At 43.2% G+C, this 461,373-nt stretch carries 367 protein-coding genes and 3 tRNA genes (2 of these 370 cut by a window edge); 140 read left to right on the forward strand and 230 right to left on the reverse strand.

The genetic code is table 11. The features are described 5' to 3' along the window. Positions 1 to 758: the 3' portion of a cation diffusion facilitator family transporter gene (locus tag J3L18_RS12560; protein ID WP_129568785.1), read on the forward strand. The gene continues 175 nt to the left of window position 1, outside the view; the window shows 758 of its 933 coding nt (coding positions 176-933); its start codon lies off the left edge, out of view; its stop codon occupies positions 756 to 758. 35 nt (positions 759 to 793) lie between these two features. After that, a complete protein-coding gene (locus J3L18_RS12565; RefSeq protein WP_091168146.1) occupies positions 794 to 1,117 on the forward strand; it encodes a hypothetical protein in 324 nt (107 codons plus the stop codon). Between the two features lie 105 nt (positions 1,118 to 1,222). Here J3L18_RS12565 and J3L18_RS12570 read toward each other — a convergent pair whose 3' ends face one another. The 9 genes from J3L18_RS12570 to J3L18_RS12610 all read right to left on the reverse strand — a co-directional run bounded on the left by J3L18_RS12570 (position 1,223) and on the right by J3L18_RS12610 (position 16,849). Next, on the reverse strand, positions 1,223 to 2,344 hold the full coding sequence (locus J3L18_RS12570; protein ID WP_129568786.1) for an XrtY-associated glycosyltransferase XYAG1: 1,122 nt from the start codon (positions 2,342 to 2,344) through the stop codon (positions 1,223 to 1,225). Between the two features lie 248 nt (positions 2,345 to 2,592). After that, positions 2,593 to 3,153: an inorganic diphosphatase gene (locus tag J3L18_RS12575; RefSeq protein ID WP_129568787.1), complete on the reverse strand. Its 561-nt coding sequence runs from the start codon at positions 3,151 to 3,153 to the stop codon at positions 2,593 to 2,595. A 316-nt stretch (positions 3,154 to 3,469) separates the two neighbouring features. Next, a complete protein-coding gene (locus tag J3L18_RS12580; RefSeq protein WP_091168156.1) occupies positions 3,470 to 6,454 on the reverse strand; it encodes a glycoside hydrolase domain-containing protein in 2,985 nt (994 codons plus the stop codon). A 152-nt stretch (positions 6,455 to 6,606) separates the two neighbouring features. Continuing rightward, the gene (locus tag J3L18_RS12585; RefSeq protein WP_208102450.1) at positions 6,607 to 7,623 is read right to left on the reverse strand and encodes a c-type cytochrome; all 1,017 of its coding nucleotides are present in this window, start codon (positions 7,621 to 7,623) and stop codon (positions 6,607 to 6,609) included. A gap of 10 nt (positions 7,624 to 7,633) precedes the next feature. Next, the gene (locus J3L18_RS12590; RefSeq protein WP_129568788.1) at positions 7,634 to 9,052 is read right to left on the reverse strand and encodes an aryl-sulfate sulfotransferase; all 1,419 of its coding nucleotides are present in this window, start codon (positions 9,050 to 9,052) and stop codon (positions 7,634 to 7,636) included. A 70-nt stretch (positions 9,053 to 9,122) separates the two neighbouring features. Continuing rightward, positions 9,123 to 10,643 (reverse strand): RagB/SusD family nutrient uptake outer membrane protein, encoded by a 1,521-nt coding sequence (locus tag J3L18_RS12595; RefSeq protein ID WP_129568789.1) that lies wholly within the window; start codon positions 10,641 to 10,643, stop codon positions 9,123 to 9,125. Between the two features lie 40 nt (positions 10,644 to 10,683). Beyond that, a complete protein-coding gene (locus J3L18_RS12600; protein WP_129568790.1) occupies positions 10,684 to 13,749 on the reverse strand; it encodes a SusC/RagA family TonB-linked outer membrane protein in 3,066 nt (1,021 codons plus the stop codon). A 487-nt stretch (positions 13,750 to 14,236) separates the two neighbouring features. Beyond that, positions 14,237 to 15,586 carry a Gfo/Idh/MocA family protein gene (locus J3L18_RS12605; protein WP_129568791.1) on the reverse strand — a complete coding sequence of 450 codons (1,350 nt, stop codon included), beginning with the start codon at positions 15,584 to 15,586 and terminating at the stop codon, positions 14,237 to 14,239. Positions 15,587 to 15,610: 24 nt separating this feature from the next. Then, positions 15,611 to 16,849 (reverse strand): DUF3472 domain-containing protein, encoded by a 1,239-nt coding sequence (locus J3L18_RS12610; RefSeq protein WP_189549146.1) that lies wholly within the window; start codon positions 16,847 to 16,849, stop codon positions 15,611 to 15,613. Positions 16,850 to 17,339: 490 nt separating this feature from the next. Here J3L18_RS12610 and J3L18_RS12615 point away from each other — a divergent pair, with 490 nt between their 5' ends. From J3L18_RS12615 to J3L18_RS12630, 4 genes are all read left to right on the forward strand, one after another. Further along, on the forward strand, positions 17,340 to 18,365 hold the full coding sequence (locus J3L18_RS12615) for a LacI family DNA-binding transcriptional regulator (protein ID WP_090524728.1): 1,026 nt from the start codon (positions 17,340 to 17,342) through the stop codon (positions 18,363 to 18,365). Positions 18,366 to 18,447: 82 nt separating this feature from the next. Next, positions 18,448 to 19,533 (forward strand): phosphotransferase enzyme family protein, encoded by a 1,086-nt coding sequence (locus J3L18_RS12620; RefSeq protein WP_129568793.1) that lies wholly within the window; start codon positions 18,448 to 18,450, stop codon positions 19,531 to 19,533. A gap of 126 nt (positions 19,534 to 19,659) precedes the next feature. Then, entirely contained in the window at positions 19,660 to 21,519 is a 1,860-nt protein-coding gene (locus J3L18_RS12625) for a DNA topoisomerase 3 (RefSeq protein WP_129568794.1), read from the forward strand. A gap of 152 nt (positions 21,520 to 21,671) precedes the next feature. Continuing rightward, the gene (locus J3L18_RS12630) at positions 21,672 to 22,283 is read left to right on the forward strand and encodes a hypothetical protein (protein ID WP_129568795.1); all 612 of its coding nucleotides are present in this window, start codon (positions 21,672 to 21,674) and stop codon (positions 22,281 to 22,283) included. Positions 22,284 to 22,349: 66 nt separating this feature from the next. Here the strand turns inward: J3L18_RS12630 and xth are convergent, their stop codons facing one another. Continuing rightward, positions 22,350 to 23,129: an exodeoxyribonuclease III gene (gene xth, locus J3L18_RS12635; RefSeq protein ID WP_129568796.1), complete on the reverse strand. Its 780-nt coding sequence runs from the start codon at positions 23,127 to 23,129 to the stop codon at positions 22,350 to 22,352. 111 nt (positions 23,130 to 23,240) lie between these two features. Beyond that, positions 23,241 to 23,432: a hypothetical protein gene (locus tag J3L18_RS12640; protein WP_129568797.1), complete on the reverse strand. Its 192-nt coding sequence runs from the start codon at positions 23,430 to 23,432 to the stop codon at positions 23,241 to 23,243. Between the two features lie 123 nt (positions 23,433 to 23,555). Between J3L18_RS12640 and J3L18_RS12645 the strand changes: the two genes are divergently transcribed. The 6 genes from J3L18_RS12645 (at position 23,556) to J3L18_RS12670 (ending at position 30,873) form a co-directional block, all read left to right on the forward strand. Further along, positions 23,556 to 24,404, forward strand: coding sequence for an ABC transporter ATP-binding protein (locus J3L18_RS12645; protein WP_129568798.1), 849 nt, complete (start codon positions 23,556 to 23,558; stop codon positions 24,402 to 24,404). Next, positions 24,397 to 25,167: a hypothetical protein gene (locus tag J3L18_RS12650; protein WP_129568799.1), complete on the forward strand. Its 771-nt coding sequence runs from the start codon at positions 24,397 to 24,399 to the stop codon at positions 25,165 to 25,167. The genes J3L18_RS12645 and J3L18_RS12650 overlap by 8 nt, the downstream gene beginning before the upstream one ends. An 11-nt stretch (positions 25,168 to 25,178) precedes the next feature. Then, the gene (locus tag J3L18_RS12655; RefSeq protein ID WP_129568800.1) at positions 25,179 to 25,586 is read left to right on the forward strand and encodes a GntR family transcriptional regulator; all 408 of its coding nucleotides are present in this window, start codon (positions 25,179 to 25,181) and stop codon (positions 25,584 to 25,586) included. Next, positions 25,570 to 26,307 carry a hypothetical protein gene (locus tag J3L18_RS12660; RefSeq protein ID WP_129568801.1) on the forward strand — a complete coding sequence of 246 codons (738 nt, stop codon included), beginning with the start codon at positions 25,570 to 25,572 and terminating at the stop codon, positions 26,305 to 26,307. The genes J3L18_RS12655 and J3L18_RS12660 overlap by 17 nt, the downstream gene beginning before the upstream one ends. 17 nt (positions 26,308 to 26,324) lie before the next feature. Further along, a complete protein-coding gene (locus J3L18_RS12665) occupies positions 26,325 to 27,212 on the forward strand; it encodes an ABC transporter ATP-binding protein (RefSeq protein ID WP_091168203.1) in 888 nt (295 codons plus the stop codon). 91 nt (positions 27,213 to 27,303) lie between these two features. Continuing rightward, the gene (locus J3L18_RS12670) at positions 27,304 to 30,873 is read left to right on the forward strand and encodes an ABC transporter permease/M1 family aminopeptidase (protein ID WP_129568802.1); all 3,570 of its coding nucleotides are present in this window, start codon (positions 27,304 to 27,306) and stop codon (positions 30,871 to 30,873) included. A 371-nt stretch (positions 30,874 to 31,244) separates the two neighbouring features. Here J3L18_RS12670 and J3L18_RS12675 read toward each other — a convergent pair whose 3' ends face one another. From J3L18_RS12675 to J3L18_RS12695, 5 genes are all read right to left on the reverse strand, one after another. Beyond that, the gene (locus J3L18_RS12675; RefSeq protein ID WP_129568803.1) at positions 31,245 to 32,873 is read right to left on the reverse strand and encodes an alpha-L-fucosidase; all 1,629 of its coding nucleotides are present in this window, start codon (positions 32,871 to 32,873) and stop codon (positions 31,245 to 31,247) included. A 75-nt stretch (positions 32,874 to 32,948) separates the two neighbouring features. After that, positions 32,949 to 34,481 (reverse strand): SusD/RagB family nutrient-binding outer membrane lipoprotein, encoded by a 1,533-nt coding sequence (locus J3L18_RS12680; RefSeq protein WP_129568804.1) that lies wholly within the window; start codon positions 34,479 to 34,481, stop codon positions 32,949 to 32,951. A 17-nt stretch (positions 34,482 to 34,498) separates the two neighbouring features. Further along, positions 34,499 to 37,948 carry a SusC/RagA family TonB-linked outer membrane protein gene (locus tag J3L18_RS12685; RefSeq protein ID WP_129568805.1) on the reverse strand — a complete coding sequence of 1,150 codons (3,450 nt, stop codon included), beginning with the start codon at positions 37,946 to 37,948 and terminating at the stop codon, positions 34,499 to 34,501. A 20-nt stretch (positions 37,949 to 37,968) separates the two neighbouring features. Beyond that, complete coding sequence (locus J3L18_RS12690) at positions 37,969 to 39,000, reverse strand: FecR family protein (RefSeq protein ID WP_129568806.1); 1,032 nt, start codon at positions 38,998 to 39,000, stop codon at positions 37,969 to 37,971. Between the two features lie 79 nt (positions 39,001 to 39,079). Next, positions 39,080 to 39,700, reverse strand: a complete 621-nt coding sequence (locus J3L18_RS12695; protein WP_129568807.1) for an RNA polymerase sigma factor — start codon at positions 39,698 to 39,700, stop codon at positions 39,080 to 39,082. Between the two features lie 257 nt (positions 39,701 to 39,957). Between J3L18_RS12695 and J3L18_RS12700 the strand changes: the two genes are divergently transcribed. Beyond that, entirely contained in the window at positions 39,958 to 40,986 is a 1,029-nt protein-coding gene (locus J3L18_RS12700; RefSeq protein ID WP_129568808.1) for a LacI family DNA-binding transcriptional regulator, read from the forward strand. A gap of 189 nt (positions 40,987 to 41,175) precedes the next feature. Here the strand turns inward: J3L18_RS12700 and J3L18_RS12705 are convergent, their stop codons facing one another. Continuing rightward, positions 41,176 to 41,940 (reverse strand): DeoR/GlpR family DNA-binding transcription regulator, encoded by a 765-nt coding sequence (locus J3L18_RS12705; RefSeq protein ID WP_129568809.1) that lies wholly within the window; start codon positions 41,938 to 41,940, stop codon positions 41,176 to 41,178. Between the two features lie 152 nt (positions 41,941 to 42,092). Here J3L18_RS12705 and J3L18_RS12710 point away from each other — a divergent pair, with 152 nt between their 5' ends. Genes J3L18_RS12710 through J3L18_RS12720 form a run of 3 tightly spaced genes read left to right on the forward strand, consistent with a single transcriptional unit; the run spans position 42,093 to position 45,998 of the window. Next, entirely contained in the window at positions 42,093 to 43,673 is a 1,581-nt protein-coding gene (locus J3L18_RS12710) for a glycerol-3-phosphate dehydrogenase/oxidase (protein WP_129568810.1), read from the forward strand. A gap of 54 nt (positions 43,674 to 43,727) precedes the next feature. Further along, complete coding sequence (glpK, locus tag J3L18_RS12715; RefSeq protein WP_129568811.1) at positions 43,728 to 45,242, forward strand: glycerol kinase GlpK; 1,515 nt, start codon at positions 43,728 to 43,730, stop codon at positions 45,240 to 45,242. Positions 45,243 to 45,266: 24 nt separating this feature from the next. Further along, positions 45,267 to 45,998 carry an MIP/aquaporin family protein gene (locus J3L18_RS12720; protein ID WP_129568812.1) on the forward strand — a complete coding sequence of 244 codons (732 nt, stop codon included), beginning with the start codon at positions 45,267 to 45,269 and terminating at the stop codon, positions 45,996 to 45,998. A gap of 92 nt (positions 45,999 to 46,090) precedes the next feature. Here J3L18_RS12720 and J3L18_RS12725 read toward each other — a convergent pair whose 3' ends face one another. The 5 genes from J3L18_RS12725 to J3L18_RS12745 all read right to left on the reverse strand — a co-directional run bounded on the left by J3L18_RS12725 (position 46,091) and on the right by J3L18_RS12745 (position 54,593). Beyond that, entirely contained in the window at positions 46,091 to 47,926 is a 1,836-nt protein-coding gene (locus tag J3L18_RS12725) for an alkaline phosphatase (protein ID WP_129568813.1), read from the reverse strand. 58 nt (positions 47,927 to 47,984) lie between these two features. Next, positions 47,985 to 49,499 (reverse strand): RagB/SusD family nutrient uptake outer membrane protein, encoded by a 1,515-nt coding sequence (locus J3L18_RS12730; RefSeq protein WP_129568814.1) that lies wholly within the window; start codon positions 49,497 to 49,499, stop codon positions 47,985 to 47,987. 33 nt (positions 49,500 to 49,532) lie between these two features. Then, positions 49,533 to 52,886 carry a SusC/RagA family TonB-linked outer membrane protein gene (locus J3L18_RS12735; RefSeq protein ID WP_129568815.1) on the reverse strand — a complete coding sequence of 1,118 codons (3,354 nt, stop codon included), beginning with the start codon at positions 52,884 to 52,886 and terminating at the stop codon, positions 49,533 to 49,535. Between the two features lie 111 nt (positions 52,887 to 52,997). Beyond that, complete coding sequence (locus J3L18_RS12740; protein WP_129568816.1) at positions 52,998 to 53,936, reverse strand: FecR family protein; 939 nt, start codon at positions 53,934 to 53,936, stop codon at positions 52,998 to 53,000. Positions 53,937 to 53,984: 48 nt separating this feature from the next. Continuing rightward, positions 53,985 to 54,593, reverse strand: coding sequence for an RNA polymerase sigma factor (locus tag J3L18_RS12745; RefSeq protein WP_176844464.1), 609 nt, complete (start codon positions 54,591 to 54,593; stop codon positions 53,985 to 53,987). Between the two features lie 184 nt (positions 54,594 to 54,777). Between J3L18_RS12745 and J3L18_RS12750 the strand changes: the two genes are divergently transcribed. Further along, positions 54,778 to 55,431 (forward strand): FadR/GntR family transcriptional regulator, encoded by a 654-nt coding sequence (locus J3L18_RS12750; protein ID WP_129568817.1) that lies wholly within the window; start codon positions 54,778 to 54,780, stop codon positions 55,429 to 55,431. Positions 55,432 to 55,487: 56 nt separating this feature from the next. Continuing rightward, positions 55,488 to 56,720, forward strand: a complete 1,233-nt coding sequence (locus tag J3L18_RS12755; RefSeq protein ID WP_129568818.1) for an MFS transporter — start codon at positions 55,488 to 55,490, stop codon at positions 56,718 to 56,720. 120 nt (positions 56,721 to 56,840) lie between these two features. Here the strand turns inward: J3L18_RS12755 and J3L18_RS12760 are convergent, their stop codons facing one another. From J3L18_RS12760 to J3L18_RS12790, 7 genes are all read right to left on the reverse strand, one after another. Next, positions 56,841 to 57,617, reverse strand: a complete 777-nt coding sequence (locus tag J3L18_RS12760) for a 3-keto-disaccharide hydrolase (RefSeq protein WP_129568819.1) — start codon at positions 57,615 to 57,617, stop codon at positions 56,841 to 56,843. A 129-nt stretch (positions 57,618 to 57,746) separates the two neighbouring features. Beyond that, on the reverse strand, positions 57,747 to 59,711 hold the full coding sequence (locus tag J3L18_RS12765) for a c-type cytochrome (RefSeq protein WP_208102449.1): 1,965 nt from the start codon (positions 59,709 to 59,711) through the stop codon (positions 57,747 to 57,749). A gap of 12 nt (positions 59,712 to 59,723) precedes the next feature. Then, a complete protein-coding gene (locus J3L18_RS12770; protein WP_129568820.1) occupies positions 59,724 to 61,559 on the reverse strand; it encodes a 3-keto-alpha-glucoside-1,2-lyase-like domain-containing protein in 1,836 nt (611 codons plus the stop codon). 139 nt (positions 61,560 to 61,698) lie between these two features. Beyond that, positions 61,699 to 65,268 (reverse strand): VCBS repeat-containing protein, encoded by a 3,570-nt coding sequence (locus J3L18_RS12775; RefSeq protein ID WP_129568821.1) that lies wholly within the window; start codon positions 65,266 to 65,268, stop codon positions 61,699 to 61,701. A 97-nt stretch (positions 65,269 to 65,365) separates the two neighbouring features. Then, complete coding sequence (locus J3L18_RS12780; protein WP_129568822.1) at positions 65,366 to 67,105, reverse strand: RagB/SusD family nutrient uptake outer membrane protein; 1,740 nt, start codon at positions 67,103 to 67,105, stop codon at positions 65,366 to 65,368. A gap of 26 nt (positions 67,106 to 67,131) precedes the next feature. Beyond that, positions 67,132 to 70,332 (reverse strand): SusC/RagA family TonB-linked outer membrane protein, encoded by a 3,201-nt coding sequence (locus J3L18_RS12785; protein WP_129568823.1) that lies wholly within the window; start codon positions 70,330 to 70,332, stop codon positions 67,132 to 67,134. A 417-nt stretch (positions 70,333 to 70,749) separates the two neighbouring features. Further along, complete coding sequence (locus J3L18_RS12790) at positions 70,750 to 72,036, reverse strand: esterase-like activity of phytase family protein (protein ID WP_129568824.1); 1,287 nt, start codon at positions 72,034 to 72,036, stop codon at positions 70,750 to 70,752. A gap of 206 nt (positions 72,037 to 72,242) precedes the next feature. Between J3L18_RS12790 and J3L18_RS12795 the strand changes: the two genes are divergently transcribed. Together J3L18_RS12795 and J3L18_RS12800 are read left to right on the forward strand one after the other, a co-directional pair. After that, positions 72,243 to 73,805, forward strand: coding sequence for a M20/M25/M40 family metallo-hydrolase (locus tag J3L18_RS12795; RefSeq protein WP_223266134.1), 1,563 nt, complete (start codon positions 72,243 to 72,245; stop codon positions 73,803 to 73,805). Between the two features lie 7 nt (positions 73,806 to 73,812). After that, a complete protein-coding gene (locus J3L18_RS12800) occupies positions 73,813 to 74,910 on the forward strand; it encodes an alginate lyase family protein (protein ID WP_129568825.1) in 1,098 nt (365 codons plus the stop codon). Positions 74,911 to 74,957: 47 nt separating this feature from the next. Here the strand turns inward: J3L18_RS12800 and J3L18_RS12805 are convergent, their stop codons facing one another. From J3L18_RS12805 to msrA, 3 genes are all read right to left on the reverse strand, one after another. Further along, positions 74,958 to 75,989, reverse strand: a complete 1,032-nt coding sequence (locus J3L18_RS12805; RefSeq protein WP_129568826.1) for a class I fructose-bisphosphate aldolase — start codon at positions 75,987 to 75,989, stop codon at positions 74,958 to 74,960. A 145-nt stretch (positions 75,990 to 76,134) separates the two neighbouring features. Continuing rightward, the gene (msrB, locus tag J3L18_RS12810; protein WP_091168280.1) at positions 76,135 to 76,653 is read right to left on the reverse strand and encodes a peptide-methionine (R)-S-oxide reductase MsrB; all 519 of its coding nucleotides are present in this window, start codon (positions 76,651 to 76,653) and stop codon (positions 76,135 to 76,137) included. Further along, positions 76,653 to 77,261, reverse strand: a complete 609-nt coding sequence (gene msrA / locus J3L18_RS12815) for a peptide-methionine (S)-S-oxide reductase MsrA (RefSeq protein ID WP_090526174.1) — start codon at positions 77,259 to 77,261, stop codon at positions 76,653 to 76,655. Before msrA ends, msrB begins: the two co-directional genes overlap by 1 nt. A gap of 207 nt (positions 77,262 to 77,468) precedes the next feature. Here msrA and J3L18_RS12820 point away from each other — a divergent pair, with 207 nt between their 5' ends. Next, positions 77,469 to 77,975: a hypothetical protein gene (locus tag J3L18_RS12820; protein ID WP_129568827.1), complete on the forward strand. Its 507-nt coding sequence runs from the start codon at positions 77,469 to 77,471 to the stop codon at positions 77,973 to 77,975. A 351-nt stretch (positions 77,976 to 78,326) separates the two neighbouring features. On the opposite strand, the gene ligD is transcribed toward J3L18_RS12820, so the two are convergent. The 4 genes from ligD to J3L18_RS12840 all read right to left on the reverse strand — a co-directional run bounded on the left by ligD (position 78,327) and on the right by J3L18_RS12840 (position 83,705). Further along, a complete protein-coding gene (ligD, locus tag J3L18_RS12825; RefSeq protein ID WP_129568828.1) occupies positions 78,327 to 81,053 on the reverse strand; it encodes a DNA ligase D in 2,727 nt (908 codons plus the stop codon). 7 nt (positions 81,054 to 81,060) lie between these two features. Then, positions 81,061 to 81,237 (reverse strand): DUF3606 domain-containing protein, encoded by a 177-nt coding sequence (locus J3L18_RS12830; RefSeq protein ID WP_129568829.1) that lies wholly within the window; start codon positions 81,235 to 81,237, stop codon positions 81,061 to 81,063. Positions 81,238 to 81,733: 496 nt separating this feature from the next. After that, positions 81,734 to 83,029 (reverse strand): sugar MFS transporter, encoded by a 1,296-nt coding sequence (locus J3L18_RS12835; protein ID WP_208102448.1) that lies wholly within the window; start codon positions 83,027 to 83,029, stop codon positions 81,734 to 81,736. Between the two features lie 31 nt (positions 83,030 to 83,060). Then, on the reverse strand, positions 83,061 to 83,705 hold the full coding sequence (locus J3L18_RS12840) for a carbohydrate-binding family 9-like protein (protein WP_189549486.1): 645 nt from the start codon (positions 83,703 to 83,705) through the stop codon (positions 83,061 to 83,063). A gap of 252 nt (positions 83,706 to 83,957) precedes the next feature. Here J3L18_RS12840 and J3L18_RS12845 point away from each other — a divergent pair, with 252 nt between their 5' ends. After that, a complete protein-coding gene (locus J3L18_RS12845; RefSeq protein ID WP_129571727.1) occupies positions 83,958 to 85,301 on the forward strand; it encodes an FAD-binding protein in 1,344 nt (447 codons plus the stop codon). An 88-nt stretch (positions 85,302 to 85,389) separates the two neighbouring features. Here J3L18_RS12845 and J3L18_RS12850 read toward each other — a convergent pair whose 3' ends face one another. The 5 genes from J3L18_RS12850 to J3L18_RS12870 all read right to left on the reverse strand — a co-directional run bounded on the left by J3L18_RS12850 (position 85,390) and on the right by J3L18_RS12870 (position 89,355). After that, positions 85,390 to 85,800, reverse strand: coding sequence for an RNA recognition motif domain-containing protein (locus tag J3L18_RS12850; protein WP_090524634.1), 411 nt, complete (start codon positions 85,798 to 85,800; stop codon positions 85,390 to 85,392). 465 nt (positions 85,801 to 86,265) lie between these two features. Then, complete coding sequence (locus J3L18_RS12855; protein WP_112655345.1) at positions 86,266 to 87,090, reverse strand: DUF4097 family beta strand repeat-containing protein; 825 nt, start codon at positions 87,088 to 87,090, stop codon at positions 86,266 to 86,268. Positions 87,091 to 87,101: 11 nt separating this feature from the next. Next, a complete protein-coding gene (locus tag J3L18_RS12860; protein ID WP_129571726.1) occupies positions 87,102 to 87,965 on the reverse strand; it encodes a DUF4097 family beta strand repeat-containing protein in 864 nt (287 codons plus the stop codon). Positions 87,966 to 87,979: 14 nt separating this feature from the next. Further along, positions 87,980 to 88,795 carry a zf-HC2 domain-containing protein gene (locus tag J3L18_RS12865; RefSeq protein WP_129571732.1) on the reverse strand — a complete coding sequence of 272 codons (816 nt, stop codon included), beginning with the start codon at positions 88,793 to 88,795 and terminating at the stop codon, positions 87,980 to 87,982. 11 nt (positions 88,796 to 88,806) lie between these two features. Continuing rightward, the gene (locus J3L18_RS12870) at positions 88,807 to 89,355 is read right to left on the reverse strand and encodes an RNA polymerase sigma factor (RefSeq protein WP_208057811.1); all 549 of its coding nucleotides are present in this window, start codon (positions 89,353 to 89,355) and stop codon (positions 88,807 to 88,809) included. A 180-nt stretch (positions 89,356 to 89,535) separates the two neighbouring features. Between J3L18_RS12870 and J3L18_RS12875 the strand changes: the two genes are divergently transcribed. Then, positions 89,536 to 89,898: a nuclear transport factor 2 family protein gene (locus tag J3L18_RS12875; protein ID WP_129571725.1), complete on the forward strand. Its 363-nt coding sequence runs from the start codon at positions 89,536 to 89,538 to the stop codon at positions 89,896 to 89,898. 83 nt (positions 89,899 to 89,981) lie between these two features. On the opposite strand, the gene uxuA is transcribed toward J3L18_RS12875, so the two are convergent. From uxuA to J3L18_RS13020, 29 genes are all read right to left on the reverse strand, one after another. After that, positions 89,982 to 91,175, reverse strand: a complete 1,194-nt coding sequence (uxuA, locus tag J3L18_RS12880) for a mannonate dehydratase (protein ID WP_223266303.1) — start codon at positions 91,173 to 91,175, stop codon at positions 89,982 to 89,984. Between the two features lie 873 nt (positions 91,176 to 92,048). Continuing rightward, a complete protein-coding gene (locus J3L18_RS12885; RefSeq protein WP_129571724.1) occupies positions 92,049 to 93,719 on the reverse strand; it encodes an alpha-amylase family protein in 1,671 nt (556 codons plus the stop codon). Positions 93,720 to 94,104: 385 nt separating this feature from the next. Continuing rightward, positions 94,105 to 95,403 carry a sensor histidine kinase gene (locus J3L18_RS12890; protein WP_129571723.1) on the reverse strand — a complete coding sequence of 433 codons (1,299 nt, stop codon included), beginning with the start codon at positions 95,401 to 95,403 and terminating at the stop codon, positions 94,105 to 94,107. Next, on the reverse strand, positions 95,387 to 96,760 hold the full coding sequence (locus J3L18_RS12895) for a sigma-54-dependent transcriptional regulator (RefSeq protein WP_129571722.1): 1,374 nt from the start codon (positions 96,758 to 96,760) through the stop codon (positions 95,387 to 95,389). The genes J3L18_RS12890 and J3L18_RS12895 overlap by 17 nt, the downstream gene beginning before the upstream one ends. A 21-nt stretch (positions 96,761 to 96,781) precedes the next feature. Next, entirely contained in the window at positions 96,782 to 97,966 is a 1,185-nt protein-coding gene (locus J3L18_RS12900; RefSeq protein WP_091175390.1) for an ABC transporter permease, read from the reverse strand. A gap of 28 nt (positions 97,967 to 97,994) precedes the next feature. Next, positions 97,995 to 99,218: an ABC transporter permease gene (locus tag J3L18_RS12905; RefSeq protein WP_129571721.1), complete on the reverse strand. Its 1,224-nt coding sequence runs from the start codon at positions 99,216 to 99,218 to the stop codon at positions 97,995 to 97,997. A 25-nt stretch (positions 99,219 to 99,243) separates the two neighbouring features. Further along, complete coding sequence (locus tag J3L18_RS12910) at positions 99,244 to 99,909, reverse strand: ABC transporter ATP-binding protein (protein ID WP_091175395.1); 666 nt, start codon at positions 99,907 to 99,909, stop codon at positions 99,244 to 99,246. 87 nt (positions 99,910 to 99,996) lie between these two features. Next, on the reverse strand, positions 99,997 to 101,454 hold the full coding sequence (locus tag J3L18_RS12915; protein WP_129571720.1) for a TolC family protein: 1,458 nt from the start codon (positions 101,452 to 101,454) through the stop codon (positions 99,997 to 99,999). A gap of 305 nt (positions 101,455 to 101,759) precedes the next feature. Next, positions 101,760 to 103,007: an efflux RND transporter periplasmic adaptor subunit gene (locus J3L18_RS12920; protein ID WP_129571719.1), complete on the reverse strand. Its 1,248-nt coding sequence runs from the start codon at positions 103,005 to 103,007 to the stop codon at positions 101,760 to 101,762. A 366-nt stretch (positions 103,008 to 103,373) separates the two neighbouring features. Next, the gene (locus tag J3L18_RS12925; RefSeq protein WP_112657980.1) at positions 103,374 to 104,156 is read right to left on the reverse strand and encodes an NIPSNAP family protein; all 783 of its coding nucleotides are present in this window, start codon (positions 104,154 to 104,156) and stop codon (positions 103,374 to 103,376) included. Between the two features lie 32 nt (positions 104,157 to 104,188). Beyond that, entirely contained in the window at positions 104,189 to 108,352 is a 4,164-nt protein-coding gene (locus tag J3L18_RS12930) for a hybrid sensor histidine kinase/response regulator (protein ID WP_223266304.1), read from the reverse strand. A gap of 340 nt (positions 108,353 to 108,692) precedes the next feature. Further along, positions 108,693 to 109,463, reverse strand: coding sequence for a 3-keto-disaccharide hydrolase (locus J3L18_RS12935; protein WP_112657976.1), 771 nt, complete (start codon positions 109,461 to 109,463; stop codon positions 108,693 to 108,695). 18 nt (positions 109,464 to 109,481) lie between these two features. Further along, positions 109,482 to 110,357: a sugar phosphate isomerase/epimerase family protein gene (locus tag J3L18_RS12940; RefSeq protein WP_091175408.1), complete on the reverse strand. Its 876-nt coding sequence runs from the start codon at positions 110,355 to 110,357 to the stop codon at positions 109,482 to 109,484. Positions 110,358 to 110,407: 50 nt separating this feature from the next. After that, positions 110,408 to 111,301 carry a hydroxypyruvate isomerase family protein gene (locus J3L18_RS12945; protein WP_090524605.1) on the reverse strand — a complete coding sequence of 298 codons (894 nt, stop codon included), beginning with the start codon at positions 111,299 to 111,301 and terminating at the stop codon, positions 110,408 to 110,410. Between the two features lie 2 nt (positions 111,302 to 111,303). Next, complete coding sequence (locus J3L18_RS12950) at positions 111,304 to 112,554, reverse strand: nucleoside permease (RefSeq protein WP_091175413.1); 1,251 nt, start codon at positions 112,552 to 112,554, stop codon at positions 111,304 to 111,306. Positions 112,555 to 112,591: 37 nt separating this feature from the next. Beyond that, complete coding sequence (locus J3L18_RS12955) at positions 112,592 to 113,035, reverse strand: c-type cytochrome (RefSeq protein WP_091175416.1); 444 nt, start codon at positions 113,033 to 113,035, stop codon at positions 112,592 to 112,594. 140 nt (positions 113,036 to 113,175) lie between these two features. Further along, complete coding sequence (locus J3L18_RS12960) at positions 113,176 to 114,483, reverse strand: MFS transporter (RefSeq protein ID WP_091175419.1); 1,308 nt, start codon at positions 114,481 to 114,483, stop codon at positions 113,176 to 113,178. A gap of 458 nt (positions 114,484 to 114,941) precedes the next feature. Further along, positions 114,942 to 115,994: a sugar phosphate isomerase/epimerase family protein gene (locus J3L18_RS12965; protein WP_129571717.1), complete on the reverse strand. Its 1,053-nt coding sequence runs from the start codon at positions 115,992 to 115,994 to the stop codon at positions 114,942 to 114,944. A 26-nt stretch (positions 115,995 to 116,020) separates the two neighbouring features. After that, positions 116,021 to 117,172, reverse strand: coding sequence for a Gfo/Idh/MocA family protein (locus J3L18_RS12970; RefSeq protein ID WP_223266302.1), 1,152 nt, complete (start codon positions 117,170 to 117,172; stop codon positions 116,021 to 116,023). 149 nt (positions 117,173 to 117,321) lie between these two features. Beyond that, positions 117,322 to 117,888: a gluconate 2-dehydrogenase subunit 3 family protein gene (locus J3L18_RS12975; protein ID WP_129571716.1), complete on the reverse strand. Its 567-nt coding sequence runs from the start codon at positions 117,886 to 117,888 to the stop codon at positions 117,322 to 117,324. A gap of 125 nt (positions 117,889 to 118,013) precedes the next feature. After that, positions 118,014 to 119,441, reverse strand: a complete 1,428-nt coding sequence (locus tag J3L18_RS12980) for a Gfo/Idh/MocA family protein (protein ID WP_091175426.1) — start codon at positions 119,439 to 119,441, stop codon at positions 118,014 to 118,016. Between the two features lie 40 nt (positions 119,442 to 119,481). Continuing rightward, complete coding sequence (locus J3L18_RS12985) at positions 119,482 to 121,161, reverse strand: GMC oxidoreductase (protein WP_129571715.1); 1,680 nt, start codon at positions 121,159 to 121,161, stop codon at positions 119,482 to 119,484. A gap of 183 nt (positions 121,162 to 121,344) precedes the next feature. Further along, entirely contained in the window at positions 121,345 to 123,063 is a 1,719-nt protein-coding gene (locus tag J3L18_RS12990) for a GMC oxidoreductase (protein WP_129571714.1), read from the reverse strand. Between the two features lie 3 nt (positions 123,064 to 123,066). Further along, on the reverse strand, positions 123,067 to 123,678 hold the full coding sequence (locus tag J3L18_RS12995) for a gluconate 2-dehydrogenase subunit 3 family protein (protein WP_129571713.1): 612 nt from the start codon (positions 123,676 to 123,678) through the stop codon (positions 123,067 to 123,069). Positions 123,679 to 123,858: 180 nt separating this feature from the next. After that, positions 123,859 to 124,773: a TIM barrel protein gene (locus J3L18_RS13000; RefSeq protein WP_129571712.1), complete on the reverse strand. Its 915-nt coding sequence runs from the start codon at positions 124,771 to 124,773 to the stop codon at positions 123,859 to 123,861. A gap of 16 nt (positions 124,774 to 124,789) precedes the next feature. Beyond that, positions 124,790 to 126,319, reverse strand: coding sequence for a TolB family protein (locus tag J3L18_RS13005; RefSeq protein WP_129571711.1), 1,530 nt, complete (start codon positions 126,317 to 126,319; stop codon positions 124,790 to 124,792). 562 nt (positions 126,320 to 126,881) lie between these two features. After that, positions 126,882 to 127,952 (reverse strand): fatty acid desaturase, encoded by a 1,071-nt coding sequence (locus tag J3L18_RS13010; RefSeq protein WP_129571710.1) that lies wholly within the window; start codon positions 127,950 to 127,952, stop codon positions 126,882 to 126,884. A gap of 258 nt (positions 127,953 to 128,210) precedes the next feature. Continuing rightward, positions 128,211 to 130,115, reverse strand: a complete 1,905-nt coding sequence (locus tag J3L18_RS13015) for a tetratricopeptide repeat-containing sensor histidine kinase (RefSeq protein WP_129571709.1) — start codon at positions 130,113 to 130,115, stop codon at positions 128,211 to 128,213. Between the two features lie 52 nt (positions 130,116 to 130,167). Beyond that, positions 130,168 to 130,734: an acyl-CoA thioesterase gene (locus tag J3L18_RS13020; protein ID WP_112657952.1), complete on the reverse strand. Its 567-nt coding sequence runs from the start codon at positions 130,732 to 130,734 to the stop codon at positions 130,168 to 130,170. Between the two features lie 128 nt (positions 130,735 to 130,862). Here J3L18_RS13020 and J3L18_RS13025 point away from each other — a divergent pair, with 128 nt between their 5' ends. After that, on the forward strand, positions 130,863 to 133,652 hold the full coding sequence (locus tag J3L18_RS13025) for a TonB-dependent receptor (protein WP_129571708.1): 2,790 nt from the start codon (positions 130,863 to 130,865) through the stop codon (positions 133,650 to 133,652). Positions 133,653 to 133,720: 68 nt separating this feature from the next. After that, positions 133,721 to 134,437: a toxin-antitoxin system YwqK family antitoxin gene (locus tag J3L18_RS13030; RefSeq protein ID WP_129571707.1), complete on the forward strand. Its 717-nt coding sequence runs from the start codon at positions 133,721 to 133,723 to the stop codon at positions 134,435 to 134,437. Between the two features lie 375 nt (positions 134,438 to 134,812). On the opposite strand, the gene J3L18_RS13035 is transcribed toward J3L18_RS13030, so the two are convergent. Together J3L18_RS13035 and J3L18_RS13040 are read right to left on the reverse strand one after the other, a co-directional pair. Continuing rightward, the gene (locus J3L18_RS13035; protein ID WP_091175447.1) at positions 134,813 to 135,316 is read right to left on the reverse strand and encodes an FKBP-type peptidyl-prolyl cis-trans isomerase; all 504 of its coding nucleotides are present in this window, start codon (positions 135,314 to 135,316) and stop codon (positions 134,813 to 134,815) included. A gap of 12 nt (positions 135,317 to 135,328) precedes the next feature. Beyond that, the gene (locus J3L18_RS13040; protein WP_129571957.1) at positions 135,329 to 137,350 is read right to left on the reverse strand and encodes a thioredoxin domain-containing protein; all 2,022 of its coding nucleotides are present in this window, start codon (positions 137,348 to 137,350) and stop codon (positions 135,329 to 135,331) included. Positions 137,351 to 137,617: 267 nt separating this feature from the next. On the opposite strand from J3L18_RS13040, the gene J3L18_RS13045 reads away from it, so the two are divergent. Then, positions 137,618 to 139,582, forward strand: a complete 1,965-nt coding sequence (locus J3L18_RS13045) for a M1 family metallopeptidase (RefSeq protein WP_129571956.1) — start codon at positions 137,618 to 137,620, stop codon at positions 139,580 to 139,582. A gap of 366 nt (positions 139,583 to 139,948) precedes the next feature. After that, positions 139,949 to 140,308 carry a response regulator gene (locus tag J3L18_RS13050; RefSeq protein ID WP_167516173.1) on the forward strand — a complete coding sequence of 120 codons (360 nt, stop codon included), beginning with the start codon at positions 139,949 to 139,951 and terminating at the stop codon, positions 140,306 to 140,308. Between the two features lie 10 nt (positions 140,309 to 140,318). On the opposite strand, the gene J3L18_RS13055 is transcribed toward J3L18_RS13050, so the two are convergent. Further along, a complete protein-coding gene (locus J3L18_RS13055; RefSeq protein ID WP_091175457.1) occupies positions 140,319 to 140,825 on the reverse strand; it encodes a hypothetical protein in 507 nt (168 codons plus the stop codon). Positions 140,826 to 140,990: 165 nt separating this feature from the next. On the opposite strand from J3L18_RS13055, the gene J3L18_RS13060 reads away from it, so the two are divergent. The 3 genes from J3L18_RS13060 (at position 140,991) to J3L18_RS13070 (ending at position 144,330) form a co-directional block, all read left to right on the forward strand. Continuing rightward, a complete protein-coding gene (locus J3L18_RS13060; protein ID WP_129571955.1) occupies positions 140,991 to 143,276 on the forward strand; it encodes an ATP-dependent helicase in 2,286 nt (761 codons plus the stop codon). Between the two features lie 165 nt (positions 143,277 to 143,441). Beyond that, positions 143,442 to 143,810, forward strand: a complete 369-nt coding sequence (locus tag J3L18_RS13065) for a helix-turn-helix domain-containing protein (protein ID WP_091175464.1) — start codon at positions 143,442 to 143,444, stop codon at positions 143,808 to 143,810. 220 nt (positions 143,811 to 144,030) lie between these two features. Continuing rightward, on the forward strand, positions 144,031 to 144,330 hold the full coding sequence (locus J3L18_RS13070; protein WP_129571954.1) for a hypothetical protein: 300 nt from the start codon (positions 144,031 to 144,033) through the stop codon (positions 144,328 to 144,330). Positions 144,331 to 144,353: 23 nt separating this feature from the next. Here the strand turns inward: J3L18_RS13070 and J3L18_RS13075 are convergent, their stop codons facing one another. Next, complete coding sequence (locus J3L18_RS13075) at positions 144,354 to 145,784, reverse strand: tetratricopeptide repeat protein (protein WP_091175469.1); 1,431 nt, start codon at positions 145,782 to 145,784, stop codon at positions 144,354 to 144,356. A 568-nt stretch (positions 145,785 to 146,352) separates the two neighbouring features. On the opposite strand from J3L18_RS13075, the gene J3L18_RS13080 reads away from it, so the two are divergent. The 7 genes from J3L18_RS13080 (at position 146,353) to J3L18_RS13110 (ending at position 149,881) form a co-directional block, all read left to right on the forward strand. After that, positions 146,353 to 146,514: a hypothetical protein gene (locus tag J3L18_RS13080; RefSeq protein WP_167516174.1), complete on the forward strand. Its 162-nt coding sequence runs from the start codon at positions 146,353 to 146,355 to the stop codon at positions 146,512 to 146,514. A gap of 50 nt (positions 146,515 to 146,564) precedes the next feature. Beyond that, positions 146,565 to 146,708, forward strand: a complete 144-nt coding sequence (locus J3L18_RS13085; RefSeq protein ID WP_167516175.1) for a hypothetical protein — start codon at positions 146,565 to 146,567, stop codon at positions 146,706 to 146,708. 35 nt (positions 146,709 to 146,743) lie between these two features. Then, a complete protein-coding gene (locus tag J3L18_RS13090; protein ID WP_189549512.1) occupies positions 146,744 to 146,893 on the forward strand; it encodes a hypothetical protein in 150 nt (49 codons plus the stop codon). A 70-nt stretch (positions 146,894 to 146,963) separates the two neighbouring features. Beyond that, positions 146,964 to 147,920, forward strand: coding sequence for a hypothetical protein (locus J3L18_RS13095; RefSeq protein ID WP_208102447.1), 957 nt, complete (start codon positions 146,964 to 146,966; stop codon positions 147,918 to 147,920). Between the two features lie 60 nt (positions 147,921 to 147,980). Beyond that, positions 147,981 to 148,148: a hypothetical protein gene (locus J3L18_RS13100; RefSeq protein WP_167516178.1), complete on the forward strand. Its 168-nt coding sequence runs from the start codon at positions 147,981 to 147,983 to the stop codon at positions 148,146 to 148,148. A 121-nt stretch (positions 148,149 to 148,269) separates the two neighbouring features. After that, positions 148,270 to 149,640, forward strand: a complete 1,371-nt coding sequence (locus J3L18_RS13105; RefSeq protein ID WP_112652020.1) for a dipeptidase — start codon at positions 148,270 to 148,272, stop codon at positions 149,638 to 149,640. Positions 149,641 to 149,743: 103 nt separating this feature from the next. Then, entirely contained in the window at positions 149,744 to 149,881 is a 138-nt protein-coding gene (locus J3L18_RS13110; protein WP_188831604.1) for a hypothetical protein, read from the forward strand. Positions 149,882 to 149,943: 62 nt separating this feature from the next. Here the strand turns inward: J3L18_RS13110 and J3L18_RS13115 are convergent, their stop codons facing one another. Together J3L18_RS13115 and J3L18_RS13120 are read right to left on the reverse strand one after the other, a co-directional pair. Continuing rightward, entirely contained in the window at positions 149,944 to 150,399 is a 456-nt protein-coding gene (locus J3L18_RS13115; protein WP_129567492.1) for a GNAT family N-acetyltransferase, read from the reverse strand. A gap of 5 nt (positions 150,400 to 150,404) precedes the next feature. Then, on the reverse strand, positions 150,405 to 151,502 hold the full coding sequence (locus J3L18_RS13120) for a mandelate racemase/muconate lactonizing enzyme family protein (RefSeq protein ID WP_129567570.1): 1,098 nt from the start codon (positions 151,500 to 151,502) through the stop codon (positions 150,405 to 150,407). Positions 151,503 to 151,708: 206 nt separating this feature from the next. On the opposite strand from J3L18_RS13120, the gene J3L18_RS13125 reads away from it, so the two are divergent. The 3 genes from J3L18_RS13125 to J3L18_RS13135 all read left to right on the forward strand — a co-directional run bounded on the left by J3L18_RS13125 (position 151,709) and on the right by J3L18_RS13135 (position 155,668). Continuing rightward, a complete protein-coding gene (locus J3L18_RS13125; protein WP_090524547.1) occupies positions 151,709 to 152,449 on the forward strand; it encodes a DUF4290 domain-containing protein in 741 nt (246 codons plus the stop codon). 204 nt (positions 152,450 to 152,653) lie between these two features. Continuing rightward, positions 152,654 to 153,961 carry a UDP-N-acetylglucosamine 1-carboxyvinyltransferase gene (murA, locus tag J3L18_RS13130; RefSeq protein ID WP_129567493.1) on the forward strand — a complete coding sequence of 436 codons (1,308 nt, stop codon included), beginning with the start codon at positions 152,654 to 152,656 and terminating at the stop codon, positions 153,959 to 153,961. Between the two features lie 144 nt (positions 153,962 to 154,105). Then, positions 154,106 to 155,668, forward strand: a complete 1,563-nt coding sequence (locus J3L18_RS13135) for an ArnT family glycosyltransferase (protein WP_129567494.1) — start codon at positions 154,106 to 154,108, stop codon at positions 155,666 to 155,668. A gap of 49 nt (positions 155,669 to 155,717) precedes the next feature. On the opposite strand, the gene J3L18_RS13140 is transcribed toward J3L18_RS13135, so the two are convergent. Further along, on the reverse strand, positions 155,718 to 156,464 hold the full coding sequence (locus J3L18_RS13140) for a hypothetical protein (RefSeq protein WP_129567495.1): 747 nt from the start codon (positions 156,462 to 156,464) through the stop codon (positions 155,718 to 155,720). A 235-nt stretch (positions 156,465 to 156,699) separates the two neighbouring features. Continuing rightward, positions 156,700 to 158,061 (reverse strand): cystathionine beta-synthase, encoded by a 1,362-nt coding sequence (locus J3L18_RS13145; protein ID WP_129567496.1) that lies wholly within the window; start codon positions 158,059 to 158,061, stop codon positions 156,700 to 156,702. A gap of 170 nt (positions 158,062 to 158,231) precedes the next feature. On the opposite strand from J3L18_RS13145, the gene J3L18_RS13150 reads away from it, so the two are divergent. Then, positions 158,232 to 164,132, forward strand: a complete 5,901-nt coding sequence (locus J3L18_RS13150; RefSeq protein ID WP_129567497.1) for an alpha-2-macroglobulin family protein — start codon at positions 158,232 to 158,234, stop codon at positions 164,130 to 164,132. Between the two features lie 90 nt (positions 164,133 to 164,222). Here the strand turns inward: J3L18_RS13150 and J3L18_RS13155 are convergent, their stop codons facing one another. From J3L18_RS13155 to J3L18_RS13210, 12 genes are all read right to left on the reverse strand, one after another. Next, positions 164,223 to 165,080 (reverse strand): AMP nucleosidase, encoded by an 858-nt coding sequence (locus tag J3L18_RS13155; protein ID WP_091176387.1) that lies wholly within the window; start codon positions 165,078 to 165,080, stop codon positions 164,223 to 164,225. 91 nt (positions 165,081 to 165,171) lie between these two features. Further along, positions 165,172 to 166,410: an ATP-dependent Clp protease ATP-binding subunit ClpX gene (gene clpX / locus J3L18_RS13160; RefSeq protein ID WP_090524534.1), complete on the reverse strand. Its 1,239-nt coding sequence runs from the start codon at positions 166,408 to 166,410 to the stop codon at positions 165,172 to 165,174. Between the two features lie 172 nt (positions 166,411 to 166,582). Further along, on the reverse strand, positions 166,583 to 167,311 hold the full coding sequence (locus J3L18_RS13165) for an ATP-dependent Clp protease proteolytic subunit (protein ID WP_090524532.1): 729 nt from the start codon (positions 167,309 to 167,311) through the stop codon (positions 166,583 to 166,585). Between the two features lie 347 nt (positions 167,312 to 167,658). Continuing rightward, positions 167,659 to 169,017 (reverse strand): trigger factor, encoded by a 1,359-nt coding sequence (gene tig / locus J3L18_RS13170; protein ID WP_129567498.1) that lies wholly within the window; start codon positions 169,015 to 169,017, stop codon positions 167,659 to 167,661. Between the two features lie 470 nt (positions 169,018 to 169,487). Beyond that, the gene (locus tag J3L18_RS13175; RefSeq protein WP_091176395.1) at positions 169,488 to 170,471 is read right to left on the reverse strand and encodes a c-type cytochrome; all 984 of its coding nucleotides are present in this window, start codon (positions 170,469 to 170,471) and stop codon (positions 169,488 to 169,490) included. Positions 170,472 to 170,561: 90 nt separating this feature from the next. Continuing rightward, positions 170,562 to 171,284, reverse strand: a complete 723-nt coding sequence (locus J3L18_RS13180; protein WP_129567499.1) for a head GIN domain-containing protein — start codon at positions 171,282 to 171,284, stop codon at positions 170,562 to 170,564. A gap of 116 nt (positions 171,285 to 171,400) precedes the next feature. After that, entirely contained in the window at positions 171,401 to 172,009 is a 609-nt protein-coding gene (locus tag J3L18_RS13185; protein WP_129567500.1) for a GIN domain-containing protein, read from the reverse strand. A gap of 340 nt (positions 172,010 to 172,349) precedes the next feature. Then, positions 172,350 to 172,814, reverse strand: coding sequence for an SRPBCC family protein (locus J3L18_RS13190; RefSeq protein ID WP_129567501.1), 465 nt, complete (start codon positions 172,812 to 172,814; stop codon positions 172,350 to 172,352). Further along, positions 172,795 to 173,136, reverse strand: coding sequence for an ArsR/SmtB family transcription factor (locus J3L18_RS13195; RefSeq protein ID WP_090524524.1), 342 nt, complete (start codon positions 173,134 to 173,136; stop codon positions 172,795 to 172,797). The genes J3L18_RS13190 and J3L18_RS13195 overlap by 20 nt, the downstream gene beginning before the upstream one ends. Before the next feature lie 418 nt (positions 173,137 to 173,554). Next, positions 173,555 to 174,154 carry a GIN domain-containing protein gene (locus tag J3L18_RS13200; RefSeq protein WP_129567502.1) on the reverse strand — a complete coding sequence of 200 codons (600 nt, stop codon included), beginning with the start codon at positions 174,152 to 174,154 and terminating at the stop codon, positions 173,555 to 173,557. 315 nt (positions 174,155 to 174,469) lie between these two features. After that, positions 174,470 to 176,365, reverse strand: coding sequence for a RecQ family ATP-dependent DNA helicase (locus J3L18_RS13205; protein ID WP_129567503.1), 1,896 nt, complete (start codon positions 176,363 to 176,365; stop codon positions 174,470 to 174,472). 253 nt (positions 176,366 to 176,618) lie between these two features. Continuing rightward, entirely contained in the window at positions 176,619 to 177,755 is a 1,137-nt protein-coding gene (locus J3L18_RS13210) for an alpha/beta hydrolase (RefSeq protein WP_189548999.1), read from the reverse strand. 349 nt (positions 177,756 to 178,104) lie between these two features. On the opposite strand from J3L18_RS13210, the gene J3L18_RS13215 reads away from it, so the two are divergent. The 3 genes from J3L18_RS13215 to J3L18_RS13225 are packed head-to-tail and all read left to right on the forward strand — an operon-like array spanning position 178,105 to position 183,845. Then, positions 178,105 to 181,143, forward strand: a complete 3,039-nt coding sequence (locus tag J3L18_RS13215; protein ID WP_129567505.1) for a SusC/RagA family TonB-linked outer membrane protein — start codon at positions 178,105 to 178,107, stop codon at positions 181,141 to 181,143. A gap of 30 nt (positions 181,144 to 181,173) precedes the next feature. Continuing rightward, a complete protein-coding gene (locus J3L18_RS13220; protein ID WP_129567506.1) occupies positions 181,174 to 182,757 on the forward strand; it encodes a RagB/SusD family nutrient uptake outer membrane protein in 1,584 nt (527 codons plus the stop codon). 59 nt (positions 182,758 to 182,816) lie between these two features. Further along, positions 182,817 to 183,845, forward strand: coding sequence for a SusE domain-containing protein (locus tag J3L18_RS13225; RefSeq protein WP_129567507.1), 1,029 nt, complete (start codon positions 182,817 to 182,819; stop codon positions 183,843 to 183,845). Positions 183,846 to 184,188: 343 nt separating this feature from the next. Here J3L18_RS13225 and J3L18_RS13230 read toward each other — a convergent pair whose 3' ends face one another. Continuing rightward, a complete protein-coding gene (locus tag J3L18_RS13230) occupies positions 184,189 to 185,475 on the reverse strand; it encodes a citrate synthase (RefSeq protein WP_091171554.1) in 1,287 nt (428 codons plus the stop codon). A 132-nt stretch (positions 185,476 to 185,607) separates the two neighbouring features. Between J3L18_RS13230 and J3L18_RS13235 the strand changes: the two genes are divergently transcribed. Then, entirely contained in the window at positions 185,608 to 188,889 is a 3,282-nt protein-coding gene (locus J3L18_RS13235) for a PAS domain-containing hybrid sensor histidine kinase/response regulator (RefSeq protein ID WP_129567508.1), read from the forward strand. Between the two features lie 383 nt (positions 188,890 to 189,272). On the opposite strand, the gene J3L18_RS13240 is transcribed toward J3L18_RS13235, so the two are convergent. Both J3L18_RS13240 and J3L18_RS13245 read right to left on the reverse strand, forming a co-directional pair. Further along, positions 189,273 to 189,806, reverse strand: a complete 534-nt coding sequence (locus J3L18_RS13240) for a DUF3347 domain-containing protein (RefSeq protein WP_129567509.1) — start codon at positions 189,804 to 189,806, stop codon at positions 189,273 to 189,275. 7 nt (positions 189,807 to 189,813) lie between these two features. Next, positions 189,814 to 191,061, reverse strand: coding sequence for an ABC transporter permease (locus tag J3L18_RS13245; RefSeq protein WP_091171548.1), 1,248 nt, complete (start codon positions 191,059 to 191,061; stop codon positions 189,814 to 189,816). 260 nt (positions 191,062 to 191,321) lie between these two features. Between J3L18_RS13245 and queA the strand changes: the two genes are divergently transcribed. Then, entirely contained in the window at positions 191,322 to 192,371 is a 1,050-nt protein-coding gene (gene queA, locus J3L18_RS13250; RefSeq protein ID WP_129567510.1) for a tRNA preQ1(34) S-adenosylmethionine ribosyltransferase-isomerase QueA, read from the forward strand. A 152-nt stretch (positions 192,372 to 192,523) separates the two neighbouring features. Next, a complete protein-coding gene (locus J3L18_RS13255) occupies positions 192,524 to 193,252 on the forward strand; it encodes a 2-C-methyl-D-erythritol 4-phosphate cytidylyltransferase (protein WP_129567511.1) in 729 nt (242 codons plus the stop codon). A gap of 41 nt (positions 193,253 to 193,293) precedes the next feature. Here J3L18_RS13255 and J3L18_RS13260 read toward each other — a convergent pair whose 3' ends face one another. The 3 genes from J3L18_RS13260 to J3L18_RS13270 all read right to left on the reverse strand — a co-directional run bounded on the left by J3L18_RS13260 (position 193,294) and on the right by J3L18_RS13270 (position 194,418). Then, positions 193,294 to 193,443 carry a lmo0937 family membrane protein gene (locus J3L18_RS13260; protein ID WP_110585189.1) on the reverse strand — a complete coding sequence of 50 codons (150 nt, stop codon included), beginning with the start codon at positions 193,441 to 193,443 and terminating at the stop codon, positions 193,294 to 193,296. A 110-nt stretch (positions 193,444 to 193,553) separates the two neighbouring features. After that, complete coding sequence (locus J3L18_RS13265) at positions 193,554 to 193,775, reverse strand: DUF2795 domain-containing protein (RefSeq protein WP_002996718.1); 222 nt, start codon at positions 193,773 to 193,775, stop codon at positions 193,554 to 193,556. A 94-nt stretch (positions 193,776 to 193,869) separates the two neighbouring features. Further along, complete coding sequence (locus J3L18_RS13270) at positions 193,870 to 194,418, reverse strand: cob(I)yrinic acid a,c-diamide adenosyltransferase (RefSeq protein WP_091171542.1); 549 nt, start codon at positions 194,416 to 194,418, stop codon at positions 193,870 to 193,872. A 241-nt stretch (positions 194,419 to 194,659) separates the two neighbouring features. On the opposite strand from J3L18_RS13270, the gene J3L18_RS13275 reads away from it, so the two are divergent. The 3 genes from J3L18_RS13275 to J3L18_RS13285 all read left to right on the forward strand — a co-directional run bounded on the left by J3L18_RS13275 (position 194,660) and on the right by J3L18_RS13285 (position 196,818). After that, positions 194,660 to 195,667 (forward strand): chitinase, encoded by a 1,008-nt coding sequence (locus J3L18_RS13275; protein ID WP_129567512.1) that lies wholly within the window; start codon positions 194,660 to 194,662, stop codon positions 195,665 to 195,667. 72 nt (positions 195,668 to 195,739) lie between these two features. After that, positions 195,740 to 196,363 carry a hypothetical protein gene (locus tag J3L18_RS13280; RefSeq protein ID WP_129567513.1) on the forward strand — a complete coding sequence of 208 codons (624 nt, stop codon included), beginning with the start codon at positions 195,740 to 195,742 and terminating at the stop codon, positions 196,361 to 196,363. 47 nt (positions 196,364 to 196,410) lie between these two features. Then, positions 196,411 to 196,818: a hypothetical protein gene (locus tag J3L18_RS13285; RefSeq protein ID WP_091171533.1), complete on the forward strand. Its 408-nt coding sequence runs from the start codon at positions 196,411 to 196,413 to the stop codon at positions 196,816 to 196,818. Between the two features lie 93 nt (positions 196,819 to 196,911). Here the strand turns inward: J3L18_RS13285 and J3L18_RS13290 are convergent, their stop codons facing one another. From J3L18_RS13290 to J3L18_RS13310, 5 genes are all read right to left on the reverse strand, one after another. Next, the gene (locus J3L18_RS13290) at positions 196,912 to 198,561 is read right to left on the reverse strand and encodes a serine hydrolase domain-containing protein (protein ID WP_129567514.1); all 1,650 of its coding nucleotides are present in this window, start codon (positions 198,559 to 198,561) and stop codon (positions 196,912 to 196,914) included. 44 nt (positions 198,562 to 198,605) lie between these two features. Then, positions 198,606 to 199,439, reverse strand: coding sequence for a helix-turn-helix domain-containing protein (locus tag J3L18_RS13295; RefSeq protein ID WP_129567515.1), 834 nt, complete (start codon positions 199,437 to 199,439; stop codon positions 198,606 to 198,608). A 55-nt stretch (positions 199,440 to 199,494) separates the two neighbouring features. After that, positions 199,495 to 200,235 carry an ABC transporter ATP-binding protein gene (locus tag J3L18_RS13300; protein ID WP_091171524.1) on the reverse strand — a complete coding sequence of 247 codons (741 nt, stop codon included), beginning with the start codon at positions 200,233 to 200,235 and terminating at the stop codon, positions 199,495 to 199,497. 179 nt (positions 200,236 to 200,414) lie between these two features. Further along, complete coding sequence (gene gatC, locus J3L18_RS13305; protein ID WP_311086267.1) at positions 200,415 to 200,801, reverse strand: Asp-tRNA(Asn)/Glu-tRNA(Gln) amidotransferase subunit GatC; 387 nt, start codon at positions 200,799 to 200,801, stop codon at positions 200,415 to 200,417. Positions 200,802 to 200,841: 40 nt separating this feature from the next. Continuing rightward, positions 200,842 to 201,597, reverse strand: coding sequence for a lysophospholipid acyltransferase family protein (locus J3L18_RS13310; RefSeq protein ID WP_223266057.1), 756 nt, complete (start codon positions 201,595 to 201,597; stop codon positions 200,842 to 200,844). 37 nt (positions 201,598 to 201,634) lie between these two features. Here J3L18_RS13310 and trpS point away from each other — a divergent pair, with 37 nt between their 5' ends. The 5 genes from trpS (at position 201,635) to J3L18_RS13335 (ending at position 206,582) form a co-directional block, all read left to right on the forward strand. Then, positions 201,635 to 202,630: a tryptophan--tRNA ligase gene (gene trpS / locus J3L18_RS13315; protein WP_129567516.1), complete on the forward strand. Its 996-nt coding sequence runs from the start codon at positions 201,635 to 201,637 to the stop codon at positions 202,628 to 202,630. Positions 202,631 to 202,737: 107 nt separating this feature from the next. Beyond that, entirely contained in the window at positions 202,738 to 203,352 is a 615-nt protein-coding gene (locus tag J3L18_RS13320) for a deoxynucleoside kinase (RefSeq protein ID WP_091171513.1), read from the forward strand. An 11-nt stretch (positions 203,353 to 203,363) separates the two neighbouring features. Beyond that, a complete protein-coding gene (kdsB, locus tag J3L18_RS13325) occupies positions 203,364 to 204,098 on the forward strand; it encodes a 3-deoxy-manno-octulosonate cytidylyltransferase (protein WP_091171504.1) in 735 nt (244 codons plus the stop codon). A 130-nt stretch (positions 204,099 to 204,228) separates the two neighbouring features. Further along, positions 204,229 to 206,103 carry a leucine-rich repeat domain-containing protein gene (locus J3L18_RS13330; protein WP_129567517.1) on the forward strand — a complete coding sequence of 625 codons (1,875 nt, stop codon included), beginning with the start codon at positions 204,229 to 204,231 and terminating at the stop codon, positions 206,101 to 206,103. 293 nt (positions 206,104 to 206,396) lie between these two features. After that, complete coding sequence (locus J3L18_RS13335) at positions 206,397 to 206,582, forward strand: FIST N-terminal domain-containing protein (RefSeq protein ID WP_129567518.1); 186 nt, start codon at positions 206,397 to 206,399, stop codon at positions 206,580 to 206,582. Between the two features lie 98 nt (positions 206,583 to 206,680). Here the strand turns inward: J3L18_RS13335 and J3L18_RS13340 are convergent, their stop codons facing one another. Then, positions 206,681 to 206,812, reverse strand: a complete 132-nt coding sequence (locus tag J3L18_RS13340) for a hypothetical protein (RefSeq protein ID WP_262511163.1) — start codon at positions 206,810 to 206,812, stop codon at positions 206,681 to 206,683. 155 nt (positions 206,813 to 206,967) lie between these two features. On the opposite strand from J3L18_RS13340, the gene pyrG reads away from it, so the two are divergent. The 4 genes from pyrG (at position 206,968) to J3L18_RS13360 (ending at position 212,682) form a co-directional block, all read left to right on the forward strand. After that, positions 206,968 to 208,578, forward strand: a complete 1,611-nt coding sequence (gene pyrG, locus J3L18_RS13345; RefSeq protein ID WP_091171501.1) for a CTP synthase — start codon at positions 206,968 to 206,970, stop codon at positions 208,576 to 208,578. Between the two features lie 22 nt (positions 208,579 to 208,600). Next, the gene (yidC, locus tag J3L18_RS13350; RefSeq protein WP_129567519.1) at positions 208,601 to 210,448 is read left to right on the forward strand and encodes a membrane protein insertase YidC; all 1,848 of its coding nucleotides are present in this window, start codon (positions 208,601 to 208,603) and stop codon (positions 210,446 to 210,448) included. 215 nt (positions 210,449 to 210,663) lie between these two features. Further along, a complete protein-coding gene (locus J3L18_RS13355) occupies positions 210,664 to 212,028 on the forward strand; it encodes an exonuclease domain-containing protein (RefSeq protein ID WP_129567520.1) in 1,365 nt (454 codons plus the stop codon). Between the two features lie 117 nt (positions 212,029 to 212,145). Next, a complete protein-coding gene (locus J3L18_RS13360) occupies positions 212,146 to 212,682 on the forward strand; it encodes a pyridoxamine 5'-phosphate oxidase family protein (RefSeq protein ID WP_129567521.1) in 537 nt (178 codons plus the stop codon). Positions 212,683 to 212,772: 90 nt separating this feature from the next. On the opposite strand, the gene J3L18_RS13365 is transcribed toward J3L18_RS13360, so the two are convergent. Both J3L18_RS13365 and J3L18_RS13370 read right to left on the reverse strand, forming a co-directional pair. Next, the gene (locus J3L18_RS13365) at positions 212,773 to 214,773 is read right to left on the reverse strand and encodes an alpha/beta hydrolase family protein (RefSeq protein ID WP_129567522.1); all 2,001 of its coding nucleotides are present in this window, start codon (positions 214,771 to 214,773) and stop codon (positions 212,773 to 212,775) included. 39 nt (positions 214,774 to 214,812) lie between these two features. Further along, positions 214,813 to 216,786 (reverse strand): S9 family peptidase, encoded by a 1,974-nt coding sequence (locus J3L18_RS13370; protein ID WP_129567523.1) that lies wholly within the window; start codon positions 216,784 to 216,786, stop codon positions 214,813 to 214,815. A 455-nt stretch (positions 216,787 to 217,241) separates the two neighbouring features. Between J3L18_RS13370 and J3L18_RS13375 the strand changes: the two genes are divergently transcribed. The 5 genes from J3L18_RS13375 to J3L18_RS13395 all read left to right on the forward strand — a co-directional run bounded on the left by J3L18_RS13375 (position 217,242) and on the right by J3L18_RS13395 (position 222,502). Beyond that, on the forward strand, positions 217,242 to 218,390 hold the full coding sequence (locus J3L18_RS13375; protein WP_129567524.1) for an exo-alpha-sialidase: 1,149 nt from the start codon (positions 217,242 to 217,244) through the stop codon (positions 218,388 to 218,390). Between the two features lie 146 nt (positions 218,391 to 218,536). Next, entirely contained in the window at positions 218,537 to 219,193 is a 657-nt protein-coding gene (locus tag J3L18_RS13380) for a hypothetical protein (protein WP_129567525.1), read from the forward strand. A gap of 54 nt (positions 219,194 to 219,247) precedes the next feature. After that, positions 219,248 to 220,168: an ABC transporter ATP-binding protein gene (locus tag J3L18_RS13385; RefSeq protein WP_129567526.1), complete on the forward strand. Its 921-nt coding sequence runs from the start codon at positions 219,248 to 219,250 to the stop codon at positions 220,166 to 220,168. After that, positions 220,161 to 221,414, forward strand: coding sequence for an ABC transporter permease (locus tag J3L18_RS13390; protein ID WP_129567527.1), 1,254 nt, complete (start codon positions 220,161 to 220,163; stop codon positions 221,412 to 221,414). The genes J3L18_RS13385 and J3L18_RS13390 overlap by 8 nt, the downstream gene beginning before the upstream one ends. Positions 221,415 to 221,575: 161 nt before the next feature. Continuing rightward, positions 221,576 to 222,502: a Ppx/GppA phosphatase family protein gene (locus J3L18_RS13395; protein WP_129567528.1), complete on the forward strand. Its 927-nt coding sequence runs from the start codon at positions 221,576 to 221,578 to the stop codon at positions 222,500 to 222,502. On the opposite strand, the gene J3L18_RS13400 is transcribed toward J3L18_RS13395, so the two are convergent. From J3L18_RS13400 to J3L18_RS13415, 4 genes are read right to left on the reverse strand one after another with little or no spacing between them, the layout of a single operon-like run. Next, positions 222,499 to 222,762, reverse strand: coding sequence for a hypothetical protein (locus tag J3L18_RS13400; protein WP_091171466.1), 264 nt, complete (start codon positions 222,760 to 222,762; stop codon positions 222,499 to 222,501). The genes J3L18_RS13395 and J3L18_RS13400 overlap by 4 nt on opposite strands. 19 nt (positions 222,763 to 222,781) lie before the next feature. Then, complete coding sequence (locus tag J3L18_RS13405) at positions 222,782 to 223,060, reverse strand: hypothetical protein (RefSeq protein WP_091171461.1); 279 nt, start codon at positions 223,058 to 223,060, stop codon at positions 222,782 to 222,784. Further along, the gene (locus J3L18_RS13410; RefSeq protein ID WP_129567529.1) at positions 223,057 to 224,454 is read right to left on the reverse strand and encodes a radical SAM protein; all 1,398 of its coding nucleotides are present in this window, start codon (positions 224,452 to 224,454) and stop codon (positions 223,057 to 223,059) included. Before J3L18_RS13410 ends, J3L18_RS13405 begins: the two co-directional genes overlap by 4 nt. Then, on the reverse strand, positions 224,447 to 225,199 hold the full coding sequence (locus tag J3L18_RS13415) for a prolipoprotein diacylglyceryl transferase (protein ID WP_129567530.1): 753 nt from the start codon (positions 225,197 to 225,199) through the stop codon (positions 224,447 to 224,449). Before J3L18_RS13415 ends, J3L18_RS13410 begins: the two co-directional genes overlap by 8 nt. A gap of 111 nt (positions 225,200 to 225,310) precedes the next feature. On the opposite strand from J3L18_RS13415, the gene J3L18_RS13420 reads away from it, so the two are divergent. The 3 genes from J3L18_RS13420 (at position 225,311) to J3L18_RS13430 (ending at position 232,837) form a co-directional block, all read left to right on the forward strand. Further along, positions 225,311 to 227,296: a M1 family metallopeptidase gene (locus J3L18_RS13420; RefSeq protein WP_189549001.1), complete on the forward strand. Its 1,986-nt coding sequence runs from the start codon at positions 225,311 to 225,313 to the stop codon at positions 227,294 to 227,296. 680 nt (positions 227,297 to 227,976) lie between these two features. Beyond that, positions 227,977 to 232,620, forward strand: a complete 4,644-nt coding sequence (locus tag J3L18_RS13425) for a DUF8693 domain-containing protein (protein ID WP_129567532.1) — start codon at positions 227,977 to 227,979, stop codon at positions 232,618 to 232,620. A 16-nt stretch (positions 232,621 to 232,636) separates the two neighbouring features. Next, positions 232,637 to 232,837: an Fjoh_0651 family PID-CTERM protein gene (locus J3L18_RS13430; protein ID WP_129567533.1), complete on the forward strand. Its 201-nt coding sequence runs from the start codon at positions 232,637 to 232,639 to the stop codon at positions 232,835 to 232,837. 47 nt (positions 232,838 to 232,884) lie between these two features. Here the strand turns inward: J3L18_RS13430 and J3L18_RS13435 are convergent, their stop codons facing one another. The 6 genes from J3L18_RS13435 to J3L18_RS13460 all read right to left on the reverse strand — a co-directional run bounded on the left by J3L18_RS13435 (position 232,885) and on the right by J3L18_RS13460 (position 236,595). Next, the gene (locus J3L18_RS13435; protein ID WP_091171439.1) at positions 232,885 to 233,550 is read right to left on the reverse strand and encodes a DUF4136 domain-containing protein; all 666 of its coding nucleotides are present in this window, start codon (positions 233,548 to 233,550) and stop codon (positions 232,885 to 232,887) included. Between the two features lie 211 nt (positions 233,551 to 233,761). Further along, positions 233,762 to 234,391 (reverse strand): Maf family protein, encoded by a 630-nt coding sequence (locus tag J3L18_RS13440; protein ID WP_129567534.1) that lies wholly within the window; start codon positions 234,389 to 234,391, stop codon positions 233,762 to 233,764. Positions 234,392 to 234,456: 65 nt separating this feature from the next. Next, positions 234,457 to 234,978: a KdsC family phosphatase gene (locus tag J3L18_RS13445; protein ID WP_090524424.1), complete on the reverse strand. Its 522-nt coding sequence runs from the start codon at positions 234,976 to 234,978 to the stop codon at positions 234,457 to 234,459. A 149-nt stretch (positions 234,979 to 235,127) separates the two neighbouring features. Next, positions 235,128 to 235,370 carry a Fe-S cluster assembly protein IscX gene (gene iscX, locus J3L18_RS13450; RefSeq protein ID WP_091171429.1) on the reverse strand — a complete coding sequence of 81 codons (243 nt, stop codon included), beginning with the start codon at positions 235,368 to 235,370 and terminating at the stop codon, positions 235,128 to 235,130. A 90-nt stretch (positions 235,371 to 235,460) separates the two neighbouring features. Next, complete coding sequence (locus J3L18_RS13455; RefSeq protein ID WP_090524420.1) at positions 235,461 to 235,793, reverse strand: 2Fe-2S iron-sulfur cluster-binding protein; 333 nt, start codon at positions 235,791 to 235,793, stop codon at positions 235,461 to 235,463. Positions 235,794 to 235,812: 19 nt separating this feature from the next. Then, entirely contained in the window at positions 235,813 to 236,595 is a 783-nt protein-coding gene (locus tag J3L18_RS13460) for a Rossmann-like and DUF2520 domain-containing protein (RefSeq protein ID WP_129567535.1), read from the reverse strand. Positions 236,596 to 236,677: 82 nt separating this feature from the next. On the opposite strand from J3L18_RS13460, the gene J3L18_RS13465 reads away from it, so the two are divergent. Beyond that, a complete protein-coding gene (locus J3L18_RS13465) occupies positions 236,678 to 237,598 on the forward strand; it encodes an alpha/beta fold hydrolase (protein WP_129567536.1) in 921 nt (306 codons plus the stop codon). Positions 237,599 to 237,625: 27 nt separating this feature from the next. Further along, positions 237,626 to 238,336 (forward strand): hypothetical protein, encoded by a 711-nt coding sequence (locus J3L18_RS13470; protein ID WP_129567537.1) that lies wholly within the window; start codon positions 237,626 to 237,628, stop codon positions 238,334 to 238,336. Here the strand turns inward: J3L18_RS13470 and J3L18_RS13475 are convergent, their stop codons facing one another. The 9 genes from J3L18_RS13475 to J3L18_RS13515 form a co-directional block, all read right to left on the reverse strand. Beyond that, on the reverse strand, positions 238,337 to 239,047 hold the full coding sequence (locus J3L18_RS13475; protein WP_129567538.1) for a phytanoyl-CoA dioxygenase family protein: 711 nt from the start codon (positions 239,045 to 239,047) through the stop codon (positions 238,337 to 238,339). A gap of 9 nt (positions 239,048 to 239,056) precedes the next feature. Further along, a complete protein-coding gene (gene ccsA / locus J3L18_RS13480) occupies positions 239,057 to 241,519 on the reverse strand; it encodes a cytochrome c biogenesis protein CcsA (RefSeq protein WP_129567539.1) in 2,463 nt (820 codons plus the stop codon). Positions 241,520 to 241,528: 9 nt separating this feature from the next. Beyond that, positions 241,529 to 241,939, reverse strand: a complete 411-nt coding sequence (locus J3L18_RS13485; protein WP_091171412.1) for a cytochrome c maturation protein CcmE domain-containing protein — start codon at positions 241,937 to 241,939, stop codon at positions 241,529 to 241,531. Between the two features lie 398 nt (positions 241,940 to 242,337). Further along, entirely contained in the window at positions 242,338 to 243,774 is a 1,437-nt protein-coding gene (locus J3L18_RS13490) for a Glu/Leu/Phe/Val family dehydrogenase (protein ID WP_129567540.1), read from the reverse strand. 152 nt (positions 243,775 to 243,926) lie between these two features. Continuing rightward, a complete protein-coding gene (locus J3L18_RS13495; protein WP_129567541.1) occupies positions 243,927 to 244,136 on the reverse strand; it encodes a CcmD family protein in 210 nt (69 codons plus the stop codon). Between the two features lies 1 nt (position 244,137). Continuing rightward, positions 244,138 to 244,812 carry a cytochrome c biogenesis protein CcsA gene (gene ccsA, locus J3L18_RS13500; RefSeq protein ID WP_317131846.1) on the reverse strand — a complete coding sequence of 225 codons (675 nt, stop codon included), beginning with the start codon at positions 244,810 to 244,812 and terminating at the stop codon, positions 244,138 to 244,140. An 82-nt stretch (positions 244,813 to 244,894) separates the two neighbouring features. Next, positions 244,895 to 245,605, reverse strand: coding sequence for a leucine-rich repeat domain-containing protein (locus J3L18_RS13505; RefSeq protein ID WP_129567542.1), 711 nt, complete (start codon positions 245,603 to 245,605; stop codon positions 244,895 to 244,897). Positions 245,606 to 245,684: 79 nt separating this feature from the next. Then, complete coding sequence (locus J3L18_RS13510; protein WP_129567543.1) at positions 245,685 to 246,869, reverse strand: carboxypeptidase-like regulatory domain-containing protein; 1,185 nt, start codon at positions 246,867 to 246,869, stop codon at positions 245,685 to 245,687. Between the two features lie 191 nt (positions 246,870 to 247,060). Beyond that, entirely contained in the window at positions 247,061 to 247,744 is a 684-nt protein-coding gene (locus tag J3L18_RS13515) for a heme exporter protein CcmB (protein WP_091171395.1), read from the reverse strand. A 92-nt stretch (positions 247,745 to 247,836) separates the two neighbouring features. On the opposite strand from J3L18_RS13515, the gene J3L18_RS13520 reads away from it, so the two are divergent. Continuing rightward, positions 247,837 to 248,322 carry a methylated-DNA--[protein]-cysteine S-methyltransferase gene (locus J3L18_RS13520; RefSeq protein WP_129567544.1) on the forward strand — a complete coding sequence of 162 codons (486 nt, stop codon included), beginning with the start codon at positions 247,837 to 247,839 and terminating at the stop codon, positions 248,320 to 248,322. On the opposite strand, the gene J3L18_RS13525 is transcribed toward J3L18_RS13520, so the two are convergent. The 9 genes from J3L18_RS13525 to J3L18_RS13565 form a co-directional block, all read right to left on the reverse strand. Further along, the gene (locus tag J3L18_RS13525; protein ID WP_129567545.1) at positions 248,319 to 250,247 is read right to left on the reverse strand and encodes a hybrid sensor histidine kinase/response regulator; all 1,929 of its coding nucleotides are present in this window, start codon (positions 250,245 to 250,247) and stop codon (positions 248,319 to 248,321) included. The genes J3L18_RS13520 and J3L18_RS13525 overlap by 4 nt on opposite strands. A gap of 27 nt (positions 250,248 to 250,274) precedes the next feature. Then, on the reverse strand, positions 250,275 to 250,862 hold the full coding sequence (locus J3L18_RS13530) for a chemotaxis protein CheB (RefSeq protein WP_091171384.1): 588 nt from the start codon (positions 250,860 to 250,862) through the stop codon (positions 250,275 to 250,277). After that, positions 250,852 to 251,682 (reverse strand): CheR family methyltransferase, encoded by an 831-nt coding sequence (locus J3L18_RS13535; RefSeq protein ID WP_176844517.1) that lies wholly within the window; start codon positions 251,680 to 251,682, stop codon positions 250,852 to 250,854. Before J3L18_RS13535 ends, J3L18_RS13530 begins: the two co-directional genes overlap by 11 nt. A gap of 2 nt (positions 251,683 to 251,684) precedes the next feature. Then, positions 251,685 to 255,137: a response regulator gene (locus tag J3L18_RS13540; RefSeq protein ID WP_129567547.1), complete on the reverse strand. Its 3,453-nt coding sequence runs from the start codon at positions 255,135 to 255,137 to the stop codon at positions 251,685 to 251,687. Positions 255,138 to 255,223: 86 nt separating this feature from the next. After that, positions 255,224 to 255,661, reverse strand: coding sequence for a hypothetical protein (locus J3L18_RS13545; RefSeq protein ID WP_091171377.1), 438 nt, complete (start codon positions 255,659 to 255,661; stop codon positions 255,224 to 255,226). A 10-nt stretch (positions 255,662 to 255,671) separates the two neighbouring features. Next, positions 255,672 to 256,004: a gliding motility protein GldC gene (gene gldC / locus J3L18_RS13550; RefSeq protein ID WP_090524371.1), complete on the reverse strand. Its 333-nt coding sequence runs from the start codon at positions 256,002 to 256,004 to the stop codon at positions 255,672 to 255,674. Between the two features lie 8 nt (positions 256,005 to 256,012). After that, a complete protein-coding gene (locus J3L18_RS13555) occupies positions 256,013 to 256,279 on the reverse strand; it encodes a hypothetical protein (protein ID WP_090524369.1) in 267 nt (88 codons plus the stop codon). 9 nt (positions 256,280 to 256,288) lie between these two features. Beyond that, the gene (locus J3L18_RS13560) at positions 256,289 to 257,641 is read right to left on the reverse strand and encodes a DEAD/DEAH box helicase (RefSeq protein ID WP_129567548.1); all 1,353 of its coding nucleotides are present in this window, start codon (positions 257,639 to 257,641) and stop codon (positions 256,289 to 256,291) included. A gap of 246 nt (positions 257,642 to 257,887) precedes the next feature. After that, the gene (locus J3L18_RS13565) at positions 257,888 to 258,772 is read right to left on the reverse strand and encodes an NmrA family NAD(P)-binding protein (RefSeq protein ID WP_129567549.1); all 885 of its coding nucleotides are present in this window, start codon (positions 258,770 to 258,772) and stop codon (positions 257,888 to 257,890) included. 80 nt (positions 258,773 to 258,852) lie between these two features. On the opposite strand from J3L18_RS13565, the gene J3L18_RS13570 reads away from it, so the two are divergent. From J3L18_RS13570 to J3L18_RS13580, 3 genes are all read left to right on the forward strand, one after another. Continuing rightward, entirely contained in the window at positions 258,853 to 259,269 is a 417-nt protein-coding gene (locus J3L18_RS13570; RefSeq protein WP_091171363.1) for a winged helix-turn-helix transcriptional regulator, read from the forward strand. Positions 259,270 to 259,280: 11 nt separating this feature from the next. Continuing rightward, positions 259,281 to 259,844, forward strand: a complete 564-nt coding sequence (locus J3L18_RS13575; protein ID WP_129567550.1) for a hypothetical protein — start codon at positions 259,281 to 259,283, stop codon at positions 259,842 to 259,844. A gap of 96 nt (positions 259,845 to 259,940) precedes the next feature. Then, on the forward strand, positions 259,941 to 261,275 hold the full coding sequence (locus tag J3L18_RS13580) for a dihydroorotase (protein ID WP_129567551.1): 1,335 nt from the start codon (positions 259,941 to 259,943) through the stop codon (positions 261,273 to 261,275). Positions 261,276 to 261,836: 561 nt separating this feature from the next. On the opposite strand, the gene J3L18_RS13585 is transcribed toward J3L18_RS13580, so the two are convergent. The 4 genes from J3L18_RS13585 to J3L18_RS13600 all read right to left on the reverse strand — a co-directional run bounded on the left by J3L18_RS13585 (position 261,837) and on the right by J3L18_RS13600 (position 264,322). Further along, a complete protein-coding gene (locus J3L18_RS13585) occupies positions 261,837 to 262,292 on the reverse strand; it encodes a GyrI-like domain-containing protein (RefSeq protein WP_129567552.1) in 456 nt (151 codons plus the stop codon). Between the two features lie 94 nt (positions 262,293 to 262,386). Then, positions 262,387 to 262,809, reverse strand: coding sequence for an SRPBCC family protein (locus J3L18_RS13590; protein WP_129567553.1), 423 nt, complete (start codon positions 262,807 to 262,809; stop codon positions 262,387 to 262,389). Then, positions 262,797 to 263,252 (reverse strand): EVE domain-containing protein, encoded by a 456-nt coding sequence (locus J3L18_RS13595; protein WP_091171346.1) that lies wholly within the window; start codon positions 263,250 to 263,252, stop codon positions 262,797 to 262,799. Before J3L18_RS13595 ends, J3L18_RS13590 begins: the two co-directional genes overlap by 13 nt. A gap of 122 nt (positions 263,253 to 263,374) precedes the next feature. Next, a complete protein-coding gene (locus J3L18_RS13600) occupies positions 263,375 to 264,322 on the reverse strand; it encodes a helix-turn-helix transcriptional regulator (protein WP_129567554.1) in 948 nt (315 codons plus the stop codon). Positions 264,323 to 264,376: 54 nt separating this feature from the next. Here J3L18_RS13600 and J3L18_RS13605 point away from each other — a divergent pair, with 54 nt between their 5' ends. The 4 genes from J3L18_RS13605 to J3L18_RS13620 all read left to right on the forward strand — a co-directional run bounded on the left by J3L18_RS13605 (position 264,377) and on the right by J3L18_RS13620 (position 267,642). Beyond that, entirely contained in the window at positions 264,377 to 264,817 is a 441-nt protein-coding gene (locus J3L18_RS13605; RefSeq protein ID WP_091171339.1) for a putative signal transducing protein, read from the forward strand. A gap of 149 nt (positions 264,818 to 264,966) precedes the next feature. Continuing rightward, complete coding sequence (locus J3L18_RS13610) at positions 264,967 to 265,977, forward strand: glycosylasparaginase (protein ID WP_129567555.1); 1,011 nt, start codon at positions 264,967 to 264,969, stop codon at positions 265,975 to 265,977. A 152-nt stretch (positions 265,978 to 266,129) separates the two neighbouring features. Next, the gene (locus J3L18_RS13615; RefSeq protein ID WP_129567556.1) at positions 266,130 to 266,876 is read left to right on the forward strand and encodes a copper homeostasis protein CutC; all 747 of its coding nucleotides are present in this window, start codon (positions 266,130 to 266,132) and stop codon (positions 266,874 to 266,876) included. A gap of 4 nt (positions 266,877 to 266,880) precedes the next feature. Continuing rightward, complete coding sequence (locus J3L18_RS13620; protein ID WP_129567557.1) at positions 266,881 to 267,642, forward strand: hypothetical protein; 762 nt, start codon at positions 266,881 to 266,883, stop codon at positions 267,640 to 267,642. Positions 267,643 to 267,655: 13 nt separating this feature from the next. Here J3L18_RS13620 and J3L18_RS13625 read toward each other — a convergent pair whose 3' ends face one another. The 3 genes from J3L18_RS13625 to J3L18_RS13635 form a co-directional block, all read right to left on the reverse strand. Beyond that, positions 267,656 to 270,496 (reverse strand): TolB family protein, encoded by a 2,841-nt coding sequence (locus tag J3L18_RS13625; RefSeq protein ID WP_129567558.1) that lies wholly within the window; start codon positions 270,494 to 270,496, stop codon positions 267,656 to 267,658. Positions 270,497 to 270,852: 356 nt separating this feature from the next. Beyond that, positions 270,853 to 271,068: a hypothetical protein gene (locus J3L18_RS13630; RefSeq protein WP_129567559.1), complete on the reverse strand. Its 216-nt coding sequence runs from the start codon at positions 271,066 to 271,068 to the stop codon at positions 270,853 to 270,855. Positions 271,069 to 271,154: 86 nt separating this feature from the next. Continuing rightward, on the reverse strand, positions 271,155 to 272,402 hold the full coding sequence (locus J3L18_RS13635) for a metallophosphoesterase (RefSeq protein WP_223266058.1): 1,248 nt from the start codon (positions 272,400 to 272,402) through the stop codon (positions 271,155 to 271,157). 199 nt (positions 272,403 to 272,601) lie between these two features. Here J3L18_RS13635 and J3L18_RS13640 point away from each other — a divergent pair, with 199 nt between their 5' ends. From J3L18_RS13640 to J3L18_RS13655, 4 genes are all read left to right on the forward strand, one after another. Then, positions 272,602 to 272,814, forward strand: a complete 213-nt coding sequence (locus J3L18_RS13640; RefSeq protein WP_129567561.1) for a hypothetical protein — start codon at positions 272,602 to 272,604, stop codon at positions 272,812 to 272,814. 170 nt (positions 272,815 to 272,984) lie between these two features. Continuing rightward, on the forward strand, positions 272,985 to 273,842 hold the full coding sequence (locus J3L18_RS13645; protein ID WP_129567562.1) for a glycoside hydrolase family 16 protein: 858 nt from the start codon (positions 272,985 to 272,987) through the stop codon (positions 273,840 to 273,842). Between the two features lie 110 nt (positions 273,843 to 273,952). Continuing rightward, positions 273,953 to 274,153: a hypothetical protein gene (locus J3L18_RS13650; protein ID WP_091171309.1), complete on the forward strand. Its 201-nt coding sequence runs from the start codon at positions 273,953 to 273,955 to the stop codon at positions 274,151 to 274,153. Between the two features lie 1,035 nt (positions 274,154 to 275,188). Next, entirely contained in the window at positions 275,189 to 275,677 is a 489-nt protein-coding gene (locus tag J3L18_RS13655; RefSeq protein WP_091171304.1) for a VOC family protein, read from the forward strand. Positions 275,678 to 275,913: 236 nt separating this feature from the next. Here the strand turns inward: J3L18_RS13655 and J3L18_RS13660 are convergent, their stop codons facing one another. From J3L18_RS13660 to J3L18_RS13670, 3 genes are all read right to left on the reverse strand, one after another. Next, positions 275,914 to 276,129, reverse strand: a complete 216-nt coding sequence (locus J3L18_RS13660; RefSeq protein ID WP_091171302.1) for a hypothetical protein — start codon at positions 276,127 to 276,129, stop codon at positions 275,914 to 275,916. 87 nt (positions 276,130 to 276,216) lie between these two features. Then, positions 276,217 to 276,618 carry a hypothetical protein gene (locus J3L18_RS13665; RefSeq protein ID WP_176844516.1) on the reverse strand — a complete coding sequence of 134 codons (402 nt, stop codon included), beginning with the start codon at positions 276,616 to 276,618 and terminating at the stop codon, positions 276,217 to 276,219. Between the two features lie 20 nt (positions 276,619 to 276,638). Next, on the reverse strand, positions 276,639 to 277,199 hold the full coding sequence (locus J3L18_RS13670; protein WP_129567573.1) for an RNA polymerase sigma factor: 561 nt from the start codon (positions 277,197 to 277,199) through the stop codon (positions 276,639 to 276,641). A gap of 252 nt (positions 277,200 to 277,451) precedes the next feature. Between J3L18_RS13670 and J3L18_RS13675 the strand changes: the two genes are divergently transcribed. Then, positions 277,452 to 277,931, forward strand: coding sequence for an Lrp/AsnC family transcriptional regulator (locus J3L18_RS13675; RefSeq protein ID WP_090524317.1), 480 nt, complete (start codon positions 277,452 to 277,454; stop codon positions 277,929 to 277,931). A 6-nt stretch (positions 277,932 to 277,937) separates the two neighbouring features. Beyond that, complete coding sequence (locus tag J3L18_RS13680) at positions 277,938 to 278,894, forward strand: EamA family transporter (protein ID WP_129567563.1); 957 nt, start codon at positions 277,938 to 277,940, stop codon at positions 278,892 to 278,894. 160 nt (positions 278,895 to 279,054) lie between these two features. Here J3L18_RS13680 and J3L18_RS13685 read toward each other — a convergent pair whose 3' ends face one another. Continuing rightward, complete coding sequence (locus J3L18_RS13685; protein WP_129567564.1) at positions 279,055 to 280,062, reverse strand: ABC transporter ATP-binding protein; 1,008 nt, start codon at positions 280,060 to 280,062, stop codon at positions 279,055 to 279,057. A 171-nt stretch (positions 280,063 to 280,233) separates the two neighbouring features. Between J3L18_RS13685 and J3L18_RS13690 the strand changes: the two genes are divergently transcribed. After that, positions 280,234 to 280,443, forward strand: a complete 210-nt coding sequence (locus J3L18_RS13690; RefSeq protein WP_090524308.1) for a hypothetical protein — start codon at positions 280,234 to 280,236, stop codon at positions 280,441 to 280,443. A 186-nt stretch (positions 280,444 to 280,629) separates the two neighbouring features. Here J3L18_RS13690 and J3L18_RS13695 read toward each other — a convergent pair whose 3' ends face one another. After that, a complete protein-coding gene (locus tag J3L18_RS13695; RefSeq protein ID WP_129567565.1) occupies positions 280,630 to 281,091 on the reverse strand; it encodes a hypothetical protein in 462 nt (153 codons plus the stop codon). 354 nt (positions 281,092 to 281,445) lie between these two features. On the opposite strand from J3L18_RS13695, the gene J3L18_RS13700 reads away from it, so the two are divergent. Further along, positions 281,446 to 283,011 carry a M20/M25/M40 family metallo-hydrolase gene (locus tag J3L18_RS13700; protein ID WP_129567566.1) on the forward strand — a complete coding sequence of 522 codons (1,566 nt, stop codon included), beginning with the start codon at positions 281,446 to 281,448 and terminating at the stop codon, positions 283,009 to 283,011. A 230-nt stretch (positions 283,012 to 283,241) separates the two neighbouring features. Here the strand turns inward: J3L18_RS13700 and J3L18_RS13705 are convergent, their stop codons facing one another. The 3 genes from J3L18_RS13705 to J3L18_RS13715 all read right to left on the reverse strand — a co-directional run bounded on the left by J3L18_RS13705 (position 283,242) and on the right by J3L18_RS13715 (position 285,315). Further along, entirely contained in the window at positions 283,242 to 283,379 is a 138-nt protein-coding gene (locus tag J3L18_RS13705) for a hypothetical protein (RefSeq protein WP_167516184.1), read from the reverse strand. Between the two features lie 295 nt (positions 283,380 to 283,674). Further along, a complete protein-coding gene (locus J3L18_RS13710) occupies positions 283,675 to 284,229 on the reverse strand; it encodes an RNA 2'-phosphotransferase (RefSeq protein WP_129567567.1) in 555 nt (184 codons plus the stop codon). Positions 284,230 to 284,253: 24 nt separating this feature from the next. After that, positions 284,254 to 285,315 carry a helix-turn-helix transcriptional regulator gene (locus J3L18_RS13715; protein WP_129567568.1) on the reverse strand — a complete coding sequence of 354 codons (1,062 nt, stop codon included), beginning with the start codon at positions 285,313 to 285,315 and terminating at the stop codon, positions 284,254 to 284,256. A 271-nt stretch (positions 285,316 to 285,586) separates the two neighbouring features. Between J3L18_RS13715 and J3L18_RS13720 the strand changes: the two genes are divergently transcribed. Beyond that, the gene (locus J3L18_RS13720; protein ID WP_129567569.1) at positions 285,587 to 287,041 is read left to right on the forward strand and encodes an RtcB family protein; all 1,455 of its coding nucleotides are present in this window, start codon (positions 285,587 to 285,589) and stop codon (positions 287,039 to 287,041) included. Between the two features lie 153 nt (positions 287,042 to 287,194). Here J3L18_RS13720 and J3L18_RS13725 read toward each other — a convergent pair whose 3' ends face one another. Then, positions 287,195 to 288,589: a transposase gene (locus J3L18_RS13725; protein WP_208102422.1), complete on the reverse strand. Its 1,395-nt coding sequence runs from the start codon at positions 288,587 to 288,589 to the stop codon at positions 287,195 to 287,197. Between the two features lie 200 nt (positions 288,590 to 288,789). Between J3L18_RS13725 and J3L18_RS13730 the strand changes: the two genes are divergently transcribed. Both J3L18_RS13730 and J3L18_RS13735 read left to right on the forward strand, forming a co-directional pair. Then, positions 288,790 to 289,569, forward strand: a complete 780-nt coding sequence (locus J3L18_RS13730) for a hypothetical protein (RefSeq protein WP_129570345.1) — start codon at positions 288,790 to 288,792, stop codon at positions 289,567 to 289,569. A gap of 36 nt (positions 289,570 to 289,605) precedes the next feature. Then, positions 289,606 to 290,349: an AAA family ATPase gene (locus tag J3L18_RS13735; protein ID WP_129570344.1), complete on the forward strand. Its 744-nt coding sequence runs from the start codon at positions 289,606 to 289,608 to the stop codon at positions 290,347 to 290,349. A 20-nt stretch (positions 290,350 to 290,369) separates the two neighbouring features. On the opposite strand, the gene J3L18_RS13740 is transcribed toward J3L18_RS13735, so the two are convergent. Beyond that, entirely contained in the window at positions 290,370 to 290,963 is a 594-nt protein-coding gene (locus J3L18_RS13740; RefSeq protein WP_129570343.1) for a dihydrofolate reductase family protein, read from the reverse strand. A gap of 168 nt (positions 290,964 to 291,131) precedes the next feature. Between J3L18_RS13740 and J3L18_RS13745 the strand changes: the two genes are divergently transcribed. From J3L18_RS13745 to J3L18_RS13765, 5 genes are all read left to right on the forward strand, one after another. After that, positions 291,132 to 292,100: a hypothetical protein gene (locus tag J3L18_RS13745; RefSeq protein ID WP_129570342.1), complete on the forward strand. Its 969-nt coding sequence runs from the start codon at positions 291,132 to 291,134 to the stop codon at positions 292,098 to 292,100. 274 nt (positions 292,101 to 292,374) lie between these two features. After that, positions 292,375 to 292,977: an NUDIX hydrolase N-terminal domain-containing protein gene (locus J3L18_RS13750; RefSeq protein WP_129570341.1), complete on the forward strand. Its 603-nt coding sequence runs from the start codon at positions 292,375 to 292,377 to the stop codon at positions 292,975 to 292,977. A 233-nt stretch (positions 292,978 to 293,210) separates the two neighbouring features. Continuing rightward, positions 293,211 to 293,390 carry a hypothetical protein gene (locus J3L18_RS13755; protein ID WP_129570340.1) on the forward strand — a complete coding sequence of 60 codons (180 nt, stop codon included), beginning with the start codon at positions 293,211 to 293,213 and terminating at the stop codon, positions 293,388 to 293,390. Positions 293,391 to 293,473: 83 nt separating this feature from the next. Next, positions 293,474 to 294,907 (forward strand): tetratricopeptide repeat protein, encoded by a 1,434-nt coding sequence (locus J3L18_RS13760; protein WP_129570339.1) that lies wholly within the window; start codon positions 293,474 to 293,476, stop codon positions 294,905 to 294,907. Between the two features lie 498 nt (positions 294,908 to 295,405). Continuing rightward, the gene (locus J3L18_RS13765) at positions 295,406 to 296,539 is read left to right on the forward strand and encodes a glycoside hydrolase family 76 protein (RefSeq protein ID WP_129570338.1); all 1,134 of its coding nucleotides are present in this window, start codon (positions 295,406 to 295,408) and stop codon (positions 296,537 to 296,539) included. Positions 296,540 to 296,625: 86 nt separating this feature from the next. Here the strand turns inward: J3L18_RS13765 and J3L18_RS13770 are convergent, their stop codons facing one another. Beyond that, positions 296,626 to 296,961 (reverse strand): hypothetical protein, encoded by a 336-nt coding sequence (locus J3L18_RS13770; RefSeq protein ID WP_129570337.1) that lies wholly within the window; start codon positions 296,959 to 296,961, stop codon positions 296,626 to 296,628. Positions 296,962 to 297,123: 162 nt separating this feature from the next. On the opposite strand from J3L18_RS13770, the gene J3L18_RS13775 reads away from it, so the two are divergent. Beyond that, positions 297,124 to 297,279 (forward strand): lmo0937 family membrane protein, encoded by a 156-nt coding sequence (locus J3L18_RS13775; RefSeq protein WP_112652139.1) that lies wholly within the window; start codon positions 297,124 to 297,126, stop codon positions 297,277 to 297,279. Between the two features lie 127 nt (positions 297,280 to 297,406). Next, entirely contained in the window at positions 297,407 to 297,724 is a 318-nt protein-coding gene (locus tag J3L18_RS13780; RefSeq protein ID WP_129570336.1) for a hypothetical protein, read from the forward strand. Between the two features lie 3 nt (positions 297,725 to 297,727). On the opposite strand, the gene J3L18_RS13785 is transcribed toward J3L18_RS13780, so the two are convergent. After that, positions 297,728 to 298,414, reverse strand: coding sequence for a DUF2461 domain-containing protein (locus tag J3L18_RS13785; protein WP_129570335.1), 687 nt, complete (start codon positions 298,412 to 298,414; stop codon positions 297,728 to 297,730). Between the two features lie 192 nt (positions 298,415 to 298,606). Between J3L18_RS13785 and J3L18_RS13790 the strand changes: the two genes are divergently transcribed. Beyond that, positions 298,607 to 299,398 (forward strand): NIPSNAP family protein, encoded by a 792-nt coding sequence (locus tag J3L18_RS13790; protein ID WP_129570334.1) that lies wholly within the window; start codon positions 298,607 to 298,609, stop codon positions 299,396 to 299,398. Between the two features lie 608 nt (positions 299,399 to 300,006). Here the strand turns inward: J3L18_RS13790 and J3L18_RS13795 are convergent. The 3 genes from J3L18_RS13795 to J3L18_RS13805 all read right to left on the reverse strand — a co-directional run bounded on the left by J3L18_RS13795 (position 300,007) and on the right by J3L18_RS13805 (position 300,246). Beyond that, positions 300,007 to 300,080, reverse strand: a tRNA-Cys gene (locus J3L18_RS13795). 6 nt (positions 300,081 to 300,086) lie between these two features. Beyond that, a tRNA-Ile gene (locus J3L18_RS13800) sits at positions 300,087 to 300,159 on the reverse strand. A gap of 13 nt (positions 300,160 to 300,172) precedes the next feature. After that, a tRNA-Pro gene (locus J3L18_RS13805) sits at positions 300,173 to 300,246 on the reverse strand. 423 nt (positions 300,247 to 300,669) lie between these two features. Between J3L18_RS13805 and J3L18_RS13810 the strand changes: the two genes are divergently transcribed. From J3L18_RS13810 to J3L18_RS13820, 3 genes are all read left to right on the forward strand, one after another. After that, positions 300,670 to 302,241: a TROVE domain-containing protein gene (locus tag J3L18_RS13810; RefSeq protein ID WP_129570333.1), complete on the forward strand. Its 1,572-nt coding sequence runs from the start codon at positions 300,670 to 300,672 to the stop codon at positions 302,239 to 302,241. Positions 302,242 to 303,143: 902 nt separating this feature from the next. Further along, positions 303,144 to 303,899 carry a nucleotidyltransferase domain-containing protein gene (locus tag J3L18_RS13815; protein ID WP_129570332.1) on the forward strand — a complete coding sequence of 252 codons (756 nt, stop codon included), beginning with the start codon at positions 303,144 to 303,146 and terminating at the stop codon, positions 303,897 to 303,899. Next, a complete protein-coding gene (locus J3L18_RS13820) occupies positions 303,896 to 304,972 on the forward strand; it encodes a DNA polymerase beta superfamily protein (protein ID WP_129570331.1) in 1,077 nt (358 codons plus the stop codon). The genes J3L18_RS13815 and J3L18_RS13820 overlap by 4 nt, the downstream gene beginning before the upstream one ends. A gap of 237 nt (positions 304,973 to 305,209) precedes the next feature. Here the strand turns inward: J3L18_RS13820 and J3L18_RS13825 are convergent, their stop codons facing one another. The 3 genes from J3L18_RS13825 to J3L18_RS13835 form a co-directional block, all read right to left on the reverse strand. Continuing rightward, on the reverse strand, positions 305,210 to 307,498 hold the full coding sequence (locus tag J3L18_RS13825) for a GH92 family glycosyl hydrolase (protein WP_129570330.1): 2,289 nt from the start codon (positions 307,496 to 307,498) through the stop codon (positions 305,210 to 305,212). 166 nt (positions 307,499 to 307,664) lie between these two features. Then, a complete protein-coding gene (locus J3L18_RS13830; protein WP_091171233.1) occupies positions 307,665 to 308,336 on the reverse strand; it encodes a basic secretory protein-like protein in 672 nt (223 codons plus the stop codon). A gap of 341 nt (positions 308,337 to 308,677) precedes the next feature. Then, on the reverse strand, positions 308,678 to 309,709 hold the full coding sequence (locus J3L18_RS13835) for a LacI family DNA-binding transcriptional regulator (protein WP_208102445.1): 1,032 nt from the start codon (positions 309,707 to 309,709) through the stop codon (positions 308,678 to 308,680). A gap of 399 nt (positions 309,710 to 310,108) precedes the next feature. Here J3L18_RS13835 and J3L18_RS13840 point away from each other — a divergent pair, with 399 nt between their 5' ends. Then, positions 310,109 to 311,437 carry an APC family permease gene (locus tag J3L18_RS13840; RefSeq protein ID WP_091171226.1) on the forward strand — a complete coding sequence of 443 codons (1,329 nt, stop codon included), beginning with the start codon at positions 310,109 to 310,111 and terminating at the stop codon, positions 311,435 to 311,437. Positions 311,438 to 311,439: 2 nt separating this feature from the next. Then, positions 311,440 to 312,597 carry a trans-sulfuration enzyme family protein gene (locus tag J3L18_RS13845; protein WP_129570329.1) on the forward strand — a complete coding sequence of 386 codons (1,158 nt, stop codon included), beginning with the start codon at positions 311,440 to 311,442 and terminating at the stop codon, positions 312,595 to 312,597. A 57-nt stretch (positions 312,598 to 312,654) separates the two neighbouring features. On the opposite strand, the gene J3L18_RS13850 is transcribed toward J3L18_RS13845, so the two are convergent. From J3L18_RS13850 to J3L18_RS13980, 27 genes are all read right to left on the reverse strand, one after another. Next, positions 312,655 to 313,257 carry a hypothetical protein gene (locus J3L18_RS13850; RefSeq protein ID WP_129570328.1) on the reverse strand — a complete coding sequence of 201 codons (603 nt, stop codon included), beginning with the start codon at positions 313,255 to 313,257 and terminating at the stop codon, positions 312,655 to 312,657. A 153-nt stretch (positions 313,258 to 313,410) separates the two neighbouring features. Continuing rightward, positions 313,411 to 314,802: an outer membrane beta-barrel protein gene (locus tag J3L18_RS13855; protein WP_129570327.1), complete on the reverse strand. Its 1,392-nt coding sequence runs from the start codon at positions 314,800 to 314,802 to the stop codon at positions 313,411 to 313,413. A gap of 419 nt (positions 314,803 to 315,221) precedes the next feature. Beyond that, a complete protein-coding gene (locus J3L18_RS13860; protein WP_129570326.1) occupies positions 315,222 to 316,562 on the reverse strand; it encodes a sigma-54-dependent transcriptional regulator in 1,341 nt (446 codons plus the stop codon). Further along, complete coding sequence (locus J3L18_RS13865; RefSeq protein WP_311086310.1) at positions 316,537 to 317,709, reverse strand: M20/M25/M40 family metallo-hydrolase; 1,173 nt, start codon at positions 317,707 to 317,709, stop codon at positions 316,537 to 316,539. Before J3L18_RS13865 ends, J3L18_RS13860 begins: the two co-directional genes overlap by 26 nt. A 6-nt stretch (positions 317,710 to 317,715) precedes the next feature. Next, a complete protein-coding gene (locus J3L18_RS13870) occupies positions 317,716 to 318,261 on the reverse strand; it encodes a GNAT family N-acetyltransferase (RefSeq protein ID WP_129570325.1) in 546 nt (181 codons plus the stop codon). 208 nt (positions 318,262 to 318,469) lie between these two features. After that, a complete protein-coding gene (locus J3L18_RS13875; protein ID WP_129570324.1) occupies positions 318,470 to 318,652 on the reverse strand; it encodes a hypothetical protein in 183 nt (60 codons plus the stop codon). A gap of 554 nt (positions 318,653 to 319,206) precedes the next feature. After that, entirely contained in the window at positions 319,207 to 321,156 is a 1,950-nt protein-coding gene (locus J3L18_RS13880) for a sigma 54-interacting transcriptional regulator (protein WP_091171222.1), read from the reverse strand. Between the two features lie 3 nt (positions 321,157 to 321,159). Further along, on the reverse strand, positions 321,160 to 323,472 hold the full coding sequence (locus tag J3L18_RS13885; RefSeq protein WP_129570323.1) for a sensor histidine kinase: 2,313 nt from the start codon (positions 323,470 to 323,472) through the stop codon (positions 321,160 to 321,162). Positions 323,473 to 323,761: 289 nt separating this feature from the next. Then, positions 323,762 to 325,090, reverse strand: a complete 1,329-nt coding sequence (locus J3L18_RS13890) for an ATP-binding protein (RefSeq protein WP_091171216.1) — start codon at positions 325,088 to 325,090, stop codon at positions 323,762 to 323,764. Between the two features lies 1 nt (position 325,091). Continuing rightward, positions 325,092 to 326,045, reverse strand: a complete 954-nt coding sequence (locus tag J3L18_RS13895) for an eCIS core domain-containing protein (protein ID WP_091171211.1) — start codon at positions 326,043 to 326,045, stop codon at positions 325,092 to 325,094. 7 nt (positions 326,046 to 326,052) lie between these two features. Further along, positions 326,053 to 327,036 carry a tetratricopeptide repeat protein gene (locus J3L18_RS13900; RefSeq protein WP_091171206.1) on the reverse strand — a complete coding sequence of 328 codons (984 nt, stop codon included), beginning with the start codon at positions 327,034 to 327,036 and terminating at the stop codon, positions 326,053 to 326,055. Next, positions 327,033 to 330,602, reverse strand: coding sequence for an eCIS core domain-containing protein (locus J3L18_RS13905; RefSeq protein ID WP_189549311.1), 3,570 nt, complete (start codon positions 330,600 to 330,602; stop codon positions 327,033 to 327,035). Before J3L18_RS13905 ends, J3L18_RS13900 begins: the two co-directional genes overlap by 4 nt. Continuing rightward, positions 330,599 to 332,071, reverse strand: coding sequence for a contractile injection system tape measure protein (locus J3L18_RS13910; protein ID WP_129570321.1), 1,473 nt, complete (start codon positions 332,069 to 332,071; stop codon positions 330,599 to 330,601). The genes J3L18_RS13905 and J3L18_RS13910 overlap by 4 nt, the downstream gene beginning before the upstream one ends. 9 nt (positions 332,072 to 332,080) lie before the next feature. Continuing rightward, positions 332,081 to 336,283 carry a hypothetical protein gene (locus J3L18_RS13915; protein WP_129570320.1) on the reverse strand — a complete coding sequence of 1,401 codons (4,203 nt, stop codon included), beginning with the start codon at positions 336,281 to 336,283 and terminating at the stop codon, positions 332,081 to 332,083. 18 nt (positions 336,284 to 336,301) lie between these two features. Next, positions 336,302 to 339,013, reverse strand: coding sequence for a contractile injection system baseplate wedge protein (locus J3L18_RS13920; protein ID WP_129570319.1), 2,712 nt, complete (start codon positions 339,011 to 339,013; stop codon positions 336,302 to 336,304). After that, on the reverse strand, positions 339,010 to 342,306 hold the full coding sequence (locus tag J3L18_RS13925) for a baseplate J/gp47 family protein (RefSeq protein WP_129570318.1): 3,297 nt from the start codon (positions 342,304 to 342,306) through the stop codon (positions 339,010 to 339,012). Before J3L18_RS13925 ends, J3L18_RS13920 begins: the two co-directional genes overlap by 4 nt. A 9-nt stretch (positions 342,307 to 342,315) precedes the next feature. After that, the gene (locus J3L18_RS13930; RefSeq protein WP_091171184.1) at positions 342,316 to 342,738 is read right to left on the reverse strand and encodes a gp25 family contractile injection system sheath assembly initiator; all 423 of its coding nucleotides are present in this window, start codon (positions 342,736 to 342,738) and stop codon (positions 342,316 to 342,318) included. Between the two features lie 3 nt (positions 342,739 to 342,741). Next, on the reverse strand, positions 342,742 to 343,032 hold the full coding sequence (locus tag J3L18_RS13935) for a PAAR domain-containing contractile injection system baseplate protein (protein ID WP_091171180.1): 291 nt from the start codon (positions 343,030 to 343,032) through the stop codon (positions 342,742 to 342,744). A gap of 9 nt (positions 343,033 to 343,041) precedes the next feature. After that, positions 343,042 to 344,793, reverse strand: a complete 1,752-nt coding sequence (vgrG, locus tag J3L18_RS13940) for a type VI secretion system tip protein VgrG (protein ID WP_129570317.1) — start codon at positions 344,791 to 344,793, stop codon at positions 343,042 to 343,044. A gap of 6 nt (positions 344,794 to 344,799) precedes the next feature. After that, positions 344,800 to 345,471, reverse strand: a complete 672-nt coding sequence (locus J3L18_RS13945; RefSeq protein WP_091171174.1) for a CIS tube protein — start codon at positions 345,469 to 345,471, stop codon at positions 344,800 to 344,802. Next, positions 345,471 to 345,653, reverse strand: coding sequence for a DUF5908 family protein (locus J3L18_RS13950; protein WP_091171172.1), 183 nt, complete (start codon positions 345,651 to 345,653; stop codon positions 345,471 to 345,473). The genes J3L18_RS13945 and J3L18_RS13950 overlap by 1 nt, the downstream gene beginning before the upstream one ends. Positions 345,654 to 345,657: 4 nt before the next feature. Further along, on the reverse strand, positions 345,658 to 346,116 hold the full coding sequence (locus tag J3L18_RS13955; protein ID WP_091171169.1) for a phage tail protein: 459 nt from the start codon (positions 346,114 to 346,116) through the stop codon (positions 345,658 to 345,660). Between the two features lie 2 nt (positions 346,117 to 346,118). Beyond that, entirely contained in the window at positions 346,119 to 346,550 is a 432-nt protein-coding gene (locus tag J3L18_RS13960; protein ID WP_090524162.1) for a phage tail protein, read from the reverse strand. A 124-nt stretch (positions 346,551 to 346,674) separates the two neighbouring features. Beyond that, positions 346,675 to 348,666 carry a phage tail sheath C-terminal domain-containing protein gene (locus tag J3L18_RS13965; protein ID WP_129570316.1) on the reverse strand — a complete coding sequence of 664 codons (1,992 nt, stop codon included), beginning with the start codon at positions 348,664 to 348,666 and terminating at the stop codon, positions 346,675 to 346,677. An 11-nt stretch (positions 348,667 to 348,677) separates the two neighbouring features. Beyond that, entirely contained in the window at positions 348,678 to 350,132 is a 1,455-nt protein-coding gene (locus tag J3L18_RS13970; RefSeq protein WP_112652163.1) for a contractile injection system sheath protein, read from the reverse strand. A gap of 18 nt (positions 350,133 to 350,150) precedes the next feature. Then, positions 350,151 to 351,335 carry a hypothetical protein gene (locus J3L18_RS13975; RefSeq protein WP_129570315.1) on the reverse strand — a complete coding sequence of 395 codons (1,185 nt, stop codon included), beginning with the start codon at positions 351,333 to 351,335 and terminating at the stop codon, positions 350,151 to 350,153. A gap of 39 nt (positions 351,336 to 351,374) precedes the next feature. Next, positions 351,375 to 351,959: a contractile injection system cap protein gene (locus tag J3L18_RS13980; RefSeq protein WP_090524152.1), complete on the reverse strand. Its 585-nt coding sequence runs from the start codon at positions 351,957 to 351,959 to the stop codon at positions 351,375 to 351,377. A gap of 419 nt (positions 351,960 to 352,378) precedes the next feature. Between J3L18_RS13980 and J3L18_RS13985 the strand changes: the two genes are divergently transcribed. Then, positions 352,379 to 352,975 (forward strand): FMN-dependent NADH-azoreductase, encoded by a 597-nt coding sequence (locus J3L18_RS13985; protein WP_091171585.1) that lies wholly within the window; start codon positions 352,379 to 352,381, stop codon positions 352,973 to 352,975. 48 nt (positions 352,976 to 353,023) lie between these two features. Here the strand turns inward: J3L18_RS13985 and J3L18_RS13990 are convergent, their stop codons facing one another. Beyond that, a complete protein-coding gene (locus J3L18_RS13990; RefSeq protein ID WP_208102444.1) occupies positions 353,024 to 354,145 on the reverse strand; it encodes a metallophosphoesterase family protein in 1,122 nt (373 codons plus the stop codon). A gap of 134 nt (positions 354,146 to 354,279) precedes the next feature. Here J3L18_RS13990 and J3L18_RS13995 point away from each other — a divergent pair, with 134 nt between their 5' ends. After that, positions 354,280 to 354,801 carry a protease gene (locus J3L18_RS13995; protein ID WP_129570314.1) on the forward strand — a complete coding sequence of 174 codons (522 nt, stop codon included), beginning with the start codon at positions 354,280 to 354,282 and terminating at the stop codon, positions 354,799 to 354,801. A gap of 185 nt (positions 354,802 to 354,986) precedes the next feature. Here J3L18_RS13995 and J3L18_RS14000 read toward each other — a convergent pair whose 3' ends face one another. From J3L18_RS14000 to J3L18_RS14015, 4 genes are all read right to left on the reverse strand, one after another. After that, on the reverse strand, positions 354,987 to 355,922 hold the full coding sequence (locus tag J3L18_RS14000) for a sugar phosphate isomerase/epimerase family protein (RefSeq protein WP_129570313.1): 936 nt from the start codon (positions 355,920 to 355,922) through the stop codon (positions 354,987 to 354,989). 3 nt (positions 355,923 to 355,925) lie between these two features. After that, on the reverse strand, positions 355,926 to 356,783 hold the full coding sequence (locus tag J3L18_RS14005; RefSeq protein ID WP_129570312.1) for a sugar phosphate isomerase/epimerase family protein: 858 nt from the start codon (positions 356,781 to 356,783) through the stop codon (positions 355,926 to 355,928). A gap of 125 nt (positions 356,784 to 356,908) precedes the next feature. Continuing rightward, complete coding sequence (locus tag J3L18_RS14010; protein WP_129570311.1) at positions 356,909 to 360,349, reverse strand: ThuA domain-containing protein; 3,441 nt, start codon at positions 360,347 to 360,349, stop codon at positions 356,909 to 356,911. Positions 360,350 to 360,727: 378 nt separating this feature from the next. After that, positions 360,728 to 361,603, reverse strand: coding sequence for an AraC family transcriptional regulator (locus tag J3L18_RS14015; protein ID WP_129570310.1), 876 nt, complete (start codon positions 361,601 to 361,603; stop codon positions 360,728 to 360,730). Positions 361,604 to 361,822: 219 nt separating this feature from the next. On the opposite strand from J3L18_RS14015, the gene J3L18_RS14020 reads away from it, so the two are divergent. The 12 genes from J3L18_RS14020 (at position 361,823) to J3L18_RS14075 (ending at position 383,877) form a co-directional block, all read left to right on the forward strand. After that, on the forward strand, positions 361,823 to 363,052 hold the full coding sequence (locus J3L18_RS14020) for an enolase C-terminal domain-like protein (protein WP_129570309.1): 1,230 nt from the start codon (positions 361,823 to 361,825) through the stop codon (positions 363,050 to 363,052). A gap of 9 nt (positions 363,053 to 363,061) precedes the next feature. Then, positions 363,062 to 363,826, forward strand: coding sequence for an SDR family NAD(P)-dependent oxidoreductase (locus J3L18_RS14025; RefSeq protein WP_129570308.1), 765 nt, complete (start codon positions 363,062 to 363,064; stop codon positions 363,824 to 363,826). Positions 363,827 to 363,841: 15 nt separating this feature from the next. Beyond that, positions 363,842 to 365,140, forward strand: a complete 1,299-nt coding sequence (gene fucP / locus J3L18_RS14030) for an L-fucose:H+ symporter permease (protein ID WP_129570307.1) — start codon at positions 363,842 to 363,844, stop codon at positions 365,138 to 365,140. Between the two features lie 401 nt (positions 365,141 to 365,541). Beyond that, entirely contained in the window at positions 365,542 to 367,530 is a 1,989-nt protein-coding gene (locus J3L18_RS14035) for an SGNH/GDSL hydrolase family protein (RefSeq protein WP_129570306.1), read from the forward strand. Positions 367,531 to 367,724: 194 nt separating this feature from the next. After that, positions 367,725 to 371,042, forward strand: a complete 3,318-nt coding sequence (locus tag J3L18_RS14040) for a SusC/RagA family TonB-linked outer membrane protein (RefSeq protein WP_129570305.1) — start codon at positions 367,725 to 367,727, stop codon at positions 371,040 to 371,042. 26 nt (positions 371,043 to 371,068) lie between these two features. After that, complete coding sequence (locus J3L18_RS14045) at positions 371,069 to 372,979, forward strand: RagB/SusD family nutrient uptake outer membrane protein (protein ID WP_129570304.1); 1,911 nt, start codon at positions 371,069 to 371,071, stop codon at positions 372,977 to 372,979. Positions 372,980 to 373,026: 47 nt separating this feature from the next. Continuing rightward, positions 373,027 to 374,265: a DUF5000 domain-containing lipoprotein gene (locus tag J3L18_RS14050; RefSeq protein WP_112655429.1), complete on the forward strand. Its 1,239-nt coding sequence runs from the start codon at positions 373,027 to 373,029 to the stop codon at positions 374,263 to 374,265. A 27-nt stretch (positions 374,266 to 374,292) separates the two neighbouring features. Further along, positions 374,293 to 375,522, forward strand: a complete 1,230-nt coding sequence (locus J3L18_RS14055; protein WP_112655431.1) for a DUF4998 domain-containing protein — start codon at positions 374,293 to 374,295, stop codon at positions 375,520 to 375,522. Positions 375,523 to 375,617: 95 nt separating this feature from the next. Further along, the gene (locus tag J3L18_RS14060) at positions 375,618 to 376,925 is read left to right on the forward strand and encodes an alpha-L-fucosidase (protein ID WP_129570303.1); all 1,308 of its coding nucleotides are present in this window, start codon (positions 375,618 to 375,620) and stop codon (positions 376,923 to 376,925) included. A 31-nt stretch (positions 376,926 to 376,956) separates the two neighbouring features. Continuing rightward, positions 376,957 to 379,296, forward strand: coding sequence for a glycoside hydrolase family 95 protein (locus J3L18_RS14065; RefSeq protein WP_208102443.1), 2,340 nt, complete (start codon positions 376,957 to 376,959; stop codon positions 379,294 to 379,296). 76 nt (positions 379,297 to 379,372) lie between these two features. Then, positions 379,373 to 381,712: a glycoside hydrolase family 95 protein gene (locus tag J3L18_RS14070; protein WP_129570302.1), complete on the forward strand. Its 2,340-nt coding sequence runs from the start codon at positions 379,373 to 379,375 to the stop codon at positions 381,710 to 381,712. Positions 381,713 to 381,804: 92 nt separating this feature from the next. Further along, a complete protein-coding gene (locus tag J3L18_RS14075; protein WP_129570301.1) occupies positions 381,805 to 383,877 on the forward strand; it encodes an alpha-amylase family protein in 2,073 nt (690 codons plus the stop codon). 80 nt (positions 383,878 to 383,957) lie between these two features. Here J3L18_RS14075 and J3L18_RS14080 read toward each other — a convergent pair whose 3' ends face one another. The 3 genes from J3L18_RS14080 to J3L18_RS14090 form a co-directional block, all read right to left on the reverse strand. Continuing rightward, on the reverse strand, positions 383,958 to 384,131 hold the full coding sequence (locus J3L18_RS14080; protein WP_189549309.1) for a hypothetical protein: 174 nt from the start codon (positions 384,129 to 384,131) through the stop codon (positions 383,958 to 383,960). Positions 384,132 to 384,431: 300 nt separating this feature from the next. Next, positions 384,432 to 385,298, reverse strand: coding sequence for a helix-turn-helix transcriptional regulator (locus tag J3L18_RS14085; RefSeq protein WP_112655441.1), 867 nt, complete (start codon positions 385,296 to 385,298; stop codon positions 384,432 to 384,434). Between the two features lie 12 nt (positions 385,299 to 385,310). Beyond that, on the reverse strand, positions 385,311 to 385,676 hold the full coding sequence (locus tag J3L18_RS14090; RefSeq protein WP_091171082.1) for a VOC family protein: 366 nt from the start codon (positions 385,674 to 385,676) through the stop codon (positions 385,311 to 385,313). A 401-nt stretch (positions 385,677 to 386,077) separates the two neighbouring features. Here J3L18_RS14090 and J3L18_RS14095 point away from each other — a divergent pair, with 401 nt between their 5' ends. Next, on the forward strand, positions 386,078 to 386,836 hold the full coding sequence (locus J3L18_RS14095) for an IS5 family transposase (RefSeq protein ID WP_129571991.1): 759 nt from the start codon (positions 386,078 to 386,080) through the stop codon (positions 386,834 to 386,836). Positions 386,837 to 387,184: 348 nt separating this feature from the next. On the opposite strand, the gene J3L18_RS14100 is transcribed toward J3L18_RS14095, so the two are convergent. From J3L18_RS14100 to J3L18_RS14110, 3 genes are all read right to left on the reverse strand, one after another. After that, positions 387,185 to 387,811 (reverse strand): response regulator transcription factor, encoded by a 627-nt coding sequence (locus J3L18_RS14100; protein ID WP_090524105.1) that lies wholly within the window; start codon positions 387,809 to 387,811, stop codon positions 387,185 to 387,187. 2 nt (positions 387,812 to 387,813) lie between these two features. Beyond that, positions 387,814 to 390,774 (reverse strand): ligand-binding sensor domain-containing protein, encoded by a 2,961-nt coding sequence (locus J3L18_RS14105; RefSeq protein WP_129571877.1) that lies wholly within the window; start codon positions 390,772 to 390,774, stop codon positions 387,814 to 387,816. Positions 390,775 to 390,896: 122 nt separating this feature from the next. Further along, on the reverse strand, positions 390,897 to 391,364 hold the full coding sequence (locus tag J3L18_RS14110; RefSeq protein WP_129571878.1) for a hypothetical protein: 468 nt from the start codon (positions 391,362 to 391,364) through the stop codon (positions 390,897 to 390,899). A gap of 286 nt (positions 391,365 to 391,650) precedes the next feature. On the opposite strand from J3L18_RS14110, the gene J3L18_RS14115 reads away from it, so the two are divergent. From J3L18_RS14115 to J3L18_RS14130, 4 genes are all read left to right on the forward strand, one after another. Then, positions 391,651 to 393,468 carry a PAS domain-containing sensor histidine kinase gene (locus J3L18_RS14115; RefSeq protein ID WP_129571879.1) on the forward strand — a complete coding sequence of 606 codons (1,818 nt, stop codon included), beginning with the start codon at positions 391,651 to 391,653 and terminating at the stop codon, positions 393,466 to 393,468. Between the two features lie 14 nt (positions 393,469 to 393,482). Then, a complete protein-coding gene (locus tag J3L18_RS14120) occupies positions 393,483 to 394,310 on the forward strand; it encodes a hypothetical protein (RefSeq protein WP_091171575.1) in 828 nt (275 codons plus the stop codon). Between the two features lie 310 nt (positions 394,311 to 394,620). Next, entirely contained in the window at positions 394,621 to 394,794 is a 174-nt protein-coding gene (locus J3L18_RS14125) for a hypothetical protein (protein ID WP_189549496.1), read from the forward strand. Between the two features lie 93 nt (positions 394,795 to 394,887). Then, complete coding sequence (locus J3L18_RS14130) at positions 394,888 to 396,561, forward strand: patatin-like phospholipase family protein (RefSeq protein WP_129571880.1); 1,674 nt, start codon at positions 394,888 to 394,890, stop codon at positions 396,559 to 396,561. Between the two features lie 57 nt (positions 396,562 to 396,618). Here J3L18_RS14130 and fabF read toward each other — a convergent pair whose 3' ends face one another. Together fabF and J3L18_RS14140 are read right to left on the reverse strand one after the other, a co-directional pair. Further along, complete coding sequence (fabF, locus tag J3L18_RS14135) at positions 396,619 to 397,863, reverse strand: beta-ketoacyl-ACP synthase II (RefSeq protein WP_129571881.1); 1,245 nt, start codon at positions 397,861 to 397,863, stop codon at positions 396,619 to 396,621. 165 nt (positions 397,864 to 398,028) lie between these two features. Continuing rightward, on the reverse strand, positions 398,029 to 398,871 hold the full coding sequence (locus J3L18_RS14140; RefSeq protein WP_129571882.1) for an isocitrate lyase/PEP mutase family protein: 843 nt from the start codon (positions 398,869 to 398,871) through the stop codon (positions 398,029 to 398,031). A 143-nt stretch (positions 398,872 to 399,014) separates the two neighbouring features. Between J3L18_RS14140 and J3L18_RS14145 the strand changes: the two genes are divergently transcribed. Continuing rightward, positions 399,015 to 399,641: a CatA-like O-acetyltransferase gene (locus J3L18_RS14145; protein WP_091171060.1), complete on the forward strand. Its 627-nt coding sequence runs from the start codon at positions 399,015 to 399,017 to the stop codon at positions 399,639 to 399,641. Between the two features lie 358 nt (positions 399,642 to 399,999). On the opposite strand, the gene J3L18_RS14150 is transcribed toward J3L18_RS14145, so the two are convergent. The 8 genes from J3L18_RS14150 to J3L18_RS14185 form a co-directional block, all read right to left on the reverse strand. Further along, positions 400,000 to 401,292, reverse strand: coding sequence for a DUF885 domain-containing protein (locus J3L18_RS14150; protein WP_129571883.1), 1,293 nt, complete (start codon positions 401,290 to 401,292; stop codon positions 400,000 to 400,002). A 99-nt stretch (positions 401,293 to 401,391) separates the two neighbouring features. After that, positions 401,392 to 401,826 (reverse strand): CBS domain-containing protein, encoded by a 435-nt coding sequence (locus tag J3L18_RS14155; protein ID WP_129571884.1) that lies wholly within the window; start codon positions 401,824 to 401,826, stop codon positions 401,392 to 401,394. 102 nt (positions 401,827 to 401,928) lie between these two features. Beyond that, on the reverse strand, positions 401,929 to 405,390 hold the full coding sequence (locus tag J3L18_RS14160; RefSeq protein WP_189549498.1) for a T9SS type B sorting domain-containing protein: 3,462 nt from the start codon (positions 405,388 to 405,390) through the stop codon (positions 401,929 to 401,931). 357 nt (positions 405,391 to 405,747) lie between these two features. After that, positions 405,748 to 407,235: an arabinan endo-1,5-alpha-L-arabinosidase gene (locus tag J3L18_RS14165; protein ID WP_129571886.1), complete on the reverse strand. Its 1,488-nt coding sequence runs from the start codon at positions 407,233 to 407,235 to the stop codon at positions 405,748 to 405,750. A gap of 189 nt (positions 407,236 to 407,424) precedes the next feature. Next, the gene (locus J3L18_RS14170) at positions 407,425 to 408,981 is read right to left on the reverse strand and encodes a RagB/SusD family nutrient uptake outer membrane protein (RefSeq protein WP_129571887.1); all 1,557 of its coding nucleotides are present in this window, start codon (positions 408,979 to 408,981) and stop codon (positions 407,425 to 407,427) included. Between the two features lie 30 nt (positions 408,982 to 409,011). After that, the gene (locus tag J3L18_RS14175; RefSeq protein ID WP_129571888.1) at positions 409,012 to 412,356 is read right to left on the reverse strand and encodes a TonB-dependent receptor; all 3,345 of its coding nucleotides are present in this window, start codon (positions 412,354 to 412,356) and stop codon (positions 409,012 to 409,014) included. Between the two features lie 160 nt (positions 412,357 to 412,516). Then, positions 412,517 to 413,599, reverse strand: coding sequence for a FecR family protein (locus J3L18_RS14180; RefSeq protein ID WP_091171038.1), 1,083 nt, complete (start codon positions 413,597 to 413,599; stop codon positions 412,517 to 412,519). Positions 413,600 to 413,655: 56 nt separating this feature from the next. Next, entirely contained in the window at positions 413,656 to 414,279 is a 624-nt protein-coding gene (locus J3L18_RS14185) for an RNA polymerase sigma-70 factor (protein WP_091171034.1), read from the reverse strand. Positions 414,280 to 414,688: 409 nt separating this feature from the next. Here J3L18_RS14185 and J3L18_RS14190 point away from each other — a divergent pair, with 409 nt between their 5' ends. Genes J3L18_RS14190 through J3L18_RS14215 form a run of 6 tightly spaced genes read left to right on the forward strand, consistent with a single transcriptional unit; the run spans position 414,689 to position 420,947 of the window. Then, the gene (locus J3L18_RS14190) at positions 414,689 to 415,042 is read left to right on the forward strand and encodes an S-adenosylmethionine decarboxylase family protein (RefSeq protein WP_129571889.1); all 354 of its coding nucleotides are present in this window, start codon (positions 414,689 to 414,691) and stop codon (positions 415,040 to 415,042) included. Between the two features lies 1 nt (position 415,043). Next, the gene (locus J3L18_RS14195) at positions 415,044 to 416,528 is read left to right on the forward strand and encodes a DUF4178 domain-containing protein (RefSeq protein ID WP_129571890.1); all 1,485 of its coding nucleotides are present in this window, start codon (positions 415,044 to 415,046) and stop codon (positions 416,526 to 416,528) included. Continuing rightward, the gene (locus J3L18_RS14200; RefSeq protein WP_129571891.1) at positions 416,525 to 416,704 is read left to right on the forward strand and encodes a hypothetical protein; all 180 of its coding nucleotides are present in this window, start codon (positions 416,525 to 416,527) and stop codon (positions 416,702 to 416,704) included. The genes J3L18_RS14195 and J3L18_RS14200 overlap by 4 nt, the downstream gene beginning before the upstream one ends. Before the next feature lie 5 nt (positions 416,705 to 416,709). Beyond that, entirely contained in the window at positions 416,710 to 418,218 is a 1,509-nt protein-coding gene (locus J3L18_RS14205; RefSeq protein ID WP_129571892.1) for a polyamine aminopropyltransferase, read from the forward strand. Next, positions 418,196 to 419,881, forward strand: a complete 1,686-nt coding sequence (locus tag J3L18_RS14210; protein ID WP_129571893.1) for an FAD-dependent oxidoreductase — start codon at positions 418,196 to 418,198, stop codon at positions 419,879 to 419,881. The genes J3L18_RS14205 and J3L18_RS14210 overlap by 23 nt, the downstream gene beginning before the upstream one ends. After that, on the forward strand, positions 419,868 to 420,947 hold the full coding sequence (locus tag J3L18_RS14215) for a hypothetical protein (protein WP_129571894.1): 1,080 nt from the start codon (positions 419,868 to 419,870) through the stop codon (positions 420,945 to 420,947). The genes J3L18_RS14210 and J3L18_RS14215 overlap by 14 nt, the downstream gene beginning before the upstream one ends. A 59-nt stretch (positions 420,948 to 421,006) precedes the next feature. Here the strand turns inward: J3L18_RS14215 and J3L18_RS14220 are convergent, their stop codons facing one another. The 3 genes from J3L18_RS14220 to mgrA all read right to left on the reverse strand — a co-directional run bounded on the left by J3L18_RS14220 (position 421,007) and on the right by mgrA (position 424,025). Then, positions 421,007 to 422,128: an AAA family ATPase gene (locus tag J3L18_RS14220; RefSeq protein ID WP_223266309.1), complete on the reverse strand. Its 1,122-nt coding sequence runs from the start codon at positions 422,126 to 422,128 to the stop codon at positions 421,007 to 421,009. Beyond that, on the reverse strand, positions 422,097 to 422,807 hold the full coding sequence (locus tag J3L18_RS14225) for an RNA ligase family protein (protein WP_129571895.1): 711 nt from the start codon (positions 422,805 to 422,807) through the stop codon (positions 422,097 to 422,099). The genes J3L18_RS14220 and J3L18_RS14225 overlap by 32 nt, the downstream gene beginning before the upstream one ends. Positions 422,808 to 423,029: 222 nt before the next feature. After that, positions 423,030 to 424,025, reverse strand: coding sequence for an L-glyceraldehyde 3-phosphate reductase (gene mgrA / locus J3L18_RS14230; protein WP_129571896.1), 996 nt, complete (start codon positions 424,023 to 424,025; stop codon positions 423,030 to 423,032). Between the two features lie 135 nt (positions 424,026 to 424,160). Here mgrA and J3L18_RS14235 point away from each other — a divergent pair, with 135 nt between their 5' ends. Next, the gene (locus J3L18_RS14235; protein ID WP_129571897.1) at positions 424,161 to 424,739 is read left to right on the forward strand and encodes a Crp/Fnr family transcriptional regulator; all 579 of its coding nucleotides are present in this window, start codon (positions 424,161 to 424,163) and stop codon (positions 424,737 to 424,739) included. Positions 424,740 to 424,880: 141 nt separating this feature from the next. Here J3L18_RS14235 and J3L18_RS14240 read toward each other — a convergent pair whose 3' ends face one another. From J3L18_RS14240 to J3L18_RS14255, 4 genes are all read right to left on the reverse strand, one after another. Next, positions 424,881 to 425,729: a hypothetical protein gene (locus tag J3L18_RS14240; RefSeq protein WP_129571898.1), complete on the reverse strand. Its 849-nt coding sequence runs from the start codon at positions 425,727 to 425,729 to the stop codon at positions 424,881 to 424,883. 159 nt (positions 425,730 to 425,888) lie between these two features. Then, entirely contained in the window at positions 425,889 to 427,475 is a 1,587-nt protein-coding gene (locus J3L18_RS14245) for a M56 family metallopeptidase (protein ID WP_129571899.1), read from the reverse strand. Positions 427,476 to 427,490: 15 nt separating this feature from the next. Beyond that, positions 427,491 to 427,892, reverse strand: a complete 402-nt coding sequence (locus tag J3L18_RS14250) for a BlaI/MecI/CopY family transcriptional regulator (protein WP_129571900.1) — start codon at positions 427,890 to 427,892, stop codon at positions 427,491 to 427,493. Between the two features lie 131 nt (positions 427,893 to 428,023). After that, positions 428,024 to 428,830 (reverse strand): phosphatase PAP2 family protein, encoded by an 807-nt coding sequence (locus J3L18_RS14255; protein ID WP_091163327.1) that lies wholly within the window; start codon positions 428,828 to 428,830, stop codon positions 428,024 to 428,026. A 263-nt stretch (positions 428,831 to 429,093) separates the two neighbouring features. Between J3L18_RS14255 and J3L18_RS14260 the strand changes: the two genes are divergently transcribed. Then, a complete protein-coding gene (locus tag J3L18_RS14260; RefSeq protein WP_129571902.1) occupies positions 429,094 to 430,773 on the forward strand; it encodes a GH39 family glycosyl hydrolase in 1,680 nt (559 codons plus the stop codon). Positions 430,774 to 430,884: 111 nt separating this feature from the next. Here J3L18_RS14260 and J3L18_RS14265 read toward each other — a convergent pair whose 3' ends face one another. From J3L18_RS14265 to J3L18_RS14300, 8 genes are all read right to left on the reverse strand, one after another. Next, positions 430,885 to 432,027 (reverse strand): VWA domain-containing protein, encoded by a 1,143-nt coding sequence (locus tag J3L18_RS14265; RefSeq protein ID WP_091163325.1) that lies wholly within the window; start codon positions 432,025 to 432,027, stop codon positions 430,885 to 430,887. Next, positions 432,017 to 434,281: a DUF5682 family protein gene (locus J3L18_RS14270; RefSeq protein WP_129571903.1), complete on the reverse strand. Its 2,265-nt coding sequence runs from the start codon at positions 434,279 to 434,281 to the stop codon at positions 432,017 to 432,019. Before J3L18_RS14270 ends, J3L18_RS14265 begins: the two co-directional genes overlap by 11 nt. A gap of 18 nt (positions 434,282 to 434,299) precedes the next feature. Next, complete coding sequence (locus tag J3L18_RS14275; RefSeq protein ID WP_129571904.1) at positions 434,300 to 435,376, reverse strand: ATP-binding protein; 1,077 nt, start codon at positions 435,374 to 435,376, stop codon at positions 434,300 to 434,302. A gap of 10 nt (positions 435,377 to 435,386) precedes the next feature. Then, the gene (locus J3L18_RS14280) at positions 435,387 to 436,868 is read right to left on the reverse strand and encodes a DUF5691 domain-containing protein (RefSeq protein WP_129571905.1); all 1,482 of its coding nucleotides are present in this window, start codon (positions 436,866 to 436,868) and stop codon (positions 435,387 to 435,389) included. Then, on the reverse strand, positions 436,868 to 438,178 hold the full coding sequence (locus J3L18_RS14285) for an SWIM zinc finger family protein (protein ID WP_129571906.1): 1,311 nt from the start codon (positions 438,176 to 438,178) through the stop codon (positions 436,868 to 436,870). The genes J3L18_RS14280 and J3L18_RS14285 overlap by 1 nt, the downstream gene beginning before the upstream one ends. Before the next feature lie 198 nt (positions 438,179 to 438,376). After that, positions 438,377 to 438,913 (reverse strand): hypothetical protein, encoded by a 537-nt coding sequence (locus J3L18_RS14290; RefSeq protein ID WP_129571907.1) that lies wholly within the window; start codon positions 438,911 to 438,913, stop codon positions 438,377 to 438,379. A 103-nt stretch (positions 438,914 to 439,016) separates the two neighbouring features. Continuing rightward, complete coding sequence (locus tag J3L18_RS14295; protein ID WP_129571908.1) at positions 439,017 to 439,577, reverse strand: dihydrofolate reductase family protein; 561 nt, start codon at positions 439,575 to 439,577, stop codon at positions 439,017 to 439,019. Positions 439,578 to 439,725: 148 nt separating this feature from the next. Then, positions 439,726 to 440,769 (reverse strand): NAD(P)-dependent alcohol dehydrogenase, encoded by a 1,044-nt coding sequence (locus tag J3L18_RS14300; protein WP_091163319.1) that lies wholly within the window; start codon positions 440,767 to 440,769, stop codon positions 439,726 to 439,728. 189 nt (positions 440,770 to 440,958) lie between these two features. On the opposite strand from J3L18_RS14300, the gene J3L18_RS14305 reads away from it, so the two are divergent. Next, positions 440,959 to 441,750: a carbon-nitrogen hydrolase family protein gene (locus J3L18_RS14305; protein WP_129571909.1), complete on the forward strand. Its 792-nt coding sequence runs from the start codon at positions 440,959 to 440,961 to the stop codon at positions 441,748 to 441,750. Positions 441,751 to 441,854: 104 nt separating this feature from the next. Beyond that, the gene (locus tag J3L18_RS14310) at positions 441,855 to 442,619 is read left to right on the forward strand and encodes an SDR family NAD(P)-dependent oxidoreductase (RefSeq protein ID WP_129571910.1); all 765 of its coding nucleotides are present in this window, start codon (positions 441,855 to 441,857) and stop codon (positions 442,617 to 442,619) included. Between the two features lie 115 nt (positions 442,620 to 442,734). Here the strand turns inward: J3L18_RS14310 and J3L18_RS14315 are convergent, their stop codons facing one another. The 3 genes from J3L18_RS14315 to J3L18_RS14325 form a co-directional block, all read right to left on the reverse strand. Then, complete coding sequence (locus J3L18_RS14315; RefSeq protein WP_129571911.1) at positions 442,735 to 443,436, reverse strand: pirin family protein; 702 nt, start codon at positions 443,434 to 443,436, stop codon at positions 442,735 to 442,737. A gap of 1 nt (position 443,437) precedes the next feature. Continuing rightward, positions 443,438 to 443,959, reverse strand: a complete 522-nt coding sequence (locus J3L18_RS14320) for a hypothetical protein (RefSeq protein ID WP_129571912.1) — start codon at positions 443,957 to 443,959, stop codon at positions 443,438 to 443,440. A 61-nt stretch (positions 443,960 to 444,020) separates the two neighbouring features. Then, the gene (locus tag J3L18_RS14325; RefSeq protein ID WP_129571913.1) at positions 444,021 to 444,749 is read right to left on the reverse strand and encodes a dioxygenase family protein; all 729 of its coding nucleotides are present in this window, start codon (positions 444,747 to 444,749) and stop codon (positions 444,021 to 444,023) included. A 221-nt stretch (positions 444,750 to 444,970) separates the two neighbouring features. On the opposite strand from J3L18_RS14325, the gene J3L18_RS14330 reads away from it, so the two are divergent. Both J3L18_RS14330 and J3L18_RS14335 read left to right on the forward strand, forming a co-directional pair. After that, complete coding sequence (locus tag J3L18_RS14330) at positions 444,971 to 445,969, forward strand: beta-ketoacyl-ACP synthase III (protein WP_129571914.1); 999 nt, start codon at positions 444,971 to 444,973, stop codon at positions 445,967 to 445,969. Between the two features lie 51 nt (positions 445,970 to 446,020). Beyond that, on the forward strand, positions 446,021 to 446,404 hold the full coding sequence (locus J3L18_RS14335; RefSeq protein WP_090524011.1) for an acyl-CoA thioesterase: 384 nt from the start codon (positions 446,021 to 446,023) through the stop codon (positions 446,402 to 446,404). A 97-nt stretch (positions 446,405 to 446,501) separates the two neighbouring features. Here J3L18_RS14335 and J3L18_RS14340 read toward each other — a convergent pair whose 3' ends face one another. The 5 genes from J3L18_RS14340 to J3L18_RS14360 all read right to left on the reverse strand — a co-directional run bounded on the left by J3L18_RS14340 (position 446,502) and on the right by J3L18_RS14360 (position 451,105). After that, complete coding sequence (locus J3L18_RS14340) at positions 446,502 to 447,362, reverse strand: YitT family protein (protein ID WP_129571915.1); 861 nt, start codon at positions 447,360 to 447,362, stop codon at positions 446,502 to 446,504. A gap of 77 nt (positions 447,363 to 447,439) precedes the next feature. Beyond that, a complete protein-coding gene (locus tag J3L18_RS14345; RefSeq protein WP_129571916.1) occupies positions 447,440 to 448,696 on the reverse strand; it encodes an aspartate kinase in 1,257 nt (418 codons plus the stop codon). Next, the gene (locus tag J3L18_RS14350) at positions 448,697 to 449,494 is read right to left on the reverse strand and encodes a PdaC/RsiV family protein (protein ID WP_129571917.1); all 798 of its coding nucleotides are present in this window, start codon (positions 449,492 to 449,494) and stop codon (positions 448,697 to 448,699) included. 10 nt (positions 449,495 to 449,504) lie between these two features. Further along, on the reverse strand, positions 449,505 to 450,023 hold the full coding sequence (locus J3L18_RS14355; RefSeq protein ID WP_129571918.1) for a GNAT family N-acetyltransferase: 519 nt from the start codon (positions 450,021 to 450,023) through the stop codon (positions 449,505 to 449,507). Positions 450,024 to 450,415: 392 nt separating this feature from the next. Beyond that, entirely contained in the window at positions 450,416 to 451,105 is a 690-nt protein-coding gene (locus J3L18_RS14360; RefSeq protein WP_129571919.1) for a YggS family pyridoxal phosphate-dependent enzyme, read from the reverse strand. A 43-nt stretch (positions 451,106 to 451,148) separates the two neighbouring features. Between J3L18_RS14360 and J3L18_RS14365 the strand changes: the two genes are divergently transcribed. The 4 genes from J3L18_RS14365 to J3L18_RS14380 all read left to right on the forward strand — a co-directional run bounded on the left by J3L18_RS14365 (position 451,149) and on the right by J3L18_RS14380 (position 455,986). Next, positions 451,149 to 451,724, forward strand: coding sequence for a DUF4296 domain-containing protein (locus J3L18_RS14365; protein ID WP_090523992.1), 576 nt, complete (start codon positions 451,149 to 451,151; stop codon positions 451,722 to 451,724). A 4-nt stretch (positions 451,725 to 451,728) separates the two neighbouring features. After that, a complete protein-coding gene (locus J3L18_RS14370) occupies positions 451,729 to 454,092 on the forward strand; it encodes an endonuclease MutS2 (protein ID WP_129571920.1) in 2,364 nt (787 codons plus the stop codon). Positions 454,093 to 454,260: 168 nt separating this feature from the next. Beyond that, positions 454,261 to 454,623 (forward strand): VOC family protein, encoded by a 363-nt coding sequence (locus J3L18_RS14375; protein WP_208102442.1) that lies wholly within the window; start codon positions 454,261 to 454,263, stop codon positions 454,621 to 454,623. A gap of 277 nt (positions 454,624 to 454,900) precedes the next feature. Beyond that, positions 454,901 to 455,986 (forward strand): SGNH/GDSL hydrolase family protein, encoded by a 1,086-nt coding sequence (locus tag J3L18_RS14380; RefSeq protein WP_129571921.1) that lies wholly within the window; start codon positions 454,901 to 454,903, stop codon positions 455,984 to 455,986. Positions 455,987 to 456,132: 146 nt separating this feature from the next. On the opposite strand, the gene J3L18_RS14385 is transcribed toward J3L18_RS14380, so the two are convergent. After that, positions 456,133 to 456,690, reverse strand: coding sequence for a hypothetical protein (locus J3L18_RS14385; protein ID WP_129571922.1), 558 nt, complete (start codon positions 456,688 to 456,690; stop codon positions 456,133 to 456,135). Positions 456,691 to 457,039: 349 nt separating this feature from the next. Here J3L18_RS14385 and J3L18_RS14390 point away from each other — a divergent pair, with 349 nt between their 5' ends. The 3 genes from J3L18_RS14390 to J3L18_RS14400 all read left to right on the forward strand — a co-directional run bounded on the left by J3L18_RS14390 (position 457,040) and on the right by J3L18_RS14400 (position 460,335). Next, positions 457,040 to 458,407: an IS110 family RNA-guided transposase gene (locus J3L18_RS14390; RefSeq protein WP_223266314.1), complete on the forward strand. Its 1,368-nt coding sequence runs from the start codon at positions 457,040 to 457,042 to the stop codon at positions 458,405 to 458,407. Between the two features lie 345 nt (positions 458,408 to 458,752). Further along, the gene (locus J3L18_RS14395) at positions 458,753 to 459,451 is read left to right on the forward strand and encodes a CoA transferase subunit A (RefSeq protein WP_129572000.1); all 699 of its coding nucleotides are present in this window, start codon (positions 458,753 to 458,755) and stop codon (positions 459,449 to 459,451) included. Positions 459,452 to 459,678: 227 nt separating this feature from the next. Then, complete coding sequence (locus J3L18_RS14400; RefSeq protein WP_090523970.1) at positions 459,679 to 460,335, forward strand: 3-oxoacid CoA-transferase subunit B; 657 nt, start codon at positions 459,679 to 459,681, stop codon at positions 460,333 to 460,335. A 378-nt stretch (positions 460,336 to 460,713) separates the two neighbouring features. Here the strand turns inward: J3L18_RS14400 and J3L18_RS14405 are convergent, their stop codons facing one another. Further along, positions 460,714 to 461,373, reverse strand: the end of a protein-coding gene (locus J3L18_RS14405) for an IS110 family RNA-guided transposase (protein ID WP_311084455.1). The gene runs 708 nt beyond the window's last position; the window shows 660 of its 1,368 coding nt (coding positions 709-1,368); the start codon falls outside the window, past its right edge; its stop codon occupies positions 460,714 to 460,716.

Genomic DNA, 461,373 nt, shown 5'->3' on the forward strand with positions numbered 1-461,373 from the left:
GCAAAGAACCCGATAAAACCCACCCTTTTGGCTACGGTAAGGAGCTGTATTTCTGGTCGTTCATTGTATCTATCATGATATTTGGCCTGGGCGGAGGGTTATCCATTTACCAGGGTATATTACATATCCGCGAACCCAAACCCCTTGGCGATCCTACTATGAGTTATATAGTTTTGGGATTATCCGTCATATTTGAAGGCTCATCGCTCATCATCGCCCTGAAAGAATTTAACGCCATAAGGGGCGATCAAACCTGGTGGGACGCCGTAGTTAAAAGCAAAGACCCATCAAACTTTTTAGTGATGTTTGAGGATAGTGCAGCCGTTGCAGGCCTTTTTATTGTTGGCATTTGCATGTTCCTGAACCATCGTTACTACATTCCTGTGCTTGACGGTATAGCATCATTATTGGTTGGTTTAATTTTGGTTGGTGTTTCGGCCATATTAGCCCGCGAAAGCAGGAGTTTGCTTATGGGCGAGGGTATTTCGTCTGAATCGAGGACTAAGATAAGCACACTCGTTGAACAGGATAATGCTGTTTTAAAGGTGATGCACATGCTGTCAACTTATCAATCGCCCGATGAAATTATTTTGATGCTGATAGTAGCTTTTAAAGATGATCTGAATACCGAACAAATCAACGAAGCTATAGGCCGGATCCGGGATTGTATTAAGCAGGAGTTTAGTTTGGTGCGCTTTGTGTTGGTACAACCCGAAACATTTTCGGCAGAAATTACTGAAACAGGCAGCGTACTTTAATTGTATATTAGCTATTGATAACAAACACCTATCTCATGGAAGAACAAAAATTTCATTACGCAACGGTAACCGAAGCTATAACCAAATTAAAAGAACAGGGCTATACCCATGAATTTAGCCTGGAAGGTGACCATCTTAAGGCAGGCGCTGAAAACTTCCCGGTAAAAGAATTTGAAATAGTGGACCTATACCGCTACGAAGGCCCCTCCGACCCTGCCGATGAGGCTATTGTTTACGCCCTTGCTTCAGCGGAAGGTGTTAAAGGTACGCTGGTAACGGGCTACGGGATCTCGACAGATGAGGCTACTATCGAAACGCTAAAGAATTTACATTATAAGTATCAGAAGGGCCGGCAATAGTCTGGCCCTTTAATAGTACCAACTTCACTTCCAACGCGCATTTCGGCCATAGCTTTAAAGGAAGGCACCCATCCGGGATAGTAAATTGACCGAAAGAAAGAGGGATTATTTTAAATACTCTTCGTAATACTTTGTTATCAGCACCGGCTCATGAAATGTCGTTCGGATAATTTCGCGGCCATGCTTGCGGATGTGATCTAATTTTTGTTTTGCAAGGTGAGCTTCGTTCAGCTTTTCGACAATGTCGACGGTATCTAATGTACAAACCCAACCCAGGTTATTTTCACCAACAAAATCGGAAAGACCTACATTTTCGGAAACTAAAACAGCAGTACCCATATGCAGCGATTCAACCACCACATTCGCGAAGTTTTCATTAAAGGAGGTGAGGACACACAGATCAGACTGGTTAAGCCGTTCAAATTTCTCATCCCGGTTCACCCAGCCTATCCAGTCAATTTTTGAAGCTATATTTAACTCAACTGCAAGTTGTTTCAATTGCTGTATATATGCTTCCTCGCCATCGCCGGCAATAACAAGTTTCAGGTTAAAAGAGAGCTTGCTTATAGCAATAAATAGTTTTTCAAGTCCTTTTTTATGATGAATGCGCGACATAAAAATAATCCTGAAGCACTCATTATAGGGTTCCTTTATTTTGATATCAGGTAATGATAAAATATTGGGTAATACAAAGCCCTGCCAGCCCGGAATCAACTTCCTGCACTCCATATATTCAGATTGGGCGGTAGCGTGCAGCACGCATTTCTTTAAAATTTTACGACCACCTAATTTATGGATCAATTTTTTGTAGCTGTTGTTCCCGCTTTCAAATACGTACCCGCTTAGCATGCCGCGGGGCGCCAAAATAACCTTGGCTTTACTGAACAAGGCGATCCGTGCAGCAATTACGTTTAAAATACTCCACCACGAATGAATATGGATCACATCATAGTGGTTGGCAGTTTTAACAAGCCTGCGCCATAATGCCGGACTAACGTGCGTATGATCACCGGTGATCCGTTTAAAATAAATCACATTAACCCCTTCAACATTCGTTTTAGCTCCGGGTATTACATCCAGTTCGTTTTTACCATTAGCGGTAGTGGTAAAAACGTCAACAACATGCCCATTAGCTGCTAATCCCTCGCAAAGCCGCGATACAGATTCAGTTGGACCTCCGTAGCCGTAAGCGGGTTTATAAGCAGGTATAATGTGCAGTATTTTCATAAAACATCATTAGCAATATGAGAATGCAAATATGCATCCCGCGGAGGGATTATTTAGCCTGCTGCAATTTTAAACCTAAAATTATCGAGGTATAAACGGAGCAGGCAAATCCTGGACGAAACCAAAAGTACTAACTCCCAAAGATTACCTGCGCTCCATGCCAGGACGAAGCAAAAATAAAAATGTTTAACGCCGCAACTCAATTAAAAAGAAGCAGGGTTAAACATTTTTTGTCAGATCTTAATATTTTAACCGGCAACTTTGGTTTGGACGGGTTTAAAATTAACATCGTATAATACCATACTATCTTCTATCACCTGATGGCCGTAACTTACCCCCATCCAGCGTTCAATAGTTACATTTTTACCTTCCAAAACCTTGTAATCTTTAAAGAAACACTCTATCTCTTTAATTGTATGAGGTGGCAGTTCGCTTAAATCATTTATATAATTAACCGACATATCATTATTGGCAACGGCAATGATTTTGTCATCCTGTTCGCCATTGTCAACCATATGCATTACCCCTATCACCTTAGCTTCGATGACAGACAGCGGAAAAACATCAACCGAGCATAAAACTAAAATATCAAGCGGATCATGATCATCACAATAGGTTTGAGGGATAAATCCATAATTGGCCGGATACATTACTGAAGAAAAAAGCACGCGGTCTAATTTTAAAAGTCCGGATTCTTTATCAATCTCATATTTAGCCTTTGAGCCCTTGGGAATTTCAATAACTGCGTTTACAACATAGGGAATTTTAGGCCCGGTTGAAACTTCATGCCATGGATGCTGTGTATTCATTGGTAGTAATTCAATATTTTGGTTATTTTTTTATGAAAGTACCAACAATTTACCGATTCGATTAAAATATTTTCATTTTATTTCAATCCACTTTATTACTCAAATGCTTCAAAAATCTAATTACCGTTCAGTTTCAAGGGTTTACGGCTTTTATTAAAACGCAGGCGGCATATATGCTCTTGGTACATACCTCAACTACAAACTAACATAATAAACCAGTAATAAATAAACCACAAGAGCCGGCTGGCGGGTTTAAATCAGTGATCTACCCATGCAAAAGCATGTAGTGATAAACCATTTTTATGCATTAACCGTTCTATTTGACAATCAACAACCAGCCTTTACCTTTTTCAACCGGAATCCTGTCGTTTAAGCCAAATGTTTTGCCAGGCTGATAACTTTTTATCTCAGGAGCAGTGATAGTTGCTTTGGCCGGGTCAATGCCTAAATTTTTCCAATCGATATTTAATTGAAAATCGGTATCAGCATCTTCCCAGCTGGCAACTGCTACCATGGCAGCACCATCTTTTTTGTAAACAGTTGCTATCACTTTGGCTTTATCGGTTTTCACCGGGTTATCATCAACCCAATAACCAATCATTTTTGTGCCTTTCATTCCAAAATTATCCCAGGCTTTCCAGATCGGGCGCGGATCGGCACCATCGCTCCACGGCATACGGTTAGTCATGCCGTAAACCATGCCACGCCATTTATTACCGCCGCCTTGCAGCATCTCGCCCATTAAACCAAACGGGATCCCACTCACTTCAGTCAGGAAGAAATCAGGATCATTTTTTTCATAGTCAAAATATTCACCAAACCATAAACGGTTCAGGTAAGGGAAATGCTCCATGTACAGGTTGGCACTGTTGTTAAAACCGTCGCTTTTATTGTACTGGTTAGCAGAGTGCAAGTCAATAATACCCGGGTGACCATCTTTGGTTAATACACGTTTGATACGTTTCATCGTAACTCGGTCAAAAGCCACATCATCCAGGTAAATACCGTCGATACCGACGTTTTGGGTTAACCAGTTCATGCCTTCCACGTAGTAATTATGCCAACGGTTCATGCCGCTGTTGATGATGGCTGCGTCTTTAATCTCAGGCACAAACCAGGCTGCTATATAATCATCCCCCACGTGCTCCTGCAACCAGCTGAAACCGCCGCCCTTGCCCGGCGAATAAATTTCATGCCCCAAACTACGCAATGCGAAAGTTTCATAAGCATGGTTTGATAACTCCCGGATAGTGTTATAGATCTTCACCTTTAACCCGGCCGCGTGGGCCGAGTCATCATAGGCCTTCATTTTTTGCCATGCAATAAACGGGTAGTTAATAGTTGGATTTATTGCCGTTGCGTGGTGAATATTGACAAGCGTTGCTCCCGCTTTTTTTATAGTATCAATAGGTTTGTATGAGTGATAAAATCTTGTAGCCCACTGAAAATCGGTATTGATGGTATGGAAAGGCGTTATCAGCAGCGTGAAGTTGTAATAAAGTTCATCACCTTTTTTCAGGTCGCGCTCGCCGCTGTAATTGTTGGCCAATACCGCTTTACCATCAAATGCCACTTTAATACCGCCTTTGTTGTCATTGCCCCAGGAGGTTGGCAGCAATAAAGGTTTTTGCAGGTAGAAATTGGTATTCAGCGGACGAACATATTTCTCATCCCTTAACGAATACTGCAAACCGCCGTTCACATTGCCTATCCAGGCTCCATCCTGATTTTTATAGGCTACATCCCATTTCCATTCAAAGTTTTCGGGGCGATAGCCGCCTTTTTGTCCCAGGCCCATCATATATTTTGCAAAATCCTTTTTAAAAGGGATGTGCATGGTAACATCTTTCAGGCTAACATCCTGCAGGGCTTTTACTTTTACGGTGTAAGCCATAAAGCCATCAAACTCCAGCGAGGCCGTTACGTCCATTTGTAAACTATCATTGGCGCTTATTGCAATCCACTGAACTGTTCCTGCTTCTTTTTTGGTGAACTGTACGCCCTGGCTTTTCAGGTTTATCTTTTTTCCGGCGGCGTTGATAAAATGAAAGTGAATACCCTCGGTAAGCAGGTTATTGGGTGTTGCCGCGTACTCCGTCATCTCCGGGGTGAAATAAGTCTGGATCTGTTTTGGAAAACCATCTTTATTCACTTCCACCTTGCGGCCTAACAAGCTTATGGTATTGCCGCTAATTTCAAGTGGTGTATACGGCGCAATGACCGTATTTTGTTGTGCCATGGTTGAGTTTAACCAGCCCAGGCGGGTCATTTTATAAGGCTCGCTTACACCGCCATCTTTTGAAATTTTGCTATTTACTTTAACCGACAGAGCAATTGTTTTTGCCGGCTTACCGTTAATGCTGACAGTAGCCTTACCGGTATAAACCGAAGGTAATACGGCAGCAGGTACATCAACCCCGCACCATAAGGCCTGGATATCACCTTTGGCCACGTTCACAACCTTGGTAAGCGGCTTAGCATCATAAGTGGTACCGCCGGTATTAATGCAAAACAATGCTGAAGCCGGAATAACCTTACCGGTGACTGATTTAAGGTCACTGAATGTTACCTGTACATTTTCGATATCCTTCAAGGCGTAAATACCCAGTTGAAATGCAAAGTTTTCGCCGCGGGCAGCTTCACCTGTATATTTATTTTGCGGACCAAGTTCAATCCAGCGTTGTGGCAAATCTTTGGTCATGCGGATAGAGTTCATCCTATCTTCAGGGAAAACCAAAAATGCTTCGGATTTGTGCTTGCTCAGCAATGCTTCAGTTTCTGCGTTGGTAGCAATCACCTCCATTGGGTAAAAACTGTTAAAAGCATCTATCGACTGAAATTCTTTCACCGAGGCCAACGGGGCCTGCTTACCGTTTACGGCACTAAGCCACTCGGCCGAAGCTGTATTTTCGGGTTTAAGGTAAACACCTTTAGGATAGTTTGAGCGTCCCTCATTTTTATAAGGCATGTAATACACAAAGTAAGTGCCCTTACCCGATGTTGGCTCAAAATACAGTTCGCCGCTTTCACGGTTTACTGCGCCGATTTTTACATTAGTTATTTTTTGCTTGGTTTTAGCATCTTCAATAATGATCCGCTTGTTTTCGGGCTCATTATCCCTGCGTCTCCAATTAATTACTGCTTTAGCCACTTTACCTGTACCATTAAAGGTTAACACTACACGATGGTTACCTAATGAATCGGCCAGCCAGCATTTATCGCAATTGGTATAAGGTACTTTTTGTGCCGAAGCAGCAAAGCCCGATAAAAGGAAAGTGATAGCTAAAAATTGTTTTTTCATGAAATAAATTTAGTCAGTCTTTTTATAATAAAAACTATGTCATTGCGAGCGCAGCGCGGCAATCTCGTAGCCAATGCATATCGAAGATGCATAACTACGAGATTGCTTCGTCGTCCCTCCTCGCAATGACATAGTTGGGTTTGTATTGCTATTTAAATAGCAGGCGTAATCCCCTTACCTTCCCAATAGTCAATTATCGGCTTATATGGCCCATATTTATGCTGTTGTTCTGAAAAAGGATCTTTAAAAGGCCCTTTATCATAATCAATCGCTTTTTCTTCGTAATGCGGATAATCAACCTCCTTTGTGGTTTTAGGCAGCGGACGTTTGTGCTTTTTATCGTCATTAACAAAAGCAGCGATATCAAGCGCTTCAGCATCGGTTAAGAAAGGTTTACCTTCGGCTGTTTTATCATAAGGCATATTGCCCTTTAACCATTGCGCTAATTTAACCACGCGGTGCATACTTGAACCGGGACGATATGCCAACAATCCCCATACCGGCGGATATTCATAGGTTACCTTATCAAAACGCATTTTACCTTCACCATTTTTAGCATGGCAGCGCTCACAATTTTGAGCATATAAAACCTCCCCCCTGTCTGATGATGCAGCTACATTTGGGAGCTCAACTTCCATATTTTTTAAACCTTTAGTGGTTTTAGAAACATTTGACGAATCGCTCAAAAACTTCAGGTAAGCCATGATCGAGATCATTTCCTTTCCATCCAACGGCAACGGTTTACCCAGGTTAGGGCGCATTACACAATTGTTGATGCGCTCGGCCAAGGATAAAATCCTTCCTTCCCTAGCCCTGTATTGCGGATAATCACGAAACGACCTTACCAGGTTAAATGCATATGGCCTTGTGCCTGCATCGCGGTGGCAGTTGGTACAGTTCATTTTATTGCCGGTATAATGTCCGTTAACACCCTCAGGGCCAATGTAGTATGCGGTATGCAACATCAGCTCCCTTCCGTAACGTACAGCCGCACCATATTTACCACCGGGCATTTTACTGGTATCTACAGAAACCAGGTTATTCACAGCCGCCGAATCAGCTCTATTCGCCTCCTCGGCTTTGCTCCCGCTGCATGAAACTAACTGCGCGACGCTCGCCAAAGCGACTAACAACATCAGCAAAGCTATATATTGATATTTCTTTTTCATTTTTAATGATCTATGGTTTTAAAAATGGATCGAGTTGTTCGTATTTGATAAAGCCTGCACGGTAAGTTGGCACCGATGTTTCCAGCGTCCATTGCAGCACACCTTTATTATTTGCCAGCACCACAATGTGCCTTTTGGAGCAACATACCAATGTGGTTGTATCATTGATCATATAGGCACTGCCCATACGTCCGTTAAAAATTTCTTTAGGTAGTTTAATGTGCATGGCAATGGTCGACGTTTGATTTTTCTCATCAATTTTCATTGCATACACGCCAGACTGGTGTTTCTCCACTCCATTATCAAAAAACATCAGATTGCCCTGTTTATTGATATGGGCGGCATGGGCCTGGGTAAAGTTGCAATCGGCAGGCATGGCTATGGAACCGCCTTTACCAAACTTGTAGATAACCTTACCATCGCGCGAGTTAATTTTCCAGATCTGCCCGTTGTTGTAGAACGACATCAGGTAATTGCCGTCTGTATCATAGCTGAGACTGTTGGCATGCATCCAGTCTTTTTTGGTTTTCAGGATTTTAGGATCTTTCAGCGGATCAATTACATCAAACACACTCCATTTATAAAGCTGTTTGCCGGTTTTATCCATCACCATAATACCATCGCCATTAACCGTATCCTGTTTGCTCCCTCCAACTGATGTAAGGTCGATGATTCTCTTATCAACAAAAATGGTTACCAGCTGGCCCTTATCATTTTTCAATATTTCGTGATGAATGGTTTGCTTGAAATCGCCCTGCCCTTTGGTAAGGTGTAGTAGCGTATCGCCAAGCATATTGACCTCCAGTATCTCGCTGCCGTAACTGGTAGGTTCGTCATTTCGGCCTAAAATAGAAAGCAGGGTTTTATCTTTTGTAAAATTGATCACTTTAAAACCCAGCCTGTCAATCATGTGGTACCACCGGATCTGTCCTCTGGCATCAACCAAAAACGCCACGCCCGGAGCATAGCGCTTGTTAATAAGCATCAACCCATCACTAAACTGCAGTGGCAGTATAGCTTTCGCGGCAACTTTTACATTAAACTGCTCCTGCAAAAACAGTGGTAACTGGTGCGATTTAAAAGTATAGGTTTTACTAACAGCAGTATCACCACCGTCAACAGTTACAATATGGTATGAGTATGTGGTATCGGGTAAAATATTACAAAGTACAAGTTTATATGATGTAGCATTACCTGTAGTGGTCGACCTGTATTTTACCGGCTGCTTACCTTCTATCCAGTATTCGGCATACAGATCAACAGGCTTGCTGGTCATAACATTAAGCTTAATTTTTAGCTCATTGTTATTATACAGGCCTATGTGAATTTCTTTTACCAGGTTTCCGCCCGAACAACCGCAGATGATCGAAACCAACAAACCTGCCGCCAAAACCTTAAACCAATCTTTCATCACTATATTTTGTAACATCGGTTAAATAATAAAGAATATACAACCCATTGAAGGCTGTATACTCTTTACTAATATTTGAATTGTGTGCTTATTGTTGTCTGCCCGCATTATTCAGCTTAGGGTTAATATTAACCTGGTTAAGCGGATATGGGAAATATTCATCGCGCGGCAATTGAACAGTGTTGGTTTGGCCAATACGTTTCAGATAAGCGTTCACGATCACATCATATTTTCCAAAGCGTTTCAAATCGACCCTTCTTTTGCCTTCGTAATACAGTTCCCAGCCACGCTCCTGCAATAAAGCATCACGGAAACTTGCCTGGGTAAGATTAGCCTGTACCAGCAACTTAGCGTGCGAACGGCCTTTAACCTGGTTTACCAATGAAACAGCCTCTGCGGTTGGACCATTCAATTCGTTTAAAGCTTCGGCACGACTTAATAATACATCGGCATAGCGTAATACATCAACACTGTGGCCATCATAATAAGTGTTAGCCCCGTTTGGATCGGCATATTTCATAGTCGCAACGTCCGGCATATACAATACGCCATCCGGAGCGGTAGCGCCTAATGAAGGCGCTTGTTTATGAGTTAAACCATCAACGCCCTGGTATTGGGTAAAGAACATTTTTTTGCGATCGTCTTCATCGCCATAGCTGTTGTAAAAATCCCAGGTTACAGCGTAGTACTGCCACCTGTCGGTTAAAACCGGATGGCTCAACGGACCAAAGTGGTTCAATAATTCGGTGCCATTAACGTTAGCATCGCTTAATACCGAGAAGATATTTTCAGAACACCAGGTGTTTGATTCTTTAAACAAACCCTCATAAGTTGGATATAACTGGTAAATACCCAAATCCATTACCTGTTTTGTAAGGTCGGCCGCTTTTTGCCATTGGTGCTCACGCAGATAAACCTTAGCCAGCAGGAACATCGCCGCACCTTTGGTGGCCCGGCCAACATCGTTAGTTGTGTAGATATCACTTTTAGTGTAATCTTTAGGCAATACATTGACCGCATTTTGCAGGTCGCTGATCATCAGCGCGTCAACATCCGCAACAGGGCTTGGCGCAGTTTGAGCTTTATAATCCGGGTTGGCTATATCTTTTTCGGTGGTCAAGATCACGGGGCCCCAGGCATCAGTAAGGTCAGAGTAAGCTATAGCACGTAAAAATTTCATTTCGGCTAAAAACTGATTTTTCTGAGCATCTGTAATACTTTTCATTGCTGAAATATTATAGATAGCGTTGTTTGCGTTGGCCACCAATTTATATATCTGCCTATAATCTTCAGCTATCAAACCGTTGGCCGAGTTCCATTGTACCAGTGATAATTGTCCCGGGTCGCCGGCGTAGCTGCAGTGGCCCACATCGGTGGTTAAGTCGGTAAGGGCGAAGTGCCTTACCGTCCAATAATCAAAATTGTCACCAACCGCCGGACCTTTTAAGCGGGCATAAACCGCATTCACGGCTGCAATAGCATCTGATTTGGTTAAAAATGCATTTTGACTTGTTAAGCTGCTGTATATTTTAGGCTCGAGATTGGTTTTATTACACGAAAACTGTGTAACTACCGCTGCTGCTAAAAGTAGAATATTATATTTTTTCATTTGATTTAAATTTTGTTGATCCTTTAAATGGATAATTTCATTAATGGATAGATGCTTTAATACCGAATGTTATGGTTCTGAATGCCGGGAACGAGTTAAAGTCTAAGCCGCCGCCGGTAGCACCAGAATGTACGTTAACTTCCGGGTCGGTACCTTTGTAGCCCGTAATTGTCCATAAGTTTTGCGCTTCTGCATAAACCCTTATTCCCTGTAAAATTTTTAGGTGCTGAAACAACGATGCAGGGAAATTATAAGCCAGCGTAAGCGACTTTAAACGTACATAAGAAGCATTTTCAACAAAACGTGAGTTTACGTAGCTACCATAAGTACTTAGATAATAACCTTCGCGCGGGATTGGGGTATTTTCGTTTTTGCCGACTACAAACCTGTTCAATGCAGCAGCACCTGTGGTTGACTCTAATACCATGGCGTTCATGTTATACAGGTAATAGTCAAATGCGCCCTGAAAAAATATACCCAGATCGATGCCTTTATAATGAAAATCGTTACCAAAACCGGCCATGTAATGCGGGTTAGAGTTGCCCAGGTAGGTGCGGTCGGCCGGGGTAATTACACCATCACCATTAACGTCTTTATATTTAGGATCGCCTGCTTTTGAGTTTGGCTGTGGTGCATATTTTTCACCGGTTTTCACTACCCCTTCGTAAACATACCCATACAACTCACCTAATTCAATGCCAGGTACAACCCTTGTAAATTCCTGCCCCGAAACAGTACCGCTTGGGTTTGCAGTGTTGGTACTGATCACGGTTACTCCCGGACCTAAATCCAATGCCTTTTGCTTATTGTAAGCAAAAGTAACCGTGCTGTTCCACGACAAATCTTTACCACGCACATTATTGGTATTTACTGAAAGCTCGATACCGCGGTTTTGGATTGCGCCACCGTTTACATACTGATTACTGAACCCCCATTGCTGTCCTATGGGGATCTGAATTAACAGGTCGGTTGTTTTTTTACTGTAATAGTCGATACTTGCATTAATACGGCCATTGGCGAAACCCATATCCAAACCAACATCAAACTGCCTGGTGCTTTCCCATTTTAGGTTAGGATTAGCCAATGTTTTTGGTTCTATCCCTGTCTGAAGATTACCGGTTTCATTCAGTACTACACCATAAGGTCCAAATGTTGAAAGATATAAACTCGCAGGGATACGGTCATTACCAGTAACACCGTAACTAACACGTGCTTTTAAGTTTGAGAAGGTATTCAGATCTTTTATAAAATCATCATCGGTAAGTTTATAAGCTACTGCACCTGCGGGGAAAAAACCTGAACGCTTGTTTGAGCCGAAGTTTGACGAACGATCGTCACGGTAAGAGAACGAGGCTAATAATTTATCCCTATATGCATAATTAAACCTTGTAAAATACGAGGTTAACATAGCCTCTGCCTTACTGCTGCCATAACCATTTACCAATGATCCGGCACCAAGGTTGTAGTACAAGAACGCATCGGTTGAGAAGCCTTTAGCACCGGCACTTAGTCCTTCGGTAACATCTTTTTGATTTGATGTACCTAATAAAACAGTGAAGTCATGATCCTTAGCGATGTTGAACTTATAGGTAAAGTAATTTTCAACTATCCATCTGAAAGCTGATGATGTTTGCTCACTGGCAACACCGCCCTGCTTAGCACCTGCGATGGTAGTAGTAGGCAGGTACTGGCCTGCTGTAGTTTGAGTGTATTCGGTACCGGCCGTAAGATGATAAGTTAAGCCGTTAATAATTTTATAATCTAACCCAATATTGGCATTTATCAATTTATTGCCACTGTTGTTTGTTGGTTCCAAAAGGCCGGCCAAAGCGTTAGTCTTTGTGCCCTGGGTAACGTAGTAATTATAAGTACCATCAGCATTATAAGGCTTTACATTAGGTGGTGCTGTCAATAAACTAAATAATGGCGCAGTTATGTCTCCAGAGTACGATTGCAATGTCGAACTTGAGCTGGCACCATAAAAATTAGCGCTGATCTTCAGGTTTTCATTCATTGTTTTCTCAGCACCTATCCTTGCAGTATATCTTTCAAAACCGGTATGCTGCAACACACCAACCTGTTTAATATGATTACCAGCAACATATATCTTTGAATTCTGATCACCTGAGCTTAAACTGATGCTTTGATTTTGAACTGTTGCGTTGCGGGTTGCAAGCTTTAACCAATTGGTGTTGGCCACCTGGAAACTTGACGGGTATGGTTGTGGCTTGCCATCTTCAATAGCTGTAGCGTTTTGGATATCGGTGTACTGCTGCCCGGTTAACAGGTCCGGCTTATACCTTAGATATTGTGTACCTCCTGATATATCAGCATCTAAAGAAACCTTGCCGTTTTTTCCTTTTTTGGTGGTGATCAAAACAACGCCGTTACCGCCCCTTGCTCCATAAATAGCTGTTGCAGAGGCATCCTTTAATACCTGGATATCTTCGACGTCGTTAGGGTTAACCTGGTTGCCATTATCGCTGATAAAACCGTCAACTACATATAAAGGAGAGGTAGAAGTATTGATAGAGTTACCACCCCTTACAGTGATATTAATCCCTGAGCCCGGTGCAAAACTGGTTTGTTGCACCTGAACACCGGCAGCTTTACCCTGAATGGCCTGCCCGATATTAGTAGTTGTACCACCAAGTGTAAGGTCATCACTTTTTATTGAACTAACCGATCCTGTTATATTTCCTTTTTTAACTGTACCGTAACCTACTACAACTACTTCGTTCAGTTTATTAAGGTCCTCCTGTAAAGTGATAGTAATGTCTGAGGAACCGCTAATTGATACTTCCTGTGGTTTATACCCTACATAAGAAACAACCAACACTGTTGAACTGCCCTTTAATGTAATTTTAAACTTACCATTGACATCAGTTGTGGTAGTATTTTTGACGCCTTTTTGAATAACGGTAGCGCCAATTACCGGACCGTCTTTATCTTTTACGCTACCGCTGATTGTTGTTTGCGCGTTGGCAAGTACTGGCAATAATAGTAGCAGGCAACAGCATATCAATTTAAAAAGGCCATTGATCTGCCTCCTTAAATAAACGTGTTTGCTGAAGCCCCGATCGGGGTTTGAGTAAATTTTAATCATACGTGGTGGTGTTAGTATTAATTAATTGTTAGCTTTTTAATGTGATTTAGCTCTGTTTTTGAACATTGGAAATTAGAGATAGCGGATTTTGAAAGCAAAAAATCGCCCCTCCAAACACAGCGCAAACGTTTGTTTTGGGCAAAATCGGACCTACGCAAACGTTTGACTCAAAGTATTTTGCGATAAAAAAACTGTGTTTTGGAAGACTTTTGGCGCGATAAACGAAATGAATTAGGGACAAATTTTATGGAATCTGCGTGTTTCCGGATTATATGTAAAGAATTTAATTATGAGCAGGTTGATATAGATATATGTCATTGCGAGCGCAGCGTGGCAATCGCACGGAAGCAGGGCCGCTCTGTATAACATGCGATTGCCACACTGCGCTCGCAATGACACGATTTTTAGCTATTATTCCTTAAAAAAAGTAAAGCCCGGCTGGTTGGGCCGGGCTAAACATAAAACATGCAAAAAATATAAACGATAATTAAAAGCCGCTGTCATCAAGCGCGAAGGTATTTTTACGCTCCTTCCATTTACCCCTTGTAAAATCAGGAAATGCCACACTTGCGTTACCTTCTTTCAATGATTTTGTTGATAAAGGCGTAATTACGCTCATGGTAACAGAATCATAAACATCTATAGGTGTTTGGCGTTTTTGCTTAACCGACTCTACGAAAGCATTAAACACAAACCAGTCCATGCCACCGTGACCGGCACCTTCGGCAAACTTTTCATATTTTTTCCAAAGCGGATGGTCATATTTATCAAACCATTCTTTTGCCGGATCCCATGAATCATCTTCTTTTGATTTATGATCGATATACACGCTTTTGTTAACATCCATCCATAAACCTTTAGTGCCCTGCACCCTGAAACCTAATGAATAAGGGCGTGGCAGGTGCGTGTCATGACTTAGCATTACAGTTTCGCCATTGGCACAGTTGATCATGGTAGTGGTAACATCGCCGTTTTTGTAATGGATCTTAGCATTCGGGTGACCAGGGGATAATTCTTCTACATATGCTGCCAAACCCTTTGCTTTTGAGCTAAACGATACCAGGTTAGTAAAACGGTTTCCCGCATTGATATTGGCATAATGCATACATGGGCCCGCGCCATGGGTTGGGTAAATATCACCGTCCACGTCGATATTGAACTGCGTACGCCATTGGGCTTCGCTCAGGGCTTTAGGGCCAAACTCAACGCCGCCCCCATAATATTGCTTACCATTATTGAACAATACACCTCTTAAATTATGCTGATATCCGCCTTCCAAATGGATCATTTCGCCAAACAGGTCCTGGCGCACCATATTTAAAGCAGCCATCACATCACGACGATAACAAACGTTTTCGAGCGTCATGTATGGGATACCTGTTTTTTCTGAAGTGTTAACGATATCCCAGTGATCTTCAACCGTAAGACCGGCAATTACTTCGCAACCCACATACTTTCCGGCTTTCATGGCGTCGATAGCTTGCGGATGGTGAAACTGCCATGGTGTGGCTATAATTACCGCGTCAATATCTTTATGATCCAGCAGCTTTTTGTAGGCATCCAGTCCGCCGGTGTATTCCTTTACGGGTGCATGGCCTTTTTTGGCGATGTATCCGCGGCAAATTTTCAGGGAGCTTTCCTGGGTATCGCAAATGGCTACTATTTCCACGTCATCGCGCAGCAAACCTTCGGCAATATGGCTCATGCCACGGGCACCTACGCCAATGTAACCTAAGCGGACTTTTGCAGGTGCCGATGCAAACAGGCTTCCTGACTGTAAAATGCTAAAACCTGCCGCAGCAATTGCGCTGGTTTTCAAAAATTGTCTTCTTTCCATATATAATATTGAGGTTTTTGGGGCTTATTTATTAGGGAGTTTTTCAAAATCAATTACAGGCTTTTGCTTTGTTGCGTTGCGATCGTACGGAGTTTTAAGCGGTATATAATTATTAAAGAACCCACCATTTTGCAGGAAGAATTTATCGCCTTCTTTTCCGCCGGCATAATCCTTACGATAGTTGGCATTGGCTGTAGCGTCGCCGGTGTATACGGCGTGTGTGAGTTCCAGCCAGTTATTTTCGCTGTCACCTATCCACTGATTGGTGAAATAAGCTTTACGGATCTTATCGCCATTCCTGGGTTCAAAGTTCTCGACAAACGAATACAAATGAGTTAAATAAGTGGCCTTTTGCGGCCGGTTAAAGCTGGCTATCAGAAACCATTTATCTGCAGCTACATCTTTAAAGTACGCAGTGTAGGTAGTTGTACGTTTGACGTTATCCGGCTCGGCGCTAAGCAAAAAGGCGTAAGCTTGTCCGGCTTTCCAGGGGAAGCGCATATAACTTTGGCCTCCCGAGCCTTCATTCCCGAACTCACCTATATGAACATTACTGCCGCTTTTAACCAGTTTAATGCGCATGCTATCCGGGATACTTTTTGGGTCTTCGGTATTAAAAGGGCTCCATACCGAAAATAGCACCCTGCGCTCGGTTGCAGAATTTACCTGCATGCCGAAGTATCCCTCGCCAAAACCATCGGCCATAAAATAGGAGCCGATCACATCCAGTCCTTTGGGTACTATGATCTCATTATAAAACCATTTTACTTTATTCTCTTTGTCGGTAGGGACAGGGTAGCGTAAATGCACAGAAGGCCCCCTTCTGCCAAAATGATATGAGCTGCCTTTTGCAACATATGACATATCATTATCCGGCTTTTGCAAAGTAACCACAAGGTCAGATACATCTGCATAAACAGTCCCGGTTTTACTGATGCCTCTTAAACTTATCTTTACATAACCCGGCCGACTGAGGTGAACCTTCCCAAAACTGACGGTATCAAACCTGGTATTGCTTATTTTTTTGACGATCGCATTTTTTCCTACCGATAACCGCAGCACGCTGTTCCCCTGCGGCACCCGTACCACCAGCGCAAGCTCAAGGTCCTGTGCAACACTAACCCTGAAATAAATATTACAGGTTGATTTTATGCTTCTCAGGCCAATCAAACCTTCATCGGTTATGGTATCCGGCGCGTTTACCCAGGCATTACCACCAAAAGGGATAACATGACGCAGTTTTGAAGCATCAATGTGTACCATTTGCGCAAAGGCAGCTCTATTTCCTATGAAAATAAACAATATTGAAAGACAAATTATAACGGTTTTCTTCATCATTGGGTTATAACACAAGTATCGTTTCATAAATGTACTCGCATTAGTGGCTTTAAGAAAAAATAAATGTTTCAATTTCAACGCAAACGTTTGAAAAATGGGCATAATTATCCCTTAACTGGCATTAATTGAAAAACAAATATTTATCAAACATTATGGGGTAACGACTTCGGCTTCTAAAATTGAAGGTAAATATGCCTGCTAAGCGATTATTTCTTTGTTGCAGATAAGCGGAGCTCTCTAAATAAAATTAAAGGGTACTATATGCCTCCGCTAATGTTCAAATCTCCACTATACTTACCTGCCAACTTATGCAAACTGATGATTTAGCACGCAAACGTTTGCAATGCACTTAATACAAGCTATTTCATAATAATCGCTTAACTTTAACTATAAAAACAACATTAGCCCGTAATTGATGCAAACAAAGCCAACTACTATAAAAGAGATAGCACAAATATTAGGCATCTCGGTTTCTACAGTTTCAAGGGCCTTGCATGATCATCCGAGCATAGGACTAACCACAAGGGCAAAAGTTAAAAAGCTGGCCGGCGAGTTAAACTATGAGCCTAACCAAACCGCTATTTTTTTGCAAAAGGGCAAAACGCTCACCATCGGGGTCATTTTACCCGAACTTTCGGAGGCTTTTTTCTCCTCGGCCATAAGCGCTATTGAAGATACTGCCTATAAAAAAAATTATACCGTATTGCTGGCACAATCACATGATGATGAGCAAAAGGAAAAACAGCTGGTTGAAAAAATGAAAAACCACCGGGTTGATGGGCTGCTTGTATCGGTAGGGAAAAATACCTCCTCGTACCAGCATTTTGAAAACTTAAAAAAATACAATATCCCGGTAGTTTATTTCGATAGGATCCCGGCCATACCCAACATCCATTATGTAGCCTGCAATATGGAAATCGGCACTATTGAGGCAGTGAGTTACCTGCTAAAAAAAGGTCACCGGGCAATAGGCATGATCAACGGGCCGCAAACCATGGTTGCTACCGGCGAGCGTAAAGAGGGCTACATTAAAGCTATGACCAAAAACAGGCTTAAGTACGACCCTTCGCTCATAGTTTCGTGCGACCTTACCGAAGAAGGCACCAGGAAGGCGTTAGATGAATTATTGGCCAGCAAACGTAAGCCAACCGCTATAGTAACGTTTAATGATTATGTAGCACTTTTTGCCATTAAACATGCCAGCAAATTAAACATCAGGATCAATAAGGATCTTGAATTTGTAAGCTATGCCAATTTACCGCTAATCAATTATATGGAGAATATTCCCGCCGCTTCTGTTGAACAATTCCCATATTTACAGGGGCAAAAAGCAACTGATATTTTGATGGACCTGCTGCATCACCAGGGTACCGGCGGCAATGAACCAAGTGCCTTTTACAAGGTGATTATTGAATCGCAACTGGTTGAAAACAAAAAATAAACCTAAACAAAAAACACTCAAACGTTTGCGCATGGCTATCGTTTATGAAATTAGCTATGTTTGATGAGTTAACGTCTATAATATGTTTGATGATATCCTAATAAATTTTGGATTAAACGTTTCTGAATACCATATCCGGCCCTTTGGCTCGGGTTTAATAAACTATACTTATAAAATAAGTGGTGCTAACCATTCCTATATTCTTCAGCAAATCAACGTCGCTGTTTTCAAAAGGCCCGATCATATCGACAGCAACCTTGTACTAATCAAAGAATATTTTGACAAACACAATCCAGGTTATTTATTTGTAGCCCCGTTAAAGAATCAAAAAGGGAAATCGATCATTCAAGCCGCCGACGGTAAGTTTTACCGGCTTTTTCCATTTATTGAAGGATCGCATACAGTAAACTTTTTGCAGGATACAAAGGAAGCCTATAGCGCTGCGGTGCAGTTTGGCCGGTTTACCCGTTTGTTAAATCATTTTGACATCAGCAAACTCGAATACACACTTCCGGATTTTCATAATCTAAAATTACGGGTTGCACAGTTTGAACAGGCTTTAAAAACAGCCGAACCCCGAAAACTGGAACAGGCTGCTAAGGAAGTAAAAGCTGCGGATGATCATATCAACATATTGCATACCTATAACCTGTTTACAACCAATAAAGAAATCCCGCTCCGGGTGATCCATCACGATACCAAAATAAATAACGTACTGTTCGACAAAGACCAAAACGCGCTATGTATTGTTGACCTTGATACAGTAATGCCCGGCTATTATTTAAGCGATGTTGGCGATATGATGCGCACCTATTTATCGCCCGCCAACGAAGAGGAAAAAGATCTGGATAAAATTATCATCAGGACAGATTTTTTCAGAGCGATATATAAAGGTTATATGAGCGAAATGAGCAACATCCTTACTGAAACTGAAAAACAGTATTTCACCTTTTCGGGCAAATTAATGATCTATATGCAGGGCCTCCGTTTTTTAACCGATTTTTTAAATAATGATATTTACTATGGTACCCAATATGAAGGGCATAATTTGATCAGGGCTAAAAACCAGTTTAAACTACTTGAAGGTTACATCAATGCCGAACCTGTATTTGCAGAAATAATTGCCGGTGTAGATAAAGAATTACTGACCACCGCCAACGGCATTTAACAGGTCATTCAATCTGTTGGGCCGCACAATGTTACCAACAAACCTTGCACAGGCCTCGCTAAATTCATACTTTCGACGCCCGTATTAGCAGCACCGGCCTAAACCGGGACACGGGAAACAACATTTATGAAAGTTATTATAGCCGAAAAACCATCTGTAGCCAGGGAAATTGCCAAAGTTTTTGGGGCAACTACAAAGAAAGACGGTTATATTGAAGGCAAGGGTTTCACCTTTACCTGGGCTTTCGGTCACCTGCTGCAGCTTGCCGCCCCGCAGGAGTATGGTTATTACGGCTGGAGCGTTCAGCACCTGCCTATGCTGCCTCAAAAGTTTAAGCTTTCCATTCGCAAGGTTAAAACCAAGGATGGTTTGGTGGATGATCCATCAGTAAAAAAACAGCTGGATACCATTCAAAAACTATTTGACGAAGCCACTGAGATCATTGTAGCAACGGATGCCGGGCGCGAAGGGGAACTCATCTTTCGCTATATTTACTATTACTTAAAATGCAAAAAGCCTTTTAAAAGGCTCTGGATCTCATCGCAAACTGATGAGGCTATCAAAGAGGGCTTCCGTAACCTGAAGCCCGGCAGCGATTATGATACACTGTTCAATTCGGCCCATTGCCGTTCCCAGTCGGACTGGCTGGTGGGTATGAACGCCACGCAGGCGCTTAGTCTTTCTTCGGGCATTCGCGGCGCTGTGCTTTCCTTAGGCAGAGTGCAAACCCCTACCCTTGCCATGATCTGTTCGCGGTACCTCGAAAACAAAAACTTCGTACCCGAAACCTTTTACCAGGTAAGTATCCATCCTGATAAAGACGGACAGGTATTTAAAGCGATATCTGCCGAAAATTATAAAACAAAAGAAGAAGCACAGGCCGTACTTGACAAGGTACAGGATGTTGAAGGCGGCTTTCCGCAGGGTGGCCATATTTTACAGGTAGAAGCCAAGCCGCGCAAAGAGCCACCTCCACTATTGCATGACTTGAGCAGTCTGCAGCAGGAAGCCAACAAACGCAAAGGCTTCACTGCCGATCAAACCCTTACCATCCTCCAAAACCTTTACGAAAACAAACTGGTTACCTACCCCCGTACCGGCAGCCGCTATATAGGCGACGATGTTTTTGCAGGCGTACCTGCGTTGATTGAAAAGCTGGAACAACATCCGCTGTTTGGCAAACAAGCCATTGCGTTGGGCAGCGCTACGCTTAACAAACGAAGCGTAAATGCAAAAAAGGTAACAGATCACCACGCCGTGCTTACCACCGGCGAAAACCCGCACCAGCTTTCGGCCGATCAGCAGGCCATTTACGATATGGTGGCCGGTCGTATGCTCGAAGCATTTCATCAGGATTGTATTAAGGAAGTCACAAAAATTGTGGTGCAATCGGGCGCTAAATTCAACGCCAGCGGAACGGTGATCCATACTGCCGGCTGGCGTTCTGTATTTAACGACAAGGAAGACGACAAAAAGGACGAAGAGAACGCAACGCTGCCTAAAGTAACCCAGGGCGAAAACCTCCCGATAACAGCCAAAGCCCTGCTCGAAAAACAAACCAAACCCCGGCCACTATACAACGAAGCCACCCTGCTTAAAGCATTGGAAACGGCAGGCAAAGAGATTGACGACGAAGAGCTGCGTTACGCTATGAAAGACAGCGGCCTTGGAACGCCGGCAACAAGGGCGGCCATTATTGAAACCCTGCTAAAACGCAATTATATTATCAGGGAAAAGAAAAACCTGGTGCCCACCCCTACCGGCATTGCTGTTTATGAAGTAGTAAAAAACCAGCAGATAGCCCAGGCCGAACTTACAGGTACCTGGGAGAAACGCCTCGAAGAGATCCGCTCCGGAGCTTCGGTTACCGAATTCCAGAACGAGATCAAAACCTATACACGGGCTATCACTTCCGAATTACTGGCGCAGGGAAAATCATTAAAAATTCCGGCTGTAGAAGCAGCTGGGAGCAAAGTTACAGCATAAAGGATGGCGACATGAATAGCGCTATCAATAAGAATAACAGGAACCTTAACTGCAACTACTCCGGCGCCGGATAAAACGTTAAGTGTCGATTTTACTTTGGTAATGCGATAAATTTGATATTTGTATGCATAAAAGCTTACATTCATTGCATTATGGATCTAATCACGCTTATGGTAATTACCATTATAGTTTTTATTATAGCATTTGCGGCTTTCAGGTTATTTGATGTTAAGAAGAAAAAGAAGAAACTTGAATTGGAGCGATCAGCAAGGATTTTACCACTTTATAAAAAGGCGGAAGCGGCTGCAGGTTTAACCGCCGAAGATGTTTTGCCCTTTGCCCAAAATCTGCTTACCCGCTACGACACCTTTTTGTATTTAAAAGAACTTGAGGAATTACACTTGTTCCCGGAGGCATACCTTACGCTTATTAAAGGAGCGGAAAGCTCACTAGCCCAATGGCTGGAGTTCCCTACCGAATTGGATGCCTGCCCCGACGAAATTGAACATATTAAACGGGTTACCATTGATTTTGACGGCAGAAACAATTTTATCCACTACGAGGTGTTTAAATACCGTGTAACCCCACCCCACTGGGCTGCTAAAAACGGGTGGATGCTTGGCGTTGTCGGTCCGTTTTTTGACGATAGCAAACCTTATGATTTCCCCGGGGCTACTTTTAGCAGGGTAAACAGTACCATTGATAAAGTAACCCCGGAAGAAGAGGCCAAATGGGTGCACGAAAACATTGGTATGCGGAGGTAAGCGCAACAAGTTTTTGAACCAGACTTACGAAGTTTTAAAAACTTCGTAAGTCTTCAATTCTTAAACTCATTCAGCATCTTTCAATTCAATCCAAACCGGTGCGTGATCACTGGTTTTTTCCCAACCTCGTACATCCCGGTTTACACCTGCAGCTAAAAGACGTTTTTCCAGGTGAGGGCTCAGTAAAAAATGATCGATCCGTAAACCGGCGTTACGGCCGTAGGCATCGCGGAAATAATCGAAAAAGGTATAAATCACTTCGGTAGGATAAATTTTGCGGATAGCATCCGTCCAGCCCTGTTGTACCAGTGTTTTAAAGGCTTCGCGTGTTTCAGGGCGAAAGAGCGCATCATTTACCCATCGCTCCGGTTTATAAACGTCGAGCTCGGTAGGCATAACGTTATAATCGCCGGTTAATACAACAGGTTTATCGGCTGCAAGTAAACCGGCTGCGTGAATTTTAAGGCGTTCAAACCAGCCTAATTTATAATCAAATTTAGGACCGGGGGCCGGGTTTCCGTTGGGCAGGTACAGGCAGCCAATGGTAATACCATCAACAAGTGCTTCAATATAACGGTTATGCTCATCTTCCGGATCGCCGGGAAGTGCCCGGCATACCTCAGTAATTTCCCGGTCTTTTGCCAGTATCGCAACGCCGTTCCAGCTTTTTTGGCCATGCCAGATGGCTCTATAACCTGCGTCAAGTATAGCCTGCTCCGGAAAGTTTTCCTGTGGAGCTTTAAGTTCCTGCAAGCAGGCAACGTCAGGGGATGTTTCCTTTAACCAGCGGAGCAAAACAGGCAGGCGCCCATTTACACCATTTACGTTATACGTAGCTATTTTCATGATGCAATTTAAATAGTTTAGGTTATATCATGCATGTTCCAAAATATTAAAAGCACGGCCACCCATCGCAAGCAATTAGTTGCAATGGTTTATGAGCGGTAAATTATTCCCTTACTTTTCAAACTCATCCGGGTCTACTTCAGGCTGGCTTGGCTCTGGATCGGGGATTTCATTCGGGATATTTTCCGGCGCTTCTTCGGGCATTTCCGGCTCTCCGGGGTCCGTAGGCTGCCTGATTTCTGGCCGCTCCGGGTTTACCGGCATTTCATCTGGCTCGTTTGGCATGGTTTTTTTCTTTGACATATCTTAATAACTGCTAAGGGAATAATTGGTTTTCAGAAAGATCTTTCTTAACCAAAATATCGCTTGCATTTTAAAAATGTTTAATTACATTTGTAGTGTACTACCATACTAATACACTATAAGATGATTCAAATAAGCAATTTGAATTTTAGCTACAACAGCCGGAAGCCGTTGTTCAAAAATCTGAACCTTTCGTTAAAGGCCGGCCACATTTATGGGCTGCTGGGTAAAAACGGAGCCGGGAAATCAACCCTGCTGAAAAATATCGCCGGTCTGGCTTTTCCGCAATCGGGCCACTGCCTTATTAACGGAACAAAAAGCTCAAAGCGACTGGTATCCACTTTACAAGACCTTTATTTTATTGCCGAAGAAGTTCACGTACCGGCATTAACTCCAGGCCAGTTTTTGGCCCGGACAGCAAGCTTCTACCCTGCCTTCAGCATTACCGACTTTTACAGTTATCTGAAAATATTGGATATTGATCCGGATCTGTTAATGACCAGAATGTCATACGGACAGCAAAAAAAGATGATCATCGCTTTCGGACTGGCTACCAATACCAGTGTACTGATACTTGATGAACCCACCAACGGGCTTGATATCCCTTCAAAGGTCCAGTTCAGAAAATTGATAGCATCTGTTTTAAATGAAGAGCGCTGCATCATTATTTCAACCCACCAGGTAAGGGACCTGGATAGCCTTATTGATACGGTTTTGATTTTGGACGATCACCGCATCGTAATTGAGAACTCGATAGATGAGCTTACTGAAAAGCTGTTCTTCGGTGTTTTTAAAGAACTTACCGGGATGAATGTGCTGTACGAAGAAGAAACCCTCATGGGCAAATACGCTATTGTACAAAACACCACCGGCAAGTACGGAAAAATGGACCTTGAGTTATTATTTAACGCAGCAACAACCAATAGCAGCAAATTATTAAACGCACTAAAACCAAGTACAAATCATGAATAATTACTTCAGTTTAAAGCGCTTTGGCCTGTTGTTTATGAAGCACACTGTTGAGCATTACCGCGCCTATTTGATGTCGGCAGCGGTTTTGGCGGGGGTATTTTTACTTGGCGGTTCGTTTGTGTTTTATATGATCCCGGGCCCGGTAGATGCCGGCTTTCAGATGGCCATGTTCGGAGTACTCATGATTATCGCTGGGCCATTATTTACAAGCACTGTTTTTACTGATCTGGGCGATAAGCGCCGGGCAGTTCCAATGTTAACCCTGCCTGCATCACAACTCGAGAAGTTTATGGTCGGCTGGGTTTATTCGTATGTTATATTCCTTTTGGTGTATACAGGTGTTTTTTACCTGGTATTATTTATCCTGATCAATCTCAAACCCTGGCCCGGGCATCAAATTGAAATACTCACCCTGTTTCAGGATAAATTTGTACTGGTGACGATATTGTTTTCGTTGCTGCATGCCGTCACGATATACGGAGCAATCCGGTTCGAAAAATTACACTTTATAAAAACTGGTTTCAGTTTCTTTATTTTTTATGCCCTGCTAATCCTTGTGAATACAGTGTTCGTAAGATTTATTGTTGGCAGGCCAATCAAACCGGTAACGCCTTTTTCATTTCTCAATTTCCAGGATGGTATGAACTTTTACTCCATTGGTTTAAATGCGCAGCAATCTGCCTGGGCTTTTATTGTGGTTCCCATTATATCGCTGTTGATCTGGATAGCGGCATATTTTAGGTTTAAGGAGAAACAGGCTTAAAAAAGACGATAATGGAATTTAAAGATAACGAAGCGATATACCTCCAGATAGCGGCTTTTGTGAGCGATCAGATCCTGATGGGCAAATGGCCCGGCGGGCAAAAGATCCCATCGGTACGTGATATGGCGGTTGACCTGGAAGTAAACCCAAATACGGTTATGCGATCGTACGAATTTTTGCAGGGGCTCGAAATTATTTATAACAAACGCGGCCTGGGTTTATTTGTGGCAGAGGATGGCTTTGACAAAGTAAAAGCTTACCGCAAAGAAAACTTTGTGCGTCAGAACTTACCCGAACTTTTTAAAAACATGTACCTGTTAGGTATATCAATAGATGAGATCAGCCTGCAATATCAACATTTCCAGGCGCAACAAAATAATGAATTAAACCAGGCAAGCAGCGATGAAAACAAGCAATAAATTCTTCCTTACCGCGGTATTGTTACTGTTAGTTTCGGTTGGGATCTATGACTTTCAGCTGAAAGCAGAATATTTTAAAGGTGAGTATAAAAACCCTTATAATGGCTTTAATAACCTAAATTTTCGAAATTTCAAGGTTATTGAGCTTGGTTCATCGACGGCTATCAATATTATGCTGGTTCAGGGACCATTCAAAGTACTTGCTGACCCTGCCGCCATGGAGTTCATGAAAATTGAACAACGGCACGATTCGCTCTTTATTCGTGCCGCGTTTAAAGATAACTTTCATAATGTACAAGCCTCAAACGTTCTGTACATATCCATGCCGCAATTAAACGCGTTTTACGCCGATGCAAAATATAAGGCAGGCGACACTCAAATTGTCGATACCACTGCCGCGCAAGACTTCAAATGGCGCGCTACTACCATCAGTGGTTTCAGCGGGGACGGGCTCAACATTATCCAGGACAATGCCTCCACCGTCTTACTAAAAAACAACAAGTTTAACATAGTAAACGCCATTATCGGTAAAAGCAACAATAGTGCTTCAAATCTATCTATTGAAGCAGGCAACCAATTCAATAAAACCAACCTCGATATCCGGAATAAAAGCCGCTTATGGATCAAGGACGATAGCCTCAGCAACATAACCTATAAACTTGCCGACAGCGCTAAACTCATACTTAACGGAAATACAAGGATGATCCGTAATAATAAATAACCAAAACTTAGCAAATCATGAAATTAGTAATCAACTCGCTATCAAAAACCTATGCCAACGGCGTACATGCTTTAAAAGATGTTTCGCTGACCCTGAATAATGGCATGTTTGGCCTGCTTGGCCCAAACGGCGCCGGTAAATCATCACTGATGCGTACCATAGCCACCCTACAGGAGGCCGATAAAGGCAGCATTTTTTTAGATGAGCTGGATGTATTGAAAAACAAAACCGAAGTAAGGCAGCTACTCGGGTACCTGCCACAGGAGTTTGGTGTTTACCCCAAAATATCGGCCGAACGAATGCTCGACCATATTGCCCAGCTTAAAGGGGTTGGCAACAACGCCGAACGCAAAGACCTTGTGCTTCAATTACTGGAAAACGTAAACCTTTATAAAGACCGGAAAAAGCACCTTGGCACCTACTCCGGCGGTATGAAACAGCGTTTTGGAATAGCACAGGCATTAATCGGTAACCCTAAACTTATTATTGTTGACGAACCCACAGCGGGCCTTGACCCGGCTGAGCGAAACCGTTTTTACAACTTGCTTAGTCGTCTGGGTGAAAATACCATCGTAATCCTGTCGACCCATATTGTTGAGGATGTAAGTACGCTTTGCGCCAATTTTGCCATTATTTGCCAGGGCGAGGTTTTATACGCAGGTGACCCGGAAAGCGCAGTAAATGAATTAAATGGAAAAATTTACAGCAAGGTGATCACCCAATCAGAACTGGGCTTTTACAAAGATGATTACCAGGTGATATCAACGCAGCTTAAAACCGGCAAACTCCATATCCGCATTATAAACGAAGCCGACCCCGGCAACGGTTTTATCAGCAGCACGCCAAACCTGGAAGATGTGTACTTCAGCAACATCGCCACACGTATAGATGTAGATACCATTTAAAACTACTATAAACCAATAGTTTATGTTCCTTAAAATATTTCTGTTCGAGATCCGGAATCGGGTCCGCAGGCCAGCCGTTTACCTTTATTTTTTGGCAGCACTGATATTTACAGTGTTCACTTTTTCAACAGGCTCGTTACCATTAGGCGAAAAAGAGCACATCAACGCGCCTTATGTACTTGCGTTGTGGTGTTCGGGCATCACAATGATGATGACGCTTGTGAGTTCATCAATTATGGGCACTGCCTTATACCGCGACATTGAATACAACACAAAAGATTATTACCTAACCTACCCTATCACCAAAGCAGGCTATTTCTGGGGCCGTTACCTGGGCTCGTTCGTTTTCATGGTCCTGATCTCAACAGCGGTTATCATTGGCGCCTTCATAGGCACCAAACTGGGCCCTGCTATGGGATGGACGGATGCAAAGCAATACGGCCCCAATAGCCTCATTTACTACCTGCACCCATTTTTCACTATCGGGCTGCCTAACGTTTTATTTACATCTTCATTATTTTTTGGACTTGTAGCCATCACACGCAATGTAAAGGTTATTTACTTTGGCGGTATCCTGCTGTTTCTTTTTTACTTCATCGCGTTGTTTTTCCTTAACCACATTAACAACCCCACGGTAATAAACCTCAGCGATCCTTTTGGGCTTAACGGTATCAGGATGCAAACCAGTTCTTCAAGCACCATTGAGCAAAATACTACCTTATTCCCGGTTACCGGTACGTTTATGCTCAACCGTGTATTATGGGGCGGTATTGGGATAGTTATTGTGCTTTTCACTTATTTCAGGTTTAGCTTTGAGCGTTTCTTTAGCGGCAGGCGTGATAAGGCTGCTATTGACGAGGCAGGCACAAAAACTAAAACCCAGTTAACTATTAAACCAGTTGTTAGCTTTACAGGCAAATACAACAGGAATACCTTATACAACCTGGTAAAAGTTGAATTGCTGAATATTATCCGCGATAACTACTTCTGGATCATATTAATCGCTGGCAGCTTATTCCTTGGCTTTGTATTCTGGCTTGGCGATAACAGGAATGGCGTACCTGATTTTCCGCGTACGGTTACCTTGCTCGCAATCTTTAATGAAGCTTTTCCATTCTTTATTTTCTTCATCCTGATGTTTTATACCGGCGAAACCCTGCACCGCGACAGGACTACCCGCTATGCATTTATAAATGATTCCCTCCCGCCTCCAAACTGGATCCTGAACGGATCGAAGCTAATCACCTTATTGCTTATTGGCACCGGCTTATCCATCCTACCCATATTAACCGGGGTTATCGTTCAATTACTAAAGGGTTATCACACATTGAATCTATCAGTGTACTTTCTCTACATAGCCTACATATTGCTGCCCGCTTTGCTGCAGATGGTTGTTTTTTGCTATGTTGTGCACGTTGTTATCAACAACAAATTTGCAGCCCATGGCATAGGCGTGTTTTTATGGGTGATTGTTTTCTTTTTGCGCAAAACCGGCACTTTTGATTATAATCTATTGCTGTACTCGTACACCCCATCTTCGGGAATATCTGATATGACCGGCATAGGGCATATGGCAGCGCCCATTAGCTGGTTCAACCTTTACTGGATGCTATTTGCGGGTTTGCTGATCATTGTTTCGGGATTATTTTATTACCGGGGGGTAACCTCATCTTTTAAAGAGCGATTACGTTTATTGCCCCAGCGTTTTAACAGCAGCACAGCTTTGATCACCGTAATACTGACTATAGCTTTTTTAGCTGTTGGTGGGTGGAATTATTATAACGTAAGTTTTTTAAACAGCTACCTTATCAAAAGCGAAAACACAGCCAGGGCAGTGATGTATGAAAAAACCTTGAAAAAATATGAGCACCTTCCCCTGCCTAAAGTAACCAGCATAAAAATGCAGGTTGAGCTTTACCCGGATAAACAACAGGTAGCCACACACGCATGGGTAACCATCACCAATAAAAATAAAGCTGCCATATTACAGATACTGCTCGACGGCGATGAGCTCACCAATTATTCGCTTAAAACCAATGGCACATTAGTTTCGTTTACTACCCCGCTTCTTTATCCCCGTGGATTTTTCAACTGGTTCAGGCCGAAAACTGATACTGCCGAATTTCGGTTATACAAGTTCATAAAACCGCTAATGCCGGGCGATTCATTAACATTAGAGATCAACTCAGAAATAGTGCATAAAGGATTTACCAATGGCATGTATGCTGCGGCTCTCATTAACAACGGCACATTTTTTAACGGTGGATTACCGGGCCTTGGGTATGATGAAGATGATGAGCTAAGCAGCCCTTACGAACGCAAAAAAGCAGGTTTGCCCGAAAAAAAGGAAGAGGAAACGCAGCAAAATGACCCCGGGGGCATAAGCACCTTAAAAGCAGGAAGAGCTGCTGACCTTTTTAAACTGGATGTAACCGTTGGCACCCTGGCCGATCAAACCGCTATCGTACCCGGCCGGCTCGTAAAACAATGGCAGCAAAACGGTCGTAATTACTTTCACTATGTGCAGGATAAACCGGGTATGTACATGCCGATGGGCATTATATCAGAGAGACTCGCCGTAAAAAAAGCGACCGTTCAACTGGACCATATCATAAATATCGAGGTATATTATAATCCTGAACACAGCACCAATATCGACAGGTATATTGCGGCTTATAAAGATGGCTTAACTTATTACAGCAAGGTTTATGGTGCCTATCCGTTTAATGATATCCGACTGGTGGAGACGTCTGTTTACGGTCCGCAGGATGCCTCCATGACAACGCTGGACACTTACGCAGAATACTTTGGATGGAATGCCGATTTCAGGGATCCTAACAGTTTTGACTATTGTTATGCCAATACAACCAGACTGTTATCACAACAATGGTGGCGTTTTCAAACAGCACCAAACAGCACTGTAGGCAGCCTGGTGATCCCCGAAGGGTTGTCAAACTACGATCAGTTGGTAATGTCAGAACATAAATATGGCAAGGATAACATGCGCTATATTGTTTTAGATCAGTTATGGTATTACCTTTTTATCAGGAGGCACCTTAATGAAAACGAACATCCTTTAATAAAAGCCAACAATTGGTTTTTATGGGGAGGCAAGGCAAGCGTGGCACTGTATGGCCTGCGCGACCTGATTGGTGAAGACAGCCTGAACGTAGCCCTGCGCGAATTTAAAAAGACCTATACTTTTAAAAAAGATGGCCCGTTTGCCGGTGCCAATAACCTTTACCAATGTCTCCAAAAACATGTACCCGATTCGCTGCAGTACTACCTTACCGATACCTGGCAAAAGATTACACTATATGATAACAGGGTGGTTGAAGCAAGCAGTCAACCCACAGGTAATAAAAATGAATATAAAGTTACGTTAAAGCTTGATATTGATAAAGTTTGGAAAGACGCCAAAAACAACGATATCCCGGCCATAAACATGAACGATTATATTGATATCGGAATCTTCGGCAAGCAGGTTCAAGGTGCCGGTAACCGCATGGTGAGTAACACCTTATACCTTAAAAAGTATAAGCTTAAACACGGGTTACAGCAATTTAGTGTTATTGTTAAGGGTAAGCCTGCCTCTGTAGGAATTGATCCCTTCAGTAAACTCATTGACAGAAATCCTAACGATAATATTAAAGACCTTTAAAACTAAAGCGGGGTTACGCAAAACATAACCCCGTTTTTCATGATCTTGAAAGCTGTTAAAAAACATTAATTGCCGTTGGTTTTAACCAACGGTAAAAGACAAAAAAGTTCTGGCTTTAGCCCAATTATACACGCGGGTTTGGGCTGAAGCCCTCTTATCACGACTCATTATTCCCTTGGTTAAAACCAACGGCAATGAAGTTTTATCTACCTATAAACGACAATTTCCAAATGTAGAGACGCATCACATGCGTATCCCGCATGCAATTTATGCGTGCTCACTTATTAAACACGCCTTGTCCTTCGGAAGACGCAATTATGCGTCTCTACAAAAATTCTTTCTTCCATTTTCAAACAGCATCTCACCAAATATTACTGCTTAAATAATTTGTTCTCCCCTTCTATTTCAACATTAGCCTGTTCAACTACGGCCTTGTATTCGTAATCGGCTTTTAGTGGAATGGTCGCTTCAAAAGTGCCATCAGTCTTAATATTTACCCAGGTGCCGGCTGTCCACTTACCTGCATATAAAGTTTCTACCTGCCCATGGTAAGGGCGATAATCAAACCGGGCCCTTTTTACCGAAATACTTTTGTAGTTCAGAATTTTACCTTTTAAAACTGCACAGGCCTTTGTTTTTGAACTTGCTCCTGTTTCAACAATGGCGGCTTCTTTAAAAACAGGGGCAACATTTTCCAGTTTAATCACTACCGGATTAGGCCAGCGGTGGTCGTCATAAATACGCTGCGCCTTCACAACAGATACTTCAAGCCCCTTATCGGTTTGTTTATACCTGCAGCTTACATCATCAGTTTTATATTCAATAACCTTACTATTTTGCCCCAATACACTAACCTGAGTTTTAATAGTGGCGATGGCCGAACGGATCAGAAAAGTTTTGCGGGCCCCCTCCTTCCAGCCGGCAGCGTTTGTAACAATAGCGTAAAGTGTATGCCCGTTTTTAGCGGTAAACCAGGTGTCGCCCTCCTTGCTAATCACCCAGCTTCGCACGCTATCAATACATTCACGGTTAACAAAATACCATGCCGACATTTCCCTTAGCCGCTCTTCCTGCTCAATGGGCAATGCCCCATCAGGCTTCGGACCAACGTTCAGCAACAGGGAGCCGCCTTTTGCCCTTGCTTCAATCAATAACCCTATTAACTGGCTACCAGATTTATAGCGTTCATTAGTTGGCTGATATCCCCAGGCCGTGCCCATAGTGATGCATGACAGCCATGGTTCGTTGATCATAGCACCGGGCATGATCTGCTCAGGCGTTTTGATGGCACCCCTGGTTATCAGCAAATCGGGTTGTAACTTCCAGCAGGTTTGCTTTACCACTTCCTTTGGATCGCCGTCAATAAAAAGTACATCTATTTTACCGTAATTGGTCATCAGCTCTTCGCATTGCTTCCGGGTGTATTCGTCATACTCATGGCGGGTTTGGGCATCCATCTTAACATCAGTACGACTAAGAGGTATATGATGGTCTCGCAAAAAGTTAAAGTCCTCGGGCGAAAAATAAAATCCTACCTGCAAACCTGCTTCGCGAGTGGCATCCACAAACTCTTTTAACAGATCTTTCTTGTATGGTGTATGCGTTATACTAAAATCGGTTGTTTTGGTATCCCACATACAAAAACCCGAATGATGCTTGGTAGTGAATACGATGTATTTCATTCCGGCCAGTTTTGCCAGCGTTGCTATCTGGTGCGGATCGAACTTCGAGGGATCAAAAGTTTTGGGCAGCTCATTAAAATAACGGTTTACGTAATCATCACTTGCGCCAACCAGCGAGTGACTGATCACCACTCCCAACTGGCTATCCATACTAAAATGTATAAACAAACCCAACCCTGTATTTTTAAGCCATAGCTCGCGTTCGGGCTTGTTCAGGTTATAATTACTGGCGTTATCATCTTTAACCAGATCATTTTGTGCTGACGCAGTTTGGATTCCACACAGTACCAAGAGAAAAAAAAGGTATTTCTTATACATCAAAAAGCCGTTTAAAAAAATCAGGGAAGGCCCCACGCCCTCCCCGATACAACATCAATTAATCAAACTTAAACACTATTGTTTATCCCACCATATCCTGGTTAAAAAATCATCCGAACCTTGCCGTGCAAGGGCAGCAGCGTATGATGCAGCATTAAGGTTTTGCTCGCTAACCGGGTACAGCATCCGCCTGAATATTTTACCGCCGGTAGCATTACCAACATAATTATTAGGCACAAGTGCGGGGTAACCGGTACGCCTGTAGCTTGCAAAAACCTCCTGGGCATCAGGAAATATGCCAACCCAAAACTGGGTATAGATCTGCTCCATTTTTTGATCAAGCGTGCCACTTGTATTAAAAGGGTGCGCGTTAATGTATGAGTTGATCTGGGCCGTTGTAATAGTACCTGCACTACCTGCAATGATGCTCCATTGACGCATGGAGGCTGATATGCCATTCTGATATAATGATTCGGCAGTGGCGGCAGTATACCATCCCCTTGCCGCAGCTTCAGATAACAGGAAGTAGCTTTCGGCAGCTGTAAAAACAAGCCTCGGAGAATTTAACAGTAATATAGTTTTAGGATTAGGCTCCGAATAGGTTACAAAATCGGCAGGTTTGGCATTCAATCCTGATGACATACCTTTTTGAATAGCCGAAGTTGTATCAGCCACACCACCGTTCCATACTACAGATACCACAGCCAAACGCGGGTCCTTATTGGCTTTCAGATAATTAATAAACACATCCTGGTATTTACCGCCTTCAGTGTTAGTGCTGCCGTTACCTGCTATGTAGTCATTATTATAAAGGTCAAGCGCCAAAGGGTTTTTGTTGATATCCTGACCTGCGCCAACGTAAGCCACCTTGGCAACATCTGCATCGTCCAGAATAACGCCGCCTGCTATGGCTTTTGCAGCCCAAGTTTGAGCCTGGGCAATATCAACTTTGGTCATGCGCATGGCACACCTGAGCATGAGTGAATAGGCAAACTTTTTCCATTTTACGGTATTGCCACCGTAAATTAAATCAGCCGAACCAAAGGTTGCTTTGGCAGCATCAAGGCTTTGGGCTGCCTGGTCAAGCTCTTTCAATAAATCGGCATAGATATCTTTTTGCGCATCATAAGCCGGCTTATATATGGCCTTGTTATAACCCTGAGCAGCCTGCGAATATGGGATATCGCCATACAAGTCGGTAAGCCTGCTAAAGCAATACACTTTCCAGATCCTCGCTTCGGCCTGCAGGTTTACCAGTGAAGCATCGGTGCCAATGGCCTTCAAAACCTCACCTAATTCGTTGATCTCATTAGGATAAGCATTGGTGAAAGCTGCCGCCGACTGCGGGCCCTGGCTCAATACATATTTTGACCCGAAACCGGCCACGTCATTAAAACTGGTGGTGTACTGCATGGTGCCCAGTAACAAATCAAGCATGCGGGCTGTGCCATCATACTGGGCTTTGGTAAAAATGTACTGTGGTACCGCTTTTGATGATGCATCAGGGTTGATGTTTAGCGTATCAAAGTTTTTAGTACACGATTGTGTGGCGATAATGCCAAGCATTATCAGTGCGTAATAAATATATTTGGTTAAATGTCTTTTCATCGTATTCAATTTAATTGTTAAAACTTAACAGCCAGGTTTACACCAAGTGAACGTGTACGCGGTAAGCCAATAGACTCGAAGCCCTGAGTTTTACTATTGGTAAGGCTTTGCTCCGGATCGAAATTATCTGTCTGCTTATAAATAGTCCAAAGGTTCCTGGCCACAAAAGATATACTCGCCGACTGGATTTTAACTTTATTTAAAAGGCTTGTTGGAAGTGCATATGACAGGATAACCTGACGAAGTTTGACAAAGCTGCCATCGTGCAAAAACAGCTCGGAATACGTTTTGTAATTATCATAGTATGACCTCAGGCCACTTACAGGTACCGTGCGGGTGTAAGGAGCACCAGTTTGATCAACACCGTTCAATACTAAGCCGTTTTCCCTTCCCGGCAACGTTGATTTCATTAAGCCCAAACGAGTGGCGTAAACTTCCATAACCGAAAACACCTTGTTACCAAACTTACCGTCAACCAAAAAGCTTAACGAAATTCTTTTATACCTGAATTCGTTGTTTAAACCCATGGTAAGCGGGGCAACGCTTTTACCTAACTGTTGCAGCGGGGTTTGTACCGGTAAACCTGTTGTAGCATTAAATACTACAGTACCATTACCATCCCTTTGCATGCGGGTACCCACCAGCATGCCAAAGGGCTTACCTTCAATGTTATCTAAAATACCCCAGTTACCTACCGAAGTAGCCAGCTGAATGGTATTAAGGCCGGGGGCCAGCTTAACCACTTTATTATCATTATAGGCTACATTATAACTCGCGCTCCAGGTAAAACTGCTCGTTTTTACAGGCGTACCATTCAATAATACCTCAATACCCTTGTTGCTTACCTGACCAACGTTCAGGATCACGTTATTATAACCCGATGTTGAAGAAATTGCTGTATTTACAATGTCATTGGTTGTTTTACGATCATACAGCGTAACATCCAAGCCTAAACGGTTCTTAAGCATCTGCAATTCAAAACCACCTTCAAATGTTGTTGAAGTATATGGTTTAAGAGTGCTGTTGGTAATATTATTACTGGTTACATTTTGCAGCGGCTGCCCGGCACTTGGCACATTACTGTAAGTAAGGTTGATAGCATATGCATCAGGATCGCCGCCGCCTACCTGGGCCCATGAGCCACGAAGTTTTACAAGATTAAAAAAATCAGGGAGTTTAACCGCATCCGAGAGGATGAAGCTTCCGCCCACGCTTGGGTAAAATATACTGTTGCTTTTAGGACTAAGCACTGAAAACCAATCTTTCCTGCCGGTGAATGATAGGAACACCAGGCTCTTATAGTCAAAATCAGCCGAACCAAAAACCGAGTTGGTCACAATCTTGGCATTGTATGGTAGGGTTGATGAAACCGCAAGATTGGTGAAGCTGTAAAAATATGGAATGGTAAATTGCGAACCATTAAGCGTTAGCTGATTGGTTGTGTATTTACGGCTGTTTACGCCACCCAGAACATTTACATTTAAATCACTGATGATCTTTGTTTTATAACTAACGGTCGCTAATTCATTAGTTTCAGATACATCTGATTTGATACCGGCGTACTGGCCATTAGGGATATATAATGTACCTGTTGGCAATATGTTGGTATAATTATAGTTAAAAAAGTCGCGGCTGATGGTGGCTTTGAAAGTAAGGTTTTTTACGGGAGAGTAAATAACCGACCCCTGGCCAATAAAACGGTTCTTCACATCATCTTCCTTGTATTTATTAATCACAAAATAACCGTTTGATGCAATGGATGCATCATTCCAGATCTGCTCGTTGCCCAAAGCATCGTAACCCGGCTTAAGCCAGCGTACGTCAACGGTATTGGCAACCTCAAGCGGTGTCCAGTTGGGGTTACCCAATGCATCGCCTGCGCCGGTACGATTATGGCCGGTTTCAACGTTGTACTGGGCCAACGCTTCAATAGATAGCTTGTCGCTCAGTTTACCGTTCAGGGCAAGGTTAAAAGTTTTACGATCATAGGTTGTACCCGGTAAAATACCTTTACTATTGAGATCGGCAGCCGAAAATCTGTAGGTAAAAGCCTCGTTACCGCCTAAAAATGCAAGGCTGTTGGTATAAGTGCTTCCTGTTTGATAGTAATTTCTAAGGTTATTTTTCTGTGCAACATAAGGATGGGTATTCCCGTCAACAGCTACATAATCGGTTGAGCCATCAATTTTTGAACCCCACGAGCGCCTTCCGCTTGCCTGTGCGGCTGCCAGCGTGGTTGGTTTTACGCCGCCATCGCCCTGCCCATACTCGTATTGGTAATCAGGGAATACAGCTACGTTATCATAGGTAGCCGTAGAGTTAAATTCTACACCCACACCTTTCTGGATCCGGCCTTTTTTGGTGGTGATCAAAATAACACCATTTGCTGCACGTGAGCCATAAAGGGCCGCAGCTGTACCACCTTTAAGTACACTTATCGACTCAATATCATCGGGGTTTATGGCCGCTATACCATCACCGCGGTCAACGTTATTGGTAATGCCATTAACTGTAGCAGGGCCACCGGGTACGCTGTTATCAATCGGCATACCGTTCACCACATATAACGGCTGGTTATCACCTGCAAGGCCACCGTTACCCCTGATCACCACGCGGCTTGAACCACCCGGACCGGTTGATAAACCTGCTGCGTTAACACCGGCTACTTTACCGGTAAGCGCATTGGCTACGTTATTTTCGCGGGCCTGAGTAAACTCTGTACCCTTAACCTCGGTCACCGAATAGCCCAATGATTTTTTTTGCTTGCTGATACCAAGCGCGGTAACTACAACCTCATTAAGTGCTTTGTTATTGGGGGCCAGTTTAATTTGTAAAGGCGATGCAGGATCGTTTACGGCAACCTCTTCCTGATTATATCCTATAAAGGCAACCACCAGGGTTAAAGGCTTGCCCGCATATTTATCAGGCACCACCAGTTTGAAACTACCCGTAATATCTGTAATTGCGCCTACCTTGTTATCTATTTTTAAATAAACCGATGCGCCAACAACCGGCTGACCATCGCCTGCATCCACTACCTTACCTGTTAATGTAACTGCTGCAACAGATACATTGTTCGGGGTGAGGTCCTTTACTGTAAAAATTGAGATCTGGTTATCATTTATCTTACGATATGTTAACTGAAAGGCCGATAACAATTGTTTCAGATTATCGTCAAGTGTTAACTGGCTGATGTTGCTTGTTAAATTTGCGGGTACAAACTTATTATCAAGCAAACCTTCCTGGTAAGCTATCTGCACGTTGAATTGCTTTTTCAGGTTATCCAGTGCATCCTTCAAAAGCACTTTGCTTTCAACAGCCTGCGGGGTCGAATAACCGAAGCTTTTTGCGTGGATCCTGTTGTTACTGGTTAGTGCCATTTGGGCAAAACCGTAAACTGACTGGCCGAGCAAAACCATCAGGAAACAGCAACATCTAAAAAAATTTGATGAGTCGAGTTTTCGCATAAAATGTTTGGTTAGGGGTTTTAGTTTTGTTTAGTAATAGTGATATTTTTATCGGTGCGTATAATTTTCACAGGTAGTGTGGTAGATATCGTCTCAATCAGTTCTTCAACACTGGGTACATTGATTTCGCCCTCTATTTTTAGATTAGCCAAATCCGGGGTTGAAAAATCAACATGATAGCCGTAATCATCGGTCATGATCTCGCTGATCTGCGCCAGGGTGGCATCATTAAATAAAAGCTGGTGTTTTGTCCATTTGGTGATCTTTTCAGGAGCCGCCAGTTTGGTACGGGCCAGCAGTTTTTTATGGCCGTACTCAATATAATCGCCGGGCTTCATTACCAGCGATTCATTTTTTGATACCGGATTGATATAATCCAATCTGATTTTTCCGGATACCAGACCAACATTGGTTTTATCGTGGCGGTTACGTACGTTAAATGTTGTCCCTAAAACCTCAATGTTTACATCGCTGCAATGCACAATAAACCTTTCGGTAGTTTTTATGTGGCGTGGATCTTTATTGATATGCTTTACATTAAATAAAGCCTCGCCTGTAATCCAAACTTCCCTCGAATTTTTATCCCAGTTGTCGGAGTAAGCTAACTTTGAATTGCCATTAAGCACAACGGTTGAGCCATCGGGCAATGTAACGGTACGCAGCTCGCCAAAAGTGGTGTCAATTTCATTTTGCCTGCCTTTAATGAGCCATAAGGAAATGCCGATAGACGATACCAGCAATAACATTGCAGCGATACGGAGGAACCTGCTTAGTGTGAATATCTTTGGTTTAGCCTGGTCTATTTGCAGTGTTGATTCAATCCTGAGCCAAACTTTTGATTGATTAGCCTCATTGGTAAAAACATCCTGTTTACGGTATGCTTTAATAATTTTTGAAGCTTCGGCTATTATTTCTTTCTGCTGCGGATATTCTGCTGCAACTTGCTGCCAAAAAACAGTATCGTTATGTGAAGGGCTAATCACAAAACGGAGAAAATCATCGTCCTCTAAAAAATCCGGCAGGCTATAATTACTGTATTTGGTAATCTGCATTGGTTATAAGGTATTATTTACTCCTTATAGACAGCAGCCTACCCTAATTATCCCTACAAACCGAAAAAAAATTTAATTTTTAATGAGTATTTACGCAAAAGCATGAATACAGGGCTAAAACAATAGCCAATTTGGATGTTTTGAGTACATCCTGAAGGTTATCAAAAGCTTTATAGATCAGTTTATAGGCCGAACTAATATTTATTTCCATAATATCGGCAATTTCATCATAACCTAAACCCTCATAAAAACGCAGATATATAATTTCTTGCTGCCGTGCCGGCAAAGCTTTTACATGAAATTTAATTTTCTTTTGTAACTCCTGTTCTTCCTCATCGGCCATGATCTGCTGATCGAATGAAATTTCAAAAGGAAAATTATGTTCAGCTTCATCTTCGAGGTCAACAAAGCGCGATCTTGATTGCAGCTTACGAAAAATAATGCTGCGCAATGATTTGAATAGGTAGTTTTTTACTGAAGCTGGATTTCCAAGCCCTGCCCTGTTTGTCCAAAGCCTGATAAAAAGATCATGTATGGCATCTTCAATTACGTTAACGTCCCTGGTAAATTTGTGCCCGTAATTATTGAGGATTTTAAAATACTGGTTATACAGTTGCGTGTAGGCATCCCAATTGCCTTCTTTAAAAGCAAGCCAGACAGCAGTATTATGATCGTCATGAACAATTTGTTCGTGAGACATAGCTTAACCAGGGGATAAAACGTTTTACAATTGAAATCAGGTACAATGTAATAATTATAACAATAAATTTACACCTAATTAAAAATCAATAATACAATTAAATTGATATAAAATTGCTTTTGCCGGAATCGAAGAAGTTATCGCCAAAAAGTCACACCCTTTTGACAATGGTAAACACTCAAATATTTCAATTTTTAAAATAACTTAGCCCATATCAATATTGCCTGATATTTAAAAACCGATTGCCACGCTAAATTATGTTTGAATCAGTTACTATTAAGGATATTGCCAAGGCTTTGGGTGTGTCAACATCAACGGTATCAAGGGCGCTGAACGGAAGCTACGAAATAGGTACCGAAACCAAAAAGCTTGTCCTTGAGTACGCTGAAAAAATTAACTATCGGCCCAACCCTATCGCTTTAAGCCTTAAAGAGCAAAAAAGCCACTCCATAGGCGTGGTGGTTTGCGAGGTGGCAAATGATTATTTTTCGCAGGCTATTAATGGCATCGAATCTATTGCTTATAACCGTGGATACCATGTTATCATTACCCAAACGCATGAGTCATTTGACAGGGAAAGTGCCAATGTAAAACACCTGCTCTCAAGGCATGTGGATGGATTGCTGGTGTCACTATCAGCCCAAACAACTGATACTTCCCAATATAAATACCTGCTGGATAAGGGTTTTCCTATTGTATTTTTTGACAGGGCGGCGCCTGACCTGAATACTCACAAAGTGATAGCCAATAATTTTCAGGGATCATTTAACGGCACCGAAGCTTTGATCAATTCGGGTTTTACCAAAATAGCACATCTCACCAATTCAAATAATCTGCTTATAAGCCACGAGCGCTTTGAAGGTTATAAGGCTGCACTTGATAAACACGGTATCGAGTTCAGGCCCGAATACCTTAAACATTGCAACCATGGCGGCATGATCCACGACGAAGTGGAGATTGTGCTGAAAGAGTTGCTGGCATTGGATGATAAACCGGAGGCTATTTTTAGTGGCAGCGACAGGCTCACCATCAGCAGTATATCGATATTAAAAAAATGGGGCTTAAAAGTACCGGGAGATATCGCTATCGCAGGCTTTACCAACTCGGACGTGGTTGATCTGTTCGATCCACCATTAACTGTTGTACGCCAGCCCGCCTTTCAGATTGGGCAAATGGCTACAGAAATGCTTATTAAAACCATAGAAAGCAAATGGCCGGTTGAAGAGTTTACTACCGAAAAGGTGGAAACGCAATTGATTGTGCGGTCGTCGTCGGTGAGGTATTGAGAAGATGAAGAACAACTTAAAATATTGATGTTTAAACCCCATGTCATTGCGAGGAGCGGCGCGGGCAAACGCATCTGGGGCGACGTGGCAATCTCGTAGCTAGTCAAATCTGATATGCATTGACGACGAGATTGCCACGCTGCGCTCGCAATGGTACCCTTTTCCAACACAAAGACAAAGCTTAACCATTTATACCACCGTTACCTTCACCCCCTTTTCTTCCAGCATATTGAGCATTGCCGGGCTTATACCGCTATCAGTAATAATTTCATTGATTTGATCAAGGGCACAAATTTTGGCCAGGCCCCGCTTACCAAATTTGGTGCTATCGGCCAACACAATGGTAGTTTGAGCAGCATTGATCATTTTTTGATTGAGCCTGGCTTCGGATAAATTTGTGGTAGTCAATCCTATGTCAGGATCGATACCATCTACTCCTAAAAACAATACGCCACATAACATATCATCCAGCATCAGTTCGGCATAATTACCGGTTACCGATGAGGATGTGTTTCGCATTTGCCCGCCCAATTGAACAATATCAACCTGCGGATGCTGCAAAAGTTCAAGCGCTACCGGCAAAGCTGCGGTGACTACCGTAAGATGCTTATTGGGCTGCATGGCACGGGCAAGGGCAAGCATCGTAGTGCCGGAGGCTATGATAACTGAATCATTGGTATCTAACCTTATCGCTGCTTCTGCGGCAATTTTTCTTTTTTCGGGGCCGTTCAGTTTCTCCTTTTCGGCCACCGGCCTGTCATTAGCATAAGGGTTTGTTTTACTTGCACCACCATGCGTTCTGAAAAGCAGGCTTTTATCTTCCAAAAGTTTCAGGTCCTTTCGGATGGTAACTTCCGAAACGCTTAGCTGATGGCTCAGGTCCTGCACATTTACAAAACCATCTGTATCAACTTTTTGCAGGATAAACTTATGCCGGTCGGTGTTTTTACTCATAATCGCTAAATTAAACAGAAAAATTGACTGTAATGTTTTGCAAAGCTCACTGTGCTCCGTGTTAGCCAAATGTAACCAAATAAAATTATTTTTCATTTCATTTAGTTTTATTTTATTTCGATTTTGTATTTTTGAATAAATATCGGAACAAAATGAATCAATTTACAAGAGAGGCCAACCTCAGCCACCTTAACGATACCGAAAAGATCTGGGACTTGGTCATCATAGGCGGCGGGGCTACGGGGCTTGGCGCTGCAGTTGATGCAGCTTCGCGCGGTTTCGCTGTGTTATTACTTGAACAAGCCGATTTTGCCAAAGGAACATCGAGCCGCGCTACCAAACTGGTTCATGGTGGGGTGCGTTATTTAGCACAGGGCGATATAGGCCTTGTGCGTGAAGCTTTACGCGAACGGGGACTATTATTGAACAACGCTCCACATCTTGTAAAAAACGAAAGTTTCATTATCCCCAATTACTCCTGGTGGGACGGTGTTTTTTATACTATCGGCCTCAGCCTTTATGATTTGCTCGCCGGTAAACTAAGCTTTGGCAGAGCAAAGCATATTTCAAAAAAAGACACCATTAAACGTTTGCCCGGCATACAGGAAAAAGGGCTTCACGGTGGTGTTGTTTATCATGACGGGCAATTTGATGATTCGCGGCTTGCAATTAACCTGGCGCAAACAGCCATTGAGCAAGGCGCAACTTTACTGAATTACTTTAAAGTAACCGGATTGACCAAAGACACAAACGACAAAATTACGGGCGTAAAAGCTACCGACATTGAAACCGGCAACAGCTATCAATTAAAAGCAAAAACGGTGATCAATGCTACCGGCGTATTTGTTGACGACGTACTAAAAATGGATACGCCGGAGAAAAAACCGATGGTTAGGCCAAGCCAGGGTGTACACCTTGTGCTCGACCGTTCATTTTTACCGGCGGATGATGCCCTGATGATCCCTAAAACGGAAGACGGGCGCGTGCTTTTTGCGGTTCCGTGGCATGAGAAATTATTAATAGGTACTACGGATACCCCTATCGACTCGCACAGCCTGGAACCTGTAGCCTTGGATGAAGAAGTGGAATTTATATTAAGAACCGCCGGCAAATACCTCAGCAAAGCCCCTACCCGTAGAGATGTTTTAAGTGTATTTGCAGGCTTACGACCACTTGCTGCCCCACAGGATGGATCCTCAAAAACAAAGGAAATTTCTCGGAGCCATAAACTGATCGTTTCCGCATCAGGGTTAATTACCATAACAGGCGGCAAGTGGACCACCTACCGCAAAATGGCAGAAGATATTGTTGATAAAGCAATTGAGGTTGGCGGTCTAAATAATATACCGTGTAAAACTGCCTCCTTATCTATCCATGGCAGTCGCCCCAACCCCGACCGCACAAACCCAATGTTTGTTTATGGTGCCGATATTGAAAACGTTTTGGCTTTGTACAAAGAGAATCCGAACTGGAAAAACCTTGTTCATGCCGAAGGTAGCTACACTAAGGGCGAAGTGATCTGGTCGGTAAGAAATGAAATGGCGCGCACCGTTGAAGATATATTGGCCCGCCGTACCCGTGTGCTTTTTTTAGATGCCCGTTTGGCTGTCGAAATGGCTCCCGAAGTAGCACACCTCATGGCCGGCGAATTGGGGAAAGATGCTGCATGGGAGACGGCACAGGTTAAAGCATTTAACGAAACAGCAAAAAATTATATACTAACACCACATTAAAATAAAATTTAATGTGATATTCAACAAATAAACCAAGGTAAACCAAACCAAATTATGCAGGAATACATTTTAGCGCTCGATCAGGGTACTACCAGCTCACGGGCCATAATTTTTGATCATGCAGGCAAAATTATTGCTTCGGCACAAAAAGAATTTAAGCAGCATTTTCCCAAACCCGGCTGGGTTGAGCATGACCCTAACGAGATTTGGGCTGGGCAGATAGCAGTAGCCGTGGAGGCCATCGCGAAAGCAGGCCTTGGCGGCGGCAATATCAAAGCTATAGGCATAACTAACCAACGCGAAACCACCATAGTATGGAACCGCAAAACCGGCGAACCCATCCACAATGCCATTGTTTGGCAGGACAGGCGCACTGCTGCCTTTTGCGATGAGCTAAAACAAAACGGTCATAGCGAAATGATCCGCGATAAAACCGGCCTGGTAATCGATGCTTATTTTTCCGGCTCAAAAGTTAAATGGATCCTGGATAATGTGGAAGGTGCTAGAGCGCAGGCAGAAGCCGGCGAACTGGCCTTTGGAACGGTTGACAGCTGGCTCATCTGGCAGTTAACCCGCAGCGAAGTACACGCTACCGATGTAACCAATGCCGGCCGTACCATGCTGTTCAATATCCGCACACAACAGTGGGACGAGGAGTTGTTACAACTGTTCAACATCCCAAAAAGTATCTTGCCCGAAGTAAAACAGTCAAGCGAGCTGTACGGACAAACCGCCAATAATTTGTTTGCGCAACGGATCCCGATAGCAGGCATAGCAGGAGATCAGCACGCGGCTTTATTCGGGCAAATGTGTATTGATAAAGCTATGGTTAAAAACACCTATGGCACAGGCTGTTTTATGCTGATGAATATCGGGCATAAGTTTATCAAATCAAAAAACAACCTGCTTACCACCATCGCCTGGAAAATAAACGGCGAAATCACCTACGCTTTTGAAGGCAGCATTTTTATAGGCGGCGCGGTAGTACAATGGCTGCGCGATGGCCTGGGCATTATCAAAACATCCGCTGATGTTGAAAAGCTGGCCACATCAGTAAAAGATACCGCGGGTGTTTACTTTGTCCCTGCATTCGCTGGCCTGGGTGCCCCCTACTGGGACCCGGAAGTTCGGGGGGCTATAGTTGGTTTAACCAGGGGTGCTACAGCAGCCCACATTTCAAGGGCCGCATTATCATCAATAGCCTACCAAACCATGGATGTGCTTAAAGCGATGGAAGCTGATGCAGGCATGGAGATAAAAGAACTGCGTGTAGATGGCGGCGCAACAGCCAATAACCTGCTGATGCAGTTTCAATCAGACGTATTAAACTGTAAAGTGATCCGGCCCGAGGTTACCGAAACTACAGCACTTGGTGTAGCCTATATGGCCGGACTGGCTGTAGGATATTGGAAAGATATAGCCGAAATTCAGCACTTGTGGGCCGCCGAAGCGGAATTTACTCCGGCTGACGATCTTGATGAAGTCAAATCGGGCATTGCGGGTTGGAAACGTGCGGTAAGCACGGCTCAATGCTGGTCAAATTCCGGGCATCCTGTAACAGTTATTTAATATCCATCTTTTAAATATTTTAACATGTCTCCATTTGTAGCCGAGCTGATAGGCACCATGCTCCTGATATTATTGGGTGATGGTGTAGTGGCCAACGTAGTTTTAAAAGATACCAAGGGAAATAACAGCGGATGGATAGTAATTACCACTGCCTGGGGATTAGCCGTTTTTGTAGGGGTAGTTGTTGCCGGTCCGTATAGCGGCGCGCACCTTAACCCTGCTGTAACCATAGCCCTCGCCATTGCGGGTAAGTTTGCCTGGGCAAACGTTGTGCCATACATTATCGCACAGTTTGCGGGCGCTTGTATCGGTGCATTTTTAGTTTGGGTAATGTATTACGATCATTTTAAACGCACAAATGATCCTGCTTCTATTTTGGCCGTATTTTGCACCGGGCCAGCCGTACGTAATTACATATCAAACATTGCCAGCGAAATAATTGGTGCTTTTGTATTGCTCTTCACCATTTTCTACATAGCCGGTGCCGAAATCACGCCTGCTAAAACCCCTATTGGCCTGGGCTCAGTAGGCGCTATCCCGGTAGCATTACTGGTTTGGGTAATCGGTTTGTCATTAGGAGGCACTACCGGCTATGCTATCAACCCGGCCCGTGATCTTGGGCCGCGCTTTATGCATATGCTATTACCGATAAAAGGCAAAGGAACGAGCGATTGGGCTTATGCATGGATCCCGATTATCGGCCCATTGGTTGGGGCTTCCATTGCTGCTGTATTGTATCTTTCAATTAAGCTATAAATATCATCAAAACAGCATTAGCCTAACGAAGTTTTAAAGGCTTCGTTAGGCTTTAAAAGCTCTGTTAAGCTACGGCAGCTATCAATGTGCTACTACTGCAACAACGACTTAATCTTGTTAAAGATCTCGGTATTGCTGTAAACTCCTCTGAAATCCAGCGAATGCGGGCCGTAGCTAAATACCGGAACCGGGGTACCGGTATGATCATTGGTGCTAAAATCGCCCCATACGTAACCATCGTTGATACTGCCGTCAAGCAGGGTTAAGCCGCCTGTTTCATGATCGGCAGTTACAATTACCAGGGTTTCGCCATCTTCGTCGGCAAATTTCAGAGCATCGCCAACAACACGGTCAAAGTCGCTATTTTCGGTGATCACCTGTTTTAAGTTGTTAGCGTGACCGCCATGGTCAATCTGCGAACCCTCAATCATCATAAAGAAACCATTAGGGGCATTTTTGAACGTTTGGGTTACTTTATTGAATGCCAGCGGCAGATAATTCCCCCTACCCTCCATTTTCGGGCGAGTTACGCTATCATCCATCAAACCCAGGATTTTAGGCGCCGAACTATTCAAAAACTCATCAAAATTGCGGATAACCGTGTAACCCCTCTTCTTCATTTTATCAACAGTGCTCTCGCCATTAACCGGCCAGATAAAATCTTTATATGATGAGCCTAAGAAAATATCAATTGGAGATGAAGTAATTTGACTGGCGATTGCTGTAGAATGGCTCCGCTCCGAGTCGTGCGCATAAAAAGCCGCGGGGGTAGCGTCTGTCAATTCACAGGCCACAATATCGGCAGTCTTTTTGCCTGCTTCGGCGCTGTAATCAGCCAATGATTTCAATGGTTTACCTGCTGGGTCAACGCCTATTGCTCTGTCGTTAGTTTTTTGGCCTGATGCAAAAGCGGTGGCTCCTGCAGCCGAATCAGTGATATAAGCATCGGCAGAATTAGTTACTGAAAAGCCAATGTTGAGCATCTGGAAAATATTCAACTGGCCGCGGTTGGCAGTATAGGTTGAATAGATCTGCGATAAGCCCATGCCATCGCCGATACACAAAATGATGTTTTTTACTTTCTTAACCGCACCGTCCGATTTATAAGTTGGCTTATAAATGCCATACTCTTGTGGCGCGGTATATTCACCTGCTGGCTTCTTGTTCAGGAAATCGCCAAGTTCTTCGATTTTATCAGTTCCAATTACATCAACGCCTAAACGGATCAGCGCCAGCCAACTGCTTTTGGTATCAGGAGTTTCCCAAAAACGGACCTTTTTACCGGAGTTATGTACGCTATCGATCCCTGCTTTTATCCTCGAGATCTCTTCGTTATTCAATACACCTTTACCATTCCAGTGCATATATTTACCAAACGGAAAGCTTACCATGCCAATCTTTTTCCATTGCGCCGGAGTAAAACCGTTCATATGGTCAACATCAAAAGAGATCCAGGCCGGATAATTGGTCATCTCTGCCGCAGGGGGCACTGCTCCTGTCAACACTATCGATAACCTCCCCGGGTGACCTTCATAATCAAAATATTGTTCTAACGGTTTCAGTTCTTTGATCACCAAGGGCAATACCGCCTTATGATCTTCCTTAATTTCGATGAGCAGCCTTAAATGGCGCTGAGGGTCGCGTTTAAATTTTTCAATCAGCGGATCGATGTACAAGATTTTCAACGACCGTTTAGCGTCAATCTCTTTTTTATCATGAGCCACCATCAGCTGCCCATTAACCGCATAACAGTCGGCCTCGATAGAACCGAAACCTTTTTCATAGGCCCGGTAAAAAGGGATGTTATTTTTGTAATCGTTATGGGAGTGCGCGTCGGCTACGGTGTAGTTTTTAACCTGCGCATTGGCCGTGAGGCCGGCGTTTGCCAGCAGCGCTGCCAGCGTAATTAGGGTAGTACTTTTTTTCATTTGGTATAGATATAGCAAAACCGGGCTGTGCCCGGTTTTGTAAGTTTCAATATGTCAATTACCAGCCGGCATTCTGTTTCAGCTGGCCCTGGCTTATCTGGATATCTTTTGGCGGAATTGGCCAAACGTTATCCCTCGCCGGGTCAAAGTTACGAGCTTTCCACACAACTGAGCCATCCGAACCGTGTAACGGTTTTGCGTAAATTGCCTGTGCATCGCCCCAGCGTACCAGGTCAAAGTTACGATCACTCCACTCACCGGCCAATTCAACGCGGCGTTCGTGTTTGAGGTTTGCCATTGTGGCATTAGTAATCGGGGGCAATCCTGCACGTACACGCACCTGGTTAAGCGCGGCATCACCGTTTTTGCCCTGCATGATCTGCGCTTCGGCTTTAATCAGCAAGATCTCGGCATAACGCAATAATGGCACGTTTAAATCTGTAGATGGTTCATCGCCGTTAGGGCTTACGTGAATACCACCTGCATAGCTAAACGGTTCCATATATTTATTAAACTGGTAGCCAGTTAAGCTGTTGCTTTTACCACCAATTGGGTAAGTATAAGTTTGACCGAAATACTGGAAGCTATCGCCTTTTTGCAGGATAGTAGCCGGAAGCCTTTTATCGCCTGCTTCAAACTCATCAACCAATTCTTTGGTTGGCTGATAATAACCGAAGCCGTTATATAAACCCCAGCCTTTGTTCTCCAACATAGCACCAGGCAAAATACTCTGACCATTCAGGTTACTTGCAACCGACCAGATATACTCAGAGCTATAGTTATTGGCGATCTTGAACACATCAGCATAATTACTTAGCAAAGCATGTTTTCCGCTGAGGATAACCGAGTCGGCATATTTTTCGGCATTAGCGTAATCCTTAGCATGCAGGTAAGTTTTAGCCAAATAAGCATAAGCAGCAGTTTTATGAGCGCGGCCTTTATCGGCAGCAGCAAGCTTATCAAAGTAAGGCAGTAAAGAAGTCGCCTTTTTCAAATCAGCCTCAATATAAGCGTAGTTATCTTTAACTGAAGGCAATTGCGCCGGGAACGCTAACGGATTAGCGCGATTTTGCAAAGGAGCGCCTTGTTTGTCCGATCCGTACAGATCGGCAATTTCCAGGTGCATTACAGCATGTATGAAGTAAGCCTGGCCCAAAATAAAGTTTTTGGTCGCTGCGTCCATGTTGATGTTCGGCACGTTGTTGATGACGTCATTAGCACGTTTCATCACTACAAAATGCAGTTGCCATGGAGCGTAAATACTGCTTTCGTTGCCGGTACAGATAAAGTTTTTGATATTTTCCCTATCGGCAGATGTACGGCCAACAACCATGTCATCGCTGGCATTAATGAACCAAAAGAAACCGCGACCGTAAAGATCTTCGCTGTTACTTTGTTTCTCATACAAACCATTGGCCGCTGCCTGGGCATCGGCAGCAGTTTTCCAGAAGTTTGTACTGGTTGGCGTACCGGTTGGTTTAATATTATCTAAAGTGCCTTTTTTACAGCTTTGGGCCAGTGCAATAACCATTGCACCCATTAAGCCTTTGCTAATTATATTTTTGAATTTCATCTCTATATCTTCTTAATTGTGGTTCCTGATTAATTATAAGCCTACGTTAACACCTATTAAAATAATCCTTGCCTGTGGGTACAAGCCTAAATCAACGCCGTTTTGGTTGATACCAACTTCGGGGTCAAGACCTCTGTATTTGGTAAATGTGGCCAGGTTTTGCGCGTTGGCAAAAATGCGGGCGCTGCGTACACCAATTTTAGTCATCAGCGCTTTTGGCAGTGTGTAACCAAGCGTTACGTTTTTGATACGCATGTATGAACCGTTCTCAACATAAAAGTCAGATACGTTACCAAAGTTGCCGTTTGCATCACTTGCAGATAAGCGCGGGATATTGGTGTTTGTATGGGTTGGTGTCCAGGCATTTTTAGCGTCGGCCAGCAGGTTATAGTTTTGGATAGATGCATTTAAACCTGTGTATTTAACAGCATTGAAAAGTTTATTACCTGCTACACCTTGCAAAAATACGCTCATATCAAACGGGCCATAGTTAAAGTTTGCCGTAAAACCATAGCTAATTTTAGGGAAAGGTGTACCCAGGTAAGTTTTGTCGGCCTCGGTTATTTTACCGTCATTATTAAGGTCCTGGAATTTGATATCGCCTGGTTTTGCATTTGGTTGAATAAGCGTACCCGAAGATCCTTTATAATTATTTACCTCATCCTGCGATTGGAATAAGCCCGCGGTTTTGTATCCAAAGAACGAATACAAAGAATACCCCTGTTGTAACCACACAGGCACCAGGTTATCTCTTACTGTTGGACCAGAAAGGATGGTTTGCTGACCTGGAAGTATGTTATCAATTTTATTTTTGATGTATGATCCGTTAGCTGCTAAATTATAATGGAATTCACCAACGCTACCCTGGTATTTAACTGCTAACTCAATACCTTTATTGGTGATCTGACCACCGTTAACAAACGGAGGGTTTGACACGCCATAAACAGCTGCAACCGGTGGCTGGAACAGGAAACGGGTATTTCTTTTCTGAAACACATCAGCAGTAACATTGATCTTACCGTTCATCAGGCCTAAATCAACACCAATATCGGTTTGTGTAGCTTTTTCCCATTTAAGATTAAGGTTAGCCAAGCCATCAACAGCCGAACCTGTAATAGCTGTAGCCGGGCTACCTAAATAACCGGCAGTTTTGGTTAACGAAACTGAAGTTGGGAAGCTTGGTAAACCTGCAAGGTTACCCGACTGACCGTAACTTGCCCTTAACTTAGCAAATGATACCAGAGCATCGGTAGGAAAAAATGATTCCTTGCTAATTAACCAACCAGCCGATACGCCAGGATAAACTTCAGCACGGTTGCTGCTTGATAATAATGAGGTAGCATCACGACGGATGATACCGTTGACAAAGTATTTACCGGCATAATCATAACCGATCCTGCCCAGGTATGAGATCAAAGCAGATTCGTTCTTGTTGCCTTGTAGCGGTACGCCTGTTGGGTTAAGACTACCGTTGATGATATAACGATAAGCAGGATCTTCGCTCAGGTAGTTATCTGTGTTAACGCTAAAAAACTCCTGGGTATCATTCTGATAAGTATAACCTGCCAAAGCACTTACGTGATGATTACCAAAAGTCCTGTCGAAGTTTAAAGTTTGCTCGGCCAGGATAGTGCGTGTATTGTTTTGCTCCTGGAAAAGGAAGTTATCAAAAAACTTTTTACCGGGCTCCAATACCCTTGTGCTAAAGTTTTTAATGGTTTCAGAGTTCTTAGTAACCCCCAGATTTGAGCGAAATTTTAAACCTTTAATCAGGTTAATTTCAACATAAGGGTTGACATTAAAGCTATTTACAGCATCGCTGTTGTCCAAACGTTTTAAATAAGCAACCGGGTTAATTACGTCACCATATGAACCTGCATATTGGGCGGGCACACCACCAAAGCTGCCATCGGCATTATAGATAGAAGCGTTTGGAGGGTAAAATATAGCTGATAAAATAGCACCGGTGTAAGCACTTGTAGTATTGGCACCTTGTCCGTTGTTATATGAATAAGAGAAACTTTCGCCAATCTTTAACCAGTTGTTGATCTGATGATCAGAGTTTACACGAAAGTTGTAGCGAATAGCATTGGTATTTAACAGGATCGCATCATTTTTACGATAGCCTCCTGAAATATAAAAGGTAGATTTTTCGCTGCCGCCACTGATATTCAAGTTATAATCCTGTATGTAACCTGTTCTGAACAAGGCATCTGTCCAGTTGGTACGGGTTACGCGCGAATCAGGGTTTATAGTACCATCAAATGCAGGTAAGCGGGTTTTGCCTGCGTTATCATAAGCAGTATTTATAGCATCTGCATAATCGGCAGCGTTTAAGGCCTGTAATATTTTCAAGGCGTTTTGTACGCCGCCTTTTGCGGTAATGTCAAGATTGGTTTTACCTTGTTTACCGCGTTTGGTAGTGATCAAAATTACACCACCAGCAGCCTTGGCACCATAGATGGCAGCATATGAATCTTTCAATACGTCGATAGATTCGATGTCCGAAGGATCGATGGGGCCGCCGTTATAAATGGTACCGTCAACAACCATCAGCGGACCTTCATTATTGAAAGAGCTTTGACCGCGTAACCTGATGCTTGGGCCCGAAGTTGGGTCACCACCTTCGTTCAAAACTGTAACACCGGCAATTTGTCCCTGCAGCATTTCAGTCACCGAACCTACCGAACGATCTTTAACATTACTAACTTTTAATGAACCTACCGAACCGGTTACGTCGGTATTTTTTTGTGTGCCATAACCTACCACTACTACGGCGTTCAAACCGGTAACGTCAGCTTCTAAAGTAATGCTAAGCGGAAATTGACCGGCGGCAACTTCGCGGCTCTTGTAGCCGATAAAACTGAATACCAGCACCTCGCCCTTTTCAACAGTAATTTTAAAATTACCATTAACGTCGGTTGAAGTGGCGGCAGTTGAAGTTTTGCTGCGTACAGCCACGCCGGCCAGCGGACCGTCCTTATCGTTCACTGTTCCGGTCACCGTAATTTTTTCGGGTGCACGTACCACCTTTTTGTGCGAGATAATAATAGTGCCGTATTTTTCGCGGTACTCCAATTGTGTATTGGCAGTTAAAGCGTTAAGCACATCTTTTAATGGTTTGTTAACAAATGAATTTGCCTTTACTTTTACCGCGGCCACATCATCCATCTTGTAGTTAAATGCAACGGTATTTACCGCTTTTTTGAGTTTCTCGAGCGAGGCATCCATGGTTTCATCGGCAAACTTTACGGTTACCGGCTGATCCATCAGCGACACACTACGCTCGGCGAAGGCGCGTGAGGGCAATACTGCCGTCAGGGTTGTTACCAGCAATAAAATTGCTGAGATTAATCTTCTTGAAATCCGGGTTAAAGATTTTTCCATACATTTGTTTTTAAAGTGATTAGTAACTGCCTGTTGGCTTTTAGTTTTGGCAGCTACACTTAATTGAGCCAGTGCCTGTTGGAGCAGGCATTGGTTTTCCTTTTTATATTGTTATCTAATATTTACCGTATCTCCGTTTAACTTATACTTTCGGCCGTCAATAAACTGGAGTATATCCAGCACCTGTCTGATATTCAACTTATTTGAAAACCTAACCGAGTAATGCTGCTGCGCCAATCGTTTTTCATTGTATTTAAAATTCACGTTATAGCGGTTTTGCAGATAAATGGTAATTTCCTTAAATGACGCATTATCCAGTATCAACTCCTCATGCATCCAGCTCAGCGAATGATCAGCCGTTAGTTCCTGGCGCGTAAAGCTTTCATGTTGTTTGTTATAGGTTAACTGCTGCCTGGGTGTGTAAAAACCCAATGTATGGCGCTGATCATGCACCTCTACCTTCCCGCTATTCACATAAACCTGTATGTCGGGCAGCTCCTTATAAAATTTGATATTGAACGATGTACCAAGTACTTGAGTAATAACTTTTGCGGCATGCACCATAAATGGCCGCTTCACATCATGTTTCACGTCAAAAAACGCCTCGCCATTTATCAGCGTTACTTCTCTTTTCGTATCGCCAAAACTAACCGGGAACTTTAACGATGTGCCTGCATTTAACTGAACGGTTGAGCTATCTGGCAGCATTACCTGTTTCATGCTGCCCTTAGGGGCAGTGATTACCTGGTAAGCAATTTGCTCATTTTTATGAGTAGCTAATTTTGAATAGAACAGTCCGGCACATACAGCTACCAAAACAGCCGCAGCTACTTTTAACCAGGTGGTATTTAGCCTGCGGACTTTACCTTTATCTATAGTTTGTTTTTCTATACGTTCCCAAAGCGGCTGCTTAAGGGCTTTAACATTGTCGCCGGTTTTGGCGTCCATGTCAAGGTTATGCATCAGTTGTTGTAAAAGCTGCAATTCCTCGTCGGTACATTTGCCAGCGTTAAACTTATTGAGTAGTTTTTCTATTTCTCTTTGATTCACCTAACAGGGGCTTTATACCTGATAAGTGACCCGAGACGGAGGAGTGTACTATAACTTTTTGAAAAAAATTATCAACAGCAAAAATCTGCTGTAATTATCAAAGGGGATGACATCGTAATACTTCTGAACAGATTTCTTCAATCTGCTTAAAGCATTACTAATTTGGTTGCGCACGGTTTGGTGCGATAAGCCTAAAAATTCGGCTATTTGCGGGCCGGTCATATCCTGCTCGCGGCTGCACAAATACACCTGGCGCATCTTTTCGGGCATATCCGCAATTTCCTGGTCTATCAACAAGTGCAATTCGGCAAGGGAAAGTTTTTGGTCGGTACTGTGTTCATAAGTTTCCTGTATTTCGGAAACATCATCTAACGGGCGAGGTTTGATGCTTTGCTTTTTGTACCACTTATAGCTCATGTAGTTAACAGAAACCATGAGGTAGGCTTCAAGCGCACCATTTACCTGGATGGTATTACGATTTTTCCATATGGAAAGGAATAGCTCCTGTACCATATCCATCGCTTCATCCTCGTTTTGGGTTTTCTTTAACGCGAAGGCAATCAACCTATCCGCATAACGCTCATAAATTTCCCGGAATGCACCATCGTTACCGCCCTGCAGTTCAAGTAGAAGTTGTGCATCCGAATATTGTTTCACAAGGGGTATTTTTATGGCATCAAAGTAACGGCACTAATGTTAAGCTAAATTTAAATATATATTAATGCTTTAGAAAACACAGGCTAATAATTGGCACTATTTTTTAAAAATAGATTTTGCCCCCAAAATAACTTTTATTTCGCAAACAAACCTATACCTTTGCAATTCATCTGATGATTTACAAATGAGCAAAATTATTAAAAGATCGCTGGCACAAGAGATTGCAGAAAAGCTGAAGGAACAGATAAGCAGCGGCCATTACCGGGTAAACGATAAGTTGCCTACCGAACCCGAACTCATGGCCGAGTTTGGCGTTGGCCGCTCAAGCATCCGCGAAGCAACTAAAAGCCTGGTACAATTGGGTTTGCTCAGGAGCCAGCAGGGTGCGGGGACTTTTGTGGAACGCACAGCCAGTAATCCTGAGCCTATGGAAGCCCGTTTAAAACGTGCCCGCTCTCAGGACCTTGATGAGGTAAGACAATTACTGGAGATGAAAATAGCCGAGAAAGCTGCTATAAACCGCTCGCAAAAAGATATTTTTAACATGAAAAGCCATTTAGAAACCAGAAACAGAACTGCCGAAGCCGGACTATTGGAAGAGTGTATTGACGCTGATGTTAAATTTCACATCGCTATTGCCGAAGCATCAAAAAACGAGATCCTGAGCGATCTATATAAAACGGCAGCCGTACATTTAAAAAACTGGTTCACTGAAATCCACCCTGACACGCGCATTTTTATCGAAACCCAGCACCTTCACGAAAAGCTCCTGAAAAACATTCTCGATTGCGATTCGAAACAGGCCTGGAATACCGTTATCGAAATTCATCAATATTAAAAAATTTCATCAAATTCATCTGATGATATAATGTTTTATAATTTAATCTGTCGCTAATGAAATCTACATCGCCAACAACTATTATCCCCGAACCTAAAAAATTGGTTCAGCAAACAGTGTATTCAATTTTGTTTACAATAAGCCTTGCACACTTTATCAATGATATGCTACAGTCGGTTATACCGTCTATCTATCCGCTTATCAAGCAAAGATTTAGTCTTAAATTTAATCAAATAGGGTTAATCACCTTCACCTATCAAATTACTGCTTCTATTTTGCAGCCATTTGTAGGTCTTTATACCGATAAAAAACCTAAACCATATTCATTGGCAATTGGCATGGGTTTCACTCTATCCGGACTGATGCTTGCCTCTTTTGCCGGCAACTTTTATATTATGCTGATGGCCGTAAGTCTTATTGGTATTGGCTCATCCATATTTCACCCGGAGTCATCCCGGGTGGCACATTTAGCATCGGGAGGAAAAAAAGGACTGGCTCAATCTATTTTTCAGCTGGGTGGTAATGCCGGCAGCGCTATTGGACCGCTGCTTGCAGCTCTTATCGTGATCCCTTACGGACAATCAAACGTGATCTGGTTTTGCCTTATCGCCTTCGCCGGAATTTTGGTGTTGCTCCGCATAGCTAAATGGTATGCCGAACGCCTCAGTTTTAATGCAAAAAACAAAAATGCTAAAGAAACCGTTCAGTTGAATATCTCCAAAAGGAGGGTAAAATTCTCCCTGGGTATTTTGCTGGTGCTTATATTCTCCAAATATTTTTACCTGGCTAGCATCACCAGCTATTATACTTTCTTCCTGATCAATAAGTTCCACTTAAGCATTCAGCAATCACAAATTTATCTGTTCATGTTTTTAGGATCAGTAGCAACCGGAACATTATTCGGCGGGCCACTGGGCGACCGCTTTGGCCGTAAATACATCATCTGGATTTCGATATTGGGTGTAGCGCCCTTCACCATGCTCCTACCCTACGTATCGCTATTTTGGACGGGTGTTTTATCGGTATTTATCGGGCTAATCCTTTCATCGGCATTTTCGGCAATTTTAGTTTATGCTACCGAACTGGTTCCGGGAAAAGTAGGTTTAATAGCGGGCTTATTCTTCGGCCTGGCTTTTGGCATGGGCGGTTTAGGATCGGCCGTATTGGGTAAAGTTGCAGATATAACCAGTATCAATTATGTGTTCAAGATTTGTGCTTATTTGCCGCTAATAGGTATTTTCACTGGTTTGCTACCTAATATTGAAGGAAAGAAGATGGTGAAGATTTAAGGCTTAAAAAATCATGTCATTGCGAGGAGGAACGACGAAGCAATCTCGTAGCTGTACAGAGCGGATACGCACTGGCTACGAGATTGCCGCGCTGCGCTCGCAATATGACATATTTTTGTTTTACTTATCCAATTCCCTTACCCAAATATTACGATAACTGATAGACTCACTTTTATCGCCATGAGCTTGCAGCTTAATTGGCGAAGCACCATGCTTGCGATATTCCGGCTTGCCGATATACGGGGTATCTCCTATTAATGAGGTATTGTTTTGAACCAACACACCATTATGAATTGCGGTAGCGCGGGCGGCCGATTTTAATGAACCATCCTCATTAAAACGGGGTGCTGTCCAGATTACGTCGTAGGTTTGCCACTCGCCGGGTTTGCGGCAAGCATTTGCCAGGGGGATGGCTTGTTTGTATAAACTGCCCACCTGCCCGTTCACATAGGTTTTATTATTATAGTTATCAAGCACCTGCAACTCATAACCGCCGGCTCCCCATGGCAGGGCTGCCAGGAAAATGCCGCTGTTACCGCGTGCTTGTCCGCTGCCGGTTATGTTTGATGGGATGCGATATTCAATATGCAACTGAAAATCCATGAATTTGCGTTTTGTTTGGATATCGCCTGCCGTTTTATCTACCGTAATAATTTTATCATCCACCTTCCATTTATGACTTGATGTACTGTCGTTGGTGGCTACCCACTCATCGAGGTTTTTGCCATCAAACAAAATGATGGCATCAGAAGGTGCATCTCCCAGAGTTTTACCAGGGGTAACTACAGCCGGCACCGGCGACCATATCTCGGTATCCTCCGGCTTGGCATTTTGCTGCGCGAATATTGTTAAAGAACAGCCTGCTAATAAAGCAGTGAAAATAAGTTTGCGTTTCATTTTAAAACAATTGATCAGGGTTAAATAATCAGATAACTATTCATGTTTAGCTGAAAGCCTAAAGCTAAAGGCTGAAAACTTTTAATACTGGGTCTTTAGCTTTTTGCTTTAAGCATTCGGCTTTCAGCTTTATTTAGCCAGCGATTTGATCCATAAAGCTATCTTACGGGCATCTTCCTTAGTAACCTGTGGCATAGGTGGCATAGGTGTTGAATAATCTGGCCAGTGTTCGGGCTTCGGACTACGGATCAGCTGGATCAATTCGGCCACGCTGTATCTACGTTTGGCTACATCCACGTAAGCCGGACCAACCTGTCTTTTTGTAGCGTTATGGCATGAAAGACAGGTATTTTTCAGCAGGATCGGCTGCACCTCAGCATAAGTAGGAACCGCGTTTAATCCTGCAGCAGATTTTGCCGTAGCAGCTTTTTTGCCGGCGACGCCCTTTTTCAGATCGGCCGCAGCTGCGGCTTTGGCGGAGTTTATCGTGCTTACCTCCGTCATGGAAAGTTTTTGCCCTCCGGGGATATTATTCAACGTATAATAAGCCGTTGGATGAACTAAATTGAAATAGTTTTCCTTATCGCGGATACCTGCAAGCGTAATGGTGTGGATATAATATTTACGCAGGTTATTCACAATCAATCGCGCTTTTAAACCATCTGCAGATACCTTCACACCTGCTATCGGGCATTTTTCGGTATTTACCGGCGGACTGCCATATACGCCATGGTATTTATAGATATAGCTTTCTACAGAGTATGAAGCTATATCTTCAGCTACTTTCTTATCAACCGGCTTGGTAAACTCTATCTCAAAACCATCGGGCATTGCACGGATAGCACGCATCTCAAACGGAACTTTATTGTTCCATACCAATCGCTGCAAGCCCATAGTGGCCTCCCCTGCAGATCCCCAGCCACGGTTGGTTTCGCCTGCAGCCAATGAACCATCAGGTAACCAGGCCAGCCTTACTATGCCTGACTGGAAACCGCTTCTGAAAGCCCAGGCCGCGCCCTGGTATTCGCCGTTAACCTTCTCTAAAAACACCCTGTCAACCATACTTTGACCCTGGTCGCAGATCAGTAATTGCCCGGCAAAAGGGCCAAATGCGCCTTCGGGAATTTTAACAATTTCGGAGTTGGAGATTCCTAAGATCCCATGCGGTAACCACACCGCGGGCAGTTGTAATTCAGGGATTTCTTTTTTAGCCTCAAACTCCGTTTTAAATTTTTCATTAACAATATCCTGCGGTTTTACAGGTTGGCCGTTTTTATCAGATTCTATCCTGGGGTTGTTTTTGGCAAAGAATTGCTCGGAAGTGAGTTTTAGCGGCGAGTTAGGCAAACCCGTCCAAACCAGGCTTGAAGGATGCCCCATAAAAGCCCCTTTTTTGATCGGCATGATACTACCTGAACCAACCCAGTCGCCCTGGTTATCTGAATACCAAAGTTCGCCATCAATCATACTGATACCGCAAGGCGAACGCAAGCCCGCTGCCCATGGCGTAACAGTGCCATTTTCCTTAATATTTAAAGCCCAGCCCCGGTAAGGCACGAAGCTTTTCGGGTGCCACCAATCGGGTGGAAACCCGAGGTTCAAAGTCACAAAGAATGAGCCATCGGGCGCTATTTTAGGACCGAAGCTATACTCATGATAGTTACCAGATAATGGCCATGCATAAATGGTTTCAAAAACATCGGCCTTGCCATCCATATTGGTATCAACCAGCTTGGTCAATTCGCCGCGCTGAACAACGTACAACGCCCCATCTTTCCAGGCAGCTCCCAGCACCTCATGCAAGCCAGAAGCAAATTTACGGAAGAAAGGGTGCTGGCCTGTAGGGTTTTCAACCATAAAAATATCTCCGCGACGGGTGGTTACCGCCAGGGTGCCATTAGGCAGCGTACACAAACCGCCAACTTCCAGGATAGTACCCTCAGGCGCGGGCACTTTCATGATCTTAAAAAAGTCATCTTCTTTAGGCGATTCGGCCTGGGCAAAGGTATTTTTGATATCGCTTAACAGCGCGATAATTACAAGCGTAAATAAAAACGTGCCTTTGTTTATCATTTGTTTTAAAGTATTGTTCATGATCAAGGCAGCTTAAAAAATGATAGAATAGGTTAATTTCTTTTGGATAGGAATAATAAGCTCCTGCTTCCCTCCCGCATCACGAACGACAGGTTTGGCGCCCGCTGCATCATCAATACGGATATAGTAGGATTTATCGTCAATGACATATAATCCATTGCCAAGCGTTTCGATATTGCCGGATGCCAGGTGATAAAACAGGCCGTCTACTGCATTGGCAAGCGTTACTTCCCGGTGGATACCTTGCCCTTTATCCATCACACTGCTGGCATCATTTACCGAAGTGCCATAAATATTGTACTTAAATGCAGGAACATCGTCGGCATTCAAAACATAACCTTTTGGCCTGTATCCTGTGCCTACAGTATCCAAAGCCCAGGCGGCATTTGCATCGCTCAGCTTTTCGATAGCGGGTACAGGTTTGCCAAGGTATTGTACAGAACCAGCCGGGCGCGATGAGCCATCGCCCCTGTCATGCCACATAGGTGTGGCATCTAAGAAACCACCACGCCAGATCTCTACAATCATTCCTTTATCCAAATCGTAAGTGTAATGCAACAGTTCAGGGCTGCCTACATTTACACCATGGGTAACCCTGATACCTCCCGGTAAATCGGAAAAGCTCCGTAACACAGTATTTGAAGTTGCATTAATCAAAATAGGATCAACAGGATCATTGTTGCTCACATTGGCATCGCTCAATAAATACTCGCGGATGCCCGGGCCTGATACCGTAAGCCCTAAAGCCGGCCTGACCCAATCGACAGTTTTTGAGTAGAGTAATTCAAACGGATGATCACCAGGTTGTAACTGGGCCTTGCCCTCGCCCCTGTTTTCGGTTAACATAACCGCATCAGCGCCGTCAATACGCAATTTGCCTTTACCACCCGGTACATTTAGTTTAAAAACGTATTCACCAGCTTCTTTAATTTGAATACTGCCAGTATAACGGATTAGGAAATTATTGGTAAGCTTGCCCTGATTTGATGATAATACAGACGAAGTTCCTTCTGATTCGGGTTTTAGGTTCTTATAACTATCTCCCTCAATACCCCCATCTTTATAAACCCCGTATTTCAGGTTTGAAAGTGTAGGGTGAGGCTTGTCAAAACTGGTTATCCTGATATTCCTGAAAGCTACCGGGCCATGATCGCCCTGCAAACGCAGCGGACCGGTAGTGGCCTCCTTGTTGTCAAAAGCTCCGCGGGTTGGCCCGGCAAGCTCAACATTATCCTGGATCAAAACACCATTGAGCCAAACGTAAAGGACCTTGGCATTGCTGATCTTTTGGCCGCTGAAATCAAAGCGCGGTGCCTGGAACGAAATTTTCATGTGCTGCCATAAACCCGGCGCACGACTTGCGTTTTGCCGTGGCGCATAGCCATCGTAACCTTGCTTCCCCTCAGGTTTACTATCATCCCAGCGCTCATAAATACCGCCATTATCGCCCGATTTAGGGTTCACCGTTCCCCAGCTATCTAAAAGCTGAATTTCATAACGCCCCTGCAAATAAATACCCGAATTGGAACCTTTGGCCATCATATAATCAAGCTCCAGGTCGGCATCGCCATAAACAGATTTGGTAAACAGGTCTTTTGCGCCCTTTTTGCCGGGTAGGTTTACCAAAATCCCGCTACCATCTTTAAGGGTTAAAACTTCATCCTGCGCAATATCAGCCTGTGCGCCGGCCGCTACTTTCCAATTGGATGATGGATTATCAAAAAAAGAAAGATCAGTAAGAGGTACCGTGTTTTGCGCCCTGAGTTGCTGGCAACCCAACAGGCAAACACATACTATCCAAAACTTTTTTCTGCCGAAGAGTTTAGGAGATTGATTAAAGCAATGCATTGATTTTTAATTATAATATGGTTTATTGGCTAAGGCGCATAGTCGACCTTACATTAGCACCGCAAGATAATTAATTTACGCAATCGATTACGAATATTTTAATCATTTTCCGGTGTAATTTCAACCAGGGGCAAAACACCTAATTTACAAGCCTTTGATTACCCTTGTCATCAAAAACGGTAACGCTTAATATTTTATCATTAAGCTGTATAAACCTTGCCGACTGCGACAAAAAAGATGAGCCAAAATAAAATTCCTGCCTTGAGGTATCGCCGTTCTTATATTTAATCAGTGCATAAACATCATTGGCCTTGACTGGGATAGTTTTTGTTTTATTTTCTGATCTGAAAACTTTTAAAACATCTTTATGCTGAATGGCGGCCAATATTACCTGCCCATTTTTATCGCGGAACTTAACCAGGGCCTTACCATCCCCCGGAATATAAATACCGCTTTTCATAATACTTAATGGCTTAAAGTTGCCTTTGCCGTCACCTTTCAGCATTAAACCATTAAGCGCATCATAACGCCCGATAGTAGCATCACTGCCATAATCGTTGCCATTAATAACTACATCGAGGTTTCCATCCCCGTCAAAATCGCCGGTTTCCATACCGTTTAATACCGATACCTGGGCTTCAACAGGCAGCGGGATAGCTGTAAATTTACCATTGCCATCATTCCTTAAAAAACATGATTGTAAGGTATTAGCTTTCAGCCTCAACGCCCCGCTCCTCTGTTCGGGTGAAAGCACCTCATCCATAGTTGCCAAGGCGTACGAGCGATAATTGGTAAACTTTTTTCTCATGCTGATCATTTGCTTCAGCATATCATCGCGACCGTACATTGGGTACTCCTTTTTATCCCCGTTTTGATCGGGCAGAAAAATAGACGGAATCGCGCTGTAGATGCCGCTCTTATCAAATTCTTTAGCTGTAATGTAAACAGGATATTGGTCACTGGCTTTGATCAGGCTATTCTCGCCCAAATTCCCGACAATATAATCCGTGCGGCCGGTATGCCTGAAATCTCCGGCCACCAATGAGTTCCACCAACCCAGCTTATTGCCCAGGCCAGATTGAACTGTGGTATTAACAAACTTACCATGTTCATTTTTAAGGAATGTTACCGGCATCCACTCGCCGGCCATGACCAGGTCGGGCCAGCCGTCGTTATCATAATCGGTAAAAAGGGCATCGCAAATCATGCCTATGTTTTTCAAAGCCGGGGCTACCTGTGGTGTAACATCCGTAAATTTTGCGTGCCCATTTTCACTATCGTTCCGCAAAATAAAACTCGAAACCGGGTTTGGGTATTTCCATGGCTCAACTCTTCCTGATACAAACAGGTCGGGCTTGCCATCTTTATTATAATCACAAGCCCGTACGCAAAGTTTGCTGGTGAGGTTTGAAGGCAAAGCATCCGTTGTAAGCGTAAAATTGCCTTTGCCATCATTGATATAAAGCCTGTCCTGGTATTCAGGGCCATTTGCTGCAAATTCGTAACCTCCACTGGCTGCATATAAATCGAGCTTGCCATCACCATTGGCATCAAAAAGCAACAAACCCTCATCTTGAAAGTTATGAACAGGATTAATATTGCCTGTTAACAGGTTACGGCGGTTAAATTTGCCGTCGGGCATCTGGAAAAAAACCTGCGCCTGATCGTAAGCGGTGCCGCCAATGATCAAATCATCAAAACCATTGCCGTCGATATCGCCCACGGCTAAAGCCGGATTATACTCAGAAAGTTTATGCGGCAGTAGTTTCTGGATATTAAAATCAAGAAAACCGCTTCCCTTGTTGGTATAATGGATCCCTATGGAATCTGTTATTTCTTTAAATAAAGCATTCGCGGCTATTTGCGGCTGAACCAGGGAATAAGGGTCATTAGCGTTTTTTATATCAACCTTTATTAACTGATCTGCTTTTAGCTTTGCCAGCTTTTCTCTTTTGCCATTCGGCCATTTGATCAAGACCGAATCTATTGTGTTAATTTTACCCAGACCGAAATGCGCTATACTTTGTACCGATGAAATATATCCCCGGTAGGGATCATTTTCATATACCTGTGTCTTATCCTTATCGTAAAATATCTCGGCCGTAGCACCTAAACCATTAATATTTTGCTTATCACCTTTAAAGCTAATTTGCAGGTAGTGGGTTTTATCAAGCTTATTTTTATCATCTCGCGATGTATTGCGGTAAACCAGTGCTTCATCGTTGATATTGTTAACCACCATATCCATAGCCCCGTCATTATCCAGGTCCACGTACACTGCACCGTTTGAAAAAGTAGGCAGGCTTAAGCCCCAATCCTTACTCACATCGGTAAAGGTGAGATTGCCATTATTCGCAAAAGCGTAGTTATGCAGTTTAATTTCGGGGATTTGATCCAAAACTTTTTGCTTGGAAGTAACGGCATAGGCCTGCTCGCGGTAAGTCATAAAGTCGTGGTCAGACACATCCTTAGGGAAGCCGTTGGTTACGATCACGTCCCGATAGCCGTCATTATTAAAATCGGTGATCAGCGGTGTCCAGCTCCAGTCGGTTTGGGCAATGCCACTTAAAAAGCCTATTTCGCTAAAAGCAGGGACGCCCATAGCACCATTCTGCCCTAAACGCGGCCCCTGGTTTAATTGCAGGGTATTGCGTACATACTGGTACTGGGTACCATAAATATCAAAGTTTTGATAAGTTTGGTAACTATTGGGACCGAGGATCATCTTTTTGCGATAGTTGTCCTCAGGATCCATGTCCAGTTCAACAACATCCGGCAAGCCATCGTTATTGATATCGATAACATCCTGCCCCATAGCGTTGTAGGATGTGTGTTTAAAATATTCTTTGGTACGATTGGTAAAGGTACCATCATGGTTGTTGATGTAAAGGATGTTGTTTGATATAAAATCATCCGATACGTAAATGTCTTTCCACCCGTCGTTGTTAAAATCGACCGTTGTGGCTGCATGGCCGTAACCATCCAGGTTAATACCTGCCTGTGCGGATACATCATGAAACACGCCATGATGTAATTTTCCATCCCAATCGTTACGGTACAATCTGCCCCGGCTATGATTTGCCGTATAATTTGAATTACCGAATAAATTAGGATTGTAACTTGCAGTGGCGCTGTTTACTGTAAGGTACATATCCAGGTCGCCATCGTTGTCATAGTCAAAAAAGCTTGCCATGGTTGATTGTGCGCCTGCTTCCAGACCATATTCTGAAGCCTCATTTTTAAAATGAGGAATACCATCGTTGCCTTTTCCCTGGTTAACGTATAGTATATTCCGCCTTTTCAGCGAGTCTTTGGCAATGGTATTGCAAATGTAAAGGTCCGGTAAACCATCATTGTTGATATCAACTACCGCAACACCTCTTCCCCATCGGCCCGCGCCATTTACACCCGCGGCATCGGTAATATCATCAAACTTAAAATCACCTTTATTAAGATATAGCTTGCTTGCCACCATATTACCCGTAAAGTATAAATCGGGCAGACCATCGCCATTAAAATCGCCAACCCCTACGCCGCCGCCATTGTAAATATTCACCAGGTCTAACGGGTTTATCGAATCGTTTTCGATGATCTCATTTTTAAAATGAATGCCCGAATGAGATGATGAAACCTGCTGAAAAAGTGAAGTCTTTTTACAGGAAAATAAGGCAGACGAACATAGTATAACGATGGATAAAATTTTCTTCATCAATTAGGGGATTGGTTTATTCTTTAAAGATAATAATTAACACAAAAAGGCTTTCTCCCTGCGGGAGAAGCCTTTTCTGTTAAATGATAACAACATACTAATTACCGTAAGCCGGATTTTGAGTTAAATTAGGGTTTAGCCCACGCTCAAGCTGCGGAATAGGATAAAGATCACGACCTACCGGAAGTGATGTATTATACAAGCCATGAAGCTTTAAACCGTTATCTGCATCAAGCTTTGCATCTGCAGTGTTAGGGTTAGGGATCATGTTGGTATTGTTGTCAACTGTACCGTAAGCTTTTTTAATGAATTCGGCAGCTACACCAGCCCTGCGCAGGTTATAAAACACAGAATATTCACCCGAAAGCTCGTGCCTGTACTCGCTGTAAACCATTTGTAATGGGTCTGTGATTGGGCTTGAAGCCGAACCGTCATAATTTGCACCATCCTGCATTACAGCCGGTGCAGTGCCGCCCCACGCACGGTCTCTTACCTTTTTAATCGTGGCCAGGCCACCTGCTGCGTCACCTGTACGGATCTGGCACTCGGCTTTATCAAGCAATACTTCGGCATAACGTAACAGTATTTGATTTTGAGCGCCAAAAATTGTTGAATTGCCGGAGTTAGCATCAAGGTTGGGGTCGCGCCACATTTTAGCACAGTAGAAACCGGTACGTAAACCATCACCGTCAGAACCATACCATGGATTGGCATGTGTACCACAGGTATTGATGATCTTACCGTCATCCCCAGTGTATTTAGCTTTTACCTTAGGATCGGAGCTCGCAAAACCTGCTACTACTAAAGGATAAACTTTAATGCCGCCCCGACCTATAATTCCCGGACTAATGTTCTCATCGCCGGGGCCAATCACTGTTGCCAGTTTACGTTTGTCACCAGCCTGGTATGAATAATATAATCCCGGATTGGCATAATCATAACCGAAGTTTGAAACTTCCTCCGGCCAGCTAAAATCCGAAATCCAGGCTACTTCATTACCTGCACCCCAACTTTGGGTACCTGCTACTGTGAACTGCACCTCAAATATCGACTCAGCATTATTTTGATGGTTGTATTCATTTACATCTCTAAAATTAGGCATCAGTGAAAAATGCCCATCCAACTGGTTAAAGTTTGCCAATGCACCGGCGTAATCTTTATTCCACATTTGCGCGGCACCCTCATAAGCTAAAGCAGCACCTTTTGTTGCCCTTCCAAGTTCAGAAGCTGGCAAATCTTCCCTCCATGGTAATAAAGTTGCAGCCTGCTTGGTGTCGGCAATTACCTGTGCAAATACTTGTTCTTGTGTACTTCTTGCGGTTAAACCATCAGTTACTGATTTAAGCTCCAGTGGCACACCGCCAAAACTACCCGCCAGATAGTAATAGGTCATTCCGCGTAAAAAGTAGGCTTCACCAAGCAATCGGTTAGCTAAACTTTCGTCAAGAATCCCTTTGGCTTTCATTTCGGGAATGATTTCAATTGCAGAGTTAGCCCGAGATATACCCACATAAGCACGTTGCCAAAAAGTCCTGATCGGGCCAAAATCTGTAGTTATTGCGTAGTAATTATAAAAACGGTCATTTCCCCAGTTAAAAAAATCATGGGTTTGAAAGTTAGCATAATACCAGATCGACTTTTTTAGCAGGTCGGCATTTTGATAGGTATCATAAATTGAGTTTACAAGCGCTATACCGTCAGATGCTTTATTAAAATAAGCATCTTTAGTGAGCTGTGTATAGCTTGTTTGGTCAAGAAAATTCTTTTTACAGCTCAATGGAACCATAAGTGTGGCACCGAGAGCAATTAGTGTGATATATTTTTTGTTGATTTTCATTTCTTTACTGTTTTATCGCTGCCCAATTAGAAAGTTACATTTAAACCAAGTGTATAAAACTTAGATGAAGGGTAATTACCCGCATCAATACCAGATGCTGTTGCACTTCCGTTAGCTGTGCCAATTTCAGGATCCAGGCCTTTATACCCGGTTATAGTAAACAAATTCTGGGTGGAAAAGTAAATCCTCACTTTTGATAGGGTCAACTTTTTGGTGACGTCAGATGGTAATGTATAACCCAGGGTAAGGTTCCTTAAACGGAGATAGCTACCATCTTCAACATACACACTTGACGGTACATTATTTGCGCTGGTATCATCATTATATGTAAGCCTTGCGTAACGATTTGATGGATTACTCGGGGTCCAGTGATTAACATAATAATCGTAACCTACGTTTTCAACACCAACAAAGCCGGGGGCCTGAAAGCTTTCAAGGGTCCTTTGCTGATAATTCAGGATCTTATTTCCGTAAGAGCCATAGAAATATGCGTTAAGATCAAATGCCTTATAAGCAAAATCGAGGTTTAAACCACCATAAAATTTAGGGATCGGACTACCGAGGCTTGTCCTGTCTGAAGGGGTAACCTGTCCGTCACCGTTGGTGTCGGCATAATAACGATCCCCTGGTTGGGTAACGCTTTTCCAGTAATATGGGTTACTTGGAAATTTAGCTGCAGCGGCCGTATTTAAAGCGTTGATTTGTGCCTGCGACTGGAATATACCTAATGATTTATAACCAAAAAACTCACCTACAGCCTGCCCGATATTGGTTTCGCTGAATTGCCCCCAGCCATTACCGTTAAGACCAGTAACCGTGGTAAGGTTATCAATAAAGGTTAGGCTTTTATTAAGGCTAACTAATTTATTTTTAACCGTAGTAAAAGTCAAGCCCACACCATACCTGAAATCATTTACCGTGTGGTTGTAGTTTACGGCAAACTCAAAACCTTTGTTATTAATTTCACCAACATTTTGTGCCAGGTTTTGGCTAAAGCCAGTTTGTGACGATACAGGAAGGTTTAACAAAAAGTCTTTCGATCTCCTGTTATAATAATCAACTGTAAAAGTAAGCGCGCCATTCAGGAAGGCAGCATCCATACCAATGTCAGTTTGGTAATCAGTCTCCCATCTGAGGTCGGGGTTGGCAGGTTGTGTTGGTGCCAAGCCGGGTTGATAAACCTCTCCTGACGAACCATTTTTACCAAATGGGTAACCCACGTTTGTGCCGGTAGTAGCTGCACCACCTGATGAATATAAGGCATTATATTGAAATAATGGAATAGAGCCCTGATTACCAACTTCGCCATACCCTCCTCTGAACTTCAGATCAGACAGCCATGCAACGTTTTTCAGGAATGATTCTTCTTTAGCTTTCCAGGCTACGGAACCCGAAGGGAATACACCATATTGATGCCCGTTAGCAAATTTCGACGAACCATCGCGCCTAACGGTACCTGTTACAATATATTTGTCATTGTATTTATAGATTAACCGTCCAAATTGTGAAGCAAAAGTTGTTGTATATTGGCTGCCTGTAACAACAAGATCGTTAACCTGCGCCAGATCCCGAAGGGCATTATTGATCAATTTATCTCCGGTACCTGTCATATACCGGTAGGTATTTGATTGTGCTGAAACACCACCAACAAAGTTAATAGCGTGCTTTCCGAAGGTTTTATCATACGATATGGTATTTTCCCATAACCACTCAAAAGTGTTATTAGCGCTTTGCGAATAAACAGAATTTTGGTTAGCTCCGCTTAAACCATATTGCTCCTGCCAGCGAAGGTCTTCCGGTTGAAAGAAGTAACCCGAATAGTCACTTACGTTTAGGCCCGCATTGGTTTTGATCTTAAGCCCGTCTATAATAGTAGCCTCTAATGAGCTACTTGCCAAAAGGTAATTATTTAGGTTTTTATAATCGTTTTTTTCAATAGCATATAATGGATTGTTCCAGCTTTTTGTGTAAATATTGATCGGGTTATAAAAACCATAGTTCCCATTTTTGTCTTTTATCTGGTTGGTTAACTTATTACCACCATCAAGCGTAGGGATAAGCTCTGTTAATTGCTGCAATGATCCTGAACCAAATGGATTATTTTGATCCTGCCTTGAATACTTAGCACTGGTAGATGATTTAAGCCATTTACTTACGGTATAATCAATATTCATACCCAGGTTTAACCGCTTAAAATATGAACCTAAAACAATCCCCTTTTGGTCATAATAACCAGCTGAAAAGGCAGATTGAATTTTTTCGTTGCCTCCGCGTATACCAAGGTTGTAGCTCTGTTTTGCCCCCTGGCGATAAATTGCATCCTGCCAGTCGACACTGGTTAATGCCGAAGGATTTGCCCATTCAGGCAATTCTGTAAAATTACCCTCAGATGCGTGATCTTCATTGGCCAGGGTTGCCCATTGCTGCGCGTTAAGAACTTTATACTTTTTGGGTTTTGATTGCAATGAACCATAGGCATCTAACGATACCTGCACCCCACCATCCTTCCGACCTTTTTTTGTAGTAATGATAACAACGCCGTTTGCTGCCCTAACACCATAAATAGCTGTTGCCGAAGCATCTTTCAACACATCAATATTAGCTATATCGTTAGGATTAACGTTATTTAAGCCTCCGCTGATCGGGTAACCATCAACCACATATAGAGGCTCATTACCATTTGTAGCCAAACTACCTACCCCCCTGATCAATACACTCACACTACTACCGGGTGCGCCATCATTGTTAGTAACCTGTACACCCGCTGCCCTGCCTTGCAAAGCCTGGTCAACGCTGGTCACAGGCACTTTACCTACCTGATCGGCGTTGATTGAACTAATAGCCCCCGTTAAATCTTTACGCTTAGTAGTACCATAACCCACAACAACTACCTCGGTCAGTGTTTTATTATCGGACACTAACGATACGTTAATAACCGATCTGCCGTTTATGGCAACTTCCTGGTTTAAGAAGCCAACAAAGCTAAAAACAAGTGTTTCATTGTTACCGGCGGTTATTGAGTAGGTACCATCGGCCTTTGAACCCGCAGCCTGCGTGCTCCCTTTTATCTTAACGGTAACACCCGGCAAAGGTAGTCCGTTGTCCGAACCGGTGATCTTACCGGTAATCAATTTACTTTGGGCTTGCCCCGACAGGCTTATCAACACAAATGATAAACTTGTACAGATTAAGGCCACAACTTTTTTGATACGTAGTTTTCCTCTCATACGTTTTACTTTAATTTGTTAAAATTGGTTTAAAGCACATGATCACTTCTTAACAGTTGTCGCCAAAGAGATTATATGCTAAGTAAAAGTAGCCAGAGGTAACAATCGATTATAATACGATATGAGTGGTTTTTTGTATTATTTTAACATAACCCAAAAATACAAATTTAAAATTTCAAATAACTAATTATCAATTAGTTAAAGATTAAAAACAAAACCGAAAGTCAATATATTATCGCCATCGTGATAAAATAATACATATCAATGTTAAAATTAAATCACCGAATAAATGTTATTTTAACAATAAAATTGATTTTGATTTTAAAACATTAACCTAACGTTGTGCAGGTTGTATAAACAAAAATGCCTACCAGTTAACACCGGAAGGCATTGATCATTTTTAATTTTTCAAATCCCCTATTTTAGCTTCACAAAATAGATCCTGTTCCTGTCAACTGAATTGGTAGCAGGCAGAATTTTAGCTGCAAAGCCATTTTTACCGTTATCAACAACACCAAAATCGTCATCATTTGATATAGCGAGGATATTACCGGGCAATAAAGCCAAACCTTCGGCTTTATCATGTGGATATACCTTTGGCAAGTCTTTAAGTAAATCGAGCACCAGTGTTTTGGTAACTGGGGTAATACCGGCTGCCTGTAAACCGGCGGCATCATTAAGCTCTTCGACAGTTTTGGTGTTATATAATTTGCCGTTAGCACCGTTTGCGGGGTCGGAGATATCGGTAGCATTGCTGATATCTATTTTAAATACTTTTTTGAACTTAGCGGCATCGGTAGGCGCACCTCCGAACTTACCATCGCGTTCAATAGTTAAGAATGTAGTGGCATTAACGGCGGTTATGTCACTAACGCCTGTTAATGAAGTATTATCCATAAGGTAAGCATACTGTTTTGTATTGCCCGTTGCAATATCAAAGGTAAGGATGCGCAATACAGTTGAATTAGCAACCTTTGCTTTAGATGGGTTATACATTGGCGATTGCATCATGCCAACCAGTGTTTTGCCATCGGGTGTGATGGCTAACCCTTCCATACCGCGGTTAGCCCTGCGGGTAGCAAATACAGCAGGAATTTTACGGCCGCCGGTGCCTGATCCGTAAGGGTTAATGCGTTCGATGGTTTTGCCGCTGGCATCAAAGTGTACTATATGCGGACCGTATTCGTCACTTACCCAAAAAGTACCGTCGGATGCCAGAACCAAACCTTCCGAATCAATACCATCAGCACTTGGAGATAACTGATTTCCGCTCAGATCAAATGGAATTTCGCCCGAAGCTCCCATTCCGGTGGGGTTTGGTAAACCATTTAATTTCACGCCGTTGGCATTTTTTAACTCTATGGTTTGTTCCAGCACCAGTTTATCATCTTTTAACCTGAATTTACCTATCTGCGGATCAAAATCCGGTTTACCGATGATGATGGAATTGGCTGTCTGCCCGGCCACGTTTGAGCCGCGGTCGGTAAGCAGGTAAAATACATCTTTGTGGTTTGGATCTGCTGCCACTGCGGATCCAAAGCCGCCGTTATAAACCTTTACGCCGTCGGCAGTGGTGAAAAGGATAGCCGGGTTTTGCGCCTCGGCCATATCAGGATAGCTGAAAGGATTTATCTTATTATCATTATGGCAGGAAGAAAGGATCGCCGCGGATAACGCGATGACGCTAAGGAATTGTTTTTTCATTTGATAAGTGATCGATTAGTTTTACAAAGGAATCGGCCATATATAAATCTATTGTTAATTCTATAACAATAATTTAACCTACAAGCACAAACTCTATTAAATCTGAACATATAAACAACTCAACATTTTGCAATATTTATGTTACTTACCAATATCATTTAAGATAAAACGTATTACCTCATCCGCTTTTTCATATTTTTAACCTTATGAAACATATTTACCATTATACCTGCAACAACCTTTGGAACAAGGCAAGGCCTTTTGTTTTGGGCATGCTGCTTTGCAGCGGCATAGCTTCGGCACAATCAACTAACCCGGTTATCAACAGCATCATGACCGAAGAAACCACCAATTCGCAACTGGAAAAACTGGCGCATGAGCTGTTTGATGGTATCGGCCCCCGTTTGGTTGGTACGCCGCAAATGAAACAGGCAAACGACTGGGCAGTTGCTAAATACAAAAGCTGGGACATCCAGGCTAAAAACGAAAAATGGGGCGAATGGCGCGGCTGGGAACGCGGGATCTCGCATATTGATATGGTATCGCCAAGGGCAAAATCATTAGAAGGCACGCAACTGGCCTGGAGCCCGGGCATGGGCAAAAAGACCACTACTGCCGAGGTAATTATCCTACCGGATGTGGCCGATTCGGTAGCCTTTCAACAATGGCTCCCCAATGTAAAGGGTAAATTTGTAATGATCTCCATGCTCCAGCCAACCGGCAGGCCCGATTATAACTGGCAGGAGTTTGCCCTGAAGGAATCATTTGATAAAATGAAAGCCGAACGCACCGCCCAAACCGATGCATGGAAAAAACGCATCAGCAAAACCGGATTTACCAATAAAACTTTGCCCGTGGCGTTGGAAAATGCCGGCGCAGCAGGTATTCTGACCAATAACTGGTCGGCCGGGTTTGGGGTTGATAAGATCTTTGCTGCTTATACCAAAATTGTACCTACGGTCGACATTTCATTGGAAGACTATGGTATGCTGTACCGCCTGGGTGAATCGGGCAACAAGCCGGTGATTAGTATTCATTGCGAATCAAAAGAATTAGGTGTAGTGCCAACCTTTAATACCATTGCCGAAATCAAAGGCACCGAAAAACCCAATGAGTATGTAATGCTGAGCGCGCACTTTGATTCGTGGGATGGCGGCACGGGTGCTACCGATAACGGTACAGGTACTTTGACCATGATGGAAGCCATGCGCCTGCTGAAAAAATTCTATCCACACCCAAAACGTACCATATTAGTAGGCCATTGGGGCAGCGAAGAGGAAGGCCTGAACGGCTCACGCGCTTTTGTTGAGGACCATCCCGAAATTGTTAGTAATCTGCAAGCTTTGTTTAACCAGGATAATGGCACCGGCCGCGTGGTAAACCTTACCGGGCAGGGTTTTGTGGAAGCTAAGGATTATTTAAGCAGATGGCTTGCCGCTGTACCTGATACGATCAAAAACCGGATCAAAACCGTATTTCCTGGTCAGCCAGGCGGTGGCGGGTCTGATTTTGCATCGTTTGTAGCTGTTGGTGCACCCGGCTTTTCTTTGGGTTCGCTTAACTGGTCGTACGGATCATATACATGGCACACCAACCGCGATACTTATGATAAAGTTGTTTTCGACGATCTGAAAAACAATGCGATTTTAGCTGCAATCATGGCTTACATGGCCAGCGAAGACCCGCAAAAAACCGTTAACACCAAAACCGAAGGCATTAAATGGCCTGCACAGGTTAAAGCAACGCGCCGCGGCGGATTGGATAAGTAGGCTGAAGATGAGATATAATAAAACGGCCTTATTTACATTCCTGTTGCTGCTCTTAAGCTTTAGTTTGCAAGCACAGGAAAACAATAAAACCAAATTTGTGCATCCTGGTATTTTAAATACCAGGGGCAGTTTGGACCTCATCAGCACACAACTAAAGGCCGGTGATACAATGCGTACCGCGGCCTACCAAAAGGTGCTGGATTTTATTAAAGATCATGAGTACCCGGCGTCGTTCCCATCCACCATCGTTGTAGGTTCAAATGGGGCTACATCACCGTCAAAAACGCAGATCAGAAAAGATTGCGAGCTGGTGTACGCCTTTGCATTGGCCTGGGCTGTTACCGGTAACGCTGATTATGCAAAAAAGGCAATTGGTTTACTGAATGGCTGGGCATATGCATTTAAAGACTATGGTCTGCTTGAAGGAAAAACCAACCCCAACCAGCCCGATCTGGAAGCATCATGGACAACACCAAGTTTTGTGGCTGCTGCCGAAATCATCAGATATTATAAGGTGCAGGGTAAATCTGCCGGATGGGCTGTTGCTGATATTGAACAGTTCAGTAAATATCTTATCAATGTAAAAGATAATTACATCAACAAGATCCCCGATTATAAAAACAACTGGGATGCCTCTGCAGGATATGCAAAAATGGCCATCGGTGTGTTTTTAGATCAGGATTCCGTTTATCGTGCCGGGCACGATTTGTTGGTAAAAGAATTGTCAAATATCATTCAACCGGATGGTACCCTACCCGAGCTTTGCGTACGTAAAGACTGCGTGCATTATCAATATTCGTTAACAGCTTACGCATATGCTGCTGCTATTGCCAAAATACAGGGAGATAATAGTTTATGGAAACTCGGCGATAAAAACATCAGCCTTGGCTATGATTTTATGCGGAAAGCTTACGAACAAAAAACGGGCTGCGACTATTGTAATTTAAACAGCAGGATTTTCCCGGGCGTTGAGGTGGCCTATGGTCATTATAATACTGATAACCTAAATTATCTGAGAGGCTTACAGGCGCCGCTTGGCGTGCCTGTTGATAATACGTTTTTAGGATTTACCACCTATACTCATTACAAAGTTAAGGGACTATAAAAACAAGCCAACAAAAACGCCGCCCGAAAAAAGGCGGCGTTTTTGTTTTATGCTACTGGATGCTTCTCCAGCTCCGGTGTATATTTGCCATCACGGGCTACTGTATTAATATGAGCACGTTCATATAACAGCTTTTGTGCCTCTTCAATATTTTCATCTTTACCGCCCCATTTTTCCAGTGCAGGTTGCTGCACAGCCCTTGAATATGAAAAAGTTAATGCCCAGGGCATTTTATCTTTAAAGCGTACATGCATAGCGTTTAACCGCTCGGATGCCAGTTCGGGAGATTGTCCGCCAGAAAGGAACGCGATACCGGGCACAGCGGCAGGCACGCAGCGTAAAAAACAATTGATGGTAGCATCGGCCACCACATCAGCACTATCCTGTTGGGCAGCTTTAATACCAGGCACTATCATATTGGGCTTTAATATCATACCCTCAAAATTTACCCTTTGCTGGTACAACTGGTTAAATACTGTGTGTAAAACCTCGTTAGTTACTTCGGCACAGGTTTGAAGTGAGTGATCTCCATCCATTAAAACTTCGGGCTCCACGATAGGCACAATACCTGCCTCCTGGCAAATAATCGCGTAGCGGGCCAACAGAAAAGCATTGGCTTTGATGCTTCCACTTGTTGGAGTATTTTCACCTATGGTTATAACCGCCCGCCATTTGGCAAAACGAGCGCCCATTTTATAATATTCGGCCAGGCGTTCAGGCAAACCGTCCAATCCTTCAGTTATTTTTTCACCAGGGAAACCATCCATGTCCCTTGCACTTTCATCCACTTTGATACCGGGGATAATTCCTTTTTCTTTCAGGATATCAACAAACAGTTTACCATCCGGGGTGCTTTGCCTTATGGTTTCATCAAACAAAATGGCCCCGCTAATGGCTTCTTCCAGCTTCGGCGTGTTCACGATCAGGTCGCGGTATTTGCGGCGGTATTCTTCCGTTTGCGGGATATTCAGCGCTTTAAAACGTTTGTTACAGGTATTAGTACTTTCGTCCATTGCCAAAAGGCCTTTATTACCGGCCATAAGCTGTTTTGCGATATATTTCAGGCTTTGCAGTTCCATAAGTGATTGCTTGATTATTGGTGAATAACACAAGTTAATTCATACTTGTTTCAAGCGGCAAAGAGAATATTGCAGGTTTACTTGTGGATGACTTTAGCAGGTAAATTGATGTAACGAACCGGTCGTTAATAATTGTCACGCCAGCTTACAGTCCAAATCCTTCAGGTACAAAATCAAGAGAAACGGAGTTCATACAAAACCTTTTATGTGTTGGCGGCGGACCATCATCAAATATATGCCCCAGGTGCGAATCACAGCGGGCGCAGATCACCTCGGTACGCTGCATGCCGTACGAGTTATCCTCTTTATAAATTACACTTTTTTTGCGCACGGGTTCGTAAAAACTCGGCCAGCCGCAGTCGCTTGCAAATTTGGCATCTGAGCGAAAAAGTTTGTTGCCGCATACCGCGCAGTAATAAGTGCCTTTAGTATCCTTGTTCCAGTATTTACCGGTAAATGCGCGTTCGGTTTCCTGTTCTCTTGCTGTGGCGTACAAAGCAGGCGGCAGGATTTTTTTCCACTCGGCGTTCGATACATTTAAATGCCGGGTATCGGTATTGGAGTAATAAGGATTATTTTCGTGCCCCTTTATTGTCTTTGCCTGCTGTGCAAACATTCCCGTTGTAAAAAACAACAGCGCTGCTATCATAAATACCGCTTTCATTATTGCTTCAGTTTATCTTTAAATACTTTTTTAAACTTCTCCAGTTCGGGCTGGATCACATATTTACAGTATGGTTGGCTGCCATTCTGGTTAAAATAGTTTTGATGATAGTCTTCGGCCTTGTAAAAAGCTTTGTATGGCACCACTTGTGTCACTATCGGATCTTTATAGGCTTTTTCGGCGTTCAGCTTCGTGATGTAATATTGGGCCTTTTGCTTTTGCCGGGCATTATGATAAAATATAGCCGACCGGTATTGTGTGCCTACATCATTACCCTGCCTGTTTAATTGCGTTGGGTCATGCGCCACAAAAAATGCAGCCAGCAACTCGTCATAGGTAATTTTTGCTGGGTCGTAGATGATATTGCAAGCTTCTGCATGACCGGTTGTACCAGTGCAAACCAACTCGTAGGATGGGTTGGCCACATGCCCGCCGGAAAATCCGGAGATCACTTTTTCAACCCCTTTTAATTGCTGAAATTTAGCTTCGGTGCACCAGAAGCACCCTGTAGCAAAAGTAGCGGTATCTAACACTTTTTTAGGGGCAGATGCCGAAACAGAAAAACAAGCCGTTAACAGTACAGCTATGAAACAAGTTATTTTTTTCATGTATAACATATAGGTTTTATACGATGCGTATTTGCAGTAACTAACGTAAAAAACACGGGGAGCGTTGAGCAAAATTGCCATATTAATGCTTTGTGATAGTTGTTTGACAAAACATGCTGTTTTACTTCGAAAGAATAATGGAAATTTAAAACATTTTGAGATTTTGCTAATTGTATCAATATCAATTAACCAATTAAAATTTCCGTCATGAAACATGCATTCATTTTTGGGACTACCATATTTTTGTGCGAGCAAAATACGCTTACTTATAGCGATGGGCTTAGTAATATTGAGTTTTTGAGGATCCTTTCATTTTATAATGAGCAAAAGGGCAAAGTGCTTACCATCGAGGCCAATATCAACGCTCCTAACGGCGAAACGATCAGGATAAGTGCTAATGCCAATGAAAACGGCGCTGATATACGCCTTGACCTAACTAAAGGCCGTATTAAGGTATTTCAACCCGGACACGCGGAGCCTGTACTGGATGTGTATCAGTTCGATCCGCATGAATACAGCGGTTTATCAAGCCATGTGCTGAATGAGATCCACGCGCAGCATCCTGACCATGTACTAACCATTAAAGGAAATTTCTTTGTTGGCGGAGCGCATTTCCTGATAGAGAACGAAAAGATGTTCATAGATAATAATGGCTATGCCAACGGTGTAGTGAATGCGCATAATGGGATAATACTATCGGCTGCTGTGGCGTGAAACAGCATTGAATTTAACCGATTGTCGCCCTGAGTAGGGTTTATTTGCGCACAAATGATCGCATTGCAGATGACTTTTTTTGTATCTGATAATCAGCATATTGCCGACTTGTCAATGGCAGCGATAGCACAAGATCTTCTTCGATAAGCAAAACTGCTATACAGGGCGAAGAAGATGCTTCGTTCCCACCCATGACAACTTAAAACGGGTGTCATGGGTAGCCCGTCGAAGCATGGCGGGCAGGCCTCTGCGCACGGGTCTTCGACAGGCTCAGACTGACAGGCCATCTTTTGTCATTTCACCTTCAGAGGCCTCCGGGTTTAAACACTCAGCATCACAATCTATTAAATTCTACTCAAACACACTCTTCGCCTTCTTAATAGTTTTTTCCAGGTCGATGCCTTTTGCCAGTACACCTTTAAAAAGGTCGCCGGTTTCTTTAAGGCGGTCGATGGAATTAAAAATGGTAAAATCTTTCATGGTGAGCCCAGGTTTCACTTCGTCCCAATGCAGGGGCATAGAAACAGTAGCGCCCGGTTTAGGTCTTAAGGAATACGGCCCCGCTACGGTAGCTCCCGGACGGTTCTGCAGAAAATCAAGGTACATTTTACCATTTCGCTTGGCTACCATACGTTCCAAACTTGTATAATCGGGAATTTGCTTATGAACAATGCCCACCACGAGCCGCGCAAACATCTGTGACTGATCATAATCATACTTCGCGCCCAACGGGATATAAATATGCATCCCTGTTGATCCCGATGTTTTACAGTATGAAGGTACATCTATAGCGTCAAGCACTTTTTTTACCTCCAAAGCGGCCGCAATAACCTGGTCGAACGTATTTTTATCCGGATCGAGGTCGATCACGCAGTAATCAGGATTATCCGGCGATTGTACCCGGCTAAACCAGGGGTTCATTTCAATACATCCCAGTGATGCCATCCATAGTAAATAAGATTCATCAGAACCTACCAGATATTCTTTATGTTCCCCTTCGCTGGTGGTGTAAGGGAAAGTTTTAGTAATCCAATCGGGTGCTTTACCTTTCACATCCTTTTGGTAAAAACTTGGCCCATGAATGCCATTAGGAAACCTGTTGAGCGACATAGGCCTATCCTTTAAATAAGGTAAAATATATTCAGCGACCTGGTAATAGTAGTTGAACATATCCCGCTTGGTTACACCATCTTCGGGCCAGTAAACTTTGCTCAGGTGTGTAAATTTGAGCTCATGTCCGCAAATTTTGCGTACCTGGGTTTCATCTTTAGGATTAAGAAGGGTTTTCCGGTCAGTATTTTTCACGGGCTTAATGGCTTTAGCGTGTGTATCATTATCAGCTCCTTCGGCTTCCTCAACGGTTTCGGCGGTATGTTTCGGAGTTTCCAGTACAACATCTTTTGTTTTTTTATCGCTACGCATCCCTTTAAAAGAGGCTTGCCTGAACACTCCATCATTGGTCACTTCAGCAAATGCCACCTCGCAAACCAATTCGGGTTTAAGCCAGGTGGGTTTGGCCCCTAATCGCTGCGGCCTGAACCTTGACGGCTTATCCACATCAGGCTCCACTTCAAACGGACTTTTATCGGTAATAAGCGGCTTAAACTGTTCCATCATTTCTTTCTGCAGTTTATCAGAAAAGCCTGTACCCACTTTACCGGCATACTGTAGTTTACCCTTATCATCATATAAAGCAAGCACCAGCGCGCTGAACGATTTGGAAGTGCCCGCATTTTTGGTAAAGCCGGCAATGATCACTTCCTGCCTGCGTTGCACTTTTATTTTAAGCCACTCTTTTGAGCGAAGATCGGAAGTATAAACACTGCTGGCTTTTTTAGCGATGATACCTTCCAGTCCAATCCTTTCGGCGGCGTTAAAAAATTCGATCCCACCTGTATCAAAAACTTTGCTTTGACGGATGCGGTCATCATTGGTGGGAAGAACCGCACTTAAGATAGCCTGGCGTTGTTTAAGGGGCAATCCCATCAGGTTTTTACCCTCATACCAAAGGATATCGAAAACATAATAAACCAAATTGCCATCGGCCTCGCTCCGCCAGTTTTGCAGCGCTCCAAAATCGGAAACACCTTTATCATTCAATACCAGGATCTCGCCATCAATTACTGCATTGATCTGCCAGTCTTTCAGCAATTTATTAATTGGATAATATTTATCAAAAGGAAGATTATTGCGGGAAATCAGCTCCGCTCCTTTCTTGTCGATCATTGCAATGGCCCTGTAGCCATCCCATTTAACCTCGTAAAGCCAATCGGGGTCATCAAAAGGCTCGTCTACAAGGGTGGCCTTCATTGGCTTTATCTTAGTTGGCGCTTTTGATTCAGGTGCTTTTTTCAGTAGTTGTTCAACATCAAAATCCTCCGTATCATTAGTGCCCACTTTCTTTTCCAGTTGTTCAACGGGTTCGTTCAGGACTTTTTTTTTACCTGTTTTTTCAGGCTTTTCTACATCCTCTTCATGCCCGTGCTGCCAAACCTTTTCGCTGGTTTTTTCCATACTTTCAATGGTTTTGCCGGAAAGAATAGATTTATCTTTTTTGGTAATATCTTTAACCGACGCAAATTGGTCATTGTGCTTAATTAGCAGCCAACCGTTTTCGCCCATACCATGGGTTTTAACAAGGGCGTATTCACCCTCCAGCTTTTCACCATGCAGCTTGATCTTTACCGACCCTGCCTCGAGTTGTTTAAGCAGGTGTTTTTCCTGCGCTTTTTTGCCTTTGATCTCTTCAATGGGCTCATAAGTACCCTCATCCCAAACTATAACGGTACCGCCGCCATACTCACCTTTGGGGATGAGGCCTTCAAAATTCCGGTAGTCAAATGGATGATCCTCAACCATCATAGCAAGGCGCTTGACCTTAGGATCGGTTGAGGGGCCTTTGGGTATGGCCCAGCTTTTAAGCACGCCATCCATTTCAAGCCTGAAATCATAGTGTAAACGCGAAGCATCATGCTTTTGGATCACAAACATCAGGTGGTCTTTGTCCTTGCTCCTCCCCGCTTTGGGCTCACGGGTTTTGCTAAAATCGCGTTTTTCTGCATACTTTTCCAGGCTCATAGTGGTGCTATTTGTTGTTCAAAAATTTGGCTACCGCGACGGCTGAATTCCCAACGGCACGTACCGCTGTTTTTAACCTTTCCGGGCGAACTCCAAATTTGTTTGCCCAATACTCAACCTCATAATTTTCGCTGGTATTGATGATGCTGTTGTCATGCAATCCCGCTTTGTTCCTGTTGTTCATGATTAGTTTTATGATTGATATATTAACAGATCAGCCAATTAAAGGTTTGATTATTAATTAATAAATTATTGTACTAAAATTTATTAATCAGCAGATGGTTACTCCCACCCATCACTTTGGTCGGCGTAGTTTGGCATCATCATGTAAACCAGTACAGCAAGGCAGGCAAGCAATACCAAGCGGGTTACCCAGAATATAAACGTTTCCATAGTTATTTTTTTAGATGTTTTAATTTGGTTTGCTGTGTAAAATTTAAGCATACCGCGTGCCATTTTACAACTATTTAAATACCAACAGGTTACATCAATACCACTAAATAAAATTCACCATATTTCGAGTATCGACGATTGTTTAACGATTATTAGTGATAAACACCCGCCCTTTTATTGATGCTATAAACAGTTTTTAAATCGCATTCAGGACAGTTTCAAACAACAAAGCCTGAGAAGTTTCGCTTCCCAGGCTTTTAGATAAAACGCTTAAAAGAATGTTACGATCAGGCTGTTATGTTTTGCCTGCCGGCCTTATGCCCTATTGTAGAATAAAAAAGGATAAACAGGTAAATAGGAATAAGCAAAATATAGGCAGACTGCGCCGAAAACTTTTCCGAAAAATAACCATAGAGCGGGGGCAAAACAGCGCCACCTGCAATACCCATAACCAATAATGAAGATGCTATTTTAGTAAAGCGGCCTAAACCGGCCAATGCCAGCGGCCATATAGCAGGCCACATTAACGAATTGGCCAAACCAAGCAATGCAATACAAAATACCGATGCGTAGCCGTGGGTTAACAATGTTGCAATGGTTAAAATGATACCCAAAATTGCCGAAGCTACCAACGCTTTTTGTTGTGTGATAAGTTTCGGGATACAGAAAACACCAACCAGGTAACCAACGATCATGGAGATCAAAGTACATGATGTAAAAAATTTAGCTGTTGATAATGGGATATGTTGAGAAGTGCCGTAAAGTGAAATTGAATCGCCGGCAATAACTTCGGCACCTACATAAACAAACAGGGCTGCTACGCCAAGCATCAAATGCGGAAACTGTACAATACTTGTTTTATTGGTATTTGCGGCAGCTACGGTTTCGTCTTCATGCTCGGTGTTGATCTCGGGTAATGATGAAAAATAAATAAGGATGGCCAGCAAAATCAAAACTACCACCATGATACTGTAGGGCATAATCACCCTTGATGCCAGCTCATTTAACTCCAGTGCTTTTTCTGTTGCACTTAAAGTTTTAAGCTTTTCGGTTATCGAATCGATATTGGCGAGTACTACGGTACCCAAAATAACAGGTGCTAAAGCGCCGGCGATCTTGTTACAAATCCCCATGATACTGATCCGCCGAGCAGCAGTTTCGGCAGGCCCCAAAATAGTGATATAGGGGTTTGAAGCGGTTTGCAGCACGGTTAGCCCGGTGCCCTGAACAAACAAGCCAATTAAAAATATCCCGTAAGTACGGGTCATTGCAGCGGGGATAAATATTAATGCACCTATGGCCATTACAAACAAGCCTATGGCCATCCCGTTTTTAAATCCAAACTTTTTGATGGTTTTTCCGGCGGGAATACCCATAACAACGTAAGCAATATAAAAAGCTGTAGTTACAAAATACGCTTCCTTGGTAGTCAGCTCGCACGCTATTTTTAAGTAGGGAATGAGTGTTCCGTTCATCCAGGTTACAAAACCAAAAATGAAAAATAAAGCACCGATAATTACAATTGGGTTTATCGCTGATCTTTTTACCGGCGATTCGATTACTGAACTTGTTGCCTGGGCCATAGTATGTTATTTTATTTAGAGGTATTTTATTTTAAATGAATTTTACCGTACCAAAAAACTGCGACAAATGAAAATCAGGTACGGGGCTATCGATATTATTCCAGCTTATAAAATGCGGTTCGGGCAGGTCATCACCGCATTTAAAAAAGTTTGCCTTGCTTGTAGTTCCGTTCAATGTTTTAACATCGTGATAAACAAAAATGGAGAAAGGGACTAACAATGTTAACTCCCAAGTGTTAAAACCGGCTGGGTCTTTTGCCCACTTGATATTACTTAATGTTTTTATACCACTCACCTTATTATCAGGTACCGCTTCCCTACCGTTACGATCTTTACCAAAGCCAACCAACGCGGTCCCGAGGGCATTAAATTCCAGGTTGTAATAATTTTGGTCGTCAGCAAAACTTATAAAAAGTTCTACGCAGCTATCTTTATAAACCGGATCATTTACTGTTTTATAAGTTGCCTGTGTATACTGCTCTTCTACAAAATATTTTAGGGCAACACCGTTTTCGACATGAGCTATTGAAAAATTAACTGATGGGAAATATCCGGTATCGCTCCATAAAAGATTATCGATAGCGTACTTTTTTCCTTTTTCGAGCAAAACCGATAGCTCATCAAGGTTATTTTCATTGTAAGTACCCGGAATAAAGGGGGCGTAAACTTCCTTCACTGTTATTTTATAAAATGTTTAGTTTCAATTTACCAAAAGCGCATCCCAAATCAATGATTCATGCAGAATTAATGCGCTAATGTTAATTTTTCTACCAAAATAAACAAAAAGTTTATAAATTATTTAATAATCTCTATTTACTTATTAAAAAAATATAAAAACTTTTTAATCCTTGTACTTACCGGAGAACCACCTGCAATTTCTCTTTCAGTTCTACTTTATAATTAGCTACCTTGTACTAACCAATTTGTTATGAAAAGAAAAACTTTCATTCAATTAAGTACTACCTTGATGGCGTCTCCCTTATTATCATCATTCGAATCATTCGCGCAACAACCCCGCCTGCAAAACTGGTCGGGTAATTTAACTTACAGCACAGGCAATGTATTTTACCCAAAATCGGTTGAAGAGGTACAGCAGCTCATTAATAAACACGATAAAATAAAAGCATTGGGCACCAGGCATTGCTTTAATAATATCGCAGACAGTAAAGATAACCTGCTCTCCACGCGCGACCTGAACAAAGTGGTATCCATCGACAAGCAAAATCATACAGTTACGGTTGAAGGAGGTATAAAATACGGCGAGCTTGCCCCGCATCTCGATAAAGAGGGCTTTGCGCTGCATAACCTCGCCTCGTTGCCCCATATATCAGTAGCAGGCTCAATTACAACGGCAACACATGGCTCGGGCGTAAAAAACGGCAACTTATCAAGCGCAGTAGTGGGGCTGGAAATTGTTAAAGCCGATGGCAGTATCGTTCATCTTTCAAAAGCAAAAGATGCGATAAAGCTAAATGCGGCCGTGGTTGGGCTTGGAGCATTGGGGGTAATCACCAAAGTTACCCTGCAAATACAACCAACTTACATGATGAAACAGCATGTATTTACGGGCTTGCCTATGAGCGAGCTAAAGCAGCATTTTGAAAAAATTGTTTCGGCCGGGTATAGTGTTAGCCTGTTTACCGACTGGCAAAGTGACCATATTAACGAAGTTTGGATAAAAAGCCGGATGGGTACCGATAAAGACGAAAACCTGAAGGAATTTTACGGAGCAAAAGCAGCTACAAAAAACCTGCACCCAATTATAGGACTTTCTGCCGAAAACTGCACCGAGCAAATGGGCGTTCCGGGGCCATGGTATGAGCGGTTGCCGCATTTTAAAATGGGCTTTACACCAAGCAGCGGAAAGGAGCTGCAATCAGAGTTTTTTGTGCCTTTTGATCATGCCGTTGAAGCTATCGAAGCAGTGGAGCGATTAGGGAAGCAGATTGGCCCTCATCTTTTCATCACCGAGATCCGCACCATCGCCGCCGATGACCTGTGGATGAGCCCTGCCCATAATCAAAAATCGGTGGCTATCCATTTTACCTGGAAACAGGAAACAGAAGCTGTATTGAAATTGCTCCCTCAAATTGAACAGGAGCTTTCTCCGTTTAAAGCAAGACCACACTGGGGTAAAATCTTTACCATCCCTGCTAAAACATTAGCAGCACGTTACGAAAAGATGGATGCTTTTAAAGCTCTGGTAGCCGAATACGATCCGCATGGAAAATTCAGAAACCAATTTTTAGCAAACGAGCTTTATACTTCCTAAAATCAGTGGGCTAAGACTGCTGCTAATTAAAAAATCAATTTATTAGCTTTTAGCCTCATGCATTTTGCTTTAAGCTTTTCGAAAAAGCTTATGGCTGTTGCCTGCGCGGGCGTTTTGCTCTAACCGGGGCCGCAGCGTCCTGCTGCTCATAGCGGTTATTTTCGCGCGGAAAGCGGGGCTTGTTGTAACCTTGTGGCTTTACTTTGTTAAAACCCGGCTTAGGTTTTGAAAATTGCTGTTTTTGCTGGGGCTGGTGCTTTTGTTCTGCTATCCTTACGCTTATTTCACGCTCATCGATAGTAGCACCATTCATAGCGTCAATTGCACGTTGAGCGCCTGCCTCATCAGTCATTTCTAAAAAACCATAACCTTTACTAATGCCGCTGTCTTTATCGGTAATTATCCGCACGGTGCTTACCGTGCCATAAGCACTGAACAGTTCAACAAGTTCAATTTCTTCCATATCCCGCGGAAAACCCACGATAAAAAGCTTAATCATACTCTACCAAGTAATTGCAATAGGTAACCAGTCAGCAAATATAGTGCACAAAAATGGTTTAGCCTATTGCTTAACCACCTGTTAAAGGCTTATTTACAAAAAAAGCGTTCCGGATATTATCCCGGAACGCTTTTTCACACTAATTGTGTAGTAAATCGCTTTGGATTATTTCCATTCAAACCTCTTTAGCGTCTTAATTATTATCTCAACTCATAATCAATTCCTTGCCCTTTATTTAGCTAGTTAAGCTGCATATATATACACGAGCATTATCACTGTGGATCGATGCTATTCAAAGGATTGATATAGTATCGGTATCGCTTGAGAATTCACGGCTTGATTTTTTCTTTTACCGTTGCTGTTAACACCTCGCACTATTGGTTAACTGGTGAAAATTGCTGATAAAATTACCCATAGTTCCCCAATAATGTAATGCCTGGTTAAAACTTATTAAACACCGCTTAATTATTTTGCCTTGCGGATATAAAGACTGCCGAAGGTGGTTTTCATCAATAATTCGGGACCGCCGCCGGCTATTTTCCCGTAAACCCAATCCTCCATTTTCAGGCTGTACATTCCTTTTTCACCGGTATTTTTGGTAACAACCGGTTTGCGCTGCTCGGTAACCACATCAAAATCGGTGAATATATCACCCTGATCTGATTTTAACTTTACATTGGCCTTAAGGCTTGCCGGGAACGTAACATCAACCTTGCCGTTGAGCGTTGAAAATGCCATGGCCGCTTTTGCATCAATGCTTTTAAAGCTAACCTCAACATTGCCATTAACCGTATTGGCCACAACAGATCCTGATATATTATTTAGTTTGATATAGCCATTAACATTCCGTATTTCCAGGTCGCCGCTCAGATTGCTGGCATTGATGTTACCATTATTTACAGTGGACAATTTAACGCTGGTACTATTCATGGGTACTTTAATAGTCAAATTAGTAGTTTTATTAGGGCTGCCATGAACGTTTACCTGGTTATTGTTTTCCTGGGCTTGTACATCCAGGTTGCTCCCGGCCGATAAACGCCTCATTCCGCCCGGTGCCGGTTCCTTTTCACGGTGTTTTCTTTCTTCGCCCTGGGCATCAATAATAATATCCTTACCCTCATAACCTGTTATGGTTATTGAACCATTAATCAGTCCAACTTCCAGTTTATATGGCTTTCCCGGATCACTTAACGGCACAACTAACTGCCCTTTTTCACCGTCCTGCGCCCAAAGCCTCGTGCTTAACAGCGCAGTTAGTAGTAATATACCTGTAAATCTTATCGTTTTCATGTTGTTATTTTTTATTGTTGTTTTTTGATATAAATATTACCGTTAAGTGTTTCAAACTTAAATAGCTTTCCGCCTGCCCCTATACGTACGCCATTATTTTTACTAAGCTTGTAAGTAGTGCTGCTGCCGCTTTTTGATTCAGTTTTACTTACTCTTGTAGGCAAAATCTCTGCATCCGGAAAATCGGTATAAAACTGTCCGTTCATACTTTTAAATTCAAGATCAGCTGCCAGGTTAGCCGGGTAAGTTACTTCAAGCTTACCATTAAGTGTATAATAGCTTGAAGCATCGGGTGGCACCGAGAGGTAAGTTACATTAAGCGGCCCGTTAATGGTATGTGCGCTGGTTGTACCTTTGGCATTGGCAATGGTTATGCCGCCGTTTACATTGTTTACTTTTAATGCCCCATATACATCTTTAACTTCAATGTTACCATCGTTTACGGTTGATACGCACAGGTTTATACCATAGGGCACTTTAACAGTATACTCTAATTTTACCGTATAATCTATATGATGACGATCCTCTCGGTTCCAGTTGCGGCGTGGGCGGGTATCGTAGGGTTCGGCCGTGTAAGCGATAATACTATCAGCCTTTTGATCAAATCCCAGTTTAACTTCTTTTTTACCGGTTTCTACATCACCAGCGCTTTTGCCCCGGATGGTTTCATCTACCTCAATTGATACCTGGTTGCCTGAATATCCCTGCACGGTTATAGAGCCCCAAATATTGTAAATGGCCAGCGTAGTGCCCGAAGCCGCTCCCTGCAAAGTGAATTGCTTACTGATATGCTCTTTATAATCCTGGGCATGGGCCGAAATTTGGGCAAGGCAAAGCCCCAGACCTGCTAAAACAGGTAATAGTGATCTTTTCATGATTTGGTTTATTTTTAAATAAGTTGGGTTATCGTTTGTTTGATTTTATCGCGAACGCCATTATCAAGGCCTTTTTGTTTTAGCAGTTCTTTAAATGATTTTACTGATCGTTTTTCCTGCAGTTTCAGCATGACATCAGCAATGGCCAGTTGCATCAGCGGCGAATCCTGCTCAACTATTGACTTTATGAGGCCTTCCCTTACTTCCGGGTAACCGGTAAGGTGTGTCAGCGCATCAAGCGTGCTCAGGCGTACATTTACATTTGGATCGTTGTTCAGCGTAGCCAGTAGGGCGTCTATCACCTGCTTATCTGCATGTTTAATCTCACTGGTATAGCTTACCCCCCTGATCCGCTCGGAGGCTGATGGATTTTCAAGCAGGGCCAGCATCATGGTTTGTTTAAGCTCATGCACCTGCGAGCTTAGGGCTTTCAGTTGTTTATCCTGGTCATCACTTTTACTTTTACCGAAAAACAGGTACCCTGCACCCACTAAAATCACAACCATTGCCAGGTTATAGGCCATGGGCCAGCGTGGCTGCCACTCCCAGATCCGGCTTACCTGGTATTTAATATCAGCCCACAAACTCCTTTGCTCTTTTACAGATTCCTTGTAGGTATCCAGCATGGCATAAAACTTCACGCTCATATTGGCCGATGGCTCGGGAGTTTCGATATGGCCCATTGTATCCCACATTTGCTGAAGTCCCTGCAACTCTTCACGGCAATTGGCGCAGCCTGCAATATGGCGCTCTAAGGCCCCACTTTCTTCAGGACTTAAATCTTTGTTTATCCAACCGGTAAACAGTTCCTCATATAGCTCACATTTCATCTTATACTGTTTTATCGTTCCATTTTTACATAAATACTTTTAAGCTCCTGCATGGCCCGGTGGATGCGCACTTTTACTGTGCCTTCGGTCATGCCCAGTATTTCGGCTATTTCCTGGCATTTTAGTTCCTGGAAACGGCTCAGGGCCAAAATCTCGCGCTGGCTTTCACTTAACTTTTCCATGGCACGATGTAGCTCAGCCTTAGCTTGCTTTTTTTCAAATTGTTCATCCGGCACCAGGCCCCCTGCCATGGTTTCAGCCGCTTCCACGCCCTCGTGTTGTACCTGCTGTTTGTTTTTGCGCCAGTGATCTTTTAACACATTGCGGGCGATGGAGTACATCCAGTGGATATATTCACCGGTACCGGTAAAGGTGTGGCGGTACTTGAGCATCTTATAAAACACCTGCTGTACCATGTCCTCGCTTAGCTCGCGCTGGTAGGTCATGTGGAACAAAAAGCCATACAACTGTCGATTGTAGCGTTCAAAGAGCATACCCATCCTGTCAAGGTCGCCGGCTTTCACCTTTAGCATAATGGCATTGTCTGTAAGCGTGTTCAATCAGTTTGTAATTATGTAATATACCTTAAGTACTTCGGCGGCGTAAAATGGTTACAGAAAATTTTTATTTTTTTGGAGGATGCAATTGGCGATCAAACTTAACAGAAATTTAAACCAAACAGGCAATTGGTTTGAAGTGTAATTAACTAACTTTATAATAACAATTAAAACCATAAGATCATGACCACCACCGAAGTAGCAGCAAAATTAGTTCAGTATTGCCGCGAAGGCAAACATACCCAGGCTATTGATGAGCTTTATGCAGATAATATTGTGAGCCGGGAGCCAAAAGGTTCGCCAATGGAGCTTACCGAAGGTAAAGAGGCAGTTAAAGGCAAAACAGAATATTGGTATGCCTCGGTTCAGGAGATTCACAGCGGCGAGGTATCTGACGCGATAGTTACCGGTAATTTTTTCGCGGTAACCATGGATATGGATGTTACCTATAAAGAAGGCGGCCGTATGCCAATGAATGAAATTGCGATTTATGAAGTGAAAGACGGAAAAATTATAGCCGAGCAGTTTTTTTATAATATGGGCTAAGCGCACCTAACCAATAATAAATGACAAAGGCCTTCGCTCTCCGCAAAGGCCTTTTGTTTTTATCTTCGGAGCAATAAAGATCACTATTCCATTGAGCGGATAATACCCAGCTCAAGCCCTCTTAATTCGGCAAGGCCACGCAGCCTGCCAATGGCCGAATAACCGGGATTGGTTTTCTTTTTAAGGTCGTCAAGCATCTGGTGACCATGATCGGGGCGCATAGGGATACTTAATTTACGCTGTTTCATAACCTGTACCAGCTCTTTTACCACGGCGTACATATCCACATCACCTTCCAGGTGGTTATCCTCATAAAAATCGCCAAACTCATTGCGGCGGGTGCTGCGCAGGTGAATGAAATTGATCCTGTCGCCAAATTGTTTTACCATGGCCGGCAGGTCATTATCCGGTCTTACGCCGTAAGAGCCCGTGCAGAAGCATAAACCATTGTTTAATGAAGGCACAGCCTCAATAAGCGCATTGATATGTTCGGCGGTACTCACTACCCTTGGCAGACCCAAAATGGCGTACGGCGGATCGTCCGGGTGGATAACCATTTTTATATTATTGGCATCGGCAACCGGGATAATCTGCTGCAGGAAAAAGATCAGGTTTTGCCTTAGCCTTTCCGCATCAATGCCGTCATAGGCAGCAAGGGCATCCCTGAATTTATCCAGCGTAAAGCTTTCTTCACTGCCTGGTAAACCGGCTATAATATTACGCTGCAGCAGTTGTTTGTCATCATCGCTCATGCCATCAAAACGGGCTTTGGCACGGGCAAGTTCATCGGTGGTATATTCATTTTCGGCACCTGCTCTTTTCAGCATAAACACGTCGAATGCAATAAAAGCGGCTTTTTCAAAACGGAGGGCTTTTGAACCGTCTTCAACTGTAAAAGCCAGATCAGTACGTGTCCAGTCCAGCACGGGCATAAAGTTATAGGTAACGATATGGATACCGCAGGCGGCCAGGTTTTGCAGGCTTTGTTTATAGTTTTCGATGTATTGCAGGTAGTCTCCGGTTTGGGTTTTGATGGCTTCATGTACGGGTACGCTTTCAACTACATCCCAGGTAAGCCCGGCAGCTTCGATGATGGCTTTGCGCTCGTTAATGGCCTCAATTGTCCATACCTGGCCGTTGGGTACCTGGTGCAGGGCGCTTACTACGCCTGTACATCCCGCCTGCCTGATATCGGCCAAACTTACAGGATCATTAGGGCCATACCAGCGCATGGTGTTGATCATGCTGAAGGTATTGCTTGTATTGGTATCACTCATTTTATATAACAGTAGATTTAATATTCAAAAACAGGGTGTTCAATTTTAGAAAGGTTGAACACTTCAAAAAAAACCAATATTGATAATCAAGCACTTAAGTGTTCAAATACTACAACAAAATAACTAAAACGCTAATAATCAATAAAATAACATTTAACAACTTATTTTATTGAACACCTGATTTTTAAAAATTGAACACTGACACAGCCATGTCAGTAAACACATATCAAGCTGCAATTATCACGCGCCAATAATCGTTATATTTTTTTAATAGCCTAACAGTTAATTACAAATAATTTTGTGTGCTGGTTGAGCTTTGAGCAATCTCACATTCAATCCTTTCATTATGCAGCGCGATCCTTACGGCAGGTAAAAGAAATTATTGGTATCAAACTTGCATCGTCGCGCTCTTGGCCGCGCGGGGCCAGGTACTTTTGTCTTGATACAAAAGTACCCAAAAAATCAAGTCAGCAGGGAGGCTTCTTTGCGCTCACCCACTCCACAGCCCGTCGCGCCGGCCTTTGCCCTGCAAAACGGGCAGAACCACGGGCTGCAATTATTTTGCCCCGCTACGCTCGCGCTTTCCCAATGCTTCTGCAAAAACTTGCTATGCCCCTTCCTGCGCTCAAGGCCACTATTGTTCTGCCCGCTTTCACCCGAAGCTTACCTGCTGACGGAAAAGTGCTTTTTTCAACGGCCCATGTTGAGCCAATCGAAGCATGGTGCGCAAGGCCTTTGCGCGCGACCCTTCGACTGGCTGCCATTGACAAGTGTACAATATACTGATTATCAGACGCAAAAAAATGTCATCTGCAATGCGATCATTTGTGAACAAATAAACCCCTACTCAGGGTGACAAGCCCCTCTCTTGGTTTACGCCCAATCAAAATCAACCACCCTGCCATTCAGTTTCCATTTGGTTGGCAACATGGTTTCCATCCAATCCAATGGCTGGCCCAGTGGCTGTACTTTGGCGGCTTGTGTGAAAGCTGTTTTAACAGCTTTCTTTTGCTCTTCGCCCATGGCTTCGGGCTGACCGGAGATGAACAGCGGCGCGCCACTTTCGGCTAATAATTGCAGCCACTGCTTGTTCCTTTTCCATTCAATATCTTTAGTAAGACCTACGCAATCGCCATCTACTGCATAAAAGGCATTGTGCTGAGACAGGCGGAAAGCGAGCGTGTTAACGCCCATTTTACGGGTACGCGCCCATTCATGACCACTGGTATCATCGCCTATGCGGCAAAGCTCAAACACGCCGGCCGAAAGATGGCTCATCGTATTGCAACCTATCACGTAGATCCCATCACCGGCAGCTTCACGAATGGAGCGGTACAGGTGCAGGATGATCTCGGCATTGGTTTTTGTCCTGTCGTTAAAATGCCAGCCCGACGCGGTAAAACTATCTTTCATATCAAAACCCCAGCGACCGGCTATATCATACGTTGTAAAATCGTGTTTTACCATCTCATATCCCCACTGCTTATACACATCAAAATTATGTTTAATGCGGGCTATATTTTCAGGTATGGTTGGGTCGAGCACCGGATTTTTCGGGTCATCCCTACCAGGGATCTTCGGTGCCAGCAAACTGGCCTTTTCATCGTGTCTGGCGCAAAGTGGGCGCATCCACAAACCGGGGCGCATGCCCAATTTTTTGATCTCATCGCCAAGAGCATGCATATCTTTAAACTTATCGTTCGGCTTTGAAAAATCATCGTTCCAGCCACCATCACCGGGTAATAACGGCGAATAAGTTGCCCAACCGGCATCTATAACCGAAAAAGGTTTATTACTATGATCGGTAACCAGTTCGGCCATCATAGCGGTGGTTTTTTTGATCAGTTCGGCCGAGTTGTTTCCGTAAGCAAAGTACCAGTCGTTAATCCCGTATACCGGTTGCTTTGGAATGCGCGGCTTTTCGCACATCATTTTACAAAAGCGATGAGTTGCGGCAAAGGTATCTTCACCTGCTTTAGCGTTAGTAGTTATGATGTCAGCAGCGTGCAGTTGCCTGTCGCCCAATAATACACCTACCCCACCCGAGGTTGTGTCTAAAGTAAGTTCAACACTATCGGTATTAACGCCCCACCAACAAATACTGTTGGCTCCTGTTTTTACGCCGAAACAAGTCGTTTGTTTATCGTCATGAATAATTACATACCATGGATTTTTAATGCCTGCGGCTATGCTTTTCCATTGCAAATCGCCATATGAACGCTCCCAATGATCGCCCAGGAACCTGGCGGATGCAGCAGTGTTGTGTTTCCACTTTAATCTTATCGCATTTAATTCCTGTTTTGGTGATGAAACGGATATGCCAAGTGCATTACCATTAGTTTTCAAGCTTACGCTTGTTTCTTTATGCGCGTAGTGAGATCCGTTTGACGCAGTAAGCTTAACCCAATCGGTACCGGATTGAGCCCAAATCTCATCAGGAGCCTTCATCATCGCGGCTCCGTTTGCAGCCGAATAAGTAAGCTTGCTAAAAAGCATTGCAGCGCCCGTGGCTGCAGAAATTTTTATAAAATGCCGTCTTTGCATAGTAGATGTAATTGCAGTGATTATCTGTTAAGGTAACATTTAAATTGGTTTACAACGTTACTAAAAGGATTAAGCAAAAACTAATACAATCTTGGATTTTTATTGACATGACACAACCCTCTTCCCTGGCCGGCTTTTGCCACGGCGGCCGGAGGCCGCTTGATAGTTGCCACTCAGCTGGGGCCGAGCGGCGGCGGAGATATTGATTTTTTATGTCATTGCGAGCGCAGCGCGGCAATCTCGTAGCCAATGCTTGTCCGATGTGAATAGCTACGAGATTGCCACGTCGCCCCAAATGCTTTCGCCTGTGCCGCTCCTCGCAATGACATAACTTTTATTAGTATACAACCATCACATCAATATTTATAGCCCGTCGCCTATGTTATCAAAAATAAACCACAAACTCAGTTTGCCTTTCAGCCACCGTTTTCAACGAAAACTCAAAGCCGTGGTTCAGCATGATCTCGCGTACCAGGGTTAAGCCTATCCCCTGCCCGTCTTTTTTGGTGCTGAAGAAGGGAGTAAACAGGTTGGCATTTTGTTCGGCTGTGATACCTTTGCCGGTATCAGTGATAACGAGCTTTTTTTCTTTGAGGTTGATGGTAAAGGTTACTGATCCCTGGTCATCAATAGCCTCAATAGCGTTTTTTACAATGTTAATGAATGCCTGCTCCAGTTGTTGTTCATCAGCCATGATATTAACCGGTTCTTCGGGTAAATGAAGGACTAACACCACATTTTTTTCTTCAGCACGGATATTCATCAGCTTTACTACCGATGCTAAGAGCTTTTGCAATACTACAGGCTGTTTGTTGGCCGGCGGCAGTTTCACCAAATCGGCAAAATTGCGCATAAACAGGTTGAGGTTCTGGTTCCTGTCCATTGCAACCTGCAGGGCATCTTTTATTGGGTCGAAATCATGACCGGCCCAAAGCTGATCGGCTTTCATGGCCGATTGCATGATGGAATTTACCGGGCCTATGGTATTGTTCACCTCATGCGCCATCATCCTGATCACTTTGCCATAAACTTTCTTTTCTGCTGCCAGGATCTCGGCTGTCAAATCCTCCAGCATAATAAAATGGCGCGAAAATCCCCGGTCGATAAAATGCGATTTTTGGAGTTTGAATGAGTTGATCCCGTCCAGCTTAACTACCTCCGTTTGGCCCGATTTAAGGGTTTTGATATGTTTGAAAATGGGGTGTTTGAGTTCGCCAATCAATTCACCAACCACGGCTTTTTCATCAATACCCAAAACCTGCAAAGCTTTAGGGTTTATTTGCTGTACCCGGTCATCAAAATCAAGGATGATGATACCTGTTGGCGAAGTGTGGATGAGCTTTTCTAAAAAGAAATGCTGTTGCTCCTGTCGTGTCCGTTCGGTTCTTAGCTCGTCCATCATTTGGTTATAAACATCAATCAGCGCGTCAACCTCGTGCTTGCCGGTTGAAAGGAATTTCACATTAAAATCTTTGTCTTTAATAGCCTCAACGCCCTGCATCAGCATTTTTAGTGGCTGAATGAGCTGCTGGTAAAGCTGCACGGCAATTACCGAAGAGATGATCACAACCACCTCCGATATGATAAAATAGATCTTGTTATCGTTGAAAATAAAATAAGTAAGCACCAGGGTTAGCAGGTGCAGGATCACTACGAATAAAATGTATTTAGTCCTCAGCTTCATCGTAAGGGATCTGGTATTTCTCGAGCCGCCGGTACAGGGCGCTGCGCGTAAGCCCTAAAGCAGCGGCGGCCTTGCTTATCTTGTTTTTATGATGATCTAAAGCCCGTTTTATCATCTCTACTTCAACCTCTTCTAAAGTTAAAGTACCCACCCCCGGCAACTGGATATTTCCTTTTTTAACTGGTGATAATTCCAATTGCGACCGGAAATCATCAATACTCAACTCATCCCGCCGGCTCACCAAAATGGAGCGCTCTACGAGGTTTTTCAGTTGCCTGATGTTACCCGGTAAAGGCAACTGCTGTAACCATTTCATGGCCGTTGGTGCTACCGACAAATTGGGCCGGTTATAGATCTGCTTCAAGTTATTAATAAAAAAGCTAACCAGCAATGGAATATCCTTCGGCCGCTCGCGCAAGGCCGGCAGGTAAACAGTGATCAGGTTGATTCGGTACAGCAAATCCTCGCGAAAAGTACCCCGGGCCACCATCTCGTTAAGGTTTTTATTGGTGGCGCAAACCACACGCGTATCAACGGTTTTGGTGCGACTGCTGCCCAATACTTCATAGGTGCGGTCCTGCAATACGCGGAGCAGTTTTACCTGGCTGCCGGCATCCAGGTCGCCTATTTCATCTAAAAAAATGGTGCCTTTATTTGCCATTTCAAAGCGGCCTACCCTGTCAAACCGGGCATCTGTAAACGCTCCGCGGATATGGCCGAACATTTCGCTTTCAAACAACGATGTTGAGATGCCCCCAAGGTTTACTTTAATAAATGGCTTATTACGACGCAGGCTATTTTGATGAATGGCCTCGGCTATCAGCTCTTTACCTGTGCCGCTTTCGCCCATGATCAGCACCGATGCATCGGTTGAGGCTACCCGGCCAATGGTTTCCAGGATATCGAGCATCCGGGGATCTTCGCCTATAATATTTTCAAAGTTGTAGGTTTTATCCAGTTGCTTACGGGTATGGTGCTCGGTCTTTTTATCCTGCAGATCGAGCAGGGTTTTAACTGATTGAATAAGGTACTCGTTATTCCACGGCTTATTGATGAAATCATTGGCGCCCAGTTTCATACCTTTAACTGCCAATTCAATGCTCCCCCAGCCGGTGATCAGGATCACGGGGATAGCGCTGTTAAAAGCTTTGATCTTTGCAAGCAGTTCCATTCCCTCCTGCCCTGATGTATCTATCGAAAAATTAAGATCTAAAATGACCAACTCAGGAGCCTTTTTCTTAATGATCTTAAGGGCTTCGGCAGGCTCATCGGTACCTGCAGCATCATACCCCTCGCTTTTTAGCAGCAGGATCAGCGAGGTGCGTACGGCAATATCATCATCAATAACCAATATCATAACAAGCGGTCAATATCGTAATTATTCTTCGTGTAAAGCAACAGCCGGGTAAATAGCCGCGGCCTGTTTGCCGGGGTAAAGCGAACAAATGAGCACCAGCAGGTAAACAAACAAAACAGATATTAATATCCCTTCGATATAAACAATTGCAGGCAAATCAAAAACGTTTAGCAATGGAAACTGGGCCGCGAAAAAGGTCCCGATAATAAGGGCCAGCGTTGCCAGGATCATAGATTCGGACACTAATTGGGCTGATACCGCGCCACCTGTAGCACCAATGGCCCGGCGTAAACCTATCTCTCCCCTGCGCTTATTAATATTATACCACAATACGCCAAACAGGCCCAGCGCCACGTTAATCACCAGGAATGTGCTCACGATAGCCAATATGATCATAGGCACCAAAGCAAAGTAGTTAGCATCGGTTCGTTTACTGGCAAGGTGTTCAATTTCGATATTGGCATTTTTCATATCGTTGGCCATTGTTTTGTACAATTTACCTTCAAAGGCAGCATCGGCACCATGATCAACCTTTACCAGGATCTTATCGAGCCATCGGAATGAGCCTGTATCCGTTCTGAAATACATACCCGGCCCTGGGTTTAAATAATCCCCATTCTTTTTAATAGTTTGAATTACCCCGACTACCTTAAACTTGTTTTTATCATCATCGTTGCCTAAAAGTTTCCCAACAGCAGGTTCTTTACCAAACGTAGCTTCCTTTAAAGCAGCATCAATAATGATACTTTTGTTTTTGCCAACCACATCTTCCTTATCAAACCAGCGCCCTTCCAATAAAGTAACATTCATTACTTTTTGATAGTAATCTTCAACAGTAAAATTATTAAGATGTTGAACGTGCTTACCCCTGAAAGTCAACCCGCTTTCGTTTGTTCGTGATGAAAACGGAATATTGCCGCTAACAAAAGTGATTTCTTTTATATGGGGTAATGATTTTATTGTTTTGCGAAGCGTTTCGTAATAAAGATTAAGTGAATCCACATTTTTGGTTTGGTATGAATTGTTATAATTAATAACCCATACATCCTGGTAATCAAAACCCATGGGCTTTTTGTAATTGTTATAGTAATACATCATAAGTGTAAATACCGCAAACAATACCAGGAAGGATACCAGCATCTCGGTAATGAGCAGAAAGTTCTGCTTCTTTTTATTCCAGATGAGTTTAAATAAATGCTTGAACATAATATTTTGATTTAAAAGTAAATGACCATTAAGCTTTTAATGCCGTAACCACGTTCAGTTTTGACATGCGCCAGGCCGGATAAACACCTGATAGTAGACCAAAAACAAGACAAACCAGCAAGCCTATAAATAAAACCGTAAAGTTGATGCTTAGCTCAAGATTGGCTATAAGATTAGCGTTATTGATCGCAGAAAGCACAATCAGCGATAGAACAATCCCAATTAAGCCGCCCAATAAAGTAAGTATCAGGTTTTCGACAATAAACTGGTAAACCAATGTTTTTGACGAGGCACCAAAAGCCTTCCGTACGCCAATTTCTGACGAACGTTCCATAATACGGGTGATATTGATGTTAACCAGGTTAAGTGTTGGCAGCAGGGTAAATATGAATACAAATATGCTTATGGCCGTGACTACTATGAATACGCCAGAATGTTCTTCGTTTCCGGTATCAACATAACTCCTGAAAAAAGTGTTGGCATGGCTGTAAAGGTGTTTAAATTCCTTTCGCTCAACAGGCACCCGTTTTATAATATTCTCATATTCGGCCTTCATTTTGGGGACATCCCCTGGCGAGTTGGCAAGCAAAATGCCCAGATAACCGCCCAGATAACCTTTGCTTTTATAATCTTCTTTTGATACGGTATACGGCAGGTAGATATCGCTGTAAAGCATGTAATTAGTTACCGGTACGTTCTTAACAACACCAATTACCCTGTAATTCACGTTATCTGCCTCAATGTACTTACCTACCACCTGTGTTACATCGCCAAAGTATTGCCGTTTCATATCTTCTGATATGATAGCTACACGATCTGCATTGCTTACCTGCTGCTTATTAAACGGTTTCCCTTCTGTAAAATCGTAATCCAGCACATCCCAGTAATCGGCATTGGTGTATTTGAAGTTTACAGCTATCTTTTTATTGTTGACATAGGTATTGGTTCCCTTAAACATAGATGATATGGCAACCTTTACAGGGGTTTTCATCATGCTCGTATAATGGCTTAAAAAATAATAAGATAAGGTACTCGACATCATATTATTATCCCCCGACTCCTGGATCCGGGTAATATACAATGACCTGTCACGCTTTTTATCCGGGTAGTTATCACCAATTACCTTATCAATAAAAGCTGTTAAAACTATCAGGATGGTAAGCGTAAAACTAATCCCGAACAAGCTGATGAATGTAAAAAACTTGCGGCGCTTAAGTACCGCTATGGCTATTTTTAAATAATTTTTAAGCATAACTTCTAATGTTAAAACCGGTTAATTACTGAACTTGGGCGCCATCAAACAGGCGCACCAAACGGTGGGTTTTGTGGGCCATGTTTTCATCGTGCGTTACCATTACTATAGTGGTGCCGTCGTTACGGTTAAGGTTAAGGAGGATCTCCATAATTTCATTGCCCATAGCACTATCGAGGTTACCGGTAGGCTCATCGGCCAAAATAATTTCGGGTTTGCCTACAATAGCCCTGGCTATGGCCACACGCTGCCGCTGACCACCAGACAGTTGTGTAGGAAAATGTTTTAAACGGTTAGCAAGCCCTACCTTTTCCAGTGCTTCGGCAGCCAGCTCACGACGTTGTTTGGCGGTAGTATCCCGGTAAAGCAATGGCAGCTCTACATTGTCAAGCACCTGCAGGTCGTTAATAAGATGATAGCTTTGAAAAATAAAACCCAGCTTTTTATTGCGGAAAGCTGCCAGTTGCTTATCATTCATACCTTCTGTTTTTTGATCGTCAATCCTGATTTGTCCTTTTGAGGGCGCGTCAAGCAGGCCCATAATATTAAGCAGGGTGCTTTTGCCACAGCCCGAGGGGCCCATGATGGATAAAAATTCGCCTTTGGCAATATCAAGGCTTACGCTGTTCAGGGCCAGGGTTTCTACGGTATCGGTGCGGTACACCTTTTCAATGTTTTGTAAACGTATCATGAGTGAATAATTATTGAGTTAGTGAATTAGTGATTTAGTGATTTTTATCGTTTATGTGTTTAGATTTCTGTTAAATAAATTATTGATTTAGTTATAGGTGATTTTTTTGTTTGTTTCAAAATCATAGAGCGAAAGGTAACGCAACTGATAGTAAGCACCCCAAAAATCACGGAGGGCAGCTACATAATCACGCTGGGCCTGGTCATTTTCGCGGAAGGCTATGCCAAGGTCGGTAATGCTCAGATCGCCTAAAACGTAGCGTTCACGTGCTATCTGGTATTTCTCGGCGGCTATGCTATCGGCCTGCGCGGTATAAACCAGTTGTTCTTTCATTACATTAAAAAGCGATACCTGGGTTACTATCTGCTGTTTAAAAGTTTGTTTATCCTGCTCAACAGCATATTCGGTAAACTGCTGGTTGGCTAAAGCCGTTTTAGCACGGGATTTGGATCTGCCCCAATCCAGTATCGGTATAGAAAGCTGTACCTGCAGCAATTGCTGGTTTTGAGGGTTCTTGTATACATCGGGAATATTGGTAGCTGTATTTGAAAAGCCCAGGCTGGCGGTAAGCGTGGCGGTTAAACCATTTTGCCCTTTGGCTTTAGCCACATCCCGTTTTGCTTCTGCAATACGGCGTGAAAAAGCGATTGCATCCGAGCGGTTGGCATAAGCTTCGGCCAGCACTTTATCTGATGATACGGTCATCTGGCTAATATTTTTCGGTACTACCAGTACTATCCGCTCACTCCCTTCCTGCCCCGTAAAACTGCGCAGGTTCAGTGTTGCAATCTCCATATCGCGCCTGGCTGTACCAACGGCTTTCTGCGCGTTGATCTTTTCCAGCTGTAGTTGCAGGATCTCGTTTTTTGATACCTTTCCTAACTCGTACTTGAGGTTGGCTACCTTTAAGATTCCCTGAGTATTAGTTAAGTTGGTTTCGGCAATCTTGAGGTTTACCTGAGCCAGCAGCAGGTCGAAAAAGTACCCTTCCACGTCAACAGCAATCTTTTCCTGGGCTTCAATGTAAACCTGCTTGCTTTCGTTAAACTTTAAAGGCTCAATTTTTTTATCCCATTTTAGGCTGTTGAACTGAAACAGCGGCTGTGAATAATTTATACCGTAAGGGATACCGTTATACAATACATTATGCCTGTCAAAATCATCAAACCGCTGTAATTGTGTGGTGCCATAAATAGTACCGCCGGTAGCTGTAATACTTTGGCTAAAGTTAAGCTGTAATGATGAGTTATCGTTATGAATAGGCTGGAAAAGTATAGTACCGTCAGGCTGCTGCACCTGCGAAAATGTTTTAGTATATCCAGGTAAAATACCGCTTAATGCCAGCTGCGGCTGGTAGTTTGATTTGTAGGTGCGGTATTCCCAATATTTGGTTTCGCGTACAGTAGCAGCCTGCTTGGCGGCTATTGAATTGGCTTTGGCCATGTCAACCACCTGCTGCAGCGTTAGCCGCAGGGTATCGGCACCACTGTGAGCCAGCGCTCCTGTGGTTATGGTTAATAATAATATGGTGTATAGAAATTTCATGATGCCCCCTCTAAATCTCCCCCTAAAGGGTGAGACTTTTATTTTAATTTTTTTTCATTTATTCCCGCCGTTGTTGGTGTTGTCGCCTTTCGTGTTCGGAAGATTTTTTTATTCCCTCCCTTGGGAGGGGTGTGATGGAAATGTGTAGTGGCAGGGAGGGGTTTATCCGCTATTTCAAACAAATAGGTACCTCGATGAAACCCCTCCCTACACCCTCCCAGGGGAGGGAATCGCACAATCCCCAATTTTTTTTTCTTCCCAGCATCTGTCGGTGACAACACCAACCGTATCATAAGCTCCTGTTTCTAATTTTTTACCGTCACTTCCTTCGAGTTTTTATATTCGCTCATATCCGATGTGATTATCACATCATCAGGCTTTAGGCCGCTCTGTATCTCCACATAATCAAAATTGGTGAGACCGATATGTACCGTGCGGCGTTCGGCTTTACCATTGTTCATTACAAAAATATCCTGAACGGAAGGGCCTTTAAATGCCGGACCGTTGGCTACCCGCATAATTTTATTATGTGTTGCCGTCACCAAAAAAACGTCGACTTTCATGTTGGGCCTGAGCAATTTGCTGGCCCGGTCATCCAGCTGCACATCAAACGAAATGATGCTGTTTTGTACCGATGGGGATACGTTGCTTACATGTCCCCTTAACTGATCATCATTGATCCGTACAATAACCGGCAAGCCGCTATGCAGCTGATCGGCAGAGTTATCAGAAATACTGCCCTGGATCCTGAAACTGCCCAGATCGGCAATCCGTGCCAGGGTTTCACCTTCGTGAATGTTGGCACCAATATTTTTGTTTACATAGGTGATCACCCCGGCGCGTGTTGCCACCACATTGGCCAGGTCAAGCTTACGCTGCAATTCTTTAAGATCGTTTTGCTGGATATCTGCCGCTATTTCGGCTTCTTTAATCTCCAGCTGCATGGTTTGCTGTTTGCTTTTGATCTCGTTTTCCAGCTGCTTTTTTTCAAGCTGTGCAACTTTGAGGTTCAGCTCGGCCTGTTCAATATTTTCGCGGGTGCCGCCACCTGCTTTATACAGGCGTTTAGCATTTTCAACGGCATCGGCAAGGTTACTGATGTGGAGTTGCTTAATATCGTTGTTGGATTGGATGTCGTAGAAGCTTTTGTTCAGATCAAGCTTGAGTTTGCTGATCTCGGTGCGTTTGGTTTCGAGCTGGAACTTCTGTTTTTCAAAATCGGTTTGAGTAGCCGATTTATCCAGCGTTAATATCGATTGGCCGGCTTTAACCTTATTACCGGCATCCATCAGCGCACTTTTGATAGATGCATTTATCGGGCTGGTGATAATTTCTTCAAACTCAGGCAAAACCTCGCCAGTGGCGTTTATGGTATTTTCGATATTGCCGATTTCAACTTTGGCGGTTGTAATTTCGGCCCTGGTAATGGTTGATTTAATATATCCGCGCAAAAGCATTACGGCAAGCACCAAAACAGCTATGCTGATAATGATGACTACCGCGCTTTTTTTGCGTTTGGCAGCTGTAACTTCAAGTGTAATTTCCTTATCCATTGTGATAAATTTGGATAAGGTTTTGCAAGAGTTATACCAATATTAAAACATTAACCACCAATAAGTTACATGTTTTTAATTTTGAAAAAGTGATCGATATCGGACAAAATATTCAATACCGACCGTTGAGTATTTTTTGATTGCGTTGATTTCGCTGATTAATTTTCATATCGTTGAGTTGTTCCTGGCGGAGACCTGGTGTACCTCTGCCACACTAAAAATGCAATTCACCGCAATTTAAATATCTACCGGATTGATTATCCAGAACGGCGAATAAGCATGGCGTATGCCTCAGGGTCCTCTGTGAGAGACCCTGAGGGGACGAAAAATTCACCTGTAGATCAAGCTCATTAGCAAGAAATTCGCTTAAAAATCAGAATAATCTGCCGGGCGCAGAAAGATAATATCAGCATGGGAAACGTTATGCTGGTACTCGGCTTTAGCCGAAAGCGTTTTCCAGTAAGCATCTTTACCAAAAGTGTCCCAATGCTTGTCCCTGTCTTCTTTGCTGTTAAAAGTGGTCATGTACATTAAATTAGGCATATGACTGCCCGCAATAACCTCCGAATAAAAAACGGCATTAAAACCAAGCCGTTTAAACAGGCCTATTTCATCGCCCACATTAAACATGGTTACCTTATTGACATTGTATTTTTCGGTAGGACTTTCATAACTACGCAATTCATAAACCCTATCGGCTTTTTTAGCGGTCAAATTAGGCACCGCTGTTGAAGGCATGCCCGGAAAAGCCTGTAGTATAATTGTTTCAAAACGGGTATAAGGCTGATCATTATAAGCGGCGTCAATGTAATCCTTTCCATCCGCAAGATATGCGGCATCGGCCTGTAACTTTTGATCGATACCCATTAACTTGTCCCATGATTGAAAGGGTGTAAATACATATAACAGCTTCGCGGTATCTGCCTGGCTTACAGGCTTAAACACACCGACATTCTTAATGCCGGCCCGGTGCAGCGCAGGTATATAGGCCTGTTCTAAATACTTTTCAATGGTATTTTCCTGCGCCTGGGTTTTGTAATGGTATATTTTAAGCTGATAATAATTACGTGCCGGTGCATTTGCCAATGCCACTGCAGCGATAAATAAACAGGTAAAAAAAGCGATAGATGATTTTACAAAAGGTTTCATAACTGCGTTATATTTTCGAAGTAAATATAATGTCAATTCATTAAACCTGCATTATGTCCGTTTATATATTTACCCCATTTTTCAAGCATTTCCATTAAGTCAGAAAGTTTCATGGGCTTGCTCAGATAATCATTCATCCCGGCGTCAATACATGCCTGCTTATCTTCAGGCATTGCGTTTGCGGTCATGGCAATAATTACCGGTTGGTCCTGCATGTTACTGCGGATAAAGCGCGTTGCTTCCAAACCATCCATATCGGGCATTTGTACATCCATCAAAATGAGGTTGTAATGTTTTGTTACCATAGCATTTAACGCAGCGTGGCCATTTTCGGCAATATCGGCGCTATAGCCCATTTTACTTAACATATGCATAGCAAGCTTCTGATTTATTAAATTATCCTCGGCTATCAGAATGCTCATGGGGTAATTTTTAGCAAAATCTTTAGAAAACGCCGTTTGCACCTGGTGGTACTCAGTTTTAATACCGCTGCCGGCTTTTAACTGCTCAACTATATGCTTGTGTAACAGATTATGCTTCGTAGGCTTAGTTAAAACCGCGTTAAATACATTGTCTTCCCGTTTACTTTGTTCACTGCCTATCGAGCTTAACAATACAATGGGCATTTCAGGAAATTTCCGTTTTACTTCTTTAGCCAGCTGCAGGCCATCCATTTCGGGCATGCTCATATCTGTTATCAGCAGGTCAACATGCTCATGCTGATCGTTAAGCACTTTTAACGCCTCAGTTGCCGATGCCACAACTACAGGCTCATATTTCCACTGCCTCAGCTGCGTGTCAATTATATCGCGGTTGGTAGCATTGTCATCAACAAATAAAATACGCTTGTTTTCAAGCTCGGCAAGGTTAAGGTAAACGTAATTGCGCTTTACCTTTTGCCCCACTTTTGATTTTATGGTGAACGAGAAAGTAGTCCCCCTGCCTATTTCACTTTGTACGCTGATTTCGCCGCCCATTAGCTTAACCAGTTTTTCGCTTATAGCCAAGCCTAAACCAGTGCCGCCATATTTACGGGTTGTACTTGAATCAACCTGCGAAAACGGCTTAAACAAACGCTCCAGTTTATCCTCGGCAATGCCAATGCCTGTATCCCTTATTTTAAAGATCAATTCCAGGTCGTCATCTTTTTGTTCTTTTACCCCCACCAGTATAAAAACTTCGCCCTGGGTGGTGAATTTCACCGCATTGCCTACCAGGTTAATCAGGATCTGTCGAAGACGTATCGAATCGGAAATAATTTGAACCGGCACATTATGTTCAACCTGGTAAACCAAATCAAGGTTTAACCGCGAAGCTTTTTCGGCAAAAACATCCAAAACGCCTTCTATGCAATCGCGCAGGTCAAAATCCTCTTCATCAAGCTCCATATTGCCCGATTCAATTTTAGAGAAATCAAGAATGTCATTGATAACGGTTAACAGGGCATCGCCGCAATTTTTTATGGTTTCGGTATACTCCTCCTGCTCACTGGTAAGCCGGGTACTGGCCAGCAATGTTGCCATACCGATAACACCGTTCATAGGTGTCCGGATTTCATGGCTCATGGTAGCCAGGAAAATACTCTTGGCTTTATTGGCGCTTTCGGCTTCTTCACGCGCTTTTTCTGATGCCTCACGGGCCAGGCGTTCATTCGCAGTCATTTTTACCAGGCTTTCGGTACGTTCTTTTACCTGGCGTTCCAGTACGGTTTTCTGTGCCTTCAAAAATTTAATCCGGTATTTGAAAATAAAGTATACCAAAGCAACAATAGTTACCGCGGTAATTAATTTAAACCACCAGGTTAACCAAAACGGCGGCACAATAGTAATTTTTAATCCCGCTGAAGGCGGCGACCATAACCCTGACGTATTCTGATACTTTAACTTAAATGTATACTCGCCCGGTGGCAAATTGGTATATGAAGCGGTATTCCGGCTTCCCACATTGTTCCAGTCTGTGTCGAAGTTTTCGAGTATGTAACTGTACTTCTTTTTATCAGATGAAGAGTAATCAAGCGCCGCATACTGTAATGTAATTACAGATTGAGTATAGGATAATTTAATTGATTTGGTATCACTTATATCTTGTTTTAAGGGTGATGGGTCATCCTTGCCGCGGGCAATTTTAACTGTTTTATTGAACAATTGAAAATTGGTGATAACCAGGGGCATAAAGGCGGATGGTTTTAAGATCTGTCCGGGTGTAAAGGAATTAAAACCGTTAATTCCCCCAAAAAAGATCCTGCCGTCCTTAGTTTGCAGGGCCGAATGTGATTTAAATTCTTCATCCTGTAAACCATCTTCAATAGTATAGTTTTTAAAGGTGTTCTTAACCGGATCGTAGTTGGATAAGCCATTATTGGTACTAACCCATATGGTGCCCAGCTTATCTTCGCGCACAGCATAAATGACATCGCTTGGTAAGCCATTTTTGGTCGTAAACGCCGTAAAATGTTTGGTAACCGGGTTAAATAGATTAAGTCCCGAAAGTGTACTGATCCAGATGCGGCCCTTACTATCCTCAAACAAATCGGGGACACTGTTATTGCTGATGCTGTTACGCCTCTCGTCGTGCTGAAACCGGGTGAAGGTACCTGTTTTCCTATCCATCAAATTGAGGCCGGCATCAAAAGTGCCAACCCAAAAATTGCCGTTATGATCCTCAAGCAGGGAATATACCCTATCGCTGCTGATACTTTTAGGATCATTAGGATCATAATTAAAAGCCGAAAATGTGCCCGACTTTTCGTCATACAAGTCGAGTCCGCCGTTATAGGTGCCTACCCAGATGCGGTTGTCGCGGGTTTGGGTAAGGGCATAAACATTGTTATTACTTAAGCTGCCGTGCTTTGCCACGTCATGTTTAAAACCGGTAAAACTGCCGGTGCGGGGATTAAACCGGCACAAACCATCAGCCCAGGTACCTATCCAAAAGTCACCTTTAAAATCCTGGATGATGTTCAATACATAATTTCCGGTCAGGCTATTGGCATTAGCCGGATCATTCACATAATGTTTAACGGTACCATCCTTATTAAACACATTAACACCGCCCCCGTCGGTGCCTACCCAAATATTACTATCCTGATCTTCATGCAGGCACAGTACAAAATTATTGGCCAGGCTGTTTGGCGATGAGCTATGCCTGAAATGCGAAAAACTTTCGGTACTGCGCTTATACAGGTTAATGCCGCCGCTAAATGCCCCCAGCCACATATTCCCCATCCTATCCCGGCAAATACTGTAAATGGAATTACCATTCATACTGCCCCTGTCAATATCATCATGCTTATAGGCTGTTATTTTTCCGGTTACAGGGTTCAGGATATTAACTCCATTATTTTCGGTACCTACCCACAAATTACCGTTCAGGTCCATGTTTAATGCCAAAACACTATAGCCTGAGTTAGAGCCGGAACCTTTTTTATTCTCAAGGTAATGTTTAAATGTGCCTTTTCCAGGGTCAAATAAATTAAGCCCGCCATCTTCCGTCCCTATCCATAACCTGCCCTCAATATCTTCGTATATAGCAATTACATAGCCTCCTGAAATACTGGCGTTTACCCCCGGCTGGCTTTGATATCGTGTAAAAGTTTCCTTCTTTCTGTCAAACAGATTAAGACCGTGGCTCAGGGTACCAACCCATAAACGGTGCTTGGAGTCTTCCTTTAACGCGGTTACATCATCGTCACTTAATGACGACAGGTCGGCCTCGTTGTGTTTATAATGAGTAAATTTATTTTGGTAGATATCAAACCGGTCGAGCCCGCCTTTTTGGCTGCCTATCCATAAAATACCATCATGATCAAATATCAGCCTGTTTACAAAATTGCTTGAGATGCTGTTTGAATTGGCGCTGTCATGAAAGTAATGTATAAACTTACCTGTTTTGCGGTCGAGCTTATTTAAGCCAAAAAGGGTGGCCAGCCATATGTTGCCCTCTTCGTCTTCGGCGATATCTGATATCAGGTTACTGCTTAATGAATTATCATCCTGGATACTGTGCTTATATATCACAAAGCTATATCCGTCATACCGGTTAAGGCCGTCGCGGGTACCTATCCACATAAAACCCCGGCTATCCTGAATTATGGTACTCACATTAATTTGTGATAAGCCCTCCCGGGTGCCGATATGCTCAAACTTAAGGTTCCTATCTTGCGCAAACCCATTTCGGGTAATCAACAAGGCAACCACAACAAACAAATATTTATAGATATTCAAAATAACAGGCGGTGTTGAGTTTTAATTTTCGTGAAAATCCGTTCCTTAAAAAGAGAAACAGAATGGTTTATAGTTAACTTATACGGCTATAATATTTATAAGTTTAATGTAGACAAAAAAAAGCAATGATATAAAAACTGAAAGCGGAATACACAAAAACCAAAGCTAACAGACTGATTAGTAAATAGACTATATAAATAGCGACAGCGTTTAGCAACCGTAGGTTCTACCTTTAGAATATTAAATACCCATAAAAAAAGCCTCCCGGCATTACCGGGAGGCTTATCATATTTTCAAAAATTAGTAGCGTTGCTTACAGCTCTCTTACCCAAATATTGCGAAAGCTAAGCGGTTCGCTCTTATCGCCATGGGCCTGTAACTTAATTGGCGACGGACCATGTTTTTTACCTTCGTACGATGGTTTGCCGATGTATTGAGTAGGACCAAGCAGCTCAAAATTATTTTCAACAAGCACACCATTGAAAAATACGGTAGCCCTTGCTGCCGATTTCAATGAACCGTCTTCGTTAAATACAGGAGCGGTCCAAATTACATCATAAACATTCCACTCGCCGGGTTTACGACCAGGGTTTGCCAGTGGGATCACTTGCTTATACAAGCTGCCTGCCATGCCGTTAACATAAGTTTTATTTTCGTACGAATCTAAAACCTGTAGCTCATAACCTGCGTCACCTTTACCTATCGAAGCTAAGAACACGCCGCTGTTGCCGCGGGCCTGTCCGCTGCCTGTAATGTTTGCAGGTACTTTCCACTCAATGTGCAGTTGGTAGTTGCCAAAACTTTTTTTAGTTTCTATGTTACCGGTAGCTTTATTTACGGTAAGTACATCACCTTTAACCAGCCATTTAGCCGGGGTTTTATCTTCAACAGAAACCCATTCGTCAAGGCCTTTACCGTTAAACAAAATAATTGCGTCTGAAGGGGCATCGCCTAAATTTTTGCCCGGTGTAACTACCTTAGGTACCGGTTCCCAAATCTCGGTGTCTTCAGGTTTGGCATTTTGCGCGTTTGCCATGAAGCAGCTGCCTGCTAAAAGGGCGGTTAGTATTAATGGATATTTCATCTCTCTAAAATAATTGGTTTAAACGTGAAGCGTATTTTTAAGGTATGAAGCGCTTTTTGCAATGCTCACATACGGGTCGATATTGGTATAGTTTTCCTGCTCAACAATAAAGTGCTTAATGCCTGCAAGCTTAGCTTTACCCAATATGGTTTTAAAGTCGATATCACCGTTACCTATTTCAGTATTCAGTTCGGCATTGGTTTTATCCCTGTCTTTAACATGCACAAAAGCGAAACGGCCGGGGTGTTTTTCAAAAATCTCAACCGGGTTTTTACCGGCACGCACTACCCAGTAAATATCCATTTCCATGGCTACCAGTTTAGGATCGGTATTGGCAAGCACCACATCGTAAAAAGTAGTGTCACCAACCGGTGCCCACTCAAAGTTGTGGTTATGGTAACCTAATTTTAAGCCCGATGCTTTCAGGATCTCGGCAATCTTGTTCATTTTCTCGGCCACACCTTTACAATCATCAACAGTTTTAATAAAGTTGTGGTTTAAAGCCGGGATAATAATATGTGACTGACCAATGGTATTGGCAACTTCAATGTAAGCGTTCAGGTCATCAGTTTTACCTGAGCCTAAGTACTCGTCCAGGCCATAGTGACCGCTTGGAGTTGTTAGTCCGTTATCTTTTAAAAGCTGACTAAATTCTTTACCTTTTAATCCCCAATAACCGGTTTCTTTGTTAAAACCAAAGGTTTCAACTTCGTTATAACCGGCTTTTGCTACTTGTGCAATAACACCTTTTACATCTTTGGGTAACTGATCGCGCAGGCTATACAATTGCAGGCCCACTTTATTTGAAGCTTTCGCCGATACCAATTTCGGCGCAAGCATTGCGCCTGCGGCCATTAATCCGGCTTGTGCTAAAAATGTTCTTCTGGTTGTCATGTATTTGTTTTATTAGTTTAGCTTTTTAGAGTGATAAGGTGATGTAAGGTTTAAACATCACAAATATGCACCGCCTTTTTAAGCGAAGCTATTTTGTCTTTCTGTTTCGGGATGAACTCCTGGGCTACAAAGCCTTTATGCCCTACCTCCACAATGGCACGCATAATGGCCGGGTAGTAAAGTTCCTGGGTTTCATCAATCTCGTTACGGCCGGGAACACCGCCGGTATGGTAATGAGCGATGTACTGATGATTAGCGCGGATATTGCGGATCACATCGCCTTCGTCAATCTGCATATGATAGATATCATACAGCAATTTAAAGTTTTCTGAACCAAGCCTGCGGCAAAGTTCGGCGCCCCACTCTACCCTGTCGCACTGGTAATCTTTGTGATCAATTTTGCTGTTCAGCAGTTCCATTACCAATATTACGTTGTGTTTTTCGGCAAGGGCAACCATAGGTTTCAAGCCTTCAACGCAATTATTCCAGCCTTCCTCATCAGTTTTACCGCGACGGCTGCCGCTAAAGCAGATCAGGTTTTTATAACCCGCCTCTGCCACCAGAGGTATCATTTTGGTATAATTTTCATGCAGTTTGGCATGAAACTGTTTATCACCAAAACCATCGGTAAGGTTGATCTCGGCACCATTGCACATAGATGAGAACAAGCCGTATTTTTTTAGTGTAGGCCAGTCTGAAGGGCCAACCAGATCGATCCCTTTTATGCCGATATCCTTAGCGGCGGCACAAAGTTGATCTACCGTAAAATCGCCGTAACACCAGCGGCATACAGCATGGTTAATATTGCCTTTGAGCTTATCATCAGCCTGCATATGTTTTTCAGTTTCGGTGGTAAATGAAGATAATACACCCGACGCGCCAATTGCCGCCGTGCCCGCGATCATGCTTTTGATAGCCGACCGCCTGTTTTGATTTGATGCCATAATTATATTTCGGTTTGTGCTGATGGTTCCTGAATATCCAAACCTGGTTTTGTGGCCATGCTTGTTTTATCTTTAAATAAAGCGAGGAATAATATCAATACCACAGCGGCAATACCTGCAGGTATAAGCCAAATGGTTTGCCAGTTATGTGATGTATCGGATACTTTCCAATGATCAACAATAGGGCCTGAAATGTACGAGCCTATAAGCATACCTACGCCATAAGTAGCTAAGGTAATAAAGCCCTGGGCCGCGCTTTTAAAACGCTCGCCCGCTAAATTATCGGTATAGATCTGACCGGTTACAAAGAAGAAATCGTAACAGATACCATGCATTACTATACCCGCAATAAGCATCCAGTAGCTTGAACCTGCGTCGCCGTAGGCAAAGAATATATACCGCAGTACCCAGGCCAGCATACCAATAGCCAGCATTTTTTTTACACCGAACCGCACAAAAAACAAAGGCATCGCTGCCATGAACGCCAGCTCGGATACCTGCCCCATTGCCTGTACACCGGCAGCGGCTTTAACGCCCACTTCATTTAAAAAAGGGTTGGTAAAGTTGTAGTAAAACGCCAAGGGCACACATATGGCTACCGACGCCAAAAAGAAAATTAAATACGACCTGTTTTTTAATAAGCTGATTGAATCTAAGCCAATGATATCGCCAAATGTAGTTTTTTGGCCCCTTTTTACCGGAGGGGTATCAGGTAAGGTAAAGCTTAATAAACCTAATATCAACGACGCTATTGATGCCATTTTGAAGGTGAGCACAAGCGTTCCGCTTTTCTCCCATCCTAATAAGCCGATAACAATACCTGCAATGATCCACCCTGCTGTTCCGAATACCCTGATTAAAGGAAACTCTTTACTTGGGTTTTGCATCTGCTTAAATGAAACCGAATTTACCAGTGCCAGTGTTGGCATGTAAATGATCATGTAAAACAGGATATTAGGGTAAAACTTATCAAAATCAGCTATGGTGGTTGCATAATAAAGTGAGGCCGCGCCCAACAGGTGCAGTACACCCAGAATCCTTTGTGCCGAAAAATACTTATCAGCAATAAGTCCGATAACAAAAGGGGCTATAATAGCACCTAACGATTGCGTTGCGTAAGCACCCGCATTTTGTGTGCCGGTAGCCTTTAACGTAACTGTTAAATAAGTGCCCATTGTTACAAACCACGCTCCCCAGATAAAGAACTCCAGGAACATCATTGTTGAAAGTTTTACCCTAATTCCGATATTCATAATTGTATTTTAAAGCCAGACTAACTTATCCTTCTCGTTATTTTTTTAATGATAAAATATATTTAACGATTTCTTTGGCATCGCTTTCAGGCAATGACGGGTGTGGGGTCATGGCTATGTTGCCCCAGTTGCCGCTACCGCCGGCGATGATCTTTTTAGCCAACATTTCGATATTAGCATCTGAAGCTTCGTATTTACCTGCTATATCCTGAAATGCAGGGCCAATAACTTTGGTGTCAACTTTATGACAGGTGCTGCAATCTAACGTTGCAATTAATTTTTCGCCGGCTGATGAACCTGCAGAACCACCTGCCGGTTCGGTGCCGGTTTTTGCTACTACAGTATCAGCATTGGCATCGGCAGCTTTAGCTGATTGGTTTGTACCGTTAGTGCTATCGCTACCACCGGTGTTTTTTGATGAATTTCCGCCACAGGCAGCAAACGCTGCGCTGATACAAAGAATAACGAATACTTTTTTCATAAAGATTAATTGTGGTTTATGATGATAACCTAACAGAAAACCTGTTCCTTAACAATGCCCTGCTGTTTTTCATCATGTAATTTTAATTGGGTTGGTTAATCAGGCGAAAATTACAACTTTTTATCATAATTAAAGCCTCATTAAACCGATATAGCGCCTAATGAAGCGGTTTTTTTACGTGAGCGCATATAAATTACCAATCCTATAAATGCAACGATTAATGCAATCGGGATAATCAGGGTAGTATTTAATACTTCAGGACCTGCCGCCGACCGTGCTGCATCAAACGCTTTAGCCATATCCGAGCCCGCCGGCGCCGACCGATAAGCGTCCAGACTGGCACCCGCCGGTAATTTCGAAGCCATGATTTTATCGTAAAAACCGCCCATAAACATCATGTAAATAGATACCCCGAACATACCGGCCCCGCCCATCAGGTTCAAACCTACGGCACCTGTACGCGGCAGGTTTTCGGCCACAAAGCCTATCATGCAAGGCCAGAAGAAAGCTACACCAAGACCAAAAACTACCGCTGCAAAATAGATAGCATCACCATGCAGGTGTACCATCAAATAAATGCCCAAAGCTGATAATACGGCCGAGATCAACAGTACTCCCTGTGGTGCCAAACGGTGAACTATCGGGCTTGCAAACGCGCGGCCCAATACCTGTACCGAGGCAACAAAAGTTAAAATAAGGATGGCGTTGTCCGTAACTGTTTTGAATAAAACGTCAGTCCACTGGTTGGTGAATAATTCGGTAATAGCTGTTCCGAACATACAAATGATCATGAACAGGAACAACGGGTTGACCAATGCCTTATACATATCCTCGGTACTTATACCGGCAGATACACGCTCGGTAACCGGGAAATCCAACTTCGAGAACAGGTAACCATAAGCAATGGTAGGGATCAGCATCAATGCTATCTCAATCTGCGAGATCCAGTACGGTTTAGGTGATACACCGTGAGCCAAAGTGGTATCCAGTCCGAACACGATGAGCGTACCGATCACGATGCCCGCCGGAAACCAGAGGTGAAAGTGATTAAGCTTTGTAGTTTTATTATCTGTATATAGCGAAGCTACAAGCGGGTTACATGAAGCTTCAACCGTACCATTAGCAATACCAATCATTAAGGTAGAAAGAAACAGCGTCCAGTAGCCATTGGCAAAAATGGTAAGCAGGATCCCCACCAGGTGAAACACGAAAGCTGACACCAGCAGCTTTTTCATACCGATGATATCGACAATAAAGCCGCCTACAATGATAGCCAGCGGAAAGCCCCAGAAAGCAGTTGCTGCAATGGTGCCCAGTTGCGAAGCGTTCAAATGAAATCTTACGCCCTGGTCATTCAAAATCCCGGCACGGATACCGAATGATAATGACGTTACCAGCAACGACAGGCAGCTTGCCCTGAATAGCTGTGTACGGTTAATAGTTTGCATTTTAAATTATTTAAGGTTATTTGATAATTGGTTAATTGGCTGTATCAAAATGCTTTTTGCCGAAATTACTTCAGCGATATGTTTCCTTTTAGTAAAATCCCATGTTTTACCGATGGGCTATTTTATGATTAAATAAAGTCATTATCGCGAGCGCAGGCCTGTTATCCTTAGCCTGTCGAAGGGTCGCGCGTAAAGGCCTCCCACCATGCTTCGACAGGCTACCCATGACATCCGTTTTAGACTGCGTTGTTATAGGTTTTCAGGCTTACGAATTTTTAAAAACTTCGTAAGTCTGAAATCATGTCGTCATGCTGAACTTGCTTCAGCATCCCACTTGCCAGGCAGCCATGCTAAGCACTCGCATACCTATCTTGTGGGGTGCCGAAACAAGTTCGGCATGACGTTTTTTACGATTTTATAATTCCGAAATCAAAAATCCCAATTCCGAAATCAAAAAATTATATCCCTAACGTCTTCCTGTTGAAAGCGTCATCAGAACCCGATGCGGCGAAATCATCAAAAGCTCGTTCGGTTACACGGATAATATGATCTTTAATGAATTGGGCACCTTCCCTTGCACCGTCTTCAGGATGTTTGAGCGCACATTCCCATTCAAGCACCGCCCATCCTTTGTAATCATATTGTGTTAATTTACTGAATATCGATTTAAAATCTACCTGACCATCACCCAATGAGCGGAAACGGCCTGCGCGGTTAACCCAGTTCTGGTAACCACCGTAAACACCCTGACGACCTGTTGGATTAAACTCGGCATCCTTAACATGGAACATTTTAATGCGCTCATGGTATAGGTCGATATATTCCAGGTAATCCAGGCACTGTAATACAAAGTGCGAAGGATCATACAGTAAGTTAGCACGTTTGTGGCCTTTTACATGATCAAGGAACATCTCGTAAGTGATACCATCATGCAGGTCTTCACCCGGGTGAATCTCGTAGCAAAGGTCGATGCCGTTTTCCTCGTAAACATCCAGTATCGGCGTCCAGCGTTTGGCCAGTTCGCCAAAAGCAGTCTCAACAATCCCGGCAGGGCGTTGAGGCCACGGATATACCATTGGCCAAAGCAGGGCACCACTAAAAGTTACCGATGCATTTAAACCTAAATTTTTTGATGCCTGTGCAGCATATTTCAATTGCTGTACAGCCCATTTTTGCCTTTCGGCCGGGTTACCGCGTAAATGCTCGGGTGCGAAACCGTCGAACAGATCGTCATAACCCGGATTTACCGCTACCAGCTGGCCTTGAAGGTGGGTTGATAGCTCAGTTATTTCTAACCCTGCGGCGTTAACTATACCTTTAATTTCATCAGCATAAGTTTTGCTTTCGGCGGCTTTTTGCAGGTCGATAAAACGGGTATCGTTTGTTGGCAGCTGCACACCTTTGTAGCCTAAACCCGCTGCCCACTGGCAAATAGATTCAAGGCTGTTAAATGGTGCCGCGTCTCCTATAAACTGTGCTATAAATATGGCAGGTCCTTTTATAGTAGTCATGTTGTTTGTTTTAAATAGATGGTGGATTAAATAGTGAAATCAGTCCATTTGGCATCTGATTTACCTGATGCTATCACATTTTCAATAAAAGCCATTCCCCGAACGCCTTCTTCGATACCCGGAAAATCAAGTTCTTCGGGAGTGGCCTGCTTACCTTCCAAACCGGCTTTAACTGTCAAAGCAAAATTACGGTACAGGTTGGCGAATGCCTCCAGATAACCTTCGGGGTGACCGGCAGGCGTACGTGTATTATGCTGCGCGAATGAGCTGGTATACCCCCCGCCGGTGCGCCAGGTTTCGGCAGGCTTATCGGTATACATTACAGTTAATGAGTTAGCATCGCTCTGGTGCCATTCCAAACCGCCTTTTTCACCATAAACCCTGATCTTCACATTATTCTCTTCGCCGGCTGCAATTTGGGTAGCCGTGAGCACGCCGCTTGCACCGTTGTTAAATTTTAACAACGCCGCGCCGTCATCATCCAGCTTGCGGCCTTCAACTACAATGTTGATATCGGCACAAATTTTAGTAACCTGTAAGCCGGTAACGTATTCGGCAAGGTTAAAGGCATGTGTACCTATATCACCCATGGCGCCGGCAATCCCGCTTTTACCCGGATCGGTACGCCAGGAGGCTTGTTTGTTATCTTCTCCTTCTAAAAAACTGCTCAACCACCCCTGCGGATACTCAACATAAACCTTCCGTACTGTACCTATGGCGCCTGCTTTGATCAGTTGCTTAGCTTCCTTAACCATTGGGTAGCCTGTGTAAGTATGTGTAAGGCAAAATAGTTTGCCAGAGGTACTAACTACTTTTTCCAGTTCCTTAGCTTCCTCAAGCGAAAAGGCCATGGGTTTATCAAGCACCACATGAAAACCGTTTTCGAGCGCCATTTTGGTTGGGGCAAAATGCACATGGTTAGGCGTTACAATGCTGATCACCTGCACACGTTCATCCTCGGGCAGTTGCTTTTCTTTTTCAATAAGTTCCTGGTATGAGCTGTACGAGCGGCTTGCCGGTAAGCCAAGCAAAAGGCCGCTGGCCTGTGATTTTTCGGCATTACTGCTAAAAGCGCCGCAAACCAATTCATACTCACCATCAATACGGGCAGCTATGCGGTGTACGGCACCAATAAACGCACCTTGTCCGCCACCTATCATTCCTAATCTTAATTTCATTTGTTTTTGTTGGGGTTGATGTTTTTGATGATTAAACGCTTCTCAATCGATTGTATACATCAAAAACAGCATTATGTAATAATGCTGTTTTTGATAGCAATTCAAATTTTGTAAAAATCAAAGGTATAATCAATTGATATTGCAATTTTTTAGGTTGCCCAGGCTTTATCACCTTTTTTGTATGGCAGGTTACCGTCATATTTACCAGGAACGGCAATGTAACGTAATGCCTGTGTAGCACCCGGTTTTGAAGTGAAGAAACCCAACAGGGTTAATTCCTTCAGCATCCTGAAATAATGGTTAGGATCTTCGGGCTTTTTGGCTTTGGTATAGTCTTTTTGTTCTTTGTCAAGCGCAGTTAATAGTTCGGTACGCTGCTCCGGAGTGGCCTCCAAAAACTTTTTACCAAATTTTTTGTCGCTTGCATCATTCAGGTCTTTAAGGCCTTTGATGAAAATTTTCTGATCATCGGCAGTATAGCAATCCTGTACCATTACGGTCATAAATTTGCCAATTTCGGCAGCTTTAGCACCTGGGGTTGAGGTTGCAGGCAAAATCGTTTCGCCAATTTCATCCATCAGGGCCACATCATCCTGTGTAAAAAGGTCGTTTACTTTCGGCGAAGATGATTTACATCCGGAGATGAAGAACTCGGCGCCGATGATGGTACCGCCAAGGATCAAACCTACCCTGCCTATCGCTTCTCTTCTATTCATAAATTAGTTATTGATTTAGTGAATTAATGAATTAGTGATTTTAATTAATTGAGGAATTAGAGAATTAGTGACAGCAATTTTTCAATCACTAATTCACTAACTCACTAATCCACTAATTATTTTGTTTACGCTTTTAACACGAAACCTTCGCGGTAATCGCGTTTTATATATTGGTTAACAGCATCAAAGTTGGTAACTTTCATAGCCTGGTTATCCCAAACCAATTTTACTCTGCCGCCATTTAGCTCATGACCGCGAACCGCAAGGTTAGCCATCAATAGCGCCTCAGTAAGCGGACCAGCCTTATCAAACGATGAGCTTAACTCTGTTTTACCATAACCTGCTATACAGCCTTCAACCCACTGTGCGTAGTGGCCGTTAGCGCCGCCCGGTACACGTGCCCATTTCTGCGGAGCTTTAGCGCTTTTGGTAAGCGATTTCGGCAATAATGTTGCTGCATCAGAATAGGTGCTTGCATACATTTTACCTTTTGTACCGATAAACAATGTACCGTTACCTTCTTCACCGCCAAAATCTTCGCTCGCTAATAATTCAGCAGGCCTTTCTGGTTGGATACCACCGTCCATCCAGTGCAGTGTAACATCACCTTTGGTTTTATCGGTTTTAGGGAATGTTAACGTGATGTGGCTTGATGGAGGGCAGCTTTCAGGGAAGTGGCCTTCTTTAAACTCATCTACATAAACACTGCCAACACTGGCCTGTACATCCTTAGCATACTGAATACCCAACACGCGGAAAGGAGCTTCAACCAGGTGACAGCCCATATCGCCAAGGGCGCCGGTACCGTAATCCCACCAGCCGCGCCAGTTAAATGGTACCAGTTTATCAACATAATCTTTTTTAGGTGCTGTACCCAGCCACAGGTCCCAATCCAACTCTTTAGGGATATTTGGTTGGGGCGGTGGCCATGCAATGCCTTGCGGCCAAACGGGGCGGTTTGTCCAGCAGTAAACTGTGTGCACATCGCCAATCAGGTCGGCATCATACCATTCCGACATTAGGCGTGTACCATCATTTGATGCACCCTGGTTACCCATTTGTGTAACCACTTTATACTTTTTGGCAGCCTCTGTTAGTAAACGGGCTTCCCAGATATCATGCGTCAACGGTTTCTGAACATAAACGTGTTTGTTCAGCTGCATAGCGTTATAGGTAATAATGGCGTGGTTATGATCGGGTGTTGAAACCGATACCGCGTCAAAATGCTTGTGTTCTTTGTCAAACATTTCGCGCCAGTCTTTATAATACTTTGCCTTAGGAAAATCGCTACGTGACCTTGCTGCTCTGCGGTCGTCAACATCGCACAGGAAAGCGATTTCAGCTTTACCGCTTTTGTAAAAGTTAGCAATATCGCTTTGGCCTTTACCACCGGCGCCAACGCCGGCAATCAATAACTTGTCGCTTGGAGCTATAAAACCTTTACCGCCCAAAACATGGCGCGGAACTATCATAAAACCAGCGGCTGCGATAGCGCTGCTTTTAATAAATTGCCGTCTTGACGGGTTTGGGGTTTTGTCCTTTTCTTCAGTCATAGGGTGTTTTTGTTATAGGTTGTTTTTTATGTGATAGTGATTAAATTTCTCCTTTTTTGAGTGCAGTAACAGCGTAATCAGCAGCACGCGCTGTTAACGCCATATAAGTAAGTGAAGGGTTTTGGCAAGCTGCCGATGTCATACATGAGCCATCGGTAACAAATACGTTTTTAGCATCCCAAACCTGGTTCCACTGGTTAAGTACCGAAGTTTTTGGATCACGGCCCATACGTGCGGTACCCATTTCGTGAATACCACGGCCAAGGAACGGATTAGTGCTTGAAGTTTGTACATCTTTAGCGCCAATAGCTTCCAGCATTTCTTTGCCATCTTTTTCCATATCGATACGCATTTTCAGCTCATTCGCTTTCAATTCGGCATCAATGGCAACAACAGGCAAGCCCCATTTATCTTTTTTGGTTTTGTCGATAGTAACCTTGTTTTCGTGATAAGGCAATGTTTCGCCAAAAGCGCCCATACCTATATGCCATGAACCTGGTTCGGTTAAAGCATCCTTAAATGCACCGCCTATGTTCAGTTCGGCAATGTCACGGCTCCAGCCTTCGCGGCTTGCCGAACCCTGGTAACCGAAACCACGGATGTAATCACGTTTTTCGCCATTAAGGTTACGATAGCGCGGGATATAGAAACCATTTGCACGGCGACCGAAGTAATATTTATCTTCATAACCCTCAACTCTTCCATAAGCGCTAACATTAAGGTGGTGGTCCATTAGGTTATGACCAAGCTCACCGCTGCTGCTGCCTAAGCCACCTTCCCAAACGTCGGTAGCTGAATTCATTAGGATCCAGGCCGAGTTAATGGTTGAAGCGTTTACGAATACGATCTTAGCGAAGTATTCATAAGTTTTGTTGGTTTCAGCATCCAATACCTCAACGCCTTTGGCTTTTTTGGTATCCTTATCGTACAATATTTTGGTAACGATAGACCACGGGCGAACGGTTAAATTACCTGTAGCCATGGCCGCAGGCAATGTAGCCGATTGGGTGCTGAAATAAGCACCGAACGGACAACCTAACCAGCATTTGTTACGGTACTGGCAGTTGGTACGGTTGTTATGCGGTACAGTGATATTAGCCGTACGACCAATGATCATGTGACGCGCTTCTTTATAGAATTCTTTCAAGCGTTTTGAAACGTCTTTTTCAACCACGTTCATTTCCATAGGCGGCATAAAATCGCCATCAGGAAGGATAGGTAAACCATCTTTATTACCGGAGATCCCGGCAAATTGCTCGGCGTAGCTATACCACGGAGCGATGTCTTTGTAGCGGATAGGCCAGTCGACAGCGATGCCATCCTTTAAGTTGGCTTCAAAATCAACATCAGCCCAGCGGTACGATTGGCGTCCCCACATCAGTGAGCGGCCGCCTACGTGGTAACCACGGAACCAGTCAAAACGTTTAATCTCTGTATAAGGACTATCTTTATCACTTGCCCAATAGTCAAGGTTGGTTTCATTTAACGGATAGTCGCGTTTAAGAACCGGGTAATCATCAATCATTTTCTGGGTACGGCCGCCTCTGTGCGGAAATTCCCATGGATCTTTGGTTGCGTTTACGTAATCTTTAATGTGCTCAATATTACGGCCACGCTCAAGCATGATGGTTTTCAAACCCTTTTGTGTTAGTTCCTTGGCAGCCCACCCGCCTGAAATTCCTGAGCCAATGACTATTGCGTCATAAGTGTTTGCAGACATACGAATAATATGATTAGTTTAATTTGTTTACTACTTGGTTATCTCGTTAAATGTATGAATAAAATTCATTTTCCAAATATTACATTGTGTTTTTTTTACACGAAGGACCTCACCCCGGCCCTCTCCAAAGGAGAGGGAGCCCCCTTACGCCGCCCTTTTTAAGTCCTCTCCTTTGGAGAGTATTTAGGAGAGGTTCCCCTTCTTCATCTCGCTCATGGCATAATCAGCAGCCCTTGCTGTAAAGGCCATATAAGTTAGTGACGGATTTTGGCACGAGGTTGACGTCATGCTGGCGCCGTCGGTAACAAATACGTTTTTAACGCTGTGCACCTGGTTCCATTTGTTTAATATCGATGTTTTAGGATCATTCCCCATACGGGCACCGCCCATTTCATGAATATCAAGCCCCGGTGCTCGTTTATCGGTACTGGCTTTAATGTTGGTAAAACCCGCGCTGGTGAACATCTCGGTTAACTGCTCCACATAATCCTTCTTCATCTTCTCATCGTTATCGTCGTAATCAATGTTCATCTTTAATAATGGTACGCCCCAGGCATCTTTTTGCTTGTCATCAAGACTTACAAAATTGCTTTCCTTCGGGATGGTTTCGCCCATCATATGCGAGCCTACACGCCACGGGCCAAGCTCTTTGTTAGCCAGGTTATCTTTCAGACTGCTGCCTACGCCGTCCCAACTACGCTGCGGGGATCTGTAAGCGCCAAAGCCTGAAGCATAGCCGCGTAAAAAGTCGGTTTCTTGTTTGTACACGTTCCTGAACCTCGGGATATACCCCCCGCCGGCAGGATTACGCCCATCTGTTGTCCATTCTTTAGCGCCATCATACTCGGCTCCAATATGGGCCGAATAATTATGGAAAGCTACATATTTACCCAGCACACCGCTATCATTGCCCAAACCACTAGGGAAACGATGCGACTTGGAATTAAGCAATATCAGGTTGGTATTTAACGCCGCTGCATTGACAAATATTACTTTGGCGTAATAGTCGATAGCTTCTTTGGTATTGGTATCAATAACCCGCACACCGGTAGCTTTACCCAGCTTATCATCATATATAATAGATTCCACTACCGAAAACGGCCTCAACGTAGCGTGCCCGGATTTTAAAGCCCAGGGGATAGTGGTAGCATTTGCGCTGAAATAGCCACCAAAGGGGCAACCACGCTCACAGATCGTTCTCCTTTGGCATTGTACCCTGCCCTGATCCAGGTGGATTTGATTAGGGGTTGACAGGTGGGCGCAACGGGCGCTGATCACATGCCGGTTTTTATATTTACTTTTTACGTGATCTCTAAAATATTCTTCAACAGTATTTAACGGGAATGCGGGTAGGAACTCACCATCCGGCAATTCGGCAATGCCATCACGGTTACCCGAAATGCCGGCGAATTTCTCTACATAACTATACCATGGTGCAATATCTTTGTAACGGATAGGCCAGTCTACCGCGAAGCCATCACGGGCAGGGCCTTCAAAATCAAAATCGCTCCAGCGCTGGGTTTGGCGTGCCCAAAGCAGGGATTTGCCGCCAACCTGGTATCCGCGGATCCAGTCGAAGGGTTTATCTTGTATGTAGGGGTGCTCTGCATCTTTAACAAAAAAATGCGCGGCGCTTTCTCCAAAAGCATAACAGCGGTTTACAATAGGATTAGCTTCCTGTACAGCCATCGGCAGTTCGCCCCGGTGTTCAAACTCCCAGGGGTACATATTGGTAGTCGGGTAATCCTTAATATGCTTCACATCGCGGCCACGCTCCAATATCAGTGTTTTGAGTCCTTTGTCCGCAAACTCTTTAGCAGCCCATCCTCCGCTCATTCCCGAGCCAATTACTATCGCGTCGAAAGTGCGTTCTTTAACGCTGTCGATATTTAAATTAGCCATTACTTATACTGCTTGCTTTTGTTTGTAAGGGAAATGCGCATTGTACCTGCCCGGCACAAGCTCATATACCACTTCTTTAGTCATAAAATATTTTGAATTGGTATAACCGTTTATGGTTTGTCTTTTTACCATGCCATAAAACTTCTTAAGCTCGGGCGAATATTTACCGGCAGGAGGCGTGGCAGGTGCGGCATCTTTTTTATCACTGTTTTTCCTGGCCGTCTCTTCTTCCGCTTTACCTTCTTTTTCTATATCCAGCAAAAACGCTTCACGGGTTTTAACATCGAGCTGATTAAACGTTTTACTATATAATTTCTGAGACTGATTTGCAAAATGGCCCATGCCAGTCACAAACACCTGCTGATCTTCCTTTTTATAGCAGTCATCCACCATTTTCAATACAAATAAATGGAGCAACAGGTCTTTCGCACCCGGCGTTGTTGTTTTAGGTATAATAGTTTCTGCTACATCGCCTATCAACTGTTCCTGATCGGCAGTGATATCGATATTTTTGAGTGCAACCTTCGACTTTGCTTTGTCCTGCGAACAGGCCGGGAGCAATGCAGCCCCTCCTACTATCAAAGCCAGATTTTTAATGACGGTACGCCGGTCCATTGTTTAAACTAAATTGTTTTAGCGAAGCCCATTTATCTGTCACAAAACTTTTAGCTTACTGAACAGGTAACGAGAAAGGCTTAATATGATTTATAATGTGCTCCCAAACTTAATAATTACAATTCAAAATCAAAGGCTGTAAAAATTAAATCTTCACGGGTGTAAGTTAGTCTTATACTATTAATAGCCCCATTTTTTCATGATTTGTAAATCAATTTTTACACAATCGATTGGGTCTTTGCCCTGGTATGCTTCCTGCTCAATAATGAACAAAGAGGTGCCGCCTTTTTTTGCACCGGCCTTTACAATATCCCTAACTGGCAGGATCCCCGCGCCTAAAATGGTGCTTTCAGTATCATCGCCACCGTGGGGCGGTACTTTAATTTCGTCCTTTACGTGCATGGACTGGAAACGGCCGGGATATTTATTGATAAACTCCAACGCTCTGCCACCGGTAGTGTACATGTTACCGATATCTATTTGCTGGGCCACCAAAGCCGGATCGGTATTTTGGATGATATAATCATAAAGGGTGATATCGCCTACTTTAGTACTGATCTCAAAGTTATGGTTGTGGTAGCCAAACATCATTGACGATTGTTTGCAAAGCTCACCGCATTTGTTAAACTGTTCCATTGTACGTTTCAGGGCATCGGTATCTGTACGTACCTTTTCATCCAGCCATGGGCTTATCACAAACTTTTGCCCCATGGTGGCAGCGTCTTCAACAGTGTATTTCCAGGCATCGGTAAAATCATTTTTGGCTGCATCCCAGTGTTGAGACGTCATTACAGTATGACCGCTTGGCATTTTAAGATCAAGGTCGGCCAGGATCTTTTTAAATTCTTTGGCAGTATAGCCGTAAAATTTCCTGTCGATGTAATTAGCATGTTCCACATGGGCGTAACCTGCATCAGCTATCTTTTTAAGCGTTCCCTGCGGGTCGGCCTTCATGGCATCGCGTACGCTGTAAAGCTGCACCCCTACCCGTTTAAGCTTACTATCCGTAGCGGCAAATAAACTATCAGGAAGTAGCGCCGCCCCGGCTACTGCCATTGCGCCGGTTTTTAAAAATGATCTGCGTGATGTATACATGGTTATATGTTTAAGGTTATTTTGCAATAGGAAATACAGGAAACAATAAATCAGAATTACTTACAAATGCAAGGTGCTTGCTATCCGGCGCCCATGACGGGGTATTGATAGTACCCTGACCGCCGTATAAATAAGCTACTACTTTTGACGGGCCTCCGCCTACCGGCATCAGCCTTAAATATACATGCTTATAAAAAGGATGGTCGCCGGGGGATACTTCGCTTTTCAGGAAGGTGATATAAACTATCCATTTACCATCCGGCGAAATATGCGGGAACCAGTTGTTATAGTCATCGTTGGTTAATTGCGTTTGCTCACTGCCGTCGGCTTTCATGCGCCAAACCTGCATCAGGCCGCTGCGCACCGAATTAAAGTAAATGTACTTGCCATCGGGCGAATACTCAGGGCCATCATCAAGGCCGGGAGTATTGGTAAGGCGTTCTTCTGGCCCGCCTGCCGCGGGGATGCGGTAAACGTCAAATTCCTTATTGCGCTCACCGCAAAAAACGATGTACTTTTTATCGGGCGACCAGCCATGCATATAACTTGCGCCGTGCCCGGTTTGGGTTACCCGTGTAGCCTCGCCACCGGCCGAAGAAACTGTGTATCCTATTGATGGGCCACCATCGCCGCTGCTGATAGCCAGCATTTTGCCATCGAAGGAAAGCACATGGTCGTTATTATTATTTTTAGCGATGCCGGTATTGAGTGCCGTTGGCATATGCGATTTAAGATCGAATTTATAAAGTGAACCTTCGCTGTTATAAATGAGTGATTTGCCATCAAGTGTCCAGTTTGGGGCCTGGAGTGATTTTGGTGACTGATAAACCACTGTCGCGTTCTGACTTTCGAGGTCAAGCAACTCAATGGCGCTGCCTAAGTATTGTTTATAGGGTATCAATGTGGCCGGAGCGGGTGTGACGATACGTGTATTGTTGAATACCGCTTTCTCCGTAACATCCGCATTGTGCGAACAGATGAAGATGCCTACATAAACGTCGTCGCCCAGGTCAAGACCGATTACCTCCTCGCTCACAAACAAATCACCTTTTCGTGCTACCGACATGGTATAGGTATTACCTTTGCGTTCCAGCTGGATCACATCGGCCGCGGTAATGGATGCCTTCTTTTCTTCGGTGATGCCGCTTACCGTTTTACGGTATTGCAACGAGGTTAAGCCATCGCCATGAACAACAGCATTAATATGTTTTGAATTTGAATCAAGCGTGGTGCGAACCATTAGTCCAACCTTGCGATGCGCTTCAACACCTTTACCTATAAAAGCAGCGTTGGTGCGAAGAATGAAATCGCCTTTCATTTTCTTCCACACAAAGTGAAAATCATCATGTGTAACCCAGATATTCTGGCCCGAACCGGTAAGTGTATATTGCTGTAGTTTAGCGTCATATACACCGCTGCCCTGATGCTTGACCGTACCAACATCGGTTTGGCCTTCAAATATTCCCACGCCCTGAGCACTAACCCGAGCAGAAAACAAGGCAATGCAAGCCATGCATAACACAACATTTAATATTTTACAGCGCATTGGTTTGGTGTTTAGTGTACACTATAATCGGTTCACTAAGGTATGTAATCAATTCGCTATTAAGATAGTACTATTTTAACAATTCTCCACATTTTTGATATATAGCCAGATTTTTACAAAGTGTAATTTTAACACGGAGTGGGGAGGTTGATTGCTGTTGGAGACAGCACAGTTGCCGTTGTTGATGTTGTCACCAACATCCATCAGATAGGTTAACGCATTGGATGGCATAGCGTAGAAATCACAGATTTAATGGCATAGCGCATAGCTGTTGGTGACAACACTATAGGTGTTCGGAAGATTTTTTAATTCCCTCCCGTGGGAGGGGTGTGGTAGGAATGCGTAGTGGCAGGGAGGGGTTTATCCGCTATTGCAAAGGAATAGGCAAAGCGATGAAACCCCTCCCTACACTCGCCCAGGGGGAGGGAATCGCACAATCCAACGCTTTTCTTATTTCTTCCGAGGACTTATGCTGACAACATCGACAACAGCAAAATGACACAAACAAAAAAAGGCCATAGCAATCACCTCGCTATGGCCTTTTAATGTATTTAATAACAGCTTACTCCGCAGCTACTAATATTTCGGTAACCTGTATAGCTGCAGGTACTGCTACCGGAACAGGTGTACAATATTCCTTCAAAAAATCAGCTTTTGAATCGCGGTATGAGCTTACAGCTCCCAGCATACTCATCATTTTAATATAACACCAGGCCAAATCAAACTGATATGGCTTAAAGCCAGAGCGGGCACTTTTAGGATATAAATGGTGGTTGTTATGCCACTCACCTGCTACATAACCCGGCCACAACTGATTGATTGACATATCCTCGCGGTTATGGTCGATACCTTCACGGCGCATATCTTTTCCTTTTCCATGACCTTCGTAGTTAAATGTACGTACACCAACTGCCCAAATGCCGGCAGAGCCAAATACAGCACAGGCTAATGCCGGTCCGCCTAAAAGGTAGAAAGCTGTAAACCAAAAGCCCCAGTTCAGTATAATACCAATTATGGTTCGGGTTGGATTAGCCAGGGTGCCCCATTTTTGATACTGCTTGTAAGTATTTGTATTTACCCCGGTGTGTTTCATCAGGTTAACACATTTTTTGTAAGTGGCTTCGTCCATGTTTCGTGCTATGGGCTGGTGGTTAACATCAGCTAAAAAGCAATACATAAAACCACCTTGTGCATTGTAAGGATCACCCGGCTGATCAGATAAAGCGTGGTGCACATGGTGCGATACGGCGTAGATTTCTTCAGGGATGATCTTCAATGTAAGGTTCTGGGTAAAAAAACGCCAGAAATTATTTTTAAAGCTATAAGCTCCGTGGGTGCAATACCGGTGGTGCCAGATTGTACCATGGGTACCCATAATGATCATTCCATACACAAAGGCAACAATGAGACCTGTGATACTGAAATATTTAAAGATGAACAGCCCCAGGAACGGCACTAAAGCCAGCACCAGCGACCAGCTTAAAAACGAAAGCCAGTTTTTTTTATCCCTGAATACATTTAACCGTTTAAAAAATTCTTTTACAATTTGTGTGTTAGTAGGTTTTGAGAGGTTGCCAAGTCCATCTGTCCAACCATATGCAGGTGGTTCGAGCACAGTGTTTAAAAATGCCATTAAGTGTTTGGGAGATTAGTTTAAAATTGTCGGAGAATTGTTATAAATTGTCACAATATAGTAAAAAGTACCTACTGCTTATACGTAACAACGGGATAAATAGATTTAAATTACCCAACAAATGATTAAAACTTTTTCAAAATAATTAAATTTCTTTATAAGAAATTATAAAAGTTAATATCAGCTACATATTACTTAATAAGCATTAATCGTGTAGCAAATTACTAATTTTAAATAGGAATAATTTTTGACGAAAGTTTAATCCGTTACCAGGGGAAGACAAAAACTGAAGGTACTGCCCCTGTTCAATTCTGAATTTACCCAAAGCCTGCCGCCGTTAAACTCAATAAGCTCCTTGCATAAAAACAAACCAATGCCGGTGCCTTTCTCGCCGGAAGTACCTGTTGCTGTATATTTCGTATTAAGGCTAAATAACTTGCCAAGTTTTTCTGCAGGAATACCGTTGCCGGTATCGTTAACACTAATCACCACCATACCTTCATCAACGGTGCTTAGTAAACTAATAATACCGTAATTGCCCGTAAACTTAATTGCATTGCTAACCAGGTTACTTAAAACTACTTTTACATGCCTTTCATCGGCCTGTACACACATCCCGGGTAAAGCCATGTTTTCAAACCTGATGTTTTTTTGCTGAAAAAGGTAACTAAAAATCCTCCCGATTTCATTGCCAATTAAATAAATATCGACTGCTGATGCTTCAAGATTAACGCCTTTGATTTGGCTGCCCGCCCATTCAAGCAGGTTTGAAAGGGTTAATTCGGCACCCTGTACTACCGGCTCTATTTCCTTCATCAGGTCCTGAACTTCATCATCGCTTAAAACACGTGTGTTGTATAAACGTAATATAGAATTCAGATTAGCAAGCGGTGTACGCAGGTCATGCCCTATTACAGCCAGTAACTTATCTTTAAGATTATTAATATTTGCCAGGTTTGCCGATTGGTCTTCTATCAGTTCTTTTTGAATTAATAAGGCTTTATGCTGCTTGCGCATACGGTTATTTAAAACCCGCTTTTGTTTATAGAGGTAATAGGTAACCGACAAAGCCAATATTACAACCAGCAATGAAATGAGCAGTGTAATGATTATAACCTTTTGCAAATGAATTTTTTCGCGGTATTGCCCTGCCTTTTCCTCAACCGCGGCAATAGCATTAAGACGGCTGTTGAGCTCAAAATAACTCTGTATGAGCTCGGTACTTTTACGCTTATTGGCGGCACTGAGGCTATCAAGCGCCCGGGTATATTTTTTTTGATAGGCTAACGACTGCACCATATCGTGCTTTTGCTCAAAGCTATAGGCCACGGTTTTATAAGCCGACGAAATGCCATCCATAACACCGATGCTATCGGATAAATCCGCGCCTTTTTTTGCAAGGTTAATGGCTTTGTCAAACTGGTTTAACAAATTGTAAATAACAGCACGTTCAATAAATGAGATAGCCCTTAAACGCCTGTTATTAACAATATAACTCATTTGCAGGGCAGTGTCTGAATAAGCGACCGCCTGTTGATATTGCCCCTTTAACCGATAAGCGTTCGCCAGCCGGCTATATAATATACATATCGCGGGCTGGTCATTTACCGTACGGCTAAGCTGCATGGCAAGTTTGGCAAGAGCAATGCCTTTATCATATTGTTTAAGCTTGGCGTAAACAAATGAACGTTCGTTATAAACTTCGGCAAGCATTTTTGGATCATGGCCTGCAAAGCGGGCGGCTATGCCTAAATTTTTTAGAGCCTTGCTATAGTTTTGCAAATCTGTATAAGCCCTGCTCATGGAGCTATAACAGTGGGCCAATAACAGCGGCTTGTTTTTGGGCAGATAATTTAAAGCCGAATTAAAATAAAACAAACTGATAGGATAGTATGACTGCGACCAGTACACATGCCCTAAATTTAAAAAAGCGGCGCCGGTACCTTCATTATATTTTATTTTTTCCGAAAGCAGCAAGGCATGCTCAGCTCTTATCCTTGCCTCGTAGGGGGCACTAACATAGGTTTCCTCAACAAGTTTGTTAAGGCTGTCGATAGTTTTGATTAGTGATGGCGATTTTTCCGGCTCAATTCCGCTTGTTTTTTGCGCATAAACAGTACTATGCATCAATAACAGCAATAATAAACCAAGGGGCCTTGTCATTCGCTAACAGTTTCAGACTGCAATCTAACAATAAACTTAATATAGGCAATAGTTATCCGGCAACAATGCACCGCTCGCCCTGCAGCAGTTCAATACAATTCTCGTAATTATCGGGCATTTGAATTTGTTCAACCTCTTTCATATAACTCTGCTTAATCTCTTTACGGCGGCGGGCTTCAATAAAACGCCTTACCTGCTCACGGTTTTCCAAAACCAGGCCAGGCACTTTGGCTGGCTTGTTAAAATCATCTTTAGCTACCATAGTAAAATAGCTGGTGTTAGTATGTTTTACCGAATGGTTTTTGATATTTTCAGATATTACCCGGATCCCTACCACCAGCGAAGTATTGCCTACATAGTTTACCGATGCCATGAGCGATACCAGTTCCCCTACTTCCACGGGCTGCAAAAAATCCACAGTGTCGATAGAGGCTGTTACACAATAATTACCGGCGTGTTTGGCTGCACATACATAGGCTACTTTGTCCATGAGCGAAAGCAAGATCCCTCCATGGATCTTTCCGCCAAAATTAGAATACGAAGGGATCATCAATTCGGTAATGGTGGCTTGCGAAAATGCCACGCTTTTATAGCCGTCTGTATCGGGTAAGGGATTCATAATATATGATAATATAGTATAAGGTTAAGCACTAAAATACAATATATGCAACATTAGTATTACATAGGGTTAAATAGTTAAACCTTCGTTAAACTTTAATGGTCAATAACCTAAATTGACCCTAAACTATGAAAAAACACTTACTGCTCGCGTTTATCGGTATTCTTTTTTTATCAACTGCCTATGCCCAGCAAGCCCGCGAAGTGCGCGGTACGGTAGTTGACAGCGTGGGCGCCGTACCCGGAATTACCGTAAAACTGGTATCCGATAAAGACAGCGTAGTGGTAGCAACCAGCACTGCCGGGGCATTTTATTTCCCAGCCGTTGCCTCCAAAAACTTTAAACTCACCATCAGCGGTATCGGTTACCAGCCCTTTACCCGCCGTTATGTAATGGATAACGATACTAAACCCATTAACCTCGACCCCATCAAAGTAAAGGTGCAAACCAATATGCTAAATACGGTAGTTGTTTCGGCAGTGATCCCTATCACGATTAAGGAGGATACCGTAGAATATAAAGCCAGCGCCTATAAAGTACGGGAAGGATCGCCGGTGGAGGACTTACTTAAAAAACTGCCCGGCGTAAGTGTTGATAAAGACGGCAATGTAACCGCGCATGGCAAACAGGTTACCAAGGTGCGGGTTAATGGTAAGGATTATTTTACCGGCGATGTGCAAACCGCCACCCAGAACCTGCCTGCCGATATTGTGGAAAACATACAAGTGATTGACGATTACGGCGACCAGGCCAACCTTACCGGCATCAAAACCGGCGACCCGGACAAGATCCTGAACATCACCATACAAAAGGGAAAAAGCAAAGGTAATTTTGGCCAGGGCAGCGTTGGCGTTGGTAATGACGACCGGTACCAGGCCCGTCTCTCGGCCAATTCATTTTATGATACAAAGCAGCTGGCGGTTATCGGCACATGGAATAACAATAACACCAATAGTTTCAACCTTGGCAGCAGCGGTGGCGGTGGCGGTCGGGCTGGGCGTGGAGGTGGCGGAGGCGGCAGCAGCGCAGGCGGGGTGAGTACAGCCAATGGCATTACTACCAACCGCTCCATAGGTACCAATTACCGCGATGACTGGGGCAAAAAAGTTACGGTATATGGCAGTTATAGCTTTGCCGATAAAGACAGGGATATCAACAGCACAACCCTGCAGCAAAACCTTTACCAATCGGGTAATATCATCAATATGGATAACAGCACTAACCATAACCATGGTATCAATCACCGTTTTGATTTCAATATCGAGTACAAAATTGATACATCTAACTATATCAAAATAAACCCGGGCTTTTCATATGCCACCGCCGAAAACATGAGTACCGATACCTTCAGCAATACCCGTAACCAAAGTTTAGTTACAGGCAATGAGCTGGCCCTCACCAATAACTCATCACAAACAGGCAGCCTTAACGTGCTTTACAACCACAAGTTCCATAAAAAAGGACGGAACTTCAGTGTTAATGCCAATGTAAGCTATTCTAAAAACGATCAGGACCTGAACGACAAATACACCACCCGACAGGATACCGTGGTAACGCCATTGTTTCAGCAGATCAACTCTGATAATCAATCGCAAAGGGTAAGCCTGCATTTTTCATACATCGAACCTGTTGGCAAAACAACTTACCTGGAAAGTAATTACAGTTATAATTATTCAAACACCGATAATAACCGCTACAACTACCGGGTTGATCCTGCAACAGGCAATCAAACCTACGTTGATTCATTGAGTACGTTGTATAACTACCAGTTCATCACCAACCGCATCGGGTTAAACCTTCGCGGGATACAACCTAAATACAATTATACGCTGGGCCTGGCTGTTCAGCCTTCAAAACTCGACGGGGAATCGCACAATTTTCATACCTCCACATCTACCTTTAATATCATCCCTACGGCAAGGTTTATCTATAACTTTTCAAAAAACCATTCGTTCTCGTTTAATTACAGTGGCTCCAACGCCCAGCCTTCATTTAGTCAGCTGCAACTTCAGCCCGATTATTCAAACCCTCAAAACAGGGTTTATGGTAACCCTGACCTGAAACCCGAATTCACCAACAGCTTTAATGTGCGTTATAACCAGTTTGATATTGCCAGCGGCAATTCATTGTTCGCCAGTTTATCATTTGCCGAAACCCAGGATAAAATAGTCACCAATTCGGCCCCTGTTACCGATAGCACCCAAAGCACAAAAGGCAACAATACCATACAGGCAACCCGCTATATTAACACCAACGGTTTTTATAATGTAAATGGCAACTATTCCTTTTCAAAACCATTCGCCGAACGCAAGTACACTGTATCCTTAAACGGCGGCGCAAGCTACAACAACAACATTTCATATATTGAAAATCAGCGTAATGAGGGAAAAAACTGGGTGCTTAACCAGGGTGTTAAGCTTAGGGTTGACCTTGACAGCATTATGGACAGCGAAATCAGCGCTAATTACAGCATTAATACTACCCGTTATAGCCTGCCGTCCTCATTAAATACCGATGCCCAAACCTGGACATTAGGGCTCGACGGCCGCAATTATTTTTTTTACAGTTGGGTGCTTGGTTACAGTTTAACTCAAACCATCAATCACGGTTTCAGCAGTACCGTGAAAGCAAACCCTACCCTGCTGAGCAGCTACCTGGAATACCAGTTTTTAAACAAACATATAGCCTCGCTTAGGTTCCAGGCTTTTGATATTTTTGACCAGAACAAAGGCATAACCCGTACAGCAGTAGGTAACCAGATCATTGATACACGTACCAACCGGCTGGGCAGGTATTTTATGCTCAGCTTTACGCTCCGGCTTCAAAAATTTAGCGGCAGCCGTCCGCAGGGCGGGCGTAACGGCGGCGGTAAGGGCTTTGGTGGCTTTGGCGACGGTCGTCGTGGTGGCAGGGGATAATTTGTATCCTGCTTTTTTTGAAAAACGTTAAGCGCTGTTATATATTTACAACAATCTATATCCCTGCATTGAGAAAACTTATTTTAACCTTTATATCGATACTATTTATCGGCAGCAGCTTTGCACAAACTAAGGATGTCGCCGGAAAAGCCGGCCCTGAAACCGTGGTTGTAAAACATCGGCTTACCGACTCGGTGATTGAGCGGTTTAATGTGCTGAAAACTAACAGGGGCATCAGGCAGGGGCTATATCAGGCCCTTTATCAAAAAAACTATGCCCTTGCCAGCGGCTACTATGATAATGATAAACGGACTGGCGTTTGGCACTTTTTCGATAACCGCGGGCACCTGGTACAAAATTTCGATTACAGGACCAACCAGATCACTTACGAAGCTCCTGAAGACAGTACTTCAAACCTGCAGTATTTTGTTGATGTAAAACTTAATGACACAGCAAAAACAACCAAACCACTTAAAGTAGGCGGCAGATTTTTTGGATACCTCCCCTATCTTAACCTCTTTAAGCTGCCGCCCGAGTTAATGAACCTTAATCCAAATGTATCGTTTGGTGCGGTAGAGTTGCTGGTTAGTCCGCTGGGAAGGCTTGCTTCATTCAAGGTACATGTATACAGCGGTTCGTACGAAAAAACCTTTAATATGAGCATTGATGTACCCGACCCTGCCGATAAGATCTTTGTACCGGCTACTGTAAACGGCGAAGCAGTTGGTTGCCGTGTGCTTATTAAATGTGCTTTCAGAAATGATGGCGGATTGGAGTTTTATTAAGCAGACAAACCGCTCTAAATCTCCCCCGGACGGGAACACTTTAATAGCAACAAAATAAAAAGGTTCATTTAGCATAATGCTAAATGAACCTTTTTATTTAAAGCCCTCTCCCTTTAGGGGAGGGTTGGGTGGGGCTTAGTGAGCGTGATGACCATCCGGGCCGTGTGCGTGGCCGTGTGATAATTCGCCGCGTTCCAAACATCCTACAGTATATTTGGAACAACGAAATCTGCATGACGTATACATCAGGGTCCTCTGCGAGAGACCCTGATGGGACGGCAATAGCAACAAAATAAAAAAGGTTCATTTAGCATAATGCTAAATGAACCTTTTTTATTTAAAGCCCTCTCCCTTTAGGGGAGGGTTGGGTGGGGCTTAGTGAGCGTGATGACCATCCGGTCCGTGTGCGTGGCCGTGTGATAATTCTTCGGGAGTTGCAGGGCGTACGTTAAGGATATTGCCTTTAAAGTGCAGTTCCTGACCAGCCATTGGGTGGTTAAGGTCAACAATAACAGCATCTTCGGCAATTGAAACTACCATAGCCTGGAAACGGTGGCCCTGGTTATCCTGTAAAGGCAAAATGCTGCCAATTTCAGGGATTTCAGTGCCCTGAAACATTTCTTTTGGCAGGTTGGCTACTGCTTCTTCATCATATACGCCATAAGCATCTTCGGGAGATAAGCGAAACTCGTACGCATCACCTGTTGAAAGTGTGCTCAGGTTATCTTCAAATTTAGGCAGCATTTGTCCTGCACCAAATAAAAAGGTTAACGGTTGTTCCTGGGTGGTACTTTCTACCAAAGTTTCGGTACCTGTGTTTTCGCGGTCTACGTACAAATCGTAGGTTAATGATACTACGTGCTGAGGTGCAATCTTCATTGTAAATTGTTTTTAGTTGTAAAATCTGGCTTCAACCTCTTTTATGGCGTCGGCCGGGTTATGAGCAGGTAATCCGCAGGTTTTATCTTTACAAATGAAAATTTGTGTTGATGCACCAAACTTATCCTGCAGCAAAGGTAAACTTCCTGTATTACCGCCCAACATAATTTTATTGGGGATGTAATTATTTTCCATTTCCTTTCTGAAAGTTTCCGCTCCGGCTCCTGTTATCGCAATTTCATTTATTCCAAACACCTCATCCAGCAAAAGCATCACCCAGTTTGAATAGGCCGAGCCGTATTTTGCCAGCTGTGGCATCACATTGCGTAACAACTGCGCCGAAACTTCAATGTAACTTTCGTTATCAAAAAGCAAGCCTAACTTTTTAAGCACCCGTGCCATAACCGAATTAGAGGCAGGTATCACCCCATCCATAATTTCAGATTTGCGGGCAATCAGCTGTTCATCATCATCGGCCGTAAAAAAGAAAATGCCCTTTGCTTCATCATAATAGTGGGCTATGGCTGTATCTGCAAGGCTTTTGGCCTGCTGCAGCCAATGCTCATTGAAAGTAACTTCATACAAAGCAATGAGCCCGTCGATGATATTGGCATAATCATCTAAAAATGCTACAGGTTTATCCGGTGACGATGTGGCGCTGTAAACCCGTGATAACCTGCCATTTTGGCCAAGCAGGTTATTTAAAATAAACCCGGCATTGTTCAGCGCAAACTCAAGGTACTCCGGCTTATTAAACGTGCGGTAAGCATCGGTCAGTCCTTTTAGCATAAGGCCATTCCACGATGCCAGGATCTTGTTATCCAATCCCGGCCGTACGCGTACACCGCGGACATCAAATACTTTTTGACGGGATGCAGCTATTTTAGCAAGCAATTCATGAGCAGGCAACCCTAATTTTGCGGCCAGGTCTTCATCGCTGTCCTTCCGGAACAATACGTTCGATTCCTCCTCTTCCCAGTTGCCTTCCTCCGTAATATTATAGTAGATACAGAACAAACCGGCTTCATCGCCTAAAATCTCTTCTATCTCATCCTTGATAAAAATATAGAACTTGCCTTCCTTTCCTTCACTATCCGCGTCAAGCGCCGAATAAAAGCCATATCCGGGCGACATTAATTCGCGCGTACTGAAAGTAATGATCTCATCAACTACCTGTTTGTACAATCCATCCGGATGCCAGGTGTAAGCTTCGGCATAAAGGCTAATAAGCTGGGCGTTATCATACAGCATTTTTTCAAAATGTGGTACATGCCAGCGCCCATCAACCGAATAGCGTGCAAATCCACCGCCAACATGGTCGTAAATTCCCCCGAAAGCCATTTTATGCAAAGTAAGTTTCACTTGCTCCGCTACTTCATCGTCTTTCATTAAATAGCCATAGCGCATTAAAGCCTGCCAGTTATTTGGCATCGGGAACTTGGGCGCATTGCCGGTGCCTCCCTCCTGCTTATCAAAATATCGTTTCCAATTGTTTACGATGGCTTGCAGATCGTCCCGCGTATGTTCTGCCTGCGCCACCAAAAATTCTATCGACTCATATTTTTGAATCCCCTCGGTAAGGCGAACGGCATAGTCTTCGGCTTCTTCGGGCTTTTGTTTGTAGAAATCGGCCAGATTAAAGAGCAGTGATGTCCAATCGTTTTTACGGAAATAGGTCCCGCCGTAAATAGGCCTTTGATCGGGCAGGCAAATACAATTAAGCGGCCAGCCACCACGGCCACTCATGAGCTGTACAGCGCTCATATAAATCTGGTCAACATCGGGGCGTTCTTCCCTATCTACCTTAATACAAACAAAATATTCGTTCATTACGGCAGCTACGGCTTCATCTTCAAAGCTTTCGTGCTCCATAACATGGCACCAGTGGCAGGCCGAGTAGCCGATGCTTACCAGGATAAGCTTATTTTCGGCTTTGGCTTTATCAAGGGCTTCTTTGCCCCAGGGGTACCAGTTTACCGGGTTATTGGCATGTTGTAGTAAATAGGGCGATGTGGAATTGGCCAGGCGATTCATATAGCTGTGTGTTTGCTGCAAAAATGCAGATATAATTGCACCTGTAGGTTAAATGGAATTTATTTAGAAAAGTTTTAACATCACTCTGCCCTCTCCAAGGGAGAGGGTGTAAAAACTTTGATACTTCACCACTAATTCCAAAGTCCTCTCCTTTGGAGAGGATTTTGGTGAGGTTAAAAATCACTTATCCACCCCTTTCGACATCTAAAATTATCAAACTCACAAATTATTTCCCTTTATTTGCCCCCTTGCTATCAAAAATTTAAGATGAACTGTTTAAAACTGAATTATTTATTATGCGCCGTAGCGCTAATGCCGTTAACGCGACCGGCATCGGCCCAAACTACCGACACCACAAAATACAATCACCAGGACCTTTTTGGCCCAATTACATGGCCCGTTACCAGTGGCGGAACACGTTCGGCCGCAGGCAAACCCTCGCCAAATTACTGGCAAAACCGTGCTGATTACCAAATCAAAGCTGCTCTTAATGAAGGCAAGGATACTACCATAACCGGCGAAGTAACTATTACCTACACCAACAACAGCCCTGATAAGTTGGATTACCTGTGGCTGCAGCTGGATCAAAACCTGTTTAAACCAGATTCGCGCGGAGCGGCGGTAACGCCATACACCGGCGACAGGTTTGACGTTCGTGGATTTAGCCGCGGTGGTTATCATATCGCTTCTGTTGAGATTACCTATAAAGGCGAAACCTACAAGGTTGATCCTATCATTACCGATGCACGGATGCAGTTACGCCTTAATGCCCCAATGGATGGCAAAGGCGAAAAAATAGAGATCAAGGTTAATTATGATTTTGCAATCCCATTTTATGGCGCCGACCGTATGGGCCGCAAAAAATTTAAACAGGGCTATGTTTACGAAATTGCCCAATGGTACCCACGCATGTGCGTTTATGACGATGTAGAAGGCTGGAACACCCTGCCCTACATGGGACTGGGCGAGTTCTATTGCGAATACGGCGATTTTGACTATTATATCACTGCTCCCGCCAACAAAATAGTAGTTGGCTCGGGCGATTTGCAAAACCCCGAAGATGTACTTACCCCGGCACAACAAAAAAGGCTGGCAGAAGCCCGCAACAGCGATAAAACGGTAACTATCATTAGCGCGGGCGAAGTTGGCAAAGGCTCAACCCGCCCGTTTAAAGGTACGCTTACCTGGCACTTTAAAATGCAGAATACCCGCGATATTGCCTGGGGCGCTTCTGACGCCTTTATCTGGGACGCGGCAAGGGTTAATTTCCCATCGGGCCGCAAGGGTATTGCCATGTCGGCCTACCCGGTTGAAAGTTCGGGCAATGACGGCTGGGGCCGCTCAACCGAATACCTGAAAAACAGCATGGAGATCTATTCAAACTTATACTTTGAATATCCCTGGAATTCAGCAGTTAACGTATCGGGCGTGGCATTAGGCATGGAATATCCGGGCGCTATCTTCTGCCTCAGCAACCTGAAAAAAGGACAGCTTTGGGGTGATGTTACCCATGAGATAGGCCATAACTGGTTCCCGATGATTGTGGGCTCAAACGAGCGCAAATACATGTGGCAGGACGAAGGTTTTAACACCTTTATTAATGAGTATGCTACCGAACATTTTAATAAAGGCGAATATGTTGAGAAAAGTGGCTCGGCGCAAAATGTACTGGCCGGCTACCGCAACAGCAAAGACCCGCTCATGACCGCTCCTGAAGCCATAGGGCTCAATGATTACGGTCAGTATTATACCAAAACCGCGTTAGGTTTGGATATATTACGCAACGTAGTGCTTGGCCCCGAGCGCTTTGACTATGCCTTTCGCGAATATGTTAAAAACTGGGCGTTTAAGCACCCGCTTCCGTACGATCTTTTCAGGGCCATGAATGATGCCACAGGCGAAGATCTGAACTGGTTCTGGAAATCATGGTTCTTCACCACCTGGAAGCTTGACCAGGCCATTACTTCGGTAAGCTATATCAAAGGTAACCCGGCCGATGGTGCGCTGATCACACTTACCAATAACGAAAAAATGGCTATGCCGGTTGATCTTAAAATTGTTCAGGCCAACGGCAAAACCGAAACTATTCACCTGCCGGTAAACATCTGGCAGCGTGACGGCGTTTGGAAATTTAAATACCCCTCAACATCGGCTATTAAAAGCATGGAAATAGACCCTGACCGTCAACTACCTGACGTTGACCTGAAAAACAACGTTTACAGGGGAGAGTAATTTCGATTTGGGATTTGGGAATTTCGATTTCGGATTTGTGAGGAGATTAGAGATTAGAGATTAGAGATTAGAGATTAGAGGAAACTTCAAAAAGCGATGGGTATTTGGGCTCATCGCTTTTTTTTACGATTCTGTTTGCTTAACTGTGAGTTGTTTTTATCGCGGTCAGTATAAAATTATACAACTTTTACAAAACAATAAAATACCCTTAAAAAAACATTATATCTACCTATTAATAAGCAATATACCTATTAATACAGCCCCATATCAATTTCAATTAAACACTGGAAATATTTTTAATTATAAAACATTTTGTTTATTTTTAATATTAAAAGTTAATAGCAAATTACTATTAGCATGTTACCTATGGCAAGAAATATACTCATAATTGAAGATGACGCCGAAATTTTACGGGTACTTGAAACAGTACTCACCTTTCATGATTTTGAGGTTACCGGTCTTGACCGTACTGATGATATTATTGGTGCTGTAAAAGCGTACAACCCCGATCTGGTATTAACCGACTATATGCTGCCCGGCCTCAACGGCGGCCGCATTTGCCAGCTTATTAAAGGCAACGAAGATACCCGGCACATCCCGGTGATCCTGATTTCGGCCTACCATGAACAGGCAATTGCCCTGGTTAATTTTGGATATGATGCCTTTGTACCCAAGCCTTTTGATATAAATAAGCTGGTAAAAACCATTAACAGGTTTTTGAATTGATGGAAGGAAGTTAGATAAGATCTATCCCATTAGAGATTATTTTAAAGCCTTCTTGTTTCCATTGCTTCATTATCATCCCGAGGTTATGCGATTTTTTTACCGAGCTTATGACAAACTTTTGCTTGATGAGTTCCCCATTCATCTTGGTTATCATAATTTTGTTACGGGAGCCATCACTTCTTGACCTTTTACTCCAACCAGCGTAGTTATAACAGTTTATTTCAATCATCTTCAAATCGTTAAGCATAAAAATATCCTCTCTCAAGCTCACACCGTCTTCCTGAAGAAGCAACTCCCCGTCTTTAATATAAGTTGGCATGTTTTTCCACATAGAATGAACTAAAAAACCCGCCAAGCCGACAAATAAACAAATGCTGACAACGATATCTTCAAACAGATTGAAGTTATCACCATCAAATAAAATTAAAACCAGTGCAGCTATCATTAAAACAGCAGGCACCTGCATTAGCTTATAAATAAACGGGCGATGGGTGTAAGTATCAAAGATTTCAGTCATTTTAAGATATATCGGCGCAATTTTAAATAATAAAATGTTGATAGCTATTATAAATCATTTTTACTGTCGCGATTATAAAATCAAAAATCCGAAATCCACAAAACCACTTCCCCCTTTCGCCCCAAAACCTTAATTTCGCTGGCTCATAGCAAAGAGGAAAAGATTTTGGATTACTTACAGGGATTAAACCCCGAACAAAGGGCAGCGGTTGAACAAACCGAGGGGCCGGTGATGATTATTGCCGGTGCCGGATCGGGCAAAACACGTGTTATTACCTATCGCGTGGCACATTTGATACGCAAAGGTGTTGATTCATTTAACATACTGGTGTTAACCTTTACCAACAAGGCCGCCCGTGAAATGCGCGAACGTATCACCCACGTTGTTGGTACCGAAGCTAAAAATATATGGATGGGTACCTTCCACTCGGTGTTTGCCAAGATTTTGAGGGTTGAGGCCGAAAAAATCGGTTATCCAAGCAACTTTACCATTTACGATACCGACGATAGCAAGAGCGTTTTAAGGGCCATTTTAAAAGAGATGAACCTTGATGATAAGCTGTACAATGTAAACTTTGTACTTAACCGCATCTCGGCATCAAAAAATAACCTGATCTCGTGGCAGGAATATAACAAGAACGAGCAGATCCAGGCCGACGACTTTTCGAGCGGCCGCGGGCAAATGGGTAAGATCTATGAGATGTATGCCACCCGCTGCTACCGCGCCGGTGCCATGGATTTTGACGATTTGCTGTATAAAACCAACGAGCTCCTGAAACTGCACCCCGACGTGCTCAATAAATACCAGCACAAGTTTAAATACCTTATGGTTGATGAGTATCAGGATACCAACTTTTCGCAGTACCTGATTGTTAAAAAGCTTGCCGCTGTTAACGAAAACCTTTGCGTTGTAGGTGATGACGCCCAAAGTATCTATGCTTTCCGCGGTGCCAACATTCAAAACATCTTAAACTTTGAGAAGGACTACCCCGATCTGAAGGTGTTTAAACTGGAGCAAAATTATCGCTCAACCCAAAATATTGTGAATGTAGCCAACAGCATCATCCGCAATAATAAAGACCAGCTTAAAAAGAATGTATTCTCCGAAAAAGAATCGGGCGATAAGATCAAGGTGATGCGGGCCTTCAGCGATAACGAGGAGGGCAAAATAGTAGCCGAAGCTATTATGCAAGACCGCAGCTCAAACGGGCTTAAATGGTCGGCATTTGCTATCCTTTACCGCACCAATGCGCAGTCGCGTTCTATGGAGGAGGCTTTACGCAAACTGGGCATCCCATATAAAATATATGGTGGTCTGTCGTTTTATCAGCGTAAGGAAATTAAGGACCTGATAGCCTATTTCAGGCTCACCTTTAACCCTAATGATGAAGAAGCGTTAAAACGCGTCATCAATTATCCTAAACGCGGTATTGGCGATACCTCGGTTGATAAGATCATTGTAGCTGCCGATCAGCATGGTATACCCCCCTGGGAAGTTATTGTTGAGCCGGGCAAGTACCTTGAAGGTAAAATATCAGGGGCAGTGTCCACTTTTGCTACCATGATCCAAAGCTTCCAGGTACTGACCAAAACTAAGTCTGCCTATGAGTCGGCTTTGTATATCGCGCAGCATTCGGGCTTATTGAAGGACCTTTATGAAGATAAATCGGTAGAGGGGCTTAACCGTTACGAAAATATCCAGGAGCTTTTAAACGGGATCAAAGAGTTTTCAGAGCGCGAGGATATTGAAGAAAAAGGCCTTGATGTTTTCATGCAGGATGTGGCCCTGTTAACTAACGATGATAATGACAAAAACAAAGATGCCGATACGGTATCGCTCATGACCATCCACTCGTCAAAAGGCCTTGAGTTTCCGCAGGTTTATGTTGTAGGACTGGAAGAAAACCTTTTCCCTTCGCAGATGTCGCTTAACTCACGCAGCGATCTTGAAGAAGAGCGCCGCCTGTTTTACGTAGCCGTTACCCGTGCCGAAAGTAAGCTCCATATCAGTTACGCCACCTCGCGTTTTAAGTTTGGAACACTGATTAATTGCGAGCCAAGCCGTTTTTTGGACGAAATTGATGCAAAATATCTTGAGCTCGACTACACCGCCAAACCCGCTTCGGGTAATAATCCATTTTTTGATGATGAGCGTAAAGCATGGAGCAGAGATAAGCAGCCCGACACATTTTCGCGACCAAAACCGGCAGCTGCAGCACCGGTAAAAACCACTTCGATACTGGCCAAGGCGCATGTACCTTCGGCCAATTTCAAACCTTCTGATACATCCGGTTTACAAGTGGGTATGGAGGTTGAACACGAACGTTTTGGCTTTGGTAAAGTACTCGCTCTTGAGGGTAATAAGCCCGATATAAAAGCCACAATCTTCTTTAAGGAAATTGGCCAAAAGCAGTTGCTATTAAAATTTGCGAAACTTTACATAGTTCAGTAAACTTAAACCAAGAGTTAAAATCCCTACTTTGAGGAAATGATTCCCCAAGCCCCGCCACAGTCCATCATTAAATCGCCTTAATAACACTAATTTAAAGGTAATTTAATGATGGCATACCATTTGGATTGTATAAGTATCCCCTTTCCCTAATTAATATTAATTGATATGAGCGATACTATTAAAAAGCAAACAAACAAATCCGTTGGTAAAAACATCCGGGTATTACGCCATCAGCATGGATGGAGCCAGGAAGATGTGGCTAACCGTTTGGGCATCTCTATTCCTGCGTTTTCAAAAATTGAAACTGGAGTAACTGATATAAACCTGTCGCGTCTTGAACAAATTGCCAATATTTTTGATGTAAACGTTGTGAACATACTGGCCCTCGATGCTGAAGAAACTGATATGAAGCCGTCGAGTTTAAGCCTTGCACAAAAAAAACTGATAGATCGCGAATCAGAAATCGCCAATTTGCAGCGTAAGGTAATATTACTTTATGAAGAGCTGCGTAATAAGGCCGGTGTAGCTATCTAAAGGTGTGCAGTAAACATTACAATTTACCGATAGTGTACATTGTTTGCGTCGCATCAGTGTCCTATCCTATCCACTACATTGCATAGTAGTTAACAATATTTAGCAAAAGGAAATTTGAATAAAAAAGCCTCCCATTTTATGGGCTAATTTATCCGTAATGAGCATTTTATAGCCATTTTGGAGTAATAATTGTGGCATGCAGGTTACTAAAGCAAACTGTATGTCAAATTATCTTATTTCCATATCAAAAAACGAAACCTCGAGCGACGGTATCATCCATGATCCTAAAAGTAAGCTAAAAGTAAAGGCGTTTGATTTGCTGCGGGCACGTTTCAAACCAAGCCAAGGCGAAGTAAGGTTTTTTGTAACTGCCGGCGATGAGACAACATTGGCTTTTGAAACACAGGGCTATAATAAACACAGACAGCTGCTGGTTTTACAAATGATATCGTGGTATTGTATTTACCTTGGGCTTATAGAAGCACAGATCCACTCCAGCCTGCCTGTACACTTTAGTTAAACCCGGAGGAGAACCGGACGCAGCTAAACTCTCGGCGGGTTATGTAGCATGTCGCTCATTTCGATGATCTTTTCATCAATTTCGGATACGCATTTATCCATCATATCCAAACATTCGGCCTGGTCAACCAAGCCTTCTTTTTCAAGGTTGATCAAACCGCGTAACGTAGCTATAGGCCCCCTGATTTGATGTGACAGGTATGACGAATGCTCAGAAAGCTTTTTATTTTTTAACTGCAGATCCTTGGTACGTTCATCAATGATCTCTTCAAGATGATGATTGATCCTATCAAGGTTATCTTTTTGCCGAGATACCTCACCGTTTAGCAATGTAAGCTGTGCATTGGTTTTGGCTTTACGTTTTACATTGCTGATCAGCAAACCAATTACCACAAGCATCAAACCGGCAACTACCGTTACCGCCCAAAATTTCGACCGGTCGTAAGCTTGCCGTTCTGCAATTCTTTCGTTTTCTTTCAGTTGTTCTTCCTGCCTGCGTTTGGCCTCAACCAGGTTCATTTGCGCCGATACGTTGGTTTTATAGGTAACACTATCCTGGGTATATATTTCCCTTAGTAAATTTACCGCACGGGCATAATTCTTTTTATTATATTCCAGTTCGTATGTAGTGTATTTATAATCGTAGTCAAGCTTAGGGTCCTTAACCAACTGTGTATAGGCGGTTCCTTCCTGCACCATCTTTTCCGCATTTTTAAAATCGCCTTTGGTCATGTAAAGCGCTGCCAGCGTAAGGTCAACACTGGCTACTGACTCGTTCAGGTCACGTGCTTTTGCACCGGTATTAGCCTCCAGCAGTAAACCCAGGGCCTTATCGTAATCCTTAAGTTTAAAATAAATAACACCACGGTTTTGCAAACATTGGATCAGGTTTACCGAGTCCCTCAGTTTTTGAAATATGGGAAAGCTTTTATCATAAAACTTAAGCGCCATATACAGGTTATTTTTTCGTGTGTAAACGTTACCTATATTTAAATACAATGAGCCTACCAATTTGGTATCATTTATTTTTTGTGCTATCTCCAGCGATCGGTTAAGATAGGTAAGGGAGCGTTCGTAGTCGTGGTCACGAAATAGGATCCCGATATTATTATAAACCTTGGCTTCGCCCCTGAGGTTATTGTTGCGGGTAAAATATGAAAGGGAGTTCAGATAGTTTTCAATAGCCTTTTCAGGCTGATCAAGGTAGTATTTACCAATACCTATAACACGGTAAGCTTCTGCGATACCATTAATATAATTGAGTTTGACAGACAGCTTCAGCGCCCTGGTGGCATCTTCAACGGTTTGTTCGGGATTTGTAAGCCTATTTGAATAAGCGCTGGTATTCAGGCTTATTACCTCATTAGTATCTTTCGCAGCAACATCAATTATATCATTCGCGTATACCGACAGCGATAATAAAAAGAATAATATAAATGTGCCGATTTTTTTCATTGAAACACTTTTACGTTCTGTTGGGGTGAAAGTTATAAAATAATGCTGAATTATATTTAATGTTAAGAATAAAAAACATTGTGGAAAATTATTTTCATATGTTTTTTTACTCCTATTAAAAACATATCTATATTTGCATTGTTAAATATCTGAAAAACAATATATTAAATACAAAAAAGCCCTATACAATATCACTTCAAATAAATTACAGGCAATTACAATAATATTGCAAAATATATCCTGAGATTTACAATATAATTATAGTTTGTATATCAAATAAATGAAATAATGTGAAAATCGTGCAATAAATTGTATACCATACCGGTAATTAATCCAGATGATATTACATTTAAAATTAGTAATTTAACCCCATAATTAACAGTATAAAAATACGAAACAGAGAATCTTTTTTAAAATTTTAGCAAAACAGAGTTTTTAAAAAACAGAGAGTAAAATCAGACTTTTAAAATATTTGTGATAAGCTTTAAATAAGCTTGACGGATTTTAATAAATATTATATATCGTATTAATTTAAAAAATAGAATATTAAATACAATAATTAATCAATATGAAAAAAACAGTGTTTTTTGTACTCTTTACCATAGGCGCCGGAGTACTCTCATCGTCATCAGTTTTGTCATCATCGGCAAAAAAAGACGTACAGCCAACAGCTGTCAATTTCAACAAAACGCCGGCAGGTTTTAAACGCGACCTGGGAAGCGCCGACTGAAATCCAATTAAATCATACAGGAAGTTCCACATCGATAATATAACACGATCATGAAAAAGATAATCACCATCGCTTTAGCAATTCTGTTCACCGGGGCCATTTCATCCTGCAAAAAGGAAAGACCAAAAGCTGAGTTTGCTAACCTTCACTTATTCGCAACCGGTTACAAAAGAGACCTGGGAAGTGCTGACTGATTTATCCATTCAAGATCAATAAAACATAAAACAACATGAAAAAATTCATCCTCATAGCAATAGCCCTTAGTGCAGGTGCATTATCATCAGCTACAAACAAAAATGACAACAAAACCAAAATGGTGATTGCACCAGTAAACTCGCTGACAACCGGTTTTAAAAGAGACTTAGGCAGCGCCGACTAAAAAACAAACAATAACGAACAAGAGATTTAATAAACAAAAAATATTTACGTACCCCCACATTAAAAACATCATGAAAAATTTAACACTAATAGCGACTTTAGCATTAAGCACCATATTATCGACCGACACATTTGCAAATGCCGCTAACGGCCCTCAACCAAAACGTGACTTAGGTTCTGCTGATGCTCGTGGCCCTCAGCCAAAAAGAGATTTAGGTTCTGCTGATTTCGCCCGTGGCCCTCAACCAAAAAGAGATTTAGGTTCCGCTGATTTCGCCCGTGGTCCTCAACCAAAAAGAGATTTAGGTTCTGCTGATTTCGCCTTCGGTCCTCAGCCAAAACGCGACTTAGGTTCTGCTGATTTCGCTTTCGGTCCTCAGCCAAAACGCGACTTAGGTTCTGCTGATTTCGCCTTCGGTCCTCAGCCAAAACGCGACTTAGGTTCTGCTGATTTCGCCTTCGGCCCTCAGCCAAAACGCGACTTAGGTTCTGCTGATTTCGCTTTCGGTCCTCAGCCAAAACGCGACTTAGGTTCTGCTGATTTCGCCTTCGGTCCTCAGCCGAAACGTGACTTAGGTTCTGCTGATTTCGCCTTCGGTCCTCAGCCAAAACGCGACTTAGGCTCTGCTGATTTTGCTATGTCTGGTCCTGGTCCAAAAAGAGATTTAGGCTCTGCTGATTTCGCTATGTCTGGCCCTGGTCCAAAAAGAGATTTAGGTTCTGCTGATTTCGCTATGTCTGGCCCTGGTCCAAAAAGAGATTTAGGCTCTGCTGATTTTGCTATATCTGGCCCTGGTCCAAAAAGAGATTTAGGTTCTGCTGACTTCGCTATGTCTGGTCCTGGTCCAAAAAGAGATTTAGGCTCTGCTGACTTCGCTATGTCTGGTCCTGGCCCAAAAAGAGATTTAGGTTCTGCTGACTTCGCTATGTCTGGTCCTGGTCCAAAAAGAGATTTAGGTTCTGCTGACTTCGCTATGTCTGGCCCTGGTCCAAAAAGAGATTTAGGCTCTGCTGATTTTATGGCATAATCCACAACTCTTCCATTATAAAATCATATGTTATAAACTAAAATTTGAATAGTTAACAACATGAAAAAATTCATCATTGCAGCAGCGGTTTTAATAGCTACAGGCCTTACCGCTGTATCATTAACTCATAAAGCGCCTAAACAAGAAGCTAAAATAAAAGTCGAGAAAGTTGAGTTTGCCACTAAGACTGCAAATACACCAAAATCAGATCTGGGTTCGGCAGATTGATAATCAATTAGGGAATTATTGAATTGGTGAATTACGGTTTTCGCGATTAATTTTATTCACCAATAAACTAATGAACGAGTGAACCAATGAACTAACTATATTTGCTGCAAACAATAATATTATGCAGCACATAAAGCAATATGTTGAGCAAAACAAACAGCGTTTACTTGATGAGTTATTTGACCTGTTACGTTTGGCATCGGTTAGTGCCGATCCAAAATACAAACCCGAAGTATTAAAAACTGCCGACTATGTGGCAGCAAAGCTCCGCGATGCCGGAGCCGATAATGTTGAAATATGCCAAACCGCCGGCTACCCTATTGTGTACGGCGAAAAGATCATAGATGCTTCTAAACCTACAGTATTGGTTTATGGGCACTACGACGTACAACCGCCAGATCCGTTGGAACTGTGGAAAACACCGCCATTCGAACCAACTGTTCGGGATGGAAAAATATATGCCCGCGGCGCCTGCGATGACAAAGGACAGTTTTACATGCATGTAAAAGCCTTTGAGCTGATGATGCAAACCGGTACACTTCCCTGCAATATTAAGTTTATGATTGAGGGCGAAGAAGAAGTGGGCTCATCCAACCTGGGCATCTTTGTGAAAGCCAACAAGGAAAAGTTGAAAGCCGATGTGGTGCTGATCTCCGATACATCGATGATCAGCATGGAGCACCCTTCGCTTGAAACCGGCTTACGTGGCCTCTCCTATCTTGAAGTAGAAGTAACCGGCCCAAACCGCGACCTGCATTCGGGTGTTTACGGCGGCGCCGTAGCTAACCCTATCACCATACTGGCCCAAATGATTGCCAGCCTGCATGATGAAAACAATCATATCACCATTCCCGGTTTTTATAATGATGTAGTACCTTTGAGCGAAGCAGAACGCAAAGCCCTTAACAGCGCGCCTTATGATGAAGCCGGGTACAAACAAGACCTTGATGTAGCCGAGCTTTGGGGCGAAAAGGGCTACAGTACCTTTGAGCGTACAGGCACCCGTCCTACCCTTGAGCTAAACGGCATTTGGGGCGGCTATATCGGCGAAGGCGCCAAAACGGTGTTACCTTCAAAAGCCAATGCCAAAATCTCTATGCGTTTAGTGCCCAACCAAACGTCAGATGCTATAACCAAACTGTTTACCGACCATTTTTTAAGTATTGCACCTCCCTATGTTAAGGTAAAGGTAACTCCACATCATGGCGGCGAACCGGCTGTAACCCCAACCGACAGTGTGGCTTACCGTGCTGCTCAAAAAGCCATTGCCGAATCATTTGGCAAAGAGCCCATCCCTACCCGTGGCGGCGGCAGTATCCCAATTGTTGCTTTGTTTGAAGCCGAGCTTGGTCTAAAAACAGTATTAATGGGTTTCGGGCTTGATAGCGATGCTCTGCACTCGCCTAATGAGAAATATGATATTTACAATTATTATAAAGGCATAGAAACCATTCCGTTGTTTCACAAATACTTTGCGGAGTTATCAAACTAATGTCATGAAGCTTTAATTTGCGCGATAACGACAGTTATTTTTTGATTTAGGTAAAACAAATAATATATTTATGATATTATCTAACTATACAAAAATCAAAACCATGGCAACTAAAGAATTGGACAAAGAAAAGACCGATGCATCTAAGCAGTTGCGCGATCTCAAATCATCAAAACAGGAAAAAACAAAAACAGCTAAAGCTTTAAGCGAAAATAAAATGAAGCGAAAGCCTCTGCTATAAGATATTTATAACACCCCACGAGCCGGCAAGGGAAACTTACCGGCTCGTTTTACATAATCCCATTACAGCCTTATCCGCATTTCGATCATACGTTTTTTAAATCCTGCCTTTTCATAGGCTTTAATGGCTCCAATATTATCATTATATACCTCGAGCCTTATTTCGGTCAACCCCTGCTCAACTGTCCATTTCTTCAATTCTTCTATTATTGCCTGGTTTACTCCCATACCCCGGTATGCAGGCAGCACATACATAAAACCCAGGTAAGCATATTTTTCAAAGTCATAGTACGCGTCTGGGTTCTTTTTAATTCGGGCATATCCGCTGCCCGCTATCTCTCCTTCAATTTCTGCTACCAAAACCTGCACGTCTGTTGAGGTTATGAAGGCCTCCAAATCATAATAACTGATAGGATCGGGTTTGAGTGTGCTATCAAAAGGGCGTTCGGCAGTAATTATACCCTGCTCAAATTGAAGCAATACGGGCAGGTCTTCAATGGTAGCTTTTCTGATCAGCATATTCGTTAAATAGTAAATCGTTCGCAATCGGCCAAAAATGCTTCATCGGCATCGGCGCCTATGCCTAGCGCGTCGTCGATGGTTAAATGATATCCATCATATATGGCCCCGCCAACACACGGGTCAACCAAATGCCCCAGTTTACAGGTATCCATGTCATAAAACCGGATATTGGGGCTGGCATATACAAAGTGTAATTTAGCGCTTAATGCTATCCGGCTTTCCAGCATCCCTCCCATCATACAGGGTATCCCGTATGAAGCAGCAACGTCATGAATCCTTTTAGCCTCATAAATACCGCCCGACTTGGCCATTTTAATATTGATATAATGGCAGGCCCCGGCGTTGATTTGTTTGCGGGCATCATGGTGGTTGTATACGCTTTCGTCGGCCATGATCTTAACGGGTGATAACTGCATCAACTCGGGTACCCGGTCGTCATACCAGGTACGTATAGGTTGCTCGCAAAACTCAATATCATATTGCGCAATTGACTGCAGTGCAAAAACCGCTTCGTTAAAAGTCCAGCCCTGGTTGGCATCAATACGGATTTTCATACCCGGGCCAACAGCTTCACGGATCTGTTTGATGCGCTCTACATCTTCCACTGCATTTTTGCCCAGCTTCACCTTTAATATATTAGCACCGGAGGCCTTAAAATCAAGCGCTTTTAAAGCCATGGTATGATGTCCGGCGATCCCTATTGTAATATCTGATTCAACAATACGTTTTTCGCCGCCCAAAAACTGGTATAATGGCAGGCCTGCATTTTTTGCAGCTATATCAAACAGTGCATTATCAAAGGCGCTTTTTATAGTGGTATTACCGGCAGTAAAACTGTGAAGTTCGCCAAGCCGGGCTTCGATATCAAGCGCATCCTTGCCTTTCCATAAGCGGGCAAACTCACGCGCCATAATCAGGCAGGTATCCTGTGTTTCGCCAACAATCATCGGGAAAGCCGAGCATTCCCCTACACCGTAAAAACCGGCATCGGTATGCACACGGATAAAAACATTTTGGGCGTGAGATAATGTTCCGGTAGCAATGGTAAACGGCTCCATCGGGATGCTGAAGCGGTAGATATCTGTATGCGTGATGGTAATTTGCTGATTTTCCAAATTGTAGATGTTTAAAAGCTAAAATAAAACAAATATTTGCAACAATTAACCAACGTAATTTGCGTATTATAAGTATTAGTTTATATTTGCACTACTTCAATACAAGTAACAATTCAATTTTAGCCTCTTTTGCCCTTCCAATCAGGGAAATTTGCCTGGCTAACTTTCAACTTTCTTAAAAAATTATTACCATGGCTAAAGAAAACACGCCTGCAAATTTTGATTATAACTCAACCAGGAATAAACTGATCCTGTCTGAATATGGCCGTAACGTACAAAATATGGTTAAATATATTGTAGCGCTGCCAACCAAAGAAGAACGCAACCGCTACGCACAGGTAGTTATTGACCTGATGGGCTTTTTAAACCCCCACCTGCGCGATGTGGCCGATTTTAAACATAAACTGTGGGACCACCTGCACATCATTTCTGATTACCAGATTGATGTGGATTCACCGTACCCCAAGCCATCGCCTGATGCTGTGCATATTAAACCCGCACCTTTAAATTACCCTCATCAGCGTATCAAATACAAACACTATGGCAAAACCATTGAGCTGATGATTGAAAAGGCCAAAGCCATTGAGGAGCCGGAACGCAAACGCCACATGATCCAGGCGATAGCTAACTTCATGAAAATGGCTTATGTGCAATGGAACAAAGACTCGGTGAGCGATGAAAGCATCCTGTCAGATCTATATGCTTTATCGGGCGGTACGTTGAAACTGGAAGAGAACATCAACCTTAACCGCGTTGATTTCCGCCCTAATAACTTTCAGCAAAACAATACCAATAATAACAACCGCGGCCGCAACAATAACCAAAACAATCAAAACCGTGGCGGCGGTAATGGCGGCAGGCAAAACAATAATCAAAACCGCAACAACAACCAAAACCGCAACCGTAACAACGGCGGCGCAAAAAAATATTAACCCCACCCAACCCTCCCCTTCAGGGGAGGGCTTTTGCTTTTCTTCTGCTTTCCCTCTTTCATAAAAGTATCTTTTGGTACAGGATATTTAGCAAGGTTTTTCCATTAATTTTCTAATCTTTGCCGCAAATAAATTATTTGACAAAACCGATCATAGCTTTTACAGTTTATCATTGGTGATCTTATCAATTATCCGAAACTCCGCATGACTAACGCATTTGTAATAAATGGCGGCAAACCGCTAAAAGGTGAAATAACCCCTCAGGGTGCAAAAAACGAAGCTTTACAGGTTATATCTGCCGTATTGCTTACTGAAGAAAAAGTAACCATCAGCAACATCCCCGATATTAAGGATGTAAACAAACTGATAGAGCTGCTTGGCGATATGGGCGTTATTGTTCAACGTATTAACGAGCATACTTACACCTTTGAGGCCAAAGACATCAACCAGGATTTTTTCTTGTCTGAAGCTTTTAAATCAAAGGGCGGCGGCTTACGTGGTTCTATCATGATAGTTGGCCCCTTGCTGGCACGTTTTGGCAAAGCATCTATCCCTAAACCGGGTGGCGATAAAATTGGTCGCCGCAGGTTGGATACCCACTTCCTGGGTTTCGAGAAACTGGGGGCCCAATTTAATTACAATCCCGAAAATGGTTTCTTTAATGTAGATGCCTCTAACCTGCAAGGTACTTATATCCTGCTGGACGAAGCTTCTGTAACAGGAACGGCCAACGTGGTAATGGCCGCGGTATTAGCCAAAGGCACTACTACTATTTACAACGCCGCCTGCGAGCCTTACCTGCAGCAGCTTTGTAAAATGCTGAGCCGTATGGGTGCTAAGATCAGCGGTATTGGCTCAAACCTGCTAACTATTGAAGGTGTTGAAAAATTAGGCGGTACAGAGCACCGATTATTGCCCGACATGATCGAGATCGGTTCATTTATCGGCCTTGCAGCCATGACGGGATCTGAGATTACCATTAAAGATGTTCAATACAAAGAATTGGGCATGATCCCCGACGTTTTCAGGCGTTTAGGTATTAAACTGGAGCTTAGAGGTGATGATATCTTTATCCCGGCCCAGGAACATTACGAAATAGAGACTTTTATCGACGGCAGTATCATGACCATTGCCGATGCACCATGGCCTGGCTTTACCCCCGATTTATTAAGCATCGTGCTGGTTGTAGCTATCCAGGCCAAAGGTTCGGTACTGATCCATCAAAAAATGTTTGAGAGCCGCTTATTCTTCGTGGATAAACTGTTGGATATGGGCGCGCAGATCATTCTTTGCGATCCGCACCGTGCAACCGTTATTGGCCTGGATAACCAGGTTAAACTGCGCGGCATTTCCATGACCTCGCCAGATATCCGCGCCGGGGTTTCATTGCTGATTGCCGCACTTTCGGCACAAGGCCAGTCAACCATTTACAATATTGAACAAATTGAACGCGGCTATCAGCATATTGATACCAGGCTTAAAGCTTTGGGCGCTGATATAACCCGGATCTAAGTTTAGGTTAAAGGCGAAAGGTTAAAGGTTAAAGGTAGCTGCACAGCGCGGCATCCTTTAACCTTTTTCTTTTAAAAACCTTTCGCCTTTTACCTTTTGCCTTTCGCCTCAAAATACTACCTTTAAAAAACCATTATATTAACAATGCCTTACAAAAACCGGAAATCTACCTACGTTTATTTTGTACTGATATTTGTATTTATTAAAGTTGTTCTTAATCTTTTCGCGATATCGCATTTTGGTTTTCACAGGGATGAGTTTTTGCACCTTGTACTGGCCGATCACCTGGATTGGGGATACAAGGAAGTACCGCCGTTTATAGCTATCCTGGCAAAAATTTCTTTAACTTGTTTTGGCAACTCGGTTTTTGCGGCAAGATTGTTCCCGACCCTGTTTGGAGGGCTTATTGTGCTGCTTACCGGCCTAATCGTCATTGAATTTGGCGGAAAGAAGTTTGCCATAACCCTTGCTTGTTTATCGCTCATTTTTGCGCCTGCTTTTGCAGCAAGTGACTATCTTTTTCAGCCTGTAGTATTCGATCAGTTTTGGTGGGTACTAACCGTTTGGCTGCTCGTAAAATACCTCAACACTACCGATGTAAGGTACCTATACTGGCTTGGCGCAGCCGTTGGCTTTGGCGTACTTACTAAGTACACCATGCTGTTTTTCGCCACGTCGCTGGTTATCGGTATCCTTATCAGCAAACAACGTAAATTACTGTTCAATAAGCATATTCTCGGTGCTGCCTTCATAACAATAGTTATCGTACTGCCTAACCTCATCTGGCAAATAACACATCACATGCCTGTATTTACGCATATGAAAACCCTGCGTGAGCAGCAGTTGGATTACATTACCCCAACCGACTTTATTAAACAACAATTACTGGTCAATGGCGTAGCTTTATTTGTATGGCTTAACGGACTGGCGTTCCTGATATTTTCATTCAGGCTACGTAATTTCCAGTTTCTGGCATTGGCTTACGCGCTCATCTTCTTTTTTTTACTGATGATGGATGGTAAAAGCTATTACATATTTGGCGCCTACCCTATGCTGTTTGCGGCAGGGGCTTTCGGTTTCGAACGTTTATTAAAAACGAGTGGGTATGTTTTGCGTACTGCGACAATTATTTTATTTACTTTACCAAACCTTGTTTTATTCCCGATAGTACTGCCTATACTCCCGCTATCGCAAACGCTGGCATTCTTCAGGTTTGCCGATAAACATCTCCCGCCTGCTCGCTTTGCCATGACCTGGGAAGACGGTAAAAAACACGCCACCACCCAGGATTATGCCGACATGCTGGGCTGGGATGATATGGCAGCATTGGTTGATAAAGCTTACAAAAGCCTTAATCCCAACGATCAGAAACAAACTTTAGTTTATGCCGATAACTACGGTGAAGCCGGCGCCATCCATCATTATGGTAAGCAATACGGTTATCCCGATGTAATATCACTGAACAGCAGCTTTACCCTTTGGGCACCCGATAGCCTCAAATGCAAATACATGATTTATGTAGATGAAAACGGTGGAAAAAATATTAAGGAATTTGTGGAAGGGAAAATGATAGGCAGTTTTACCAAAGTTGGAGAGGTAACCAATCCGCTTGCAAGAGAGAAGGGTACGGCTGTGTTTATCATTACACCAAATTACCGGTTAAATGAACGGTATTCTCCTGAGTTAGCGAAGAAGAGGTTGGAGTAAAGGCCTTTAAATCTTCCCTGAAGGGAGACTTAAATTTAGATATTACTGTTTATTTCTCCTCTACCAACGCGTAATTTTGTTTAGAGTTAGCCTGCATAATTCCGGTTGAGTCGTAAGTCAGCAGGCCGTTATACGCGAGCCACCTACCTTTCTCCACGGAAAAAGAAGCCAGTCCCTGGAATGTCATTTTCATAGTAGTGGGCACCTTTGATAGGTCGCCTGTGGGAGAAGGCAGAGCGAAGTATCCTTTTATAAATTCAACAATATCGTATTTAAGCGTAACAATCCTATCACCGTTGACATTTTCAAACCTAATGGCAGTTACCTCATTCTTGTGGTAAGATGAATCACATTTAAAATTTTGATCGGCAGTAACAAAATTAACACTCAAAGGCCATGAGTCGCCTTGTTTAATAGCTTTACCCGGCAACTCAAAAAAAAGTGCTAATATATTCTTTTGTCCAGTTTTGGTATAAAAACTCGCAATAGTACCATCATCGTGTATAGAACCGCGAAGCATTACACCGTTCGTCATTTTCCTAAAAAAATCGGCCATCATATTTGTACTGTCTACGCCGGGAACAGGTGATTTACTGTCGTTTTTTGTTATCAGCTCAATATCAATAACATCTTTGTGCTTTTCAGTAAGTCGGGTAACCATGCTTGTAGGCTTCATAGCGGCGCTAAGCTTCTTCATTATATCACGCGCACCCGAAACGTTTGCAGAATCGGCTCCCATAGCTTTCATTGCACCGCTCATATCAAAGGTATTGACAGCAGGATTCGCCTCTTCCATTGTAGTTTTATAAGAAATAACTTCATTGGGTTTCAATTTCCATTTGAGCAAAACCGGCTGGTTATTCTGGGAAAAAGCTCGTATAGAAACGGTTGAGAAGGCAACAGTTAAAAGTAATTTAATTTTGTGCATCGATCTAGATTATGCCTCTAATGTACAGATAAATCGCTCACAAAAAAAGGTGTCATGCTCACCGCATAACACCTTTCAAGCTTTCAGCCTTTAGCTTTAAGCCTTAGGCTGATATAGCGTTTATAATATCATACTGGGTAATGATCTCGATTTTACCCTGCCCGTCTTCAACAAGCACAGCAATATTATCTTTATTGATCATGGCCGAGATCCTGTCTATCGAAGTGTTCAGATCAACAAAGGGGAACGGAGCTGTGGTAATGTTTTTGATCGGCTGCGATTTGATTGAAGGGTTTTCGATTAGCGAATCCAGGATATCGCTTTCGGTGATCTTCCCAATTACCATACCTTTTTGCGTAACCGGGATTTGAGAGATATTGAGCGATTTAATAGTATTAATAGCCTCAAGCACGCTCTTTTCGCAATCAATGGTAATGATTTCCTGTACATCTTTTTTGCTGATGATATCGCGGGCGGTAAGTTTCTCGTCTTTCAGGAAACCACGGTCGCGCAGCCAGTCGTCATTATACATTTTGCCAAGATAGCGGGTACCGTGGTCTGGGAAGATGATCACAACTACATCGCCCTCTTTAAACTTATCCTTCATCTGCAGCAAACCTGCAACTGCTGAACCTGTTGAGTTACCAGAGAAGATCCCTTCTTTGCGGGCGATCTCGCGGGTCATGAGGGCGGCATCCTTATCGGTCACCTTTTCAAAATGATCTATCAGGCTAAAATCAACGTTTTGTGGCAGGAAATCTTCGCCAATACCTTCAGTGATGTATGGATAGATCTCGTTTTTATCAAAAACACCTGTTTCCTTGTATTTTTTAAATACCGAACCATAAGTATCAATACCTAAAATCTGTATGGCAGGGTTCTTCTCTTTCAGATAACGGGCAATACCTGATATAGTACCACCAGTACCAACACCTGCAATAAGGTGGGTGATCTTGCCTTCAGTCTGCTCCCAAATTTCGGGACCAGTACTTTCATAGTGCGCCTGCGAGTTGCTCAGGTTATCATACTGATTGGGCTTCCATGAGTTAGGGACTTCCCGCTCCAGGCGTGACGATACCGAATAGTATGACCTTGGATCTTCAGGTTCCACGTTAGTAGGGCAAACAATTACCTCGGCCCCAAAGGCGCGCAAAGCATCAAACTTTTCTTTTGACTGTTTATCTGTACTGGTAAAAATACATTTATAGCCTTTGATAACGGCCGCGATAGCCAGTCCCATACCGGTATTGCCCGATGTGCCTTCAATAATGGTACCGCCGGGTTTAAGCTTACCGCTTTTTTCGGCGTCTTCAATCATTTTAAGGGCCATACGGTCTTTAATGGAGTTGCCGGGATTGGTTGTCTCTATCTTGGCTAAAACAGTAGCTGGAATGTCTTTTGCTACTTTATTCAGTTTTACCAGCGGCGTATTGCCAATGGTATCGAGTATGTTGTTGTACCACATAATTTAAATCTCTACTAACCCGGTATATAAAGCAGGGTTACGCCTCAAAAATAAGTTTCTTAAATGATATTTCTTTTATGGAAAAGTAAATAGATCTGCATCCTATAAACACACAAGCATAAATGTAATAAATTCAAACCGGTGGTAATTACCACAAAACATACCTAAACATGCAGGCAACACTAAAAAGATCGTTATTATTTTTTAGTTTCTTAAGTTTTTGTATAACTGCCGCATTTGGGCAAAAGCCGCTTACCCCAAGCCGGCAAAGCAGTTATTATACTTATATATATAAAATAACGGCCGGCGATGTGTTTAAATTTTACCGCTACCCGCGTAAAAAACCTGACGAGCAAATATTACACAACCCCATTGACTCGTTTAAAACAAACGATAAATGGAACAATACCCTCCTTCCCGGCAACTATTTGAAAGTAGTGGCCAAAAAGAACGTGCTAAGCTATTCGCTTATCGAAAACCGCTCGGCCAATTTAAAACTGCTGGCTAATAACTATGACCTCCGCTTTATTTTGGTTGACCAGGCAGGCAAAGCTATTAACAACGCTTTAGTGCAGTTTAACAATCATACCGTTACTTATGATTCAAAGGCCGGCTTGTATATAGCTAATCCTTCAAAAAGGGATACCATACTAAAAGTTGATTACGCGGGCGTTACCAACTATTACGTTATAAAAAAACAGCAGCGCTCATCTTATTATCATTACAATCCGTATCGCAATATGAGCTTTTTTAAAGCTGCCTGGAAACGCTTTAAAAACCTGTTTAAGGGGCACGATAAATATTACAGCCGCCAGCCCGCAGATAATTACGAAGGCTTCATGGTATTTAACAAGGCCATTTATAAACCACATGATACGGTAAAATTCAAGGCGATCATCTTAAATAAAAAATCAAAACAACCTGTAAACGCAGCTCAGCTTTTGGTACGGCTCAAAGAGCGGTATGAGGATGACGGTAAGATCATCGGCAAAGTAAACAGTTACCGCGATGGGGCTTATGAATATAGTTTCGCCCTCACAGATAGTCTTGACCTTTCACTTGACGAAGATTATACCATCTCGCTCGAAGATCCATCAAGCGAAAAATACAAACTTAATGATTATGATGGCGATGACGACCAGGGCTTTTTAGCCAAACGCAAGGTTTTTCTGACGGGCCGGTTTAAATATGAAGAATACGAGCTTAAATCAATAACCTTCAGCACCAGGGTTGATAAAGAAGAACACGGGCCCGGAAATCCGGCTACATTATATTTAAAAGCCGTTGACGAAAATAACCTGCCGGTTACGGATGGCCGGGTTACTGTTACATTTAATACCCGTGGCACCGGCACGCACAGGCAAAACTACACTTTTGTGCCCGACCAGCTTTGGACACACCAGCTACAGCTTGACCCGGTTGGTGAAACCAGGTTAATTATCCCCGATTCTATCTTTCCTAAGGCAGATGTCACTTACACCATTAATTCACAATTTCTGAACAGCAATAACGAACAGCAATCGGCTAATAACGATATGAGTTACCGGTACAGCCGGTTTAGTATTACCGCCAAATTAAACGGTGATACACTAATCAGTACCGCCTTTGATAATGGAAAGGCCGTAAATGCTATGGCTACCATCAGCGCCCTTAACGCAAAGTATGATACCATAACCAGGGTCAGGGTAATGCTCCCGGCAAAAACCAACATCAATCCTTATGCCGATAGTTACAATATCGAAAGAGACAGCGCCTATGCCGACCTCGACCTAAAAGATAATAACGCCGGCATCTCGCTATCGGGCTACCGCACCGCCGATTCGGTGTTTGTAAAGGTTGACAACCCGCGGCACCTGCATTTTTGGTATTCGGTATTTGGCGGCAACAAATTAATTGATGCAGGGCAGGCCAATAACCTGTTTTATGTACGTGCTTATAATGATCAAAACCTCCTAAACTTTCAGGTGCATTATATTTGGGCGGGTGAAAGCAAAACCGAAGCCACCGATATCATGTACCGTGATAAGCTGCTGACCATCAACGTTCGTCAGCCAGTGTCGGTTTATCCCGGGCAGCAAGCTAAAACCGACATCGTGGTTACCGATGCCAAAGGCCAGCCCGTAGCCAATGCTGATTTAACGGCCTGGTCAATGACGAGTAAGTTTGCAGACTACAAGGCGCCGTATGTGCCATACCTTGGCAAAGGTTTTCCGTATCGCAAGCAAAAAATGGGTTTTAATACCGGCAATATAAATGGCGATGGTTCATTACAGCTCAACTGGAAGCGCTGGAGTAAAGAAATGGGGCTTGACAGTATTGCCTACTACCAGTTTACTCACCCCGAAAAAATTTACCGGGTTGAAGAAGATGCTAAAGACTCGCTAACCCAGGTAGCGCCTTTTGTGATTAAAAACGGCGATGTATTGCCCGTACACATCCTTTATATTGATGACCGGCCGGTGTACTTTGACCAAACACAACAGCTTAAACGCTACAGTTTCGCGGTATCGCCGGGCAGGCACATGTTCCGGTTCAGGACCAGCCATCAAAACATTTGGGTAGATAGTGTAGATGTACAAAAATCGAAAAAGCTGATCTTCAGCATTAATGCTGATAATGCGCACTCAACAAAGGTTTTGGATACATTGAGTACCTATGAAAGCGACTTCATCAACCGTTACCTGATTACCGTTATCAATAATTTTGGCTGGAAGATGGCCCTCCTTACCCAAAACGAAAAGGTATTCATGATCAATCCCGACCCGAACTATGGTTACCGGAACAACAGCGTACTCATAGGTCCTTCGGTCGAAAACTTTGCCAATTTAGATGTACAGGGCAATGGTTCGCGATATTTTGTTACCGAACCAGGCTATTCTTTTCAGTTTGAGCCCGGTCTTATCAAACAAAAAAGCATCGCTGCTGCCTATCCCTTCGATCCCATACTATCTTCATACCACGGCCCTGCCGATGATTATACACAGCAGGTACTTACCCAACCTGAGGCCGAAAGTATCTGGCAGCAATATCTTGACCTGCGCAGCAACACGCAATCACTTTTTGTAAACCCCATTATTACGGGCGAAACAGGTAAACTAAGTATGAGCATCGATCAACCTAAGGGCAAAAAACTGCTGGTTAAAAACCTGATCGTTTATAAATATGATGACCCGGACTTTTTATTGATCTATCCCGGCAATACCACATACATTAATAACCTTAACGCCGGCAGGTACAGGCTTTTATTTTTACTTAAGGGCGATAGTTATGATATTAAAGAAAATGTAACCATAAAAACAGGCGGCACTAATTTTTACAACTTTACGGTGTTGCCCACGCATGTTAAAGATTCGGTAGGTGTTCGGATCAGCAACATTATCAATAACAGGACGGGCAGCTATAATCACGGTGACCGCGAAATAGAAAACGATGCCCTGAAAATAAAAGAGGCCTTTAATGATAAATATCTTGATACCGGTACTTTCGGCGACATGATGAGCGGAACAATTATCGCCAGCGATGATAAATTAGCTGTGCCCGGTGTAACCATAAAGGTAAAAGGTTCATCAACAGGCACACTCACGGATTTAGCCGGGCGCTTTAAATTAAAAGTTCCCAAAACCGGCAAGCTCATTATAAGCTTTATAGGCTACGACACGCAGGAGCTAAACATACAACCCGGGGCAACTGTCAGGATAACCTTAAAACCAAGCTCAAAATTATTGCAGGAGGTTATGGTTATTGGATATGGTGCGGTAAAAAGAAGTGAGACCACGGGCGCGTTGGCAATGGTATCTTCCTTAGAGGGGAGGGTTGCCGGTCTGAATATAAACGATGGCGGGCCCGGAGGCGGTATCAACATTATGATTAGAGGAATGGCATCATTACCGTCGGCCCAGCCGCTGATTGTGGTAGATGGAGAAATTGTTGATAAGCTATCTGACGTAAATAAAGATGACATTGCAGAAATTAGTGTATTGAAAGACGCTGCTGCCACGGCAATATACGGTGCCCGGGGCTCAAATGGCGTCATCGTGATCAGAACCAAAGCTAAACCCGGTTTGGCCGGAAGCAAAAGGGCTGACAGTACACAAACCGGCAGCACGCAAACCATGCGTAAAAACTTTTCAGATTACGCCTACTGGCAGCCTAAACTCACTACCGACGAGCATGGTAAAGCAAGTTTCATGGTTACTTACCCCGATGATATCACCAACTGGCGAACATTTATCATCGGCATAACGGGCAACAGGCAAACCGGCTTTACCGAAAGCAGCATCAAATCATATAAACCTTTAAGCGCCAATTTCATTGCGCCGCAATTTGCCATAGCCGGCGATGAAATGAACCTGATTGGCAAGGTGATGAACTATAATAATACCTCCGCAAAGCTTACCCGTATTTTTAAATACAACGGACAAACCCTGAAACAGGAGGAACTGGAAGTTAAAAACTCCAAAATTGACACACTTACTATTACTGCTGCTGCCGCTGCTTCTATCGCTCCTACCGACAGCCTCACTTTTGAGTATACCATTAAACGGGATAACGGCTATTTTGACGGCGAGCAGCGCAGTATCCCGGTGATGCCTCAGGGTGTTAAAGAAACCAAAGGAGTTTTTGAGGCACTTGACCGCGATACCGCAGTGAACATGAAATTTGACCCGGCTTTGGGACCTGTCACTTTCCGGGCAGAGGCTTCTGTATTGCCTGCGTTGACTGAAGAAACCCGTAAGCTGAGGGAGTACAAGTATCTGTGCAATGAGCAGCTGGCTTCAAAATTGAAAGGCCTGCTCATGGAACGACACATTAAAAAGTTTTTGGGCGAAGAGTTTAAGTACGAGAGAAATATAAAAGACGTAATTAAAAAACTACAGGAAAACCGCAAAAGTAACGGTACCTGGGGCTGGTGGAAGGATAGTAACGAAGAACTCTGGATCAGTCTGCATGTAGTAGAAGCGCTTGTAGATGCCCAAAAAGAGGGCTACGCTGTTGAACTGGATAAACAAAAATTAACCGACTATCTCGTCTTTCAGCTTGAAAGTTACAAACGCAGGGACAAAATACTTTGCCTTCAGTTACTTCATAAACTGGGAGCGAAAGTTGATTACCAGAAGTATGTAACAGGCATTGAAAAAGAGCAGGCTAAGGATCAAAAAACCTTCGACTACAAATTGTCAGGGTATGATAAGTTAAGAATGATGTTATTACGGCAGGAATCTGCCCTACCCATAAAAATGGACAGTTTAATCAACACAAGCAAACATACTATGTTCGGTAACTTATATTGGGGCGAAGACGGTTATCGCTTTTTTGACAATTCGGTACAGTTGAGTGTATTAGCCTACCGCATTATCAAAAACGAAGGCAGGCACCCTGAGCTACTGGCCAAAATACGTGGCTACTTTCTTGAACAACGCCGGCTTGGTGACTGGCGTAATACTTATGAATCGGCGCTGATACTGGAAACTATTCTGCCAGATCTGTTGACAGAAAATAAACAGGTTAAACCATCGCAAATCACGCTTACAGGCACAGATACAAAAACGATCGACAAATTCCCTTATTCGGCGATGCTAACTGATAAAACGATCAGTATCAGCAAAACCAGCAGTCTTCCTGTGTACATTACCGGCTACCAACAGTTCTGGAACAGCAAGCCCGAAAAAGTGAGTAAAGATTTTACAGTAAACACCTGGTTTGAACGTAAGGAAAAAACAATAGCCACCCTGAAAGGCGGTGAACCTGTATTATTAAAAGCGGAGGTAACAGCCCGCGGCGATGCTGATTTTGTGATGATAGAGATCCCGATACCTGCCGGATGCTCTTATGAAAGCAAGGAGCAAACATGGTGGCAAAACAACGAGGTACACCGCGAGTATTTTAAAGAGAAAGTAAGTATATTTTGCCGTTCTCTTAAACAGGGCAAATATACATTCACCGTTAACCTCATCCCCCGTTACAACGGCAAATACACCCTAAATCCGGCCAAAGCCGAACTGATGTATTTCCCGGTATTTTACGGCAGAGAGGGGATGAAACAGATTGTCATTGGTTCATTTGTTCATTAGTTCATTGGTATGCTTGGCTCATTGGTATCTGGTTCATTTGTTTAGCGCTTGCTAAGACAAATGAACTAATGAACCAGTGAACTAATGAACTTAAAACTTCAAATGCTTAACCGTTAACCCGTTATTGATCAACTGCTTTAACGATTCGATGCCTATATGCAGGTGTGTTTCAACAAATTGCTCGGTTACTGATGAATCGCTTTCGGCGGTTTTAACACCTTCGGGGATCATCGGCTGATCTGATACTAACAACAGCGCACCTGTAGGGATCTTATTGGCGAAGCCGGTTGTAAAGATGGTTGCAGTCTCCATATCAACAGCCATGGCACGCAGATCTTTAAGGTACTTTTTAAATACTTTATCATGTTCCCAAACGCGGCGGTTAGTGGTATAGCAGGTACCGGTCCAGTAATCGCGTGAGTAATCACGAATGGTAGTTGAGATAGCCTTTTGCAATGCGAATGCCGGCAAAGCAGGCACTTCGGGAGGTAAATAATCGTTGGATGTACCTTCGCCACGAATTGCGGCTATCGGCAGGATCAGGTCGCCTACGTTGTTCTTTTTCTTAAGGCCTCCGCATTTACCCAAAAATATGACAGCTTTAGGGTGAATGGCCGTGAGCAGGTCCATAACAGTAGCCGCCACCGAACTGCCCATACCAAAGTTAATAATAGTAATACCGTTTGCTGTAACGCTTTGCATTGGCTTTTCAAGCCCCATAATAGGCGCGTTATCATTCCATTGCGAAAACAGCTGGATATACTTTGAAAAATTGGTAAGGATAATATACTCGCCAAATGCTTCAAGAGGCCTGCCGGTATAGCGCGGCAGCCAGTTAGCTACAATTGCTTCTTTTGTTTTTAATCCTGATTTTACGGGCGATTGCACTTCTTTCACCGGCGGTGGTAAGGCATCTCCGTCCTTTTTAATGTTTAATTCTTCGTTCATATGATTTCTTTTTATACAGCAAACCCCGGCATGATAACCAGGGCGCGCTTTATTTTTTAATAAATATAAGTGTTTGCTTATATACTGTGCGTTAAGCTACTTTTAACTTTTTCAGATCAGATTTTTCAAACTTCTCGCGTGCGTAATCCAATGTTACGTTCAAACGTTTCACATCTTTTTTGGATGGAAACTCGAACATAGCATCGATCATGATAGCTTCGCATATTGAGCGTAATCCCCTCGCGCCAAGTTTAAATTCCATTGCTTTATCAACAATAAACTCCAGTACTTCGTCTTCAAAATCAAGCTTTACACCTTCATATTCAAACAGTTTTTTGTACTGTTTCAATAATGAGTTTTTAGGCTCGGTAAGGATATTGTGCAATGCTTCCCTATCAAGCGGGTTGAGGTAGGTAAGCACCGGCAAACGGCCTATCAACTCAGGGATTAAACCAAATGATTTCAAATCCTGCGGTGTAATATACTTATAGAAGTTTTTAGTATCGATATCGCCCTCATCGTGCTTAAACTTGTAACCAACAGTTTGGGTACGCAGGCGATTGGCGATCTTTCTTTCAATACCGTCAAATGCTCCACCGCAAATGAAAAGGATGTTGCTGGTATTTACCGTGATCATTTTCTGATCCGGGTGTTTACGGCCACCTTGTGGTGGTACGTTAACCATGGTACCTTCTAATATTTTCAATAACGCTTGTTGTACGCCCTCTCCTGATACGTCGCGGGTGATAGAAGCATTATCACTTTTACGGGCTATTTTATCAACCTCATCAATGTAAACAATACCTTTTTCGGCAAGGGTTACATCATAATCGGCCGATTGCAGCAAGCGGGTTAGGATGCTTTCAACGTCCTCCCCTACATAACCGGCTTCGGTTAGTACGGTAGCATCACAAATGCAAAATGGAACGTTAAGTACTTTGGCGAGTGTTTTGGCAAGCAGGGTTTTGCCCGTACCTGTTTCACCCACCATGATGATGTTTGATTTTTCAATCTCAACCTCATCTTTATCAATACGCTGATTTAAGCGTTTATAATGATTATATACAGCTACCGAAAGTATCTTTTTGGCATCATCTTGCCCAATAACATACTGATCAAGATGTGCCTTCATTTCTGATGGCTTAAGCAAGGCCGGCGCCAGAGGCGATGACTTCACTTTACGTACCTTCAACTCCTCAGCCAATATTTCATTGGCCTGGTTCACACATTTATCACAAATGTGTGCATCAAGTCCTGCTATTAACATCAGGGAATCCTGTTTACCGGCACCGCAAAATGAACACCTGATCTCTTTGCTGTTTTTATTCATCTGATTTGTCTTCTTACTCAAAGTTAAAAAATTAGTGGCAAAAAAAAAAATCCTGCCCGTAAGTCGGGAAAGTGAGCAAGTCCGGAAGCAGCTCAGCTTCCGGACTTTAATAACTTTTTAACATTCCAAACATCCGGACTTTCCGACTTATCGGAATCCGGACTTTCAAGAATTATTTCCCTTTGTTACCTCTTAAAATCTCGTCAACCATACCAAATTCTTTGGCTTCTTCTGCAATCATCCAGTAGTCACGGTCAGATGCATCCCAAACTTTTTGGTAAGGTGCACCGCTATGATCGGCAATGATCTGGTACAGTTCTTTTTTCAATTTAGTGATCTCCTGATAAGTGATCTCTATATCCGACTGCTGGCCCTGAGCACCGCCTGATGGCTGGTGGATCATCACCCTTGCATGAGGAAGCGCTGCCCTTTTACCTTCAGTACCGGCTACTAACAATACGGCAGCCATTGACGCCGCCATACCTGTACAGATGGTAGCCACGTCATTTGATATAAACTGCATAGTATCATAGATACCTAAACCTGCATAAACCGAACCGCCTGGTGAGTTGATGTAGATCTGGATATCGCGTTTAGCATCAGCCGATTGTAAGAATAGCAACTGAGCCTGGATAATGTTTGCAATATTATCATAAATAGCATCGCCCAGGAAAATGATACGGTCCATCATCAAACGTGAAAACACGTCCATGGCCTGTACATTAAGCTGGCGTTCTTCAAGGATGTAAGGGGTCATGCCGGTTGGTACGGTAGTGATACCACCTGTTGGCATATTGCCTCTTTCAACACCTGCAATATATTTGTCTACATAAAGGCTGTTAATACGGTGATGCTTAACAGCATATTTTCTGAATTCGTTTTTATCGATATTACTGCTCATGGTTTTTGTTTGTTGTTCGTTAGGAAATGCGGGCGTCTTACCCGCGATAAATATAGTTTTTAGTTCAATAGATTTTTTGCAAGATAGTTTTTATTACGTAATTTTTTGATGAGGCCTACGTGACTAAACCTGATTTTTTTTGGTCAAAACTAACAGTAGAGTCGGCAGGAAGATGTTAGTGAAAATACCAACATCGGGCAGATACTCTCTTATGTCATTGCGAGCGTAGCGACGAAGCAATAACATATAATCTTAACGACACATAAAACACCAAAAGCAACCTTTTGAGTTGCTTTTGGTGAATATGCTATAAAATCTATCCCTTTTCAGGGCGATTGAAAAACTGCTTACTGTGCTGCGGTAACCAATGCACTGAAATCAGTGTAAAGAATATCCTGCTTATCTAAAGTGATCACATTTTTGATATAGTCAAATACTTTTAATGCTTTTACCTCTTCAAATATCTTGTTAGCGTTGTCTTTGTTTTGCAGGTACTGAACAGTGTACTGGCCTAACTGATCCTCAGGGATAGCAGTCGGGCTGTACATCCTGAACTGCTGATCTAAACGGATCTTAGCTAATTCAAACACATCTTCATATTTAATTTCGATTGTGTTATCAGTAATGATCTTGTTTTCAATCAAAGTCCATTTCAGGTTTTGAGCAAAATCGTTGTAACCGCCTTCTAATTCCTCGTCGCTCAGTTTTTCGTTAGTTGCTTTTAACCAACGTTTCAGGAACTCATCAGGAAGGGCGAAATCAACTTTAGCGATAGCCAGTTTGTACATGTCGTCCTGCAATTTGCGGTCGGCATCCTGAACCATCATGCTTTCAAGTTCTTCAGTAATTTTAGCTGTAAACTCCTCTTCGGTAGTTACAGTACCTTCACCAAATAATTTGTCAAAGAACTCCTGGTTAAGATCACTTTCTTCTAAACGGTTAACGTTTTTAACAGTTAATTGGAAATCGCCTCTTAAATCAGCTGCATCGTCTTCTTCAATTTTCAATAAACCGGCAATTTTAGCTGCGTCGTTATCAAAAGCTTTACGAATATCGAATGTTAACACATCACCTTTTTTCAAACCGATCAGTGAAGCTTTGATTGCTTCATCCTTGATCTGATCTAAACGTACAGACGCTGTATTGGTTACTCCACCCTCAAAAACACTACCATCAGCCGAAAGTTGAACCAATTCGCTGTAAAGAACGTCATCATCTGCCGATACGTCAGGATTTGTCATTTTGCCATAGCTGCGGCGGATATTTTTGATCCTTGAAGCCAGCGTTTCGTCATCAACTTTGATTACGTATTGGGTTAATTTATCTTTTGATGAAAAGTCGATGCTGAACTCAGGAGCTAAACCTAATTCATAGCTAAACTCAAAGTTATCGGCAAAATCCCAGTTGTATTCTTTGTTATCATCTGCAGCAGGCAATGGCTGACCCAATACAGCCAGTTTTTGCTCGTCGATATAGTTATTTAAAGTATCTTGTAACAGGTTGTTGATCTCATCAACAAGGATGCTTTTGCCGTACATTTTTTTGATGTGCGATGCAGGCACCATGCCCGGGCGAAAACCAGGAATTTTTGCTTTTTTAGCGTTTTCCTTTATAGCTTTTTCAACACGTGGCTGGTAATCTTCAGGGTTGATGTTAATTTTAACAACTGCGTTCAGGTCATTAATTTTTTCCTGTGTAATATTCATCTTTTTACCGGGTATTTAATTTAATCCTTTGAAATATAGCCTAAAACCTAATCCGTGCTATACAAAATTCGAGGCGCAAAAGTATGAATTTATTTTTAATTAGCGCTTGATTTTATATTGTTTTCAAGGAAAATGAAGCAGCTTTTAAAAGGGTTTAACGGCAGGGCAACATAATAATAGCATATAAATTTGTCTGAACCTGTGTTTGTGTGAACCCGAATTAAACCATTTTTTAAAATTGATTGAAAACAAGCGAACTTGCCTATCATTTCTGGTACATTCTTTAATTCAATAAATTCGGATTCAGACCATAATATGGGCGTTGCCTGCGGCCCGGGATCACGCTGCAAATCCCCGCCCCGGCCCACACGCGTAGGCCTACACAAGGCCGTGGGCTTTCCGCTGCAATCCCTAACACGGCTAACCGCACTAACCATCAAACCGGGCGTTAAACCCAACCAACCCCCAATCTATTTCCCATTCCTTTCAAATTTTACAACATGGTTACTGATGGGCTTTATTGTTTTCAAATAAGCATAAATTGCTTCCAGATCGGACACTTTCATGCTGCCATATCTCCACCACGGCATAATGGTTTGAAATTCGCCCGGTTTTACCGGTGCCGGCTGCATTTTACCATTGACAAATTGAGTAAAGCGACTTACAAATTGCTCTTTTGTCCAGCTACCAATGCCTGTTTCCTTATCGGGCGTAATATTAGCTGAAAACACTTTGCTTCCACCGGGTACTATATAACCTTGTCCGCCGGCAAAAGCCATAGCCTCGTTCAATTTACCTTTATCTGATTGCGTGTGGCATTCTTTACAGGCCGCGGCGTTAAGCAAATAGGCTCCATATTTAACAGTGTCTTCCGGATTTGGGATATTACCCAACGCAGCTTTTTGCGGCATGGTATGCACAATTACATTCAGCGGAAAATCGAGCTGATGACCCGGATAATTTTTGCCGCTCGGTTTTAAGGTGCGTATATAGGCTATAATGGAATAAAGGTCTTCCCTGTCCATTTTTGCGTAATAAGGCCAAGGCATTATCGGAAATATAGCCGACCCATCTTTTTTAACACCAGTGGTCATTGCCCTGAAGATTTCGCCATCAGTCCAGTTACTTAGGTTTAAAGGAGTAATATTAGGCGAATAAACCGTGCCGGGGAAACCTGCTGAAGCATCAAATTTTTCACCGCCGGCACCGGAAACTGTAGAATCTGAAGGGCCTGCAAATTTATCCCAACTGCGGATAGAATGACAATCCAGACAAACCGTTACATTATTGGCCAGATACTTGCCGCGGGCAATGCGTTGTGGCGTGGCATCAACTTTAATAGCTTCGGGTTGGCCCACATTAGGCAATGCCAGGGTTATGTAAGAGACGCCGGCAACAGCAACAAGAACAAGCGCTATAATTGTATAGGCCGTCCATTTTAAAAACTTTTTCATTCAAATTTTTAATAGTGATAGGTTGTAAAATCAAAAAAAGCCGCGAATTAGTTATATCCCCGGCCTCTCCGTTAATTATTATAAGGTCGATCAGTCAACTTTTTTGATAGATGAAGCACCCGATTTATCGTTATTCACGGTAGATGGGGAACCTTTATACTCAATTTCGGAAGCACCACTGGTATGCACATTCAGTGTTTTAAGCACATTGATCTTACAATGTCCAATGCCCGATGTTTCAATATCATAGTCACCAACAACAAAATCAAAGGCGTCTACTTTACCGGCTCCGCTCAGGTCAATTTTGTGCGATGCAGCCTGGCCTGTAAGGTGTACTTCTGTGGCGCCACTGCCATCGGTTGAAACATTGGCCGCGTTAAGGTCAAGCGTAACTTTAGTAGCACCTGAAAGATCAAGCTTGAAATCTTTAGCGTTGACCTTGCCATCAGAATTAACTTCAACCGCACCCGAAGCTTTAATTTCTTCAAGGTTTTTCACGCCGATGTTAATAACCATATCACCAGGATCGCAGAAATTCTTTTTTGATTTAATATGTAATACACCACCTTCAACCGAAGTTGAAATATATTTGATCAGGTTATCGTCGGCTTTGATATCGATAGTTAACGAACTATCCTGTTTCAGGTGTACTTTGAAAGCGCCCGAGATCTCAACTTTTTTAAAATCTTCGGCCTTGCGCTTTTCCGTAGTTTGATTTCCTGAGCCGTGCACACATCTATAATTGCATGATGATAATATGCCGGTAGCTACAAAAGCACTTACTATAGTGAAGGTAAAAAGGTATTTTTTCATGGTTTTGATGTTATGACGCCGGTTGGCAGTTTAGTGTTACATCAAAATTAAAAAAAGCTATCACATTTTAGATGATAGCTTTTGAATATATGATGGACTTTTGTAAAAGTAAGATATTAAAGACCTGCAAATTCGTTTTCAACGGTGTATTTAGCCGGAGCGTTGGTTACCTTATCTGTAAAGTTTACGGCTGCAAATGCGTTATTATTTACAAATGATTCGCGGGTATGGTTCAGAGTGTAAACATCGGCAGTACCGGTAAACTCGGCTTTAGCTTTGTCATTAACGTTTACTGTTGCAGCATAAGTATCAACATTTAATTTAGCAGATGCATTGTCATAAAGATTAACGTTAAGCTCAAGGGCTGCAAGTTTTCCGAATGATTTAACTTCGGCATTGTCATAAGCATTGATAGCTTTAAGATCATTTGCAGTTACCCAAACTACCAGTTTTTCGTTTTTGTACGAGGTGATACGTAAGGTACCGTTGTTGTTTTGTACCAATGCGCTTTCTGAGTAATATCGGTTATAAACTTTAACATTGTCGTTATCGCCGGCAGATACATATACTTCAACGTTACCGCGAACTTCGATCTTATTGATCTTGCTTACGTTGTTTAAAACTACGGCTGCGCCGTTATCTTTTTTGGTTGCTGCGTTAGCTGCAGTTGATACTCCAAGTGCTAAAACTAAAGAGGTTGCGATTGTTAATATTGTAGTTTTCATGATAATTAATATTTTGATTGTCAATTATTTGTGTTTCTATTTCATTTAATACACAGATAAGACGCCCCCATTTTTAAAACGTTACAGGCATTTCGGGCTAATTAGATGTACACCGGGTTTTAGTCGGCGAACAGCGGAATTACATCGGTAAACAGCGGAAGAATTTTTGTGCGCAGATATGCAGATTTCAGATGTGCAGATGAAAAGTGATGACGGCAATGCTATTAATGCCATTCGAAACCCTCTTTAATTGGGGCTGCTATAAACGCAAAAAGCGTTATTGTTCAATAACGCTTTTTACATTAACAAAAGAAGATATCTATGTCACCTCCGATAGAGTTTATCCCTTCCTCACATCTTTTAAATACTGGTTCAGCTTTTCGATGTTTTGCTTTAAGCCTTCATCAGCTTTAAATGTTTTTACTACCTGTATAAACTGCTCATGCGTTTCAAAAAGCATATGCCAGCTCAGAAAGGTTTGCTCTCCCCGTTCGTCAAACTCAATGGTTGCAACAAACTTCGGACTGCTGACATGCTCGTATACTATCTTTTTAAGTGGAATAACTTCTTTAAATACACTCTTATTTTTATAATCTGTCCCATCGGGGCCATGCATCACCAAATCCCACTCTCCTCCAGGTTTAATTTCCATTTTACTAATGGTATTGGTAAATCCATTTGGGCCCCACCATTGGGCAATATGTTCGGGTTGAGTCCAAACTTCCCATACCAGCTCAACCGGGGCATCTAAAGTTCTGGTTAAGCGCAGTTCACGATCTGCAGTGCTACTTTGATTGTTTTCCATTTCTTTCATTTTTTAGGTTTACTACATATTTCTCAAGATTATCCAATTTATTTTCCCAGTGCTGGCGATATTGATCAACCCAAACTGATATTTCGCCAAGCTGATCAAGCCGGGCTTCGCAGACCCTATCGCGGCCCTGCTGTTTAACGTTTATCAAACCGCAATCGGCCAGGATCTGGATATGCAGTGAAATTGCCTGCCGTGTAACATCAAAGTTTGCAGCTATCGCATTCACGTTATGCGGCTGTGCAGCAATCATATTGATAATCGCTCTTCGGGTGGGGTCGGCTATCGCCTGGTAAACATCTCGTCTGGCTTTCATAATTACGCAAGTAAGTACTTGCAAATATAAATGCAAGCATTTGCTTGCGCAAGTATTTTTTGAAAATAGTTTTATTCAATAAAAAACAAAAAACGTCGCCACCCTATTAAAGGTAACGACGCTCCAGAAAACAATTTGAGGTCAGTTCAATTTACCATGGCAGTTCTTTGCCAAAAGCTGATCGAGGCAGAGCAGAAAGACTTTGTTGAGATCATCAATAAGGGTGTTGCAGATGGCGAATATCGCCTGAAATAAACGCTGCCTATTATTGAAACAAGTTCAACATAACAATAACTTTTTAGTTATCTCATTGGTAATAATAGTAAAGCATCTTTTAACACGCGCCCGTTTGCAACGCAAAAAAGCCGCCCCTATCAGGGCGGCTACACTATATATAATTGACTCAAAAAAATGGCTGTTATAAAGTTGCAAATTGATCAACCGCTGGCTTGGTTTCTTTATTCAAAGTTTCGGTAGCGTGAGTGTATGCAAGGCCGTTGCTGTTCACATTTGAAGTTGCGTTACGGGTTAAGCTATACTCATTGGTGTTACCTTTAAGCTCGGCTTTGGCATTACCGCTTAGGGTGATGCTGGCGCTATAAGTATCCAGGTTAAGATTGGCAGATGCATTGTTGTTTAATTTAACATCAAGCTCGATGCCTGAAAGACTGCCGAATGATTTAATATCGGCATTATCATAAGCGTTAATGGCGCTCAATTGGTTTGCAGTTACCCAAACTACCAATTTTTCGGCTTTATATGATGAGATGCGCAATACGCCTTTTTGTGACTGAACCAGAGCGTTTTCAGAATAGTAGCGGTTGTAAACTTTTACCTGGTCGGCCGGGCCGCTTGATATATAAAGTTCAACATTGCCGTAAACTTCAATTTTGTTGATTTTGCTGATGTCGGTTAAAATGATGCCTGCATCAGTTTTAGCATTATTTGCAGATGCGATGTTTGCGAAGCCAAGTACCATAAACAGTACGGTAGCGATGGCGGTCAATGTAGTTTTCATGGTATTAATATTTTGATTGTCAAGTGATTATTATTTTATTTCATTGAATACATACATATGACGATCTCAAATAAAAAACGTTACAGCAGGTTTGGCCTAATTAGCTGTAGGGCAGGTTTTTGTCGGTAAAGGGGTGATTTTTCCCGGTGAAATGGGGGAGAAAATTTGAGGGGTAAATTCCAACAGGTCGTACCGAACTTGTTTCGGCACCTCACGTGCTACATTTACGCGCGCCGATCAAAGATGTAGACTTCTCTTGTGGGATCATGAAACAAGTTCAGGACGACAGTGGAGCATAAAATGCTTATTATTTGATCAACTTAAATAATAAGCCTCACCGTCGGTCTTAATCTTCCCTGCATCGAGCAGCAGGCGTACGGCCTCCATTTTTTCTTTTTCGGTACCGATGTTGATCCCGGTTATCAGTCCGCCGATATCGGGGTTGCTAATGCTGAGCAATTGTACTATTTCGGTGGTGATGTTGTCGAAAATTTCGTCTTGATTTACCCTGCGTTTTTCCTCAAGGCAAACATCGCAGATCCCACATTTACGACCATTTGGTTCATCAAAATAAGCCAGCAACATCTGGCTCCGGCAGCGTTTATGAATGGCGTAGGCAAAAACAGCTTCCATTTTTTGACGGTACACTTCTTTGCGCTGCTCAATATATTTCCTGTCGATAATGAGGTGGCTTCCCTGTACCCGTGGTTTTAAATAGGTAACCTGGGGCTTATCTGTTTGCTGCATATAGCTTATGAGGCCGTATTGCTGCAACTGTAACATCCCCTCAATAACCTGCTGAACACTTAAACCTGTTCGCCTTGCGATATCAAACTCCTTGATACGTACATAATTTTCAAACGCGCCACCGTATGAGCGCAGCAGGGTTTTGATAAACGGGTCCCAGCCGGCGTTCTGGATCTGGAAGTTGTATAGTTGTTCGTTAACTACCTCAAACTGAAAACGCGAGGGCAAAAATACGCTTTCGTTAAAAGCCAGGTATTCATCACGCTCTAAAAACTTAAGGGCGTTGAGTGTTTTAATAGCATCGAGTTTAAAGCGGCTACAAAATTCGCCAAGGTCGAGATCAAAGCTTAAACCCTCGCCGGCCTCATAAGCCACCTGGTAATAATTGGCCAGGTTGTGGTATACCTGCTTAATTTCCTCAACCGATGGAAAATTAAGCTCATACATCTTTTCCTGTGTAAGCTTATCAACAGGGTTATATAGCAGCACGCCAAAGGCTTTATTACCATCGCGCCCGCCCCGGCCGGCTTCCTGGTAATAGGCTTCCAAACTTTCCGGGATATCCTTGTGGATCACAAACCGTACATCCGGCTTATCTATCCCCATACCAAAAGCATTGGTAGCTACAATCACCCGTACCCGGTTATTTTTCCAGGCCTCCTGCTTTTCGGCGCGCTGGTCAACAGTCAGGCCTGCGTTGTAATAATCGGCCCGTATACCGTTATCCGTCAGGAACTTTGCTATCTCAAAAGTTTCCTTCCTGCTCCGTACATATACAATGCCGCTTCCCTTAACACCGCGTACGATATTGAGCATTTTACGGAACTTATCTTCTTCATGCTGCACCACATAACGGATATTGCGTCGTTCAAAACTTTGCTGGTAAACTACCGGGTTTTTGAATTTTAGCTTTTCCTGAATATCGGCCTTAACATCGGCGGTAGCTGTTGCTGTAAGCGCAAGCACGGGCACGTTGGGATGCAGCTCCCGCAGATCGGCAATATGCAGGTACGGCGGCCTGAAATCGTAACCCCATTGCGAAATACAATGCGCCTCGTCCACCGCGAAAAGGTTTACTTTCATGTACTTCACCCGCTCGCGCACCAATTCGCTCAGCAGGCGCTCGGGCGACAGGTACAGGAACTTTACCGAACCATAAATGCAATTATCCAGCGCCAGGTCTATCTCACGGCGACCCATTCCCGATACTATGGATATCGCGTTGATGCCTTTGGCCCGCAGGTTTTCAACCTGGTCTTTCATGAGCGCAATAAGCGGCGACACCACTATACAGATCCCCTCTTTAGCCAACGCCGGCACCTGGAAACAAACTGATTTACCGCCACCGGTAGGTAACAGCGCCAAAGTATCATTTCCTAATAAAACAGACTGGATGATCTCGGCCTGCATGGGCCTGAAAGTATCATGGTTCCAGTATTGTTTTAATATTTCTTCGATGGTCATGGGTAAACGCTGACCTCAAAACTATTAAATTTAAGGGAAATTTGGGCGGGTTATGGATAGAACGTTAAGGTCGGAATCAGAATTTATAGAATTAAGGATTTACAGATGCAAAGAAAATTCGAAATCGAACATCCGAAATCCCAAATTATCATTGTGGGCGTTACCTTCGGTCCGCGCTATCCGCTCATACTGCGCAGGCCTTAGCCGCTTGGCCGGTATCCGCTACTATAGCTAACGCAAAACAGGTAGTTAATTAAAACTCCATCAACCATTTATAAAACCCAGGCCAGTCGCCGTTCCATTGCTTTTCATTGTGGGTTGCGCCTTTGATTATCGTGACCGGCGCATTTTCGGGTTTTACCCCTCTTGATTTCAGCAAATCAGCCATCTTTTGCATGTCAGCAACCATGCTCTCACTTTCGGCATCACCGCAAACAAAATAAAATCGGCTCATTTTATTTATTGTAGCCTGTTGCGCCTGGTCATAAATCTGCGGCGCGATCCAGAACGCGGGCGAAAATACTCCTGCATTTCCAAACACCCCGGGATATTTAAGTGCCGCATACATCGAGATAAGTCCGCCCATGGAGCTGCCCGCAATGGTTGTGTGCGCGGCATCAGTTTGGGTACGGTAATGAGCATCAATATATGGCTTAAGCTCTTTAATCAAAAATTGAACATAATCGTCTCCCCTGCCTTCACCATATTTTGAATTATACGGGTCATACTCGGTTATGCGGTACTCGCCTCCATGATCGATACCTACTATAATACTTTCCTGCCGTACTGGTATTTTATCCATCATTTCATCAATGCCCCATTCGCCATAGCTTGAGGTGTAATCGTCAAAAAGGTTTTGACCGTCGTGCATGTAAATTACCGGGTATTTCTTTTTGTCTGCATCGTACCCGGCCGGCAGATAGATCCAAACCCTCCGCTGCCTGCCTAATTGCGGCATCTGAAATTTTTCGCTGATCAAATGTACCCTCGCTGTAGCGGTATGTTTCTTTTCGGGTACGCCAAAGTTATCCTGCCAGGCTTCAATGTCCAGCTTAATAGTTGTATCTGCGGTTATTTTTAGGTTGCGGTTATCAATGGGCTTGCCAGCAACATCGCATTCAACGGAGTTCCAACTGCCACGGGTCACTTTAAAATGCACGATACCAACCGGCAGTTCTTTGTTCAACACATAATTCCCGGCCGGGGTTTTGAGCAGTTCCCAGTTTTTATCAGCAGGATTCCAGCCGTTAAAATCGCCCGCCAGGAACAGGTGTTCAGACGAGCTTTTCAGGGTTGCTATTTTGCCGGTAAAAAAGGAGATTTTCACCTGGCTAAAAAGCAAAAAATTTTGTCCAAAAAGCAAAAACGCGCAGAAAATTATTTTTTTCATTATCATAAAAAGCTAAAAACCGGGAACGTTGCCGGGAACGTTCCCGGAAATGGGTTGCATAAAAGTAAAATCACCTATTGTGTACACCTGACACTTACTTATTTCACAAATATGCGTTTAAATCTAAATTTCGCATAAAAACAATAATTTTTCCCACTATTTTAATAAATTTCAATATTTCTTTAAAGTTAAAGAAGCCTTAATTAAACGCTTTAAAATTATCTTTTATATAAAATTTGCAATTGATATTTGTAAATGTAAATTAGTCGCATGCTGTTTCGGCCACAATAATAAACCAATTATAGACGGCAAAATAAGCCTTTTTTTATTCATAAAAATCAATAAGTAAATGAGAAAAAATTACTCAAAAAAGTATGTTCTTCTTTGTGCTTTCCTGATGATGTCATTCATGGCGTTTTCACAAACCGGGAGTATTAAAGGAAAGGTATCTGACGAAACCAACCAGCCCCTCCCCGGTGCTACGGTTACCGTCGATGGTACCACTATTGGTTCAACTACCGACGCTAATGGTAACTATGCCATTAACAATGTTAAAGCCGGTAATTACACCCTAAGCGTAAAATTTATCGGTTATATTACCATCAAAAAAACAGTAACCGTTAACGGTGCTACGGTCGAAAACTTCAGCCTCGCTCCCGAAAGCAAAAGCCTGAACGAGGTAGTGGTTATAGGTTACGGTACCCAGCGCAAAAAAGATCTTTCAGGCGCAATCACCAACGTAACCGCCAAAGATTTCCAAAAAGGCGTTATTACCACCCCCGAGCAATTAATTGCCGGTAAGGTTGCAGGTGTATCCGTAATATCAAACAGCGGCGCGCCTGGTGCAGGTAGTACGATTCGCGTACGTGCGGGTGTATCACTGGCGGCAGGCAATGATCCTTTGATCGTAATTGATGGTGTACCTATCGATCGTCCGCGTAACGGTGATGGCACATCGAAAATACCGGGCGTTGCAGACCCATTGAGCTTGATTAACCCAAATGATATTGAATCGTTTTCCATTCTGAAAGATGCGTCGGCTGCTGCTATTTATGGTAACAGGGCCTCAAACGGCGTTATATTGATCACTACTAAAAAGGGCAAAAGCGGTAAACCGGTTATCGATTTCAGCACTCAATTTTCGGCCAGCAAGCTCAACAAGTATGTCGACGTGCTTACAGGCGATCAAATACGCGATTATGTGAATGCCAATGGCACAGCCATACAAAAATCGCAGCTTGGCACAGCAAATACCAATTGGCAAAAGCAAATTTACCAAACAGGCATCACTACCGACAATAACATCAGTATATCAGGTGCAACGAAACACCTGCCGTATCGCGTCTCTGCCGGGTATTTTGATCAGACAGGTATTTTAAAAACCAGTTCATTACAGCGGTTTACCGGCGCAATTAACTTAAGCCCAAGCTTTTTTACAGACCATTTGAAAGTAACCCTGAATGCTAAAGGCTCACAGGTGAAACAACGGTTTGCAAATGAGGGGGCAATTGGAGCGGCAGTTAGCTTTGATCCTACCAAACCTGTTTACTCGGGCAGCAATCGTTTTGGTGGCTATTATGAATGGCTGAATGATCCATCAAAACCATCTACAAGCCAGCTTAAAGGGTTAGCCACGCTTAACCCACTGGGCCTACTTGAAGAGCAAGACAACCGCAGTAATGTTTATCGTAGCATAGGCAATCTCCAATTGGATTATAAGTTTCATTTTTTACCCGAATTACATGCAAATGTTAACTTAGGCTACGATGTATCTAAAGGCTCGGGCAGTGTAAACATTCCTGATAGTGCGGCTTCAAACTATAACGGATTTCAGGACGGTAAAGGGATCACTCATCGCGGCCAGCGAAACCCGTATAGAGGCACACAATCAAATACTATATTTGAAGGTTACTTCAGCTATGCTAAAGATCTAAAAAATATCGCAAGCCATATTGATGCGGTTGCCGGTTACTCATACCAGGATTTTAGCACAAAAAATTACTATTACGGATCCTATGCATTTGACGGAACCGAAAGACCCGGCTCTAATCCAAACTTTAATTTTGACGAACCGGAAAACAGGTTAATATCCGTTTATGGTCGTTTAAATTACGTATTTCAAGATAAATATATCTTGACCGGTACTGTACGCCGCGATGGTTCATCAAAATTCAACCCCGATAGAAGATTTGGTACCTTCCCTTCTGTGGCATTTGCCTGGAAATTAAAACAAGAGCAAATGTTTAAGGGAATAACTGCGTTATCTGATCTTAAATTACGCCTGGGTTACGGTATAACCGGCCAGCAGGATGGCATTGGTAACTATGATGTAATATCGTTTTATAATCTTAGTGGTAACGCCGCCCAATATCAATTAGGCGATATTTTATACAACCTGTACCGTCCGGGCGGATATTATTCACAACGTACCTGGGAGCAAACAGCATCATCAAATGCCGGGCTTGATTTTGGATTTCTTGACAACCGCATTACCGGTACCCTTGATTTTTACTACCGCAAAACATCAAAACTACTTAACAGCATACCCCAGCCAGCAGGCACTAACTTTTCAAATACCATTGTGGCCAACATTGGCGATTTAACCAGCAAGGGTGTTGAATTAAGCCTTAATGCAGATGTGATCAGATCACAGGATATGAACTGGAGCATAGGCTTTAATGCCACCTACAATACCAACAAAATTACCCGGCTTACCCTGGCTCCTGATCCAAGCTATCCCGGTGTGTTAACGGGGGGCATATCAGGCGGCACCGGTAATACAATCCAAATCAATTCGGTTAATTATCCCCGCCTTTCCTTTTACGTTTATCAACAGGTTTACGGTGCCGATGGCAGACCGCTTGACGGCGTTTTTGTTGACCGCAATAAGGATGGCATTATCAATAGCAGCGACCTTTACAGATATAAAAGCTCAGATCCTAAGGCATACTTCGGTCTTAATTCAAACTTTAATTATAAAAAATGGTCGGCAGGCTTCTCAGCAAGGGCAAGTGTAGGTAATTATGCTTACAACAACGTGCTCGCAAGCTCGGGCACACAATTAAGCGTATTTAACGGCATCGGAATTTTGAACAACGCTTCTACAAGTTTGCTTCAAACTGGTATAGTGGGCTCTTCTGATAAGATGAGGCTATCCGATTACTACATACAGAACGCGTCGTTTATAAAAATGGATAACATTAACCTCGGCTATAACTTTGGCAAAGTGTTTGGCAACACCGGCAATTTGCGTGTAAGTGCTAACGTACAAAACGTATTTACCATTACCAAATATAAAGGTCTTGACCCCGAAGTTAGCAGCGGCATTGATAACAATTTTTACCCAAGGCCGCGTACCTATGTGTTAGGTTTAAACCTTTCATTATAATATATAGCTGATAACGCAAAAAAGATTGACATGAAAAGAAATTCATTAAAATATATATTAATAACCGGTTTGATAGCCGGGAGTTTAACATCGTGCACCAAGAAGCTTAATTTGCTTCCTACCAATGATGTAACGGCAGAGCAGGTTTACAGCTCGCCCGAGGGTTACAAACAAGCATTTGCCAAGGTTTATGCAGCATACGCGCTAACCGGTAATACAGGGCCTGCCGGCAACGGCGACGTACAAGGTATTGACGAAGGCACGTCTGATTTTTTCCGCCTGATGTGGTGTGCTCAGGAATTACCGACCGACGAAGCTGTTGTTGGTTGGGGAGATGTGGGGCTGCCGGATTTTCACAGCATGACCTGGTCATCAAGCAACCTGTTCCTTACAGGCTTATACTATCGTTGTATGTATCAGATTACATTGGCTAATGATTTTATCCGCCAGTCGTCTGATGCTAAACTAAGCAGCAGGGGAATTACCGGCGCCGATGCTGATAAAGTTCATCAATATGTTGCTGAGGCGCGCTTTTTAAGAGCCTATCAATATTCGATTTTAATGGATTTATTTGGAAACCCTCCATTCGTTACCGAAAACGACGCTTTGGGTGGTGCCTTGCCTGAGCAAATAAGCCGTAAAGATCTGTTTACCTATATTGAAGGCGAGCTTAAAGCAATTGATGGAGGCCTTGCTGATGCCCGCACTAACGAATATGGCCGCGCAGATAAAGCTGCTGCATGGGCATTATTAGCCAGGATCTATCTTAATGCTGAGGTTTATACCGGTACAGCTAATTATGCAGCTGCGGTAACCTATTCAAAAAAGGTGATTGATGCCGGTTATTCATTAGTTAGTGACTATACCAAATTAATGCGTGCTGATAACAACCTCAATAAAAATGAGTTTATTTTAACCATTAACTATGATGGCTTACATACACAAAGTTATGGTGGTGCTACTTTTATGACACACGCTCCTGTAGGTGGCAGTATGCCTGCCGCTGATTTCGGAATTTCAGGCGGCTGGGCCGGTTTACGTACTACCAAAGCTTTTGTAAACCTGTTTCCGGGAGGCGCCTCGAGTGCTGATAAACGTGCCCAGTTTTATACCGATGGCCAAAATATCGATATCAATACCATAAGTAGCTTTACCGATGGCTACGCTATCAGTAAATTCAAAGATGTTAAGATAAACGGTGCTCCCCCGCAAAGTTTGGATTATGCAGATATGGACCTTCCTATTTTCCGTTTAGCCGAACAATATTTGATCTATGCCGAAGCTACTACACGCGGCGGTGGCGGCGATGCCGCACTTGCTTTAAGCTATGTTAACAAATTAAGGGCCCGTGCCTACCAAAGTGCCACCACCGGCCAGTTAACCGCTTTAACAACCGACCTGTTGCTTGATGAAAGAGGACGTGAGCTGTACTGGGAAGGTTTCCGCCGTACGGATCTTATCCGTTACAAAAAGTTTGTAGAGGCTACCTATTTGTGGCCGTTTAAAGGCGGTTCAAAAGATGGAAAAGGCGTTGAAAGCTTTCGCACGGTATATCCGTTACCATCGGCAGATGTTACAGCTAACCCTAATCTGAAACAAAATACAGGATATTAAAATATACCGGGAGATGTTCACAAAGCATCTCCCGCAAAACCATAAAACCTAAAAAGGATATGAAAAAAATATTTACCACGCTCCTGGCAATTGGCGGTATTGCGCTGCTGATGCTGGCATCATGTAAAAAAGATGAAGTAAAGGTTGTAGCAAACGTGGGCAAAGTAGGCGCTTTAACATCAACAACAACCGCCCCTGAACTTTCAAAGCCCAACGCTAATAATGATGCTATTACCTTTAGCTGGGCCGCAACCCCGGTAACTGGTTACAATGCCCCTATCACCTATACTATACAGTTAGATGTAAAAGGCAATAGTTTTAAAAACGCAAGAGAAGTAAGCACCGATAAGCTTACCCAAACGCTTAAAGTGGGTGTGCTTAACGATATGTTAACAGCATTGAAGCTATCTTATGACAACCCATCGCAAGTTGAGGTGCGCATTAAATCATCAGCGGCTCCAAACCTGGCTGCTACCTACTCAAACATTATTACATTAACGGTATTACCATACCAGGGTACAGGCTATATTTATGTTCCCGGTGCTTACCAGGGATGGGATCCCAAAACTGCCGATAGTCTTACTTCGCCAAATAATGACGGCGTGTATGATGGTTATATCGGTTTCCCTGCAGGTAAGCTTGAATTTAAACTTACTCCTAAAAAGGTTTGGGACGTTGCATACGGAGATGCAGGCAGCGGAAAAATAAGTACTACCGGCGGTAACCTTTCAGTACCTGCCGCAGGATACTATGCATTGCATGCTGTTATTGATCAAAACGATAAAACAAAAGGCACATTTACGGCTACCCCTGTGTTCTGGAGCATTATCGGCGATGCTACCCCCGGCGGCTGGAGTACCGATACAGATATGCTTTATGATGCCACCACCAAAACCTGGAGCGTTACAGTTGCTTTAATTGCCGGCAAGGATATGAAATTCAGGTTTAATCACAGCTGGGATTTAAACTTAGGCGGTACGCCAGGTGCACTAACTCCAGGCGGAGCTAATTACACCATTACAACCGGCGGTACGTACAAAATAGTATTAGATACTAAGGCTAACACGTTCACTATTACAAAGCTATAAGCACAAAAACTGCAGTTGATTGATTTATTTATATGGCTCCGCATGGTGAAAACCGGCGGGGCTTCTTATCTGAACCTTGATTTGCCTGATTTTAGGATTATAGGATGATTGAAAATACGGTGATTTCAACGTTTTAAAGATAACCTGATTAACCACGAATATTAACATGGCTCTTCTTTTGATAAGATCAATCCCCCAAAGCATATGATATCAAGGAAATTCTCAAATCCTAAAAATCAAGTTTCAGACGAAAAAAGCGATGAGGTCATCCCCCATCGCCTTTTTATTTAAGTAATTTTTTTCTTCTATGAACTATGATCCATCAACTATGAACCATATAAATTTACCTGTTTGCTATCTCCACATACTCTTTAGAGGTGGCACCAACGTAAATCTGGCGCGGACGACCGATAGGTTCTTTGTTTTCTTTCATTTCTTTCCACTGAGCAATCCATCCCGGTAAACGGCCAAGCGCAAACAGTACAGTAAACATATCTGTAGGGAAGCCTAAGGCGCGGTAAATGATACCGGAGTAAAAATCAACGTTAGGATAAAGTTTACGCTCAACAAAGTAAGGATCTTTCAGGGCAACTTCTTCCAGTTTTTTGGCTATTTCCAATACCTCATCGTTGATGCCCAGTTTTTCTAAAATATCATCACATGCCTTTTTGATGATCCTTGCACGCGGATCAAAGTTTTTATAAACACGGTGACCAAAACCCATTAAACGGAAAGGATCGTTTTTGTCTTTAGCCTTAGCAATCCATTTATCAGTATCACCACCATCTTCTTTAATCTTCTCCAGCATTTCAATTACAGCCTGGTTGGCGCCGCCATGTAATGGTCCCCAAAGCGCTGAAATACCTGCAGATACCGAAGCATAAATATTGGAATCAGACGAACCTACTATACGAACGGTAGAAGCAGAACAGTTTTGCTCATGATCGGCATGTAAAATTAACAGCTTGTTCATAGCGTCAATAACCACCGGATCAATCTCCACCTCCTCTGTACGCTGACCAAAGGTCATGTGCAGGAAGTTGGTAACGTAATCGTATTTATTTTGGGGATATATAACAGGGTGCCCTAACGATTTTTTATAGATCCATGAAACCACGGTAGCCATTTTAGCAAGCATTTTAATAATGCTTTGGTTAAGTTCTTCGGTGGTTTGGGATGGCTTTAATGATTCGGGATAAAAAGCCGATAATGCAGATACCAATGAAGACAACTGCCCCATCGGGTGCGATTTTGACGGAAAGCCATCAAAAAACTTTTTCATGTCCTCATGCACCAAAGTATGGCGGCTTAGCTCGTACTGGAAAGATTTTAGCTTTTCGGCAGATGGCAGCTCGCCATAGATCAGCAAATAAGCGACTTCAATAAATGATGATTTTTCGGCTAACTGCTCAATTGGATAACCACGATATTTAAGTATTCCCTGCTCGCCATCTAAAAAAGTAATGGCGCTTTTGGTAGCGCCTGTATTTTTGTACCCGATGTCAAGTGTTACATAACCGGTTTGATCGCGAAGCTTAGAAATATCGATTGCCTTTTCACCTTCAGTGCCCTCAATTACCGGGAGCTCAAATGTTTTATCACCAATTTTTAGTTGTGCTGTTTCCGCCATAGAAATTTGTATCTGCAACAAATGTAAATAAATCTGCGTATTAATAACCGCTAATATAATTTACTGTTTGTAAAAATTTTCGGCCAAATTTATTATTTTACAACCTGTATTTGTGCTTATAGACGTTAATAATTGATTAAAAAATTACTGCAAAACATGTCGTTAAAAGGTAACTCATTGGTAATGATCCAAAACCAAGCTACCGTTTACCGCCTTTTACTCATAGGCTTATTTATTGCAAGTCCTTCGTTACACTATCTTTGCTTCCACAATTCTTACGATCCGTTTTGGCTAAGGGCGATAAACTGTTTTTTTTGTGCTATAACGCTATTTTTTTCTTTCGGTAACAATAAAATTTTTTACAAAGCGGGGATTTTTGCAACCGTTTTGTCTTTCCTGGTCATAAACAACTGCATTTTACTTGCCAAAAACGGGTTTGAACATGTGTACCTGTTTAGCGCAATAACCATTTTTATTGCCTTAACCCTTTTTTGCAAAAAAAGCAGGGAATTCATAATTATCTGCGAGGCTAACCTTGCGGCTATTATAACCGCCTATTTTACCGCGCCCAGGCTTGCCATTTCGCCCGCAGTGCTGATAGTGCTTATTTTGGTTTTCACTGTAATAGCCTATGTTTCATTTTTAGTGGTGATGGCTTATCAATACCAGTTAAAAAATGCTGTTAATAACGTAATGAAGCTTAACCAAAGCCTTATAGTTAATGATGCCAAGCTGCGTGAAAGTCGTAATCATCTCAACGCGCTCATTAACTCGTTAAATGACATCATTTTTGAGTTTGATGAAAACAAAACCTGTATTAACGTATGGTTTAATGAAATGACCGAGCGCGTAGTTGATCCGCGGATAGCGATTGGCAAAACGCTCGATAAGGTAGTAGGCCCGCAAAAAGCCGAGAAGTATGACAGGGCTTTAAACTATGTAATAGAAAACCGCAAACCCATATCAATAGAGTTTTTATCAGACTACGAAAGCGGACATTCCTTTACAGCTAACTTTACCCCCGTATTTGATAAAACAACAGGTTATACCGGCCGGATCTCGGCTTCAGTAGTGGATATAACCGAACAAAAGAAATATGAACGGGCCCTTAAAGAAAACGAAGATCAGTTACTGGAAGCTCAAAACATTGCTAAAATAGGCAACTGGTGGTATGACCACGAAAGTAAGGAAACATTTTGGTCGGCCAACCTCAATGACCTGCTCGGGATTGAAGATATCCCCACAGGCATGAACCACTTTCAATATTATATAAGCCTGGTACATCCTGACGACAGGGAGAACGTTTTTGAATACCTTGCATCCATCCGCACAACAACACAAAACCAACTTGAGCATAAATTTATCACACCGGCGGGCAACTTAAAATATATCAGGATCCAACGCGGCGAAAAGAAATTACTGTCAGACACAGTTACACGCACATTTGGCATTATTCAGGATATTACCGAGGCCCGCCTTGCCGATAAAGCGGTTAAACTAAGCCAGCTTGAGCTGATGGAAGCCCAGGCCATTGCTAAAATAGGCAACTGGAAATATGACGTAGCGTCGCGTCGCCTGTCCTGGTCGGAAGAGTTGAACGGCATTTATGAACTTAACCAGGATACCTCTTCATGCCAGCGCTGTTTTATAAAGTTGCTGCTTAAGCATGTACATCCTAACGACAGGTTTATTGTCAGGAGCTTATTGCGTAACGAGTTAAGCAACATGGATTCATCCTATGAATACCGCATCATAACTACTGGCGGCAATACCAAACACCTGAGCATTATAGCGGGCAAGCGTCTGTATAATGACGACGGAAGTGTGCGTAAAATTATAGGTACCCTGCAGGATATTACGGAACGCAAACAGGCGGAGCTTGATTTCAGAAACGTTGAAAGCAAATACCGGCGGGTATTAGAAACTGTTAATATGATAGCAATAACGGTTAACGACAGTGGCATTGTTACCTTTTGCAACAAATACCTGGCAAACCTGGTAGGATATACCCAAGCCGAGATCATTGGCATGAATTGGATGGACAATTTTATTCCCGATGATCTGAAAGATTTTTTAAAGAACTGGTTTATAAATGACAGTTTTTTACCGCATTACATTAACCCTATTATTTGCCGTAACGGCGAGCAACGGATAATAAGCTGGCAAAATACGGTTTTTTATGACGAAAACGGCGTTTTTAAGGAGACCACAGCGCTTGGCGAAGACATAACAGACCAGGAGAAAGCGCGGCAGGACCTGATCTGGGCTAAAGAAATGGCCGAAAAGTCATCTAAGTTCAAGTCGGAATTTTTATCCATCATGAGCCATGAGATCCGTACGCCGATGAACGCGGTTATTGGCACAACCAACCTGTTACTTGACGAAAACCCAAGGCCCGACCAGGTGGAATACCTCAATACGCTCAAGTTTTCGGGCGAAAATCTGCTGGCCATTATCAATGACATTTTAGATTATAATAAGATTGAGGCTGGCAAACTGCAACTAAATAACTCACGGTTCAACATTCACCAGCTAATCCATAAAATAAAGCAATCTTTTGAGCCGAAGGCGGCCGAAAAAAAACTAAGACTTGAATTGATAGCAGATGATACCATTCCCGGAGATTTAATTGGTGATGCGATGCGACTGAGTCAGATACTTAATAATCTGATCAGTAATGCCATTAAATTTACACATACAGGTAAGGTTATTATCCGGTTGGATAAGGATGTGATAACCCCAAACACCGTTAATATTAAATTTGCGGTTGCCGATACAGGTATAGGCATTTCGCCCGAAAGCTTCAACATTGTTTTTGATCCTTTTATGCAGGACCAACAGGTAATTGATAATGACTATGGAGGAACCGGTTTAGGCCTCGCTATTACCAAACGGCTGGTTGAGCTGCATAAAGGTACAATTGCAGTATCAAGCGAACTGGGTAAGGGTACCACATTTAGTTTTGCTATAAATTTCGCCCTCGCCCCCGAAACCACCGCTCTGAAACAGGGTGCTGTTGCGGCTAATGCTCCAACCAACAATTTACAGGGCATGAATATTTTAGTTGTTGACGACAACAAAATGAACCTGATGATAGCCGGCAAATTTTTAAGACGCTGGAATGCCCACGTTCACGAAGCATTAAACGGGCAAATAGCTGTTGACCTGACTAATCAAAATTCTTATGACCTTATTATTATGGACCTGCAAATGCCAGTTATGAACGGCTTTGAAGCAACGGCGGTAATTAAACAAAAACAGCCCGATTTGCCAATAATAGCCCTCACGGCCGACGCCATGCCCGAAACCTACCAACAAGCGCTGGAAGCGGGTATGTGTGATTATTTGACTAAACCTTTTGTTCCTGAAGTACTGTACAGCAAATTGGTAAAACATATCAGGCAATCAGTGTAACTTCGGATTTCGGATGTTCGATTTTGGATCGAGGCGAAAGGTAAAATCCTAAAGGCTAAAGGCTTAAAAACCTCCGCTATTCGAAGCCCCCAATATTCGAAGCCTATGCCTTCGAATAAACTATACCCGGAGTTTGTAACTCCAGCCCTGCACACTAATGAAATCATGTCACAATAGCCTATGTACGTGATTGCAAACTACATACATAAATCCTCTGTAGACGAAGTCTACGGGCAGCGAAGCGATCAGTATACAAATCGCTTTAAAATATCATAAAATCCTTCAATCATGAAAATCATGGTTCAAAATAAAAAAGCGATAGGGATCGCCTATCGCTTTAAATATGATCAACGAAATCAACGTAATCAGTGAGATCAACGATCTTAGTTAATCTGTTCTTTCACCGTTCCGCACTCTTTCATATGTTCAGGAAAATAGGGATTTACAATTGGTTTTGTCGACGAAAGCCAGTACCCCCCTTTTCCACCATCGGCCATTGGGCAAAAATCAACATAAATTGGCGCCGACTTGAATTTCGCACCTTTTACCAAAGCGATAACATCTTTACTTAATACCAAAAACGCTTCGCGCTGGGCTTTGATATCTGCTGCATTGCTTATCTGGTGCGCCACAGCGGCTGTTTCGCTGCAACCTTTTATACCCGAAAGCTTACCTTCCAAAGCTGTAGCGGCTGTTTTTATGCCGGCGGGGTCCGATTTAATAAACTCATCTTTTAAAGCGATATAAGCCTTAAAAACATCACTGGTGTTACCTGTATCTGCAACCCGAGCTTCCGCTTCTGGCTTTGCAGCAACTGTCGTATCCACTTTAGCAGTATCCTGTTGTTTGGCAGGCTGATTACATGCAGCGGCAACGGCTAAAGCCGCTAAAAAACAAAATCCTTTAATTATTTTCATATTACAATTAGTTTGTACGGATAGCTTCTACCGGGTCCAGCCTCGAGGCCGAATACGCGGGAATAATGCCAGCTATCACCCCTATTATAATTGAATAGCTTAAACCCCGTGTAACGTTAGCAGCATCAAGTATTACCTGTACATCTAAAGCGGCCTTTACGGCAAACGTGGCCAGATATACAAAAAACAATCCGATGATCCCGCCCACAAAACAAAGCAAAACCGATTCAATTAAAAACTGCAATAATATGAAATAGTTTTTAGCCCCTAATGATTTTTGTATCCCTATGATATTGGTGCGTTCCTTTACCGATACGAACATGATATTAGCGATACCAAAACCACCAACTAAAATGGAGAACCCGCCAATGATAGCACCGGCAATGTTAACCACTTTAAAAAGATCGTCGAGCTGCTGGGTGATCATGGTTGTACGGTTTAACGAAAAATTATCATCAGCTCCGGGCCTCAGCCTCCTGATAGAACGCATAAGCCCTTTAATTTCACTTTCAACATCATCGGTCGGGATTCCTTTTTTTCCGCGCACAATAATTGAAGGACCATATTTTGAACTCTGTATATCAATTAAGTTGCGGGCAAAGTTAAGGGGCAACAGCACCTCCTTATCTGTAGAGATACCAAGCATATCCTTACCCTGTTTTGAAAACACGCCTACAATGGTCACATACCGCCCCATAACCTTGATCTGCTTACCTACGGCGTCGCCATCGGGGAAAAGGGCCTGGGCTATATCATAACCGATATCGGTTATAGGCGCCCCGGTTTTTGATTCCATTTCGGTAAAGTAACGACCGCTCTCAAGGTCAAAATTCCAGGTTTTGTCATGATCCTGCGATGCAGCGTCTACCTGGGCGCCTTCAACCGTGTTGCTCTTATACTTAATAGTGCGGTTATCAATATTTATTTCGTATGATAATGCCTCGGCTGTTGTGATACGGCGCGAAAGTTCGTTAAAATCGCGAAGGTCAGATTCAGGCCTTTGCAGGTATTTCCACCAGGGGAAATCACTCCCGCCTACCCATGGCCACTTTTGCACATATATACTGTTATTACCCAGTTTATTAACACTATTTTGCAGGTTATTACGCAGGGTATCAACTGCCGATTGTACAGCTATGATAGTAAATATACCAATGGTTACCCCAAGCAATGACAGCAACGTACGTGTTTTATTCTGCCGCAGGGCATCGCCGGCAAACAAAAAACTTTCCCTTAAAAGTTTTAAAAAAAGCATATAACTTATTTTGATCTTACTTGTTAATCAATCCTAATTGCACGGTTAAAGCGTGGAGGTAATAATAATATAACGGGCGCTTTTATTACTGATATGTTAAGCCGCCTGCTAATATTTTTTTAGACAACAGTACATGATTTAAGTTACAGCATTTTGCAATTAATATAATGGTAGTGTAATTAAACTGCTTCTTAAAAAAATCTATTAAATTAACAAAAAAATTCGTACATTTGCGCCCTTGAAAATTCATAAAAACAAGCATGAAATTATCTCAATTTAAATTCAACTTACCTGAATCCCTTATCGCCCATTCACCCTCTGCCACCCGCGATGAATCACGTTTAATGGTTTTACACAAAGATTCGGGCAAAATTGAGCATAAAATATTTAAAGACGTGCTGGATTATTTTGATGATAAGGATGTAATGATCCTTAATAATACTAAAGTTTTCCCTGCCCGTTTATATGGCAACAAAGAAAAAACCGGTGCTACCATCGAAGTATTTTTGCTACGCGAATTGAATAAAGAACTGCGTTTATGGGATGTACTGGTTGACCCGGCCCGTAAAATACGCGTGGGCAATAAATTATATTTTGGCGATGACGATTTGCTGATTGCAGAAGTTGTTGACAACACCACTTCACGCGGCCGTACTATCCGCTTTTTGTTTGACGGTACAGACGAAGAATTCCGTCGTAACGTTGAAATTTTAGGCGAAACACCACTGCCTAAATACATTAAACGCAAAGCTACTGCAGAAGATAAAGAGCGTTACCAAACCATTTTCGCTAAACATGAAGGCGCCGTTGCTGCTCCTACTGCCGGTTTACACTTCAGCCGTGAGCTTATGAAACGCCTTGAATTAAAAGGTGTTGATTTTGCGGAAGTTACTTTGCACGTTGGTTTAGGCACCTTCCGCCCGGTTGAGGTTGAGGATTTAACCAAACACAAAATGGATTCGGAGCAATTTATCATTGAGCAAAAACAAGCTGATATTGTAAACCGCGGCATTGAACGCAAAGCACGCATCTGTGCAGTTGGCACAACTTCAATGCGTGCCATTGAATCGGCTGTATCGGCAAACAAAACCCTGAAAGCTGCTAACGACTGGACCAGCAAATTCATTTTCCCGCCGTATGATTTCAGCATTGCTAACTCAATGATCACCAACTTCCATACACCTGAGTCAACACTATTGATGATGATTTCGGCATTCGGCGGTTACGAGCACGTAATGAATGCATACGAAATTGCCGTAAAAGAAAAATATCGTTTTTACAGCTACGGTGATGCGATGCTGATCATCTAATCTTTTTAGATTTGAGATATAAGATTTGAGATATGGGACCATGGTTTCATATCTCATTTTTTTTGTAGTTTATTAGATCTGAGACACTCTATTTGTTTTCAGATCTAATTTTTTTTGCGGCCAATTTTGTTAGATATTAGTTAACTTAAATTATGACAACGTCCAATCTCACATCTCATATCTCACATCTCACATCTCAAAACAAAAACTACGTTATCATAGTAGCAGGAGGTTCGGGCAGTCGAATGCAATCGGCGGTCCCTAAACAATTTTTACTACTTCACGGCAAACCCGTATTAATGCATACCATTGAAGCCTTTGAGCAATCAGAGGCGAAACCAGCCATTATACTGGTTTTACCAGCAGCTTACCATACTTACTGGCAGCAATTGATTCAGGAATATTCATTTACCATTTCCCATCAGTTGGTTACAGGCGGAGAAACCCGCTTTCATTCGGTTAAAAACGGGCTCAACCTGATTACCGACGAGGAGGCCCTAATTGCTGTACAGGATGCCGTACGGCCGCTTACTTCACCCTACATTATTGATGAAGCTTACCAATGCGCCGCTAAGCACGGCACAGCGGTAGTGGCCGTTAAAAGCCGCGATTCGATACGTCAGGTAAAAGAAGGCCGCTCGGTAAGCCTGGTCAGGGATGAGATTTACCTGGTGCAAACCCCGCAAACTTTCAGGGCTTCACTATTAAGAAAAGCTTATGAACAACCATTTGATACCAGGTTTACAGATGACGCAAGCGTTGTTGAGCAATATGGCGCCGAAATAAAACTTACCGAAGGCGATCATAGCAACATCAAGATCACCTTCCCCGAAGATATCGCTATTGCCGAACTGCTTTTAAGCAAAAAGCCACAGCTATAAAGTCTGCGGCTTTTTCGATTTGCAATACAAGGTTAAATTTGTTATGCCCGTCTGATTACACCTAAAAGTACAGCTATGATAGCTATTACCAATAGTATGTGAATCAAACCACCCCCAAATGGGTGTATAAATGCTCCAAACAGCCATCCTATAACCAGGATAACAGCGATAATGTACAATAAACCTCTCATTTTGTTATGTTTTTAGTAGTTAAGTAAATGTGTAATTACCTATACCAAAACCATTCCAAAATTAGCGGTTAATAAAAAAACCCTCATTGCTAAGGGTTTCATTATCGTGTTTAGTACTCGTCTTCATTAAAGAAGAAGTCGTCTTTAGTCGGATAATCCGGCCAGATCTCTTCTATGTTTTCGTACGGTTCGCCATCGTCTTCAAGTGCCTGAAGGTTTTCGATAACCTCAACAGGAGCGCCTGAACGGATAGCATAATCAATTAATTCATCTTTAGTTGCGGGCCATGGTGCATCTTCCAGGTGCGATGCCAGTTCAAGTGTCCAATACATCGTTTTTATTTATATTTATAATTATCAGTAAAATTTACTTTTTCGCAAAAGTATAACATTTTCAAATTGAATATCAATATTTTTTTTCAATTTTTTAAACCCGTGGTATCCACTGATTTTCAGCTATTTTATTAGCATTAGCAATTTTGCGAGCCAAAGTGAACAGGTAATCACTCAACCTGTTCAGATAAATATTCACTTTTTCATCAACTGTACTTTCTTCGGCAAGCTGAACGGTTATCCTCTCGGCACGGCGGCAAACACATCTTGCAATATGGCAAAATGAAATCACATTACTGCCACCAGGTAAAATAAAATGTTTAAGCGCCGGCAGGCTTTCGTTCATGGTATCCATTTCTGCTTCCAGCATTTCCACATCACTCATGTTAAGGTCCGGAATAATCATCCTTGACCGCTCAGGGTCGGCTGCCAGTGAAGAGCCAATTGTAAACAACCTGTCCTGTATCTGCTTCAATACCTCCTTATCATGTGCATCGATATCCTGATCACCAATAAGCCCGATGTACGAGTTAAGCTCATCAACTGTACCATAGCTTTCAATGCGGATATGATGCTTGGGCACGCGCGTACCGCCAATTAATGAGGTAAACCCTTTATCGCCCGTTTTAGTATATATTTTCATACTTAATTTAACAAATAAGCTACCAACAATCAGGTTACAAAAAAGCTAACTCTGATTATCAGGCAATTAAAACCAAGCCCGATAAATCTTTTTTTCATGATTGGTGTTATTTCAAATCTATCATCTTAAATTTTGTATTTCATAACACTTTAGCATATTTTTTGCCAATAAAGTGTAATTTTTAATATGTTAGCTTAAACTTGCATCCGTGATATCATCAAACATACTTAGCGTGAAACTCATGAAACCGATCATATTATCATCAAAGCTGCTCTCCTTATCTCTTATCATCCTGCTTTCAACCGGGTTTAGCTGCGGCGACAACAGCAATACCAAAACCCCCACTCAAAAAAAAGCTGCCCCAGCCAGGGCAAGTATGGCCAGTTTGCTAAGCGAAAAACAATTTAATGATCTTTTTCCGCAACGCGATAAATTTTATACGTATGCTGCCTTTATCAAAGCAGCCGATGAGCTTGGCATGATCAGCGTAAAAGTAACCCGTCGGGCAACATCCGTTTACCAGTTGATACGTACCGATAAAAAAACAGGAAAGAAGGCCGTTGTACGCCAGGATGTTGATTGGAACGAAGAATGGGCCAAAGCCAAGCCAGATAGCACCTACACTATTGACTATGGCAATTTCTGCACCGAATACAGTGCTGATGTAAATAAAAAGGAACTCGCCGCCTTTTTTGCGCACATTGCGCACGAAACCCGTCATGGCATAAATGCTACATATACCGATGGCCTCATGCTGATCCATGAAAGCAATACCAGTTTGCCTTACATTGCCGAAAATGATGAATACCCTCCCGTTGCCGGTAAAAAATACTATGGTCGCGGGCCGATGCAATTGAGCTATAACGGCAATTACGGCTATGCTTCAGATTGCATATTAGGCGATGATAAAATATTGCTCCAAAATCCCGAGATGGTAGAAACCGACCCGGTGATGGCTTTTAAAACCGCCATCTATTTCTGGATGACGCCTCAAACCCACAAACCATCGGCGCATGCTGTAATGACAGGCAAATGGCAACCCAATGCAGAAGATAAAGCCGCAGGCCGCACGCCAGGTTTTGGCATGACCATTAATATTGTGAACGGCGAAGTAGAATGCAACAAGGGCGAAAATATGTATAATATGAACGACAGGATTGGCTTTTACCAGTTTTTCCTGAAGAAATTAGGTATTACCGATGCCAATTGCGCTTGTTCATGCGGTAAAATGAAGCCTTATCATTACTAACGGCAGTATTTTTGAATTTCAAAGCAAAAAAGTTATTATTGTATTAGCATTTACAACACTAAACTTTAACATTTGGAATCCGCCATTGAAAACGCCGGTTTGTATCCCCCGGCAACCGACCAGTTCGGTGATATCCTGGCCAGCCTGAAAAACAGATTCAGGATTGAACAAACCGGGCATATTGATTTTCATTTAGAGCAGTTTAGCATTTTCAAAGACTATCTCGACATTAGTGTAAAGGAATCATACGCTATAAAAAATAAAAATAACGATAGCTATATGCTATTCACCGAATGCCAGTCAAAACATATCGGGCATCATCACGGCAAGGCTGTAACCTCCGCACCATATCAAACCTGGGCACTGGCTTATTTAAAGCATGATTTTGGCCGGGTGCTCATCAGGCGCGAAACATTGGTTGACAAGATCATTGAACTGATCCACCCGGTTGAGCTTGATTTTGCCGAAGACAAGGCCTTTAGTGACACTTTTTATATGCTGGTAAGCGACCGCCAAAAAGCAATTACCGGGGCCGATCGTAATTTCCGCAACGTGATAATGGATATAAGGCTGGATGATTTTGTAATAGAGATTGTTGAGCATACCCTCATTATCGGTAATACCCACGCCATATCTGCAGAAAAAGCTATGCACCTGGCAGAGTTTGTTTCGAGGCTATGTACCACCTGCGATTGAGCAAGTAAGGCTATTAGCCCTGCTTTACCTATATTAAACCATACCATATGAGCCTATTCGCACTAATTTTGGCTTTCGCTGTTAACACCCATGCTCATTTCAAACCCGATACGGTTGATTATTGGCATGTTAAATACAACGATAAAACAATAGCTGAATATACCGATTTTGATAAAAAGCCAATTCTGATCAAAAAGCAACGTATAAAAGATGCAGATATATTAACTGTTGAATATGGTAATGACACACCTTGCTATGAGGGCGATAAAGGATTGTATATTTTAAGTAACGATAAAAAACGGATCGCAATAACTTCAGTCAAAACAAACCAACCACTAAAAGTCTACTTAAATTACATCATAGCTACAAAAGCGTATTATCATCTAAAAAATCTTGATATCTATTACTTCGATTGCAGACGGGATAATTTGATATTTCGATTAAAAATTGAATAACCGTAAAAAGGTAAAGACGCATCACGTGCGTCTAACTGTGTTAAAATTTTGATTTGCATATTCGGAGACGCATGTTATGCACCTCTACAGCAATCATTTTAATACCGCCGGTAAAATATAATCCTTCATCATTTTATCAACCTGCGAATGCGCGTAGGGCGTGTTGTAGGCCTCGGCGGTTATAATAACCACCAGCGGCTCATCGGTAAAAACAAAGATCTTGTTGCCGCCATTACCTGAGCAGTAGTAAGTTTCGTAAGCTTTGTTGTTTACCGTATAGGTTTTGTTCCAGAACAGGTAACCGTAAAAGCCCTCACCTACCACATCTTTTGGTAACGTAAGGTGTTTGGTAAATGATTCCTTAACCCAGTTTTGCGAAATTACCTGTTTGCCATTCCAAACACCGCCATTTTTATACAATTGCCCGAATTTGGCATAATCAAGCGAGCGCATTTGCAGGCCGCCCGCGGTATTGGGTACATTCTGCGGTGTGTACTGCCAGCGATAATCGCTGATGCCCAATGACTTGAACAGCTTTTCGGCCGAATATTTATCAAGCCCGCCGGGCACTGATTTATTCAGGATATCGCCCAATGCCACCACGCCGGCTGTAAAATAATTCCATTGTTTACCTGCCCTTTTATTGCTGTCTGTTTTAAGGCTGAGGGTAAATTTCACCCAATCATCGGTGGGGTACATATTTTCTTCGTTCCCCGGCGAATCACTTTGGTTGTCATCCGCGTCAAAAACAGAGCTCATGGTAAGCAGGCTTTTTAGTGTTACATTTTCTTTTTGAGGCGAGTAGTTACTGAACTTCTTAAGGTCATAAAACTCCTTTAAGGTTTGATCAACGCTTTTGATATAGCCATCGTGAACTGCTATACCCATCATGGCCGAAGCAAATGTTTTACCAACCGAACGGGGATTGTGTAATGAATCGCGGGCACTGCCATTAAAATACTCCTCAATTAGCAACTTGCCGTTCTTGATCACTACCACGCTGGTGATCTGTTTAAACCTGTTGCCGGCAATAAGGGCATTCATCTCCATGACCTTCTTTTTATCAAAATCATCTTTTGATACCTGCCAGCCGCTGCCGGGCTTTATGGGTTGCAATTCGGCATCTTTTAGATCAATTGCAGGTACGATAAACCCAATCTCTCCCTGTGCTATCAGCTCACCTACTTTCAAATCAGGGACAGTAATATAAGGCCGAACTTCAATTTTAAGCAGGTGAGCACCTGTAGTAAGCCCATCTTCACCGCCATGGGCCATAAACCGCCCCCACAAAAAGCGTCCCCATGAATCTTCTCCCCGGCTACTGATGAGCGGGACAAAAATAGTGGTCTTTGTATTTTTTGCGATGGGTAAATTGGCCCCTTTATGCAGATTTTCCTGGTAAACCTGCCTGCCATCTACATAAAAAACAAATTGAAAATTTCCCCCGTTCAATTGTTCAATACTTAACGACGGCGCTAAGCTATGCTGGTAATTGGTTAATGAATTGGCCAGCAAAAGCCGCATGTACAAACTATTGGCAGGTTTAGCCTCATAGCTTGTTAACAGATCGGTTTGTTCCAGTTTTTCAAGCGGGATAGTATCCGCCTCAAAAACAACCTTACCCATATTGGCTTTTTGAAGGGCGGAGGTTATAGGTTCAGGTTCGATGATATTGCCCACCTGAGCGGATAGCCTGCAAATGGTTGCAGTTATTATAAAGAATATAAGGAGAAAATGTTTCATTGCTGTCTGTTTAGCTATTTACAAAACTGCCCCAATTAATACATTCAAAATAGAACAGAATTAACATGCTTTTTCAATAAAAGCTTACGATATGCAGACGGGCTATCACAGCCAAATTGCTTAAAACAGCGTAAAAAATGGCTTTGATCGGCAAATCCGCAGGCATAGGCGATATCTGTTAAGGATGACCCGTCATCTGCTAATAAGCCAAACGCTTTTTCAACCCTGAGCTTGCGGATATATTCGCCCATAGTACAATTGAAATACCTGGAAAAATCACGGGATAAATGAACCGGGTGGAGCTGTAATAGCCCGGAAAGTTCGGCAAGCGTATGCTTCCGGGCAGGATCATCGGCCAGCAATATTTTCAGCTTGCCAACCCATGCAGGAACTTGTCGTGACATGCCGGAGTTATTTACCTGCATTTTATTGAGCGCTTGCAGCAATAGCATTTCTACAGTCATTGCGGTCAGCTCGTCACAAATCTTTGATTCTTTAAAGATCCGGTATAAAATAAATTTCACATCCGGGTCCTGAATGGCAAAGCTGCCTTCCAGTTTATCCTGTTTCAAGTCCAGGTTATCGAACCAGCGCTTTTGCAATTCAATATGAAAGCCGCGGGTAAAGCCTTTGGGCTTGATGTTATAGTGCGGATCATGCCAGTTATGAAACAGCAGAGTGCCTGCCGGGCAATGATAAACTTCCTTTTTATTGCCTTCAATAATATTACCGGCCAATATAAAAGTGAAGTAGGCATTTTCATGGTAATGCCAGTCCACCTTATCAAGGGTATATTCGGTATCAGTTATGGTGATACCCTGTAAATGCGTTGTATGATTGGTTTGTCCGTAGAAGCTGCCTGTTTGTAGTTGTTTCACGGCGAAGATTATTGAGTTAATAAACGCTATAACTCCCCCTTTAGGAGCCGGGGGGCTACACCTCCTCTACCCTGCGGTCAACCGTTTGCACGTTGGTATTAACGTAATCGTTCTCTATCAAACCATCGCGCATACGTACTATGCGGTGGGCATGCAGGGCAATGTCCTCCTCATGCGTTACCAGGATAATGGTGTTACCTTTAGCGTGGATATCTTCGATAAGGCCCATGATCTCGATGGATGTTTTGGTATCAAGGTTACCTGTTGGCTCATCGGCCAGTATAATGGATGGATTATTGATCAGCGCCCTTGCCACGGCAACACGCTGTCTTTGCCCGCCCGAAAGTTCATTGGGTTTATGATCCATACGGTGACCAAGACCAACATTTTTCAATGCATTGCCGGCACGTTCCTTACGTTTTTCTTTATTAACGCCGGCGTAGATTAGTGGAAGCGCCACATTATCCAAAGCAGTATTACGGGGCAGCAGGTTAAATGTCTGGAACACGAAACCAATTTCCGAGTTACGTACTTCGGCAAGTTGACTATCGGTCATGTGGCTTACATCTATTCCGTTAAGGATGTACTGCCCTTTGGTTGGGGTATCCAAACAGCCCAAAATATTCATGAGGGTTGATTTACCGGAGCCGGAAGGGCCCATCAAAGCTACAAATTCGCCTTTGTTAATAGTAAGCGAAACTGATTTAAGTGCGTGGATCACCTCGGCACCTATTACATATTTACGCCCGATATCTTTTATGGTTATTAACGGCTTGGCAGTATTTATTGGCTCCATGAATTATTTTTTGTTTGGACTGCACTGAGGTGCCGAATGTTACAGTGGTTTTTATTTTTAGTGGTCGGTAGTCCGTAAGTCCGATGTCCGCAAGTTTTTAGTCTAACTTACTACCGTCTTAACTTTCGGACTTCTCCGACTTACCGACTTTCGGACTTTCCCGACTTTCGGACAAAAAACTATTTCTCAATCACCTTGGCCACCAAAAAGTAGTCTTCGTCATGCTTAGGGGCATTTTCCAAAGCTTCTTCGTGGGTAATTTGTTGTTTAACTACGTCCTCTCGCAGCACGTTGGCACCAGTGGTCATATAAACCAGTGGTTCAACACCCGTGGTATCCACCTCGTTCAATTTAGCCATAAAATCAAGGATCTTGCTCATATCCTTCATCGTATCCTGTACTTCGCTTTCAGTAAGTTCAAGGCGGGCCAGGTGGGCTACTTTTTCAACGGTTTCTTTATCAATGGTCATGCCTGTTGTTTTTTGTTTTATAATAGCGTGATCCTCATCGCGCAGTGCGCCGGCATTATCCATGCTTAACTGGGCCGCTTCAATGGGTTTATGCACAAATATATTACAAATTCCCGGTCTGCTGTCATATTATTGACTAAGCCAGGGTAGAAACAGCGCCTTCAAACATTAAATCATTGTTCATAATCTCAAATACCTCATCCCGTAAAGCATCGGCATCGTCAATACTCAGGTGTGCCGTTTCAATAGGCTTATGAACCTTAAATTTAGAGATTCCTGGCCTGCTGCCGTGCTTAATGCCGGTGTCCCAAAGTATTTGCCAGGTATTAGCCGATGATACCGGGATGACAGGTATTTTCAGCTCGATAGCCAGCCTGAAAGGGCCATTTTTAAACGGGCAAAGCTGCGGAGGATAATGATCCGAAATTCCGCCTTCGGGGAAAATGATAAGAGAAACGCCCTCCTGTAATTTCTCGGATGCTTTTTTAAACGCCCTAAACGATGACATTTTACTATCACGGTTAACAGGAATATCCACCGTACGAAAAAACAGACCGGTTACCAGGCCATTTTCCAGCTCATGTTTGCCCATAAAACAGCAATTGCTTTTAACCAGGATACACATAGCCGAAATATCAAGGTTTGAGGTGTGATTAGGACAAATGATATAAGGCCTGCTCCAGTCAATCGGTTGTTCATATTCAAAACGGTAAAATATGCCTGCAAAAGCAGAACTCACTAATCCCCAAAGCCTTCTGAATGAATTGAGCGTATGATAGCGTTCGGGTTTACGCGAAAAATAATAGAAAAAAGGCCATAATATAACGTAGCCCAGGGCCACGCTCACAATGTAAAGATATACGTGTACTTTTCTCAATATCATTTTCATCATTACCAAAAATAGAAAAATTCCTTACTTTCGCCACACTATGGAGACTGTTGTTAGTGGCATCCGTTCAACCGGAAACTTACACTTAGGAAATTATTACGGAGCGTTGCAAAACTTTATAAAAATGCAGGATGAATACAACTGCTTTTTCTTTATTGCCGACCTCCACTCGTTAACTACACACCCTACGCCTGCCAACTTACATGGCAACGTAAAACAGGTGCTGATAGAATATTTAGCCGCGGGCATCGACCCGGAAAAGGCTACCATATACGTACAATCGGATGTTCCGGAGGTTACCGAATTATATCTGTACCTGAACATGAACGCCTATTTGGGCGAACTGGAACGAGCAACATCATTTAAAGACAAGGTGCGCGCCAATCCCGAAAATGTGAACGCCGGCCTGCTTACCTATCCGGTTTTAATGGCGGCGGATATTATTATCCACAAAGCTACTAAAGTGCCTGTAGGTAAAGATCAGGAGCAGCACCTTGAAATGGCCCGCACTTTTGGTAACCGTTTCAACAGGCTTTATAACCATGATTATTTCCCCGAGCCTTTTGCCTTTAGCTTTGGCGAAAGTTTGGTAAAAATTCCGGGATTAGATGGCAAGGGAAAAATGGGCAAATCAGAAGGCGAAGGCAATGCTATATTTTTGGGCGATACACCCGAAGCCATCCGCAAAAAAGTAATGCGCGCGGTAACCGATAGCGGCCCTACTGTTGAAAACCAGCAAAAACCACAGGAGATCCAAAACCTGTTCGATTTAATGAAGGTTGTTTCAACCCCCGATACACTTGCCCACTTTGACGAGCTTTATAACAAAATGGCTATCCGTTACGGCGATTTAAAGAAGCAGCTTGCCGAAGATATGGTACTGGCAACAGCCCCTATCCGCGACAGGATCAACGCCATTGCCAACGACGCCGATTACCTGCGTAAAGTAGCCGAAATGGGTGCCGAAAAGGCCCGTGAAAGCGCGTCAAGAACGATAAGGGAAGTTAGAGAGATCATCGGCTTCAGGAAATTTTGATCAGGATTTTCAGAATTCAAGAATTGTCAGAATTTAGGCTAAAACTTTTTTAATTCTGACAATTCTGTAAATTAGGAAAATTCTGATTCAGACATCAACTAAAATATATGCACTTAGCTATTGTAGGAAATATAGGCGCCGGAAAGACCACCCTTACCGAGATGCTGACCAAAAATTACGGATGGGACCCTTTGTATGAAGCTGTAGATAACAACCCCTATTTAGAGGATTTTTACAGCGACATGAAACGCTGGAGCTTTAACCTTCAGATCTACTTCCTGAATAGCCGTTACCGCCAGATCATCGATATCCAAAAAAGCGGGCGTAATATTATACAGGACCGCACCATTTACGAGGATGCCTATATTTTTGCCGAAAACCTGCATGATATGGGCCTGATGACTACCCGCGATTACGAAAACTACGAATCAATTTTTCAAAATATCACCGAGTTTATTAAACCGCCCGATCTGCTGGTTTACCTTAAAGCATCTGTACCTACCCTGGTAAGCAATATTCAGCGCCGCGGCCGTGAGTATGAAATAGGTATCCGTTTAGATTATCTTTCCAAACTGAACGAAAAGTATGATAAATGGATCAACAACTATAAATTAGGCAAACTGTTGATCCTTGATAAGGATAATCTGGATTTTGCTAACAATACCGAGGACATGGCTACCATTGTGAACCTGATTGAAAGGGAGATTAACGGGTTGTTTTAGAAGCTTTTTAAATGAAAATCTTAGGCATTATTCCGGCCCGCTATGCGTCGTCACGTTTTCCCGGTAAACCATTGGTTGATATCGGCGGTAAAACTATGATCCAACGGGTATATGAGCAAGCAAAGAAATGCCGGAGCCTGAGTGAGGTTATTGTGGCTACCGATGACGATCGGATCTTTAACCACGTAAACGGTTTTGGCGGCGTTGCGGTGATGACAGGTGCCAACCACCAAAGCGGTACCGACCGTTGTGCCGAAGTTGCCCGCCTGCACCCCGGGTATGATGTGATCATCAATATCCAGGGCGATGAGCCTTTTATTGACCCTGAGCAGATCACCAAATTAACAGCCTGCTTTAACGATCCTGATACCCAACTGGCCACTCTTGTAAAAAGGATCCTGACCGAGCAGGAACTGCATAATACCAATTCGCCCAAGGTGGTGATCAATAAATTATCCGAAGCTATTTATTTCTCCCGTGCTACCCTGCCCCATATCCGCGGCCAGGAGCCCGAGAACTGGCTCGAATTTCACACCTTTTTTAAACACATTGGCATTTACGGTTATCGCGCAGATATATTGCAGGAAGTTACCAAACTATCGGTATCCCCGCTTGAAAAGGCCGAAAGCCTTGAGCAACTTCGCTGGATAGATAATGGCTACCGCATTAAAGTTGCAGAAACCGAACTGGAAACCCATGCCGTTGATGTACCGGAGGATCTGGAGAAATTGAAGTTTGATATATAACTCTGGGAATTCGTTTTAAACTTCATTTGTTCCGGAAAGAACCACTGCCTGAATCAAATAAAATGTACGTGGAAAATAACTACGTTATGTTGAACTGACTCCTGCAAATATTTATCTCTATTTTTAATCAATGACCGATGAACAACGACTAAGAGACGAAACAACACTTCCGGATTCCAACTATGACGCAAAATTCGATGCATTTGGCAGATTAATTGGCTTACAAGTATATGACAGCGAATATGTCTCATTTGAATATAGCGGAAATTTATTGCAGTTTATTGGATCATTTCACTTTTTAACAGACTTATCCATTTCTGTTGAAAATAGTGATGTAATTCTAGACGATCTTAATCACATTGACGCATTAACCCATTTGGAATGCCTCGTGATAATCAATGGCGGATATAAAGACATTTCGCCGTTGAGTCGAATGCTACGCCTCAGAACTTTATACTTACCTGGTGGTCTTATAGAAAATATAGAGCCTGTAAGGAACCTTGTAGAATTAACCGACTTAAACTTATCAACTAATAAAATAACGGATATATCCGCTTTAAATGAGCATACAAAATTAATTACAGTAAAGTTATCCTGTAATGCGATAACAAACATTTTGGCGTTAAAATCATCACTTAGTCTCCAACAATTAATTATAGATGGTAATCAAATAACAGATCTTTATCCAATCGCCGAACTTAGCGACCTCAAAGTATTACACGCTGCGCGAAATAGAATAGCTGATATCAGCCCGCTAAAACACCTATTAAAACTTACATCGCTCATTCTTTCAGGAAATCAATTGATTAGTCTTGGCCCCCTTGAACCTCTTAAAAAACTCGAACTTCTAGAAATTGGTGGTGTTTATTGCGATGATTTGTTGCCTATCCGTGATGCTTCAAATCTAAAAAAGCTCACGGCGAGCCATATTAAATACATTGATGGAACTATAATTGGAAGGTTTGGGAAACTGACAGGTCTTAGCTTAACACATTGCAATATTTCGGATGTTTCATTTGCCAAGACCCTAACTGGCCTCTATTACATTGAACTGGACAACAATATCATAGAAGATGCGAGTCCCCTGTTTTCCTTGCCTAATTTATATAGGATAAGTTTGCGCAATAATTGTATCACCACACCTTTCCCAACCGATCCACACAGCCCCTTTGCGCTTGATTTAACAGGTAATCCCATGTGCCCCAAAGCTTCAAATCTCAATGAGTATTTAATAGAAGCTGCTCAACATTACTATAATCATGGCTACTTTGATAAAGCACTCGCCTATCATTACATTGACGCCAACGAAAAGAGAGCATTGTTTATTTATTTTAAAAAACTTGCTGCAACCGATATTTCAGAAAACTACTATCGCTTATATTATTTGATGCGTTGTGAGCAAATAATAAAAAAGCTGAATATTGACGATCAGGAAACCGAAACAATAAAGGCGCAACTGATTAAAATTGTACGTGAAAGTAACTTTTTCAATAAGCGGGAACTATTAATAAGTTTGAAAGAAAACGGCGAAGCTGTAAATAATTACGAGCTATTTTCAGAGTATATCACTTATTTAAAAAGTAATCCTAATCCCAAACCCAATCCAGAAATTGCTTATTTCCTGGCCAAAACATTCATGCGGCAAGATGACCTGCCTCAATTATTATCAATTTACAAACAGCTGCTTGATAAGGGCCTCCCAATTCATTTTGCCGTTTATCATATTATCCAAAAAGTACTTGATTCCTCCGGGCGTAGATTTCAGCTATACGATTATTATCTCGATTTACTTATTAATGCCCGTGACCGGGAAATTGCTCACTTTGACGTTTTCAATTACCTGAATTTTATTTTTGGGAATTACGTCCACAACATAGCGCCCCTCCGGTCTAAATCAAAAGACTGGTCGGATCAACCGGCAGAAAATAAAATCGGCTGGAAGATAGTTTTTGGAATCTTAATTGTCTCGTTCGCCTTTCTTTTCCTAAACAAAGGCTGTCATTAGTACCATATTTTAACCCGATCTAAACCTTATGGCCGCTCATGCGTATAAAGCAGATACGCCATATCAGAGGCCATTTAAGCTATTGAAACATAGCTATACTATTAAATATTTACCATAATAACAATGCGTTTAATACTTTAGTATTTTAACAAATTTTTGTTTCTTAATTTATTAACTTCATCTGTAGCATCACCATATTATTAACCTAAAATCATCCTGAAGATAAGGCAGCATCATTTTGTAAACAAGGGTTGGGTAAATTACTTTACAGACCCTGAATTTAGTGCTGAAAAATGTCAGTTGGTACTTGCTTTCGGTGCATCGAAGTTAATTACCGTCCTGAAATTTATGATTATCTTAAAAAGAGCTATCCTAATGCTAATGTAGTTTTTGCCTCCACAGCTGGGGAAATTATGGGCAGTGATGTGTATGACGACAGCATTGTTGTAACCGCGGTTGAGTTGGAAAAATCATTATAGTCTGTACTGCTACCCATGTAAACAAACAGGCCAACAGTGCCGAAACAGTACCTTTTTGGAGGCACAGCTCGAGAAAAAGGACTGAAATTACGAATTCCTTACATCAGACGGAACCGGGCAGCGTCACCGGCCAAACAACTCCTTACGGGAACCTTACCAGGATTATCGCCGTTAAAGCCGTCAACCAGTTCACTTCCGTTTATAAAAGTATCCGCTTCAAAAACGCGCATAATACACTCTGTAAAAACCAATTACAAACAAAAGACATTTACAGTTCCATTTTTTAAAAACAGATACGGCGAAGCGTGAAAATTTTCTTACTTTTGTATCCCGTACAGAAACAATTGGCCGCGGTATAAAAGCCCGGTCATTTTCAAAAAAAATCATGACTAAATATATTTTTGTTACGGGCGGTGTTACCTCATCGTTAGGAAAAGGTATAATCTCTGCTTCTTTAGCCAAACTCCTTCAATCGCGCGGTTACCGCGTAACCATCCAAAAGTTTGATCCTTATATCAATATCGATCCGGGAACACTTAACCCTTATGAGCACGGCGAATGCTATGTAACCGAAGACGGTGCAGAAACCGATCTTGACCTTGGCCACTACGAGCGTTTCCTGAACACTCCTACGTCAAAGGCCAACAACATCACTACCGGCCGCATTTATCAAAATGTAATTAATAAAGAACGTGAAGGAGCTTTTTTAGGAAAAACTGTACAGGTAGTGCCCCACATTACCGATGAAATAAAAAGAAACTTCCGCATATTGGGCGAAAGCGGCGATTACGATATCGTGATCACCGAGCTTGGCGGTACTGTAGGCGATATTGAATCATTACCATATATTGAGGCTGTAAGGCAATTCCGCTGGGAAATTGGATCGGCTAACTCTCTGGTTATCCATCTTACACTGGTACCATTCCTTGCAGCAGCAGGCGAATTAAAAACCAAACCTACGCAGCACTCGGTAAAAATGTTATTAGAGTATGGTATCCAGCCCGATATCCTGGTTTGCCGTACCGAACACCACCTTACCAACGATATCCGCAAAAAAATAGCGCTGTTTTGTAACGTGAATATCAATGCTGTTATTGAGTCGATTGACGCACCAAGTATTTATGACGTGCCTTTGTTAATGCTGAAAGAACAGCTTGATAAAACTGTGTTGACCAAATTAAAGCTTCCGCACAAAAACGAGCCAAACCTCGAAAACTGGAAAGAATTTCTTGGCCGCCTGAAAAACCCGACTGCCGATGTACGTATTGCGTTAGTTGGTAAATATGTGGAGCTGCCGGATGCTTATAAATCCATTACCGAAGCCTTTATCCATGCAGGTGCTAAACAGGAATGTAAAGTGCGGGTTGAATATATCCCTTCGGAACAGCTTACGCCCGAAAACGCTGTTGAAAAATTAAAAGGTATGCACGGCGTACTGGTTGCCCCAGGATTTGGCGAGCGTGGTTTTGAAGGCAAGATCCAGGCTATACGCCATGTGCGCGAAAATAATATCCCTTTCTTTGGTATTTGTTTAGGTATGCAATGTGCGGTAGTTGAGTTTGGCCGTAACGTATTAGGTTTTGAGGGTGCCAACAGTACCGAAATGAACCCCGAAACCCCTTACCCGGTTATCGGCATGATGGAAGATCAGAAAAACATCACCAACAAAGGCGGTACCATGCGTTTAGGCGCTTATCCCTGCGATATTAAAAAAGGCACTAAAGCAGCGGCTATTTACGGAAAAAACCACATTTCGGAAAGGCACCGTCACCGTTATGAGTTTAATAACGAGTATCTTAAGCAATATGAGGCCGCCGGCCTTACCCCATCCGGCATAAATCCTGACAATGGCCTGGTGGAGATTGTAGAGCTTAAAAACCACCCGTTTTTTGTCGGTTCGCAATTTCACCCCGAATTAAAATCAACAGTTGCTAATCCGCACCCACTTTTTATTAACTTTGTCGCCGCTTCGCTGGCTTATGCCCGCAAAAAATAAGTAATTGTACGATAATTAGATAATGGATAAAAATACGTTTACAGGATTATTCCTGATCATGGCGATCATTGCCGGCTCGATATACTTTTTAAAGCCATCAGAAGCCGACCTTAAAAAAGAGCGCGAGGTACAGCACCAGGATTCGCTGAAAAAAGCTGGTGCCGCTGTAGCTGCCGCTGCTGCTAAAACCACAGCTAAGTTTGATACCGCCAAAACAGCCAAAGTTGACTCGGCCTTGTTAAAAATGCCTTTTGGCGCCGCATCTGTTGGTAAAGAAGAGTTTGTTACCATTGGTAATAAAGAGCTGCTTATTAAATTAAGCACCCACGGAGGCAAAGTAGTTTCCGTTGAGTTAAAAAACTACAAAACTTTTGATAAGAAGCCCCTGGTGCTTTTCAGTGGTGACAATAACCAATTTGGATTGAAGTTCGCCGCCGGTGTTGCCAATATCAATACCAACAATTACTATTTTACCCCAAGTGCAAAAGAACTTAACATAGCCGAAAAAGATTCCGGTTCGGTTACGATGCGTTTAAGCTACAGCCCTACCCAATATATTGATTATGTATATAGCTTAAAAGGTGATGGTTTTAAACTTGGGCTAACCATTAAGCCTACCGGTCTTGACGGCGTTATTGCCAACAGCAGCACCATTAACCTTAACTGGGCCACCAGCCTGCGCAAACAGGAAAAAGACATCAAAATGGAGCGTCAGTATTCAACGGTGTACTATTACAATACCGATGGGGATGCTGATTACCTAAGCGAAGGCAAAGACGATCAAAAAACTATCAGCGATAAAAAAATGGCCTGGGTTGCTTTTAAACAACACTTCTTTTCAAATGTGCTGATAGCTAAGGGCGGCATTTCCAAAACAGATATTGCTGTTGCTACTGATTTTAACGACACCACCGATGTAAAACAAATGAAAGCCGACCTGTCGCTTACCCGCGGTACAGATGGTTCTTTACCCTTGGAGTTTTACTTTGGCCCTAACCGTTTTAATACGCTTAAAGACCAGGGGCATGACCTTGATAAACTGGTTAACCTTGGCTGGGGACCATTAAAATACATCAACCGTTTCGCGGTATTGCCGGTATTTAACTTCCTTAACAAATTTAACTGGAACTATGGTTTGATCATCCTGGTATTGACTGTATTGCTTAAGCTGGTATTATCACCTCTTACTTACAAGTCATACCTTTCAATGGCCAAAATGCGTGTGCTGAAGCCCGAAATGGATGAAATTAAAGCTAAAGTTGGTGAGGATAACCCTACGTTGTTACAACAGGAGTACCTGAAGCTGTACAAAAAGGCAGGTGTTAACCCATTGGGCGGCTGTTTACCATTGCTGATCCAGATGCCTATAGTTATTGCGTTCTTCCGCTTTTTCCCAAGTTTATTTGAGCTAAGGGGCGAAAGTTTCCTGTGGATGCATGACCTTTCAACTTATGATTCGGTTATTAAATTCGCTCCGATAGCTTTCCTTGGCGGCGTTAACCACATTAGTTTAATGTGTTTACTGATGACCATTTCAACGTTGATCTATACTTATTTCAACAACCAGATCTCCGGTGCTACAGGGCAAATGAAATACATTGGTTACATCACTCCTTTGGTATTCCTGTTCACGCTTAACAGCTACCCTGCCGGTTTGAACTATTATTACTTTTTGGCCAACATGTTCACCTTTTTACAGCAATACCTGATCAAATTCATGGTTGATGATAAAAAGATCCATGCCCAGATTCAGGAAAACAAAAAGAAACCTGAAGATACCAAGAAGAAAAAATCAGGCTTTGGTGCTAAAATGGAAGAGATGATGCGCCAGCAACAGCAGATCCAGGCTAATAAGAATAAGAAGTCTTAAGTCTTTAGTCGGAAAGTCCGCAGTCCGAAAGGTATTGAAGCCCTTGAGAAACTTTCTCAGGGGCTTTTGTTTTGGTGCCTAATTCCCATGCTGTAAAGCTGCTCAATTCCTCACAAACCAAACTTTTTAACTTTCGGACTTTCCAACTGCAAACTTTTCGACTTTTTTAAACAACACTAAAATAATTAGCAAATTTATATTACATTTGAAATATCATGTATGCAATTGTCGATATAGAAACTACTGGGGGGCATGCCAGCGCTAATGGTATCACCGAAATAGCGATATGCATACATGATGGGAAAAAAGTAGTAAAGCGGTTTGAAACGCTTGTTAATCCGCAGCGTGAAATCCCTATTTACATCAGCGCCTTAACAGGTATTACCAACGAGATGGTAAAGGATGCCCCCCCTTTTGAGGATGTGGCAGCTGATATTTACCACCTCATTCACGGCAAAATCTTTGTAGCGCACAATGTAAATTTTGATTTTTCTTTTGTCAGATATCATCTCGCTGCCGCGGGATATGATCTGCAAACAAATAAGCTTTGTACTGTAAGGCTTGGGCGTAAGATATTGCCAGGTTTGCCTTCATATAGTCTTGGCAGATTGTGTAAACATTTGGGTATCGATAATCAAAGCCGCCACCGTGCCATGGGCGATGCTGAAGCTACTGCCGAGCTGTTTACCTTATTGCTGAACAGTGATACAGAGAACCACATCAAACAGTCGCTTAAGCAAGGTTCAAAAGATCAGGTGCTGCCACCCAACCTATCCAAAAAAGACATTGACCAGTTGCCATATACACCTGGCGTATATTACTTTCATGATCAAAAAGGCAAAGTGATATATGTAGGCAAAGCCAAAAACGTTAAAAAAAGGGTAAGCAGCCACTTTACAGGCAACAACCCCGGCTTTCAGCGCCAGGAATTTTTACGCAATATATACCAGATCAGTTATCAGGTTTGCGGCACCGAGCTCATCGCCTTTGTTTTGGAGGCTATTGAAATCAAGCGCTTATGGCCCAAATATAATCGCTCGTTAAAACGCTTTGAAAATGCGTTCTGCCTTTATGCCTTTGAAGATCAACGCGGGTATATTCGCCTGGCAGTTGATAAATACCGCAAATACAGCGACCCAATATATACCTGCAATTCCCTGCTTGATGGCTATAATCTGCTCAACAAACTGATAGAAGCATTTGACCTGTGCCCCAAGCTTTGTTTTATACAAAAAAACAATGAGCCCTGCGTCAGTGCAGCAGGAAGTACCTGTGCCTGCGAAGGTGTTGAACCTCCCGACAGTTATAACGAAAAGGTTAACAATGCCATCGATCAGCTTAAGCAAGCTTTACCAACGTACGCTATCAGGGATGAGGGCCGTACCGGCGATGAACACAGCTGTATTTTGGTAGAAAAAGGCCAGTTTTATGGCATGGGCTATATCTCCCATTATTTTGATGCCAATAACATACAGCAACTCAAAAGCTATCTCACACCTTATCCGGGGAATGACTATATCAAAAATATTGTAGCAACTTATGCTTCAAAATATCCGGACAGGATGGTGGTGTTTGGGTAGACTATCTCTCTAATAAAAACTTATAACTAAATAATTATCTAACAAGTTAAATAAATCCACACAATTGAGTTTTTGATTTGTTACTCTTATAACATTTACCAACAAAAACTTGAAACAATGGATAGTATCAATCAACAACAGCCTGAGGATAATATGAAGGACTTGAATGGACCTGAAGCCCTGGCCAAGATTAAAGAACTTGCCGAAAGCGCAAAAAGCTGCTTCTTTGTGAGCAGTCTTAAAACAGGCGTACCTGCTTCAGTGAGGCCAATGTCGGCACAGAAAATTGATGATGAGGGCAACTTCTGGTTTCTGAGTGCTAATGACAGCCATAAAAATGAGGAGTTAGCTAAAGATCCCTTTGTCCATCTGCTTTTCCAGGGGTCAGGATATTCAGACTTTTTAAACCTTTATGGCATAGCTACTATTACCGAAGATAAAGAAAAGATCAAAGAACTATGGGAACCGACACTCAAAGTGTGGTTTACGGAAGGTATCGACGATCCGCGCATCAGCGTTATTAAAGTTGAACCAACCGAAGGCTATTACTGGGACAATAAACATGGCAATGCCGTTGCATTTGTAAAACGGGTCGCCGGTGCAGCTATCGGCAAAACCATTGATGATTCGGTTGAGGGAAAGCTGGTTGTCTGAAATAAGAATTTTCAGAATTATTGAATTTACAGAATAAAAAGCGGCTTAGGTATAATTATCTAAGCCGCTCTTGCTCTTAAGTTTTGCTAATCAAAAAGCTCCCGCTTTAGGGGGTTGGGGGACCAAATATTTATCAAACCATTCAATATAGCGCTTCAGTCGGTCAACCTGGTAACTGGGCACGGTGATGCCATGATATTGGCCAGGATAAAGTACCAGTTGTGTTGGTATACCCTGCGATCTCAGCGCTTCATACATTTGTTCGCCTCCGCCGGTTGGCACGTTAAAATCTTTTAAACCCGACATGAACTGGGTTGGCGTTTTTATTTTATCGGCATGAAAAAACGGGTACGATAGCTTAATGTACTTATCAGCATTTTTCCAGGGCGGGCCTAATTCATTATCGTATTGCATCACCCATTGATCTGATCCATAAATGGCTAACTGTAAGGCACTGCCCGCCCCGCTTGATGCTGCTTTAAAGCGGGGATCAGTAGCTATGGTATAATCGGTAAGGATGCCTCCGTAACTCCAACCACCAATACCAAGGCGGTCTTTATCAGCTATCCCAAGTTTAACCAGTTCATCTACAGCACCCAGTAAGTCTTTCACTTCCTTATTGCCCCAATCAGCATAAATAGCTTTGGTATATTCAATGCCTCGCCCTGTACTGCCACGGTAATTTACAGCGGCTACTGCATAACCTGCACAAGCCAACGTTTGCCTGATCTCATCAAACTCAAACTCGTCCTGATCGGTGGGGCCGCCGTGAATGTAAAGAATGAAAGGCATTTTCTTAGTAACTACGCTATCGGGCGTATAAAGTATCCCCGAAACCAGTGTGCCATCGCTGCTGAACGACTGGAAACCTTTCACATAAGCCAGTTTAACCTCGCTTAACCATTTCTCCTGGTGAAAAGTTAAACGGCGGATCTTGCCATTTTCAACAGCCACCAATTCGTTGGGTATGTATGGAGTGGTCATTTTACCCACCCATACGCCTAAGGAATGGCCAATGATATCAGAAAAACTGCATTCGTTCCCCTTATAAACCACCACAGATTTACGGAGAAGCAAATTATACCTGTTGATATAGCGGATCCTGTCGCTACTTACTACGTATTCAAGGTCTTTACCGTCCTTGCTCCATGCAATATTGCTAACAGGCCTGTCCAACTGATCTGTTAATGGGCGATTATTTTTTCCGTCGGCATCCATCAGGTACAAAACATCGTGCTGATAAATGAAATAATCGGCATCGCTTGTTGACCGCAGGTAGGCTATGCGCTTTCCGTCAGGGCTCCAAATGGGGTTAATATCATGGCCGGTAAAAGTAGTAAGTTGTTTAGGCTCAGCACCGGGCTTAGCTTCTATCGTAAAGATGTCTGTATTTTCATTCCGATCCGGATCGGCTGTATGATTACTTACGTAAGCAATCGTTTTTCCATCGGGACTCCATTGCGGCGAACCATCATCCATGTTACCACTCGTAAGAGTGTCCAGTTTTTTTGAACCCACATCATATACGTATAAATGTGAATGCAGGTGTTGCAGATACCCTTCAATATCCCGCTTAAAATGGTACCGGTCTATTTTTATAGGAGGAGTAGTTTTAGGCGCTTCCTTTCCTTTGTTTTCGGGATCTTTAATGATCAACGCCAGCCTTTTACTATCCGGCGACCAAGCATACTCTTCAAGTTCACCTTTAATATCGGTGAGCTTGTGCCCCTCGCCACCACGCCTGTCCATCAACCAAACCTGCCCGTCGTTTTTTGAATCCTTTTCGGACAGATAAGAAATAAACTTACCATCAGGGGTCCATTTCGGGGTAGATGCCGGCTCATCACCATAAGTAAGCTGAATGGATTGCTTGCCGTCAAAACTCTGCATCCACAAGTGCGACACACGCTTATCTTTAGCTGTATCCACCTCAGATAATTCATAAACCACCCATTTACCATCCGGAGAAAGCTGTGGCGCCATCAGCGTTGGCTGTTTATACAGATCTGCAGGTTTAAGCGGCTTTTTCGCAGTTTGAGCAATCAAAGGCAAAGAAGCCAATCCGACTAAAATCAACAGGGCATATTTCATAAAACACGATAAAGAAACCGTTTCGAGGGCATAAAAATATTATTTTTTCAAATACTTATCATACCATTCCACATACCGCTGCAACCTATCAACCTGGTAACTTGGCTTAGTAAGCCCATGAAATTGATTAGGATACAATATCAGTTCGGTTGGAATGCCTTGGGTTCTCAATGCCTCGTACATTTGCTCACTGCCGATGGTCGGCACATTAAAGTCCTTCAGGCCCGACATAAACAATACCGGGGTTTTTATTTTATCAGCATGAAAAAACGGGTACGAAATCTGGATCCATTTATCAGCATTTTTCCAGGGTACGCCTATTTCGTTTTCGTACTGTAACACATATTGGTCGCTGCCATAAACTGAAAGCTGCAGCGCACTGCCCGCTCCGCTGGCTGCTGCTTTAAAGCGGGTATCGGAGGCTATTGTATAATCGGTAAGGATGCCGCCATAACTCCAGCCACCTATGCCCAGCTTATCAGGATCGGCGATGCCTAATTTCTCAAGTTGATCGACCGCACCAAGCAAATCTTTTACCTCCTTATTGCCCCAATCGGCATAAATGGCTTTACAATAATCCAGCCCGCGGCCATTACTGCCCCTGTAGTTCACAGCCGCTACAGCGTAACCGGCAGCAGCCAGCGTTTGCCTTGTAGCATCAAAACCAAATTCATCCTGCCCTACCGGTCCACCATGAATAAATAGGATCAAAGGATATTTCTTATTAGGAATACTGTCTGGCGTTAAAACAATGCCTGATACCTTGGTACCATCGACACTTGTTGACTCAAAGCCTTTTGCGTATGCCAATTGCACTGTATTTAACCATTCGTCGTGATGGAAAGTTAGCCTGCGAAGTTTTTTATCTTCCAAAGCGAATAATTCGGCAGGTGTGTAAGGATCTGTTTTTTGTACTATCCAATTGCCCGAAAGATTGGTAGCTATGTCGTTAAAAACGTAATCGCCTTTGTTTATCGTAGTTATCTTGCCGCTGTTGATATTGATATTGGCCAAATAACGTGTACGGTCGTCCGTTACTATAAATACAATATTCTTGCTGTCTTTAGCCCAGGTTTGCGCACCAACCGGGCGATCGAGCTGAAGCGTGAGTGGTTTATTATTTTGGCCAACTACATCCATAATGCACACCACGCTCTGATCATACATCATATAATCGGCGTCGCTGGTTGAACGGAGGTAAGAAATATATCTGCCATCGGGGCTCCATTGCGGGTTACCGTCCCTCCCCTTCCATGTGGTTAGCTGCAACATGCTGGCACCCGGCCGGGCATCAATGGTAAAAATATCGGTATTTTGATTTTTATCAGGATCGGCACTGCGGTTGCTTACAAATGCAATAGTCTTACTATCTGGCGACCATACCGGCGAACTTTCATCTTTATCACCCCTTGTTAATGTATCCAGTTTTTTTGTGGTTACATCAATTAAATATAGATGGCTATGCAAGTGCTGAAGATATCCTACTATATCCTGTTTAAAATGATAGCGGTCAATAACTATGGGTTTGGGGGTTTTAGGTTCTTCTTTGCCTTTATTTTCGGGGTCGCCTATCACCATCACCAAACGCTTGCCATCAGGGCTCCAGGCGTAGTCACTCAAATCGCCTTTAATATTGGTCAGTTTTACCCCTTCGCCACCCCGGCGGTCGATGAGCCAAACCTGTGAGCCTGTTTTTGAATCGCGCGAAGACAGGAATGATAAATACTTACCATCCGGGCTCCAGCGCGGCGACGAGGCAGCCTCCTCACCATGGGTCAGTTCGATGGACTCTTTGCCATCAAAACTCTGCATCCACAAATGTGATACGCGACGATCTTTAGCGGTATCAACATCCGATACACTGTAAGCAACCCATTTACCATCTGGCGATAACTGCGGGTCACTCACTGTTGGGATCCGATACACATCGGCAGGTTTTAAAGTTTTTTTTTGCTGGGCGAATACGTTAAATGCAGCTGAAAGCGCGAGGATTAGAAGTAATGTTCGCTTCATAAATGATGTATTTGATAGCGCCTGTAATTTAGTAAAAGAACCTTGATTTTTGGGGATAAAAGGATTGCCATGACCGGGATTACAAAATTCTGGCACATTAATGACCAGGGCAAACACATTTAAATATTTAGTAGCAATGAATGTTGCAATATAGTTACGAAATATGGTTGCGATTCAGGTAAACCATCAGCATCAAACTTAGCTAACCTAAATATCAGTTTAGTGTAACCCCTAAAAAACACAAGCAATTGATTATAAATACATTCAAATTAAAATATTAAAAAAGTGTTAACCCTGTTAACTCCCATTTCAGACATGTTTACCCTTTATTACTCACGATATTTTTGAGTAACCGACACTACAATTATTAGTACCGCCCTGCAGAAACCTGGCTTTTACTTCGGCAAATTTCAACTCAGCTTTCACTAACCGGATAATTTGCGTTAATTAGAATCATGTCTACAAAATTAAAGCTCCCTTTTGTTATCTGCCTTTTTTTATCCATTCTTAATACCCATGCTCAAACCCCGGCCATTCGCAACAATTACCAAACCGAAGCCGGCGTACCAAAGCTAAATATCGAACGATCAATGATCTACTCGCCGGATAAAGAGTGGCTTTACAACCATCATGCATCCATTATCCATTTTAAAGACCGCTTTGTGGCCATATGGAGCAACGGAATGGTTGATGAGGATTCGCCGGGGCAAAGGGTAGTTTATGCCACTTCTAAAGACTTTAAACATTGGTCGGCATTAAAAACCTTAGCCAATCCTGGCAAAGTCAACGATACGCTCACGGTTCTCACCGCCGCCGGGCTTTATCGATATAAAGGGACCTTAGTAGCTTATTATGGCGATTACGACAAACACCGTAATAACACCCACTTGTGGGCCAAAACCAGTACCGATGGCGAACATTGGAGCGAACCGCTTGATATGCATTTGCCTGTTGTACCAAACCACGGCCCGGAGGTTACCAATAGCGGAAGGCTGATCATCAGCGGTAATTTCACTTTCCCTTACACAGATGATCCCCACGGGCTTTCGGGTTGGAAACTAAGCAGTTTTTATCCCGATTCACTTTATAAGCAGGATAACCCTGCCATGTTTTATGCACCTGCTGCCAAATCCGGTTTACCGCCGCTTTGCGAAGGCTCATTTTTTGAAACGGATGACAAGATCCTGCACATGCTGCTCAGGGTAACCGGCAAGGGCTGGAAAGGCCATTTATGGCTAACTGAAAGCAGGGATAACGGTAACAGTTGGTCGCGCCCGGCGGAAGCTCCATTTTCGGATAATGACAGTAAATTTCATTTCGGCCGGTTGCCGGATAAGCGATTTTATTATGTTGGTATCCCTGATACGCTCCACCATTATGACCGTAACCCGCTGGTGTTATCCCTTTCTGCCGATGGCAAATCATTCGATAAAAACTATATCATCGCTAATGAGTTGTACCATCTCAAAAAAGAAGGTTTGTGGAAAGGTGGGCAATATGGTTACCCACATACCATTATTTATAATGGCCATATGTATGTAATCATTTCGAGGCAAAAGGAAGCTATTGAAACCTTACGGTTCAGCTTAAAACAATTAAAATAAATTCGCAGGGCTACATAATTAAACAAACAACGTATTTTGTACCAAAACAATTACACCGTTTTTTTATTTCGATAAACAGCCATACCTTATTACCGGTTAGGCTAAATTGTTATGCCGCTCACTCTAAATATAAACCTACCCTGCTCATGAAACCAACCCGTGATACTGCCTATCTTACCATTGCCACATCGATACTAAGCGCACTGGTACTTTTATTAACCTATTTTACACAAAACTTAACGCTCAACTTTCCGCCGGTCTTTAGGTATTTATCTTCATTTATTCATGTGATTTATTTTACCTGGCTAATGATATTTGTGGTGAGTATCTTAAAATACACCAGGGAAAAACCGCTTATCACCAACACCTTTATTATCTATTTAATTTACAGCTTGCTACTGGGACTTATCAATATTGCGATCAGTCTTTTTAGCATCCCTGTCGAAAAAATATTGATATTTTACACAGCGAACGGATTTGTTAATCTGCTCGCTGTAATATGCCTTGTGGTTATAGTCTTTTTACTGCGTCCGACAGAATTCCGGTTGCCTTTACGCGTTTTTGCCTTCAGTGAGTTATTTATCCTGTTGTTTTATACCGCAATGACACCACTACTTGTTTTATCGGGAAGTTCTGATTACCGCATCTACATCAAGTATCTCGGTCTTGTTTACCTGGTCATCCCCGCTGTGGGGTTATACATAGCTGTAACAGCCTTAAATTTTATCAATAACCAGCAATGGCTAAAGCCGTTCCATGAAATGGATAACCCCGGCCAGCCATATGATAAACCGGAGCTGTAACTTTTATTGTTTAACTCAATCTAATAAGCAAAACAGATACATAAACCTTAATAAATGCTAAGCATCCGCAATATTGTTAAACAATACGCCGGTCACCGTGCACTCAGCGATGTAAGTTTGGAAGTTGAAAGCGGGCAAATTTTTGGCCTGCTTGGCCCTAACGGCGCCGGTAAAACATCCCTTATCCGTATAGTTAACCAAATTACTGCTCCCGATTCGGGCGAGATATATTTTAACGGCGAAAAACTTAATCAATCGCATATCGAACGTATCGGTTACTTGCCCGAAGAACGTGGCCTGTACAAAAAGATGGAGATTGGTGAACAAATGATCTATCTGGCCCGGTTAAAAGGCTTAAACCGGGCTGAAGCTCAAAAACGTCTCAAATTTTGGTTTGAGAAGCTGGGGATGGAAACCTGGTGGAAAAAGAAGATAGAAGAGCTTTCAAAAGGCATGCAGCAAAAAGCGCAGTTTGTGGCCACCGTACTCCATGAGCCCGATTTGATCATATTAGATGAGCCTTTTAGCGGCTTCGACCCGGTAAACGCCGAACAGATTAAAGACGAAATATTGGAGTTAAATAAAAAAGGCGCTACTATTTTGTTTTCTACCCACCGCATGGAATCAGTAGAGGAGCTTTGTGATGCCATCGCCCTTATCCATAAATCGCACAAGATATTGGATGGCAAGGTTAAACATATCCGCAACTCATATCGTAACGAAACCTACCTTATTGAATATGCCGGCGAACGTATTGCATTTGATGGCAGTCAGCCTTTTGAAATAATGAGCGAAGTTATTGCCGATGATGACAATCACAATATCAAAATAAAACTAAAGGAGGGACATAATTCCAATGATGTATTGCAATACTTAATTCCTAAAGCGCGGGTAAATATGCTGCAGGAGGTTATCCCGAGTATGCACGAAATTTTTATTGAAAAAGTAAACCTAAATTCCACCGGCCATGAATAAAGTATTACTTATTATACAACGCGAGTACCTTACCCGTGTGCGAAAAAAATCATTTATCATCATGATATTCGTAGTACCGCTGCTGATCCTGGCCATGGGATTCGTTGTTGCCATGGTAGCTAAAGACAGCGATAAATTATCTTCTTTGCAAACGGTTAACGTGATTGATAAAAGCGGCGATTTCGCCAATAAATTCCATGACGTAACTAACGTAAAGTTCACCTATGCCCTCACCGATCTTAAATCGTCAAAGCAATTATTAAAGGACAGCGAGGGCATTTCTATTTTATATATCCCTGCAAACTATACACAGAAAGATTCGGTGCAGATCTTTTCGAAAAAGAAAGCCTCTATCCCTCTTTCCGAGGAAATTGAAAAGCAGATGAGTGATATTGCTTTTTCAAATAACCTCATCCGGCACCATATTGACACAGCCCTTTTACGCAGTATAAAAAGAACTAACATTTCATTAAACGCCATTGAAATTTCTGACAAAGGCGATAAGAACGCCAATATAGGTCCCAATATTTTGATTGGCATTGCCTGCGCTATCCTCATTTATATATCTCTGTTCATATACGGCGGACAGGTAATGCGCGGGGTGATCGAGGAAAAAACCAATCGTATTATCGAGGTGGTTATATCATCAGTAAAGCCTTTTCAGTTGATGTTGGGCAAAATCATTGGCGTTGGCTTAGTTGGCTTAACCCAATTTGGTGCCTGGATAATTTTATCTGTAATATCTACCAAAATAGCTGGCCACGCGCTTAACTCTCCAACCAGTCCTGTGATAAATGCGCTTGCGGTGTTACAAACCATTCCGTTCGGATATATTATGGGCTGCTTTATATTTTACTTTTTAAGCGGATATCTTTTATACGCTGCCCTGTTTGCGGCCGTAGGCTCGGCAGTTGACAGCGAGACAGAAACCCAGCAATTCATGTTTCCGATTACCATGCCGTTGCTATTCACTTATATTTTGTCGGTATCGGTGTTATTCCGTGCACCGGACAGCCCCTTGGCGGTATGGCTTTCCATGATACCCTTCACAGCCCCCGTTGCCATGATGGTAAGGATTCCGTTTGATCCGCCGGGCTGGCAGGTTGCTTTATCGATGAGCTTAATGGTTATTGGCTTTTTATGTACCACGTATGTTGCCGCGCGGATCTACCGTGTTGGCGTATTGATGTACGGCAAAAAAGCAAGCTATAAAGAACTGGCTAAGTGGTTCTTTTATAAAGAATAGTTTTCAAGCTTAAAGCCCAAGGCTGAAGGCTTAAAGCTACTTAAGCGTATCGGATTTCGGCATTACACCTAACTTAAGCTTTGGCCTTGAGTTTTCGGCTCATCAACAGCTTTTTTGCTTTAAGCCTTCAGCTTTAGGCTCAAAAAAACTATTTTAGCCGTATGAGTAAACGCGTTGCAGTAATGGATTTGGGTACAAACACCTTCCATTTATTGATTGCCGAAGGCGACATTCATGACTACCATGAAATTGTACATATTACGGAAGCCGTTAAGTTAGGCGAGGGAGGCATTAATAAGGGTTATATTTTGCCTGATGCCTTTCAGCGCGGCGTGAATACCATGCAACATTTTCAAGGACTCATTGCTGCCAACAATGTCACCAGTGTAAGGGCAATTGCTACTTCGGCCTTGCGGAGTGCCTCAAACGGTAAAGATTTCATTAAAGAAGTGGAGGCCCAAACAGGCATCGCTATCGAAATTATCGACGGCGAACAGGAAGCCGGCTTTATTTATAACGGTGTAAAGTTAAGTGGCTGTTTATCGGCCAAAAATTCGCTCATCATGGATATTGGTGGCGGCAGTGTAGAGTTTATTTTAGGCAACACCGATAAAATCCTGTGGAAACAGAGCTTTGAAGTTGGCGCCGCACGCCTTATGGACCAGTTTCACCACACGGACCCTATCCCTCCGGCATCTATCGAGGCTATGAATTTGTATCTTGAGGATAGGCTACATGATTTGTTCATCGCAACTACGAGCATTGAAATTGATACCCTTGTTGGCTCATCAGGCTCGTTTGAAACTTTCGCCGGATTGATTGAAACAGAAAAGGCCCGAGCTTTTGATTTAAAGAGTATTCAGCATTATGATTTTGATGAGGAAGAACTGTTAACCATCACCAATAAGCTCATTCTCTCAAGCCATAAAGAAAGACTGGGTAATCCGGGGATTATTCCTGTTCGGGTTGATATGATCGTAGCTGCCTCTTTGGTTACACGCTTTATTATGCACGCGCTGGATATCCATAAAGTAAGCATGTGTACCAATTCGTTAAAAGAAGGGGTTTTGGCGGGGATGTTAACCTAAATGGAGAAAACAACCCAGCATGACGAAAAACCGATCAGCAGAACAACAAGCGCACTAAACAAAAATTCTTTTCTCAAAGCAAAAATTGCCAATATTAGGCACAGTACTACGTGCAAAAAAATAAAAATCGCTTCAGCTAATATAATAAGCTCCTCATTAGCAACCCATCTGAAATATATGGTATAAGCTACCAATATCGATAGATTGATACCTACAACTATCATTTTTTTGCTGCCAGGGTCTTTCTTCTGCGTTTCCATTATAGCAACTTGTGAGATACTAAATCCTTATCATTGCAACACACGTTGAAAAACCAATTACTAAAACCAGTAAGCCGCCTAAAAACCAACTCCACTTACGGAAATACAATGAAAGTATAATACAAACAATCACCTGGGCAACCATTAGCAGCCCAGCTATTACACCGCCATCGGTCAGCAGACTAAGCAAGGTATAACCAACAAATACTGCCAGGTTAATTCCGACTATCTTGATTCCACCTTGGGGCTTGTTGCCAGGAAGCTGATTGGGTGGTTGTAATTGTTCTTCCTCTGTCATACCAAAATTTCTCCTCTTAATTGTTCAAGATATTCCCGCTTATCGTCCCTGTAAAAAATGTTCATGGTTTCAAAAGGGATGATCTGCATGTCTTTATTTACGATGTGCACACATGATTTTTTGATAGCCCGAACATCAAAATTCTGCGCATCTATAAATTGCATAATGATCACCCTGAACAGGTTATCATAGCTTAAACTTGGCGCGTCAATTTCAGGCAGGCAGCATAACAACGAGTGCAGGTGTTCTTTAGCTTTATCAACCGAATTACCTGTACTGAACATATTAAGCAGATGGCCTTTCAGGCGTTCATCGTTTTCATAAACAATAGTATTTTTTGAGTTATCCAATAGGTCATCCGGGTTTATCATCCGGGTCAGCGGAATCACTTCGCCTCTAAGCTTAAGGGCATAACCCATCACCAGGGCATCCGGGTTACAAGGTACCGGGATCAGGTCGTTTTTATTGAATACACTGGTTTGTTCAAGGATCGCGTTACGTACTTCGGTTAGGGTGTAACGGTCGGTTTGTTCATTAAAATTCTCTAACCTGCCGGCCTGTTGCGTAGGCTGAAAAGTTACGCCGCGAACACAGGGTTGCTGCAACGCGTATTCAATAATTGTACCTAATTCATCGGTATTTAAACCTTTTTGCAAAGTGACTACCAACGTTGTGGACAGATTGTACTTATTGAGATTTTCAATAGCCTTCTGCCTTACTTCGCGCAAATCCTCACCGCGCAACTGCTCAAGTGCCTCTTTTTTGAAAGAATCAAATTGCAGGTAAATCTCAAAATCGGGCATGTATGTGGCCAGCCGCTTTACAAAATTTTCATCTTTAGCTATGCGGATGCCGTTGGTGTTTACCATTAAATGCTTAATGGGCTTTGTCTTGGCAATATCCAGGATCTCAAAAAACTGAGGATGCACCGTGGGTTCTCCCCCACTAATCTGCACCACATCGGGCTGACCTTCATTTGCCACTACAACATCCAGCATCTGTTCAATTTCGGCCAAAGTGCGGTGCCTGCCGTAGGTGGGCGATGACATGGCATAGCAGGTAGGGCAGCTTAAATTACACCTGTCGGTTACTTCAACAACGGTAAGGCACGAGTGCTGCTCATGATCCTGGCACAAGCCGCAATCATAAGGGCAGCCATAATGTGTTTTGGCGTTGAACTTAAGCGGCATCTCACTTCGCTTTGCATAGTTGCGACAGTTTTTATAATATTCCACATCTGTGGCAATCAGCACCTTTTCAAAACCATGCCGGCGGCAGTTTTTAAGCATGTAAACCTTATTATCCTCAAAAACAATCTTTGCATCAACCCGGCGTAAACAGGTGGAGCAAATGCTTAACGTAAAATCATAGTATATATACGGGCGTTCAGGCATGGTTTACAAACAGCTTTTTAGGATATAAAAATACTTTATAATAATACAAAATACCGGCGAGAGAAACTAACTGAATTACCGATAAACCAAAAGCGAAAAAATAATCTGGCTTGATAAATTCAACCAGTAGCCTGAAAACAAGGTAACTTGCCATGAATACTTTAAATCTTGCACCATCGGCAAAACGGTGGTTTTGTTCTATGAGTTTGAGTATACCCCAAAGCATCAACCAAAACACAATTTCATACAAATTGGTAGGATGCCTGCGGATGCCGTCACCAAAATCAATAGCCCAGGGCAGGTTGGAGGCTATGCCATAAGTCCCATCTTCCAGCCCGGCCAAAAAGCACCCGGTACGGCCAATAACCATAGCCAGGATCAATGGGTAAACCATCAGATCGCCGGATGACGCGGTTACTCCCAATTGTTTTTTTGTAAGCTCAACGCCTATCAATCCACCAAGCATCCCACCCACTATGGTTTTATTGCCCATAATATAGATGATATTGAAATGCGAGAACAGCAACGGTGGGTTTTCAAAGATCCCTACAAGGTGCGAGCCAATAAATGCGCCTGCCGCTGCACCGATAAATATGATAAGTCGATGTTCGGTACTAATCTTATCGGCAGTATGTTTCCGCAACCAGGCATAATACTGGTAACCTAAAAAGTACGACAGTGTCTCGCAAATAAAATGTACGGGAATTGATGAATTGCCTAAAGGTATATTTACAGGGAATTGCAAGTTTAGTTTTTATAGGCACTAAAATAGTTTTTTTATTATGCTGATAAGTAAGTATCTATAAAATCAAATTTTAGTCCCATCCTTTGTATATTGGGTGCTTAAATGCACACCATGAAATTAAAATTTATCGACATTGGTTTACTGTCGATTTTAGCACTCAGCGCATCGGCGCAAAAAGGGAAACTCAATCCAAACGATACTTCATCAAACTACAACCCGTCGGCGGCTTTCTCGCCTATGTTTTATACCGAAAAAGGTAACGATTTCCATTCGGCTAATGGCGCACCCGGTCCAAGGTATTGGCAAAACCGGGCAGACTATAATCTGAAAGTTGCCCTGGATACCGTTAAGAAAACAATCAGCGGTACGGTGGTGATCAACTATACCAATAACAGCCCGGATGCATTGCCTTACCTTTGGCTGCAGCTTGATCAAAATACTTATAAACAGGATGCCCGCTCTAACTTCTTCACAGACCATACCCCCGGCGCCGACCAGCATACCAGCGGTTACCAGATAGAATCCGTTTCGGTTGATAATGGCGATGTAGTTAAACCCGTACCATTTGTAATTACAGATGCCCGCATGCAGGTACGCCTTGCACACCCGCTGCAAAAGGGGGCAATAAAACTGCGTATTAATTATCATTACACCATCCCGGGCGCTTTTGGTGGCCGTACAGATTATTGCGATACCAAAAATGGCAAGATCTACGAAATTGCACAGTGGTTTCCGCGCATGTGTGTTTATGACGACAGTCACGGCTGGGATACCCTGCCATTTCTGGGCAGCGGTGAGTTTTATTTAGATTATGGCGATATAGATTATTCGGTAACCGTGCCATGGGATATGATCGTAGCGGGATCGGGCGAATTGCTTAACCCTAAAGAGGTATTGACGGCTAAACAAATAGTCCGCTTAGACCAAGCCCGCAACAGTGATAAAACCATCATGATCCGTGATTTGGCCGAGGTTAATGATCCTGCCAGTCGCCCGGTTAACAAGGGTACCCTCACCTGGCATTTCAAAATGCTCAACACCCGCGATGTTGCCTTTGGTGCATCAAAAGCTTACATATGGGATGCAGCAAGGGTTAACCTGCCTGGTGGTAAAAAATCATTAGCAATGAGCGTTTACCCGGCCGAAAGCTATGGCAACGATGCCTGGGGCCGGGCTACCGAATATCTCAAAAAATCAATTGAATACTTTTCGGAAAAGTGGTTTGTATATCCTTACCCGGTTGCTATTAACGAAGCCGGTATTGCCGGCGGCATGGAATACCCGGGTATTGTGTTTGACGGCATCACCGATAAAGGCAGCGTGCTTTACTGGGTAACCGCGCATGAGATAGGCCATAACTGGTTCCCGATGATTGTGGGATCAAATGAGCGCCGCTATGGCTGGATGGATGAAGGCCTGAACACCTTTATCGACATTTATGCATCCGATGCCTTTAACAAGGGTGAATATGCCCCTAAACGCGATAGTGAATACGCTCCCGGCGGCGGAAACCCTGCCGATGAAATTATCCCCTCACTGCTTGATCCGCAATCGCCAAGTATTATGACCGCTCCAGATGCCATCCCCGAAAAATACCGCCATCCGCTTACCTACTATAAGCCGGCATTTGGCCTGGTATTGCTGCGCGAGCAAATTTTAGGGAAAGACAGGTTTGACTACGCCTTTAAAAACTACATTAACCAGTGGGCTTACAAACACCCACAGCCTGATGATTTTTTCCGTTCGATGGAGAATGGAGCCGGCGAAGACCTTTCCTGGTTTTGGAAGGGCTGGTTTTATAATAATTGGCTGGTTGATATAGCGCTTATCGACGCGAAATATGCAGGTAAAGATGCATCCAAAGGTATCACCATCAAAGCGGTAAACAAAGAGCAGTTGCCCATGCCGTTTACTGTTGAGGTAAAATTTAAAGACGGCGGCAAAAAACGCTTTTACCTGCCGGTTGAAACCTGGCTGCAATCCGGGCAAATCACTTATACACTGCCTACTAAACAGGAAGCTGAATCGGTAACCATTGATCCCGACAACGCCCTGCCTGATCTTAACCGCGGCAATAACAGCCAAAAGGTTAAATAAAGCATATAATGCCAGGTGTTCAATTTTTAAAGTGGAACACCTGGCGTATTTTCTTAAATAAACAAATACTGATTATCAGATACTTGCATTTTACACAAAACACAAACTGAACACATATACATTGACAATCAGAATATTACAATTCCGCACCACAAAAAGTTGAACACCCGCTTTTTAAAAATTGAACACTTATCCAACGTCGCTCTGAACCCCCCATGTAACATATAGTCATCGTTACATTAACCGGTATTCGGTTGACTAAAGTCAATGGTGATGATTATTACGGGACATATTACCCCAATCAAATCTGAACAGTTTTTACCGGCAACAAAAATCCTCACTCCTAACAGGAATATTTTCAAATATTTATCGTTACCCGGTGATTAATTAGTCCTTACTGTAAGTTAACAGCCTGCTTATTGATTAAAAGCATAGTAGAAAATATTCCCCAAAATGTGTAAACAATAATCAATAATTAATTTCTCTAAATTTTCCATTTTTTCAATAAAAAACATCACAACCGATGCCATTGGCAACACAACCGCATATTTGAGTTGAAATTTGTACTTTAATCCGGTTTTATTGAACCAGCATCATTATTGATATTACTTGCCCGAAACCCTATTAATTTGAAATCACAATTACGCTGCGTTTTATTTACCGGATATCTGCTATGCCTGATGAGCGCAGTTGCGGCCCAGGAAACCAGCGATAACCTTACCTACTATTACAATAACTTTGAAACTTCCTCTGCCGGTAATATAACATCATTAGGAGCAACCGGGGTTGGTAATGCCGCCCGCACAAGTTCGTCGGTTACCATAGATGCATCAACTACAAGTCCTTTAAACGGCTCGGTAAGCCTGCGATCCGCGGTACCTGCAACCAACGCCATAAGCGCTATCAGGTGGGATTTTGTCGGAAGCGGCACATCAGGGAGCGTAGATCTTACTCAGAATGATTTTGAGTGGAATTTCATTTATAAAAATAATAGTGCAACCGGCCCGGATGACCCCGATGCGATGGCTGTAGGTAATAATTCATGGCGCTATTGGCTTATTGCCAACGGGTATACAGCCAATACCATGCAGGGCATTTATATAACCCATACCGGTACAACACTCAGTTTAAGGTATAGGTATGACTCAAATACCGGGACGGGCCGTTACAATGAGCTGCTTAATGCCACCATGGCCAACGACCAGCAAACCTACATGATCAAAGTGCAACGGTTGAAAGACGGTCGTTGGGCAATATTTAAAGATGTTTTTGTAACCGGTATGACCACAGCCAAAACCCTTGTTGCTTCAAGTACAAGTACAACTGGTAGCGGGTTCAGCAGCTATTATTATTCCTATCTTGAATCAACATGTACTACTGCCGGCAGATTTCAATGGGATAATTTTGATATGTACACCCGTGTACTCCAATTTACCACAACAGACGCAAACGGAACGGCAAATAATGTTACACAGCCGCCTTACTACGCCGGCGAAAGCGTAATCCTTTACGGGTTAAAAATAATATCAAGAGGCAATTTCGTTATCAACCAATTGGTACTGAACACGTCAGGCTCCGGGTTCGAGGCATATTTCAATGGTTCAGGAAGTCTCTACCGTTCAGATGATTCCTATTACTCCACATCAACAGACGCACTGATAAGTTCAGTAACTTACACCGGCAACGCTATACAAGATTATAGTGTGGGCGACCTTATCTCAAGCTCGGGCAATACAGATGGATCCTACTCTGTCCCCGGTTATTATTTTTATACAGGTACAGTAAAAAGCCAGCTAAACTATGGCAGCAGCCCTACAGGCACTATTACCGTCACCAGTATTAACACCCTTACGGGGAATGGAAACAGCTCAGCCATTACTTATACAGGCCCATCCTCAAATGGTAATACTATAACTTTTGATGATGCCATTGACTGGACAGGCGCATATGACAGCAACTGGAATGATACCCGTAACTGGAGCCCAGCAACTATTCCTACTACAAGCTATGCGGCACGCATAGGCGTTGTTTCATTTTATAACCAGCCCACCGTTCAAAGCAGTGTGCCTAATGTTGCTTTCCTGATATTAGGCCCCTTAAAAAGTACAATGAGCGGAACCCCATCTATTATATTAACCATCAAAGATACCTACTCCCTTACGGTCACCGGCGCCATCACGCAAAATCACAACAGTAGTGCCGGCGGCGTGACAACAACCATTACCGGTACAGGTACTGGTACATTAAACTGTAGCTCATTTGTAGTTGGCGATAATACCACTCCTCCTACGCCTACAAGAAGCGTCAGCCCAACATCCAATACAACCATAATAAATACAACGGTTCCGGTATTCAATATCACCAATTCGTTAAGTTTAAACACTACCTCCTCGGCATTGGGAACCTATACATCAGGATTACAAAATTACTCTGTTAATAACGCCACGTTCCATCTAAATTCGGGAATATTAACAATAAGTAGTATAGCTACCACAAATTCAAGCTACGTAAACATGACCAGCGGGGGTCTTACTATTACCAATGCGGCCCTCGTTGATATGGATACTGGTACCGGGGCTACTACTTTAAACTTAACAGGCAATACCCCAATAAGTGCCGCTACAGGTGGCACTATCGATTTCACCACCGGCGGCAGCGGCACCGGACTCGTTAACTACGCAGCTACTTCGGGCACGCAAACTGTACACGCCACTAATGACAGCTTTATAGGTACAACCCCCTCCAACTATGATAACCTCACCTTATCAGGGGCGGCAGCCAAAACTGTCGACGGCGGCGCGCTAACCGTAAGCGGAAACTGGATCACAAGCGGGGGTGCAATAGGCCTTAACACGAACAACCCTGTTATAACTGTTACAGGAACCTGGAGCAATTCGGCAAACGTAACCCAGGGTTCTGGCAATATTAGTATTACTGGCAACACTACTAACAGCGCTGTTATTACAGGCGGGGCGGGCACACTAACCTTAAATGGCGATTACACCAACACGGGTACGTTTACGGCAGGCACCGGAACAGTGTTTTTTAGTAAAGCAGGCGCTCAATCTCTTACAGACAACAGCACCAACGGCACAAAATTTAATAATGTTACTGTTAATGGCAGCGGTATAAAAACCATGTCGGGCACCGGTAAATTCGCGGTATCATCCTCGGGTATACTTACTATGGGCGGTACAGCTACCCTTGCTGCCGGCGGTGTTTTAACGTTAAACTCCGATGCAACAGGCTCAGCCACTGTAGATGCTATTCCTTCCGGCACAGCAATTACAGGCAATGTAAACGTACAGCGTTTTATAAGCGGCGGCAATTCATATAACCGGGGGTACAGGTTACTTTCATCACCCGTTAATACAGGTTCATCAGCCAAGGTAATCAGTATAAATTATCTTAAAAACTCATCATGGATAACCGGCACTACAGGCACAACGGGCGGCTTTGATAAATCGGGCAATCCCACAATTTATTGCTTCAGGGAAAACATAGCCTCGTCGCAAGCGTCTTTTACAGCCGGTAATTTCAGGGGCATCAACAATATCAACTCCCCGCCAACTTATATTTTTGACACCGACGGCTCACATACCATACCTGTCGGAAACGGCTTCCTTTTCTTTTTCAGGGGAGACAGGACAGCCGCCGATCTTGCAACTTCAACAACCGCAAGCTATGTACCCACCAACACCACTTTAACAACAACAGGTACATTAAACACAGGTGACATTACAGTAACCAACTGGTACAGCGGCACAACCAGCCTCTTGTTCAGCAATACTACAGGCAGCCAGGTTAACGGATATAACCTGGTTGGAAATCCTTACGCAGCCACCATCAATTGGGAAAAATTTAACCGCAGGGGCACAACAACAACCGTTTCCGCCACATCCTCAATTTACGGGGCCGGTTTCCCCTCAGAGGTATCTTCGGCTGCAACCCTATCTGCTCCGGGCAAAATATGGGTTTACAATCCAAAAACAAAGCAGTATGCCAGCTACATGCAAAAGGCCACTGCTATATCCACAGCAGATACGACTACCAATATTAACCCCGGTATTTCGAGCGATGGCTATGCAAGTAATATGATAGCCAGCGGGCAGGCGTTTTTTATACAGGCTACCTCAGCTTCGCAATCATTAACTTTCAGGGAATCGGCGAAGTCAACAACGCAACCAACGGCATCAAATCTGATAGCCTTATTAAGTGCCCCTGCTGATAAGGGGTTACAGAAACTGGCGGCCACAGCTGCCGACATGGACATATTGAAGGCTGCCGAAGCACAATCAGCAGCATCACAACAAACTTCATCATCATTGGCCGAACCGATATTAAGGCTGCAAATGATAAAGGACTCCATTAATACCGATGATATTGTTATTGCATTTAATAACGACGCCAGTACAGCATTTGAAAATAGTAAAGATGCGGAAGACCTGGGCACCAATGGTGCACAAATAGCCTTGTCGGCCCTGTCAAGCGATAGCGTTAAAACCGTTATCCATCACCGGCCTTTCCCCAAAAAGCAACAGGAGATCATTCCCCTAACGTCTGACGCTACCTCATCCGGGCCTTATCAATTAAAACTAAGAGCACTTAGCAACGTACCTGCCATTTATGAAATATGGCTTAAGGATAACTTTACTAAAGATTCGTTGGATCTTAAACACAACAACATTTACAGCTACAATATTGATAAAAGTACCCCGGCTACTTTTGGTAAAAAACGTTTTCAGCTGATATTGCGCCAATCACCTGCATTGGGCTTGCGGCTGCTTTATTTTAATGCCGTAAAAGCAACCGGCGGAGCTAAAACAACCTGGATTGTTGAAAACGAGGCAAACTACACCACATTTACGCTGCAAAGAAGCACAGATAACGGCAAAACCTGGGAAAACCTGGATGTGATAAAATCGAACGGTTTGGGAACTTACTCTTATACCGATCCTAACCCGGCAAAGGGCTTAAATGAATACCGTGTTCAGTTAACTGATTTAAACAATGATATCAGCCTGTCAAAAGAGCTGCCATTAATGTATGCCAATATAAAAAATAACATAAGCAATAGCCTGCTTACGATATATCCAAACCCTGTAACGGAAACATTAAACCTAACCATAGGGCAAACCAACGCTTCAGCAAACTATAATATTCAGTTAACCAACAGCAGTGGTGTGATACTGAAGGCAGTAAATATCACACAGCTTTACTGGAAAAACAACGTAACCGGTTTGGTACCCGGGACATATATTATAAGGGTTACCGATAATAAAACCAAACAGTTGATTGGCACCGGTAAATTTTTAAAACAATAACAAGCGATTTGCGCATATGAAAAAAAAGTTCTTTTTAACCGCCCTTGTTTTTGCGGCCGGCACCTTAAGCTGTTTTGCCCAGTTAGATAATCCCTGTGATAATGCCGATGGCGACGCTAACTGCCCGCTTGATGGCTGGGTTATTGTTTTAGCTGTAGCTGCCCTTACTTTTGCTGTAACCCATTTATACCGCAAACAAAAATCCCTCCAGGCATAGCGACCGAAGGGATTTTACATTAGTTCAATAATTGATCAGCAAATTTCTTATGCTTTTTTCATTGGCACCTGGTCTTGCTGTACCTGGTTAAGCTGTAGTTGTTCAATAATGCCGTTAACTACTTTGGGCAGTTCCTTTACAGTTTTTTGCGGGTTGTGCAGTTCGCCAACACCAAAACCACGCCATACCAGTTTGCGCGATTTGGTATCCATAATGTCAATAATCAGGGTACCTTCTTTGTAAGGCACGCGGGCATAACCGCCGCCACCATAACCGTAACCATAAGGATATCCCCAACCCCAGCCGCCGTAGCCATAAAACGGACGATAGCCCCAGCCACCGCCCCAACCCCAGCCAAATCCTAAACCGAAGCCCGGGTAACCGCCATAGTAATAAGGATAAAACTCAGTTTTCATTCCCCGGCCGGTAACTGTGGTATAACTTACCAACAGATCGGGGTTATTTTCCTGAAATTTTAACCCCTTGTTTTCCAATGCCGAAATAGCCGCGTCCTTAACCTTTTCATCAGCCACTTCCTTTTTTACAACTGCGCCGGCTTTATTGGTCATGGTTGCAGGAGGTAGCCAGGCAAATGTACGGTAAGCGGATAAATCTGTTTTGTTTCGGGCTGCGGTGTAATAGTTGTAACTGCTGCATGCAGACAAGGCAGCCACCAGCAGTAACACCAGCCCTGTATTAATAGTTTTTTTCATGACAAATTACTCCCTTTATTTAATACGTTAGACTATGCAGGAAACAAAGGTTTAAATTAAATAATTATTTATTTAATTGTACCGGAAAAAACACGCTTTATCAAAATTGACGATGTTTAGCGAAACTGTAACGACGAATAAAATGGTTTGCGAAAGGCACAAGTAATCCCCGCACAGGCAGCCGCACAATACTTGCGCCTGTATGTGAAATCTATTTGCTTAAGTTAAGCAATTGTGCATAAACCTTTTGGGTAGGTAAACCAACAACGTTGGTATATGAGCCTTCAATCCGTTCGATGCCTATCAGGCCTATCAGCTCCTGGATGCCGTATGATCCGGCCTTATCAAGCGGCTGGTACTTATCTACATAATTACTGATCTCGGCATCAGAAAGCTTGCGGAAGAGCACTTCGGTAAGATCATAGAAATTGTTATAACGCCCTTTATATAACAAACATACACCGGTAATAACCTGGTGTACACGGCCCGATAACATTTGCAGCATTTCGATAGCATGTGCGCGGGTTTCGGGTTTACCCAATATCAGGCCATCAATACAAACTATGGTATCGGCAGTAAGCACAACCTCGTCTCCTACCGTTTCGTCAAATGCTTCTGCTTTTTTACGGGCTATATGTAGGGCAACCTCTGTTGGGGTAAGCCCATCGGGGAAAGACTCATCAACCTCTTTAAGCACAACCCTGAAATCAATATCCATAAGCCGGAGCAACTCCTGCCGTCTTGGCGATTTTGATGCGAGAATTACGGGTGGAAACACCCCCTCTAAATCTCCCCCAATAGGGGAGACTTTTTTATCCAACACCTTTGTTGATGAATCCATGATCAATATTTAAAATTGGAAACTCATTTTAAAGCCCTCCCTTCGGGGAGGGTTTGGGTGGGGTTCTACCAGCTATACGCCTGTTTGCTCATCCATTTATCCTGAACCTTAAGCACTTTTTCAATGATATCGCGGGCACAGCCTTTGCCTCCGCCGTAGGGCGATACGTAGGCGCTAACTGCTTTGATCTCTTCAACAGCATCGGCAGGGCAAACAGGCAGGCCTGCAAGCTTCATCACTTCCAGGTCGGGAATATCATCGCCCATGTATAAAACGTTGGTGGCGATTATGCTTTTTTCTTCCAGGTAAATCTTGAACCTTTGCGATTTGGTATGTGTGCCCATATACACGTCCTGGATGCCAAGGCTGTTTAACCTGTACATGGCACTTTTTGAGCGGCTGCCCGATATGGCGCAAACATTATAACCGCATTTAACAGCTAACTGCAGCGCGTAGCCATCTTTAATATTAAAGGCGCGGCTTTGTTCGCCAGCTTCCGTTACAAAAACAGACCCGTCGGTCAAAACGCCATCCACATCAAAAATGAGGGTAGTAATATCTTTTAATTTATTCAGGAATGATTCCATGGTTATGATTACACCGATTTTGTTTCGTGATCCCACCGATTTGTTGAGGTGATTTCACCGATTTTTTGATTACAGAATGTTTGCTTTGTGCTAAACTGCTAATCGCAAATTTAAAACTGCAAACCGCCGGCTCAAAACTGCCAACTGAATTATTGATTATCCCGCCACTCGTATACCCAGGCCGATTGGATCTGCTCCAGGTGCCCTTCGTTTGACTCGGCACGGGTACCGGCAAAATTAGGCAGGCTCAATACCCATTCCAGCAGTTCGGTAAAACGGATGCGGTATATTCTTGATTCGTCAAAATCGTCACCAAACTTTTCATAAAGTTCAATGGCAATATCTTCATAATCATTCCAGTGAATTGGTAAGGCAAATTTATTATCGCTCATTTTTGTTGATTTTACGTACTACCCGGGGGTTACGCTAATACGTTGTAAATTATACGTTTTATTTATTGTTTAAACGGATTGATGCAAATATTAGTGGCCTAAAAACTGCGACTGATCCGGCAGGGTAACTTCAATGTCGCCATCAACAATCACACACTGGCAACCCAGGCGCGAATTAATGCGCGGGTTAACAGCCCTGTCAATAAAATCCTCTTCTTTATCGGATATCTCCTGGATATTATCCATCCCCTTGTTTACATAAACATGGCATGTGCTGCATCCGCAAACACCACCGCAATTGTGCTGTAGTTCAATGCCATTCTCCAGGCATACGTCTAATACAGATTCTCCTTCGGCTATAGGTAACTCAACGCTTTCGTGCCCTTTTTCCTCGAAATTGATCTTTATTTTATAAATGTTCATTTAAGCAAAAGTAACAAAATTACTCGGGTGCGGTAACCCCTTTGTTGTTTTTGATAATACCCTGACTTAACAAACTGTAAATATCCTGTAACATAGACATCTCGCTTAACATCTGCATGTGAGTGGCCATAGTGCCCTCATCATTGCGTACTGCAGGGCCGGTTTGTACATTGCGTGGTTCCTGTTCAAGCACTTTTTGGGCAGTTTCCAGGATCAGGGGGCGCAGCATGTTAAACTCCATTTGATTTTGCGCAAGCAGGTCTTGGGCAACCCCGTACAAATAATTGGGGAAATTACAGGCAAATACCGCGGCGAGGTGCAATATTTTGCGCCGGGCGGAGTTAACGCTATATACATTATTACTGATGGTAAATGCCAGCTGCTTTAAATCAGCAAGTATACCGTCGTCAGCACCTTCAAGACAGAGCGGGACAGATCTGAAATCAACCTCTCTTATTTTGCTAAACGTTTGCAAGGGATAAAATACACCGGCCTTTGGGGTAAAAGCCAGCAAACTGTTCAAATCGGTTGAGCCCGATGTATGTACTATTAACTTTTTATGGGCCGACAACGCTTTAACAACAGTCGTTATAGCATCGTCCTTAACCGAAACAACAAACAATCCCGTATCAGGATTAATATTGTCAAGGTTATCTATCGCTTCGGCGCTAACATGGTAGGCCAATAAAGCGGCATGCTGTATATCGCGGCTGTATACCTGCACAATACGGTGGCCTGCATTTTTAAACGCTGCTGCCATATGGGTTGCTACGTTGCCGGAGCCTATTATAGTAATGTTCATATATTCTTTACAATAGATATAATTATTTAACTAACTGTAGTATAAATATTTCTGTATTTTAGAAACCAACATCTAATACCGCATGAAAATACTTAAAGTAAGCATTATAATTGTGATATTTCTTGTCGGGGCCGCGTCATTAATACTATACGGCTTCTATAGATATAACAATAAAGAAACCAAAACCTTAACCGATACCAGCCGCAAAAACGTTCCCGGCAACTTCATCAAATTAAGTCAGGGCGTAACCCATTACCAGCTCGAAGGCCCTGATAGTGCCCAGGTTGTTATACTTGTACACGGCTTTAGCGTACCCTATTATATCTGGGATCCAACGTACGATTTTTTAATAAAAAAAGGATACCGGGTATTACGCTATGATATGTATGGGCGCGGTTATTCAGACAGGCCTGATGTCCCTTACACTCAGAATCTTTACAATACGCAAATTCTTGATCTTATCAATCAGCTTAAATTAGGGAACAAAGTAAATTTAGCTGGCGTATCATTCGGCGGCGCGGTAATAACAAACTTTACCTGTAGTCACCCCGGTATGGTTAACAAACTAATACTTGTTGACCCGGTATATGAACAAAAAAAGCCGGTAGCTCCGCAATATTTCACATTTTATAACGAAGCCGTGAACTCCGACGAAAGAGCAAAAGGACAAACAACCGATTTTCTTTATCCGAGAAACCACCCCGAATGGGTAAACCGCTACCTCCCGCAAATGGAGTATAAGGGGTTTAGAAACGCGCTGGTTTCAACCCTGTACAATTACAATCAAAATGGTCGCGAAAGCAATACCTGCCTCAACAGTGCAGGCAAAAGCGTATTACTGATATGGGGCAAAGCTGATAAAACTCTACCCCTACGTTTTAGTGATTCCATCCGTAGTGTATTGAAGACCGACTTTTTCCCTGTTGATGGCGCAGCACATTTACCCATGATTGAAAAGGCCGACACCGTAAATGCTAAAATCCTTTCGTTTTTGAAGGGGTAAGGTCAATTTAATCTGTAGTTTTAGAAGATGAAATTTAAATTAATTACCTGCTTGCTATTACTGATAAACCTTGCTTGTTTTGCAAATAGTAATCACAATAGCTATTATTTAACAGATACAACAAGTCATCAAAAGACAAAACACATTTCCAAGCAAAAAATTGCGCCACATGTCACCTACTCTCGTGAAGATATCAAAGGCTATAAACCTGAATTTGACAGTTGTGCCTATACAAATCAGTTTTCTGCAGCGCAACGCCTAAAGAAATATCCCTTTTCAATTGCAGCAAAAATATTAGCTATATCATATGTGGGTAAATTCCCGCCAGCACCCAGTATAGATTCTGCGGGTAACCTAATACCTGATCAGGAACAAATATCCAATACTGACCGAGGTATCACCATTAAAAAAAGAAGGTTAAAATATAATAATGTCAAACAGTGGAAAGTTCTAAATCGTGACCAGCTCATTAAATTCACAGACATAATCCTTAACTACAGCTACAGCGGCATAAAAGATTATCTGACAAGGGGAACTTCTGCTTGTTTTGATCCACGTAACTCAATTGTTTTCCTTGACAAAAACAACAGGGTAATTGACCATCTTGATATCTGCTTTTCATGCCATGGAAGCAAATCGGCCTCAGGTAAAATAAACATTGGAATAGAGTGCACACAGAAGTATCGAATGCTTCAGAATTTTTTTATTGGCGTCGGTGTCCCTTATGGAGCAGAATAATTAAATTCTCTCCGCCCAATTAATCCCTTCCGCCAATTCAGTCCTGCTAAACTCAATATGCACTACCCTCCTCTTTCTGTTATTGGTGGTACGGTTTGACGCGTGCATAAGCAATGGGCGCATGATCATGACACCGCCGCCTGGTACATTGCAGCTTACTTCGGTTTCCTGTTGCCAGTCGATATTTTCGGGACGATAAATCTCTTTAAGATGTGAACCGGGCAGCACTTTCAATGCCCCGTTGCCTTCGTCGGTATCATCCAGATGAATGCGGACAGTGAAGTTATCCTGCAAAATTTCAAGGGGCGGCTGCACGCCAAATTGGTTATGCTTAACTGTCCAGGGGCTGTAGCCTGCGATATCAACTTTGTTATCTACAGAAATAGTCAGGTCCTGGTGCCAGGCTACAAACCAGTTGGACGATCCCGGTTTATCAAAATAGATGGATTTTACAACAAAGTAGCCATCGCCAAAAACATTGGAGATAACGTTTTTTAACCTGTCATTCAATAAAAGAGGGGAAACATCTGGAACAGCCTTTAAAAATTGCCTTATGGCAAATACATCATCAGTTTGCCGGAACAACGGCCCCGACCTGTCGGCCGATTCGATAATGTTAATAATGGCATTAATTTCGGCACCGGTATAAATATCATCAATAACGGTAAACCCGTCATGATCAATATTATACCGGTGCCCAGTAATATCCACTTAACAAATTTAAACGGTTTTAAGTTCTTTATTACGCCTTTGGATAGAAAGCAAAAAGCCAATCACCATAATGATAGTACCGCTCCAGAAGAAGTTGATATACGGGAAGCTGATAGCGCGCATCACAATCCATGGGCGTTTGTTTTGCGGCTGCTGGTAAACAGTGATTTCTACTTTTTTATTCTCAGGGTTGATCCTTGAGAAACGCAGTTTTAATCCGGCATCCTCAACCTTGCGGGCAAAATCAAACACATTGCCGCCCCTGATCATGAATACAGGTTCGGCAGTATACACCTTGCCATCATGCGCATGAACTTCAATATTGGCGCCGATAGCCACATCGTTGGCTGTAAGCGGGATATTTTGCACCGTAGCCTGTTTGTTTAATGATTTAATCAGCATAAAGCCGTCACGGTACCTGATGGTATCGCCAATGGCAACTTCGTGTGCTACAGGCTCATCGTAGTTTTTATCATCGTTACCTTCGTCATGCCCGGCCTCGCCCTGCATGGCAAAACCTTCGCTTGGTATAGCGGTAACGTGAGTATAAAGGTCATTTAATAAATAATGCTTGGTGTCAGGCGATGAAGACATTCCCGCATCACGGCTGGCCTGCACTTTGGGTTTAAGCACAAAGTTTTCGAGCAATTTACCGTTAGCATCAAACTTTTTATAATCAACCCTGTAAAAATGGTAAGGTGATGATATCGAATCGCCAAGATAGGTAACTGTATAATCGCCCATTTTTACCGGGGTGTTTTTGTAGATCATAATATTTTCGCGGGCGTTACCTGCTTTGGCATCAAAGCCCTGCACATTAACCACACCGCTTGCATTTTCAGAAACCACTTTGCTGGTACCTGCCGCTATCACTGCGCCAACCATTAGCAAACCAAAACCTAAATGCGCCACTGCCGAGCCGGCAAGTTTAAACTTCCCCTTAAAGGCATCTACCAAAACTTTGGCATTGGCGATAACCGAGTAAACCGAACCGCACATCACCAGATTGAATACGAAATTAAGGCGATAAACACCGGTTAAGTAAACAACAAGCGCCGTTACCAATATGGCAAACAAAAGGTAAACGCCTGTAGTAATGAAAAACCGGGTAATATCAGTCTTTTTATATTTCAGAAATTGTGTAAAGCCGGTAAGTAAAGTCACCACAAAGGCAAATGACGACTGGATCACATTATAATGTTTAACAGCATCAGAAGGAGGTGCAATCTTGGTACCAAACATGGCATTCCATACAGGTACCGATGTTACAACAATAAGGTGAAAGCAAGATAACCCTAAAAATACCGAACCTACAAACATCCAAAACTCGCGTGAGTATGTTTCTTCATCTTTTTTGGTGATAGGCAGTTCTTTCCATCGCCATACCAAAACCCAAACAGATAAAACAAGGAATATCAGGATGCCGATAACCAGCTGCCAAAACATACCTAAATCGGTAAAAGCATGAACTGAGCTTTCGCCCAAAATACCGCTTCTTGAAAGGAATGAAGTATACCATACCAGTACAAAACTCAGCAATACCAGCAGTGTAGCTGTAAAATATGAGTGGCCTGTATTTTTAAATACGATAAGTACGTGCAATGCCGCAACCATGGTTAACCACGGAAATATCGAACCGTTCTCAACCGGGTCCCAGGCCCAAAAGCCACCGAAGTTTAACGACTCATATGCCCAGAACGAGCCCATGATCACACCGGTACCCAATATCATAGAACCAAACAAGGCGTATGATATAGCGGGCTGTACCCATTCTTTATATCGCTTTTGCCAAAGCCCGGCAACCGCGTAAGCAAACGGAACTATAATAGATGCAAAACCCAGGAACAAGGTAGGCGGGTGAATAACCATCCAGTAATTTTGCAGCGATGGGTTCATTCCTTGCCCGTCTTTTATAAAGTCGAGGTAGTTTGGCTGCGAGAATATAGGCGCTTCGATACCTGAATTACGCAACAACAAGAATGGCGAGCTGCCTATCCGCTGACCGAAAATATCGATCCCAAGTACCATGGTTCCCAGAATAACCTGCGACAGGGCAACAACAGTCATCACCGGGCGCTCCCATGATTTAGCCCTTGCAATAAGTACGTTACCTAAAACGGCCTGCCAAAAAGCCCAAAGCAAAAAACCGCCCTCCTGCCCGTTCCAGAAGCCTGATACCAGGTAATAAACTGGCAATGAGCGCGAGGTATAAGCCCAGGCATAATGGTACTCGAAATAATGATTATAAAGCACATAGAACAGGCATGTACCCATTCCTAAAATAGATATAGAATTTACGTAAAAACCTAAACGGCCTAAACGCTGCCAGCTGCTGTTTGCTTTGCCAGCATCATCTGTAGTAGCAAAATAGTAACTTATAAATGACAGCAGGGCTGCACCAAACGAAAGAACAATAAAAAACTGGCCGATTTGTCCCGGTAAAAGGTGTTCGCCCTTAAAAACTGTATTCATCAAAAATGATTAAATGCTGGCTTGTTTAGCCTTCGCTTCTGTAACTTCTAACTTATCCTGCGTGTATTTGGATGGACATTTCATCAGGATCTTTGATGCATGAAACTCACTCCCAACCATCTGGCCGGTAAGTACCAGTTGCTCCGAACGCTCAAAGTCTTCCGGTTTGGTACCGGTAAAAACAACTTTACGCTCTTCGCCTTTATTATCTTTCATATAAAATGAAAAATAATTGGCATCCTTAGCAGCGTCATAAACCATTTCTTTTCCCTTGCTAAAATGGCCTATTACATGCAGTTCACTGCTGGTTTGCTGCGCTTCGGCAAAGGTTGCATAGGTGCTTGAGCTTGAATAAACACTTATGATAACCGCTATGGCTATAGCGATAACAACAAGACCAAAAATTGCACTTTTTTTCATCTGCGGTTTATATTATTAAAATAACGATTTGCAAAAATACAAAACGTGCAGCGAATAATGTTTATTACAAGACATAAGTATTATTTAGAATCATTCTTGATAGAAACGTCAGAACTCGAATTTGATGAATTTTAGGAATTGGTCGAATGTTAATACCTGTGCTTATCTGTTAAACGTGCTTCTGCGAAAAGCGAGGAAATTCTTGAAATTCGTTTAATGCGAATTCTGACACTATTGGGGCGATGCCTTCGGCCCGGGCTCTGCGCTCATACGCCTGCAGGCTTTACGCTCATTGGCCGGTATCCGCTGCGATCCCTATCGCGGCATAATTAAAAACAAAAACGAGGTAAGCTTTTTCAAACCCACCTCGCTATATATTGAAACTATTAAATCCTTAATTATGGCCAGATACCTAAATTTTGGTACGATACCGCTATTTTATTGATTGCGCCAACCATGGCTGCGTTACGCAGGGTGCCAATCTCAGGATTGCTTTTATAGATCTCCCTGATCTCGTGGTATGAGCGGATCATGGTATCTTCCAGTCCTGAGTTTACCAGTTCGAGCTCTGATGCACCTTTGATAATGGTTGAGCGCTGTACCGGGGTTAAAGCTACCCCGGTAATCCCTTCAACCATGTTTACCAGGTTAAGATTTGAATTCTCTTCAAACCTGCGGTTCATACGGCCGAAAGCTACGTGGCTTAGGTTTTTCAACCATTCAAAATACGATACAGTTACACCGCCTGCGTTGGCAAACATGTCAGGTACTATCATCCCGCCGTTGGCATAAAATATAGATTCAGCTTCGGGTGAGGTTGGGCCGTTAGCACCCTCAACAATAATTTTAGCCTGAATGTTGCGGATATTTGCTTCGGTGATCTGGTTTTCAAGAGCTGCAGGTACCAGGATATCGCATGGCTGCTCAAGGCCTTCCATGGTATTGGCAAATTCCTGTATTGCCGCAGCGTATCCTAAAATAGAACCGGTTGCCTTACGGTGCTGAAATACAGCCTCGATATCTAAACCGTTTTCATTATAAATAGCGCCTTCAAATTCGCATAAGCCAACTATTATCGCCCCCATTTCGGATAAAAACTTAGCCGAATAGTAACCTACATTACCAAGGCCCTGCACAATTACTCTTTTGCCCGATAAACCCGGCAACAGGCCAATCCTTTGCATATCCTCGCCAACGCTTACGCACTCGCGGGTGGCTATAGCTACACCGCGGCCGGTAGCTTCTCTCCTGCCCGCGATACCATGCAGGGCGATAGGCTTACCGGTTACAGCGCCCATAGCATCCAGTTGACCGGGGTTCATGGTAGCATAAGTATCGGCAATCCAACTCATTTCGCGCTCGCCCGATCCATAGTCAGGTGCCGGCACGTCAATGCTTGGGCCAATAAAGTTCTTTTTGATTAACTCAACGGTATAACGGCGGGTGATGTTTTCCAGCTCGCTTACGGTGTAGTTTTTAGGGTTTATTTTGATACCGCCTTTGGCGCCGCCAAACGGAACGTTAACAATGGCGCATTTGTAAGTCATGAGCGCGGCGAGGGCCATTACCTCATCCTCGTTCACCATTTCGCTGTAGCGGATGCCACCTTTGGTTGGCGACTGATGGTGCGAGTGCTCAACGCGCCAGGCGTCAATTACCTCAAAACTGTTACCCTTGCGAATGGGGAAACGGAAGCGGTAAACACTGTTACATGATTTAATTTGATCAAGCAGGCCTGCATCGTGTTTGGTGAATTGGGCAGCATGATCGAAGTTTTTGCACACGTCGCTGAAGAAGTGTGTTTCCTGGTCGGCAATCAAAATATTCGTAGCCATAACTATTGTATAAATATTAATCTCTTAAAAAAGTGAGCAAATTTGGTACAATTTTTATCAATATTGCAAATATTTCTTAGTTAGTGTGCCCTATACACCAGTCAACACCGTCACGAATGATATGTTTAAATTGTTTAAACATATTATTTGAACTACTTTTCGTTTTCGACTTTTTTTAATCTGCGGTCTATAGTAAACAGGTAAATGGCCAGTCCAACAAAAATTATGGAAATAGTTGCTACAACCACGTAAATTTTTCCCGACTGGCGCAAAGTATCTGCCATTTCAACCCGCTGCCCTGGCTGAGCAAAAACAACGGTACAAAACGTAAGCAGCAACAATAAAAGCGTTAATTTCTTCATCTTAATTTATAGCGTTCTTCTTATTCTCAATTAAACGGATGCGGTAACGGATAGTTGCTATCCAAAGGGCAATAAAACTCCAGCCTAACATAGCCGGGTAAAAGGCTATCTTCATACCGTTATCAAGGTCGTATTTACCAAATGCAGGGTTACCGCCGCTGCCGGGGTGCAATGAATCTGTCATGCGGGGCAAAACAAATATCAGCACAATCATGATGGGGAAAGCGAAGATATTGTAGATAGCCGAAATCTTGGCCCGCTTCTGCTCCTCATCAATAGAATTACGAAGCACCAGATAAGCACAGTACAACAAAAATGCGATGGCAGCACTGTTTTGTTTAGGGTCGCCGCTCCAAAATTCACCCCAGGTAAATTTTGCCCACAGCATACCGGTTAAAAGGCCTAAGGTGTAAAACAGCAAGCCGGTATTAACGCTCTCAACAGCAGCAAGGTCATGCTCTTCTTTACCCGTTTGCAGGTATTTGATACTGAAATAAACCGATACCACAAAAACAGTCAGCATGCCCATCCACATGGGTACGTGAAAATACAAATTACGGATGGTTTCGTGAATAATTGGCAGCCTCGGCGCTTTGAAAACCAGGCCCGTGTAAAAGGTAGACAGCACCAGCAAAACAGCCGCAACCTTCCACCATGTTTGATAAATAAACTTCATATGATTTATGCAGGCAAATGTAACTAATTATTTGCTCATTGATTCGACACTAAGTTTAGGCAAACATAAAGTATTACACATTTTAGTGAATCTCTCTTATAACTGGTGCGGACTTAAAATTCTCCTGACCGGCACTCTTTATTACTTTCACAGTATTACTTACATAAAACGTTGACAGCAATTTGTTATTGGAAATATCTAATTGGGATACAGCCGTTGAAAGCAGTCCAATGTAAGTGAGAGCAACGTTTGGTCTGATGTCAATAGTCTTTAACGCCTTATTATCTATTAATTCTAATACGCTGAGATTAGTCAGGTTTTCCAATTTGATGTTTTTAAACGCATTGCTCTGTAAATAAAGTTGTCTTATGCTATCAGTGCCATTTAATTCGACTGTTTCCAAGTCATTATGGGCCGCCGCCAAAACGGTCAAATTTCTGAGATTCTTTAGCGTCAACTTTTTTCCGAGAACATTGCCTCCGATATAAATTTCCTTAATCGTATTATTGTCAAAAAACACATCCAGGTTCGCAATCTGGTTAGACATTGCATAAACCCTTTCTAAACTTTTAAAATATTTTAAATCATCTAACAGCCTAATATCACTTTTGGCAATGTTTAAATTCGCCACAGTGTCAATTTCGGATACTTCTATTTCGCCGTTTTTATTAAAATCATAGCCTCTTTTAAGTAAAGCTGATTTTAAATTTTGGTCTTTAAATACTATTTGTTGTGCTGAAACTCCTTGCGCAACAAAAACAACAGCTAACACTAAATAGCTTATATATTTCATAAAGGATGGTAACAAGAATTATATCTGCGATGGTGGCGGCAAATATAATTCGAAATAAGCAAAGTCTTCCTGAAATTAATCAATCACCCGGCTCATAATCCACCGGCAGCAAATCGCCAAGCTTTGCTTTTGACCATGAACCCTCATAAAGGGGGCTTGGGCTCGATACCACGATACCGTTCATATCAAAAGCAATATAACTTGAATATTTGGTCATGATACTTGTTTCATAATTAGGCATATCCAACGGATGGTAAATGTCCTTAAACTCGGTAGTCTCTTCGCGTTTGGTGTATACTACATATAAGAAGTGTGGAAAAGTAAGCGCATAAATCCCATCCTGTGGTGTTTTCCGCAAGATCTCAAACTCCTGGTAGGGCAGTTTGGCGAGGTTTTCACGGTACCATTTAGTCATCTTCGACAGATTATAGTACCGCATTGCCGAATCGCGCGGGCCCTCACGGTACTTTTTCATCTTCTGCATCAATACCGCTTCCTCAGGTCGTTCAGGGTTAATTTGCCTTGTAAAATCGTGTGCTTCAAACCCTTCTTCTTTTAACTTTCCTTTATAAAGCGAGCGGTAAAAATGCTGAGCCGATCCATAATAGGCCTGTTCGCGTTTCTGCTTCCAGAGTTTCTTCTGCGCTGCGCTGCCGGGCAGGTTCTCGAACAGGGCACTTCCCGAATAGGATATGGTGTGCTCAATAGCATCATACAAAAAGTTCTTCAACAAAAATTTGGTACGATAGCCCAGCGCCAGGTTCTCTACCACCAAAAACTCATCACCAGAGGCTTCCAACTGCTGTTTTCCTCTATGATAAATGATATTTAAAATATGCGGATTGGTTACTTTACATTCCTTGCCGTTTTCGGTATCGCCAACAAATTCCTTGCGGAACAGTTCGTAATTTTTTTTCCAGTCGGCACTGCTGCTGATCACTACTTCGCGCAGCATCAGCACTTTTTGGTTGACATCGATACTCAATTTTGCAGGTTCGCGGCCAACAAGTACCGTTGTGGAGTATTCTTCAATGCTAACGCCGGTAACGACCAGTTGGTATTGTCCTGGCTTCACGCCAGCCAGGGTAAAAGTACCATCCTCGGCTGTTGAGGTACCGTAGGTGGCATTATTCAAAAACACGCTGGCATTGGCTACCGGGCTTTTGGTATCAGCCCGCACTACCTTACCTGTAATAGTACCGGTTTGTGCCGAAACTATGAGCGGACATATAAACGCGATAAGCAAAAACCAATAAAAACGCATTAATTAAAATTAGGATATTTTTTCAATCCGCTAAAAAACGCATTTTTTATGAACGGTTAATGAATTGCCGGTGTATAATTTTTGTTGCGGTAATGTCTGAACCCGAATTTATTGAATTAGAGAATTTACATTTTTAATCTTTTTAATTCAGCCTGTTTCTTGATTCTTAAATCCGGTTCGGCCAATTCAAATTAGTCCCTCCACAGGTATGGGAAAAGCAGTAAGGCAGTAGCTATTACAATGGCATTGATAGCGCACAAAACGCCTATGTTGCCGTAAAAGAAACTCCGGTCTACCCCATCCATAGCGCTCTTGCTTAGCTTAATAAGCACCAGTATAACCGGGATAATAACCGGAAAGCTTAATATAGCCATCAGTGTACCATTGTTACCGGCCTTTGATGCAATGGCCGAGATCATGGTGAACACAGTAGAAAAACTTACGCTCCCTAATAATACGGCAAGGAAATAATACAGCGGGTCGCCAAGAGTATTGGGAAAAAACACTTTAAATACCACCAATGCCAATGTGCTTAACAAAGCCATCAGCAAAATATTATAGATTGTCTTAGACAGGATGATAGCCTGCGGGCTGGCAATGGAGTAATAATAGAGTAACCGGCTTTTACTTTCCTGCATAAAGCTTTTGGCAATGGCATTTACCGATGCAAACAGCATGATGATCCAAAACAACACGTTCCAAACTATGGGGTAACCACTGCTGTTGGAAAAGCCGGGGTTTAAGTTGAGGGAGATATAACAAACAAAAACCGTTGAAACCACATACAGCAAAACGCCATTAAAAGCATATTTGGACCGCCACTCCAGCAAAACTTCCTTTTTGAGCAGGTACCAGGTTTCATTAACAAGTTTCATCACCGCAAATGTAATAATTACCTGCGAGTGAGTAAGGGCATTTGACAAGCTAAAAAAATTAGCTTAATTTTGAATATAACATACCAATTACCATGCCTGTAGCTTATTTCCGCACGCCAGTTGGCATTGCCCGCATTACCGAAGAAGATGGCTTTATAGCATCAGTATCGATACGCGATGAGGAATATGAGATTGCTCCCGCTCCCACCCCGTTGCTGCAAGCTGCTATTGATGAGTTAAATGAATACTTTGCCGGTACAAGGAAGCAATTTACCTTTCCTATAAAGCAGGAAGGCAGCGAGTTTCAACAACAGGTTTGGGACGAGTTGATCCAGATCCCTTATGGAACAACCATTACTTACGCCCAGCAGTCAAACCAAATGAACAATCCGTTGGCTATAAGGGCAATAGCATCTGCCAACGGCCGTAACAACCTATGGGTTGTAGTGCCCTGCCACCGGGTAATAGGTTCAAATGGCAGCTTAACCGGCTATGCAGGTGGTATATGGCGCAAAAAATGGCTGCTTGAGCATGAGGCAAAGGTAATGGGTGTTGGGCAAACCAGGCTTGAGTTTTAAACGCCCACCTTCAATAACCTCGACATTTTTTCATGCAGTTGGTATGGCTGAAACGGCTTTGAAAGCACATCGTTCATCCCTGCCGATAATGCTTCCTGCTGCTCATGGTCATAACTTGCTGCCGAAAGCGATATGATGGGAATACTCCGTTTAGGCTCCTCAAAATCAACCCTGATGGTTTTAGCTGCCTGGTAACCGTTCATTTCGGGCATATGGGTATCCATTAAAATAATGTCATAGTCTTTATTGGTAAGCCTCTCAATAACCTTGCGGCCGTTATCAACCATCTCTACCTCTACATTCCAGTCCTTTAATATTTTGGAGAGCATAAACTGGTTAACCATGTTATCTTCAGCTACCAGCACCCGTACGTTATTAAACGGCGGCAATATCTTATCAGTTTTGGGAGTTACCTTAGTTTTGGGTTTAACAGTGATGGTATACCAGCATACAAAGTTAAAAGTACTACCTCTGCCTACCTGGCTGCTTACGGTAAGTTCGCCTCCCTTTAGCTCGGCCAGCTTTTTCACTATGGTTAACCCAAGCCCGGTACCACCATATTTGCTTACGGTATCGTCTTCGGCCTGTTCAAATGAATCAAAGATGCTGTTAAGCCTGTCGGCCGGGATCCCGATGCCCGTATCCTCAACACTGAATTTCAGCTTTACCTTTTCATTGTGTTTTTGAAGTACGGTAATCTTCAGCTTTACATAACCCCTTTCGGTAAACTTAAGGGCGTTACTGATCAGGTTCATCAATATCTGGTTCAGGCGCAATGAATCCACCATGAGGTATTCAGGTACTTCATCTTCAATATCCAGCAAAAACTCAATATTATTTTCGTCGGCTTTAAATTTAAGCAGGTTAAAAACCGAGTTTACAATGTCATAAACATTATTGGCCGTACGGATGATACTGAATTTACCAGCCTCAATTTTTGAGATATCAAGTACATCATTGATCACACCCAATAACGATTTTGAGGAGGTATCAAGCAAATCAAGCATACCCACTTGCTGATCGGTAAGGCCTGTTTTACGCAAAAGCGAAGTGATACCTATAATGCCATTAACCGGTGTACGCAGCTCATGGCTCATATTGGCCAAAAAGGTTTCTTTCACCTTTTTGCTGTACTCCGCGCTTTCTTTTGATTTGATAAGCTGCTCCTGGTAACTTTTTTGCGGAGAAATATCGCTGATATTAATAAATATGGTTTTGTTACGGTATGCCGCCCGGCACTCCACCCAAATTACCCTTTTATCAAAGGTTTCAAACTTAAATTCAAAAATGGCATAGCCCAGGTTGTCTTTTATGATTTCACCCAATTTTTTGCGAAACGACGGCTTATGATCGTCTATGGCCAGGTCAACAATACTTTTGCCAATAAGTTCATCAGGCCTGAAACCCATTATCTTTTCGACGGTGGGGTTGATATTGTCAATGCGGAGACTTTGCGCGTCGACCGATGTTATAATATCGGCCGAGTTTTTTACAACGATGGCATAATTCTGCAGCTCATCGTTCTTTTGTTTTATTTCGGCCTGGGTACGGGCCAGTTGTACAAATGAATCAACCTTGGCCGATGTAATATAAGGATCGAGCGGTTTGTAAAGATAATCTACAGCGCCGGTACCGAGGCCTTTAACAGCATACTTGGCTTCTTTTGAAATGGCTGTAACAAAAATAACCAGGATATCTTTGGTACGTGGGTTTGATTTAAGCATTTCCACCAGTTCAAAGCCGTCCATTTCGGGCATCTGAACATCAACTAAAGCAATGGCAATATTGGTTTCCCAGGCAATTTTAAGGGCTTCATTTGGCGAGGTAGTAGAGAACATTTTAATATCATCGCGTTTAAGCAATGCTTCAAGCGCGATAATATTCTCTTCTCTGTCATCAACAATTAGAATATTAACAGGGGTCATTTAATATTAATTAGGGGGTGGTGATTGTTATGAAAGTAAAAGTTTAAAAATCTCATCCTGTGTCAAAATATAATCAGCAGCACCTAAATTTATAGCTGCCTTTGGCATTTCGGCCATTTCCGCGTCGCCGGGCTCCTGCGCTATAGTAAGGCTGCCGCTTTTCTTTAATTTTAATAAGCCCTCGGCGCCATCCTGGTTAGCTCCCGACAACAATATCGCCATGCACCTGTCACCATAAACCTCGGCGGCACTTTCAAAAGTAACGTCAATTGATGGTTTTGAATACCATACCGGTTCCGAAACATCCAGGCTAAAATAACCGCCGCGTTCAATTAAGGTATGATAGTTTGCCGGGGCAATATACATAGTGTCCGTTTTAAGAATATCCTTGTCCTCAATTTCGCGCATGTACATACGACTGTTCTCGGCAAATAGTTTTTCTATTTCGCTGAAAAAATTTTTTTTCCTGTGTATGATAAGAATTACGGTTTTCCCCAGTTTTTCAGGAAGATCTTTTATGATCCGGAATAAAATTTTAAACGAGCCTGCCGATCCGCCCAATAATACGATCTGGGCGGCATGCCATCTTTCCAGTAACTTTTTATCAGGTCCCAACTTTTTGGTAAATATTTTCTTTTTGGTTGATCACCTTAAACTTGCTCTTAAACGAATCTGACCGGATAGTTTCTTTACTGCCAAGGCATAAATAACCCAGAGGGCAAAGGCTTTTATAAAAGAGGTCAAGGATCCGTTCCTGCAGGTACGTTTCAAAATAAATAAAAACATTCCGGCAACTTATCATCTGAAACTCATTAAATACAGTATCAGATATTAAATTATGTACCGAAAACAGTGTATTTTGTTTTAATTCATTGTGTATCGACGCGGCATCGTACAAAATGGTAAAATGATCTGTAATTGAACCTTTTAAATCAGTATATTGATAATTTTCCGCGTAGCTTTTTATATTACGCAAACTGTAGATCCCTTTACGGGCCTCCTTTAAAACCTCGGTATTGATATCCGTGCCATATATGAACGACTTTTTTCCCAAACCAGCTTCGTTCAGCAATATGGCCATAGAGTAAACCTCTTCGCCCGTTGAGCAGCCTGCACTCCAGATTTTGACGTGCTGATAAGTTGAAAGATATGGAACAACCTGTGAGTTAACCGCACGATAGAATGAAGGATCGCGGAACATCTCGGTTACGTTAACCGTAATCTCTTCCAGGAAATTCTGAAAAAAGTCTGCATCATTAATAAGCACATGTTTAAGGTCATAAAACTCAAACTTGTTGAGCAGCATAATACGGGTTAACCTCCGTTTTAATGAAGCTTTGGTATAACCCGAAAAATCAAACCCATGAACCTTTTTTACAATATCAATAAGCTCATGAACCTGTGCATGTGATATAATTCCCTGCTCTGTATCCATAACTAACTTTCAAGCCAAAGCTGCATGAGCGATATCAACCTGTCCATATCAACTGGCTTGGTGATATAATCATTGGCGCCGGCCGCTATACATTTCTCGCGGTCGTCTTTCATTGCTTTTGCAGTTAATGCTATTACGGGTAATTTAGCCCATTTGTTTTGCTTACGGATATGCCTGGTAGCCTCATAGCCATCCATTTTAGGCATCATGATATCCATGAGCACGATGTCAATATCCTTTATATCCTCAAGTTTAGCTATGGCTTCTTCACCATCATTAGCTATCTCTACATTGAGGTCATAGCTTTGCAGGGCGCTGCTCAGCGCAAAAATATTGCGCATGTCGTCATCAACAATGAGCACCTTCTTGCCTTTAATGGCATCCTTGCCTTTAGTTAGTGTTTTAGGTTTGGCCGATGATGGCGCTTGTTGTGCCGGGGCAATCGCCGTTTCGCTTATCTTGTTCAGGAACAGGTTAACCTCATCAATCAGCCTGTCGGATGATTTATTGGTTTTAACCACCATGGCGTTGGCATAGTGCATTAGCCTGTTAACCGATGTTTTATCAAGCTCCATTGCAGTATTGATAATAACCGGCAGTGACGCAAAGCGGTCAACCTCTTTGATCTTATCCAGCAAATCCAAGCCCGAAATATCAGGCAGGTTAAGGTCAAGGATCACACACTGGTACTCGTTTTCATGCAACATCCTAAATGCAGATTCGCCGTCAAAAGCCTGGTCGACGGTGATGCCCTGGCCTTGCATAAGGTCTTTCAAAGCCTGGCTTTGGGCTTTGTGATCTTCAACCAGCAGGATCTGTTTAAACCTGGTGCCGCTTTGTACCATGATATCGGCAAAAAGTTTATCCAGCGTTTCGGTATTGATAGGCTTTTTCATGAAGTTGATGGCACCTTCCCGGCGTACGCGGTTTGCTGCGGCATCCCCGGCCGACATCAGGTGAACCGGAATGTGCATTGTATCCTCATCATTCTTTAACTCCTTCAAAATCTGCCAGCCGTCTTTACCCGGCAGCATAATATCCAGGATCACCGCATCGGGTTTGGCTTCCTTCACAATTTCAACCGCCCGGGTACCCTCATATACCATAATTGATTTATAACCATGATCGCGGGCATAATCCTGCAATATGTTTGCAAAGTTTTTATCATCCTCAACAATTACAACCAAGGGTTCTTTACCGGGCTCACGCGGGGCCGCTTTAACCGGGCTCAGGAACTCTGTTACAGGTTTAAAAGTCTCGGCAGTTGGCAATACTTCTTCAATTAAGGCCGCAGGTGTTAATTTAGCTTCAAAAGGCACGGTAAGTACAAATTCGCTGCCTATGCCCGGCTCACTGCTCAGGGTTATGCTGCCGCCTAAAAGGAAAGCAAGTTCGCGGCTTATAGATAAACCTAAACCGGTACCGCCATATTTACGGCTTGTTGAACCATCGGCCTGCTGAAATGCCTCAAATATTACTTTTTGCTTATCCGCAGGGATCCCGATCCCCGAATCTTTGATAGCAAAGCTGATGGTTTTATTTTTAATACCCGGCTTTACATTGATAGCGATAGAACCATTTTCAGAAGTAAACTTAAACGCATTACTTAACAGGTTTTTGATCACCTGCTCTATACGTACCTTATCGGTAAATATGGTTTGCGGCAGTTGCCTGTCTATACTTGTTGTATAATTAATTTTTTTGTTGCTGGCTACTTCGGCAAACAGCATTTCCATATCGCCAACAATATCACCTACCTTAATATCTTCATTTTGCATATCCAGCTTGCCCGATTCAATTTTGGAAAGGTCGAGGATATCGTTGATCAAAGTAAGCAGGTCATTACCGGCGTTGAAGATAACGCTGGCATATTTGATCTGGTCTTCAGAAAGATTGGCAGGCTTGTTATCTTTAAGTATCCGTGCCAGTACCAGGATACTGTTAAGCGGCGTGCGCAGCTCATGGCTCATGTTGGCCAAAAACTCCGATTTGTATTTACCCGTGGTTTCCAGTTCCTCAACCTTAAGGTTAATAGCCTGGCGGGCCTGTTCAATGGCCTGGTTTTTTTCTTCAAGCAAACTGGCTTTTTCTTCCAGTTCGGCATTGGTGGTACGCAGTTCTTCCTGCTGTACCCGGAGCTCTTCTTCTGAGGCCTGCAGCTCTTCAGTTTTTTGAACAAGCTCCTCATTGGTAACCCGCAGTTCTTCCTGTTGTGCTTCCAGCTCTTCGGCCTGCTGCTGGGTTTCCTCGTACAGGTCGTGCATAATAGTACGCGCCTGTGATGTATTAACAGCTATACCTATATCATTAGCGATAGCTAAAATGTATTCTGATTTATTTTTCGAGATCCCTTCATTAAAAGCAACCTCCATTACTCCTTTAAGCTTTTTATCAAAAAAGAAAGGTATGATAAATGATTCGGCCAGTTCAGTTTTTAATACCGATGATGAAAGCTCAAGCTTATCGTTCAGTTTACCTTTTACAACCGCCGCTTTACCATCCTTAGCTACCTGGCCAAGCCAGCCTTCGGTCATTTGTACCGACTTTTTAACAAAATCAGGATTGTGGAACGCATATGAAGCATAAAAATCAAGCCTGTTGCTTGCTTCGTTATAAAGGTAAAATGTACCTGCCGCGGCATTGGTATAGGTACAAACTTCGGTTAATATATTATTGGATAATTCTTTTTCAACCTGCTGGCCCTGCATTTTTTCATTCAGCTGACCGGTTCCGGTGAGCAGCCAGTTTTTGGCTTCGTTATCGGCAAGCACTTTTCCAAGTTCAATATTAGCAACCCTGATTTCATCCTCAATTTTCTTTTGCTGATCGAAAGTTTTTTGAATGTAGAAGAACAGCATGAGGATGATGAACAGGAAAACCAACGAACCGCATGCAATTACGATCTTGGCAAAGGTTGATGCCTCCTGCGAATTTTCTTTCCTATTGGCAAGCAATCTCTCCTCTGTATTGGTCATGTGGTCGATCAGCATTCTGATCTGATCCATATTTTCCTTGCCATTTACAAACATGTTGCGCTGCACCATGTAATCAAGCCCCTGGCTATCGCGCGTTTCAACATTGGTTTTAAGGATCAGCAATTGCTCCTTCACCAGCTTATTGATTGAATCGACGCGTTTTACCTGCACAGGGTTATCCTTCACCATGTCTTTTAGCGTGGCCAGGTCATCGGCTACTTTAGGTAAAGCGGCATTATACGGTTCAAGAAATACCTTTTTAGCGGTAGCTCCATAACCACGCATGCCTGTTTCGGCATTAATTAACTCCTGCAATAAACTTGTTGAAGTACGGATCACCCTTTGAGTATGATTAACCCAGGTGTTATCCTCCTCGAATTGGCGCAGGCTGTTAAAAGACAAGATGCCCACCACAAAAACAAGAATGATTGATACTACAAAGCCAGCTAAAACCTGCTGGCGGAAGGAAAACTTTAACATTAGGTATCCGTATTAATCTGAATTACAAATATGTTTAAAAAAAGCTGTAATGTTAATATTACAGCTAATTAAACATACAAGGAATATTAATTTACTGTCGTAGTATCGGTAGTGTTTGAGATAAAAACTTTAGGGCGGCTGCTCAAAGCGCCGATCAAAGCCAAAACAGGACCGGCAAACATCACATACCAACCCCATTGAAATTTAAGCTGGCTGGTTAAAAACCTGTTAATGCCTTTAAACGGAATAAAGCTAAATGCCGAATTTACTTTAAAAATGGCAGCAACCAGCAACAGTACAACAAGTACTATCGACAGCCAGGCCGCCACACGCATAATCTTAGCCTGGTTAAGGAACGATACAATAATGCCAACAACAGCTACCAACAACAGTACCAGCCCATAAGGTTGGTTAAGCTTGTAAATATTCCAGCTGGTTACATGGAATACCCGCAGCAGTGGGCAATAGGTTGCAGCAAAAAGCAATGCAAAACCTGCAAATGATAAAATTGAGCTAAGGCGCATATTTAGGTTGTTATTTTTGTGTTATTTCCATTTTATCGGCAAAGTGGGCACAATAGTCGCGCAGGTCTTCAACAATATTTTTCTCGCCGGTTGCACGTAAAAAGCTATCGCCCATGGTTTGCAGGGTTTCATAAAAAAATCGCTTCATCTCATCAACAGGCATATCTTTTGTCCAAAGGTCAATGCGCAGGGTGTTTTTATAGCTTTGGTCCCACAGGGCAAGCATCATTGATTTTACAGGCAACGCTTCCTTGTTGGTTGAGTCGGTTGATTCCCAAAGAATGTGCTCAGGAACATTATTATCATCAAGCGTAACGGTAAGCTTTATTTCAGCGGTTTTCATTTCAAATTTTATTTAACAAGTAAGAATATAATTATAACCAGAACGATGAAGAAGGTCTCCACCATCCATATTTTTTTGGTTTCGATAAAAAAGTTGCGGAACATGATATCAATCACAAAAACCACGAAGGCAAACAATAAAAAGATCCAACCTATGGTGCCACCCCAATGTTCAAGCGGGCGTCCGGCCATACCAGCCCCATAAATAAAAACATAGGCTGCTACCGCCACCAAAAACGCGGTAAAAAAGTTTAAAGGGGTAAATCTGAATTTCATTGATGGGGCTTAGTGTCTTTTTTTGCTTTTGGATGATCGGCCTGTACCCTGCCTTGCTGCTTTTGAGCCGTATTTAGCTTTATCCTTATTGGCATCAAACTTTTTGCGCTGGTTAAGGGATTTTTTTTCGTGGAAGGCGCCTTTAAAATCGGGGTCTTCTTTGCGCTTTTGCATATCTATTTCCCGCGCCTGGTCCTGCCTTTCCTCATATGGGGTTTCTTCAATAAACACATCGTCGGGAATACGCTCAACGGGAATGGTTTGCTTGATTAGTTTCTCAATCTTGCGGATATAATACTCTTCAGACGGTGTAGCAAAAGTAATGGCTTCGCCCGATTGCAACGCACGACCTGTACGACCGATCCTGTGTACATAATCCTCATACACCACCGGTACATCAAAATTGATCACATGACTTACATCGCTAACATCAATACCTCGCGATGCCACATCGGTAGCTACCAGGATCTTCACATCATCGTTTTTAAATGAGTTGATGGAGTTGATGCGCGTATTTTGCCCTTTATTGGCGTGAAGCACTTTCACTTCCTCTTCGCCAAATTTGCGGGTCAGGAATTTGAATACGTCTTCGGCCACCGCACGGGTTTTACAAAAAACAATCAGTTTGGTAATGTCGCCTTCGTTATCGAGCAACTTTTTGAGCAGGTTTATTTTGGTTTTAATATTGGGCACATGGTATAAATGCTGGTTAACCGTTTGTGCCGGCGTAGCCTGCGGGGTAACCTCAATAACCGTAGGAAATTCCAGGAAGTTAGCCGAAAGCTGGTGCACCTTCTCGCTCATGGTAGCCGAAAAAAGCAGGTTTTGCCTTTTCACAGGTACCACTTCCAATATTCGGTTTATCTGGGGCATAAAGCCCATATCCATCATTTTATCAGCCTCGTCAAGTACCAACACCTGTAATGGTTTGGTCATGATATGCCCGGCAAGGTAAATATCCATAAAACGGCCGGGCGTTGCCACAATAATGTCGACACCCTTTTTTACCTGCTCTATTTGTGTTTTGGGGCCAATACCTCCGTAAAGTAAAACAACCCGTAAATCGGTATAAGCGGCAAATGCTTTAATGTTTTCCTCAATCTGCATGGCCAGTTCACGCGTCGGCGAAATAATCAACGCCCGGGCATGTTCGCCCTGCGCATATTTAAGCTTCATAATGATGGGCAATACATAGGCCGCGGTTTTACCGGTTCCGGTTTGTGCAATACCCATTACATCCTGTCCGTTCAATATCGGCGGAATAGCTTTTTGCTGAATAGGCGTAGCTTCGGTATAACCGGCATCGGCTATAGCGTTTAAAATTTGCCGGTTAAATTTAAGATCTTCAAAGGTTACTGCCATGCCGCAAAGATAGGCTTTTTGTTGAAGTAGGAACAATGCGGAAAGTGCGAGTCAGGAAAGTAAGAACCAGGAAACAAGAAGAGCGTATCGTTCACAAGTGATCATCGCTGGGTACAAATCAGTGGGGTACCTCTAAATTTCCCAAAAGTGAAGCCTTCAAAAAAGTAAACACCCCGCACCTGAGGTGGGGGGTGGGTGAGGCCAACTACTGCTTTCACAGCAATAATGACTTTTACATGAGAAAATTTAGCCGTTGTATACCGCAGCAAACTCCCTGGCAAAATCCTGCAAACTCACCTTACCGGACGATACAGGCCTATGCTTATCATAATCCTCCCAGATTTTTCCGCTTTTTACCGCAGTGCCCATTTCAACAAAGTTGCGGGTCATTTCAGGAGGAACGCCTGCCTGTGATAAGCCTTCTGCAAGCTGTTCATCAGTAAACTCAATCCATGGCAAGTTAGGGTTGCCGATTGCCTCACCTAAAATTGCAGCTGCCTTGCCGGGTGTCGACTCTTCGCTTACAATGTAGCGTACGCTTTTACCAGTAAAATCCTTTTGCAACTCTTCTGCTATTGCGGCTGCAATATCTTTAGGATGTACCATGATCAGTCTTGCATCTGCAGGATAATTTGATCCAAGGATACCCTGGTGCTTAATAAGCGGGATATTACTGAAAAAATTGATATAGAAGAATGGTGCACGGATAAATTTAACGGCCACACCATCTAATCCGCTCAAAACACCTTCAACATCGTGAATGCCTTTTATAGGGCCTACGCCGCTATCCAAATGCGCACCTATGCTGCTTAATGCAACTACTTTTTTTATACCCGAGCGTTTGATAGCTTCGGCATAGCTTTTACCAGTTTCGTTTTGGTATGCCCTTAAACTTTCGGCACTAAAGCTTGGCGGCACCATGGCGTAAAGCGCATCGGCACCAGTAAATGTTTGTGTTAAGAAATCAGCATCGGCTAATGAACCTATTGCTGCTTTAGCGCCTAATGATTCTATCTCGGCTACCTTATCGGCATTACTGCTAATTACTGTTACGTTATGCCCTGCGGCTATTAAAGTTTGTGTTAAAGGTTTGCTTATATTGCCTGTTGAACCTGTTACTATAATTTTCATAATGTTTTTGTTTTTATTGAAAGCAAAGGTATTTTTACACTTACTTTTTTACAAGTACTTACCCTAAAGTATGTATTACCATGACAGCGATAAAAGAAAGCTCAACCATACAGGAAAACAAACAAGCAGCATTTAAAGAATGCCCGGTAACTTATGTTATGGAACGCATAGGTGGATATTGGAAACCGATCATTTTGTTTCACCTCTTAGCCGGAAGCAAGCGTTACAGCGAGCTAAAAAAATCTATCCCCACCATCACCGAAAAAATGTTGATCCAGCACCTGAAACAACTTGAAGCCGACGGCCTGCTGATCAGAGAGTCCAAACCGGTTGTACCTCCACATGTAACCTACCGGCTCAGCGAATCAGGCATGGAATTGCGGCCGGTAATGTACGCAATGGCAACATGGGCAGTGAAGGACAGCGAGGCGAGCGGTAATGCAATTTATAGAAGTTTAGGAGAGTTTCCATCTGAAGAAACTTTTGCCGAAATGTAAAAACGAATAGAATGACTTACGACTTTTACGCGATCAAACAAGACCAAATTGACTTACTCGATTTTATTTTGACCGAGACTAAACTTCAAATTATTGATCATTATTCTGCTTATGACGAAGAGGTGCTTCGTTATACATCGGCAACAGATATAACCGCAAAATTTGATTTATACAACGGAGGCTCTTTTGGATCAAATTTCGCTTTATGGTCACCGGAGTTTAAGGGGCAACCTGTTTTCGAAAAAATCAATCTTGATCCTAAGCGCTGTAAAGGGCATACGTTCCGGTACTCAACCATGGGTTGGGGGTTGATACGACTTTATCTGGGACAAATTAAGGGGAACGTACTTAGCAAATCACACATCGGGCATTTTAATGAGAAAGGTGCAATTGGTCATGAATTACCCAACTCAATTATAGGACCGGCAAGTGTATGGAATTGGGAGGAAATCAATAAAGCCTCGCGGAAACTAAAATACCACATCCATAACAAAATGGCCGTTAAAAAGACTGGAACATACGGTATATTGAAAAATGCCGAAATACTGGAGCAACAGGGCTTCATGCTTCAGTAGTTTCCCTTCAAAACTTACAAAGTTTTAAAAACTTCGTAAGTTTGAGCTCAATCAACAAATCCGAAATCGAATATCCCAAATCCGAAATTTCAAAACATGTCTACAATTCTGATAAAAGCAGCCACCATAGTTAACGAGCATAAACAATACGTTGCCGATGTATTGATCAAAGATGGTTTGATAGACCGTATCGACTCAGTTATCGACCACCAGGCAGATGAAGTGATTAATGCAGAAGGACTGCATTTGTTACCTGGCTGCATCGACGACCAGGTGCACTTCCGCGAGCCGGGCTTAACTTATAAGGCCGATATTTATTCAGAATCAAGAGCTGCTGTTGCGGGCGGCATCACTTCGTTTATGGAGATGCCAAACACCGTTCCCAACACTTTAACGCAGGAACTTTTGGAAGATAAATACCAGATCGCGTCGCGCAATTCGCTGGCTAATTATTCGTTTTTTATGGGCGCGTCTAACAACAATTTAGATGAGGTTTTGCGCACCGATATCAGTAAGGTTTGTGGCATCAAAGTGTTCATGGGATCCTCTACCGGTAACATGCTTGTTGATGACCCTCACACCCTCGAAAAACTCTTCGCGCAATCACCCATGCTCATCGCTACACACTGCGAAGATGAGGCTACGATCAAGAGCAATCTTGCCCATTACAAACAACTGCTTGGCGAAAATATTCCGGTGCGGATGCATCCAAAAATCAGGAGTGCAGAGGCCTGCTATTTGTCGTCATCAATGGCGGTTGAGCTGGCAAAAAAGCACAACACTCGTTTGCATATTTTGCACATTTCTACAGAGCGGGAGACACATCTTTTTGACAAGACAATTCCATTAAAAGATAAACGAATTACTGCCGAAGCCTGCATCCATCATCTGTGGTTTACCGATGCAGATTATGACACAAAAGGCAACTATATTAAGTGGAACCCGGCAGTAAAAACAGAGGCAGACCGTGATGGTATTTTACGTGCTGTACTTGATGGAAGGATTGACGTTATTGCTACCGACCACGCCCCGCATACTATAGAAGAAAAAGAGCAGCCTTACCTGCAGGCGCCATCCGGCGGCCCATTGGTTCAGCATGCTTTGCCAGCCATGCTTGAGCTGTATCACCATGGTAAAATAAGCCTTGAGCAAATAGCGGAAAAAATGGCGCACAACGTGGCCACACTTTTTCAGATAGAAAAACGCGGCTTCATCCGCGAAGGTTACTGGGCCGACCTGGTATTGGTTAACCTGAACAAACCATGGAACGTTAATAAAAGTAATATCCTGTATAAATGTAACTGGAGCCCATTTGAAGGCAATACTTTCCGCTCGCAGGTAGCTTATACTTTGATATCGGGAAACCTGGCATATGCGAATGGAAGTCTTATTGAAGGTAAAGCCGGCAAGCGCTTGACTTTTAACAGGTAATATCAATTACAATTTATAGAATTTTAGAAATTACAGAGTTTTCTGTAGAGAAAAAGCCATGCTGAATTTGTTTCAGCATGGCTTTTTTAATTATCACGCTATATTGCGCAGGGCCAACTCAACCTAATATGATTAAAATGGGTGTCATGCTGAGTGTTTAAATCCATGGACGCTGAAGGTTAGATGACAAAGGGGGGCTTGTCAGTCTGAGTGTTTAAATCCGGAGGCCTCCGAAGGTGAAATGACAAAAGAGGGCTGTCAGTCTGAGCCTGTCGAAGACTCGCGCGCAGAGGCCTACCCACCATGCTTCGACAGGCTCAGCATGACACCCGTTTTAAGTTGTCATGGGTAGCCCGTCGAAGACTCGTGTGCAGAGGCCCTACCCGCCATACTTCGACGGGCTCAGTATGACACCCCTTTTTTTAAGTTGTCATGGGTAGGTTCTCGAAGCATGGTGGGCAGGGCCTTTACGCGCGACCCTTCGACAAGCTCAGGGTGACCGAGCCTCTTTGTTTAAGCGATTTCCACCTCAGAATCCAGGCATTTTATAACGCCACCTCCCTAATTCACCCCAACAAAAACCTCCACCTCTGCGCCTTCAGGATTTTGTGACCTTTCCCCATAAACATCAAAATCAGCCATATACCTCCTGTCAATATCGCTTGTCCAGACCTGGTGCCAGGTTTCGCCTACCGCCTGCGGCAGTGCACCCTTAGCCACGTACCGGTTATAGCTTCCGGGTGGTACTGTAATGCAAATCAGGCCTTCAGGGATATTGTCTTTAGTAGCTACCTTACAACCAAGTACTGTGGTATAAAAGCCGTTCTCATCGCTTTCATAATCGGTGTAAACACAATAAATATCATCACTAAGGCGGTTCACCACCTGCTGTAAAACCGCTTCACTCATAAACCAGTTCCAAAGCCCTGCTATATCTTTCATTGCCTGCCCGTTTTGGTTTGTAGTACGTACCGAAATCCCAACTAAATAGAAACCTTTTATTGTTACTTTATCCATTTTCGGAGTTATTACTATTTGTTATATTGACTTATAATCAACTTTTTTACAAACAATTATAATGATTATATAAATTATTAATTTAATATTATAATTATTCTATCAGTTTCCTCAATTCTTCAAAAATCCCCTTCCAGTTTTGTTCTGAATGCGCTTTAGCTTCCTCGTTTTTTACGTTGTCCTGGGTAACGGTAAGTTCAGTCTCGCCATTATTTTCGGTGAGGTTGTAGGTAACATTGGCATAGTTTTCGGGCTTGTCGTCAGTGCCGCTCATGCTGCTCCAGTAGCTGTATTTTACAAATGTGCCCGGATCAATATCCAGTATAGTTCCATGGTCTTCATACTTTTTACCACCCCACTTCCCGCTGAATTTTATGGGCTCCCCTACCCTCCAGCTCGATTCAAGATCGGTACCAAAAAAATATTTTTTTACCATAGCAGGATCAGTCAGGCCCTGCCAAACTTTAGCCATCGGGGCTTTAAATTTTACCTGCACATTTACTGTTAATTTTTCCATAACGTAGCCTTATTTAATAGTGGTTGTTTTGCAGTGATCATTTGTTCCTTTATCTTCTTAAAATCTGCGCCGGGAACTTCAAAAAATCCAAACCTGAAGTTGTAGCCCCACGCTTTTTTGTTGGTGATAAAATCGAGCTTTTCAATCATCGGGGCTATCGGAACTTCGGCACATTCGTAGTAATTTACATTGCGGCGGTATGGGATAAAATCAATAGCCATTTGCTTCTGATAAATATCCTCGTCACGCACCTGGCCAATGGCTGTAAAAGCCTGCAAAGGCTCATTGCCGTTCATCTTTTGTTTGGGCGAATATACCGCCACCCAGTCGCCAACTTCCATACGTTTAAGCGGCGCCAGTTTACCATGATTGGCCTGAATAAATCCCCCGGAAATGCCACGGCCAATGTGATCTTTTGATACTACTATTATCCAATGTTTCATAAGTGTATGGTTTAAATTAACCGCAAAAACACGACCAATAAAAGCCCTGCCCCTGCCATTATGAAACAAAGTAACAACGCGCTGGTGACAGCCTTATGTCAGCAGGAAAAAAAGAAAAGAAATTAATTTATTTTTTGGGCGATGGTTGCGGTGATCTCCCGTACACGCTGCAGCAAGGTGTCGGGTTTGATGATCTCGGCACGGTCGCCAAAGGTCATATACCATCGGGCAAAACCTTCCAATGAGATGGTCAAAAAAGTCATCTCAATTTTACTTCCTACAGTTTTCTCAGATACAAAACCGCCATAGTATTTTTGATGATCAAGATAGCTGTGAATCTCCTTGTCAACTTTTATCACCACCTGTTCAAGCTGCTTTTCGCAGGCCATTTTGTCAATATAATCTTTTAGCGTAGGGTGCTTACTGTTTACATAACTTTTATCGGTAACCACCAGCTTTCTGATACGGTCGATCCTGAAATCGCGGTAATCATTACGCAGGCGGCAGTAAGCTATCAGGTGCCAGAAACTATCCAGGAAAAAAACGCCCACGGGCTCAACTTCGCGTTTGGTATTTTCCTGTGAGTGGGCGGCAAAGTAATCAATGCTCATGATCTTTTTACAGATAATGCAATCCAGTATGGTTTGGATATGATCGGTACTTCCGGCCCTTTTCTGACTATGGCTTTTCAATACTTCGATGCTGCCGTCAAGGTTTTCCAGGGCATCTTTTTCAGATGATTTAAGAATAGCCCTCACCTTGTACATGGCCGACTGGTACTGTGCCATGGTTGAGGTATCTGTAAGCTTTTCAACAAACTTTTCGGCGGTTAAAAAAGCTGTGGCTTCCTCGCGGGTAAACATTACCGGGGGCAGGCGGTAACCATCCATAATGGAGTAGCCAACGCCGGCTTCGCCTATGAGCGGGATGCCAGCTTCTTCCAGCGTTTTTATGTCGCGGTAAACCGTACGCAGGCTAATATTGAACCTATCGGCAATATCACCGGCCTTTACTACCCTGCGCGATTGTAGTTGGATCAAAATGGCTGATATTCGGTCGATGCGGTTCATGGCGTCCAAATTAAATAAAAAACAATTTACCTTTGATTAATATTTATCTACAATATGGCCGTTCAACCCGAAGAAAAGATCATAACGTTTGAAACCTATTATGATGTGATGCTTGCACATATCATCCGCACCAAACTGGAAGGTTATGGTATCCCCTGCTTTATTGCCGATGAAAACACCATTGGTTCCAACCCCCTTTACAACCAGGCTGTAGGCGGCATTAAACTTAAAATATTTGAGCGTGACCTGGAGCGATGCCGGGAGATTTTAGCCGCCGAAGGTGACCTGCACGACCAGGACCATATTGAAATTGATGACGAAACGCTTAATGCCGTGATTTGCCCTTATTGTGGCTCAACCAATGTACGCTATGGTTCAGCAACCGAAAAAAGGGTTCATTGGTTCACCGCCATCATCTCATTTTTATTGATGATATTCCCTTTTTATAGCCGCAAAGCATGGCATTGTTTTAATTGCCAGCGGGATTTTGAATAGCTTTTTTCAAAGTCGAAACTCTTAAGTCGCGAGTCAAAAATCTTCATTTTTATAACCAGATAGGGTCTTAACTTAAAACTCAAGAGTTACGACTTCAGACTGAAGACTTAGAACTTATGACTTAAAACTGTTTTTCATATATTAGCGGTATGTACAACCGCCGTAAGTTCATTAAATTATCCGCCGCAGGTGCTTCATTTGCAGCGCTTTCTAAATCTGCCATCGCAAAAACCGTCATATCAAAGCCCGAAGGCGGTTATCCTATCGTAATTTCAACCTGGGATTTTGGTATTATAGCTAATAAAGGTGCCTGGAAAGTATTATCATCCGGAGGCCGTGCGCTCGACGCTATTGAAGCCGGTGCCCGCATCCCCGAAGCCGAAGATATTACCAATCATACTGTAGGCCGCACCGGCCTGCCCGATCGTGACGGACATGTAACCCTCGACTCGTGTATCATGGACGAGTTTGGCAACTGTGGCTCGGTAGCTGCCATGGAGAATATAGCCCACCCTATTTCGGTAGCACGTTTAGTGATGGAGAAAACCCCTCACGTAATGCTGGTTGGCGAAGGTGCTACCCAGTTTGCCGTTGAGCAGGGTATGAAAAAAGAAAAACTGCTAACCCCCGAAACAGAAAAGATCTGGAAGGAGTGGCTTAAAAAAGCTCAGTACAGCCCCGTTATGAATATCGAAAACGGCGGTAAACCGGGCAATAAATACAACCATGATACCATTGGTATGCTTGCTATTGACGCCAAAGGCAACATCTCAGGCGGATGTACTACCAGCGGCATGGCTTTTAAACTGCACGGCCGCGTTGGTGATAGCCCGATTATAGGTGCCGGCCTTTATGTAGATAATGAGGTTGGCGGTGCAACATCAACCGGTGTTGGTGAGGAGGTGATCCGCAATGTGGGCAGCTTCTTGGTGGTTGAATTAATGCGCCAGGGCCTATCTCCGGAGGATGCCTGCAAGGAAGCTGTAAACCGTATTATTAAAAAGAAACCGGAAATAGCCAAAAAGATCCAGGTTGGCTTTTTAGCTATTAATAAAAAAGGCGAATATGGTGCCTATGCTATACAAAGTGGTTTTTCATACGCCGTTTGTAATGCACAACAACAGGACCTGTTAATACCAGGCAAGAGTTATTATAAGTAAATTTATTGGTCGATGGACCATAGTCGATAGTCCATAGTTTAATATTGTAGAATATAGTTAACTTAACAGTAGTAGTCTATGAACTATCGACCATAGACAATAAACAAAAAAGGCCATGGACTATTGACTATGGTCTATGGACTTAAAAAAACATGCAGGTATCACTCGAAGTTTGTGCTAATTCGGTAACATCGGCCCTGGCGGCCCAGGAGGGCGGCGCTGTGCGTGTTGAACTTTGCGAAAATTTGAAGGATGGCGGCACCACCCCATCGCACGGCACCATATTAATGGCCCGCAGCCTGCTCCATATCAAGCTGTATGTGCTCATCCGTCCGCGCGGCGGCGATTTTTTGTACAATGATATGGAATACAAGCTCATGATGGCCGATATCAGGTATTGTATTGATGCCGGTTGCGACGGCGTTGTAATAGGTATTCTTAAAGAAGATGGCTCTATCGATATAGAACGCTGTACCGAAATGGTACGCCTTGCCCGGCAATGGGGCCTGGGTGTAACTTTTCACCGGGCTTTCGATATGTGTGCCGATCAGCATAAAGCCCTTGAAGAAATTATTGAAATGGGCTGCGAGCGCGTGCTTACCTCAGGAGGCAAAAGCACTGCTATTGAAGGTGCCAGCAATTTAAACCGTCTTGTTGAACAAGCCGCCGACCGCATCAGCATTATGCCCGGCAGTGGTGTAAGTGAAGCGAATGTGGCCGATCTCATACATTACACCGGGGTAAAGGAGGTTCATTCATCGGCAAGGATCAAGGTTGCGAGTAAAATGAAGTTTCATAATGAAAGCATCATGATGAGCGCCGAAGCCGGCGATGAATATAGTATTGATGTTACCGGCGTTGACCGGGTTAAGGAACTCATCAGGCTGGCTAACAGTTAAATTTATGAATAGAAAAATACTTTTTCTGTTTTTATTCCAAGTTACCGTTTTAAAAAGTTATGCCCAGCTTCAGACTTATTATCACAAAATAGAATCAGTATCTAATAATGAAAAGAGCGTTACCAGGCTTTTCCAAAGAATTGACAGCATTAAACAAACCCGGCAGCCCCATGATAGCAAAGTAACTACTTACTTTAACAGAGATGTGGATTTTGGTTATAAGCATCAACGGATAAACGTTATTTTTAATGGATCGAATCGTTACTATGTTAATTTACTAACAATGGGCGACAGCATTCTAATTAGTTCTGTGTGCTATGATAACTCATTCTTTGGAGATCCGCTTTACGATAAACTAAATAAAAGAGAAAATCATCCAAAAATAGATACTACGAAAGTGTTGCAATACTTAAAAAGACGCAACGACTTTTACAAATCATCCAAAAACATTGAAGATTTAGTAAAAGAGTTAAATCTATATAAAATGTATGCCTTTTATTGCGGTGACGCAAGTCCTAAAACGAAGATGGGGGAATATATTGACGAGCTTGTAAAAAACAGGGATATCAAAAAACTTAAAAATCTGTTGTTCAGCTTTTGCTGCGAGGAACAAGCCTACGGCGTTGCCGGAATAAAAACTCTTCAAAAAAAGAATGTCAAAATTCCTGTTGAGATCATTCGAATAGCCTCCTATGTTAACGATAGAAAATCAGAGTTGATCACCTGTTCGGGTTGTATAGTGGGCATCATAAGTACTGATTATTAGATCAACCATCCAACTAAAAGAAAGTTACCGGCAAAACCAGCTCTATCCTATTGCGCCCTGTCCCGCCAAAAAAATCTTCATCCAGCAGCCTGCTATATCTGATACCGAATGTGATACTGTTTTGATTAAAGAATTTGGTATCAAAATACAGGGTACCACCTGCCGACCTGAAGTTTTGCTTAAAGCCGCTGCCATCGGTAAAAAAGTTTGATGCGCTGGCATGGGTATAATCAAAAAACAATGCTGCACGCAGGCGTAACAGGTAAAACAGGTTGCCGAAACCTGCATCAGGATAAGCTATTGGCATATGATAGGTTAAGCCAATCTTATTCATATCATCCAGGTTTTCGGCGGTATAACCTTTGGAGAAAGGGAAATCATTAGAGAAACTGATCACGTTGTCCTTCCCTTTTTGCTGGTGCGCCAGGCTGATGACAAAGTTGTGGTTCACAAACAAACCAGGGAAATAAAAACTTCCCGTAGCCAATAGCTGCGTTGCTCCCGATCCTGAAACTGCCGATTTATAATTGACGCCTATGCTTTGCGCAAACCGGGGATAAATATTTTTCTGTGCCTGTTGCGTTTGATTGCTAAAGCTGAAATAATTATTCAAATAGCTATATGACCGGTCGGCAAAACTGCTTTTATAGGCTTGTTGAAAGTTGATGCTGTTAAAATACAGATCGCTGCCAAAGGTAAGACTGGTTAAACGCTTACCCTCACTAAAATTCAGGGGAACCCGCAAGCCACCATGCACAGCAGTCTCGTTCCAGTAAACGTATTGGCCCTTATAAAAGCTCCGCCTGTCGAGTGTGTAATCGGCCCCGGCCGAAATATAGGGGAACAAAGCCCCGTAAACGGCATCGAAACCAAACTGCTTGTAGCCTTCGTTGGTATTATAATCAAAAGACAACTCGGACTGAAAAGTATTCAGCACATTCTCGCCCGTGATAGCGAATGAATAATTAGGGTCGCTGATATTGGGGATGATACTGTGAAAATTAAACAATCCATGCGCTTTGGAATAGTTGGTAACCGGCAATGGCTTATCAACTATCCCTGTTACTAAATTGGCAGCCGAATCTTTTTTCAGTGCTGTGATACCCAGATCGGGCAGGTAGCGTGCATAATCTCCCCCGGCGGCTATCCATTTCAAATCTTTTTTATTGGCCTGGTTAATCCGGTAACTATCGGCAGTAAAACCTACCCAGGCCAGTTTATTATCACTTACTGCCGGCTGATAGTAGCCTAAACCTGTAAAATTACCTGTTGGCAACATTTCATAAACACTTTTATTGTTAAGCATCATCACAAACAGGCGGTCGTTTTTACCATCGGTTTGCGTGAAATACAACGTGTCTTTTTTTAGGGCGATAAAACCTATCGGACGATAACTCAGTGGCGTTAAATAATCTGTTTTACCGGTAGCGATCTCCGTAAGGGCTATCCCCATTTTACCATCCTTGTTACGTGCCGCCGATAGCAGTTTACCATCGCCATAAAACTTAGGATAAGTATAAAACAGCCCCCGCGGGTTTGGGATTTCTTTTTGCACTTTCCCGGCTGTATCTAAAATGTGCAGCTGACTCAATCCTGATGGATCAACCCGTACAGCAACAATGCTTTGGCCATCGGCACTAAAAGCAGGCGAAAAGTATTTTGCTTTTGATGTGATCCGGTGTTCCAGCCCCGTTTTTGTATCAAGCAGCATCAGTTCACTATAATTACGGTAGCCCCAGCGTAAATCCGGCCGATAGGATGTATAAATTATTTTACCGTTGTGATAATCAAAATAACTATCCAATGAATAGGAACGGGTGCTGATTTTCACTTCTTTATCACCGGTTTTAACAACAAAGGCGGGCAAATGATCGTAAGTATTTTTTGCATAGATGAGCGTACTATCGTTCACAAAAGCCGGGTATTGCCGGTTGGCGTCAAAATGTTTCTTTCGTTCGGCAACGGGCTGATTGTTATCTTCGGCAAATTGCTGTTTGAAATAAGCAAACCCGTTATTTGAAAAGGTTTTGAAACTTTCGCCGGTGTATTTTTTAACAGCCCATTGAAAAGGATAAAAGCCACCGCGATAGGCCGCAGCGTCATGTGTTACGTTTTTCCAGAGTTCGCTTCCATATTTTTCGCGGCCGTAGGCTACCATCATGTAGCCAAGGGGGTAATGGTCGGGCACATAGTCGCGGTACGAGCCATTGCGAAGCTTCATATAGCTGTAGTTTTTATCCGCAGCCCACAGCGCACGGTAACCGGTAAAAAAATAAGGCAACCGGCCCCTGCCCTGTTCGCTCACCAGGGTTTCGTTAAAAACAGCGTCGCCCTCAAAAAACCAGTTGGGTACAGCCAGGTCGTTACCCAGCGCCTGCCCGCCCTCGCCAAAAATTATGCGGAGTAAATGCGACAGGCCTACATTAAAATTATTGTACTGCTGCACATGCCTGTACTCGTGAATAGCCAGTTGCTGCGGCCATGGCAGGCTGCCTATATCAAAGCTATTTTGTTCGGGAGTTAAAAAAAACTCGCTCCTGAAGGGGGCCAATCCCACATAACCGTTGGCTACGGTGGTTTGGTTTTGCAATACAATACTGATTTGTTTTTGCTTAAAGCCGATTGTTGGCCGGATCAGCCCGTTCATTTGCTGCACGATATTGGCAACCCTTAACCCCGCCGAATCCAAGCCGGCCGGGAATATTACCCGGGCGGGCGGTGTGTTTACCTGTTTCCATTTTATAGATGGCGGATTACCGCCAAACACCTGCGCTTTTGACAATGTAGCAGAAAGTAACAGCGCCGGAAGTATTAATTTTTGAAGCGTTTTGTAACCGGTAAACAGATGATTCATTGAGGGTGAAAGTAAGTACAAATTGTAATTTAAACAACAAGCCACTTACTGAACGCTTATGAATTTGACCTGGTATAAAACAAAAAACACCCATCAAACTGACGGGTGTAAGGACAAGGTTAAAGTTAAGGTTTAGGTTTTCAATATTATATCAATTATTATTGAAGGCAATATTAGCAACCAGTGATAGGTAATGGCAGTTCTTGTTTTGCATGATTTAATCAACGCTTAAATCTCGCCATTTAAAAACAGTCCTGCAACCCGTGAAAACACGGTATTTTATTCCGTTTAATAACGGTTGATAACCGGTACTGGATTAAAAAAAAGCCCGATATGAATATACCGGGCTTACTATGTCATATTTTGATGATCTTACCGCCTTTTTGCCCGGAAGGTTTAGGCGAATCAGGTTTGGGAATATGTTTTATAATGTAGATCAGCGTATGAGCTATTGCGCTTATAGCTTTCACACCAAAATGTACAAAAGGCTTCATCACTTGCCAGGCATTGCTATGCTGATGCTGTACCTGGGGACCTTGTTTGCCTATCCTTTTTATATTATTAGTTGCCATAATTTTAAGTTTAAACGCTTAGTATAATAAGCATAAAAACCCTGCCAAAAATCAAGCCCGATAAATCAAATCCTTATTTTATAACGTTACACTACCTTTTTCTTCAGCTCAATAACTGTAACCTCCGGCCAAATACCTAACCTTCCAGAAAATGCCAGGAAACCAAAACCACGGTTTACGTACAGATATCGGTTATTTTCATTAGCGAGGCCGGCCCAGTCAACATAACGGTATTTTACCGGGCTCCACCTAAAACCGGGAATCTCTACACCAAACTGCGCGCCGTGAGTATGGCCCGATAAGGTAAGATGAATGGTTGTTGGGTTATAACGAACCTGTTCTTCCCAATGGGTAGGGTCATGCGAAAGCAGTATTTTAAAGGCATCCCGGGGTACGTCCTGAAGCGCCTTATTCAAATCGCCTATCTGGATGAAACCTCTGCCCCAGTTTTGGATCCCGATGAGGGAGATCGATTGCCCGCCTTTTTCAATGGTGACATTTTCATCCAGCAGCAAACGATAGCCTAAGGCTTTGTGATGGTGTTTAAGCTTATCGAGGTTGGCTGCTTTTTCCTGCATGTTATCCCAATGGATATAGTCACCGTAATCGTGGTTACCTAAAATGGAAAACTGTCCGTAGGGCGCTTTGATCTGCCCAAACCTGTCAATATAAGGCTCAATTTCCGATGCTGCATTATTCACCAGGTCGCCGGTAAAAACAAACAGGTCGCTTTTTTGCGCTTTAGCCAGGTCGATACCGCGTTGCATAGCCTCGGTATTATCAAAACTTCCGGAATGGATGTCAGAAAGCTGGGTTATGGTAAAGCCATCGAAGGCATCGGGCAAATCATCAAAATAAAGGGTGGTTTTGTGCAGCTTATAATCGTATTTACCCTTAAGCATGGCATAAAAAAAAGAAGTAAAAGGCACGGCAGCCACCAGTACCGCTATTTCACTGATGAACTTACGCCGGCCTGGAAAAGCCGGCTGCCCGGCAACCCTGCCCGAACCACTGATCAAGTTGAATACACCTACGAAAAACCGCCCCAGATCGCCGAGGGATAACACGATTATGAAAACCAATTTGGTAATAAAAAACGTCAGGAACAGGCTTAGCATCCACTCATGAAACGGGCGCATGCCGCTTGCTGTACTAAAAGCGCCAAAGCCAATTAAAAACAACGCAGTTACACCAACAGATATGATCAAATACCCCCATAAAACAACATTGCGCCACACGTTTGATTGCCAGTCGGCAGTTAAGGTTTTAAGGCCGGAATGGATGTACCAATCAAACAACAAACTAATCAACGCAATAATTGCGAATACCTTCAAAAAACCACTACTGTGCATATAAATACGTATAAGACTGCAATTTAAAAAAGTAAAGGTAATTAGAGGGTAAAATTGCTGATGCAGGCCAGGTTTAAAGATTTTGAGAAAGATGGGAAATTACTTCAACCAAAAATAGAGGCCAATAACCAATAGTATTTGGATACAAATTACGACGAAAAGTCTCTTAAAGCCATTTATTTTGAATGGGCTGAATACATATACCGCCCAGGATAGCAAAAATACAGCCAGTGCCAAACCTCCAACTATTAAAGGATTTGGGCCTTCGGGGTCATTGAAAAAAAAGAACAGCAACCTGGAGCAAATGATAGCTGTTACCGCCAACATTATTAACGAAACCTGTTTTGACCTGAAATATAAATTTGCTGTGGTATTACCCATGACCTTAAGATGAGTATTACACAAATATAACAATGCAGGCAGAGATTCTCAATTTGTTTATTTGTCAATGTATCTTCTAAGTTTCAAACCGGGACGTTACTGTAAAATTATGATCGCAATTGGTAAATACTGAATTCGTATCATCCAATTTATCTACTTTTAAACCCTTATCTCACACCTCAAATGAATCTAAAATATCTGCTGCTATCAGCTCCATTTTTATTAGCGTTACAGGCATTCGCTCAGAATAAAACTACCGATACTGTTTTCTTTGAAGATTTTAATAAACCAACCCTCAACAGGAGCAGGTGGAATGTTGAAGTTACGGGCAACACTGTTAATGACGAGCAGCAGGCCTATGTTGATTCGGCGGCTACCATTTATATGATAGATGGTAAAGCCGAAGGTGCCAAAAATGGCGCACTTGTTTTAAAGGCTTTATATAAACCCGGCTTTACCAGTAAAGAGCAGCGTAAATATGATTTCATTTCAGGCCGCATTAATACCCGAGCTAAAATGGAGTTTACATATGGTACGGCCTCATGCAGAATGAAAATGGCGGCAGGCGCAGGCCTATGGCCAGCCTTTTGGCTGCTTGGAAACGGTAAATGGCCCAATTGCGGCGAAATTGACGTAATGGAAACCGTAGGCGACTCAAGCTGGGTAAGCCATGCTTTACATGGCCCCGGCTATTTTGGCGATACGCCGCTTGCAAAACGTGTATTTTTCCCCGCAGGCATTGATGTTACCCAGTGGCATGTATATTCGGTAGACTGGTTGCCTGAGAGCCTTGTTTTTAAGGTTGATGGTAAAATCACCTATACAGTAACAAAAGCAATGGTTGAAAAATATGGCCGCTGGGCTTTTGATAACAAAAAATTCATCATCCTTAATTTTGCATTAGGTGGTGGCTATCCTGGTGGTGTTAACAAGGTTACCAAACCCTATCATGGCTTATCAGAAAATACAGTTAACAAAATAAAAGCCGGTGATGCCAAAACCATTGTCGACTGGGTGCTGATAACTAAAACTGTGATTTAATATTGTTGATACATTTGTAAAATAAAGGTTATTTAAATTTTACTTTCATAAAACATTGGGTAAATTTTATTGCCATATTTTTGAATTATTAAAAATAACATCATCTACCCATGGCAATATTAACCGTACAAATACCCGACTCAGAGATCTTTACTTTATCAAGTATAGTTGAACAGATATCAGGCAGCATCATCAAAGTTACTGCCGAAGAAGACATCAATCAGGGCGATTGCATTTTGCATAAAGACGACCTTATGATTAAAAACAAACTGGAAGGTAGCCTTCATTCACGGCACCTCTGGAACGATTGATTTTACCATAAACAATCCCGGTTTTTAAACGCCATAAACAAAACAGGCCGTGCTTCATCAGCACGGCCTGTTTTGCTGTATTTACTTGTTTTAATTATGTATAACTACGCGTTCGTGTACACGAACCCTTTCGTCGTGTCGTCGCCTGTGTCGTTCCCGGTATTCGGTCGAACAGCTTGTAAAGCCCATTGCTGCTAATATTAATAATGAAATTGAGCGTGAAACAGTAGTTTTCATAGCAAATGATTTATTAGTTTTCGATAGATAAACTATGGCCAAACAGTTATCATGCCATAAGAGTGCGGCAACAAAGCGGTAAAAGGAATGTTACAGTAGGATAATCATCAGTCGATAACTATTTCAAGCGACAACTCAGGAACTCCGTCGCTCCATAACCTGGTTAATCCAAACAAACAGAGAATCGATGGCCAGAAAGGTTATAAGGATCAATAATGACATTGCTCCATAGCTGTTTGCAGCGTTAAATTAATATAAAACGATACTGTAAAACACAAACAACTATTATTATCTCCATAAATAAATAATAATCTGCAAAGGGCAGTAACATAAACCCAGTTTCATACGTATTATATTTTCATGGAGGATTTTATTCTCAATTAGCATTTTTTTAACTTTTGGGGATAAAATACGAGTACTTTAACAAGTTGATTGACCTGATAACTAATCGCAATTAAAAACTTAATTAAACGCCGGATGAAGTATGAGGGGCTATGTAAATATACCAGGATCGGTTGATTGTAACTGCTGCAAGGTTTGCGGTGCAAGACCAATAATTGTGCTGATTAAAGATATTGGATATGTAGTAAAATGCCCTGTTGATGACAGTCATTACAGGACCAATGCGGGCCTTATTGATATTAATGACTGGAATTTACACAATATCAATTGTATAAATCACGAGGACGAAAAATTGATATTCAGTTTTCATTGAATGCTTGTGTAATTTATTTGTGCATTACTTTAACCATAATGCTAAACCTATATCTTTAGGCATTTAAATTACAAATCCTAACAATGAGATCTTTATCAATAATCTTTAAAACAGCCAAACTAACCACGTTGCTGCTGGCAATAACTGTGCTTTTGCCTGTGGTTTGCAAAGCCCAAAACGGTACCGATATCTCGCCGGTAATTGATCATATTGCAATTACTACCGGTAACCTTAAAAAAAGCACCGAATTTTATACCAAAGTATTACACCTTAAAAAAGTTGACAACCCCTTTGCCGATACCGTACACCAATGGTATAGCCTTGGCAATAATGTGAAACTACATGTTATACAGGCCGAACGCAACGAAAAACAGGTTAAAGGCGTACACCTTTGCTTCACCGTTTCGTCGGTAAAAGAGTTTGCAAAAACGCTTGATCAAATGAATATCCCTTACTCAAACTGGAAAGGTGACAGTAAAGAACCTACCTACCGGGCAGATGGCGTATTGCAACTTTATTTCCAGGATCCGGATGGCTACTGGATTGAAATAAACAGCCCGGCTAAAAAATAAGCCGGGCTGCCAAACAATCACTTAACTAAATTTTTGAATTTCTTTTTAACCAATAGCCTTTGCACAGCCAAAAGCCCGAAAGCACTATTATTGGGAAGAATACCCATATTACCGCCGCAGCGTTAGGGATTTGAACCACAGGGCCATGAATGTATCCTGTAGCAGGGATGCTCAACCAGATGTGGCCCCATCGGATCTCCCTTACGCTCAAGCGCAGCTGTCATTGTAAACAGGTATTAATAATCCAGCTCCTGGCAATAGATACCGGCGTTTTGCAACAACGATTCGATATAACGAGGCGAAAGATCCTTAGCTTCCACCCGTAAAATATTATCGCAGTCTTCCAGGTCAAAGTTCCATTGGGCTATGGCGGGTATTTTGGTTAATAAATTTTGTACCCGGCTCACCTGCCGTCTCTGCCGTACACTTGTTGCAAATACCAGTACATCCATTGTTATGTTATTTGAGGTAGATAAATATCAATTTATTTAGAACTGAAAGCGGAATGCATAAAGCTTAAAGCTGATATTCCTGATCGCTTACTCAGCCTTCTTTTCTTCGTTTGTGGTAGTCTTAAAATCGTCCCAGTCACGGCTAAACCTGCCATGCCCGTGGCCTTTCCATCCGCACATGCGGTCTTCCCACTGAGCACGGAATTTATCTCTGTCTTCAGGGCTCATATTCTTAAAACGTTCGGCCATGCGTCCGCGCATCCAGGGTGCACCTCCTCCGCCTTTAGGGCCGCCTTTCCCAAAACCAAACAAAATCTTGCATAAAATAAATATGCCAACGGCCTGCCAGTAAGTAATGGTTGTTACATGTAAAATATCCGGCAATAAATTATTCCACAGCTGCATTACCACAAAGCTGATGACGGCCAGGCAAGCGATCACCCCAAGCGGGATGAAAAAAAATCGCCTTTTATAAAAAAATGGTTTCATGTTATATAATGTCTTAATTTTTAATATTCAGTAATTTCGGTGTAAAGCTGGGCAAGCCGTTTGCGCAAGTGTAATACGGCGTAACGTTTCCTTGATACCAGCGTGTTGGTATTTAGCCCGGTACGTTTGGCAATTTCCTCAAAGGGGATATCTTCAAGCTCATGCCAAACAAATACCTGTTTTTGTTCTTCGGGCAATTCATCCAGCGCAAAAAATAACTGCTCCCAAAAAAGGTTGCGCAAATACTCGGTTTCGGGAGTGGTAGCTTCGGTAAGGAGTATGGCTTTAAAGTCCGGTGCCTCATCGTCATAATCCTCATCATCGGCCAGCATATCATCAAGCAGGGCTTCCGTCTTTTTTTTATGCTTATCAGTTATTTTGTTCCGGGCCACCCGGTATAGCCAGGCGCTGGTTTGTTCAATCGGTTCAGAATTAATAACAGCGCTAAACTGGTACCAAACATCCTGGAGTATATCCTCGGCGTCGGCATCGTTTTTTACCCTCCGGCGAATAAATCCCAACAGGCTTTTACCATACGACGCAATTGTTTGTATGATGTGGCTGTTTTTGTCCTGGGGCATTATCGCTGTTGTCAATTTCTTTATCCTTTTTAAAGATAAAGACGATTGTGATTTAAAAACATTTTAATTTTTTTTCAAAAAAATCTATTGCATATCAAAAAGTCATTTCAGACAGCTAAAACAGTATTTATTTGATTGCAGAAGCGACTTAAGTAACTGATATTTAAACATCATAAAGATAGTTTTGTCGAATTAAATTCATTTTAATTAAAAATATTTGAACTTTATTCAATTTATACCGAATATTACTGTATGATTAACGAACCGGAAATTATTTTAGATAAAACCGACCTGCATATTTTGCGATTGATGCAGGAAAACGCCCGGATCTCTAATGCCGACCTGGCCCGTGAGCTTGGCATGGCGCCATCCGGCATACTTGAGCGCGTAAAAAAACTGGAACAAAAAAATGTGATCCAACAATATACAACGCGCATCAATCCGGCGGCCCTGCAGCAAAAAATGCTTGCTTTTATATTTATGAAAGCGGCCGATGGGCCAGGAAGCGATGCTACATCAGGCGAGCTGGCCAAGATACCCGAAGTACAGGAAGTGCACCACATAGCCGGCGACGATTGCTATTTAATAAAAGTGCGTACTTATGACTCCGCCTCGCTAATGAATTTAATGCGCACTCACTTCAGTAAAATACCCAATATTTTGAGCACCCGCACCACCATAGTGCTCGAAACCAAAAAAGAACAACAACAATTGGTTATACCCGAAAAATAATATATCATGGCACCTACTACTGCAAAATCCACTTCGCCCATATTAGTTATTATAGCTTTCGCCACTGTTTATATAGTATGGGGCTCTACCTACTTTTTTATAAAAATTGCAGTAGCTGGTTTTCCGCCGCTGCTGTTGGGCGCGCTGCGCTTCTTCACAGCGGGTTTGCTGTTAATGGCGTGGTGTGCAATTAAGGGTGAAAAGATTTTTGTAAAACAAAACATATTACATGCAGCAGTAAGCGGTTTCCTGCTGTTGGTAATAGGTAACGGTGCAGTAATATGGGCCGAACAAACTTTACCAAGCGCTATGGTGGCCATTATGGTAACATCGCCGCCAATTTGGTTCGTGCTGCTTGATAAACCCAACTGGAGCACCAACTTTAAAAGCAAAAGCACCATTGTCGGCCTCATCATTGGCTTTATAGGTGTGATACTTTTATTTCGGGATCAGATCGCGGACGTATTGGGATCATCGGCAGGTCCATCAAAATTACCAGGAATGATATTGCTTTTACTTGGTACACTGGGCTGGGCCTCCGGTTCATTATATTCAAAACATTATAACACTAAAGGATCGGTATCGGTAAATACGGCCTGGCAAATGCTTGGAGCCGGCATATTTTTTATTCCCGCAAGTTTTTTAAACAACGAGGTACAAACCGTACAATGGCATGCCATACCGGTACAAAGCTGGTATGCCCTGGCTTATCTCATTATATTTGGATCGATAGCGGCATTTAGCGCTTATGTATGGCTTTTACAGGTGAGACCGGCTACCCAGGTTGGTACCTATGCCTATGTTAACCCGGTGATAGCCGTATTATTGGGGGTAATTTTTGCAGGCGAACATGTAACGCTGATCCAGGTTATTGGACTGGTTGTAATATTGAGCAGTGTGTTGCTGATCAATTTATCGAAGTATAGGAAGGCAAAACATAGAGAACTGGCAGTAGCAAAGTGAACACAAGCGCTGAAACGAAAAAAATAAAAACTATGTCATTGCGCAGCGCGGCAATCTCGTAGTCAATACATAGCCGGCTTGCGTAGCTACGAGATTGCTTCGTCGTTCCTCCTCGCAATGGCATTTTTATTAAAAAGTCCCAAAGAGACAAAAGTATAAATCAACTCTCCCATTTTCCAAATTCAAAATACTTACTGATACTGATGCCAACTTTACTGCCAACCGGGTACTTACGCCTGTCGTAATTAATTACCCGCAGTGTTAAACCATCTTTTTCAACAATAAGTTCTTCAAAAAAGCCTTTAAACAATACCATTTTCACCAGCCATTTGCTGCCCAGGCTGCTAATTTTAATATGCTCGGCGTAAACCACCACCACGCTGCGTTTACTTTTTATGCCGCAAACTTTTGCCTGGGCCGATGTTAGCCGGGTACAGCTGGCCAGTATTTGTGCCGTGTACAATAATTTAGGCGCATGATATAACTGCTCAGGACTGCCGTTCTCCACAATCTCCCCTTCTTTAAGTACAATAAGTTCATCGGCCATGGAAAGGATCTCGGCAGGATCATGCGATACCAATACTACGGTAACTCCCCATTCCTTTACAATATACCTGATATCGTGCTGTAAACCTTCCCGATAGGTTGCATCTACCTGGTTAAAGGGTTCATCAAGCAGTAAAACTTCCGGGCGGCTAATCAATGCTTTGGCAATGGTTACACGCTGCTTTTCGCCACCGCTTAATTTACCAAAGGGCATTTCTCTAATGGTGTAGATATTTAAAAGGTTCAAGGCTTCAGTAACATGATGGATAGCCTGACTTTGATCTTCGGCAGGCAAACCTTCACATATAGTGTCCCATACCGATATTCGCGGATCAAGATCGTTATCGTGCTGCGCTACCATCCGCATAACCTTATGGGCATGCTGAATACCTTTTTGCCTGCTTAATACCTGCTCCTCCTTAAAAAACACCTCACCATGGTCGGGCTCCAGGGTACCATATAACAGGTTGAGCAAAGTGGTTTTCCCGCTGCCGCTTTCACCTACTATCGCTGTTATTTTTGCTTTTGGAATAAAAATGGTAACGTTATTAACCCCCGAAGACTTATCCCCAAAAAAGTTTTTAGTAACCGATATGGTTTCCAGTATCAGATTATCTTGCATCTACGGTAATTAATTTTCAGGATGTTATAGGAAAACCATTCACCCCGGATCCAGGCTTCTAATCTAAAGAAAAGTTGAAAGCAAAAAAACTTAATATGCCAATCTGAACGACAAGCGCAAAACAAATAGTAACTAAACGCTATTTATTATCAATAACCAAATTATATAACCATGAACAAAGCCATAGGGATTGTACTCATTATTGTAGGTGCGGCCATGCTCATCTGGACAGGTTTTACTTACACCAAAAAAGAAAAGATCATTGATGCCGGCCCTATACAGGTATCGGCCGACAGGGAAAAAACTGTTAACTGGCCGCCCTACCTTGGCGGATTATTAGTTATAGGCGGCATTGTTGTAGTTGCTACTTCAAAAAAATAGGGGCTTATTTATTATCTGCCGCTTTAAGTATGCTAACATACTTACCAACAAGCAGTTAATAATAACCCTGCCACAAGCTTTAAGAAAAAAACAGGTCATATTTATAAATATAGGCAAAAAAGAAGGCCGCATCATTTGTTTTATGATGCGGCCACGGGGATGCTGCCCCTCAGCAATTTAATATCATTAAGCCGAAACCAGATCGGGATTATGGTTAACCTGGCTAATGGTAAGCGCCTGCTGAATGTTGAGCCCGGCACCCTGCTGGTCCGACATCCATTTTTGGATCAGTGCATTTAACGTGTTCAGCTGGCTGGCATAAGCATCCGGGTTAACGCCTTTCAGTTTTGCTAAATAAGCCACCGCGTCGGCTATTTTTTGCACATCTGTTTTGCCATCTTCCTGTACAGCCCAGTTTAAATCGGTAACCACTTTGGGCAGCCATAATTTAATACCGTTCACAATTACTGCTGATGCCGGCACCAGGGTTTCCAGCGTCATTTCCAAAAACTGGCCGGCCTGGCTTGCTTCAAGGTTTTTGATTCCGTTAGCAACTTTGTCGGCTACGGTAATGATTTCATGTACAGCGTCTGAAGCGTTGTGGAACAGGGATTTTACATGATCCCACATTTTTGATAAAAAAGACATAGGTTGTAGTTTTAAGTTTATATAATTTGATTGTTGGTTCACAAACGTTTAAAGCCATATACAGGCGACCCGAACACTATAAATACCATTGATTCAAGCTATTTGCTGATTCAGAAAACTGCAAATTGCCTCCGGGTTAAATGACTTTAATTAGAGAAGATAAAATTGACGATAAAAACAGCCGGGTAACATAGTGTTTATACGCTTTCGGGATGCGGTTTTTACGTTATTTAATGATATCAGCGGTGTTGCCAATGTTTTATTGTGTTAATGGCACGGCTTAGTTCAGGTTTTACCCTCTCGTATTTATGTTTTTCAAACTAAAACCTTATATTCAAATATAAAACCCTCATTATGAAATATATAAAACACAATTTTATTTTCGGCGCGCTGTTGTTTGCCAGCACCGGTAGCTACGCCCAGCAGGAAGTTATTGATACTGCAGCTTTCAGTCGCATCCGCAAGGCAGAGCTTAGCAGCTCACAAATTCCGCAGATAGCGCATTATTTAACCGATGTATCCGGTCCGCGGTTAACCAATTCGCCGGGTTATGCCCGGGCAGCAAGCTGGGCAGTTGCCACCATGAAAAAATGGGGAATGACCAATGCCGCTACCGAGCCCTGGGGCACTTTTGGCAAACAATGGGAAGTGCAGGATTTCAGTATGATGATGCGCGCACCCTATAATGCTCAGATCAGGGCTTATCCTAATCCATGGAGCCCGGGCAGCACAGGCTTGCTGCAAGGTGAAGTTATGATAATTACAACGGCACAGGCTATAGATACTACTTATCTGAATAGCCACGCTACCGGGTTTAAAGGCAAATTTGTACTGGTTACCGGTGAGGCGGCTGATTATAAAAAAGACTTTGAGCCATTGGCCGAAAGACTGGCCGACACCGCGTTAGCCAACCTGAAGGATACTTATATGGTGTCCCGCTCCATGATCGACATGTATACTACTAAATACCTGAAGATCTTTAAAACAGCAGACCGCATATTGAAAAACGCTGGTGCGCTGGCATTCATTAGCGCGGGCCGCAGTAATGTTAACGGAACCGTTTTTGTGCAAGGGCGCTACGGCTATAAATTAACTGATCCGGAAACCGTACCGCAGGTTACCATGGCTTCGGAGGACGGGCAGAAGATCAAACGGCTAATCCAATCGGGCCAGAAAGTTGAACTGGCCATGAGTTTTATGGACAAAACATCTACCGAAGATACAAACGGCTACAACGTAGTGGGCGAAATCCCCGGCACCGACCCCAAACTAAAATCGCAGCTGGTGATGCTGGGCGGTCATCTTGATTCGTGGCAGGCAGCTACCGGTGCAACCGACAATGCCGCAGGCTGCATTGTAATGCTGGAGGCCGTTCGCCTGCTCGATTCGCTTGGGCTTAAACCTAAACGCACCATCCGCATTGCACTATGGAGTGGCGAAGAACAGGGTTTGCTGGGTTCATTCGGGTACGTTAAAAACCATTTCAGGGATGGCGTTAAATTTACTGTAAAGCCCGAGCAGGCTAAAGTATCGGCCTATTTTAACCTGGATAATGGTACCGGAAAAATCAGGGGGATCTTTGCGCAAAACAACGAAAAAATGAAACCGATATTTGAACAGTGGCTAAAACCCTTTAATGACCTTGGTGCCACAACGGTAACTATGGCCAATACCGGGTCAACCGATCACCTGGCGTTTGATTGGGCTGGCATACCGGGTTTCCAGTTTGTGCAGGACCCTATTGATTATGAAACCCGCACGCACCACAGCAATATGGACGACTACGACCACCTGATGATAGATGATCTGAAACAGGCCGCCATCATCGTAGCCTCATTTGTGTACCAGGCCAGTATCCGACCTGAAATGCTGCCAAGGAAACCGCTTGTAAACGAAACCTTTGTTTTTGATGGGTTTTAGGAGAATAGCAACCGTCGCGATTAAATAAGCTCACTGAGACGCAAAGGCAAAAAAATCTTTGCGTCTTAGCGAAAAATATCTTCCTCAACGTATATTTTAATACAGGCTTGTTTAAACTTCAAAAAAACGACGGGTGATAAACAATATGAGCATCAGGAGATATCGATGCTTTGCAGAGCCGGCCCCGCTTTGATCACAGGGCCGGCCCTCTTAATGGATTTGAAAAACAATTAAGAACGGTTAACAGGTTTGAGGATCCGTCTGTCTTCAGCTTTTTTGTTTAACCTGTTTTTAACAAATGAGTTGACCATAATAACCAGGATACAACAGGCAACCAATACGTAAATAATTAGGATGTGCTTTGGCATTTCAGTTTATAATTTCCTAAATGTAACAGGTTTGCTACTTAACCTGCAAGCGTTTTTTAAAATAAAGTTTCGACTAATTTGGTACAAAAGTCAAAAAAATGTCATTTTCCAATTTCGGAATTCGGATGTTCGATTTGGGATCTATCCTGAGTGATTAAATCCATGGACTCTGAAGGTTAGATGACAAAGAGGGCCTGTCAGTCTGAGCCTGTCGAAGACTCGTGTGCAGGGGCCCTGTCCGCCATACTTCGACGGGCTCAGTATGACACCCATTTTTTAAGTTGTCATGGATAGGTTAAGAGGAATATTTTCCGATAAAATCTGTCGGTACAAAATCGGTAAGCCACACCTTGTTTTCTGACAGATAGAATTTATGACCCAGCCGGTGCATTTCACCCGCCGCAACGGTTAACACAACAGGTTTACCATGGCGTTGACCAACCTTAACAGCCGTTTCAAGGTCGCTGCTCAGGTGTACGTGTTGCCGGCTCCGCTTTTCGAGCCCGGTTTGCAAAATCGCCTCAACCGACTGGCTCCCTGTGCCATGATACAGCACATCCGGTGGTATCTGTGCTTCATAACCCAGCTCAACCTCAACCGAATGCCCCTGGCTGGCTCGGATCTTCTGCCGGGCATCATCAAATGCGAAACGCTTTTTGGCGTTAGTTTCAACTATGTGGTTCAGTATTTCAAGAGTTATGGCTTTACCATGCGCAGCCGCTTTCAGCAGCAACTCGTCAACGGCTACCCAGCCCTGCTCATCAAGTTTAATATTTATTACTTCGGGCTGATGACGTAATACCAGGCTTAAAAATTTGCTTAGGCTGGTAGTTTCTTTTTCGCTTATCATTAGCACTAATATAAATGCTTTACGTCACGAATTTAACAAACTGCTCAAATTCTTTCCCTGCGGTACAGGGCTATCCCCAGCATAATGCTCCAGTGATTTTCGGTATAGATCTTTCATTTGTTTAACCAGGATCCGCGGACCAAGCACTTTCAGTTTAGGCCCGAAACCGAGCAATTCACGCTCCAACTCGAAGTTCATGATCACCCTAATGCTGAATATTGTTCCGTCTGCCGTAACTTTTAATATTTTTTGCGTGTGGTGCAATGGTTTGGTAATAACATACGGGGCATTTTTATCATCTACCCAAAATATGACTTCATTATCGCGCTGACCCGGCGATTTGGTAACGCCAAGCACATCATTATAATAAGTAGCGAGATCGATCCTGGTGTTTTCAATATATTCATCGGCATGTACTTCAACAGTCTGGATCCTGTCGAGCGCCAGGGTAAGCAGCGGTTTATTTCTTATGTGCGATATACCCAAAACAAACCATCGGTTACGGTACTCCTTCAACAAATAAGCGCTGAAACAAAATGTACTGGCCTCCCTGGCCTTAAACGACTGGTAGCTAACACAAAGCGTATTCTTAGCTACAATAGCCTTGCGGATGATCTCAATCCATTCCAAACCTTTCAGGTTATCGTTTTTTTCAAAATCAACCACCGGTGTGCTGTGCGTCTTCTGGCTGTAGATCTTGTCTTCCAGTTTGGTTACCATTTCGTTAAGGTCGGCAAAATGCCCCAGGCCTTTAAACTGGCCCAGCAAACCGGCTACCTCGCTAAGCACCTGCATGTCCTGGTTATTGAGGGGGATGTTATTGATGCTGTAATTCTTGTCGGAGTAGGTGTAATACTTTTTATCAACCACTACAATAGGCGCTTCGTACCCCAGCTTATTACTGCGCATCATTTCAATATCGGCCTGTACGGTGCGGCGGCTTACCCCGCTGTCTATCCCCTGGTATTCGTACAAAGCTTCGGAGCAGGCTTCAATCAGATCGTCAAGCGTCCACTGCCGGCGGCGGTTTTGCAGGCAGCTATCAATGGTTCGGTAGCGGATAAGGGCGTTGCGGTTTACAGGCATATTTTGATTTCGGATTTAGGATGTTAGATTTCGGATTTATTTATTCTTTAATTTCCCTACCCCCTTTGCGGCGAAGCCGGAGAGAGGGTCGACAAGCTAAGCGATGTCGGGGTGAGTCGACACACCAGTTCATGACTTTTTTATAATATTATTAAATTATTTTCAACTGCGCAAATACATTGCGCAGTTGAAATTTTACTTTGTATCGTTAAATAACAAAAGCAGCTAAACAAGAAACCCCTCCGCCAATTGGCGGAGGTTTAAGAGCGCTATGGAAAAGATAAAAATAAGCAACAACGAATTAACCGCATTAGGTATTAACGACGTAAAAATATTGGAGAACTTTAGCCGTGTGGCGAATGGCCTGCTAAAACACGGCGTAATGGATAAGGAACAGATCCTGGCCAACCTGGAAGCCCTTATTGACGACCCAATGCCTTATGCCCTTAAAAAAGGCGGCAAATTCAAGAACCTGGCCGAGGCGGTAATTGATCTGCGAAAAGAAGGAAAATTTTTAAAACAGCCGCGAACCAACTTCGCACTGAAACAGGAAATTGCCGATTTCCCGGTTTACGGCCTTGAGCATATTGAAGTGGGTGCGCTTGCGCAGATGAAAACCGCGATTAAGTTACCCATAGCCGTAGCAAGCGCTTTAATGCCCGATGCCCACCAGGGTTACGGCTTGCCTATTGGCGGTGTGCTGGCTACAACTGCCAATACCATCATCCCCTTTGCGGTTGGGGTGGATATTGCCTGCCGTATGTGTTTGAGCATCTTTGATTTGCCTGCCGGTGTGGTTGACACCGAAACCGACATTCTTAAAGGGCTTCTGCTTGATCATACCAACTTCGGCATTGGCGGGGTTACCAAAACGCATTTTGATACCTCGTTGTTCGACAGCCCTGTATGGAGCGAAACCAAGACAATCCGGAACCTTAAGAATAAAGCCTATTCACAATTGGGTACCTCGGGTACCGGCAACCACTTTGTTGAATGGGGCGAACTTACCGTTGCCGAAGGAGCGCTTGAAGGCATCCCGGCCGGTGGTTACCTCGCTTTATTGTCGCACTCAGGTTCGCGCGGGTTTGGAGGGAGCATTGCCGATCATTACTCAAAAATTGCTATGAGCAAAACCAAGCTTCCGCAGGAGGCCAAGCATTTGGCATGGTTAAATTTAGATAACGACGAAGGGCAGGAATACTGGATTGCCATGAACCTGGCCGGCGATTACGCCAGCGCCAATCATCACGAAATCCATAACAAAATTGCCCGTGCGCTTAACCTTAAACCGGTAATGATGATTGAAAACCACCACAACTTTGCCTGGAAAGAGCAGCTTGCCGATGGTACCGAAGTAATGGTACACCGAAAAGGCGCTACTCCGGCAGGCGAAGGTGTATTAGGGATCATTCCCGGCAGTATGAGCACACCTGGCTTTGTAGTGCGCGGTAAAGGCGATGCTGCATCCATCAACTCAGCTTCGCATGGTGCAGGCCGTTTAATGAGCCGAAGCGCAGCCTTCAAAACTGTAGACCCGAAAGCAGTTGCCGCTAACCTCATAGATAAACGCATTACCCTGATGGGAAGCGATTTGGACGAAGCGCCGATGGTGTACAAGGATATCCATGCTGTGATGGCCGCCCAGCATGATCTGGTTGATGTACTGGCAAGCTTTCAGCCGAGGATAGTGCGGATGGCGGATGCTAAGGAAAAGCCGGAGGATTAGGAGAAGAGTCTTAACTTGGGAGTTTGAAGTTGAAAATCAGATTTTTAATTATATTTCTAAACGCTGCCGCAAGTGTCCTCGTGGCCGTTGCACAACGAATACTTAGACAACAAATAAGTATTCGTTATCTAATCACTTTCCTGAAAAACCTGATTATGTGTAGTAAAAACGGGAGCTTTTAAATGCTTCTAAAAGGCTCATTATTACCTGCAAGAACGACTTTCCTTCATATTTAATTAACTTTTTAAGATTGTAAGCGATTCCTGCCATCAACATGCATTTATTGGCTAATTCTATTCCAATTGTATTTACTTTTCTCATTCCCAGGTACTCAACCAGCGTTCCAATGACAGGCTCCACTGTGCTTTTTCTTATGACCATCATTTGTTTGCCATAGGCCTCGTTTAATCGTTTGTGCATGTCGTCAAACAGCGGCTTAGAAAGCGAATTTGTAATTGTTTTATAGGTTGATTTTTTGAGGCACTGTTTGCGAACAGAACATACCGCACAATCGGATCGTTTACTCATATATTCTTTAGAAACGCCGTGATGATCCTTATAACCAATAAATTTTAAGCTATTACCCTGACTACATTGGTATGTATCATTTTCAGCATTATATGTAAAACCCTGCCGTTCTGACTTGTAAGTGCCTGTGTTGGGGATATATCCGGTAATTCCTCTTGAAACAAGGCTTTGCAATACAGTTGAACTGCTATAATTAGCATCCGCAATTACTTCCTTTACCTCCAAACCATGATCTCCGAGATTGACACAAACTTTATCAAGCACTGTATCAAGACATTGGTTGTCCTTTTTGTCTGCATGGCAGGCTCCAATGCTTGTAATCACATAGCTGGATGTATCTACGCTAAGCTGACTGAGATAATTTAACTTAGTTACCTTGCCCGGTTTTACAGACATTCTCGCATCCGGATCAGTAGTACTTGCCCGGTTAGCATTACTGCGCTTTTGTGTTTTTTGCCTTCCTGATTTATCGGATAAGTGATCATCTCCTTCAGTTGCCTGACCTTCTTTTAACTGGTCTGTGAACACCTGTCCATCCTCTAAAATATCCTCAACACTACTCATTGATGCATTCGCTTTTACAAACACACTATCAACTGCCTGTCTTTTGCCGGTTAACATTCCTTTGTCTATGCACTGCTTTAATACTTGTTTAAATAATTGGTTAAATATGTCTTCATCATAAAGCTGACGGGTACGACTTAAAGTAGAATGCCAAGGCAATTCTTCGTCGATATCGTAACCAATAAAATAAAGAATATCAAGGCGCATGGATGATATGTTAATGATGCGCCTATCACTTGGCTGATTCTCCAAATAGCCTACGAGTAATAACTTAAAGAAAACAACCGGGTCAATACTTTTTTGTCCGTCTTTTCCGTAATACTTAGCGGTAGAAGCATATAAAAACTGAAGATCTAGTGTTTCTTTCAGCTTTCGGTATATGTTGTCTGCCGGAACACGGTCGGATAATTGGAAATTGGTAAAGAGTTTCTCTTGATAGTGCTTCTTTCCTTGCATGTCATTAAGATACTAAAAACCAGTATCTTAACATAAATTATTATAAAATAACTGGCGCGTTGTGCAACGGCCACGTCCTCACTTGTGGCCCGCGTTTAGTTATCTACATGGAGAGCCATGTTTGCTTAGCATAATGCCCACAAGCGAGGGCGCTTGCGGGAGCTGGGACTGGGCAGGCAAACAACTAAACCGAATCACGAATGCTTATATTGCCGCAATCATATAACCTCTTGCTTGAAGTATTTTATTGGGGCCTGCAATGGGAACTAATTACAAAAGCCGAAGCTGTAAAATGGGCCGATGATATCATCATCACTACAGAAGATATTCCGGATTATTTTTTCATTGAGCTTTCAATGAGCAAGAGCATTACAGAAGCAAAGGTGCTTATCAAAGACAAAATAAGTATAAGCAATGCACCTATTATAGGCAATGTATTGCTTGGGTTAATTTATCATAAACTCAATAGCAATAATATCGGGTTACAAAAAGCATGCGAAGTAATGGACCGCATCGCGTTAAATGATACGATGGCCGGTGACAAAATGGGGGTGCTATACCAGTTTAGCGATGAGCTGCAGGAAGCATTCCGCCCGGAACACTACGACTATCTGCGTATTGAAATATTACAATTTTTATCGATCTATAAAGATTTTGCATTGGACAATTACGATATGTGGCCTTCCATAAATGACCAAATCGAAACGCTCATTTTTAATATAGCACAACAAAGAATTGATCAGAACGAGACATTCAAGCAGGCGCAAAACCACATCAATTTTGTACGCCAGTTTACTATAAAAATGGCATTGTATATATTGATATTGGGAGCCGAAATAGTAATTTTATCAAAGGTTGATTTAACATATAAACTCAGTAAAGATCTCTATGCTATATCATTAATAATATTGGCAATTGCGATGTGTTATCCTGTTGTATGGGTGATATATCGTGCACTGTCTAAGCTATTTCGATTATAATCTTTATTCACCTCCATTCCCTATCTTTACCCTACCATGGAAGCCAAACCTTTTCTCCAGGAGATCCAACTGAAACGCGATACGGTACCATCTTTTGATACCTATCCATTTCACATCCCTTCCATCAGGAGCTTAAAGTCGTTAAAGTTCCATCGCGATGTTACTTTTATCATTGGCGAAAATGGTTCGGGGAAATCAACGCTGGTAGAGGCCATCGCTTTGCATATGGGTTTCAGTATCGAGGGAGGCTCAAAAAACGCGCAGTTTCAAACGCATAATAATTCGTCGCAACTTTTCAATTATTTAACCGGTATAAAAAGCTACAAAAAGCCAACCGATTATTTCTTTCTCCGGGCCGAAAGCTTTTATAACGTAGCCACCTATATGGAAAACGTTTATGAAAACGACAAAGGCTCGTTTGCACGACAATACGGTGTAAAGTCGCTTCATGAATGCTCACATGGTGAATCGTTCATGGCAACGCTAACCAACAGGCTTACCGGCAACGGGCTTTACATATTTGATGAGCCAGAGGCCGCATTGTCGCCAAACAGGCAGATGGCCGCACTCTCACTCATCAATACGCTTGTGAATGAAAACTCACAGTTCATTATCGCCACCCACTCCCCTATTTTATTAGCTTATCCGGGTGCAACCATTTACCAACTGGATGATTCGGGTATTAAACAGGTACGTTACGAAGAAACGGAGCATTACATGGTTACCAAACATTTCCTGAACAACTATGCAGAGATGACGCGGATCCTTTTTGGGGAATGAGTGGTTTCCTCCAAGATTTTTTAAGCTCCCATATTACCGGTCTTAACCTCCCCGGCGCGTTTGTAATTAACAAAGATCACTCCGCTTGGCGTAACGGTGCTTTCCGTTACCTCCAAAGTAGTAGGCACGGTGTCCTCACTGAATATGGTTTTTCCTTTGCCAAGCAGTACCGGGTATATTTTGAGCCAAAGCTCGTCTACCAGGTCATGTTTCAGTAACAGCTTAACCAGTTCCCCGCTGCCCCAGACTTTGATGTCCGAACCTTCTGAATCTTTCAGTTTTTTAATACCATCTACACTTGTAAGGAACACGCTGTTGTTCCAATCGGATTTATCCTTTGTATTGGATAGCACATATTTTGTTACCTCATTAATACCTGGCCAAAAACTTGCATGTTTAGGCCAATACTCTTCAAAAATGTCGAACGTTTTCCGGCCTAACAGAATATCTGTCGCTTCCATCTGCTGCTGCATCATCTTACCCGAAACTTCATCCATAAAAGGTGCCGACCAGCCGCCATATTTAAAACTGCCTGATTGGTCCTCTTCCGGTCCGCCGGGTGCCTGCATTACGCCATCTAAAGACATGAATGTTAAAACGATTATCTTTCTCATAAGGATTTTGATTATTGCTTTTATAATGATACAAATCTCCATAATAAGCTAATAATGCCAGCGGTGCAGATGCGACAAATAATAGGGCGAATGCGACGGGAAATGATGCATTCTTTTATAAAGGATTACCAGAAAACTGTAGCTTTATATAAACTGTACCAATCATAAATGGGTCAAAGAGCAAATTATATACTTATTGAAAACTCCCTGCAAACTATTTATTATAACCATTGGAGAGCTAATTGTATAACCTCTGATCTTTATCTTGGAGAAAAGCGCTTTATAAATTTTGTAAGATCATGTAAGGCGGTGACTGTATTCCTGAATGAAGTTTGGGTAGAAGGATTTGTAATTGTTAATATCGATAAAAAGACACTCCATTTTTGGAGTTTAGAATTCGGCACAACATCAGCAACCAGTTTTTACTTAAAGAACCTTCAAGGCAAATGGAAAAATTGGTCAGTAAATTTACTTTACAACAAAATGTATGATATCGAACAGATTTTAAATATCGATTATATTTCACAGCAAAAGCAATTTCCTCTATTAATAAACACAGCAGATGAGGTAATTAATGATAAAGTTGGCGAATTTGGCGGTACCATAGTAATTATAAAAACACCAATTGCAACACATAAAACTCAATTAGGAAATGTTTCTATAGCTGGTATATTAAACTTTGGAGAAGCTGTTGTGGATATTTTATTACATAAAAAAGAGTATCCACTGCCAAAAGAAGAAGAAGACAGAGTGTTTGCGACCTTAATAATAGATACAGTTCATAAAGCGATAATCATTGACAACAGCGAATTTGGGTTGTGGGAACAATGTCAAGGCAAATGGAATGGATATAGTTTTAAAATGGGAGACTTTGGTTACATTGGAGCCTTAGAACTTGCTAATATTAATACTGACCAATTAGCTATGACTTCCGAACAGATCAAAATTGCCTTCAATGGCCTGATCAAGCCCTCGAGAAACTTTGATCCTGTTGGATTTGCGGGAAAGTTATTAAACGAAAACAAGGATATAAAATTTAGCGCAGGCTTTTTCGACTCCGTACAACCTCGGCCTAACTTAATTGAAAAGCTCAATAGAACTATCAGTAAATTATTTAGTACAAAAAAGGATCAGTAATATAAACGGCAATGGAGTTTTGTGAGGCCGAAGAGAGACTCGAACTCTCAAGAGGCAAGAATTAACATTTACGAAGCACCTGGGTATCTTTAAGGTGTGCTCCCGACGAGATTCGAACTCGTACATCTGAATCCAATTTCATCAAAAAGCAAACAGTAGAAATGTTTCTGACTTTTAAATTACAAATTCCCCCTTCACCAAACATCTTTAAACAATGATTTTATAATTTCTTTACCCCGGTTATATCAGCTGTTAGCTATATTGCAGGCACCATATGAAAAAGAACTATATCGACCTGCTTGAAAACATCTATGCCCTGGCGCAAACCGGTATCAGGTATACCAAAAGCCCTTTCGATATGGAGCGCTATCAAAAACTGTTGGATATAGCCACACAGGAATACAGCGAATTTACCGGCCTGGAAACCGAAGTTTTAAAAGAACGCTTTCGCAAAGACCTGGGATATGCCACACCCAAAGTAGGCGTTAACGGCATCTTGTTTGATGACAACGGCCGACTACTGGTTGAACATCGCAGCGACGACTTTTTATGGGGATTGCCCGGCGGCTGGGTTGATATTGGCGAAGACCCGGAAACAGCCATGAAACGTGAGTTTTGGGAAGAGGCCCGGCTAATTGTTGAACCGGTTGAGATCATTAAATTCTTCGCTGTCCCCGCCGGACAGTTTCAGCAGCCCCATAGTTCGGTAGTAGTGCTTTATTTATGCAAATACGTTAGTGGCAATATCGAAACATCCATAGAAAGCCTCGAAATAAAATTTGTCGATCCGGCCGAAATAATCACCTGGCATAAAAACCACGGGGAGTATGTAAAAGAGGCCTTACTTCATCGAAAAAAAGCCCTGTCGCAAGTGTAAATAAATTTGTTTCGGTCACTTCTATTTTATCCACCCCTTTATGAGCTGACGGTTTCTTTTTTTCAGTCTCATTTAATATACTTTACGCAAAACCGGCAACTATCCGCATAAAACGGGGCTCCATTTCACATAAAGCGTAAATATTTGACCATCAATAAAATATAAATGTATATTTATATACCTGCTCGCTTAGCAATTAACTGAACTCAAACTGATTTTTAAACATTAAAGCCATGAGTACATCAACCAAAGCATTCGACAAAAACACCTCTATGGGTTTTAGGGACAAAAATACCTCAATGGGATTTGCTGATAATGAAACAGGCCTTGAGCCCGAAGACGAAGCCGCCGACGGATTTTTAGCTTCGCCCGAGCCGGATGATGCAGCTGAAGAACCTTCGATGGATAGTTAGGAAACTGTTTTATCCGGCTGGTACCATTGCCCTGTATATCTATCCCCTTCCTAAAATGGGGGCTTTGTTTTATTTTATAATTTATGCTAAACCACATACTAAAGGGAATGGTTTGCGTATGCCTTTTAACCGGCATCGCCACGGATACCTATGCTCAAAAAAACATATTAAATCAGCTAAGACCAGAAGCGGCCCGGCATAAAAATGATACCGCGGGTGTTGAACCATTACGCCAATTAAGCTTACAATTGCAGGCCACCCGGCCTGATAGCGCGCTGATTTATGCGCAGCAGGGGCTTGAGCTGGCCCGCAAATTCTCGTTCAAAAAAGGCGAGGCCGATTGCATGAACCGCCTGGGTGTGGTTTTATGGAAAAACGGCAAGTATGACCAGGCCCTTTCTTTTTTACTCAACTCACTAAAAATACGCGAAGAAATTAACGACCGTCTGGGTATTTTAAAAAGCCTCAGCGATATAGGCATCGTTTACTCCGACCAATTGGATAACGTAAAAGCCCTATCCTACCATTTTAAGGCTAAAGCTGTTGCCGAAGAACTGCATGAAACAGCGCGCCTGGGAATTATTCTGGCCAATATCGGCAACTGCTACATCAAGCTTAACAAGGTTGATTCGGCTTTAAACTATGAGATGCAGGCTTATGCCATAAAGCAAACCCTGAAAGATACGGCTACCATGCCTAACACCTTATCCATTTTAGGCGACATTAACTATAAAATGGGACACACCGCCCTGGCGCTTGATTATTACCGGGTAAGTATAAGTTATGCTGCAAAAGTAAACGATCAAAACAGCCTTGCCGACAGCTATAACAGCGTAGCACAACTCTATAAGCAAAAAGGTATGGCCGATTCAAGCATCTATTATGCAACGCTGGCCCTTAATGCCGCAAAAGCCGCCCTATATCCCGAGGGGATTTTTCACGCCAGCAACCTGCTTACCGATGTGTACCGGGGCAAAAATGAGCACCTTGAACTGCTTTATTTAAAAACCGCACTCGCCGCCAAAGACAGTATGTTCAATGCCGAAAAAATTAAGCAGATCCAAACCTTAAGTTTTAACGAAGCAGCGCGGCAGGAAGAAATTGCCGAAGAAAAGCACCGCGAAGAAGAGGCGCGGATAATTAATCTGCAAATGGTGGGCATAGCTGTTTTTATCCCGACATTTTTTTTGGTAGTGTTACTGCTGAGCAAAAGCCGTACCCACCGCAAGGTGATTGAGTTTATGAGCGTGTTATGCCTGCTGCTGGCTTTTGAATTTCTAACCCTGTTTATTCATCCTTTTGTGCAGCGCCTCAGTAACCATTTACCCGTACTTGAATTGGTAATCCTGGTATGCCTGGCCTCCGTGCTGGTACCATTCCATCATAAGCTTACACACTTCATGCATGAGCGGCTGGTACACGGGCATAAACCTCAACAGCCCCCAGTTACCGCGGCGGTACCTTCGCCAGAGAAAAAGGAAACTAAACCACCTGCCGCAAAACGTAAACCTGCGTAAGGTTAAATACAGTTTTATTTTTTAGAGCTTTTATTTACTTTTTTAGCGCAAGTCTTGCGGGCTCGGATGTGTGCTGGCTGACTTGTGATACGCAAGCCCAAGTTACCCGACTCATCAATCCCGGCCCGCAAAACTTGGGCTAAGGATATTCTCGTCCCTTCAGGGTCTCTCGCAGAGGACCCTGAGGTATCCGCCGTGCAGATCACCCAGCTTTTAAACACAAAACACAGCAATTTCAATAAATGTTTGCCTTGCCGCCGGCTTGGCAAATGGGGTGTTGAAACAAGCATGACGAAGTTTATTATGTCTTACGTAAAAACGCCCCCTCACCCGGTTAAAATCACGGTTAAGAATTGGGTTAACGATTTTTTGTGGGTTAAAACGTTGGTTAGCGGTCGTTTTTTAACCTATAATTGCCTTGCCTGTGAATAATTAACCAGGAATTAAAACCTTATTCCTCTACCAGACATAAGCCTATTACTAACCAATATTTATTATATGAAAAAACCAATCTGCTTTTTGATCCTGAGCTTGTTCATTACTATCGTAAGCTGCAGCAAGGGCAAAGATATTACGCCCGTTACAGCTAAACCGGGAACGGATACTACCCAAACCGATAACAGTATCGGATTTAGCAGTGCCGATGCCGACCTTGCCTATACAGCATTCAATAACGCTTTTTACGATTCAAATAATAAACTTTACTTCAGCACCACTAAAAAAGATGGCGTTGCAGCTATATGGACGCAGGCTATTTACTGGGATATGGCTATGAATGTTTATGAGCGTACCAAAACCCCTGCACAGCTTACCCGCATTGGCGATATATACCAGGGTAATTATAATCATTACGATGGCTACAACTGGAACAACACCACCGTTTGGTTTATTTATGACGATATGATGTGGTGGGTTATTGCCCTGGCGCGCGCCAACCAGCTTACCGGCAATGCCACTTATCTTGAAAAAGCAAAATCCGGGTTCGACAGGGTTTGGAACGGCTCTTATGACCCTATAGATGGCGGCATGTTCTGGGATTTTCAGCACAGCGGAAAAAACTCATGTATCAACTTCCCTACCGTTATAGCAGCAATGAAATTGTATAATATCACTAAGGATGTTTCTTATCTCAACAAGGCCAAATCTATCTATTCATGGTCGAAAACTAATTTGGTTGACGCATCGGGCAAAGTGAACGATAACAAAATAGGCAATAACCCTCCGGGTGGCCAGGATTATACTTATAACTCGGGCACTGCAATTGGCGCAGCCATGGCCTTATACAAACAAACCAACGATGCAGCTTACCTTAACGATGCCAAACTATATGCCGATTATGTAAAAAACGATATGTGCACCAACGGTATATTACCTGCCGAAGGAGATTTTAACGAACAGGGCGTTCTGAAAGCTATCTTCGCGCAATATATAGTGCAACTGATCAACGAGGGTGCCCAAAGCCAATACCTCAGCTGGCTTCAAACCAATGTTAAAACAGGCTGGAATAATCGCGATGGCCGGAACCTTACTTATCGTAATTACGCCGTACCTACCCCAACCGGCGATATTCAATCATATGAGGCCAGCAGCATTGTAACTTTCATGCAATTGATACCGCCAACTAAGAAATAAGCATTACGTTCTGCTATTTCCCACAAAACGCGAATGCGCCAAATATTTTTTTGCGCCTTCGCGTTTTTTGCGTGCTTATACACAATTTAAATAATCCACATTTGCGGCGTATTCCTGAAATGATTGATCTCCTCAATCACATCGAGTACTTCATCGGGCGATAGTTCATTTTCGCCGTCTGCAACATAACTAAACACTTTTCCCGGCTGCTCGAAAGCGATATAACCCAGGTAATCGGGGTTGTTTTTTTTATTCGCCTGTAAAAGCTTATCAGGCTGGTTAAGCTTGGCTACAGTTGATTTATCGCGGCGATAAATACTATAAGTATAGGTTAGCACCGGGTGACCGTCTGCATGGGCATCACTGTCCGGTACTATAAGAAGAGTTAAATTTTTAGCTATAGTAATGAAGAATGGTTTCATATGTAGCATTAAGTGTAGCATCAAGATATAGCAAGAGGGATGCCACAATCATTATTTCGATAAAATTAATTTACTTTCAGTATAAATAATATTTTTCAATAAAGATTGAATTATGGCACGATTTTTAAAGTGTTACATACAACAAACTAAATACATCAAACTATGAGATCATTATTGTATATCATCGCAGTTATCCTGATAATAGGATGGGCGATCAGTGTTTTTGCCTATTCGGCAACCGGTTTAATCCATGCTTTATTGGTAATTGCCGTAATTTCATTTTTACTTGGCATTATCAGAAGCCCTTCAACAGTTTAAAAACTTCTTTTGTATAAGAAAACAGAACGCGGGCCGCAAGCCCGCGTTTATTGTTTTAGGATTTAAGTTAAAAATGTCACACAAACTTCCATAACGTTTGTTTAGTGTTACTATAAGCTTTACGACGATGACATTAAGCGACGAAGAATTCAGGGAAGAATATAAACCACTGCACATCCCTTCACATTTTGATCCACAGGATACCCAGCAAAATAAAGCCATATATGCGCTGGCACAAATTGGCGAAGGAACAGCAGACAGTGTACTGAAAGAGCTGGAAACCCTGCAGCCCGGCATTGTGAACGAACAGGTTACCGCGCTGGTTAAAACCACTCTTGTCAGCCTTTACAATAAAGGTCTTATTAAAGGCGAAGAACATAACGGGCAGATGCATTACAATTTAAGCAAGATCACCGAGGCCAATGACGGCTCAACGAGGCACTAATAGTTAATCTTCCTCGCCATTTACATTTGCAGTGAGCACATCGCTCATATAATCAAAAAAGGGGCGCATATTCTTAAAAGTATCAGAAGCTTTTATGATGAAATCCGGGCTTAAAGCCTCCTCATCGGTAAAGCGTCGTCTTACTAAAAACTGTTTATAACGCAGCAGCTCAATAGCTTCATGATCTGTGGCGTAACCTTTGGGGGCTGTTTTTAGTTGTTCGCCTTCTAAAACGCCAAAAGTTTTTGTAAACTCCGTACTGCCGATGATTTGCTTCAACGGCGAGGCATCAAAAGCGATATCATCGCGGATCCGCTTAAGATCGGGTGCATCCGGGGCCCAAAAGCCACCTGCTATAAATGTATTGCCCGGTTCCAGGTGAAAATAATAACCGCCGCGGCGGTGCTTTCCCGCCCGTTTAAAATTCCCGCTCCAGTTAGTTTTAAAAGGCGTTTTATCTTTTGAAAAACGGATATCGCGGTAAATGCGGTGCAGGGCCTTTTTTGCGCTGGGCGTTTCGATAACGTCATGCGTATTGAGCAGGTTCAATAACCCGGCAGTAAAAACCTCCACCAGTTCAAGCTGCTGTTGATATGCCTCTTTATGTTGAGCAAACCAGTCGCGGTTATTGTTCTGTTTCAGTTGCATCATAAAATCAAAGGTGGAGGCGGGTAGTATTAGCTGGCTCATAATTAAAAATAATCTGCAAAAAGCAGGAAAGCCAAATTAGAGAAATTTGCAGGCTGTCCAAAATCGAATCCGCCTGCACTGTTTAATAATACATTCGGATGATGCTTAAGCAACCGGATTTCCCCTCAAAACAAAAATGTGACACTTGTTTTTTGCCGAAAAACCTATCTTAGCCAAACAATCAAACCTGCTATGAAAAGGCGCTCCTTTGTTAAATCAACCCTGCTAACCGGTGTTACCGCAACTGTTTTACCTGCCATGAGCAAAGCTACAGAAACTTCTCCCAAAGCTGCCGAATACTATGAGCTAAGGGTATACAACCTGAAAAATTCGGAACAGCAAAAACTGGTAGAGGATTTCCTGAAAGATACCGCTATACCAGGCTTCAACCGGTTAGGTGTGAAACATGTAGGCGTATTTACCGAAATGAAGCCCGAAGGCCAAACCAGGCTTTTTGTGCTGGTGCAGTTTAACAGTCTTGCCCATTTCGCAACAGTGACCGATAGTTTCGCCGGCGATGCAGAACTGCAGGCCAAAGGCGCTGCTTACCTTAATGCCCCGGCCGCTGCACCTGCTTATGAACGGATAGAAAGCTCTTTGTTAAAAGCATTTGTACACATGCCGCACCTGGAAGCACCTGAAAATAAAACGAGGATCTTTGAGTTGAGGCAGTATCAAAGCGCAACTGAAGCCGCAGGTAAAAAGAAGATTGAAATGTTTAATGATGAAGGCGAAATAGATGTATTTAAACGCCTCGGTTTCAAACCTGTTTTTTGGGGCGAAACCGTAATAGGTTCACAAAGGCCTAATCTTACCTATATGATCACCTTTGATGACCTTGATGCCAAGAATGCTCACTGGAAAGCTTTTGGTAGTGATCCGCAATGGAAAAAGATCAGCGCCGTACCGGAATATGCCGATGCCCTGCTGGTGAGCAAAATAACATCAACTATACTGATGCCAACAACTTACTCACAGATTTAATTTTTTACAGACTTACGAAGTTTTGGAAACTTCGTAAGTCTTGCTTATCAACGGCCTTTTCGAATTTCATCATACAGCTTATTTTTCATAAATTTATTAGCCACGATATGGAGCCAAACAGGTAAACACTCAGCGAAGCTGAGATTGAACTTCTGAAAGAAGGCTTGAAACGAGGTTATAAAGAGCGTTTTCAAATGGCCACCCGTTTGTACAAGATATAACAAACCATGAGCAAGGCTTCGATAGTAAATAAACCATTTATCAGCAAATAATCTGTGGATGTATTTGACGAGGAAATATTAAGCCTTTCCAAAACCCATATTCCCCCTTAATTCCCCTACTGCCTGTTTCAACATTTGTTTTAAATAAATACTGCCTTAGTTAGAGCCAAAAGACCCCTGGTTTTGAGAGGGGCCAAACGGAGCGCAATTTTTTCTGAGACTCATGACCTTTTATCAATCATTATAAAAGAAACAAAAATACCCAATAAAATATCATTAAAAATACTATTAAATAAATAAAAACAATAACTACCCATACCCGGCTCTGCGCCGGGATTATGAAAGTTAAGGCCCGGCGTAATGCTATTACGCAGGCAAAAATAAAAGAGGCCGGTACAAGATTCGAACTTGCGAACATTCCTTTTGCAGAGGACTCCCTTGAACCACTCGGGCAACCGGCCATGTTGTGGAAATAAAAGGACTTGAACCTTTAACCGACACCGTATAAGGGTGCTGTTCTTACCATTGAGCTATATTTCCAGCTGTAAATCAGTAGGGTAACCCGGACTTGAACCGGGAGCCTCCACATCCCAAATGTGGTAATCTGACCAATTGATATACTACCCTGTAAAGCAAAAAATCCCCTTAGTTTTTATCTAAGAGGATTTTTCAATGTTGTTATATACTTACTATATATACACAGCTATCTCCTCTGATAAATCAGTATGGGTGATGGACACTGTATACATATTGTTGTTTTCATGATGCAATTATACAAACAATATTTAAATTAAAAAATAATTATGAAAAATATTTTTTTTTCAATTGAATTTGAACCTTGATTCGTAGGATTAAAGGAATACTTGAGTTAGAACTCCAAAGTAACATTTAAGCTTCCGAATTTCTATAAATCATTAAAGCATCAAGTCCATCTTTTAATCCTACGAATCAAGGTTCTGAAAAAAAATAAAAATATTTTTCACTGCGCAAATACACTGCGCAGTAGCCTCCAACCTTTGTATCAACAAAACGAAATAAAGGAGGTTCAAAATGAAATTCAACCTGTTAAGCAGAGTAAAAACCAAAACGGTAAATCATGAAGGCGCAAAAGCTTTTATCATGAGCGCCGAAATGGAATTGTACACCACGGTAGTTACCTGGAGCTTAAACGACACCTTTTATGAAAAAGACCAGGCACGCATGGAGCGCCTGCGTAATTTGATAGCTAAATGCAACCCGGTATTTGTTGGTAAACTGGCAGTTTATGCACGTACCAAAATGTATATGCGTTCGGTGCCGCTGGTGCTGGTTACCGAATTGGCTAAGCTGCACTCGGGCAACGATCTGGTTGCCCGGGTTACCGACGGGGTTATCGGCCGTGCCGATGAGATCACCGAGTTATTGGCTTGCTATGAAACGTTAAACCAGCGCAAGGGCACTAAAAAGCTCAACCGCTTATCAAAGCAAATGCAAAAAGGTTTATCGCAGGCGTTTAACCGCTTTGATGAATACCAGTTTGCTAAATATAACCGCGATGGTGCCATAAAAATGCGTGATGCTTTGTTCCTGGTACACCCACGTGCCAAAGATAATTTGCAGCAGCTGATCTTTAACAAGATAGCCACAAACGAACTGCAAACACCTTACACCTGGGAAACAGAACTCTCGGCCCTTGGGCAACTGAATTTTGATAGCGCCGAAGCCAAAGCAATAGCGTTCCGTGCCAAATGGGAAGAACTGATTGACAGCGGTAAAGTTGGTTATATGGCCTTGCTGCGTAACCTGCGTAATATACAGGAAGCCGGTATAAGCTATGCCCACTTTAAAAAAGTGTGCACAACCCTTGCCGACGGCGAACAGGTGGCTAAAGCCAAACAGTTTCCATTCCGCTACCTGGCTGCTTACCGTGAGCTGATAACGCCAACCTCGGCGGTGCAAAACATTGCAAGGGCAGCCAAAGCAGCCATAACCGGCAACAAAGGCCATACCGGAGAACTGATGGATGCATTGGAAAAAGCGGTACAAGCAAGCGCAGCCAATATCAGGGGTTTTGACGAAAATACCCGTGTATTGCTGGCCTGCGACGTATCCGGATCAATGCAGAAACCTATATCGGCAAAGTCAAAAGTGCTGTTGTATGATATTGGTTTAATGCTGGCCATGCTGCTGCAATCGCGCTGTAAAAATGTGGAGGTAGGTATGTTTGGCGACCGCTGGAAAACCATTACAGTACCACGCGGTAACATTTTGGGCAACGTGCAGGAGTTCTATCGCCGCGAAGGTGAAGTGGGTTACTCAACCAATGGCTACCTGGTTATTCATGACCTGAGTACCCGCCGCGTGCAAATGGACAAGGTAATGTTATTTACCGATTGCCAGTTATGGAACAGTAACGGCGGCAGCAATTACATACAGGAGCAGTGGGTTTATTACAAACAACACATTGCGCCAAAGGCAAAACTGTACCTGCTTGACCTGGCGGGCTATGGACAGGTACCATTGCAGTTACTTCAAAACGACGTGTATTTAATTGCAGGTTGGAGCGATAAAGTTTTTGATGTGTTAGCAGCAATTGAAAACGGACGCTCGGCACTGAACATTATTAACAATATAGATTTATAAAAACGTGCAGGGAAGCTAACAGCCCTGCACTTAAAGAAATAAAGATGCCGTAGGCAAGAGTTACTTCGCAGCCAATAATGGGGAGGGCATTGTGGCGAAAGCCATGATGGAGGTTCGAGTCCTCGCTTGCAAGCCCCCAAGTCTCTTGCCGCCTTTGCTCTTTATAAAAGAAGGTGTCGTTTATAAGTGTTACTTCGATTTCCAAAACTGAGACGTCGGTTCGAGTCCGGCCCCGCAAGGGTAGTTGAGATGGTTAAAACGCAGAGTAAGCAAGCACTTATCGCCTATTACCCTTCTTTTAAAAAATTGAAAATAAAATAAGGTGCCGTAAACAAGTACTACTTCGATTTGGGACGTTAGGGTCGCCGGTTCGAACCCGGCCCGCTGGTAACCGCGGTAGCTCAGTTGGTTAGAGCATAATGCAGAAGATTTGTTGACCATTGCCCTTATTTTCAAAATGAACAACAGGTTAAAGTGCCGTAAATAAGTATTACTTCGCTTTTTTAACCCCAGGGTCGCCGGTAAAAATCCGGCCTTTAGCCCCGCAAGCTAAGGTAGCTCAGACAGTTTGGAGCATGGGACGACTGAACCACTTGTTAGCCATTGCCTTTGGCCTGTTGTTCATAAATTTCTTTTACCTAAACCTGCTGCAATCAGGAATAAAGATGCCGTTGGTAAGCGTTACTTCGCCTTTCAAGCCAAGCGCTACCATTCATCGCTCTTTATTCCCTGATTTTAAACAAAGAAACTTCACCCTTCGGGGGTAAGTAATGAAAGATGTCGTAAGTGGGTGCTACTTCGATGGTTGAAAACATGTAGCAATACATGAGTGCCGGTTCGAATCCGGAATACACCTGCTACCTGTAGCTCTTTCATTTTTTTAACTTTTAATATTAAAAACAATGACTGATACTATACAACAAAAACTGCTTGAATTAGAGCAAACTGAAAACATAAAAATACTTTATGCCTGCGAATCGGGAAGCCGGGCCTGGGGCTTTGCCTCGCCCGATAGTGATTTTGATGTGCGTTTTATATACGCCCGTCCTGTAAATTATTACCTCGGCATAACAGATATGCCCGATTTTATAGATCTGCCGATAAATGATGTATTGGATATACGAGGCTGGGATATACGCAAGGCGCTGAAGCTATTCCTGAAATCAAACATATCCTTGTTTGAATGGATACAATCGCCCATAGTTTATCGGGAAGACAGCGACTTTGCTGCCGAAATACGGGGAATAATGTCAGAATACTTTTCACCAATGGCATCAGCTAATCACTATTCATCATTGGTTTTTAACACCGTACGAGATGATTTGCAGGGAAGCGAAGTTAAACTGAAACGCTATTTTTATGCACTAAGATCAACACTGGCCTGTCTTTGGATAGCGGACCGCAAAACAGTGCCGCCAATGGAGTTTAGTAAATTGAGACGTTTGATAAGCGACATACATTTTCAGGATACCGTAGATGACCTGCTTGTTCAGAAGCAAACAGCCGATGAAAAAACGTTGATACAACCAGTACCGCTATTGCAAACCTGGCTGGAGGATACGCTGACTTATTGCAAAGAGCGAATACCTCTGCTCACGTCAGAAAAAAGGCAGCCAGATGAATTAAACCAATTGTTCAGAAAACACATACTATTATGACTTTTGATCATCTGCAACAAAACCCGCAACTGCTCCTGCTTGATTGTATCAGCGGGAGCACTGCTTATAATCTCAACGTTAAGGGATCTGACACGGATAGGAAGGGCATCTTCATCATGCCTCAAAAGCAGCTTTATGGCTTTACCCAAACCGATCAGGTCGCTAATAGCACTAATGATGAGGTTTATTTTGAGATCGGTCGTTTTCTGGAATTGCTTACCAAAAACAACCCCAACATACTGGAGTTGTTAAGCACGCCCAGGCAATTTGTATTGTACCGCCACCCGCTGATGGACTTGATAAAGCCGGAAGATTTTCTGTCGAAACTTTGCCTGGATACCTTTGCAGGTTATGCGCATTCGCAAATAAAAAAGGCCCGCGGCTTAAACAAAAAAATCAATAAGCCAATAAACGAAACCCGTAAGACAGTACTGGATTTTTGCTATGTGATCCATGATAATGGCAGTATTACACTAAAGGAATGGCTTCAGGTAAACAACTTTGAGCAGCAGCAATGCGGCCTGGTAAACCTGGACCATTTCAGGGATGTATACCTGCTTTATCACCAAAAACAATTGAAGGCAGGCTACTTCAGGGGAATAACATCTGGTGCCGACGCTGATGATGTACAACTGAGCCCGGTACCCGAAGGAGTAGAACATCTGGCGGTGATGAACTTTAATAAAGATGGCTATTCGGTATACTGTAAAGAGTATAAGGAGTACCGCGAATGGGAAGCAAAAAGAAATGAGGCGCGCTATCAAAGCACGTTATCGCACGGCAAAAGCTACGATGCCAAAAACATGATGCACACTTTTCGCCTGCTCAATATGGCCGGAGAAATAGCACAATACGGCCAGGTAATCGTAAACCGGCCCGATAGGGATTTCCTGCTAAAAATCCGCAACGGCGAGTTTGAATTTGATGAACTGATGAATATGGTTAACGAAAAAATGGAGCAAATCAATGAACTATATCGAGCCTCTACCCTACCTGATAAACCGGACCTGCAAAAGGCTGAAGGCATTTTATTGCAAATAAGAGATGAATTTTATGAAAACAGCCCGCTATAGTCCACTGCCATATTATATGTAAAGGCTGTTTAAAACATGGACGCACGAAACGATCCCGATTTGCAAAGCCGTTTTGTAGAGTTTGGCATTGCTTCGTGCCCAGCAATAACGTTTCTTTGGCATGTTGCAATCGTGAGCTATCCTCCAATAAAGTCAAACACAAAAGGGCCTTCCAATACGGAAAGCCCTTTTTTAACTCCGAAATCGAAACCCGAAATCCGAAATCAAAACCAATCTCTATTTATGCTTCGAGCTCATATAAAAAGTTATCTCACCGCCATTCATGATCTCATCATGGCTGATGAACAACTTATCAAGCGGTTTGCCATTCAGTACCATCTTTTGCACATAAACATTTCTGGCGCTTTGATTTTTCACATTGATAGTAAACTTTTTACCGTTATCCAAATTAATAACCGCATGATCAACAGCCGGACTGCCGGTTGAATATTGATCTGAACCCGGCGCTACCGGGTAAAAACCAAGCGAAGTAAATATGTACCATGCACTCATCTGGCCGGTATCGTCGTTGCCACCTAAACCATCAGGAGTTGGTTTGTACATCATTGGTAAAATCATGCGTACGCGTTCCTGCGTTTTCCATGGTTTATCTGTCCAGTTGTACAGGTAGGCTACGTGGTGCGACGGCTCGTTGCCGTGCACGTAGTTACCGATAATGCCGTCGCGGGTAATATCTTCTGTTTCGGCAAAATATTTATCAGGCAGGTTCATGGTAAACAATGAATCCAGGTAACGTACAAAGCGCTTATCGCCCCCCATCAGTTTGATCAGGCTTTCGGGATCCTGCGGAGCGAACAGAGTATAGTTCCAGCTGTTACCTTCAATAAAACCTTCGTTAATGGTGCTCAACGGGTCAAACTTAGTCCTGAATGAACCATTGGCCAGTTTTGGGCGCATGAAACCTATTGAGGCGTCATAAACGTTTTTATAGTTTTCTGAGCGCTTGATAAACTCTTCGTAGATATCGTTTCTGTTTAGTTTTTTTGCGAGCTGAGCAATGGCCCAGTCGTCAAAAGCATACTCCAGGGTTGAAGAGACCGATACACCACTTTTTTCATCAGGGATAAAACCTTTATCCATGTACTCGCCAATGCCTTCATAATCGCGGTGACGGGCTGTGGCAACGCAGGCATCAAGTGCTTTATTAGCATCAAAATTCACATTACCTTTTATTACAGCATCGGCAATTACGGCAACACTGTGGTAACCACTCATACACCAGTTTTCGTTACCGGAATTTGACCAAACCGGCAGCATATGCTCCGGGCTTTGATCAAAGTGGGCCAGCATCGATTGGATCATATCTGCGTTACGTTTCGGCTCAATAATGTTAAACAGCGGGTGTAGCGCCCTGTAGGTATCCCAAAGCGAAAATGTAGTATAGTTAGTAAAACCATCTGCCTTGTGTACATTTTGATCAAGCCCCTTATACTGTCCGTCAGCATCCATATACAAAGTTGGGTTGATCATGGTATGGTACATAGAAGTATAGAAGTTCAGTTTGGTTTCTTTACTTCCGGCTATCTCAATTTTATGCAGTTCCTGTTCCCAAAGTTGCTGACCATCGCTTTTCACCTTATCAAAGTCCCAGCCCGGTGCTTCGGTGCGCATGTTATTCAGCGCGCCGTCCATACTTACAGGAGATATGGCAAACTTAATTTTGATCTTCTCCCCTTCTTCTGTTTTAAAGTCAAAGTAGCTGCGGATCTGTCTGCCTGCAATTTCAGGGAAGTTTTTGGTTTGATTGAATTTACCCCAGAAACCACCGTACACCTCACGCTTGTCATATTTTTTATACCCATGCTGATAAAATGGTTTTGAAAATGCCATCGCAAAGTATAAGGTACGTGTGCGGGCCCAGCCATTGGTTTGGCGGTAGCCTACAACTGTTGAATCGTTAACTACTTTAAGGTAAGTCCACACGTTTTTATCGGGATAGTTATAGATCCCCGCCATGAGGTCGAGTATAATGTGCGACTGATCCGACTTAGGGAAGGTGTACTGATGAAAACCAACCCTTGCAGTGGTGGTTAGCTCGGCTGTGATGTTATTATCATCCAATTTCACCTTGTAATAATTGGCACCGCTAACCTCATTCTGATGCGAAAATGCCGAACGGTAGCCGCTGCCTGGTTTATCGGCCACACCTGGATTGAGTTTTAAAGCCCCAACGGTTGGCATAATTAAAAAGTCGCCCAAATCTGAGTGACCGGTACCGCTGAAGTGGGTATGACTAAAGCCTACTATCGTTTTATCGTCATACTGATATCCTGCACAATATTTATATACATCCGGATTGTAATGACCGTCCTTTTCATAGCTGGCAGTGTCTGTTTCGGGGCTTAGTTGCACCATACCAAAAGGTACCGTTGCTCCCGGATAGGTATGCCCCATACGTTGTGTGCCTATAATAGGGTTAACATAATCAACCAGCTTTTCTGTTTTGGTTTGAGCCTGGCTATAAACGGCCGTACCTATTAATAATGCTGTAAGTAATCTTCTCATTGTAATCTTTAAGTATATTCATTGTTTCCTCTCATATACGAGGAAACTCTGCGTCGTGGCCGCTGGCCTTGTAATCTTTTTTTTAACAAAGCAACTAATTTATGTAAAGCAGCCCGCTAAATATGGGAGTACGTGGTATTTGTTACAGATACCTTTAAAAAACGGTTTAAACCGCGGGATTTAAAGCATAAGCGGCCCACAATTCATCCACTGTTTTTCCTGTTAGATTTTTCCAACTCTCGTTGGTGAAAGTATGCTCACGCAGTTGCTTATCAAGTATTTTTACCAGATCGGGCTTTGCGTTTTTTTCTGCCCATACCAAAAAGCGTGCAGTTACGCGATATGCATTATCATAGTTTTGGGTTGATTTAAATGCTGGCAATGCCCATTTGGCCCCGGCGTTGTCTACTCCAAATTTAAACCTGGCATAATCAGCAATCCCTTCGGTTAACCATCCGGGGCCATCGCTGTTGCCATAAGCCTGCACAATGTGCATTACTTCGTGAGTAACCACGTCAATATCGCCGGGATGTTTGGTCATGTATTTCGCGCTGAATACTACGGTGTCATTTCCGGTAGCAGCTACGCCGTCATAAGCAGTGTCGATAACAAACGTTACTTTTTTAGATGTTTTTTTGTTGTACTCCTTTGAAAGTTTTGGATACACTTCAAAAAAGGTTTTGATCAGCCTGTCTTTCAAATCTGTGCTAAATGCAGCATCCTTACTGATAAAAGTTACCTGGTAGCCTTTTTGTTTAAAAACTTCCTGCGCATTGGCATTCAAACCCATGAACAAGCCCGAAATTAAGAATAGTGAGAAAATAAATATTTTTTTCATGAATAGTTTTGGTTTTTACGATTGATAATAATTAAACCATCCAAATATAGATAAAACGTTTTATCATTAAAGCATATTACTCTGTAATATTATTAATAGTTCCCTTTCAATTTATTCAAAAACAAACGCCTGTTGCTCTTCAAACAACAGGCGTTTTATTAATTAAACAATATTATCGAAAAAGAACTATGAAGCAGTTGAACTATGGTGGAGTTAGCCCCCAACTACCTCAACCGGTTCTAACTAACCAGGTGAGCAGCATCAATGTTCAAAGCTAATTAAATAAAACGTTTTACCAAATGATTTCTAAGGAAATTAGTGGACCCAATACTAAACTATTGTCACGCTGTAGCCTTCGACAGGGTTGATCCCCGCTCAATCAGTTTCGACGGGATCTTCAGATCAATTTTTGAAGCATCAAGTTTGTGTGTGTTGATTTGCGCCATTAAAATATCAATTGCCGATTTTGCAATGTCGTAAGTAGGTTGTTGTATGGTAGTAATACCCGGCGGGTATAGACTAAACACTTCATTATCATCAAAACTTATCACGGCCAAATCATCCGGGATACTAAGCTTAAGATCTTTGATGGCCTGCAAACCCATGGTACCCAAATAATTGGTGGTAAAGAAAACAGCATCCATTTGTTTTTGCTTTACAATAAATGCTTTAACAGCCTCAACCCCTTCATTCTTGTCCATATCAAAGGGAACCTTTAAAACCATCTTACTGCTATCTTTCAGGTTATTATCTTTTAAAGCAGCTTTATAGCCCAGGCTCCGGTCGTTTAGCTGGATCAGCCCGAGGTCGGCAGTTACCATCCCGATATTTTTATATCCCGATCGTACAAAACAATCAACCGCGTTATAAGCGCTTGCATAATTATCAACCAGCACATGAGGGATGCTTGTCCCCGGGAAATATCCGTCAATGAGCACTACAGGCTTTTCATTATCAACCAGGTTCTGGATATCTTTTTCCAGCCCTTTCATCGGGGTAATAATATAACCATCAACCAGTTGCTGGCTCAGCATCCTGATCATGTCCTTGCCTTTTTGCAGGTTATTATTGGTGCTGCAATAAATAATACGATAGCCGTCTTTTTCTGCCTCCTCTTCAATTACCTTTGCCATCTCTCCAAAAAACGGCCCGCCAATGCTCTCCACTATCAGTCCGATAACTTTTGAAACACCCGTACGCAAACCAACCGCCATACGATTAGGTTCATAACCATTTTTTTGGGCCACATCCAATATCTTCTTACTGATCTCTTTGCTAATACGGCCCTTGCCATTTAAAACAAATGAAACAGTAGTTATTGATGTATCGGTAAGTTTGGCTATATCCTTAATGGATATTTTTTTTTTCATCATCGTTTTTTAAATTCAGGTTTAAGGTTTAGTATGCCCGACATCTTAAAGTCTTATCAATTTTTATGTTAAACCGGCAATTCGTCAAACAGGTATCTCTGTCAAAATTCAACTTTTTGCTTTTTTTCAATCAAACCCGGCAAGTTAATTTTGCTAATTGCCAATATTTTAACCTTATAATATAAACATTTAAAACCGGACTGGTAAATATAGCGTATGGCTTCCATTTTCGACCTTTTCAACAACAATTTATTGCAATACAGTTATAAACTTTCATTAAGATCATAAAAAAATTAAAATAGAAGACCTGTATATAAAAGCTTTCATCGTATCAAATGCTAACAAATTAATGCTAAATTTAGATTTTGTGTTTTCCCTGATTAATTGGTATTTTAAAACTTCATGAGTATAACCCCGAAACTCAACCGCTTTGATCTTTCAATGATTGTTGTGAGCCTGGTAATAGGCATGGGCATTTTTGCAGCACCGGCAGAAGTAGCAAAAAACTCAAGCACACCTCTTTTGTATTTCGGAGCCTGGCTGCTTGGGGGAGCAGTAAGCCTGTGTGGGGCGCTCACCTTTGCCGAAATTGGCGCCCGCTACCCCACCACCGGTGGCTTTTACAAGGTTTTTTCGTACTGCTTTCACCCGGCTTTTGCCTTTATGATCAATTGGGTGCTGGTAATAAGCAACGCGGCCTCCGTTGCTGCCGTAGCGCTTATAGGCGCGGAATACATTAACCCCATTATTATGCCACAAAGCCTGCAAAACGATGCGGGCATCAAAATCATGACTATAACTTCCGTAGTTGTTTTATATATTATAAACTACCTGGGCATTAAAATGAGTGCACGCACACAAAATGTGCTTACCCTTTTTAAAATAGGCATGATCCTGATTTTGTGTGCGGCAGTATTTAAAGGTAACATCAATACTACCAAAGAAGTTATCGCATATCATAATAATAACAATATAAGCGCGTTCGGAATAAGTTTGGTAGCTGTATTTTTTACCTATGGCGGTTACCAGCAAACTATAAATTTTGGAGGCGATATTATAAACCCGAAGATCAATATCCCCAAGGCTATATTTTTTGGAATAGCTACAGTGATATCATTATACATGCTTATCAACTTTGCATATTACTCAGTTTTAGGCATTAGCGGCCTTCAGCATAAAACTACGTTAGCGGCAACCCTTGCAGGGGTTTTGTTTGGTGCTGCGGGATATAAAATAGTATCGCTGCTTATGTTTGTTTCGGTACTGGCTTTCGTTAACGTTAATATTATGGCCAATCCGCGTGTTTATTATGCCATGGCCGAAGATGGTATATTACCTGCCCGCTTTAAACGTGTAAACAGCCAAACACAGGTACAGGAGTTTGGATTGAGCTTTTTCGTAGGCGCAGTGCTCATTATCCTGTTTTTTGCCAATTCGTTTCAAACCATATTAAATTATGTAATGTTTTTTGATACCATTGGCCTTTCAACTGCAGCTATAACCATCTTCATTTTGCGGCGTAAAACCAAACAGCTCAATAATACCGGCATCTATATCATGAAGTGGTACCCTGTTATACCTGTCATATTTATTACCACTTATTGGTTTGTTACTATCAGCATTTTTATTGAAAATCCGCAGGCTGCTTTAATATGCATCTGTGCTTTTATTGCCGGCCTTATTATTTACTATATCACAAAACGAAGCCAAAAACCTAACACTATACTTTAATTATGGATTTGTCATTTATTTTAAATGAGCTTGGGGAGGAAAGAGAGAACTACTTTAACGCCATTTCGCCGCCAATTATGCAATCAAGCAACTTCAGTTTTAAAGATGTTGCAGCGCTTAGGGGGGCAATGAATGATGAATTTGAAAGCAGCCTGTACTCAAGAGGGCAAAACCCCACACTCACTATACTCAGGAAAAAACTTGCCGCGTTAGATGGCGCGGAAGACGCCCTGCTGTTCAGCAGCGGTATCAGTGCTATAAGTGTCCCCATTTTATCGCTGTTAAAATCCGGTGATCATATTATAGCCGTGGATAACCTGTACAGTTGGACAATTAAATTATTTAAAGACTTTTTACCCAAATTTGGCATTACAACCACATTTATTGACGGAACAGTTTTTGAAAATTTTGGACAAGCCGCAACCCCGCAAACACGCCTAATTTACCTCGAAAGCCCTAACACATTTTGCTATGAGCTGCAGGACATCAGGAAAGTGGCCGATTTTGCGAAATCAAGAGGTATCATAACCATGATTGATAACAGCTATTGCAGCCCCCTTTACCAGCAACCAATATCTATGGGGGTTGACCTTGTGGCGCAATCAGCTACCAAATATATTGGTGGTCATTCGGATGTTGTGGCAGGTGTGCTTACCGGCAGCAAGGCTATGCTTAAAAAAATCTTTGAGCACGAGTTCATGAATACCGGTCCGGCGCTGTCGCCCCACTCGGCATGGCTGCTTTTGCGGGGATTAAGAACGCTCCCGCTGCGGCTGCAACGCAGTTTTGAAAGTACCAGGATCGTTACAGAATGGCTTGCCTCTCATCCGGCTGTACAGGATGTGATCTGGCCTTTTAGTCCCAAATTCAATCAGGCCGATTTAGTTAGCCAACAAATGCAGGGCTGCGGAGGCTTATTTAGCCTCATATTAAAACACAGTTCATTTAGTAAAATTGAAAGGTTTTGCGACAGCCTGAAACATATTTTACTTGCAGTGTCGTGGGGAGGCCATGAAAGTCTTGTTGTGCCGGCCATTGCCTCTTTTAGTGAGGATGAATATTCGGCCGATAACGACCATCATCAATTAATCCGGATGTACATTGGCCTGGAAGATCCTCAATACCTGATAGCAGATATTAAGCAAGCCTTAGAAAAGTAAACAGTCCCGGCCTGGCGCCGGGATTACTGTTTGGTTTTTGAAATCAATTTTAATTATTTATAGGGATGCATGCTGAATACCTTTTGCATGCTGATGCTCAAAATATAGGTATTTGATCTGATACTCCCGGTTAATGCTGTCATAAGCCATCAGATCAGCATCGCCGTGAAAGTAATTGCGGATGCTATACCTGAAATCATTTTGGTCAGGGAAACTCTTGTACACATTTGCTACAGTTAAGTTTAAAACAGGCGTTGCTATAGCGGCACTGAAGAAATACTTTTCGTAGCGTGCATAGCCTTTTCCTTGCGGTATTATTTGTGCATGTGTATAAAGCGGAAAACCGGCTGTATCAAGTATCTCATATGCTTCATTTTGATAAAACCTGTAATTTTTACCTCCGTCGCGGTAGCCAAAAACATTGCCCTTTAACAGACTGATCTTTTTACTTCCGGCTTTAACGCTGATGTGCTTTCCTCCAAAAAAATCATTGATTTTTAGTTTTTTACCAGCTTCGGGTACATAGCTCAACTTACCGGCTTTGTAATCCTGTACAGTTAAATAGATGCCTGCGTTTGCATTTGTGTTTTGTGCCTTAAGTCGGTTCGCCTGTATACTTATCATTATCATGACGATGATCATTTTAATTGAATTTTTCATTTTGTTTACTGTTTAATGTTAAAGTTAAGGGCATAAAAAAGCCGGGCGGCAAAACCCGGCCTCCAACCTTTACTAAACCTAACCCTTACAATCCAAACGGGATGAGTTATCGCGGTTTTAAAGTACGTTTATAAATTATACGCCTCTGTGTGCTTAAAAACGCACCAGCAAGGCAGCTATAAATCTTGTTTCAGAATTCACCAGGTCGGGGGTAAAATTGGTACCGCCAAGTGGCGTAGTATTATAGCCATCGGGCGAGGTAACGCCACCATGACCGGCAAAGTAAGGCACATCGGCATGGCGGTGTACCACTTCCATCCTGAAAGTCAGGTAATCGTTAGGCATCAAATCAACTGTGGTTGAGTAATCATAGGCATGGAACTTATCGCCCGGATTAGCCGAAAACGGATGGGTACCAACCGTACCTGTGCCCACTGCCGGGATGGGGTTGGCATCGCCCGTTGGGTAAAGCACCAGGTAACGGCCGGGGTTGTTCATCACACCACCGCCTACTGTCCAGCCTAAATGGCCGTTGGCCATTAACATACGGTGATAAAACATGGCGCTGGCAAAGTATTGGGCCGGCCCTTTAACAGGATCTGATTTGAAACCGTTAACGCCATCGCCTTTTTCATCACCAAGGTCGCCGGTAAGAGAGAAAGCCATGCTGTTTACAAAAGTATTTTTGTTTTTATAATAGCGGACCTCCACGCTGTTATCGGTATGGAAGCGCTTACGACCCGGTTTATCCTGAGTATCGGCACCATAATAGTTATTACTTAGCACCTGAAGCCATTCTTTAGGGCGCCAAAGAACCTGACCACCAATGCCCGGCCTGCTATTAAACATGCCGTATGATTGCCAGCCGTTAATTAGCCAAGGCTCAATTTTCAGTTTGTCCGATACAAAGATCTGCACACGCACGCCGTTAAAAAACCACGGCGTATTATCGCTGGTGAATGATGGCTGGTAAGCCCAGTTTTCGGCATTATAGTACGAGAACAAACCTACGTACGACATGAACAAACCTGCATCAACGTTGATACCGTTCAACACATTAAAATGGTAACCGGCGTTGGCTTCGCTCAGGTAGCGGTAAGCTGTTGAAAGGTCAAACTGTCCACGGGTAACGCTAAAATCGTTGCGGGGTACAACTGTCGACCGGGTGCCGAACTGGGTAAGCACACTGGCACGCACATTATCATAGTGAAAATCTCCGCCGAAAGCTACCGTCGAGATCTCAAACTCATGGTCACGCGCCAGGGCGGTTGAACCAACCACGGTATGGTCTATCGGGTTATTATTTGAAGCGGTATAGTTAAAATCAAGCAGGAAACGACCGGTAAAATATTTAGTATCAAGCAGGGCTTTGTGACGGCGGTCGTTGCCGTTAAGCCAGGTAAAATCGCCAAAGGCAAATGGTTCGGGTTTAGTTTTTAGGGTGTCTTTAACTGTGGTGCTGTCTGGTAGTGATGCAGCGTTTGCCTGGGCATAGGCTAAAAGTAATGTAAGGCCTAAAGCAATGAATAAGAGAAGTTTTTTCATTTTTTGTATGAGATTATTTGTTCGCGGCCGGAGCGGGTTGCAGTGTTTAGTTTTAATTGCTCCTGCCTGCGTTAATTATGGCACGCCTGCCAATTGCTATACCAAAGTGGCCGCAATGTTTTTCGCCGATTTGATTATCAGCTCTTTATTAGTTTTTGTTTTATTTTTTGATTGGGGATAGTTGAATGTTCTGTTTCATTTTGAGAAGGTGGTTTTCTCATGGTGATTGAGGTAAAACCAGGGTAGTTCTTTTTCTGGCGCAAGTCTTGCGTGTTGGGCAGTGCAGGGCTGACTTGTGCCTTCTACGGACAATTTGCTAAGTCACAAGTCAGCCACCCGCATGGCCGCCACACAAGACTTGCGCCAGAAAAGAGTTGAAACAAGTTCAACATGACCCTGATTTTATTTGTCCCCCAATATCAATTCATAATAATATGATACTCTTCAATTTTACGGTACAGGGTGGCTAAACCAATTCCAAGCACCCTTGCAGCTTCTGATTTATTGCCTTTCACATATTTCAGGACCCTGCGGATGTGGTGGCGTTCTACGCTATCCAAATCAAGTGCTACAAGGTCATAATAACCACCGTTATGAAATTCGTTGGGGAGTAGCTTAGGAGTGAGTATAGGTTCGTCCATCAGGATGATCACCCGCTCAATTACATTTTTAAGTTCGCGGATATTGCCGTTCCACTTATGCTGGTTGAGCAGTTTAAAAAAGTTCTCGTCCACATCAGGCTGCTTTTTCTTCACTTTGGCCGAATACAGCTTGATAAAGTGCCGTGCCAGCACCTCAATATCCCCTATCCTATCCCGCAGGGGCGGCAGCACGATAGAAAAGCCAGAAAGGCGATAAAACAGATCGAGCCTGAAGTGCCCGTCTTCCGATTCCTTTTGCAAATCGCGGTTAGTAGCAGCGATGAGGCGTACGTTCACTTTAATGGTTCGGGTTTCGCCTATTTTAATAAAAGTACCGTTTTCAAGCACCCGCAACAGTTTGGCCTGTAGGTCGTGGCTCATTTCGCCAAGCTCATCCAAAAAAATAGTGCCGCCATTGGCTTCTTCAAACAAACCTTTTTTATCCTTTATAGCCCCGGTAAATGCCCCGGCTTTATATCCAAACAATTCACTTTCCAATAACTCTTTGCTAAAAGCACTGCAGTTAACGGCAACAAAAGGCTTGTCTTTACGCAGGCTTTCATAATGGATAGCTTCGGCAAATACTTCCTTGCCTGTGCCGGTTTCGCCTAAAAGCAAAACGGTGGCATCAGTGCAGGCTACTTTTTTTGCCAGTTCAGCCGCCTCCAGTATCGCCGGCGATTGTCCAAGCACTATTGGGAAACCATGCTGGGCTTCAACCTCATTTTGCAGCTCGTTAATGTGGTATTGCAGGTTGGCTTTATCAAGCGCTTTACTTACCAGTGGAATGATCCTATCGTTATCATCGCCTTTGGTTAAATAATCAAAGGCTCCGTTTTTAATAGCAAGCACCCCGTCGCTGATGGTACCAAAGGCCGTTAGGTTGATGATTTCGATGTAAGGCTTTATTTGTTTGATGCGCTGCACCAGTTCAACGCCATTGGCATCGGGCAGTTTCACATCGCTCAGCACCACCCTCACATCCTCGCGCTCAATGATCCGCAGACCAGCTTTGGCATTTGGTGCCTGAATTACGTGATAACCTTCCAGCATCAGGATCCGGGCCATCAGTTCGCTGAGCTTAACCTCGTCATCAATTATTAATATGCTTGATTTCATTTTTGTATTTGTTTGGATTATTGATGAGCATCAGCGGTAGTGTTTCCAGCAACCGTACATATAAGCTGATCCCCTTCTTGATCTCTTCGAGGTAAATAAATTCATCGGCCGAATGTGAGCGGGCCGAATCACCGGGGCCAATCTTTACAGAAGGAATTGATAGCCAGGCCTGATCAGATGTGGTAGGCGAGATATAAGTTTTGCAGCCAACAGCTATTCCCGTTTTAACTATAGGATGCTCAGGAGATACTGATGAAGCGCCCAACGAACCGGCGCGTGGGCTTACCTGGCAGGATACATTACGTTTGATGATATCAACAATTTCATGCTGTGAAAATGTATCGTCATGCCTGATATCAACAGTGAACTCACACCTTCCCGGTACAATATTATGTTGCGAACCTGCTTTAATAGTAGTTACCGTCATCTTTACCGGCGAGATCCCTTTTAACTGTTGCGGAAACTGGTACAGGCTAAACCATTCCAAATCGCGCAGGCATTTATGAATGGCATTATCGCCCTCTTCGCGCGCGGCGTGACCGGGGCGGCCATTGCTTACGCAATCAATGACCAAATTGCCTTTTTCGGCAATGGCCATCTGTAATAAAGTAGGCTCACCAACTATAGCCAGCTCGCAATTGCCCAGCAAGGGCAGGATTGATTTAATGCCATTTTCGCCCGAGTTCTCTTCTTCAGCGGTAATAGCAAGGCATAAATTAAAACCAAGGCCCTGGTAGCAATAAAAATGCAGGAAAGCAGCTATTAACGATACCACACAACCACCCGCATCATTGCTCCCCAGGCCATAAAGTTTCCCTTCGCTTATTTCCGGGCAAAACGGGTCTTTTGTGTAAGCTTCGTTTGGCACAACCGTATCCATATGAGAGTTAAGCAATATTGTCGGTTTAGTTTCATCGTAGTATTTATTAAAGCACCAGATATTGTTTCCCTGCCGTTTCACCTTTACCGAATACCCAAGCAAATGCTGTTGTATAGTATCAGCAACCGCACATTCATCGCCACTGAACGACGATATCTTGATCATGTGCTGCAGCAGCACAACTGATTCGCTAAAAAAATGCGGGTTTAAAGGCATAGTATGCCCTACCAGGGAGGTGACGGGCTGCTCATTCAATGTTTTTATCATAACTGATTAGTTTAGTTGAGGATCAAATAACATGGCAGTACACAAGCAATTGCAGCGATTTTTACTTTGCAGCACATTGTAGTTTACGCAGCTTTTGCAAGCATCCCAGAAACGAGGATCACGCGCTACTTCGGCGTAGGTTACAGGTTCAAAGCCAAGACGGGTATTCATTTTCATGATGGCCAAACCCGATGTGATGCTGAATATTTTGGCGGTTGGGTATTTGCTGCGCGAAAGGTTAAAAATGCGGCTCTTGATTTCGGAGGCTACACCCCGGTTGCGGTGTTGCGGCGATACGATAAGGCCGCTGTTTGATACAAATTTTCCATCGTCCCAGGTTTCGATATAGGAGAAACCTACCCATTCGCCATTTTCAGTTACGGCCATTATAGCTTTACCCGTATCGATCTTTTCTATTACTGAGGCGGCCGATCTTTTGGAAATACCCGAGCCCCTTGCTATGGCCGAACTTTCCATTTCCCTGATAATTTCGTCGGCGAACACCACATCGGCCGGAATAGCCGGCCTTACAATAATTCGTTCATCTTCCATTTTATATGTTTATTTCAGCTATCAGCACGGATTTGTTGAATAACTGTACATACCCCAATGCCAAAAGAATGCCCGTTGTGGCACGCTTGTACCATTTATAGGTTTAGGCCGTGTAAATGAAGATTTTAATCTTTGGCGAGTAGTTAGGGCATAAAAAAAGCCTATCAAAATGAAAGGCTTCTATTTTCAAAACAAGATATTTTGATAATTATTCAACCGGCTGATGATGTTCAGGGCTGTTTTTGCAATGCTCCAGGTAACCATCGGCATTTACAGCCAATCCGCTTATCTCAGTTTTAGGGGATGCTTTTTTCTTTTTAGGGCCGGTAATTGAAACAATAATAACTGCTATTAAAGAGGTAACTTTAAGTATAATATAAAATGCTGCCATGACTTTTTAACTTAATGATAAAAACCGGCAACAAACTAAACCTATGCCAAAAGCTAATAAAAGCTCCTAAAATACACACACTGCACCAAAGCGGCCACGAGCAGCCACCGCCCTCCTATCATTTTGGGATATATAAATTATCAAAATGATAAAGTATTGAAAGCAGGCCGATATTATTAAAGAGGTGTGTAAATTAAATGACTGATCGGTTAAAAACTTTACAATCCCGTCTCAAGAGGGGTGAGCGGAGGCATGAGCGGTAACAGGGGGTGTGTTTCTGCGGTAGATTTATCAAAGCAGAAACACACCCCTCTCCCCTTTCAGGCGGGGAATCGCCCATTTCCTCACACTTTAATCCCTTAAGTTAATGGCCAGCGGGGGGTTAACAGGGTTAACAGAAATCGCAAAATATAACACATCTGCTTAATAATCAATAAATTAAATAAAAGATAGGGTTACCTCTCAAAGCTGTCTCCCGGCGAGAAAGTTTGCTTTAAGTCCGCACCAATCAAAACCAACTTAAAGTCAATAAGTTACTATAAAATATAGCAGCCCTACTCCCACTTTTTTATGCCCAGCTTTTGCATTTTTGAATGCAGGGTTGATGGCGGTAAACCTAATTTAGAAGCTGCCCCATCCTTACCGCTTATTTTGCCATTGCAACGTTTCAGTACATCTAAAATATGGTCGCGGGCGTGTTCATCAATGGTTTTTAATCTATCAGTCGGCATTTCGGCATAAACAGGGCTTTCTTTTTTTCCCTGCAGCTTGGGCAGGTAAGCGTCTTTTATTACCGGGCCATCCGTTAACAGGATACTACGTTCAATAAAATGTTCCAGCTCGCGCACGTTGCCCGGCCATTGGTATTCAAGCAGTTGGGCCATTACGTTTGCTGAGATCCCCGTTACCGCTTTACCGATCTTTTGCGCGTAACGTGCCAGAAAATGATTAGCCAATACCGGGATATCATCTTTACGTTCTCTTAAAGGTGGAATTATGATCGGGAACACAAACAGCCTGTAATATAAATCGAGCCGAAAGCGGCCTTCTTCAACTTCTTTTTCAAGGTTGCGGTTCGTAGCCGCAACTATGCGTACGTTGATCTTCACCGGGCCCCTGCCGCCAATGCGTTCAATCTCCTGCTCCTGTAAAACACGTAATAGCTTAACCTGCAATTCGGCCGGCATTTCACCTATCTCATCCAGGAAAATAGTACCGCCATCGGCCAGCTCAAACTTACCGGTACGCTTTTCAACAGCTCCGGTAAAAGCACCTTTTTCGTGTCCGAACAATTCGGACTCAATCAGGGTCGCCGGCATGGAGGCACAGTTTACCACTACCAAAGGCTTGTTTTTACGAGGCGACAGATAGTGGATACTCTTAGCTATCTGCTCCTTACCTGTACCGCTTTCGCCTAAAACTAATACCGATGTATCAAGCGGAGCTACTATGCCAATGTGGTCAAGTACGGTGAGCATTTGATGGCTTTTACCGATAATATCTTTAAAACCTGCAGCTTTGCTTTTCTCACTCAATTGATTTTGGCCTAATTTATCAACCCTCGTTAGTGACGGCTCAGGCACATCAAATGGGATGATCTCCTCCACCGTGCTCAGTAGTAATCTGTGCAGTCGATCTAACAAGATCAAATGATCATGGGTATAACAGTCGGTTTTGCGGCTGTAAAACGAAAAATGAATAACATCCCCTCCTGACGAAAGCAAAGGCAATCCTAAAAACGATTGCATATTAAAAAACTGTGCAATAAGCTTTTTAACGGGAAACTGCGGCCAAATCTTAACAAAATTAGCAGCATTATAAAAATCAGCCTTGGTTATCCGCGGACTGTCTTCCTGCATCTGGCTCAATTGTGCCTTGTTTGTTTTTGTGATGTTTACCAATTCATCCTTGCCAATAACCTGGTATTCATCAAACCCTGTGCGTAAAAATGAGAGGGCGTTATCAGGAAAACCCGTATCATTTTTCATAGTAACGGTCAAATAATCAAACGGTACATGCGGCTGGATGCTCATTGCTATTTTCAACAGCTTCTGTTTCCAGTTTATCGGTTCGGCAACAATATTTTTAAACACCTGCTCCAGGGCCTGCTCCTGGCGCAATTTTGATTCGATACTGTTTTGATGTCGGTAAAAAGCAACATCCAGGGTTATAAGTAGTTCCTTTTCGCGGAATGGCTTTACCAAAAAACCATAGGGCTGCGTAGCCTTTGCCCGTTCCAGGATACTTTCCTGAAAATTAGCCGACAGGTATACAAATGCTATATTTTTTGAAGTGAGCACTTTGGCAAGGTCGATACCGTTCAGGCTACCCTTTAAAAATATATCAAGTAATACCATTTCCGGTTTTTGCTCCTCAATGATCTCCAAGGCTTCGGGTACAGAATCGGCAATGCCACAAACTTTATAACCGGCACGGGTTAATATTAATTTCAGATCATACGCCACCAGCGACTCATCCTCAACTATTAATATCTTTTTGTTCATATTTTAATTAGCTGCAAAAGTTTTTCGTTCAATATTATTTAACATCTCCTCGGCCCTGAATTCCACGGTGATTATAGCGCCGCCGTAATTTTCTATTTTAAAATAACCGCCCAGTTGTTTACTTAATGCTTTCATCATTTCCATCCCTAATGAGCTTGCTTTTTGGATGTCAAAATCAACAGGCAAGCCTATTCCATTATCGGCTATGGTGAGTATAATGGTTTCCTCGGCCAGTTGTAAGGCCACTTTAATTTCGCCCCGCTGCGCAGGGAAGGCATATTTTATGGCGTTTGTAATGGCCTCGTTTAGTATCAGGCCTACGGGTACGGCCTGGGCAACGTCAAGCTTAACGGACTGTATCATTTGCTCAAAACGAATTCCCCTGCCGCCAGGATCATAACAATCGGCCAGGTAATTAATCAGCTCATTAATATAAACCGACATATCGATATAAGCCACATCCGAATTACTATACAGCTTTTGATGAATAAGCGCTATAGCCTGTACCCGGTTTTGACTTTCCCGGATTGCGGCAAGTGCCGCGTTGTTCTTCAAAAATGCCGATTGCGTATTAAGCAGGCTCATTACAATTTGCAGGTTGTTTTTTACCCGGTGATGCACTTCTTTTAACAGCCAGTCCTTTTCATCTAACAGGCCATCCTTTTCGTTAAGCAGGATTTGTAACGATAGGTTCTGATTATTAATTTCCGTTTGTTTTAACTGTAATTGCTGATTGCTCCTTTGCTTGTGCCGGTAACCGTTAAATGCCAAACCTGCTATAATGATAAGCATGGCCACACCGCCAAAAGTAATGTTACGCTGCATGTTTACCTTTTGCAGTTCGGCTTTTTGATTCTTACTTTGTTCCTGTAAAAACCTTATCGACTGCTTGTTTTCATTAGTCCTATATCTGATATCAAGCTCCTCTATCTGCTTGTTTTTGATGGCATTAAACAACGAGTCATCAAGGCGTTTATGGATCTCGAAATGTTTTATTGCAGCTACATAGTTGCCCGATGCAGAATCGACCCGAAACTGCATGCGATGGATCTTGGTGAGTGTGATAGGCCTGATGGTATTAGATGGCAGCGACAAGATCTGTTTTGTATAAATGCCTGCCTTTTTATACTGTTGAATAAGCAGGTAAAAGCCGGCCATGGTTTCGTTGTAATGAATAAAATCAGTAACCATTTGCTCGTTGGTGGTATAAAAGTCTTTACTAAAGTTAGTAACCTTATATACTTCCATCATTTTCAGATAGTATTGCTCGGCTTCCGGGTAATCTTTCAGGGCAACGTAGATATTGCCAAATGCCTCATACATATCAACCTTTTGCGCCAAGATCTTTGGTGGTACATCTTTTACCGCCTGTTTCAAGTATGCCAGTGCTTCTTTAGGCCTTTTAGCTGTTATGAAATCATAAATAATGAGGCTCAGGTACCCATAAAAATCCTCGTACTGTTTTCTATGCTTTAATATCTCGGCCGATTTAAGGATGTAAATAAGGCTTTGGTCGTACTTATCCAGGTCGGCATACACCAATGCAAGTTTGGCGTAATAAAAATCGGCCAAAGCCGTATCAGCCGTGGCGTTTATACTTTTTATTACCTCATGGCGATATAAAAGCTCGTTATGCAAATCAACCTTTTGTTTGCTTAGCTCGGCAAGGGAATGATAAGTATAGTGGAGCTTTTTATAGCCAATTGCTTTGTATTGGGCCAGTACCTGGCGCAGTTCGGTTTCGGCCAGATCAAGTTTCTTTTGGCTAAGATGGATGTCGGCTATGTTCTTGTTCATATCAGTCTCATCCAGTTTATGGCCCGTTTGCTGAAATAAGGCCCGGGCCTGCTCATAACTATTTATTTTATCAGGAATGGCAACTGTATTGTCTATCGATATATTATCGCCTAAGCGGGCCAGGGTTTTACCTTCCTGGTACTGATCACCTGTTTTATGGTAATAACCAACCACTTCCATAAAAACAGCTTTACCCTGCTTCAGGTTGTACTGCTTGAGATACGCTGCCCCTTTAAGCATCATAGCTTCGTTAAGCCACTTTGCCGAATGGATGGCAACACTCATTTGTATGGCTTTATTAAAAGCGTTGATGCCGCTATCCAGCACCTCTTTGTGGTCGCCTTGCTTGTTTAGATAATAGCTGCCTAATTGTATTTGTAGTTTAATTGTATTGGTGTCGGCTTTGTTTTTTTGGTTATCGAGGTTTAGTTTAATGGTAGCAATGTCCATCTTTTTTTGCCCGGATACGCTTGGGGCAAAAATTAAAACAATAAAACATGTCGCTATATATTTAAACATACACTTAGTATTTTATTGCCCCAGAGATAATTACCGACAAAACCATAACGAAATCATCTCCTGTGAAAGTCACGGAATAGTGATAGGCGATGATTTGCTAAATTTATTCAATTTTATGCAAACGGCATCAATAAGCAGAAAGCTAAATTTTCTTTATTGCTGAAATAACCAGGATCCGGACCGGCATAAAAATCCCGAACGCTGCTGAACCGGTCAATGTACAGATCATGGATTCCATTGTACAGATTATAGATCGACGGAAAATTTCGGATTTATATCCCGGAGGTTCCTACCAAACCCGGTTCTCTTTAGTATACTCTCTTTCAATACCTTCCAATATTAGTTCAGAGGTTATGCGGCTTTCCTTGCGGGCCAGCATTTGCAGGCAGGCAAATTGTACTACATTCAAGATCCCGGAACCACTGAGCTCATATTTACGCGAGATCTGCTCAAGGTTAATGTGCCCGTTGAGGTTGGCTTTAGGCGGAAATGATTTTTGCCAGATAGTATAGCGTTCATCGGCATTAGGCAGCGGGAAGTTAATAACCGACTGAAACCGGCGCATAAAGGCCTCATCAATGTTATTTTTAAAATTGGTTGCAAGTATCACCAGGCCATTGTGCTGCTCCACACGCTGCAGCAGGTACGATGCTTCCTGGTTAGCATATTTATCGTGCGCATCTTTAACGTTAGTCCGTTTGCCAAAAAGCGCATCGGCTTCGTCAAAAAACAGGATCCAGTTTTTATTATCGGCCTTTTCAAATAGCTTGGAGAGATTCTTTTCTGTTTCGCCTATAAACTTGGATACGATCATTGACAGATCGATCCTGAAAACAGGTTTGCCGGTGTATTTACCAAGCAGAGATGCAGTGAGCGTTTTGCCGGTTCCCGGCGGGCCGTGAAATAATGCCCGATAGCCTGGTTTCAGTTTCCGCTCCATACCCCAATCGGTCATTAATACCTGCTGGTAGTTCACCCAGTTTTCCAGCTCAGCAATTTGCCTGCGGGTGTTATCATTGAGTACAAGGTCATCCCAGTTATAGGTAGTTTCCAGGTGTTGTGCCGGAAAGTTCATACTTAGTTTGGGAATAGATTCGGTACCACTGATCAAAAGTTCAACATATTCGGGTTGTAACAATAACCTGCCGGATAAGGCAGGCTCACCTTCGGGCACATCCTCCAGGTATAAAATGTGCTGCTTCGTCAAATTACTATGATGATGAAAAAGATCAGCTATCTCCAGCCGCTTTTCCAGATCATCGCCAGCCAAAACAAAAACCGCTGTTTGACCGGTTGGCAAAAAGCTGCGTCCGTTACGGCTCCTAACTCCACCAATCTGCTGAAAATCACCCGATTCACACATGTAAGGCTGAATAATTTCATCAAAAAACTCAACCTGTAAATGAGGTACCAGGGCCATCATTAGTATAATAACCTCATTGCTGTTCAAGCCATGATCATCAATTAATTTTTCGAGCACACTACCATTTCGCTCTAACTGGGGCAGCAGCGGAGGCAAATAAGTTGCGTCGTTACCAAATACAGTTTGCAACCTGGCTTCAACACAACCGGCTGTATACTGCATCAGCGCTTTTAATTGCTTAATATTAGTATCCATTTTATTTACGCGGACCGTTTTGCTGTACAACATGGGTTAACTCGTGCGCCAGCAGGTTCATACCGGCGGTGCTTTCAGGGTCAAACTTGGCTGCGTTAAAATAAATATCGTTACCATGCGTAAACGCCTGTGCTTTTGAAAGGTTGCAAAGCTCAACAGCCTGCTGCCCGGTGTGGATTTTCACCTGTTCAAAATTGGCGTTCATCTGATGCTCCAATTGCGTACGTACTTTGGCAGGTAAGGGACTGCCTCCACCTTTACTTTCGTTCAGCAACCTGTCAAACTTTGCTTCCGGGGGTTCGGGCCTGCCTTCGGTTTTTTCTACACCGCCGCCTTTTTCTTCCTTTTTTTGTGCAGCAGCCTTATCGTCTTTTTCGTCGCCTTTTTCTTTTTTCTGAGGCTTGCCTTCGTCCTTTTTATCTTCTTCGCCTTTTTTTTGCGGCTCCTTGTCTTTCTTATCTTCTTCCTTCTTTTGTGGTTCTTTATCCTTCTTCTCTTCCTCTTTTTTCTGAACGCCTTCCTTATCCTTTTTATCCTCTTCTTTCTTTTGGGGCTCTTTATCTTTTTTATCCTCCTCTTTCTTCTGAGTTGGTTTCTCTTCTTCTTTCTTTTCGTCTTTTTTCTGCGGCTTGCCTTCCTCCTTCTCGTCCTTTTGTTCTTTTTTCTGAGTCGATTTCGCATCCTTTTCCTCATCCGCTCCCTTTTTCTGAACGCTCATTTGTCCCATTCGCTGCGATGAATTAGCAGTTGCCTGCTGTGACATGGTTACCTTATGTGCTACTGCATCGGCCTCCTGCTCGAGGGCGCTATCCTGGTTGCCATCAATTTTCCTGGCCTGGAAAAAAGCATCTCCATCCTGCTTGCTTTTTTCGCGGCTGCCATTAAAAAAGGGCTTATCTGCTTTATCAGCCTGTTTCTGACTAAGCGGCTGGCGTGTATTATGGATGTATTTCATAGGAGGTTTAGTTTAAATTGTTTAACAGATCCAATTGCTTTTTGGCATGGGCGGCCCATTCGCCGGCATCATGCAGCAGGTCTTCAAAAACCCGTTTCGCTTTATCTTTCTCGTTTAAATTAGCCAGAGCTATCCCCCGGTAAAGCTGTCCTTTCTTATTTTCGGGGTATTGTTCAAGTAATAGGTCAAGGTGTGCCAGCGCATCATCAAAACGGTTGAGGCCGAGGCAAAGCACCCCTGTATTTAATCTTATTTCTTCGTTTTCAGGGTCATATTCCAAGATCCGCTCATATTCTGCCGCCCCTTCATTTAACTGGCCGCTTTGCAAATAAGCAACGGCCAGGTGGTTACGTACCGCAATATCGCCAGGAAACAACATCAGATACCTGATCAGGTAGCCGGTAGCCAAGGCATAGTTTTTTATCATTAATTGGGACAGACCCGCAGTTTGCAATGCCCTGCTGTTTTGCGGGTTCTCTGATAAAACATAGTCGGCCATTTCAAAACCTTCATCATACCTCCCGGTTGAAAGATAGACCTGCGCCAGTCCCATCAATAAATTTAAACTTGTGGGGTTAAGTTCCACCGCTTTAAGCCAGCATGTTTCGGCGCTTTCCATATCTGCCGATAACATATACAGTTTTGCCAAGCCCTCCCAGGCTTCAAACTGATCGGCCTTAAGCGTAATGGTTTGCCTGAAAGCGTTTAGAGCCTTATCATACTGACCCAGCAAAACTTCGGTATTAGCCAAATTAAGCCATGCCGAAGCATTTTGGCTGTCAATTTCTAAAGCACGTTCAAACAGCAGCTTCGCTTCGGCAAATTTATTTTGCTGGTAAAACAACATTCCCCGGTTATTGAGCAGAGTAACATTGGGCTCATTTAAATCGGCAGCTTTGGCATAATACGCCTCGGCAGCTTCAAAATTGCCGTTAAGCTGCTGTATAGCACCAAGGTTTATCAGTTCGGTTAGTTGGCTTCGGTTGCTCATAACATTTCTTCTTTTACTTTATCTGCTATACCACCTGCTATATCAGAAATGCTGATTTCAGGATAGGTAACTTTAATATCATCGGTTTTCACATCAAACGGTTCGCCATCCTTATAGTGGATTGGCAGCGAAACTTTAACCTGCAGATCCGGGCCATAACTAAATGACGCAAGGTTTTTAGTCCACTCTTTTGAAATATCGGTAACCAAAAGATCAAGTTCGGCTTTAATAAATGCGTTTACATCAAACGTGAACTTAGGGTGTACCTCGATCTCGCCCAAAGCGTTAAACTCAAACCCGGTTGTGGGCGACCAGGCCAGGTCGGCAGCCGCGCTTGCCTCACCCTCCAACCCTAATCCGCCGACTATCTGAATACCACCGGTAACGCTGGCCGGGCCAATACTTAAACCAATACCAAGCGCGGCTTTTAACTTTAAACCGGCATGCGCCGGGATCACAAATTTTGCCCCACCGCTGATCCGGGTATTTTCGGGATGTGAAGGGTTAAATTCTATCTGTCCAAAAACGTCTTTGAGTTGGCCGGGGCCAACCGCGGCGTCAAAATCGAGGCCGCCATCAATAGTAGCTACGATACCTATGCTTTTAGGACCAAGCGGGATGGCGAATATGGGGATCTGGATGGTTGGTACTTTAAAAAGCTCTTTATTAATGCTCTTCTTCGGAAAAACATCAACCGCCGAAGGCAGGTCCAAACGGCCTACGACTTCAATTTCGCCGGCCGGGGTCACCCTTACACTTGCCGATGCCTGCAGCCAATCGGTAACTTTAAGCGTTAACTTACCCGATCCATAGGCGGTAAACTTGTCACCTGCCGGGCCAGATGGCGTGCCATCAGCGGCAATAGCACGGTTGGTGGCCCCTACCATCACCTCACCTGATACCCTGTCGGCAGCGTAAGATGCCTTGCCTTCAATAGTCAGCGCGCCATCGTCATATGATATTGACAGCTCTGTATTGATTTTCGGTATTTTGGGTACCGCTTTACCACTGGCTTTAACATGGTAAATTTCGTCCGGCCCGCGTGTAACTTCCACACTGCCGCTGCCGCTTTGAATGCCCGGCATATTCTCGTCAAGAACGAAGCTGCCACCAATAACTAAGGTTTCATTAGCGTAACTAACGTGGATCTCGGCACTTTTTACCCCTTTAATATCCGGTTCGGCAGTACCAGTAGCTGTAAACTCATTGTTTGCATAAGCTATATTAATATGGGCCGATTTGATCCCCTTTATCTTATTAGGGCCGATTCCTATCTCGCCTGTAGCAGATAAACCTCCGCCACTGCCGCCATCACCCGGCTTAACATAGTCAACCGTAATACGGGCAGGATTAAAAGTTTTGGAGTCGAAATCAAATGAACCACCCAGCGCGAAAGCCCCTGAAGTACCTGCTTTTGCATGAACTTCGCCTTTCCCGAGTTTTTTGATCTCAAAGTTCATGTTACCATCAACCGTCAAACCCGAATCGCCCAAAGTAATACCGAGCGAAGTATCTGTAATTTTAAATGGAGGGGGAAGCTTGATCTCGCCGCCATCAAAAACTTTCCGGATACTTAAGCCGCTGCTATTTATGATAATATCAATATCCGCATTGTCGATAAGTGGAATGGTTGTATGTACTTTTCCTTTTGCTTCAAGCTCGCCATCATCACTAAAGCCGGCTTCAGAGAGTTGAACCGGGCTTAAGGCCTTGACCTGAGGACGTAATTTATCTAAAATATCTTGTCTCGAAACGTATCCCCCGTACACCCCCGGAATAGGATTCAATGTAAAACTTTCAGTAATCTTGTCAGCAGTTTTACTGGTTTTAAACATGGTTACTGTTATGCTGCCGGCTCCACCCTGTTGCATAATATCTGTTTGGGGGTCATAGGTAACAGAATCGATATTGGCAGTATACTTTTTTGAGTTTTGAAGTTTAAAAGGCCCTTTTTTAGGCATTTTGATAGCTTTGCTCCGCCTCTCATTCAAAAACAGGTGTACAGTATTGGTATCTACAAGCTCTTTTAAAATCTTATCATCTTTGCCGGGCACTAAAAAGCGCATACCGTTGAGATGCTCTCCCTTCTGAATTTCAGAAAGCGAATATTTTTCCTGGTCGCCCACACTGTCCGGCGATCCGGCTTTATTTAACTTTGCAGTGGTGATACTGTAATTATCTACAATGCCCTGTACCGACAGACCCTTTACTTTTTCAGGGTCCTTGGCTTTTTCGGCTTTAATAGTTTCGTCTACAGCACTTTTTATATTGGCCTGAATAGTGCCGCCTGATGAGCCGTTAATTTTTTGGGAAAGAAGCCATAAGTTGCCGATATCGTTATCGGCCCCTCCAATTTGCAACTCTACTTTATGGTCAACTTCAAACTCATGCATTTGCCCGGCCCGCCGCCAGTTAGGCCTCACCGACCGGGTCCTTATCTCATCGGGGTTACCAAACAATATGCCCCCGGTAACATTGGTTTTTGATACCATGAAATAAGTATTATTTCCCGCAGGAGATGTCCCGCCATTGGGTAACTCAACCTTTTTCAGGTCATCAAACTTTTTCCCAAAGCCGGCATCTGTAGCTGCATCTTTTTCCCAGGTAGCCAAATGTTTCCCGCTTCTCGTCGTTTTTTTAAACGAGTAATCGGTTTTAGATGGCATCATATCATATTTAAAACCTGGAATATCTATTTTCTCAACCTTTATAGTTTTATTGGTTTGGTCAATTTTATCATCACCAGTGTGCGCCGTGGCTTTTCCACTTTCTGCAACGCCGGTTTCCGCCCGCTGAATAAGCCCTTTCTTTTTAACACCATTTCCACCCTGTTGTACCGTGTGAGTCACTTCATGGGCCAGCAAGTGCTGCCCGGCCTGGCTTTGCGGATCATATTTACCCGCCCCGAAATAAATATCATTGCCGTGGGTAAACGCCTGCGCCTGTAAATCGTTACTTAATCCGGCGGCTTCACTGTTGTTATGGATGCGTACCCCACTCAAATCCCTGCCCATTGCACCTTCCATTTCCTCGCGGGTATTGGCAGGCAATGGCTCGCCGCCGCCTTTGCTGCCTTCGATCTTTTGTTGCGTTTGTGGAGATACATCCGGAGCGGCCGACTGGCTGCTGCGTTTTAATGTATTCCCCTCGTTGGGATCGCCATCACTTTCAAAAACGGGACGACGCTGTAATTCTTTATCGGCTCCGTTCTGCTCTTTTTCCTGTTTATCTTCCTTCTTATCTTCTTTCTTTTGCACAGCGGAGGTAGCTGCATTAGCAGGACCCGTGGTAGTAGTAGAACCAGTTGCAGCGTTGGCTACGGTTTTAGGCTGATTAATCTGCTGAACAACTTTATCAGCCACCTGGTCGGCCTGCCGTTCAAAATGATCGCCAGGTTCATTCACCGTCATTTTACGCTGAACCTTATTCCCTTCAAAAAAGGGCGCTTCGTGCACCTGTTCAACATCATGAGCGGCAGAGAAAAAAGGATCTTTCCCTGCCCCCTGCTTGTTTGCGGGCTGGTTTTGTTTGGTGTTTGCAGGTGCTGCCTTTTGCGGTGTCTTCATTGCCATTCCACGTAAAAAGGTTCATTCATCCAGGGCAGTTTAACTACGCCAATGCCCCATGGCAATGATGAAAGCAGGATATCCAGGTCCATCCGCTCTACAATAAGGCGGGCAGGCTGTTCTGCTTCAATCAGTTTCCCGTTGCGAATTAAGAATGCCTCGCGCAAGCCGCCGGGCGATGTATTTTTTAATGCTTTCCAGTATTTTATCACGGTTCGGAGCATATTGTCGCCTTCATCAAGCATGCGTTGCGGTATTTCCACTTCACGTTCCAATGGCTCGTCAAGTGGCCACCGGCATAAAAATTTTTCAAAATAAAGGTCATATTCAAAGGCATTCACATTACCGGTACCTAAATAGTGCAGCAGGTGAACGGCCAGTTGCCTTGCAGGCAGATCAACAAAATCGTTATCCTGCAGCAAGCCGAAATCTTTAAAGAAATACTCCAAAAAGGGGTGCAAGATCACCAAACCGGCCTGATTTACATACGTTCCGGCAATTTCTTCTTCTTTTTTTGAGCTTGTTTCCGGAATATTATCGGGCGTGACTATGGGCTTATTACTTTGTAGTAGCGGTTTATTTTCTGTTGATTGGATAAACGCTTCTGCAACTTGGATAAGGTTCGTTGCTGACAATGAAGTCGTATTAGCTGACTCTCCCAATATTAAAGTGGCTAACTTTTTCAGGATTGTGCTATCAACAGGTAATTCATCAAGGCCTATGCGGAGGGATATCCTCAGCAAAAGTTTTTCGATGATATACTCCTTGTTACCAGTAAGTTCTGCCAATGACAAACCTGTACGGCCATCTGTTGACTGGCTGCTTATCAAAGCCTTAATTTCGACTATAGCAGCATCAAGTCTTTTTTGGAGTTTATGTACATCTATATCCAGCAGAACCGCTGCAAGCTTTTTAATAAATGCTATACCAAACTGGCTAAAGAACCTGCTTACTGTAAGCTGTGAGCCTTTAAAAAGATTGATAAGTTTTGATTGATAAGTTCGATCTTTTGTCAACAATTCTGACAGTTCACTCAACCAAACATTTTCCTGCTGCAACCATTCTGTTGCAGCCACTGCGTACCAAGGAAGCCTGCCCGTGTTAAGGAAATAAACAAATACATTAAAGGCCTGCTGCTCTTCAGTAAGCAATGAATAGCTTATCTCGTTATCTGGCTCATCACCTACGGGTAATGCGGCAGGATTTAAAACCGGCTCAAGCACCTTAGCAAGGCTTGCCTGCAATTGTTCAAATACATCCTCCAGTTTACCCGAGCCCAGGTCAAGATCAATCTTATCTATCAAAACATGGGCAGGCAGATCCATATCATCCAGCAATTGCTCCAGTTTTTTGAGCAGCACCTGTTCAAAGTACCGCACGGCCTCGTCCTGCACCTTTTGGGCAGTGCTTCGATGCGATACTTCTATATCAAGTACCAGCTTATGGATGATATGTGTGCTTCCTGCCATAGCTCAACATTATTTAACAGTGCCCGGATCTGTAGTACCCGGATCTTTTTTGATAATCTTCGAAGCTATTTTGGGTGTCACAGAAGTTACAGCCGGATCTGTCTTCGGTGTAGCCGCCGGTGTTACAGTTGTACTCGTTTTAATCACAGATGGGGCTACCGTTGGTGTTGGTGTTACCGATGGTGTTACCGCAGGTGTATCCCTAACTGTAATCACCGGCGGTACAGTAGTACCCGTTGGCGGCGTAGTAACCACAGGCGGAACTTTAGTAACTACCGGTGTAGTGGTTTCCGGCGGCAAGTGGGTAAGTACCGGAGTGGTGGTTATAGGAGGCAAAGCAACAGGCGGCGTAGGCGTAAACACGGCACGACACTTCTCAAACTTACCATTCACTGCTGTAAGTGTAATAACTGTATTACGGCCACGCGGAAACTGGCGCATATCAAACACTTTTACTGTGTTTACCTCATTACTGGTAGTTCCATCGTCAAATGTCCATGTAAACTTAAAGCTGCCCGGATTAGGTGTTTTATTTGTTAAAGTAACCGTGGCAGCACCTTTTTCATTATCCATAGACACTTTATAGTCAAAAGAGGCCTGCGGATGTTCATGTATCATGAGCGTACAAGCAGGAACCGGTTTGCCGTTCACCATAAAGTCGTTGATACTGACATCATAAGGACCTTTGGATGGGTCAAAAACCCATTGGCTACCCAATAATTTAACTGCATCTCCCGCTATTTTTGAGGTGATAATCCCTGTTGCGGGTTGTACGGCAGTGAAGTTTATATTACCCTGATCTGAACAGACTTCGCTGGCGGCTAACTGCAGGTCTACCGGCTCTTCGGGGATTTGTACAGTAAGCACAACCTGTTGGGTATCGGTACAATCATGATTATTGGCAGATAATGTGAAGGTTAGTTTACCATCAGGGAATTTGGCACGAAGATCGGCATACTGGAAGGTAATGTTATCATCCGGTGTGGTAAGGTTAGCATGTACCTGTCCGTCGGGCATTGTCCATGTGTAGGCAAATGTATCACCTGCTGCCTGATTGGTTGTAGCTGTTAGCTGAATAAATACGGCAAACTGGGTTGTATCACTTATGCTGGCCGCAGGTTTAACAGCCGGGTGTTTAAATACGGTAATAGTGCAATCGGTTGGCTGATCATTTACCGTAAATTTAATCTGCTGACCAAATGCACCGTCTTTAACTTTAGTTGTATCAAAATAGGTTATTGTGTCTTTAGTTACTACTGTAGTTTCAAAACCAGCCGAGGCTTTGATAACGCCATCAGCCGGGCTAACTTTAAACTGCAGCAACCCTTCGTCAGAACATGCTACGGCTTTCGGTAAACTAAGTCCTACCTGTGGCTTAGGCATGATAAATGCTACCGGCGGACAATCGGAACAGCACATATACGGCAGGCAAAAATCGGCAAATACTATATCTTCGGGCACATCGGGGTTAGCGGCCACAGCCCGTGATTTACCAAGATCGATAGCTAAGGCCCGAGTTTTACTGATAACATCAGCTTCAATTGTTGGTGTAAATTTACGCGGCGACTGTACCTGATAAAATTTCACAGCGGCGGTAATATCTTCAAAGTTGCTATTCTGAGCTATGAACGTCATCGCGTCGGCATCACTTGCAAAACCTTTTACAAACTGAGGGTTAGCCTGAAGAGCCTTTAACCTGTCATCGAGCGAAAGTGTATTTGGAGGTATTGTTGGGCTCGGGGTAGTCATGGTAGTTGCATACACCATTACAAAAGTTCCGCCCGCAGGTACACCGGCAAGGTGCTCCAAACCGGTATGGTTTGCGGCATAGGCCGAAAAGGTAAGCTGTTGCAGCAGCTTGGCTTTCCGGTCCTGAATTTCCTTTAAAATAACGGCAAGCGCCTGGCCTGCGCAGCAGTTTTCAGACAAGCGCCACAATTGCAGCTCGTAATCATCTTCATACCCCTTACGCACATAATCGGCTTTGGCAAAAATCTGGCGGCTTTTTACGCTTGCCGATTTTACCTCGTTGCACAGGTCATCTACCCGCGCCGAGAAGTTAGTAATAGTGTCATCGTCAATATCAACCAGCCTGTTGGGTAACCATTGGCTTATATTCCGGGTACCAGCAATCACACGCACCGGAATATCAACAGCGATAGCCTGCTCATAAGAGCCGGTTGCCGATGTGTCAATAGCTTTGCCGGCAGCATCTGCGTAATCAGAAATACTTACAGCCCCGCCCTGCCTGCGGATCTGATCCAAATAGGAGCCAACACTGTCCTTTGCTACATTGATATTATAATCAACAGCATTGATACCGCCATTAATCAGGATATTACTGATACTTTTATTGATTGCAAGGTCGCTGGTTACCTGCATCCGCGCTCCTGGTATTGCATCTGCCGTCTCAACAATTTTGGCCGCTGCCATCCTCACTTTGGTAGCACCGGCATCAGCTGTAACGGTATCAGTTGCCTGCGCCTCGTTGGCGAATGACAACTGCTGCTGAGCCGCCTGTGCTTTAAGTTCGTCTGCAAGTACGTAGCCGGTTTTAGTATCAAAACTCGAAAAAAACTTACTTACATCGCTGTAAAGGCAGTTTTGCTCGGCTTGGAAAGCCCTTAATGTAGCTTCCAGATCATTAAATTGGCAGGCATAATCATCTATATTGATATCGCTAAGGCTTACATCGCCCAAACGAATGGCAACCACATCAAATGGCAGGTTACTGTCCTGCCTGATCTTATCAACCGCGGCAATAGCCTCGGTATATTTTTTACCGATGTGCCCTTCAATCCTGAAAAAATTATTGGAGTCGATTGAATAGGCCAGCGGGTTTACCACCATATCATTTGCAGGCGAATAGGCCCCGGCATTATAACCCAGGATCAGTTTATCTGTGCCCTGCAGCCACCGGCTATAACTCCATTTTTGAGCCAGGTCAATCGGTTTGCCGTAATAAAAGGGAATAGCCCTTGCCTCTAAAGGTTTACTGTTATCTGTAGATGGCGTTATTTTCACCACCGGGCTCGGAGGCAGCGTAAACCCGCTGCTCATAATGTTCAGCCTGTCGAGCAGGTTAATGGCAATGTTCAGCCTATCTTTATTAGCACTGATAGCCGGCGACGCATAAAATTTATGGCGATACGGTGTTGGCTTGGCCGTTGGTGTAATATTTAAAGCACCCAGCATAATATGTTTGGGGAAAGCATAAATATTGGGGCAGCACTGGTAAATGATATCCGAAAGTATGGCCCTCAATTCATTATAGCCGGTTAACAGGTCCTTATAAAAATCATACAGGTACTGTGCCTGCATTGGAGCTGTAGCTTTGCTTAACGTAGTATTGATGTTGGCAACAATGCCTGTAATAGGATAAACAGATTGCGGATCGAGCGCGAATTTGAATGTATTGTAGAGCGTTTGAACAGCACTTGATAAACCACTGGCGCCATCATTTGCAATTTTTGAAAAGGCAGCGGTAAGCGCTGATGATGAAGCGGTTGTTTGCGTGTTAAAGAACACGCGTTTTGCAGCTAATACAGGAGCATCAAAATAGGCATTATAAGCGTTGAAATACTTTTTGTAAATATCATCATAAATAACCTCCGAACCGGTTTGCTCAATGATCTGGTTCATATCAGCCTGGGCAATGAGCAACACTTTGGGTTTGGCTACCTGCTTACGACCCTGGTTATCACAATCAATAGCGGTACAGGCATCGGGATCCTTAGAGTAATATTCCAGGTAAAGCAGGCCGTACATTTCAGTTAGCTCCTTACCGGCCTTTGATTTAAAATTGGTAAGGGCAAAACTATCAACCGGGAAAGCGCCTTTATCATCGGGCGTTACCAGCTCCCATAAAGCCATTTGCGCGGCATCGGTGCCCATGGGATAAAACGGCGGGTATTTGATCAGCGAATTATCATAGGCCCTGAAGTTTTTATAGGTTGTTTCGGGCATATAAAGCAAATCGCCGTCGGTAGTTACGCCGCAGCCCTTGCCTATGGTTATGCCGTTGGCATCGCCTTTGAAACTTAAGCCGCATACCAGGCCAACACCAATTAAACAGGTACGGGTAAGGCGCTGCTGATCTTCAAAAAACTCTACAATATCATTCAGCTGTTTGGCTGTAAGCACCTGGCTGTCAACAAAGGAGTTATACTCTAAAGTTATATCGGTGAGCTTTATGTTGGTTACTGGTGGCATGGCTTTTTCATTTAGGTTTTAACTGTTATTATTTGTGCCGCCCTGCAAGGTGCCAAGGCTGGTTTTGTTCAATATTATCGGGTTGGTTTCCTGGGTGTCGTCATTGCAATCACTTAGCTGGCCCTGCTGATAAACAGTGTACAGTTTTTCAATCACGTCGATGAATTTGCTGTTCAATACCGGATCGATAGGCGTATCCGTACTTATCGCTATGTGTTTGGCTGCAAGCCAGTCTTTATAAACTGCTTCAAAACCAACCATCTGGTCATGTCCGATGAAACAGATCCGCGGCAAAATATGAGCGGGCGTTTCGGTGCGGATGAGCCGCTCGGCATAGGTGCGGAAAGCTGTGTTACGTAACCTTACGCTATATCCCGGCAGTATCACACAAACCCGGAACGAGTATGGATCAAGCGGCTCACAGTACACGCCATTAGGATCAAGGCATACCGGCATAAACTGGTGATGAGTGCTGTCATCGCCGGTATAATCAAATGGCGGGCGCAGCAGGATATTTTCTATCACGTACATGCCCTCCATCTTGAAATCGTTTTGCATAAATTTGATGATGAACGCAATCTCGGTTTCGATGGCGGCGGCGCTGAACTCCATATCATTATGGGTAAGCAAAGTACCTGCGGAGTTGGCTATATTATAAACATACTTACCCGCGGTAGCTCCTGGACTTAAGCGGTAATTTTCCCTGTCGCAGGCCAGCACGGATACCAGGCCAAGATCTTCATAAGCATCTATCTCCTTCAGGAAGTTGGCATTGCCTTTAAATTTAACTACGCCAAGCTGCGATATTGTCCAGTTGTAATGCAGGGCATCGGCCTTAAACAAAAGGTAATCCTCAACGCTTAGCTGCTGCATTTTATAGTTAGAGAAACCGAGCAGCATTGAGATCCGTTTTTCCATGCCCGATACATTCACCAGTTGCTGATCCGGTGTTTTGGCATTGTACAAATCCATCCCGCTGCCGCGGCAAATGCTCATCTGGTCATAGTCTTTCAAAAACTTAACCTTATGCCTGATGATGTTGCGCTGATAATCTTCGCCGTAAATGCGGTACATTAAAAATACGTACTCGTTAAACTGCTCGGCAAAACGGGCCAGCAAATGATCGAGGAATTTATTTTTCCGTTCGGGATAGTTATCCTGCCCGGTTTCTTTAATTACATCATCAACCGTTTTCTCCCATTGGGCATAACCATCCAACAGCTTTTCCGCATCGCGGATGCCATTTACCGTATTACTGAAATAGGTTTTGCGGATACTATCGTCGGCAGTAAGCAAAATCCGGGCGTTTGAAAGCTGGGCAAAATAATTAGCCAGCACCTGATCATAAAACAACAGATACCCTTTAAGTTGTAAAGCCAGCGACCGTTGTTCACTTGTAGCAGTATCGGGCAGGCCCAGCGGCGAGATACCGTAATTTTCAGGAAACTGATTTTGCAGGGTTTCATAGTGCCCTATATCCCTGTAATCGCCTTCGGGTACCGGCAAATCAACTATCTTTTTTGCCTCTACATTGTCCTGCCAGTCTTTCCGAAGCTGGTTAAGATCTGCCTGGGCTTCGGACTGTTTCAGTTCGATAGGCACCACATCCTTATAAAATGTGAATGATGAATTGGTTTCACACAAAACAGGCTTGTGGCCATCCTGTACACAAAGCAGCCATTCGTTTGATTTATAGATCTTATCGGCAACCTCGCTCTGCGGCGCGGTACAGCCGCAAAAACCAAAGGAAATTCTTTTCACCAATCGTACACCGTCAATTTCCATGATAATGCGGTACAGATCAGATAGGCGCACCTCTGTACGCAATTGCGAGGCCGCAAGTTCGGCCGGGATGATAAACCCTTGTTTAGCAAATTTGGCATCAATACCCTGCAGGTTTTCAAAATCAAGTACCGGGCCCTCAAAGATCTCGTCGGTCTGCATGCCTTTATCCAGCAATTCTTTAAGCAGGTAAAATTTAATATCGGGTGTAAGGTATTGCTCTATATTAAACATGATCTGCGCCCAGATCATTTCAGGATCGGCCTGGGGCTGAAGCTCAATTTCGGCACATATCACGATCTCCTGATTTTCAACGGCCTTTACCTGGTCAAGATCCTCACACAATTCGCGGAAGTAATGGTATACTGATTTTATTTGTTTGACGATGTCATCCTGTTTGGCTTTTATCTTGGCAGCATCGCCCCCCAATTCAGGAAAATCCTCAAAATCTATCAGGATATCGTTTATCCCCTTTAAATCGAATTTTACTTCATTACCTGTCAGGGCATTTTCGCCGGGTTTGGCATAACGAAGCAGCGGTTTACCATCAGGTTGTTTATAGTTGGCTATGATACTATGGGGCGATTTTTTGATCCAGGCATTCCGCACACCATCTATCCGCACAAATAATTGACGGTAGTCGTCGGGTGTAACCGGGTAAGTGGGCAATATTTTTATGGCAGATAAGAACTGCTCATGCATACTGGTGGTATTGTCATGATCAACCGCTAAAATATTTTCAACGGGCAGGGTAATGCGGTAGTTCAAATCAGTGAGTGCATAGCAAAGCATCTCCAGCGTGGTAATACCTGGATCATGCACATTATAATCCGACCAAATGGCACTGGCCAGGTCGCGGATATGCTGCATACCTTCGGTGCGCAAAGTATTATACTCGGGCCCAAGGCTGGTATCAATTCGTTTCGGTATGGTTAACTGATCAATCATGGGCATGTAGGTATGGTTTTAGTATCAATTAAATGTTGTTTTGCCGATACAAGGATGGCCTTTGAATTGCCTGCCTCCAAAACATCGGGGTTTGCGGGCCCCGATGCTGTGAAGTACATCTTAAAATCGGCTATATAATCAACATAGGGTAGTTCTTCAATAAAGCGAATCACCACGCTTTTGTACAGGATGCCGCCAAAATCAATATCGGCATTACGGTTAAAAGCCCAGGGCGACAGGTAATTAATCACATCGGTATTCAACTTAGCCGCGTATAGGTTTTCATCCAGTCCGAAGTAAAATTTCACCTTAAAATCGAGGATCACCTCTTCATAATCAGGATTAATAGCCAGCAGGTCAACATGCATAGAGTTTAATCCCGACAGGTATTTGGTAATCTCGCTCAGGGTATTTTTGCTTACGCGAGGTTTAAATGGATCAAAACTGATCTGGTTACGGATATCAGGTATGGCTACCACCCTTACACTGCCCGGGGCAACTTCAATATTATCGTTGGTATGGTTAAGGCATTTAACCCTGAACACCTGCGGAAACTGCGCCATTACCAGGTGCTCATAATCCCAGATGGTGATAGCCCGGTGTTTATGCCTCAGCCGTTCACTTACCCTCAGGCGGAAAGGGCCATCATCCTCTGGCAGTAAACCACCAAACGAAGCATATGGCTGAGTAACCGATTTGATTTGCGGCAGCCTGTCGACCAGTTTGCTGATTGTACCTGCGGGCAACCCGGTTTCCAGGTGCGAAAGTTCATTATCATTATCGGCAAATTCGGCTTCGGCAGCCTGGATATGTACGTTGATGAATTTACAAACCGAATCTATCGTTACTGCAGTTGGCAGTTCAACCCCAAGCCAGGTGAGGCTTTGGTTTAGGAATGTATTGTTGGTTGTAGCGCCTTCGGGGATTAAAAACTTGATGATCCCCGAGCGCAAAAAATCATTGGTATCATCGCTGATGATATTGCTTTTATCCAAAGCAAGCCATTCATTACCTGATAAATAATGCCATTTAGGTTGAATAGTATCCGAGAACGACGGCGCAAGCGCGTCTTCACTGCCCTCGGCTACCTGGAAAAGAATACTGGCTACAGACCCCGTTTCAATACCTGCAATACCTATGTAAAAAGCTGCAAGATCAGGAGCTTGCGGTATGGCTGTAATATTCCCGTCGATAAGCCCGTGATATTGTTTTTTGAGGAAAGCATGCTGTTCGGCCTGGCCAAATGGTGTTTCGTGAAAAAATTGGACGTTATGGTTCACGTAATCAGCCAGCAGACCATGGTTATCATTACTGCCGGTCAAATCATCAATCTTATTTTTAGCCGATGCCTTGTAATCGAGCTTTAGCGATGCTATTTCGGGAGTATAGGGTTCTTTAGGAATAAGCGCGGCCCTTGTTGTATCTGTCATGGCAGCGGCAAACAATTGCGGATATATACTATGCATAAAATCCTTTGCAAGGCTTATAAGGATATAATTATCCTTAACTCCTGCTGAGAAATTTTCGGTTTGTGTTTGAAGTGTGGTAGCAGTTTGCTGAAAACCAACAAAACCCAGCACCGGGAAAAACATCTGCATTGGTTGCACATACTGTTGCACCAATGCCTTTTCGGCCTGTGGCCAGCTACCCTGCTTAAAAGAGCCCGATACATTAAAATACAGGTATTTATTAATAAAATAAGGTGCGGGATTTACCGCTTGCTGAACGCCATCCGGCTTAAGTGTAAAGGTATTATCAAGCACATTGATCTCGCTGCCTTCACTTGGGAACAATGCACCGTTTTTGATATAGGCCACTTTTGCTTTAAAATCACTTTTGGCAGTTATCTCCCTCGAAGTCCCCGTGGTATCTGAAGCCTCATTACTGGCGGTAATATTATATGCACCGGGGCTTAATGTCGACTTGAGATAATCTTTACGATAAGCCGTATAATAACTTTTCAGATCATCAGGTACACCTTTCCAAACTATATGTGGCGTAATTTCCGTCCACTCTTTTTGAAATATCTCAGTACTGCCGATGTATAGGGTTGAGCCAACTTTTGGCAGTGCGCCAAAGGCAAAAAAGGGCTTTGATGGGTCAACTTTACCGTTATCATTTTCAACGGCCAGGTTTTTCATGCCTTCCACAGTCACATCTATCTGCACATTATTGAGCTTAGCTTTACTCAGCGCGATATAAACAGGATAGGCATTATCCTGAACACTCATCAGCAGCCGGATTACCGGGAAATCGGTTTTATAATTTTCTTTATGAATAGCCTGATCATAGGGCACAACAGCCTTAGCCTTTGCCGGTATATTAACTGTAATAATAATTTGCTGCTGATTAACCTTAAAGGCATCTGTAGTTGGAAAATCGGCCTGCAGCCACTCTTTTTCGGATGTTAAAAAAACCTTAAACAGTTGGGCAAGCAGTGCAGGATCAATAGTACCGAGCCCCGAAAAGTTGAGTGTTAAAGTTATGGTACGGTCACCCTCGCTCATGAGCAATACTTTTGATGCAAAAGCAAAGCCCATTGATGCCGTTGGCCAGCTCTTGCTGCCAAAAGGGTTCCACTTAGGTACATCATCTTTAAAAGGCGTACCCAAACCATCGGCCGAAAAAGTAACATCGGCATAGGCTACCTTCTTATCCGCAGGCGATTGGTACCAGCTTTTCATAGCCGCTATAGTGGCGCTGTTTACAGCCAGCTCTGCGTTTGTTTTAAAAACAACCGGTTTGGGTTTGGGGCTTTTATCTTTACCGGCATCAAGTGATGTGCCTTCCGGCAACAGGAAACCGGTGAGGTTGCGGGCAAGCTCAAATATTACATGTACCTTATCGGGTACTTCGGGGCGGTTGCGCAGCTGCAATACCCGTTTAAAATAAAAATCAAGGTGCCGGCCGGTAAACTGATTCAATGCATCTTCCGAATGCTGTAAAAGCATAATGAAACACATAAACAGGGCCAGGTGCGGTTCAACATCGCTTTTGATACTTGAGTCGGGAAAACCCAGGCCGGCATTCTGCATTTTAACCTCAACCTGCTTCAAAAAATCCTGCAGCGCTTTTTTATCCTGGATGAAAAACGGTTTCCAATCGCCCTGGGGGTAATTGCTGTCTTTCAAGGTATAATAGTTTATTTTATCGGCATAAGCAGCAGCGAACGTCAGCCAGTCTTCCATGCCCAATTCCTCAATTGGGGCACTTGCTGGGTCAAGCGCTTTCAGGAAGCGCTGTGACTGGCTTGAGCCATCACGTTGAAGCGGATTTTTATCGTTACAGGCCATGGTTAGTTCTTATTGGTTGGTAGTTATGCTGGTAATGTCATTTTTATAATAAGGGAACACATAGTTGTACCTTGAATTGGTGGTACGTACTGTGTAATTGAGCTTAATAAGCAATATCCCTTCGTTATCCATACTGGTGTCAACCTCGGTGCTGTTGAGCGTTATCCTGGGTTCAAAATACAGTACTGCGGTTTCAATCAAATCTTTGATATAGGTTTTGAGGGTAAGGTTTACAGCCTCAAAAACTATCTTTTGTAAATCGCACCCGAAAGTTGGCTGCATAATGCGCTCGCCCAGCCGGGTGCTGAACAGTATGCCCAAACTGCTTTCAATATCGGCCTCGTCGGTAAGCATTTCAACTTTACCGGCAGCCTTGTCAAAGCTTGGCGGGAAACTCCATCCCCTGCCTATAAAAGGTATTTTTGGTTCCATTGATCAGCCTCCGATTATTACTGTTGGGCAGCCTAACACTATTGATCCGCCATGGGCTGTGCTATCGCCCATGCGGGCAGCGGGTTTCCCCCCTATCAGCACCGTTGCCGAACCCATGATTATCGAGTCGGGCGGACCGGCGCAGGTACACATATCGCCCACGCATACGGCCGGCATACCACCAATGAGCACCGTTGGTACCCCCGGCCCTATTACCGGCCCGCCTACGTGAGGCGAAGGCCCGTTGAACATAGGGCATACGTGCATATCGCCTATCCTTGCTGCTGCTGCCATTTTTTGTTATTAGTTTATTTGTACAATTGAGCCTTTCAGTGCCGCCGTACCGCTTGATTTTACTTCTACACTCGCTGATCCCTCTGCCGAAAGGGCGGTATTGGCTTTCAGGCCCAGGTTCATTCCTTCGGCATTAAAATCCTTCTGGGCCTTAAGCACCAGTTTGCCCTGGGTTTCGATGGTGATGCCATCGCTGTTCATTTTTATCGAGTTATTGTTCTCATCCTTTAACTCAATCGCCCCGGCGTCTTCATCCATAGTTATCTTTTTCCCGGCCGGCGTTTCAATGGTTACTGATTTTTTATCGTCATCAAAAATGAGCTTCATTTTGCTGCGGGTTACAAAACCCTTTTGGTTGTTAGCATCGGCCGCGGTTAAAGGAGCAGTTTTGTTGCTGCTGTTAAGCATACCCAGTACCACCGGCTTACGAGGATCGCTGTTTAAAAAACCAACAATTACCTCATCCCCAACTTCGGGCAAAAAGAAACTTCCGCGTTCCTTTCCGGCATCTAAAGTTGCTACCCGCGCCCAAATCCCCTGATCATCAGCGCTGATCACCGGCATACGTACCAGGATGCGGCATTCGCCATCGGGATCACTTTCCAATTGGGTTACAACGCCAATCTGCAAACCGGGCACTGCCTGGATCAAAGCCGAAGCGGGTTTTATACTGGTTTCAAACTTTTCGGTAAACCACTGCGGATCCAAACCAAACTGTACTTCCAGTTGCCAGTCGCCGGCCGAGATATGATGCTGAATGTGGCTTACAAAGGTGTTGCCGTTAAACCTATCGCTCAGATTACTGAGCTTAATGATCATTCCCGGTTTCACCGTATGAATGCCTTTAAACTTTACCCTGCCCCGCACTTTTGAAAGCACCTGTTTTTGCTTGAGCGATGTTGCCCAGGCCTGCAACTCGGGCTGTGAAAGCTTGCCGCCATGGTTAAGCTGATATTTACTTTCATTAAATACGCCAGCCAGATCATCACTTGTCAGATTGCCGTTCAGTTCGCCCGATGGCGGATTAGCATCAACCTTTTCAATTTCCTGTGATGCCGGGTTCCAGGTGCGGCCTGTTATGGAGGGGAACTGGATCCGTGAATCAATCTCGGCATCCAACTCCAGCATGGTTGCGCCAAATGATAATTCCACAACCGCGGCGCCGCTTATTTCCGGCTTTTTGATGGAGAGGGTATTATCATCGGTATAAACCAACATCCCGTTCAGCTCGGCTCGACCGGTTATAAAATCCCAGTCGGTGGCTTCGTATTGCACCAGGTCGCTGGTGGTGATGTTCATATCGGCAACATCGGTGCTTAAACCGCTGTAAGTGCCAGCTATAGTAGTTATAGCATCGCTGTCCTTCACGTTTTCGCCAAAGTACTTGCTGTGGCGGGCAAGTGTCATGGCAATGGCCTTATCGCGGCATTCGATAACCAGTTGCGAGCCGCTGTTGCGCAGCTTGATACTGTGTTTAATAACCACACCTTTAAACAGCGTATAATTATCCGATTCGTAACCACACAAAATCTCGATGTTTTTACCCGGCACAAACAAGTCGCCATTGCTGGCATCAAACTTTTGGGCCGAAGTGTCACCATCAATGATCACCAGTTTAGCGGCGGCTATCCGGTTAATGCCTTTATCAATCACCATAGCCTCCACCTGCATGGTGCGGGGTATCTCGGTGCCCTCAATTTTTACAATCGGGGTAACAACGGTACTTGACCGGGTGGTTTCTATGGTGCGGCTATCTGCCATGATCTGTTATTGATTTAATGGTGGAAATTTGAGCTTTGTGCCTGTTTTAAGGTACCTGAAATCGTTGAGGCTGTTTGCCTGGGCTACTTCTATGTAATACTTTGAATCGCCGTAGATCTGGTAGCAGAGCAGCGGCAATGTATCCCCTTCGTTAATCACCCTCACTTTTGTTAAATCGGGCGACTGGGCATTTTCTTTAGCTACCCTCTTTTTATCCTCTACCGAACCAATGAACGAAGCTTTTACAATTGCCCTGAGCGGGCGGCCCTGGCTGTCAAACAGTTTATAACTGATATCCATTGTTTCCAGCGCACCGTCAAACTGAAGCGTTCCCCAATAGATACTTACAAACCTTGGCCGGTGCTTATCGCCCTGGTATTCGATGATGAGCTTTTGCAGGTTATCGATATCCTCGTCAACCCCTAACTCACCGGCGGTAGCACCATTGATTACCCCGGTACGATCAAACATCAGCTCAAAATCCATCTTCTGCGGCTCAATCTTGGAAAACTTGGGCAGCTTGCCCGAGGTTCCCTGCGCCTGCTTATCAGAATACTTGATCTCAATCTTCTGGCTATAGCTTTCGGGGTTAACCTGTACCGTCATAGAGCCTTCTTCATTTTTGCTCTTCGGATCGGACCAGGCCACGATCTTCATTTTGGTTACGTTATCGGCCATCAGCGTTCGTTTTTATTTTTCAAAATCTCCAGTATCTGTTCTACGCACTCGGCAATGATCTCATCTTTATCACCGCCTCCGCCGCCACTACCGCCACCGCCACCTGAGGGCTTTGAATCCTGTTCGGCAGGGCTTTGGTTTACGCTCACGCGGATGTTCAGTTCTCTGATCTCAATTGGCATAACATCAGGTTTGAAGGGTGTAATACTGGTATTGCAGCTCAAAGCTTTCAATAGCGATACTGTTTTGCTCGGCATTCAAATCGCTCAGGCTCCATTTTTTGGGCCAGGCCTGCACTACGTTCCAGGTTAAAAGCGGATCATGTTCTTCATTAAGCAGGCTTACGGTCAGGTCTTTGGGTTCGATAATAAAATTATTGAACACGTTATTGCACCAATCCATCAACAGTTTTGATTCGGTAATGAGCCCTCGCTTCAGCACCAGTGCAGGAAACTTGGCCCTTACCGGCAGCGCGTGTTCAAAACGATTTTCGCCGCCCTCCTTCTTGGATTCTGTTTCCATCTCCATGGATAGGCCCGATACGTTTTGGAACCGGCTGTCGATTTCCTCATCGCCAATGCCCGTAAACACCACCTTAAAGTGAAAACCTAAAGGCGGATAACCCGATTTAGCGTCGAAGGCCATGATTAGCCGTTTTTGATGGTTAAACCTTCGTGCGCAACCTCAAGCGTTTCAATTGCAGCCTCGTTGGCATCTGCCTTTAAATCGGCCGACTGGATCTTAACCGGGAAGGCATTTTTTACCGACCAGGTAACTACCGGCTGATGCTCTTCGTTAAGCAGGTTAATGGTAAGGTCGCGGCGATCTATCTGGTTTAGTTTTACGGTGTTCATCCAATCATAAAACTCGTTATCATTAGCAAATGTGCCGCGTTTTAGGGTGATGTTACCGTATTTGCGCATGCCGGGCATTTTTACCTTATTGTATTCCTTACTGCTGCCTTCGCGGTATTCAACCACTTCGGTTTCAATTTGTAAGCCGGTTACTTCGGTAAAACCGATGCGTGTGCCACCCCAGTCAACCTGGAAATGGAATTTGGGTAGAGGATAATTTGCCATTTTATTTGTTTTAAATGAAATTCATTGATTTATATAGAACCTATTGATTAGTTTCACATAAAGCGATTAATAATAAAGCCGTTAGCTTTAGGCTTTGTGCATTCTGCTTTAAGCTTTTATATTATTAACTCTCCTGCATTTTGTGTGAGAAACGGAGGATGATGAACTCGGCAGGCCTTACTACAGCCATACCAATTTCAACTATCATGCGGCCCTCCAAAATATCGAGTGCGGTCATGGTTTCGTTAAGGCCAACGTGTACAAAAAACGCGTCTTCGGGTTTAGCGCCCTGTAAGGCCCCGGCACGCCATTGCAGCGTTAAAAAGTTCTGGATCATCACCCGCACCTTTGTCCAGGTATTGGCATCATTGTTCTCGAATACAAAAGGATAAGTAGCCTTTTTAACCGATTCTTCGACCATAATAAAGAAACGCCTGACAGGGATATAACGCCATTCATTATCATTACCTGCTAAGGTACGCGCGCCCCAAACCAAAGTGCCCCGGCCCGCAAAGGCCCTGATAGCATTGATTGATTTACCAGTGGCAGTAACATTCATATCATCCTGGTCGCTGTTATCAATTTTCACAGCGGGGCCTATGACATTGTTAAGGCTTACGTTGGCAGGTGCTTTCCAAACACCCCGGGTACCGTCAACATTGGCATACACCCCTGCTATTGCCCCAGACGGCGGAATAGTGCTCATTTTAAGCGTTATTGCCGAGTTTGCAGCACTGAAAAATACATTGCCAGAGAATAAAGCCTGCTCAGCAAGGTTTTCATAAAACAGGGCACCGTTTATTAATGCGCCGAAACCAGTTAAAATAGTGGCAACAGTATCCTGTAATGCCTGTACAATGGAAAGTGCACCGGCTGCATCCTTGGTAAAGTTGTCTGCATTGGCAGCTACAGCCGCATAGTTTGAGTTGGCTATCCAGGCTGTATTATCCAATACCGAATAAACAGGCGTTGGATTGCGGCCGGCGGTTGTATTAGCAGCCACCTTGGCATTTTTTTCGTAGGCAATGAGGTTGGTGATGGCAGCGGCAAGTTTTGCGTCTCGGCTCAGTGCATCAATATCTTTGCCATACAACGCACCAACAGCGGGTGCATCTTTAGCCTTTTTACCCGCGGTAACAATGGCGGCCAACAAATCGAGATAACTGGTTAGCTGTACATCGGGAGTTATGTTTTTGGCGATATTATTTGCCAGTGCGGTTAGCTTTGCTTTAACGGCATCAATACCACTTACCCTCAACGCAGTAGCGTCGGCGGCGTTACTAAATACAGATCCGATTACTTTATCAGTATCTTTGATAGCATTTTGCAGGTTGGTTACCAGCGCCTTTTCATCAGTGCTTTTTGAAAAACCATCATAATTGGTGATCTTGGCCGGTACCCCTGCATTGTTCCAAAACTCCATCTGCCTGAAATCAACATTGACATCATAAGTGGTTATGATCCAGGGATAATAAGCCGCGCCGTAATTGAGGTTATTGATCCCTATCGAGCTGCGGAAGTTGTCAATAGGCTTATTGCTAACATCCTGGCGTTTATCGCCCTGCAGCACATCAAGTATCGAGAACCTGTCTTGCATAGAAGCACACAAGCCCAACGCCTTGGTTTGCAAACCGCTAAAAGCAACAAGGTCGGGGTTACCGCCGCTTACCAGCTCAACCGCATCAGGAAACAAGATCAGTGTAGGCTCATCCTCGGCCGATAGGGTATCGATACCTCCTGATATGGGTGGCGCTGTTACTGCAGATGAAAAATCTCCTACCGAAACGATATAACATGGCCCGCCGCCATTATCAAAGTACTGCCTGAGCGATACATACAGGTGAAACCGCTTATCGGGTACCACGTTCAGGATCTGGTTTGTAGCCGGATTAACAGTAACCTTAATGGTTGCCGGTACATAGCCGCCGCCAAATAAGCTTTCAAACTCCAGCAACGATTTTATGCGGGTTGGTACATTTACCAATGATTTGCCTTCAGGAGTTAATGCAAAAGCTGTAAAACCTATAAAGGCGGGTATAGCGGTTTCAACCTGGGCAACTGATGGCGGAAACAGTGCAATCTCCTGCACGTAAACTCCGGGTGTTTTATAAGCCATGACTAATTGATTTAAGATTGAACCATTTTATGACTGAAACGAAGAATGATAAACTCGGCCGGACGGACCACAGCCATGCCTACTTCAACAATGAGCCTGCCTTCCAAGATATCCAGCGAGGTCATCGTTTCACCAAGGCCAACGTGTACAAAGAAGGCATCCTCAGGCTTGGCGCCCTGTAAAGCTCCCGCACGCCATTGCAGTATTAAAAAGTTGGCTATCATACCGCGTACCTTTGCCCATGTATTACCATCATTAGGCTCAAATACAAAGGGTTGGGTTGAGTTTTTAACCGATTCTTCGACCATGTTAAAGAAACGCCTTACGGATATGTAACGCCATTCGTTGTCATTACCTGCCAGCGTACGTGCTCCCCAAACCAATACACCCTTGCCCGAAAATGCCCTGATGGCATTTACCGATTTACCGGTGCTGGTAACATTCATATCTTCCTGGTCGGCATCATCAATTTTTACCATTGGGGCTGCTACCATGTTAAGGCTCACATTTGCCGGCGCTTTCCAAACACCCCGCGTATTATCAACAGAAGCGTATACACCTGCTATTGCCGCTGCGGGAGGTAAAATAACCGAGAACAGGCTGGTTTGCTGTTTGATATAATTATACAGATCACTGTTTAAGTGATAGATAGAATTGGCTGTGTTGGCATCATCGCGCAGAACGGCAGTGGCCGGAAAATCCGTTGGTGTAACGCCTGTTCCGGAAACGATCAGTTGTTTGCTTTCATTGCTGAAATAGTTGATGCTGGTTTGCAGCCATGGATAATAGGCAGCACCATAACTAAGGTTATTAACCCCAATAGCCGTACGGAACGCAGTTGCGATATCACCAAACGCTTTCTTCCCTTTATCGGCTACTGCCACATAGGGGTCAATAAGTACTACCCTATCCTGCAGAAATGCAGCCTGGGCCAATGCTGCGGTAAACAAGCCATAATAATCTGCAGGTGCGGTAAGGGTTACGGCATCGGTAAACAGCAAGATTGTGGGCTCATCTTCCTTTTGAACCGCGGCAAGCGCGTTTCCAAGCAAAGCTTTGTCAACATTAACAGCTGCACCAGTTTGGCCTGCTGAAACAATGTAACAAGGGCCGCCGCCATTGGCAAAATAAAGCTGCAGGCAATAGTACATCCTGAATTTCAAGGCTGCGTAAGGATCGTCAACCGCGGCATCAAATGAAAATACACCGGCCGCCTTTTTGATCTTGATACCGGTTGCTGTTCCGGTTGTGGTGAACAGGGTATTCTCGGCAAAACCAAAAATCTGCTCATACTCTTTAAGCGATTTGATCCTGACAGGGTTGTACTGCAGCGATGCCCCGTTATAGCTAATATTTTGTGTATAGCCTATAAAGGCCGGGATAGCCGTTTCAACCTCGGCTACCGATGGAGGTAGGAGTGGAATTTCTTCCACGTAAACACCCGGAGTTTTGTATGTTGTTGCCATATTACTGTTTTTTACTTCCTAAAAAAATATGTCTGAAAAAATCTGATTGGTTTCTGGTTTAATAAGGGATGCCGTTGCATTGGGCAGGTCGATAGTGGTTGGATGATTATTTTTATCCTTCACTTTCACAGCTATAAAACCCTGCCGGGTAAGGGGCAGCGCATTATCAGTTACTGATGCCGCGCCAAAAGTTTTACCTATGTAGCGCCAATAGGTTGCCCGGTTTTTAAACCGTAAGCTAAACACCGGCGATTTAAGCGTGGTATCGGCCTGTAACAGGTTATAAGTTGCGCCGGTTGTTTTAACACAGATATCAATAAAAGCCCAAGCCGATGAGTCCATACTGTAATAAAACGGAAAGTCGTCAGTATAACCTGCAGTTGCCAGGTGGGCAGTATATAAGCCTTCGGGCAAATTGCCCATATCAGCTTTGATGATGTTCAAAGGCCCGGTTTCCACACTGCCGGGCACGTTTACAACATTGCCAAAGCGATCTTTTATAGTGAGTGCCGGGGTTTTATTTGCCACCGTTACCTGGTAGGTAAATATGCGCCCAAACTGGCGGATCAAATCATTATTACTTGCGTAGGCCAGCGGTTTTCCGCCTACTAGCGGATCGGTTACCCAGTTGCCCGCCGGGGTAGCGCCCGCTGCCGGATCAAGGTTGTTCTTTTTCTGGGCGATAAATAATTTAGTTGGCGCAGCCTGGTTGTCAACCAGCATATCGCCGGGATAATAGTCGGTAGCAGCCTTGTACACATTCGGTGTCGCTGTTAAAAACGGCGCCACACGCGGCGAATACGAAGGATCGTTGGTAAAAAAGTATACCATACCATCCGGCGCCTTTAAAGGCAGTGAGCTGTAGTTGGCAAAAAGCCCATCGTTAATAGCCAAACTGAAGCTAAAAACGGTGTTATCCGGCGGTACTATCTGCGGCTGCTCCTTGCCCCCGTTCAAGGTGTATGGGATGCCGGTAATAATGCCGGTTTCTGTTTGTTTATAAACCATGTGCAAGCCTGCGAACTTTGCCCTTGTAGCTTTAGTAGGCGTTACGCTCATGAAACTGCCTATGTCATAACGCTCCAGCATGGCCAGGCGCGCATCGGCGCTCAGCGTGTCAAAGAGTGAGATCCCGTCATCCAGGTGATAATGATGACGGATGTCAACCTCAAAAAGCGTTTCGTAGTTCAGGTCCAGTACCATCGGGTTTATAATTTACAGGTTAATCGCCGGCACTAATCGTTAGCTCAGTTTATCGCTCAGTTCTATCTTTTTAATGATGCCACGTGTTTCGGTCACATTATCGCGCAGTATTTCAATCAGCCTGACGCGGTACAATACATATGGAAATTGTTTACCACCCAGTGTGCTCCACAGGTAATTGGCCTGCTCAAATGTGGGCGAGTAGATATCAAGTATAAGGCGAAAATCGCCGAGGCCTACTTTCGTGGTCGGGCTGTTTTGTTTGGTAAAAGTACTCTTGCCCTGAAAAAATTCGACGATATGCGACAGGAAGATCAGTGATTTTTCATAAGAAGAATGCAAACAGGCCGAAAACAAAACATACAGGTTAAGGTACATCGGCGCGTTACGATAGTTAATATCATCGCCGTTGCGTACATAATTGGGTATATTTTTCATGGTAAACTCTTCGGAGATATTTACCAGCGTTACCAGGATATTCTCAAGCCCTTTGATCTCATCATCGCTCAGGTGGGCTACGTTTTTAAGCTGGGTGAAGCTTGAGCTGAGCCCGCTGTTCCCGTCGGTTGTTTTGAGATAGTTATTCAACTGCTCGGCTAAAAAACTTACGGTTTGGTAAATCATGATAATTAGATGTTTATAGGTGTTTGCAGGTTAGCTGCTGATGTTAATCCAAAATTGGGCATCAGGCTTTAGTAACCTGCAAGTGTATGCACGCTAATTACCACGTATTTATACGCAATTAAGGCACGTATAAATACGTGGTAATGAACAGGTTAAAACAACACAAAACCTGCAAATTTCATCAAAAACGAACTTTTTAAAATGGATAACCAGTTGTCACGGCGCACTCTTCTTCAAATTCCATAATTTAAGCACGGCGTAACATCGACAAAACCGGAGAACCTCATATCTAATTGATGTTCAAACAAATATCTCAAAATCAGGATACTACTATCCTAAAGGATACCGGTATCCTTTAGAATAGTAGTATCTTTTTGATAGTTATGAGAGGTAATTTTGCTGCTACAAAATATACAGCAATGAAAATATTACATCTAATCAGCAGCCCGAGGGGCGAAGCATCATTCAGCGTAAAATTAGGCAGGGCCATCGTAAGTGAATTACAATCGGCCCATCCCGATCATACATTAACTACTCATGATTTAACCACTACTCCATTCCCACACCTGGAAGAAGCACACATAACATCTTTTTTCACTCCTGAAGAAAAAAGGACACCAGCGCTTGTTGAAGCCGTTAAACATTCGGACGAGGCAATTGCCGAACTAATGAATGCCGATGCTGTAGTTATTGATGCACCAATGTACAACTTCGGCATTCCGTCAACCTTAAAAACATGGATAGACCATATTGCCCGTGCGGGCAAAACTTTCAAATACGATGGAAAAACACCTGAGGGATTAGTTAAAAATAAAAAAGTATACCTTGCCATTTCATCTGGCGGAGTATATTCTGAAGGATTCATGAAAGCTTATGATTTCACCGAGTCCTATTTAAGGGCTGTACTGGGCTTTATGGGGATGACGGATATTAAAGCATTTAGAGTTGAAGGCGTAAAGGTACCGGGCATGCAGGAAATTGCTTTAGATAAAGCGATACAGGCAATTGAGCTTTAATATTAAAACATCCGGAGGAAGTAGTTGCTTTCTTCGGGTGTTTTTGTTTTAAATTTTAATAACAAAGCTATCCGTTAAAACAGCTGTATTTTCGTCCTCATCAGCTACGGTGTAATATTCACCGGTTAAGGTGAGCCCATTGTTAATCTTTTCAACAGCGATCTTTAAAAAACCATGACGGGTATCGCAACTGTATTCAAGGCTAACCCCATCAAACCTGGAATCTTCGGCAGTAAAACCTGTATTGTCGGTCAAAGCAATTGGATGCAATTCGTCAAAACCACCAGTACCGGCTACAATATAAGGCATCATGGTTAAGTCATTATATTGCTTACTGAAACGCTGATAATTGTGTACGTGCCCGCTAAAAACTATATCAGGCCTGATGCCGGTTTCTTCAAAAACACCTTCTAAAAAATCAATCATCGGCAAACTGGCTCCATGATTAATATCTGCCGAATAAGGGGCATGGTGCATACAAAGGATAATTGCCTTATCTGGCCGCTGCATATCGGCAGATCGCAGTTCCTCCATAAACCATTCACGCTGCTCGCGGGTAACAACGCCGTACTTAGGTACATTGGTATGTAAACCGATGATGGTTGCCAGCGGGGTGTCCATTGTCCAGTAAATATTGGGTTGCGGCATGCTTTTGCGGTCTATCCTTCGGCTTAGCATTACCGGGCGCGAAACAGTATCACAAAACACAGTTGTAAAAGCATCAAGACTTTGATACGGCATTGCAGCAGCAGGGTTTACATCACTATCATGGTTACCGGCTATCGCGAATATCGGTCCCGGATAAAGGCTATAGGGTTCAAAAAACTGTTCATAATAGTTTTGAGCCTCTCCGTAGTTGTAAACAACATCACCTAAATGGTACAAAAACTTTGGTTTACCGGCGCCGGAAAGCACTTTATACTGTGCAGCCATTAAAGCTGCTATGCGCCTTTGCGAACCCGGATTACGGATGCTGCCGGTATCCCCTAACATATGAAAAACCATTTTACTGTCAGCGATGCCGGGCACTACATCATGTATGGATAGATGATAGGGATAATTGCCGGAGGGCTCGGGCAGGGGCTGAAATTTATAGCTGTCATCCGGCTGATCTTTTTTGATGACCGGGCCTGTGTGTTTTAACGAGGAAATTAAAGCCATCTGCTCCATGATGTCAACAAAATTACGCAACCTAATATTAAGGCAGGATTAAATTGGGGTTTAAGGTTTAACAGGGCCAGCCTGAAATCACGGGTTCAAAATGTTATCAGGCCAATGGTAATTGAAGTGCTTACCTTTGCGGCATGAAAAACTACAAAATAATCTTATCTGCAACCCTGCTTACTTTATCGGCATGTAGTGTTAATCATGTTAAAAACACATCTGCCGGTTCTGATTCTGCTAAAAATCAAAGTTCTGCCCCTGCTGTAAGCGCGAGCCTGTTTGCCAAAATGCAAATAAAGCCCACAATTAAAATTGGAGACGCCGTTGAGCTAAAATTCACCGTTTACAACGATGCCGACACTGCCCGTCAATTTTGCAAATGGCATACCCCATTTGAGCCGTTGATTAGCAAATATCTTGACATTAAAGATGTAAGCGGTCAGGAAATACTATACAAAGGCGCTATGGCCAAAAGAATCATGCCGCCCCCGCCCAGCAGCTATATTAAAGTTAATCCAAAGGATAGCTTAATGGCTACTATTGACCTGCTAAAGGCTTATGATATCAGTAAACCATCAAAATATACTGTTATTTACGTAGGGCAAAATATGAGCGGGCTTACCGTGAAAGACAGTGTAGCTTTTGTTTATGAAGGGAAGTAAGTCCCCATCTTCGCGCACAGTCAACTCACCCGGTCTGCGCTTCGCTGGACCACCCTCTCTCCGGCTTCGCCGCAAAGAGGGAAACGAAAATAAAAAATGCCCCCCCTCTTTACGCTCGCGTAGAGAGGGGTGACGAGCGCAGCGATGTCGGGGTAAGTCTATACGGTGTTTAATCCCTCCGAAAATCAAAAGGCTACCTCCTTCATTTTCTTCAATGCTGTTTTAGCCACCGTTAAAGCATCCTGTGCATAATAACTTTTATTAAAAACCTCAAACGAGATTACCAGCGGCCGTTCGGGGTTTTTAACTATTTGCAGGATCTGTTTAATCGGGGCGATACCATCTCCGCAATAGATCCTGTCAGGTTCGGAGATCAGCTCAGGACTGATACCTGCGGGATAGTCATTTACATGAAAAATATCCAGGGCATGATGACCAACATAATTCAGGCTTTCAACAGCCGATTGACCCTTAAAAATATGGAACACATCGAGTAAAATACGAGCATTCGCGTTACCACACTGTGTAGCTACATAAAGTACCTGGCTTATGTGTTTCAGATTTTGTGAGCCGCCCCACATTTCCAGTTGAGGCATAACACCGGTTTGTTCACCCATTTTCAGGATGGTAAGATATCGTTCGGTTACCACATCCAAATCAAGTACAGGGCCTTTGGTCACGCCCGCCGGAGGGGCTGCAATACGATAACAGCCTATCTGTGCCAGCATTTCCATTTCCCGTTGAAGCTGCTCCAGCGCTTTTTTACGGATAGGTTCATCATCAGCCAGCCATGGGGCAAAACCGATAGCATCTTCAACTTTAAGGCCGAATCCCTCGATGATCTTTTTGGCTTCGGTTAATGACCCGCCGCTTCGCAGATAAGTTTGCAGGGTATCTATCCAGATCTCTACCGAGGTAAAACCGGCTTTGGCAGCTACTTCAAGCTCTTTAACAAAACCAAGATTATGCCCGCGGATGGTGCTCATATTTAATGAGTAAACAAAGCCGCTGCCAGCTTTTGGAGCTATGGGCGCTGCTACCGCTCCAGTTTCGCTCAATACGGCAGCCCCCGCTGTTAAACCTATAGCCTTTAACACTTGTCGGCGGTTTAAATTACTCATATATTAATCTTTTAAACCTTTTATATAAGCAATGGTAATGGGTAGCTGCTGGCTGTATGAGGGACTTTCATCCTCGATGAAATAATGTTTGATCCCTGCCTTTTTTGCAGCTTTCAGCACTTCGGGGATATCAATTTGCCCGGTGCCTAATGCTACGTCATTTTTTGTATCGGTGCCACCTGTAAGGTCGTTAGCTACGCCTTTGCGGATATCTTTCAGATGCATCAGTTTCATCCTCGACGGATACTTATTGATCAATGCAGCCGGGTCCTGCCCACCATGGAACGACCACAGGATATCTATCTCGAACGAGACATATTTCGGATCGGTATTTTGGGCGATATAATCAAACAATGTACCATCGTTATAAGTTCCAAACTCGTAACCGTGGTTATGGTAACAGAAGGTTAAACCCGCTTCACTCAGGATCTTACCCACCCGATTAAAATCGGCAGCGGCTTTCTTGGCATCATCCAAAGTAAACTCTTTACCATGTGGGATCCAGGCAACCATCACATATTTAGCGCCCAATATTTTAGCCAGCTTGATCACACTACCCGGATCATTCACAATTGCGTCATACCCCGCCCCGGTTGATGGGATGCTGATACCGCGGTCATCGCACATTTTCCTGAACTCTTCGGGTGGCATCCCTTTCGGCCCTTCGCCTTCAATTTCAGTGATGCCCAATGATTTTATAGTATCCAGCACGGCAGCGGTAGCTTTTGGCATACTACTGCGAAATGTGTAAGCCTGCACCCCTATCGGGCCGGTAAATAATGGTTTGCCTTGTGCTGAAGCTTTGTTTTGTCCCCAAGCCATGACGGCTACGAGGGCTATAAAAATGGTTGATTTTTTCATGGTTAAAATTGGTTAACGATTAATAATTGCAGCTAAAGACTTACGAAGTTTTAAAAACTTCGTAAGTCTTTAGCTGCTTTGTCATTTCACTTTCAGAGGTTGCATACTTTTGCGCTTCGAAATCGTTACTCAACAAACTGAATATCCTTTAAATTTAAAATACCATCACTCGGTTTAGAATGTTTTATGGCGAAGAAATATACATCATGCTTTCCCCTTACTGGCTTACCCAACACCCCGGTTACTTCACCGGTTTTATCCCATGAACCAGTGGTTTGGTAAGCTACAGAGCTGATCACCGGCCCGGCCTGCGAATCGAGCCTCACCTCTATCTCCCCGTCATAATCCTTCGAGGCATATTTATAAGCAAACTTGCTAATGTTGGTCAGGTCAATATTCCTAAACAGTACATATGATTTATGGTTACCTGCCGACAGGTCATCTTTAAATCTATTAAAGCCTTTCAACTCATCGGCATAAACAGCCTTCTCTGCAGCATTACGCAACACCACCATATCCGTAGCTTTCAGCGGACCAACAACTTTACCGCCCTTATCGGTATAAGATGCCAGCAGTGTGTATTCTCCGCGCGGTTCGGCATCATTAAATTTCAGATTGAGTGTTCCGGTTAAGGGCAAAGGCAATACCGGGCTCTTTTTATCCGTAAGCGAAAAAATGTATTTCACTATTTCTCGCGTATCGGCATTTGATAGTTGCGGATGCGCACTCATTACATGCTCGGTACCCCAGCTACCCGCGCCGCCCGCAATTATCTTTTTGGAGAGTTGCTCAATAGCTCCCTTTTGTGTTTTGTACCGTTTTGCAATAGCTAAAAAGCTTGGCCCAACGGCAGTTTTATTAACAGTATGGCACGATTTGCAATCACTATTAGCCATCAGCCCCTTACCCGGATAGCTTACCTCGGTGGTTGACAAAGCCGTTAAGTTTTGTGTGGTGCTATTGGCCGAGGGCTGCGGGTTATAGATATAAAATAATTTTACCCTTTTGGGATCTATTTTACCGTCCTCCTTATCGCTAACCACTACATGGTAGCGGAAAGGCTTGCCTTTCCAGATGAATGATTTATTATCAGTACTGGCTATGGTAACTTCGGGTTTGGTATTGCCAACTCTTACAATTACCGTATCCCGACCAGACAAGCCGCCCTTGTCAGTTACCTTCAATATGGTTTTATAAACGCCCGGCTTAGTAAAAGTATAACTTGCCGATGGAGTAGCAGCCCCAACAGTTTTACCATCAAACAACCACTGATAAGTGATCTTATCGTCGTCATCTAAATCTTTACAGTTCTGGCTGCTGAAAGTTACTTTAAGCGGGGCCTGGCCGGCTATTTCCTTTTTAGCAGGAAACTCTTTTAACTCCGCGGTTAAAAACCTGGTTTTGGCGAATTTATTAAATGCTGCTGTATCCGAAATACTTGCTTTAGCAATCGGCGCACGGTTACCGGTATTGTATTCAATTTTAACCAAACGGGCGTCTTCATTTTGGGCACCATAAACCGAGCCATACTCCAACATATACAAAGCACCATCCGGCCCAAATTCCATATCAATAGGCCGGCGGAAATCGCCGTTGGCAGGCATAAAGGCTTCGTTGCGTAAATAATTCTCATCCTTATCAAACCTAAGGTCTATCACCCAGTTGCGCATCCAGTCGGCCACAAACAAGGCGCCGTCATAATATTCAGGGAATTTGTTCGGGTTTTTGATATTCTTATCAAACTCATAAAAATCGCCGCCAATGGCGCAGCGGCCTCCCATACCCAACTCCGGAAACTCGTCGGAAGCAGCATACGGATACCAGATCATGGCCGGGGTAGCAGGAGGTAGCATGTTTAGCCCGGTGTTATTCGGCGAATTGTTTACCGGTGCTTTAGGATCAAAATTTGGCCCTGGCCTGGCATTCACAAAATCCCAGTGCGAGTAAGCAAAGTTGTTGCCCACAAAATATGGCCAGCCAAAGTTTCCTGCTTTGCGCGCCTGGTTAAACTCATCATACCCGCGCGGCCCCCTTGGTGAATCTTTACCTGCATCCGGCCCAATCTCGCCCCAGTATAAAACCGATGTTTTAGGATTTACCGCAATCCGGTATGGATTACGGCAGCCCATAACATAAATTTCTGGCTTGGTTTTAGCCATCCCTTTCGGGAAAAGGTTTCCTTCGGGGATGGTGTAAGTCCCATCAGCCTCGGGGTGGATGCGCAGGATCTTACCTTTAAAATCGTTGGTATTGCCGGCACTTCGCTGCGCGTCAAGGCTGTAATGTTCCGTTCCGGGGCGCTCATCCAGCGGCGCATAACCATCAGAAGGAAAGGGGCTTGAGCTATCACCTGTTGACAAGTACAGGTTTTTATTCTTATCCCAGGCCAGCGAACCGCCATGGTGAGCACCGCTCACCTTTTGTACAGGTACTTTAAGCAGGATTTTCTCCGATTTAAGGTCGAGCACATCCGCCGGACTTAACTTGAAGCGTGAAAGCTGGAAGTTAAGCGGTTCAATGGTTTGCCCGGCGGGCATATAGTAGATATAAACAAATTGGTTCCTGTCAAAATCAGGGTCGAGCGTGAGGCCGATAACACCCGTACCACCTTCATAGGTGATCGGGAATTTATGGATTAATTTAAACTTATTGTTTTTGGTATTATAAACGGAAAAATTGCCCAATAACTGGGTGAAAAACACACGACCATCCTTTGCTGCCGCCAGTTCCATAGGCGAAGCAATGTTACTTACCAGCACCGTTTTAATAAACCTGGTTTGATCGGGCGCCACTTTAGAATATGATTTACCATAATCAAGCGGTTTGCCACCGCCCATAGCGTATTTGATCCCGCCGAGCAATTGCCCCAAAAACAGGGGATCGCTGTAGCTTTCGTCGGTATGGCCGCAGCCCGTATAAAATGCCCGGCCGCCATCAAACTCATGATACCAGGTTATGGGATGATTGGCGCCGTTGGTACCCCCATCGTAAGTATTTTCATCGAGGCTTGCCAGCACATGGATGCCACTATATATAGATTTGTAATTGTACCATTCGTCAGTACGCTCCCACCTTGTGGGCAGGTTGGCGGTGGCCGGCTGGCTTTTATCGGTTACATCAATAGTAGCCTTCCGGATATTAGAGTTGTTAGGATGGCTTGAAAAATAAGCCCCAACCAGCTTGCCGTACCATGGCCAGTCGTACTCGGTATCAGCCGCAGAGTGTACACCCATAAAACCACCGCCTGCCTGTATATAACGTTCAAAAGCTGCCTGCTCAACCGCATTAAGCACATTGCCTGTAGTGCAGTTAAATATTACTGCCCGGTATTTCTTCAGATTATCGTCGTTAAAATTAGCAGAGTTGGTGGTGGTATCCACATCAAAGCCATTCTCGTTACCTAATTTTTGAATGGCCGCTATCCCAAACGGGATACATGAATGGTGCCAGCCTAAAGTTTTTGAAAACACCAGCACCCGCGGCTTATCAGATGGTTTTTTAAAGGAATAGAGCAGGAAAGTTAATCCTGTCAAAAAAACGAAGGTGAGTTTTGTTTTTAATGACATGTTTGAGGTTATTATTGGTTTACATTTTTAATGAATAGCCATAAAAGCAGCATTAATCCCATCGCCTTGCTAAAAGGATTTATAAACAAGGCAAAAAATATGAAATGCAGTATCGCTAAAAAGGCTGTTCAACAATTGGCTAACACAATATTACTATTTAAAAAACTCACTGTGTATTAATTACACTTTTATTTTTAGCAGGAATGGATTTGTAATTGAATTGTTACTACCATCAATACAAGATGGGATCTGCCGGATGCAGAAGTGCATAACCGAGCCTCCGCCGGCTTCATTCTGAAGGTAAGGTGAGGGACATTTTTAAGGAAGTAAGTCACCTTGCAGCGAAAGCTCACTTCGCCGGTAAGTAACTATCATATACTAAGACAAAATCTGGTTCCGGTACTGGCGCGGGCTTACCTTTTTAATCACTTTAAAAAAGCGGTTAAAGTTTGATACATTATTAAAACCGCATTCATAGGCTATATCTGTAATACTGTAATCTTTATTACTTAGCAGTTTGCAGGCATAACCAATTCTTGTTTCATTTACAAACTGGGTAAACGACTTTTGGGTACGCGCCTTAAAAAACCGGCAAAAGGCAAATGTGTTCATGTTAGCCACATCGGCAATGGTATTTAGTGAAATATCCTCTCTGAAATTATCAAAGATGTACTTAAATACCTGGTCCATGCGCTTACTATCATGGTATTGATAATAGTTGATATAGTTGATACTGGCCAGCAGGTTATGCTCCGGGTCTGCACTCATGATATTAAGGATCTCGAGCAGGGTGATGATCCTTTGCAACCCTTCCTGCTGTACTATCTGGTACATCAGTTTTATTACCATATCACGGCTTTTACCCTTCAGCTCCATCCCTCTTTGCGCCTTACTTAAAAACGACTCCACTTTGCGTATGTTACCAAATGCCGAAAGATTCATGAGCAATTTTGACGGATTGAAGTGAATAGATAGTGAATGCGCATAATGTTCAGGGTCATCCTCATTGGGTTGTTCCTGGGTATTATGCCAAACATGCGGAATATTTGAACCAAGAAAAATAAGCTCGCCGCTTTCAAAATAATCAACCAGATCGCCGATGATGCGCTTACCCGAGCCTTTTACAATGTGTACCAACTGGCATTCTTCATGAAAATGGAACTCACTTGAGAAAAAAGGAAGCTTCACCTCCCGTGCAACAAATAGGTCATCCGACTGTACCCCGTCAGACAATACGGCTAAAATTGGTTTCATTTTAACAAAACATGAAGAGAAAAGCTAAATATAAGCAAAAATACTATCGAAAGTTGCCAATTAAAGTGAAAGTAAAAAATCAAACGGTACTAATTTTACAGCATCATACCTTATCCGGAAAGGTATAATAAACCGATTTATAAACACAAGGAACAAGATTTCATTAGGGCTTTTCGACATAGAACGGCCTGAGAGTATTTGCAAAATATATTTACCTACATGTACATCAATAAAATTGAAGTTACCGACAAGCGTTTTAATTTAGGCAATGGCGCCGGCTCTGATGCAGTAAATGATTCAACACAGTATGCTTACGCCGTTTGCGAGCTGCATACCGATAGCGGTGTAAAAGGCATAGGTTTAGCTTTCACCCTCGGTGCCGGTAATGACCTGGTATGCAAAGCCATCCAATACCTTTCCGAAACATTAAAGGGGCGAGAAATTGAGGAACTTATGGCCGATTTTGGTTCGGTTTACCGTTCGATACTGGATTCGCCCACCTACCGCTGGTTGGGTCCGCACAAAGGCGTTATGCAATTAGCCCTTGCAGCTATAGTAAATGCATGCTTCGATCTTTGGGCCAAGAGTCGCCAGGTACCGCTCTGGAAACTTTTGCTTGATTTAAGCCCGAAAGAACTGGTGGCAACGCTCGACCTTAGCTACCTTGAAGATGTATTGACTGTTGAAGAAGCAGAAAACATTTTAAAGGGCAATTTTCCAGGCCGCACATTACGCAATGGTGTTTTACAAACAGGTTATAAGGCTTACGATACATCAGTAGGCTGGTTTAACTATTCTGACGAGAAGATCAAAGAGAACGTAGCCCGCGCCATTGACCGGGGATTTACCGCCATGAAGTTAAAAGTTGGCTCAAATGATCCGCAACGTGATATCCGCAGGGCAAAGCTGGTTAGGGCCGAAGCCGGTGATAAAACAACTATTATGCTGGATGCCAACCAAAAATGGAACCTGCCTCAGGCCATCTCCATTTGTAAAGAACTGAGCAGCATAAACCCTTACTGGATAGAGGAACCCACTCACCCTGATGATGTCTTGGCGCATCAAACATTAGCTAAAGAAATTGCGCCCCTTAAAATCGCTGCGGGCGAGCATATCCCTAATAAAATCATATTTAAAAACTTTTTGCAGGCCGGCGCCATGGATTTTTGCCAGGTTGATTGCGTGCGTGTTGGCGGTGTATCCGAATTTTTGACGATAAGCCTGCTGGCAAAAAAATTCAATATTCCTGTGGTACCGCACGTGGGCGATATGGGGCAGATCCATCAGCATTTGGTATTGTTTAACCATGTGGCTATTGGACACGAAAACTTATTTTTGGAACATATACCGCATTTGGCCAAATACTTTAAAAATCCGGCCAATATTAGCGGGGGCTATTACGCCGTACCTGCCGAAGCAGGCAACAGCAGCGACCTTGTAACCAGCTAAAAACCAAAAATGAACCAATTATTAAACAAAGTAATATTTATTACCGGAGGGGCATCGGGCATTGGTTTGGCCTGCGCCGAAGCTTATATCCGTGAGGGAGCAACCGTTTTTATAATGGATGTAAATGAACGCGCTCTTTATAAAACGCTCGACCGTTTTGGAGGTAATCATGAAGGTGTTCCGGGCGATGTATCAAAGGCAGCCGACGTAAAAGCAGCTTTCGATGCAATAAGGAAACATTATGGCAAACTCGATGCTATCCATAACAACGCAGCTATAGCCCATCCCTCAAAACCTGTTGATGAAACGGAAGAGGATGAATGGGATGCCCTGATGAATGTTAACCTCAAAAGCCTGTTTTGGACAACCAAATACGGTATTGATTTACTTAAAGCATCAAAAGGCTGTATTTTAAATACAAGCAGCATGGCCGGCAATATTGGTCAAAGCCTCCATGCTGCTTACACAGCAACAAAAGGCGGCATCAATGCTCTTACCAAATCAATGGCGCTTGATTATGCACCATATGGCATCAGGGTAAATGCTGTTTCGCCGGCCGGTATATGGACACCCTTACTTAAACAATGGGCAGCAGAACAGCCTGATCCAGGGTCGATAGAAAAATACTTAAACAATATCCATGCATTAGGTTACTGCCCAGAGGGCGATGTAGTAGCCGATGCAGCGGTTTTCCTGCTTTCGGACGCGGCACGGTTTGTAACCGGCTGCATTATGCCTGTAAGCGGCGGCGCCGAACTTGGATACAGACGATAAAACAAGATCTTAACCATGAAAAAAACCAACAGTAACACATCAAAATACCTGGCTCCGCTGCTGATAGTAATGAGCCTGATGTTTTTCTGGAACCTGAGCCGCAATATCAATGATGTGCTTATTCCACACCTGAAGCGTGCCTGCCAGCTAACCGACCTGCAATCGTCACTTATCCAGTCGGCATTTTTTGGGGCTTATTTTTTGATGGCCTTGCCTGCCGGCCGCTTTATCGAAAAAATGGGTTACAGAGCAGGGATGCTTACCGGGCTTATATTAGCTGCTATTGGAGCTGCCATATTTTATCCGGCAGCAACCACCAGGTATTATCCTGTGTTCCTGCTGGCATTGTTTACCATGGCATCGGGTTTTGCCATACTGGAGGTTACGGCTACTCCCTATATTTCAAAACTCGGTGATCCGGATCATGCCTCAAGCCGGTTAAGCCTGGCTGCAGCCGTTGGTTCAATGGGCGCTACCATTGGGCCATTTCTTGGCTCTAAGTTTTTATTGCATGAAAAGGATATCCCGGCAAGTCTCATCCAGTCATTTCCCCCAGAGCAACTAAAATCATTTTTAAACAGCGAGGCGCATTTGGTTATCCCGCCTTATCTTACACTGGCTGCGCTGTTTATTGCCCTTTGCGTGGTGCTTTACTTTTTGAAATTGCCGGTTATCCATGAGGGCAACAGCAGGCAAAAACTCTCCGGAGTATTTAAATTCAGGCATACTATGCTGGGCGTATTAGCAGTTTTTGCCTATTTGGGTGCCGAAGTTGGCGTGGTGAGTTTTATAATTAGGTATACAAAGTCCTTAAATATTGCAGGTATTACCGAGCAAAAATCGGCCCTGTTTATTACACTTTACATGGCGCTGGTTTTAACCGGGCGCTTGCTGGGTGCGTTTTTGCTTAAGCAGGTTAAACCCAATAAAGTGCTTACCCTATGCAGTATTGGCGCTTTTACACTGATACTGGTATCGGTACTTACAGGCGGTTACTTATCCATAATTTCACTGTCAATAGTAGGACTGTTTACCTCGGTGATGTATCCTATCATTTTTACGCTTAGCATCAAAAGCATAGGGGACTATACCAAGGTAGCTTCATCACTGCTCATCATGGGAGTTGTAGGCGGAGCCATTATTCCGCCAATAATGGGCTTGATATCAGATCATTCAGGCATTAAGATGGCATTCATTGCACCACTGGTTTGCTATGTGTACGTACTATATTACGGAATTAAAGGCTATATGGTAAAAAACAAAACTTATTCGGATGAATCCGAAGAACCACAGTTGACAGCAATAGGACACTAACCTACTTATTAAGCTTACGAAGTTTTAAATACCTCGCAAGTTTCTGAGCGTTCGCTGCACCTGATGCTGCCGTGAACCATCAACAATGAACCATTAACTAAAAGTAGCCAATACCATATTGCGCAACTTTTTGCGTTTCAATATTATTTTGTTGTGAAAACTACACTTAATACAACTAAATTGTTTCAGCAAGTCATTTTTTACTCAAAATCAAAAAACCGATGTCAAAATAGTATCGAAACAAATCAATTTAAGTACAATTTATTGCCAATACCCTCCATATTTTTACCCTTGATTATAAACGCCAGCTACTAAAAGTTTACAAAACATTTTTTAATCAAAAACCAGAATCCAAAAAAAGGACGAAGTTTTTGAAGTGGAATTTTTATATCCAAAATTGAATGATTAAAACTTTACTAATTACGCTATTATTTGGGTTCACGGCCGGTATTGCCTCAGCACAAGATCATGAAAATGTAAGTGCGGGCAATACCCACGCCGTATATACTATTCAAAATGCACCTAACGATACCTGGAAGGGATTTGAACGTGTTAATATTACCATAGGCCCCCACAAAGCTTATTATGTAAAACCTAAAAAGGCGCTCGAAGGTAATCCATGGGTTTGGCGGGCTTCATTTCCGGATTGGCATACCGATATTGATAGTATCCTGTTAGCCAAAGGCTTTCATGTAGCTTTCGTAAATGTTGATGATCAATATGGCAGCCCCTATGCATTGCAGGTTTGGGATGCTTTTTATCAGTATTTAACAGCTAAACAAGCTTTCGCTGCCAAAGTTGCCCTTGAAGGCGTTAGTCGTGGCGGTTTATATGTATATGGCTGGGCCAAACGCAATCCTGATAAAATTAGTTGCATTTATAATGAAGCCCCTGTTTGCAATATTGAAAGCTGGCCGGGAGGTAAACTAAGTGCCCCGGGCGATGCCGCTCTGTGGAAACAGCTGCAACAGGTGTATCACTTTACCGAACAACAAGCGCTTGATTACAAAGACAATCCTATTGATAACCTTGACGGCCTTGCTGCTTTTAAGGTACCGGTTATGCATATCATAGGTATCAATGATAAACTGGTACCCAATGCCGAAAACACCAACATCCTTGCTCAACGTTATACCGCATTAGGCGGGCCGATGATGATATACCCGGTAACTGCCGGTCCGCAGGAATTGAACGGGCACCACTTCCCTATCGAAAATCCCGGGCACTGGGCTGATATGATCATAAGCTACTGCTATCCTGTAAAAAAAGTGCTGCCATATACCGATTACTTTATAACCCGTAACGGCTTGGCCAACAGTCTTAGTGTATTCAGTGCGGGCAAGAAAGCTACAGTAGCTTTTTTAGGCGGATCAATTACCTATAACCCCGGCTGGCGCGAAAAGATAAGCCGTTACCTTACCGAGCGTTTTCCCGCAACCAGTTTTCATCTTATACAGGCTGGCATACCCTCGTTAGGTAGTGTACCGCATGCATTCCGTTTACAGCGGGATGTGCTTGATTCGGGCAAGGTTGATTTGATGTTTGTTGAAGCCGCGGTAAACGATAACGTGAACGGACTGGACAGCCTTACCGAGGTACGGGCGCTGGAAGGAATTGTAAGGCATGCAAAAAAAGCCAATCCTTCGATAGATATCGTCATGATGTCATTTGTTGATCCGGATAAGATCAAAGATTACAACAATGGCAAAATCCCGATGCAAATCAAAAATCACGAATTAATTGCAGAACATTACGGCTTACCATCCATTAACCTGGCCAAAGAGGTTACCGATAAACTTAATAACCATGAATTTTCATGGCAATATGATTTTAAAGACTTGCACCCAGCCATTTACGGACAGGAACTTTACTTCGCCACCATAAAAAGCCTGCTCAATTCATGTTTTAACAAACAGCCGGCTGCTGCTACTAAAGCAAATCCCTTGCCCAAACCGCTTAACGCGCTTAACCTCAATAATGGCCGCTATTACAGCATTCAAAACGCAAAAAATTTGAACGAATGGGCCATTAATCCAGATTGGGCACCCAACAATAACCTGAGCACCCGCGAAGGTTTTGTACACAAACCAATGCTTATTGCCACAAAACCGGGCTCATCATTAACATTGCCATTTACCGGCACCGCTATAGGCATGGCCATTGTATCCGGGCCTGATGCAGGTATTATCAGCTACAGTATCGATGGTGGCATTGAAAAAAAGATGGACCTGTACACAGAGTTCAGCTCATGGATTTATCTGCCCTGGTATGTAACCTTTAGTACCGACCTCAAAAAAGGCCAGCACACGCTCAGCCTTAAAATTGAAACCGACAAGAATAAAAACAGCAAGGGAAACACGTGCCAGGTAGTCTATTTTTTAACCAATTGATTTTTTTAAAAAACAGCCATAAGCTGTAAACACAGCTCAAAACTTTTAATTGTCAACTTAACATATTTAAAAAATGATCAAACCTTTTACCAGTGAAAAAACCTTTTACCATCTGCGCATTTAAACGGTGCCTGAAACCAATAAACCCATCAACCAAATCTCAAAAACAAAGAACCATTATCAAACCAATTTTTATGAAAGAATTTTACCAACGGATCAAAAACCGGCGGGAGCCTAGACAGTTTCACAGGCCTGCACCGGGTTTTTATTACTTTGTATTATTACTGCTGAGTTTTATCTGCTCAGCCCAATTTACGCACGCACAAAGTAAGGTAACTGTTACCGGCCTCGTGACCGACACACTGGGCGGTAAAATTGCAGGCGCCAACATTGTTGCCATCAACCGCAAAAACCTGGGTACTACTACCGATGCTAACGGTAGGTTTGTGATCGATGCCGAGCCCGGTACTATCCTTAAAGTATCGTACGTAACTTTTATCGATCAAACTTTCACCGTTTCGGCCGGTAAGCTGGTAGTAAATATTGTGCTTAAAGAATCCAAACGCGGCCTCGATGAGGTTGTGGTATTGGCCTACGGCAAAAAAGAACGAAAAGAAGCCGTAGTAGGTTCGGTAACCACCGTTAAGCCCGCCGACCTGAAAATACCCGCCAGTAACTTAACCAATGCACTTGCCGGACAGGTTGCAGGTATCATCGCCTTTCAGCCAAGCGGCCAGCCAGGGCAGGATAATTCCAGTTTCTTTATCCGCGGTGTAACCACTTTTGGTTACAAAAAAGATCCGCTTATTTTGATAGATAACGTTGAACTTTCCACAACCGACCTTGCCCGCCTGCAGGTTGATGATATCGCCAGCTTTTCGATATTGAAAGATGCAAGCGCTACTGCACTTTACGGTGCCCGCGGTGCAAACGGTGTAATTTTGGTAAGCACCAAAGAAGGTAAAATTGGCAAAGCCAAGATCAATGTACGTGTGGAAAACTCCATATCGCAATCGGCCAAAACGCTGCAGCTGGCCGATCCTATCACTTATATGAAGCTGTTTAACGAAGCTACCATAACCCGCGATCCGTTAAGTCCGCTCCCCTTCTCTCAAAATAAAATATTAAATACAGAAGCCACCATACGAGGCGACGCAGGCAGCAACAAGTATGTTTATCCCGCTGTCGATTGGCTGGATATGCTTTTCAAAAAACGCACAGCTACCCAGCGTGCCGATATGAGCGTAAGCGGCGGCGGCGATGTGGCCCGTTACTATGTATCAGGCTCATACAATGTTGACCATGGTATTTTGAGGCAGGATATTGCCAACAATAACAACAACAACGTAAAGTTTGAAAACTACCAGCTGCGCTCAAACGTTAACATTAACTTAAGTAAAAGTACCGAGCTTATTGTAAGGCTGGCTGGTTCATTCAATGAGTATAATGGCCCTCTTACTGCCGATGCTTCATTCTCAACCGACCTTTATAACGTTGCCGTACACACCAGCCCGGTATTGTTCCCTGCTTACTTCCCTGCCGATTCCGCCAATCGCGATGTTAAGCACATCCTGTTCGGTAACGCGGCACCAGCAAACGCAGGGTCAACATCAAATGCCATCGCATATAATAACCCATATGCTGCATTGTTGCGCGGTCATAAAAACTATTCAGAATCACGGTTATCGGCCCAGTTGGAGTTAAATCAGAAACTGGATTTTATAACCGACGGGCTCAACTTTCATGGCTTATTCCATACCAACAGGTATTCATACTTTCAGTCGCAAATGGGTTACTCTCCATTTTACTATAATGTAAATACCTACGATAAAGCCACTAATAAATATACTTTAACCTGGCTTAACCCGCAGCCAACCGGCAATAACGTAGCCACCGAGTACCTGAGCTATTACCGCGATCCAAGCACCGATAACCTCAATACTTACATCTATTTTCAAGGCGTATTGGATTATAATCATGCCTTTGGCAGTCATAACCTGAGCGCATCATTGATTGGTACCCGCCAGCAAACGGTTTATTCAGCAGCTAAAGATCCGGTACTTGACAGGCCAACACTGCAATACTCGCTGCCTTACCGTAACCTCACCCTTGCAGGCCGCGCTACTTATTCATTTAAAAGCCGTTATTTCCTGGAATTTAACTTTGGTTATAACGGTACCGAGCGCTTTTCGTCAAGTCATAGATATGGTTTCTTCCCTACCATTGGCGGTTCATGGATCGTATCCGACGAAAAATTCTGGGGACAGGGGCTTTATGACGTTATCTCTCGCATGAAGGTGAGAGCCAGCTATGGTTTAGTAGGTAACGATGCCATCGGCTCACAACGTTTCTTCTTCCTTTCAGATGTTAACCTTAACGGCGGCAACCCTGCCTATTTTGGTACCTTTAACGGTTACAGGCGCGAGGGTGTTTACATTAATAACTACGAAAATCCTAACGTAACCTGGGAAACATCGCGCCAGCTAAACCTTGGCCTGGAGTTCACCATGTTTAAAAACCTCAATGTAGTAGCCGAGGTTTACAAATATCACCGTTATAATATTCTTCAAACACGCAGTTCGCTGCCAACAACACTGGGTCTTGAGGCACTTGACCAATATGGAAACCCAAATGTTACTGCCAATATAGGCACGGCCGATACAAAAGGTATCGACCTGCAAATGGATTATAAGGCCGCTATAAACAAAGATGTTTGGCTACAGGGCCGCGGCAACTTTACCCTGGCAAGCAGCAAATATGGCAACTATGAAGAGCCTCAGTATAAAGAAGCTTACCGTTACCACAAAGGCCAGGAAATAAACAGGCAGTACGGTTACATTGCCGAGCGTTTATTTGTTGACGATAATGAAGCCAGAAACTCTCCGTCACAGATCTTTTCAACCAATGGCATCCCTCCGGGTGGTGGCGATATTAAATACCGCGACTTAAACGGCGACGGTAAAATTGACGGCGCCGATCAAACTTTTATTGGTTATCCAACGGTGCCCGAAATTGTATATGGCTACGGCTTATCAGCAGGGATCAAAAACTTTGACATTTCCTGCTTTTTCCAGGGCCAGGCGCGTGTATCGTTCTTTATTGACCCCAGCCGTACCAGTCCATTCATTCAAAGCCCCGATCCATATATCTACGGCAATACACAGTTGATCAAAGCTTTTGCCGACAGCCACTGGAGCGAGGAGAACCAGGATTTATATGCAACCTATCCAAGGTTAGGTGTAACCGGAAACCAGATCGAAAACAACCGTCAAAACAGTACCTGGTGGATGCGTGATGGTAGTTTCCTGAGGCTTAAATCGGTGGAGATAGGTTACTCATTACCGCCATCTATTTTAAAACGCTTAAATGTTACCAAATGCCGCATCTACTTTAACGGCCTTAACCTGTATACCTGGAGCGCCTTTAAACTTTGGGACCCTGAGCTTGGCGGTAATGGTTTTGCCTACCCAATACAAAAGGTGTTCAACTTAGGCATAAACGTTAACCTATAATTTTTTACAGATCAATACTTAGTATTATGAAACAATATTATAAACTTTTATTACTGGTAGGGCTCCTGGTTTCGGGCGCATCATGTAAAAAATACCTTGATGTAACACCAGATAATACAGGCACGCTTGAGTACGCGTTCAGAAACCGTAACGAGGCCGAAAACTACCTGTTTACCTGCTACGCAACCTTACAGCAGTTTTATGACCCCACTTCAAACATCGGTTTCACCACATCATCGGAAATCATTTATCCCAACAACCTCACCAATCACCCGCTTAATGAAAATGGCTTTAGCCTTATCCGTGGCACGCAAAACAGCGCAAGCCCAGGTGTGAACTGGTGGGATGGCGAAAATGGCGGGCAGGCATTGTTCCGTTCTATCCGCAGGTGTAACATCATGCTTGAAAACATTGACAAACCTATTGACCTTTCACCAGCTGAAAAAGCAAGGTGGATAGCCGAGGTAAAGTTCCTTAAAGCATATTACCATTATTACCTGTGCCGCTTGTATGGGCCGGTACCACTGGTAAAAACCAATATCGATATTACGGCCAGCACCGAAGAGGTAAGGGTAAAACGCTCGCCGGTTGATTCGGTATTTAACTATTGCGTACAATTACTGGATGAGGCTATTCCAGATTTGCCGCCGGTTATCACCAACCAGGCAAAAGAGCTTGGCCGCATTACCCAGCTAACCGCTTTATCAATTAAAGCCGAAATGTTAGCCACTCAGGCCAGTCCCCTTTTCAACGGCAACCCGGACTACGCCAGCATGAAAAACAAAGATGGCCAGCCTTTATTTTCAAGTACCGCCGACCCGCAAAAATGGAAACGTGCCGCCGATGCCTGTAAAGCTGCCATTGATGCCTGCGAAGCCAACGGGCTTAAACTTTACACCTTTGTCGCACCACCTACAGTTGGTTCCCTTTCAGATCAGTTGCGTAACGAGCTAACCATTCAAAACGCGGTTACCGAAAAATGGGATGTAAACCCCGAACTGATCTGGGCATTAAACCCAACCTTCCCATGCCAGGGCTATGCAACACCGAGGTTAACGCCAAAATCAGCGGTTAACATTTTCTCGAACCCCTCAACGTTCGCTGTTCCGATTTCAACACAGGAGCTTTTTTATACTGCTAACGGCGTACCGTTAACAGAGGATAAAGATTATGATTATGCCAACCGTTTCGCCCTGAAAACAGCAGGCGACGCCGATAAATACTATATAGCTCAAGGATATACAACTATCAACGAGCATTATGGCCGCGAAAGCCGCTTTTACGCTAATATTGCTTTTGATGGCAGCATCTGGTATGGTAACGGCATTTACAACCAGGACCAGGCTTACCATGTTGAAGCACGCGGTTCGGGATCACTGGCAGGCCCAAAAGATTTGAACACGCTAAACATCACCGGTTATTGGCCTAAAAAGCTGGCTAATTACCTTTCAGTTTATGATGATGGTTTTCAGCCAATTGAATTTCACCTGCCGCTGATGAGACTTGCCGGTTTATATCTCTTATATGCCGAAAGCCTGAACGAGGCAAATGGCCCAACTGCCGATGTCTACAACTACATTGACAAGGTAAGGGCAAGAGCAGGTTTAAAAGGTGTGTTGGAGTCATGGTCAACCTATTCAAAAACTCCGGGCAAACCAACAACTAAGGAAGGTTTACGGGATATCATACACCGTGAACGTCGTATTGAACTATGTTTTGAGGCGCAAAGCGGGTGGGACCTTCGCCGCTGGAAAGAAATACAAAATGTATTGAGCGTACCACTGCAGGGGTGGAATATTTATGAGTCTGAAGCTGGTAACTACTACAGGCCACACACCGTGTTAACGCCGGTTTTCGGGCTAAAAAATTATTTCTGGCCTATAAAGGATAATGACCTGATAGTTAACAACAACCTGGTACAAACCACCTACTGGTAGGCGTCCTCCCCATTTACAAATGAATTAATTCAACATAAATAAGAATTATGAAACGCATTAAAAATTATACGATAACAACGCTGGTGCTTGCAGTTGCGTTGTTTATAGCGTGCTTAAATTCATGCAAAAAAAACGACGGGTACGTTAAAGAGGTTTCGACCGATATGAGCAAGCCTGCCGTGGTTACCAACGTAAAAGTTAAGAACTTTAACGGCGGTGCTTATATTACCTACGATTTGCCAAACTCAGACAACCTGCTATACGTGCAGGCCGAGTATCGCATCAATGATAAAACTACACGCCAAACTAAATCGAGCTATTACTCAGATACCGTTACGGTTGATGGCTTTGCCAAAAGCCAGGAATATGAGGTAACACTGTACTCGGTGAGCCGGGCTAACGTAAAGTCAGATCCGCTTGTAGTTAAAGTACACCCTGATACGCCTTTTTACAAGCTTATCAAACCAACATTAACTATCACATCTGATTTTGGCGGCGTAAACATCAAAGCTATGAACCCCAACCAAAAGGACATTGGTGTAATTTTATTGGCTTTTGATAAATCAACGCAGGCATTGGAGGTTGTTGATCAGCATTATACCAAAGTTGACACTATTAATTACTCCATAAGGGGCTACCCTGCTGTACCGCAACAATTTGGGGTATATGTTACCGATAAATTTGGCAATATCTCTGATACTACTGTTGTAAACATCACCCCAATATTTGAAACGCTGCTGGATAAGAGCAAGTTTTCGGTATACAAAACCCCTACTGATAGCCCTACAGCTTATGGTTGGGAAGTGCCTTACCTATGGGATAACAAAACCGACGGCTACTCAAACGGTTGGCATACTGCTCCGGGAGCGCCCGCTCCAATACAGGTTACCTTTAGCCTGGGTGTATCGGCACAATTAAGCCGCTTTGTATTATGGGAAAGGCCAAATCAGTATGCCTACGCGCATGGTAACCCTAAAGATTTCAGCATTTGGGGATCAAACGTTAATGCACCGCAGGATATAAGGCTCCCTGATTATGCTCCTGTAGGAACTGTAGTTGGCGACTGGGTTAATATCGGTAACTACCATTATCCAAACCCGCCATCGGGCCTTACACCTGGCTTCACCAATGCTGCCGATGCTGACTTTGTTGCAGCAGGGGTTAACTTTAATATCCCTCCGGGTTCAACACCTATTAAGTACTTCCGCTTCATGGTGCATGACACATGGTCAAACGGTGACTTTGCCCACATGATGGAACTTTCAATTTATGGTAACCCACAATAGGTATTAACTCATTTAGATTAAACGAACATGAAAAATATTGTCAGAATAGCTGCTTTCTGTTTGCTTGGATACCTGTTGTATGGTTGCAGCAAGCAAGACACACAGTTTGAATCATACTTAAACGGTCATGAAGTTAAGTATCCGGGCACAGTGGCCAATGCCCACTCCCGCCCCGGAAATTTACGTGCCGCCCTTACCTGGAACCCAAGCTCCGATCCCAGCATAACCCGTTACGTGATATACTGGAACAATAAGGCTGATTCAATCATTTACAATTCCACCAACCATAATACGTCGGATAGTTTAACCGTTGTTATACCAAACCTGAACGAATACATTTATTCGTTCACTGTTTTCTCCTACGACTCCAAAGGCAACCGCTCTATACCGCTTGATATCAACAATGTAAGAGTTTATGGGCCTATTTACCAATCGGGCTTATCAAACAGGGGGTATAATGTTACCAATCCATATGGAATTAGTGCCGATGGAAAGCTCACACTTAATTTCTTAAAGGTTGATACCAGCGCTCATAATGTGTTCACAAACATAAAATACACTAACAAAGCCGGGAAAGAAAGTTTCGGAAAACTTAGTGCTGATAGCATGTCGGTTACCCTTGCAGACTATAAGGCGGATACGAAGATCCAGTTCCTGTCAGCCTTTAAACCAACGGTAAATGCTCTTGACACCTTTTATGTAGCTAACTATGAGGATTTCCCAACCATTAATTCTGTTGCTGTTTGCGATAAAAAACTATTCAAAAAAGTTTATTTAGCCAATGATGCCAAGCCTTATGAAGGAGATACCGACATTGACAGGCTTTGGGACGGCAGTACAGGCCCGCAGGGTTTCCCTAACATTTTCCATAGCGATGGCAACGGTCCGCTGCCTGTAGTTATCACTTTTGATATGGGCGCACTGTACAAAGGCCTGGTAGCTATTGAAGAAACCGGCCGTAACTGCTGCCACAACCCCGATGATTTTGAAGTATGGGGCATTGCGGATATTACCAACGCTGCTACTACCCTGAAAGCTAATGATGCTGGCTGGACTGCCGAATCTATTTCCAAAGGCTGGAAACTGCTTAAAGAGATTAAAAGAACCGACGACGGCAGCGCGCCATTAAAGGTAAACTTCGATCCTAATCCTCCGGCGGTACGTTACATCCGCATCAGGATCAAACACAACTCAAACAACGAGGGTAACTACACCAATATGAGCGAGCTTACCTTCTGGAATAACGCACTACTATAATAACACCCCAATGACCGGGCTGCCCGCCGGCCTGGTCATATTTTACAAAGTATAAAGACCAAGACCTCTATAATGTTCACCCCAAAAATTCCGCAATGAAAAAACCGGCAATTATTCTCCTTTACCTGTTTTCTGTAATCAAACTCAGCTTTGCTCAGCAAACTGCATCTGTAAAAACACCCAAAGCGGTTTTGGATGATTTTATGACCAAACGCTTCGGCATGTTTATACACTTCGGCCCGGTAACTTTACGCGGTACCGAAATTGGCTGGAGCCGCAACAAAGAAGTAGCGCAGGATGATTATGATAACCTGTACAAGGAGTTTAACCCGGTTTTATTTAATGCCGATGCTATCGTAAAAGCAGCTAAGGATGCAGGTATGAAATACCTGGTGATCACTGCTAAACACCATGACGGCTTTGCTTTATGGCCGTCTGCTTTTACTGATTATAACATCAGCAAAACACCGTATAAGCGCGATATGGTGGCAGAATTGGCCGCAGCCTGCAAAAAGCAAGGCATACTTTTTTGTATCTATCATACTGTGCTCGATTGGCACGACCCTAACTACCCTATCCAAAACCCTTACGATTCGACAAAGAACGTTAAGGGCGATATGGTAGCTTTTAAAACGCAAATGAAGAATGAGTTGAAAGAACTCATCACCAAATATCATCCCTACCTGCTTTGGTTTGATGGTTACTGGGAAAAACCCTGGACCAACGCCGACGGACAGGAAATTTACAAATTCATCAAAGATATTGACCCAAACGTTATCGTGAACAACCGCTTAGGCAAAGGAAGTGAAAAGCTGAACGATCAATCGGTAGGTGATTACCTTACGCCCGAACAGCGCATCGGTCAGCTTAATATGAATGAGCCATGGGAAAGCTGCATCACCATTTGCCAGCAATGGGCATGGAAACCTAATGATAAAATGAAAACAGTGCAGGAATGTATCCAAACGCTGGTGAAAACTGCCGCCGGTAATGGGAACCTGTTGTTTAACGTTGGGCCAATGCCCGATGGCCGCATTGAAGCACGACAGGTTGAAACCCTGCAGCAAATGGGCTTATGGTTAAAAAAATACGGTGAAAGCATTTATGGCACGAAAGGCGGGCCCATTGCCCCTAATGATAACTATGCTGTTACACGCAAGGGAAACAAGATCTATTTGCACATATTTCAGAAAAAAGGTAATAAAATTGCACTGCCTAACCTGCCTGACATTAACATAACCAATGCCTACGTGTTGGGCGGAGCCAAAGTAAATTATAAACCGGATGCGACAGGCTATAGTATTGACCTGCCGCAAACCTTACCCGATGCTAACAGCAATGTGATTGTATTGGAATTGAATAAAAACGCCGAAGAAATCCCTGTAATTGCTGCAGGTAAATAAAATAAAAACAGAAAACCTAATTAACATAAACATGCTAAAAAGAACGCCCATGCTAATAACTGTAATAATAACAGGTATTACAACGTTTACTCACGCACAAACAAAACAATTAAAACTTTGGTACAAACAGCCTGCACAGCGCTGGGAAGAAACCGTTGCACTTGGCAACGGAAGGTTAGGGATGATGCCCGATGGCGGTGTTACTGCCGAAAAAGTAGTGTTGAATGATATCACCATGTGGTCGGGTTCGTCGCAGGATGCCAATAACTACGAAGCTTATAAAAAACTGCCCGAAATAAGAAGCTTGCTTGCCGCCGGTAAAAATGTGGAAGCGCAAGCCATTATCGATAAATCATTTGTATGCACGGGAAAAGGATCAGGCGGGGTACCTTTCGGTTGCTTCCAGATGCTTGGCGACCTTAACCTGAACTACCAATACAAGGGCATTGAGGGCAAAGACATAAAATACGATAACTATGAGCGCGAGCTATCATTAAATAACGCGCTTGCCAAAACTACTTACCAGGTAAACGGTGTCACTTACAAACGTGAGTACTTTACCAGTTTTGGTAATGATGTAGATGTGATAAAACTAAGCGCCGATAAGCCGGGAATGCTTAACCTGAGCATTAATATCAGTCGCCCGGAACGTGGGGCAACCAGTACAGCAGGTAACGAGCTTGATCTTACCGGCCAGTTGGATAATGGTACCGACGGCAAAGGCGTAGCTTACAAAGCAAGGGTAAAGGCGCAACTAACCGGCGGTTCATTAAGCAGCACCCCTACTTCGCTGGTTATTAAAGATGCAACCGAGGTGATTATTTACGTATCAGCAGGTACGGATTTTAAAAATCCACAGTACCTTACCAAAATAGACGGTGCGCTAAATGCTGCCATGAAAAAGCCTTATGCTTCAGAAAAACAGCAGCATATAGCCAACTTTCAGAAACTCTTTAACCGCGTAAAAGTTGATCTTGGCACTTCAGAAGCAGATAAATTAACCACCGATCAAAGGCTTCTCGCTTTCCATACTAATCCCGATGCGGATAAAGGCCTCCCTGTTTTATTTTACCAGTTTGGTCGCTATTTGAGCATCTGCAGCACCCGTGTAGGCTTGCTACCACCGAATTTACAGGGTTTATGGGCTAACGAGGTACATACGCCATGGAACGGCGATTATCACCTGGATATTAACATTGAAATGAACCAGTGGCCGGTTGAGGTTTCCAACCTGTCAGAACTGAACCTGCCCCTTGCCGACCTGGTTAAAGGGATGGTGCCACATGGCGAAAAAACAGCCAAAGCTTATTACAACGCCGATGGCTGGGTAGCACATGTAATTACTAACCCCTGGGGCTTTACCGAGCCGGGTGAAAGTGCCTCATGGGGCGTTTGTAAAGTTGGTTCAGGCTGGTTATGTGACAACCTGTGGCAGCATTATGATTTTACGGGTGATAAAAACTACCTGAAACAAATTTACCCAATACTGAAAGGTGCAGCACAGTTTTACAACAGTATGCTGATCAGCGATGCTAAAACTGGCTGGCTGGTTACCTCGCCTTCATCATCGCCCGAAAACAGTTTTTATCTGCCCGATGGCACACATGCCAGCATCTGCGTAGGTCCAACTATCGATAATCAGATCATCCGCCAGTTATTCAACAATGTGATAACCGCAAGCAAAGTATTGGGTAAGGATGAAGTTTTCAGCAAAACATTGGCTGACAAAGTAAAAAAACTGCCCCCGCCGGGTATTATAGCCAAAGACGGCCGCATCCAGGAATGGCTGGAAGATTACAAAGAAACCGAACCGCAACACCGCCACGTATCCCACTTGTATGGTTTATTCCCTGCATCTGAAATAACTCCGGAAGCTACTCCCGCCCTTGCCGAAGCCGCTAAGAAAACATTGGAAGTACGTGGCGACGACGGCCCAAGCTGGTCTATCGCTTACAAAATACTATGGTGGGCACGTTTGCATGACGGAAACCGCACTTACAAACTATTTAAAGAGTTGATGAAACCAACCATCAAAACCGATATTAACTACGGTGCAGGCGGTGGCGTATATCCTAATTTGCTTTCAGCCGGTCCGCCGTTCCAGATCGACGGTAACTTTGGAGCAACAGCCGGTATTGCTGAAATGCTGATCCAGAGCCATGCAGGGTTTATTGATTTTATTCCTTCTATCCCTGATGCATGGAAAACGCAGGGCGAGGTTAAAGGCCTTAAGGCCCGCGGTAATTTCACCGTTGATATGAAATGGAAAGATGGTAAAATAACCGCCTACAAAGTAACCTCACCTACCCCACGCAAGGTTAAAGTGAAAGTTAACGGCGAGGTTAAAAGTATTATAGCCGGTAAAGGCTAAACGCAAAATTTCAATAAAAAGGCATCTTGAAAAGGGGTGCCTTAATTATAATTAAACATTATAAACGGCATATCCCATGTTTAAAAAATTCCTGCTGAACATTGCAATTGTCTGCTTGCCTGGTCTGTGCTTTGCACAATCGCAACCATTAAAAATCTGGTTTAACCGCCCGGCTGGTCAGTGGGAAGAAACCCTTCCATTGGGTAACGGCAGATTGGGTATGATGCCCGATGGTGGTGTTAAAAAAGAAACCATCACCTTAAATGATATCACACTATGGTCGGGTGCGCCGCAGGATGCCAATAATTACGAGGCCTATAAAAAACTCCCCCAGATCCGCGCCCTGTTGCTGGCAGGTAAAAATGCAGATGCCCAGGAGATTATTGATAAAGATTTCATTTGTAAAGGCCTAGGATCTGCAGGGGTAAATTATGGCTGCTACCAAACCATGGGCAACCTGAATATGGCATTTGATTATGCCGGCGTTGATCCAAAAGATATTAAATACACCAACTATCACCGTGAGCTTTCAGTAAACACCGCCATAGCTAAATGCAGCTATGTGGTTAATGACGTTACCTACAAGCGCGAATATTTTACCAGTTTTGGCGATGATATCAGCATCATTAAACTCAGCTCTGATAAACCCGGCAAGCTGAACCTAAGCCTTACAATGGACAGACCGGAACGTTTCACCACTACCTCACAAAAAAACCAGCTTGAAATGTACGGGCAATTGGATAATGGGATCGATGGTAAAGGTATGCGTTACGTAGCAAAGGTAAAAGCCAGTTTAAAAGGCGGCAGCCAAAGCGTTACTTCAAATTCGTTGGTAATTAAAAACGCTACCGAAGTTATTATTTATGTATCGGCAGGTACCGATTACAAGCAGCTTAACTATGATCAAAAAGTAAGCAGTACACTGGTTGCTGCCATGAAAAAGCCTTATGATCTGGAAAAACAGCAGCATATTTCCAATTATCAAAAATTATTTAACCGGGTTACCGTCAATTTAGGCGGCAACTACAGGGATACCATTCCAACAGATCTTCGATTAGCTAACTTTCACAAAACGCCGAAGGCTGATAATGCCTTGCCTGTTTTGTACTATCAGTTTGGCCGTTACCTGAGCATTTGCAGTACCCGGATTGGCTTGTTACCACCTAACCTGCAAGGCCTTTGGGCTAACCAGATAGTAACACCATGGACTGGAGATTATCACCTTGACATCAACGTACAAATGAACCATTGGCCGGTTGAAGTATCCAACCTGTCCGAATTAAACCTACCCCTTGCCGAACTGGTAAAAGGTATGGTAAAAAACGGCGAAAAAACAGCCAAAGCCTATTACAATGCCGATGGCTGGGTTGCCCACGTAATAACCAATATTTGGGGCTGGACAGAACCCGGCGAAGCGGCTTCATGGGGCATTTGCAAAGTTGGCTCGGGCTGGCTATGTGATAACCTTTGGCAGCATTATGATTTCACAAACGATAAAAAATACCTGGCCGATATTTATCCGGTACTAAAAGGCTCGGCATTGTTTTATAGCAGCATGCTCATCAATGATCCTAAAACGGGCTGGCTGGTAACTTCGCCATCGTCATCGCCCGAAAACGGATTTTTAATGCCTGATGGAAGCGGCAGACATGCCAGTATCTGCATGGGACCAACTATCGATAACCAAATCATCCGCGAGTTGTTCAACAATGTGATCACAGCAGGCAAGGTGCTGGGAAAAGATGCCGCCTTCCGTAAAACACTACAGGAAAAACTTAAAAAGCTGCCGCCACCGGGTATCATTGCCAAAGACGGCCGTATCCAGGAATGGCTGGAGGATTATACCGAAATAGAGCCGCATCATCGCTGCATTTCGCACCTGTATGGCCTGTACCCGGCATCGTTCATTACGCCCGAAGCTACCCCCGCCCTTGCCGAGGCCAGCAAAAAAACATTGGAAGCCCGTGGAGATGATGGCCCGAGTTTTGCCATCGCTTACAAAATAGCCTGGTGGGCAAGGCTTCATGACGGCGAACGCGCATACAAGCTATTTACCGATCTCATCCATCCTACCCTTGCCACCAATATAAATTACGGCGATGGCGGCGGTATTTATCCCAACATGCTTTCGGCCGGACCGCCATTCCAAATAGATGGTAATTTTGGAGCTACAGCAGCATTGGCCGAAATGCTGATCCAAAGCCATGCAGGTTTTATTGAGCTACTACCGTCAATACCCACTAATTGGAAACAAACCGGCGAGGTTAAAGGCTTAAGGGTAAGAGGCAATTTCACTGTTGATTTTAAATGGCAGAATGGCAGGATCATCAGTTATCGCATTACATCAAGCCAACCCCGAAAGGCTAAAATGAAGATAAACGGCGTGGTAAAAGAAGTAATGGCACAAAAGGCATAACAGCACCAGTTGTAAAGAAAACGTTATGATTCAAAAAAACCATAACGCACAATTAATAAAATGTAATTTACACATTTAATAACCTAAAATTCATGCAAAAATTCCTTACACGTTTTATAATTGCTGTGCAATTGTCCGGCTTGCTTTGCGTGTGGCAGCCCGCAATTGTTTCGGCATCAACCGGAATCATTACTATCCAGCCAACGCCGAAAGGGAATATCTCGTTTTCATACGGTACCTCTGGCACTATCAATTATGATCAAAAAACCGGCACTTTTTCTGTTATCGAAAATGGAAAAACTGTACTTGGTAATTGCTATAGCAAAGCCGGCATCAACGGAAAACTTATTACTTCAACAGCGTACAAAAACGTTGCTTATACCAAAGCCTTAATAACCGATGGTTTTGGCAAAGGCGTAAAACATACTTTCACCCTAAGCGGCAATAATTTGCCAAACATGATGCAGGTGTTTTATACTTATCCATCGCACAAAGGCTATTTTTTTGTCGAACTTTATGTTGAGGGCAAAAACCTGAAAACAAATTACATGGAGCCGATAGCCGGTAATATGTCAGCAATACCCGGCGACACCCGTTCGGTATTTGTGCCTTTTGATAATGATACCTTCATTAGCTATGATTCCAAAGCGTTTAAAGCACCACTCACCAATACCAGTGCCGAAGTAGGGACAGTTTTTGATAACGATAGCCGCAAAGGCCTGGTGTTTGGATCTGTTGAGCATGAAACCTGGAAAACAGGCGTGCGTACCGTTGCCAAAAAAGATAGCGCCAACACCTTTGAAATATGGGGTGGTTATACAGAAGAAGCCGTAAACCGCGATAAAATTGCTCATGGTTATATCAGCGGCAATACAGTTAAATCGCCTAAGATATTAGTGGGCTGGTTTGCCGACTGGCGCAATGGTATGGAAGAATTTGGTAAAGTCAACCGCATTGCCGAACCACCTTACATTTTTAACTGGACAAAGCCTACTCCCGTTGGCTGGAACAGTTGGGGCGTTATACAGGAAAAACTTAACTACGACAAAGCTATCAAAGTAACAGATTTTTTTGCCGATAGTATCCCTGCATTCCGCAACGGTAATACGGCGTTTATTGATCTCGATTCGTTTTGGGATAACACGATCAGTGGTGGCTGGGAAGGAGATTTTGGCAAGCTGAAATCATTTGCAGATTACTGTAAATCAAAAGGGCTACAGCCCGGCGTGTACTGGGCCCCATTTACCGACTGGGGCTGGAAAGGCGGTCCCGACCGCAAAGTTTTAGGCAGTAATTATACCTATGGCGAAACATGGACAAAAGTTGGCGACAGCTATCATGACATAGACGGTGCCCGCGCAACCGATCCAACCCATCCGGGCACTTTGCAACATATCGACTATGTAATTGGCAAACTAAAAGCCTGTGGTTTTAAAATGATCAAGATAGATTTTTTAGGCCATGCGGCAGCCGAGTCAAGCCATTTTTATGATCCCAAAATCACCACCGGTATGCAAGCCTATAAAAAAGGAATGGAACACCTGATTGATCAGTTGGGTGATCAGATGCTGGTTTACGCTGCCATTTCTCCCAGCCTGGCAACCGAGCGTTACGCGCATATGAGGCGCATTGCATGCGATGCTTTTAAAACTGTAAAAGATACCCGCTATACCCTCAACAGCGTAAATTACGGCTGGTGGCAAACTTACTTATATAATTACATTGATGCCGACCATGTTGTACTTTCAACCGAAAGCGAGGGCGCAAACAGGGCAAGGATGCTCTCGGCAGTTGTTACCGGCACGTTCATAACCGGTGATGATTTTTCGACACATGGGCAATGGAGTGACAGAGCAAAAGCTATGTACCAGAATCCTGAGATTTTGAAAATTGTGCAAAATGGAAAAGCCTTCAGGCCAGTTGAAGGTAACACCGAAACAGGTACAACCGAGCAGTTTACGCAAAAAATTGGCAACAGCTTTTACCTGGCCCTGTTTAATTATGGTGAAACTGATAAAGTGTATACTATCGACCCGAAAAGGATTGGTATGGAGGCCGGAAAAGCACCAAATGCGAAATCGTTACTGCAAGGCACTAACGTAAACACAAAAAGCGTTTTGCTAAAAGCAGGAGATGCTGAATTATTAAAATTTGAACTGAACTAATAAACACTGCAAAGGCGCCGGCAACAGATTCCCCTTTAATCGCCGGACGCCTTTTGAGGGGATGAAACCCTGTATCGTTTTTAACTGTTCAATTTAGCTGATTTTGCCCGTTTGCATTCAAGCGGGCATTTTGATTTTTTTGCGTTCATGCAGCATTTGTTTTTGTGTTTAACGCCCGCAATGTTAGTCTTTTCTATCTGGAGCGAAGTAAAAAACAATCCGCCGGTAACGGCCAGTATGGTAAAAAATTTCATAGCAGTAGGTTTTAACTTAAGAGACGATGTTTTTTTGCGAATGTTACAGCAAGGAAGGCAAATGTTGATTTTCGCATATTTTTTTAACAGGACCATCATTCAATGTCATTTTTATGTTCTCCTCATCCTCCTACCCTCAAAAACAAAAAGTCAGTGACCTCGCGTTACTGACTTTTTCATTAACTATTAACTGACCAAATATCCTTAACAAAAAACTATCTGGTACTGCAAACATAGTGTGTTAAATACGTGCTACATGTGTGAAAAGCACCATCTTGGCACACAAAAATTACTTTCATATCATGCTGACTGCCTGTATTTTAAAGGCGTTATTTTATAATGCGTACGGAACAGCCTGATAAATGAACTTGGGCATTCAAAACCCACCATGCCAACTACTTCATTTACAGGATAACGGGTATCCTTTAACAACATTAATGACCGTTTTAAACGCAATTGAATTAAAAACTGGTGCGGCGTTAAACCAAAGGCCTGCTTAAATGTGCGCAACAGATGGTTAACCGAAAGGCAGGCATGTTCAGCAAGGTCTTCAAGGCTAATATTCTGATTATAATTACTGTACAGGTACTCCTTAGCCAAATTAAGGCGGCGCAGGATCTCAACCCTGGTACCCTGGTTTAAAAAATCGAGCTTTTCGGCTTTTTTACAGATCTCATCATTATAAATATGAAAATAATTGATGAGCGTATGGTGCAGGTATTCGTTAATCAGCATTTCATCCTGCATGCCATTGTCTAAGTGTTGTTTCAGGTGAAATACATTGTACTTGATATCGCCCGCAAACGGATATATAGTTTCATTAAACTCGGGCTGTATTTTGCCGTTATCATAGCCTTTAGTTAACAAAGTGTCATTGTCAAAGGTCCAGCAATCTTTAAAATCCTGCAAAAACTGCTGATCAAAATTGATGGCAAATGATTGTACCTGCTGGCCCAGATCTGTGTCGGTTGAATATTGTGTACCCCTGTTCAGGATCAGGAACGAATCGGGATATATGGACAAATGCCTGCGGCCAATATCATAACGTTCATTACCGCTTAATACAAAGCGAAGGCTTAAATCTGAAGTATACTGCGGCCCCTGTCTCTGACCGCCGGTACGGCTTACAATCTTGTTGTTGTTGCGTAATACTTTTGAATAGTCCATTGTGATATGATTTTATTGTTCGTTATAATTTCTTTCTTCCAGTAACATAAATTTGTTCCCCGCCGGGTCTAAAAATTCGGCTGCCAGTCCGGCTGGTAAATATGCAGGCGACTTGCAAAAAAATACGCCGGCCGTACGGAGCACATGATAATCGTTTAAACAGTCGGCAGTGTTAATGATAATATTACTCTTATCACTGTTGCTGTCATTATTAGTTACAAGCAACGCCACATTTAATTTATCCGACTGGATCACCGTGCTTTCCCTGCCTTCGTAAAATGTCATTGTACCTGTTATTTTGAAACCTAATTTTTGAGTATAAAAATCAATTTGCCCCTCAAAGTCGGCTGTATACACAGGTATATATTTCAATTTCATTTTACAGTAGCTAACGGAAACCAGATTTTAATGATGGAAACCAACCTGTTAGCCAGGGGCAGCAAACAGGATAATTTTTGAAGCGGGTTTACAGTAGCCGGTCAGTTAAAACTACTTAACATATCAAAGGTACTTTACCCGCGGGGGGATAGTATCCCCCTATTTGGGGGATTTGTGAATTAGTAGGGTTTGGAGCGTTTATTACCGGACGATAACAGCTATTAGTGATTAAACATGTCATTGCTGTAACGTCAGCGCCCCCCAGAAAAAGTCTTAATGAAATCTAAGAAGCTGTTTAAAAACGGGTGAAAGAAAATGTTATGTGTTGAAAAGTTGATAAAAAGGCCATCGCTGATAGCTTGAATAAATACTAATTGTGAATAACCACAAACCCAATTAGTATGACAAATTACCCAAGCAACTTAAGCGATAGCCAATGGCAATTTATATCAAAATACTTTGATACACAACGTACCCGTCGTTATGAACTGAGAGAAATCATAAATGGTATTCTTTACCTGGTAAAAACGGGCTGTCAATGGCGTATGCTACCAAAGGATTTTGCACCCTGGCAACTGGTTTATTACTATTTTAACACATGGAAAAATCAGGAGATCTTTGAAGTAATTCAGGAGAGCCTCGTTCAGCAAACGAGGTTAAAGCAAGGGAAAACCGAGCAACCAACGGTTGGTATAATTGATGCTCAATCTATCAAATCAACACTTGTAAGCAGCGAAAGCAGGGGTTTTGACGCAGGAAAAAGAATAAAAGGGATCAAACGTCACATTATTGTTGATACGCTTGGGATGGTGCTTGCTGTGGTTATTCAAAGTGCTTCGGTTCAGGATAGGGACGGAGCGATGGATGTAATCGCTAAGCTATTTGAAACATGGAACAATATCATTAAAATATTTGCCGATAATGGTTACCGGGGCGCGCTAATCGATAAAGTGAAAAACAAATTCAAAATAGCTTTTGAGGTAATAAAAAGAAGCGAATTACACATCTTTAAAGTATTACCAAAGCGCTGGATCGTAGAACGGACATTTGCATGGATCGATACTAACAGAAGAGCCGCTAAGAATTATGAGCGTTTTAACAATACAAGTACTGCCATCGTTCATTTATCTGCCATAAGAATTATGTTGAACCGTTTTTAAACAGCTTCTAAGATATATTTTAGAGATGGTGCATGGGGTGCGTTAGGGATGGAAGCGGATACCGGCCCGTGGCTAAGGCCTTGTGCAGTATGAGCGTACAGCCCGGCCGCAGGCAACGCCCATATTACGAAACAAATCAAAAAAAAGCTAATAATCTACAATCACACCATTATAAAAAACGAAGCAATCGCACGGAAGCATAACCGCCCTATATAACATGCGATTGCTTCGTTCCTTGCAATGACATTTCTCCACATTAGCGCTGCCAAAGTAGGTGTTGTCACCATCATTTTTCGCCAACTTAATTATATACGAAAATCTGCGCCCCTCCTCAAACACCCTCTAAGCCTATATCAACTTATTTTGCCTGGCCAGTTTAATGGCATCAGCACGGGAGTTTACATCAAGCTTAAGGTAGATATTTTTGATATGGCTGCGTACTGTTTCCAGGTCAATGAACAATTCATTGGCAATCTGACCACGGCTTTTGCCTTCGCCTATCAACTCCAGGATCTGGGTTTCTCGCTTAGATAAGGGCGATTCCTGGTTTTTTTGAAATGAGCGGATCACCAGGCGTGCAATGTTGATACTCATAGGGCCGCCGCCTTCACGTACTTCTTTTATCGATTCGATGATCTTGGTTGACGGGGTGTTTTTTGTAAGATAGCCCGATGCTCCGTTGGCCAGCGCGTTAAAAATCTGCTTTTCAGATTCGTAAACAGTTAGAATTAGGATATAGCAGTTGGGCAACAGCTTTTTTAATTTGGGTATAGCATCAATGCCGTTAACTCCGGGCAGCTCTATATCAAGCAGGATTACATCGGGTTTATCCGCAGCTATTTTTTTAGCAGCCTCGTCATATGAACAATAGGTACTTATTACATCATAGCCCTCGGTAGCACCAATTAAAAAGGCATAGCCATCGCGCAGGGTTTCATCATCCTCAATAATACTTACCTTAATGTTACGGGCCATGCTTAATTGCTTAACTGATTTTTACTAAACTTTAATGTTACTGATGTGCCTTTACCTGTTTCCGAATTAATGAGCAATGATGCATTGATCCGTTTTGCGCGGGCATTAATGTTATTGATCCCCCGGCCGCGATGGGCAGCGCTGCTATCAAACCCCTTACCATCATCGGTAACCCGGAGTGCTATCGCGTTTTTATCGCTCTGATCAAGCTCAAAAACTACCTGTCCGGCATCGGCATGTTTAAGGATGTTATTTAACAGTTCCTTAAATATCATGGTGATGTTACGGCTGTATTCCATAGGCAGTTTTACCAGCTGTATATCTTCATCAACGGCAGCAAACTCAAAATCAACCGGTACATCATGAAAAACCTCTATCCCTATTTCGCGGATATGGTTCAGGGTTTCATATAAGTTATCACTTTTAGGGTCGAGCGCCCATAGGATATCCTTTGTACCGTTGTATAGTGATGCCGCGTTTTGCTTTATTTGATCCACAATTCCGCGCTGATCCGCTTGCTCTTTATCTATTTTGGCATTCAGTATTTCTGATAAGACGGTGATCCGGGTTAATTTGTTACCCAGATCGTCATGAAAATCTTCGGCTGTTTGCTGGCGGATCTTTAATTTCTCTTCCCGCTTCATGGCTTCAATTGCCTTTTGACGTTTTATTTTACGCTGATGAACTAAATTTTGTACCCCGAAACCCAGCAGAACTAAAAATATAATGGCTAATAACCTGAAGGTAAAAGTTTGATAAAAAGGCGGAATGATCACAAAACTGAAACTGGCCATCTTCGGCGATACCTGCCCGTCGGGGCTTATGGCTTTTACCTTGAAAGTATATGTACCGGGCGGCAACGAAGGATAATTGACCACATTATTGCGCATGGGCGAACTAAAAGCACTATCCAGCCCAACCAGCTTATACTGGTAAGATACCGCGTCAGGATTTTTGAGGTAAACACCAAGAAAAGATATCGATAAATGATTTTGATTATGTTTAAGCTCGGCCCAGTCATTAAGGTCAATTGAAGAGCGTTTTTCGCCATCCTCCTTCATCAACTGTACCGATTTGATGAACACATGCGGCGGCGGCGCGGGAACCATTTTTGTCATGGTATTATACACCATAACAGCCTTGGTTGTACTGATCCAAACCTCGTGCCCACGGTGCATAATAGCGTTTTGGTTGGCCTCTACCACCGGCTCCTTTGAGCCTATGTTATCAATTACCCAAAAAGTTTTCTTTGCAGGGTCGTATTGCATCCGGTTAATTCCCCTGCCGGTGCCCATCCAAAGGCGGCTACGTTCATCAGCAGTAAGGCTGTAAATACTATTGGCTTTGAGCCCGTCATCAACATTATAGATATTTACCGCCCCGGTTGTCATATCCCAGGTGTATAACCCGCTATCATCTGTACCAACCAGTAGCAGGTCGCGATATCGGATCATGCTGTAAACAGCCGTTGCCGGGAAAGATTTAAGTTTAAACCCCGAAACTATCTTTTTATTTACAGCAAGCATAACACCGTTTTGGGTGCCTATCAAAATAGAATCGCGCCCCAGGCTAAGCATTGCGGACGAATAAGGAGGAATACCTTCCAATTGTTTCAGCCCGCCGTTTTGGTAGTAGAAGCTGCCCATTGACGTGCCCAGCCATATAGTACCATTATCATCGGCAGTAATAAAATTACAGGCAAAAGATGAACTGTTTTTTACCTGCCTGAAACCCTTTTTATCATACTGCCATAAACCGGTTTGCCCGGTACCAATCCAAACAGTGCCGTTTTTATCCGTATATAAACTCTGCACCCCCTTTAAATATGGCGAACCGGTTGGTACAGGTACCTCGCTGGTTTTTTTCCCGTCATATCGCAAAAGACCGGCTCCATCTATCCCCATTAAAACATTTTTGTTCCAGTCTTCAGTCACCGACATTACTATTTTTGATTCGGGGATACCCTGTGTACGATCAAAAACGGTATATCTGTCGCCTTCGCAGCGGTAAAGGCCATTGCCAAGGCTGCCCAGCCACAAGTTTTTATCTGCATCAAAATAAATATCAGGGACAGAGTTATCGGTAAGTCCGTTTGATGAGTTATAGTGGATCACACCATCATTCATAATACAATAGGCTCCATTATCGGTACCCAGCCAAATATTGGCATCAGCGTCCTGTTCAATGCACAATAACTGACCTTTTATTTTTCCGGTAATATTTTTTGCATCCAGTGGTTTAGCCATACCATTCCTGGCGCATAACAAACCCGATCGGGTTAGAAGATAAGTTTTGCTTTTATCAAAACGGTCGAAAAAAATCCTTTTGATAATTTGCTCACTATATTGGGAATCAATATCAATTACATGCTCCCATTTTTGCCCTTTAAGGCGATATATACCCTTTTTGTAAACAGACACATATAACGAACCTGCACTATTAACAGCCAAACTGGTGATAAAAATATCAGGATCATCATTAATAGGGACATGCTGCATCTTATCATTCTTCACCCTGAACAACATCCCTGCAGCTGTAACCCAGATAGTTCCCTCTACATCCTGGGTTATGTTGCCTACAAAAGAGCGTTTAACCGGTATATCCGGTTTATACTTTATAATCCGCCCATTATAAAGCCTTGCAAGCCCGTTCATGGTACCAAACCAGGTACAGCCCCCTTTATCCGAAAAAACGGTTGCAACGTAATTATCAGGTAAACCTGTTAAGCGGGTATAAGCCGTAAAATCCTTTCCATCAAAACGGCAGGCGCCACCAAATGTACCTATCCACAAACGATGATCGGTATCCATGGATAGCTTGTTTATTTGCGACTGGATGAGCCCATCCTCAATATCATAGTGCGCAAAAATGTATTTCTGTGCATGGGCCCGGCCTGTAAACAATAGCATACCTGCCAGGAAACACAAAACCAGAAAAACGGGGAAACGCGATAGCTTATTCAATTAAAAACATAAATTAAATTACCTGTATGGGGGTACAATTAAAAAGTTAAATTAAAGCTAATTAAAATAAAAAAAATCACCCCAATAGGGTGATTAATTATTGTCGGTTAAGGAAGTAAAATTTAGTTTTTAGCTACCACAGAATTGTCGTTATTTAAAGGTGTTTTTATGTCCTCAAACATTTTACAAACCTGGGTAATTTTCCAGTCCTGCCGCTCATTTTTCTCGATGATCAGGTAATCATGCTGTGCGCAGTTTTCATAATTAAAATCAACCCGTGCAATTACCATGGCATCGCTTTTGGCAAGCACTTCGTAACCCGACTGGCAATTTTGCTGGGTACCGGCATCCTTTTTCATCATGCTTACCAGGTCGTCTTTTTCCTGTACAAGTACCTTTTCGCCGCGGGGTAACTTCAATACAGAATTGTCACTCATTATTGATTTTAATTTTTTAAAGTTGGAGGTCATGTGGCTGTCAATGAAATCGCGGATCACGCCGGCGTATCCTGTTTCGGCGGCCGTACGGCCATACATGGTGCTGGCAGATAATAACCCTACTATACATGCCAATAAAAATTTATTTTTCATTTGTGATATTTTTTTGATCAAATGTGGGTAGGCTTTGATCAAAAAAATATGCCTATCACACCTAAGCAATGCAACCGTACCCGGCCATACAGCAAGCTGGTGTCTTTCGCCTATAAAGATCATTTTTTGCACTTTTTGAGCAGATCTGCAATTAATCTGAAAATCTGTGCAGATAATTCTTTAATTATCAATAAACCATAACAGAACCTGCCCTGCATATTTAAATCTGTACGAAAATATTTTTATTTTTGGGAGCATCTTTTACCGAATAAAACCACGCCATAACTTGGAACCTACTGAAAACTTTTTCCGAAGCATTATTGAGGCCTCGCCTTTTCCGGTGTATATGTGTATGGGCCCGGATAAGCTCATTGCCATAGCCAATGATGCTACCTTAAAGGCATGGGGGAAAGATAAGTCGATAATTGGAAAACCTTTTGACGAGGCGCTACCCGACCTTCAGGGCCAGCCGTTCAGCAGCCTCATAAGCGAAGTATACCGTACCGGCGAAACTTATCACGGCAACAATGCACCTGCCGAATTTATAATTAACGGCAAACGGCAAATTAATTATTACAAGTTTACCTATCAGGCTGTACGTAACTCGCGCGGTAAAATAGTTGGCGTTATTTGTTTCTCGACAGATGTTACCGAAATTGAACATGCCCGACAGGCTATGGAAGAGAGCAGGCATACCTTGTATAACATGGTGAGGCAAGCACCCGTGGGCATTTGCATTATAAACAGCGATAACCTGGTAATTGAAGTAGTGAATGACTCGTATCTTGAGCTGGTAGGCCGTAAACGTGCAGAAATGGAAAACCGGGGCGTTTGGGAAGCCATCCCTGAAACGGCCGAATTGTATGCCCCCGTAATGGACAATGTTATTGAAACAGGGCAACCGATTACTGCCAAGGAGCATAAACTGCTGCTTGTACGCAATGGCGTACCCGAAATGGTATTTATTGATTTTGTTTATGAACCTGTTAAAGGTTTTGACGGCGAGATAAGCGCCATTATGGTAATTGCCATTGATGTAACTGAAAAAGTTTTTGCACGCCGCAAAATTGAGGAAGCTGAAGAAAGGGCCAGGCTGGCCGTTGAAGCTGCTGAAATAGGCACCTTTGATCTTGACCTGGTTACCGAAGAGATACTTACATCTGAAAGGTTTAACATTATTTTTGGAGTTGGCCGAGATGCCCCCCGCGATTTATTTTTGAAAGCACTGCATCCCGATGACCTTGAGCTACGCAATAATGCTCATAAAACCGCGCTTACTACCGGAAAACTTTTTTATGAGGCAAGAATTATCTGGCCAAATGGCTCTTTACGCTGGATCAGGGCGCAAGGCAAAGTTTATTATGGTTCAATAAACAAACCGTTGCGTATTCTGGGCACCTTGCTTGATATAACCGAATTTAAACACCTGCAACAACAAAAAGATGATTTTATAAGCGTTGCCAGTCATGAGCTAAAAACACCGATGACATCGATCAAGGCGTCCATGCAATTGCTCGACAGATTGATCAAGGTTGATCCCTCATCTGATAAGATCCCTCAGTTTATTAACCGAGGCAACAGCAGCCTGAATAAAATGCAGCAGCTGGTTGATAGCTTACTTAACGTTTCAAAAATTACCGCCGGGCAGCTTGCACTTCATAAAACACATTTTTTGGCAGCCCAAATGATCAATGAATGCTGCGACCACGTGAGGCTTGCAGGTACGCATGAACTTGAGCTTACAGGCGACACCGATCTGGAACTATACGCAGACAGGCAACGGATAGACCAGGTTGTTGTTAATTTTGTAAACAATGCGGTTAAATATGCGCCCGACAGCAACCGGATTGTCATCAATATCAGTAAACAGGACAACATGGCCAAAATATCGGTACAGGATTTTGGCCGGGGAATCCCACCGGAAAACATCCCGCATTTATTTGAACGCTACTACCGGGTTGATACTTCGGGTATTCAATATTCAGGGCTTGGACTTGGCTTATATATCAGCGCCGAGATCATTGAGCTTCACGGCGGCGAAATGGGGGTTGAAAGCGAAGTGGACAAAGGCAGTACTTTTTGGTTTACGATACCGCTAAATTGAAATTTAAATCCCGATTGAAAATAGTAAAACCCATAATCATCGTTTTATTGTTTTGCCTGCTCACTGTTTTTACACAAATTGGTGGGCTGGTTTATCTCATTTCAATTAGCCTGCACAAACTAATCAACAAAACCTTAAATAATAAATATTACCGCCAAATCACCAAGGCTGTAGTTTTTATGGTGTTATATTGCCTTACCACTTTTTTAATTGTACCTCCGCTTGCCAGACTTTCGGGCAGGGTGCCGCTCCCCTTCTCCCAAATCAATCATTTAAAGCCGCTAAACCGGCTAACCTGCCTGTTCAATCGTAATTATGTTCGCCCACAACTTAAGCAGGCTGCATTTGCCGTAGCTGCCGAAATGAACCATAAATATCCGGGAAGTGCCCTGAATTATCTTGACGCGAGCTTTCCGTTCATTAATGGGTTTCCGCTTATGCCCCACCTGAGTCATAACGATGGTAAAAAACTCGATCTTGCATTTTTTTATATTGATAACAAAACAGGCTTAGAAACCGATAAAACACCTTCGCCAATCGGATACGGAATTAGTGAAGAGCCGCGCGCCGGTGAAATCAACACAACACAGGCCTGCCTGATAAAGGGTTATTGGCAGTACAGCTTTTTGACTAAAATGGTTCCCCAGAGCAATAAAGTTAATTTTACTTTTGATAGTTTACGAACAAAGGCACTTGTAACCCTCTTTGCATCGCAATATGTCATCAATAAAATATTTATCGAACCTCATTTAAAAAATCGTCTGGGCATCCAAACACCCAAGCTACGATTTCATGGATGCCGTGCGGTAAGGCATGACGACCATATTCATGTCCAACTATAGGTTTAAAGCATTCATCATTTTTCAACATACGGATTATAACAGATCTCCCAGCAATTCCCTTCAGGGGGCCAATAAAACCGGCATAACCGCCCCAGAAAGTTTCAGCCGGATGCTTCAGGATTTGTACTTCTGCCAGCCTCAAAGATCTTTAACTGCAAGAGTAATGCGGCTACATGGGCCTGCATAGTGTATTTTTTTATTAGATCCTATCCAATCATGAATCAGGGTTTGTGGCTGATTTTATTTCATGCTTAAATTTAATTGTCAGTTAATACAGCCGGGGTAAATTTAGCTAACCAAATATATAAACATGCAAATCAATTATTTTACAATAGGCATTGTAATAACCTTGTTAATAACATTAATAGTATGGATAGTAAAAACCGACCGCAAAGACGAGAAAAACTTTGAACAACAAATTATTGACCGGGAACTTAAACCAAGGGAACATCCCAAACCGCAAAAAGCCGATAAAGCAATGTGATCGGGTAAAACCCGCTATCAACTCACGTAGTTTCACGTATCATTTTGTGCGGTCATTTTTTTAAATTTAGCAACCCAACCTAATATCTATCTCATGGAAGCAGATAAAACTTCAAATCAGCAAGTATTTTATGTAGGACTTTGTATGGCCGGCGCCGTGTCTGCCGGGGCTTACACAGCAGGCGTTATTGATTACCTGCTTCAGGCATTAGCCGAATGGGACAAGCACCGCAGTGAGCCAGGCGTACCATCGCACAAAGTGCAGATCCCGGTAATGGGCGGTGCGTCGGCAGGCGGTATGACCAGTATCATGGCCGCATCCTCCCTTAACAACCCGATAACCCATATCGACAAGCCATCAGGAGATCTTTTAGCCGAGCATCCCGAAAACAAGCTCTATCACTCCTGGGTTGACCTCGTTCAGGCTGATATGTTTACAAAAATGCTGGATACCAGCGACATCAAAAGCTCGGGTGTAATATCTGCACTTAATTCTGATTTTATTAATGATGTTGCCAAACGGGTAGTTACCGCCGATCCAAAACAATGGCAACCGCTGCCCACTTATATTAAACCCGGTTTAAAGATCTTTACCACGCTTACAAACCTGCAGGGCTACGCCTACAATGTTCCGTTCAATTCGTCATCTTCACAGCGTACCAAATATAATATGCGCATCCACAATGATTACGCATGCTTTGAGCTTACCGAAAACGCCATTGCCGGGCATAATAACGGATGGATGCCGCTTGACCTAAAAAATAATATTAACACGGATATAGCCGCCGACGCAGCAATGGCTACCGGCGCCTTTCCGGTTGGGTTGCAATCAAGGATAGTTAAACGCGACGCCCAATATGTTAACAATAACCCATGGTTAAGCAACTACTTAACCAATGCTCCAATTGATGCAGGCGGTTATCAAACCCTGAACGTCGACGGTGGTATGATCAACAACGAGCCGTTTGATAAAGTACGCAGTGTTTTAGACGACCTTACAGCCCAACCGAGCGTTGATTATAACAACTTTAACAAATTTGTTTCAACCGTACTGATGATTGAACCTTTTCCTACCCAACCGCCAAAACCAATTTCGCAATCACGGGCTATATTAAACGTGATAGGTTTAACGCTATCATCCATGCTATCGCAAATGCGCTCAAAAGCGGTTAATATTAAAGACGCAATGGATGATGATTGCGCAGGTCAGTACCTGATCACGCCATCGCGCCGTGTAGATACGCCTGATGGCAAATCGACAGACCTAACCGGCGAACAAGCCATTGCCTGTGGTGCGTTGAGCGGTTTTAGCGGATTTTTAAATAAAGAATTCAGGGTACATGATTTCTTTTTAGGCCGGCACAATTGTAAGATCTTTTTGCGTGATTACTTTACCATACCAGCCAAAGCACTTACCACTAACCCCATTTTTAAAGATGGCTATGCTAATGCAGATCTGGCCAGATTTAAATCGACACAAAACGATAGCTACCAAATCATCCCGGTATTTGAACAAGATATCAAATTTCCCGATATTAAATTCAGTTCGGGTACCAACTGGCCCACGCTTAAAGAAAAAGATATCGACAGGTTTAGCAGCGGCTTGAAAGATCGTATCCAAACCATTATGCTTAATGTGGCAGACCTTGGCTGGCTCACCAAAAGCTTATTATGGATAGGCGCTAAAGTGATCCTAAACCGTATGGTAACCAACAAAATAATGGTAGTGATCAAAGAAGAACTTAAAACATGGAAACTGCTGCCGTAGCGGTTTAAAAAATTCAGCCTTACGAAGTTTAAAAACTTCGTAAGGCTTCAATGGCTTTTATACTGCTTTAAATACAACTATCCCGTTATGCCCGCCAAAGCCAAAAGTATTGCTCATGGCTACTTTCACTTTATGGTCGATGGCATCTTTCAATACAAACTTCAAATTATCCGGAATAGCGGGGTCTAAAGTTGTGGTATTGATTGTTGGTGGTATTATTTGATTTTCAATTGATTTTATGGCTGCGATAGCTTCAATAGCTCCGGCGGCTCCCAACAGGTGGCCGGTCATGGATTTGGTTGAACCTATAATAGTATCTGTTGCTTTGCCTTTGGTAACCGCAAGCAGGGCATTAATCTCTGAAAGATCGCCAACCGGCGTTGATGTAGCATGCATGTTCAGGTAATCTACATCCTCAATGCTTAAACCCGATTCTGCAAGTGCCTGCTGCATGGCACGGGCAGCACCTAATCCTTCCGGATGCGTGGCTGTCATGTGGTAGGCATCAGCAGTCATAGATGCCCCGGTTACCTCTGCGTAAATATGAGCACCACGGGCAACGGCATGATCATAATCTTCCAATACTAAGGCACCTGCACCTTCGCCCATAACAAAACCGTCACGGTCGACATCAAATGGTCTTGAGGCATGTTGCGGATCGTCGTTACGGCCCGACATAGCCTTCATTGAGCTGAAACCTCCAATGGAAGCAGGCGTAATAGGCGCTTCTGAACCGCCAGTAACAATAATTTTAGCCTTACCTAAACGGATGTAGTTAAAGGCATCCATAATAGCGGTATTGGATGTAGCACAGGCCGAAACCGTGGTATAATTGATCCCCATAAAACCGTTACGGATAGAGATCATGCCCGAAGCCATGTTTGAAATAAACTTCGGCACAAAGAAAGGGCTAAACCTTGGCTGTCCGTTACCTTTTGCGTATTCAGTTACCTGTTCCTCAAAAGTCTCCATACCGCCTTGTCCGCTGCCCCAAATTATACCAACATCAAAGGGATCCATTTTGCTCAAATCAAAACCCGAATCTTTGATAGCTTCATCGGCTGCAACAAGCGCATACTGGGTGAAGGTATCGGTACGTTTTAATTCTGCTTTATCCAGGTGATCTGTGATATTGAAATCTTTCAGTTCGCAGGCAAATTGCGTACGGAATAATGATGCATCAAAACGGGTGATGGTGGCAGCGCCGCTTTTACCGGCAATTAAATTTTGCCAATAAGTTTTTACATTATTTCCAAGCGGTGTTAAAGCGCCCAGACCTGTTATAACTACTCTGTTTAACATGATGGTTTTATTAAAATCGGCGCAAAGATATAACAATATACCAAATGGTATTTTGATAATTCAACGTGAACAGGTTTTACACGCTGAAAATTACCGCGTTATGGCATGACCAAAAGTTAAAATAGTTCAAAAACCATCATGGTTAAATCAAGGAAACAGATTCGATTATTTTCCAAAAATCTTATTTAATTCCGAATAAGGAACAGCATCATTTACAAAACCATAACTTCCCTGTGAAAGTTCAACAGCGGCCCGCTGAAAAGCGCCCAAAGCAGCCCTTGCCAATGCCGAACCAAGACTTACCCTTTTTACACCCAGGTCGGCAAGTTCATTGAAGCTAATATCAAAACCTGCTGCGCCAAGTACAATATTTACTGATTTGGGGGCTACGGCCTTCACTACTTCGCTTATCTGTTCCCTCGTTTTGAGGCCTGGCGCAAAAAGCACATCAGGACCTGCATCGGCAAAAGCAACAAGGCGTTTTATGGTGTCCTTCAGGTCTATTTTCCCGTGGATCATATTTTCGGCCCTGGCGGTTAGCGTAAAATGAAAAGGCAAACTCCGCGCTGCTTCAACAGCTGCTTTTACCCGCGCAACCGAAAGCTCAAAATTGTAAATGGGATCACGGTCGTTACCTGTGGCATCCTCTATCGAGCCGCCAACCAGTCCCACTCCCGCTGCGGCTAAGATAGTTTCGGCACAAATCTCCGGCGTATCGCCAAAACCATTCTCCAAATCGGCAGCTACCGGTAAATGTGTGGCATTGATAATAGCCAATGCATTATCAAGCGTTTCCTCCCGACCGATCATCGCATGCCCGTCCGGTCGGCCGAGCGCATAGGCCAATCCGGCGCTTGTAGTAGTAAAAGCTTCAAAACCTAACCCTGTTAAAATCTTAGCCGAACCGGCATCCCAGGGATTAGGGATAACAAACAGGCCATCACGTTCATGCAGGGCTTTAAAAACTTCGGCTTTTTGATATTGGGAATTGTTTATTGCTGATGACATTTGAAAGCAGATTAGTGTTTATCGAAATTAAGCAAAAGTTAACCTGCAATCATGAGTCTTAAGCCACAAATTTGCTTTTTGACTTAAGACTTACGACTTCTAACTTCCGACTTAATATCCCTATTATTGCAACAGCAATAGTTATGAAACAAAAAATAGATATTGAAAATTGGACCAGGAAAGAGCATTACAACTTTTTTAAACAGTTTGAGGAGCCCTATTATGGCGTAAACGTAAACGTTGATGTAACAGCCGCCTATAAGTTTGTGAAGGATAACGGGATCTCATTTTTCCTTTATACCATGTATCAGTCTTTAGCTGCCTCGCAAATTATTGAGCCTTTCAAATATCGTATGGAGGGCAATGATGTTTTTATTTACGACCAGATTGATGCCAGCTCAACAGTTCCGCGGGCTAATGGCACGTTTGGCTTTGGTGAATGGCCCTTTCATCCCTTGTTCGAAGATTTTGCCCGCGACGCCAACAAGGAAATTGAACGGGTACAAAGTAACAACCTGCTTGAACGCAAGGCTTTAAACAATGTAATCCGTTTTTCTTCGCTACCCTGGATCAATTTCACCTCACTGTCACATGCACGCATGTTTTCATTTATGGATAGCTGCCCTAAGGTTTCGTTTGGTAAAATGACAGAACATCATGGTAAGCGCACCATGCCGGTATCCGTGCATGTAAATCACGCGTTGATTGATGGCATCCACGTGGGCCAGTATATAGATTGTTACCAGGAGCTGCTGAACAAAGGATTTTAGGCTACCGTAAAACGCGCAGAAGTTGCGTACCTCAGGCACGCTAAAACCCTTTAATAATTATTCTACAACCCTTTAGCACCTCTGGTGCTATCTTTAAACGCTATAGTCTGTACATATCCTTTTAACTTTATCTTCAATAAAAAATGTCATTTCGACGAACCAAGGGAGGGATTCGAACGCCGGGGTGAGGAGAAATCTTCTACGCCCTGCCTTTCAAAGTATAGTTGCAGAGCCTAATGCAAAAGATTTCTCTTTCGCTCCAACGCTCAGCCCGCCCCTGCTCTATCGAAATGACATTTTCTTTTTTAATTGTGTATACACCAGCAGCTTTAAACGTCTGATTTGCAGTACGAAAAATTTAATCTTTCTTAAACACGTTTTCCTTCACCATAAACAATGGCAGCGAGCCGTGGTCGAGCACACGTGAATGGAAATCCCTTATATCAAACTTAGCGCCTTGCTTTTGCTGCAGCTCCTGTTTCCAGTGCAGTATTTGTAATGCCCCGTACTTGTAGGTTACTACCTGTGCGGGCCAACGGCGCATACGGGCTATCTCCCGCATAGCAATGTCATCCTGCCCGCAGATATTCTTTTTCCAAAAGGCCAGCGCCTGTTCATCTGTCCAGCCGTAATAATTGAGGGCGACATCCAGCGGTACGCGAACAGAGCGTACAATATCCCATTCCCATTTGCCCAATTCATCATATGGCGTTTTGTATACGCCAAGTTGTTTGCCCAACTCTTCTGTATATGCCGCCCAACCCTCAGCAAAGCCCATATAATAAAAAAGCTGCTGCACTGCCGACGTTTTGGTTTGTGCCTCCATACCCGCCTGGTAATGGTGACCGGGAACTCCCTCGTGCATAAAAAGCCAGTCGACCTGCCGCTTATTGTATGGCTTATCAAAAAGATTATAGTAAAACGCATTATTATCGTAATAGCCGGGCGTTTGTGCCAGTTGCCTGTTTTCGCCTTTTACAATTTTTAGCGGGGCTATGCTGGTATTACTAAAAAGTTTGGGTATGTTGGCATAAATGACCGCTTTGGTATTTTCGAAGGCTTGCTGAACTAACTTCGGGTCGCTGATAAAAAAGGACGGATCATTGAGGTGCTTATAAAAATCATCTTCGTTTAACCCGGTTTGCTGGCGGATAGCTTCGATATGCTTTTGAACGCGGGCCAGTTCGCTAAGGCCAAACTGGTAGATCTCATCAGGAGTGGCGCGGGTGCTGGTCCAACGTTTTAGCAGGTAGGCATACCAGGCTTTGCCGTTGGGGATAGTGATAATGCCGCTTGTGGGGATTACAGCAGGTTTATTTTTTAACCAATCCTGCTCAAGTTTAATCCGCTCTAAATTAAGGGCGGTTTCGTAGCTGATCAGCTGATAATCTACTTTTTCCGGTTCGCTGAGCTGACCTGCTTTGAAGGCTGATAAATCAGTCTTAACTTTTTCAAAAAAAGCTAACTGTTTTTGCACATCAGCGGCGGTGCCGATATGTTCTAATCCGCTTGTGTAGCTTAGTTCCAGTTGGGGCAAATGCAATTTAGTGTAGCCGGCTACAAAATCATTGCAAAAAGCATCAAACGTTTGCTGACCAAAAGCAAAAGAAGAAGTTAAAATAAAAAACAAGAAAACAAGAGGTTGCCTCATAACAACGGAGTGGTTAACAAACCTAAATATTTGCTTTGATTAATTTATGCAAAAACAAATCTCCTGTTAACTATTATCAGCAATCCAAAAGCATTTTGCTTAAGTTGACTGGATGTAGCTGTGCAATTGCTCAATGGTTTCCCGTTGCGAATGGATAGTTTCGTACACCACATCACTCATTGAAATAATACCGCATAGCTGATCGGCCACATCAAACACCGGTAAATACCTGATATTATTTTCGCTCATGATCAGCATGCATTCATCAACTGATGATTCGGGGGTAATCCTCGGGAAATTGGTACTTATGATCTCGCCGACGGTGGTTTCGTCGGAGTGTTTACCCATTAAAATGATTTTACGGGAGTAATCCCTCTCCGTCATCAGGCCCATATACCTGCCATTTTCGGTTACCACTACCGAGCCGATGTTTTTTTCGGCCATCAGTTTCAACACGTTAAACACGGTGGTATCAGCAGGTACTGCAGTAACATTGTTCCCCTTACGGGCCAGGATATGCTTTACACTTTTCATAAATACTCAGGTTAATTTGGTAAATTCAAGATACGAATAAGTAACAGAAAAACAATGGATTATTTTTTTTAAATTATAATCTCAACGTCTGATTATCAGTCATCAATAAATGATGCTTACCCACCCGCTCAATTTTTGCCCGGCATTTTTCGCAGCGATAACATAGTAATAAGTACCGGCCGGTAGTTTTTTACCTAAATAAGATCCATCCCAGGGGGTAATAGTTCCTTTTACATTGAATATTTGTTTGCCATATCTGTTATAAATGCTAACGGTAGCAGTGGGATCATCTTCTAACCCGGTAATATTCCAGGTATCATTTTTCCCATCTCCGTTGGGGGTTATCGTATTAGCAATATGAATGTCCGGGCACTTGACAGAAACGTTTATCTCCTGCGTTGTTTTGCAGCCATTTGCATCTTCAACCCTTAATGATACATTACCGGTTTTATTAACTGTATATACGTTGCTGCCAGCTATACCATTCCATTCATATTTCACATATCCGGCAGGTGCGGTTATAGTTGCTGTTTCCTGCTTAAATGTGCATATCGTAACATCACTTAAATTCAATACAGGATTGCGAAAAAACTGAAGGTCGATGCTATCATCTCCTTCACAACCCGATGGAGAAACAACAGCCACACGATAGTTACCGGCTGTATTTACCGTTATTTTATCAGAAGTTTGGCCGGTTGCCCATTTCACTTGTCCCGCGGTATAACTAACTTGTAAATCAACACCCTGACCTTCACATAAGGTAGCATCCGTGCTTTTAACAATATGCACAACAGGTGGTAGATTAAAAGTAATACTGGCTCCTGATGTCTTTATTTCACATGATGCAAGGCGTGTGCTTTTTACCATCGCAATATAATTACCAGGAATATCTGTTATTACTTTACGCTGGTTTTGCCATTCAACCTTCGCAACGTCGTTAAGCAACCAAGTAATTGCATAATCCGCAGTCGGCGATATCCCAGCATCCAGGGTAGCCTGATCGCCAGTACAATAAGCCATTTTATCAGTTGTAACAGATGGGGCAGGTACATTTATAATGTCGACCTGTATTTCTTTTGATGGTACAAAGCTACCGACACAGGCACTCACTTCAACTTTATATTTCCCACTTTGAGTTACCGGTATTTCACTACCTGTTTGTCCTGTTAAAACACCATCTTTATACCAGCGGTATTGATAAGTGGTACTACCTGTAACTCTAAGTACATTACCGGTACTACTGCAAAGAGGTAAATTATCAGGGTAGTTAAAAGTAAATACCGGCCCCAAAACAAACGCAAGCGAATATGCTATAGCCGATTTTGAACACGCACCTGTTTTGTCAGCCACCGTTACCGTGTAATTACCTGATAGATTACTTGTAATGCTTACTTTATTCTTTTGGGTTATAAGTTCAACACCGTCACGAAACCAGCTGATATCATACGTTGCATCCAAAGGGATATTAACCGAAAGAATAGCATCGCTCCCCTCACAATAAACATTTTTATCATGCATAATCTGAACATCAGGCAGATTTATAAAATCAACTTTTATTTCTTTGGACGGAACCCAGTTACCGGTACAAGAGCTAACTTCAACTTTATACTTACCATTTTGAGTTACATTCATTTCGGTGGCTGTATTCCCATTTAAAATACCATTGGTATACCACCTATACTGGTATGCAGGATCACCGGTTACCTTCAAAACAGTCGAAGCACTATTACAAAGAGGCAACTCATCCGGATAATTAAAAGTAAATGCAGGAGCCGTGATAAATGAAAGCTGGTATGGTGCAGACGATTTAATACAAGTACCGGAAACACTTTTTATTGTAACGGTATATGTCCCGGGCAGGTTAGTTGAGATGGTAGTTTTATTTCTGTCGGCAACGCGCTCAACACCATCTTTAAACCAACTGATCACATATGACGGATCCGTTGCAATACCGGCCGAAAGTTGCGCCAGGCTGCCCTCGCAATAGAAGCTTTGATCGGGGGTTACAGATACATCAGGCAGGTCCTCAAGGATAATACTTATTTCCTTTGACGGCACCCAGGTACCATCACATGAACTCACTTCAACTTTGTATTTTCCTGTTTGATATGCTGTAAATGCAGGCGTGATATTTCCGTTTAAAACACCGTTAGTGTACCATCGGTATTGATAGGCTGGATTATCATCAACTTTTAGATTAACAGGATTGCTGTTACAAGACTCAATTACATCGGGATAATTAAAACTGTATACCGGCTTTGACGAAGCCACTACCTTTAAATGGTTGGTTGACAGATGTACATTCTCGCATGAATTGTATAAAACAGCATAATAATCACCATCCTCGCTAACTTCAAGCTCTGTACCTGTTTTACCTACAAGCTCAACACCATTCTTGTACCATTGGATATTGTTATTGGCCAAATAATTATATAATAATAACTTTATTGAAGAGCCCGTACAAATGCTTGTTTGTGTAATATTCCAGGCATTGGGAAGATCAAATAAAAGTCCATTTACCTGTTCATCGCCACGCAAATAAGTGGCATAATCCGGTTTTAGTATATAAACCCCATCTACAGTTCCAAGAAATACGTCACTTTCGCAACTATGCTGAATATCGTCTGTAGTTATAGCATTGGTATTAACGCTGATATCGTTAATCTTTATATTACCCAATGGATCAAAATGAAACAACGAAAACTGCTTCGCAAAATTCTGACTTGGAGCATTACCATGTACAGAAGTACTATAATACAGGCCTTTGTCCGTTCCAATTAGCAGGTTCTGTTTTATAACTTGGCCATCGCCATTGTATAGTGACCCGAAAGAAAGAAATCCATAAATATCACTTATCTTATTAACAGGTATATTATCAAGATAGTGAAAAAAACTTTCGCCAAGATCAGGTTGCTGATAAAGTCCTTTTTCATTGCCCCAATATTCGTTAAAGTTGTAGCCGAGGCCTAATACATCAAATTGTGTGTAAAAAGCCGTATTTATGGTACTACCTGTTTGCTGATACTTATATAGTTCCCGATAAAATCCACCTTGAGACAGGTCAATTTCAACAGGATATCTTGAAGGGTCTTCAAGGACAAATGGATTAGATGTCATTATCACCCCTTTGAGATTTGACTCAAATATGTGAACGTCAATAGCTTTCTGAAAACGTTCATAATCCAACACACCTGTCGCTCGTCTAAACCGGCCCAGTCCGTTGTTTGTGCCTATAATGAAATCTCCATCGGTTGTAAACCCATGGTAGTTAACGGCTATTGATATTACCGGGTCAGTTAAGCCATCCGCAACTCCAATTAATTTATAAGCCCCTGTATTGTACAATATAACGTTAGTTGTATTGGTTGCGATAGCTACTACATTTGACGAATAGCCTGCTATATCAATAAACTTGTAATTGCGATATGCTGAAAAGCTCGCTGTATAATCGTCAATCGAATACGTTGAGCCATTAATCCGGTACACCTCATTGTTCTGTGTAAGCGCCCAAAAATAATTATCAACTGCGTCTTTCTTTATTTTTATGACGTTTTTTCCGCTCAATAAATGATTTACGAGATGAAATCCAATATCAGGATCATATCCAAAGCACCTGGATGAACCCAAAAACATTAACAAAAAAAACAACCAATATTTAAAACGTGACATTCGGAACTTAAGAAAATGAAAAAGCAATAATCAAATGAGATAATCCACCCGAACGCAACTTAATTTATAAGATATGACATAATTCAATACCGAAGATTATTAGCGATAAAGTATAGCAGCTCCTAAAATAGCTTTTTTATGAATAAAAACTTGTCTCCGTTATACAATTAACAATCAATCATACTAAGAATCTAAACAAAAAAGCCCCCCGGTAATTAAACCGAAGGGCTACCAACCTATATAAAAACAAACCTATTGTTTTCTCTTTCCCCAAATGGCGGTGCCATGGTTATCCAACCCGGTAAATATCAGGGTTGATGTTATTTTGTTTTCCCAGTCGCGCTCACGTTCAACTTTTAGCTTGTAACTATCGCCGTTGCTGTATTTAAGCTCAAGCCATGGAGCGGTAAATGTCCATTTATCAGCAGCGTTACCATCAATAGTACCGGAAGCATCCAGTTTAAAGGTTGTTGAAACCTGGAAATCCGGATTGGTTTGCTCGGTACCATAACCCGGTACAACATGATAATTCAGCGTGATTTTTTCATAGGTCCCTGCCACATCGGTCGCAGCTATAGTTGTTTGAGCAACATTGGCATAGCGCTCAGGCGATACTATTGGCCAGCCGTCGGTTGTCCATGATATTTTACGAACGTGCAGGTCCATAAAGTACGAGTTAATACCCGGCCTGCCCTGGTGCGCCATGTAATATTGCCCGCTACCGTTGTCAAACACTGCACAATGCCCTGTGCCCTGCCAGCCGCTTTGGTTGCTGAACTGGTATGGCGCAAGGATCATGGGGCCATGATCTTCATTGGTATTGATGTCATGCCCGTTATAATCATAAAACGGACCGGTCGGGCTATCGCCCCTCCCTACCCTAACATTATACTTGGTTTGCAGCCAGTCATAACTGATAAACAGGAAATACTTTTTCAGATCGGGGTTGTAGATCACTTCCGCACCTTCAATGTTACCATTGTATTTGCCGCCGGTAAAACCGCGGTTAGCTATGCGCTTGCCCTTATCGCCCGAGCTGGCCGCCAGGCCGGTTGAAGGGTCAAGTTTAAGGATATAGATCCCGTCCCAGGCCGAGCCATAATACATATATTGTTCGCCGGTTGTTGTAGTTATTACCGTTGGGTCGATAGCGTTGGTTTGGATACTGGCATCATTGGCTGATGTTACAACGAGGCCTTTCTCCGTCCAGGGGCCGTCAGGCGATGAAGCCGTTGCCATACCGATAACACTCAGGCGTGCTACAGGCGATGAAAGCGAATAATACAATCTGTACTCCGAACCCACCTTCATTACGTAAGGTGCCCATAAGGCGTTATAAGGCGTGCCGCCTTTACCCGTAATATAGGCCGATCCCTGTGCCGGCAATGACGAAAATACCCAGCCTACATACTCCCACTGCACCAAATCCTTCGACCTGCGGATTTGCAGGCCCGGCCTTACATCAGTACCAAAAGCTACATCAGTACTATAGCAATAATAATAATCACCAAACTTTTTAATGGATGGGTCATGCACGTTATACACTGTCCACTTCGGATAATAGGTAAATGCCGCAATATCCGCATAAGTATCACTGATACTGTTGATATCAAACGTCGTAGTTACCGGTGGAGTTGTGGTAGTATCCGTTTTAGCTGGTGCAGGTGTCTCCTTTTTTGAGCAGGAAAACAGCACTGTTGTCAATGCGGTTATTAAATATAGATTTTTCGCTGTATTCATCGTCGTGTTCGTCTCGTTCTTATCTAAAAACTCATGTCATTTCGAGTGATAGCGAGAAATCTTATACTACATACTTTGTGGACTTGCTTATCCGCTTTGTGTATCGTACAAGATTTCTCTCTCGCCCCCTCGCTCGTCCCCCCTTGCTCTATCGAAATGACAAGGGTTGTTAACTAAGGTTGGATGGGGCTAATACCCTGTATTTTGTACCAAACCAACATTGGTTTGCACTTCGCTAAGCGGTATCGGCAAATACTCTTTACCTGCGGTATAGGTATTAAATTCCGGGTCGCGGGATTTTAGCCAGGCCAGTTTAGCTGCATCCTGTAACCAGCCCCAGCGACGGATATCATCAAAACGGTGACCTTCCAACGAAAACTCCAGGAAACGTTCGTGACCTATCTGATCGCGCATCTCAGCCTGGCTCATGCCCGGTTTTACCGTAGCTAAGTTTGGCAAACCAACACGGCTGCGTACCCGCTGGATGTATTGATAAGCATCGTTTGTCTGGCCCAATTCGTTCAAACACTCAGCGTACATCAGCAGTACATCAGCATAACGCATCAATCTTTCGTTGATACCTGATCTCCAGTCATACTCATCGGCCTGGCCGCTGTCGCCGTTTTCATACTTATGGCAAAACAGGGCATTTAATGAGGAGCTGCCGGCGTAGCGGGCGGAAAAATCCTGGTTATATAATTTTTCGCCGGGTTTGTTGTAATACATAGTTACATCCAAACGTGGGTCGACACCGCCGCTGGTTGTTTTTTCCTGCAGATATTCATTGTATAATGCAGGCGTTGGCTGCACATCTGTAAAACCAAAACTCGCTGCGCCAAAGGTGATGGCACGGGCAGATGTACGGCCCCATCCTGATGACGGATCGCCTCCCCAACCCAGATCAGTACCTCCGGCATCCCTTGAAAACTGAACCTCAAAAATCGATTCGGAGTTATTTTCATTATTGGCAAAAAAGTTATCGTAGTAATTAGGCACAAGGCTATAAGTACCCATATCAATAACTGATTTGAACTCGGCAGCAGCTTCCGCATATTTTTTTGTGAACAGGTAGGTTTTCCCCAGAAACGCCGCTGCTGCTCCCTTGGTAGCCCTGCCAATCTGTCCATCGGGCGATAAGCCGCTGTAAGTTGTTGGCAGCATGCCTTCGGCAGCTTTAAAATCGCTGATCACCTGCGCCCAAACTACATCCTGAGGTTGTTGTTTTTGGAAATAATCGGCACTTGAGCCGGCAGGAACCAACGGCATAGGCACGTTTTTATAAAAATCGGCCAGGTGAAAATAGTACAGGCCTCGCAGAAAATAAGCCTGGCCTAATACACGTTTCTTCAGTTCGGCATCCATATTAATGGCGGGTACATATTTCAGCACTTCGTTTGCGCGTAAAATACCCTGGTAGTAGGCTGTCCATGAAAACAGCACACCGGCACCGGTGCTTTGCATATTAAACTTACCCATGTTATAGATCTGGTCCCAGGGGCTATAGCTTGTCGCATCATCGCCCCTTGTGTTTTCCACTATCGGCGAAAAGCGCATGTATGAACCATCAATGATTAAACTGCCGTATACCGCATTGATTCCCTTTACGGCATCACTGGCATTTTGCCAAAACGTTTGGGTGGTTTGTGCGTTAGGGTTTACTGTGGTTAAATCACTCTTTTTGCATCCCATGGCAAATGCAGCTACCAACAATAGCGTTAATAATGCCTTTGTATATATCGTTTTCATTATAAATAATGTTAAATCGTTAATCAGTTTTTATAATCCTAATTGTAAGCCTACCAGTAAAGTGCGCGGATTAGGGAACGAACCATAATCAAAACCGCGGTTAATGGTACCATCGTTAATAAAATCCGGGTCGAAGCCCTTGTATTTAGTGATGGTGTACAGATTTTGTCCAGACAGGTAAACCCGCAAGCTCCTGATCACATGTGTACGGTTCAGCAAACTTGTTGGGAGCGTATAACCCAATTGCGCGGTTTGCAGGCGGGCGTAAGAGCCGCTCTGAATAAACCTGTCCGAATTGCGGTTATTGGCGTTAGGATCACCTATGATAGGGCGGGGCACGTTGGTGTTGGTATTAGTTGGTGTCCAGTAATTTAATTCATCAGTGCTGGCATTGGTATATTGGCCTGTCATTAAAGACTGGTACACCCCATTGGCTATTTTACTGCCATAGTTACCTTGTATAAATACTGATGCATCAAAGCTTTTATAATTAGCGCTGAAGTTAAAGCCATAGTAAAGTTTTGGTATAGCGGAGCCTAAGTAAACACGGTCGTTATCATTGATGATGCCGTTATGATCAGTATCAACAAACTTAACATCGCCCGGGGCTGCCCCTGTTTGGGTGGCATGAGCCGCTACATCTGCTGCATCTTTGAAAATACCTTCGGTTTTAAATGCATACAGCTCGCCTACCTCACCGCCAACAGCTGTTTTGCTGTATGCACCGTAAATTGGGTTACCGCCATTACCTAAGGATAATACTTTATTTTTAACCGTTGAAGCGTTTGCGCTGATGGTGTAATTGAACGGACCGTTATCCCTGCTGCGATAAGTGACCGTAAACTCAATACCTTTATTGGTAAAAGAAGCAGCATTAACCAGTGGAGTGTTAATAGCGCCTACGGAAACCGGGATTGGCACAGGTAAAAGAATGCCTATAATTTTGTTAACATAATACTCCGACGAAAAGCTTAACCGATCCTGAAACAGGCTCAAATCCAAACCAACGTTGGTGGTACGTTTTTGCTCCCACTTGTTAGTTTGGTCAAATACCTGTGTTTGGGTTGCGCCAGGCGCCAATGTATTACCAAATACATAACTGGCATTGGCATTTACAACGGCTTGGTATGGGTAAAATGCAAGCGCATTTACGTTACCCAGTGTACCGTATCCCGCCTTTAATTTTAATTGGGTAATAGCTTCGGGCAAGTGCAGGAATTTTTCTTTATTGATATTCCAGCCAACAGATACGCCGGCAAAATTACCAAAGCGGTTATACGCTGGCAACTGCGATGTACCATCACGCCTGTAATTGGCGGTTAGCAGGTAACGATCATCATAGTTGTAGTTTACGCGGCCAAATATTGGCGAGTAAAATTTACGCTCGTTGCTGTTGCCAAATACTGTTTTATCGGTAGTGTTACTCACATTATCAAACGCAAACAGGTATGGCTGCGGCAGATTATAGGCTATACCGGTAAGGTTATCATTCTTATCTTTTTGATAAGCCGTACCTGCCAGTAATTCTACATTATGCTTTTTGATATTGAATTTGTAGCTCAGCGTATTTTCAACAAGGGCGGTATAGTAATTACCACGGGCATCGCTGTAGTAAGCCGTTGTGTTGGGATAAAACCAGCCCAGGTCATAAATAGGGTCGAAATAAGTGTTCTTGAAATCGTTACGGTCATAGCTTGCGTTAAGACGATATTTCAGGTTTTTGATAAACTCAATCTCCATCCATGCCGATGCCAGCATACGATTGCGTTGCCCCGTGCTGTTTAACAAATTATTTACACCAATAATATTCAAAGAGATGGCCCTTTGGGTATTTTGATCAACACCGCCATAACCACCAACACGGTTAGGATCGTAAATAGGCATGGTAGGGATAGCTGTAACAAGATCAACTATCTGGTTACCTGTACCATGTAAATGTGGATATGCCAGATTGTTATAATCGCCTTCGGTATAGGCAAACTTAGTACCGAAAGACACGATGCCTTTTTTACCCTGGATATTACCACTCAGGTTATAGCGCGTATATGAAGGGCCAGACACGGTTGTGCCGGTTTGGTTAAAATAATCAAAGGCGACGTTATAGCTCATGTTTTCGTTACCGCCGGATAAGCCAAGGTCATGGCTTTGGGTGTAGCCTGTTCTGAAGCCCGATTTTTGCCAGTCGGTATTTACGTTGCTGATAAATTTGCTTGATGACGGATCATTGCCCGGAGCCAATGATAAGCCAGCATTGGTTTCGGCAGCATTGGCAATTTTTTGGTACCCTACCCTGTCAGTAACAGACAGTGTTTTTGGATTTTTCTGGAAGCCTGCATAACCATTGTAGTTGATCTTCATGGCGCCGTTGCGGCCTTTTTTAGTAGTGATGATAACCACACCATTGGCACCGCGGAAACCATAAATGGCACCTGCCGACGCATCTTTAATTACCTGCATGCTTTCGATATCAGTTGTAGGGAAATCGAAAGGTTCCATAGTTGGTACACCATCAATGATATATAGCGGGTTGTTGTTGATCAGCGAGCTCACACCACGAATCCGGATAGAAACGCCTTCGCCCGGTACACCTGAACCATTTACCTGTACGCCCGCAACCTGCCCCTGCAAGGCCCTTGCAACATCGGGAGTTACACGTTTATTGGCGTCCTTTACGTTCACCACAGCAACCGAACCTGTAAGATTTTCCTTTTTCTGTGTGCCGTATCCAACCACAATTACCTCGTTTAAAGAATTGGATGCTGCTTTCAACTGTATATTGATGAGCGAATTGCCACTTATTGTCACCTCCTGTGAAGTGTAGCCAACAAATGAAAATACAAGCACCACACCTTCCGTGTTAACATCGGGTATTTTTATATTATAACGGCCCTGCACGTCGGTTTGTGCACTTACGTTCGTCCCTTTTACTTTTACAGTAACGCCAGGCAAAGGCAGGCCTTCATCATCGGTTACCTTACCACTCACAGTACCGGGGGCCATTGCCTTGCCCTTTTCTGTAAGTATAACCAGGTTATTATCACCCAGCGTATAACTCAGGTTGGTATTGCTAAGTACAATTTTCATCACCTCTTCAAGCGATGCATCTTTTGTATTTAAACTGGCGGGCATATCGTTTTTCAACAACATATCGTCGTTATACAAAAAGCGATAGTCAGACTTTTTTTCGATTTCCTTTAACGCCTTTTTCAGGGGCATGTTTTGAAAATTAACGTTGATGCGGGTCTGACCATATCCCTTTGAAAACGCCTGCAACGAGGAGGCGAGTACCAGGATACAGATAAATTTAAACATAAGAAGTACTTTCAAAAATTGGTTCAGCCGCAATGGGTTAATGCGGTGTGCATTTTTTTTCATAATTTAGCATTAAGGTTATTTTAACTATTTGGTTTATAGAAGGACTGGTAGTTAACTTGTACCACATTATAATGGGGGGATGCGGGAACATCTTCCCATTTTTTATGGTTTCAGATTTGATACTTATTTACGCATAGGCTCTTTCATAAAGGTTTATTAATTAATAAATTACAATTTGGTTAGTGTCAATTTTATAACGAAACGCCGCCGTTTTCTGCAGGCTCAATAAAGCCTTATTAATCGATTCTTTTTGAAATTTCCCCGTAAAGCGCAGCTTTTTTACATCTTCATTTTCAAAAACGATGTTCACATTATATCTGCGCTCCATTTTTTGGGCGATGTTTTCAAAATCTTCAGCGTCAAAGGCCAGTTTATTTTCAAGCCATAAGGCTTCTGACGGCAAGGTATCCTTTTTGGCCTGGTGAATGCGGCTCAGTGCTATAAGCGGAGTTTCTTCGGCTATCTTATATGTTGGGGTATTACTTTTAAGTTGCAGTTCCTGGTTGTTGATCACCGTAATTTTTTCTGATGGGTTAAGGATGATCTTTTTTTCGGGATTTTTTAAAACGGTAAGTTCAATTTTACCGCGAATGAGTGCGGCTTCGGATGTTTTATCATTATTATATGAACGCACATTGAATTTAGTACCTAACACCCTGATACTGATAGTTGTGGTAGTAACTACAAAAGGGTGCTGCGGATCTTTAACAACATCAAAAAAAGCCTCACCCACCAGGGATACTTTTCTTTCCTCGGTGCCAAAATCATTATTATAAGTAAGCTTGCTGCCCATATTAAGCCAAACACGACTGCCATCGGGCAATTGAATTTTGCTGATGCCGTTTTTAGGAGCAGTTATTTCATTGGGTTTCCCGGTAGTGATAGTTTCTTTGCGGGTAAACCAAAATATGCCCAGCATCAAACATGCGGCAGCTAATAACGATCCCAGTTTAATGATCCCGTTTTTTTTTCTTTTGCTTTGGATTGAGATAATTTGAGCGGCTTGTTCAGCCTCTTTTTCTTCAATGACATCAAGTTCGGTTTCAAAAGCATCCCATTTGCTTAACAGCTTTTCATCCTGGCTTGCTTGCTGATCATTTTTCCAGATCGCTTCCAGTCCATCCATTGGGTACATACCGGCGGCTTCCTGTTGCTGCAACAGTTGTTCAAGTTCAAGTAACTCTTCGGGCGAAGCTTCACCATTTAACTTTTTACCAATAAGTATCCAGATGTTGTTGATCATTATTTACAGCTCTATATATAAAGACTGTAAATAATCAGGATACCCCAGTGGGCAGATCAAATATTTTTTGAAATTTTTTCGGGACTGGCAGGCATCGCCGCTTTTTCGGTGTCTTTTAACCCTTGCGCAAGGGTTTTCAACGCGTTGCCCATATGGTATTCAACCGTTTTTATAGAGATATCGAGCAGGTCGGCTACTTCGCGATATTTCAAGCCGTCCTCTTTTATCAGCTTAAAAACCAGGCGGCATTGTTCGGAAAGTTTGTTTAAAGTAGTATTGATGAGTTTGGTAAGATCTTCATAAACCAGCTTGTCTTCACCTGTAGCGCCCGAATCGGCAACGTCTACGTTTATATCATCAATATTTACGCTTTTAAGCTGATTTTTGGATAGGCAGGTAAGCGACTTATTTTTAACCGATGTATAGCAGTAATAAGTAAGGTTATTGATCTCCGCAATAGAAGCCCGGCGCCCCCAAAGGTTCATGAAAACATCGTTGGTGATTTCTTCGGCCAGTTCATCCTGCTTTACCAGTGATTTTGCCAGGTTAAATAATTTACCATAATAAGCCAGGTACAGCCTTTTAAAGGAAGCCCTGCTGCTGTTTAAAGCAATATCATTAAGTAAGTACCTAATCTCGGTGTCCAGCATCTCCTTATCGGTTGTATTTACTTTGATCAAAAACCGTGAAACAGTTCTTGTATAGTTAAATTAATATAATTGGCTATTGGTCTTCATTAAAGCAAAGTCATTGCCCTAATTAAAATCTAAGATATGACATTTTATTTTAATTGTTCAAAAAACAATTAAAATATTTTTTTGCCTTTACAAAATACGGTATGCTAAATTGTTTTATCCAACTAAAACATACAACAGCTAAAAAACGCCTTCAAATAGCATAAAATCCAACTGCCTGACTTTTACCTGTACTTAATATTAATTTTAATTGTCAAATAAACAATAATAAACCAACGCATTTTTTGATTTAAATTAATGTTTCCCATCCCAATTAACCGCTTCAGGGGAATAAAATCAAAAAACAGGTACAATAAATATTTTCATATATTTAGTTCCGAATTTATTTACACTAATGCCCTACAAACCTGGACTTCACATTTTATCTGAATTTACATCTGCTAAACATAGCCAACTGTTATCCAGTGCAGATTGTCATCAATTATTCGATGAGCTTATTACCCGCTTCCAGCTAAATAAGGTTGGTGAAGTTTATCATGATTTTGAGGGTGGCGGCTTTACTGCGGTTGTTTGCCTTACAGAGTCGCACATGTCTATCCATACCTGGCCCGAATATGGCACAGCTACATTTGATGTGTTCCTTTCTAATTACCAGCGCGAAAATGATGACAAGGCACGTGCTTTATACAGCAGCGTACTTGCCTTTTTTGAAGGCGTTGAACTACAGAAAAACGAAATAAAGAGATAGCATGGCCACATTAAACCCTAAAGCATTTCCTTTTTCGGATTCGATTACCTGCCCTAATTGCCACAAGCCCATCACACTATATGATCATATTGCTTGTGAGGCAGCGGCTTGCCCTTCATGCTACTCCTACCTGTTATTTGGCACTGATGGTAAACCTTACGTTAAAGACCGCCTTGTTTCAATTCAAAACAAACCTGTTTTGCCCATAGGTACCGAAGGTCTGCTCCGCGATGTGGAGTATAAAGTGATAGCCTATATCGAAAAGAAGGAAGCAGCCTACAACCAATACCAATGGCGCGAATACATGCTTTACAATTACGCCAAAGGCTACGCTTTTTTGGCCGAATTTGATGGGCACTGGTCGCTAATTGCAGGCATAAGCTTTTTTCCTGATCTTGAAAAATCAAAAAAGAGCCTCGAAAATACAGCCTTATACCAGGGGCTTGAGTTTAACCTTTTTAACTCTTACCGCCCCGTAATTCACTCGCTCATCGGAGAATTTGACTGGGATATCCGCGACGAAAGGATCAAAGCGCATGAATACATCAGGCCACCATTTTTACTAACATGGGAGCAAAATCAGCGTACCCAACAAGAGGACTGGTATCTTGGCGAATACATTGAAGAGCAAGAGATCGCAGCTGCTTTTAAAATTTCATTGGGTAACTTTCCTTCAAAAGTTGGTATTGGGGCAAACCAGGCGTCCAAACACAGGGCACGCTGGAATGGCGCCTTGATGATAAGCGGCATTGCCATTATCGCTTTTTTATCGATACAACTTTGGGTTGGATACCTGCGGCCCGAAACAGTTTTACTTGAACATAGCTATTCGCTTGATTTACCGCCCCGGCCTGCAGATACTGCAAAAAGAAAAAGTGTTATGGTTACTGGGGATCATAAAACAACCGATAGTACAGCTACCGCTATAGGTAACATATTACAGGACAGCGCCAAAGCCATTGACTCATTTGCCCGGGACACTGCCGGTGCAAATGTAAAGCCTGACAGCGCAGGCAACTTTGAATTTAAATCATTCAAAACGCCAACATTTAAAATAGAAGATGGCCCGGTGCCTTTGGAAATAGAACTATCATCGCAAGTTGATAACAACTGGCTTTCCACAACTATTGAACTGGTAAGCGAAAAAGACAATCAAACCTGGAGCCTTACCAAAGACATTGAATACTATCACGGTGTTGAGGACGGCGAAAGCTGGTCGGAAGGCGGCTTACAGGAAACTGTTTTGCTTTCAGAAATACCCCCGGGCAAATACCATATCAACATGTATCCTTATTCGGGTTCAAGTTTGGTTAATTCGCTTGATGTAAAGGTTACCGAAAGTGTGACTTTGTGGAGAAATATTCTGATCACATTTTTAATACTGTGCCTTTATCCGCTGTATTGCTGGTACCGCGCACGCAGATTTGAAGTTAACCGCTGGATGAACAGCGATTTTTCACCTTATCAAAAAGACGACGACGAATGAAACTCATCAAATCAAACATAGCATATATAGTTATAGCATCACTGATAGTAGTGTATTTTACTTTCGATGCATTTAATGGCATAGCCTTTTGGCAAGGTAATGATGTAGAACGTAATGCAGGGTATCATGGTACGGTAGCGCACTCGGGTTATGGGGTTAGGTTTTATCACAAATAACAGACATGAATAAAAAACTCCCCGTATTATTACTCGTTTCGGTTTTTATAATTGCCACCTGCGGCCTTATTTATGAGTTGATAGCAGGTACCTTGGCCAGCTATCTTCTTGGTGATTCGGTTACCCAATTTTCAACCATTATTGGTGTTTACCTGTTTTCGATGGGTTTGGGCTCATGGATATCCAAATATTTTGATAAAAACCTGTTAGGCTGGTTTATCCGCATTGAAATATTGGTAGGCCTTGTAGGCGGTACGAGCTCGTCAATCCTTTTCCTGGTATTTGAAAGTGTAAGTTCATTCCGCATCATCCTGTATGGCCTTATCTCCATCACCGGGATATTGGTTGGCCTGGAAATCCCTCTGTTAATGAGAATTTTGAAAGACAGGTTTGAATTTAAGGACCTGGTATCAAAGGTTTTCACATTCGATTATATTGGTGCTTTGATAGCATCACTGGTGTTCCCGCTGCTGCTTATCCCCTACCTGGGTATTGTACGCACCGCCTATTTGTTTGGCATGTTGAATGTGCTGGTGGCGTTGATTACCTGCATCAACTTTAAACATGAAATTAAAGGGGCTAAATACCTGCAAAGCGCATCTATGATTAGCCTTGTGGCGTTATTAACCGGCTTTATATACGCCAACACCATCACTAATTTTTCCGAAAGTTTAACGTACAGCGACACCATTATATTTTCAAAAAGCACGCCATATCAGCGCATTATCATCACCAAAAAAGGGCGCGATCTGCGGCTATTTCTCAACGGCAACCTGCAATTCAGTTCGGTTGATGAATACCGGTATCATGAAGCATTGATCCACCCGGTATTGCAGGCATTGCCTGATGCTAAAAACGTGCTGGTAATGGGCGGAGGCGACGGACTGGCGGTACGCGAGATCCTGAAATATCCACAAATTCAAACCGTTACCCTTGTTGATTTGGATAAGGAAATGACCAAACTGTTCCGCACCAACGAAATGTTGTTGAAACTGAACAACCGCTCATTTCTTTCACCCAAGGTTACGGTTATTAATGCTGATGCTTTTTCATGGGCCCGCGAGCAACGTAAAGTTTATGATGCCATTATTATCGACTTTCCGGATCCATCAAATTACTCGGTAGGCAAGCTGTACACCAATGCTTTTTATGCTATTGTTAAACACCTGCTTAAACCCGATGGCATTATGGTGGTGCAGTCTACATCACCATATGTAGCTCCAAAATCATACTACACGGTTGAAAAAACACTGCAATCTGTTGGTTTGCATACAGTACCATACCACAACTATGTACCATCTTTTGGCGAATGGGGCTATATCATGGCCATGAGCAAACCTGTTTATAAGGTACCAGATCATTACCTGCCGGGCTTGCGCTTTATGTCGAAACAATGTCTTGAGCAAATGCTTTACTTCCCCAAGGATATGGCTCGGGTACCGGCGCAGGTAAACAAGCTAAACAACCAGATCTTAGTAAAATACTTTGAAGATGAGTGGTCGACTGTTTTATAACCGCTCATCTGGCGTAAAACCTTTAAGCCGCCGGTCATTCCTGTTGCAGGCTGGCCTGGTAACAGGCGCTATTTTTTTGAACGGGTGCATCCGTAAAATAGGTGGTGGTAAACCGGCTTATGCACACATAAAAGGTAAACTTTCGGGGCCGAACGCAAAAGCGGGTCATGCACTGCGCGATAAGTTGCCTATGCCAATTCCATCCTCGCAGCAATCAGTTAAAACACTGATCATCGGCAGCGGCATCTCCGGGCTATCGGCCGCAAGATGGCTACAGAAACAGGGAGAAACAGATTTTAAATTACTGGAACTGGAAGACCATACCGGCGGCAACGCCTACTTTGGCACAAACAGTGTTTCCTCTTACCCATTGGGTGCTCATTACATTCCTATTGTAAATAATTACGATAAACCATTAGTAGACTTTTTACAGGAGAATGGCGTAATAACCCACTTTGATGAAAAAGAGCAACCCTTTTACAACGAGTTTTACCTCTGTTTCGACCCTGAAGAACGCCTGCTCATCAACGGCCACTGGCAGGAAGGCATAGTACCCGATTTTGGTGTTACCGATAATGACCGCAAACAGGTCATTCGCTTTTTCAACCTGATAGCCCAGCTCAAAAATGCCCGGGGCAACGATGGCAAATACGCTTTTGATATCCCGTTGGATAACAGCTCGGCAGATGATACTTACCGTAAGCTCGACAGGATAAGCTTTCATGACTACTTACAACAAAACGGCTTTAGCTCACCCTATCTATTGTGGTACCTAAACTATTGCTGCAAGGATGATTATGGTACACCGGCCATGAATGTTAGTGCCTGGGCCGGCCTGCATTATTTTTCGGCCAGGAAAGGAACAGCTGCCAATGCCGATCCCAACGCAGTAATCACCTGGCCCGAGGGTAACGGCTGGTTAATGAAAAAACTACGGGAGCCCATTAAAGATCACATCCATACATCGCATTTAGCGTATGATATTCAATTGGGTAACAACGGTAAAGTTGCAGTAAAAGTCCTCGATCTAAAACAAAATACATCTGCTGTTTTCCATGCTGACAAAGTGATCATGGCATCGCCTCAATTTGTTAATCAAAAACTGCTTAAAAACATAGCACGACCGGGCTTTGACACAAGTAAGCTGCATTATTCGCCATGGCTCATCGCCAACCTTACCGTTAACGAAATCCCCACTGCAGCTAAAGGCATGGTGCTTTGCTGGGATAATGTGGCTTACAACACGGCATCAGTAGGTTATGTAAATGCCGACCAGCAGGACACAAAACTGGTAGAAGCCAAAAAGGTCATCACCTACTACCTACCGCTTTGCGATAAAGAGCCCAGATTGGCCCGCCTTGCCGCCTATACCCGCACGTATGAACAATGGCTGGATATAGTGGTAAGCGAAATGGAACAAATGCACCCCGGCATAACCGGGCATATTGAACAGGCCGATATGTGGCTTTGGGGCCATGGCATGATAGCACCATCGGTAAATTATATTTGGGGCAGTAACCGCCAACAAGCAAAGCAGGCTATCAATAATCAAATCTTTTTTGCGCATACCGATCTAAGCGGGATTTCCATTTTTGAAGAGGCCTTTCACCAGGGCATCCGGGCAGCACAGCAAGTTATTGAACATAACAATGGAGCAGCTTAAAACAGGTACCCAACCATGGGTAAAGAATAGCCTTACCGATGGGGTCTTCATCCTGTCGCCTCCATTTATTGCGCTGCTTACCGTAGCGCTTTTTCCGGCACAATTTAAAAACTCAGCGCTTATGCCGGTGCAGTATTGGGTTGTGCTGATTGTAATGATTGATGTAGCCCATGTTTACAGCACCCTTTACAGAACTTATTTTAATCCGCCCGAATTTAAAAAGCAGCCGCATATACTGATAGCTGTTCCCTTGTTTTGTTATATAGGTGGTGTGATGCTTTACCTGGCCGGCGGTATATTTTTTTGGCGGCTATTAGCTTACCTTGCCGTCTATCACTTCATCAGGCAACAGTATGGTTTTCTGCGCATTTACTCGCGCCGGGAAAATCAAACATCATTATTAAAGTATATTGACAATACAGCTATTTATATAGCTACCATATATCCCTTGCTATACTGGCATTTTGCAGGCTACAAAAAAAACTTCAACTGGTTTGTTAACGGGGATTTTGTTTTATTCCATTTTGATGGTTTACTTATAGCCGCCAAAGTCATCTACCTCCTTAGCATAGCGCTGTTTATCATTAAGGAAGTATGGCTTTACATTAAAAAACAACAGTTTAATTTACCCAAAAACATGGTGGTGCTTGGCACGTTCCTGTCGTGGTATTTCGGGATTGTATATTATAATGGCGATATGGCTTTCACCACGCTCAACGTGGTATCGCATGGCATTCCGTACATGGCATTAGTATGGTTTTATGAGCAGAAAAAATTTACCGGTCAAAAAAGCTACCGAACCAGGTTTATGAAGTTTACCTTTAGCAAATACGGGGTACTTTCATTTATCGGCCTGCTTATTTTGTTTGCTTATGTAGAAGAAGGTCTTTGGGATGGCCTTATCTGGAAAGAGCACGTTTCGGTATTCAGGATCTTTGCAGGGTTACCATCCATTAACAGCGATATGATCCTGGCCTTAACCGTTCCGCTTTTAGCCTTGCCACAATCAACCCATTATGTACTTGATGGTTTTATATGGCGTATGCGAAAGCAACAAGAAGCGTAGCACCAACTGGGATTGGTAAAAACGCCGCCAGGATTGGCGGCGCTTAATTTTAAATTAACTTAATCCACACTATAAACAACCTCATGTGCTTCCCACAGGGCCGGGATCTCCAGCTTATCAATCAGCCTTTCCAACACAACATCCGGTATGGCTGCTTCGCGGTTCCTGTTCTGCTTTTGTAATCCGGCGTAGGGTACTTCCACATAAATAATCTTTACCGCGGCTTTGTAAGTGGCAAATAGTTCGATCAATTGTAAACGCATTTGCCGCGTAATGTTGGTAGCGTTCCAGATAAAGCCTTTTTGTTTCCTCAAAAACACGCGGGCTTGTTCTTTGGCTTCCTGTATTACTATACCATTACCACTTTTATCCGTAGGCGAAATACCTTTTGCTGCACGGATATCGTCGAGTGATATTACCGGCATATCAGGATAATTCTTTTGGATATAAGTATTTTTACCTGCTCCGGGCAAGCCACTCATCAATATCACTTCGTTAACGGGCTGTTCAAAAGGTACATAATCTGCATATCCATCTTCGTGCTGCATATAATACATCTTCGCTTCATCACTTGTAAATGCCCGGGCAACACCCCAGCAATTTTGCTCCCGGCAAAAAGCTTCAAAACAATCCACTTTGTACAACATTTCATCCTTGTCCTCGCAGGTTCGGCCCAACAAATCGGCACGGGCAAGCAGAGCAAGCCACTGCGTGTTAACCTCCATGCTTGCCATAATCAGGGCTTTTACCGGGTCGCTTTTTTCAAATATCCAAAGTGGCAGCCCATGATAACGCACCAGCCCAACCACCTGTTCACGTATAGCAAAAGGCGTTGGTATTTCCCTGTACAATATCTGCCGGGCTGCCATAGCTCCTTTACGGGCATGTCCGTTTGAAGTAATCCGTCCATCCGGCTCAATTACTGTCGTGCTATATTTTTCAACATCGTGCAGCAAAGCAGCTGCCCAAAGTATTTCCTGTTCCTGGGCTAACAGTTCCTTATAAATTTGCTCAGCAGTTAGTGCTTCAAGTACCATTTGGGTGTGGATGGCAACATTGCCTTCGGCATGGTATATGGCATCCTGCGGTACATCCTTCATCCGTTGTACCCAATCAAAACGGGTTTCGAGATATGTCCAGTCTTTATTTTTAGTAATGGCCCACATAGTTACCTCCTTCATTTTTTAATGGTGCACGTTTCCAGCTTCGTGTCCAGTGCTGGTCAGTTTTAACGTGCCCTTTCCTTACATATTTAAATACATTATACGCAAAATCATCTGCTGCATATCCATCCGCATTGCGGGATACTATGCCTTCGATGGTTGCAGGTTTTCCGTCCAACACATCATAAGGCTCAAAAGTCCCCCTGCTTTTGGTAAGAGCCAAAACATCATGCTCAAACTTTAACTGCTCAACAGGCAAATGAACAACGCCCAGTTCGGGCACGGTTGGCAAGCCGATCATTGCGGCATAAAACTTTGTCTCCTCCCAGCTTAACCAACGGTCATGCTCGCGGATCCCGAACACATAAAAATGATGTTCGAGGTTCCGGTATTCGATAGAATGGACAGCGTAGAGATTTTCAAGGAAGATCTCCAGATCACCCAGATCATTTTTGATCAACTGCCAAAACCTACGGATGCTCTCCGTCCAGGCAGAAACCGTTGGCGTAGCGTGAGACCGTGCAAAAACGCCGTGCCGCGATAAGCAGTTATTCTCGCCATCCAGCTTTTCAGTATGGATAAGCGTGGGTATTTTTTGTATGTGTTTCCAATAGTCGTGTTGTATCCTGTCATCACTGGTTGTGCCCGGCGAAAACGGATAATGATACGTACGACCATATTTTTTTGATATAGCCATGTTGTAAAATTTTTAATTAAAAGAAATAGAAATTCACCTCCTCCCCTGGGATGGGGAAGCTCATTAAACGTTTATGCTAATGAGATTACATGGCTCAAATTTTTGAGAGTTTTTGTTATTACTGGCGCAAAGGTAATAAACTGACCGGTAATAAAAAAAGAAAAGCCTCCGGTTTAAACCGAAGGCTAACAACAAATGATTACGATATCGAAGTTGGTAGTCTTATGCCAGGATCTGGTTAATCAGCTTCAGCTCTTCATCACTAAATGAAGTATTGGTTAAACAACCGATAGAGTCAGTAACCTGCTCCGGCTTACTTGCACCGATCAACACCGAAGTGATGCGTTTATCTTTCAAAATCCATGATAATGCCATTTGCGCCAGGTTTTGACCACGCTGCAGGGCAATTTCATTCAGTTTTGCGGCTTTGGCTATATTTTGTTCGGTAATGGCATCTTCGTCAATGGCGCCGTTGCCGCGGTGAGCTGCAGCCCGCGAGCCTTCGGGGATACCTTTCAGGTATTTATTGGTTAATAAACCCTGGGCCAGTGGCGAAAACGGAATACAGCCAACACCTTTATCTTCCAGCACATCAAGCAAACCACCTTCAACCCACCTGTCGAACATGGAATATTTAGGCTGATGGATGAGACATGGCGTACCAAGTTCTTTCAACACCGCGACAGCTTTTTCTGTTTCGGAAGCGCTATAGCTTGAGATCCCAACATATAAAGCTTTGCCCTGACGCACTATCAGATCCAACGCGCCCATAGTTTCTTCGATGGGGGTTTCAGGGTCAGGACGGTGATGATAGAAAATATCTACATAATCAAGCCCCATACGTTTAAGGCTTTGATCTAAACTGGCTACCAAATATTTTTTTGAGCCCCAGTCGCCATACGGGCCTTCCCACATACCCCATCCGGCTTTGCTTGAAATAATAAGTTCATCGCGGTAGTTTTTAAAATCATCTTTAAAAATACGGCCAAAACTTTCTTCGGCCGAGCCCGGCGGCGGGCCGTAGTTGTTGGCCAGGTCAAAATGGGTGATGCCTTTATCAAAGGCCAAACGTAAAATATTGCGGGCATTTTCCAGGCTGTCGATACCGCCGAAGTTATGCCATAAGCCAAGCGATACTGCCGGCAGTTTCAAACCACTGTTACCGCAACGGCGGTACTCCATATACTGGTAACGGTTTTGATTGGGTAGATAGGTCATATTTGATTAATAAAAATTATAAGAGGCAAAATTGACTTATCTATCATAAAAATCCATTGAACTGGAACAAGAAATGAAATTATTTAGCACCCCGATGTTTGCGGGTATAACCCTAACCGCGCTTATATTTGAGCCATGTTTCAAAACATCAATGATTACGCGGCACGGTCAGTTAGTTTAACTGCAGAGGAAACAGCCCTTTTTAATGAGATATTGGAATATCGGAAGATCCCTAAAAAAACCCGCCTGCTTACTGCCGGCGACGTTTGTAATTTTGAAGCCTACGTAAACAAGGGCTGCATCCGCGAATACATCATTGATGAGAACGGCGCAGAGGTAACCCTGCAATTTGCCATTGAAGACTGGTGGGTAAGCGATCTGGCCAGCTTCCAGGATCAAAGCCCTGCCCACATGAATATTGAAACATTGGAAGATTGCGAACTGCTTATCCTTACCCGCGACTCAAAAGAAAAGCTGCTTAACGAAGTTCCCAAACTGGAACGCATGTTCAGGCTAATGCTGCAAAGGCACCTTACCGTGGTTCAAAAGCGATTGTTTAAAACCATCTCCACTACCGCTATGGAAAAATACCTGGAGTTTATTAATCGCTACCCCAGCATCCCGCAAAGGGTGCCACAGCATTATATAGCCTCGTATTTGGGGATCTCGCCCGAGTTTTTGAGTAAATTGAGGACGAGGAGTTTGAAAAAGTAACTGGCGAGCTGACTTAGCTTTACTTTTTAATACTTTAACTCATGCATTTAATATATAAAAGCGTCATTACTTTGTACCTCACAGCAATGACGCCCTTAGTTTGCCTTTAACGATTTTAAGGTTATAGCATCTGCATTATACTTAATTCCTATGAATATGCAAGCCATTAAACTGCCGTTTGCCATTTTCATAACTGGTATTGCCCTGTGCAAAGCGGGGATATTTTTCACTGTATTTTTTAAACACACTATCGGGCTGTTTTTTACCGTTTACGATCAGTTCTTCGCCGTTAAATGAAAGCTCATGCAAAGCTTCCTCATTGGGAATAATATGATCAGCTACCAAATCACCTGTCATCTGTTTTAGCAGCCGTTGATCTTCGGCGGCGCGTTCCTGATCTTTTTTGGCCTGAATTTGATCTAAGTGCGCCTGTTCCTGGTCGTGTTTAGCTTGTACCCGATCTCGGCTGGCCTGTTCCTGATCACGTTTGGCTTGCTCCTGATCGCGGGAAGCCTGCTCCTGGTCGCGTTTAGCCTGTACCTGATCTTTAGATGCCTGCTCCTGATCGCGTTTGGCTTGTTGCTGGTCGCGCGAGGCATCTTCCTGTTCAACTTTTGCTTGTCGCTGATCTCGCTCTGCCTGTTCCTGATCGCGTTTAGCTTGTGCCTGATCTTTTTTTGCCTGGATCCTGTCTTTCCTGATCTGCTCGCGGATAGCCGCTATAACCGTACTATATTCATTCCATTGGGTTGATGGGATAATCTCACCGTCGACTGCCAGGGCTACCAGCTTGTTGTTAGCCAACTCCATTTGGTAAGTTTTCCCCTGCCAGTCAGTTTGGATACGTTCCCGCCCCTTACCATCAAAAGTGTCGTAATTTTTATAAGAGTTGAAGGCCGTTTTTTTCCCAGGCTTCTGTGCATTTGCAGCAGTTGTTAATGCCGTTGCCGCTATTAGCAACAGGGCACTTCTTAAATAATTGGTTTTCATTTTTCTGTTGATTTAATAGTTTAAAATTTGGGCAATAGATTTCCCTTCCGCCCAGGGGCAGTTTAAAAATTGATTGTTAACATAATTGATTATTACATAGTCCGGCCAATAAAGCAGGGTGCACCTCTGCTCTAACTACCAAATAAGAAATGTACCTGCTTAATTCTGAATGCTTACTTTGCTTTTTATAGGTTCTGTTTGGGGTTTACTTACCTGTGCCTGGTCACGGCGCGCCTGCTCCTGATCGCGCTTAGCTTGTACCTGGTCCCTTTCGGCCTGTTCCTGGTCAAGTTTAGCCTGCGCCTGATCCCGCATGGCTTGTTCCTGATCACGTTTGGCCTGCTCCTGGTCGCGACGAGCCTGGTCCTGATCTACTTTGGCATGTTCCTGATCCCGGCGGGCCTGTTCCTGCCCGCGGTTATATTCGGTTTTATCGGCCGAAACTTGCTGGCTTTCTTTTTCGGCCCGTTGTTTTGCGAGCTTCGCATCAGCTTCAAGCTGCTCCTGTGGAGAACGCGGCTCAGCATTAGCCATAATCACATTTTCATTTGCAGCAACAGGCTTTTGAGCTACTGCAATGTTTCTGTGCTTTGGGTGTTTGGGTTTATCGAAAGATTTAACGGGTGCAACCGGCTGTACACCTGCAGATGGTGTGATATGCCGCTCCTGTTTATACACATAATTTTTATTATTACCGGGATTATTAACTTGCCGGATCTGTGCGATGGTCGCCGTAGCTATTATTGCCGAAAGGATAACAACACCGCTTATCAAAAATGCTTTATCACCCTGGCTTACCGTTTTGTTTTTATTACCAAGGATGCGGCTTACCCTTTGCAACAACTGGTTCTTTTTACCAGGAAATGCAACCGCATAATTTGCACCGTAAAGCGAATGTTCTTTAAAGCTGATCAATGCCTGTATAAAATCGCGTTTGTTTTTTGTTTGGGCGAGGGCGATATCATCGCAGCAGTTTTCCCGCTCATCCCGAAGCAGGGACGAGATCCACAATAAGCCGGGATTAAAGAAAAATACGGTTTCGGCAATGGTTTGTAAAAAGTTAACGAAATAATCATGCCTGCGGATGTGGGCCAGTTCATGCAGCAACACCGCTTCAACCTGTTCGGGCGGCAGCCCTGCCAATAAACCCGCCGGGATCAGGATTACCGGTTTCAGGTGCCCGATAACCATGGGTATTTTCACATAACCCGATTCAAGCAGCCGAATAGCCCGCTTCAATTGCAGTTTTTCGCAAAGCAGCTCAACCCTGTTTTTCCAATACCCGACAGGTTCGGATACCTGCCTGTGTTTGGCGGTATGGATAAATATGAGCCCGCGCATCATCCTTACAGAGCGGAACAGGAAAAACACAAACCACAGCAGCACAACCATTGGTGCATTGACGGTAAAATAACCGACACAGGTATTGGCAAAATTCCGGATCCGATCAGCATTAAGGTTTAATAGCTGCGATGCACGATTACCTATAGCATTACCAAACTCCGCAGTTACAGGTTGCCTGTTCCATTCCCAAACAAAAGTGAACAGACAGCTCCCTATAAACAGTAAAAACAGTACAAGCACCAGGTTGTACCTTACTGCCGCGCTTGCTTTTTTGGTCAGGAACATCACCAACGCACTCATAACCGACAACAACAGCCCCTGCCACAGCGAATGGATCAGCATCCAGCTAAAAGCCTGTATCAGGTTGTGGGAAATGGTGTTGGTGTTAAGGAGCAGGTACATATCTGTAAAGTTTAATTATTGATCGTCCATGTTTTTGAGCAGCTCTTTTATTTTTCTGAGTTCTTCGGCCGATGTTTTGTCGTTGCCCAACAGGGCTACAATCAAATCGCTCGGCGAACCATTATACATCGAATCAACAAAACGGCCAAGCATATTACCTTTCACCCTGCTTTCCTCAACCGCGGCGCTGTAAACGTGCTTCATATTGGTTTCATCGCGATTAAGCATCCCCTTCTCTTTCATTACCTGCATCAGCTTAAGGGTGCTTGTATAAATTACCGCTTCCTTTTGCTCGTTAAGCTTATCATGCACAAACCTCACTGTCGACGGGCCATGCTGCCACAACACCTGCAAAACGTCCATTTCTGTTTTGGTTGGCGTTAAATCAGCAGTAATATCCTTTTTAAACAAACTCATAAACCAAAGATATGCATTAAAAACGTACGTTACAATAGCTAAGTTATTTTTCTTGAAAAAAAATTCCTCTAAAACAAAACAACCACCCTAATATTAAGGTGGTTGCAAATTATAAATATAAGATCAGTTGTTTAAAAACTCTTGGCGAAGGTTAATCCAACCCTTCCGTCCTGGTAAGTTGGCAACAATAAAGAGTTGTTGTTTTTCCCTTTCTCATTTCCCCCACGGAATACGCCATTACGGATAAGCGGGTACAGGTAATAAGCCGCTTTGGTTGACAGGATACCAAAACCAGCTCCTGCTATGATGTCGCTAAACCAATGCTTGTTGTTATATACACGCAAAATAGCAGTGGTAGTTGCAAACGCATAGCCCACACCACCGTATATGGGCGACCGGTCGCCATATTCCTGGGCCATAAACTCGGCAGAAACAAAAGCGTTACCGGTATGGCCTGAAGGGAACGAAAACTTATCTGAGCCATCGGGCCGCTCACGGTGGGTAACACGTTTTAAGCCAAAAGTGGTACCGGCAAATATGGCTTCAGAAAGCACGAGCAGCATAGTACGGTCTATAAATGTATTTTTACCATGAACACCAGCCAGGTTAAGCGCATAAACGGACACTATAGGCGCGTATTGCATGTAATTATCAACCTTGGTATGGAAGCCGGGATGATCCTTGTTCATATCATTCCGTACGCGATAATCAATATTACGTATAAATCCCACTTTAAACGATAACAGGCCATAAGTGATAAAAGCCGCGGGCGGTATGTATGACGGAAACCTACTTTGAAGATGCTTAACCGTATCGGGCAATGTCAGGATATTCCTGGCCGAATCTTTCTGCAAAGAATCCCTTTTTACAGCATCTTTTTGTAATGTATCCTTAACCTGGGCATATGATGACAGCGAGAACGAAGCTGCCAATAGCATCGAAATAAAATAAAACCTGAACTTTTGCAAAGAAATCCCCCTTATTAAGCGCTGATAGCAGCAATTATACAATTTAATTCTGTAGAATTTCTGAAGCGCGTAAACAATAAATTAACACGCTGTTAACGTAAATTAAGTTAAATATGTTGTACGTGATTTAAAATTGATTGAAAGGCCATGCCCGCATTTTAATTGTTCTTTTTACAATAAATAAAATTACCTATGTTTGATCTATACTCCTTATAAACCACCAAACTACCTGAATGAAGATCATCAAACTTGTCCCCTGCCTTTTATTATTTATCAGCGGCCGCATTTTTGCCCAGGACCAGGCCAATATCACCATCAGCCTAAATAATAAAATTGGCGATATGTACCCCTTTTGGGCATGGTTTGGCCACGATGAGCCTAACTATACCTACATGAAGGATGGCCGTAAACTTTTGTCGGAGTTGGCCACTTTGAGCCCGGTACCGGTACGCATGCGTGTGCACAACCTGCTTACCACAGGCGATGGCACAGCCGCGTTAAAGTGGGGATCAACCAATGCCTATACTGAGGATGCCAGCGGCAAACCTATTTATAACTGGCACCTGGTTGACAGCATATTCGACACTTACATTAAACTGGGCATGAAACCTTATGCCCAGATAGGTTTTATGCCCGAGGCCTTGTCAACCCACCCCAAACCTTATCGCCATTATTGGAAACCCGGCGATAACTATGATGATGTTTACACAGGATGGGCGTACCCTCCCAAAGATTATAATAAATGGGAAGAGCTTATTTATCAATGGGTAAAGCATTGTGTACAGCGCTACGGCCAAACCGAGGTTGAAAGCTGGTACTGGGAAGTGTGGAACGAACCAAACATAGGCTACTGGAAAGGTACTATGAAAGAGTTCTTTAAACTGTATGATTATGCTGCCCATGGCGTAAAACGTGCCCTGCCTACCGCGCACGTGGGCGGACCAGAAGTTGCAGGTGGCTCAAGTCCCGGCGGGATGAAGTTTTTGAACGCATTCATTAAACATTGCATTGCCGACACCAACTATGCAACAGGCAAAATAGGTTCGCCTATTGATGTGATCTCTTTCCATGCCAAAGGGCAGCCTACGCTGATCAATGGCCGGGTGCGTATGAACATGGCCCCGCAGATCCGCGATATCAGAGAAGGCTTTAAAATTGTAGCATCATATCCCGAAACTAAAAACACCCCGATAGTGATAGGCGAATCGGACCCGGAAGGTTGCGCGGCCTGCGGTATGGCTACCAATCCCTCAAATGCTTACCGCAATGGCACCATGTATTCGAGCTATACAGCAGCTTCCATAGCCCGCGAATACCAACTGGCCGACTCATTAGGTATAAATTTTATGGGCTCCGTATCATGGTCGTTCGAGTTTGAAAACCAGCCCTGGTTTTATGGCTTCCGCGATTTGGCTACAAACGGAGTTGATAAGCCGGTACTTAACGTTTTCCGGATGCTGGGCATGATGAAAGGCAAACGCCTGAAAGTAACCGGCGACCAGATGTATTCGCTTAAAACCGTAGCTGATTCAAGCATCAGGGGAAATAATACAGATATTGGTGCTTTGGCAGCCGCAGATAAAAAAGAAATGACCGTATTGCTGTGGAACTACCATGATGATGACCTGCACGATGCAGGGAAAACCGTAAAGATCAAGATAGGACACCTGCCACCCACCTTTGTAAAACTAACTCAATACCGCATAGATGATGAGCATAGCAATGCCTACGAAGTGTGGAAAAAGATGGGTTCACCGCAAAAACCTACAGCTACGCAAATTAAGGAACTTGAAAAAGCAGGGCAATTACAACAGTTTGGCAAACAGGTTACGCTACAAGCTAAATCAGGGCTGGCAGGTGCCACTGTATTGTTACCAAGGCAAGGGGTGGCTCTTTTAAAGTTTAGCTGGTAAGCAAACAGCATCTATCAAACTATAAAATTGTTCCAGCCTGCCTAACCGTAATACTTTTGATAAAGTATCGAGCGTATAGGTGGGTGGTTTATCGGTAAAATCGCCAATCCTCTACTTTTTTATAATAAGGTCTTCCCTGGCCGCCCACATACCAATATCCTGTTTAGTGAGCGCGGCGGCCATCAGATCAGGAAATTTATCGGGTGTGCAGGCAAAAACGGGCACACCCATATCGGCCAGGAACTGTGCATTGCCATGATCATACGATGGTGAGCCGTCATCGCTTAAAGCAAGCAATACTACCAACTGCACACCTGCCGCAACCAGTTCTATCACACGACGGCGCATTTCGGCAACGTTACCTCCTTCGTAAAGATCGGTAATGAGCACCAATACGGTATCCGTAGGCCGGGTAACTATTTGCTGGCAATAGGTTAAAGCTGCATTGATATCCGTGCCACCACCTAATTGCACGCCGAATAATAACTCAACCGGGTCGGTCAATTCTTCAGTTAAATCGGCAACGGCGGTATCAAAAACCACCATTTTAGTTTTTACAGCTGGGATAGAAGCCATAACGCTTCCAAAAATCCCCGAATAAACCACTGATGATCCCATCGATCCGCTTTGGTCAAGACACAGGATCACATCTTTTAATGATGAGCGCTTACGACCGTAACCAATCCTCGTTTCGGGAATAATAGTTTGATATTCGGGTTGATAATGCTTAAGATTTTTAAGAATAGTTGCCCCCCAGTTTATTTCATTATGCCGCGGCCTTGTATTGCGGACACTACGATTTAAACTACCGGTTATGGCCTGGCGCGTGGGCTCGGCTAACTTTTTTACCAGTTGGTCAACAACTTTACGTACTACCTGCCTGGCGGTATCTTTTGTTTTGTCGGGAATAACGCGGCTCAATGTCATCAAAGTTGCTACCAGGTGAACATCCGGCTCTACATTTTCCAACATCTCCTTTTCAAACAGCATTTGGGTCAGGTTCAAGCGCTTTAATGCATCCTGCTGCATTACCTGTACTACGCTTGATGGGAAAAAGGTACGGATATCCCCCAGCCAACGGCTTACATTCGGTGATGATGCACCGAGGCCTCCGGTTCTATCGCTGTCATACAAAGCTTCAAGTGTGCGGTCAACCTTAAGGTCGGCATCATCAAGGCTAAATCCGGTGCCTTCATTTTGATTACCGCCCAGTATTAACCGCCATTTGCGCAGGTGCTCCGGTTCAATTTCCATTTGTGTCGTTAATATTTATGGTTAAACCCAATAATTGCATTATAACCGGCAAACCTTGCTTAGCTCTTTCGGCATCAAAATTAGCGCTGATATTTGTATGCTGATGCCCCGTCCCACCGCCGGATCTGGCCTTTTCGCCAAGCTTTCTCCTTTCAGGATTGGTAAAATTGGCAAAGGTGCGGCGCAGTAAAGGCAGCACTTGCATAAAGACCTCATCGGCAAGGCTGGCTACCCAATTGTCGATCACCTGCCAAAGGTCCTGATCAAGCAACAATAAAGTACCGCTGCCTTTCAAAAAGCCTTCGAGCCAGGCTGCGGCGATGACCGGAGCCGTGGCCGATGACATAGCAAAACTGAAATACTGCATCAGTTGATCGCCCTCCAATTTGCGGGCGTCATGCAGTAAACGGGTACTATATCCTCCTATAACCGGCGAGGTGTTTTTATTAGCTGCTATAGTCAACAGCGTTTGCTGCCACATGCTAATTATGCCCATATCCTGCAATAGGTTAATGCCATCGTTCAGTTTAAAAAACAGTTCCAGCAGCTTTTGAGAGGCATCTTCATCAATAGCGATACAGGCATTGGGCAAACTGATACAAACGCGGGTAATAATGCTATTGATAATGCTGATCACCAATTCGGCATCTGTTTTGCGTACATTGCCATACCTTGCCACGGTTATCAGGCCGGGCACTACTTCCATCATTTCGATAACGTCTGCAGAGGCTGCAGCCAGATTATTAAGCTGACTGATCAGCGCTTCAATGGCTCCCGGCAATTCTGCCGGAATCGTTTTTTCAAGCAGATCGCCTATAACTTTCAGTTCCCTTGCTTCTTTTGCCTGGTTGAGGACGCTATTCGCGGCCGCTTCAGCTACGGTATTGCCCAAATTGCCGCGTTCAATAATCTCCACCGAATAGCCGGGGTCCCATTGCAGGCGCCATTGCTCTTTAAAAGTACCCTTACCGCTGGTGTATTGCTGCCTGCCCCAATTAATGCCCAGTAATTGCAGGCGGTGCAGGAAGATACTCCGCTCCAGGTCGGTATCTTTCCTCAGGTCGAGTGTATAATCTTTGTAATCAGCTGTTGCGGGCAGCCTTAATTTCTTTTGTTGTTTTTCGATATCGAGTTGCAACGGCGGTTTCGGAATCTCAACCGGCACCTCGCCTATCTGGTGGCCAACTATTAATTCGTCATGTACCAGTTTTAGCAAAATGCTCTCGCCGTTACAAAGCACGCTCAGCGTGGCCTCATTCAGTTCCTCTAACCCTACTTTGGGCAAACCCCGCAGTGAAGCGAGCGCACCGGCCAACCTTACCGCTTCAATAATATGGGCAACGGAGGTATCCATCTGCTGCTTACGGAAAAGTTGTGCCACCTCGGCCATCCACAAGGTACCATCATCATGCGGATGGTTCCAGATATGGTTGTACCACCCCGGCGAATTGATACCAGCACCGTAACCGCTACGGAAGCTTAAACGGTTAAAAGTCCAGGGAATCCAGGTACACTCTGTTTTTACCTTTGGCAGCCCTTTCAGTATTTCATTATCATCTTTTTGCGATGATTTCCATTGCAAGGCAGGCGCATGCCAGGCACCACAGATTACCGCTATGGTATGAAACATCTCCTTTTCGGCCTGGCGGATAGTACGGCGCATGTATGCTTCGCGCATCTGTTCAAGCTTTTTATCCTTTTTAGGAAAACTCTCGCGGAGCGCCTGCATAGCTTCAGATACCGCATCAAAAACCTCATCGTTATTATTGCGGTACTCAAACGTATGCTCCCACCATTTTTCATCGTCGGCAAAGCCGGCGGCATCTGCCAGGTAACTTATCGGACTTTTATAGAGTTGCTCAAGGCTTTGTCCCTCGCTATTGATCTGATCTGTATCCGGCTCTTGTTGTTGTTCAACAACCTTTTGCTCCTTTTCAACAAGCATCTGGTTACCGGCAGGGAGATCCATAAAACGCACGTGGATATTTTGCCTGCGGGCATAAACAATTGCCTGCCATTCGGGCGAGAAATCGGCAAAGGGATAAAATACCGAGCGTTGCGGGTCATCCGGCTGATAGCAAAGCAGCGCTACTGGTGGTTTCAAACCTTCGTTGCTTACCCATTGCAGCATGGCATCAGCTTCCGGCGGCCCCTCAACCAAAACAATATCGGGCCTAACCGTTTCCAGAAAAGCTTTCACGTTACGCGCCGAACCCGGCCCGTGGTGCCTTATGCCTAAAATATGTACTGCCATTGGCTTAAGGTTTTTTGATTACAGATCGCGGCAGGCACGGTAAATGTCGGCCCAATCGGTACGTGGTTTTACTACAGTTTCCAGGTATTCCTGCCAAACCAGTTTATCCTGCACCGGGTCTTTAATTACCGAACCGATAATGCCCGCGGCAAGATCTGCTGCCTTCAATTGTCCATCGCCAAAATAAGCAGCCATTGATAAACCGCTGTTCACAACGGAGATAGCTTCGGCAGTACTTAAGGTACCTGACGGCACTTTGATCTTGGTTTTGCCATCAAGCGTAACGCCTGCACGAAGTTCACGGAAGATGGTCACTATCCGGCGGATCTCCTGCAATGCCGGCGGTTCGGCCGGCAGTTCCATTACTTTTTCAAAGCTTTCAACCCGGCGGCGTACGATGTCTATCTCCTCTTCCACCGAATCAGGCAAGGGAAGGATGACGGTATTGAAACGGCGCTTTAACGCGCTTGATAATTCATTTACACCTTTATCACGATTATTGGCTGTGGCTATGATATTAAAACCTTTAACGGCCTGCACTTCGATATTAAGCTCAGGCACGGGCAGCATTTTTTCAGAAAGAATGGTGATCAGTGTATCCTGCACATCGGCGCCGATACGGGTGAGCTCTTCTAAACGAACTATCTTGCCTTCTTTCATCCCGCGCATTACTGGCGTTTCTACCAACGCATCCGGCGATGGGCCCTGTGCTATCAGACGGGCATAGTTCCAGCCGTAGCGAATGGCCTCTTCACTGGTACCGGCTGTTCCCTGGATAATCATGGTTGAATCGCCGCTTACAGCCGCTGCCAAATGCTCACTCACCCAGCTTTTTGCTGTACCGGGCAAACCGTATAATAACAGGGCACGATCTGTTGTAAGCGTAGCTACCGCTATTTCCATTAAGCGGCGGTTGCCAATATATTTTGGCGAAACCTCAAAGCCATTCTTCAGCTTCCCGCCAACCAGGTAGGTTACTACCGATTGAGGAGAAAGTACCCAGTTGACCGGACGCTTATCACCGTCCTGCTTTTTCAATTCTTCCAGTTCGTGTGCAAATAATTGCTCTGCATGCTGACGTAATATCTGTGACATGTTAAAGTTTTTATGCGTTAAAGGCTTTAAGCGTTTGCTGTTTTAAGTTGAGTAAATTAATTAAGTGATTGCGGGTTTTATCCCAGGCTGGCTGGAGGTTAACCTGCTGTGATGTAATGTTTTCGACATGTTTCAAAGCCCCGACAGGGACCAGGCTGATATACCGGGTAAAAAAACCACGATTATATTCGTAAGGCCAGTTAGCCATTTTAAGCAAGGCCGAAACCGCAAACTCGGTGCCCCATTCATCACTAATGCGGATGGCATGAGCAATTGTATTTTGCGGATCACTGCTCAGGGCTTTCAGCAGGTATTTTTCCTGTTCCCTGCCGCTTAGCATTTCAACAAAATCCGGATAGAACATATTTTGCCCGAGAAAAAACGGCACCCAATTCTTTTGCCCAAACTTTGCTACCGCATTGGCCAAAGCCGGTACCATAGCAGGTGCATATTTTTCAAAATATTCAACTATCTGAATGGGCGTTGCTTCAAACTGATCTTCCCAAAACGCAGGCGGCACGCTGCTGATGAGCTGATAAACAACATAGTTTTCGTCAGTTACCGTACTTTTAGGCCCCGATAATTTTTCGATGCCCGATTTGTAGATGCTTTCGTCAACTACGGCGGGAAGTTTTATTTGGATGGAAGTTTTGGTAGTTAAACCTAATAAGGCCTTTTCTTTTTTTAGCGATACAGATTCACGTAGCAACTGCTGATACTGTTTAACAACCGACGAACCAGAAATACTTTTGAGCAGGGCCAAAGCTTCATCTTTAACCTTTTGCCCTTTTTCGTTGAGCAAGCCCTCCAACCATGGCAGGTCATTAGCATTACTATTCACTTTCATGGCTTTAAGCAATTCCAATTTACCGGCTGCATTCTCCTGCTCCCACGTTTGCTGCAGCCATTCTAAAGCTTTGGCGGGCTCACTCAGCCTTAAGCTTTTCAATATTTCTGAACGCTGGGCTGGCGTACCCATTTGCCATAGTTCCTCATCGGCTATAGTAGTAAACCAGTTCCACATAAGGTTCATTTTGCTAAGCCAAACTCCCCTGTTACCACTGCATTCAATAACAACTTTGCGCAATGCCATCTCCTTTTGTGCTTTTTCAAATACGACCGGCAATACATCAGGCAATAGTAATTGCCCTGATTTACAGCATTGCATTAACCACAATTGTAGTAATTGATCGTTCTCCTCGCCCAATATGGCGTTCAAAACCCCGGCGGCTTCGGGTGAACAGTACGGTCTTGTTTCTGCAGGCGCTTTATTAGCCGGCAGATCATTTTTTTGAAAGGGTACAAAACCCGATTGCCTGTAATTGTAGATCACAGCAGCTTTTTGCAGGTAGCGTTCTTCTTTATCTAAGCCTGCTGAGGCCTCTATCACATTAGCGATCAGGGCTACTTCTTCCGGCAAATCAGCAATAGCAGGTGTAGGTTTATCAGTACCCAGCATTGCGGTGTTTATGATACTTTCCCAGGCCTTCATCAGATACTTTTGTAATTATTTTGATGCCAAACGCCAATCGGGCGATATTCATTTTCTCTACCGATGACGGCCATGTTTACCGGGTCGCCTCCGCTTATGGCAATCAGTTGCCAGATGTTGGTATAACTTGCTGATATTTTACAGAGGCAGCCTTCGCTATCCTGTAGCCACCATTGCTTTTGGTAAAAAACCGGTGTTAGCGATGCTATAACAAGGGGCATTTCGCTGCGAAATGGCAAACGGCTGTTTAGTATGGTTTCATAACCGGCAACTTGCTGCCAGCCTGCAAATATTTTTATGTTAACGTTATCGATTTGCCTTATGATATTATAATCCTTAACGATAGCACGATACGGCAGGGCCGACGGGAAATACACCAGGGTAGCATCCAGGTATATTCCCGGCGAAAAGTTAAGCGGCGGGAATTGCCCTTTAACCGTAAATTGCAGCACCAGCGCATACCTGTTGGTTTTTAAACCGTAAAGCCAGTTTTGCTCAATGGTCAGTTGCTGCTCATCGCGACTTTCCTTTCCAATAACAAGCCAGGTATCCCTTACACCTGTTTGCGCCCGCAGCTCTTCCTGGTTGGTGGTGAAACCTATGACAGCGCGTAAATCCTGCTGCAAATCCGGGTCAATATTTTGAATGTTATTGTACCCCTCTGCAACTAAATATAATTGGAGTAATTTATCTATGAAGCCACTTTGCCAGCCTTCGTTCCAAAAGTTGGTAGCACCAAGGTTCCTCACCATACCAGCCAATCCCGATGCCTGGGCATCAACCATACGGCGGGCCATGTTATCCCAGTAAGCCGGCGTTTTTTCGGGGATGGTTAAAATTCCGCCGCGTACAATATCCTTGATCCAAACCATTAGTTCGGCTATCCCTGCACTTACTTTTTGTTCACGTACCTGTACACGTTTAGCCTGAGCGCTTTCATCTACAGGTTTTTCGGCCGCCTTTTCAACTTTTTTTTCTTCTTTTTCGGCTCGTTTGTTTATCCAGTCGCTTACCCAGGCAGGCATTGTTGATTTGGCAAATAAGCCTGGTTGCCTCGCACATAAAAGCATTAAGCCTAAGCCATGCTTACATGGAAATTTACGACTGGGGCATGAACATTTAAAGGCGATAGCGCCAAGATCAACCTGAGTTTGGTAAGGTTTGCTGCCGCTGCCCTGGCATTCGCCCCAAAGGGCTTCTTCACTAATACCTTTGCTTACCCATTTGGTCGGGTTAGCCAAATCACGACCTGCTTTTTTTGAAGCTTCATCAGGTGCGAGAGCGTATATCTGATCTTCTGTTAGCTGCAAAACTTGTGATGTTTAGTAAAAAAACGGGTTAGGTTTCTCGTTCCTAAAATCAGGATAAAATAATTAGCTGTCAACCCGAAAATAAACAAAAACCCTCCTCCGGTAATAACCGAAAGAGGGCCAGTCAACCTAACAAACACCCGGGTAACCCGGGTGTTTGTTAGGTCATATTAGTTAATCGTTACATTAAGTGCGAAATTATAAAGCAAACCCGTAGGCTAAACGCAGGCCAACCATACCAAAATGATCCTGATTAGCACCCGAAAAGTTTTCATAGCGTACACTTACATCCCAGGTTTTATTGGCCCAGCCTATACCAGGCGAAAGATCAAGTCTGTGCGGGCCCCAGCCTTCTTCCAGTTTTTCGTAAGCGATACCTGCTTCGCCGGCAACATATACACTTGGTACAAAAAACTCTTTGAAACCAAATTTAATCGGAATTTCGCCATAGCTTGGATAGCGTTTACCCGTAGCAGGATTTTCTTTCTGAAAAAAATGATACCCGCCCATAGTATAAGTAAGCGCAAAACTATTGCTTATACCGTATTGTAAACGGGCTGTACCACCTAAGGTAAAAGTAGTGCCAATTTTTGCTACACCTGTAGGCAAGCCGGTTTCAATTCCTAAACCTAAACGGAACGCATTTGCAGGAGTGGTTTGCGCTTTTACCGTATTTGAAAAAAACAGTGTTCCTGTCACAAGGGCCGCTGCTGTTAGCTTTGATAGTAATTTCATGTAGTAATATGTTTGTGTACATAATGATTACTACCATTTTAGCAAAGGCGTTGCCTCGGGTTGCAGTTTTTTTTATAACGGTAAGATATCTACCTGCAAAACACTACTCTTTTATATAATGCACCCCGAGAACACCATCGGCGAAAGTTGTGCTTTTTTCCAGTTTAAGTTTTATTTCCGCATTAGGAAACAACGGAACACCGGCGCCAAGCACTATCGGGTTTATAAACAGCCAAAATTCATCAATCAACCCTTCCTGCATCAAATAACGGGCAAGGCCGGGGCTGCCGAACATGATGATCTCGCCGCCTTCCTGTTTTTTGAGGTCTGAAATCCGCGCCTTTACATCGTCACTGATAAATTTAATCTTATCGGTATTTTGTCCGGCAGCATTTTCAGACACTACATACTTAAGTGTATTATTATACCATGTAGCGTGTTCAATATCATGTTTTGAGGGGTTTGGCCCATCGGCTGCTGTTGGCCAGTAGGCATCCATCATTTCAAAAGTTTTACGACCATACAGGGCGGTGTCAGCTACCTGTGTGCGGGCGTTGGCATACTCAAACAGCTCATTGCTGACTTTGATCCAGTCCATAGCGCCATCAGTGCGGGCAACCATACCGTCGAGTGAAATGTGCATAAACAATACTAAATTTCTCATAATATCAGTGGTTATATTTTTTATATCAAAATTAAACCGGTGCTCGTTCGTATGCAGGGGGCTAAAGCGACTTTTAAAGGGTGTAAATATGACTATAGTAAAAAGGCCATGCTCCCGCACGGCCTTCTGTTATCAATTATAAATTACTTTACAACGTAGCCATATCAATTACAAACCTGTAACGCACATCGCCTTTTTCCATACGGTCATAAGCAGTGTGAATATCCTTGATATCAATCATTTCAATATCCGAAACAATGTTATTTTCGGCACAGAAATCAAGCATCTCCTGGGTTTCTTTGATACCGCCAATACCCGAACCGGCTAAACTTTTACGGCCACCCAATAAACTGAACGCAGCAATCTCAGCCGGTTTAGGGGGAACACCTACGCAGATATGAACACCATCGGTACGTAATAACGATAGGTACATGTTAAAGTCATGCTCGGCCGATACGGTATCCAAAATAAAATCGAAGGAGTTTTTAGCTGCTTCAACCTGTTTTGGATCGGTAGTTACCACAAAGTGGTGAGCACCTAATTTTTTAGCGTCTTCTTCTTTCTTAGGAGATGTACTTAATACCGTAACATCGGCACCAAAGGCAACACCAAATTTAACCGCCATATGGCCTAAACCACCTAAGCCAAGCACGGCAAGCTTATGGCCTTTGCCTACTTTCCAGTGCCTTAGCGGCGAGTAGGTTGTGATGCCGGCGCATAATAACGGGGCAACGGCGGCCAGATCAACTCCTTCCTTAAGGTGCAGCACAAAATCCTCATTAACAACAATGGTGTTTGAGTAACCACCATAAGTAGGTGTTTTATGATCCTGTTCAAGGCCATTATAAGTTTGCGAGTTGCCATTGAGGCAATATTGCTCAAGGTCGCGTTTACAGTTTTCGCATGTACGACATGAGTCAACCAAACAGCCGGTGGCGGCAAGGTCGCCAACTTTAAAACCTTTTACATGCTCGCCAACTTTAACTACGCGGCCAACAATTTCATGTCCGGGCACCATAGGAAAAATGCCGGGGAACCAGTCGTTTTTGATCTGGTGCAAATCGGAGTGGCAAACGCCGCAGTACAAAATATCAAACTGTACGTCATGAGCACCAACTTCGCGCCTCTCAAAAGTCCAGGGGGCAAGCGGTGTATTTTCATCTTGCGCAGCATACGCTTTAGTTTCAATCATAGTAGTAAACGTTAAGTAGTGTGAATGATGATTTATTGAGTTTGTAGAGGATCTCCTCTACAAATGTACAATGATAATTTTATAAATATCGGCCAAGCATGGGTTGAAATAAAAAAGTGACACATGAGGAGATAAATATTAACCACAGATATTCGCAAACCTTTAATTTAGCATATAGATTAACACCGCATGAAGATAGCCATTGCCACCCCGCCTTTTCCGAAATCAATTAATGACGGTCTGCAACAAGCCGAAAAGCTGATTAAAGATGCAGCGTCACAACAGGCAGAGGTTATCTGTTTCCCTGAATCATATATACCTGCATATCCGGGTATGATAGCCGATCCGGAGCCAACATCACCGGCAATATTGCGATCGGCGCTGGATAAAGTATGCAGGATGGCCGCCGAAAATAATATTGCGGTAATTATGCCTATGGACTGGTACAGCGAAGACGGGCTTTTAAACATTGCACATGTAATATCCAAAACCGGCAACGTGCTTGGATATCAAACTAAAAATCAATTAGACCCATCGGAAGACGCCATTTGGGTTCCGGGTACCCAGAGAAGTATTTTTGAAGTGAATGGCTTAAAATTTGGCATTACCATTTGTCATGAAGGGTTCCGTTATCCCGAATCGGTAAGATGGGCGGCACGCAATGGCGCGCACATTGTTTTCCACCCTCATTTTTCGGGCAGTAATACTGATGGGGTATTGCTTACCGAATGGGGCAGTATGGCAAACCCCTATTACGAAAAAGCCATGATGATGCGGGCGCTGGAAAACACCATCTACTTTGCCAGTTCTAATTATGGTTCGCTTTACCCGGAATCAGCAAGTTCGGTCATAGCGCCGGATGGTACGTGTGTGGTTTACCAGGCTTATGGAACAACCGGTGTAATTATAGCCGATATTGACCCGCAAAAAGCTACCGGCTATCTGGCTAAAAGATTTAAACCACAGTTATACAATTACTAAAAGCGCCGATATCTTACCCATTATTTGAATTTTGTAAATAATGGATTGATTTATCCAAACCCTTCCTCTCCTATCTGTTTTACTTTTGTATCAAAACAAAAGAAATGGAAAACAGAAATAAAATTGCCGTGGTTACCGGCGGCAGCCGTGGCTTAGGCCGGGACATGGCCTTAAGGCTTGCCGAAAAAGGAATAGATGTTATTATAACCTACAATACCAATACAGAGGAAGCAGCAAAGGTGGTTAACCTTGCAGAACAAAGCAGCGCAAAGGCTGCTGCATTGCAACTCAATACTGGTGTAATTAAAAGCTTTGACGCATTTACCGAAAAACTGCGCGAAGTTTTGACGGATAAATTCGGCACCGATCATATCGACTTTTTAATTAATAATGCCGGGCAAGGCGGTTACAGCGCCATTAGCGATGTTACCGAGGATTTTTTTGATGATTTATTGAATGTGCATTTTAAAGGCGTATATTTTTTAACTCAAAAACTAATCCCACTGATGGCTGATGGCGGTGGTATTGTCAATGTATCATCCGGCTTGACGCGGGTATCCGTTCCGCGTTCTTCGGCCTATGCTTCCATGAAAGGCGCGGTAGAAATTTTCACCCGTTACCTGGCTAAAGAACTCGGCGGAAGAGGTATCCGAGCTAATGTGGTTGCCCCCGGCGCCATCATGACCGATTTTGGCGGCGGCCATTTGCGCAATAGCGAAGAAACCCAAAAAATGGTAAGCAGCATAACTGCATTGGGCAGGCCAGGTGTTGCGGAAGATATCGGCGGTGTAGTAGCTTTCCTTTGTACTGAAGATGCGCGTTGGGTTAATGGCCAGCGTATTGAAGCATCGGGTGGTATGGCAATTTAAATGAGAAATATCTTGATTAGCGGGGTACCTCGTTAAATTAATGAGGTACCCTTTTTGTAAGGGGTTGGCTGTATATTACAGAAGGGGCCAATAATGCGCCTCTACAACAGGTGATTTATTTTAATATTTCCAATATCACAATCACCGCGTTATTGCTTAACGCTTCCATATCAGCCTCTTCCAACTGCCATAACGCCAATCCGTCACGCTCATGCATCAGGCGGCCCTGCAACTCAAAAGCCCCGGCAAGCACAAATGCGTAAAACAACGATCTATAGTTTTGAAGTTGATAAAGCGCATCAGCCCTCCCGCCAAATACCCCTACATGCAATCGAAATGGATGCATTCCATTGGTGGGGACCAGGTCGATCAGTTCATTTTGTCTGTTGGTAATATCAAATTTAAAAATGGCGTCGCGCGGTAGATCTATAACCTCATCATCCTTTAGCTGAAAATAAATATAATTGATCCAATCGCTTTTATAAAGATTAGTTAATTCAAGGCGCTCACCGGCAACAGCATAACCTACAAACAGCTCTCCAACATCAATCAGGCGGATATCTCCATTTACCCTTTTTAACAACAACTCACCGGTTACCGGCATTAAAACAAACCAGCCCGAGTTTTCGACAGCTACATCAATTGAACTACTACCGGCCAGCATTTCATCATTCCATATCTCCAGGCTGCCAAAGGGTTTACGATGCTCGTTAAAATAGTTACCATAATTGAAACTACTGTAACGACGCAGAGTTGCGGTTTTGCTGAAACCTCTCTGGTCGGCCAAATGTATTTGTCCCGGTGAGATCTTTTCCATGTTAATTGTGATATTGCAATGAAGTTATGTTTATATACGGCTGCAATTGCATAAGGTTGGTAGATATGCAATTATTTTCGACATTTAACTGATTTTCGGCCTGTTGAGCGGATATGAGCAGGTAATTATCTATGGTATCATGCCAAAACAACGGTTCGGAATAAAAATTAACAGCCACCTGGTGTTTATCCTTATCACTAATATCCGAATTGATGATCTCCAGCTGAAACTTGCTGAACGTAAGGAACCGCCTGCCAACATTGTTTAAAATATCGGGCATAATACCGCCAAGCTGCTGAATATATCCTGTAACCGATGGTATAACCATACCGGTTAAACGCTGGGCATTGGGCACATTTCTTAACAATTCGGCATAGGAAGTATAGGCTGTTCCCTGGCTAAAGTTCTGGGCCTGCATTTTAAATTCCAGGTAGGTGCTTTCAAAGACCAGCTTATCCCATTGCTTGACTGACCGGATATCGATGATTTTACGATAACATAAAATGATGACGCGCTTTTGCATATGATGGTTCAAAAAACAAACGCCGGCGACAGCCGGCGCTCCGTTATAAACAAATGTTTTTTTAAGCAGGTACACTTAAACTGATAGCTAATACAAAACCGGCGGTGGTGCTACCGGTAACAGCAGCAGTTTCAAGCGTATACCCATCGCTAAACACATTATCACTGGCATTATACGTATATCCGCTCATGCCTTTAGCATAACCGCTAACAGCCGCCAGGGCAGTGCCATTACCTTCCGGAAAAGCGATCTGTGTTACTTTCAATGATGTACCCGATGAGTTATACACATGAACGTGAATATGCGTAGCCCTGCCCGTATACCAACCTGGAAATATAGAAGTAAAAGTTACCAGGCCATTTGAATCGGTAGTTTGCCTGCCACGCAAAAAATGTACGGAAGTATAATTTGTTGATTGTGTGCCGCTGCCGCCATATTCAGAATAATTGCCTTCCGCATCGCAATGCCAGATATCAACCAGCGCACCGGAAAGTGCACTACAGCTATTATTGCTGTTGTTGATTGTAATTTTCACGGTAAGTTTATACCCGGTACGGCCATCGGTAATATCGCTCCTTACATATGAAGCAGGCGAATGTGTTGGATATGGACCTTCCGTTTCGGTAGGCACAACACTGCAACTGCCTGTGTCGGTTGAACCCGAGGTACTGCCGGAAGATGAAGTGGTAGTAGTTGTGGCGGTATCAGCATCCTTTTTGCAGGCTTCAACCAATACCGACGATGACACTGCGCCGATTACCAGGCTTTTTAAAAAGTTCTTTCTTTCCATTGTATGTTCTGCTTTTAAGTTTAACCTAATCTGTTGATTCAAAAGTAAAAGCGGCATAGTCAGTGTTGAAACATGTGTCGGTTAGCTGCCTTTTTGTGTCGATAAACAGCAAATTATCGGTGCGCAGGAAGATAAGATTGTATAAACATACAGTTGCATGACAACTTTAAACCGTCAAATTTCTCTATCTTTGCATGTTTTTTTGAGAGTATATAATATTTATGGCATTAAAAAGCAGTGCGGTGATTACCGGTGTAGGCGGCTATGTTCCCGACAACATTTTAACTAACAGTGATTTAGAAAAAATGGTTGAAACTAACAGCGACTGGATAGTTTCACGTACAGGGATCAAAGAAAGAAGGATCCTCGCCGACAGAACACTGGCTACTTCAGATATGGCTGCCTTTGCAGTAAAAAATTTACTTGAAAATGCCAAAGTTGATCCTTCTGAAATTGACTGTGTTATTGTAGCCACCTCAACTCCCGATTACCTGCTTATCTCCACCGCCAGCATCGTTTGTGATAAATGTGGTTTAAACAATGCCTGGGCGTCTGACGTTAATGCGGCCTGCAGTGGTTTCCTTTATGCCTTTACCCTTGGCTCGAGCCTGGTTGAAAGCAACCGTTATAAAAAAGTAATAGTTATCGGTGCCGATCAAAACAGCGCCATTGTAAACTATGCCGACCGCAACACCTGTATCCTTTTTGGCGACGGCGCCGGCGCGGTATTGATTGAACCATCTACCGAAGATATTGGCGTTATTGACAGTGTATTTAAAACAGATGGGCACGGCAGGGAACATTTATATGTACCCGGCGGAGGTTCTATGAACCCGGCATCTGAAGAAACTATTGACGGCAAACTGCACTACATACGCCAGGATGGCCGCGTAGTCTTCAAAGCTGCCATAAAAGGGATGACTGAAAGCTGCACATCTGTGCTGCAACGTAACAACCTTACCATAGATGATATTAACTGGCTAATACCCCACCAGGCCAATTACCGCATTATACACGCCGTAGGTGATGCCTTGGGCCTACCTGAAAGCCGTGTTAAGATCAACATCGACCGTTATGGTAACACCACAGCTGCCACTATCCCGCTGGCGTTGTGGGATTACAAAGAAGATTTTAAAGAGAACGATAACATGATCCTGACAGCATTTGGTGCTGGGTTTTCATGGGGCGCTACTTATTTAAAATGGGGTAAATTGAGATAAGCACCCTCACCCCAACCCTCTCCAAAAGAGAGGGAGTTAAAATTCAATTCAATGACTACTGAAGAACGAATTAAAGAAGCCGAATCACGGATATTCAAAACAGTGTTCCCGAGCGACACTAATCATTACGATACGCTTTTCGGAGGTTCGGCAATGGCCATGATGGATGAGGTAGCTTTCATTACGGCCACCCGCTTCACCCGCAAAAAAATGGTTACCGTATCATCCGACAGGATCGACTTTAACCGTCCTATCCCGGCGGGTACCATCATTGAACTTGTTGGCCGTATATCCCATATCGGCAATACCAGCCTAAAAGTCTTGGTTGAAATCTATATTGAAGAAATGTACTCCTTTGTACGCGAAAAAGCTATCACCGGCACTTTTACCTTTGTTGCCATTGATGATCATAAGCACCCGGTAAGCGTATTGTAAGCTTAAAGCGGAAAGCCTAAGGCCTAAAGCCCGATTTTCCCGTATACAAAACTGCTTTGAGCTTTCAGCCTTAGGCTTTAAGCTCTTTTTTAGCTTCTTAATGTAGTTTCTTGCGCTTCAACAACCCGCCTGTAGTATCATCAATACTTTGCTGTACAATAAAGGCCTTGGGATCGATACGAAGAATAGTTTGTTTTAGCGATGGGATTTCCAAACGGGTAGCAACAGTGAATACAATATCGCGGGGATCGTTAACATGCCCGTCTTTACCATAACCGCTTTTCCCCTGGTAAATGGTAACACCGCGGCCGAGAGTAACTGTTATTGCCCGGCGGATAGCATCGCTCTTGGTTGAGATAACGGTAATACCTGAATATTGCTCAATACCATTCAGCAAAAAGTCGATCATTTTGGCGGCCGCCATATAAGTTAATATTGAATACATAGCCGGTTCAACACCCAATACCGAAGCCGCAACCCCAAATATTAAGACGTTGAGCAACAAAATAAAATCGCTCACTTTAAGCAGTTGTGTTTTTTTACTCACCAATACGGCAGCTATTTCAGTGCCATCGAGCACGGCTCCTCCACGCATGGCCAACCCACTGCCGGTACCGATAAATACGCCGCCAAATACCGCGGTAAGTAATTTATCATGAGTAACATCCGGAAATTGCACTACTGCAAGGCATAATGAAAGCAAAGCAATGGCCACAGTACTTTTAATAGCAAACCAAAGCCCAAGCTTCCGGTAACCGATCCACAAAAAAGGCACGTTGATAACAAAGATCAAAACAGATATGGGGATGGAGGTTATATCAGATATCAGCATGGATACCCCGGTAGCACCTCCGTCGATAAAGTGGCTCGATAATAAAAAACCTTTAAGACCAAAAGCCGCCGATAAAATCCCGAGTCCGATATTTGCTGAATCCCTGATCGTGTTGATTGCCTTCATGCCCAAATATAGCTTTTTGGCGCTAAAAGCAGGTATTTGAACACTGACGAATGTTGATAAAGTGAGATTTTTGACTTTTACCTCACCACCACCTGTATCGTATTCCTGCTAATTTGTTCAAGCAAAATAGTTTTGCCTTTGGTTAATTCCTTAATGGTATTCGCCCCGTCATGGCGTACAGTAATGAGCGTTAGCCCATCGTTATATTTCACTTTAAAATCTTGTTTTAGGCCGTTCAGCAACTTTTCAAAACGCTCTTCGTTCAAATCAAAGCAAACCGAAAAACTTAATGCTGATGTTTGCATCACATTTACCTTAACATTGTTTTGAGCAAACAGGCGAAACACATCGCTAAGGTGATCTTCCGTTATAAAAGAGTAATCCTTACCTGATACTGACAGTAATACCTGGTTTTGTTTCAGGATGATCACCGGCTTGGTAAACTGATTATGTCCATCTTCTTTAATTACTGTACCGGGCGAAGATGGGTCTGTAAACGGCTTTACCAGCAATGGGATCCGTGCATTCTGCAACGGCTTGATGGTTTTTGGATGGATGACACTGGCGCCATAATAGGTCATTTCGATGGCTTCCGTATAGGAGAGCTCATCAAATTTAACCGTATCAGCAAAAAATCTCGGATCGGCGTTCAGGATGCCTGGAACATCTTTCCAGGCAGTAACCGATTCGGCACCTAAGCAAGCTGCAAATATAGATGCTGTGTAATCAGACCCTTCGCGACCAAGTGTGGTGGTAAAATTTTCGGAGGTGCCGCCCAAAAAGCCCTGGGTTACAACAATACTTTTTTCAAGTAAGGTTGGAAGATCCTTGCTGATACTTGCTTTAGTTTTATCCCAATCTACTATACCCTCTCTGTAAGTATTATCGGTATGCACATATCCGCGTACATCAAGCCATTTACTTTTGAGGCCAACCTGGTTCAGGTAGGCATTAACTATCCGGGTTGACACCAGTTCGCCAATGGATACGATCTGGTCATAAACAAAATCATAGCTATCATGTGGCTCATCCTCAATGGCCCAGTCAATTTCCACAAAGGTATTGGCAACTTCATCAAATACAGGGTGGCCCGGTTCAAATAATCCGCTCAGGATGTTGTAATGATATTCTTTAATTTCGTTAAAGATCCCGTGCATATCATCGGTTTGCTCCATGTAGGCTTTGGTAAGCTTTTCGAGCGCGTTGGTGGTTTTGCCCATGGCCGATACCACGATGAGCAATTGCTGACCAGTATATTGTTTTACAACATTAGCAAGGTTGGTAACACCCGCGGCATCTTTAACTGATGCCCCTCCGAATTTAAAAACAAGCATTTATTTAATGAATTGGCTTACAACCGAACCCGGCTGTACTAATGATTTGATCTGTGCGTATGGAATAAACAATTCGGTAATACCGGCCGCATATGGTTTAATATCATACTGATTGTACAAAAATTTAATCCCGAGTGGCGTAATAGAAAAATTAGTATTGAGCGCGAATTTGTTATCCTTAAAAAAATAATTGGTGGCGAGTGATGCGGTATCACTTAATTTTTCATTCTTCCTGAAAATCTTTTCGGCAACGGCATTTAATTTATCATGATACCCGTCAACAAGAATATCATCAAGTTTGAGGTTTTTACCGGCTTTGGTATCCCAGTTTATAAAGCCGACAGATGTGCTGCCATGAGCGCCGCCGGTATATGAATAACCCCGAACTTCGAGCGTTGTTAAGCTCGAATCCTGATGGATCACCTTAACAGAATCATCCAGCGTAAAAAACATTCCCGACCGCGCGTTAGTCTTCTTAAAATCATCATATGATTTCAGGAACTTTTTGGTCATCAGTTCCAGGCTGGTGTCGGCTTTACCGTCCATAGCAAACATCGATGTAAGCTTACGGGTTATGGTATCATTTAAAGTTTTGGCGCTGTCAAAAACAGGGTAGTTAATTTTCACTACCGTACAGGCGCTATCGGCCTTAGCACCGCAATCTGCCGCCCGCGCTTTGATTACTTTATAAGCATAACGCAAGGTATCAAATGACTTCTCGGGAATTTTATTAGGAACACCCCACTGACACGATGATAATCCCATCGCCAGAAAAAACGCCAGGCACAGATTTTTCATAGGTATAGTATTAGTAGTTTAACAACTGCTCTTTTGAAAGCGAAGCATTTAACCAGCCCGCCTCAATATTCGCGCCGTACTTATTGTAAAAGTTAATGGCCGGTTCATTCCAGTCAAGTACCTGCCAAACCATACCGCTGAAACCTCGTTCTTTAGCTTCCTGGATCAACCTGTCGAAAAGTAGTTTGCCGATCTTTTTGCCACGCATATCTTCAGTTACAATGAGATCTTCAAGGTACATGCGGAAGCCTTTCCAGGTGGAGTATCGGATATAGTATAGGGCAAAACCAACCACAAGGCCGTCAACTTCGGCAACAAAAGCTTTCCAGACCGGGTTAGGGCCAAACCCGGCTTCTTCAAAATGCTGCAGGGTTACGGTAACCTCTTCCGGGGCTTTTTCATAGAGGGCAAGCTCATGCACCAGCTCCATCAGGCGCGGACAGTCGGTTTGAATGGCTTCCCTTATAATTAGCCCCCCGGCCCCCTGAAGAGGGGGCTGACTTTCAATTTTATTTTCTGTATTATTCATTTTTATCTTTTCGCTTCGCAGTTGTTGGTGTTGTCACCAACAATTTCATATTTATTTTAACAGGTGTTCAACTTTTTTAGGTGTGAACACTCATAGTTACCTTCAAAACAAAACTAATTGATAATGAGATATTTAATTTATCACCCACTGCACATTCAAGCAACAATGAACGCATAATAACTGACAATCAACCACTTAACTTTTTGCAACTTTAAAAGTTGAACACCCGTTTTTGAAAAATTGAACACTCAAATTTCATTGCAAAAAACATGTTGCTGGTAACAACACCAACAACGGCCATAGCAAGAATGACGAAGCAATCGCATACTACACAAGGCGGCTATGCCTTCGTGCGATTGCCGCGCTGCGCTCGCAATGACATGATGGGCTAATTAATTATTTTTCCAATGCTTAATTACCCTGCCGCCAAATATCGTGCTGCCCAGCCTTACCATATTACTGCCTTGCTCAATAGCCAGTTTATAATCAGACGACATACCCATCGACAGGATATCAAAGCTTTCCTCTTTCCGGAAATAACTCACTTTTATGCCCTCGAAAAAGGTGTTCAGTTCGTAATATTCTTCTTTAATCTGCTTTTCGTTATCGGTATTGGTAGCAATACCCATCAACCCACGGATACGAACGTTTTTCATTGCAGCAAACTCTTCAGAGCGCAGCAATTCTATTGCTTCATCAAAGCCCAGTCCGTATTTGGTTTCTTCGTCGGCTATATAAATTTGCAAAAGGCAGTCAATTATTCTTCCGGCTTTTTCAGCATGTTTGTTGATCTCGTGCAAAAGCTTCAGGCTATCAACAGACTGGATCATACTTACAAAAGGCGCTATATACTTTACCTTATTGGTTTGCAGGTGACCAATCAAATGCCATTCGATGTCTTTAGGCAGTTGCTCATATTTTTCAACCATCTCCTGCACAATATTTTCTCCAAAAAGGCGCTGGCCTGCGTCATAAGCTTCCTGCACATCGCTGACAGGTTTTGTTTTTGATACGGCCAATAATATTACCTTATCTGCTTCCGTTTCCTTTTTTAAGCTTTTGATGTTATCTGCAATGCTCATTTATCCGTAAATTTGCTTAATTAATCAGCCGCTAAATTACTGAATGCATAAATATATAACCTTGTTTTTTTCTGCAGCACTTTTTTTATGTGCCTGCAATGGCAAAAGTATTCCCAACGATGTCCTCAAACCCGACGCTATGGCAGCGGTGTTAACCGAAATGCACATCATCGACGGCAGCCTGTATAATACCACGCAGATACCCGATAGTTTGTATAAATACGGCGCGGGTAAATATATTGCCATGTTTCAGCGCCTGCATACCGATACCGCGCATTTCAACCGCAGCATGCGGTACTACGCCATGCAGCCCGATAAACTGCTGGCCATTTATGACCAGGTAGATATTAAAATTAAAAGTAAAACCGATTCGCTTGCCAAAGTGCAAACAGAACAGAGCAAGGCTACGCGTAAGCTCGATTCGCTAAAAAACTTAAATATTAAAACTAAAATAGATTCGGCAAGAAAAATGCATCCGCATGAAAACACGGAAGCCCGCAAAGCCGACTCATTGAAAAATTTAAAAACTAAACTAAAAACCGACTCGGCAAGGAGATTCCATCCCCGCAAAAGCAAGAAAGCCCGCAAAGCCGATTCGTTAAAAAACTTAAAGTCATAACCTGATGCTTTACCCCCAAAACAGTGTAGATAAGCTGGGTTTTACCGAGATAAAAGAACTGATAAAAGCACATTGCCTGAGCGAAATGGGTCAACAAATGGTTGACAAGATCCAGGTGATGAGCAATTACGACCAGATCCATAAATTCCTGAGCCAGGCAAACGAGTTTAAGAATATCCTGGTTAATGATGAGGCCCTGCCCATCCAGCATTTTTTCGATATAAAGTCCCTTGCCAATAAAGCCCGTATAGAGGGCGTTTTTTTAAGCGAAGAAGAGTTTTACCAGGTTCAGGCTTCGTTAACCACGGTATTTGCCGTTATTGCCTATTTTAACGAGCGTGAAGGCTTGTACCCTAACCTTGAAGCCCTTTTTGAGCACCTGCCTATTGAAAAGGCAATCCTTAAAAAGATAGACGCCGTAATTGATCAGAAAGGCAAGATCAGGCCCAACGCCTCGCGCGAACTAATGGAAATTACAACCGGCATTGCCAAAGCCGAGCAGGAAGCCCGCAAAAAGATTGATATGGTTTTTAAAAATGCCACATCAAACGGCTGGGCTGCCGATGGTTCACTAACGGTGCGTGATGGCAGGCTGGTGATCCCCCTGCTGGCCGAAAACAAGCGCAAGCTGAAAGGCTTTGTACACGATGAGTCGGCCTCGGGCCAAACAGTTTACATTGAGCCCGAAGAGGTATTTGTACTCAACAATCGCATTCGCGACCTGGAATTTGAACGCCGCCGCGAAATAGTAAAAATCCTTACCGCTTTAACTACCGAGTTAAGGCCTTATGTACCTTTGCTGCTCTCGTACCATGGCCTATTAACCAAGCTTGATTTTGTGCGTGCCAAAGCGCTGTTTGCCATTGATATTGAAGCCGAAATGCCGCAGGTGATAAACGAGGCCAGGGTTAAATTATACAATGCCCGTCACCCCTTGTTGTTCCTGAATTTTAAGGCCGAGAAAAAAACGGTTGTCCCACTCAATATGCAAATAGATGAAGGTACCCGCATCATCGTGGTATCGGGACCTAACGCGGGCGGTAAATCTGTTTGTATGAAAACCGTTGGTTTATTACAGATGATGGTGCAGGCTGGTTTACTCATCCCTGCCGATGAAGCCAGTGTTGTAGGTGTATTTAAACAGCTTTTTGTCGATATCGGTGATGACCAGTCGATAGAAAGTGATTTGAGTACGTACAGTGCCCACCTGTCAAAAATGAAAAACTTTGTGGAGCAGGCGAACGGTAAAACTCTCATTCTGATAGATGAATTTGGTACCGGTACCGATCCGCAATTTGGCGGGCCGATTGCCGAGGCCGTGTTGGAATCCCTTAACCAAAAAAAGGTTAAGGGCATGGTAACTACCCATTACTCCAATCTTAAAATATTTGCCAGCAATACGGAAGGGATCGAAAATGCTTCGATGCTGTTCAATAACGTTGAGATGAGGCCGCTGTACCAGTTGGAGATTGGCAAGCCCGGAAGTTCATATGCGTTTGAGATCGCCCAAAAAATAGGCTTGCCGCAAAACGTGCTTAACCTGGCCAAAAACAAAATAAGCGAAGGGCAGAAAAAGGTGGACACCCTGCTGGTTGACCTGGAGCGTGAAAAGCGTTCTATTTTTGAAACCAAACAAAAACTGGATAAACAACAACGCAAGGTTAATGAGCTGCTTGCAGAAAACGAGAAGTTAAAAAGCTATCTCGAAGAAAATAAACGAACACTGATTAAGGAAGCCAAGGATCAGGCCAAGAACATTATCCTGAACGCAAACAAGCTGGTTGAAAATACCATTTCCGAAATAAAGAGCAGCAATGCCGATAAAGAAAAAACAAAGCAGCTGCGCGAAAATCTGAATGTTGAGCTTAAAAAGAACACCGTTAAAACTGAGGCGCCAAAACCTGCTGCCCCTGTTGATGAGGAGCTAAAACCGGGCGACTGGGTGAAACTCACCGATTCGGAAACTACAGGCCAGGTGATAGAGATCATCAAGGAGAATGTAGTAATTGCCATTGGCGATTTACGCACCGTTGCTAAAAAGAAACGCGTGATTAAAGTTTCCAAATCATCGGTACCTAAAGAGATCAGGCGAAATTTCAGTTCGCACACCAATGACATGGCCAGTTTTAGTCCGGAGATTGACGTACGTGGCCAGCGTACCGAAGATGCGCTTCACGCCATTGAAAAACTGTTTGACCGTGCACTGATGATGGGCTTTAACAACCTCAAGATCATTCATGGTAAAGGCGATGGAATTTTACGCAAAATGATCAGGCAATACCTCAAAAAATATGAACAGGTTGACCGCATGGAAGATGAGCATGCTGATCGTGGCGGAGATGGAATAACTTATGTATATTTGAAGTAACCATAACGTTAAAATATCATAAAAGCCTCGTCATTGCGAGGTACGAAGCAATCCCCGATTAGCATAGCCGCTCTGTAAAGTTTGGGATTGCTTCGTACCTCGCAATGACGGTTCACGATTTGTTAGCATTAATTTACCGATTCAACCTTAACTTATTTCAAATAAACTATGTCATTAAAATCTATTGCTCCTATGTTATACACCCGGCAGGTACGGGAAAGTGTTGATTTTTATATTAATAACCTTGGTTTTACCTGCATTGGCTATGATGAGGACTGGGGTTGGGCCACTGTAAGCCGTGATGATATCGAAATCATGCTTGCTTTGCCTGTTGATAATGCATCGTTCACCGTGCCCAAATTTACCGGCTCATTTTATATCCGGACAGATAAAGTTGATCTATTGTGGAGCGAACTGAAAGACAGGGCAGTAATTTGCTACCCTATTGAAGATTTTAATTACGGCATGCGCGAGTTCGGCGTTTTTGATTATAATGGCTACCTGCTGCAGTTTGGGATGCCGATTGAATGATAATTTCTTAACAAATACTTACGGATAGGCCAATGACTTATCCGCGTTTTGCATAAGTTTCCTATTTTTAGGGCAACCCCGCCGTTGTTGGTGTTGTCACCAACAAAATTTGTTTACCAGTTTTATTAACGGTAACGTAATTAAAAAACATAATTTATTGAAAGAATAGAAGTTGTTGGTGACAACACCAACAACGGCATAGGCATAGAGGAGATTTTTTTGCTGCATTGATTTTGCATAAGTTTCCTATTTTTAGGGCGGCCAAACCCTAATAAAGATGCGCAGATTATATTTTCTTGTATTTTTCATTGCTTTTACCGGTTCAATAACAAGCTGTCTTGCTCAAAATATTATTTTAAAGAGCAAAGATCAGCGCATCCGCTACACCGGGCGGATCAATCAAACTGATGAAGCTGCCGAACTTTACTGGACGGGCTCATCATTAAAAATTAGTTTTGACGGAACCGGCGCATCGGCTGTGATGCAGGATGAACGGGGCGAAAACTATTTTACCATCATTGTTGATGACAAGGTTGTAAACACCATTCACCTTGATAATACCAAACAGGCTTATACACTCGCTGAGAACCTGCCGAGCGGTAAGCACACCCTCGAACTGTTTAAACGTACCGAATGGGACAAAGGCAAAACCCTTTTTTATCAGTTCACCTTGGCCAAAGAAGCTACTGCATTAACTGCACCAGAGGCTAAAAAACGTAAGATCGAATTTTTCGGCAACTCCATTACCTGCGGTTATGCCGATGAGGACACCACCGGGCAGGATCGTGGCAGCGCCCCTTATGAAAACGGCTACCTTAGCTACGCGGCCCTTACTGCCCGTCACTTTAATGCACAGTATGTTTGCACCTCTAAAAGTGGGATCGGCATTACCGTGAGCTGGTTCCCGCTCATTATGCCCGAAATGTATAACCGCCTTGATCCAACAGACCCAACAAGCACCTGGAATTTCAAAAAGTATACGCCCGATGTAGTAGTGATCAACTTGTTTCAAAATGATTCGTGGATTGTAAACCAACCCAGCAATCCACAGTTTAAAGAGCGCTTTGGCAGTAAAGCCCCCGAGCCGGAGCAGATCATTAAAGCTTATAAAGAGTTTGTAAAAAGTATCCGCAAGGTATATCCTAAAGCACAGATCATTTGCGCGCTGGGCAGCATGGATGCAACCAAAGCAGGTTCGCCATGGCCGGGTTATATTGAGAAGGCCGTTGCTGCTTTAAATGATAAAGGCATTTACACGCACTTTATTCCTTATAAAAATACGCCGGGGCATCCGAGCCTGAAAGAGCAGCAAGCTATGGCCGATGATTTGATCGCTTTTATGGAAAAGACGGTTAAGTGGTAAAATATAAAACCATGTCATTGAGCGTAACGCGGCAATCTCGTAGCAATACAGGGCAAATATGCTTTTCGTATTGCAAAACGACGAGATTGCCACGTCGCCCCAAGGCTCATTCCGACTCGCTCCTCGCAATGACATAAAATTTTACCTTACTCCCCTACCTTCTGCTGATCAGGCAGCTCATTAGGTCCTGGAATATTGGTTTGTTGCTTTTTGCTGGCATCCCCGTCATCGTCGGCAGTTCCTTCCTGGTATTGCTGCTGCGGGTTGGGCTTGCTATTACTGGTTTCCGTTTGTCCATTGTCCTCATCCGAACGGCCGTTTTGTGACACGTTGATCACATTGCCGTAGTTGGCGTTACCTGCCTGGTTAGGATCTTTAAAATTGCTGTTTTCGGGATGTTCCTCGGCAGGCTGGGTGCGGTTAAAGTATTCGTTATTATTGCCCGCCATTTGTGACGGATTGTCTTTATCGTTACCGGCCGGGGTGATATTGTTTTGACCAAAGTTTTGGCCTCCCATACCGTTTCCTTCCATACCTGGGTCATTGGGGCTTTTCATTTCTGAGCTACCAAACAGATAACTTCGTTTCAGGTCTTTTTCGTCCTCATTATTGTCGTCATCCACCCGGTAAGCATTGGGTTTGTTTTCTTCATGTTCGTGGCGTTTAAGCTCGTCGCTCCTGAACTCGTCATCTCGTAATTCCATAGGTTTTTATTTGATATATTAATTAATAATAAAATTAATTTCTATTTGTTTTAATAAAACCTATAAATCAATTGTCCCCATGTCATTGCGAGTAACCATCAGGGAAGCCCTGAAAAAAAATGAAATGACATGCATTGCGATGAGAAGTAAGATATTTGTCTTGAACATCGGGCAAACTACACACCCCGTATAACCCTTGGGGCCTTTAAGAGCCCGCTTGCGAGTTTGGGACTGTCGCTTTTTGCAAAAAACATTATAGGGAACCACCAGTTCTGACCAACTGGTGGTTTACCGCGCTTTTAAGCTTAGACTTTTTAAAGCGGCAGAGTTTGCCCTGTTTTTTAAAAATATGGGCAAAGCTAAACAAAACAAAAAGAAGAAGGGGGCAGGAACTCCTGCAGGTTCAAAAAAGATGGAACGATTTGGGATTCTTTACCCCAGATCAGCCGGGATCGATGTAGGGAGTATGCTCATGGTCGTATCTTACACTGATTCCAGGGATCAGATCCACCTGAAACAGTTTGACAGTTTTACCTCCAGTCTTAATAAACTGGCCGACTTGCTACAGGGGGAAAAGGTGGAGATCGTAACGATGGAATCAACCGCCAACTATTGGATGCCCCTGCATAGTATCCTTGAGTCCCGGGGCATAAAGGTGGTGATGATCAACCCAAGCCATTATCGGAATGTATCGGCACGAAAAACGGATATTAATGATGCACAGTGGTTGCATAAGCTGCTTACCCATGGTCTTTTACGCGAATCACATATTGCTCCGGCCTGTTACCAGGACCTGCGGCAATATATCCATGAAAGGCAGATCTGCCAGGACCAAAAAAGCGATACACTCAACCGTATCCAAAACACCCTGACCAAAATGAATATCAAGTTCCAGCACCTGATCAGCGATATTGAAGGTGTATGCGGCATGAAGCTTTTGCGGATGATCTGCTCAGGGATCTCAGATCCGGAAAAACTGCTTTGTAGTATCGATCATAAACGGCTGAAAGCAAGTCAGCAGGAATTGCTCCATTCTCTTGAGGGAGACTACCGGGACAGCCAGATCAATACACTTAGGGGCAGCCTAAAGGCATACGACTTTTTTAAAGAGCAGATGCTTTATTACGAACAGCACATCGAACAAACGCTTAAACTATTGGCACCGGAGATAAAAAGCTCAAAGAAACAAGGCATGGTCCGCAAGAATCAATATCATATCAACTTAAAAGATTACCTGGTAGCAATTTTGGGCGTGGACCTGACAGCAGTGGAAGGCTTGGATGAGATCGGCTTGCTAACGATACTGGCAGTAACAGGGCCTGAGATGAGCAAATGGCCTACCGCAGGCCATTTTACAAGTTGGTTAAACCTGTCACCCCGTCCTAAAATAACAGGAGGCAAGCTCGTAGGCTATGAAAAACGGATCACCCACAACCCGGCTACGCAGGCTTTCAGGTTGGCGGCAAACTGCCTGTGGCAAAGCAAGGGGCCGTTAGGGCAGCAATACCGAAAATTAGCTGCAACTAAGGGAAAGGCAAAAGCTATTAAAGCAGTGGCCAGGAAAATAGCCGTGATATTTTATAATATGGTACTTAAACAGGAAGCCTACGATGTCACTAAAGTCCAGCAAGATGTAGAGGTTCAAAAGGCAAGAAAGATCAGCCGTCTGCAAAAAGAAGCGCAAAAACTTGGTCTTACACTCCAAAAAGCAGCTTGATTATGAATCTCTTACAGACACGTCATTATAAGCGATAGCGTGGCAATCGCACGGACGCAGGGCCGCCCTGTATAGCAATGCGATTGCTTCGTCGTCCCTCCTCAATGACATAAGTTTATTTCCGTTATTTGTTTACACTCTTTTGGCGCAAGTCTTGTGTGCAGGGTGGTGCAGAGCTGACTTGTGGCCCCGATCGCCCATTTCCATTCCATCCTTCAAAAGCTTAAGTTAAAACAATGTAATACGCTTACATTCATAAAACACAAACCTGCCCTAATAAGTTATCTACATAACCATAAGCTTCAGGCTTATTTTACTTAAATTTATAGCAACCAATTATAATATATGAATAAAGTAGTTAGTGGTGCCGATGAGGCCATCCGCGACATTTCCGATGGTATGACCCTTATGCTGGGCGGCTTCGGCTTATGCGGATTGCCCGAAAATTGCATTGCCGCCCTGGTAAAAAAGGGGGTTAAGCAACTCACCTGTATCTCCAATAATGCCGGGGTTGATGACTTCGGCATCGGCCTGATGCTGAAGCAGCGCCAGGTAAAAAAAATGATCTCATCGTACGTGGGCGAAAACGCCGAATTTGAACGCCAGTTACTAAGCGGCGAGCTTGAAGTGGAACTGATACCACAAGGTACGCTGGCCACCCGCTGTATGGCCGCCGGTTACGGCATGCCCGCCATATTCACCCCCGCAGGTATTGGCACCGAAGTGGCCGAAGGCAAGGAAGTGCGCAACTTTAACGGTAAAGATTATTTAATGGAAATGGCCTTTAATGCCGACTTCGCCATTGTAAAGGCATGGAAAGGCGATACCATGGGCAACCTGGTATATCGCTCTACCGCGCGCAATTTTAACCCGGTAATGGCTATGGCCGGTAAGGTAACCATTGCCGAAGTGGAAGAACTGGTACAACCCGGCGAACTTGATCCGGATCATATCCATACACCGGGTATTTATGTACACAGGGTTTTTAAGGGGGCCAACTACGAAAAACGAATTGAGCATGCAACGGTGAGAAGTAAACAATAAATATCAAACACCACGTCATTGCGAGACACGAAGCAATCCCCGATTGGCAGAGCGACTATACAAGTCTCTCTGTATAGCAAGCGATTGCCTCGTTCCTCAATGACATAATTAATAAAACGCCACATGTCATTGCGAGCGTAGCGTGGCAATCGCACAGAGGCATAGCCGCCCTGTATAGCATGCGATTGCTTCGTACCTCGCAATGACATGATTTAATAAAGAAAATCATGCTTGACAAACAAGGCATCGCAAAGCGAATTGCAAAAGAAATAAAAGACGGTTATTATGTTAACCTCGGCATTGGCATCCCAACGCTGGTAGCCAATTATATACCGGATACCATGGATGTGGTATTACAATCCGAAAATGGTTTATTGGGGATGGGACCTTTCCCTTTTGAGGGGGAGGAAGACCCGGATACCATTAATGCAGGCAAACAAACCATCACCATGCTGCCAGGATCGGCCATATTTGATTCGGCCATGAGTTTTGGGATGATCAGGGCTAAAAAGGTAAACCTTACCATCCTTGGCGCTATGGAAGTATCCGAAAATGGGGATATAGCCAACTGGAAAATCCCCGGTAAAATGGTTAAAGGTATGGGTGGCGCTATGGATCTTGTAGCGTCGGCCGAAAATATCATTGTAGCCATGCAGCACGTAAACAAAGCGGGCGAATCAAAGTTGCTGCCCCAGTGTACCCTTCCCCTCACCGGCGTACACTGCGTTAAAAAAATCGTGACGGAGCTGGGTGTATTTGACGTTTTGCCCGAAGGTGGTTTCAGGCTTATTGAAAGGGCTCCGGGAGTAAGTGTTGAAGAAATTAAACAGGCTACGGCAGGGAAGCTCATTATTGAAGGCGACGTGCCGGAAATAATTCTGTAGTCACGTCATTGAGTAACCATCAAGGAAATCCTGAAAAACACCGTGATGACGTATAAAATATATCTTAGCGATGGTGTGTCTGGCGCGTTAGCGATAGCAGCGGATACCGGCCTTGTGGCTAATGCCCGTGCAGTATGAGCGTATAGCGCGGGCCACAGGCAACGCCCATATCACAAAACAGGCCCAAAAAACCAACTTGATAATCAATTATTTACAATGACGTCATCATAAAGCACGAAGACAACCGACCGTAGGGAGCTCATTAATACCTATAAAAATCAAATTACAATTATTAATAATCCCCAATAAGCAAGTCCGCTCTGTATAGCTCGCGATTGCTTCGTTCCTTATAATGACGTGTCTGTAAGAGATTCATAATCAAGCTGATTTTTGGAGTGTAAGACCAAGTTTTTGCGCTTCTTTTTGCAGACGGCTGATCTTTCTTGCCTTTTGAACCTCTACATCTTGCTGGACTTTAGTGACATCGTAGGCTTCCTGTTTAAGTACCATATTATAAAATATCACGGCTATTTTCCTGGCCACTGCTTTAATAGCTTTTGCCTTTCCCTTAGTTGCAGCTAATTTTCGGTATTGCTGCCCTAACGGCCCCTTGCTTTGCCACAGGCAGTTTGCCGCCAACCTGAAAGCCTGCGTAGCCGGGTTGTGGGTGATCCGTTTTTCATAGCCTACGAGCTTGCCTCCTGTTATTTTAGGACGGGGTGACAGGTTTAACCAACTTGTAAAATGGCCTGCGGTAGGCCATTTGCTCATCTCAGGCCCTGTTACTGCCAGTATCGTTAGCAAGCCGATCTCATCCAAGCCTTCCACTGCTGTCAGGTCCACGCCCAAAATTGCTACCAGGTAATCTTTTAAGTTGATATGATATTGATTCTTGCGGACCATGCCTTGTTTCTTTGAGCTTTTTATCTCCGGTGCCAATAGTTTAAGCGTTTGTTCGATGTGCTGTTCGTAATAAAGCATCTGCTCTTTAAAAAAGTCGTATGCCTTTAGGCTGCCCCTAAGTGTATTGATCTGGCT

Source organism: Mucilaginibacter gossypii, assembly GCF_017569325.2.
GTDB lineage: Bacteria > Bacteroidota > Bacteroidia > Sphingobacteriales > Sphingobacteriaceae > Mucilaginibacter > Mucilaginibacter gossypii.

Coding starts and splice junctions, on each gene's coding strand:
- J3L18_RS12565 (WP_091168146.1), top strand. CDS start 794: ATGGAAGAACAAAAATTTCATTACGCAACGGTAACCGAAGCTATAACC.
- J3L18_RS12570 (WP_129568786.1), bottom strand. CDS start 2,344: ATGAAAATACTGCACATTATACCTGCTTATAAACCCGCTTACGGCTAC.
- J3L18_RS12575 (WP_129568787.1), bottom strand. CDS start 3,153: ATGAATACACAGCATCCATGGCATGAAGTTTCAACCGGGCCTAAAATT.
- J3L18_RS12580 (WP_091168156.1), bottom strand. CDS start 6,454: ATGAAAAAACAATTTTTAGCTATCACTTTCCTTTTATCGGGCTTTGCT.
- J3L18_RS12585 (WP_208102450.1), bottom strand. CDS start 7,623: ATGAAAAAGAAATATCAATATATAGCTTTGCTGATGTTGTTAGTCGCT.
- J3L18_RS12590 (WP_129568788.1), bottom strand. CDS start 9,052: ATGTTACAAAATATAGTGATGAAAGATTGGTTTAAGGTTTTGGCGGCA.
- J3L18_RS12595 (WP_129568789.1), bottom strand. CDS start 10,643: ATGAAAAAATATAATATTCTACTTTTAGCAGCAGCGGTAGTTACACAG.
- J3L18_RS12600 (WP_129568790.1), bottom strand. CDS start 13,749: ATGATTAAAATTTACTCAAACCCCGATCGGGGCTTCAGCAAACACGTT.
- J3L18_RS12605 (WP_129568791.1), bottom strand. CDS start 15,586: ATGGAAAGAAGACAATTTTTGAAAACCAGCGCAATTGCTGCGGCAGGT.
- J3L18_RS12610 (WP_189549146.1), bottom strand. CDS start 16,849: ATGGTACACATTGATGCTTCAAAACTGCGTCATGTTATCCCTTTTGGT.
- J3L18_RS12615 (WP_090524728.1), top strand. CDS start 17,340: ATGCAAACAAAGCCAACTACTATAAAAGAGATAGCACAAATATTAGGC.
- J3L18_RS12620 (WP_129568793.1), top strand. CDS start 18,448: ATGTTTGATGATATCCTAATAAATTTTGGATTAAACGTTTCTGAATAC.
- J3L18_RS12625 (WP_129568794.1), top strand. CDS start 19,660: ATGAAAGTTATTATAGCCGAAAAACCATCTGTAGCCAGGGAAATTGCC.
- J3L18_RS12630 (WP_129568795.1), top strand. CDS start 21,672: ATGGATCTAATCACGCTTATGGTAATTACCATTATAGTTTTTATTATA.
- xth (WP_129568796.1), bottom strand. CDS start 23,129: ATGAAAATAGCTACGTATAACGTAAATGGTGTAAATGGGCGCCTGCCT.
- J3L18_RS12640 (WP_129568797.1), bottom strand. CDS start 23,432: ATGTCAAAGAAAAAAACCATGCCAAACGAGCCAGATGAAATGCCGGTA.
- J3L18_RS12645 (WP_129568798.1), top strand. CDS start 23,556: ATGATTCAAATAAGCAATTTGAATTTTAGCTACAACAGCCGGAAGCCG.
- J3L18_RS12650 (WP_129568799.1), top strand. CDS start 24,397: ATGAATAATTACTTCAGTTTAAAGCGCTTTGGCCTGTTGTTTATGAAG.
- J3L18_RS12655 (WP_129568800.1), top strand. CDS start 25,179: ATGGAATTTAAAGATAACGAAGCGATATACCTCCAGATAGCGGCTTTT.
- J3L18_RS12660 (WP_129568801.1), top strand. CDS start 25,570: ATGAAAACAAGCAATAAATTCTTCCTTACCGCGGTATTGTTACTGTTA.
- J3L18_RS12665 (WP_091168203.1), top strand. CDS start 26,325: ATGAAATTAGTAATCAACTCGCTATCAAAAACCTATGCCAACGGCGTA.
- J3L18_RS12675 (WP_129568803.1), bottom strand. CDS start 32,873: ATGTATAAGAAATACCTTTTTTTTCTCTTGGTACTGTGTGGAATCCAA.
- J3L18_RS12680 (WP_129568804.1), bottom strand. CDS start 34,481: ATGAAAAGACATTTAACCAAATATATTTATTACGCACTGATAATGCTT.
- J3L18_RS12685 (WP_129568805.1), bottom strand. CDS start 37,948: ATGCGAAAACTCGACTCATCAAATTTTTTTAGATGTTGCTGTTTCCTG.
- J3L18_RS12690 (WP_129568806.1), bottom strand. CDS start 39,000: ATGCAGATTACCAAATACAGTAATTATAGCCTGCCGGATTTTTTAGAG.
- J3L18_RS12695 (WP_129568807.1), bottom strand. CDS start 39,700: ATGTCTCACGAACAAATTGTTCATGACGATCATAATACTGCTGTCTGG.
- J3L18_RS12700 (WP_129568808.1), top strand. CDS start 39,958: ATGTTTGAATCAGTTACTATTAAGGATATTGCCAAGGCTTTGGGTGTG.
- J3L18_RS12705 (WP_129568809.1), bottom strand. CDS start 41,940: ATGAGTAAAAACACCGACCGGCATAAGTTTATCCTGCAAAAAGTTGAT.
- J3L18_RS12710 (WP_129568810.1), top strand. CDS start 42,093: ATGAATCAATTTACAAGAGAGGCCAACCTCAGCCACCTTAACGATACC.
- glpK (WP_129568811.1), top strand. CDS start 43,728: ATGCAGGAATACATTTTAGCGCTCGATCAGGGTACTACCAGCTCACGG.
- J3L18_RS12720 (WP_129568812.1), top strand. CDS start 45,267: ATGTCTCCATTTGTAGCCGAGCTGATAGGCACCATGCTCCTGATATTA.
- J3L18_RS12725 (WP_129568813.1), bottom strand. CDS start 47,926: ATGAAAAAAAGTACTACCCTAATTACGCTGGCAGCGCTGCTGGCAAAC.
- J3L18_RS12730 (WP_129568814.1), bottom strand. CDS start 49,499: ATGAAATTCAAAAATATAATTAGCAAAGGCTTAATGGGTGCAATGGTT.
- J3L18_RS12735 (WP_129568815.1), bottom strand. CDS start 52,886: ATGGAAAAATCTTTAACCCGGATTTCAAGAAGATTAATCTCAGCAATT.
- J3L18_RS12750 (WP_129568817.1), top strand. CDS start 54,778: ATGAGCAAAATTATTAAAAGATCGCTGGCACAAGAGATTGCAGAAAAG.
- J3L18_RS12755 (WP_129568818.1), top strand. CDS start 55,488: ATGAAATCTACATCGCCAACAACTATTATCCCCGAACCTAAAAAATTG.
- J3L18_RS12760 (WP_129568819.1), bottom strand. CDS start 57,617: ATGAAACGCAAACTTATTTTCACTGCTTTATTAGCAGGCTGTTCTTTA.
- J3L18_RS12765 (WP_208102449.1), bottom strand. CDS start 59,711: ATGAACAATACTTTAAAACAAATGATAAACAAAGGCACGTTTTTATTT.
- J3L18_RS12770 (WP_129568820.1), bottom strand. CDS start 61,559: ATGCATTGCTTTAATCAATCTCCTAAACTCTTCGGCAGAAAAAAGTTT.
- J3L18_RS12775 (WP_129568821.1), bottom strand. CDS start 65,268: ATGAAGAAAATTTTATCCATCGTTATACTATGTTCGTCTGCCTTATTT.
- J3L18_RS12780 (WP_129568822.1), bottom strand. CDS start 67,105: ATGAAAATCAACAAAAAATATATCACACTAATTGCTCTCGGTGCCACA.
- J3L18_RS12785 (WP_129568823.1), bottom strand. CDS start 70,332: ATGAGAGGAAAACTACGTATCAAAAAAGTTGTGGCCTTAATCTGTACA.
- J3L18_RS12790 (WP_129568824.1), bottom strand. CDS start 72,036: ATGAAAAAACAATTCCTTAGCGTCATCGCGTTATCCGCGGCGATCCTT.
- J3L18_RS12795 (WP_223266134.1), top strand. CDS start 72,243: ATGAAACATATTTACCATTATACCTGCAACAACCTTTGGAACAAGGCA.
- J3L18_RS12800 (WP_129568825.1), top strand. CDS start 73,813: ATGAGATATAATAAAACGGCCTTATTTACATTCCTGTTGCTGCTCTTA.
- J3L18_RS12805 (WP_129568826.1), bottom strand. CDS start 75,989: ATGGAACTGCAAAGCCTGAAATATATCGCAAAACAGCTTATGGCCGGT.
- msrB (WP_091168280.1), bottom strand. CDS start 76,653: ATGAAAGCGGTATTTATGATAGCAGCGCTGTTGTTTTTTACAACGGGA.
- msrA (WP_090526174.1), bottom strand. CDS start 77,261: ATGAAAAAAATAACTTGTTTCATAGCTGTACTGTTAACGGCTTGTTTT.
- J3L18_RS12820 (WP_129568827.1), top strand. CDS start 77,469: ATGAAACATGCATTCATTTTTGGGACTACCATATTTTTGTGCGAGCAA.
- ligD (WP_129568828.1), bottom strand. CDS start 81,053: ATGAGCCTGGAAAAGTATGCAGAAAAACGCGATTTTAGCAAAACCCGT.
- J3L18_RS12830 (WP_129568829.1), bottom strand. CDS start 81,237: ATGAACAACAGGAACAAAGCGGGATTGCATGACAACAGCATCATCAAT.
- J3L18_RS12835 (WP_208102448.1), bottom strand. CDS start 83,029: ATGGCCCAGGCAACAAGTTCAGTAATCGAATCGCCGGTAAAAAGATCA.
- J3L18_RS12845 (WP_129571727.1), top strand. CDS start 83,958: ATGAAAAGAAAAACTTTCATTCAATTAAGTACTACCTTGATGGCGTCT.
- J3L18_RS12850 (WP_090524634.1), bottom strand. CDS start 85,800: ATGATTAAGCTTTTTATCGTGGGTTTTCCGCGGGATATGGAAGAAATT.
- J3L18_RS12855 (WP_112655345.1), bottom strand. CDS start 87,090: ATGAAAACGATAAGATTTACAGGTATATTACTACTAACTGCGCTGTTA.
- J3L18_RS12860 (WP_129571726.1), bottom strand. CDS start 87,965: ATGAAAAGATCACTATTACCTGTTTTAGCAGGTCTGGGGCTTTGCCTT.
- J3L18_RS12865 (WP_129571732.1), bottom strand. CDS start 88,795: ATGAAATGTGAGCTATATGAGGAACTGTTTACCGGTTGGATAAACAAA.
- J3L18_RS12875 (WP_129571725.1), top strand. CDS start 89,536: ATGACCACCACCGAAGTAGCAGCAAAATTAGTTCAGTATTGCCGCGAA.
- uxuA (WP_223266303.1), bottom strand. CDS start 91,175: ATGAGTGATACCAATACAAGCAATACCTTCAGCATGATCAACACCATG.
- J3L18_RS12885 (WP_129571724.1), bottom strand. CDS start 93,719: ATGCAAAGACGGCATTTTATAAAAATTTCTGCAGCCACGGGCGCTGCA.
- J3L18_RS12890 (WP_129571723.1), bottom strand. CDS start 95,403: ATGAAGCTGAGGACTAAATACATTTTATTCGTAGTGATCCTGCACCTG.
- J3L18_RS12895 (WP_129571722.1), bottom strand. CDS start 96,760: ATGATATTGGTTATTGATGATGATATTGCCGTACGCACCTCGCTGATC.
- J3L18_RS12900 (WP_091175390.1), bottom strand. CDS start 97,966: ATGTTCAAGCATTTATTTAAACTCATCTGGAATAAAAAGAAGCAGAAC.
- J3L18_RS12905 (WP_129571721.1), bottom strand. CDS start 99,218: ATGCTTAAAAATTATTTAAAAATAGCCATAGCGGTACTTAAGCGCCGC.
- J3L18_RS12910 (WP_091175395.1), bottom strand. CDS start 99,909: ATGATACGTTTACAAAACATTGAAAAGGTGTACCGCACCGATACCGTA.
- J3L18_RS12915 (WP_129571720.1), bottom strand. CDS start 101,454: ATGAAATTTCTATACACCATATTATTATTAACCATAACCACAGGAGCG.
- J3L18_RS12920 (WP_129571719.1), bottom strand. CDS start 103,007: ATGGATAAGGAAATTACACTTGAAGTTACAGCTGCCAAACGCAAAAAA.
- J3L18_RS12925 (WP_112657980.1), bottom strand. CDS start 104,156: ATGAAACCTTTTGTAAAATCATCTATCGCTTTTTTTACCTGTTTATTT.
- J3L18_RS12935 (WP_112657976.1), bottom strand. CDS start 109,463: ATGAAATATCCATTAATACTAACCGCCCTTTTAGCAGGCAGCTGCTTC.
- J3L18_RS12940 (WP_091175408.1), bottom strand. CDS start 110,357: ATGACAACCAGAAGAACATTTTTAGCACAAGCCGGATTAATGGCCGCA.
- J3L18_RS12945 (WP_090524605.1), bottom strand. CDS start 111,301: ATGGCATCAAATCAAAACAGGCGGTCGGCTATCAAAAGCATGATCGCG.
- J3L18_RS12950 (WP_091175413.1), bottom strand. CDS start 112,554: ATGAATATCGGAATTAGGGTAAAACTTTCAACAATGATGTTCCTGGAG.
- J3L18_RS12955 (WP_091175416.1), bottom strand. CDS start 113,035: ATGAAAAAAGTATTCGTTATTCTTTGTATCAGCGCAGCGTTTGCTGCC.
- J3L18_RS12960 (WP_091175419.1), bottom strand. CDS start 114,483: ATGCAAACTATTAACCGTACACAGCTATTCAGGGCAAGCTGCCTGTCG.
- J3L18_RS12965 (WP_129571717.1), bottom strand. CDS start 115,994: ATGACTACTATAAAAGGACCTGCCATATTTATAGCACAGTTTATAGGA.
- J3L18_RS12970 (WP_223266302.1), bottom strand. CDS start 117,172: ATGAAATTAAGATTAGGAATGATAGGTGGCGGACAAGGTGCGTTTATT.
- J3L18_RS12975 (WP_129571716.1), bottom strand. CDS start 117,888: ATGAATAGAAGAGAAGCGATAGGCAGGGTAGGTTTGATCCTTGGCGGT.
- J3L18_RS12980 (WP_091175426.1), bottom strand. CDS start 119,441: ATGACTGAAGAAAAGGACAAAACCCCAAACCCGTCAAGACGGCAATTT.
- J3L18_RS12985 (WP_129571715.1), bottom strand. CDS start 121,161: ATGTCTGCAAACACTTATGACGCAATAGTCATTGGCTCAGGAATTTCA.
- J3L18_RS12990 (WP_129571714.1), bottom strand. CDS start 123,063: ATGGCTAATTTAAATATCGACAGCGTTAAAGAACGCACTTTCGACGCG.
- J3L18_RS12995 (WP_129571713.1), bottom strand. CDS start 123,678: ATGGACCGGCGTACCGTCATTAAAAATCTGGCTTTGATAGTAGGAGGG.
- J3L18_RS13000 (WP_129571712.1), bottom strand. CDS start 124,773: ATGTATACATCACGCAGATCATTTTTAAAAACCGGCGCAATGGCAGTA.
- J3L18_RS13005 (WP_129571711.1), bottom strand. CDS start 126,319: ATGCGCTGTAAAATATTAAATGTTGTGTTATGCATGGCTTGCATTGCC.
- J3L18_RS13010 (WP_129571710.1), bottom strand. CDS start 127,952: ATGGCATTTTTAAACACTGTGCTCGAACCACCTGCATATGGTTGGACA.
- J3L18_RS13015 (WP_129571709.1), bottom strand. CDS start 130,115: ATGACAAGGCCCCTTGGTTTATTATTGCTGTTATTGATGCATAGTACT.
- J3L18_RS13020 (WP_112657952.1), bottom strand. CDS start 130,734: ATGAATCCCTTACCCGATACAGACGGCTATAAAAGCGTGGCATTTTCG.
- J3L18_RS13025 (WP_129571708.1), top strand. CDS start 130,863: ATGAAAAAACACTTACTGCTCGCGTTTATCGGTATTCTTTTTTTATCA.
- J3L18_RS13035 (WP_091175447.1), bottom strand. CDS start 135,316: ATGAAGATTGCACCTCAGCACGTAGTATCATTAACCTACGATTTGTAC.
- J3L18_RS13040 (WP_129571957.1), bottom strand. CDS start 137,350: ATGAATCGCCTGGCCAATTCCACATCGCCCTATTTACTACAACATGCC.
- J3L18_RS13045 (WP_129571956.1), top strand. CDS start 137,618: ATGAACTGTTTAAAACTGAATTATTTATTATGCGCCGTAGCGCTAATG.
- J3L18_RS13050 (WP_167516173.1), top strand. CDS start 139,949: ATGGCAAGAAATATACTCATAATTGAAGATGACGCCGAAATTTTACGG.
- J3L18_RS13055 (WP_091175457.1), bottom strand. CDS start 140,825: ATGACTGAAATCTTTGATACTTACACCCATCGCCCGTTTATTTATAAG.
- J3L18_RS13065 (WP_091175464.1), top strand. CDS start 143,442: ATGAGCGATACTATTAAAAAGCAAACAAACAAATCCGTTGGTAAAAAC.
- J3L18_RS13070 (WP_129571954.1), top strand. CDS start 144,031: ATGTCAAATTATCTTATTTCCATATCAAAAAACGAAACCTCGAGCGAC.
- J3L18_RS13075 (WP_091175469.1), bottom strand. CDS start 145,784: ATGAAAAAAATCGGCACATTTATATTATTCTTTTTATTATCGCTGTCG.
- J3L18_RS13080 (WP_167516174.1), top strand. CDS start 146,353: ATGAAAAAAACAGTGTTTTTTGTACTCTTTACCATAGGCGCCGGAGTA.
- J3L18_RS13085 (WP_167516175.1), top strand. CDS start 146,565: ATGAAAAAGATAATCACCATCGCTTTAGCAATTCTGTTCACCGGGGCC.
- J3L18_RS13090 (WP_189549512.1), top strand. CDS start 146,744: ATGAAAAAATTCATCCTCATAGCAATAGCCCTTAGTGCAGGTGCATTA.
- J3L18_RS13095 (WP_208102447.1), top strand. CDS start 146,964: ATGAAAAATTTAACACTAATAGCGACTTTAGCATTAAGCACCATATTA.
- J3L18_RS13100 (WP_167516178.1), top strand. CDS start 147,981: ATGAAAAAATTCATCATTGCAGCAGCGGTTTTAATAGCTACAGGCCTT.
- J3L18_RS13105 (WP_112652020.1), top strand. CDS start 148,270: ATGCAGCACATAAAGCAATATGTTGAGCAAAACAAACAGCGTTTACTT.
- J3L18_RS13110 (WP_188831604.1), top strand. CDS start 149,744: ATGGCAACTAAAGAATTGGACAAAGAAAAGACCGATGCATCTAAGCAG.
- J3L18_RS13115 (WP_129567492.1), bottom strand. CDS start 150,399: ATGCTGATCAGAAAAGCTACCATTGAAGACCTGCCCGTATTGCTTCAA.
- J3L18_RS13125 (WP_090524547.1), top strand. CDS start 151,709: ATGGCTAAAGAAAACACGCCTGCAAATTTTGATTATAACTCAACCAGG.
- murA (WP_129567493.1), top strand. CDS start 152,654: ATGACTAACGCATTTGTAATAAATGGCGGCAAACCGCTAAAAGGTGAA.
- J3L18_RS13135 (WP_129567494.1), top strand. CDS start 154,106: ATGCCTTACAAAAACCGGAAATCTACCTACGTTTATTTTGTACTGATA.
- J3L18_RS13140 (WP_129567495.1), bottom strand. CDS start 156,464: ATGGAAGAGGCGAATCCTGCTGTCAATACCTTTGATATGAGCGGTGCA.
- J3L18_RS13145 (WP_129567496.1), bottom strand. CDS start 158,061: ATGTGGTACAACAACATACTCGATACCATTGGCAATACGCCGCTGGTA.
- J3L18_RS13150 (WP_129567497.1), top strand. CDS start 158,232: ATGCAGGCAACACTAAAAAGATCGTTATTATTTTTTAGTTTCTTAAGT.
- J3L18_RS13155 (WP_091176387.1), bottom strand. CDS start 165,080: ATGAACGAAGAATTAAACATTAAAAAGGACGGAGATGCCTTACCACCG.
- clpX (WP_090524534.1), bottom strand. CDS start 166,410: ATGAATAAAAACAGCAAAGAGATCAGGTGTTCATTTTGCGGTGCCGGT.
- J3L18_RS13165 (WP_090524532.1), bottom strand. CDS start 167,311: ATGAGCAGTAATATCGATAAAAACGAATTCAGAAAATATGCTGTTAAG.
- tig (WP_129567498.1), bottom strand. CDS start 169,017: ATGAATATTACACAGGAAAAAATTAATGACCTGAACGCAGTTGTTAAA.
- J3L18_RS13175 (WP_091176395.1), bottom strand. CDS start 170,471: ATGAAAAAGTTTTTAAAATGGACGGCCTATACAATTATAGCGCTTGTT.
- J3L18_RS13180 (WP_129567499.1), bottom strand. CDS start 171,284: ATGAAAAAATACCTTTTTACCTTCACTATAGTAAGTGCTTTTGTAGCT.
- J3L18_RS13185 (WP_129567500.1), bottom strand. CDS start 172,009: ATGAAAACTACAATATTAACAATCGCAACCTCTTTAGTTTTAGCACTT.
- J3L18_RS13190 (WP_129567501.1), bottom strand. CDS start 172,814: ATGGAAAACAATCAAAGTAGCACTGCAGATCGTGAACTGCGCTTAACC.
- J3L18_RS13195 (WP_090524524.1), bottom strand. CDS start 173,136: ATGAAAGCCAGACGAGATGTTTACCAGGCGATAGCCGACCCCACCCGA.
- J3L18_RS13200 (WP_129567502.1), bottom strand. CDS start 174,154: ATGAAAACTACATTGACCGCCATCGCTACCGTACTGTTTATGGTACTT.
- J3L18_RS13205 (WP_129567503.1), bottom strand. CDS start 176,365: ATGACCATCGAAGAAATATTAAAACAATACTGGAACCATGATACTTTC.
- J3L18_RS13210 (WP_189548999.1), bottom strand. CDS start 177,755: ATGAAAAAAATAATTTTCTGCGCGTTTTTGCTTTTTGGACAAAATTTT.
- J3L18_RS13215 (WP_129567505.1), top strand. CDS start 178,105: ATGAGAAAAAATTACTCAAAAAAGTATGTTCTTCTTTGTGCTTTCCTG.
- J3L18_RS13220 (WP_129567506.1), top strand. CDS start 181,174: ATGAAAAGAAATTCATTAAAATATATATTAATAACCGGTTTGATAGCC.
- J3L18_RS13225 (WP_129567507.1), top strand. CDS start 182,817: ATGAAAAAAATATTTACCACGCTCCTGGCAATTGGCGGTATTGCGCTG.
- J3L18_RS13230 (WP_091171554.1), bottom strand. CDS start 185,475: ATGGCGGAAACAGCACAACTAAAAATTGGTGATAAAACATTTGAGCTC.
- J3L18_RS13240 (WP_129567509.1), bottom strand. CDS start 189,806: ATGAAAATAATTAAAGGATTTTGTTTTTTAGCGGCTTTAGCCGTTGCC.
- J3L18_RS13245 (WP_091171548.1), bottom strand. CDS start 191,061: ATGCTTTTTTTAAAACTTTTAAGGGAAAGTTTTTTGTTTGCCGGCGAT.
- queA (WP_129567510.1), top strand. CDS start 191,322: ATGAAATTATCTCAATTTAAATTCAACTTACCTGAATCCCTTATCGCC.
- J3L18_RS13255 (WP_129567511.1), top strand. CDS start 192,524: ATGACAACGTCCAATCTCACATCTCATATCTCACATCTCACATCTCAA.
- J3L18_RS13260 (WP_110585189.1), bottom strand. CDS start 193,443: ATGAGAGGTTTATTGTACATTATCGCTGTTATCCTGGTTATAGGATGG.
- J3L18_RS13265 (WP_002996718.1), bottom strand. CDS start 193,775: ATGTATTGGACACTTGAACTGGCATCGCACCTGGAAGATGCACCATGG.
- J3L18_RS13270 (WP_091171542.1), bottom strand. CDS start 194,418: ATGAAAATATATACTAAAACGGGCGATAAAGGGTTTACCTCATTAATT.
- J3L18_RS13275 (WP_129567512.1), top strand. CDS start 194,660: ATGAAACCGATCATATTATCATCAAAGCTGCTCTCCTTATCTCTTATC.
- J3L18_RS13285 (WP_091171533.1), top strand. CDS start 196,411: ATGAGCCTATTCGCACTAATTTTGGCTTTCGCTGTTAACACCCATGCT.
- J3L18_RS13290 (WP_129567514.1), bottom strand. CDS start 198,561: ATGAAACATTTTCTCCTTATATTCTTTATAATAACTGCAACCATTTGC.
- J3L18_RS13300 (WP_091171524.1), bottom strand. CDS start 200,235: ATGGAGCCAATAAATACTGCCAAGCCGTTAATAACCATAAAAGATATC.
- J3L18_RS13310 (WP_223266057.1), bottom strand. CDS start 201,597: ATGATGAAAATGATATTGAGAAAAGTACACGTATATCTTTACATTGTG.
- trpS (WP_129567516.1), top strand. CDS start 201,635: ATGGAGACTGTTGTTAGTGGCATCCGTTCAACCGGAAACTTACACTTA.
- J3L18_RS13320 (WP_091171513.1), top strand. CDS start 202,738: ATGCACTTAGCTATTGTAGGAAATATAGGCGCCGGAAAGACCACCCTT.
- kdsB (WP_091171504.1), top strand. CDS start 203,364: ATGAAAATCTTAGGCATTATTCCGGCCCGCTATGCGTCGTCACGTTTT.
- J3L18_RS13330 (WP_129567517.1), top strand. CDS start 204,229: ATGACCGATGAACAACGACTAAGAGACGAAACAACACTTCCGGATTCC.
- J3L18_RS13335 (WP_129567518.1), top strand. CDS start 206,397: ATGTCAGTTGGTACTTGCTTTCGGTGCATCGAAGTTAATTACCGTCCT.
- J3L18_RS13340 (WP_262511163.1), bottom strand. CDS start 206,812: ATGCGCGTTTTTGAAGCGGATACTTTTATAAACGGAAGTGAACTGGTT.
- pyrG (WP_091171501.1), top strand. CDS start 206,968: ATGACTAAATATATTTTTGTTACGGGCGGTGTTACCTCATCGTTAGGA.
- yidC (WP_129567519.1), top strand. CDS start 208,601: ATGGATAAAAATACGTTTACAGGATTATTCCTGATCATGGCGATCATT.
- J3L18_RS13355 (WP_129567520.1), top strand. CDS start 210,664: ATGTATGCAATTGTCGATATAGAAACTACTGGGGGGCATGCCAGCGCT.
- J3L18_RS13360 (WP_129567521.1), top strand. CDS start 212,146: ATGGATAGTATCAATCAACAACAGCCTGAGGATAATATGAAGGACTTG.
- J3L18_RS13365 (WP_129567522.1), bottom strand. CDS start 214,773: ATGAAATATGCCCTGTTGATTTTAGTCGGATTGGCTTCTTTGCCTTTG.
- J3L18_RS13370 (WP_129567523.1), bottom strand. CDS start 216,786: ATGAAGCGAACATTACTTCTAATCCTCGCGCTTTCAGCTGCATTTAAC.
- J3L18_RS13375 (WP_129567524.1), top strand. CDS start 217,242: ATGTCTACAAAATTAAAGCTCCCTTTTGTTATCTGCCTTTTTTTATCC.
- J3L18_RS13380 (WP_129567525.1), top strand. CDS start 218,537: ATGAAACCAACCCGTGATACTGCCTATCTTACCATTGCCACATCGATA.
- J3L18_RS13385 (WP_129567526.1), top strand. CDS start 219,248: ATGCTAAGCATCCGCAATATTGTTAAACAATACGCCGGTCACCGTGCA.
- J3L18_RS13390 (WP_129567527.1), top strand. CDS start 220,161: ATGAATAAAGTATTACTTATTATACAACGCGAGTACCTTACCCGTGTG.
- J3L18_RS13395 (WP_129567528.1), top strand. CDS start 221,576: ATGAGTAAACGCGTTGCAGTAATGGATTTGGGTACAAACACCTTCCAT.
- J3L18_RS13400 (WP_091171466.1), bottom strand. CDS start 222,762: ATGGAAACGCAGAAGAAAGACCCTGGCAGCAAAAAAATGATAGTTGTA.
- J3L18_RS13405 (WP_091171461.1), bottom strand. CDS start 223,060: ATGACAGAGGAAGAACAATTACAACCACCCAATCAGCTTCCTGGCAAC.
- J3L18_RS13410 (WP_129567529.1), bottom strand. CDS start 224,454: ATGCCTGAACGCCCGTATATATACTATGATTTTACGTTAAGCATTTGC.
- J3L18_RS13420 (WP_189549001.1), top strand. CDS start 225,311: ATGAAATTAAAATTTATCGACATTGGTTTACTGTCGATTTTAGCACTC.
- J3L18_RS13425 (WP_129567532.1), top strand. CDS start 227,977: ATGAGCGCAGTTGCGGCCCAGGAAACCAGCGATAACCTTACCTACTAT.
- J3L18_RS13430 (WP_129567533.1), top strand. CDS start 232,637: ATGAAAAAAAAGTTCTTTTTAACCGCCCTTGTTTTTGCGGCCGGCACC.
- J3L18_RS13435 (WP_091171439.1), bottom strand. CDS start 233,550: ATGAAAAAAACTATTAATACAGGGCTGGTGTTACTGCTGGTGGCTGCC.
- J3L18_RS13440 (WP_129567534.1), bottom strand. CDS start 234,391: ATGGATTCATCAACAAAGGTGTTGGATAAAAAAGTCTCCCCTATTGGG.
- J3L18_RS13445 (WP_090524424.1), bottom strand. CDS start 234,978: ATGGAATCATTCCTGAATAAATTAAAAGATATTACTACCCTCATTTTT.
- iscX (WP_091171429.1), bottom strand. CDS start 235,370: ATGAGCGATAATAAATTTGCCTTACCAATTCACTGGAATGATTATGAA.
- J3L18_RS13455 (WP_090524420.1), bottom strand. CDS start 235,793: ATGAACATTTATAAAATAAAGATCAATTTCGAGGAAAAAGGGCACGAA.
- J3L18_RS13460 (WP_129567535.1), bottom strand. CDS start 236,595: ATGAACATTACTATAATAGGCTCCGGCAACGTAGCAACCCATATGGCA.
- J3L18_RS13465 (WP_129567536.1), top strand. CDS start 236,678: ATGAAAATACTTAAAGTAAGCATTATAATTGTGATATTTCTTGTCGGG.
- J3L18_RS13470 (WP_129567537.1), top strand. CDS start 237,626: ATGAAATTTAAATTAATTACCTGCTTGCTATTACTGATAAACCTTGCT.
- ccsA (WP_129567539.1), bottom strand. CDS start 241,519: ATGAATACAGTTTTTAAGGGCGAACACCTTTTACCGGGACAAATCGGC.
- J3L18_RS13485 (WP_091171412.1), bottom strand. CDS start 241,939: ATGAAAAAAAGTGCAATTTTTGGTCTTGTTGTTATCGCTATAGCCATA.
- J3L18_RS13490 (WP_129567540.1), bottom strand. CDS start 243,774: ATGGCTACGAATATTTTGATTGCCGACCAGGAAACACACTTCTTCAGC.
- J3L18_RS13495 (WP_129567541.1), bottom strand. CDS start 244,136: ATGAAGAAATTAACGCTTTTATTGTTGCTGCTTACGTTTTGTACCGTT.
- ccsA (WP_317131846.1), bottom strand. CDS start 244,812: ATGAAGTTTATTTATCAAACATGGTGGAAGGTTGCGGCTGTTTTGCTG.
- J3L18_RS13505 (WP_129567542.1), bottom strand. CDS start 245,605: ATGAAATATATAAGCTATTTAGTGTTAGCTGTTGTTTTTGTTGCGCAA.
- J3L18_RS13510 (WP_129567543.1), bottom strand. CDS start 246,869: ATGCGTTTTTATTGGTTTTTGCTTATCGCGTTTATATGTCCGCTCATA.
- J3L18_RS13515 (WP_091171395.1), bottom strand. CDS start 247,744: ATGAAACTTGTTAATGAAACCTGGTACCTGCTCAAAAAGGAAGTTTTG.
- J3L18_RS13520 (WP_129567544.1), top strand. CDS start 247,837: ATGCCTGTAGCTTATTTCCGCACGCCAGTTGGCATTGCCCGCATTACC.
- J3L18_RS13525 (WP_129567545.1), bottom strand. CDS start 250,247: ATGACCCCTGTTAATATTCTAATTGTTGATGACAGAGAAGAGAATATT.
- J3L18_RS13535 (WP_176844517.1), bottom strand. CDS start 251,682: ATGGATACAGAGCAGGGAATTATATCACATGCACAGGTTCATGAGCTT.
- J3L18_RS13540 (WP_129567547.1), bottom strand. CDS start 255,137: ATGTTAAAGTTTTCCTTCCGCCAGCAGGTTTTAGCTGGCTTTGTAGTA.
- J3L18_RS13545 (WP_091171377.1), bottom strand. CDS start 255,661: ATGCGCCTTAGCTCAATTTTATCATTTGCAGGTTTTGCATTGCTTTTT.
- gldC (WP_090524371.1), bottom strand. CDS start 256,004: ATGAAAACCGCTGAAATAAAGCTTACCGTTACGCTTGATGATAATAAT.
- J3L18_RS13555 (WP_090524369.1), bottom strand. CDS start 256,279: ATGAAATTCAGATTTACCCCTTTAAACTTTTTTACCGCGTTTTTGGTG.
- J3L18_RS13560 (WP_129567548.1), bottom strand. CDS start 257,641: ATGGCAGTAACCTTTGAAGATCTTAAATTTAACCGGCAAATTTTAAAC.
- J3L18_RS13565 (WP_129567549.1), bottom strand. CDS start 258,772: ATGAAAATTATAGTAACAGGTTCAACAGGCAATATAAGCAAACCTTTA.
- J3L18_RS13570 (WP_091171363.1), top strand. CDS start 258,853: ATGACAGCGATAAAAGAAAGCTCAACCATACAGGAAAACAAACAAGCA.
- J3L18_RS13575 (WP_129567550.1), top strand. CDS start 259,281: ATGACTTACGACTTTTACGCGATCAAACAAGACCAAATTGACTTACTC.
- J3L18_RS13580 (WP_129567551.1), top strand. CDS start 259,941: ATGTCTACAATTCTGATAAAAGCAGCCACCATAGTTAACGAGCATAAA.
- J3L18_RS13585 (WP_129567552.1), bottom strand. CDS start 262,292: ATGGATAAAGTAACAATAAAAGGTTTCTATTTAGTTGGGATTTCGGTA.
- J3L18_RS13590 (WP_129567553.1), bottom strand. CDS start 262,809: ATGGAAAAATTAACAGTAAATGTGCAGGTAAAATTTAAAGCCCCGATG.
- J3L18_RS13595 (WP_091171346.1), bottom strand. CDS start 263,252: ATGAAACATTGGATAATAGTAGTATCAAAAGATCACATTGGCCGTGGC.
- J3L18_RS13600 (WP_129567554.1), bottom strand. CDS start 264,322: ATGAACCGCATCGACCGAATATCAGCCATTTTGATCCAACTACAATCG.
- J3L18_RS13605 (WP_091171339.1), top strand. CDS start 264,377: ATGGCCGTTCAACCCGAAGAAAAGATCATAACGTTTGAAACCTATTAT.
- J3L18_RS13610 (WP_129567555.1), top strand. CDS start 264,967: ATGTACAACCGCCGTAAGTTCATTAAATTATCCGCCGCAGGTGCTTCA.
- J3L18_RS13615 (WP_129567556.1), top strand. CDS start 266,130: ATGCAGGTATCACTCGAAGTTTGTGCTAATTCGGTAACATCGGCCCTG.
- J3L18_RS13620 (WP_129567557.1), top strand. CDS start 266,881: ATGAATAGAAAAATACTTTTTCTGTTTTTATTCCAAGTTACCGTTTTA.
- J3L18_RS13625 (WP_129567558.1), bottom strand. CDS start 270,496: ATGAATCATCTGTTTACCGGTTACAAAACGCTTCAAAAATTAATACTT.
- J3L18_RS13630 (WP_129567559.1), bottom strand. CDS start 271,068: ATGGCAACTAATAATATAAAAAGGATAGGCAAACAAGGTCCCCAGGTA.
- J3L18_RS13645 (WP_129567562.1), top strand. CDS start 272,985: ATGAATCTAAAATATCTGCTGCTATCAGCTCCATTTTTATTAGCGTTA.
- J3L18_RS13650 (WP_091171309.1), top strand. CDS start 273,953: ATGGCAATATTAACCGTACAAATACCCGACTCAGAGATCTTTACTTTA.
- J3L18_RS13655 (WP_091171304.1), top strand. CDS start 275,189: ATGAGATCTTTATCAATAATCTTTAAAACAGCCAAACTAACCACGTTG.
- J3L18_RS13660 (WP_091171302.1), bottom strand. CDS start 276,129: ATGGATGTACTGGTATTTGCAACAAGTGTACGGCAGAGACGGCAGGTG.
- J3L18_RS13665 (WP_176844516.1), bottom strand. CDS start 276,618: ATGAAACCATTTTTTTATAAAAGGCGATTTTTTTTCATCCCGCTTGGG.
- J3L18_RS13670 (WP_129567573.1), bottom strand. CDS start 277,199: ATGCCCCAGGACAAAAACAGCCACATCATACAAACAATTGCGTCGTAT.
- J3L18_RS13675 (WP_090524317.1), top strand. CDS start 277,452: ATGATTAACGAACCGGAAATTATTTTAGATAAAACCGACCTGCATATT.
- J3L18_RS13680 (WP_129567563.1), top strand. CDS start 277,938: ATGGCACCTACTACTGCAAAATCCACTTCGCCCATATTAGTTATTATA.
- J3L18_RS13685 (WP_129567564.1), bottom strand. CDS start 280,062: ATGCAAGATAATCTGATACTGGAAACCATATCGGTTACTAAAAACTTT.
- J3L18_RS13690 (WP_090524308.1), top strand. CDS start 280,234: ATGAACAAAGCCATAGGGATTGTACTCATTATTGTAGGTGCGGCCATG.
- J3L18_RS13695 (WP_129567565.1), bottom strand. CDS start 281,091: ATGTCTTTTTTATCAAAAATGTGGGATCATGTAAAATCCCTGTTCCAC.
- J3L18_RS13700 (WP_129567566.1), top strand. CDS start 281,446: ATGAAATATATAAAACACAATTTTATTTTCGGCGCGCTGTTGTTTGCC.
- J3L18_RS13705 (WP_167516184.1), bottom strand. CDS start 283,379: ATGCCAAAGCACATCCTAATTATTTACGTATTGGTTGCCTGTTGTATC.
- J3L18_RS13710 (WP_129567567.1), bottom strand. CDS start 284,229: ATGATAAGCGAAAAAGAAACTACCAGCCTAAGCAAATTTTTAAGCCTG.
- J3L18_RS13715 (WP_129567568.1), bottom strand. CDS start 285,315: ATGCCTGTAAACCGCAACGCCCTTATCCGCTACCGAACCATTGATAGC.
- J3L18_RS13720 (WP_129567569.1), top strand. CDS start 285,587: ATGGAAAAGATAAAAATAAGCAACAACGAATTAACCGCATTAGGTATT.
- J3L18_RS13725 (WP_208102422.1), bottom strand. CDS start 288,589: ATGCAAGGAAAGAAGCACTATCAAGAGAAACTCTTTACCAATTTCCAA.
- J3L18_RS13730 (WP_129570345.1), top strand. CDS start 288,790: ATGCTTATATTGCCGCAATCATATAACCTCTTGCTTGAAGTATTTTAT.
- J3L18_RS13735 (WP_129570344.1), top strand. CDS start 289,606: ATGGAAGCCAAACCTTTTCTCCAGGAGATCCAACTGAAACGCGATACG.
- J3L18_RS13740 (WP_129570343.1), bottom strand. CDS start 290,963: ATGAGAAAGATAATCGTTTTAACATTCATGTCTTTAGATGGCGTAATG.
- J3L18_RS13745 (WP_129570342.1), top strand. CDS start 291,132: ATGGGTCAAAGAGCAAATTATATACTTATTGAAAACTCCCTGCAAACT.
- J3L18_RS13750 (WP_129570341.1), top strand. CDS start 292,375: ATGAAAAAGAACTATATCGACCTGCTTGAAAACATCTATGCCCTGGCG.
- J3L18_RS13755 (WP_129570340.1), top strand. CDS start 293,211: ATGAGTACATCAACCAAAGCATTCGACAAAAACACCTCTATGGGTTTT.
- J3L18_RS13760 (WP_129570339.1), top strand. CDS start 293,474: ATGCTAAACCACATACTAAAGGGAATGGTTTGCGTATGCCTTTTAACC.
- J3L18_RS13765 (WP_129570338.1), top strand. CDS start 295,406: ATGAAAAAACCAATCTGCTTTTTGATCCTGAGCTTGTTCATTACTATC.
- J3L18_RS13770 (WP_129570337.1), bottom strand. CDS start 296,961: ATGAAACCATTCTTCATTACTATAGCTAAAAATTTAACTCTTCTTATA.
- J3L18_RS13775 (WP_112652139.1), top strand. CDS start 297,124: ATGAGATCATTATTGTATATCATCGCAGTTATCCTGATAATAGGATGG.
- J3L18_RS13780 (WP_129570336.1), top strand. CDS start 297,407: ATGACATTAAGCGACGAAGAATTCAGGGAAGAATATAAACCACTGCAC.
- J3L18_RS13785 (WP_129570335.1), bottom strand. CDS start 298,414: ATGAGCCAGCTAATACTACCCGCCTCCACCTTTGATTTTATGATGCAA.
- J3L18_RS13790 (WP_129570334.1), top strand. CDS start 298,607: ATGAAAAGGCGCTCCTTTGTTAAATCAACCCTGCTAACCGGTGTTACC.
- J3L18_RS13810 (WP_129570333.1), top strand. CDS start 300,670: ATGAAATTCAACCTGTTAAGCAGAGTAAAAACCAAAACGGTAAATCAT.
- J3L18_RS13815 (WP_129570332.1), top strand. CDS start 303,144: ATGACTGATACTATACAACAAAAACTGCTTGAATTAGAGCAAACTGAA.
- J3L18_RS13820 (WP_129570331.1), top strand. CDS start 303,896: ATGACTTTTGATCATCTGCAACAAAACCCGCAACTGCTCCTGCTTGAT.
- J3L18_RS13825 (WP_129570330.1), bottom strand. CDS start 307,498: ATGAGAAGATTACTTACAGCATTATTAATAGGTACGGCCGTTTATAGC.
- J3L18_RS13830 (WP_091171233.1), bottom strand. CDS start 308,336: ATGAAAAAAATATTTATTTTCTCACTATTCTTAATTTCGGGCTTGTTC.
- J3L18_RS13835 (WP_208102445.1), bottom strand. CDS start 309,709: ATGATGAAAAAAAAAATATCCATTAAGGATATAGCCAAACTTACCGAT.
- J3L18_RS13840 (WP_091171226.1), top strand. CDS start 310,109: ATGAGTATAACCCCGAAACTCAACCGCTTTGATCTTTCAATGATTGTT.
- J3L18_RS13845 (WP_129570329.1), top strand. CDS start 311,440: ATGGATTTGTCATTTATTTTAAATGAGCTTGGGGAGGAAAGAGAGAAC.
- J3L18_RS13850 (WP_129570328.1), bottom strand. CDS start 313,257: ATGAAAAATTCAATTAAAATGATCATCGTCATGATAATGATAAGTATA.
- J3L18_RS13855 (WP_129570327.1), bottom strand. CDS start 314,802: ATGAAAAAACTTCTCTTATTCATTGCTTTAGGCCTTACATTACTTTTA.
- J3L18_RS13860 (WP_129570326.1), bottom strand. CDS start 316,562: ATGAAATCAAGCATATTAATAATTGATGACGAGGTTAAGCTCAGCGAA.
- J3L18_RS13865 (WP_311086310.1), bottom strand. CDS start 317,709: ATGATAAAAACATTGAATGAGCAGCCCGTCACCTCCCTGGTAGGGCAT.
- J3L18_RS13870 (WP_129570325.1), bottom strand. CDS start 318,261: ATGGAAGATGAACGAATTATTGTAAGGCCGGCTATTCCGGCCGATGTG.
- J3L18_RS13875 (WP_129570324.1), bottom strand. CDS start 318,652: ATGGCAGCATTTTATATTATACTTAAAGTTACCTCTTTAATAGCAGTT.
- J3L18_RS13880 (WP_091171222.1), bottom strand. CDS start 321,156: ATGAACAAAAAGATATTAATAGTTGAGGATGAGTCGCTGGTGGCGTAT.
- J3L18_RS13885 (WP_129570323.1), bottom strand. CDS start 323,472: ATGTTTAAATATATAGCGACATGTTTTATTGTTTTAATTTTTGCCCCA.
- J3L18_RS13890 (WP_091171216.1), bottom strand. CDS start 325,090: ATGGATACTAATATTAAGCAATTAAAAGCGCTGATGCAGTATACAGCC.
- J3L18_RS13895 (WP_091171211.1), bottom strand. CDS start 326,045: ATGAAATACATCCATAATACACGCCAGCCGCTTAGTCAGAAACAGGCT.
- J3L18_RS13900 (WP_091171206.1), bottom strand. CDS start 327,036: ATGAGCAACCGAAGCCAACTAACCGAACTGATAAACCTTGGTGCTATA.
- J3L18_RS13905 (WP_189549311.1), bottom strand. CDS start 330,602: ATGAAGACACCGCAAAAGGCAGCACCTGCAAACACCAAACAAAACCAG.
- J3L18_RS13910 (WP_129570321.1), bottom strand. CDS start 332,071: ATGGCAGGAAGCACACATATCATCCATAAGCTGGTACTTGATATAGAA.
- J3L18_RS13915 (WP_129570320.1), bottom strand. CDS start 336,283: ATGCCACCAGTAACCAACATAAAGCTCACCGATATAACTTTAGAGTAT.
- J3L18_RS13920 (WP_129570319.1), bottom strand. CDS start 339,013: ATGATTGATCAGTTAACCATACCGAAACGAATTGATACCAGCCTTGGG.
- J3L18_RS13925 (WP_129570318.1), bottom strand. CDS start 342,306: ATGGCCTGTAACGATAAAAATCCGCTTCAACGTGATGGCTCAAGCCAG.
- J3L18_RS13930 (WP_091171184.1), bottom strand. CDS start 342,738: ATGGAACCAAAAATACCTTTTATAGGCAGGGGATGGAGTTTCCCGCCA.
- J3L18_RS13935 (WP_091171180.1), bottom strand. CDS start 343,032: ATGGCAGCAGCAGCAAGGATAGGCGATATGCACGTATGCCCTATGTTC.
- vgrG (WP_129570317.1), bottom strand. CDS start 344,793: ATGGCAGATAGCCGCACCATAGAAACCACCCGGTCAAGTACCGTTGTT.
- J3L18_RS13945 (WP_091171174.1), bottom strand. CDS start 345,471: ATGGCCGATAACGTAACCAAAATGAAGATCGTGGCCTGGTCCGATCCG.
- J3L18_RS13950 (WP_091171172.1), bottom strand. CDS start 345,653: ATGCCAATTGAGATCAGAGAACTGAACATCCGCGTGAGCGTAAACCAA.
- J3L18_RS13955 (WP_091171169.1), bottom strand. CDS start 346,116: ATGGCCTTCGACGCTAAATCGGGTTATCCGCCTTTAGGTTTTCACTTT.
- J3L18_RS13960 (WP_090524162.1), bottom strand. CDS start 346,550: ATGGCAAATTATCCTCTACCCAAATTCCATTTCCAGGTTGACTGGGGT.
- J3L18_RS13965 (WP_129570316.1), bottom strand. CDS start 348,666: ATGGCTTATAAAACACCCGGAGTTTACGTGCAGGAGATTGCACTGTTT.
- J3L18_RS13970 (WP_112652163.1), bottom strand. CDS start 350,132: ATGGCAACAACATACAAAACTCCGGGTGTTTACGTGGAAGAAATTCCA.
- J3L18_RS13975 (WP_129570315.1), bottom strand. CDS start 351,335: ATGGTACTGGACCTGAACTACGAAACGCTTTTTGAGGTTGACATCCGT.
- J3L18_RS13980 (WP_090524152.1), bottom strand. CDS start 351,959: ATGATTTACCAAACCGTAAGTTTTTTAGCCGAGCAGTTGAATAACTAT.
- J3L18_RS13985 (WP_091171585.1), top strand. CDS start 352,379: ATGAAAATATTACATCTAATCAGCAGCCCGAGGGGCGAAGCATCATTC.
- J3L18_RS13990 (WP_208102444.1), bottom strand. CDS start 354,145: ATGGAGCAGATGGCTTTAATTTCCTCGTTAAAACACACAGGCCCGGTC.
- J3L18_RS13995 (WP_129570314.1), top strand. CDS start 354,280: ATGAAAAACTACAAAATAATCTTATCTGCAACCCTGCTTACTTTATCG.
- J3L18_RS14000 (WP_129570313.1), bottom strand. CDS start 355,922: ATGAGTAATTTAAACCGCCGACAAGTGTTAAAGGCTATAGGTTTAACA.
- J3L18_RS14005 (WP_129570312.1), bottom strand. CDS start 356,783: ATGAAAAAATCAACCATTTTTATAGCCCTCGTAGCCGTCATGGCTTGG.
- J3L18_RS14010 (WP_129570311.1), bottom strand. CDS start 360,349: ATGTCATTAAAAACAAAACTCACCTTCGTTTTTTTGACAGGATTAACT.
- J3L18_RS14015 (WP_129570310.1), bottom strand. CDS start 361,603: ATGAAACCAATTTTAGCCGTATTGTCTGACGGGGTACAGTCGGATGAC.
- J3L18_RS14020 (WP_129570309.1), top strand. CDS start 361,823: ATGTACATCAATAAAATTGAAGTTACCGACAAGCGTTTTAATTTAGGC.
- J3L18_RS14025 (WP_129570308.1), top strand. CDS start 363,062: ATGAACCAATTATTAAACAAAGTAATATTTATTACCGGAGGGGCATCG.
- fucP (WP_129570307.1), top strand. CDS start 363,842: ATGAAAAAAACCAACAGTAACACATCAAAATACCTGGCTCCGCTGCTG.
- J3L18_RS14035 (WP_129570306.1), top strand. CDS start 365,542: ATGATTAAAACTTTACTAATTACGCTATTATTTGGGTTCACGGCCGGT.
- J3L18_RS14040 (WP_129570305.1), top strand. CDS start 367,725: ATGAAAGAATTTTACCAACGGATCAAAAACCGGCGGGAGCCTAGACAG.
- J3L18_RS14045 (WP_129570304.1), top strand. CDS start 371,069: ATGAAACAATATTATAAACTTTTATTACTGGTAGGGCTCCTGGTTTCG.
- J3L18_RS14050 (WP_112655429.1), top strand. CDS start 373,027: ATGAAACGCATTAAAAATTATACGATAACAACGCTGGTGCTTGCAGTT.
- J3L18_RS14055 (WP_112655431.1), top strand. CDS start 374,293: ATGAAAAATATTGTCAGAATAGCTGCTTTCTGTTTGCTTGGATACCTG.
- J3L18_RS14060 (WP_129570303.1), top strand. CDS start 375,618: ATGAAAAAACCGGCAATTATTCTCCTTTACCTGTTTTCTGTAATCAAA.
- J3L18_RS14065 (WP_208102443.1), top strand. CDS start 376,957: ATGCTAAAAAGAACGCCCATGCTAATAACTGTAATAATAACAGGTATT.
- J3L18_RS14070 (WP_129570302.1), top strand. CDS start 379,373: ATGTTTAAAAAATTCCTGCTGAACATTGCAATTGTCTGCTTGCCTGGT.
- J3L18_RS14075 (WP_129570301.1), top strand. CDS start 381,805: ATGCAAAAATTCCTTACACGTTTTATAATTGCTGTGCAATTGTCCGGC.
- J3L18_RS14080 (WP_189549309.1), bottom strand. CDS start 384,131: ATGAAATTTTTTACCATACTGGCCGTTACCGGCGGATTGTTTTTTACT.
- J3L18_RS14085 (WP_112655441.1), bottom strand. CDS start 385,298: ATGGACTATTCAAAAGTATTACGCAACAACAACAAGATTGTAAGCCGT.
- J3L18_RS14090 (WP_091171082.1), bottom strand. CDS start 385,676: ATGAAATTGAAATATATACCTGTGTATACAGCCGACTTTGAGGGGCAA.
- J3L18_RS14095 (WP_129571991.1), top strand. CDS start 386,078: ATGACAAATTACCCAAGCAACTTAAGCGATAGCCAATGGCAATTTATA.
- J3L18_RS14100 (WP_090524105.1), bottom strand. CDS start 387,811: ATGGCCCGTAACATTAAGGTAAGTATTATTGAGGATGATGAAACCCTG.
- J3L18_RS14110 (WP_129571878.1), bottom strand. CDS start 391,364: ATGAAAAATAAATTTTTATTGGCATGTATAGTAGGGTTATTATCTGCC.
- J3L18_RS14125 (WP_189549496.1), top strand. CDS start 394,621: ATGCAAATCAATTATTTTACAATAGGCATTGTAATAACCTTGTTAATA.
- J3L18_RS14130 (WP_129571880.1), top strand. CDS start 394,888: ATGGAAGCAGATAAAACTTCAAATCAGCAAGTATTTTATGTAGGACTT.
- fabF (WP_129571881.1), bottom strand. CDS start 397,863: ATGTTAAACAGAGTAGTTATAACAGGTCTGGGCGCTTTAACACCGCTT.
- J3L18_RS14140 (WP_129571882.1), bottom strand. CDS start 398,871: ATGTCATCAGCAATAAACAATTCCCAATATCAAAAAGCCGAAGTTTTT.
- J3L18_RS14145 (WP_091171060.1), top strand. CDS start 399,015: ATGAAACAAAAAATAGATATTGAAAATTGGACCAGGAAAGAGCATTAC.
- J3L18_RS14150 (WP_129571883.1), bottom strand. CDS start 401,292: ATGAGGCAACCTCTTGTTTTCTTGTTTTTTATTTTAACTTCTTCTTTT.
- J3L18_RS14155 (WP_129571884.1), bottom strand. CDS start 401,826: ATGAAAAGTGTAAAGCATATCCTGGCCCGTAAGGGGAACAATGTTACT.
- J3L18_RS14165 (WP_129571886.1), bottom strand. CDS start 407,235: ATGAATACAGCGAAAAATCTATATTTAATAACCGCATTGACAACAGTG.
- J3L18_RS14170 (WP_129571887.1), bottom strand. CDS start 408,981: ATGAAAACGATATATACAAAGGCATTATTAACGCTATTGTTGGTAGCT.
- J3L18_RS14175 (WP_129571888.1), bottom strand. CDS start 412,356: ATGAAAAAAAATGCACACCGCATTAACCCATTGCGGCTGAACCAATTT.
- J3L18_RS14180 (WP_091171038.1), bottom strand. CDS start 413,599: ATGATCAACAACATCTGGATACTTATTGGTAAAAAGTTAAATGGTGAA.
- J3L18_RS14190 (WP_129571889.1), top strand. CDS start 414,689: ATGCCCTACAAACCTGGACTTCACATTTTATCTGAATTTACATCTGCT.
- J3L18_RS14195 (WP_129571890.1), top strand. CDS start 415,044: ATGGCCACATTAAACCCTAAAGCATTTCCTTTTTCGGATTCGATTACC.
- J3L18_RS14200 (WP_129571891.1), top strand. CDS start 416,525: ATGAAACTCATCAAATCAAACATAGCATATATAGTTATAGCATCACTG.
- J3L18_RS14205 (WP_129571892.1), top strand. CDS start 416,710: ATGAATAAAAAACTCCCCGTATTATTACTCGTTTCGGTTTTTATAATT.
- J3L18_RS14210 (WP_129571893.1), top strand. CDS start 418,196: ATGAGTGGTCGACTGTTTTATAACCGCTCATCTGGCGTAAAACCTTTA.
- J3L18_RS14215 (WP_129571894.1), top strand. CDS start 419,868: ATGGAGCAGCTTAAAACAGGTACCCAACCATGGGTAAAGAATAGCCTT.
- J3L18_RS14220 (WP_223266309.1), bottom strand. CDS start 422,128: ATGAAGGAGGTAACTATGTGGGCCATTACTAAAAATAAAGACTGGACA.
- J3L18_RS14225 (WP_129571895.1), bottom strand. CDS start 422,807: ATGGCTATATCAAAAAAATATGGTCGTACGTATCATTATCCGTTTTCG.
- mgrA (WP_129571896.1), bottom strand. CDS start 424,025: ATGACCTATCTACCCAATCAAAACCGTTACCAGTATATGGAGTACCGC.
- J3L18_RS14235 (WP_129571897.1), top strand. CDS start 424,161: ATGTTTCAAAACATCAATGATTACGCGGCACGGTCAGTTAGTTTAACT.
- J3L18_RS14240 (WP_129571898.1), bottom strand. CDS start 425,729: ATGAAAACCAATTATTTAAGAAGTGCCCTGTTGCTAATAGCGGCAACG.
- J3L18_RS14245 (WP_129571899.1), bottom strand. CDS start 427,475: ATGTACCTGCTCCTTAACACCAACACCATTTCCCACAACCTGATACAG.
- J3L18_RS14250 (WP_129571900.1), bottom strand. CDS start 427,892: ATGAGTTTGTTTAAAAAGGATATTACTGCTGATTTAACGCCAACCAAA.
- J3L18_RS14255 (WP_091163327.1), bottom strand. CDS start 428,830: ATGCTATTGGCAGCTTCGTTCTCGCTGTCATCATATGCCCAGGTTAAG.
- J3L18_RS14260 (WP_129571902.1), top strand. CDS start 429,094: ATGAAGATCATCAAACTTGTCCCCTGCCTTTTATTATTTATCAGCGGC.
- J3L18_RS14265 (WP_091163325.1), bottom strand. CDS start 432,027: ATGGAAATTGAACCGGAGCACCTGCGCAAATGGCGGTTAATACTGGGC.
- J3L18_RS14270 (WP_129571903.1), bottom strand. CDS start 434,281: ATGGCAGTACATATTTTAGGCATAAGGCACCACGGGCCGGGTTCGGCG.
- J3L18_RS14275 (WP_129571904.1), bottom strand. CDS start 435,376: ATGTCACAGATATTACGTCAGCATGCAGAGCAATTATTTGCACACGAA.
- J3L18_RS14280 (WP_129571905.1), bottom strand. CDS start 436,868: ATGAAGGCCTGGGAAAGTATCATAAACACCGCAATGCTGGGTACTGAT.
- J3L18_RS14290 (WP_129571907.1), bottom strand. CDS start 438,913: ATGAAATTACTATCAAAGCTAACAGCAGCGGCCCTTGTGACAGGAACA.
- J3L18_RS14295 (WP_129571908.1), bottom strand. CDS start 439,577: ATGAGAAATTTAGTATTGTTTATGCACATTTCACTCGACGGTATGGTT.
- J3L18_RS14300 (WP_091163319.1), bottom strand. CDS start 440,769: ATGATTGAAACTAAAGCGTATGCTGCGCAAGATGAAAATACACCGCTT.
- J3L18_RS14305 (WP_129571909.1), top strand. CDS start 440,959: ATGAAGATAGCCATTGCCACCCCGCCTTTTCCGAAATCAATTAATGAC.
- J3L18_RS14310 (WP_129571910.1), top strand. CDS start 441,855: ATGGAAAACAGAAATAAAATTGCCGTGGTTACCGGCGGCAGCCGTGGC.
- J3L18_RS14315 (WP_129571911.1), bottom strand. CDS start 443,436: ATGGAAAAGATCTCACCGGGACAAATACATTTGGCCGACCAGAGAGGT.
- J3L18_RS14320 (WP_129571912.1), bottom strand. CDS start 443,959: ATGCAAAAGCGCGTCATCATTTTATGTTATCGTAAAATCATCGATATC.
- J3L18_RS14325 (WP_129571913.1), bottom strand. CDS start 444,749: ATGGAAAGAAAGAACTTTTTAAAAAGCCTGGTAATCGGCGCAGTGTCA.
- J3L18_RS14330 (WP_129571914.1), top strand. CDS start 444,971: ATGGCATTAAAAAGCAGTGCGGTGATTACCGGTGTAGGCGGCTATGTT.
- J3L18_RS14335 (WP_090524011.1), top strand. CDS start 446,021: ATGACTACTGAAGAACGAATTAAAGAAGCCGAATCACGGATATTCAAA.
- J3L18_RS14340 (WP_129571915.1), bottom strand. CDS start 447,362: ATGAAGGCAATCAACACGATCAGGGATTCAGCAAATATCGGACTCGGG.
- J3L18_RS14345 (WP_129571916.1), bottom strand. CDS start 448,696: ATGCTTGTTTTTAAATTCGGAGGGGCATCAGTTAAAGATGCCGCGGGT.
- J3L18_RS14350 (WP_129571917.1), bottom strand. CDS start 449,494: ATGAAAAATCTGTGCCTGGCGTTTTTTCTGGCGATGGGATTATCATCG.
- J3L18_RS14355 (WP_129571918.1), bottom strand. CDS start 450,023: ATGAATAATACAGAAAATAAAATTGAAAGTCAGCCCCCTCTTCAGGGG.
- J3L18_RS14360 (WP_129571919.1), bottom strand. CDS start 451,105: ATGAGCATTGCAGATAACATCAAAAGCTTAAAAAAGGAAACGGAAGCA.
- J3L18_RS14365 (WP_090523992.1), top strand. CDS start 451,149: ATGCATAAATATATAACCTTGTTTTTTTCTGCAGCACTTTTTTTATGT.
- J3L18_RS14370 (WP_129571920.1), top strand. CDS start 451,729: ATGCTTTACCCCCAAAACAGTGTAGATAAGCTGGGTTTTACCGAGATA.
- J3L18_RS14375 (WP_208102442.1), top strand. CDS start 454,261: ATGTCATTAAAATCTATTGCTCCTATGTTATACACCCGGCAGGTACGG.
- J3L18_RS14380 (WP_129571921.1), top strand. CDS start 454,901: ATGCGCAGATTATATTTTCTTGTATTTTTCATTGCTTTTACCGGTTCA.
- J3L18_RS14385 (WP_129571922.1), bottom strand. CDS start 456,690: ATGGAATTACGAGATGACGAGTTCAGGAGCGACGAGCTTAAACGCCAC.
- J3L18_RS14390 (WP_223266314.1), top strand. CDS start 457,040: ATGGGCAAAGCTAAACAAAACAAAAAGAAGAAGGGGGCAGGAACTCCT.
- J3L18_RS14395 (WP_129572000.1), top strand. CDS start 458,753: ATGAATAAAGTAGTTAGTGGTGCCGATGAGGCCATCCGCGACATTTCC.
- J3L18_RS14400 (WP_090523970.1), top strand. CDS start 459,679: ATGCTTGACAAACAAGGCATCGCAAAGCGAATTGCAAAAGAAATAAAA.